Annotated in this window: 397 protein-coding genes and 6 pseudogenes (2 of these 403 cut by a window edge); 248 read left to right on the forward strand and 155 right to left on the reverse strand. The window is 64.7% G+C overall.

The window, feature by feature from the left end; genetic code table 11:
* The 11 genes and pseudogenes from ACOIX3_RS12710 to ACOIX3_RS12760 form a co-directional block, all read left to right on the forward strand.
* Positions 1-3,214, forward strand: the 3' portion of a protein-coding gene (locus ACOIX3_RS12710) for a bifunctional cytochrome P450/NADPH--P450 reductase (protein ID WP_420970162.1). The gene continues 20 nt to the left of window position 1, outside the view; the window shows 3,214 of its 3,234 coding nt (coding positions 21-3,234); the start codon falls outside the window, past its left edge; it ends in the stop codon at positions 3,212-3,214.
* A gap of 132 nt (positions 3,215-3,346) precedes the next feature.
* Complete coding sequence (locus ACOIX3_RS12715) at positions 3,347-4,021, forward strand: spermidine synthase (RefSeq protein WP_420970163.1); 675 nt, start codon at positions 3,347-3,349, stop codon at positions 4,019-4,021.
* 122 nt (positions 4,022-4,143) lie between these two features.
* On the forward strand, positions 4,144-5,031 hold the full coding sequence (locus ACOIX3_RS12720; RefSeq protein ID WP_420970164.1) for a helix-turn-helix domain-containing protein: 888 nt from the start codon (positions 4,144-4,146) through the stop codon (positions 5,029-5,031).
* 184 nt (positions 5,032-5,215) lie between these two features.
* Complete coding sequence (locus ACOIX3_RS12725) at positions 5,216-6,337, forward strand: maleylacetate reductase (protein ID WP_420971722.1); 1,122 nt, start codon at positions 5,216-5,218, stop codon at positions 6,335-6,337.
* Between the two features lie 25 nt (positions 6,338-6,362).
* Positions 6,363-7,265 (forward strand): intradiol ring-cleavage dioxygenase, encoded by a 903-nt coding sequence (locus tag ACOIX3_RS12730; RefSeq protein ID WP_420970165.1) that lies wholly within the window; start codon positions 6,363-6,365, stop codon positions 7,263-7,265.
* A 35-nt stretch (positions 7,266-7,300) separates the two neighbouring features.
* Complete coding sequence (locus ACOIX3_RS12735) at positions 7,301-9,091, forward strand: FAD-dependent oxidoreductase (protein ID WP_420970166.1); 1,791 nt, start codon at positions 7,301-7,303, stop codon at positions 9,089-9,091.
* A 79-nt stretch (positions 9,092-9,170) separates the two neighbouring features.
* Positions 9,171-10,496: an ABC transporter substrate-binding protein gene (locus ACOIX3_RS12740; protein WP_420970167.1), complete on the forward strand. Its 1,326-nt coding sequence runs from the start codon at positions 9,171-9,173 to the stop codon at positions 10,494-10,496.
* 84 nt (positions 10,497-10,580) lie between these two features.
* Positions 10,581-11,294 carry an ABC transporter ATP-binding protein gene (locus ACOIX3_RS12745; protein WP_420970168.1) on the forward strand — a complete coding sequence of 238 codons (714 nt, stop codon included), beginning with the start codon at positions 10,581-10,583 and terminating at the stop codon, positions 11,292-11,294.
* Positions 11,291-11,995, forward strand: a complete 705-nt coding sequence (locus ACOIX3_RS12750; RefSeq protein ID WP_420970169.1) for an ABC transporter ATP-binding protein — start codon at positions 11,291-11,293, stop codon at positions 11,993-11,995. The genes ACOIX3_RS12745 and ACOIX3_RS12750 overlap by 4 nt, the downstream gene beginning before the upstream one ends.
* 7 nt (positions 11,996-12,002) lie before the next feature.
* Positions 12,003-12,865: pseudogene (locus ACOIX3_RS12755) on the forward strand (branched-chain amino acid ABC transporter permease).
* A 44-nt stretch (positions 12,866-12,909) separates the two neighbouring features.
* Entirely contained in the window at positions 12,910-13,956 is a 1,047-nt protein-coding gene (locus tag ACOIX3_RS12760) for a branched-chain amino acid ABC transporter permease (RefSeq protein ID WP_420971723.1), read from the forward strand.
* A 243-nt stretch (positions 13,957-14,199) separates the two neighbouring features.
* On the opposite strand, the gene ACOIX3_RS12765 is transcribed toward ACOIX3_RS12760, so the two are convergent.
* Both ACOIX3_RS12765 and ACOIX3_RS12770 read right to left on the reverse strand, forming a co-directional pair.
* A complete protein-coding gene (locus ACOIX3_RS12765; RefSeq protein ID WP_420971724.1) occupies positions 14,200-14,595 on the reverse strand; it encodes a nuclear transport factor 2 family protein in 396 nt (131 codons plus the stop codon).
* A gap of 288 nt (positions 14,596-14,883) precedes the next feature.
* Positions 14,884-15,804 carry an alpha/beta fold hydrolase gene (locus tag ACOIX3_RS12770; protein WP_420970171.1) on the reverse strand — a complete coding sequence of 307 codons (921 nt, stop codon included), beginning with the start codon at positions 15,802-15,804 and terminating at the stop codon, positions 14,884-14,886.
* A 181-nt stretch (positions 15,805-15,985) separates the two neighbouring features.
* Here ACOIX3_RS12770 and ACOIX3_RS12775 point away from each other — a divergent pair, with 181 nt between their 5' ends.
* The 16 genes from ACOIX3_RS12775 (at position 15,986) to ACOIX3_RS12850 (ending at position 30,741) form a co-directional block, all read left to right on the forward strand.
* Complete coding sequence (locus tag ACOIX3_RS12775) at positions 15,986-16,369, forward strand: hypothetical protein (RefSeq protein ID WP_420970172.1); 384 nt, start codon at positions 15,986-15,988, stop codon at positions 16,367-16,369.
* Positions 16,366-17,454, forward strand: coding sequence for a PHA/PHB synthase family protein (locus tag ACOIX3_RS12780; RefSeq protein WP_420970173.1), 1,089 nt, complete (start codon positions 16,366-16,368; stop codon positions 17,452-17,454). The genes ACOIX3_RS12775 and ACOIX3_RS12780 overlap by 4 nt, the downstream gene beginning before the upstream one ends.
* The gene (locus tag ACOIX3_RS12785) at positions 17,451-18,047 is read left to right on the forward strand and encodes a GNAT family N-acetyltransferase (RefSeq protein ID WP_420970174.1); all 597 of its coding nucleotides are present in this window, start codon (positions 17,451-17,453) and stop codon (positions 18,045-18,047) included. The genes ACOIX3_RS12780 and ACOIX3_RS12785 overlap by 4 nt, the downstream gene beginning before the upstream one ends.
* Positions 18,048-18,228: 181 nt before the next feature.
* Positions 18,229-18,705 (forward strand): phasin family protein, encoded by a 477-nt coding sequence (locus ACOIX3_RS12790; protein WP_420970175.1) that lies wholly within the window; start codon positions 18,229-18,231, stop codon positions 18,703-18,705.
* Positions 18,706-18,921: 216 nt separating this feature from the next.
* On the forward strand, positions 18,922-20,205 hold the full coding sequence (locus ACOIX3_RS12795) for a DUF445 domain-containing protein (RefSeq protein WP_420970176.1): 1,284 nt from the start codon (positions 18,922-18,924) through the stop codon (positions 20,203-20,205).
* A 204-nt stretch (positions 20,206-20,409) separates the two neighbouring features.
* Positions 20,410-21,180: an esterase/lipase family protein gene (locus ACOIX3_RS12800; RefSeq protein WP_420970177.1), complete on the forward strand. Its 771-nt coding sequence runs from the start codon at positions 20,410-20,412 to the stop codon at positions 21,178-21,180.
* A gap of 237 nt (positions 21,181-21,417) precedes the next feature.
* A complete protein-coding gene (gene paaX / locus ACOIX3_RS12805) occupies positions 21,418-22,287 on the forward strand; it encodes a phenylacetic acid degradation operon negative regulatory protein PaaX (RefSeq protein ID WP_420970178.1) in 870 nt (289 codons plus the stop codon).
* 76 nt (positions 22,288-22,363) lie between these two features.
* Positions 22,364-23,356, forward strand: a complete 993-nt coding sequence (paaA, locus tag ACOIX3_RS12810) for a 1,2-phenylacetyl-CoA epoxidase subunit PaaA (protein WP_097670476.1) — start codon at positions 22,364-22,366, stop codon at positions 23,354-23,356.
* Positions 23,357-23,369: 13 nt separating this feature from the next.
* A complete protein-coding gene (paaB, locus tag ACOIX3_RS12815) occupies positions 23,370-23,657 on the forward strand; it encodes a 1,2-phenylacetyl-CoA epoxidase subunit PaaB (protein WP_342710425.1) in 288 nt (95 codons plus the stop codon).
* Positions 23,658-23,781: 124 nt separating this feature from the next.
* Entirely contained in the window at positions 23,782-24,558 is a 777-nt protein-coding gene (paaC, locus tag ACOIX3_RS12820; protein WP_420970179.1) for a 1,2-phenylacetyl-CoA epoxidase subunit PaaC, read from the forward strand.
* On the forward strand, positions 24,552-25,055 hold the full coding sequence (gene paaD / locus ACOIX3_RS12825; RefSeq protein WP_420970180.1) for a 1,2-phenylacetyl-CoA epoxidase subunit PaaD: 504 nt from the start codon (positions 24,552-24,554) through the stop codon (positions 25,053-25,055). Before paaC ends, paaD begins: the two co-directional genes overlap by 7 nt.
* Before the next feature lie 2 nt (positions 25,056-25,057).
* Entirely contained in the window at positions 25,058-26,134 is a 1,077-nt protein-coding gene (gene paaE, locus ACOIX3_RS12830) for a 1,2-phenylacetyl-CoA epoxidase subunit PaaE (RefSeq protein WP_420970181.1), read from the forward strand.
* A gap of 138 nt (positions 26,135-26,272) precedes the next feature.
* Positions 26,273-26,728 carry a hydroxyphenylacetyl-CoA thioesterase PaaI gene (gene paaI, locus ACOIX3_RS12835; protein ID WP_420970182.1) on the forward strand — a complete coding sequence of 152 codons (456 nt, stop codon included), beginning with the start codon at positions 26,273-26,275 and terminating at the stop codon, positions 26,726-26,728.
* A gap of 19 nt (positions 26,729-26,747) precedes the next feature.
* Positions 26,748-28,076, forward strand: coding sequence for a phenylacetate--CoA ligase PaaK (paaK, locus tag ACOIX3_RS12840; RefSeq protein ID WP_420970183.1), 1,329 nt, complete (start codon positions 26,748-26,750; stop codon positions 28,074-28,076).
* Between the two features lie 36 nt (positions 28,077-28,112).
* Complete coding sequence (iaaH, locus tag ACOIX3_RS12845; protein WP_420970184.1) at positions 28,113-29,543, forward strand: indoleacetamide hydrolase; 1,431 nt, start codon at positions 28,113-28,115, stop codon at positions 29,541-29,543.
* A gap of 142 nt (positions 29,544-29,685) precedes the next feature.
* Positions 29,686-30,741: a YeeE/YedE family protein gene (locus ACOIX3_RS12850; RefSeq protein WP_420970185.1), complete on the forward strand. Its 1,056-nt coding sequence runs from the start codon at positions 29,686-29,688 to the stop codon at positions 30,739-30,741.
* A gap of 176 nt (positions 30,742-30,917) precedes the next feature.
* Here ACOIX3_RS12850 and ACOIX3_RS12855 read toward each other — a convergent pair whose 3' ends face one another.
* Both ACOIX3_RS12855 and ACOIX3_RS12860 read right to left on the reverse strand, forming a co-directional pair.
* Positions 30,918-32,876 carry a serine hydrolase gene (locus ACOIX3_RS12855; protein ID WP_420970186.1) on the reverse strand — a complete coding sequence of 653 codons (1,959 nt, stop codon included), beginning with the start codon at positions 32,874-32,876 and terminating at the stop codon, positions 30,918-30,920.
* Positions 32,877-32,918: 42 nt separating this feature from the next.
* Positions 32,919-34,082: a helix-turn-helix domain-containing protein gene (locus ACOIX3_RS12860; RefSeq protein ID WP_420970187.1), complete on the reverse strand. Its 1,164-nt coding sequence runs from the start codon at positions 34,080-34,082 to the stop codon at positions 32,919-32,921.
* Positions 34,083-34,228: 146 nt separating this feature from the next.
* Between ACOIX3_RS12860 and ACOIX3_RS12865 the strand changes: the two are divergent.
* From ACOIX3_RS12865 to ACOIX3_RS12885, 5 genes and pseudogenes are all read left to right on the forward strand, one after another.
* Positions 34,229-34,501 (forward strand): annotated as a pseudogene (locus ACOIX3_RS12865) (YeeE/YedE thiosulfate transporter family protein); the annotation flags it as partial.
* Between the two features lie 151 nt (positions 34,502-34,652).
* Complete coding sequence (locus ACOIX3_RS12870; protein WP_420970188.1) at positions 34,653-35,624, forward strand: MBL fold metallo-hydrolase; 972 nt, start codon at positions 34,653-34,655, stop codon at positions 35,622-35,624.
* A gap of 208 nt (positions 35,625-35,832) precedes the next feature.
* A pseudogene (locus ACOIX3_RS12875) lies at positions 35,833-35,958 on the forward strand (YeeE/YedE family protein); the annotation flags it as partial.
* A 253-nt stretch (positions 35,959-36,211) separates the two neighbouring features.
* A complete protein-coding gene (locus ACOIX3_RS12880; RefSeq protein ID WP_420970189.1) occupies positions 36,212-37,198 on the forward strand; it encodes an adenylate/guanylate cyclase domain-containing protein in 987 nt (328 codons plus the stop codon).
* Positions 37,158-37,940 (forward strand): tetratricopeptide repeat protein, encoded by a 783-nt coding sequence (locus ACOIX3_RS12885; protein ID WP_420970190.1) that lies wholly within the window; start codon positions 37,158-37,160, stop codon positions 37,938-37,940. Before ACOIX3_RS12880 ends, ACOIX3_RS12885 begins: the two co-directional genes overlap by 41 nt.
* Positions 37,941-38,099: 159 nt before the next feature.
* Here ACOIX3_RS12885 and ACOIX3_RS12890 read toward each other — a convergent pair whose 3' ends face one another.
* Positions 38,100-39,008: a DMT family transporter gene (locus tag ACOIX3_RS12890; protein WP_420970191.1), complete on the reverse strand. Its 909-nt coding sequence runs from the start codon at positions 39,006-39,008 to the stop codon at positions 38,100-38,102.
* Between the two features lie 81 nt (positions 39,009-39,089).
* Between ACOIX3_RS12890 and ACOIX3_RS12895 the strand changes: the two genes are divergently transcribed.
* Positions 39,090-40,547, forward strand: a complete 1,458-nt coding sequence (locus ACOIX3_RS12895; RefSeq protein WP_420970192.1) for a PLP-dependent aminotransferase family protein — start codon at positions 39,090-39,092, stop codon at positions 40,545-40,547.
* A 156-nt stretch (positions 40,548-40,703) separates the two neighbouring features.
* On the opposite strand, the gene ACOIX3_RS12900 is transcribed toward ACOIX3_RS12895, so the two are convergent.
* From ACOIX3_RS12900 to ACOIX3_RS12920, 5 genes are all read right to left on the reverse strand, one after another.
* Positions 40,704-41,924: an alpha/beta fold hydrolase gene (locus ACOIX3_RS12900; RefSeq protein ID WP_420970193.1), complete on the reverse strand. Its 1,221-nt coding sequence runs from the start codon at positions 41,922-41,924 to the stop codon at positions 40,704-40,706.
* A gap of 28 nt (positions 41,925-41,952) precedes the next feature.
* Positions 41,953-42,615 (reverse strand): sulfite oxidase-like oxidoreductase, encoded by a 663-nt coding sequence (locus tag ACOIX3_RS12905; RefSeq protein WP_420970194.1) that lies wholly within the window; start codon positions 42,613-42,615, stop codon positions 41,953-41,955.
* Positions 42,616-42,628: 13 nt separating this feature from the next.
* On the reverse strand, positions 42,629-43,951 hold the full coding sequence (locus tag ACOIX3_RS12910) for an MFS transporter (protein WP_298369758.1): 1,323 nt from the start codon (positions 43,949-43,951) through the stop codon (positions 42,629-42,631).
* Positions 43,952-44,035: 84 nt separating this feature from the next.
* On the reverse strand, positions 44,036-45,262 hold the full coding sequence (locus tag ACOIX3_RS12915; protein ID WP_212311193.1) for a cytochrome P450: 1,227 nt from the start codon (positions 45,260-45,262) through the stop codon (positions 44,036-44,038).
* Positions 45,263-45,335: 73 nt separating this feature from the next.
* The gene (locus ACOIX3_RS12920) at positions 45,336-45,542 is read right to left on the reverse strand and encodes a ferredoxin (RefSeq protein ID WP_038387982.1); all 207 of its coding nucleotides are present in this window, start codon (positions 45,540-45,542) and stop codon (positions 45,336-45,338) included.
* 177 nt (positions 45,543-45,719) lie between these two features.
* On the opposite strand from ACOIX3_RS12920, the gene ACOIX3_RS12925 reads away from it, so the two are divergent.
* A complete protein-coding gene (locus ACOIX3_RS12925) occupies positions 45,720-46,352 on the forward strand; it encodes a TetR/AcrR family transcriptional regulator (protein ID WP_342723201.1) in 633 nt (210 codons plus the stop codon).
* Between the two features lie 6 nt (positions 46,353-46,358).
* Here the strand turns inward: ACOIX3_RS12925 and ACOIX3_RS12930 are convergent, their stop codons facing one another.
* Complete coding sequence (locus tag ACOIX3_RS12930; RefSeq protein ID WP_420970195.1) at positions 46,359-47,780, reverse strand: amidase; 1,422 nt, start codon at positions 47,778-47,780, stop codon at positions 46,359-46,361.
* A gap of 88 nt (positions 47,781-47,868) precedes the next feature.
* On the opposite strand from ACOIX3_RS12930, the gene ACOIX3_RS12935 reads away from it, so the two are divergent.
* Positions 47,869-48,720, forward strand: coding sequence for an alpha/beta hydrolase (locus ACOIX3_RS12935; RefSeq protein ID WP_420970196.1), 852 nt, complete (start codon positions 47,869-47,871; stop codon positions 48,718-48,720).
* Positions 48,721-48,822: 102 nt separating this feature from the next.
* Here ACOIX3_RS12935 and ACOIX3_RS12940 read toward each other — a convergent pair whose 3' ends face one another.
* A complete protein-coding gene (locus ACOIX3_RS12940; protein ID WP_420970197.1) occupies positions 48,823-49,599 on the reverse strand; it encodes an SDR family oxidoreductase in 777 nt (258 codons plus the stop codon).
* Positions 49,600-49,769: 170 nt separating this feature from the next.
* Here ACOIX3_RS12940 and ACOIX3_RS12945 point away from each other — a divergent pair, with 170 nt between their 5' ends.
* The gene (locus tag ACOIX3_RS12945) at positions 49,770-50,846 is read left to right on the forward strand and encodes a tartrate dehydrogenase (RefSeq protein WP_420970198.1); all 1,077 of its coding nucleotides are present in this window, start codon (positions 49,770-49,772) and stop codon (positions 50,844-50,846) included.
* 189 nt (positions 50,847-51,035) lie between these two features.
* Here ACOIX3_RS12945 and ACOIX3_RS12950 read toward each other — a convergent pair whose 3' ends face one another.
* The 3 genes from ACOIX3_RS12950 to ACOIX3_RS12960 all read right to left on the reverse strand — a co-directional run bounded on the left by ACOIX3_RS12950 (position 51,036) and on the right by ACOIX3_RS12960 (position 54,271).
* Positions 51,036-51,947, reverse strand: coding sequence for an NAD(P)-dependent oxidoreductase (locus ACOIX3_RS12950; RefSeq protein ID WP_420970199.1), 912 nt, complete (start codon positions 51,945-51,947; stop codon positions 51,036-51,038).
* A gap of 32 nt (positions 51,948-51,979) precedes the next feature.
* A complete protein-coding gene (locus ACOIX3_RS12955; RefSeq protein ID WP_420970200.1) occupies positions 51,980-53,230 on the reverse strand; it encodes a Zn-dependent hydrolase in 1,251 nt (416 codons plus the stop codon).
* Between the two features lie 123 nt (positions 53,231-53,353).
* Positions 53,354-54,271: a LysR family transcriptional regulator gene (locus ACOIX3_RS12960; RefSeq protein WP_176532654.1), complete on the reverse strand. Its 918-nt coding sequence runs from the start codon at positions 54,269-54,271 to the stop codon at positions 53,354-53,356.
* Between the two features lie 120 nt (positions 54,272-54,391).
* Between ACOIX3_RS12960 and ACOIX3_RS12965 the strand changes: the two genes are divergently transcribed.
* From ACOIX3_RS12965 to ACOIX3_RS12990, 6 genes are all read left to right on the forward strand, one after another.
* Positions 54,392-55,210 (forward strand): putative hydro-lyase, encoded by an 819-nt coding sequence (locus ACOIX3_RS12965; protein ID WP_420970201.1) that lies wholly within the window; start codon positions 54,392-54,394, stop codon positions 55,208-55,210.
* An 87-nt stretch (positions 55,211-55,297) separates the two neighbouring features.
* Positions 55,298-56,545, forward strand: coding sequence for an ABC transporter substrate-binding protein (locus ACOIX3_RS12970; protein WP_420970202.1), 1,248 nt, complete (start codon positions 55,298-55,300; stop codon positions 56,543-56,545).
* 265 nt (positions 56,546-56,810) lie between these two features.
* Complete coding sequence (locus tag ACOIX3_RS12975) at positions 56,811-57,644, forward strand: branched-chain amino acid ABC transporter permease (RefSeq protein WP_249788354.1); 834 nt, start codon at positions 56,811-56,813, stop codon at positions 57,642-57,644.
* A complete protein-coding gene (locus ACOIX3_RS12980) occupies positions 57,644-58,630 on the forward strand; it encodes a branched-chain amino acid ABC transporter permease (RefSeq protein ID WP_420970204.1) in 987 nt (328 codons plus the stop codon). The genes ACOIX3_RS12975 and ACOIX3_RS12980 overlap by 1 nt, the downstream gene beginning before the upstream one ends.
* A complete protein-coding gene (locus ACOIX3_RS12985) occupies positions 58,627-59,361 on the forward strand; it encodes an ABC transporter ATP-binding protein (RefSeq protein ID WP_092125048.1) in 735 nt (244 codons plus the stop codon). The genes ACOIX3_RS12980 and ACOIX3_RS12985 overlap by 4 nt, the downstream gene beginning before the upstream one ends.
* A complete protein-coding gene (locus ACOIX3_RS12990; RefSeq protein ID WP_092125049.1) occupies positions 59,345-60,049 on the forward strand; it encodes an ABC transporter ATP-binding protein in 705 nt (234 codons plus the stop codon). The genes ACOIX3_RS12985 and ACOIX3_RS12990 overlap by 17 nt, the downstream gene beginning before the upstream one ends.
* 101 nt (positions 60,050-60,150) lie before the next feature.
* On the opposite strand, the gene ACOIX3_RS12995 is transcribed toward ACOIX3_RS12990, so the two are convergent.
* Both ACOIX3_RS12995 and ACOIX3_RS13000 read right to left on the reverse strand, forming a co-directional pair.
* Positions 60,151-60,432 (reverse strand): hypothetical protein, encoded by a 282-nt coding sequence (locus tag ACOIX3_RS12995; protein WP_420970205.1) that lies wholly within the window; start codon positions 60,430-60,432, stop codon positions 60,151-60,153.
* A 33-nt stretch (positions 60,433-60,465) separates the two neighbouring features.
* Positions 60,466-61,122 carry an aldolase gene (locus ACOIX3_RS13000; protein ID WP_420970206.1) on the reverse strand — a complete coding sequence of 219 codons (657 nt, stop codon included), beginning with the start codon at positions 61,120-61,122 and terminating at the stop codon, positions 60,466-60,468.
* Positions 61,123-61,300: 178 nt separating this feature from the next.
* Between ACOIX3_RS13000 and ltnD the strand changes: the two genes are divergently transcribed.
* The 7 genes from ltnD to ACOIX3_RS13035 all read left to right on the forward strand — a co-directional run bounded on the left by ltnD (position 61,301) and on the right by ACOIX3_RS13035 (position 72,805).
* A complete protein-coding gene (ltnD, locus tag ACOIX3_RS13005; RefSeq protein ID WP_420970208.1) occupies positions 61,301-62,212 on the forward strand; it encodes an L-threonate dehydrogenase in 912 nt (303 codons plus the stop codon).
* 12 nt (positions 62,213-62,224) lie between these two features.
* Positions 62,225-63,007 carry a 2-oxo-tetronate isomerase gene (otnI, locus tag ACOIX3_RS13010; RefSeq protein ID WP_420970209.1) on the forward strand — a complete coding sequence of 261 codons (783 nt, stop codon included), beginning with the start codon at positions 62,225-62,227 and terminating at the stop codon, positions 63,005-63,007.
* Complete coding sequence (otnK, locus tag ACOIX3_RS13015; protein ID WP_420970210.1) at positions 63,004-64,281, forward strand: 3-oxo-tetronate kinase; 1,278 nt, start codon at positions 63,004-63,006, stop codon at positions 64,279-64,281. The genes otnI and otnK overlap by 4 nt, the downstream gene beginning before the upstream one ends.
* A 178-nt stretch (positions 64,282-64,459) precedes the next feature.
* Positions 64,460-66,151 (forward strand): methyl-accepting chemotaxis protein, encoded by a 1,692-nt coding sequence (locus ACOIX3_RS13020; RefSeq protein ID WP_420970211.1) that lies wholly within the window; start codon positions 64,460-64,462, stop codon positions 66,149-66,151.
* Between the two features lie 192 nt (positions 66,152-66,343).
* Positions 66,344-68,050, forward strand: a complete 1,707-nt coding sequence (locus tag ACOIX3_RS13025; RefSeq protein ID WP_420970212.1) for a methyl-accepting chemotaxis protein — start codon at positions 66,344-66,346, stop codon at positions 68,048-68,050.
* Positions 68,051-68,436: 386 nt separating this feature from the next.
* On the forward strand, positions 68,437-71,616 hold the full coding sequence (locus ACOIX3_RS13030) for an efflux RND transporter permease subunit (RefSeq protein WP_420970214.1): 3,180 nt from the start codon (positions 68,437-68,439) through the stop codon (positions 71,614-71,616).
* Positions 71,603-72,805: an efflux RND transporter periplasmic adaptor subunit gene (locus tag ACOIX3_RS13035; protein ID WP_420970215.1), complete on the forward strand. Its 1,203-nt coding sequence runs from the start codon at positions 71,603-71,605 to the stop codon at positions 72,803-72,805. The genes ACOIX3_RS13030 and ACOIX3_RS13035 overlap by 14 nt, the downstream gene beginning before the upstream one ends.
* A gap of 112 nt (positions 72,806-72,917) precedes the next feature.
* Here ACOIX3_RS13035 and ACOIX3_RS13040 read toward each other — a convergent pair whose 3' ends face one another.
* Entirely contained in the window at positions 72,918-74,429 is a 1,512-nt protein-coding gene (locus ACOIX3_RS13040; RefSeq protein WP_420970216.1) for an acetyl-CoA acetyltransferase, read from the reverse strand.
* A 144-nt stretch (positions 74,430-74,573) separates the two neighbouring features.
* The gene (locus ACOIX3_RS13045) at positions 74,574-75,707 is read right to left on the reverse strand and encodes a nitronate monooxygenase (RefSeq protein WP_420970217.1); all 1,134 of its coding nucleotides are present in this window, start codon (positions 75,705-75,707) and stop codon (positions 74,574-74,576) included.
* A gap of 281 nt (positions 75,708-75,988) precedes the next feature.
* Between ACOIX3_RS13045 and yghU the strand changes: the two genes are divergently transcribed.
* Positions 75,989-76,867, forward strand: coding sequence for a glutathione-dependent disulfide-bond oxidoreductase (gene yghU / locus ACOIX3_RS13050; RefSeq protein ID WP_420970218.1), 879 nt, complete (start codon positions 75,989-75,991; stop codon positions 76,865-76,867).
* A gap of 128 nt (positions 76,868-76,995) precedes the next feature.
* Here the strand turns inward: yghU and ACOIX3_RS13055 are convergent, their stop codons facing one another.
* From ACOIX3_RS13055 to ACOIX3_RS13075, 5 genes are all read right to left on the reverse strand, one after another.
* Positions 76,996-77,271: a GNAT family N-acetyltransferase gene (locus ACOIX3_RS13055; RefSeq protein ID WP_420970219.1), complete on the reverse strand. Its 276-nt coding sequence runs from the start codon at positions 77,269-77,271 to the stop codon at positions 76,996-76,998.
* A 9-nt stretch (positions 77,272-77,280) separates the two neighbouring features.
* The gene (locus ACOIX3_RS13060; RefSeq protein ID WP_420970220.1) at positions 77,281-77,898 is read right to left on the reverse strand and encodes a flavin reductase family protein; all 618 of its coding nucleotides are present in this window, start codon (positions 77,896-77,898) and stop codon (positions 77,281-77,283) included.
* A gap of 173 nt (positions 77,899-78,071) precedes the next feature.
* Positions 78,072-79,349: an acyl-CoA dehydrogenase family protein gene (locus ACOIX3_RS13065; RefSeq protein ID WP_420971725.1), complete on the reverse strand. Its 1,278-nt coding sequence runs from the start codon at positions 79,347-79,349 to the stop codon at positions 78,072-78,074.
* 171 nt (positions 79,350-79,520) lie between these two features.
* A complete protein-coding gene (locus ACOIX3_RS13070) occupies positions 79,521-79,898 on the reverse strand; it encodes a VOC family protein (protein ID WP_420970222.1) in 378 nt (125 codons plus the stop codon).
* Positions 79,899-80,189: 291 nt separating this feature from the next.
* Positions 80,190-80,972, reverse strand: a complete 783-nt coding sequence (locus tag ACOIX3_RS13075; protein ID WP_298369857.1) for an SDR family NAD(P)-dependent oxidoreductase — start codon at positions 80,970-80,972, stop codon at positions 80,190-80,192.
* Positions 80,973-81,123: 151 nt separating this feature from the next.
* On the opposite strand from ACOIX3_RS13075, the gene ACOIX3_RS13080 reads away from it, so the two are divergent.
* Genes ACOIX3_RS13080 through ACOIX3_RS13090 form a run of 3 tightly spaced genes read left to right on the forward strand, consistent with a single transcriptional unit; the run spans position 81,124 to position 83,333 of the window.
* Positions 81,124-81,918 carry an enoyl-CoA hydratase/isomerase gene (locus tag ACOIX3_RS13080; protein WP_212311161.1) on the forward strand — a complete coding sequence of 265 codons (795 nt, stop codon included), beginning with the start codon at positions 81,124-81,126 and terminating at the stop codon, positions 81,916-81,918.
* On the forward strand, positions 81,915-82,898 hold the full coding sequence (locus ACOIX3_RS13085; protein ID WP_420970223.1) for a phosphotransferase family protein: 984 nt from the start codon (positions 81,915-81,917) through the stop codon (positions 82,896-82,898). The genes ACOIX3_RS13080 and ACOIX3_RS13085 overlap by 4 nt, the downstream gene beginning before the upstream one ends.
* Positions 82,899-82,958: 60 nt before the next feature.
* Entirely contained in the window at positions 82,959-83,333 is a 375-nt protein-coding gene (locus tag ACOIX3_RS13090; protein ID WP_420970224.1) for a DUF6285 domain-containing protein, read from the forward strand.
* A gap of 223 nt (positions 83,334-83,556) precedes the next feature.
* Here ACOIX3_RS13090 and ACOIX3_RS13095 read toward each other — a convergent pair whose 3' ends face one another.
* A complete protein-coding gene (locus ACOIX3_RS13095; protein ID WP_420970225.1) occupies positions 83,557-84,336 on the reverse strand; it encodes an enoyl-CoA hydratase-related protein in 780 nt (259 codons plus the stop codon).
* Between the two features lie 220 nt (positions 84,337-84,556).
* Between ACOIX3_RS13095 and ACOIX3_RS13100 the strand changes: the two genes are divergently transcribed.
* Positions 84,557-85,831, forward strand: coding sequence for an acyl-CoA dehydrogenase family protein (locus ACOIX3_RS13100; RefSeq protein WP_420970226.1), 1,275 nt, complete (start codon positions 84,557-84,559; stop codon positions 85,829-85,831).
* Positions 85,832-85,913: 82 nt separating this feature from the next.
* Positions 85,914-86,387 carry a GFA family protein gene (locus ACOIX3_RS13105; protein ID WP_420970227.1) on the forward strand — a complete coding sequence of 158 codons (474 nt, stop codon included), beginning with the start codon at positions 85,914-85,916 and terminating at the stop codon, positions 86,385-86,387.
* A 192-nt stretch (positions 86,388-86,579) separates the two neighbouring features.
* Here ACOIX3_RS13105 and ACOIX3_RS13110 read toward each other — a convergent pair whose 3' ends face one another.
* Together ACOIX3_RS13110 and ACOIX3_RS13115 are read right to left on the reverse strand one after the other, a co-directional pair.
* Complete coding sequence (locus ACOIX3_RS13110; RefSeq protein ID WP_420970228.1) at positions 86,580-88,160, reverse strand: fatty acid--CoA ligase; 1,581 nt, start codon at positions 88,158-88,160, stop codon at positions 86,580-86,582.
* Positions 88,161-88,403: 243 nt separating this feature from the next.
* A complete protein-coding gene (locus ACOIX3_RS13115; protein ID WP_420970229.1) occupies positions 88,404-89,279 on the reverse strand; it encodes an SDR family oxidoreductase in 876 nt (291 codons plus the stop codon).
* 100 nt (positions 89,280-89,379) lie between these two features.
* Here ACOIX3_RS13115 and ACOIX3_RS13120 point away from each other — a divergent pair, with 100 nt between their 5' ends.
* From ACOIX3_RS13120 to ppc, 3 genes are all read left to right on the forward strand, one after another.
* Entirely contained in the window at positions 89,380-90,192 is an 813-nt protein-coding gene (locus ACOIX3_RS13120) for a crotonase/enoyl-CoA hydratase family protein (RefSeq protein WP_420970230.1), read from the forward strand.
* Positions 90,193-90,312: 120 nt separating this feature from the next.
* The gene (locus ACOIX3_RS13125; RefSeq protein ID WP_420970231.1) at positions 90,313-91,857 is read left to right on the forward strand and encodes an acyl-CoA synthetase; all 1,545 of its coding nucleotides are present in this window, start codon (positions 90,313-90,315) and stop codon (positions 91,855-91,857) included.
* Positions 91,858-92,103: 246 nt separating this feature from the next.
* A complete protein-coding gene (gene ppc / locus ACOIX3_RS13130; RefSeq protein ID WP_420970233.1) occupies positions 92,104-94,911 on the forward strand; it encodes a phosphoenolpyruvate carboxylase in 2,808 nt (935 codons plus the stop codon).
* Between the two features lie 136 nt (positions 94,912-95,047).
* Here ppc and ACOIX3_RS13135 read toward each other — a convergent pair whose 3' ends face one another.
* The 4 genes from ACOIX3_RS13135 to ACOIX3_RS13150 all read right to left on the reverse strand — a co-directional run bounded on the left by ACOIX3_RS13135 (position 95,048) and on the right by ACOIX3_RS13150 (position 98,945).
* A complete protein-coding gene (locus tag ACOIX3_RS13135; protein WP_420970234.1) occupies positions 95,048-96,160 on the reverse strand; it encodes an SMP-30/gluconolactonase/LRE family protein in 1,113 nt (370 codons plus the stop codon).
* Between the two features lie 154 nt (positions 96,161-96,314).
* Positions 96,315-97,229 (reverse strand): SDR family oxidoreductase, encoded by a 915-nt coding sequence (locus ACOIX3_RS13140; RefSeq protein ID WP_420970235.1) that lies wholly within the window; start codon positions 97,227-97,229, stop codon positions 96,315-96,317.
* Positions 97,230-97,387: 158 nt separating this feature from the next.
* Positions 97,388-98,527: a thiolase C-terminal domain-containing protein gene (locus ACOIX3_RS13145; protein ID WP_420970236.1), complete on the reverse strand. Its 1,140-nt coding sequence runs from the start codon at positions 98,525-98,527 to the stop codon at positions 97,388-97,390.
* 4 nt (positions 98,528-98,531) lie between these two features.
* Positions 98,532-98,945, reverse strand: a complete 414-nt coding sequence (locus ACOIX3_RS13150; RefSeq protein WP_024579400.1) for a Zn-ribbon domain-containing OB-fold protein — start codon at positions 98,943-98,945, stop codon at positions 98,532-98,534.
* A gap of 245 nt (positions 98,946-99,190) precedes the next feature.
* Here ACOIX3_RS13150 and ACOIX3_RS13155 point away from each other — a divergent pair, with 245 nt between their 5' ends.
* From ACOIX3_RS13155 to ACOIX3_RS13200, 10 genes are all read left to right on the forward strand, one after another.
* The gene (locus ACOIX3_RS13155) at positions 99,191-100,438 is read left to right on the forward strand and encodes an amino acid ABC transporter substrate-binding protein (protein ID WP_420970237.1); all 1,248 of its coding nucleotides are present in this window, start codon (positions 99,191-99,193) and stop codon (positions 100,436-100,438) included.
* Positions 100,439-100,483: 45 nt separating this feature from the next.
* Positions 100,484-101,407 carry a branched-chain amino acid ABC transporter permease gene (locus ACOIX3_RS13160; RefSeq protein WP_092125078.1) on the forward strand — a complete coding sequence of 308 codons (924 nt, stop codon included), beginning with the start codon at positions 100,484-100,486 and terminating at the stop codon, positions 101,405-101,407.
* Complete coding sequence (locus ACOIX3_RS13165; protein WP_212311150.1) at positions 101,400-102,320, forward strand: branched-chain amino acid ABC transporter permease; 921 nt, start codon at positions 101,400-101,402, stop codon at positions 102,318-102,320. The genes ACOIX3_RS13160 and ACOIX3_RS13165 overlap by 8 nt, the downstream gene beginning before the upstream one ends.
* Positions 102,310-103,041 carry an ABC transporter ATP-binding protein gene (locus ACOIX3_RS13170; RefSeq protein WP_420970239.1) on the forward strand — a complete coding sequence of 244 codons (732 nt, stop codon included), beginning with the start codon at positions 102,310-102,312 and terminating at the stop codon, positions 103,039-103,041. Before ACOIX3_RS13165 ends, ACOIX3_RS13170 begins: the two co-directional genes overlap by 11 nt.
* On the forward strand, positions 103,031-103,750 hold the full coding sequence (locus tag ACOIX3_RS13175) for an ABC transporter ATP-binding protein (RefSeq protein WP_420970240.1): 720 nt from the start codon (positions 103,031-103,033) through the stop codon (positions 103,748-103,750). The genes ACOIX3_RS13170 and ACOIX3_RS13175 overlap by 11 nt, the downstream gene beginning before the upstream one ends.
* 110 nt (positions 103,751-103,860) lie before the next feature.
* Complete coding sequence (locus tag ACOIX3_RS13180) at positions 103,861-105,210, forward strand: amidase (RefSeq protein ID WP_420970241.1); 1,350 nt, start codon at positions 103,861-103,863, stop codon at positions 105,208-105,210.
* Entirely contained in the window at positions 105,203-105,889 is a 687-nt protein-coding gene (locus ACOIX3_RS13185) for a DUF2848 domain-containing protein (protein ID WP_420970242.1), read from the forward strand. The genes ACOIX3_RS13180 and ACOIX3_RS13185 overlap by 8 nt, the downstream gene beginning before the upstream one ends.
* A gap of 251 nt (positions 105,890-106,140) precedes the next feature.
* Positions 106,141-106,887 carry a 2OG-Fe(II) oxygenase gene (locus ACOIX3_RS13190; RefSeq protein ID WP_420970243.1) on the forward strand — a complete coding sequence of 249 codons (747 nt, stop codon included), beginning with the start codon at positions 106,141-106,143 and terminating at the stop codon, positions 106,885-106,887.
* Between the two features lie 12 nt (positions 106,888-106,899).
* Positions 106,900-107,553, forward strand: coding sequence for a DNA oxidative demethylase AlkB (alkB, locus tag ACOIX3_RS13195; RefSeq protein WP_420970244.1), 654 nt, complete (start codon positions 106,900-106,902; stop codon positions 107,551-107,553).
* A 26-nt stretch (positions 107,554-107,579) separates the two neighbouring features.
* Complete coding sequence (locus ACOIX3_RS13200) at positions 107,580-108,794, forward strand: MFS transporter (RefSeq protein WP_420970245.1); 1,215 nt, start codon at positions 107,580-107,582, stop codon at positions 108,792-108,794.
* Here ACOIX3_RS13200 and ACOIX3_RS13205 read toward each other — a convergent pair.
* The 6 genes from ACOIX3_RS13205 to hpaH form a co-directional block, all read right to left on the reverse strand.
* Positions 108,791-110,419: a thiamine pyrophosphate-dependent enzyme gene (locus ACOIX3_RS13205; RefSeq protein WP_420970246.1), complete on the reverse strand. Its 1,629-nt coding sequence runs from the start codon at positions 110,417-110,419 to the stop codon at positions 108,791-108,793. The genes ACOIX3_RS13200 and ACOIX3_RS13205 overlap by 4 nt on opposite strands.
* A 23-nt stretch (positions 110,420-110,442) precedes the next feature.
* Positions 110,443-111,315 (reverse strand): fumarylacetoacetate hydrolase family protein, encoded by an 873-nt coding sequence (locus ACOIX3_RS13210; protein ID WP_420970247.1) that lies wholly within the window; start codon positions 111,313-111,315, stop codon positions 110,443-110,445.
* Between the two features lie 166 nt (positions 111,316-111,481).
* Positions 111,482-112,465: a 3,4-dihydroxyphenylacetate 2,3-dioxygenase gene (hpaD, locus tag ACOIX3_RS13215; RefSeq protein WP_420970248.1), complete on the reverse strand. Its 984-nt coding sequence runs from the start codon at positions 112,463-112,465 to the stop codon at positions 111,482-111,484.
* Between the two features lie 104 nt (positions 112,466-112,569).
* On the reverse strand, positions 112,570-114,114 hold the full coding sequence (gene hpaE, locus ACOIX3_RS13220; RefSeq protein WP_420970249.1) for a 5-carboxymethyl-2-hydroxymuconate semialdehyde dehydrogenase: 1,545 nt from the start codon (positions 114,112-114,114) through the stop codon (positions 112,570-112,572).
* Positions 114,107-114,505 (reverse strand): 5-carboxymethyl-2-hydroxymuconate Delta-isomerase, encoded by a 399-nt coding sequence (locus tag ACOIX3_RS13225; protein ID WP_420970250.1) that lies wholly within the window; start codon positions 114,503-114,505, stop codon positions 114,107-114,109. The genes hpaE and ACOIX3_RS13225 overlap by 8 nt, the downstream gene beginning before the upstream one ends.
* 21 nt (positions 114,506-114,526) lie before the next feature.
* Positions 114,527-115,333 carry a 2-oxo-hept-4-ene-1,7-dioate hydratase gene (hpaH, locus tag ACOIX3_RS13230; protein ID WP_420970251.1) on the reverse strand — a complete coding sequence of 269 codons (807 nt, stop codon included), beginning with the start codon at positions 115,331-115,333 and terminating at the stop codon, positions 114,527-114,529.
* A gap of 109 nt (positions 115,334-115,442) precedes the next feature.
* Here hpaH and hpaR point away from each other — a divergent pair, with 109 nt between their 5' ends.
* Complete coding sequence (gene hpaR / locus ACOIX3_RS13235; protein ID WP_420970252.1) at positions 115,443-115,979, forward strand: homoprotocatechuate degradation operon regulator HpaR; 537 nt, start codon at positions 115,443-115,445, stop codon at positions 115,977-115,979.
* A 25-nt stretch (positions 115,980-116,004) separates the two neighbouring features.
* Here hpaR and ACOIX3_RS13240 read toward each other — a convergent pair whose 3' ends face one another.
* Positions 116,005-117,000 carry a GntR family transcriptional regulator gene (locus ACOIX3_RS13240; RefSeq protein WP_420970254.1) on the reverse strand — a complete coding sequence of 332 codons (996 nt, stop codon included), beginning with the start codon at positions 116,998-117,000 and terminating at the stop codon, positions 116,005-116,007.
* Positions 117,001-117,289: 289 nt separating this feature from the next.
* On the opposite strand from ACOIX3_RS13240, the gene ACOIX3_RS13245 reads away from it, so the two are divergent.
* From ACOIX3_RS13245 to ACOIX3_RS13295, 11 genes are all read left to right on the forward strand, one after another.
* Positions 117,290-118,435, forward strand: coding sequence for an ABC transporter substrate-binding protein (locus ACOIX3_RS13245; RefSeq protein WP_420970255.1), 1,146 nt, complete (start codon positions 117,290-117,292; stop codon positions 118,433-118,435).
* A 240-nt stretch (positions 118,436-118,675) separates the two neighbouring features.
* Positions 118,676-119,551 (forward strand): branched-chain amino acid ABC transporter permease, encoded by an 876-nt coding sequence (locus ACOIX3_RS13250; RefSeq protein WP_029082157.1) that lies wholly within the window; start codon positions 118,676-118,678, stop codon positions 119,549-119,551.
* Positions 119,548-121,320, forward strand: coding sequence for an ABC transporter permease subunit (locus tag ACOIX3_RS13255; RefSeq protein WP_420970256.1), 1,773 nt, complete (start codon positions 119,548-119,550; stop codon positions 121,318-121,320). Before ACOIX3_RS13250 ends, ACOIX3_RS13255 begins: the two co-directional genes overlap by 4 nt.
* Positions 121,320-122,048, forward strand: a complete 729-nt coding sequence (locus ACOIX3_RS13260; protein WP_420970258.1) for an ABC transporter ATP-binding protein — start codon at positions 121,320-121,322, stop codon at positions 122,046-122,048. Before ACOIX3_RS13255 ends, ACOIX3_RS13260 begins: the two co-directional genes overlap by 1 nt.
* Positions 122,049-122,083: 35 nt before the next feature.
* A complete protein-coding gene (locus ACOIX3_RS13265) occupies positions 122,084-123,169 on the forward strand; it encodes a malate/lactate/ureidoglycolate dehydrogenase (protein WP_420970259.1) in 1,086 nt (361 codons plus the stop codon).
* A gap of 39 nt (positions 123,170-123,208) precedes the next feature.
* Entirely contained in the window at positions 123,209-123,985 is a 777-nt protein-coding gene (locus ACOIX3_RS13270; protein ID WP_092125098.1) for an HpcH/HpaI aldolase family protein, read from the forward strand.
* Positions 123,986-124,205: 220 nt separating this feature from the next.
* The gene (locus ACOIX3_RS13275) at positions 124,206-125,729 is read left to right on the forward strand and encodes a UxaA family hydrolase (RefSeq protein ID WP_420970261.1); all 1,524 of its coding nucleotides are present in this window, start codon (positions 124,206-124,208) and stop codon (positions 125,727-125,729) included.
* A gap of 219 nt (positions 125,730-125,948) precedes the next feature.
* Complete coding sequence (locus ACOIX3_RS13280; protein WP_420970262.1) at positions 125,949-126,446, forward strand: GDSL-type esterase/lipase family protein; 498 nt, start codon at positions 125,949-125,951, stop codon at positions 126,444-126,446.
* A 609-nt stretch (positions 126,447-127,055) separates the two neighbouring features.
* Complete coding sequence (locus tag ACOIX3_RS13285; protein WP_420970263.1) at positions 127,056-130,325, forward strand: DUF2126 domain-containing protein; 3,270 nt, start codon at positions 127,056-127,058, stop codon at positions 130,323-130,325.
* A 20-nt stretch (positions 130,326-130,345) separates the two neighbouring features.
* Entirely contained in the window at positions 130,346-132,877 is a 2,532-nt protein-coding gene (locus tag ACOIX3_RS13290; RefSeq protein WP_420970264.1) for a circularly permuted type 2 ATP-grasp protein, read from the forward strand.
* A complete protein-coding gene (locus ACOIX3_RS13295; RefSeq protein ID WP_420970266.1) occupies positions 132,874-133,752 on the forward strand; it encodes a transglutaminase family protein in 879 nt (292 codons plus the stop codon). Before ACOIX3_RS13290 ends, ACOIX3_RS13295 begins: the two co-directional genes overlap by 4 nt.
* A gap of 36 nt (positions 133,753-133,788) precedes the next feature.
* On the opposite strand, the gene ACOIX3_RS13300 is transcribed toward ACOIX3_RS13295, so the two are convergent.
* Together ACOIX3_RS13300 and ACOIX3_RS13305 are read right to left on the reverse strand one after the other, a co-directional pair.
* Positions 133,789-135,291: a sensor domain-containing diguanylate cyclase gene (locus ACOIX3_RS13300; RefSeq protein WP_420970267.1), complete on the reverse strand. Its 1,503-nt coding sequence runs from the start codon at positions 135,289-135,291 to the stop codon at positions 133,789-133,791.
* Positions 135,292-135,462: 171 nt separating this feature from the next.
* Complete coding sequence (locus tag ACOIX3_RS13305) at positions 135,463-137,169, reverse strand: methyl-accepting chemotaxis protein (protein WP_420970269.1); 1,707 nt, start codon at positions 137,167-137,169, stop codon at positions 135,463-135,465.
* A 347-nt stretch (positions 137,170-137,516) separates the two neighbouring features.
* On the opposite strand from ACOIX3_RS13305, the gene ACOIX3_RS13310 reads away from it, so the two are divergent.
* The 4 genes from ACOIX3_RS13310 to ACOIX3_RS13325 all read left to right on the forward strand — a co-directional run bounded on the left by ACOIX3_RS13310 (position 137,517) and on the right by ACOIX3_RS13325 (position 143,995).
* Entirely contained in the window at positions 137,517-138,899 is a 1,383-nt protein-coding gene (locus tag ACOIX3_RS13310; protein ID WP_420970270.1) for an ethanolamine ammonia-lyase subunit EutB, read from the forward strand.
* 128 nt (positions 138,900-139,027) lie between these two features.
* The gene (locus tag ACOIX3_RS13315; RefSeq protein WP_420970271.1) at positions 139,028-140,614 is read left to right on the forward strand and encodes a B12-binding domain-containing radical SAM protein; all 1,587 of its coding nucleotides are present in this window, start codon (positions 139,028-139,030) and stop codon (positions 140,612-140,614) included.
* Positions 140,615-140,618: 4 nt separating this feature from the next.
* Positions 140,619-141,413: an ethanolamine ammonia-lyase subunit EutC gene (gene eutC / locus ACOIX3_RS13320; protein ID WP_420970272.1), complete on the forward strand. Its 795-nt coding sequence runs from the start codon at positions 140,619-140,621 to the stop codon at positions 141,411-141,413.
* 197 nt (positions 141,414-141,610) lie between these two features.
* Positions 141,611-143,995: an efflux RND transporter permease subunit gene (locus ACOIX3_RS13325; protein ID WP_420970273.1), complete on the forward strand. Its 2,385-nt coding sequence runs from the start codon at positions 141,611-141,613 to the stop codon at positions 143,993-143,995.
* Positions 143,996-144,088: 93 nt separating this feature from the next.
* On the opposite strand, the gene ACOIX3_RS13330 is transcribed toward ACOIX3_RS13325, so the two are convergent.
* Positions 144,089-144,592, reverse strand: coding sequence for a hypothetical protein (locus tag ACOIX3_RS13330; protein WP_420970274.1), 504 nt, complete (start codon positions 144,590-144,592; stop codon positions 144,089-144,091).
* Between the two features lie 405 nt (positions 144,593-144,997).
* On the opposite strand from ACOIX3_RS13330, the gene ACOIX3_RS13335 reads away from it, so the two are divergent.
* From ACOIX3_RS13335 to ACOIX3_RS13380, 10 genes are all read left to right on the forward strand, one after another.
* Entirely contained in the window at positions 144,998-145,234 is a 237-nt protein-coding gene (locus tag ACOIX3_RS13335; RefSeq protein ID WP_420970275.1) for a hypothetical protein, read from the forward strand.
* Positions 145,235-145,430: 196 nt separating this feature from the next.
* Positions 145,431-146,309, forward strand: a complete 879-nt coding sequence (gene hpnC, locus ACOIX3_RS13340; protein ID WP_420970276.1) for a squalene synthase HpnC — start codon at positions 145,431-145,433, stop codon at positions 146,307-146,309.
* Positions 146,306-147,142 (forward strand): presqualene diphosphate synthase HpnD, encoded by an 837-nt coding sequence (hpnD, locus tag ACOIX3_RS13345; RefSeq protein WP_092125113.1) that lies wholly within the window; start codon positions 146,306-146,308, stop codon positions 147,140-147,142. Before hpnC ends, hpnD begins: the two co-directional genes overlap by 4 nt.
* Positions 147,142-148,392, forward strand: coding sequence for a hydroxysqualene dehydroxylase HpnE (gene hpnE / locus ACOIX3_RS13350; protein WP_420970277.1), 1,251 nt, complete (start codon positions 147,142-147,144; stop codon positions 148,390-148,392). Before hpnD ends, hpnE begins: the two co-directional genes overlap by 1 nt.
* 66 nt (positions 148,393-148,458) lie before the next feature.
* A complete protein-coding gene (shc, locus tag ACOIX3_RS13355) occupies positions 148,459-150,420 on the forward strand; it encodes a squalene--hopene cyclase (RefSeq protein WP_420970278.1) in 1,962 nt (653 codons plus the stop codon).
* Positions 150,417-151,172, forward strand: a complete 756-nt coding sequence (locus tag ACOIX3_RS13360; protein ID WP_376711585.1) for a phosphorylase — start codon at positions 150,417-150,419, stop codon at positions 151,170-151,172. The genes shc and ACOIX3_RS13360 overlap by 4 nt, the downstream gene beginning before the upstream one ends.
* A 387-nt stretch (positions 151,173-151,559) precedes the next feature.
* Positions 151,560-152,204, forward strand: coding sequence for a TetR/AcrR family transcriptional regulator (locus tag ACOIX3_RS13365; RefSeq protein WP_420970279.1), 645 nt, complete (start codon positions 151,560-151,562; stop codon positions 152,202-152,204).
* Complete coding sequence (locus ACOIX3_RS13370) at positions 152,201-153,889, forward strand: acyl-CoA dehydrogenase family protein (protein ID WP_420970280.1); 1,689 nt, start codon at positions 152,201-152,203, stop codon at positions 153,887-153,889. The genes ACOIX3_RS13365 and ACOIX3_RS13370 overlap by 4 nt, the downstream gene beginning before the upstream one ends.
* Positions 153,890-153,902: 13 nt before the next feature.
* Positions 153,903-154,745, forward strand: coding sequence for a class II aldolase/adducin family protein (locus ACOIX3_RS13375; protein WP_420970282.1), 843 nt, complete (start codon positions 153,903-153,905; stop codon positions 154,743-154,745).
* On the forward strand, positions 154,742-155,641 hold the full coding sequence (locus ACOIX3_RS13380; RefSeq protein ID WP_420970283.1) for a Rossmann-like and DUF2520 domain-containing protein: 900 nt from the start codon (positions 154,742-154,744) through the stop codon (positions 155,639-155,641). Before ACOIX3_RS13375 ends, ACOIX3_RS13380 begins: the two co-directional genes overlap by 4 nt.
* Positions 155,642-155,712: 71 nt before the next feature.
* Here the strand turns inward: ACOIX3_RS13380 and hpnH are convergent, their stop codons facing one another.
* Positions 155,713-156,873, reverse strand: coding sequence for an adenosyl-hopene transferase HpnH (hpnH, locus tag ACOIX3_RS13385; protein WP_097670574.1), 1,161 nt, complete (start codon positions 156,871-156,873; stop codon positions 155,713-155,715).
* 45 nt (positions 156,874-156,918) lie between these two features.
* Positions 156,919-157,845 (reverse strand): 4-hydroxy-3-methylbut-2-enyl diphosphate reductase, encoded by a 927-nt coding sequence (ispH, locus tag ACOIX3_RS13390; RefSeq protein ID WP_092125121.1) that lies wholly within the window; start codon positions 157,843-157,845, stop codon positions 156,919-156,921.
* A 453-nt stretch (positions 157,846-158,298) separates the two neighbouring features.
* Between ispH and ACOIX3_RS13395 the strand changes: the two genes are divergently transcribed.
* Positions 158,299-160,914: an MMPL family transporter gene (locus ACOIX3_RS13395; RefSeq protein ID WP_420970285.1), complete on the forward strand. Its 2,616-nt coding sequence runs from the start codon at positions 158,299-158,301 to the stop codon at positions 160,912-160,914.
* A gap of 123 nt (positions 160,915-161,037) precedes the next feature.
* On the opposite strand, the gene ACOIX3_RS13400 is transcribed toward ACOIX3_RS13395, so the two are convergent.
* Positions 161,038-161,694 (reverse strand): DUF2147 domain-containing protein, encoded by a 657-nt coding sequence (locus ACOIX3_RS13400; RefSeq protein WP_420970286.1) that lies wholly within the window; start codon positions 161,692-161,694, stop codon positions 161,038-161,040.
* A gap of 102 nt (positions 161,695-161,796) precedes the next feature.
* Here ACOIX3_RS13400 and hpnO point away from each other — a divergent pair, with 102 nt between their 5' ends.
* A complete protein-coding gene (hpnO, locus tag ACOIX3_RS13405) occupies positions 161,797-163,188 on the forward strand; it encodes an aspartate aminotransferase family protein (RefSeq protein WP_212311108.1) in 1,392 nt (463 codons plus the stop codon).
* A 102-nt stretch (positions 163,189-163,290) separates the two neighbouring features.
* On the opposite strand, the gene ACOIX3_RS13410 is transcribed toward hpnO, so the two are convergent.
* The 4 genes from ACOIX3_RS13410 to ACOIX3_RS13425 form a co-directional block, all read right to left on the reverse strand.
* A complete protein-coding gene (locus tag ACOIX3_RS13410; RefSeq protein WP_420970287.1) occupies positions 163,291-164,055 on the reverse strand; it encodes an anti-sigma factor family protein in 765 nt (254 codons plus the stop codon).
* Positions 164,052-164,609: a sigma-70 family RNA polymerase sigma factor gene (locus ACOIX3_RS13415; RefSeq protein ID WP_092125126.1), complete on the reverse strand. Its 558-nt coding sequence runs from the start codon at positions 164,607-164,609 to the stop codon at positions 164,052-164,054. The genes ACOIX3_RS13410 and ACOIX3_RS13415 overlap by 4 nt, the downstream gene beginning before the upstream one ends.
* Positions 164,610-164,703: 94 nt before the next feature.
* Positions 164,704-165,027 (reverse strand): cupredoxin domain-containing protein, encoded by a 324-nt coding sequence (locus ACOIX3_RS13420; protein WP_050626217.1) that lies wholly within the window; start codon positions 165,025-165,027, stop codon positions 164,704-164,706.
* A gap of 12 nt (positions 165,028-165,039) precedes the next feature.
* A complete protein-coding gene (locus ACOIX3_RS13425) occupies positions 165,040-165,993 on the reverse strand; it encodes a metallophosphoesterase family protein (RefSeq protein ID WP_420970288.1) in 954 nt (317 codons plus the stop codon).
* A gap of 253 nt (positions 165,994-166,246) precedes the next feature.
* Between ACOIX3_RS13425 and ACOIX3_RS13430 the strand changes: the two genes are divergently transcribed.
* Positions 166,247-166,654 carry a GFA family protein gene (locus tag ACOIX3_RS13430; RefSeq protein WP_420970289.1) on the forward strand — a complete coding sequence of 136 codons (408 nt, stop codon included), beginning with the start codon at positions 166,247-166,249 and terminating at the stop codon, positions 166,652-166,654.
* A 108-nt stretch (positions 166,655-166,762) separates the two neighbouring features.
* Here ACOIX3_RS13430 and ACOIX3_RS13435 read toward each other — a convergent pair whose 3' ends face one another.
* The 3 genes from ACOIX3_RS13435 to ACOIX3_RS13445 all read right to left on the reverse strand — a co-directional run bounded on the left by ACOIX3_RS13435 (position 166,763) and on the right by ACOIX3_RS13445 (position 168,133).
* Entirely contained in the window at positions 166,763-167,029 is a 267-nt protein-coding gene (locus tag ACOIX3_RS13435) for a hypothetical protein (RefSeq protein WP_420970290.1), read from the reverse strand.
* A gap of 115 nt (positions 167,030-167,144) precedes the next feature.
* On the reverse strand, positions 167,145-167,573 hold the full coding sequence (locus ACOIX3_RS13440; RefSeq protein WP_420970291.1) for a universal stress protein: 429 nt from the start codon (positions 167,571-167,573) through the stop codon (positions 167,145-167,147).
* Between the two features lie 185 nt (positions 167,574-167,758).
* Complete coding sequence (locus ACOIX3_RS13445) at positions 167,759-168,133, reverse strand: Spy/CpxP family protein refolding chaperone (RefSeq protein WP_420970292.1); 375 nt, start codon at positions 168,131-168,133, stop codon at positions 167,759-167,761.
* A 398-nt stretch (positions 168,134-168,531) separates the two neighbouring features.
* Between ACOIX3_RS13445 and cax the strand changes: the two genes are divergently transcribed.
* Positions 168,532-169,635 (forward strand): calcium/proton exchanger, encoded by a 1,104-nt coding sequence (gene cax / locus ACOIX3_RS13450; protein WP_420970293.1) that lies wholly within the window; start codon positions 168,532-168,534, stop codon positions 169,633-169,635.
* Positions 169,636-169,663: 28 nt separating this feature from the next.
* Here cax and ACOIX3_RS13455 read toward each other — a convergent pair whose 3' ends face one another.
* Positions 169,664-170,143 carry a hypothetical protein gene (locus ACOIX3_RS13455; protein ID WP_420970294.1) on the reverse strand — a complete coding sequence of 160 codons (480 nt, stop codon included), beginning with the start codon at positions 170,141-170,143 and terminating at the stop codon, positions 169,664-169,666.
* Positions 170,144-170,459: 316 nt separating this feature from the next.
* Between ACOIX3_RS13455 and ACOIX3_RS13460 the strand changes: the two genes are divergently transcribed.
* Positions 170,460-170,858: a hypothetical protein gene (locus ACOIX3_RS13460; protein WP_420970295.1), complete on the forward strand. Its 399-nt coding sequence runs from the start codon at positions 170,460-170,462 to the stop codon at positions 170,856-170,858.
* Positions 170,859-170,972: 114 nt separating this feature from the next.
* On the opposite strand, the gene ACOIX3_RS13465 is transcribed toward ACOIX3_RS13460, so the two are convergent.
* From ACOIX3_RS13465 to ACOIX3_RS13485, 5 genes are all read right to left on the reverse strand, one after another.
* On the reverse strand, positions 170,973-171,890 hold the full coding sequence (locus ACOIX3_RS13465; RefSeq protein WP_420970296.1) for an alpha/beta fold hydrolase: 918 nt from the start codon (positions 171,888-171,890) through the stop codon (positions 170,973-170,975).
* A 7-nt stretch (positions 171,891-171,897) separates the two neighbouring features.
* A complete protein-coding gene (locus ACOIX3_RS13470) occupies positions 171,898-173,517 on the reverse strand; it encodes a GMC family oxidoreductase (RefSeq protein ID WP_420970297.1) in 1,620 nt (539 codons plus the stop codon).
* Positions 173,518-173,616: 99 nt separating this feature from the next.
* Positions 173,617-174,924, reverse strand: a complete 1,308-nt coding sequence (locus ACOIX3_RS13475; RefSeq protein ID WP_420970298.1) for an MFS transporter — start codon at positions 174,922-174,924, stop codon at positions 173,617-173,619.
* Between the two features lie 237 nt (positions 174,925-175,161).
* A complete protein-coding gene (locus ACOIX3_RS13480; RefSeq protein WP_420970299.1) occupies positions 175,162-175,602 on the reverse strand; it encodes a MaoC family dehydratase in 441 nt (146 codons plus the stop codon).
* Between the two features lie 11 nt (positions 175,603-175,613).
* Entirely contained in the window at positions 175,614-176,105 is a 492-nt protein-coding gene (locus tag ACOIX3_RS13485; RefSeq protein ID WP_420970300.1) for a MaoC family dehydratase, read from the reverse strand.
* Positions 176,106-176,274: 169 nt separating this feature from the next.
* Between ACOIX3_RS13485 and ACOIX3_RS13490 the strand changes: the two genes are divergently transcribed.
* The 3 genes from ACOIX3_RS13490 to ACOIX3_RS13500 all read left to right on the forward strand — a co-directional run bounded on the left by ACOIX3_RS13490 (position 176,275) and on the right by ACOIX3_RS13500 (position 179,232).
* Complete coding sequence (locus ACOIX3_RS13490) at positions 176,275-177,045, forward strand: IclR family transcriptional regulator domain-containing protein (protein WP_420970301.1); 771 nt, start codon at positions 176,275-176,277, stop codon at positions 177,043-177,045.
* A 118-nt stretch (positions 177,046-177,163) separates the two neighbouring features.
* Positions 177,164-178,501, forward strand: a complete 1,338-nt coding sequence (locus ACOIX3_RS13495; RefSeq protein ID WP_420970302.1) for an amidohydrolase — start codon at positions 177,164-177,166, stop codon at positions 178,499-178,501.
* Between the two features lie 104 nt (positions 178,502-178,605).
* A complete protein-coding gene (locus ACOIX3_RS13500; protein WP_420970303.1) occupies positions 178,606-179,232 on the forward strand; it encodes a pyridoxamine 5'-phosphate oxidase family protein in 627 nt (208 codons plus the stop codon).
* A 120-nt stretch (positions 179,233-179,352) separates the two neighbouring features.
* Here the strand turns inward: ACOIX3_RS13500 and ACOIX3_RS13505 are convergent, their stop codons facing one another.
* On the reverse strand, positions 179,353-179,778 hold the full coding sequence (locus ACOIX3_RS13505) for a hypothetical protein (RefSeq protein ID WP_223970812.1): 426 nt from the start codon (positions 179,776-179,778) through the stop codon (positions 179,353-179,355).
* Positions 179,779-180,060: 282 nt separating this feature from the next.
* Here ACOIX3_RS13505 and ACOIX3_RS13510 point away from each other — a divergent pair, with 282 nt between their 5' ends.
* On the forward strand, positions 180,061-181,233 hold the full coding sequence (locus tag ACOIX3_RS13510) for a M20 aminoacylase family protein (RefSeq protein ID WP_092125137.1): 1,173 nt from the start codon (positions 180,061-180,063) through the stop codon (positions 181,231-181,233).
* A 232-nt stretch (positions 181,234-181,465) separates the two neighbouring features.
* Here ACOIX3_RS13510 and dapD read toward each other — a convergent pair whose 3' ends face one another.
* Complete coding sequence (gene dapD / locus ACOIX3_RS13515) at positions 181,466-182,437, reverse strand: 2,3,4,5-tetrahydropyridine-2,6-dicarboxylate N-succinyltransferase (RefSeq protein ID WP_420970304.1); 972 nt, start codon at positions 182,435-182,437, stop codon at positions 181,466-181,468.
* 214 nt (positions 182,438-182,651) lie between these two features.
* On the reverse strand, positions 182,652-183,833 hold the full coding sequence (locus tag ACOIX3_RS13520) for a cytochrome P450 (RefSeq protein ID WP_420970305.1): 1,182 nt from the start codon (positions 183,831-183,833) through the stop codon (positions 182,652-182,654).
* A 138-nt stretch (positions 183,834-183,971) separates the two neighbouring features.
* On the opposite strand from ACOIX3_RS13520, the gene ACOIX3_RS13525 reads away from it, so the two are divergent.
* Entirely contained in the window at positions 183,972-184,880 is a 909-nt protein-coding gene (locus ACOIX3_RS13525) for a LysR family transcriptional regulator (protein ID WP_420970307.1), read from the forward strand.
* Between the two features lie 88 nt (positions 184,881-184,968).
* Here ACOIX3_RS13525 and ACOIX3_RS13530 read toward each other — a convergent pair whose 3' ends face one another.
* Positions 184,969-186,591 carry an inorganic phosphate transporter gene (locus ACOIX3_RS13530; RefSeq protein WP_420970308.1) on the reverse strand — a complete coding sequence of 541 codons (1,623 nt, stop codon included), beginning with the start codon at positions 186,589-186,591 and terminating at the stop codon, positions 184,969-184,971.
* A 370-nt stretch (positions 186,592-186,961) separates the two neighbouring features.
* On the opposite strand from ACOIX3_RS13530, the gene ACOIX3_RS13535 reads away from it, so the two are divergent.
* From ACOIX3_RS13535 to ACOIX3_RS13560, 6 genes and pseudogenes are all read left to right on the forward strand, one after another.
* On the forward strand, positions 186,962-187,339 hold the full coding sequence (locus ACOIX3_RS13535) for a hypothetical protein (RefSeq protein ID WP_420970309.1): 378 nt from the start codon (positions 186,962-186,964) through the stop codon (positions 187,337-187,339).
* 56 nt (positions 187,340-187,395) lie between these two features.
* The gene (gene ihpA / locus ACOIX3_RS13540) at positions 187,396-188,667 is read left to right on the forward strand and encodes a divalent metal ion exporter subunit IhpA (RefSeq protein ID WP_420970311.1); all 1,272 of its coding nucleotides are present in this window, start codon (positions 187,396-187,398) and stop codon (positions 188,665-188,667) included.
* Entirely contained in the window at positions 188,667-189,611 is a 945-nt protein-coding gene (ihpB, locus tag ACOIX3_RS13545) for a divalent metal ion exporter adaptor subunit IhpB (RefSeq protein WP_420971726.1), read from the forward strand. Before ihpA ends, ihpB begins: the two co-directional genes overlap by 1 nt.
* The gene (locus ACOIX3_RS13550) at positions 189,604-192,813 is read left to right on the forward strand and encodes an efflux RND transporter permease subunit (RefSeq protein ID WP_420970312.1); all 3,210 of its coding nucleotides are present in this window, start codon (positions 189,604-189,606) and stop codon (positions 192,811-192,813) included. The genes ihpB and ACOIX3_RS13550 overlap by 8 nt, the downstream gene beginning before the upstream one ends.
* Positions 192,810-193,181 carry a hypothetical protein gene (locus ACOIX3_RS13555; protein WP_420970313.1) on the forward strand — a complete coding sequence of 124 codons (372 nt, stop codon included), beginning with the start codon at positions 192,810-192,812 and terminating at the stop codon, positions 193,179-193,181. Before ACOIX3_RS13550 ends, ACOIX3_RS13555 begins: the two co-directional genes overlap by 4 nt.
* Positions 193,182-193,198: 17 nt before the next feature.
* Positions 193,199-193,399 (forward strand): annotated as a pseudogene (locus ACOIX3_RS13560) (cation transporter); the annotation flags it as partial.
* Between the two features lie 300 nt (positions 193,400-193,699).
* Here the strand turns inward: ACOIX3_RS13560 and ACOIX3_RS13565 are convergent.
* Positions 193,700-195,133, reverse strand: a complete 1,434-nt coding sequence (locus tag ACOIX3_RS13565; protein WP_420970314.1) for a UdgX family uracil-DNA binding protein — start codon at positions 195,131-195,133, stop codon at positions 193,700-193,702.
* A gap of 256 nt (positions 195,134-195,389) precedes the next feature.
* Between ACOIX3_RS13565 and ACOIX3_RS13570 the strand changes: the two genes are divergently transcribed.
* From ACOIX3_RS13570 to ACOIX3_RS13580, 3 genes are read left to right on the forward strand one after another with little or no spacing between them, the layout of a single operon-like run.
* Positions 195,390-196,184: an ImuA family protein gene (locus tag ACOIX3_RS13570; RefSeq protein WP_420970315.1), complete on the forward strand. Its 795-nt coding sequence runs from the start codon at positions 195,390-195,392 to the stop codon at positions 196,182-196,184.
* On the forward strand, positions 196,075-197,862 hold the full coding sequence (locus tag ACOIX3_RS13575; RefSeq protein WP_420970316.1) for a Y-family DNA polymerase: 1,788 nt from the start codon (positions 196,075-196,077) through the stop codon (positions 197,860-197,862). The genes ACOIX3_RS13570 and ACOIX3_RS13575 overlap by 110 nt, the downstream gene beginning before the upstream one ends.
* The gene (locus ACOIX3_RS13580) at positions 197,859-201,446 is read left to right on the forward strand and encodes an error-prone DNA polymerase (RefSeq protein ID WP_420970317.1); all 3,588 of its coding nucleotides are present in this window, start codon (positions 197,859-197,861) and stop codon (positions 201,444-201,446) included. Before ACOIX3_RS13575 ends, ACOIX3_RS13580 begins: the two co-directional genes overlap by 4 nt.
* A gap of 182 nt (positions 201,447-201,628) precedes the next feature.
* Here the strand turns inward: ACOIX3_RS13580 and ACOIX3_RS13585 are convergent, their stop codons facing one another.
* The gene (locus tag ACOIX3_RS13585) at positions 201,629-202,399 is read right to left on the reverse strand and encodes an SDR family NAD(P)-dependent oxidoreductase (RefSeq protein ID WP_420970319.1); all 771 of its coding nucleotides are present in this window, start codon (positions 202,397-202,399) and stop codon (positions 201,629-201,631) included.
* A 215-nt stretch (positions 202,400-202,614) separates the two neighbouring features.
* On the opposite strand from ACOIX3_RS13585, the gene ACOIX3_RS13590 reads away from it, so the two are divergent.
* Positions 202,615-203,151, forward strand: coding sequence for a GlcG/HbpS family heme-binding protein (locus tag ACOIX3_RS13590; RefSeq protein WP_420970320.1), 537 nt, complete (start codon positions 202,615-202,617; stop codon positions 203,149-203,151).
* Between the two features lie 823 nt (positions 203,152-203,974).
* Here the strand turns inward: ACOIX3_RS13590 and ACOIX3_RS13595 are convergent.
* Positions 203,975-204,262 carry a hypothetical protein gene (locus ACOIX3_RS13595; protein ID WP_050626238.1) on the reverse strand — a complete coding sequence of 96 codons (288 nt, stop codon included), beginning with the start codon at positions 204,260-204,262 and terminating at the stop codon, positions 203,975-203,977.
* 153 nt (positions 204,263-204,415) lie between these two features.
* Between ACOIX3_RS13595 and ACOIX3_RS13600 the strand changes: the two genes are divergently transcribed.
* The 3 genes from ACOIX3_RS13600 (at position 204,416) to ACOIX3_RS13610 (ending at position 210,485) form a co-directional block, all read left to right on the forward strand.
* The gene (locus tag ACOIX3_RS13600) at positions 204,416-205,837 is read left to right on the forward strand and encodes a CoA transferase (protein ID WP_420970321.1); all 1,422 of its coding nucleotides are present in this window, start codon (positions 204,416-204,418) and stop codon (positions 205,835-205,837) included.
* A 151-nt stretch (positions 205,838-205,988) separates the two neighbouring features.
* On the forward strand, positions 205,989-207,236 hold the full coding sequence (locus ACOIX3_RS13605; RefSeq protein WP_420970322.1) for an efflux RND transporter periplasmic adaptor subunit: 1,248 nt from the start codon (positions 205,989-205,991) through the stop codon (positions 207,234-207,236).
* 114 nt (positions 207,237-207,350) lie between these two features.
* Positions 207,351-210,485, forward strand: a complete 3,135-nt coding sequence (locus ACOIX3_RS13610) for an efflux RND transporter permease subunit (RefSeq protein ID WP_420970323.1) — start codon at positions 207,351-207,353, stop codon at positions 210,483-210,485.
* Here ACOIX3_RS13610 and ACOIX3_RS13615 read toward each other — a convergent pair.
* Positions 210,478-211,446 carry an amidohydrolase family protein gene (locus tag ACOIX3_RS13615; RefSeq protein WP_420970324.1) on the reverse strand — a complete coding sequence of 323 codons (969 nt, stop codon included), beginning with the start codon at positions 211,444-211,446 and terminating at the stop codon, positions 210,478-210,480. The genes ACOIX3_RS13610 and ACOIX3_RS13615 overlap by 8 nt on opposite strands.
* A 138-nt stretch (positions 211,447-211,584) precedes the next feature.
* The gene (locus tag ACOIX3_RS13620) at positions 211,585-213,006 is read right to left on the reverse strand and encodes a TolC family outer membrane protein (RefSeq protein WP_420970325.1); all 1,422 of its coding nucleotides are present in this window, start codon (positions 213,004-213,006) and stop codon (positions 211,585-211,587) included.
* Positions 213,007-213,247: 241 nt separating this feature from the next.
* Here ACOIX3_RS13620 and ACOIX3_RS13625 point away from each other — a divergent pair, with 241 nt between their 5' ends.
* Positions 213,248-215,110 carry an acetyl-CoA hydrolase/transferase C-terminal domain-containing protein gene (locus tag ACOIX3_RS13625; protein WP_420970326.1) on the forward strand — a complete coding sequence of 621 codons (1,863 nt, stop codon included), beginning with the start codon at positions 213,248-213,250 and terminating at the stop codon, positions 215,108-215,110.
* On the opposite strand, the gene ACOIX3_RS13630 is transcribed toward ACOIX3_RS13625, so the two are convergent.
* Positions 215,107-215,886 carry an enoyl-CoA hydratase gene (locus tag ACOIX3_RS13630; RefSeq protein WP_420970327.1) on the reverse strand — a complete coding sequence of 260 codons (780 nt, stop codon included), beginning with the start codon at positions 215,884-215,886 and terminating at the stop codon, positions 215,107-215,109. The genes ACOIX3_RS13625 and ACOIX3_RS13630 overlap by 4 nt on opposite strands.
* A 124-nt stretch (positions 215,887-216,010) precedes the next feature.
* A complete protein-coding gene (locus tag ACOIX3_RS13635) occupies positions 216,011-216,694 on the reverse strand; it encodes a hypothetical protein (RefSeq protein WP_420970328.1) in 684 nt (227 codons plus the stop codon).
* A gap of 327 nt (positions 216,695-217,021) precedes the next feature.
* Here ACOIX3_RS13635 and ACOIX3_RS13640 point away from each other — a divergent pair, with 327 nt between their 5' ends.
* Together ACOIX3_RS13640 and ACOIX3_RS13645 are read left to right on the forward strand one after the other, a co-directional pair.
* Positions 217,022-217,567 (forward strand): sigma-70 family RNA polymerase sigma factor, encoded by a 546-nt coding sequence (locus ACOIX3_RS13640; protein ID WP_420970329.1) that lies wholly within the window; start codon positions 217,022-217,024, stop codon positions 217,565-217,567.
* A 2-nt stretch (positions 217,568-217,569) separates the two neighbouring features.
* The gene (locus tag ACOIX3_RS13645; protein ID WP_420970331.1) at positions 217,570-218,208 is read left to right on the forward strand and encodes an NrsF family protein; all 639 of its coding nucleotides are present in this window, start codon (positions 217,570-217,572) and stop codon (positions 218,206-218,208) included.
* Here ACOIX3_RS13645 and ACOIX3_RS13650 read toward each other — a convergent pair.
* Entirely contained in the window at positions 218,205-219,311 is a 1,107-nt protein-coding gene (locus ACOIX3_RS13650; protein ID WP_092125155.1) for a DUF2336 domain-containing protein, read from the reverse strand. The genes ACOIX3_RS13645 and ACOIX3_RS13650 overlap by 4 nt on opposite strands.
* Before the next feature lie 61 nt (positions 219,312-219,372).
* Complete coding sequence (locus ACOIX3_RS13655) at positions 219,373-220,521, reverse strand: GGDEF domain-containing protein (RefSeq protein WP_420970332.1); 1,149 nt, start codon at positions 220,519-220,521, stop codon at positions 219,373-219,375.
* A 418-nt stretch (positions 220,522-220,939) separates the two neighbouring features.
* Between ACOIX3_RS13655 and ACOIX3_RS13660 the strand changes: the two genes are divergently transcribed.
* The 4 genes from ACOIX3_RS13660 (at position 220,940) to ACOIX3_RS13675 (ending at position 225,002) form a co-directional block, all read left to right on the forward strand.
* Positions 220,940-221,509 (forward strand): sigma-70 family RNA polymerase sigma factor, encoded by a 570-nt coding sequence (locus tag ACOIX3_RS13660; protein ID WP_092125157.1) that lies wholly within the window; start codon positions 220,940-220,942, stop codon positions 221,507-221,509.
* Positions 221,509-222,255: a hypothetical protein gene (locus ACOIX3_RS13665; RefSeq protein WP_420971727.1), complete on the forward strand. Its 747-nt coding sequence runs from the start codon at positions 221,509-221,511 to the stop codon at positions 222,253-222,255. Before ACOIX3_RS13660 ends, ACOIX3_RS13665 begins: the two co-directional genes overlap by 1 nt.
* Positions 222,256-222,292: 37 nt before the next feature.
* A complete protein-coding gene (locus tag ACOIX3_RS13670) occupies positions 222,293-223,960 on the forward strand; it encodes a S8 family serine peptidase (protein WP_420970333.1) in 1,668 nt (555 codons plus the stop codon).
* Positions 223,961-224,507: 547 nt separating this feature from the next.
* Positions 224,508-225,002: a TIGR03809 family protein gene (locus ACOIX3_RS13675; protein ID WP_420970334.1), complete on the forward strand. Its 495-nt coding sequence runs from the start codon at positions 224,508-224,510 to the stop codon at positions 225,000-225,002.
* 95 nt (positions 225,003-225,097) lie between these two features.
* Here ACOIX3_RS13675 and ACOIX3_RS13680 read toward each other — a convergent pair whose 3' ends face one another.
* The 5 genes from ACOIX3_RS13680 to meaB form a co-directional block, all read right to left on the reverse strand.
* The gene (locus ACOIX3_RS13680; RefSeq protein ID WP_420971728.1) at positions 225,098-226,468 is read right to left on the reverse strand and encodes a TIGR03808 family TAT-translocated repetitive protein; all 1,371 of its coding nucleotides are present in this window, start codon (positions 226,466-226,468) and stop codon (positions 225,098-225,100) included.
* A gap of 362 nt (positions 226,469-226,830) precedes the next feature.
* A complete protein-coding gene (locus tag ACOIX3_RS13685; RefSeq protein ID WP_420970335.1) occupies positions 226,831-227,697 on the reverse strand; it encodes an aldo/keto reductase in 867 nt (288 codons plus the stop codon).
* 294 nt (positions 227,698-227,991) lie between these two features.
* Positions 227,992-228,471 (reverse strand): RidA family protein, encoded by a 480-nt coding sequence (locus ACOIX3_RS13690; RefSeq protein ID WP_420970337.1) that lies wholly within the window; start codon positions 228,469-228,471, stop codon positions 227,992-227,994.
* Positions 228,472-228,588: 117 nt separating this feature from the next.
* A complete protein-coding gene (locus ACOIX3_RS13695) occupies positions 228,589-229,236 on the reverse strand; it encodes a pyroglutamyl-peptidase I (protein WP_420970338.1) in 648 nt (215 codons plus the stop codon).
* Positions 229,233-230,225: a methylmalonyl Co-A mutase-associated GTPase MeaB gene (meaB, locus tag ACOIX3_RS13700; RefSeq protein ID WP_420970339.1), complete on the reverse strand. Its 993-nt coding sequence runs from the start codon at positions 230,223-230,225 to the stop codon at positions 229,233-229,235. Before meaB ends, ACOIX3_RS13695 begins: the two co-directional genes overlap by 4 nt.
* 158 nt (positions 230,226-230,383) lie before the next feature.
* Here meaB and ACOIX3_RS13705 point away from each other — a divergent pair, with 158 nt between their 5' ends.
* Positions 230,384-230,854, forward strand: a complete 471-nt coding sequence (locus ACOIX3_RS13705; protein ID WP_420970340.1) for an SRPBCC family protein — start codon at positions 230,384-230,386, stop codon at positions 230,852-230,854.
* A gap of 14 nt (positions 230,855-230,868) precedes the next feature.
* Here ACOIX3_RS13705 and ACOIX3_RS13710 read toward each other — a convergent pair whose 3' ends face one another.
* The 9 genes from ACOIX3_RS13710 to ACOIX3_RS13750 form a co-directional block, all read right to left on the reverse strand.
* Positions 230,869-231,672, reverse strand: coding sequence for a DUF3298 domain-containing protein (locus ACOIX3_RS13710; protein WP_420970341.1), 804 nt, complete (start codon positions 231,670-231,672; stop codon positions 230,869-230,871).
* A gap of 36 nt (positions 231,673-231,708) precedes the next feature.
* Entirely contained in the window at positions 231,709-233,865 is a 2,157-nt protein-coding gene (scpA, locus tag ACOIX3_RS13715) for a methylmalonyl-CoA mutase (protein ID WP_420970342.1), read from the reverse strand.
* Positions 233,866-233,876: 11 nt separating this feature from the next.
* The gene (locus ACOIX3_RS13720) at positions 233,877-234,347 is read right to left on the reverse strand and encodes a GFA family protein (RefSeq protein WP_212311068.1); all 471 of its coding nucleotides are present in this window, start codon (positions 234,345-234,347) and stop codon (positions 233,877-233,879) included.
* Complete coding sequence (locus ACOIX3_RS13725) at positions 234,344-236,218, reverse strand: methylmalonyl-CoA mutase family protein (RefSeq protein ID WP_420970343.1); 1,875 nt, start codon at positions 236,216-236,218, stop codon at positions 234,344-234,346. The genes ACOIX3_RS13720 and ACOIX3_RS13725 overlap by 4 nt, the downstream gene beginning before the upstream one ends.
* Positions 236,219-236,325: 107 nt before the next feature.
* Positions 236,326-236,817: a 2-amino-4-hydroxy-6-hydroxymethyldihydropteridine diphosphokinase gene (gene folK, locus ACOIX3_RS13730; protein ID WP_420970344.1), complete on the reverse strand. Its 492-nt coding sequence runs from the start codon at positions 236,815-236,817 to the stop codon at positions 236,326-236,328.
* Positions 236,818-236,837: 20 nt separating this feature from the next.
* Complete coding sequence (gene folB / locus ACOIX3_RS13735; protein WP_092125171.1) at positions 236,838-237,218, reverse strand: dihydroneopterin aldolase; 381 nt, start codon at positions 237,216-237,218, stop codon at positions 236,838-236,840.
* Positions 237,215-238,072: a dihydropteroate synthase gene (folP, locus tag ACOIX3_RS13740; RefSeq protein WP_420970345.1), complete on the reverse strand. Its 858-nt coding sequence runs from the start codon at positions 238,070-238,072 to the stop codon at positions 237,215-237,217. The genes folB and folP overlap by 4 nt, the downstream gene beginning before the upstream one ends.
* Positions 238,073-238,170: 98 nt before the next feature.
* Positions 238,171-238,578 (reverse strand): DUF4332 domain-containing protein, encoded by a 408-nt coding sequence (locus tag ACOIX3_RS13745; protein WP_092125172.1) that lies wholly within the window; start codon positions 238,576-238,578, stop codon positions 238,171-238,173.
* Positions 238,579-238,639: 61 nt separating this feature from the next.
* Positions 238,640-239,005 carry a DUF2267 domain-containing protein gene (locus ACOIX3_RS13750; RefSeq protein ID WP_420970346.1) on the reverse strand — a complete coding sequence of 122 codons (366 nt, stop codon included), beginning with the start codon at positions 239,003-239,005 and terminating at the stop codon, positions 238,640-238,642.
* Positions 239,006-239,398: 393 nt separating this feature from the next.
* Between ACOIX3_RS13750 and ACOIX3_RS13755 the strand changes: the two genes are divergently transcribed.
* From ACOIX3_RS13755 to ACOIX3_RS13765, 3 genes are read left to right on the forward strand one after another with little or no spacing between them, the layout of a single operon-like run.
* A complete protein-coding gene (locus ACOIX3_RS13755) occupies positions 239,399-241,021 on the forward strand; it encodes a helicase HerA-like domain-containing protein (RefSeq protein ID WP_420970347.1) in 1,623 nt (540 codons plus the stop codon).
* Positions 241,022-241,043: 22 nt separating this feature from the next.
* Positions 241,044-242,504, forward strand: coding sequence for a glycosyltransferase family 87 protein (locus ACOIX3_RS13760; protein WP_420971729.1), 1,461 nt, complete (start codon positions 241,044-241,046; stop codon positions 242,502-242,504).
* The gene (locus ACOIX3_RS13765) at positions 242,398-243,798 is read left to right on the forward strand and encodes a M20/M25/M40 family metallo-hydrolase (protein ID WP_420970348.1); all 1,401 of its coding nucleotides are present in this window, start codon (positions 242,398-242,400) and stop codon (positions 243,796-243,798) included. Before ACOIX3_RS13760 ends, ACOIX3_RS13765 begins: the two co-directional genes overlap by 107 nt.
* Before the next feature lie 221 nt (positions 243,799-244,019).
* Here ACOIX3_RS13765 and ACOIX3_RS13770 read toward each other — a convergent pair whose 3' ends face one another.
* The gene (locus ACOIX3_RS13770) at positions 244,020-244,799 is read right to left on the reverse strand and encodes a class II aldolase/adducin family protein (protein WP_223968282.1); all 780 of its coding nucleotides are present in this window, start codon (positions 244,797-244,799) and stop codon (positions 244,020-244,022) included.
* A 225-nt stretch (positions 244,800-245,024) separates the two neighbouring features.
* A complete protein-coding gene (locus ACOIX3_RS13775; protein ID WP_420970349.1) occupies positions 245,025-246,674 on the reverse strand; it encodes a glycosyltransferase family 39 protein in 1,650 nt (549 codons plus the stop codon).
* Positions 246,675-247,012: 338 nt separating this feature from the next.
* On the opposite strand from ACOIX3_RS13775, the gene ACOIX3_RS13780 reads away from it, so the two are divergent.
* Both ACOIX3_RS13780 and ACOIX3_RS13785 read left to right on the forward strand, forming a co-directional pair.
* Complete coding sequence (locus ACOIX3_RS13780; protein ID WP_420970350.1) at positions 247,013-247,897, forward strand: DUF308 domain-containing protein; 885 nt, start codon at positions 247,013-247,015, stop codon at positions 247,895-247,897.
* A 179-nt stretch (positions 247,898-248,076) separates the two neighbouring features.
* Positions 248,077-248,490 (forward strand): MucR family transcriptional regulator, encoded by a 414-nt coding sequence (locus ACOIX3_RS13785; RefSeq protein WP_092125178.1) that lies wholly within the window; start codon positions 248,077-248,079, stop codon positions 248,488-248,490.
* A 5-nt stretch (positions 248,491-248,495) separates the two neighbouring features.
* On the opposite strand, the gene ACOIX3_RS13790 is transcribed toward ACOIX3_RS13785, so the two are convergent.
* Together ACOIX3_RS13790 and ACOIX3_RS13795 are read right to left on the reverse strand one after the other, a co-directional pair.
* The gene (locus tag ACOIX3_RS13790) at positions 248,496-248,927 is read right to left on the reverse strand and encodes a SufE family protein (RefSeq protein WP_420970351.1); all 432 of its coding nucleotides are present in this window, start codon (positions 248,925-248,927) and stop codon (positions 248,496-248,498) included.
* A 143-nt stretch (positions 248,928-249,070) separates the two neighbouring features.
* Complete coding sequence (locus ACOIX3_RS13795; protein WP_420970352.1) at positions 249,071-249,448, reverse strand: DUF5330 domain-containing protein; 378 nt, start codon at positions 249,446-249,448, stop codon at positions 249,071-249,073.
* Between the two features lie 432 nt (positions 249,449-249,880).
* Here ACOIX3_RS13795 and ACOIX3_RS13800 point away from each other — a divergent pair, with 432 nt between their 5' ends.
* Positions 249,881-251,692, forward strand: a complete 1,812-nt coding sequence (locus ACOIX3_RS13800) for an ATP-binding protein (protein ID WP_420970353.1) — start codon at positions 249,881-249,883, stop codon at positions 251,690-251,692.
* Positions 251,685-252,449, forward strand: coding sequence for a peptidoglycan-binding domain-containing protein (locus tag ACOIX3_RS13805; protein ID WP_420970354.1), 765 nt, complete (start codon positions 251,685-251,687; stop codon positions 252,447-252,449). Before ACOIX3_RS13800 ends, ACOIX3_RS13805 begins: the two co-directional genes overlap by 8 nt.
* A 60-nt stretch (positions 252,450-252,509) precedes the next feature.
* Here ACOIX3_RS13805 and ACOIX3_RS13810 read toward each other — a convergent pair whose 3' ends face one another.
* Positions 252,510-254,153, reverse strand: a complete 1,644-nt coding sequence (locus ACOIX3_RS13810) for an ankyrin repeat domain-containing protein (protein WP_420970356.1) — start codon at positions 254,151-254,153, stop codon at positions 252,510-252,512.
* 226 nt (positions 254,154-254,379) lie between these two features.
* Between ACOIX3_RS13810 and ACOIX3_RS13815 the strand changes: the two genes are divergently transcribed.
* Positions 254,380-254,724, forward strand: coding sequence for a DUF1491 family protein (locus tag ACOIX3_RS13815; RefSeq protein WP_420970357.1), 345 nt, complete (start codon positions 254,380-254,382; stop codon positions 254,722-254,724).
* On the opposite strand, the gene ACOIX3_RS13820 is transcribed toward ACOIX3_RS13815, so the two are convergent.
* Positions 254,721-255,653 carry a DUF2336 domain-containing protein gene (locus tag ACOIX3_RS13820; RefSeq protein ID WP_420970358.1) on the reverse strand — a complete coding sequence of 311 codons (933 nt, stop codon included), beginning with the start codon at positions 255,651-255,653 and terminating at the stop codon, positions 254,721-254,723. The two genes, ACOIX3_RS13815 and ACOIX3_RS13820, sit on opposite strands and share 4 nt — an antisense overlap.
* 295 nt (positions 255,654-255,948) lie before the next feature.
* On the opposite strand from ACOIX3_RS13820, the gene ACOIX3_RS13825 reads away from it, so the two are divergent.
* Together ACOIX3_RS13825 and ACOIX3_RS13830 are read left to right on the forward strand one after the other, a co-directional pair.
* On the forward strand, positions 255,949-256,143 hold the full coding sequence (locus tag ACOIX3_RS13825; protein ID WP_097670912.1) for a hypothetical protein: 195 nt from the start codon (positions 255,949-255,951) through the stop codon (positions 256,141-256,143).
* Positions 256,144-256,147: 4 nt separating this feature from the next.
* Positions 256,148-256,915, forward strand: a complete 768-nt coding sequence (locus ACOIX3_RS13830; RefSeq protein WP_420970359.1) for a hypothetical protein — start codon at positions 256,148-256,150, stop codon at positions 256,913-256,915.
* Here the strand turns inward: ACOIX3_RS13830 and ACOIX3_RS13835 are convergent.
* Positions 256,912-257,772 carry a LysR family transcriptional regulator gene (locus ACOIX3_RS13835; protein WP_420970360.1) on the reverse strand — a complete coding sequence of 287 codons (861 nt, stop codon included), beginning with the start codon at positions 257,770-257,772 and terminating at the stop codon, positions 256,912-256,914. The genes ACOIX3_RS13830 and ACOIX3_RS13835 overlap by 4 nt on opposite strands.
* Positions 257,773-257,863: 91 nt before the next feature.
* Between ACOIX3_RS13835 and ACOIX3_RS13840 the strand changes: the two genes are divergently transcribed.
* Positions 257,864-258,706 (forward strand): MBL fold metallo-hydrolase, encoded by an 843-nt coding sequence (locus ACOIX3_RS13840; protein WP_420970361.1) that lies wholly within the window; start codon positions 257,864-257,866, stop codon positions 258,704-258,706.
* Here the strand turns inward: ACOIX3_RS13840 and ACOIX3_RS13845 are convergent.
* Genes ACOIX3_RS13845 through ACOIX3_RS13855 form a run of 3 tightly spaced genes read right to left on the reverse strand, consistent with a single transcriptional unit; the run spans position 258,703 to position 262,176 of the window.
* Positions 258,703-259,326, reverse strand: coding sequence for a DUF1254 domain-containing protein (locus ACOIX3_RS13845; protein WP_420970362.1), 624 nt, complete (start codon positions 259,324-259,326; stop codon positions 258,703-258,705). The genes ACOIX3_RS13840 and ACOIX3_RS13845 overlap by 4 nt on opposite strands.
* Positions 259,323-259,901, reverse strand: coding sequence for a DUF1214 domain-containing protein (locus ACOIX3_RS13850; protein ID WP_029082050.1), 579 nt, complete (start codon positions 259,899-259,901; stop codon positions 259,323-259,325). The genes ACOIX3_RS13845 and ACOIX3_RS13850 overlap by 4 nt, the downstream gene beginning before the upstream one ends.
* Position 259,902: 1 nt before the next feature.
* Positions 259,903-262,176: a PBP1A family penicillin-binding protein gene (locus tag ACOIX3_RS13855; RefSeq protein WP_342729263.1), complete on the reverse strand. Its 2,274-nt coding sequence runs from the start codon at positions 262,174-262,176 to the stop codon at positions 259,903-259,905.
* Positions 262,177-262,463: 287 nt separating this feature from the next.
* Here ACOIX3_RS13855 and ACOIX3_RS13860 point away from each other — a divergent pair, with 287 nt between their 5' ends.
* The 7 genes from ACOIX3_RS13860 (at position 262,464) to ACOIX3_RS13890 (ending at position 271,123) form a co-directional block, all read left to right on the forward strand.
* Complete coding sequence (locus ACOIX3_RS13860; protein WP_092125191.1) at positions 262,464-262,985, forward strand: YcgN family cysteine cluster protein; 522 nt, start codon at positions 262,464-262,466, stop codon at positions 262,983-262,985.
* A 192-nt stretch (positions 262,986-263,177) separates the two neighbouring features.
* On the forward strand, positions 263,178-264,770 hold the full coding sequence (locus ACOIX3_RS13865) for an MDR family MFS transporter (RefSeq protein WP_420970363.1): 1,593 nt from the start codon (positions 263,178-263,180) through the stop codon (positions 264,768-264,770).
* 462 nt (positions 264,771-265,232) lie between these two features.
* Positions 265,233-266,456 (forward strand): ABC transporter substrate-binding protein, encoded by a 1,224-nt coding sequence (locus ACOIX3_RS13870; protein ID WP_420971730.1) that lies wholly within the window; start codon positions 265,233-265,235, stop codon positions 266,454-266,456.
* A 94-nt stretch (positions 266,457-266,550) separates the two neighbouring features.
* Positions 266,551-267,426, forward strand: a complete 876-nt coding sequence (locus ACOIX3_RS13875; RefSeq protein WP_092125194.1) for a branched-chain amino acid ABC transporter permease — start codon at positions 266,551-266,553, stop codon at positions 267,424-267,426.
* A 1-nt stretch (position 267,427) separates the two neighbouring features.
* Positions 267,428-268,354, forward strand: a complete 927-nt coding sequence (locus ACOIX3_RS13880) for a branched-chain amino acid ABC transporter permease (protein WP_420970364.1) — start codon at positions 267,428-267,430, stop codon at positions 268,352-268,354.
* Positions 268,355-269,836 carry an ATP-binding cassette domain-containing protein gene (locus ACOIX3_RS13885; protein WP_420970366.1) on the forward strand — a complete coding sequence of 494 codons (1,482 nt, stop codon included), beginning with the start codon at positions 268,355-268,357 and terminating at the stop codon, positions 269,834-269,836.
* A gap of 45 nt (positions 269,837-269,881) precedes the next feature.
* Positions 269,882-271,123 (forward strand): ABC transporter substrate-binding protein, encoded by a 1,242-nt coding sequence (locus ACOIX3_RS13890; RefSeq protein ID WP_420970368.1) that lies wholly within the window; start codon positions 269,882-269,884, stop codon positions 271,121-271,123.
* A gap of 140 nt (positions 271,124-271,263) precedes the next feature.
* Here ACOIX3_RS13890 and ACOIX3_RS13895 read toward each other — a convergent pair whose 3' ends face one another.
* Together ACOIX3_RS13895 and ACOIX3_RS13900 are read right to left on the reverse strand one after the other, a co-directional pair.
* Positions 271,264-272,478: an NAD(P)/FAD-dependent oxidoreductase gene (locus tag ACOIX3_RS13895; protein ID WP_420970369.1), complete on the reverse strand. Its 1,215-nt coding sequence runs from the start codon at positions 272,476-272,478 to the stop codon at positions 271,264-271,266.
* A gap of 240 nt (positions 272,479-272,718) precedes the next feature.
* Positions 272,719-274,353, reverse strand: coding sequence for a thiamine pyrophosphate-requiring protein (locus ACOIX3_RS13900; protein WP_420970370.1), 1,635 nt, complete (start codon positions 274,351-274,353; stop codon positions 272,719-272,721).
* 323 nt (positions 274,354-274,676) lie between these two features.
* Here ACOIX3_RS13900 and ACOIX3_RS13905 point away from each other — a divergent pair, with 323 nt between their 5' ends.
* From ACOIX3_RS13905 to ACOIX3_RS13915, 3 genes are all read left to right on the forward strand, one after another.
* The gene (locus ACOIX3_RS13905) at positions 274,677-274,841 is read left to right on the forward strand and encodes a Flp family type IVb pilin (RefSeq protein WP_092127042.1); all 165 of its coding nucleotides are present in this window, start codon (positions 274,677-274,679) and stop codon (positions 274,839-274,841) included.
* A gap of 130 nt (positions 274,842-274,971) precedes the next feature.
* Complete coding sequence (locus ACOIX3_RS13910) at positions 274,972-275,418, forward strand: hypothetical protein (RefSeq protein WP_420970371.1); 447 nt, start codon at positions 274,972-274,974, stop codon at positions 275,416-275,418.
* 149 nt (positions 275,419-275,567) lie between these two features.
* Complete coding sequence (locus ACOIX3_RS13915; protein WP_420970372.1) at positions 275,568-275,699, forward strand: hypothetical protein; 132 nt, start codon at positions 275,568-275,570, stop codon at positions 275,697-275,699.
* Positions 275,700-275,796: 97 nt separating this feature from the next.
* Here the strand turns inward: ACOIX3_RS13915 and ACOIX3_RS13920 are convergent, their stop codons facing one another.
* Positions 275,797-276,774, reverse strand: a complete 978-nt coding sequence (locus tag ACOIX3_RS13920; protein ID WP_420970373.1) for a Ku protein — start codon at positions 276,772-276,774, stop codon at positions 275,797-275,799.
* 877 nt (positions 276,775-277,651) lie between these two features.
* Here ACOIX3_RS13920 and ACOIX3_RS13925 point away from each other — a divergent pair.
* From ACOIX3_RS13925 to ACOIX3_RS13955, 7 genes are all read left to right on the forward strand, one after another.
* Complete coding sequence (locus ACOIX3_RS13925; protein WP_171948113.1) at positions 277,652-277,810, forward strand: hypothetical protein; 159 nt, start codon at positions 277,652-277,654, stop codon at positions 277,808-277,810.
* A 163-nt stretch (positions 277,811-277,973) separates the two neighbouring features.
* The gene (locus ACOIX3_RS13930; RefSeq protein ID WP_420970374.1) at positions 277,974-278,174 is read left to right on the forward strand and encodes a hypothetical protein; all 201 of its coding nucleotides are present in this window, start codon (positions 277,974-277,976) and stop codon (positions 278,172-278,174) included.
* 154 nt (positions 278,175-278,328) lie between these two features.
* Positions 278,329-278,604: a hypothetical protein gene (locus ACOIX3_RS13935; protein ID WP_420970375.1), complete on the forward strand. Its 276-nt coding sequence runs from the start codon at positions 278,329-278,331 to the stop codon at positions 278,602-278,604.
* Between the two features lie 55 nt (positions 278,605-278,659).
* Complete coding sequence (locus ACOIX3_RS13940; protein ID WP_420970376.1) at positions 278,660-279,076, forward strand: hypothetical protein; 417 nt, start codon at positions 278,660-278,662, stop codon at positions 279,074-279,076.
* Between the two features lie 94 nt (positions 279,077-279,170).
* Positions 279,171-280,199, forward strand: a complete 1,029-nt coding sequence (locus ACOIX3_RS13945) for an NAD-dependent epimerase (RefSeq protein WP_420970377.1) — start codon at positions 279,171-279,173, stop codon at positions 280,197-280,199.
* Positions 280,200-280,261: 62 nt separating this feature from the next.
* Positions 280,262-280,519 carry a hypothetical protein gene (locus ACOIX3_RS13950; protein WP_420970378.1) on the forward strand — a complete coding sequence of 86 codons (258 nt, stop codon included), beginning with the start codon at positions 280,262-280,264 and terminating at the stop codon, positions 280,517-280,519.
* 836 nt (positions 280,520-281,355) lie between these two features.
* Complete coding sequence (locus tag ACOIX3_RS13955) at positions 281,356-281,568, forward strand: hypothetical protein (protein ID WP_342723033.1); 213 nt, start codon at positions 281,356-281,358, stop codon at positions 281,566-281,568.
* A 195-nt stretch (positions 281,569-281,763) separates the two neighbouring features.
* Here the strand turns inward: ACOIX3_RS13955 and ACOIX3_RS13960 are convergent, their stop codons facing one another.
* Positions 281,764-281,952 (reverse strand): hypothetical protein, encoded by a 189-nt coding sequence (locus ACOIX3_RS13960; RefSeq protein WP_223968308.1) that lies wholly within the window; start codon positions 281,950-281,952, stop codon positions 281,764-281,766.
* A 666-nt stretch (positions 281,953-282,618) separates the two neighbouring features.
* Between ACOIX3_RS13960 and ACOIX3_RS13965 the strand changes: the two genes are divergently transcribed.
* Positions 282,619-282,993, forward strand: coding sequence for a helix-turn-helix domain-containing protein (locus ACOIX3_RS13965; protein WP_092125207.1), 375 nt, complete (start codon positions 282,619-282,621; stop codon positions 282,991-282,993).
* Between the two features lie 14 nt (positions 282,994-283,007).
* Here the strand turns inward: ACOIX3_RS13965 and ACOIX3_RS13970 are convergent, their stop codons facing one another.
* Positions 283,008-283,313, reverse strand: coding sequence for a hypothetical protein (locus ACOIX3_RS13970; protein WP_420970379.1), 306 nt, complete (start codon positions 283,311-283,313; stop codon positions 283,008-283,010).
* A gap of 95 nt (positions 283,314-283,408) precedes the next feature.
* On the opposite strand from ACOIX3_RS13970, the gene ACOIX3_RS13975 reads away from it, so the two are divergent.
* On the forward strand, positions 283,409-284,851 hold the full coding sequence (locus ACOIX3_RS13975; RefSeq protein ID WP_420970380.1) for an undecaprenyl-phosphate glucose phosphotransferase: 1,443 nt from the start codon (positions 283,409-283,411) through the stop codon (positions 284,849-284,851).
* Between the two features lie 40 nt (positions 284,852-284,891).
* Here the strand turns inward: ACOIX3_RS13975 and ACOIX3_RS13980 are convergent, their stop codons facing one another.
* The 5 genes from ACOIX3_RS13980 to ACOIX3_RS14000 form a co-directional block, all read right to left on the reverse strand.
* Positions 284,892-285,488, reverse strand: coding sequence for a hypothetical protein (locus ACOIX3_RS13980; RefSeq protein WP_420970381.1), 597 nt, complete (start codon positions 285,486-285,488; stop codon positions 284,892-284,894).
* Entirely contained in the window at positions 285,481-286,260 is a 780-nt protein-coding gene (locus ACOIX3_RS13985) for a metallophosphoesterase family protein (RefSeq protein ID WP_420970382.1), read from the reverse strand. Before ACOIX3_RS13985 ends, ACOIX3_RS13980 begins: the two co-directional genes overlap by 8 nt.
* A gap of 7 nt (positions 286,261-286,267) precedes the next feature.
* Entirely contained in the window at positions 286,268-287,560 is a 1,293-nt protein-coding gene (locus ACOIX3_RS13990; protein WP_420970383.1) for a hypothetical protein, read from the reverse strand.
* Between the two features lie 125 nt (positions 287,561-287,685).
* Positions 287,686-287,949: a hypothetical protein gene (locus ACOIX3_RS13995; RefSeq protein ID WP_420970384.1), complete on the reverse strand. Its 264-nt coding sequence runs from the start codon at positions 287,947-287,949 to the stop codon at positions 287,686-287,688.
* A gap of 128 nt (positions 287,950-288,077) precedes the next feature.
* On the reverse strand, positions 288,078-288,365 hold the full coding sequence (locus ACOIX3_RS14000; protein WP_420970385.1) for a hypothetical protein: 288 nt from the start codon (positions 288,363-288,365) through the stop codon (positions 288,078-288,080).
* 235 nt (positions 288,366-288,600) lie between these two features.
* On the opposite strand from ACOIX3_RS14000, the gene ACOIX3_RS14005 reads away from it, so the two are divergent.
* The 11 genes from ACOIX3_RS14005 (at position 288,601) to ACOIX3_RS14055 (ending at position 301,128) form a co-directional block, all read left to right on the forward strand.
* Positions 288,601-289,785 (forward strand): polysaccharide biosynthesis/export family protein, encoded by a 1,185-nt coding sequence (locus ACOIX3_RS14005; protein ID WP_420970386.1) that lies wholly within the window; start codon positions 288,601-288,603, stop codon positions 289,783-289,785.
* Positions 289,786-289,861: 76 nt separating this feature from the next.
* On the forward strand, positions 289,862-291,274 hold the full coding sequence (locus ACOIX3_RS14010) for an O-antigen ligase family protein (protein WP_420970387.1): 1,413 nt from the start codon (positions 289,862-289,864) through the stop codon (positions 291,272-291,274).
* 106 nt (positions 291,275-291,380) lie between these two features.
* The gene (locus tag ACOIX3_RS14015; RefSeq protein WP_420970388.1) at positions 291,381-292,043 is read left to right on the forward strand and encodes a hypothetical protein; all 663 of its coding nucleotides are present in this window, start codon (positions 291,381-291,383) and stop codon (positions 292,041-292,043) included.
* Positions 292,044-292,172: 129 nt separating this feature from the next.
* Positions 292,173-294,446 (forward strand): polysaccharide biosynthesis tyrosine autokinase, encoded by a 2,274-nt coding sequence (locus tag ACOIX3_RS14020; RefSeq protein WP_420970390.1) that lies wholly within the window; start codon positions 292,173-292,175, stop codon positions 294,444-294,446.
* A gap of 13 nt (positions 294,447-294,459) precedes the next feature.
* A complete protein-coding gene (locus ACOIX3_RS14025; RefSeq protein WP_420970391.1) occupies positions 294,460-295,272 on the forward strand; it encodes a hypothetical protein in 813 nt (270 codons plus the stop codon).
* Positions 295,269-296,024, forward strand: coding sequence for a class I SAM-dependent methyltransferase (locus ACOIX3_RS14030; RefSeq protein WP_420970392.1), 756 nt, complete (start codon positions 295,269-295,271; stop codon positions 296,022-296,024). The genes ACOIX3_RS14025 and ACOIX3_RS14030 overlap by 4 nt, the downstream gene beginning before the upstream one ends.
* A 3-nt stretch (positions 296,025-296,027) precedes the next feature.
* Positions 296,028-297,143: a glycosyltransferase family 4 protein gene (locus ACOIX3_RS14035; RefSeq protein ID WP_420970393.1), complete on the forward strand. Its 1,116-nt coding sequence runs from the start codon at positions 296,028-296,030 to the stop codon at positions 297,141-297,143.
* Positions 297,140-298,432: an O-antigen ligase family protein gene (locus ACOIX3_RS14040; RefSeq protein ID WP_420970394.1), complete on the forward strand. Its 1,293-nt coding sequence runs from the start codon at positions 297,140-297,142 to the stop codon at positions 298,430-298,432. Before ACOIX3_RS14035 ends, ACOIX3_RS14040 begins: the two co-directional genes overlap by 4 nt.
* 26 nt (positions 298,433-298,458) lie before the next feature.
* The gene (locus ACOIX3_RS14045) at positions 298,459-299,748 is read left to right on the forward strand and encodes a polysaccharide transporter (protein ID WP_420970395.1); all 1,290 of its coding nucleotides are present in this window, start codon (positions 298,459-298,461) and stop codon (positions 299,746-299,748) included.
* The gene (locus ACOIX3_RS14050; protein ID WP_420970396.1) at positions 299,745-300,371 is read left to right on the forward strand and encodes a class I SAM-dependent methyltransferase; all 627 of its coding nucleotides are present in this window, start codon (positions 299,745-299,747) and stop codon (positions 300,369-300,371) included. Before ACOIX3_RS14045 ends, ACOIX3_RS14050 begins: the two co-directional genes overlap by 4 nt.
* 85 nt (positions 300,372-300,456) lie before the next feature.
* Entirely contained in the window at positions 300,457-301,128 is a 672-nt protein-coding gene (locus ACOIX3_RS14055) for a methyltransferase domain-containing protein (protein ID WP_420970397.1), read from the forward strand.
* 21 nt (positions 301,129-301,149) lie between these two features.
* Here ACOIX3_RS14055 and ACOIX3_RS14060 read toward each other — a convergent pair whose 3' ends face one another.
* The 3 genes from ACOIX3_RS14060 to ACOIX3_RS14070 form a co-directional block, all read right to left on the reverse strand.
* On the reverse strand, positions 301,150-301,869 hold the full coding sequence (locus ACOIX3_RS14060; protein WP_420970398.1) for a class I SAM-dependent methyltransferase: 720 nt from the start codon (positions 301,867-301,869) through the stop codon (positions 301,150-301,152).
* A gap of 8 nt (positions 301,870-301,877) precedes the next feature.
* Positions 301,878-303,188 carry a nucleotide sugar dehydrogenase gene (locus tag ACOIX3_RS14065; RefSeq protein WP_420970399.1) on the reverse strand — a complete coding sequence of 437 codons (1,311 nt, stop codon included), beginning with the start codon at positions 303,186-303,188 and terminating at the stop codon, positions 301,878-301,880.
* A 73-nt stretch (positions 303,189-303,261) separates the two neighbouring features.
* Positions 303,262-304,572: a glycosyltransferase family 4 protein gene (locus tag ACOIX3_RS14070; protein ID WP_420970400.1), complete on the reverse strand. Its 1,311-nt coding sequence runs from the start codon at positions 304,570-304,572 to the stop codon at positions 303,262-303,264.
* A gap of 117 nt (positions 304,573-304,689) precedes the next feature.
* Between ACOIX3_RS14070 and ACOIX3_RS14075 the strand changes: the two genes are divergently transcribed.
* The 13 genes from ACOIX3_RS14075 (at position 304,690) to ACOIX3_RS14135 (ending at position 327,580) form a co-directional block, all read left to right on the forward strand.
* A complete protein-coding gene (locus ACOIX3_RS14075; protein ID WP_420970402.1) occupies positions 304,690-305,928 on the forward strand; it encodes a glycosyl hydrolase in 1,239 nt (412 codons plus the stop codon).
* Between the two features lie 112 nt (positions 305,929-306,040).
* The gene (locus ACOIX3_RS14080) at positions 306,041-308,227 is read left to right on the forward strand and encodes a bi-domain-containing oxidoreductase (RefSeq protein ID WP_420970403.1); all 2,187 of its coding nucleotides are present in this window, start codon (positions 306,041-306,043) and stop codon (positions 308,225-308,227) included.
* Positions 308,224-310,218, forward strand: coding sequence for an alginate lyase family protein (locus ACOIX3_RS14085; RefSeq protein WP_420970404.1), 1,995 nt, complete (start codon positions 308,224-308,226; stop codon positions 310,216-310,218). Before ACOIX3_RS14080 ends, ACOIX3_RS14085 begins: the two co-directional genes overlap by 4 nt.
* Positions 310,188-311,369, forward strand: a complete 1,182-nt coding sequence (locus ACOIX3_RS14090; protein WP_420970405.1) for a glycosyltransferase family 4 protein — start codon at positions 310,188-310,190, stop codon at positions 311,367-311,369. The genes ACOIX3_RS14085 and ACOIX3_RS14090 overlap by 31 nt, the downstream gene beginning before the upstream one ends.
* Before the next feature lie 676 nt (positions 311,370-312,045).
* Entirely contained in the window at positions 312,046-313,317 is a 1,272-nt protein-coding gene (locus tag ACOIX3_RS14095; RefSeq protein ID WP_420970406.1) for a calcium-binding protein, read from the forward strand.
* Between the two features lie 211 nt (positions 313,318-313,528).
* The gene (locus ACOIX3_RS14100; RefSeq protein WP_420970407.1) at positions 313,529-315,406 is read left to right on the forward strand and encodes a calcium-binding protein; all 1,878 of its coding nucleotides are present in this window, start codon (positions 313,529-313,531) and stop codon (positions 315,404-315,406) included.
* Positions 315,407-315,456: 50 nt separating this feature from the next.
* Positions 315,457-317,343, forward strand: a complete 1,887-nt coding sequence (locus ACOIX3_RS14105) for a calcium-binding protein (RefSeq protein WP_420970408.1) — start codon at positions 315,457-315,459, stop codon at positions 317,341-317,343.
* A 345-nt stretch (positions 317,344-317,688) separates the two neighbouring features.
* On the forward strand, positions 317,689-318,303 hold the full coding sequence (locus tag ACOIX3_RS14110) for a class I SAM-dependent methyltransferase (RefSeq protein ID WP_420971731.1): 615 nt from the start codon (positions 317,689-317,691) through the stop codon (positions 318,301-318,303).
* A gap of 196 nt (positions 318,304-318,499) precedes the next feature.
* A complete protein-coding gene (locus ACOIX3_RS14115) occupies positions 318,500-320,734 on the forward strand; it encodes a peptidase domain-containing ABC transporter (protein ID WP_420970409.1) in 2,235 nt (744 codons plus the stop codon).
* Positions 320,724-322,070, forward strand: a complete 1,347-nt coding sequence (locus ACOIX3_RS14120; RefSeq protein ID WP_420970410.1) for an HlyD family type I secretion periplasmic adaptor subunit — start codon at positions 320,724-320,726, stop codon at positions 322,068-322,070. Before ACOIX3_RS14115 ends, ACOIX3_RS14120 begins: the two co-directional genes overlap by 11 nt.
* Positions 322,070-324,103, forward strand: coding sequence for a tetratricopeptide repeat protein (locus ACOIX3_RS14125; protein ID WP_420971732.1), 2,034 nt, complete (start codon positions 322,070-322,072; stop codon positions 324,101-324,103). Before ACOIX3_RS14120 ends, ACOIX3_RS14125 begins: the two co-directional genes overlap by 1 nt.
* A gap of 334 nt (positions 324,104-324,437) precedes the next feature.
* A complete protein-coding gene (locus ACOIX3_RS14130) occupies positions 324,438-326,645 on the forward strand; it encodes a glycoside hydrolase family 99-like domain-containing protein (protein WP_420970411.1) in 2,208 nt (735 codons plus the stop codon).
* A gap of 11 nt (positions 326,646-326,656) precedes the next feature.
* Entirely contained in the window at positions 326,657-327,580 is a 924-nt protein-coding gene (locus tag ACOIX3_RS14135; RefSeq protein ID WP_420970413.1) for a glycosyltransferase family 2 protein, read from the forward strand.
* Positions 327,581-327,685: 105 nt separating this feature from the next.
* On the opposite strand, the gene ACOIX3_RS14140 is transcribed toward ACOIX3_RS14135, so the two are convergent.
* Entirely contained in the window at positions 327,686-328,831 is a 1,146-nt protein-coding gene (locus ACOIX3_RS14140; RefSeq protein WP_420970414.1) for a hypothetical protein, read from the reverse strand.
* 292 nt (positions 328,832-329,123) lie between these two features.
* Between ACOIX3_RS14140 and ACOIX3_RS14145 the strand changes: the two genes are divergently transcribed.
* Complete coding sequence (locus tag ACOIX3_RS14145) at positions 329,124-330,353, forward strand: glycosyltransferase family 92 protein (protein WP_420970415.1); 1,230 nt, start codon at positions 329,124-329,126, stop codon at positions 330,351-330,353.
* A 103-nt stretch (positions 330,354-330,456) separates the two neighbouring features.
* Here ACOIX3_RS14145 and ACOIX3_RS14150 read toward each other — a convergent pair whose 3' ends face one another.
* Genes ACOIX3_RS14150 through rfbA form a run of 3 tightly spaced genes read right to left on the reverse strand, consistent with a single transcriptional unit; the run spans position 330,457 to position 333,158 of the window.
* Positions 330,457-331,164, reverse strand: coding sequence for a hypothetical protein (locus ACOIX3_RS14150; protein WP_420970416.1), 708 nt, complete (start codon positions 331,162-331,164; stop codon positions 330,457-330,459).
* A gap of 25 nt (positions 331,165-331,189) precedes the next feature.
* Positions 331,190-332,257: a dTDP-glucose 4,6-dehydratase gene (gene rfbB / locus ACOIX3_RS14155; protein ID WP_420970417.1), complete on the reverse strand. Its 1,068-nt coding sequence runs from the start codon at positions 332,255-332,257 to the stop codon at positions 331,190-331,192.
* Entirely contained in the window at positions 332,247-333,158 is a 912-nt protein-coding gene (rfbA, locus tag ACOIX3_RS14160) for a glucose-1-phosphate thymidylyltransferase RfbA (protein WP_420970418.1), read from the reverse strand. Before rfbA ends, rfbB begins: the two co-directional genes overlap by 11 nt.
* Before the next feature lie 109 nt (positions 333,159-333,267).
* On the opposite strand from rfbA, the gene rfbC reads away from it, so the two are divergent.
* Both rfbC and rfbD read left to right on the forward strand, forming a co-directional pair.
* The gene (rfbC, locus tag ACOIX3_RS14165; RefSeq protein ID WP_420970419.1) at positions 333,268-333,822 is read left to right on the forward strand and encodes a dTDP-4-dehydrorhamnose 3,5-epimerase; all 555 of its coding nucleotides are present in this window, start codon (positions 333,268-333,270) and stop codon (positions 333,820-333,822) included.
* Complete coding sequence (gene rfbD, locus ACOIX3_RS14170; protein WP_420970420.1) at positions 333,822-334,733, forward strand: dTDP-4-dehydrorhamnose reductase; 912 nt, start codon at positions 333,822-333,824, stop codon at positions 334,731-334,733. Before rfbC ends, rfbD begins: the two co-directional genes overlap by 1 nt.
* A 137-nt stretch (positions 334,734-334,870) precedes the next feature.
* Here rfbD and ACOIX3_RS14175 read toward each other — a convergent pair whose 3' ends face one another.
* Complete coding sequence (locus ACOIX3_RS14175; RefSeq protein WP_420970421.1) at positions 334,871-336,178, reverse strand: UDP-glucose dehydrogenase family protein; 1,308 nt, start codon at positions 336,176-336,178, stop codon at positions 334,871-334,873.
* Between the two features lie 229 nt (positions 336,179-336,407).
* Here ACOIX3_RS14175 and ACOIX3_RS14180 point away from each other — a divergent pair, with 229 nt between their 5' ends.
* Positions 336,408-338,747 (forward strand): glycosyltransferase family 2 protein, encoded by a 2,340-nt coding sequence (locus ACOIX3_RS14180; protein ID WP_420970422.1) that lies wholly within the window; start codon positions 336,408-336,410, stop codon positions 338,745-338,747.
* Here the strand turns inward: ACOIX3_RS14180 and ACOIX3_RS14185 are convergent.
* Together ACOIX3_RS14185 and ACOIX3_RS14190 are read right to left on the reverse strand one after the other, a co-directional pair.
* Positions 338,688-341,243, reverse strand: coding sequence for a glycosyltransferase (locus ACOIX3_RS14185; protein WP_420970423.1), 2,556 nt, complete (start codon positions 341,241-341,243; stop codon positions 338,688-338,690). The genes ACOIX3_RS14180 and ACOIX3_RS14185 overlap by 60 nt on opposite strands.
* A 26-nt stretch (positions 341,244-341,269) precedes the next feature.
* Positions 341,270-342,214 carry a hypothetical protein gene (locus tag ACOIX3_RS14190; RefSeq protein ID WP_420970424.1) on the reverse strand — a complete coding sequence of 315 codons (945 nt, stop codon included), beginning with the start codon at positions 342,212-342,214 and terminating at the stop codon, positions 341,270-341,272.
* Positions 342,215-342,409: 195 nt separating this feature from the next.
* Between ACOIX3_RS14190 and ACOIX3_RS14195 the strand changes: the two genes are divergently transcribed.
* From ACOIX3_RS14195 to galE, 5 genes are all read left to right on the forward strand, one after another.
* Positions 342,410-343,645, forward strand: coding sequence for a glycosyltransferase family 4 protein (locus tag ACOIX3_RS14195; RefSeq protein ID WP_420970425.1), 1,236 nt, complete (start codon positions 342,410-342,412; stop codon positions 343,643-343,645).
* A gap of 15 nt (positions 343,646-343,660) precedes the next feature.
* Positions 343,661-344,323: an AAA family ATPase gene (locus ACOIX3_RS14200; RefSeq protein WP_420970426.1), complete on the forward strand. Its 663-nt coding sequence runs from the start codon at positions 343,661-343,663 to the stop codon at positions 344,321-344,323.
* Between the two features lie 326 nt (positions 344,324-344,649).
* A complete protein-coding gene (locus tag ACOIX3_RS14205; protein ID WP_420970428.1) occupies positions 344,650-345,279 on the forward strand; it encodes a transglutaminase-like cysteine peptidase in 630 nt (209 codons plus the stop codon).
* A gap of 163 nt (positions 345,280-345,442) precedes the next feature.
* On the forward strand, positions 345,443-345,700 hold the full coding sequence (locus tag ACOIX3_RS14210; protein WP_420970430.1) for a hypothetical protein: 258 nt from the start codon (positions 345,443-345,445) through the stop codon (positions 345,698-345,700).
* Between the two features lie 139 nt (positions 345,701-345,839).
* Positions 345,840-346,835 (forward strand): UDP-glucose 4-epimerase GalE, encoded by a 996-nt coding sequence (gene galE / locus ACOIX3_RS14215; RefSeq protein WP_420970431.1) that lies wholly within the window; start codon positions 345,840-345,842, stop codon positions 346,833-346,835.
* 89 nt (positions 346,836-346,924) lie between these two features.
* Here the strand turns inward: galE and ACOIX3_RS14220 are convergent, their stop codons facing one another.
* Positions 346,925-347,278 (reverse strand): VanZ family protein, encoded by a 354-nt coding sequence (locus ACOIX3_RS14220; protein ID WP_420970432.1) that lies wholly within the window; start codon positions 347,276-347,278, stop codon positions 346,925-346,927.
* A gap of 377 nt (positions 347,279-347,655) precedes the next feature.
* Between ACOIX3_RS14220 and ACOIX3_RS14225 the strand changes: the two genes are divergently transcribed.
* The 3 genes from ACOIX3_RS14225 (at position 347,656) to ACOIX3_RS14235 (ending at position 351,755) form a co-directional block, all read left to right on the forward strand.
* Positions 347,656-348,318, forward strand: a complete 663-nt coding sequence (locus ACOIX3_RS14225) for a response regulator transcription factor (RefSeq protein WP_092125249.1) — start codon at positions 347,656-347,658, stop codon at positions 348,316-348,318.
* A 310-nt stretch (positions 348,319-348,628) separates the two neighbouring features.
* The gene (locus ACOIX3_RS14230; RefSeq protein WP_420970434.1) at positions 348,629-350,005 is read left to right on the forward strand and encodes an ATP-binding protein; all 1,377 of its coding nucleotides are present in this window, start codon (positions 348,629-348,631) and stop codon (positions 350,003-350,005) included.
* 355 nt (positions 350,006-350,360) lie between these two features.
* Positions 350,361-351,755 carry a hypothetical protein gene (locus ACOIX3_RS14235; protein ID WP_420970435.1) on the forward strand — a complete coding sequence of 465 codons (1,395 nt, stop codon included), beginning with the start codon at positions 350,361-350,363 and terminating at the stop codon, positions 351,753-351,755.
* 5 nt (positions 351,756-351,760) lie between these two features.
* Here ACOIX3_RS14235 and ACOIX3_RS14240 read toward each other — a convergent pair whose 3' ends face one another.
* Positions 351,761-352,276, reverse strand: a complete 516-nt coding sequence (locus ACOIX3_RS14240) for a hypothetical protein (RefSeq protein ID WP_420970436.1) — start codon at positions 352,274-352,276, stop codon at positions 351,761-351,763.
* Positions 352,277-352,610: 334 nt separating this feature from the next.
* Here ACOIX3_RS14240 and ccmI point away from each other — a divergent pair, with 334 nt between their 5' ends.
* From ccmI to ACOIX3_RS14280, 8 genes are all read left to right on the forward strand, one after another.
* Positions 352,611-353,717, forward strand: a complete 1,107-nt coding sequence (ccmI, locus tag ACOIX3_RS14245; protein ID WP_420970437.1) for a c-type cytochrome biogenesis protein CcmI — start codon at positions 352,611-352,613, stop codon at positions 353,715-353,717.
* A 59-nt stretch (positions 353,718-353,776) separates the two neighbouring features.
* Positions 353,777-354,274 carry a cytochrome c maturation protein CcmE gene (ccmE, locus tag ACOIX3_RS14250; protein WP_420970438.1) on the forward strand — a complete coding sequence of 166 codons (498 nt, stop codon included), beginning with the start codon at positions 353,777-353,779 and terminating at the stop codon, positions 354,272-354,274.
* Positions 354,271-356,256: a heme lyase CcmF/NrfE family subunit gene (locus tag ACOIX3_RS14255; protein ID WP_420970440.1), complete on the forward strand. Its 1,986-nt coding sequence runs from the start codon at positions 354,271-354,273 to the stop codon at positions 356,254-356,256. Before ccmE ends, ACOIX3_RS14255 begins: the two co-directional genes overlap by 4 nt.
* Positions 356,256-356,762, forward strand: coding sequence for a cytochrome c-type biogenesis protein (locus ACOIX3_RS14260; RefSeq protein WP_420970441.1), 507 nt, complete (start codon positions 356,256-356,258; stop codon positions 356,760-356,762). The genes ACOIX3_RS14255 and ACOIX3_RS14260 overlap by 1 nt, the downstream gene beginning before the upstream one ends.
* Before the next feature lie 171 nt (positions 356,763-356,933).
* On the forward strand, positions 356,934-358,523 hold the full coding sequence (locus ACOIX3_RS14265) for a Do family serine endopeptidase (protein WP_420970443.1): 1,590 nt from the start codon (positions 356,934-356,936) through the stop codon (positions 358,521-358,523).
* A gap of 265 nt (positions 358,524-358,788) precedes the next feature.
* A complete protein-coding gene (locus ACOIX3_RS14270; RefSeq protein WP_097670709.1) occupies positions 358,789-359,469 on the forward strand; it encodes a response regulator transcription factor in 681 nt (226 codons plus the stop codon).
* The gene (locus tag ACOIX3_RS14275) at positions 359,453-360,907 is read left to right on the forward strand and encodes a sensor histidine kinase (RefSeq protein ID WP_420970445.1); all 1,455 of its coding nucleotides are present in this window, start codon (positions 359,453-359,455) and stop codon (positions 360,905-360,907) included. The genes ACOIX3_RS14270 and ACOIX3_RS14275 overlap by 17 nt, the downstream gene beginning before the upstream one ends.
* The gene (locus ACOIX3_RS14280) at positions 360,904-363,867 is read left to right on the forward strand and encodes a bifunctional [glutamine synthetase] adenylyltransferase/[glutamine synthetase]-adenylyl-L-tyrosine phosphorylase (RefSeq protein WP_420970446.1); all 2,964 of its coding nucleotides are present in this window, start codon (positions 360,904-360,906) and stop codon (positions 363,865-363,867) included. Before ACOIX3_RS14275 ends, ACOIX3_RS14280 begins: the two co-directional genes overlap by 4 nt.
* A gap of 160 nt (positions 363,868-364,027) precedes the next feature.
* Here the strand turns inward: ACOIX3_RS14280 and ACOIX3_RS14285 are convergent, their stop codons facing one another.
* From ACOIX3_RS14285 to ACOIX3_RS14305, 5 genes are read right to left on the reverse strand one after another with little or no spacing between them, the layout of a single operon-like run.
* On the reverse strand, positions 364,028-364,249 hold the full coding sequence (locus tag ACOIX3_RS14285) for a formate dehydrogenase subunit delta (RefSeq protein ID WP_375783947.1): 222 nt from the start codon (positions 364,247-364,249) through the stop codon (positions 364,028-364,030).
* Positions 364,233-365,069 (reverse strand): formate dehydrogenase accessory sulfurtransferase FdhD, encoded by an 837-nt coding sequence (fdhD, locus tag ACOIX3_RS14290; RefSeq protein WP_420970447.1) that lies wholly within the window; start codon positions 365,067-365,069, stop codon positions 364,233-364,235. Before fdhD ends, ACOIX3_RS14285 begins: the two co-directional genes overlap by 17 nt.
* A 2-nt stretch (positions 365,070-365,071) precedes the next feature.
* Entirely contained in the window at positions 365,072-367,948 is a 2,877-nt protein-coding gene (fdhF, locus tag ACOIX3_RS14295; protein ID WP_420970448.1) for a formate dehydrogenase subunit alpha, read from the reverse strand.
* Between the two features lie 13 nt (positions 367,949-367,961).
* Complete coding sequence (locus ACOIX3_RS14300; RefSeq protein WP_420970449.1) at positions 367,962-369,530, reverse strand: NADH-ubiquinone oxidoreductase-F iron-sulfur binding region domain-containing protein; 1,569 nt, start codon at positions 369,528-369,530, stop codon at positions 367,962-367,964.
* Positions 369,527-370,003, reverse strand: coding sequence for a formate dehydrogenase subunit gamma (locus tag ACOIX3_RS14305; RefSeq protein ID WP_420970450.1), 477 nt, complete (start codon positions 370,001-370,003; stop codon positions 369,527-369,529). The genes ACOIX3_RS14300 and ACOIX3_RS14305 overlap by 4 nt, the downstream gene beginning before the upstream one ends.
* Before the next feature lie 255 nt (positions 370,004-370,258).
* Between ACOIX3_RS14305 and ACOIX3_RS14310 the strand changes: the two genes are divergently transcribed.
* The 3 genes from ACOIX3_RS14310 (at position 370,259) to mdoH (ending at position 374,937) form a co-directional block, all read left to right on the forward strand.
* Complete coding sequence (locus tag ACOIX3_RS14310; protein ID WP_420970451.1) at positions 370,259-371,155, forward strand: LysR family transcriptional regulator; 897 nt, start codon at positions 370,259-370,261, stop codon at positions 371,153-371,155.
* Positions 371,156-371,347: 192 nt separating this feature from the next.
* On the forward strand, positions 371,348-372,829 hold the full coding sequence (locus ACOIX3_RS14315; RefSeq protein ID WP_420970452.1) for a glucan biosynthesis protein G: 1,482 nt from the start codon (positions 371,348-371,350) through the stop codon (positions 372,827-372,829).
* The gene (gene mdoH / locus ACOIX3_RS14320) at positions 372,817-374,937 is read left to right on the forward strand and encodes a glucans biosynthesis glucosyltransferase MdoH (RefSeq protein WP_420970453.1); all 2,121 of its coding nucleotides are present in this window, start codon (positions 372,817-372,819) and stop codon (positions 374,935-374,937) included. The genes ACOIX3_RS14315 and mdoH overlap by 13 nt, the downstream gene beginning before the upstream one ends.
* A 7-nt stretch (positions 374,938-374,944) precedes the next feature.
* On the opposite strand, the gene ACOIX3_RS14325 is transcribed toward mdoH, so the two are convergent.
* From ACOIX3_RS14325 to ACOIX3_RS14335, 3 genes are all read right to left on the reverse strand, one after another.
* The gene (locus ACOIX3_RS14325) at positions 374,945-377,266 is read right to left on the reverse strand and encodes an ATP-binding protein (RefSeq protein WP_420970455.1); all 2,322 of its coding nucleotides are present in this window, start codon (positions 377,264-377,266) and stop codon (positions 374,945-374,947) included.
* 192 nt (positions 377,267-377,458) lie between these two features.
* Positions 377,459-378,847 (reverse strand): cation diffusion facilitator family transporter, encoded by a 1,389-nt coding sequence (locus tag ACOIX3_RS14330; protein ID WP_420970456.1) that lies wholly within the window; start codon positions 378,845-378,847, stop codon positions 377,459-377,461.
* A gap of 237 nt (positions 378,848-379,084) precedes the next feature.
* A complete protein-coding gene (locus tag ACOIX3_RS14335) occupies positions 379,085-379,771 on the reverse strand; it encodes a Crp/Fnr family transcriptional regulator (RefSeq protein WP_420970457.1) in 687 nt (228 codons plus the stop codon).
* A 648-nt stretch (positions 379,772-380,419) separates the two neighbouring features.
* Between ACOIX3_RS14335 and ACOIX3_RS14340 the strand changes: the two genes are divergently transcribed.
* The gene (locus tag ACOIX3_RS14340) at positions 380,420-380,623 is read left to right on the forward strand and encodes a hypothetical protein (protein WP_420970458.1); all 204 of its coding nucleotides are present in this window, start codon (positions 380,420-380,422) and stop codon (positions 380,621-380,623) included.
* Positions 380,624-380,895: 272 nt separating this feature from the next.
* Here ACOIX3_RS14340 and ACOIX3_RS14345 read toward each other — a convergent pair whose 3' ends face one another.
* On the reverse strand, positions 380,896-381,276 hold the full coding sequence (locus tag ACOIX3_RS14345; RefSeq protein ID WP_420970459.1) for a winged helix-turn-helix transcriptional regulator: 381 nt from the start codon (positions 381,274-381,276) through the stop codon (positions 380,896-380,898).
* 131 nt (positions 381,277-381,407) lie between these two features.
* Between ACOIX3_RS14345 and ACOIX3_RS14350 the strand changes: the two genes are divergently transcribed.
* The 5 genes from ACOIX3_RS14350 to ACOIX3_RS14370 all read left to right on the forward strand — a co-directional run bounded on the left by ACOIX3_RS14350 (position 381,408) and on the right by ACOIX3_RS14370 (position 384,681).
* On the forward strand, positions 381,408-381,857 hold the full coding sequence (locus ACOIX3_RS14350) for a DoxX family protein (RefSeq protein ID WP_420970460.1): 450 nt from the start codon (positions 381,408-381,410) through the stop codon (positions 381,855-381,857).
* A gap of 2 nt (positions 381,858-381,859) precedes the next feature.
* Positions 381,860-382,246, forward strand: coding sequence for an MAPEG family protein (locus tag ACOIX3_RS14355; protein ID WP_420970462.1), 387 nt, complete (start codon positions 381,860-381,862; stop codon positions 382,244-382,246).
* A 164-nt stretch (positions 382,247-382,410) separates the two neighbouring features.
* On the forward strand, positions 382,411-383,025 hold the full coding sequence (locus ACOIX3_RS14360) for a TetR/AcrR family transcriptional regulator (RefSeq protein WP_420970463.1): 615 nt from the start codon (positions 382,411-382,413) through the stop codon (positions 383,023-383,025).
* A gap of 73 nt (positions 383,026-383,098) precedes the next feature.
* Positions 383,099-383,956, forward strand: a complete 858-nt coding sequence (locus ACOIX3_RS14365; protein WP_420970464.1) for a DMT family transporter — start codon at positions 383,099-383,101, stop codon at positions 383,954-383,956.
* Positions 383,957-384,150: 194 nt separating this feature from the next.
* Positions 384,151-384,681, forward strand: coding sequence for a hypothetical protein (locus ACOIX3_RS14370; protein ID WP_420970466.1), 531 nt, complete (start codon positions 384,151-384,153; stop codon positions 384,679-384,681).
* Positions 384,682-384,809: 128 nt separating this feature from the next.
* Here the strand turns inward: ACOIX3_RS14370 and ACOIX3_RS14375 are convergent.
* Positions 384,810-385,023 (reverse strand): annotated as a pseudogene (locus ACOIX3_RS14375) (zinc-binding dehydrogenase); the annotation flags it as partial.
* Between the two features lie 232 nt (positions 385,024-385,255).
* Here ACOIX3_RS14375 and ACOIX3_RS14380 point away from each other — a divergent pair.
* Positions 385,256-385,747, forward strand: a complete 492-nt coding sequence (locus ACOIX3_RS14380) for an RlpA-like double-psi beta-barrel domain-containing protein (RefSeq protein WP_420970467.1) — start codon at positions 385,256-385,258, stop codon at positions 385,745-385,747.
* A 277-nt stretch (positions 385,748-386,024) separates the two neighbouring features.
* Here ACOIX3_RS14380 and ACOIX3_RS14385 read toward each other — a convergent pair whose 3' ends face one another.
* From ACOIX3_RS14385 to ACOIX3_RS14415, 7 genes are all read right to left on the reverse strand, one after another.
* Positions 386,025-386,993 (reverse strand): zinc-binding dehydrogenase, encoded by a 969-nt coding sequence (locus tag ACOIX3_RS14385; RefSeq protein ID WP_420970468.1) that lies wholly within the window; start codon positions 386,991-386,993, stop codon positions 386,025-386,027.
* A 193-nt stretch (positions 386,994-387,186) separates the two neighbouring features.
* On the reverse strand, positions 387,187-388,182 hold the full coding sequence (locus tag ACOIX3_RS14390) for an NAD(P)H-dependent flavin oxidoreductase (RefSeq protein WP_420970469.1): 996 nt from the start codon (positions 388,180-388,182) through the stop codon (positions 387,187-387,189).
* 240 nt (positions 388,183-388,422) lie between these two features.
* Positions 388,423-388,857: a CBS domain-containing protein gene (locus tag ACOIX3_RS14395; protein ID WP_212310984.1), complete on the reverse strand. Its 435-nt coding sequence runs from the start codon at positions 388,855-388,857 to the stop codon at positions 388,423-388,425.
* A 284-nt stretch (positions 388,858-389,141) separates the two neighbouring features.
* Positions 389,142-390,461, reverse strand: coding sequence for an oxalate/formate MFS antiporter (gene oxlT, locus ACOIX3_RS14400; protein WP_420970470.1), 1,320 nt, complete (start codon positions 390,459-390,461; stop codon positions 389,142-389,144).
* A 252-nt stretch (positions 390,462-390,713) separates the two neighbouring features.
* Complete coding sequence (oxlT, locus tag ACOIX3_RS14405) at positions 390,714-392,009, reverse strand: oxalate/formate MFS antiporter (RefSeq protein ID WP_097670726.1); 1,296 nt, start codon at positions 392,007-392,009, stop codon at positions 390,714-390,716.
* 257 nt (positions 392,010-392,266) lie between these two features.
* The gene (locus ACOIX3_RS14410; protein WP_173641877.1) at positions 392,267-392,404 is read right to left on the reverse strand and encodes a hypothetical protein; all 138 of its coding nucleotides are present in this window, start codon (positions 392,402-392,404) and stop codon (positions 392,267-392,269) included.
* Between the two features lie 362 nt (positions 392,405-392,766).
* Positions 392,767-393,273, reverse strand: a complete 507-nt coding sequence (locus ACOIX3_RS14415; RefSeq protein ID WP_420970471.1) for a DUF2147 domain-containing protein — start codon at positions 393,271-393,273, stop codon at positions 392,767-392,769.
* A gap of 135 nt (positions 393,274-393,408) precedes the next feature.
* Between ACOIX3_RS14415 and ACOIX3_RS14420 the strand changes: the two genes are divergently transcribed.
* From ACOIX3_RS14420 to ACOIX3_RS14430, 3 genes are all read left to right on the forward strand, one after another.
* Positions 393,409-393,966 (forward strand): DUF2975 domain-containing protein, encoded by a 558-nt coding sequence (locus ACOIX3_RS14420; protein WP_420970472.1) that lies wholly within the window; start codon positions 393,409-393,411, stop codon positions 393,964-393,966.
* Between the two features lie 5 nt (positions 393,967-393,971).
* Positions 393,972-394,211: a helix-turn-helix domain-containing protein gene (locus tag ACOIX3_RS14425; RefSeq protein ID WP_420970473.1), complete on the forward strand. Its 240-nt coding sequence runs from the start codon at positions 393,972-393,974 to the stop codon at positions 394,209-394,211.
* A 110-nt stretch (positions 394,212-394,321) separates the two neighbouring features.
* The gene (locus ACOIX3_RS14430) at positions 394,322-395,155 is read left to right on the forward strand and encodes a hypothetical protein (RefSeq protein WP_420970474.1); all 834 of its coding nucleotides are present in this window, start codon (positions 394,322-394,324) and stop codon (positions 395,153-395,155) included.
* A gap of 89 nt (positions 395,156-395,244) precedes the next feature.
* Here the strand turns inward: ACOIX3_RS14430 and ACOIX3_RS14435 are convergent, their stop codons facing one another.
* Positions 395,245-395,865, reverse strand: coding sequence for a TetR/AcrR family transcriptional regulator (locus tag ACOIX3_RS14435; protein WP_420970475.1), 621 nt, complete (start codon positions 395,863-395,865; stop codon positions 395,245-395,247).
* 126 nt (positions 395,866-395,991) lie between these two features.
* On the opposite strand from ACOIX3_RS14435, the pseudogene ACOIX3_RS14440 reads away from it, so the two are divergent.
* Positions 395,992-396,893: pseudogene (locus tag ACOIX3_RS14440) on the forward strand (oxidoreductase).
* Between the two features lie 354 nt (positions 396,894-397,247).
* Entirely contained in the window at positions 397,248-399,851 is a 2,604-nt protein-coding gene (locus tag ACOIX3_RS14445) for an MASE1 domain-containing protein (RefSeq protein ID WP_420970477.1), read from the forward strand.
* 105 nt (positions 399,852-399,956) lie between these two features.
* On the opposite strand, the gene frc is transcribed toward ACOIX3_RS14445, so the two are convergent.
* The 3 genes from frc to ACOIX3_RS14460 form a co-directional block, all read right to left on the reverse strand.
* On the reverse strand, positions 399,957-401,234 hold the full coding sequence (gene frc / locus ACOIX3_RS14450) for a formyl-CoA transferase (RefSeq protein ID WP_420970478.1): 1,278 nt from the start codon (positions 401,232-401,234) through the stop codon (positions 399,957-399,959).
* A 61-nt stretch (positions 401,235-401,295) separates the two neighbouring features.
* Positions 401,296-403,026, reverse strand: coding sequence for an oxalyl-CoA decarboxylase (gene oxc / locus ACOIX3_RS14455; RefSeq protein ID WP_420970479.1), 1,731 nt, complete (start codon positions 403,024-403,026; stop codon positions 401,296-401,298).
* 89 nt (positions 403,027-403,115) lie between these two features.
* Entirely contained in the window at positions 403,116-403,811 is a 696-nt protein-coding gene (locus ACOIX3_RS14460; protein WP_097670734.1) for a GntR family transcriptional regulator, read from the reverse strand.
* A gap of 217 nt (positions 403,812-404,028) precedes the next feature.
* Between ACOIX3_RS14460 and ACOIX3_RS14465 the strand changes: the two genes are divergently transcribed.
* The 6 genes from ACOIX3_RS14465 (at position 404,029) to ACOIX3_RS14490 (ending at position 409,269) form a co-directional block, all read left to right on the forward strand.
* Positions 404,029-406,158, forward strand: a complete 2,130-nt coding sequence (locus ACOIX3_RS14465) for an acetate--CoA ligase family protein (protein ID WP_420970480.1) — start codon at positions 404,029-404,031, stop codon at positions 406,156-406,158.
* 261 nt (positions 406,159-406,419) lie between these two features.
* Entirely contained in the window at positions 406,420-407,217 is a 798-nt protein-coding gene (locus ACOIX3_RS14470) for a sterol desaturase family protein (RefSeq protein ID WP_420970482.1), read from the forward strand.
* Positions 407,204-407,578: a hypothetical protein gene (locus ACOIX3_RS14475; protein ID WP_420970483.1), complete on the forward strand. Its 375-nt coding sequence runs from the start codon at positions 407,204-407,206 to the stop codon at positions 407,576-407,578. Before ACOIX3_RS14470 ends, ACOIX3_RS14475 begins: the two co-directional genes overlap by 14 nt.
* Before the next feature lie 12 nt (positions 407,579-407,590).
* On the forward strand, positions 407,591-407,788 hold the full coding sequence (locus ACOIX3_RS14480; RefSeq protein ID WP_244064327.1) for a hypothetical protein: 198 nt from the start codon (positions 407,591-407,593) through the stop codon (positions 407,786-407,788).
* Between the two features lie 28 nt (positions 407,789-407,816).
* The gene (locus ACOIX3_RS14485) at positions 407,817-408,125 is read left to right on the forward strand and encodes a DUF6166 domain-containing protein (protein WP_420970484.1); all 309 of its coding nucleotides are present in this window, start codon (positions 407,817-407,819) and stop codon (positions 408,123-408,125) included.
* A 34-nt stretch (positions 408,126-408,159) separates the two neighbouring features.
* A complete protein-coding gene (locus ACOIX3_RS14490; RefSeq protein ID WP_420970485.1) occupies positions 408,160-409,269 on the forward strand; it encodes a Zn-dependent alcohol dehydrogenase in 1,110 nt (369 codons plus the stop codon).
* Between the two features lie 4 nt (positions 409,270-409,273).
* Here ACOIX3_RS14490 and ACOIX3_RS14495 read toward each other — a convergent pair whose 3' ends face one another.
* Both ACOIX3_RS14495 and ACOIX3_RS14500 read right to left on the reverse strand, forming a co-directional pair.
* Positions 409,274-410,032, reverse strand: a complete 759-nt coding sequence (locus tag ACOIX3_RS14495; protein WP_420970486.1) for a GntR family transcriptional regulator — start codon at positions 410,030-410,032, stop codon at positions 409,274-409,276.
* Between the two features lie 116 nt (positions 410,033-410,148).
* Complete coding sequence (locus tag ACOIX3_RS14500) at positions 410,149-411,561, reverse strand: MFS transporter (RefSeq protein WP_420970487.1); 1,413 nt, start codon at positions 411,559-411,561, stop codon at positions 410,149-410,151.
* Between the two features lie 366 nt (positions 411,562-411,927).
* Between ACOIX3_RS14500 and ACOIX3_RS14505 the strand changes: the two genes are divergently transcribed.
* The 4 genes from ACOIX3_RS14505 to ACOIX3_RS14520 all read left to right on the forward strand — a co-directional run bounded on the left by ACOIX3_RS14505 (position 411,928) and on the right by ACOIX3_RS14520 (position 415,265).
* A complete protein-coding gene (locus ACOIX3_RS14505) occupies positions 411,928-412,335 on the forward strand; it encodes a hypothetical protein (protein ID WP_420970489.1) in 408 nt (135 codons plus the stop codon).
* Positions 412,336-412,483: 148 nt separating this feature from the next.
* A complete protein-coding gene (locus ACOIX3_RS14510) occupies positions 412,484-413,278 on the forward strand; it encodes an NYN domain-containing protein (protein WP_420970490.1) in 795 nt (264 codons plus the stop codon).
* 217 nt (positions 413,279-413,495) lie between these two features.
* The gene (locus tag ACOIX3_RS14515) at positions 413,496-413,885 is read left to right on the forward strand and encodes a DUF1236 domain-containing protein (RefSeq protein ID WP_212310961.1); all 390 of its coding nucleotides are present in this window, start codon (positions 413,496-413,498) and stop codon (positions 413,883-413,885) included.
* A gap of 318 nt (positions 413,886-414,203) precedes the next feature.
* Positions 414,204-415,265, forward strand: coding sequence for a ketopantoate reductase family protein (locus ACOIX3_RS14520; RefSeq protein WP_420970491.1), 1,062 nt, complete (start codon positions 414,204-414,206; stop codon positions 415,263-415,265).
* Positions 415,266-415,271: 6 nt separating this feature from the next.
* Here the strand turns inward: ACOIX3_RS14520 and ACOIX3_RS14525 are convergent, their stop codons facing one another.
* From ACOIX3_RS14525 to ACOIX3_RS14545, 5 genes are all read right to left on the reverse strand, one after another.
* Complete coding sequence (locus ACOIX3_RS14525; protein ID WP_420970492.1) at positions 415,272-415,922, reverse strand: glutathione S-transferase family protein; 651 nt, start codon at positions 415,920-415,922, stop codon at positions 415,272-415,274.
* A gap of 17 nt (positions 415,923-415,939) precedes the next feature.
* Positions 415,940-416,380 carry an SRPBCC family protein gene (locus ACOIX3_RS14530; protein WP_420970493.1) on the reverse strand — a complete coding sequence of 147 codons (441 nt, stop codon included), beginning with the start codon at positions 416,378-416,380 and terminating at the stop codon, positions 415,940-415,942.
* On the reverse strand, positions 416,377-416,724 hold the full coding sequence (locus tag ACOIX3_RS14535; RefSeq protein ID WP_420970495.1) for an ArsR/SmtB family transcription factor: 348 nt from the start codon (positions 416,722-416,724) through the stop codon (positions 416,377-416,379). The genes ACOIX3_RS14530 and ACOIX3_RS14535 overlap by 4 nt, the downstream gene beginning before the upstream one ends.
* Before the next feature lie 261 nt (positions 416,725-416,985).
* A complete protein-coding gene (locus ACOIX3_RS14540; protein WP_420970496.1) occupies positions 416,986-417,588 on the reverse strand; it encodes a thiamine pyrophosphate-dependent enzyme in 603 nt (200 codons plus the stop codon).
* A gap of 8 nt (positions 417,589-417,596) precedes the next feature.
* Complete coding sequence (locus tag ACOIX3_RS14545; RefSeq protein WP_026192548.1) at positions 417,597-418,172, reverse strand: thiamine pyrophosphate-binding protein; 576 nt, start codon at positions 418,170-418,172, stop codon at positions 417,597-417,599.
* A 186-nt stretch (positions 418,173-418,358) separates the two neighbouring features.
* On the opposite strand from ACOIX3_RS14545, the gene ACOIX3_RS14550 reads away from it, so the two are divergent.
* From ACOIX3_RS14550 to ACOIX3_RS14565, 4 genes are all read left to right on the forward strand, one after another.
* Entirely contained in the window at positions 418,359-419,324 is a 966-nt protein-coding gene (locus ACOIX3_RS14550) for a Bug family tripartite tricarboxylate transporter substrate binding protein (RefSeq protein ID WP_420970497.1), read from the forward strand.
* Between the two features lie 4 nt (positions 419,325-419,328).
* Positions 419,329-420,225, forward strand: coding sequence for an amidohydrolase family protein (locus ACOIX3_RS14555; RefSeq protein ID WP_420970498.1), 897 nt, complete (start codon positions 419,329-419,331; stop codon positions 420,223-420,225).
* 15 nt (positions 420,226-420,240) lie between these two features.
* Positions 420,241-421,290 (forward strand): hydroxyacid dehydrogenase, encoded by a 1,050-nt coding sequence (locus ACOIX3_RS14560; RefSeq protein WP_420970500.1) that lies wholly within the window; start codon positions 420,241-420,243, stop codon positions 421,288-421,290.
* Positions 421,291-421,955: 665 nt separating this feature from the next.
* Positions 421,956-422,171, forward strand: coding sequence for a hypothetical protein (locus tag ACOIX3_RS14565; protein WP_176532398.1), 216 nt, complete (start codon positions 421,956-421,958; stop codon positions 422,169-422,171).
* A 111-nt stretch (positions 422,172-422,282) separates the two neighbouring features.
* Here ACOIX3_RS14565 and ilvD read toward each other — a convergent pair whose 3' ends face one another.
* From ilvD to ACOIX3_RS14580, 3 genes are all read right to left on the reverse strand, one after another.
* A complete protein-coding gene (gene ilvD / locus ACOIX3_RS14570) occupies positions 422,283-424,127 on the reverse strand; it encodes a dihydroxy-acid dehydratase (protein WP_420970501.1) in 1,845 nt (614 codons plus the stop codon).
* 197 nt (positions 424,128-424,324) lie between these two features.
* Positions 424,325-425,218 carry an MBL fold metallo-hydrolase gene (locus tag ACOIX3_RS14575; RefSeq protein ID WP_420970502.1) on the reverse strand — a complete coding sequence of 298 codons (894 nt, stop codon included), beginning with the start codon at positions 425,216-425,218 and terminating at the stop codon, positions 424,325-424,327.
* A gap of 7 nt (positions 425,219-425,225) precedes the next feature.
* Positions 425,226-426,437, reverse strand: a complete 1,212-nt coding sequence (locus ACOIX3_RS14580; RefSeq protein ID WP_420970503.1) for an ABC transporter substrate-binding protein — start codon at positions 426,435-426,437, stop codon at positions 425,226-425,228.
* 151 nt (positions 426,438-426,588) lie between these two features.
* Between ACOIX3_RS14580 and ACOIX3_RS14585 the strand changes: the two genes are divergently transcribed.
* Genes ACOIX3_RS14585 through ACOIX3_RS14595 form a run of 3 tightly spaced genes read left to right on the forward strand, consistent with a single transcriptional unit; the run spans position 426,589 to position 428,705 of the window.
* Entirely contained in the window at positions 426,589-427,290 is a 702-nt protein-coding gene (locus tag ACOIX3_RS14585) for a TetR/AcrR family transcriptional regulator (RefSeq protein WP_420970504.1), read from the forward strand.
* Positions 427,268-427,825 carry a carboxymuconolactone decarboxylase family protein gene (locus tag ACOIX3_RS14590; RefSeq protein WP_420970505.1) on the forward strand — a complete coding sequence of 186 codons (558 nt, stop codon included), beginning with the start codon at positions 427,268-427,270 and terminating at the stop codon, positions 427,823-427,825. Before ACOIX3_RS14585 ends, ACOIX3_RS14590 begins: the two co-directional genes overlap by 23 nt.
* Before the next feature lie 4 nt (positions 427,826-427,829).
* Positions 427,830-428,705, forward strand: a complete 876-nt coding sequence (locus tag ACOIX3_RS14595; RefSeq protein ID WP_420970506.1) for an SDR family NAD(P)-dependent oxidoreductase — start codon at positions 427,830-427,832, stop codon at positions 428,703-428,705.
* Positions 428,706-428,772: 67 nt separating this feature from the next.
* Here ACOIX3_RS14595 and ACOIX3_RS14600 read toward each other — a convergent pair whose 3' ends face one another.
* Positions 428,773-429,456: a TetR/AcrR family transcriptional regulator gene (locus ACOIX3_RS14600; protein WP_420970507.1), complete on the reverse strand. Its 684-nt coding sequence runs from the start codon at positions 429,454-429,456 to the stop codon at positions 428,773-428,775.
* 63 nt (positions 429,457-429,519) lie between these two features.
* On the opposite strand from ACOIX3_RS14600, the gene ACOIX3_RS14605 reads away from it, so the two are divergent.
* Positions 429,520-431,676, forward strand: a complete 2,157-nt coding sequence (locus ACOIX3_RS14605; protein ID WP_420970508.1) for an alpha/beta hydrolase fold domain-containing protein — start codon at positions 429,520-429,522, stop codon at positions 431,674-431,676.
* Positions 431,677-431,700: 24 nt separating this feature from the next.
* Here ACOIX3_RS14605 and ACOIX3_RS14610 read toward each other — a convergent pair whose 3' ends face one another.
* Positions 431,701-432,708 carry a LysR family transcriptional regulator gene (locus ACOIX3_RS14610; protein ID WP_420970509.1) on the reverse strand — a complete coding sequence of 336 codons (1,008 nt, stop codon included), beginning with the start codon at positions 432,706-432,708 and terminating at the stop codon, positions 431,701-431,703.
* A gap of 79 nt (positions 432,709-432,787) precedes the next feature.
* Here ACOIX3_RS14610 and ACOIX3_RS14615 point away from each other — a divergent pair, with 79 nt between their 5' ends.
* The 10 genes from ACOIX3_RS14615 to ACOIX3_RS14660 all read left to right on the forward strand — a co-directional run bounded on the left by ACOIX3_RS14615 (position 432,788) and on the right by ACOIX3_RS14660 (position 446,227).
* Positions 432,788-433,813 (forward strand): ABC transporter permease, encoded by a 1,026-nt coding sequence (locus ACOIX3_RS14615; RefSeq protein ID WP_420970510.1) that lies wholly within the window; start codon positions 432,788-432,790, stop codon positions 433,811-433,813.
* Between the two features lie 77 nt (positions 433,814-433,890).
* Entirely contained in the window at positions 433,891-434,916 is a 1,026-nt protein-coding gene (locus ACOIX3_RS14620; protein ID WP_097670760.1) for a sugar ABC transporter substrate-binding protein, read from the forward strand.
* A 104-nt stretch (positions 434,917-435,020) separates the two neighbouring features.
* The gene (locus tag ACOIX3_RS14625) at positions 435,021-437,153 is read left to right on the forward strand and encodes an ABC transporter permease (RefSeq protein WP_420970512.1); all 2,133 of its coding nucleotides are present in this window, start codon (positions 435,021-435,023) and stop codon (positions 437,151-437,153) included.
* Positions 437,153-438,274, forward strand: coding sequence for an SMP-30/gluconolactonase/LRE family protein (locus ACOIX3_RS14630; RefSeq protein ID WP_420970513.1), 1,122 nt, complete (start codon positions 437,153-437,155; stop codon positions 438,272-438,274). Before ACOIX3_RS14625 ends, ACOIX3_RS14630 begins: the two co-directional genes overlap by 1 nt.
* On the forward strand, positions 438,271-439,809 hold the full coding sequence (locus ACOIX3_RS14635; protein WP_420970514.1) for a sugar ABC transporter ATP-binding protein: 1,539 nt from the start codon (positions 438,271-438,273) through the stop codon (positions 439,807-439,809). The genes ACOIX3_RS14630 and ACOIX3_RS14635 overlap by 4 nt, the downstream gene beginning before the upstream one ends.
* 556 nt (positions 439,810-440,365) lie before the next feature.
* A complete protein-coding gene (locus tag ACOIX3_RS14640; protein WP_420970515.1) occupies positions 440,366-442,681 on the forward strand; it encodes a bifunctional salicylyl-CoA 5-hydroxylase/oxidoreductase in 2,316 nt (771 codons plus the stop codon).
* Positions 442,678-443,457 (forward strand): SDR family NAD(P)-dependent oxidoreductase, encoded by a 780-nt coding sequence (locus ACOIX3_RS14645; protein ID WP_420970516.1) that lies wholly within the window; start codon positions 442,678-442,680, stop codon positions 443,455-443,457. Before ACOIX3_RS14640 ends, ACOIX3_RS14645 begins: the two co-directional genes overlap by 4 nt.
* Before the next feature lie 11 nt (positions 443,458-443,468).
* A complete protein-coding gene (locus tag ACOIX3_RS14650) occupies positions 443,469-444,308 on the forward strand; it encodes an enoyl-CoA hydratase family protein (protein WP_420970517.1) in 840 nt (279 codons plus the stop codon).
* 1 nt (position 444,309) lies between these two features.
* Positions 444,310-444,705 carry a RidA family protein gene (locus ACOIX3_RS14655; protein ID WP_097670766.1) on the forward strand — a complete coding sequence of 132 codons (396 nt, stop codon included), beginning with the start codon at positions 444,310-444,312 and terminating at the stop codon, positions 444,703-444,705.
* A 280-nt stretch (positions 444,706-444,985) separates the two neighbouring features.
* On the forward strand, positions 444,986-446,227 hold the full coding sequence (locus ACOIX3_RS14660; protein WP_420970519.1) for a flavin-dependent oxidoreductase: 1,242 nt from the start codon (positions 444,986-444,988) through the stop codon (positions 446,225-446,227).
* A gap of 136 nt (positions 446,228-446,363) precedes the next feature.
* Here ACOIX3_RS14660 and ACOIX3_RS14665 read toward each other — a convergent pair whose 3' ends face one another.
* Positions 446,364-446,816, reverse strand: coding sequence for a cupin domain-containing protein (locus ACOIX3_RS14665; protein ID WP_420971733.1), 453 nt, complete (start codon positions 446,814-446,816; stop codon positions 446,364-446,366).
* 21 nt (positions 446,817-446,837) lie between these two features.
* A complete protein-coding gene (locus tag ACOIX3_RS14670; RefSeq protein WP_420970520.1) occupies positions 446,838-448,004 on the reverse strand; it encodes an ABC transporter substrate-binding protein in 1,167 nt (388 codons plus the stop codon).
* Positions 448,005-448,296: 292 nt separating this feature from the next.
* On the opposite strand from ACOIX3_RS14670, the gene ACOIX3_RS14675 reads away from it, so the two are divergent.
* The 3 genes from ACOIX3_RS14675 (at position 448,297) to ACOIX3_RS14685 (ending at position 451,430) form a co-directional block, all read left to right on the forward strand.
* Entirely contained in the window at positions 448,297-448,791 is a 495-nt protein-coding gene (locus ACOIX3_RS14675) for a MarR family winged helix-turn-helix transcriptional regulator (protein ID WP_420970522.1), read from the forward strand.
* Positions 448,792-448,794: 3 nt separating this feature from the next.
* Entirely contained in the window at positions 448,795-449,610 is an 816-nt protein-coding gene (locus tag ACOIX3_RS14680; protein WP_420970523.1) for an alpha/beta hydrolase, read from the forward strand.
* Between the two features lie 176 nt (positions 449,611-449,786).
* On the forward strand, positions 449,787-451,430 hold the full coding sequence (locus tag ACOIX3_RS14685) for a benzoate-CoA ligase family protein (RefSeq protein ID WP_420970524.1): 1,644 nt from the start codon (positions 449,787-449,789) through the stop codon (positions 451,428-451,430).
* Positions 451,431-451,477: 47 nt separating this feature from the next.
* On the opposite strand, the gene ACOIX3_RS14690 is transcribed toward ACOIX3_RS14685, so the two are convergent.
* Complete coding sequence (locus ACOIX3_RS14690; protein ID WP_420970526.1) at positions 451,478-453,091, reverse strand: DHA2 family efflux MFS transporter permease subunit; 1,614 nt, start codon at positions 453,089-453,091, stop codon at positions 451,478-451,480.
* 8 nt (positions 453,092-453,099) lie between these two features.
* Positions 453,100-454,284, reverse strand: a complete 1,185-nt coding sequence (locus tag ACOIX3_RS14695; RefSeq protein ID WP_420970527.1) for an HlyD family secretion protein — start codon at positions 454,282-454,284, stop codon at positions 453,100-453,102.
* Between the two features lie 156 nt (positions 454,285-454,440).
* On the opposite strand from ACOIX3_RS14695, the gene ACOIX3_RS14700 reads away from it, so the two are divergent.
* Entirely contained in the window at positions 454,441-455,151 is a 711-nt protein-coding gene (locus tag ACOIX3_RS14700) for a TetR/AcrR family transcriptional regulator (protein ID WP_420970528.1), read from the forward strand.
* Positions 455,151-455,573 carry a hypothetical protein gene (locus tag ACOIX3_RS14705; protein ID WP_420970529.1) on the forward strand — a complete coding sequence of 141 codons (423 nt, stop codon included), beginning with the start codon at positions 455,151-455,153 and terminating at the stop codon, positions 455,571-455,573. The genes ACOIX3_RS14700 and ACOIX3_RS14705 overlap by 1 nt, the downstream gene beginning before the upstream one ends.
* A gap of 21 nt (positions 455,574-455,594) precedes the next feature.
* On the opposite strand, the gene ACOIX3_RS14710 is transcribed toward ACOIX3_RS14705, so the two are convergent.
* A complete protein-coding gene (locus tag ACOIX3_RS14710; protein WP_342722914.1) occupies positions 455,595-457,292 on the reverse strand; it encodes an ATP-binding protein in 1,698 nt (565 codons plus the stop codon).
* 157 nt (positions 457,293-457,449) lie between these two features.
* A complete protein-coding gene (locus ACOIX3_RS14715; RefSeq protein ID WP_207836700.1) occupies positions 457,450-458,376 on the reverse strand; it encodes a LysR family transcriptional regulator in 927 nt (308 codons plus the stop codon).
* A gap of 166 nt (positions 458,377-458,542) precedes the next feature.
* On the opposite strand from ACOIX3_RS14715, the gene ACOIX3_RS14720 reads away from it, so the two are divergent.
* Positions 458,543-458,808, forward strand: partial view of a class 1 fructose-bisphosphatase gene (locus ACOIX3_RS14720; protein ID WP_420971734.1) — the start only. It continues 754 nt past the right edge of the window; only the first 266 of its 1,020 coding nucleotides appear in the window; it begins with the start codon at positions 458,543-458,545; its stop codon lies off the right edge, out of view.

The following is a 458,808-nucleotide window of genomic DNA, read 5'->3' on the forward strand; positions in this document are numbered from 1 at the left end:
GAGTCCGATCCCGCATCCGCCGACGAAGCCGGTGGTCGGCAACATGCTGTCGCTGGATTCGGCCGCGCCGGTGCAGCATCTCGTCAAGCTCTCCAAGGAGCTCGGGCCGATCTTCTGGCTCGACATGATGGGTGCGCCGCTCGTGATCGTCTCCGGTCACGATCTGGTCGACGAGCTCTCCGACGAGAAGCGCTTCGACAAGGCGGTGCGCGGCTCGCTGCGCCGGGTGCGCGCGGTCGGCGGCGACGGGCTGTTCACCGCCGACACCAAGGAGCCGAACTGGAGCAAGGCGCACAACATCCTGATGCAGCCGTTCGGCAACCGCGCCATGCAGTCGTATCACCCGAGCATGGTCGATATCGCCGAGCAGCTGGTCAAGAAATGGGAGCGCCTCAACGCCGACGAGGAGATCGAGGTCGTCCACGACATGACGGCGCTGACCCTCGACACCATCGGACTGTGCGGCTTCGACTACCGCTTCAATTCGTTCTATCGCCGCGATTACCACCCTTTCGTGGAATCGCTGGTGCGCTCGCTCGAAACCATCATGATGACCCGCGGCCTGCCGCTCGAGGGTCTGTGGATGCAGAAGCGGCGCAAGACGCTGACCGACGACGTCGGCTTCATGAACAAGATGGTCGACGAGATCATCGCCGAGCGGCGCGGCAATACCGACGTGACCAGTGACAAGAAGGACATGCTGGCCGCGATGATGACCGGCGTCGACCGTGCCACCGGCGAGCAGCTCGACGACGTCAACATCCGCTACCAGATCAACACCTTCCTGATCGCCGGCCATGAGACCACCAGCGGCCTGTTGTCGTGCACGATCTATGCGCTGTTGAAGCATCCCGAGGTGCTGAAGAAGGCCTATGAGGAGGTCGATCGCGTCCTCGGTCCCGATGTCGATGCGAGGCCGACCTATCAGCAGGTGACGCAGCTCACCTACATCACCCAATGCCTGAAGGAAGCGCTGCGGCTGTGGCCGCCGGCGCCGGCTTACGGCATCGCTCCGCTCAACGATGAGACGATCGGCGGCAAGTACAAGCTGAAGAAGAACACCTTCATCACCATCCTGGTGATGGCGCTGCATCGCGATCCCTCGGTGTGGGGCCCGAACCCTGATGCGTTCGATCCCGAGAATTTCAGCCGCGAGGCGGAGGCCAAGCGGCCGATCAACGCCTGGAAGCCGTTCGGCAACGGCCAGCGCGCCTGTATCGGCCGCGGCTTTGCCATGCACGAGGCGGCGCTCGCGATCGGCATGATCCTGCAGCGCTTCAAGCTGCTCGACGTGCATCGCTACCAGATGCATCTGAAGGAGACGCTGACCGTCAAGCCGGACGGCTTCAGGATCAAGGTGCGGCCGCGCGACGACAGGGAGCGCGGCGCGTTCGCTGGCAGCACGGGCGCGGTTGCGGCAGCGCCGAAGGCACCGCGCGCGCCGACCACGCGTCCCGGCCACAACACCCCGATGCTGGTGCTCTACGGCTCCAACCTCGGCTCCGCCGAGGAGCTGGCGACCCGCATGGCCGATCTTTCGGAGATCAATGGCTTCTCGGTGCGGCTTGGCCCGCTGGACGACTATGTCGGCAAGCTGCCGGAGGAGGGCGGCGTCCTGATCATCTGCGCCTCCTACAATGGCGCGGCGCCCGACAATGCGACGCAATTCGTCAAATGGCTCGAAAGCGATCTGCCGAAGGACGCTTTCGCCAAGGTGCGCTACGCGGTGTTCGGCTGCGGCAACAGCGATTGGGCGGCGACCTACCAGTCGGTGCCGCGTTTCATCGACGAGCAATTGACCAAGCATGGCGCGCGCGCGGTCTATCCGCGCGGCGAGGGCGATGCGCGCAGCGATCTCGACGGCCAGTTCCAGAAATGGTTCCCGGAGGCCGCGAAGGTCGCGACCAAGGAGTTCGGCATCGACTGGAATTTCACCCGCACCGCCGAGGACGAGCCGCTCTATGCGATCGAGCCGGTAGCGCAGGGCGCGGTCAACACCATCGTGACGCAGGGCGGCGCGGTGCCGATGAAGGTGCTCGCCAACAACGAGCTGCAGAACAAGGAAGGCGCCCATCCGTCGGAACGCTCGACCCGGCATATCGAGGTCGAGCTGCCGGCCAATCTTAGATATCGCGTCGGCGATCATCTCAGCGTGGTCCCGCGCAACGATCCGACCCTGGTCGATTCCGTCGCGCGCCGGTTCGGCTTCCTGCCGGCCGACCAGATCCGCCTGCAAGTCTCGGAAGGCCGCCGCGCGCAACTGCCGGTCGGCAACGCCGTGTCGGTCGGGCGGCTGCTCACCGAGTTCGTCGAGCTGCAGCAGGTCGCGACCCGCAAGCAGATCCAGATCATGGCCGAGCACACCCGCTGCCCGGTGACCAAGCCGAAGCTGATGGCCTATGTCAGCGACGACGAGGCCTCCGCCGGACGTTATCGCGCCGAGGTGCTCGCCAGGCGCAAATCGGTGTTCGACCTGCTCGAGGAATATCCGGCCTGCGAGCTGCCGTTCCACCTCTACCTCGAAATGCTGTCGCTGCTGGCGCCGCGCTATTACTCGATCTCGTCGTCTCCGGCGGGCGAGGCGCAGCGCTGCAGCGTCACCGTGGGCGTCGTGGAAGCGCCGGCGAGCTCCGGCCGCGGCATCTACAGAGGGGTCTGCTCGAACTATCTGGCGCGCCGCCGCGCCAGCGACACCGTCCACGCCACCATCAAGGAGACCAAGGCCGGCTTCCGCCTGCCTGACGACAACGCCGTGCCGATCATCATGATCGGGCCGGGTACCGGGCTCGCACCGTTCCGCGGCTTCCTGCAGGAGCGCGCCGCGCGCAAGGCGCAGGGCGCGACGCTGGGCCCCGCGATGCTGTTCTTCGGCTGCCGCCATCCGGAGCAGGACTTCATCTATTCGGACGAGCTGAAGGCGTTCGCCGCCGATGGCGTCGCTGAACTCAACACCGCCTTCTCGCGCGCCGACGGGCCCAAGACCTATGTGCAGCACCTCGTCGCCGCACAGAAAGACAAGGTCTGGGAGCTGATCCAGAAGGGTGCAATCGTCTATGTCTGCGGCGATGGCGGCAAGATGGAGCCCGACGTCAAGGCGACCCTGATGTCGATCTATCGCGAGCGCACCGGAGCCGACACTGACGCTGCCGCGCGTTGGATCGAGGAGATGGGCACCAGGAACCGCTACGTGCTTGACGTCTGGGCTGGTGGGTAGCCTTACGCTTTCGTAGCCCGGATGGAGCGAAGCGAAATCCGGGGCCAGTCGGCCCGCACGAGAGGCCGTCCCGGATTGCGCTGCGCTCCATCCGGGCTACGCAAAGGCGTGGGCCATGCTACAAGCCGCCGCATGATTCCCTGGGAAAAGATCGATACCGCGCGGATTCCCGGCACCGAAGGTGAATTGCGCCTGATGCGGCGCGGCCGCGAGTTTTCGATCATGCTCGGCACCAACGAGCTGATGAACAGCCGCCTGTCGGGCTCGGAAGCCGCACTGGCGACGCTTGCCGCGAAGAAGATCGAGAAGGTCGCAAAGCCGCGTTTTCTGATCGGCGGCCTCGGCATGGGCTTTACGCTGCGGGCGGCGCTCACCGTGCTTGGACCCGAGGCGGAAATCGTGGTGGCCGAGCTGGTGCCGGCCGTGGTCGCCTGGGCGAGGGGCCCGATGGCCGAGATCTTCGGCGACAGCCTCACCGATCCGCGCGTCAGCATTCAGGAGGTGGATGTCGCCGATGTGATCGAGCGCAATCCACGCACCTACGATGCCATTCTCCTCGATGTCGATAACGGCCCCGAAGGCCTGACCCGCAAGGCCAATGACGCGCTGTATGATATCTCCGGACTGAAGATCGCCCACACGGCGCTGCGGCGCGGCGGCGTCCTCGCCGTCTGGTCGTCCGGTCCGAACGCCAAGTTCCCGAAATCGCTCTCGCGCGCCGGGTTCGCCGTCAACGAAGTCGCCGTCCGCGCCACCGGCCGAGGCCGCGGCGTGCGCCATGTGATCTGGATCGCGGTCAAGGAGTAGCAGGCGCCGCTATTGCGACGCAGCAAGACCTCCAGCAGCGCCGTTCGGTTCGATTGTGTTGAAAAACGAGGGCCGTTGGGTTTCACTCGCGGCACCGAAGCCTCGAGCCCTTGGTCTGTCTGATGCAGGCGACGTCGAATTTTGGGGTGCAGGAGACGCACGGGATCCTGGACCGCTTCCAGGCCGAATTCCGCGGCTCGAGCGAAGGGCTCGGCTGGTCGTCCGCATTTGCCTCGGTCCAGCGCGAGCGGCCGTTTGACGGGCACTTCCACGCGCTGTCGGACAATCTGATGGTGCTGCACCGGGGTGGCCCGGTCGAGATCACCTATGTGATGGACGGCAAGTCGGTTGCCCGCCAGATCCCGCGCGGCGGGGTGTTCTTCCTGCCGGCCGGGCACGCCTGCAACGTGGTGCTGCGCGAGGCGCTGGAATCCACCCACATCTATCTGCGCTCCGACCTGTTCGCGGGCCGGGACGGGGCGGCGAGCCTGATCGGCGGGCTCGCGCCGATGCTCGGCGATCAGGATGCCGTGCTGGAGCATCTTGCCGCGGCGATCGGCGACACCATCACCAGCGGCTTGCCGGCCTCGTCGCTGTTCATCGATCCGATCGCGCAGGCGATCGCCAACCGCTTCGTCGCGATCAATTTCCACAAGCCGAGTGTCGAGGCCGGCAAGCATCCGAACCTGCTGAGCGTCAGGCAGATGGCGCGGATCCGCGAATTCGTCGACACCAATCTCGATACCGATATCCGGCTCGACCAACTGGCAGAACTGTGCGGCCGCAGCACCGAATATTTCGTGCGCCTGTTCAAGGCGACCAGCGGCGTCTCGCCCTACCAATACGTGCTCAATCTGCGCATCGAGCGCGCCCGGGCGCTGCTTGCCGACGAGACGCAGAGCCTTGCCGACATCGCGCTGGCCTGCGGTTTCTCCCACCAGGAGCATTTTACGCGCATGTTCCGCCGCTTCACCGGCGTGACACCGGGACGCTACCGCCGCAGCCACTAGCTCCCGATTATCGGCGGCCGGGACAGGCATGGGCGCCAGCCCGAGCCCGCGGATGATTTTTCCGGTTTCGTGCAGATTTTCTCCGGTTTCGTGCAGGAGCGCCGTGGCCGCTCCCCGCTAGCTTTCTCCCAACAAGACGAAGATGCCGGTTCGCCGGCTTGGGAGAAATGCCATGAGTGTCGCGATGCCGGATGCCGGAGGCGGATCGGTTGCGCCTGCAGCGGCGGCCGGGAATGCCGGCCAGGGCACCTTTGCCTACTGCTCGCAGCAATATCGCGTGGTGTTCGGCGCCGGCACCTCGGCCCGGCTTGGCGAGGAGAGCGAGCGCCTTGGCATCAAGCGGGCGCTGGTGCTGACCACAAGCGAGCAGCAGGATCTCGGGCGCCGGCTCGGCGCAGGCCTCGGCGACCGGCTTGCCGGGCTGTTTGCTGGCGCACGCATGCATACGCCGGTCGAGGTCACCAACGAGGCGCTTCGCATCGTCGAGTCCCGTGACATCGATGGGTTGGTCGCGATCGGCGGTGGCTCGACGGTCGGGCTCGGCAAGGCGCTGTCGCTGCGCACCGGGCTGCCGCATATCGCGATGCCGACCACCTATGCCGGCTCCGAGATGACGCCGATCCTCGGCGAAACCACCAACGGCATCAAGACCACGCAGCATTCCCAGGATCTGGTGCCGGACACCGTCATCTACGATGTCGATCTCACCGTCAGCCTGCCGCCGCACATCTCCGCCGCCAGCGGCTTGAATGCGATCGCCCACGCCGTCGAGGCGCTTTATGCGCCTGATGCCAATCCGCTGACCTCGCTGATGGCGGAGGAGGGCATCGCCGCGCTCGCCCGCGCGCTGCCGCGCATCATGACGGTGCCGGACGATCCCGGCGCTCGCCGCGATGCGCTCTATGGCGCGTGGCTGTGCGGCGTCTGCCTCGGTGCCGTCGGGATGTCGCTGCATCACAAGCTCTGCCACGTGCTGGGCGGCATGTTCAACCTGCCGCATGCCGAAACCCATGCGATCGTGCTGCCCCACGCGGCCGCCTACAACGCCGCCGCGGCGCCGGAGGCGATGAACCGTGTCGCACTAGCGTTGCACAGCGCCAATGCACCGCAGGGCCTGTTTGACCTTGCCCGGCAGCTCGCGCTGCCGTGCGCGCTCTCCGGCATCGGCATGCCCGAGGACGGCATCGCGCGCGCTGCCGAGATGGCGGTGCGCAACTCCTATGCCAACCCCAGACCGATCGATCGCGCCCCGATCGAGCAGTTGATCGCGGCAGCCTGGCGCGGCGACGCGCCCATCCAGCACTGACATCCCAAGATCAAAGGACAACACGATGGCCAATTTCAACGAGCATGACCTTACCGACGAGGTGCTTCGCAGCTTTGCGAGCACGCCGAACGAGCGGCTCAAGTTCCTCATCGAGGAGACGGTCAAGTCGCTGCACGATCTGGTGCGCCGCACCGAGCTCACCTTCGAGGAATGGAATCAGGCGATCGAATTCCTGACTCGCACCGGACAGACCTGCACACCGCTGCGCCAGGAGTTCATCCTGCTCTCCGACGTGCTCGGCGTCTCGATGCTGGTCGATGCGGTCAATCACCGCGAGCGCGAGGGCGCGACCGAGACCACCGTGCTCGGCCCGTTCTATGTCGGCGAGCACCGCGTCACGCCGCACGGTGCCAACATCTCGGAGGGGATCGACGGTGAAGTGATGTTCGTGCAGAGCCGCGTCACTGATCTGGCCGGCAAGCCACTCGCCGGTGCCGAGATCGATGTCTGGCACGCCGACGACGACGGCTTCTACGATTCGCAGAAGGCGGACTATGCGGCGCACGGCCCATCGCTGCGCGCACGCTTCGTCACCGATGCCGACGGCCGCTTCTCGTTCCGCACCATCCTGCCGTGCAGCTATCCGATCCCGACCGACGGCCCGGTCGGCGATCTCATCACCGCCACGCAGCGCCATCCGATGCGGCCGGCGCATGTGCATTTCCTGGTCGAGGCCGAAGGCTATGAGCCGCTGATCACCCACGTCTTCCTCGATGGCGACGAATATCTGCGCAGCGACGTGGTGTTCGGCGTCAAGGACGAGCTCATTGCGCGGGTCGAGCCGAAGAGCGAGCCGGCGCTGCCGAACGGCGAGCGGGTCTCCGGCCCGTGGCACCTGATGACTTACGACTTCCAGATGAAGCCCGGCGCGGGCCTGGTGCCGAAGCCGATGATGGCCGCGGAATGACGATCGCAACCAACAAGACGACCAAGGAGAGGACCATGACCAGCAAACCGATTGAGACCGACGTCCTTGTCGTCGGCAGTGGCCCGGCCGGCGCGACGGCGGCGGCGCTGCTCGGCATGTACGGCGTCAAGCACATCCTGGTGACGAAGTATGGCTGGCTGGCCGACACGCCGCGCGCCCACATCACCAACCAGCGTGCGATGGAGGTGCTGCGCGATCTCGGCCTCGAGGACAAGGCGGTGGCGCAGGCGGTGCCGCAGCATCTGATGGCCAACAACGTGTTCTGCGAGAGCCTCGCCGGCGAAGAGTTCGGCCGGCTGTATTCCTGGGGCAACCATCCCTCGCGCAAGGCGGATTACGACCTCGCCAGTCCGGCGCGGATCTGCGACCTGCCGCAGAATTTCCTCGAGCCGATCCTGATCGAGGCCGCCGGCCAGCGCGGCACCTCGCTGTGCTTCAACACCGAGTTCGTCGACCTGGTGCAGGATGCCGACGGCGTCACCGCGACGGTGAAGGATCGCCTGTCCGGCGAGACGTACCAGATCCGCGCCAAATACCTGATCGGCGCCGACGGCGGCCGCAGCCGGGTCGCCGAAGTGATCGGGCTGCCGATGGAGGGCCAGATGGGCCGCGCCGGCAGCATGAACATCATCGTCCAGGCGGATTTGAGCAAGTACGTCGCGCACCGGCCGAGCGTGCTGTACTGGGTGCTGCAGCCCGGTGCTGAGATCGGCGGCATCGGTGCCGGCCTGATCCGGATGGTGCGGCCATGGAATGAGTGGCTGATCATCTGGGGCTACGACATCGAGCAGGGCGAGCGCAAGCTCACCAACGACGAGGCGATCTCGATCGTGCGCAATCTCGTCGGCGACGAAACGCTCGAGGTCAAGGTGCGCTCGACCTCGACCTGGACCGTGAACGAGATGTATGCCGGACACTATTCGTCCGGCCGCGTGTTCTGCGTCGGCGACGCCGTGCACCGCCATCCGCCGACCAACGGCCTCGGCTCCAACACCTCGATCCAGGATTCCTTCAATCTGTGCTGGAAGCTGAAGCTGGTGCTCGAAGGCCACGCGGCGCCGTCGCTGCTCGAAACCTATTCGGCCGAGCGCCAGCCGGTCGGCAAGCAGATCGTGACCCGCGCCAACAAGAGTATCGGCGACTTCCCGCCGATCTTCGAGGCGGTGGGCCTCGTCGCCTCCACTGATCCTGCCGAAGCGCGCAAGGCGATCGCCGCACGCAAGGCACCGACCGCCGAGGGCAAGGCGTGCCGCAAGAAGCTCTACGAGGCGATCGCCAACAAGAGCTACGAGTTCAACTGTCACGGCGTCGAGATGAATCAGCGCTACGGCTCGACCGCCGTGGTGTCCGATGGCACGCCGATGCCGGCGTTCACCAGGGATCACGAGCTCTATTATCAGGCCACCACCTGGCCCGGCGCGCATTTGCCGCATGTCTGGGTCGAGCATCAAGGCGAGCGGAAGTCGACGCTCGATCTCACCGGCAAGGGCCGCTTCACGTTGCTCACCGGGATCGGCGGCGACGGCTGGAAGGCGGCTGCCGCTGCGGTCGAGAAGGCCTACGGCCTGCCGGTCGACGTCGTCACCATCGGCCCGCAAGGCTGCGATGCGCTCGACATCTATGCGGACTGGTATCGCCAGAGCGAGGTCGACGAGGACGGCTGCGTGCTGGTGCGTCCCGACATGTACGTCGCCTGGCGCGCCAAGGAGGCGGCGGCTGACGCCACCGATGTGCTGCTCGACGTGTTCGGCCAGATCCTCGGCCGCGGCGCGAAGCCGCAGACGAAGTCCGTCGCCGCCGCGTGATGCGGCGCGACGCCGGCGATTTTTCAGAATGGATAAACGGCAGCCGGCTTGAAACCGGCTTGCCTCAAGGGAGGGGAAAATGACCAAGGACCATTTGAACGTGATGTCTTTCGATCGCCGTCGCGTGCTGCAAGGCATCGCCGGTGGGTTCGCCGCCGCAGGAACGACCACATTGTTCGCGCCGGCCGTGCGCGCCGCCAACAAGCCGATCAGGATCGGTTATGTTTCGCCCAAGAGTGGCCCGCTCGCAGCCTTCGCCGAAGCCGATGATTTCGTGCTCGGCGAATTCCGCAAATTCATCAAGGACGGCGTCAAGGTCGGATCGCAGACCTATCCGGTCGAAGTGGTGACCAAGGACAGCCAGTCGAACCCGAACCGCGCCGCGGAAGTCGCCAAGGAGCTGATCACCCGCGACAATGTCAGCCTGATCGTGGTCGGCGCCACGCCTGAGACCAACAACCCGGTGGCGACGCAGTGCGAGCTCGAGCAGGTGCCGTGCATCTCCACCGTCGCGCCGTGGCAGACCAATTTCATCGGCCGCCAGGCCAATCCGGCCGATCCGAAGAGCTGGAAGCCGTTCGACTACACCTTCCATTATTTCTGGGGCCTCGAGGACGTGATCGGCGTCTTCACCAGCATGTGGAGCCAGGTCACGACCAACAAGTCGGTCGGCGCGCTGTTTCCGAACGATGCCGATGGCAACGCCTGGGGCGACACCACGATCGGCTTCCCGCCTGTCATGGCCAAGCAGGGCTTCAAGCTCACCGATCCCGGCCGCTTCCAGAATCTCACCGACGATTTCAGCTCGCAGATCGCCGCATTTCGAGGGGCCGATGCCGAGATCATCACCGGCGTGATCATCCCGCCCGACTTCACCACGTTCTGGAATCAGGCGCGGCAGAAAGGGCTGAAGCCGAAAGTCGTGTCGGTCGCCAAGGCGCTATTGTTCCCCGCATCGGTGCAGGCGCTCGGCAAGGGCGGCAACAACATCTCGACCGAGGTGTGGTGGACCCCGACGCATCCCTACAAGTCGAGCCTCAGCGGCGTCAGCGCCGCCGATCTCGCCAAGGGATATGAGCAGGCCTCCGGCAAGCAATGGACCCAGCCGATCGGCTTCGTGCATTCGCTGTTCGAGGTCGCCATTGACGCCATCAAGCGCTCGGGTGACCCGGCGGATGGTGCGGCGCTCGCAAAAGCGATCGGCGCCACCAAGCTCGACACCATCGTGGGTCAGGTCGCATTCGGCTCCAGCGCGGTGCCGCCGTTCGCGGCGAAGAACATCGCCAAGACGCCGCTGGTCGGTGGCCAGTGGCGGCTCAACGGCGACAAGTACAACATGGTGATCACGGACAACAGACTGGCGCCGCAGATCCCGCTCGGCGGCGACATGCAGGCGCTGAGCTAGCAAGCCCGTTCCGGGCAGATTGTTCATCGGAGATGCGCGGACCCTCGCGCATCCCCTCGAAGCAAATGGATGCGGTGAGCGACCATGCTCGAACTCCATGCCGTCTCGAAGCGGTTCGGCGCCATCGTCGTCGCCGATGCGATCGACCTGACGCTTGTATCAGGCGAAGCGCTGGGCGTGATCGGGCCGAACGGCGCCGGCAAATCGACGCTGTTCAACCTGATCACCGGGCTGCTGCGGCCGGACGCCGGCCGCGTCGTCCTCGACGGCGTCGACATCACGAATCTCTCTCCCGAGGCGCGCTGCCGCGCCGGCATCGGGCGCTCGTTCCAGATCCCGCAGCCGTTCGACCACCTCTCGGTGTTCGAGAACCTTGCGGTCGCTGCCCAATTCGGCGGCGGCCTCTCGGAGGCCGATGCGGTCCAGCATTGCGGCCGGATGCTTGATCTGACCGGCCTCGAGGCCAAGGCCAACCGGCTCGCCGGCAGCCTGCCGCTGCTCGATCGCAAGCGGCTCGAGCTGGCGCGGGCACTCGCCACCAGGCCGCGCACGCTGCTGCTCGACGAGATCGCGGGCGGCCTCACCGATGCCGAATGTCATGAGCTGGTCGAGACCATCCGCACCATCCATGCCGAAGGTGTCGGCATCATCTGGATCGAGCATGTGGTGCATGCGCTGCTCGCGGTGGTGCAGCGGCTGGTGGTGCTGAACTTCGGCAAGATCGTCGCGCAAGGCCTGCCATCAGAGGTGATGCGCTCGCGCGAGGTCGAGACCATCTACATGGGAGTGCCGGCATGACCGCACTGCTCAATGTCACCGCGCTCGATGCGTTCTATGGCGACTTCCAGGCGCTGTTCGGCATCGATTTCGAACTGGCGGAGGGCGAGGCGGTCGCGGTGATCGGCGCCAATGGCGCCGGCAAGTCGACCATGCTGAAATCGCTGGCGGGTCTCGTGAAGAACCGTCCCGATGCCATCCGCCTCGGCGGACGTGCGATCGGCGATGCACCCGCCGCCAACATCGTGCGGCTCGGCCTTGCGCTGGTCCCCGAGGGCCGTCAGCTATTTCCCTCGCTCAGTGTCGAGGAGAACCTGTTGATCGGGGCCTACGGCGGCGAACGAACAACTCCGTGGGATCTCGCCGCCGTCTACCGGATGTTTCCGGTGCTGAAGGAGCGGCGGCGCGGCGCCGTCACGGCATTGTCCGGCGGTCAGCAGCAGATGGTCGCGATCGGCCGCGCGCTGATGTCCAACCCGCACGTCCTGCTGTGCGACGAGATCAGCCTCGGCCTCGCGCCAATCGTGGTGGAGGACATCTACCGCATGCTGCCGCAGATCCGCGCCGGCGGCACCGCGGTCGTGCTGGTCGAGCAGGACATCGCCCGCGCGCTGCGGGCCGCCGATCGGTTCTACTGCCTGCAAGAGGGTCGGGTGACGCTGAGCGGGCGGCCCAAGGATGTGGATCAGGACACGATCCGCGCGGCCTATTTCGGAGCATGAGGGCGCCATGAGCGGTTTCGATACCATCATCGAAGGTGTGCTGCTCGGCGGCGTCTACGCGCTGTTCGCGCTCGGCCTGTCGCTGATCTTCGGCATCATGCGCCTCGTCAATCTGGCGCATGGCGATCTGATCCTGCTGGCGGCCTATCTGGTGCTCAGCGCCACCACGGCGCTCGGCCTGCCGCTTGCAGCAGCAGCCTTGCTGGTGGTCGTGACGATGTTCGTGCTCGGCTTCGTGCTGCAGCGGCTGGTGCTGGAGCGCGTGCTCGGCGACGACATCCTGCCGCCGCTGCTCGTCACCTTCGGGCTGTCGATCGTGATCCAGAACGGACTGCTGCTCGGCTATGGCGCCGACAGCCGGCGGCTGCAGGCAGGCGCCTTCGAATCCTCGTCGGTGACGCTGGCGCCTGGCCTGAGCATCGGGCTGGCGCCGCTGACCGCGCTGGTGACGGCGATCGCCGCCGTCGCGCTGCTGCAGCTGATTTTCTATCGCACCTCGCTCGGCCGCGCCTTCCGCGCCACCGCCGACAATCCCGCGATCGCGCAATTGATGGGCGTCAACGAGCGCAATGTCTACGCGATCGCGGTCGGGCTCTCGCTCGCGGTGTCGGTGATCGCCGCTGTCGTGTTCGGCATCCGCGCCAGCTTCGATCCGTCGATCGGCCCGGCGCGGCTGCTCTATGCGTTCGAGGCCGTGATCATCGGCGGCCTCGGCAGCCTGTGGGGAACGTTGGCGGGCGGCATCGTGCTCGGGCTCGCGCAGGCGATCGGCGGGCCAATCCGGAGTGGCAGATCCTGGCCGGCCATCTCGCCTTCCTTGCCGTGCTCATGGTGCGGCCGCGCGGTCTTTTCCCGGCGAGGCGGACATGAGCGTCGAGAGCATCGATATCCCGACAAGCCGGGAGCAGCGCGCGATGGACGCGCCGGTGTGGCAAGTTCGGGTCGGCACGCGCTTGTCGCGCGGTGCGGCCGTCGCCGGCATCGCGCTGGTCGTGGTGCTCGCCGCGCTGCCGGCGATTGCTTCGCGCAATTTGATCCAGGACCTCATCTTCGTCTTCACCATGCTGACGCTGGCGCAGCTCTGGAACGTGCTGGCCGGGTGGGGCGGGCTGGTGTCGGTCGGGCAGCAGGCCTTTGTCGGGCTCGGCGCCTATGCGCTGTTTGCCGCCATCGTGATGGCCGGGCTCGATCCCGTTGCGGCGATCCCGCTGGCCGGGCTGTTCGCGGCGCTGGTCGCGGCGGTGCTCGGCCCGCTGCTGTTCCGGCTGGAGGGGCCGTACTTCGCGATCGGAAGCTGGGTTGCCGCCGAAGCGCTGCGGCTGATCTGCGCCCAGTTCAAGTCGCTCGGCGGCGGCACCGGGATGTCGATCTCGCCGAGCGAGCTGTCGCAGATGGTCGGGCTGAAGGCGGTGCAGGCGCTGCTCGGATTGCGTCCGGCGGCCGCACGCGACGTGCTGGTCTACTGGCTGGCGCTGCTGCTCGCCGTGCTGGTCACGCTCGGCATCTACGCCTTCATCCGCTCGCGCCATGGCCTCGCGCTGGCGGCCAGCCGCGACAACGCAGCGACGGCGCGCAGCGTCGGCGTCCGCACCGCGCGGATTCGCCATCTGCTGTGGATCGCGGTCGCCTTCGCCACCGGCATGGTCGGCGCAGTGGTCTATCTGCAGAAGGCGCGCATTTCGCCCGACGCAGCCTTTAGCGTCACCGACTGGACCGCCTATGTGATCTTCATCGTCGTGATCGGCGGCGTGCGCACCATCGAAGGCCCGATGGTCGGCGTGCTCCTGCTGTGGGGGCTCGTCACCTGGCTTGCCCAGTATGGCAGCCTGTATCTGGTCGTGCTCGGCACGCTCGCCATCCTGATCATGCTGTTCATGCCGAGGGGCGTGTGGGGCGCCGCGGCCCGCCGCTGGCAGGTGCAACTGTTTCCGACCCAGCGCTGGCTCGGCCGCAGCCAGTAGCTCCGACTGCACGATCCCACGCCCTCAACCGTCACCCTGAGAGTGTGTGGATGTATGGCTCGCAAGCGGCATCAATCAGCGTCGTCCCGGCGAAGGCCGGGACCCATAACCACCGATGATCATTGTTGCGCGCCGGTGGAACGACGAGTCCCGCCCGCCACATCTGCCGCGGAGTATGGGTCCCGGCCTTCGCCGGGACGACAGCGGAGAGTGTGGCTCGCTCTCGCCTGCGGTCGGCGCGCCTCAGAACATCGTGTTGTTGTTCGCCGGATTTTCCGGCACCGGCTGCGCCACGTCCCAATGCTCGACGATCTTGCCGTCCTCGAGCTTGAAGATGTCGACGATCGCGTTGCCGCGAGTGCCTGGCTCGCGCACCGCGTGGACGTGCAGGATCACGTAGTCGCCATCGACGAACGAACGCTTGATCTCGCTGTGCGAGTTCGGAAACTTCTCGCGCAGGAAGCCGATGAACTTGCGGAAGCCGTCGGGACCGTCGGCCGCGCCGGGATTGTGCTGCACATAGCGGTTGCCGACATAGGCGAGCGCCGCGTCGGCGTCCTTCTGGTTCAGCCCCTTCTCGTAGAAGGCCAGCACCGCCTTGCGGTTGGCTTCCTGCTGCGCGTCGCTGGTGGCCGCCATCGCGGTGGAAGATGCAAGCGCGAGGACGAGAGCGGCGACGGCTGTCCGTGGCCGGAGAAGGGTCTTCATTTGGTGACTCCCGGTGGCTGATGGCGCGCGACCCGCGCAGTGCATCGCGCTGTCTACAGCCTCCGCGCGCCAGCCGGAAGAACGCACCCCTGGCTCACATGGTCACCGGGAGATACCAGAGCCCCGTTCCGATTGAACCGGAACGGGGCTCTGGATTCTTGTTTTGACGCGTTTTCTTGACGCGAACCGGTATCCACTTCGCTCGAAAACGCTCTGGCCTCACGCCGCCTTCACCGCCGCCCCATGCGCGTGCTTGTCGATGGCGTCGATGATCTGCGGCCACATCGGGATCGGCAATGCATGGCCCATGCCCTCGACCATCAGGAGCTTTGCGCCGGGGATCGAGACTGCGGTGTCCTTGCCGCCTTCGGGATGCACCAGCGGATCGACGGTGCCGTGGATCACCAGCGTCGGCGCCTTGACGCTGCGCAGGCGCTCCTTGCGGCTGCCGGAGGCGAGGATGGCGCGCAGCTGGCGACCGACGCCCTCCGGATTGAGGCCGCGCTCAAAGGTGCGCCGCGCGCGCTCGGGATCGAGCGCCTCATCCTCGGGGAATGAGCCGTTGCGCAGCACTTTCCAGGTCTGGCCGAAGCGGACGAAATACTCCTCCTTGCTCTTCGGCGGCGGCGCCATCAGCACCGCGGTCGCCTCGCGGGTCGGACCCGGTATCTTCGGATTGCCGGTGGTCGACATGATCGAGGTCAGTGAGAGCACGCGCTCGGGAAAGGTGATGGCGACCTCCTGCGCGATCATGCCGCCCATCGAGGCGCCGACCAGATGCGCCTTGCGGATGCCGAGCGCATCCATCAATCCGATCGTGTCGCGCGCCATGTCGGCCAGCCGGTAGGGCGCAGCAACCGGAATCTTCAGGAAGCGCAGCTTGAGCAGCTCGAGCGCGGTCAGCCGCTTGCCGCCGCTCATGCGGGAAGACTTGCCGATATCCCTGTTGTCGAACCGGATCACGCGAAAACCGCGCGCGGCAAGCCGGCGACAAAATTCGTCGTCCCAATGGATCATCTGGGCGCCGAGGCCCATGATCAGAAGCAGCGGCTCCGCATTCGCATCGCCAAATATCTCGTAGCAGATGTCTATGCCGTTGGCGCGGGTGAGTTGCGGCAACTGATGGGCGAGCGTGGTCACAGGCGTCCTCTCCTGGGTTCGCGGTCAGGAAGCTGCATGCTGCCATGGATTGACGCAGCGCAGAAGAGCTTCGACGTCGCTGGGCGCGCCGCGCAGTTGACCGATCACCGGCAACAGTGTCGTATGGCACAAACAAGTGGAAGCGCGACAAGCGCTCGAGATTGGTATGGAGGAGGGCCGCATGGCCGACAAGGGCAACGACCCTGCCGTGATCTGGCAGACGATGATTGGCGAGATGGAGAAGGGGTTCAACTCCTTCGGCAACCAGTTGATGAGCTCGCCTGAATTCTCCAAGGTGATGAATCAGGCCGGCAGCGCCGCGGCGGGCGCGCAGAAGCAGCTCGGCGACATGATGGAGAAGTATCTGCTGGCGATGAACCTGCCGAGTCGCGCGCAGCTCGTCGGCATGGCCGAACGTCTGCAGTCGATGGAGACCCAGCTCAACGAGATCAAGACGCTGCTGCAGCAGGTGCATCACAATTCGCTGGCGCCGGACGACGGGCATGGCGCAACGCCGCGGCCGCCGCGCACCAAGCGCCCGCCATCGGAGGGAGACGGCAGATGAATGCTCCCACCCCCACCCCCTTTGATTTCGCCTCGATCTCCGAACGGGTGCAATCCGAGGTGCAGCGCGCGATCCAGCGCAGCATCAAGGGCGTCGAGTATTTCTCGAGCTCCGGCCCCGAGCTCGGCTCGACGCCGAAGGACGTGCTGTATTCGCGCGGCACCATGAACCTTTATCACTACCGGCCGCAGGCCGACGAAGTCTATCGCGTGCCGGTGCTGATCGTGATGGCGACCACCAACCGCGGCTACATCCTCGACCTGGTGCCGGGGCAGAGCTTCATCGAGTTCCTGCTCAAGCGCGGCTTCGACGTCTACATGCTGGACTGGACCGCGCCGAAGCCTGAGGAAAAATCGCTGCGGATGGAGGACTACGTCCTCGACTTCATTCCGGAATCGGTCCGCCGGGTGCAGCAGGATTCCGGCGAAAAGGACGTCTCCGTGATCGGCTATTGCTTCGGCGGCGTATTGTCGCTGCTCTATGGCTCGATCTTCAACGACGGGCCGATGAAGAATTTGATCTGCTTCACCACGCCGATCGATTTCCGCGAGATGAAGCTGTTCTCGAATTTCGCCGACCGCCGTTACTTCGACGTCGACCGCCTGATCGACAGCACCGGCAACATGCCGCCCGAACTGATCCTGCAATCGTTCGACATGTTGCGGCCGGCCGCGCGCGTGGTCGGCCAGATCCAGCTCTGGGACAACATCTGGAACGACGAGTTCGTCAAGTCGTACCGGATGTTCGACCGCTGGGCGACCGACACGCTGCCGCTGGCGGGCGAATATTTTCGCGCCATCACCAAGGACCTGATGTGGGACAACAAGCTCTACAACGACACCATGACGGTCGGCGGCCGCGCGGCGAAGCTTGCCGACATCAAGGTGCCGATCCTGCACGCGGTCGCCGAGCACGACCACATCGTGCCGTATGATGCGGCAAAGCACCTGATCCCCAAGATCGGCTCCGAGGACAAGGAGGAGGTGATGCTGAAAGGCGGTCACGTCTCGCTGGTCGCCGGCGCCAATGCAATCAAGCGGCTGTGGCCGAAACTGGACTCCTGGTTGGGCAAGAGATCGACATGACCGAACAACGTTCCTATCCGCGCCACGTCAAGACCGAGGCCGGCGACATCGAGTTCCGGCTGATGAAGCGGGCCGACGAGGCCGCGGTGCTGGCCTTCGCGCAAAAGCTGCCGACGCATGATTTGCTGTTCCTGCCGCGCAACATCAGCCAGCCGAAGGTGCTGTCGGCCTGGATCAACGAGATCGAGCGCGGCGACATCACGAGCCTGCTCGCGATCAAGGACGGCAAGGTGGTCGGCTGCGGCACCCTGGTGCGCGATCCGCACTCCTGGTCGCCGCATGTCGGCGAGATCCGGATGGTGGTGTCGCTCGACGTGCGCGGGCAGGGCGTCGGCCGGGCGCTGTCGCAGGAGACCTTCGCGATCGCGCTCGGCGCCGGGCTGGAGAAGTTCTCGGTGCAGATGACAGTCGACCAGCGGGCGGCGATCGCGCTGTTCGAAAGCCTCGGCTTCAAGGCGGAGGCCCTGCTGCGCGACCATGTCCGCGACGTCGAGGGCAAGACCCATGACATCGTCGTGCTTGGGCACAATGTGGCGCAGGTCCGGGCGCAGATGGAGGCATATGGGGTATCTGAAGCGGTGGCCGGTAATTAGAAACCGTCAATCGCCGGTTCCTTAGGCAATCTGCTCGATCTTCGTCCTGTTCACACGTTCGTGATATCGCGATGCAACATTGATGTTGCAGCGCACCATGGATTGTGACACAACAGCCTTGCCCCGGGCCAATCCGGACGGGGTGAGCCCATAGCTCAAACCTGAGGATGGAGAGACCCCAATGACCACCGAAACCAATTCCGTGCTGAACAGCGTCAAGGAAGCCTTCGCGCCCGTCACCGAGGCGTTCACCAAGCTCCAGAACATGGAAGTTCCGGAAGCCGCCCGTGAGTTCGTGAAGAAGCAGGCCGAGGCCGCCAAGACTCGCGCCGCCGATGCGTATGCCGGCTCCGAGAAGGTGACCAGCGTGATCGAGACCGCCGTTGCCGGTTCGGTGACCGAGGCCGCCAAGATCAGCCGCAACATCCAGCAGGCGCTCTACCAGGACGCCGAGGCGTTCTTCGCCGGCATCGACAAGCTCGCTTCCGCCAAGTCGCTGAGCGAAGCTGCCCAGATCCAGTCGGACATGGTCCGTGCGCGTGGCGAGCTGTTCGTCTCGCGGGCGAAGGCCACCACCGAGTATCTCGGCAAGCTCGTCGCCGACGGTGCGAAGACCGCGCAGGACAACTTCGCCAAGGTCTACAGCAAGACCGCCTGATCGCGCTTGCACTGACCAACTGCCCTTTTCGAAGGCCCGCCATTTTGCGGGCCTTCTTTTTTGCGGTGCTTCTCATACATCGTTGACGTCGCGCCTGACGTCATTGCGAGGAGCGAAACGAAGCAATCCACCTCTCGCGAGCGGCGAAATGGATTGCTTCGCTTCGCTCGCAATGACGGCTAGTGTGCGGCCAGTGCGAGAGCTTCCTCGATCCCCATGACCCTTCCCGCCGCCCTCATCGCAACGCCCGTCGATGCCGAACGCGCGGCCGAGCTGCGACGCGTGAAGTGGCTGGCGACCGGCGTGCTGGCGGCCACCCTCGTCATCTTCATCGCAGCGAAGGCGCTGCTGGGAGTGCATCCCGCGTTCGGCTTCATCGCGGCATTCGCCGAGGCCGCGACCATCGGCGGCCTCGCCGACTGGTATGCCGTCGTTGCCCTGTTCAAGCGGCCGCTGGGGCTGCCGATCCCGCACACCGCGATCATCCAGAGCAACCAGGAGCGCATAGCCGAGAAGCTCGGCGAATTCATCGAGAACAATTTTCTGGAATCCGGGCCCGTCGAGGCCAAGCTGCGCGAGATCGATTTCGGCAGCTTCATCGCCGACTGGCTGCGCGACCGCAAACGTTCGGAGGATCTTGCCCGCTTCGTGCTGCGGATGCTGCCCGAAGCGTTTGCGGCGACCGAGAGCTCGGGCCTGATGCAGTTCATCAGCCGCCGCGTCACGACGCAGGTGCTTTCGATCGACCTCGCGCCGCTTGCGGCCGGCGCGCTGCGCGGCTTCGTGCAGGAGGGCAAGCATGGCGGCCTGCTCGACGACATCCTGCGCGTGTTGCACCAGACGCTGACGCAGCAGGAGACCATGGCCGTGATCCGCGACAAGGTCCGCGCGGAGATGCCGACGCTGTTGAGGCTCTATCGCGCCGACAAGTTCGTGGTGAACCGGATCATCGCCTCGGCCACGAAATTCTTCGAGGAAGTGCGCAACGACCCGCAGCATCCGTTCCGCGGCGAGTTCGATCGCATGCTGCTGTCGTTCGTCGACCGGCTCGGCAGCGACAAGGCGTTTGCCGATCGCATCGACGGTCTCAAGCGCGATCTGATGGCGCGGCCGGAGCTCGCCAATCTCGGGCGGACGATCTGGGCCAACGTCAAGGATTTCATCGAGCGCAGCGCCTCGGGCGAGTCGCAGGTGCTACAGCATCAGCTGGCGCGAATGTTCGTCGAGGCCGGCGATGCGCTCGACGGCGACGCCGAGCTGCGCGCCGAAATCAACCAGGGCCTGGTCGCGATCCTGCGCTCGGTCGTTGCCGAGCAGAAGAGCGGCGTCTCGACGTTCATCGCCGACCAGATGAAGAGCTGGGACATGGAGCAATTGATCTCGCTGATCGAGGTCAATGTCGGCAAGGACCTGCAATACATCCGCTTCAACGGCTCACTGATTGGCGGGCTTGCCGGGCTCTCGCTTTACACGCTGGAATATGTGCTGCGGCTGCTGTGACCGATTGGGCACGGAGGTCACTTAAGTTGTGGCAAGTGTGACCTGGGCCGCTTGCACCAAAGTGATCGGTTCCCTAGCTTTTCAAGGTTGATTGTTGCGTTGCGGAACGATTCCGCCGGGTTTGCGCCAATCCTGTTGACCCATTTCCGTTGATTCCATTGCCGGCTGCCAAGACGTCAGGGGCCGTGCCGAAGAGGAGTTGAAATGTCCGTTGCTGCGCAGACGCTACGCCCGCCGTCCAGGACGCTGATGTTCCTGGAAGGCCGCGCCATTCACGAGCTCGGTGCCTTTCTTGGTGCATTGCCGTTGCTGAGCCTCGCGCCGCGCGGCGATGGGCATCCGGTGCTGGTGCTGCCCGGGCTGATCGCCTCCGACATGTCCACGCGCCCGCTGCGCGACTTCCTCAAGAGCAAGGGCTATGCCGTCAGCGGCTGGCGCCAGGGCCGCAACCTCGGGCTTCGCGCCGGCGTGCAGGACGGGATGGTCGATCTGCTGCAGGAGATGAATGAGACCAGCGGCCGCAAGGTCTCGGTGGTCGGCTGGAGCCTCGGCGGCCTCTATGCGCGCCAGCTCGCCAAGATGATGCCTGAGCGCGTGCGCCAGGTGATCACCCTCGGCAGCCCGTTTGCCGCGGGCCCGAAATCGACCAACGCCTGGCGCGTCTACGAGATGGCCAGCGGGCGCCGTGCCGACGAAGAGGATTCCCGTTTCGGCGGCTCGCTCGCCAGCGCGCCGCCGGTGCCGACCACCGCGATCTTCAGCCGCACGGACGGCGTCTGCGCCTGGCAGGGTTGCCGTGAGCAGGCCTCGTCGATGACCGACAGCATCGAGGTCGAGAGCAGCCATTGCGGCATGGGCCATCATCCGGCCGTGGTTTACGCGGTCGCCGATCGCCTCGCGCAGAAGGAAGGCGAGTGGGCGCCGTTCGATCGCAGCGGCTGGCGCAGCTTCGTCTATCCGGATCCGAACCGGTAACGCTTCTTTCTTGCCTCGCCCCGCTTGCGGGGAGAGGTCGGATCGCATCGCAGATGCGATCCGGGTGAGGGGGATTCTCCACGAGTCGTTTCTCACGGCATTCGCGTAGCCCGGATGGAGCGCAGCGCAATCCGGGACGGACCTCGCCACGAAACACCCCGGATTTCGCTGCGCTCCATCCGGGCTACGTTTGCGGTGTCATTGTCGTGAATCGACAAAACGCGCTATGCGTTGGGCATGCCACAGCCGCTTGCCCGCATCGTCGATCAGCTGAAGCGCGAGCCGTCACGCACCGGCTCGATCATCATCACCGTGTTCGGCGATTCCATCGTGCCGCGCGGCGGCTCGGTGTGGCTCGGCACGCTGCTGGAATTCTTCAAGGCGCTCGACATCGACGGCAATGTGGTGCGCACCGCGATGTCGCGGCTGGCCGCCGACGGCTGGCTCGAGCGCAGCAAGGTCGGCCGCAACAGTTTTTATCGCTTGAATGCCAAGGGCCGGCAGACCTTCGACACCGCAACGCGGCATATCTACGATCCGCCGCCGTCGGACTGGACCGGCCGCTTCGAGCTGCTGTTGATCGGCAATGCCGAGGATCGCGACGCCGCGCGCGAGGCGCTGAAGAATGCCGGCTTCGGCAGCCCGCTGCCGGGCGTGTGGGTTGCGCCATCGGGCGCGCCGATCCCCGATGAGGCGTCGCGCGCGATCCGTCTCGAAGTGTCGGCGGAAGACGATAGCGGGCGCCGGCTGCTCAGCGAGAGCTGGCCGCTCGATCGCACCGCGGACGCCTATCTGAAGTTCATGAAGACGTTCGAGCCGCTGCACGGCTGGATCGTCAGAGGCGAGGAGCTAAGCGACGCCGACGCCTTCACCGCGCGCATCCTGCTGATCCATCATTACCGCCGGGTCGTGCTGCGCGATCCGCTGCTGCCGGCGCCCTTGCTGCCGAAGGATTGGCCGGGCAGGGCAGCCCGCAAACTCTGCGGCGAGATCTATCGCGGGCTGCTTCCGCCGTCGGAACAATGGCTTGACGACCATGCAACCAATGAGGACGGGCCGCTGCCGAAGCCCAACGGGGCCGTGGCGCGCCGGTTTGAGGGCATCTGAACATATTACAAAAACTTCTTGTATTCTAAAATTTGTGTTATATATTCCTGCCTAACAACACACTGGGAGGTCGGCCATGTATACGCAGGCGCTCAATTCATCCGACGGCGACGATCGCGGCGTCGAGGACGTCGCCCGTGCCAGTCAGTTCCAGGCCCGCATCGATGCCGACGAGCGCATCGAGCCGAACGACTGGATGCCTGCCGCCTACCGCAAGACGCTGACCCGGCAGATTTCCCAGCACGCCCATTCAGAAATCGTCGGCATGCTGCCTGAGGGCAACTGGATCACCCGCGCACCGTCGCTGCGCCGCAAGGCCGCGCTGCTCGCCAAGGTGCAGGATGAATGCGGCCACGGGCTCTATCTCTACGCCGCCGCCGAGACGCTCGGCACCTCGCGCGAAGAGCTGGTCGACGGCATGCTCTCGGGCAAGGCGAAATATTCCTCGATCTTCAATTACCCGACCCTGACCTGGGCCGACATCGGCACCATCGGCTGGCTGGTCGATGGCGCCGCGATCATGAACCAGATCCCGCTGTGCCGCTGCTCCTACGGCCCCTATGCGCGCGCGATGATCCGCGTCTGCAAGGAAGAGTCGTTCCACCAGCGCCAGGGTTTCGAGATCATGGTGACGCTGTGCCGTGGCACCGCGGAGCAGAAGGCGATGGCGCAGAACGCGCTCGATCGCTGGTGGTGGCCGGTGCTGATGATGTTCGGCCCGCCGGACCAGGTCAGCCAGCACAGCGACACCTCGACCAAATGGAAGATCAAGCGCTTCTCCAACGACGAGCTGCGCCAGAAATTCATCGACGCCACCGTGCCGCAGGCCGAGTTCCTCGGGCTCACGATTCCCGATCCCGGCATGAAGCAGAACGAGAACGGCAATTGGGTGCACAGCCCGATCGACTGGGACGAGTTCAAGCAGGTGCTGGCCGGCAACGGCCCCTGCAACCGCGATCGCCTCGCCGCGCGCCGCAAGGCGCATGAGGAAGGCGCCTGGGTCCGCGAGGCCGCGATGGCCTATGCCGAGAAGCGCAAGAGCCGCCAGCTCGCGCAAGCCGCAGAATAAGGGAGCGCTCAAGATGGCCACGCCGAACGTACCGCTCTGGGAGGTCTTCATCCGCAGCCGCAACGGCCTTGCGCACAAGCATGTCGGCTCGCTGCACGCGGCGGACTCGACGCTCGCCCTGCAGGCCGCGCGCGACATCTACACCCGCCGCGGCGAGGGGCTGTCGATCTGGGTGGTGCCCTCGAATGCGATCACCGCGTCCGATCCGGCCGAGAAGGGCATGATGTTCGAGCCGGCGGAATCCAAGATCTACCGCCACCCGACCTTCTACGACGTCCCCGACGAAGTCGGGCATATGTGACTGCGCTTCCGCTCGTCATTGCGAGCGAAGCGAAGCAATCCATCGGACCGCAAAGCGAGAAGCATGCATGGATTGCTTCGTCGCTCCGCTCCTCGCAATGACGGCCCAACAGCGAGTTGAATAGATGGCAACCGCCAACATCGAAGTCTCCGAAACGCCGCTGGTGCTCTACGCACTGCGCCGCGCCGACGATGCGCTGATCCTTGGCCATCGGCTGTCTGAATGGTGCGGCCATGCGCCGGCGATGGAAGAGGACATGGCACTCGCCAATATGGGTCTCGACCTCCTCGGCCAGGCCCGTGAGCTCTACAGCTACGCGGCCAAGGTCGAGGGCAAGGGCAACGACGAAGACAAGTTTGCCTATCTGCGCGACGTCAGGCAGTACCGCAATCTGCTGCTGGTCGAGCAGCCGAACGGCGACTTTGCCCGCACCATGGTGCGGCAGTTCTTCTACGCCGCATTCGCCGATCTCTATTGGCGCGCGATGATGGCGTCTTCCGATCCGACATTCGCTGCGATCGCGGCGAAGTCGGAGAAGGAGAGCGCCTATCATGTCAGGCATTCGTCGGAATGGATCGTCCGTCTCGGCGACGGCACCGAGGAGAGCCACCGCCGCGCGCAGGATGCGACCGACGATCTCTGGGCCTATACCGGCGAGATGTTTTCGGTCGACGACAGCGAGCGCGGCCTGATCGATGCCGGCATCGCGATCGATCCGGCGGTGCTAAAGCCGCGCTGGCTGAAGACCGTCGCCGGCATCGTCAACGAGGCGACGCTGTCGCTGCCGAAGAGCGATTGGATGCAGGAGGGCGGTCGCATCGGCAGCCATAGCGAGCATCTCGGCCATCTTCTCAGCGAGCTGCAATCGATGCAGCGGACCTTTCCGGGGGCAACATGGTGATGGTCGCGCTCAGCGATGCCGATCTGCGCCGGCGCGCCTGGAGCGCGGCTGCGCAGGTGGTCGATCCCGAAATCCCGGTGCTGACGATCGCCGATCTCGGCGTGCTGCGCGATGTCGCGGTCCGCGACGGCCATGTCGAGGTCGCGATCACGCCGACTTATTCCGGCTGTCCAGCGATGAACATGATCGCGCTCGAGATCGAGCTTGCGCTGGAGCGCGAGGGCATTCACCGGCCGAAGGTCCGCACCGTGCTGTCGCCGGCCTGGACCACCGACTGGATGAGCGAGGACGGCCGCCGCAAGCTGAAGGAGTACGGCATCGCGCCGCCGCTGCCGGGCTCCTCGCGCCGCGCGCTGTTCGGCGAGCAACAGGTCGCGTGCCCGCAATGCGGATCGGGCGATACCGAACTGCTGTCCGAATTCGGCTCGACCTCCTGCAAGGCGCTGTGGCGTTGCAAGAGCTGCCGTGAACCCTTCGACTACTTCAAGTGTCATTGACCATGTCGACACCACGCTTTCACCGTCTGTCCGTCAGCGATCTGCGCCGCGAGGCGTCGGACGCCATCTCGATGACCTTTGCGATCCCTGACGATCTGCAAGGCGACTATCGCTTCACGCCGGGCCAGTATCTGACGCTGCGCACCACGATGGACGGCGAGGAAGTCCGCCGTTCCTACTCGATCTGCTCCGGCCCTGATGACGGCGAACTGCGCATCGCGGTGAAGAAGGTCGATGGCGGCGCCTTCTCGAACTGGGCCGCCGACGAGCTGAAGGCCGGCGACGAGCTCGACGTGATGACGCCGACCGGTCGCTTTGGCGTAGCGCATACGCCCGGCGAGGCGCGGACCTATGTCGGCTTCGCCGCCGGCAGCGGCATCACGCCGATCCTCTCGATCGTCAAGGGCGTGCTGGCGCGCGAGCCGGACAGCCGCTTCTTCCTGTTCTACGGCAACCGCTCGACCGAAGGCGTCATGTTCCGCGAGGCGCTGGAGGAGCTGAAGGACCGCTTCATGCAGCGGCTCTCGGTGTTCCACGTCATCTCGGGCGAGGAGCAGGACATCCCGATCCTGCACGGCCGGCTCGACGGCGAGAAGGTGCGGGTGTTGCTGCGCTCGCTGGTGCCGGCCTCAACTGTCGATCATGTCTTCGTCTGCGGCCCGGCCGCGATGAGCGAGACCATCGAGGCGACCTGCCGCGAGATCGGCATCGCCGACGAGCGCATCCATGTCGAACGCTTCGTGTCGGAATTCGGCGGCAAGCCGCGCCCGAAGGTCGTCGTTCCCTCCGGCGCGCCGCCGAAGGCGATCGCCGGACTGATCATCGACGGCAAGCGCCGCGAGGTCCCGGTGGCCGACGGCGAGTCGATCCTGGACGCCGCGCTGCGCGCCGGCATGGACCTGCCGTTCGCCTGCAAGGGCGGCATGTGCTCGACCTGCCGCGCCAAGCTGGTCGAAGGCGAGGCGCCGATGGATCTGAATTATTCGCTGGAGCCGTGGGAGCTGAAGGCGGGGTTCATCCTCACCTGCCAGGCCAAGCCGTGCTCCGAGAAGGTCGTGGTCGATTACGACCACGTCTAGGATTGTCGTCATTCCGGGTTCGATGCTGCGCATCGCCCCGGAATGACGGAAGTGGCGTTGACGCCTCGCGCGTCGCGCCCAACACTGACGAGACACCAAGAGGCCCGTCGCAACGGGTCCGCGCACAGGGAGTTCGATGTGAACGTGAAGGCTACGCTATCGCCCGAAGATGTCGCCCGCGCTTGCGCGGACGCGATGTGGAAGGAAGACGACGCCAGCAAGGGCCTCGGCATGGAGCTCGTCGAGATCAAGCCGGGGCAGGCGGTGATGGCGATGACGGTGCTGCCGCACATGGTCAACGGCCAGCGCATCTGCCATGGCGGTTACATCTTCACGCTGGCTGATTCAGCCTTCGCATTTGCCTGCAACAGCCGCAACGATCGCGCGGTGGCGGCGCAGGGCAACGTCACGTTCATCCGGCCCGGCAAGCTCGGCGACCGTCTGGTGGCGACCGCGCGCGAGATCTCGCGCAGCGGCCGCTCGGGAATCTACGACGTGCGCGTCACCGCCGGCGACGGCGTGATCGCTGAATTTCGCGGACATTCGCGCGTGATACCCGGCACATGGCTGCCGGACACGGACATCAAGGCATAAGGCTTCAGAGGAAACGTCGATGGCAACGGCAATGAAGGTCAAGGACGGCGGCTATCGCGCCGAGCTCGATGCGGCGGAACGCGCCTCGCGCGACGAGATCATGGCGCTGCAGACCAGGCGGCTGGCCTGGTCGCTCAAGCATGCCTATGACAATGTTGCGCACTACAAGAAGGCGTTCGACGCCGCGTGCGTGCACCCCACAGATTTCAAGCAGCTTGCAGATCTCGCAAAATTTCCCTTCACGGTGAAGACGGATCTGCGCGACAACTATCCCTTCAACATGTTCGCGGTGCCGCGCGAACAGCTGGTGCGCGTCCATGCTTCCTCCGGCACCACCGGCAAGCCGATCGTGGTCGGCTACACCAGGGCCGACATCGATACCTGGGCGGACGTGATGGCGCGCTCGATCCGCGCCGCCGGCGGCCGCACCGGCATGCTGATGCACAACGCCTATGGCTATGGCCTGTTCACCGGCGGTCTCGGCGCGCATTACGGCGCCGAGCGGCTTGGCTGCACCGTGATCCCGATCTCCGGCGGCATGACCGAGCGGCAGGTGCAGCTCATCAACGATTTCAGGCCCGACATCATCACGGTGACGCCGAGCTACATGCTGGCAATCCTCGATGAATTCAAGCGACAGGGGCTCGACCCGCGCAAATCGTCGCTGAAGTTCGGCATCTTCGGCGCCGAGCCGTGGACCAACGCGATGCGGGTCGAGATCGAGCAGGCCTTCGACATGGACGCCACCGATATCTACGGCCTCTCGGAGGTGATCGGCCCCGGCGTCGCGCAGGAATGCGTGGAGACCAAGGATGGCCTGCACATCTGGGAAGACCACTTCTATCCCGAGGTGATCGATCCCCTGACCGGCAAGGTGCTGCCCGATGGCGAGAAGGGCGAACTGGTGTTCACCTCGCTGACCAAGGAAGGCTTCCCGATCATCCGCTACCGCACCCGCGACCTGACGCGGCTGTTATCAGGCACGGCGCGGCCCGGCATGCGGCGGATGGAGAAGGTGACCGGCCGCTCCGACGACATGATCATTCTGCGCGGCGTCAACGTGTTCCCGACCCAGATCGAGGAAGCGCTGCTGGCGACCGACTGGTGCGGCGGTCACTTTGTTATAGAACTCACCCGCGAGGGCCGCATGGACGAGATGACGGTGCTCGCCGAAGCCCGGCCCGAGAGCTGGGACGGCGAGGGGCTGACCGCGCACGCCGAGAAGGTCGCGGGTTTCATCAAGAATACGATCGGCATCTCGACCCGCGTCCGCGTCGTCGCGCCCGAGACGCTCGAACGTTCGCTCGGCAAGGCGAAGCGGGTTTACGACAAGCGGCCGAAAGAATAGCCTCTCGCCCGCAATGCTGGAGGGCGCGGGGTTTCCATGGCCGATACCAATGAACCAACCGCTGCGGAGATTGTGGCTGACATCCGCGACCGGAAAGTAACGGCGGTCAGCGTCGTCGCGGCGGCGCTCGATCGTGCGGAGCGGCTCAAGCACCTCAACGCCTTCATCGTGCTGAACCGCGACGGCGCGCTGGCGGCGGCGCGCGAGGTCGATGCCGGGAAACGCACCGGCGTACTGGCCGGGCTTCCGATCGTGGTGAAGGACAACATCAACACATCGGACCTGCCGACATCCGGCGGCACGCCGGCGCTGCAACACGCGCGGCCTGCGCGCAATGCGCCGTCGCTGCAAAAGCTGCTCGACGCCGGGGCCCTGGTCATCGGCAAGACCAATCTGCACGAGCTCGCCTTCGGCATCACCAGCACTAATCTCGCGCCGTTCGCCGGACCGGTCAGAAATCCCTACGACACGACCCGGATCCCGGGCGGGTCGTCGGGCGGAACATCGGCGGCGATCGCCGCGCGGATCGCCACCTGCGGCCTCGGATCGGACACCGGCGGCTCGACCCGCGTACCCGCGGCGCTGACCGGGACCGTGGGCTTGCGGCCTTCGGTCGGCAATGGCGGCGCCGAGCGGCGCTACCACGACGACAACCAGGTGGTTCCGATCAGCCATACCCGCGACACCGTCGGCCCGATGGGACGCACCGTCGCCGACGTCGCGCTGCTCGATGCCGTCATCACCGGCACGCCGCCGGCCGCAGCCGTTCCGCTGGGCGGCGTGCGCCTCGGCATTCCCGCCTGTTTCTGGAGCGGCCTCGATCGCGATGTCGAGGCCGTCGCTCGGGCGGCTTGCGCCCGGCTCACGGCGGCCGGCGCGGTGCTGGTCGATGTCGATATGCCCGATCTGTTCGAGCAGAACGACAAGGTGTCGTTCGTGCTCGCGTTGCATGAACCGATCGCCGATATCCCGGCCTGGCTCGCCGCCTCCGGGATCGCTGGGATCACGCTGTCCGACATCGCGGCCGGCGTCGCCAGTCCCGACGTGGTCGGGGCGTTCGGTGCCATCACAGCGGACGCCTTCGGTGCCGCCTATGATGACGCGATCAAGGTGCAGCGGCCGGCGCTGCAGGCGATCTATGCCGCCTATCTCAGCGACAACAAACTGGATGCCATCCTGTTTCCGACCACGATCGCGCCTGCACCCGTCATCGACGAGAAGACCGGGTCCGGCGAGATGTCGGTCAATGGCGGTGAGCCGGTGCCGACCTTCGGCACCATGATCCGCAACACCGATCCCGGCAGCAATGCCGGCCTTCCCGGGCTGTCGCTTTACGCCGGCATGACGCCTGATGGCCTGCCGGTCGGGCTCGAGCTCGATGGTCCTGTCGGCAGCGATGCCAGATTGCTCGGACTGGGTCTGTCGATCGAAGCGATCCTGGGCACGGCCCCGCCACCAAACCTCTGAGTCCGCCGGCGGTAACAACCCCCTTGAATTGAACGGCCAGTCGATTAGTCATGGCCTGAGGCCACTTGGCCGCCACGATCCGCGCGCCTTGCGGTGCGCTTTTCGCTTCGCCCGCAGTGGCGAAGGCAATTGAAGGATTGTCATGGACCCCGCCACGATCGTCATCCTTGCCGCCCTGGTCATCGGCCTGATCTATGGCTCGGTCGGGCTCGTCAGCGGCTTCTGCATGATGAGCGGCCTGCGCGGCTGGTGGGCGGAGGGCGATGGCCGGCTGGTCCGCACCTACGCGCTGGCGATGGGGGTTGCGATTGCGGCCTCGCAACTGCTGGCGGCGGCGGGCCTCGTCGATCTCGGCAAGTCGATCTATCTGCAACCGTCGTTCTCGGCGCCGGTGATGTTCCTCGGCGGGCTCTTGTTCGGTTACGGCATGGTGCTGTCGAACGGCTGCGGCTCGCGGGCGCTGGTGCTGCTCGGGCGCGGCAATCTGCGCTCCTTCGTGGTCGTGATCGTGCTCGGCATCTTTGCCGAGATGACGCTGAAGGGCCTGATCGCGCCGCTGCGGATCGCAATGGTGCAGGCGTCGCAGGCCACGGTGTCGGCCAATTCGGTGCCGGCGCTACTGGCTAGCATCGGCGTCGGCGCGGTGCCGGCGCGAATGGTCGCCGCCTCGGTGCTCGCGGCGGTCCTGATCATCTTCGCCTTTGCCCATGCGCCGTTCCGCAAGTCGCCGGGCCAGATCGCGGCCGGCCTGATCGTCGGCCTGCTGGTGGCGGGCGGCTGGTACGCGACCGGTTATCTCGGCGCCGATGATTTCAATCCGGTGCCGGTGACCTCGCTCACCTTCATCGCGCCGATCGCCGACGCCCTGCAATATGTGATGCTGTCGACCGGCTCGACGCTCAATTTCGGCATCGTCACCGTGTTCGGCGTGTTTGCCGGCAGCCTGGTCACCGCTGTTACCACCGGGCGCTTCCAGCTCGAAGGTTACCGGTCGCCGCAGCATATGCTGCGCTCGGCAAGCGGCGCCGCACTGATGGGCGCGGGCGGCGTGATGGCGTTCGGCTGCTCGGTCGGGCAGGGGCTGACCGGACTGTCGACGCTGTCGCTGTCGTCCTTGATCGCAATCGCCGGCATCATGCTCGGCACCGCCGCCGGCCTGCGCGGCGCTTTGCGGGTCAGGCCGCTCGCGACGGCCTAGGGCGCTTACTCATAACCGGCGGCTTCCAGTCATGAAGCGGAAGTTGCCCGGTTCGGTAGTTATCGGCGGCTTATGACCCAAAGCGGAAGTCGAGACCGCCCCACATTGGACGATCGTCGGACACCTTAATGTTCGGGCCGCGCAAGCTTCCTCCATTTCATCAGCCTGTGTGTGCCCTATTGGGCGAGCGCGCCGCGTTGCTCCCATGGTCCCGGATTGAGAACCGCGCCGTTGACTTTGCCGGCTGCGTCTCTGACGAAAGCGATCCGCGTGTGATCGCCACTCTCGACCTGGAATTCATCCTTCGAACGAATCGCCACAGGCGTCGGCCGTCCCTTGTCGAAATCGAGGATTGACCATTGGCCTGTTGACTCGACGACGAGCTTGCCGTCTACGACACTGACTTGAAGCGCGACACTCTGCGCGGGAACCGCCTCCCGGGCAAAGGCAACAACGAGCGGACCGCTCTGCGTCGCGCGGATGATCCTGAACTTGATCGCGGCGTTGACCGGACCTGAAATCCGACGAAACGCCGCCTCCAAGGTCAGACCCTTGATCGACTTGTCGTCGATCGCTGTGATGAGATCTCCCGCCATGACGCCTGCTTTCGCGGCAGGGCCGGTATCGGCCAATTTGATCACCCTGAGGCCATCGGTGCCCGCGATAACGGACTCAAGACCGGTCCAGCCGTTGCCGTCGGCGATCGAGGTCTGTCTGTCCAGCGAACTTGCGGACCCGCCGAAAACGTAGCGTCCGACATATTCGGCGAGCGCGCCGGCATTTCCTTGCCCGGAGGCAACCGGCGCCGGCGCTTCAGGCACATTCAGCGCCGCATAGGGTAGGCGACGGATGGCGTCGAAATAGAAGCCGTTCTCACTGTGCTCGCTCCGCTGCATCATCATGATCAGGATCAGCTTCTGTGCCGGATCGATCGAGAAGAACGTGCCCCAGCTTCCCTGCCAGTTGAAGCTTCCGACTGCGCCCGGAATGTAGCTGAAATCGGGGCTGGTGCGGACTGCGAAACCGAGCCCCCAGCCCGTACCGAAGGCCGGACCGACTTCATGCCCCGCAATGTGCATTTTGGGCGGCAGCGAATTCGTCGTCATCAGCCTGACCGTTTCGGGCTTCAAGATACGCACGCCGTCAAGCTCGCCGCCGTTGAGCAGCATCTGGCAGAAGCGCAGAAAATCAGGAACCGTGGAGACGATGCCTCCGCCGCCCGAGAAGAACGTCTGCGGCTTGCCGACGTCGCTATTCGCGAAAGGGGGGTGGGGCTGCGGCCCCGGCACGGCGACGAGACGGGCAAGCTTGTCCTGCGGTACCGAGAAGCCGCTATCGACCATATGCAGCGGCGCGAAGAGGCGGCTTTGTAGAAACTGATCGAAGGGCTGTCCCGACACGACTTCAATGACGCGGCCGAGCACGTCGTAGCCGATGGCATATTCCCAGACTTCGCCCGGCTGGTGCAGAAGCGGCAGGGCGCCGAGGCTCGCGACGAAGTCCGCGATAGGCTTGTCGCGCCGGAACGGCGCCCTGGCGCCGTACAGTACGTGAATCGCGGCATTCTCAAATCCGGGATCGGCGTAGTCCGGCGAAGCATAAACGAGGCCGGACGTATTGCGCAGCAGGTCCCGGATCGTCATCGCACGCTTCGCCGGTTCAAAAATATTCCGCGCAACATCCGAGAGGATCGGATCCCCGGTGACCGGATCCTTTTTGACGACCTGCATATCCCTGAGCTCCGGCAGATACTGGGCCACGGGAGCATCAAGGTCGAGCTTGCCTTCATCGACCAGTATCATGGTGGCGACGCTGGTGATTTGCTTGGACATCGATCCGATGCGAAAGATCGAATCCGGCCGCATCGGCATTTTCTTGTCGTGCTCCTCGAAGCCGGTGGCTTGCAAATAGGCGAGCTTGCCGCCCCGAGCGATCCCCACGACAAAACCGGAAGGATCGCCTTTTTCGCTCTGCGCTTCGAACCAGGAGGTCATGCGCGCCAGCCGCCGCGCCGAAAAACCGAGACTGTCCGGGTCACCGACGGTCTGCAAATCGTCGGCAAGCGCCGCCCCTGCCGGACAGAGTGTAAGCGCCGCCAGCGCGGCCAATAGAACGACAAACCGCTGATTTCGCATGGGGATCCCCGTTGGCGCAGCTACTGCGAGGAAGGATCGCCATCAGTCTGTCGAATGTTTTCGATTGCTTCTCGCCGATTCCTGCAAACCGGCTGGCCGATTCCTCAACTCGACTGGCCGATCTTCAATCGATCGCTTTACCGGGGCTGCATTTCCCGCCATTGCGAGACGGCGGAATTCGGTTGGGGTCAAACTGGTCGCCGCCTTGAAGGCGCGGTTGAACGGCCCGATCGACTGGAAACCTGTGTCCATGGCAATTGTCAGCACCGGGACTTCTACTTGTTCAGGGTCGACCAGCGCTGCCTTGGCTTCCCCGATCCGGTAATGATTGAGGAACGCATTGAAATTGCGATAACCGAGGCCCTCGTTGATAAGTTGCCGCAGCCGGTACTCCGGCACGCCGAGCTCGACGGATAGCAATTTGATGGTCAACCCCTCACGCCGGTAGATGCGCTCGACGGTCATGAGCTGTTCCAACCGGCGCAGGAGAGCCGGTTCAATCGTTGCGTCAGACGCCTTGGTTGGCGCGCTGGAGGGGACGTTTGCGGCTTGCAGCAGGATCGAACCTTTCCGCGTCCCCGCCTCCAGCAGATTCCATGCGCTCAAACCAGCTAACGCGAACAGAACGAAGGCGTTGGCGACGCTGGTCATGGAAAAAGTGGGATGCGAGGGCTGCTCCAGGAAGCTCAAGTAAGAGTTGAGAACGGTTTGGGCCGACGCGCCGATCAGGACGACCAGCCGGAGCCCACGCCGGCCTTGCACAAGGTCCGCCGGCCAAGTGACGAGCGTCTGCGCCACCGCCAACAGGGCCAGGCCGAAAGAGGCAAATGACAGCGTGCGTTCGATCGCAACCTCGAGCGCCGCCGATCTTGTGACTCCGCTGGCGTCCAGCCACTGAGCGACGGCGACGGCCGCCCACAAGACCCCATGCCAAGGCCGTGGTACGAAATCGTCATCGAAGGCAGCACGCGCCCATAGCCAGAACACGACATTGTTCGCGCTGGACAACGCCAGTAGCAACAGGCCCCACCACGCAAATGGCCGCGGGAACGTGGGCGCCGTGCAGACCATCGAAGCCGCGGCGCCGATTGCGAGCGCGGCGCCCAGCAGTGCGGCCGTGCTATCGCGGCGATCGCGTAGCGCCATAGCTGCGATCAGCAGGCACAGTGCTATGACGGCGCCTCGTAACCCGAGGTCAATCGACATCAAACCGCTGGTGCCCACTCTCGGAAATACTCCCAAGTGCCATTGTTGAGCCGCGCAGGCTCGCTCATACGCCCTCGGCGCAACTGATGTCGAGTCGTCAGATAATCTCGAAGCGGCTACGAACTGAAAGAGCCCCGATCCGGCTCGGTGTGTTCGCCGGCAGCCTGGTGACGGCGCTTGCCACCGGGCGCTTCCAGCTCGAAGGCTATCGCTCGCCGCAGCACATGCTGCGCTCGGCAAGCGGCGCCGCACTGATGGGCGCGGGCGGCGTGATGGCGTTCGGCTGCTCGGTCGGGCAGGGGCTCACTGGCTTGTCGACGCTGTCGCTGTCGTCCTTCATCGCAATCGCCGGCATCATGCTCGGCACCGGCGCCGGCCTGCGCGGGAGCTTGCGGGTCAGGCCGCTCGCGACGGCCTAGCGCATTTACTCATGACCGTCGGCTTCCAGTCATAAAGCGGAAGTTGCCCGGTTCGGTCGTTATCGGCGGCTTATGACCCAAAGCCGACCTTGTGCAGTGCACATCTACATTGATATGCTCGATCCATTCAGTCAGCGGGGAGTTCCGAACGATGTCCGGTATCTCGCGTCGGGACGTGACACTTGGCGCAGCCGGTGCTTATGCCGCGTTTGGACTCGACAAGCCGATCACGTTTGTCGACGCGGCTCACGCTCAACAGCCCGTCACTCAACCTTTCCGCAAATACAACGTCGGCGACATTGAAATCTTCTCTCTGATCGATGGCATGCGTGACGTTCCGCTGCGGGAGGGCATGGTCAGGAATGTCAGCGTCGAACAGGTCAAGACCGTGTTGCGTGGTGTCGGTTTTCCCGACAATCAGGCGCCCCTGCGGTTTATCGTCATGGCGCTCAAGCTGCGCGATCAAGTGGTCCTGATCGACTCGGGTACGGGCGGTCACCCGATTTATGGTGAGGGGAACGGCCGGTTGTTCGAGAGCATGGCGGCGGCGGGCCTTGACCCCAAGGCAGTCAAGACGATCCTCATCTCCCATCTCCACGGCGACCACATTTATGGCCTCATGAACAATGAGAGCGATGCGCAGGTCTTCCCGGATGCCGACATCGTGGTGCCCGCGGCGGAATTGAAATGGTGGACGCGCCCGGGGGTCGAGTCGATCGATCTCGGACCGACGCGCAAAGGCCTTGCCCGGCGCATTCAAGCTACCGTGGCGACGTGGAAAAACGTCAGACCTTTTGAGGGAGAATCAGAGCTTCTGCCCGGCGTACACGCCGTAGAGGCGCCCGGCCACAGCCCGGGGATGGTGGCGCATCTGGTGTCATCCGGCAGCAAACAGTTCCTGATCAGCGCCGATGTGGTCAATCTTTCGCCCCATATTCAAACAAATCCGGAATGGCAGCTTGCCATCGACCAGGATCCGCAAATGGCCGTCGAAACGCGTAAGAAAATCTTCGATCGCGCGGTTGCCGACAAGCTCATGATATCGGGAACGCATTGGTTGATGCCGAACGTCGGCACGCTTTCAAAAGATGGCAACGGCTACGTATTCGCAGCCGAAGGGTAACATCTCCGCGACGCTACCCGTTGCTGGCCAGGTGTGCGACGACTCTTGACCATGGGCGACCCGGTCGGCCTCTGTGTCAGCTTCTGGCCCAAGGCCGACATGCAGCGACGTCGGTTTTGACGTCAGCTTCCGAGACCGAAGCGGACGTGACGAATCCATGAGTACAGGCCCTAACTAGGCGCGCGCCGGCGCATCCGCGAGCGAGCTCAGGCAGGGGCTGACCGGACTGTCGACGCTATCGCTGTCGTCCTTCATCGCGATCGCCGGCATCATGCTCGGCACCGGCGCCGGCCTGCGCGGGAGCTTGCGGGTCAGGCCGCTCGCGACGGCCTAGGGCGTGTACTCATAACCGGCGGCTTCCAGTCATAAAGCGGAAGTTGCGCGGTTCGGTAGTTATCGGCGGCTTATGACCCGATTCGGACATAGGCACCTAGATCACTGCCGTCACCCCGAGGGATTACTTTCTCGGCCCGTGTAGTGCGGATTGGCACGCCCGTGACCGCTTTCGACCCGAGAAAGCACCTAGCGGAACAACCCATTGGTGTGATCTGATGCCATCGAATTGATCTTGAACATGGGGAGCGGCCTTGCCCGAAGAGCGTGTTCAACGGCGGTTAGCGGCAATCTTGGCCGCCGATGTGGTCGGCTACTCTGCGATGATGCAACGCGCGGAGGAAGCCACCTACGCCGAATTCGAGCAGCTCAAGCGGGACTTGATCGCGCCGAGCCTCTCCCGACACGACGGCCGACTGATCAAGACAACGGGTGATGGCGCGCTCGCCGAATTCGCTAGTCCCTTGGCCGCCGTGAGATGCGCGACCGAAATGCAGGATCATCTCGCCGAGGGTAGCGGTCCATTCAAGCTACGCATCGGGCTCAACCTTGGCGACGTGATCGTTGGGCCGGACGGCGACCTCTACGGCGACGGGATCAACATTGCTGTCCGGCTGGAGGGGATCGCCGATCCGGGCGGCATCCTGATGTCCGAAAAGGTCTACAGCGAGGTCGAAGGCAAGTTGGATGTTGGTTTCGAGGATCGCGGCGAGCAGCAGCTCAAGAACATCACCAAGCCGGTCCGCGCCTACGCGGTGCGCGCGGGAGCGCATAGTGTGCTGGCCGAGCGGCTAAGTGCGGGGCCTCCGCTTCCCGACAAGCCCTCCATCGCCGTGCTGCCGTTAGAGAACATGAGCGGCGATCCCGAGCAGGCGTATTTCGCTGACGGCATGGTTGAGGAAATCATCACCGCGCTGTCGCGTTTCAAATGGCTGTTCGTGATCGCCAGAAATTCGAGTTTCACCTTCAAAGGCAAAACCGTCGATGTGAAGGAGGTCGGACGCAGGCTTGGCGTGCGCTATGTCCTTGAGGGGTCTGTGCGCAAGGCTTCAGGGAAGGTACGCATCACAGGGCAATTGATTGATGCGGTGACGGGCGCGCACATCTGGGCCGACAGGTTTGAGCGTGACCTGACAGACATTTTTGCTCTCCAGGACGAAGTCACGGTCGCCGTAGTCTCAGCCATCGAGCCAAAATGCAATGGCAGCGCGGCGGCGACCGGAGAACCTTACCGCCTATGATTTCTTTCTCCGCGCCTTGCAACAGTTCTACTTGACGACTCGCGAAGGTGTGGCCGAGACGACGAGGCTGGCGCATCGCGCGTTGGAACTGGACCCTCGGTTTGGCCTTGCCGCGGCTCTGGCCGGTGCTGGTCACATGCAAAATGTCACTTGGGGTTATGCGGTCGATCCTGAATTCGACCGCAAGGAAGCAATTCGGCTCTCTCGATTGGCATTGAGCATCGACGATGGTGATTCAGAAACATTAGCATGGGCTTGCATGATTTCGGCCATCATGGTCGACGATTGTGAAAGTGCGATCGAATTGGCTGACAGGGCGGTCGCGCTTAACCCGAATGCATTTAACGCATGGAGCGGCAGAGGCTGGGTCTATAGAACTGCGGGGCTTCCGGAGGAAGCGGTCCGGAGCTTTGAACGTGCCAATCGCATGAGCCCAGTAGACCCGAGGCTGCATATCACGTTTGCTGGGATGGGGTATGCCTTTATTGAGCTTTGTCGCTTTGACGAGGCCCTCATCGCAGGGAAGAAAGGTCAACGTCAGAACCCCTCCTATTCGGGAGCTTACCGCTGTCTCGCGTCCGCTTTCGCCCATCTCGGACGCGAGCCGGAGGCGCGTGAGGCGGCGGCGCATCTGCTTGAGGTCGATCCCGCCTTTACAATTTCGTCGTGGATCGCCCGGGGCGGGCAATCAAATGCGAAGCTGTTGATTGAGGGACTTCGCAAAGCGGGTCTGCCCGAATGACTCTGCGCTCGCCCACGCCGACGCGGTGATCAAATTGGACTCGATTTGCTGCACTGCATGTGTCGCCTTTTGGCCCAAGGCCGACATGCAGCGATGTCGGTTTGACGTCAGCTTCCGAGACCGAAGCGGACGTGGCGAATCCATGAGTACAGGCCCTAACTAGGCGCGCGCCGGCGCATCCGCGAGCGAGCTCAGCGCGATGCCGCCGACGATCAGCGCCGCGGCGATCGCCAGCGACAGATCGATCGGCTCACCGAGCAGTAATGCAGCAGTCACGATGCCGACGATCGGCGTCCCCGTCGTGCCGAGCGAGGTCGTGAGCGCCGGCAGGCTCTTGTTGACAACAGACATCGCCCAATAGGCCAGCGCGGTGCCGATGAAGCCGGAATAGAGGAACAGCAGCACGAGGTGCGGCGACCATGTCACCGTCGGCACGCCCTCGGTGATCAGCGCCGTCGTGGTCAGCACCAAGGTCGCGACCAGCACCTGCCACAGCAGGAGCTGCAGCGGCGTCGCGATCCAGCGGTGCGAGCGGATGTAGATGATGTTCGCGGCCCAGCAGATCGCGGCGAGGATGATCATGCCGGCGCCGGCGATGACATGCAGATTGCTCCAGTCCAGCGATGCCGGGTTGAGGATCACGCAGAGCCCGGCGAGTCCCAATGCGACCCCGACGAGCTTGAGCGCGCCGAGCCGTTCGGTGCGCGCCGCGCCCGCGGCCAGCGCGACCCACAGCGGCGTGGTGTAGCCGAGCACGACGCCCTTGCTGGCCGGCAGATAGCGCAGGCCGGCGGCGACCAGGGTTGAGAAGAACGTCATGTGCAAGAGCGCGACGCTGAGCACGACAGGGATATCGGCGATCCGCGGGATGATCAAATTGCCGCTGGCGCGCAGGATCACCAGCAAGGCGATCAGGGCGACCCAGCTGCGGATCGATGCGGTCCACAGCGGCGGCACCGCCTCGACCAGCGATTTCGTCACCGACCAGTTGGTGCCCCAGGCCAGCACCACGACGATGAACAAAACGACGGCTTTGGCAGGGGAGAGCGACGGGTTCACGGGCGGCATCCTTGCAGGCGATACCGCTTGTGAATAGGATCACGCTGGCTCTATCGAAAGAGCCAGATTTGACAGATAAAAGGAGCCAGATTGATCCTTGCCGAATTGCTCGCGCTGAAGCGTGCCGATGATGCCGGACTGACCGCGCAGCTGACGCAGCAGCTGCGCGGGCTGATGGCGAGCGGCCGGATCAGGAGCGGGGCCGTGCTGCCGTCGAGCCGCATGCTTGCGGCCGAGCTCGATGTTTCGCGCAATACCGTAACTCATGCCTATGAGCAGCTCGCGGCCGAGGGGTATCTGCGCGTCGCCGCGCGGCGGCGGCCGGTGGTGTCAGACGATATCGAGGCGCGCTTCGCCAGGGCGGTGCCGGCCCCGCGCCGCGACGCCGCCCGCAAACCGCTGCTGTCGCCCTGGGCCTTGCAGCTCTCGGACACGGATTGGCCGCTGTCCTACCAGGCCGACTTCCGGCCGCTGCGTCCGGGGCTTGCGGATGCGCGCGAATTTCCGCACGAGATATGGGCGCGCTGCCTGCGCCGCAGCGCATTGCGCCGCCGCTTCAACGACCAGACCGTGGTCAACCGGCCGAGCCTGCGCGAAGCCTTGCGCGATTATCTCGAGATCAGCCGCGGCGTGCGCGCCGAGGCCGATCAAATCCTGATCCTGCCGACGGCGCAGGCGGCGCTGACGCTGATCGCCGCCACTATCGTCGTTGCCGGTGATGCGGTGTGGACCGAGGATCCCGGCTACCCCGGCGCCGCGGCGGCGTTTCGCGCGGCCGGCGCCGACGTCGTCGGTGTCAGGCTCGATCAATGGGGCATGATGCGGACGCGCGAGACGCGCGCGCCGAAGCTCATCTTCACGACGCCCTCGCATCAGCATCCGACCGGGCGGGTGATGCCGGTTGCGCGCCGCACCGAGCTGCTGGCAGCCGCCGAGCCCGGCAAGACCTGGATCGTCGAGGACGATTACGACGGCGAGTTTCACTATGACAGCCGGCCGATGCCGGCGCTTCAAGGGCTCGATCGCGAGGGACGCGTGCTCTATCTCGGCACCTTCGCCAAGGCGATGACCGCCGATATCCGCATCGGCTATCTGGTGGTGCCGCCGCAACTGGCGCGGACGATGGAGATCGCGCAGCGCCATCTCGGGCTGATCGCCTCCGTGCACGTCCAGGAGGCGCTGGCCGGCTTCATGGCCGACGGGCATTTCCTGGCGCATATCCGGCGGATGCGGCGGATCTATCGCGCGCGCCGCGATCACCTCGCGGCGGCGTTGGCACGGCAGCTCGAGCCGGTGCTCACGGCCGAAGTCCCGCCGGGCGGCATGCAGTTGATCGCGCGTTTCAGGGATGGTGCCGCGGACCAGGGCGCCGTGACGCGGCTGGTCGCAGCCGGTGTCGAGGTGCGCGCGCTGTCGAGCCTTGCGCTGGAGCGGCCGCACGACCACGGCCTGTTGCTCGGCTTCGCCGCCTGGCGCGAAAACGAGATCGGCGCCGCGGTCCGGATCATGGCGAATTGTCTGACGGGGAAGCGCGCGGCGCGTGGGTAAGAGGGGCGCTCGCACGATTTCGGAATAATGGAAATATATCCCTGAGTTGCCCGACGTGTCAAGTTGCCGTATCGCAGGCCTGTGGCCGCCGGCTACTGTGCATGGGGTTGTTTTCGATATTTTCAGCGTGCCTCTGCGACGGCCCGCGTCGCAGGCTTACTCCGCCGCCCTGGTCACGATCCGCACCTCCGACGTCAGTGTCTTGTGCACCGGGCACTTGTCGGCGATCTCCATCAGCCGCTTGCGCTGGTCGGCGTCGAGGTCGCCCTCGATCCTGATGACGCGGTCGATCTGGTCGAGCATGCCCTCGTGCGTCTCGCACTCCTCGCAATCCTTCGCATAGATCTTGTTGTGCTGGAGCGTTACGGTGATGCGATCGACCGGCAGCGACTTGCGGTCGGCATACATCCGCATCGTCATCGAGGTGCAGGCGCCGAGACCCGTGAGCAGGAAATCGTACGGCCCGGGGCCGGTGTCATCACCGCCGACGGCGACCGGTTCGTCGGCGATCAACCGGTGCGGACCGGTGGTGACGATCTGCTGGAACTTGCTGGCGCGGGTTTCCTGCACCACCACGTTGCGCGGCGCGCTGCCGCTGTCGGCCACAGGCTGCGGTGCAAGATCGACGTAGCGTTCGGCCCAGGCGCCGATCACGTCGGCGACATAGGCGGCATCCTGCTTGCCGCTCAGAAGATGGTCCGCGCCGGCAAGCGAGACGAAGCTCTTCGGGTGCTTGGCCGCGATGAAGATATTGGTGGCGTTGTCGATGCCGACGGTGTCGTCGGTCGGCGAGTGCATGACCAGCAGCGCCTTGTGCAGCTTGGTCACCTGCGCCATCAGGTTCTGCTCGGCGACGTCGTCGAGGAATTCGCGCTTGATGCGGAAGGGGCGGCCGGCGAGCGACACTTCGCCTTCACCATGCGCGCGGATGTCCTCGATCCGGTCCTTGAAAAAATGCGTGACATGGACGGGATCGGACGGCGCGGCGATGGTCGCCACTGCCTTCGCTTCCGGTATCCGGCCTGCGGCCGCGAGGATCGCGGCGCCGCCGAGGCTGTGGCCGATCAGGATCGCGGGCGCCTTGCGCGTCTCGCGCAGATGGTCGGCGGCGCGGACCAGATCGGCGACGTTCGATGTGAATGTCGAGTTGGCGAAATCGCCCTCGCTGGAGCCGAGGCCGGTGAAGTCGAACCGCAGCGTGGCGATGCCCTTGGCGGCGAGGGCAACCGCGATGCGCTTGGCCGCCAGCACGTCCTTGCCGCAGGTGAAGCAGTGCGCGAACAGCGCATAGGCCTTGATCGGGCCATCAGGCGTATCAAGCGCGGCGGCAAGCTGATGGCCGCCCACACCGGTGAATTGAAAGCGTTCATGCGGCACGGGCAGGCTCCATCATTGTGTTGATCCGTCAGTCGCCAGAATAGCGCTGTTCGGCCCAGGGATCACCGCGATTGTGATAGCCGCGCACCTCCCAAAAGCCCGGCGCATCTTCTGTCAGGAATTCGATGCGCTGCAGCCACTTCGCGCTCTTCCAGAAATACAGATGCGGCACCACCAGCCGCACCGGGCCGCCATGCTCCTGCTCCAGCGGCTTGCCCGACCAGCTATGGGCGAGCAGCGCGTCCTCGGCGGCGAAATCCTCGAGCGACAGGTTCGTCGTATAACCGTCATACGAATGCAGCGCGACGAAGCGCGCGTCCTCGCGCGGCCGGCAGGAGGCGAGCAGGTCGCGGGTCGAAAGCCCCTCCCACTGATTGTCGTAGCGCGACCAGGTGGTGACGCAGTGGATGTCGGAGACGAACCGGGTCTGCGGCTGCGCCGCGAATTGCGGCCAGTTCCAGTAGATCGTCTGCTCGACCGCGCCGTAGACGTCGAGCCGCCAGCGCTCCCGCGTCACGTTCGGCATCAGCCCGAGATCGAGCACGGGCCAGTCCGCGGTCAGATGCTGTCCCGGCGGCAGGCGCTGCTCCTCCGGCCGGGTGATCTTGCCGGTGAGGAATTTGCCCTCGCGCGCCCAGCGCTGCTTGCTGCGCGTCAGCTTGCTCTCGGGTGGCTCGGTGTCGTCGGTCATCGGTGTTGCGCCATCATTCGTGGCGATGCATCGCGGAGTCGTGCTTGGTGTCGCGCATGGTCGAGTAGATCAAGAGCGACAGGAAGATCATGCCGCTGAGATAATAGTAGAACCAGTCCTCATGCCCGATGCTCTTGAAGTAGAGCGCGACCGCAGGCGCAGTGCCGCCGAAGATCGACACCGTGATGGCGTAGGGCAGGCCGACGCCGAGTGCACGGACATTGGTCGGGAACAGCTCGGCCTTCACGATCGCATTGATCGAGGTGTAGCCGGCGACGAAGATCCAGGCGCCGCAGATCAGGAGGAAGGCGATGAAGGGCGACTTGGTCTCCTTCAGCGCGGTCAGGATCGGGATCGTTGCCAGCGTGCCGACGACGCCGAAGAAGATCAGCAGCGGCTTGCGGCCGATCCGGTCCGACAGCGCGCCGTAGATCGGCTGTAGGAAGGTCGCGAAGATCAGCGAGCCGAAGATCACGAAGGTGGTCTGGTCCTCGGTGAGGCCGACCGACAGTTTCACGAAGGTCTGCATATAGGTGGTGAAGGTGTAGAACGCCGCTGTGCCGCCGGCGGTGAGGCCGACCACCAGCAGCAATTCGCGCGGATAGTTCAACAGGCCGACGATCGAGCCGGTCGGCTTGGAGACCTTCTTGGCCTCCTCGAACGCCTCGGTCTCGTGCAGGCCGCGCCGCATCACCGCCGCGAAGATCGCGAGCATGGCGCCGATCACGAACGGAATCCGCCAGCCCCAGGCCTTCAGCTCGTCCGGCGTCAGGAACACCTTTTGCAGCAACAGCAGCACGATGATCGCGGTGAGCTGGCCGCCGATCAGCGTGACGTACTGGAAGCTCGAATAGAAGCCGCGATGCTTGGCGTCGGCGACCTCGCTGAGATAGGTGGCGCTGGCGCCATACTCGCCGCCGAGGCTGAGGCCCTCGATGATGCGGGCGAGCGCCAGGATCGCCGGTGCGGCTATGCCGATCGTGGCATAGGTCGGCGTCACCGCGATGATCAGCGAGCCGAAGCACATGCAGACGACGGACAGTGTCAGCGACAGCCGCCGGCCATAGCGGTCGGCGATGTAGCCGAACAGCCAGCCGCCGAGCGGGCGCATCAGGAAGGTCGCGGCAAACAGCACGGCCGCATTGAGCTGCTGCACCACCGGATCGCTGTGCGGGAAGAACGCCGGCGCGAAATACAGTGCGAACGCAGTGTAGGCGTAGAAATCGTACCACTCGACGAGATTGCCGACCGAGCCGATGAAGATCGCCTTGACCCGCCGCTCGACGTCATGGATGTCGAGATGGTCGCTCGCGGATTGAGCGGTTTGTTCGGACATTGGCAGGCCTCCCCGGATTCTTTGGCGCGATTCCGGGGCAACCTATCTCATTTGCGTGGTGCGATGTAACTGCTGTCCTGTTCCTCAGGCGTTCTTGCCGAACAGAACGGGCAGTTGACGCGGGCCGCGCACCGTGCCTTCCGACCAGGTGACCTTGCCGGCCGGGTCGAGGCGGAAATCCGGAATCCGCTTCAGCCATTCCTCGATCGCCACCTGCATCTCCATCCGCGCCAGGTTGGAACCGACGCAGCGGTGGATGCCGAGGCCGAAGGCGGCGTGGCGGTTCTCCTTGCGGTCGATCACGACCTTGTCCGCGTCGGGGAACATGGCGGGGTCGCGGTTGGCCGCGGGGAACGACAGCAGCACCATGTTGCCGGCCTTGACCGGGCAGCCGGAGATGGTGGTTTCCTTCATCACCTCGCGCGCCATCGTCACCGGCGAATAGGCGCGCAGGAATTCCTCGATCGCGGTCGGGATCAGCGCCGGCTCCGCGACCAGGCGCTCGCGATCGGCGGGCGTCTTGGCGAGGTGCCAGAGCGAGGAGCCGAGCGCGCTCCAGGTGGTGTCGATGCCGGCGATCAGGAGCAGCCGCAGCGAGCCGAGCACGTGCTCGTCGGTCAGCGGCTGGCCGCCGGGGCCCTTGGCCCGCAGCAGTTGCGAGATCAGGTCGTCGCCCGGCTCAAGCTTGCGCTGCTCGAGATGGGCCATGAAGTAGCCGGTCATCTCGCGCACGCCGCTCATCATCTCGTTCTCGTCCTTGATGCCGAGCTCGAGGATCTGGTGGATCCACTTGATGAAGAGGTCGCCGTCCTTCTCGGGAATTCCCAGCATGTGCGCGATGGCGCGCACCGGGATGTGCTTGGTGTAGCGCGCCGCGGCGTCGCAATGGCCGTCGGCGATGAATTCGTCGATCAGCTCGTTGCAGATCGCGCGTACCCGCGGCTCCAGCCGCTTCATCGCGTCCGGCGTGAAGGGCGGCAGCAACACCTGCTTGGCGGGCTTGTGCTCCGGCGGATCGGAGGTGATCGGCGGCGCACGGGCCGTGATCTCGGGGCGGACGTCGCGCACGATGACGCGCCGCGAGGAGAAGTGCTCGGTGTCGTAGGCGATCTCCTTCACCGCCTGATAGGTGGTCGGCATGTAGCAGCCGAGGAAGCGCTCGGTATGCACGACCGGCGAGGCGGTGCGCAGCGTCTCCCAGATCGGGAACGGGTCGTCGGTCCAGACCGGATCGGTATGGTCGAAATCATGGACCCAGTCGGTGACCGGGGGATGTTCGGGCAGATAGGTTGCGGACGGGGAATCGGACATCAGCTCGTTTCCTTCTCGTTCGATCAAACGCTGGTCGGCTCAACGGGAGGCACGCGGCCATCCCCGCTGGCCGCTATTCCTCGGTGACTTCGATCGCGATTTCCGGGCAGTTGGTTTGCGCGAGCCAGGCCTTGTCCTCGAGCCCGGCCGGGACGGTCCCGTCGCCGACTTCATGGGCGTTGCCGTATTCGTCGAGCTCGAACAGTTCGGGGGCGAGCGATTTGCAGCGGGCGTGACCCTGGCACTTGTCCTGGTCGACGCGGATTTTGAGCTTGGACATGCAAGCACTCTCCCTCGGCTCTGGCGCACAGGTAGGGCGCGCCGGGTTCCTTATTTTAGTTTATGCAAGTTCCAGCTTGCTTGGGCGGCCGGCCTCTTAACCGGATCGCCAAGTTATAGCATATTACATTATCGTCGTGCTTGCGCGTCAAGCGAAAATTCAGCGATCATTGCCGCAATGGGACAAATCGTTCGTAAGCCGTTGAAAACCTACCACCATGGCGACCTCCGCGAAGCCCTGATTCAGGCGGCGTTACGCGAGGTCGAGCTCGGTGGCCCGGAAGCAATCAGCATCAAGGCGCTGGCCAGGCAGCTCGGCGTCTCCCAGCCGGCGCCGTACCGGCATTTCGCCGACCGCGAGGCGTTGCTGGAGGCGGTGACCGCGGAAGCATTCCGGCAGTTCAACGTGATCATGCGGGAGGCGATCGAGCAGCCCGGCAAGGGCTCGAAACTGTCGCGCTTTGCCCAAGCTGCGCTGGCCTTCGGGCTCGAGCGCCACGGCATCTACCGGCTGATGTTCGCGTCCAGAACCATGGCCTGCGCGCCTGTCGGCAGCGAGCTGCACGTCGCGGCGATGGAAACGCTGGCGCTGTTGATCGAGTCGTTCGAGGCGCCGGCCGTCGGGCTGTTGCGCGAACGTCAGGCACTGAAGATCTGGGCCGGGCTGCACGGCATCGTGATGCTTGCCGAGCAGGGCCTGCTCACCGGCGAGGTCGGCCAGATCAGCCGCGAGGAACTGATGGACGAGATCGTCGAGCAGACCAAGCTCGCACTCTCCGTCGCGCTGCATGCGACGGAGGAAAAGGCGTAGAACGCCTTACCTCGGAGGCCGCGGATCGATCGGGGTGGTGCCGCGCACGCCCAGAATATCCTCCAGCACTTTCGCGCCGGCCAGAAGCTGCGCCTCGGCGCGGGGCTTGGCCACCATCTGCAGGCCGACCGGCAGGCCCGATGCGGTGAAGCCGCAGGGCAGCGACAGCGCCGGGCAGCAGGCCAGCGTGATCGCATAGACGATGCCAAGCCATTCGACGTAGTTGTCGAACTTCTTGCCGTCGCATTCGGCGACATAGCGGTTCTCGACCGGGAACGGCGGCACGATGGTCGCGGGCGCCAGCAGCAAATCGTATCTCTCGAAGAATTCGAGCGCACGCGCGGTGATCGCGACACGCTGCGCCTCGGCGCGCTCGAGCTTTTCGACGGTGAGCTTCAGCCCTTCCTCGATGTTCCAGATCACCTCGGGCTTGAGCAGGTCGCGCTTGGTGCGCAGCAGTTCGGCCTTGCTGATCGCGAAATCGAATGCGCGCAGCACGTGGAAGCATTCATGGGCCTCGCGGAAGTCGGGATGCGCCTCCTCGACGATCGCGCCGGCTTCAGCGAACCGCTCCGCGGCCTTGCGGGTCACCGCCTTGACCTCGGGATCGACAGGCGTGATGCCGAGATCGGGCGAATAGGCGATGCGCTTCGGCTTGCTGCCGGAACGCGCCGCAGACAGGAACGAGGTCGGCAGCACCGGCAGCGATAGCGGATCGGCGGCATGCTCGCCGCTCATTGCGTCGAGCAGCAGCGCGAGGTCCTCGACATTGCGCGCCATCGGTCCCTGTTGGCCTAGCGTGCGGTCGACACCGAATTTCGGCGTCTGCGCGACGCGGCCGATCGACGGCCGGAGGCCTACGACGCCGCAGAAGCTCGCCGGGTTGCGCAAGCTACCGCCCATGTCGGAGCCGTGGGCGAGCCACGCGGTGCCGCTGGCGAGAGCCGCCGCGGCGCCGCCGGAGGAGCCGGCGGCTGAGCGCGATGTGTCCCAGGGATTGCGTGTCGGACCGAACACCTCGTTGAAGGTGTTGGCGCCGGCGCCGAATTCCGGCGTGTTCGACTTGGCGTAGATCACGCCGCCGTTCTGCTCGAGGCGCTCGACCAGGATGTCCGACTTCGCCGGGACATTGTCCTTGAAGATCGGCGAGCCCTGCGTGGTGAGCACGCCGGAGACGGCAGTGAGGTCCTTGATCGGGACGGGAAGGCCCGCGAGCAGGCCGCGCTCGCTGGCCGGCTTCTGCATCAGGGCCTTGGCATGGCTGCGGGCGCGGTCGAAGCAGAGCGTCGGCAGCGCGTTGACCTTGCCGTCGACCTCGGCGATGCGCTTTTCCAGCACATCGAGCAGGTCGAGCGGCGTGACGTCGCCGGCTTTCAGTTTCTCGACGACGGCACACGCCGTTTCCTTCACCAAGCCCTGATCAGCCATGCGCCGTTGCTCCTATGTCTTCTGTTTGCTTGTGCTGTAGAACATTTCCTGCCGTCGTGGCAATGCGACGAGAACCGAAGGGGCAGGGATGGCAGCGTTGTTTTCCGCGCTGGACTGGCGCGCGATAACCCAGCAGGAGCGGGACCTCGGCTTGAACAATGGCGTTGCCGTCAAGGGCAGCGCCGAGATCGCCGCCGGCTGGGAGCAGCGCTCCGCGGCGATGCGGCAGAAACATCCCCACCATCTCGACCTCCGGTACGGCCCGCGTGAGCGCAACCGGATCGATTTCCTCAAAGCCCGCGACGGCGCGCCGACCTTGCTGTTCATCCACGGCGGCTATTGGCAGACCCGCGCCAAGGAGGTGTTCACGCTCTTTGCCGAGGGGCCGATGGCGCACGGCATCAATGTGGCGCTGATCGGGTACACGCTGGCGCCGGATGCGACGCTCGACGACATCGTCGTTGAAATTCAAGCAGGCATCGATTTTCTTGCCGGGCAGTTGCCCGCGCTCGGCGCCGCCGCCGAAGGCATCGTCGTGTCGGGCTGGTCGGCCGGCGGCCATCTGACATCGATGGCGTTGTCGAACGCCCATGTCCGGGCCGGCATGGCGATCTCGGGGATCTATGACCTCGAGCCGATCAGGCATTCCTATCTCAACGAGAAGCTGAGGCTCGACGAAGCCGCCTCACGGCGCAATTCACCCATGATGCAGCAAGGCGGCACGGCAAAGCCGCTGTCGCTGGTGGTCGGCAGCGCCGAACTACCGCTGCTGCGCAAGCAGACCGCCGATTTCGCCGGCCATCGCGCCCGCTACGGCTTGCCGGTGACCTATGAGGAGATCGCGGGCGCCGATCATTTCTCGATCATGCACGAGATGCTTGCGCCGCAGGGCCGCATCACCACGCTGATCCGGCAGTTGTTCGAGCGGACGGCCGACTAGGCCGTCGTTGCGAGGAGCGAAGCGACGAAGCAATCCATCGCTCCGCCTATGCCGATACATGGATTGCTTCGCTTCGCTCGCAATGACGGGGAGAGAGCGTACCTAACCCCACCCCGACGTCAGTCCGCCATCCACCGTGTAGATCACGCCCGACGTATAGCCTGCGCGATCGGAGGCCAGGAACGCCATCAGGTCGCCGATCTCGCGCGCATGCGCGGGGCGGCCGAGCGGCAGGCCCTTCTGGAATTCCTTGTAGCGGCTCTCGTCGCCGAACTGGTTCTTGGCGCGGGTCTTGAGCAGCGTGACGTGGCGGTCGGTACCGACCGGGCCGGGGTTGATGCCGACGACGCGGATGTTGTCGGCGAGGCTCTTGCCGCCGAGCGCGCGGGTGAACGACATCAGCGCCGCATTGCCGGCGCTGCCGCAGATGTAATTGGCGTCGAACTTCTCGCCGGCCGCGCCGATGTCGTTGACGATCACACCGCCGCCGCGCGCCTTCATCTGGGCATAGATCGCGCGCGTCAAATTGACATAGCCGAACACCTTGAGCTCCCAGGCGTGCCGCCAGGTTGCCTCGTCGATCTTGTCGATCGAGCCGCCCGGGATGTCGCCGGCATTGTTGACGAGGATGTCGATGTCGGCAGCCTCTTTTGCCAGTCGCGCCAGATCTTCGGATTTGCGCAGGTCGACGACGCTGATCGCCGCATCGATCTGATGCGCCGAGCGGAGACGTTCGGCCAGCGCCTTCAATTGCTCGCCGTTGCGGGCGGCGAGCAGCAGATGGGCGCCTTCCTCGGCAAAGGCTTCGGCGGCGGCCGCGCCAATGCCCTTGGAGGCGCCGGTGATCAGGACACGCTTGCCGCGCAGATGCAGATCCATGGGATGTCTCGCTTTGGTATGAGGAGTGGGATGTCCGCGAAATTGGTGGGTCAGGGTCGCGCCGCGGTCAACACTGCACTGCAGCGTTGCGCTGGCGCGAAGTTTGGTCCATTGCAGGATCATCAGGATAGGCGGCATTGCCGGCCGGGCAAATCACAAGGGTGTTCTCGATGAGCAGCAAAAAGCAGTATCGGATTGCGGTCATTCCCGGTGACGGCATCGGCAAGGAAGTGATGCCGGAGGGCCTGCGCGTCATCGAGGCGGCGGCGAAGAAGCACGGCGTCGACGTGAAGTTCGACCATTTCGACTTCGCCTCCTACGACTATTACGAGAAGCACGGCGAGATGATGCCGGCCGACTGGAAGGCCCAGATCGGCAAGCACGACGCGATCTATTTCGGCGCGGTCGGCTGGCCGGCGAAAATACCTGACCACATCTCGTTGTGGGGTTCGCTGATCAAGTTCCGGCGCGAGTTCGACCAGTACGTCAATTTGCGTCCGGTGCGGCTGATGCCCGGCGTGCCGTCGCCGTTGGCGAACCGCAACCCCGGCGACATCGACTTCTGGGTGGTGCGCGAGAACACTGAGGGTGAATACTCCTCGGTCGGCGGCCGCATGTTCCCGGATACCGACCGCGAGTTCGTCACGCAGCAGACCGTGATGACCCGCATTGGCGTCGACCGCATCCTGAAGTTCGCGTTCGATCTCGCGCAGTCGCGGCCGAAGAAGCATCTGACCTCGGCAACCAAGTCGAACGGCATCTCCATCACCATGCCCTATTGGGACGAGCGCGTGGAGGCGATGGCCAAGAAGTATCCCGGCGTGAAGTGGGACAAGTACCACATCGACATCCTCACCGCGAACTTCGTGCTGCATCCGGACTGGTTCGACGTCGTCGTCGGCTCCAATCTGTTCGGGGATATTCTGTCCGACCTCGGCCCGGCCTGCACCGGCACGATCGGCATCGCGCCGTCGGGCAACATCAACCCGGAAGGCGATTTCCCCTCGGTGTTCGAGCCGGTGCATGGCTCGGCACCTGACATCGCGGGGCAGGGCATCGCCAACCCGATCGGCATGATCTGGTCGGGCGCGATGATGCTGGAGCACCTCGGCGAGAAGCAGGCGGCAGCCGCCATCGTCGGCGCGATCGAGCGCACGCTCGGCGAACGCACGCTGCGCACGCGCGACCTCGGCGGCAATGCCGACACCACGGCCTGTGGCAAGGCCGTGGCGGAGATGGTGGAGTAGTCGGCGCTCGCTGCTGTCGTCCCTGCGAAAGCAGGGACCCATAACCACAGGGAGTGGTTGCGGCGATGTGCTGTGGCCGCAGCCCTTGTGACTACCCTGATCGGTGGTTATGGGTCCCGGCTCGCGCGGAGCCTGTCATCGGGCGGCGCTTTGCGCCGACCCGTTGGCTTGGCCGGGACGACGGCGAAATTACCCCTTCACGATCCGTCGGCAATGCTCCCATGCCGCGTGGATCAGGTTCTCGCTCGCCTCGGGCGTGCGGAAGGCGGAGTGCGCCGACAGCGTCACATTCGGGATCCTGGTCAGCGGGTGATCCTTCGGCAGCGGCTCGATGTTGTAGACGTCGAGGCCGGCGTGGCGGATGTGGCCCGAGTTGAGCGCGTCGATCATCGCCTGCTCGTCGACGATGGCGCCGCGGGCGGTGTTGATCAGCACCACGCCCTTTTTCATCCTGGCGATCTTCTCGCGCGTGATCATCCCGCGGGTCTCGTCGTTCAGCAAGAGATGGAGCGAGACCACGTCGCTGTTCGCCAGCACCGTGTCGAGTTCGGTGAATTCGACGCCCGGATGGCTCTTCGGCGACCGGTTCCAGGCGATCACCTTCATGCCGCTGCCTAGCGCAATACGGGCGACCTCAGCGGCGATGCCGCCGAAGCCGACCAGGCCGAGCGTCTTGCCGGTGAGCTGCATGCCGTCCTCGCGCAGCCAGTTGCCGGCGCGCATCTCGCGGTCCATCTGTGCGATCACCCGCGCCGACGACCACATCAGCGCGATCGCGGATTCCGCGACCGCGGTGTCGCCATAGCCCTTGATCAGATGCACCGAGATGCCGAGCTCGGCGAGCTCTTCCGGGTTCATGTAGCTGCGCGCGCCGGTGCCGAGGAACACGACATGCTTCAGGCCGGCGCATGTCTTCGCAATGTCGGTCGGCAACGCGGTGTGATCGACCACCGCGATCTCGGCGCCGTCGAGCACCGTCGGATAATCCTCGGGCTTGATGTCCGGGTTGCGGTTGATCCGCATCTTGGGATCGCCGGACTTCTCCAATCGCTCCGTGATGACAGCGAGCGATTCATTGGCGTCGACAAACACTGCGCGCACGAAAGCCTCCATCCGATGAGAAGAAGTGATGATCAGGATGCGACGCCGGCGAGCGCCAGCACCGTATGCATCAGGACGTTGGCGCCGGCGGCGCAGTCGGTCTGCGTGGCGTCTTCCAGCTCGTTATGGCTGATGCCGTCCTTGCAGGGCACGAACACCATCGCTGCCGGCATTACCGTGTTGAGGTTGCAGGCGTCGTGGCCGGCGCCGGAGGTGATGCGGCGGTGCGAATAGCCGAGCTGCTGGGCCGCGTTCTCCACCGCGTCGACCAGCTTCGGGTCGAAATGCGTCGGCGCCTTGCGCCAGACGAGATCAAGCTGGACCTCGACCTTGCGCCGCGCGGCAATCTCGGCGACGGCAGCACGGAGATCGCGATCCAGCGCGTCCATGATCCCTGCGTCGGCGCTGCGGCAATCCACCGTGAAGGCGATCTCGCCGGGGATGACGTTGCGCGAGGGCGCTGCGATCACCGCCTCGCCGATGGTGCCGACCGCCTTCGGGCCATGCTTCCTGGCGATGCTTTCCATCGCCAGCACGATCTCCGACAGCGTCGCCAGCGCATCGCGGCGCAGCGGCATCGGGGTCGAGCCGGCGTGGCTCTCGAAGCCTGTGATCTTACCGTCGTACCACAACACGCCCTGGCCGGAATCGACCACGCCGATGGTCTTGCCTTCGGCTTCCAGGATCGGGCCCTGCTCGATATGCAGCTCGACGAAGCTGGTGAACTTCTGGCGGCCGACCGGGGCATCGCCGCGATAGCCGATCGAGTCCAGCGCTTGCGCCACCGTGACGCCCTCGGCGTCCTTGCGCGACAGAATGTCGTCGGTGGTGAAATCGCCGACATAGGCGGCCGAGGCCATCATCGCCGGCGCGAAGCGCGAGCCTTCCTCGTTGGTCCAGTTGCAGATGCAGATCGGCAGCTCGGTCTCGATCCCGGCATCGTTGAGCGTGCGTACCAGCTCCAGCCCGGCCAGCGTGCCGAGGATGCCGTCATATTTGCCGCCGGTCGGCTGGGTGTCGAGATGCGAACCGACGCCGATCGGTGGCTTCGACATGTCCCGTCCCTTCCGCAACCCGAACATCGAGCCGAGCGCGTCGACCTGCACCTCGAGGCCGGCGTTCTCGCAGGCCTTGCGGAACCAGTCGCGCACCTGCTTGTCCTCGGCGCCGAGGGTCAGCCGCCGCACGCCGCCCTTTGGCGTTGCACCGAACTGCGCGGTTTCGTGGATGGTGCCCCAGAGGCGGGCGGAATCGATCTGCAGGTTGGTGGCGGCTCGGCTCATGTCGTCAGTCCATTTCAGCTGTCATTCCGGGATGGTCCGAAGGACCAGACCCGGAAATCTCGAGATTCCGGGTTCGATGCTGACGCATCGCCCCGGAATGACGTTTGATTATCCGGCACTCGTTCAATGGCGCGCCGCTTCCATCGCGTCAACCGCCACGCTCGCCTGCGCGATCTGCCTGGCGAGATGGGCGACGCGCTCGATGGCGACCGCATCGGGGGAGGCGAGCCAGCTCGCGGTGAAGGTGAGGGGCGGCAGCTTGAGGTCGGTATCGAGCAGTTGCAAGCGGCCGTCGGCAAGCTCGTTCTCGACGATCGCCGAGGGAATCACCGCAATGCCAAGGCCTTCATTGGCCATGTGGATCACGGTCGCGAGCGACGTCGAGGCGTGCAGCCGGATCGGCGGCAGGTCGGGGGCGTTGAACAGCGCGCGCACGGTCTCATAGGGCTGGGTCTTGCGCGGAAATGTGATGATCGGAAACCGCGCCAGATCCCGCCGCGCCACCGGGCCGGAGCCGAGGCCGAGCGAAGGGCTCGCCAGGAAGCCGATCGGGTAATCGCACAGCACATGATTGTGCGCGCCGGATGCCGAGACCGGTCCGAGCACGAAGGCGAGCTCGATCTCCTGCGCCAGCAGCCGCGGGGTCAGGTTCGGCGTGATGTCGACCTCGATCTCCAGCGACAGGTTCGGGTAGATCTCGTTGACGCTCTTGACCAGCCGCGGCAGCCAGGTGTGCACGATGGTCTCCGCGACACCGAGCCGCAGCGCGCCGCGCATCGCCGAACGGTCGCCGACCTCCGCCATCATCTCCGAGCGCAGACCGATCAGCTTCTCGGCGTAGGTCATCATCAGCCGTCCGCTCGGCGTCGGCGAGGCCACCCGGTGATCCCGGTTCAACAGCTTGACGCCCATCTCGCGTTCCAACTGGGCGATGCGCTGCGAGATCGCCGGCTGGGTGGTGTTGAGCCGCTGGGCGGCGCCACGGAAGCTGCCGAGCTTGACGACCCAGAGGAACGTTTCGATCGAGCGGAAGTCCGTCATTGGAAGCATATCCCCGATCGATAAATTCTATTTATCGATTTTGATTAGAAAGGACGATTAGACATTATATCATGCTTGGTGTTGGTTTGTCCTTGTCGAGATTATGGGCAGGAGAATCCCATGACTGTTTTTGCGGCAGTGCAGCGATCTCAGGGGGAGCCGGTGCTGGCGAGCGTCGAAGCGCGGCGCGCCAGCCGCAACGGCATGGCCTCGGCCACCACGGCCGGGCTCGCCAACGGTTTCGTCCAGGGCAACCTCGCGATCCTGCCGGAGAAACTCGCCGGCGCCTTCCATCGCTTCTGCCAACTCAATCCAAAACCGTGCCCGATCATCGGCATGTCCGACGTTGGCGACCCCAGAATCCCCGCGCTCGGCCTCGACCTCGACATCCGCACCGACGTGCCGCGCTACCGGGTCTGGCGCGACGGCGAGGTGGCGGACGAGCCGACCGACATCACCAAATACTGGCGCGACGATCTCGTCACCTTCGTGCTCGGCTGCTCCTATTCGTTCGAGGAGGCGCTGCTGGAGGACGGGCTGCCGATCCGTCACATCGAACGCAACCTGCGTGTGCCAATGTACCGGACCAATATCGCCTGCCAGCCGTCGGGGCCGTTCGCGGGACCGATGGTGGTGTCGATGCGCCCGTTCAAGCCGGCGGATGCGATCCGCGCGGTGCAGATCACCTCGCGCTTCCCGTCGGTGCACGGCGCGCCGGTCCATCTCGGCCACCCGCATGTGATCGGCATCAAGGACATCGCCAAGCCCGACTATGGCGACGCGGTGCCGGTGGCCGATGACGAGATCCCGGTGTTCTGGGCCTGTGGCGTGACGCCGCAATCGGTGATCGCAAGTGCGAAGCTGCCGTTCGCGATCACGCATTCGCCGGGCCTGATGCTGGTGACCGATCTCAGGAACAAGCAACTGGCTGTGCTCTGAATAGGCAATTCGTGCAATTCATTGAGGCTTTACTGCGCGCTACAAGCGTCACATCGATAATAACAAGCTGACCTAAGGGGAATTTCGATGACGATCTCTCGCCGTAACGTGTTGCTGGGTGCCACTGCCGCCGCTGCGCTCGGTCCGATGGCCGCGCGCGCGCAGACAAGCGAAGTTGCAATCGGCGTGATCTATCCGCTGTCCGGCTCCAGCGCCGCGATCGGCGTCGACGCGCAGCATGCCTTCAATACCGCGGCCGAGATCATCAACAAGAACTATGAATTCGCGCTGCCGCTCGCCAAGGGCGAGGGCCTGTCCGGCCTCGGCGGCGCCAAGGTTCGCCTCGTATTCGCCGACCACCAGGCCGATCCGCAGAAGGGCCGCGCCGAAACCGAGCGCCTGATCACCCAGGAGAAGGTCTGTGCCGTCGTCGGCACGTATCAGAGCGCGGTTGCCGTCACCGTCAGCCAGACCTGCGAGCGCTACGGCGTTCCGTTCATCTCGGCCGACAACTCATCGCCGAGCCTGCATCGCCGCGGCCTGAAGTATTATTTCCGCGCCTCGCCGCATGACGAGATGTTCTCGGCCGCGATGTTCGACTTCTTCGATGCGATGAAGAAGAAGGGCCAAAAGATCGAGACGCTGGCGCTGTTCCACGAGGACACCATCTTCGGCACCGACTCGGCGAACGCGCAGACCAAGCTCGCCGGCGAGCGCGGCTACAAGATCGTGGCCGACATCAAGTACCGCGCCAACTCGCCGTCGCTGACCGCCGAGGTGCAGCAGCTCAAGGCCGCGAATGCCGACGTCCTGATGCCGTCGAGCTACACCACCGACTCGATCCTGCTGGTCAAGACCATGGCCGAGCTCGGCTACAAGCCGAAGAACATCATGGCGCAGGACGCCGGCTTCTCGGAGAAGGCGACCTATGACGCGGTCGGCGACAAGCTCGAGGGCGTGATCTCGCGCGGCAGCTTCTCGCTCGACCTGGCGCAGAAGCGGCCGATGGTCGGTCTCATCAACGAGATGTACCGCGCCAAGTCCGGCAAGGACTTCAACGACTACACCTCGCGCCAGTTCATGGGCCTGATCGTGATGGCCGACGCCGTCAACCGTGCCAAGTCGACCGACGGCGAGAAGATCCGCGAGGCCCTGGTCGCCACCGACATGCCGGGCGACGTCACCATCATGCCGTGGCGGCGCGTCAAGTTCGACGAGATGGGGCAGAACAATTTCGCCGATCCGGTGCTGCTGCAATATACCGCGAAGAACTTCGTGACGATCTTCCCGGAACAGGCCGCCGTCTCCGAGGCGATCTGGCCGATGAACAGCTGATCGGTCGGGCGCCAGAGGGGGGACAGACGGCGGTGATTATTCCGGGACTGAAGACGTTCGTCATTGCGAGGAGCCAACGGGTCTTGCCTTTGGCGAGCCCGATGACAGGCTCCGCGACGAAGCAATCCATTCTATCTGCTTGCGGCACGGTGGATTGCTTCGCTTCGCTCGCAATGACGCGCGGCATGCGCCGTCACCCTTGGAGCACGGAGGGTCGACTGTGACAGCCGAGACCATTATCCAGAGTTTGGCGAGCGGCCTCCTGATGGGGCTGCTCTACGGACTGATCGCCGCCGGCCTCGCATTGATCTTCGGATTGATGGACGTCGTGAATTTCGCGCACGGCGAATTCCTGATGATCGCGATGTACGTGACCTTCTTCCTGTTCGCGTTCTTCGCGATCGATCCCTTGCTCGCGGCGCCGCTGGTCGCCGCGGCATTGTTCGTGTTCGGCGCGGTAGTCTACCTCTTGGTGGTCCGCTTCGCGATGCGCGCCAAGGCCAATGCCGGCATGGTGCAGATCTTCTCCACCTTCGGCCTTGCGATCGTGATGCGGGGCCTCGCCCAGTTCTTCTTCACGCCCGACTATCGCAGCGTCACCAACTCCTGGGTCGGCGGCAAGACGATCTCGATCGGCGGCATCTATTTGCCGGAGCCGCAGCTGATCGGCGCGATGCTGTCGATTGCGGCCTTCGTCGCGCTCTACTTCTTCATCAATCGCACCGATTTCGGCCGTGCGCTCGAGGCGACGCGTGAGGACGCCGGCGCGGTGGCACTGGTCGGCATCGACAAGAACCGGGTGTTCGCGCTCGGCTGGGGCCTTGGCGCGGCGCTGGTCGGACTTGCCGGCGCCATCATGGCGATCTTCTTCTACATCTATCCCGACGTCGGCGCGTCGTTTGCGCTGATCGCCTACGTCACCGTGGCGCTCGGCGGCTTCGGCAGCGTATTCGGCGCCTTTGCCGGCGGCATCATCGTCGGCTTGGTCGAGGCGACCACCGCGCTGATCCTGCCGCCGTCGCTGAAATCGGTCGGCATCTACGCCGTCTATCTCCTGGTCGTCTTCATCCGCCCGCGTGGCCTGTTCGGATCGATGTGATGGACACCCACTTCGCCCAACGCCGCAGGCGTGACCTGATCGTGGCGGCCTGCCTTGCGGTGATCGCAGCGCTGGTGCCGCTGTTCGTCAAGGACGTCTACGTCCAGAACATCATGGTCCTGACCCTGATGTATGCGGCGCTGTCGCAGAGCTGGAACATCCTGTCCGGCTATTGCGGACAGATCTCGCTCGGCCATGCACTGTATTTCGGGCTCGGCGCCTACACCACCGCACTCTTGTTCACCAAGTTCGGCGTGCTGCCGTGGTTCGGCATGCTGGCGGGCGGGGCGATCTCCGCCGTGATCGCGATGGCGCTCGGCTATCCCTGCTTCCGCCTGCGCGGGCATTATTTCGTGATCGCGACTATCGTGATCGCCGAGATCGCGCTGCTCCTGATCCAGAACTGGGATTGGGCGGGCGCAGCCCTCGGCATCGATATCCCGGTGCGCGGCGACAGCTGGCTGAAATTCCAGTTCACCCGCTCGAAGCTGCCGTACTTCTATTTCGCGCTGGCGCTGGCCTGCATCGCCTGGCTCGTCACCTGGTGGCTGGAAGATTCCAAATGGGGCTATTGGTGGCGCGCGGTGAAGGATAATCCCGATGCGGCCGAGAGCCTCGGCGTCGTCGTCTTCCATTCCAAGATGGGCGCGGCGGCCGTCTCGGCGTTCCTTGTTGCGGTCGGCGGCAGCTTCTATGCCCAGTTCGTCTCCTATATCGACCCCGAAAGCGTGATGGGCTTCCAGTTCTCGCTGCTGATGGCGCTGCCCGCGGTGCTCGGGGGCATCGGCACGCTGTGGGGGCCGGTGCTCGGCGCCGTGATCCTGATCCCGCTCACCGAATTGACCCGGTCCTTCGTCGGTGGCTCCGGCCGCGGCGTCGACCTCATCGTCTATGGCGCGCTGATCGTCGCGATCTCGCTGGCACTGCCGAAGGGGCTCGTCAGCGTGTTCGGCATGCTCTCCGGGCGCAAGGAGGCCGCGCGATGACGGCCCCACTCTTGGAAACCCGCGGAGTCTGGCAGCGCTTCGGTGGCCTCGTTGCCAACAGCGACGTCTCGATCTCGGTCGGCCGCGGCGAGATCGTCGGCCTGATCGGGCCGAACGGGGCCGGCAAATCGACGCTGTTCAATTTGATCGCGGGCGTGCTGCCGCCGACCCAAGGCTCGATCATGTTCGACGGCGAGGACGTGACAAAGCTGCCGGCGGCGGAACGCTGCCAGCGCGGCGTCGGGCGCACCTTCCAGGTGGTCAAGAGCTTCGAGACTATGACGGTGATCGACAACGTCATCGTCGGCGCGCTGATCCGCAACACCAAGATGCGTATCGCCCGGCAGAAGGCCTATGAGGTGCTGGAGTTCTGCGGACTTGCGGCGCGCGCCGACAAGCTTGCCGCCGATCTCGTCCCGTCGGAGAAGCGCCGGCTCGAAGTCGCCCGTGCGCTCGCCACCGAACCGAAGCTGCTGCTGCTCGACGAGGTGCTGACCGGGCTGACCCCGGTCGAGGCGCAGACCGGCGTCGAGCTGGTGCGCAAGGTGCGTGCTACCGGCGTCACCGTGCTGATGGTCGAGCATGTGATGGAAATCGTGATGCCGCTGGTCGACCGCGCCATCGTGCTCAATCTCGGCAAGGTGCTGGTCGAGGGCAAGCCCACGGAAGTCGTCCGCAATCCGGAAGTCATTTCTGCTTATCTCGGGGATCGTCATGCTGTCGGTGCGTGAAGTCACCACCGCCTATCAGGGCCTGGTTGCGATCTCCTCGGTGTCGATCGACGTCACCAAGGGCGAGATCGTCTGCGTCGCCGGCGCCAACGGCGCGGGCAAGTCGACGCTGCTGAAATCGATCGCCGGCGCCGAGCGGCCGCGCGCAGGCACCGTCACCTTCGACGGCAAGCGGATCGATGGCCAGCCGCAGCACGTCATCACCGCCGGCGGCATCGCCTTCGTGCCGGAGAACCGCCGGCTGTTTCCGCGGCTCTCGGTGCGCGACAATCTGCGGCTCGGCAGCTACCTCTATCGCAGTCAATCCGACCGCGATGCGCCGCTCGATCTGGTGTTCAATCTGTTCCCGCGGCTCGGCGAGCGGCTGGAGCAGCGCGCGGAGACCTTGTCCGGCGGCGAGCAGCAGATGCTCGCGATCGGCCGCGCGCTGATGACGCGGCCGCGGCTCCTGATGCTCGACGAGCCGTCGCAGGGCATCATGCCGAAGCTGGTCGACGAGATCTTCCAGGCCGTGAAACGCATCCGCGACGCCGGCATGACGGTCCTGATCGTCGAGCAGCGCATGGCCGAGTGCCTGGAGATCGCCGACCGTGCCTACATCCTGCAGACCGGCCGCGTGCTGATGCAGGGCACCGCCGCCGAGATCACCGGCAATCCCGATGTCCGCAAGGCGTATCTCGGGCTGTAGCCGCTGCGATACCGCCGTAGCCCGGATGAGCGAAGCGACATCCGGGATCGACATGTCCCGCATATCGCTGCGCTCATGCGGGCTACGATCAAGCCGTTCTGCTACTTGTCCTTGCCCTCTTCGACCTTCTCGACCTTCGCGGCAAGATCCGGCACGCGGCTGACGCGATAGGTCGCGTTGCTGCAGGTCAAGGTCCAGGCCTCGTTATCGGGCTTCGAGAGCTTGTCGTCCCGTTCGGCCTTGAGCGGCTTGTCGCAGGCATAGCCTTGCGCGCGCAGCTGCACCGCCAGCAGGTCGGGCAAGGTCTGCTCGGCCTGTGCCGTCGATCCCACCATGCCGCCGACCAGCAGCGCAGTGAATGCCAATCCCGTGAACCTCATCATGACCGTTCTCCGCATATCTCACCTTTGCTTGATCTAGTGAGGGTGATCCGGCAGCACGAGCCCGAACGTCTTGGTCAAATCCGCCACCTGTTCGGGCGAGAGATAGCGCGGGTTCAGCCCGCGCAGCAGCAGATAGAGTTTTGCGGTTTCTTCCAGTTCCTCGGTCGCGAACACCGCCGCTTCCAGCGTGTCGCCCGACACGACCGGTCCGTGATTGGCCAGCAGCACCGATGAATATTTCCCGGCCAGCCCCCTGATCGCATCGGCAACGGCGGGGTCGCCAGGGCGATAATAGGGCACCAGCGCGGTCTGGCCGCACTTCATGACGTAATAGGCCGTCATCGCCGGCAGCGCGGCGCGCGGGTCGATCTCGGGCAGCATCGAAAGCGCGACCGAATGGGTCGAGTGCAGATGCACCACGGCGCCGGCGCTCGCGCGGGTCTGGTAGAGCGCGGTGTGCAGCGGCACTTCCTTGGTCGGAGCATCGCCAGAGATAAGGCGGCCGTCGGCGTCGAGCCGCGACATTTTCGCCGGATCGAGGAAACCGAGCGAGGCGTTGGTCGGCGTCACCAGCCAGCCGCCGTCGTCGAGCCGGACGCTGATATTGCCCGAGGAGCCTGGCGTCAGCCCGCGCTCGAACAGCGAGCGGCCGAAGCGGCAGATGTCCTCACGAAGCCTGGTTTCGCTCATCCGCTTTCGCCCGCCTGATTTCGCCCGCCTGATTTTGCCTTGGCGCCATCCGTTTTCCGCTTTGTCTCATGCTTTGGCAGCGCGGCCAAGCCGTGATAGGCAAGCAGCAAACGCGCATGATCCGGAAGGATGGGAAACCGTTCCATGCGCAATCAAGTAAAAATTTGAGGATCGCCGCATGTCCAGTTCCGCAACACCGCACGTCGCCGTCATCGGGCTGGGTTCGATGGGATACGGCATGGCGACCTCGCTCAGGCGCGCCGGTCTTGTCGTGACCGGCTGCGACGTCTCGGCCGATGCCGTCGCGCGCTTTGTGGCCGATGGCGGCAAGGGTGCGAAAACGCCGGCCGAAGCGGCCAGGGATGCCGACATCGTCGTCAGCGTCGTCGTCAATGCGGCGCAGACCGAGGCCATCCTGTTCGGCAAGGACGGCGCCGCCGAGACGCTGGCGAGGGACGCGGTTTTCATTTCCTCGGCGACTATGGATCCCGATATCGCGCGGCGGCTGGCCAAGCAGCTGGAGGCGACCGGCCGGCATTATCTCGACGCGCCAATCTCCGGCGGCGCGCAGCGCGCGGCGCAGGGTGAACTGACGATCCTCGCCTCCGGTAGCGCGGCGGCGTTCGCAAAGGCGCGACCGGCGCTGGATGCGATGGCGGCAAAACTCTACGAGCTTGGCGACGCCGCAGGGCAGGGCGCCGCGTTCAAGATGATCAACCAGTTGCTGGCCGGCGTGCATATCGCGGCCGCCTCGGAAGCGATCGCCTTTGCCGCCAAGCAAGGCCTCGATATCCGCAAGGTCTATGAGGTGATCACGGCCTCCGCGGGCAATTCCTGGATGTTCGAGAACCGCATCCCGCATGTGCTCGACGGCGACTACGCGCCGCGCAGCGCGGTGGAGATTTTCGTCAAGGACCTCGGCATCATCCAGGATATGGCGCGCAATGCGCGCTTCCCGGTGCCGGTCTCGGCCGCGGCGTTGCAGATGTTCCTGATGACATCGGCCGCCGGGATGGGCCGCGACGACGATGCGTCGGTGGCGCGGATGTATGCGCAGGTCACCGGCACCAAGCTTCCCGGCGCGAAATAAGAGGATATTGCCATGCCCCGCTTTGCCGCCAACCTCACCATGATGTTCAACGAGGTCCCGTTCCTCGACCGCTTCGAGGCGGCGGCGAAAGCGGGCTTCACCGCGGTCGAGTTCCTGTTTCCGTACGACCATCCGGCGGAGGAGGTCGGCAAGCGGCTGAAGGCCGCCGGGCTGACGCAGGCGCTGTTCAACCTGCCGCCGGGCGACTGGAACGCCGGCGAGAAGGGGTTTGCCGCGCTGCCCGATCGTTTCGCCGATTTGCAAGCGAGCCTGAAGACCGCGCTGCCTTATGCGCAGGCGACCGGCGTCAAGCGCGTGCATCTGATGGCCGGGATCGCCGACCGCAGCGATGCCAGGGCGGTTGCTGCGTTTCGCAAATCGGTCGCATATGCGGCCGAGTTCTTCGCGCCGCACGGCCTCGACGTCGTGATCGAGCCGATCAATCCGCGTAACGTGCCCGGCTATTTCCTCAACGACTTCATCTTCGCGCGCGACCTGATCAACGAGCTGAAGATAGCGAACCTGAAGCTGCAGTTCGACATCTATCACTGCCAGATCATCCATGGCGACGTCACGATGCGGCTGCGCGAGATGATGCCGATCATTGGCCACGTCCAGATCGCCTCGATCCCCTCGCGCAACGAGCCCGACGGCGAGGAGCTGAACTATCCGTTCCTGTTCGGTGAACTTGACCGGCTCGGTTACGCCGGCTTCGTCGGCTGCGAATATAATCCGCGCGGCAAGACCACTGACGGTCTCGCCTGGTTCAAGCCCTATGCCGGAGTGAAGCCGTGACACTCGCACTCGGTTGCATCGCCGACGACTATACCGGCGCCTCCGACCTCGCCAACACGCTGACCCGCGCCGGCCTGCGCACGGTGCAGACCATCGGCGTGCCCGCCGACGATCTCGCGCTGCCGGAGGTCGACGCCGTCGTGGTGTCGCTGAAGAGCCGTTCGATCGAGGCCGGCCTCGCCGTGACGCGTTCGCGCGCCGCGGAGAGCTGGCTGCGCGGCCGCGGCGCCGGGCACGTCCTGTTCAAGATATGCTCGACCTTCGATTCGACCGATGCCGGCAATATCGGTCCGGTGATGGACGCGCTGCGCGCCGACTCCAAAGACAATATCGTGCTGGTGACGCCGGCTTTCCCGGAAACCGGCCGCACCGTCTACCAGGGCAATCTGTTCGTCGGCTCGGTGCCGCTGAACGAGAGCCCGCTGAAGGACCATCCGCTCAACCCGATGCATGATTCCAATCTGGTCCGCGTGCTGGCGCGCCAGAGCACGACCAGGATCGGCCTGGTCGATCTGGCGACGCTGAGCCGCGGCACCGAGGCCGTTCGGGCGAAGCTCGCCGAGCTTGCACGCAGCGGCATCGGCGCTGCGATTGTCGACGCGGTGTTCGACCGCGACCTCGAAACCATCGGGCAGGTGGCGCTGGATCACGGTCTTTCGGTCGGCGCCTCCGGCATCGGGCTTGGATTGGCGCGGGCGCTGGTCGCCGCAGGCAAGGCCAAATCGGCTGAAGTGAATGCCGTGACCAGCGCTGCGATCGGCGGGCCCGCCGCATGCCTCGCCGGCAGTTGCTCGCAGGCGACCCTGCGCCAGATCGCCAGCGCCGAGAAAGTGATGCCGGTCCTGCACCTCGACCCCGAGCGGGTGATCGCCGGCAAGGACGAGGCGCAGCGCGCGCTCGCCTGGGCCAAGGAGCGGCTCGGCACGGGGCCGATCCTGATCGCCAGCAGTTCGACCCCGGAGGAGGTGGCTGCTCTGCAATCCCGTCATGGCCGTGATGCAGCCGGACATGCGATCGAGCAGGCGATGGCCGACCTCGCGGAAGGACTGGTGCGGTCCGGCGTGCACAGGTTGGTGGTCGCCGGTGGTGAAACTTCAGGCGCCGTGGTCGATCGCCTTTGTATCCCGGGATTCCTGGTCGGGGCGGAAATCGCTGCGGGCGTGCCGGTTCTGCGCGCGGTCGGTGCTGGAAAAAGCGAGATGGTGCTTGCCCTGAAATCAGGCAATTTCGGCGGGCCGGAGTTCTTCTCGGACGCGCTGGCATTGATGCCTTGATGCGCCTGTCGCGCATCATGTCGGGCTGATGACGGATATCTCCGTAGTTCAACGGTGAACCAAATTAACCCTACTTAAGGAGGGGGGCTGGCTTTGATATCTGCGGCGCACCGCCGCGCCATCAGTCTTCTTTCCGCACGAACGGGCCTCGCGAGCCCGGCACCCAAGAGACCCCACGATGTTCGCCAAATTCTCGATCCGCGCCAAGATCATTACCGCGGTTGCGTTCCTGCTCGTCGCGCTGACGGGCATGGGCCTGCTTGCAGTCTGGAATATGCGGGCGATCAACACCAGCACGGTCGACATCACGACCAACTGGCTGCCGAGCGTGCGCGTGCTTGGTGAGCTGCGGGCCGGAGTCATCACCTATCGCAACGTGATCCGCGAGCACATGCTCTCGGAAACGCTCGAGGAGAAACTGGCGGCCGAAAAGACACTCGCCAGCGTCGTCGAGACGACCGCCAAGACGCGGGTCAAGTACGAGCCGATGATCACTTCACCCGAAGAGCGGGCGCTCTACCGGCAGTGGTCCGACACCTGGGACAAGTACCGCAAGGGCACCGAGGAGGTGATGAGCCTGTCGCGCAAGGAAGCCGGCAAGCTTCCGCATGAGGCGCACGAGCTCAACACCAAGGTCGTGAACAAGATCGGTCTCGAGGCGGACGAGATCCTGAACAAGGACATCGATTTCAACAACACCGGTGCCGACAAGGCCGCGCAGGACGCTGCGAACAATTACAGCTCGGCCCTGATCATGGTGGCGGCGATCCTCGGCTTTGCCATCCTGATCGCGGTCGGCGTCAGCCTCTACACTGTCCGCGACATCTCGTCGGGCATTGCCTCGATCGTGAGCCCGATGCAGGCGCTCGGCCGCGGCGACCTGACCGCGGAAGTGCCGCATCGGGGCGAGAAGACCGAGATCGGTGCCATGGCCGACACATTGCAGGTGTTCAAGGAGGCCCTGGTCGCGAAACAGGCTGCCGATGAGGCCGCCGCCGCCGACGCCGAGGCCAAGATCGAGCGTGGCCGCCGGGTCGATACCATCACCCGCAATTTCGAGCAGATGATCGGTGAGATCGTGCAGACCGTGTCGTCGGCCTCGACCCAGCTCGAAGCCTCGGCCAGCACGCTGTCGTCGACCGCAAGGCGTTCGCAGGAGCTGACCACCTCGGTTGCCGCTGCGTCCGAGGAAGCCTCGACCAACGTGCAATCGGTGGCGTCGGCGACCGAAGAGCTGTCGTCGTCGGTGACCGAGATCAGCCGCCAGGTCCAGGAGTCGGCGCGGATGGCGGGCGATGCCGTCGGCCAGGCGCGCACCACCAACGATCGCGTCAGCGAGCTGTCGAAGGCCGCCGCGCGCATCGGCGACGTCGTCGAACTGATCAACACGATTGCCGGCCAGACCAATCTGCTGGCGCTGAACGCCACCATCGAGGCGGCGCGCGCCGGCGAGGCCGGCCGCGGCTTCGCGGTCGTGGCGTCCGAGGTGAAGGCTCTGGCGGAGCAGACCGCGAAGGCGACCGGCGAGATCGGCCAGCAGATCGCCGGCATCCAGACCGCGACCCAGGAGTCGGTCGGCGCCATCAAGGAGATCTCGTCGACCATCGAGCGGCTGTCGGAGATCTCGTCCACCATCGCCGCCGCGGTCGAAGAGCAGGGCGCGGCAACGCAGGAGATTTCCCGCAACGTGCAGCAGGCGGCACAGGGCACCCAGCAGGTTTCGGCCAACATCACCGACGTGCAGCATGGCGCTAACGAAACCGGCTCGGCTTCGAGCCAGGTGCTGTCGGCGGCGCAGTCGCTCTCTGGTGACAGCAACCGCCTCAAGCTCGAGGTCGGCAAATTCCTCGACGCCGTCCGCGCCGCCTGACGCCGGCCAAATCTCTGACCATCGAACAATGCCCGGTCGAAAGGCCGGGCATTTTTCTTTGCCTGGATGCGGTGCTCAGTAGTTCCACTGAATGTGTGATTAACGAACCGTAGTTCTGCGCGCGGTAACCTGCTGTGGCGCGACGCGACCACCCGCACAGAATCGCGAAATCCATTCAAAACGAGGCACCGGATGATGTTCCTGGCGAGATTCCGCATTCTCACGAAGATACTGGCGATTGTGGGCGGTCTCTCGATCATCGCCGGGATGCTCGCCTATCTCGGGATCTCCTCGTTGAAATCGCTCAGCGAACGCGGCGTCGTCACCGCGCGCGCTGCGGAACGCGCGTTGCTGTCGGCCGAGGCCAACCAGAATGTGCTCGCGATCAATCGCGCCGAATTCCGCAGCGCGCTCGATCCGCGCGACGAGAACCGGCTTGCGGCGCGATCTCTGATCGAAGAGCAGTTCAAGTCGCTCGAGGAGCGCCTCGCCACGATCAGCAAGACGCAGGACCCGCAAACCATCGCGCTGCTGCCCGGCGTGCGATCGGCGCTGTCGGCCTATCGGGCCCAGCTGAAGCAGACGCTTGACACGGTCGAGAGCGCGAAGGCGGTCGACCTGACCCAGTCCGCCGAGAAACTGCGCGATGTCGCGATGAAGAGCCGCGCGGCCGCGGAAGAGCTTCAGGCCAGGGTTCGGGCCGTCGCCGACCGCCAGGACGAGCGGGTCAGGGACAACGTCAAGGCCAGCGAGCAGGAATACGTGTCGACCTCGGAACTGTTGATCCTGCTTGCCGCTTCAGGGGTCCTGCTCGGGTTGCTGTTCGGCTTCGTCGTCGGGCAATACGGCGTCGCGAAGCCGATCCGTGTCGTCGTCGCGATGCTGCAGCAGCTGGCCGATGGCCATCATGACATAGCGGTGCACGGCACCGATCGCCGCGACGAGGTCGGCGACGTCGCCAAGACGGCGCTCGTGTTCAAGGACAACGGCCTTGCCAAGGTCCGGATGGAGCGCGAGCAGAAGGAAATCGAGGCGCGCGCCGCCGCACAGCGCCGCACCGACATGCTGCAGCTGGCCGATGGCTTTGAGCGCGCGGTCGGTGAGATCGTAGAGACCGTCGCATCCGCCTCGACCGAGCTCGAAGCGTCGGCGACCACGCTGACCTCGACCGCCGAGCGTTCGCAAAACCTTGCGACCACCGTCGCCGCTGCCTCGGAGGAAGCCACCACCAACGTCCAGTCGGTGGCGTCCGCCACCGAGGAACTGTCATCCTCGGTCAACGAGATCAGCCGGCAGGTGCAGGAATCGGCCCGGATGGCGGGCGATGCCGTCAACCAGGCCCGTGCGACCAATGACCGGGTCGGGGAGCTGTCGAAGGCTGCCGCCCGGATCGGCGACGTGGTCGAGCTGATCAACACCATCGCCGGCCAGACCAATCTGCTGGCGCTGAACGCCACCATCGAGGCGGCGCGCGCCGGCGAGGCCGGACGTGGCTTCGCGGTGGTGGCATCGGAGGTGAAGGCACTCGCGGAGCAGACCGCAAAGGCGACCGGAGAGATCGGCCAGCAGGTTTCCGGCATCCAGGCTGCGACCGAGGACTCCGTGACCGCGATCCGCGCCATCGGTTCGACCATCGAGCGGCTGTCGGAGATCTCGTCCGCCATTGCCGCCGCGATCGAGGAGCAGGGCGCGGCGACGCAAGAAATATCCCGAAACGTGCAGCAGGCGGCGCAGGGCACCCAGCAGGTCTCGGCCAACATTACCGACGTGCAGCACGGCGCCAATGAGACCGGCTCGGCGTCGACCCAGGTGCTGTCGGCGGCGCAGTCGCTCTCGGGCGACAGCAGCCGCCTCAAGCTCGAAGTCGGCAAGTTCCTCAACGCCGTCCGCGCCGCCTGACGGGCGCCGCCGGTTCGGCCATACAGACATCGTTGTCGGGGCAACCGATCCCGGCGTGGTGAGCCGGCCGGCTCACCACGCTCTACATTTTCGCAGAGCAGCGATGCGTTAGCCTCGTGACGGCCGAAACGGCGTACGCGGCCGGCGCATATTCGCAGCAGAGCCGTCTCTTTTTTGATGATGATACGGGCGCGATCGGCGGCGCCGCGTCCGGCGTACCCGATCGGAGCGCACGGCTTCACGTACTATGCCAAGGAAGTGAAGGCCGCCGCGGCTCCGCCGGTTGGCGTTTTGCCCGTCATCGGGTAAATCGGCCGCTGCGGAACGGCTTTTGCAACGTCGATTCCTGTGCCCGGGGCGGGCTTCATTTCGGGAATGCTGCTTTTATGATCGCACTGGTCCGTATCGCGCTGAGCCGGCCATATACTTTCGTCGTGCTCGCGATCCTGCTCTTGATCATCGGACCGCTGGCGGCGCTGCGCACGCCGACCGACATCTTTCCCGACATTCGTATCCCCGTGATCGGCGTGGTCTGGCAGTACACCGGTCTGCCGCCCGACCAGATGGCCGGCCGCATTACTTCGCCGTTCCAGCGCGCGCTGACCACGACAGTCAACGACATCGAGCACATCACCGCCAACTCGTATAACGGGTTCGGCATCATCAAGATCTTCTTCCAGCCCAATGTCGACATCCGCACCGCCAACGCGCAGGTCACCGCGATTTCGCAGACTCTGCTCAAGCAGATGCCGCCGGGCGCGACGCCGCCGCTGATCCTGAACTACAGCGCCTCGACGGTTCCGATCATCCAGGTCGCATTGTCAGGCGAAGGCCTGACCGAGCAGAACCTCGCCGACATCGGCATCAACCAGTTGCGCACGCCGCTGGTCACGGTGCCCGGCGCCGCGATCCCGTATCCGTTCGGCGGCAAGCAGCGCCAGGTCCAGATCGATCTCAATTCGACCGCGCTGCAGGCGCGCGGCCTGTCCGGCCAGGACGTCGCCAACACGCTCGCGGCACAAAACCTGATCACGCCGGTCGGCACGCAGAAGATCGGCAATTTCGAATACACCGTAAATTTGAACAACTCGCCGCTCCGGATGGAGGAGCTCGGCGACCTGCCGATCAAGCAGGTCAACGGCGCAATGGTCTATGTGCGTGACGTCGCCACCGTCCGCGACGGCAACCCGCCGCAGACCAACATCGTCCATGTCGACGGCAACCGTTCGGTGCTGATGATGGTGCTGAAGGCCGGCGCCACCTCGACGCTCGATATCATCTCCGGCATCAAGCAGAAGGTGATCGACGTCAAGGACCAGATGCCGGACGCGCTCAAGATCGGCTTCATCGGCGACCAGTCGGTGTTCGTCCGCGGCGCGATCACCGGCGTTGCCTTCGAGGGCGTGATCGCCGCGCTGCTCACCAGTGTGATGATCCTGTTGTTCCTCGGCAGCTGGCGCTCGACCGTCATCATCGCGGTGTCGATCCCGCTGTCGGTGCTCGGGGCCATCATCATGCTGTCCCTGATCGGCGAGACGCTGAACATCATGACGCTCGGCGGCCTTGCGCTCGCGGTCGGCATCCTGGTCGACGACGCCACGGTGACGATCGAGAACATCAACTACCATCTCGAGCAGGGCAAGCCGGTTGAGCAGTCGATCCTCGACGGCGCCAACCAGATCGTGACGCCGGCCTTCGTCTCGCTGCTCTGTATCTGCATCGTGTTCGTGCCGATGTTCTTTCTGACCGGCGTGGCGCGCTTCCTGTTCGTGCCGATGGCCGAAGCGGTCATGTTCGCGATGATCTGGTCGTTCATCCTGTCGCGCACCTTGGTGCCGACCATGGCGAACTATTTGCTGCAGGCGCATGTCCATCACGAGGGCGCGCCGCCAAAGTCGCGCAATCCCCTGGTCTGGTTCCAGCGCGGCTTCGAGGCGCGGTTCGAGCGCATCCGCGGCGGCTATCGCGACCTGCTCGCGATGGCGCTCGGCCACCGCAAGGTGTTCGTCGGCGGCTTCCTCGCGGTGGTTGCTGCATCGTTCGTGCTGGTGCCGTTCCTGGGGCGCAACTTCTTCCCGTCGGTCGATGCCGGCAACATCCTGATGCATGTCCGCACCCAGGTCGGCACCCGTGTCGAGGAGACCGCCAATCAACTCGCCGACATCCAGAAGGCGATCCGCAAGCTGGTCCCCGGCGAGATCGAGACCATGACCGACAACATCGGCATGCCGATCTCCGGCATCAACATGACCTACAACAACACCGGTGTGATCGGTCCGCAGGACGGCGACATCCAGATCCGCCTGAAGGAAGGCCACAAGCCGACCGAGCAGCATGTCCGCGCGCTGCGTGAGCAATTGCCGCGGCTGTTCCCGGGCACCAGCTTCGCGTTCCTGCCGGCCGACATCGTCAGCCAGATACTGAACTTCGGCGCGCCGGCACCGATCGATTTGCAGATCCGCGGCGCCAATCTCGACGCCAACTTCGCCTACGCCAACAAGCTGCTGGCCAGGATCAAGCGCATCCCCGGCATCGCGGACGCGCGGATCCAGCAGTCGCCGAACAATCCGACCTTCAACATCGATGTCGACCGCACCCGCGCGCAATATGTCGGCCTGACCGAACGCGACGTCACCAACTCGCTGGTCGTCAACCTCGCCGGCTCCTCGCAGGTCGCGCCGACCTACTATCTCAATCCCGATAACGGCGTGTCGTATTCGATCGTGATGCAGACGCCGCAATATCAGATCGACTCGCTGAGCGCGCTGCAGACGCTGCCGATCACCGCGACCGGCAACACCCAGGCGCCGATCCTCGGCGGCATCGCCGACATCAAGCGCGCGACCTCGAGCGCGGTGGTGTCGCAATACGACATCCAGTCGCTGGTGCAGATCTACGCCACGACGCAAGGCCGCGATCTCGGCGGCGTCGCAACCGACGTGCGCCAGCTCATCGCCGACACCGCAAAGGAAGTGCCGAAGGGCTCTTCGGTCGTGCTGCTCGGCCAGGTGCAGACCATGAACTCGGCCTTCACCGGCCTGCTGTTCGGCCTGCTCGGCGCGGTCGTCTTGATCTACTTCCTGATCGTGGTGAACTTCCAGTCCTGGTCGGATCCGTTCGTGATCATCACGGCGCTGCCCGCCGCGCTTGCCGGCATCGTCTGGATGCTGTTCACGACCCAGACCACGCTGTCGGTTCCGGCGCTCACCGGCGCCATCATGTGTATGGGCGTTGCGACCGCCAACAGCGTGCTCGTGATCAGCTTCGCCCGCGAGCGCTATGAGGAACTCGGCGATCCCGTCGCGGCGGCGCTGGAGGCCGGATTTGTCCGCTTCCGCCCGGTGCTGATGACCGCGCTCGCCATGATCATCGGCATGGCGCCAATGGCGCTGGGGCTCGGCGAGGGCGGCGAGCAGAATGCGCCGCTCGGCCGCGCCGTGATCGGCGGCCTGATCTTTGCAACCTTCGCGACGCTGATGTTTGTTCCCGTGGTATTCAGTATGGTACACAAGAAGCAAGGCGCCAAAGCCGCCGCCTCATCGGAGATTCCGCATGCAGCCCACTGAACAGCGCCCACCGGTGTCTCGCCGGAAATTGGGCATATTCGGCGTGGTTGCACTGGTCGGCGCCGGGCTGATCGTCGGCACCGGCATCCGCGCCCGCGAGGAGCAGGACACAAGGCTGAAGGAATGGACCGACGACCAGGCCATTCCGACCGTCGCCGTGGCGCTGCCGAACGCCAAGGCGCTGAGCCCCACGATCGACCTGCCGGGCCGGCTCGAGGCCTATTCCCGCGCGCCGATCTTCGCCCGGGTGTCCGGCTATCTCAAGAACTGGGACGCCGACATCGGCGCCCGCGTCAAGGCTGGCCAGGTGATCGCCGAGATCGAGGCGCCCGACCTCGACCAGCAATTGCTGCAGGCGCGCGCCGATCTCGCCAGCGCCCAGGCCTCAGCCAAGCTCTCCGAGGCGACGCTGACCCGGCGCAAGACGCTGGTGGCCTCAAACTTCGTCTCCGCCCAGGAGATCGACGAGCGCACCGCCGACCTCTCCAACAAGAACGGCGCGGTCAGGTCCGGCCAGGCCAATGTCGAGCGGCTGGAAGCGCTGGCCGGTTACAAGAAGATCACGGCGCCGTTCGACGGCGTGGTGACCTCGCGCGACACTGACGTCGGCGCGCTGATCAACGCCGGCGGCAACTCGGGTCCCGCGATGTTCACGATCTCGGACATCACCAAGCTGCGCGTCTACGTCAACGTGCCGCAGAACTATGTTCCGGCGATCAAGATCGGCGCCAAGGCCTCCTTGGTGATGCCGGATTACCCGAACCGCACGTTCCAGGCGACGGTGGAGGCCTCCTCGCAGGCGGTCGATGTCGCCTCCGGCACCACGCGGATGCAACTCGGGCTCGACAACTCCTCCGGCGAACTGATGCCGGGCAGCTATGCCAGCGTGAAGCTCAATTTGCAGCGCGAGGCCGCGCCGCTCAGCATTCCGGCCAGCGCGCTGATCTTCAACAGCAACGGCCTGCGGGTCGCAACCGTCAGCCCTGATGACAAGGTGCTGTTCAAGACCGTGAAGATCGGCCGCGACCTCGGCAAGGAAATCGAGATCGCCTCGGGCCTCGCCCCCGACGACCGCATCATCACCGCGCCGCCTGATGGACTCGCCGACGGCGATCATGTGCGCGTCACCGGTGCCGGCGCCAAAGGCAAGCCGACGACGGCGTCCGAAAAGCAGGATGCGAAGGGGTAGCTTCCCCTTCGTCATGCCCGTGCTTGTCCCGGGCATCCACGACTTCCTTTCTTTCGAGAGACAAAGACGTGGATGGCCGGGACGAGCCCTGCCATGACATGCGAAAAGAGCCTCAGCCCACCCGCCATTCCCTCACGCCGTCACTTGCCGTGACGATGTCACCCGTGCTGCCGACCGGCGTGCGGTCGAGGTTCTGCAGATAGGTCAATGTCGCCGTGTCGCTCGCCGGGATGCGGCCGAGGGTGCGGCGGCCGTCTTCGGTGCGTAGCATGGTGACACCGTGCTCGACCTCGCCATTGGCGCGATAGATCACGGTGAAGGCCTCGACCTTGCCCTTTCCCGTTGCCTCGGCGGTGAAGTCGGGCACGTTGCGACGGTTGCGATCGGCTTCCGCCTGCACACTGGTCTCCTGCTTGAGTGCCGCCGTCGGCGCCGCGCGCGACAGCACGAGGCCATGGTGCTTGGTGACGAAGCCGCCCTGGCCGTAGAGCAGGCCGAGCGTGCCGCCGCTGCGCAGCTTGCGCACCATCGCGCAGGCCGAATGCGTCATGTAGGTGTTGAGCGGCGCGCCGAAGAACGTCAGACCACCGGTCACGGTCGGCTGCACGTCGCTGCCCAAGCCGAGCGTCCGGCGCGCCATCTTCGGCACGCAGGGGAAGCAGCTATAGAGCTCGATCGCGTCGAATTTTTTGCCGTCGCCGCCGACGAGGTCCATCACCGCCTTGAGCACCGCATTCTGCGCGTGGCTCTCGACGAACTGGTCGCGGATCAGATAGTCGCGCGGCTCTTCCGCCGAGGCGCCCCCGAGCGGATAGATCAGTTTGTCCTCAGGCACGCCGGCGGCGCGCGCTTTGGCGAGGCTGGTCAGGATCAGCGCGCCGCCCATGTTCACCGTCGGGTTCGCCACCATCAGTTTGGTGTAGGGCCAGGCGATCATCCGGTTGTCCGGTGTCGCCGTGGTGATCTCGTCGCCGGTGAAGCGCTTCTTCAGCCACGAGTTCGGATTGTCGGCGGCAACCCGCGCGTAGGTCGACCACAGGTCGCCGGACTCCTTGAGCGCCTCGCGTGGCGTCTGGCCCCAATGCGCCGAGGTCGCGGACTCATAGAGTGGGTAGACCGTGATCGGCCGGAACACGCCGAGCGCAACGGCAAGCGGCTTCTGGAACGCGGCGCCGCGCTTCGGCTCCTCCACGTCGTGGGCGAACGGCGTCCACGGCAGTTCGACGCCGGCGCGCTGCGCCTTGGTCGCGGTCGACTGTGCCTCCGCGCCGCAAACCGCGGCAACGCTGCATTCGCCGCGCGCGATGCGCTGTGCCGCCTCGTGCAGATAGCGGATCGGGCTCTCGCCGCCGACCGGGCCGTAATAGAGATGCGCGGGCGCAATGCCGAGCCGCTGCGCGAGCTGCTTCTCGGGATCGCGGTAGCGCCAGCTCAGGAAGTTGACGACGTCGAGCGACTGCACATCGGCGAGCAGCTTTGCGCCGCTGTCGGCCTCGGCGCGTTTCAGCGCCTCTTCGAGCAAAGTGAGCGGCTCGAGGCCGGCGGCGATGTCCTTGGGACGATCGACGACCTCGCCGACGCCGACGATGACGGGAATGCGGTCTTCGGGGATGCTGTTCGACATTCTTGTTGCTTCACTCTGCGGTATTGGGCTCGATGGTTGTTCTGGGCGTCATTGCGAGCGAAGCGAAGCAATCCATATCTCGACCCGGGGAGAGGTGGATTGCTTCGTCGCTTCGCTCCTCGCAATGACGGTTATGCTGTTGTGTTACTCCGCCACCAGCGCGTTCATGTGCTCGACGGCCTCGACGAAATCTTCCTTGAATTCCTGCACCACGGCGCCGGCGGACTTGACGCTGTCGACCAGGCCGACACCCTGGCCGACGAAGTAGCTGACGAGATCGCGGGCCTTCTCGTTGCCGGCTGCGGCTGCGCGGTCGATCGCGTTGAAGGCGTCGCGGCTGATGATGCTTTGCAGCGGCATCGGCAGCGCGCCGGGGCTGTCCGGCGAGCGGTCCCAGGCGTCGGTCCAGACCGAGCGGAGCTGCCGCGCCGGCTTGCCGGTGCGGCCCTTGGAGCGGATGGCGTCGCGGGAGGAGGCCGCGATCATCTTCTCGCGGAAGATCTCCGAGGTCTCCGACTCCACAGTGGCAAGCCACACCGAGCCGGTCCAGGCGCCGGCCGCGCCCATCGCCATGCAGGCCGCCATCTGGCTGCCGGTCATGATGCCGCCGGCGGCGAGCACCGGCACGTCGCGAATCTTCCTGACCGCCTTGATCACCTCGGGCACCAGCACCATGGTCGAGACTTCGCCGCAATGGCCGCCGGCCTCGGTGCCCTGCGCGACCAGGATGTCGACGCCGGCCGCGACCTGGCGCAACGCATGCTCCTTGGAGCCGACCAGCGCCGCCACCGGCACGCCGTGCTTGCGGCCCATCTCGATCATCGCCTTCGGCGGCACGCCGAGCGCGTTGGCGATCAGCCGGATCGGATGGCGGAACGAGACCTCGAGCAGTTGCAGCGCGGTCTCGGCATCGAACGGCTGCGGCTGGTTGTCGGCAACGCTCTGCGCCGTGAGCTCGATGTTGTATTTCTTCAGCAGATTGCGGGTGAAATCGCGATGCTCCTGCGAGACGCGTTTCTCGAGGCTCTTCCAGGTGACGTTCTTCTCACCTGCGGTCGAGATGTTCTCCGGGATCAGCACGTCGATGCCGTAGGGCTTGCCGTCGACGTGATCGTCGATCCATTTCAATTCCTGCTCCAGCGTCTCCGGCAGATACCGGGTCGCGCCGAACACGCCGAAGCCGCCGGCGCGGCTGACCGCCGCCACCACGTCGCGGCAGTGGCTGAAAGCGAGCAGGGGGAATTCAATTCCCAGCATGTCGCAGATCGGTGATTTCATGGACTGGTTTTCTCCCGGCAGCCGTTTTTTGTGCTTGTTGGCATCAGGCTTCCGCGACGCTAGCGCATCATGGATGGTCAAGCCAAGCTGGTTTCCACTACGGCGATCTTGCGTGCAGGCGCTGCTCTGGCTGCATCGCTCGCGACGCATTCCGCAAGGTAGAAAATGCGAGAGCCCGGGCTGGGCAAAGCCGAGCGTGCCCACCATCTAGTGCGAGCATGCGGATGGGCACGACGGTCGCCGCCCAACCTTTGGAAAAACATAAACCGGGAGCCAACAACGTGTCTGACACCTCTGCCTACGAGCCGCCGAAAGTCTGGACCTGGAACAAGGAGAGCGGCGGGCGCTTCGCCAGCATTAACCGGCCGGTCGCCGGTCCCACCCATGACAAGGAACTGCCGGTCGGTCGTCATCCGCTGCAGCTCTACTCGCTGGCGACGCCGAACGGCGTCAAGGTCACCGTGATGCTGGAAGAGCTGCTCGCGGCCGGTCACAAGGGCGCGGAATACGACGCCTGGCTGATCAAGATCGACGGCAACCAGTTCGGCAGTGGCTTTGTGGCGGTCAATCCGAACTCGAAGATCCCGGCCCTGATGGACCGCAGCGGGAAGGACGCCATCAGGGTGTTCGAGTCGGGCTCGATCCTGGTCTATCTCGCGGAAAAGTTCGGCGCGTTCCTGCCGACTGATGTGAAGACCCGCGCGGAAACCTTCTCCTGGCTGTTCTGGCAGATGGGCTCCGCGCCCTATCTCGGCGGCGGCTTCGGGCATTTTTATGCTTATGCGCCGACCAAGATCGAATACGCCATCGATCGCTTTGCGATGGAGGTGAAGCGCCAGCTCGACGTGCTCGACCGCAGGCTCGCCGACAACGAATATCTCGCGGGTGATGTCTACACCATCGCCGACATGGCGGTGTGGCCCTGGTACGGCAGCCTCGCCAAGGGCCTGCTCTACGGCGGCGGCGAATTCCTCTCGGTGCAGGACTACAAGAACGTGCAGCGCTGGACCGACACGATCGCGGCGCGGCCCGCGGTGAAGCGCGGCCGCATGGTCAACCGCACCTGGGGCGAGCCGTCGAGCCAGCTCCACGAGCGCCATGACGCCAGCGATTTCGAGACCAGGACGCAGGACAAGATCGGCGAGCAGGCGGCGTCGTGACAAAACTGGTCATGGCCGGGCTTGTCCCGGCCATCCACGTCTTTCATTCCACGTGATGCAAAGACGTGGATGCCCGGCACAAGGCCGGGCATGACGAAATGAGACGCTGCGCTAACCCGCCCTACGCATCACCCCAACAAATCGTCATACTCCGGATGCTTCTTCATGAAGCCCTGGATGAACTCGCATTTCACGACGAGCTTGATCTTCTGCGCGCGCACCGCATCCAGCGTCGCGCGAGCGAGCTTGGAGCCGATGCCGCGGCCGCCGAGCTCCGGCGGCACCTCGGTATGCACCAGCGTGATCGTATCCGGCGTCTTGCGGTAGACCACGAAGGCGGTGGCGCCATCGACGGCGAGTTCGAACCGGCTCTGCGCGGGGTTGTCGCGGAATGCTTCGCTCATTGTCTTGTCCTATTTCTTCTTTGCGCCCTCGGCTGCGGGAAACACCACGCGGTCGTCGGTGCGGCAGTAGCGGTCGGCGAACATGCGGCCGATCGGGTGGTAACGCTCCATGTGGACGCGCATCGCATCACGATCCCACAATTCGTCGCGGATGTGGAAGTGGATGCCTTCGCCCATGATCAGCTGGCGGTCGCCATTGACGTCGATCAGCTTCCAGGTCTTGCACTCCATCGCGAACGGCGCATCGGCAAGCCGGGGCACCGCAATCTTGCTGGAGGGCGCGAGCTTCAAACCGAGATAGTCGGGCTCGCCGATTTCAGGCGGGAAATCGCCCGAGGTTTCGTGCATCGCGCGCGCCAGTGGTTCGACGGTGAGATTGACTACGAACTCGCCCAGGCGCTGGATATTGACCAGCGTGTCCTTCTCGCGGCCGTCGGGCCTGCGGTTGACCGCGAACATGCAGAGCGGCGGGTCCTCGCAGAACACGTTGAAGAACGAGAACGGCGCCGCGTTGACGACGCCGTCGGCGCCGAGGCTCGTCACCCAGGCGATCGGCCGCGGCAGCACGAAGGAGGTCAGCACCTTGTAGCGTTCACGCTGGCTGAGGTCGCTCGGGGAATATTCCATGGGGAGACTCTCTTGCTTGTCTCGCCCCGCTTGCGGGGAGAGGCCGGAGTTCAAGCGTAGCTTGAAATCCGGGTGAGGGGGACTCTCCGCGAGTCCCATCTCTCACCGACTTTGCGGAGGCTCCCCCTCATCCCGACCTTCTCCCCGCACGCGGGGAGAAGGGGAAGAGAGGACTATGTCATGCTCAGTTCGTGGCGGCCGACCACCATCCAGTGCACCTCGTCCGGACCGTCGGCGAAGCGCAGATGGCGGACGTCCTGATACATCTCGCCGAGCGGGGACCACTGCGAGATGCCGGTGGCGCCGTGCATCTGGATCGCCTGGTCGATCACCTTGCAGGCGCGTTCGGGCACCATGGCCTTGACCATCGAGACCCAGACGCGGGCTTCCTTGTTGCCGAGCACGTCCATCGCCTTGGCCGCCTTCAACACCATCAGCCGCATCGCCTCGATCTCGCAGCGCGCCTGGGCGATGATCTGCATGTTGCCGCCGAGATGGGCGATCTTCTTGCCGAACGCCTCGCGGGTGAGGCCGCGCTGCACCATCATGTCGAGCGCCTTCTCGGCCTTGCCGATGGTGCGCATGCAATGATGGATGCGGCCGGGGCCGAGGCGGACCTGCGAGATCTCGAAGCCGCGGCCTTCGCCGAGCAGCATGTTCTCCTTCGGCACTTTCACATTGTTGAAGCGCAGATGCATGTGGCCGCGCGGCGCGTGGTCATGGCCGAACACGTGCATCGGGCCGAGGATCTCGACGCCGGGGGTGTCGATCGGGACCAGGATCTGCGACTGCTGCTTGCTCGGCGCCGCGTCGGGATTGGTCTTCACCATCACGATCATGATCTTGCAGCGCGGATCGCCGGCGCCGGAGATGTAGTACTTCTCGCCGTTGATCACCCACTCGTCGCCGACCAGCTTTGCGGTGGTCGAGATGTTCTTGGCGTCGGAGGAGGCGACGTTCGGCTCGGTCATCGCATAGGCCGAGCGGATCTCGCCGTTGAGCAGCGGCTTCAGCCACTTCTCCTTCTGCGCCTTGGTGCCGACGCGCTCCAGCACCTCCATGTTGCCGGTGTCGGGCGCCGAGCAGTTCATGGTCTCGGAGGCCAGCGGGCTCTTGCCGAGCTCGGCGGCGATATAGGCGTAGTCGAGGTTGTTGAGGCCGTCGCCGGTTTCGGCGTCGGGCAGGAAGAAGTTCCAGAGGCCGACTTCCTTCGCCTTGTCCTTGGCCTTCTGCAGGATCGCGAGCTGTTGGTCCGTGAAGCTCCAGCGGTCGGTCTTCTTCTCGCCGGCGCGATAGAACTCCACCGACATCGGGTCGACGGTGTCGCGGATGAACTGCTTCACATGGTCGTAGAGCGGGCGGACCTTGTCCGACATGCGGAGGTCGTTGAGCTCGTCGCCCGGATTGAGCGTGTAGTTCGTGGTGCGCGGCACATAGGCATGCTTCATTATCGTTTCTCCCGTCGCGAAGGCGCGTTCGCGGCGGACAATAAACACGTGCGACGCGAAGCGCGAGTACCGATTTTCCTGATGTCTCTACCGCATCGCGGAATTTCGCGACGGCGTTTCAAACGTTGTTTGAACGCCGTCGCGGACAGCGTGAAAACGTCCAGCGGACGCCGGTTAGGTCATCCGATGCATCGCGCAGATCTTGTTGCCGTCGAGGTCACGAAGATAGGCGAGGTAGAGCTTGATGCCGCTGCCCTCGCGCACGCCCGGCGGATCTTCGCAGGGCTTGCCGCCATTGGCGACGCCGGCCGCGTGCCAGGCATGGACCTGCTCCGGCGAAGAGCAGGCAAAGCCGATCGTGCCGCCATTGGCGTGCGTGGCCGGTTCGCCGTTGATCGGCTTGGAAACCATGAAAATGCCGGCCTTGGTGAGGTACATAATGCGGTGACCGTCAACCCGGGCCGGCCGGACATCGAGCGTGCCGAGCAGCGCATCATAAAACGCCTTGGCCTTGTCCAGATCGTTGGTGCCAACCATCACGTGTGAAAACATCTGAAATATCCTCCCTGTTGTTGACGAAAGCCGCTTTGTCGCGTGCCTGCCGCTCGAACGCTTAGCAGCAGTTTCGCCGCGACGGAAGCGACGCTGCGTCGCGCGTGGCGTGGTGTGGCAACTTGAATCGAGGACCATCCCCATCGTCGTCCCGGCGCAGGCCGGGACCCATAACCACAAATGCCAACTGTTGTGTATCGCTGGAACGACGAGTCCCGTTCACTACGCCTGCCGCGGCGTATGGGTCCCTGCTTTCGCAGGGACGACACCGGTGTTGCGGCAAGAGGCAACTCAGAACGCCGTGTACCCGCCGTCGATCACGAAGCAATCCGCCGTATGGTAGGACGACGCCTTGCTCATGAGATAGACGGCGATGCCGCCGAAGTCGCTCGGCTCGCCGAAGCGGCGTACCGGGATGCGCGGCATCACATTGGCGACGAACTTGTCGTTGGCCATAATACCCGCGGTCATGTCGCTCTTGATCCAGCCGGGCAGGATCGCATTCGCGGTGACGCCGTGGCGGGCAAGTTCGACGCCAAGCGCGCGGCACAGCGCGTTCAGCGCGGCCTTGGTGCCGGCATAGTGCTCGTTGCGCGCGGTGCCGAACAGCGAGGCGAGGCTCGAGGTCGCGACCAGCCGGCCGAACTTGTCGCCGGCCTCGGAGCGCTCGGTCATGTGGCGTGCCGCAGCCTGGAATACGTGAAACACGCCGTCGAGATTGGTCGCGAACATCTTGCGCCATTCCTCCTCGGTGCGGTCGATGAAGGAGCGGCGTCCGCCGCCGCCGATGCCGGCATTGGCGAAGCAGCCGTCGACGCGGCCGAAGGTGTCGAGCGTCGCCTTCATCGCGGTCTTGACCGATCCGGGATCGGTGACGTCGCAGAATTGGGTCGCGACCTTGCCGGGCCCGGCCTTCATCGAGGCCGCGGCGTTGGCGTTTTTTTCCGCGTTGCGGCCCCAGATCGCGACGTTGCAGCCGGCGGCGTTCAACGCCTGCGCGATGCCGAGGCCGATGCCGCCATTGCCGCCGGTGATGACAGCAACGCGGCCGGTGAGATCGAAGATGCCACTCATTGGGGTTTCCATTTGGTTTGGTGCGCGCTAATCACGCGTTCACCGATGGGCTTGCTGCCGACCATGGACAAGCCCGGCACAAAAATCAAATATAGGTCGAAGCATCGACCTACTGCGGTACCAACCGCCGCAGCAACGTAAAGAGGAAACCATGCAGTTCAAGCACGTCACGCTCGACTTTGACGGATCGGTCGCGATCCTCAAGCTCGACCATCAAGAAGTCATGAACGCGGTCTCGATCGACATGCTGGGCGGCCTTGCCGAGGCGCTCGATGCGATCGACGACAAGCGCGACGAGGTGCGCTGCCTGGTGATCACGGGCGCGGGCCGCGCCTTCTGCACTGGTGCCAATCTGCAGGGCCGCAACCAGCAGCAGAAGCCCGGCAAGAGCAACGCCGGCGCGGCGCTGGAGACCGCGTTCCATCCGTTCCTGCGCCGATTGCGTAAGCTGCACTGTCCGATCGTGACGGCGGTGAACGGTCCGGCCGCCGGCGCCGGCATGAGCTTCGCCTTGATGGGCGACCTCATCCTGTGCGCGCGCTCGTCCTACTTCCTGCAAGCGTTCCGCCGCATCGGCCTGGTGCCGGATTGCGGCTCGACCTGGCTGCTGCCGCGGCTGATCGGCAAGGCGCGTTCGGTCGAGCTGTCGCTGCTCGGCGAGCGGCTGCCGGCCGAGAAGGCGCTGGAGTGGGGCCTCGTCAACCGCGTCTATGACGACGGCGCGCTGATGGAGGAGACCATGAAGCTCGCGCATGATCTGGCCAACGGCCCGACGGTTGCGCTGTCGCTGATCCGAAAGCTCTATTGGGACAGCCCGGAAAACACCCTTGAGGATCAGCTCAATCTGGAATTCGAGTCGCAGCGGATCGCGGGCCGCGCCGAGGATTTCAAGGAAGGCGTCACCGCGTTCCTCGAGAAGCGGCCGGCGAAGTTCACGGGCAAATGATCGAGACCGAACTCACCCGCTGCGTCGCCTCGTTTCATCCTGGCGCGACCGGCGTCACCGGCGCGGCAAAACTATCCGGCGGCGCCAGCCAGGAGACCTGGACGTTCGACATCGTGCACCCGAACGGCAATGTCGGCGCGATCCTGCGCCGCGCACCGCCGGGTTACGGTGCGGCGCCCGGCCGCGCCGCCGGCCTCGATGCCGAGGCGACGCTGATGCAGCTCGCGCATGACGCGGGCCTGCCGTCGCCGAAGGTGATGCATGTCTTGACGCCGGACGACGGCCTTGGCCGCGGCTTCATCATGGCGAGGGTCGAAGGCGAGACCATCGCGCGAAAAATTTTGCGCGACGAGGAATTTGCCAAGGCGCGGCCGATGCTGGCGCGCCAGCTCGGCCGTGTCATCGCCGGCATTCATGGCCTGCCGCGAGCAAAATTGCCGCAGCTGCGCGGCCTGACGGCAACCAAGGAAATCGAGGATCTCGCCCGCGAGTATCACAGCTTCAACTGGCCGCGGCCGGTGTTCGAATTGGCGCTGCGCTGGCTGCGCGATCACGATCCCGGTCCGTCGTCCGAGGTGACGCTGGTGCACGGCGATTTCCGCCACGGCAATCTGATCATCGGCCCCGACGGGGTGCGCGCGGTGCTCGACTGGGAGCTCGCGCACACCGGCGATCCCATGGAGGATCTCGGCTGGATCTGCGTCAATTCGTGGCGCTTCGGCGAGATCGACAAGCCGGTCGGCGGTTTTGGCACACGCGAAGATTTGTTCGCAGGCTATGAGGAAGCCGGCCGCAAGGCTGACCCTGACCGGGTGATGTTCTGGGAAGTGATGGGGACGCTGCGCTGGGGCGTGATGTGCTGCGGCATGATGCAGCGCTTCCGCCTGGGCCCCGATCACTCGATGGAGCGCGCGATGATCGGGCGCCGCGCGTCGGAGACCGAGATCGATCTGCTTAGGTTACTCGTACCGCGCGCATGATCCCGAAAAGTGGCATCCGGTTTTCGGAATCGATCATGCGCAAAAGAAAGAGCAAATGAGATGCAGGACGAACCGACACCCACCGAACTGATCAAGGCCGTCGCCGATTTCCTGCGCAACGAGATCGCGCCTGTCATCAAGGGGCACAACAGCTTCAAGCTGCGCGTCGGCATCAACGCCCTCGATCTGGTGACGCGGCAGCTCGCGCTCGCCGAGGCGGGCGACGCCACCGAGGCCGCGCGGCTGAAGGCGCTGCTCGGCGCGGACGGTTCGCTGATGGAGCTGAACCGCGCGCTGTCGGAGAAGATCGCAAGCGGCGAGGTTGATCTGAAGACACCCGGGCTATCCGAGCATCTCTGGCAGACCACGATGGACAAGCTCGCCGTCGATCAGCCGAACTACGCGTCCTACAAGAGGGAGTTGGGAAACAAGTAGGATGGGTAGAGCGAAGCGAAACCCATTGCGACACATGGATGGCGCTGATGGGTATCGCTGCGTTCAACAGGCCGCAATACATCCGACGTCGTCCCGGCGAAGGCCGGGACCCATTACCACGAATATCGATTGTTGCGCACTGCCGGAACGACGGTCCCGTTCACAACACTGGCCGCGGAGTATGGGTCCCGGCCTGCGCCGGGACGACGAGTGGAGAGAGCGATTACCGCCCCAGCCACTTCGGCGGGCGCTTCTCCGAAAACGCCTTCGGGCCCTCGATATAATCCTGCGAGGCGGCCATCGCCTTCACCGCAGGATAGTCGCGCTGCTCGGCCAGCGCCTGCTCGAGCGAGACTTCGAGGCCCCTCTGGATCGCTTGCTTGGAGGCACGGATCGACATCGGCGAGTTCTTGGCGATGGTCTCGGCCCAGCGCTCGGCGGCGGCCAGCGCCTCGCCCTGCGGCACCACCTCATTGACGAAGCCGAGTTCGAGGCCTTCCTTGGCGCTGACATGGCGCGCGGTCAGGATCATGCCCATGGCGCGCTTCAGACCGATCTGGCGCGGCAAGCGGTGGACTCCGCCAGCGAGCGCGGCGAGGCCGACGCGCGGCTCGGGCAAAGCGAAGGTCGCATTCTCGGAGGCGATGATCAGGTCGCAGGCCAGCGCGATCTCGAAGCCGCCGCCCATCGCGACGCCATTGACGGCGGCGATGATCGGCTTGTCGCAGTCGAAGCGGCTGGTCAGCCCGGCGAAACCGCCCTTGTCCCAGCCGCGCTTGCCGCCGGCGGCCTGCCATTTCAGGTCGTTGCCGGCGCAGAACGCCTTGTCGCCGGCGCCGGTGACGATCGCGACCCACTGCTCGGGATCGGCGGAGAAGTCGTCGAACACCTTGTTGAGCTCGAAATGCGCGTCGATATGCAGCGCGTTGTAAACCTCGGGCCGCGACAGCGTCACGATGGTGATGGGACCCTTGCGCGTCACCTTGGAGAATTTCAGATCCATGTTTGCTCCCGTCGATTTTCTGCGGCGAAGAATATGGCCACTATCCTAGCGCCTGCGCCTCGTTCCGCGCCATCCAATTACGCAACGCCACCGCGCGCGCAAGCCTCATCGGCCTGCTTGACTTGGCGGCGTGCTTCTCACCTTAATCGATCCGAACGCGGCTGCGCGATAGCGTCTAAACGCAAAACCAGAATCAACAATATCTTCGGGAGTGACCGCCTTGGATTTCAACCTGCCGGCTGACCTGACAGCCTATCTCGCCGAGCTCGATCGCTTCATCGAACGCGAGGTCAAGCCGCTGGAAGCGGCTGACGACAACATCCGTTTCTTCGATCATCGCCGCGAATGGGCACGCACCGATTTCGACAAAGGCGGCCTGCCGCGCCGTGAATGGGAGCTCTTGCTGCGCAAGGTCAAGAACCTCGCCGATGCCGCCGGTCATCTGCGCTTTGCGATCCCGAAACGTTACGGCGGCAAGGACGGCTCCAATCTCTGGATGGCCGTGATCCGCGAGCATTTTGCCTCGAAGGGTCTCGGCCTGCACAACGATCTGCAGAACGAGCACTCGATCGTCGGCAACCTGCCGATCGTCACCATGCTCGACCGCTATGGCACCGACGAGCAGAAGGCGATGATCGACGGCTCGATCATCGGCAAGTACCGGATCACGTTCGGCCTCACGGAGCCCGAGCACGGTTCCGACGCCACGCATATGGAGACCAGGGCGGTGCCGGCGACGCGCGACAACGTCAAGGGCTGGATCATCAACGGCGAGAAGATGTGGACCACCGGCATGCATGTCGCGACCCACTGTGCGCTGTTTGCCCGCACCTCCGGCGACGATGGCGACGCGCGCGGCATCAGCTGCTTCCTGGTGCCGGCGAATTCGGCGGGAGTGAAGGTCGAGGAGTATATGTGGACCTTCAACATGCCGACCGATCATCCGCGCGTCAGCTTCACCGACGTGTTCGTGCCTGAGGATGCGCAGTTCGGCGAGGTCGGCCGCGGCCTGTCGCTGGCGCAATGTTTTGTCCATGAGAACCGCATCCGCCAGGCCGCGAGCTCGCTTGGCGCCGCCGTGTATTGCATCAACGAAAGCGTGAAATACGCGCGTGAGCGAAAACCGTTCGGCAAGGCGCTGGCCGAGAACCAGGCGATCCAGTGGCCGCTGGTCGAACTCGCGACCCAGGCCGAGATGCTGCGGCTGTTGATCCGCAAGACCGCCTGGGAGATGGATCAACTCACCCAGGCCCAGGTCGAGCACACGCTGTCCGACCGGGTCTCGATGTGCAACTTCTGGGCAAATCGTCTGTGCTGCGAGGCCGCCGACCGCGCGATGCAGGTGCATGGCGGCATGGGCTATTCGCGCCACAAGCCGTTCGAGCACATCTACCGCCATCATCGCCGCTATCGCATCACCGAAGGCAGCGAGGAGATCCAGAAGCGCAAGGTGGCGGGCTTCCTGTTCGGCTACATGGGAGCCGGCAAGCACTGAGGCACCAGAGCGTTTTCGAGCGAAGTGGATACCGGTTCGCGTCAAGAAAACGCGTCAAACAAGGATCTAGAGGCGGTACGACATGGAAGGTGGATGCACTTGCAGAAGCGTCCGCTACCGCCTGACCGGCAGGCCGCTGATCGTGCATGCCTGCCATTGCACCTGGTGCCAGCGCGAGACCGGCACCGTGCACGCGCTGAACGCGATGTACGAGGCCGAGCGGGTCGAGCACATCGCGGCCGAGCCCGAGATCGTGGACACGCCGTCGGCGAGCGGCAAGGGCCAGAAGATCGCCCGCTGCCCGCGCTGCAAGGTCGCGGTGTGGAGTAATTATCCGGGCTCGGGACCGGCGGTGCGCTTCGTCCGCGTCGGCACGCTGGATGATCCGAGCCAGTGCCCGCCTGATGTCCACATCTTCACGTCGTCGAAGCAGCCCTGGGTGACGTTCCCGCCGGGCGCCAAGGTGTTCGCCGAATATTACGATCGGAGGGAGGTCTGGCCGAAAGAGGCGCAGGAGCGCTGGCGCGTCTTACGGGAGAGGATGAAGAAGGGGTGATGCGCGACTCTCCTCCCGCGTCGTCCCTGCGAAAGCAGGGACCCATAACCACAGTCGGCCATTGGTTGAGCGGGCTGTGGCCCGGCATCGTTGTAACGAACAACGGTGGTTATGGGTCCCGGCTCGCGCGGAGCCTGTCATCGGGCGGCGCTTCGCGCCGACCCGTTGGCTTGGCCGGGACGACAGGGGAGGCTAATTCACCTGCCGGTCCTTCCCCACCCAGTACGGATCGCGCAAATTCCGCCGCAAAATCTTGCCCGACGGGTTGCGCGGCAGCGCCGGGATGAAGTCGACCGATTTCGGCGTCTTATAGCCCGCGATCCGCTCGCGGGTGAAGTTGATGATGTCGGTCGCGGTCGCGCTCTTGCCCGGCTTCATCACCACCACCGCCTTCACCGCCTCGCCCCATTTGTCGTCGGGGATGCCGATCACGGCGGCTTCCGCCACATCCGGGTGGTCGCACAGCGCGCTCTCGACTTCGGCCGGATAGATGTTCTCGCCGCCGGAGATGATCATGTCTTTGATGCGGTCGTGGATGTAGAGATAGCCGTCACTGTCCATATAGCCGGCATCGCCGGTGCGCAGCCAGCCGTCGCTATCGATGGTGCGCGCGGTGGCCTCGGGCAAATTCCAGTAGCCGGCCATGTTGGAGCCGGAGCGGGTGGCGATCTCGCCGACTTCGCCCGGCGGCAGCGGCTTGCCGTCCGGATCGAGGATCGCAAGCTCGATGCCGGGCAGCGCCTTGCCGGCGGAACGCATGCGGTCGAGCCCCTCGATGTGATCCTCCGGCGGCAGCGCGACGATGGTGCCGGTGGTCTCGGTCATGCCGTACATCTGCACGAAGCCGCATTTGAAGACCTCGATGCACTCCTTCAGCAGCGCCGCCGGGATCGGCGAAGCGCCGTAGAGCATGTATTTCAGGCGCGAGAAATCGACCTGCCGCGCGCGCGGCTGCCGCACCACGAATTGCATCGCGGCCGGCACCATGAACAGCTTGGTGATGCCGGACTGCTCGAAGAAATCGAGCACCTTGGTCGGGTCGAACTCGCGGGCGATGACGCCGCGGGCGCCGTGATAGAGCCCCATCACGCCCCAGCCGGAGCCGCCGATGTGGAAGATCGGCATCGCGACCAGCGAGACGTCGTCGGTGGTCCACCGGTTCCATTCCGGCTTCTCGGCCTCGTTGCCGCTCTGCACCAGATTGAGGAAATTGGCGTGCGACAGCATCGCGCCCTTCGGCTTGCCCGTGGTGCCCGAGGTGTAGAGCTGGATCGCGATGTCCTTGGGCTCGATCGCAACGCGCGGATCGTCGCCGCTCTGGGCGTCGCGCCAGGCGAGATAGTCGGGCCATTCCGGCGCGCCGCCCTCGGTGGTGATGACGGTGCGGACGCTGGGGAGCTTGTCCCTGATGTTGCGCGCCTGCGTGATGAATTCGGGCCCGACGAACAGCACCGGCGCCTTGCAGTCGTCGACGATGAAGGCGACCTCGGGGCCTGCGAGGCGCCAATTCACCGGCGCCATCACCACGCCGGCTTTCATCGCACCCATTAGCAATTCGAAATAGAAGTCGCTGTTCTTGCCGAGATAGGCGATGCGCTCGCCTTTCTTGATGCCCATCGCGATCAGCGCGCTGGCGACCCGGTTGGTCTTGACGTCGAACTCGGCGAAGGAGGTTTGCCGTCCCTCGAACTCATAGGCCAGCGCATCGCCGCGGCTCCTGGCGCGGTTGCGCACCATGTCGGCAAGATTGCTCAGTTTCGGCGCGTCGGACATGTTTCCCCCGTGACGTCTTGTTTTGGTTGCGCGGAGTGTGGCGGCATCGCGCGGGAAAAACAATACGGGGAGGTGGCCGCGACGTTTCAACATCGTCGTCCCGGGCAAGCGAAGCGCGACCCGGGACCCATAACCACAGGATCAAGTTCTCGAGCGCGCTGTGGCCCCAGCGTGCTCGGTGGTTTTGAGCGGTGGTTATGGGTCCCTGCTTTCGCAGGGACGACAGTGGCGCAAGCGCGGGCTTCAACCCCGCGCCGCGCGATCCTTCTCGTTCTGGGCCTTGATCGAGTCGCGCGCCTTGGTCCAGTCGTCGTCGCTCCAGTCGCGCAGCTGATAGAAATTGCCGCCCATCGCGAGCGCTTGCGCGCCGTCCATGGCGATGGTCTCGCCGTTGATCCAGTCGCAGCCGCCGGAGATCAGGAACACCGCGAGGTTCTGCAGCTCCTCCATGGTGCCGACGCGGCCCATCGGGTTCATCGCCTTGGTGCGCGCGCCGGCCTCGTCGCCGGGCTTGATGCGCTTGCTCATGCCCTCGGTCGGGATCTCGCCGGGTGCGATGGTGTTGAGGCGGATGCCGTGGCGGCCCCATTCGATCGCAAGCGACATCGTCATGGCATGGATCGCCGACTTGCTCATCGCCGACGGCACCACAAAGGGCGAGCCGTTGCGCACCCAGGTCACGGTGATCGACACCACGTTGCCGCGATGCCCGCCGGCGATCCAGCGCCGGCCCACCGCGTGCGTCACATAGAAGGTGCCGTGCATCACGATGTTGGCCACCGCATCGAACCCTCGCGCGGAGAGTTCTTCCGAGCGCGAGATGAAATTGCCGGCGGCGTTGTTGATGAGATCGGTGAGGGGACCGCTGGTGGTCCAGATCGCCTCGATCATCTCGTCGACGGCCATCGCGTTGCGGATATCGACGCCGTGGCTGACCACGCGTCCGCCGTGCTCGGCCATCAGCTCGGTGGCGGTTTCGTCGCAAACGCTCTTGCGGCGGCCACAGATATGCACCTCGGCCCCGAGCTGCAGGAACCGCGAGGCCATGGCCTTGCCAAGGCCGGTGCCACCACCGGTTACCAGTATGCGCCGCCCGGCAAGAAGCTGATCAGAGAACATCGTTTCCTCCACGGGGGTTGTCAGTTAATTGGTCGATTGACTAAAAGCGGACAACGGCCTTTGTGTAAAGCGCCAACTCAAGGACAAAGCGGAGGGAATGATGGAAGATCGCGTTTCGATATCGATTTCAGACGGTATCGCCGATGTCCGCCTGGTGCGGGCGGACAAGATGAACGCGCTCGATGCCGCGATGTTCGAGGCATTGGTCGCCGCAACCGACCGGCTTTCCAAGGAAAAAGGCGTCCGGGTCGTCGTGCTGTCCGGCGAGGGCCGGGCCTTCTGCGCCGGCCTCGACATGGGCCGGTTCGCGGCCATGAAGGACGGCGGTAACGGAGTGCCGGGCGGCGAGAACCGGGATCTCACCATGCGCACCCATGGCAAGGCCAATTTCGCGCAGCAGGCGGTCTGGGGCTGGCGCCAGCTTCCGGTGCCGGTGATCGCCGCGGTCCATGGCGTCGCGTTCGGCGGCGGCTTCCAGCTCGCCCTCGGCGCCGACATGCGCTTCCTGTCGCCGGACGCGCGGATGTCGATCATGGAGATCAAATGGGGCCTCGTCCCCGACATGGCCGGCACGCCGATCCTCGCGAGCCTGGTGCGCGACGATATCCTGCGCGAGCTCACCTACACCGGCCGCATCTTCTCGGCGCAGGAAGCACAGGCTTACGGCCTCGCCACCCGCGTCTGCGACGATCCGCGCGCCGCCGCGCTCGAAGTCGCGCGCGAGATCGCCGGCAAGAGCCCGGATGCGATCCGCGCCGCGAAGCGGATGCTGAACAATCTGTCGGTCGATCCGGCCGCCGCGCTGCTTGCGGAATCGGTCGAGCAGCAGAAGCTGCTCGGCAGCCCGAACCAGACCGAATCCGTGCGCGCCAATCTGGAGAAGCGCGCACCAAGGTTTGCGGATGTGGGGTAGCGACCGCCGCGTCATTCTGGGATGGTCCGAAGGACCAGTCCCAGAATCTCGAGATTCCGGGTTCGCGCTTCGCGCGCCCCGGAATGACAGCTAAACCCGACGAAAGATCGGACCACGACAATGGAAACGTCAAAGCCCTTCCTCGGCATCGTCAGCGGCGGTCGCCGGCGCGATCACGCTGCGGTCGCCGAGCGCACTGAGCGCATTGCCAGCGGCCTGAACAAGCTCGGCGTCAAGCCGGGCGACAGCGTCTGCATGCTGATGCGCAACGACATTGCCTTCATCGAGGCGGCCTACGCCGCGATGCGGCTCGGCGCCTACGGCGTGCCGATCAACTGGCACTTCAAGCCGGAGGAGATCAACTACGTCCTGACGGATTCCGGCACGCGCGTCCTGATCGGTCATGCCGACATGCTGCACCCGCTGCGCGGCGCGATCCCGCCCGATGTCACCGTGCTCAGCGTGCCGACGCCGCCGGAAATCCTCGCCAACTACAAGATCAATCCCGATCATCTCCCGACACCGGATTTCGCGATCGATTTCGAACCCTGGCTGGCGCAGTTCCCGCGCTATGACGGCCCTGTGGTGCCGCAGCCGCAGAACATGATCTACACCTCGGGCACGACAGGCCATCCGAAGGGCGTGCGCCGCTTCGCGCCGACGCCGGAACAGACCGCCAATGCGGAGGCGATGCGCGGGATGATCTACGGCCTGAAGCCGGGAGCACGCGCGATCCTGCCGGGACCGCTCTACCATTCGGCGCCGAATTCCTTCGGCCTGCGTTCGGGCAAGCTCGGCGGCGCGCTGGTGCTGATGCCGCGCTTCGACGCGGAGGAATTTCTGCAGCTGATCGAGCGCGAGAAGATCGACACCATCTTCATGGTGCCGACCATGTTCATCCGCCTGATGAAGCTGCCCGAGGAGGTGCGCCGGAAGTACGACATGTCGTCGCTGCGCCACATCATCCATGCTGCTGCGCCGTGCCCTGCCGACGTCAAGCATGCCATGATCGAATGGTGGGGGCCGGTGATCTATGAATTCTACGGCTCGACCGAGTCAGGCGCAGTCACCTTCGCCACCTCCGAGGACGCGCTGAAGAAGCCCGGCACGGTCGGAAAGATCTCGCCCGGCGCCGAACTGCGCTTCGTCGGCGACGACGGCAAGGAGGTGCCGCAGGGGCAGATCGGCGAGATCTACTCGCGGATCGCGGGAAATCCCGATTTCACCTATCACAACAAGTCGGAGAAGCGCGCCGAGATCGACCGGCAGGGATTCATCACCTCGGGCGATGTCGGCTATATCGACGCGGACGGCTACGTCTTCATCTGCGACCGCAAGCGCGACATGGTGATCTCAGGCGGCGTCAACATCTACCCGGCCGAGATCGAGTCCGTGCTGCATGCGGTGCCCGGCGTGCACGACTGTGCGGTGTTCGGCATTCCCGACGCCGAGTTCGGCGAGGCGCTGATGGCGGTGATCGAGCCGCAGCCCGGCGTGACGCTCGACATCGCCTCGGTCCGCGCCCAGCTCAAGACCGCGCTCGCCGACTACAAGGTGCCCAAGCACATCGAGATCCAGACCAATTTGCCGCGGGAGGATTCCGGGAAAATTTTCAAGCGCCGGTTGCGCGATCCGTATTGGGAGCGGGCCGGGCGGAGGATCTAGGATTTAGGGCCGCAAAGGAGCCTGTCGTCCCGGGCAAGCGAAGCGCGACCCGGGACCCATAACCACAGATGTCTCCGTTGCGCGAGCTGCGGCCCCATCCGATGCCAACCTCGGATATCGGTGGTTATGGGTCCCTGCTTTCGCAGGGACGACGGCCGTGTGTGCAGCGCTTCCAAGTTCATCTTGCGCTGCGGCAAAAAAAGCGCACACTCCGGAGGAACCCGGCAGCCTCTGGAGTAGCCCGCCATGTCACCCCAGACCATGCCTTCCGAGACCGACCTCGGTGCCAGGAGTGCCGCAGAAGCCAGTTTCCTTGAGAAGGCGGCACAAGAGGAGGATGCACGGCTCCGGAACGACATCCGTCTGCTGGGGCGCGTGCTGGGCGATACCGTGCGCGACCAGGAAGGGGCCGACGTGTTCGACCTGGTCGAGCGCATCCGCCAGACCTCGGTCCGGTTCCATCGCGACGAGGACAAGCTGGCGCGGCGGGAGCTGGAAGGCATCCTCGACGGCATGTCGATCGCCGAGACGCTGCAGATCGTCCGCGCCTTCAGCTATTTCTCCCACCTCGCCAACATCGCCGAGGACCAGAACAACATCCGCCAGATGCGCAGCCGCGGCCCCAGCGGGGCGCCGCGGCCGAGCACGCTGGAGCAAACGCTGGTCCATGCCCGCGAGGCCGGCATCAGCCCGGCCGACCTGCGCAGCTTCTTCAAGAGCGCGCTGGTCAGCCCGGTCTTGACCGCGCATCCGACCGAGGTCCGCCGCAAGAGCACGATGGACCGCGAGATGGAGATCGCGGACCTGCTCGACCGCCGCGAGCGGCTAGAGATGACGCCGGAGGAGAGCGAGGCCAGCGACGAGCAGCTGCGCCGCGCGGTCGTGACGCTGTGGCAGACCAACCTGCTGCGCCGGACCAAGCTCACCGTGCTCGACGAGGTCGCCAACGGCCTGTCGTTCTACGATTACACCTTCCTGCAGGAAGTCCCGCGCGTGCACTGCGCGCTGGAGGACCGCCTGAACCACGAGGGCGGCGAGGCGGGCGAACTCGCCTCGTTCCTCCGGATGGGAAGCTGGATCGGCGGCGACCGCGACGGCAATCCGTTCGTCACCGCGGAGGTGATGCGCGGCACGCTGCGGCTGCAGTCGAGCCGGGTACTCAGCTTCTATCTCGAACAGCTGCATACGCTCGGCGCCGAGCTGTCGCTCGCGGCGCACCTCGCCGACGTCTCGGACGAATTGCGCATCCTCGCCGAGCGCTCGCCGGACACCTCGCCGCATCGGAGCGGCGAGCCGTATCGTCTGGCGGTATCGGGCATCTATGCGCGGCTCGCGGCCACCGCCATGCGGCTCGAAGTCGAGACCATGCGGCCGCCGGTCGGCAAGGCCGAACCCTATGCGAGCGTCATGGAATTCCAGGCCGATCTCGACGTGCTCAATCGCTCGCTGATCGCCAACAATTCCGGGGTGATCGCGCGCGGCCGGCTGCGACAGCTGCGGCGGGCGGTCGATTGCTTCGGCTTCCATCTGGCGCGGCTCGACATCCGCCAGAACTCGGCGGTGCACGAGCGCACCATCGCGGAGCTGCTCGACACCGCAAATCCCGGCATGTCCTATCTGGCGCTCGGCGAGGATGCGCGCGTCAGCCTGCTGCTCGGCGAATTGCGCAACGCGCGGCCGCTGGCCTCGCCCTTCGTCAAATATTCCGAGGAGACCCAAAGCGAGCTCGCCGTGTTCCGTGCCGCGGCCGAGGCCCACGCCAGGTTCGGTCCCGAGGTGATCCCCCAGTGCATCATCTCGATGTGCAAGGGCATGTCCGACATGCTTGAGGTCGCGGTGCTGCTGAAGGAGGTCGGGCTGGTCAATCCGTCCGGCCGCAGCGCCATCAACATCGTGCCGCTGTTCGAGACCATCGAGGACCTGCAGGCTTCCAGCGGCATCATGGACCGCATGCTGGTGCTGCACGACTATCGCAAGCTGGTCGACAGTCTCGGTAGCGTGCAGGAGGTAATGCTCGGCTATTCCGACAGCAACAAGGATGGCGGTTTCGTCACCTCGGGCTGGGAGCTCTACAAGGCCGAGATCGGCCTCGTCGAGGTGTTCGAGCGCCACGGCGTGCGGTTGCGCCTGTTCCATGGCCGCGGCGGCTCGGTTGGCCGCGGCGGCGGCCCGAGCTACGATGCGATCATCGCGCAGCCCGGCGGCGCGGTGAATGGTCAGATCCGTATCACCGAGCAGGGCGAGATCATCTCGTCAAAATATTCCAATGCCGAGGTCGGCCGTAGCAATCTGGAGATCCTCGCCGCCGCGACGCTGGAAACCAGCCTGCTGCAGCCGCGGCAGAGCGCGCCGCGCCCCGAATATCTCAAGGCGATGGAGGAGATCTCCGCGCTCGCGTTCAAGGCCTATCGCGGCCTCGTCTATGAAACCGAAGGCTTCGCCGATTATTTCTGGGGTTCGACCGTCATCAACGAGATCGCGACGTTGAACATCGGCAGCCGTCCGGCTTCGCGCAAGAAGACCCGCGAGATCGAAGACCTGCGCGCGATCCCGTGGGTGTTCTCTTGGGCGCAATGCCGGCTGATGCTGCCGGGCTGGTACGGCTTCGGCAGCGCGGTCGAGACCTGGATCGCCGAGCATCCCGAGCAGGGCATGCCGTTCCTGCAGGAGCTTTACAAGGAATGGCCGTTCTTCCGCACGCTGCTCTCCAACATGGACATGGTGCTGGCGAAGAGCTCGATCGCGATCGCCTCGCGCTATGCGGAGCTGGTGCCCGACGTCGCGCTGCGCGAGAAGATCTTCGGCCAGATTCGCCGTGAGTGGCATCTTGCGATCGAGACGCTGCTCGACATCATGGGCCACGACCGGCTGCTGCAGGGCAACCCGCTGCTGGAGCGCGGCATCCGCAACCGCTTCCCTTATCTCGATCCGCTCAACCACGTGCAGGTTGAACTGCTCAAGGAGCATCGCGCGAAGGACCCGGACGAGCAGGTGCTGCGCGGGATTCAGATCACGATCAACGGGATCTCGGCTGGCTTGCGGAACAGCGGCTAGCCCGTCGTCCCGGCGAAAGCAGGGACCCATAACCACGACCGGGAGTGTCGTGAACGATGTGGGCCCCAGCTTTCTTCAACAATCAACACTGGTGGTTATGGGTCCCTGCTTTCGCAGGGACGACGGCGCATTCACGTCAGCAGTTATGCGCGCCTCTGGTCTCGACGTAGACCGCGTAGAGCGACTGGCTTGCGGTCATGAACAGGCGGTTGCGCTTCTTGCCGCCGAAGGTGAGGTTGGCGCAGGTCTCCGGCAGCAGGATCTGGCCGATGCGCGCACCGTCCGGCGCGAACACCTGCACGCCGTCATAGCCCGGGCCGACCCAGCCGGCGCCGACCCAGATGTTGCCGTCGATATCGACACGCATGCCGTCCGGGAAGCCTGACTTGCCGTCCAGCGTCATGTCGATCAGCGTGCGCGGGTTGGAGAGCTTGTCGCCGTTGAGGTCGTACTGCCAGACGATGTTCTTCGCGTTCGGGTAGTGCGTGATGCCGGTGTCGCAGACATAGACCTTCTTGTAATCGTGGCTGAAGGCGATGCCGTTCGGCTTGAACGGTTCGTCGGCAACCTTGGTGATTTGTCCGGTCGCCGCGTCGATGCGGTAGACGGCCTCCTTCTGGTAGGGCTGGTTCGAGCCTGTGTTGGCGCGCTGGCCCTCGTAGATCGAGATCGCGCCGTAGCCGGGATCGGTGAACCAGATCGACTTGTCGGTGGGATGCACGACCATGTCGTTCGGCCCGTTGAGCTGCTTGCCATTGGCCTGCTCGGCCAACGACGTGACGGTTCCATCGTGCTCGTAACGCGCCAGCCGCGTGCGCTCGGCCGTGATCTGGCGGCCCTCGAAATCGAAGGTCGAGCCGTTGGCCTCGTTCGACGGCTTGTGGAACTGCTCGGAGATGTGGCCGTCATCGTCGAGATAGCGCAACTGCCGGTTGGCCGGGATATCGCTCCACACCAGATACTGGCCCTGCGCGTTCCAGGCCGGGCCTTCCGCCCAGAGGCAGCCGGTGTAGAGCCGCTTGATCGCGGTGTTGCCGACCTTGGCTTTGAAGCGCTTGTCGTCGATCACGACGATGTCCGGATCGGGATAACGCTGCGGCTCCGCATTGCGGCCGAAGTCGCGCGCTGCAGCATCGGATGCAGCCATCGCAGTTGCAGCAAGCGCGGTTGCGCCGCGCAAGATGGTTCGACGGTCGAACGCCTTCGTGCCGTCGCTCTCGTGTTGCTCAGTGTTGTTAGGATTTGTCACGAAAGTCCTCCCAGGTTTTTTGTTATCGGGAGGACGATCATGCGCCGGCAATTCGGGCACAATGCGGGCGCGCTATGAAAAAACAACCAAAGAGTGTGTCGCCCCCGCTGCTTCGCGGAGGCGACGTTTCATAAAACTGTCAGATCGGATCAGCTCAGATCGGATCCCAGGTGAAGACGTCGGCCGAGCGGTCGAGCTTGGCGAACGATCCCTTCAGCGCCGGCATGCCGTGTTCGGCAATGGTCTCGGGCGTCCAGCCTTCGCCGCGATGAACCGAGCGCACCGGGCGATGCTGGCCGAACAGGAAGATCTCGTTCATGCGCACGCCGAAGATCTGCCCGGTGACGTCCTTGGCGGCGTCCGAGAGCAGGTAAGCGCAGACCGGTGCGATCTTCTCCGGGCCCATCTGCTTGATTTTCTCGACGCGCGCCTTCTCGGCATCGGTCTCGGTCGGGATGGTGCCGATCATGCGGGTCCAGGCGAACGGCGACACGCAATTCGAGCGCACGTTGAAGCGGCCCATGTCGAGCGCGATCGACTTCGAGAGGCCGACGATGCCGAGCTTGGCGGCGGCGTAATTGGCCTGGCCGTAATTGCCGATCAGGCCGGAGGTCGAGGTGAAGTGCACGAACGAGCCTGATTCCTGCTCGCGGTAGATGCGCGCCGCGGCGTGGCTGACATAGAACGAGCCCATCAGATGCACCTTGATGACGGCCTCGAAGGCTTCCACGCTCATCTTGTGGAAGATCATGTCGCGCAGGATGCCGGCATTGTTGACGACGCCGTCGAGCCGGCCGAAGTGATCGGTCGCGGTCTTCACGATCTTGCTGGCGGGAATGGCTTCGGCCACCGACTCGAAATTGGCGACGGCCGTGCCGCCGCGCTTCTTGATCTCCTCGACCACTTCCTCGGCGGGCGCGGCGCTCGAGCCGCCGCCGTCGGCCGCGCCGCCGGGATCGTTGACCACGACCTTGGCGCCTTCCGCCGCGCAGAGCAGCGCAATCTCGCGGCCGATGCCGCGGCCCGCGCCGGTGACGATGACGACTTTATCCTGCAGTGATTTTGCCATGTGGGTTCTCCTTGTTGCTGTGTGTCCGCAGGCCGATGCAGAGCCCCACTCGTCATGCGCGGGCTTGACCCGCGCATCCATCCTTCGTCAGAAGGGGATGGATTGCCGGGTCAAGCCCGCCAATGACAGATCGGTCGCTGCGCTCGCGCCGGCCATTGCTATCGTTCGTTCGTAAAGATGATCGTGCCACTTGCGGCGAACATGCCGCCGACGCCGTGGCAGACCGAGATCTTCGCATTCGGCACCTGCGCCGGCGCGATGCCGCGCATCTGCCGCACGCTCTCCTGCAGCGCGTACATGCCGTACATGCCGGAGTGCATGTAGCTCAGCCCGCCGCCATTGGTGTTGAGCGGCAGCTTGCCGCCGGGGCGGGTGTTGCCGTCGGCGATGAACTTGCCGGTTTCCTCATGCGGCATGAAGCCGAGATCGCCGAGGCCATAGAGCGGCAAATGCGCGAAGGCGTCGTAGATCATCAGATGATCGACGTCCTTGTGGGCGATGCCGGCCTCCTTGAACGCCATGGGGCCCGCCACCTTGAAGGCACGCGACGAGTCAAACGTCTTCATCTGGCTGACCATCGGCGTCTCCACGCTCTCGCCGGTGCCGAGGATGTAGACCGGCTTCTGCGGGAAATCCCTGGCGCGGTCGGCGGAGGTCAGGATCAGCGCGCCGCCGCCGTCGGTGACGAGGCAGCATTGCAAGAGCCGGAACGGGTAGGCGATCATCCGCGAGTTCAAGACGTCGGCGACCGTGATCGGATCCTTCATGGTCGCACGCGGGTTCTTCGCCGCCCATTCGCGCTGCACGACCGCGACCATCGCGAGCTGCTCATGCGTGATGCCGTGCGTCTTCATGAAGCGCAGCACCGGAATCGGGAACATGCTCGGTGGCCCGTAGACGCCGAACGGCGATTCGAACTGACCGTTGAGGCTGTCGGGTGCGGTGAAGCGCGGCTGCTTGCCGATCATCGACTTGCCGCTCTCGGCATGCGTGATCAGCACGGTCTTGCAGAGGCCGGCCTCGATCGCGGCGGCGGCGTGGCGGACATGCAGCATGAAGGAGCAGCCGCCGACCGAGGTGCCGTCGACCCAGGTCGGCGTGATGCCGAGATAATGCGCCATCTGCTGCGGGGTCTCGACCGCGGTGGCGAAGCCGTCGATATCGGACAGCTTCAGGCCGGCGTCCGCGATCGCGTTCAGCGCCGCGTCTGCGTGCAGCTGGATCTGCGACATGTTCGGGATGACCCCGAGTTCGGTGGTTTCGGCCGCGCCGACGACGGCAACCTGGTTCCTGCGCATCACATTACCCCTTTGCCGGGCGGAACAGGGGAAGGGTGATCTTGTCGTCGAGCGCCTCGAAGGCGACCTCGAGCGGCATGTCGAGCTCGAGCGCTTCCGGCGTCTGCGGACAATCGATGATGTTGCTCATCATGCGCGGACCTTCGTCGAGCTCGACGATCGCGATCGCATAGGGCGGCGTGAAGCCGGGGGCGGCGGGACGATGGTTGATGACGTAGCTGTACAGCTTGCCCTTGCCGGTGGCCTTGAAGACCGAGACCTTGCGCGAGGCGCAGGAGGGGCAGAACGGGCGCGGCGGAAAGTAGACATTGGCGCAGGCGTCACAGCGCTGCAGGCGCAGCTCGCCGGCCTTGGTGCCGTCCCAGAAATGCTGGGTCTCAGGTGTCGGTTTTGGTTTCGCGCGCGCGGGCTCGGCCATGTCTGATGTCTCCTCCCGAAATCGTTACGGTCTTGATGCGCCATCGAACCAAGGCCCGTCAACGGTCCATCCATGCCCCGCGCAGCGGCCTGTGTCCTGCGCATGCCGCATATTCCGCCCCTCGCACAATTGCTAAGGCCGCGATGCTTGTGTCGCTCCGGTCCGGCGCGTAGAAGGGCCGCGGTCCAAGATACGTCGAAAGACCGGTCCACGAGACGTCCAAGATACCCGGGAGGAATAACATCATGCTGAGGATCATCGGCGCGGCACTCGCTGCCAGCCTCGCATTTGCCACGCAGGCAATCGCCGCCGACGCACCGTCGGAGATCAAGATCGGCACGCTCTACGCGTCCTCGGGGCGCTACGCCTCGATCTCGATGCCGGTCTACAGCTCGCTCAAATTGTGGGTCGAGCAGAAGAACGCCGAGGGTGGCGTGTTCGTGAAGGCGTTCGACAAGAAGATCCCGATCAAGCTCGTGTCCTATGACGACCAGAGCAACACCGCGACCGCCTCGACGCTTTATAATCAGCTCGTCACCCAGGATAAGGTCGACCTGCTGGTTGCCGATTCCGGATCGGTGCTGACGGCGCCCGCGGTTGCGATCGCGCGCGACCACAAGATGTTTCTGTTCGACCAGACAGGCACCGGCGCGAGCTTCTTCTCCAAGGACAATCCCTACATCGCGCTGATGGCCGACCCGGTGTCGACGATCTGGCCGAAGCCGGTCGCTGACTTCATCAGCCATGACGGCCCGGGCCTCGGCATCAAGAAGATCGCCATCCTCTACGCGACCAACGAGTTCACGGGCACCCAGGCCAACGCGTTCCGCAAGTTCGTCAAGGAGTCCGGTGCGCCGATCGAGATCGTCTACGACCAGGGCGTCCCGACCGAGACCACCAACTACAACGTCATCATCAACAACATCAGCAACACCAATCCCGACGCGGTGATCCATTTCGGCTACGCGCCGAACGACATCGCCTTCCTGCGCAACGTCCAGGACGTCGGCACCAAGTTCAAGATGCTGTTCGCGATCTATGCCGGCCTCGAGACCGAGCTGCTCGAGAAGAACGTCGGCGCCAAGGGCCTCGAGCATGTCTGGACGTACGTGCCGCCGTCCGAGCTGGATTATCCCGTCAATTTCGGGATGACCATGAAGGATTTCCGCGCTGCCTGGACCAAGAAGTACAACGACGGCAAGATGGAGTTCGGCTTCAACGCGGTGGCGGGCTACACCACCGCGCTGGTGATCGAGAAGACGTTGTCGGTTGCGACCAGCCTCGACCAGATGGAGCTGCGCCGCGCGGTGTTCTCGCTCAGCGGCCAGCTCAAGACGCTGGACGGCACCTTCGCGCTGGATGAGACCGGCGGCCAGATCGGCGAGTTGACGCCGCTCGGCCAGCTCACGGTCGACGAGCACGATCACATCAAGTTCGTCTCGATCTATCCGCACGAGACCGCCACCGGCAAGCCGATCTATCCGGCGCCGTGATGCAGGTGAGTGCACTAGACGTAGTCTTCGGCGGCGAGCGGTAGCATGACCTATGCGCTCGTTGCCGGCGTGCTGTTCGGGCTGTATTTCAGCCTGGTCGGCATCGGCCTCAACCTCGTGTTCGGCGTCATGCGCATCGTCAACCTTGCGCATGGCGACATCCTGATGCTGGGCGCCTTCATCGCGCTCGGCGTGGTCGGCATTGCCGGCATCGACCCGCTGTTCGCGGTGCCGTTGGCCTTCATGGTCTTCGTGCTGGCGGGCGTGCTGTTGTACTGGGTGCTGGTGCCGCGGTTGCAGGGGTCGGCCAACCCGGAAATGCTGTCGATCATCCTGTTCTTCGGCCTGTCGCAGGTGATCGAAGCCGTCACCACCATCTTCGCCGGTACCAGCGAGCGGTCGATCCAGAGCCGGCTGCTCGGCACCGTGTTCACGACCATCAAGGTCAAGTGGTTCGGCGGCAAGGCGGGCGGGGCAGGGCCGATCCAGATCTTCGGTCAGGGATTTCCCGCGCCGTGGGTGATCGCGGCCTGCACCAGCCTCGTCGCGATCGCGCTGGTGTACCTCTATCTCTACCACACGCGGCTCGGCACCCTGACCCGCGCGGTGATGTCACGCCGCGACGAGGCCTTGGCGACCGGCATCGATGTCGATCGCGTCTCGGCGGCGGCGTTCGGCATCGGGCTCGGGATCGCGGCGGTCGCCGGCGTGTTCGCGCCCTTCATGTTCGGCTCGGTGACGCCGGCGTTCGGCGCCGATGCGACGGTGACCTCGTTTGCGATCGTGGTGCTCGGCTCGCTCGGCAACCCGCTGGGCACCGCGCTCGGCGGCGTCGTCTACGGCCTCTGCTACATGCTGGTGCAGACCTATCTCAGTTCCTGGGCCGACCTCTTGCCCTATGTGTTGTTGATCGTGATCCTGTTGTTGCGCCCGAGCGGTCTGCTCGGAAGGCGGGTGCGCGTTGCATAACGCCTCGAAACACCTGCTGTTCATCCTGGCGCCGCTGGTTGTGGTGTTCGCACTGCTGCCCGGCGTCTATCAAAACCATCTGCTGCTGTTCAACTTCGTGATCTTCCTGATCCTCGCGCAAGGCGTGAACATCATCTATGGCTTCACCGGCTATCTGCCGTTCGGCTATGTCGGCTTCTTCGGCGCCGGCGCCTACGGCTTTGCCATCATGGTGATGCATCTGCAGACACCAGCCCCCTTGGCCGTGCTGGTCGGCGGCGTCGTCGCGGTCGCGCTCGGCCTGTTGCTGACGCCGCTGTTGCGGCTGTCGGGCGCGTATTTTGCGATCGCCAATCTCGCGGCCTCGCTCGCGGTGCTGCACTTCGTCGCCAACCCGGCGCTCGAGGGGATCACCAAGGGCCCGTATGGCGTGTCGCTGACCGGCACGTTCAACCCGACCCATGCCTATTATGCGGCCGTCGTCGTCATGGCGCTGACGGTCGGCGCGGTGATCTATCTCAAGAACTCACCGTTCGGCCTGGCGCTGCAGGCCGTGCGCGAGGATGCGGTGTCGGCCTCGATGGCCGGCGTCAACATCATCAAGATGCGGGTGATCGCCTGGCTCGCCTCGGCGCTGGTCGCCGGCCTCGCCGGCGGCATCTACGCCTGGTACGTCTCGGTGTTCTATCCGGACAACGTGTTCTCCGGCGAGTTCAGCATCTTCGCGATCGTGTTCGCGTTGTTCGGCGGGGTTGCCACCATCACCGGACCGATCGTCGGCGTGCTGATCCTGTACGGCATCTACAATCTGATCGGCTTCACGACGCCGCAATATTTCCAGCTGATCTATGGCCTGCTGATCATGGGACTGGTCCTGTTCCTGCCCGCCGGGCTGGTGTCGCTGGCAACGCGCAGGGGGTGGCATGTCCCCTGAACAAAGCTCCATCCTCAAGGTCTCGAAGCTGGTCAAACGGTTCGGCGGCTTCCACGCGCTCGACGGCCTGAGCTTTCACGTCGTACCGGGCGAGATCCTCGGTCTGGTCGGTCCGAACGGCTCCGGCAAGACCACGGCGATCAATGTGATCTCGGGTCTCTATGCGCCCGATGGCGGCGAGGTCGTGTTCGACGGCGCGTCCTCGGGCGGCGTCGCCTCGCACAAGCTCGTTCACCGCGGCATCAATCGCACCTTCCAGGTGCCGAAGCCGTTCCTCTCGCTCACGGTGCGTGAGAACATCCAGGTGGCGCTGGCCTATGGTGGCGCGACCGGCACGCCGCCGTCGATCGCCGAGCTGCTCGAGGATTTCAGGCTGAAGGAGGTCGCGGACCGTCCCGCGGCCGATCTCAACAGTGCGCAGCAGAAGATGCTCGATCTGACCCGCGCGCTCGCGACGCGCCCGCGGCTGTTGCTGCTCGACGAGCTCGCCGCCGGCCTCAATCCGGCGGAGCTCGACTGGATCGCCGGCCGCATCAAGGCCTTGGCCGCGACCGGCATGGCGATCATCGTGGTCGAGCATCTGATGGGCTTCATCGAGCAGATCACCGACCGCGTCATCGTGCTCAATGCGGGCAAGGAGATTTTCGAAGGCACGCTCGCGACCGCAGTGCGCGAGCCGCAGGTGATCGAAGTGTTTTTGGGAGGCGAGCATGCCCACTGATGCAGCATCGCTCCTGGACGCCAAGGGCGTCGATGCCGGCTACGGCACCATGCAGGTGTTGTGGGGCGTCGATCTCGACGTCCGCCCCGGCGAGACAGTGTTGTTGCTCGGCGCCAATGGCGCGGGCAAGACCACGTTCCTGAAATCGCTGGTCGGGCTGATCGAAGCCCGCAGCGGCCACATCAAGCTCGGCGGCGAGGACATCACCAGGATGCGATCGTCCGACCGCATGAAGCGCGGCATGACCTATATGTCGGAGCTTGCGGTATTCCCCGATCTGTCGATCGAGGAGAACATCCGCGTCGGGGCGCAGGCGCTCGGCCATGCCAATCCGGGCGCGCGAGTCGACGAACTGTACGGCCTGTTTCCGGTGCTGCGCGACAAGCGCCGCGATCCGGCCTCCAGCCTGTCCGGTGGCCAGCGCAAGATGCTCGGCATCGCCAAGGCGCTGTCGGCCGAGCCGAAGCTGCTGGTCATGGACGAGCCGTCGGCCGGGCTGTCGCCGCTGTTCGTCAAGGAGGTGCTTCGCGCCTTGTCGAGCCTGCAAGGCCGTGGATTGGCGCTCTTGATCGCTGAGCAAAATATCGGTTTTCTTGAGATTGCCACCCGCGTATTCGTGCTGGAGGGCGGGCGGATCCGGTTTTCCGGCACGGTTGCCGAGATGAGCGGCAATGAAGAGCTGCACCGGGCCTATTTCGGGCTGAAGTGATGCCGGCGCACCGGTCTGGAAATCGGCGCCGGTTCGCGCGACAATCAGCTGCAAGACTTTTTGAATTGCAAGCCAGCAAGCCGTGAAGTGCAAGCCGTAAAGTGAAAGCCATGCCGAAAAATCCGACACTCGCCTCCCTTGCCGCCGATCTCGCCAGCGGCGCAACCACCGCCCGCAAGCTCGTCGAGCAATGCATCGCCAGGATCGCCGATCCGTCAGGCGAGGGCCAGCGCACCTTCATCCATGTCGACCGCGAGGCGGCGCTGGAAGCCGCCGACGCCATGGACCGGCTGCGCAAGGCCAATGCGGCGCCGTCGCCGTTTGCCGGTGTTCCGGTCTCCATCAAGGACCTGTTCGACATCAAGGGGCAGGTGACCCGCGCCGGCTCCCGCGCGCTGGATGATTCCGCGCCGGCGGATGCCGATGCGCCTGCCGTGGCACGGCTCAAGCGCGCCGGCTTCATCGTGATCGGCCGCACCAACATGACTGAGTTCGCCTATTCCGGCATCGGCATCAATCCGCATTACGGCACCCCGAAGAGCGCCTGGAACCGGAGCGTCGGCCATGTGCCCGGCGGCTCGTCCTCGGGCGCGGCGGTCTCGATCGCCGACGGCATGGCGTTCGGCGCGCTCGGCACCGACACCGGCGGCTCCTGCCGGATTCCGGCCGCCTTCAACGGCATCGTCGGCTACAAGCCGACGCAGCGCCGGATTCCGCTCGATGGCGGCGTGCCGCTGTCGTTCACGCTCGACAGCTACGGCCCGCTGGCCAATTCAGTCGCCTGCTGCGCCGCGCTCGATGCCGTGCTGGCCGACGAGCCGGTGACGCCGATCGCCCCGCGCCCGGTGAAGGGCATGCGGCTCGCGGTGCCAACCACAGTCGTGCTCGACGACCTCGACGATGCGGTCGCAAAGACCTTCGAGCGCGCGCTGGCTGCGCTGTCGCGCGCCGGCGCGTTGATCGAGCGGATCGAGGTGCCGGAGCTGCTCGATGTCGGCGTGATGAACACCAAGGGCGGGTTTTCAGCGGCCGAGAGCTATGCCTGGCACCGCTTCCTGCTGGCCAGCAAGGGCGACATCTACGATCCCCGCGTCGCGGTGCGGATCCAGCGCGGCGAGGGCTTCCTGGCGGCCGACTATGTCGACCTCATCAACGCGCGCCGCTCCTTCATCGCCCGGACCGAGGCGCGCATCGCGCCGCATGACGCGATGGTGCTGCCGACCACGGCGAACCTGCCGCCGACCATTGCGAGCCTCGCCGATGACAAGGCATTCGCCACGGAGAATTTGCGCGCGCTGCGCAATCCCTCGCTGATCAACGTGCTCGACGGCTGCGCCATCTCGCTGCCCGCGCATCGCGAGGGCGAGGCGCCGGTCGGCCTGATGCTGGCCGCCGCGGGTGGTTCGGATCGCCGCATCTTCGAGCTTGCGGCCGGAATGGAGACCGTCATCCGTGTTTGATCTCACCTTCAATGTCGACGACAAGGGCGTCGCGACGCCGCTCACGCTCGAAATCAAGCAGGCCGTGATTGCCGGCTGGACCGGCCGCGATCCGGTGGCGCGCGACAAGCACATCGCCGAGCTCGAAGCGCTCGGCATTGCACGGCCCGCGACGACGCCGATCTATTACCGCTGCTCGGCGCGCCGGCTCACCTTCGCCGACACCATCGAGGTCTGCGGCGAGGACTCCAGCGGCGAGGTCGAGTTCGTGCTGATCGGCTGGCAGGGGCGCATCTTCGTCGGCTGCGGCTCGGACCACACCGACCGCAAGGTCGAGAGCTACAGCGTCACGGTGTCGAAGCAGATGTGCGACAAGCCGATGGCATCTGAGCTGTGGGAGCTCGAGGACGTCATCGATCATTGGGACCAGCTGATCCTGCGGTCCTGGGCCACAATCGGCGGCCAACGCGTGCTCTACCAGGAAGGCACGCTCGATCACATGCTGCCGGTGAAGGACCTGATCGCGCGCGGCTTCGACAAAGGCGCGTTGCCCGACGGCTGCGCCATGTTCGGCGGCACCTTCGCGGCCAAGGGCGGTATCCGCCCGGCCAGCCGGTTCGAGTTCGAGCTGGAAGACCCGGTGCTGAAGCGGAAGATCAGCCACGGATATGACGTGGTCACGCTGCCGGTCAGGGGCTGATTTCCTTCCGCGCGTGATCCTGTCGAGATCTGGGTGGTACTTCCTCCACGCGTCGTCCCTGCGAAAGCAGGGACCCATACGCCGCGGCTTTCGCAAAGGGCACGCGGCCAGACGGCTTTCTCGCAACCGGCACCTGTGGTTATGGGTCCCTGCTTTCGCAGGGACGACACCGTGATTGTGGCACCGTTCTCGGCATATTTGGATCGGAAATCGGGTGGCGCCAGCTGCGCTCATGGGCCAGATTCCACCCCATGACGACAGCAACAGCCAAAACCATCACTCGCCCCGCCACCGGCATCCCGGCCCGCGTTGACGCGCTCGACTGGGACCGGATCACGGCCGACCTCGACGGGCAGGGATGCGCCGTTCTGGGCGGCCTGCTAACGCCAGAGGAATGCGATGCCATCGCCGCGCTCTATCCCGACGACGGCCACTTCCGCAGCCGGGTCGTAATGGGTCGCCACGGATTTGGCCGCGGCGAGTACAAGTATTTCTCCTATCCGCTGCCGGACCTGATCGCGGAGCTGCGGCCGGCGCTCTATGCGCAGCTGACTGCGACAGCCAATCGCTGGAACCAGACGATGGGGATCGAGATCAGCTATCCGCCGTCGCATGCAGCGTTCCTGAAGCGCTGCCATGACGCCGGGCAGACGCGGCCGACGCCGCTGCTGCTGCAATATGGCGAGGGCGACTACAATTGTCTGCACCAGGATCTCTATGGCGAGCACGTGTTCCCGATCCAGGTCGCGATTCTGCTGTCGCAGCCGGGGTGCGATTTCACCGGCGGCGAATTCGTGCTGACCGAGCAGCGGCCGCGGATGCAGTCGCGGCCCGAGGTGGTGCCGTTGACCAAGGGCGATGCGGTGGCGTTTGCCGTACATCATCGTCCGGTGCAGGGGACGCGCGGGCCGTATCGTGTCAATCTGCGCCACGGCGTCAGCCGGCTCAGGTCCGGCCATCGCCATACCGTTGGTGTGATCTTCCACGACGCAAAGTGAGTGTGCACAGGCGTGGCTGCTGATCTGTTCGAGATGGTTGGTGATGTCCGGCCGCCGCGCGAGACGATCGCCGACGGCGCGATGCTGCTGCGCGGCTTCGTCCGGCCGTTCGAGGCCGAACTGATCCCGGCCTTGCGTCTCATCGTCAAACAGGCGCCGTTTCGGCACCTGATCACGCCGGGCGGCCACCGCATGTCGGTCGCGATGACGAATTGCGGCAGCGTCGGCTGGGTCTCCGATCCCAGCGGCTATCGCTATGATCCGATCGATCCTGACTCGGGACAGCCATGGCCTGAAATGCCGGAGGTGCTGCGCGGGCTCGCCGCCGAGGCTGCGGCTGCGGCCGGCTTCAACGGCTTCGCGCCACAGGCTTGCCTGATCAACCGCTACGTCCCCGGTGCAAAACTGTCGCTGCATCAGGACAAGGACGAGCTCGATTACGGCGCGCCGATCGTCTCGATCTCGCTCGGGTTGCCTGCGATCTTCCTGTTCGGCGGGCTGAAGCGCAGCGACACGCCGCGCCGCTATCGGCTCGAACATGGCGATGTTGCGGTGTGGGGCGGGCCGTCACGGCTATTTTATCACGGCGTCGCGGCGCTCGCTGATGGCGAGCACAGCGTACTCGGCCGCCAGCGCATCAATTTGACCTTCCGCAAGGTGCGCTAAAGCGCGGGGTGGTCTAGACTTGGCGGATGACCACCAAGGCCGACCGCGCCGTCAACCGCACCGGCGTCTATCTCGCCGTGCTGCAGCTCGTGTTCACGCTGGGCTGGACCACCTACCTGATCTATCTGCCGAAGCTGTGCGCCGATGTCGGCATCGCGCCGTCGACCGTCATCCTGATCCTGATGATGGACCAGGGCATCTTCACGGTCACCGACACCGCGATGGGCATGGCCGCCGACAGGATTGCAAGCCTGGTCGGTCGGCTCGGCGTGTTCGTCGGCGTTCTCGCCGCGATCTCCTGCGCCGCCTTCGTCGCGCTGCCCTATGTGGCTGGGACCGGGCCGGGCGCGAAATTCTGGCTCATCGTGCTGATCGTGATCTGGTCGGTCACATCGTCGGCCTTGCGCGCGCCGCCACTCACGCTGCTCGGCAAGTATCGCGCGCAACCCTCCGTCCCGTTCCTCGCCGCGCTGGCGATGCTGGGCTACGGCGTCGCGGGTGCGGTCTCGCCCTATCTCGGCGTCGTGCTGCGCGATCACGATGCGCGGTTGCCGTTCGTGCTGTCCGGCGCCGTGCTGCTGCTGACCGCGCTCGCGTTTTCAGGCATCGAGCGCCGCGCCGCGGCCGAGACGCAGCCCGCACGGCCCGCCACGCCGGCAAGGCGGCTCGGGGCGGTGCCGATGTTTCTGATCGGATCGATGGTGCTGCTGTCGCTCGGCTATCAGCTGCACTTCAACATCAACAGCGCACCATTCTATTTGCGCTTTGCCAAATCAGATGAATTGCAATGGCTGATGCCGGTGTTCTGGATCGGCTTCAACATCGCGATGTTTCCGGCGAGCATTGTCGTCAAGCATCGCGGCGGCCTGATCGTGATGGGCGCGGCGGGATTGCTCGGCGCATTCGCCATCGTCGCCGCGGAGATTGCCGGAAGCCTCAACGTCCTGATCGTGGCGCAGTTCATGGCGGGAGCGGCCTGGGGCTGCATGCTGATGAGCGCGGTGTCCGCGGCGCTTGCGATCGGGGAGACCGGCGCCGAAGGCAAGGTCACCGGCCTCGTGTTCTCGGCGCTGGCGCTCGCGACCTTTGCGCGGATGGCGGCGGTCGCGGGCGGGCTGCAGAAGATACCGGACTATGCGCCGCTGGTGCACTGGGCGCCGGTCGCCTGCTGGTCGGTCGCCGGCGCCGGCCTGCTCGTGATCGCCGCGTCGCGGCTGCAACGCGGCTTGAAAAACGCCTAATTGTTCCTCGCCGGATGGATGAACGCCCAGGGCGAGACTTCCGAATCCGTCGGCACTTCCACCGAGATCACGTAGGGCCCGCCATCGGCGAGCGCCTTCTCCAGCACGGCACGGAAGTGATCGGGCGAGGTGACGCGCGCGGCGCCGACGCCGAAGGATTCCGCGAGCTTGACGAAATCGGGATTGACGAGGTCCGAGGCGACGACGCGGCCGTCGAAGCGCTCGCGCTGGTCGCGGCGGACATTGCCATAGGCATTGTTGTTGAACACCAAGGTCACCACGCCGATCTTGAACTGCACGGCGGTGGCGAGCTCCTGCACGCCGAACATGAAACCGCCGTCGCCGGTGATCGCGACCACCGGCTTGTTCGGATTGGCGACCTTGGCGCCGAGCGCGGTCGGGAAGCCCGAGCCGAGCGTGCCCTGATAGCCCGAGGTGATGAAGGTGCGCGGTTCGTAGATCGGAAAGCCGTACCAGGAGGCGAAGCCGACCTGCGACAGCTCATCGGTGACGATGGCGTTCGCCGGCAGGACCTCGCGCAGGATCTTCAGGTAGGCCATCTGCGGCTGGATGCGCTGGATCTCCAGCTCGGCGGCCGCGGTCGCCTCGCGGATCGCGGCGCGTCGGCCGGAGGTCTTGCTGTAGCCGGCCTTGCGCACGGCTGCGATGAGGTCGGCGGTGCCGGCCTTGGCGTCCGCGATCACGCTGGCATCGGCCGGCCAGCGGCGCAGCTCGACCGGATCGATGTCGATGCGCACGCATTTCAGGCCGGCCGGCTGATACGGCCAGCGCGACATCGTCGGCAGCTCCATGCGGGTGCCAACGCCGATCATCAGGTCGGTCTTCGGCCACAGCTTGTAGGCCGCGGCCATGGTGAGCCCGAGCTCGTGCGCGTTGGAGACGATGCCGCGGCCGCTGCGGAAAGCGACCACCGGCGCGTCGATCATCTCGGCCAGCTCCAGGATCTCCTCGCGAGCCTCGATGGCGCCGCTGCCGACGAAAATCATCGGCGCCTTGCTGCCGGCGATCAGGTCGGCGGCGGCCTTGATGTGGTCCGGATCGGGCTGCGGCGCCGGCAACGGATCGAACGGCTTGACGGGGGCAACCCGGGTGCGCTGGGTGAACACATCCCAGGGCATCTCCAGCGACGCGGGACCGCGCCGGCCCGACAGCATCTCCTGGAATGCGCGCGACACCAGCGCGGGCGCGTTGTCGGGATATTCGATCCGGTCGGCCCATTTCACGAAGGTGCGCAGCGTCGCAAGCTGGTCTGGCATCTCGTGCAGATGGCCGCGGCCCTTGCCGAGAAATTGCGTCGGCACCTGGCCGGTCAGGCACAGCACTGGCTCGTTGCAGCCGAATGCGGTCAGCAGCGCCGCCGAGGCGTTGAGCACGCCGGGACCGGGCACGACACTGAATACGCCGGGCTTGCCGGAGGAGCGGGCGTAGCCGAACGCCATGTAGCCGCAGGCCTGCTCATGCCGGGCGCCGATCACCTTGAGCTGCGCCTGGTGGAAGGCATCGAACAGGCCGTAGATCTGCGCGCCGGGCAGGCCGAACACGGTGTCGACGCCGTGGGCGACGAGGCCGCTGACGATCGCTTCGCCGCCGGATGTTGAGGTCATGGCACTGTCCATTTGCTCTGAGGTTAGGTGGCTTCGTCGACGACGCCGTTGCGCAGGATGCCGACGCCTTCGGCCTCGACCTCGACGACATCGCCGGGCTTCAGATAGCGCGGCGGATCGAACCGCGCACCTGCGCCGGTCGGGGTGCCCGTGACGATGATGTCGCCGGGAACCAGCGTCGTGAAGGTCGAGATGTAGTTGATGAGGTAGCGGAAGCCGAAGATCAAGCGCGAGGTGCGGTCGTCCTGCCTGACTTCGCCGTTGACCCGCGTGGTCAGCCGGATATCGGCGATCTGCGCCTCGCCGGTGTAAGGCACGATCCAAGGGCCGAGACTGCCGGTGGAATCGAAGTTCTTGCCCTGGGTGACGTTGAACTTGGCGTGGCGCACCCAGTCGCGGATGGTGCCTTCATTGCAGAGCGTGATCGCGGCGATGTGATCGAGCGCGGCGCTCTCGGCAATGTGCCGGCCGGCCTTGCCGATCACGAGCACCAGCTCGCCCTCATAGTCGAGTTGCGGCGAGATGCGCGGCCGCACCACCGGCGTGTTGTGACCGACGAAGGAGCGCGGCACCCGCAGGAACATGCTTGGGTACTTCGGTGCATCCGAGCCGTCCTTGTACTCGGCATTGCGGTCCGGATAGTTGACGCCGATGCAGATGATCTTGTCCGGCGCCGGGATCGGCGGCTGCCAGGTGACTGTGTCCATTGCGTGGTCGGGCGCGCGCTTGGCGGCGTCCTCCACGAGTCTTGCGAGCGCACCGGCGGCAATCGCCTCACGCAGGGTCGGATAGTCCTTGGCGAAACGCGACGAGAGGTCGACGATACCAGTGTCAGTGACGGCGCCATACAGCGTGGCGCCATTGATGGAATAGGTGGCGAGGCGAGGGGCTGACATTAGCAATCCATTTCTTGATGTCGTCCCGGCCAAGCGAAGCGCGAGCCGGGACCCATAACCACAGGCCTCACATTATGGCACGCGGGGTGTCGATCTTGGCAGCAACGCGGTCCTGTGGTTATGGGTCCCTGCGTTCGCAGGGACGACGTGTTGAGGGAGGCGGGCACTAATCGGCAACCAGCACGTCGGCGACGAAGCGCGGCTCGCGCACCGCCTGGCCGGCGAAGGTCGAGCCTTCCTCGAACCAGGAGCGCGGCGCCGGTGCGCCCCACAGAGTCTGGCGGCGCGGATCGCGCAGCGACCAGCGCAGCGGCTCGTGGTCGTGATCGCCGGTGAAGTAGTCGCTGGTGTAGAGTTCGATGCGGTGGCCGTCGGGATCGCGGATGTAGAGGAAGAAGGCATTGGAGATGCCGTGCCGGCCCGGGCCGCGCTCGATGTTGGCGAGGAAGCCCGAGGAGGCCATCACGTCGCAGAGATGCACGATGTTCATCGCGGTCGGCACCCAATAGGCGATGTGGTGCAGGCGCGGGCCACGGCCGTTGGTGATGGCGAAGTCGTGGACATTGCCCTTGCGATGCATCCAGGCGGCGGCGATGCGGCCCTGGTCGCCGTCCTCCTCGGCATATTCGGTGAGGCGGAAGCCGAGCCGGGCGTAGAAGTCGACGGTGTCCTGCACCTCGGCGGCGAACACGTTGAAATGGTCGAGCCGCTGCGGATGGCAGCCCTTGTAGAGATCGTAGCGCCGCAAGAGATGCGGGCGCTTCTCCATCGTGGCGTAGAGCTCGATCTGAAAGCCGAACGGATCGGTGAATTGCAGCGTGCGGCCCTGGAACGGCTGGTCGACGAAGGCGTAGCTAATGCCGTTCTCGGAGCAGAACGCCGCCGCCTTGTCGAGGTCGCCGTCATTGCCGACCTTGAAGCCGAGGCGGTTGCAGGCGGCCTTCGCCGCCTTGCGCAACACCACCGAGTGATGCTGGTGCTCTTCGCTGGCGCGCAGATACACCGACTTGTCGTCGCGGTCCTCGATGTGGAGGCCGACGGTCTTCTCGTAGAAGGTGGCGCTCTTCTCCAGATCCGTGACGTCGAGCACGGCATGGCTGCAGCGGATGATGTTGAACGGCGGATCGAAGACGTGTGTCGGCACTGGCATGGCGGTTTCCTCAATTTTTATCCGTCATTCCGGGGCGATGCGCAGCATCGAACCCCGGAATCTCGAGGTTCCGGGTTCGCTTCGCGCCCCGGAACGACGTGCAATCACATTCCCAGTTTCTGAATCTTGTGCGTCCCGCGCGCGAGCGAGACGTGCTTGGTTTCCATGTAGAAGTCGAACGAGTAGTCGCCGCCGTCGCGGCCGATGCCGGAGGCTTTCATGCCGCCGAACGGGGTCGGCAGATGGCGGACGTTTTCCGAGTTGAGCCAGATCATGCCGGCTTCGAGCGCATCCGCGACGCGCAGCGCGCGGCCCACGTCGCCGGTCCAGACATAGCCGGCGAGGCCGTATTGCACGCCGTTGGCGATCTCGATGGCGTCAGCCTCGTCGCGGAACGGGATCACGGTCAGGAATGGACCGAACACCTCCTGCTGGGCGACGCGCATTGTCGCGTTGGCGCCGGTGACGAGGGTCGGCTGCACATAGTGCCCACCACCCGGACCGTCATGCGGCTTGCCGCCGACCGCAATCGTCGCGCCGTCCTGCCTGGCGACGTCGAAATAGCTGCAGACCTTGGCGAAGTGCCGTTCGTGGATCAGCGGCCCGATCTCGGTCGTCGGATCGAGGGGATGACCAACCTTGAGTGCCTTCACGCGCGCGGTCAGCTTCTCGATGAATTTTTCGGCGATGCTCTCCTGGACCAGGAGGCGGCTCGACGAGGTGCAGCGCTCGCCGTTGAGCGAGTAGATCATGAACACGACGGCATCGAGCGCGCGGTCGAGATCGGCATCGTCGAACACGATCACCGGATTCTTGCCGCCGAGCTCGAAATGCACCCGCTTCAGCGTCGGCGCACCCTGTGCCATGATCGCCGAGCCCGTCGTGCTCTCGCCGACGAAGCCGATCGCCTTGATCGCGGAGTGCTCGGTCAGCGCCTTGCCGGCGTCCTCGCCGAAGCCGTGCACGGTGTTGAAGACGCCGTCGGGCAAACCGGCCTGTTTTGCGAGTTTGACCAGCAGATCGGCGGTCACTGGCGACCATTCCGCCGGCTTGTGCACGACCGTGCAGCCCGCGGCCAGCGCCGGCGCGATCTTCCAGGTCGAGAGCATGAACGGCGTGTTCCACGGCGTGATCACGCCAACCGGGCCGATCGGCACGCGGGTCGAGATATTCCAATGCTCGTCCGAGGGCGTGTTGAGGCCGTCGCGGGCTTCGGCGCATTTGTCGGCGAAGAAGCGGAAATTCTCGGCGGCGCGGATCGCGGCCTTAGCCATGAAGCGGTGCGCCTGGCCGGTGTCGATGCATTCGAGCACGGCGATGTCGTCGGCGCGCGCCTCGATCGCGTCAGCCACGCGATGCAGCAGCTTGCGCCGCTGCGTGGCCGGCATGTCGCGCCATGCCTTGAAGGCCTTGGACGCGGCGGTTGCGGCACGGTCGATGTCCTCGGCGTTGCCGCGCGCGACGGTCGCCAGCACCGTGCCGTCGATCGGCGATTTCGTCTCGAAGGTCTGGCCCGAAGCCGCCGGCACGACCTTGCCGTCGATTACATGGCCGATGCCTTCGGCTTTCAACTTCGCGAGAAGAGGACCGGCGCGATCGCGGTTGGCGTGGAACACGTCGGCTGACGATTTCGGGGTGGCTTTATCCATTGACCGTCTCCACCTTCAGTGCGTCGTGGATGTTGTTGCGTTTCCAGCTCGTTTCCTTGTCGTTGATCTGCATGTCGAACGACAGAGCGAACTTGCTGTTGGCGAATACCGGATCGAGATGGGCCGACAGCGCCTTGAAGATGTGCTCGCCGGCCTTCTTGCGCGCGGCGAGGTCGCGGCCTTCGCCGAGCCGCAGCACCATGTCGAGGAAGCCGTAAGTCTTGCGGCCGTCGGCGATCGCGTAGTGCTCGCATCTGACGGCGCGCACGCGGATGCCGCCGAGCGGGAAGATGCCGGTCTCGACCGCGGCCTTGCGGACCAGTTCGACGGTCGCGCCCATGTCGACGAGCCCGTCGAGATTGGCGGAGTATTCAATCGTGAAATGCGGCATGCAGCTCTCCTGCTGAGTGCGTCAGGCGAAGTAGCAGCTCACGGAACCGTAAGGTCCGTAGTCGGCCTGGATGGTGTCGCCCTTGCGGGTCTCGATCGGGCGGATGAAGGAGCCCGCCAGCACGATTTGCCCGGCCTCCAGCGCCAGCCCGTTCGGCGCGATCTTGTTGGCGAGCCACGCCACCGCGGTCGCCGGATGATTCAACACGCCGGCGGCGAGACCGGTTTCCTCGAGCTGGCCGTTTCGGAAGCAGAGCGCGCCGATCCAGCGCAGATCGGCTTCGAGCGGACGGATCGGCCGGCCGCCAAGCACGATGCCGGCATTGGCGGCGTTGTCGGCGATGGTGTCGAAGATCTTGCGCGTCGCCTTGGTCTCAGGGTCGACGCGCTCGACCCTGGTATCCAGGATCTCCAGCGCCGGCACCACGAAGTCGGTGGCGTTGAGCACGTCGAACAGCGTGCAGTTCGGTCCCGCCAGGCGATGCTTCATCACGAAGGCGAGTTCTGCCTCGACGCGGGTCGCGATGAAGCGGTCGGTCGGCACGAGGCCGCCATCGGCAAAGAACATGCCGTCGAGCAGGATTCCGGAATCCGGCTCGTCGATATTGAGCGCGCTCTGCATCGCCTTCGAGGTCAGGCCGATCTTGTGGCCCTTGACGACGCGGCCCTGCGCCACCTTCATCTCGACCCAGGCCTTCTGAATCGCGTAGGCGTCTTCGAGGGTAATGCGGGGGTATTCCAGCGAGAGCTGGCGGATTTGCTTGCGGGTCTTTTCCGCGCTGTCGAGCCGTTCGGCTGCAGCGCGGATATCGTCCTTGGAGAGGGCCATGCGTGCTACACAAAAGTGGATGTCGGGAGATGATTAACATGTTAAGTGAATTCCCGCAAACTGAATCAGGGCATGTTGCGATGCAAAATTTCGTTGCTGTGGATTGAGCATGGCACGCAAGAAATCATTGGATGAGGTCAGGCCGGGGCAGGGCGACGACGCATCGTCGCGACGGACCCCGATGCGCGAGTTCTCCCGCTCGCTGCCGATGTCGCTGCTCCGCGCGCGCGAGGCGGTGATGCGGCAGTTCCGTCCGTCGCTGCGCAATCACGGGCTGACCGAGCAGCAGTGGCGGATCCTGCGTGCGCTCACCGCGGTCGACGAGATCGAGGTCACCGAGCTCGCCCGCGTCGCGTTTCTGCTCGGCCCGAGCCTGTCGCGTATCCTGCGTGATCTCGAGGCCCGCGCGTTGATCGAGCGCAAGGCGGCAGAGAACGACGGGCGGCGCGCGGTGGTCTCGATCTCCGCCAAGGGGTTGAAGCTGATCGAGGCGGTGGCGCCGACGTCGGAGGCGATCTACGCCGAGATCACACGGCGATATGGCGCGCGCAGGCTTGCCGAGTTGCACGACATGCTCGGCGCGCTGGAGGCAAGCCTCGCTGGAATGGGCTCGGCCGATGACGCCGAAGTCGAGGCTGGCGAGTAGCCGGGAATTTGCGCGACGCAGCCGCTCACGCCATGTAGGGCACGCGCGAGATCACGTTGATGGCGCGGAATTCGGCGATCCAGCCGGCGACCTTGGAGTGCGACCACTCGATATGGCGGCGCAAGGTCGCGGCCGCCGCATCGCCGTCGCGGGCGCGCAAGGCTTCGATGATCACCAGATGCTCGTCCATGAAGGAATCGATCTGCGGTGCGGTCAGCGCGACCTGGATGTGCTTGCCGATCACGAAGGCGCAGTGAGTGCGCTTGAGCGCTTCGATCATCTCGCGATTGACGCCGTAACCCAGGCAACGGATATGGAGGTCGCCCTCGATCTCATCGAGCTCGCCGACGCCGACGCGGCTGCGGAATTGGATGCCCTCGCGCAGCCGCTCCGCCATCCGGTCAAGTAGTACGGTCGGAATCCTCGCCGCAGCGGATTTGAGCAGCAGCGGCTCGAGGGTTGCGCGCACCTCGAAGATGTCGCGGAGGCGATCCTCATCCAGCGGCACGACATACCAATGCGCCTTCGCGCCTTTCTCCAGGATTCCGATCGCCTGCGCACGTAGCAGCAAATTGCGCGCAACCGTGCGCCCGACCCGGAAGTGCCGCGCCAATGCGAGCTCGCTGACGCGGAAGCGTCCGAACAGCGACCGGTAGATGATCTCGCGTTCGAGCTTGTAGTAGAGCGCATCCCAGGCGTCGCTGCGCACCGCCTCGACGGGGCCGTCGGTCAGCCCGAACATCTCCGGCGTGATCGGAACGCGCCGCGGGTCGACCTTGCGCTTGCCGGCGATCACGCCGCGGCCGTCGAAGCGGCGCACCAAGCCGATGTGCTCGAGCTGTTCGAAGGCCTGCCGCACCGGCGAGCGGCTGGAGCCGAACAAGGTCGCGATCGCCGATTCGGAGAGAACCGTGCCGGCTGGCACGTCGCCGGCCCGGATGTGCTTCGCCAATGCGCTCTTGATCAGCGCGTAGGCCGGCTGTTTTCGTCTGGTCTGCGATTTCGCTCTTGGAATCGACATCGATGACTGCCCGCCGGTCACACTATCATGTGATCCCGTCATGGTCGCTGGTAGCAGGCATTTACACACCGTTGCCAGCGAACTTCTGACTATTGCGTGCAATGTGCAATCATGTTTAGCTACCTCAAACGCCAGATTGAGGGCCGCCGTTGCGCGTCATGTGCGCTGCAGCGGCGCTCAGGTTTGTTCGTCGCGCCGATTGATGGCTGCGGATAGGGCAGCAGATCGACGCGTCAGCTCGTTTCAACGCAGCCGACATGCAAGTTCGGCGCACCAAAGGGAGGATTGAATGAAACTGACGAGGCGTGAGTTTTCCGCCGGCTTGGCGGCAGGTCTCGCTGCTCCCGCGCTAATGCGCAGCGCTTGGGCGCAGGGGGCGACCATCAAGATCGGCATGTGCGTGCCGGTGACCGGACCGGCAGCGGAGCAGGGCCTGTGGGCCCAGAATGGCGCCAAGCTGGCGCTGGCCGCGGTCAACAAGGCCGGCGGCGTGCTCGGCAAGCAGGTCGAGCTCGTCATCGAGGACGACCAGACCACCAATCCGGGCATCGTGCTGGCGTTCTCCAAGCTTGCCGCGCAATCCGACATCGTTGCTTTCCTCGGCTCGATCCGCTCGACCCAGGTGCAGGCGATGGCGCCCGACGTGATCAAGGTCGGCAAGCCGGTGATGATCGGCGGCACCAATCCCGATCTCACCCATTCCGGCAATCCCTGGCTGTTCCGCTTCCGCCCGAACGACAATTATTCCGGCCGCGTGATCGCCGATTTCGGCGTCACCACGCTCGGCAAGAAGAAATGGGCGATCGTCCATTCTACCGACGCCTTCGGCACCGCTGGCGGCAAGGCGCTGTCAGAGGCGCTGACCAAGCTCGGCGCGCCGCCGGTGCTTGACCAGGGCTACGCCAACCAGAGCCAGGACTTCACCCCGGTCGTACTGGCCGTGAAGCAGTCCGGCGCCGACGTGCTCGGCACCTACTTCACCTTCGAGAACGACCTCGGCATCTTTGCCCGGCAGTTGCGGCAGCTCGGCGTCAACATCCCCTGGGTCGGCTCGCCCTCGGTGGTGGCGGTCTCCTCGACCAAGCTCGCCGGTCCCGCGCTGTTCGGCACCTACGGCGTCGCCGACTTCGCCGAAGACTCGAGCGATACCGCGAAGGCGTTCGGCAAGGCCTATCGCGATGCCTACAAGACCGCGCCCGACAACCAGAGCGCCTGGCCTTACGACGCGATCACCATCCTGTCGGCGGCGATCAACAAGGCCGGCTCGACCGATCCGAACAAGATCCGCGACGCCATCCTGGCGACCCAGAAATTCGCCGGCGCCGAAGGCGAGTATAATTTCGACAAGAACGGCGACGGCCTGCACGGCTACAATGTCGTGAAGAACGACAAGGGCAAGATCGTCTACGACAAGCACATCGACTTCAACGATTGATCTGACAGTCGGGGAGGCACGAATGGATGGGTTCCCTCCCCCCTTGCGGGGGAGGGTTAGGGAGAGGGGTAGGCCGCACGGGCGGAATTCGTGGCTTACCCCTCTCTCCAACTCTCCCCCGCAAGGGGGGAGAGAGCCCTACCACCTCCCGCGTGGTCCTAAACGAGAGGCTGTGTACGACAAGCACACCGATCCGGCCGGTGCCGGGATATTCGCTTCCCCTCTAACCGAACGTTTGTCATGGATCTGGTTCTACAACTGCTGTTCACAGGAATCGGCATCGGCGCGGTCTACGCGTTGGTGGCGCTCGGTTTCGTGTTGATCTTCCGCGCCACCAACGTGGTGAACTTCGCGCAAGGCGAATTCTCGATGGTCGCCGCCTATCTGATGGTGGTGTTCTCGGTCGATCTCGGCTGGCCTTACTGGCTGTCGTTCCTGATCGCACTCGCTGGCATGGCGCTGTTCGGCGTCATCTTCAATCTCGGCGTCTACTATCCGCTGCGCCACCGCACCTATCTGCCGGTCATCATCGCCACCATCGGCGCCTCGATCCTGCTGTCGAACTCGGTGCTGGCGATCTACGGCCCGCAGCCGCAGGTGCTGCAGGGCTGGTTCGATACGCCCGGCATCCAGCTCGGCCCGGTCTATCTCGACAGCCAGTATCTCCTGATCATCGGCGTCACGATCCTCCTGGTGCTGTTCAATTTCTGGTTCTTCGAGAAGACGCTGCTCGGCAAGAAGCTGCAGGCGACCTCGCAGGACAAGGAGATGGCCTCGCTGCTCGGCATTTCCGTCTCCACCATGATCATGATCACCTTCATCTATTCGGCCGTGCTCGGCGGTCTCGCCGGCATCCTGGTGGCGCCCGTGCTGTTCGTCTCGATCCAGATGGGCTCGACCATCGCGCTGAAGGCGTTTGCCGCAACCATCATCGGCGGCTTCGGCGATGTCGCCGGCGCCATCGTCGGCGGCCTGGCGCTCGGCGTGATCGAAACGTTCGGCGCCGCCTACATTTCGGTGCCGTACAAGGACGGCTTTGCATTCCTGGTGCTGATCGCCTTCCTGGTGTTCCGGCCGCAAGGCATCTTCGGCGAACGTGTCGCGGAGAAAGCATGAGTGCCAGCGACAACATGATTCCGGTGCCGGCCGTGCGCTCGAAGCCGTTGATCATCCGCCATTTGCCGTATTTCATCGGTGCAGCCGCGCTGGTGGCGCTCGCCGCCGGCATGCAGTTCGACGGCTACATCCTCAACATCCTGCTGCAGGCGACGACCTTCTCGATCGCGGTGTTCGGGCTTTCGGTCGTGCTTGGCCTGTGCGGCCAGATCAACCTGGCGCAGGCCGCGTTCTTCGGGTTCGGCGCTTATGCCGTCGGCCTCGGCACCGCCGACCTGCATCTGAACTTCTGGCTTTGCCTAGTCGGCGCCTGTGCGATCACGCTGGTCGCCGGCGCGTTTTTGGGCATGTCGACCCTGCGGCTCGGCGGGCATTACCTCGCGATGGTGACGATCTCGTTCCAGCAGATCGTGACGCTGGTGATGATCAACGCCATCGGCGTGACCCACGGGCCGGACGGCGTCGCCAACATTCGCCGGCCCGAGCTGTTCCAGTCCTCGCAAAGCTATCTGGCCTTCTGCGTCGCGATGCTTGCGATCGTCGGCTATCTGGTCTGGCATTTGCCTGACACCAAGCTCGGCCGCGCCATGCGCGCGGTGCGCGACAATGAGCTCGCGGCCGGCGTCAACGGCATCGACGTGTTCCGCACCAAGGTCTACGCCTTCGCGGTGTGCGCGGTGCTCGGCGGCCTCGCGGGCGGCTTGTTCGCCGGCGGCTTTGCCTATGTCAGTCCGGACCAGTTCTCGTTTGCGGAATCCATTCAGTTCCTGACCATGTCGCTGCTCGGCGGCGTGGCCTCGCCGATCGGCTCGGCGATCGGCACCGGGCTGTTGATCCTGATCCCGGAATGGCTGCGCTTCCTGAAGAGCGTGCCGGGCCTCTATCTCGCGATCTACGGACTGTCGGTGATCCTGATTATCCGCTTCATGCCGGACGGCATCTGGGGTTTCGTGTCCGACGCGTTCACACGCTGGCGCGCGCACACCAAGGCGCCGCCGGTCGCGGGAGCGCTCCTGCTCAAGCCCGCGACGACCGGCGGCGACATCGTGCTCGAAGTCACCGGGCTCTCGAAGCATTTCGGTGGCCTCAAGGCGGTCGACGGCGTCGACATCGCGGTGAAGCGCGGCAGCGTGCACGCGCTGATCGGACCCAACGGTTCCGGCAAGACCACCACGCTGAACGTGCTGTCCGGTCTCTACAAGGCGACCGCGGGCAAGATCGTGCTCGACGGCACCGACATCACCAGCATGGCGCCGCATCAGCGCACCGCGGCGGGGCTCGGCCGCACCTTCCAGAACATCCGCCTGTTCCGCTCGATGACGGCGCTGGAGAACGTCGAGATCGGCGCCGAGCGTCCCGGCAATACCATGATCGGGAAGGGCGACGATGCGCTGACCGAGCGCGCGATGGAGGCGTTGACCTTCGTCGGCCTCGGCAGTCGCGCCAACGAGCTGATCTCGAGCTTCTCCTATGGCCACCAGCGCCTGATCGAGATCGCGCGGGCGCTGGCCTCGAACCCGACCTTGCTGCTGCTTGACGAGCCGGCCGCCGGCCTCAACTCGACCGAGAAGCTCGAGCTGCATGAGCTGCTCAAGCGCATCGCAGCGCAAGGCCTCACCATCCTGATCATCGATCACGACATGACGCTGGTCTCGGAAGCGGCCCAGCACATCACCGTGCTGAACTTCGGACGCCGCATCGCCGACGGCGAGTCCATGGCGGTGCTGCGTCATCCCGACGTCGTCTCCGCCTATCTCGGGAGCGAATGATGCCGCTGCTCGAAATCCGCAATCTCGTGGTCCGCTACGGCGAGATCGAGGCGCTGCGCGGCGTCACCATCGCCGTGGAGCAGGGGCAGGTGGTTACGCTGCTCGGCGCCAACGGCGCCGGCAAGTCGACCACGCTGCGCGCGATCTCTGGCCTCGCCAAGCCCGCCTCCGGCGACATCCTGTTCGACGGTCATTCGATCGCCGGCCTCGGGCCGGAAGCGATCGTGCGGCTCGGTATCTCGCACGTGCCGGAAGGCCGTCGCGTGTTTCCGGGCCTCACCGTGAAAGAGAACATCATGCTCGGCGCGTCGAACCGGAAGGTGTCGGCGTCGCAGATCTCGCGTGAGGCCGACGCGATGTTCGACCTGTTCCCGGACATCCGCGCCTTCTCGAACGCACTCGGCTGGACGCTGTCCGGCGGCCAACTGCAGATGGTCGCGGTCGCGCGCGGCCTGATGGCCAAGCCGCGGCTGTTGCTGCTCGACGAGCCCTCGCTTGGGCTCGCGCCTGTGATCGTGCAGGCGGTGTTCCGCATCATTTCGCAGATCAGGAAGGACACCACGGTCTTGCTCGTCGAGCAAAATGCGCGCATGGGACTTTCGGTCGCCGATCACGGCTTCGTCCTGGAAACCGGGCGGATCGTGCTGGGCGGCAAGCCCGACGAATTGTGGGGCAATGAAGCCATTGCCGCGGCCTATCTCGGCGGTCACGCCAAATCCCACGCCTAGAATTCACCGTGCTTCATCGAGCGAGCTAGTTTTTCATGGTCACCATCAAGGTCGATAACCTCATCAACTTCGTGTCCGAGGTGTTTTCCCATTCGGAGTCCTCTCCGGACGAGGCGAAGCGCATCGCGACCTACCTGACCACCGCGAACCTCACCGGGCATGACAGCCACGGCGTGATCCGCGTGCCGGTCTATATCAGGTGGAAGAAGATGGGCTCGATCGTGCCGAACCAGACCCCCGAGGTCGTGGTCGACACGGCCTCGCTCGCGGTGGTCGACGGCAAGTTCGGCTATGGCCAGACCGTCACGCCTGTCGCAGTGAGGCTCGGCATCGAGAAGTGCAAGAAGGCGGGGCTTGCCGCCGTCGCGCTGCGCAACTCCGGCCATCTCGGTCGCGTCGGCGACTGGGCCGAAATGGCTGCCGCCGAAGGCCTCGTCTCGGTTCATTTCGTGACCGCGGCGGGCTCGCTGCTGGTCGCGCCCTATGGCGGCGTCGAGAAGCGGCTGTCGACGGCGCCATATTGCGTCGGCATTCCGCGCCAGGGGCAGGACCCGATCGTGCTCGATTTCGCGACCTCCGTCGTCGCCGAGGGCAAGTGCCTGGTCGCAAGCCGCGGCGGCAAGAAGCTGCCGATCGGCGCGCTGGTCGATGCCGACGGCACGCTGAGCGAGGATCCGCAGGTGCTGTATGGCCCTTACACGCCCGATGGGCCGCGCGACCACACCAAGGGAACCGGCGCGATCCGCGCCTTCGGCGATCACAAGGGCTCGGGTCTTGCCTTCATTTGCGAACTGCTCGGTGGCGCGCTGACCGGCACCGGCGCGACGTCGTCGGACCGGCGTTTCGCCAACGGCATGATGGCGTTCTACATCGATCCCAAGGTGATCGACACCAGCAACTTCTTCGACGGCGAGATCACCCGCTACACCGATTTCATCCGCGCCACCAAGCCGATCGCGGGCACGGAGTCCGTGCTGGTTCCGGGCGATCCCGAGCGGAAAACCCGTGCCGATCGCACCAGGAATGGCATCCCCTTGCCTGACGACACCTGGGCGGCGATAGTGAATACCGCGCGCGAAGTCGGCGTCAGCGAAGTTTCGATCCAGCGGGCGACCAGCTGAGGCTCGTCCCCCAATAAACCGCAAAGGGAAACGCGATCAATGGCAAACAAGGTCAAGCAAGTCTGGGCATCGGGCAAGGCGGTGGTGAACGCGTGGCTCGCGATCCCCTCCGGGTTCTCGGCCGAAGTGATCGCGCAATGCGGCTTCGACAGCGTCACCGTCGACATGCAGCATGGCGTGCAGGATTATCAGTCGATGGTGCAATGCTTCCAGTCGATGCATGCCCATCCGGTCACGCCGATGGTCCGCGTGCCGTGGAATGAGCCGGGCATCATCGGCAAGGTGCTGGACGGCGGCGCCTATGGCGTGATCTGCCCGATGGTCAACACGCCGCAGGAAGCCAAGAACTTGGTTTCCTATGCCAAGTACCCGCCGAAGGGCGTGCGCTCCAACGGCCCGATCCGCGCCGGCATGTACGGTTCGGCCGGCACCTATCAGCAGACCGCCAACGACGAGATCGTGCTGCTGCCGATGATGGAGACCAAGACCGCGGTCGAGAACATGGAAGCGATCCTCGATGTCGAGGGCATCGACGGCGTCTATATCGGTCCGTCCGATCTCGGCTTCTCCTACGGCCTGGTGCCGAAGCTCGATCGCGATGAGCCCGAGATCCTCAAGATCTACGAGAAGATCATCAAGGAGTGCGGCAAGCGCGGCCTCAATCCAGGCATCCACTGCTCCGGCGCCGAGGGCGCGGTGCGCGCGATCAACATGGGCTTCAAGCTCGTGACGCTGTCGAACGAAGTCGGCTTGATGCAGGTCTACGCCAGGATGCAGGTCAACCAGACTCGCGAGAAGTCCGGCGGCAAGGCGTAACTTGATCCTCTCCCTCGCTCCGCTCTCTTGTCCGCCGAAGCCCGTCTTCGGGCGAAGGCGGATGCGGGGAGAGGGTTGGGGTGAGGGGCTTCTATCCGGCGAGCACTTTGTTCGCGATTGCGCTTGTGCCTCGCCCCTCACCCGAATTCTCGCTGGGCGAGAATTCGACCTCTCCCCGTAAAGGACGGGGAGAGGTGAAGAAGAACCAAGGAGAACTCCCATGGCCTCGGCACAAGTGATCCGTCTGCATGCCGACGACAGCGTCCTGATCGCGCGCGCGAGTTTGCCGCCGGGGCTGGAGGTGACCGACGGCGTCACCACCGTCGATCGCATTCCGGCCGGCCACAAGGTTGCGATCAAGCCGATCGCGCAAGGCGAGCCGATCCGGCGCTACGGCCAGATCATCGGCTTTGCGACCCAGCCGATTGCGCCCGGCCAGCACGTGCATACGCAAAACTGCGGCATGGGCGATTTCGCCAAGGACTATGCCTATGGCGTCGACGTCAAGCCGGTGCCGAACTTCGATCTGCCGGCGACGTTCGAGGGCATCCGCCGCGCCGACGGCCGCGTCGCGACGCGCAACTATATCGGCATCCTAACCTCGGTGAATTGCAGCGCGCATGTCGCCGGCATCGTCGCCGACATGTTCAAGAAGAATCCGTTCACCGGCGACAATCCGCTGGCCGATTTCCCGAATGTCGATGGCGTCGTCGCGCTGACCCACAAGACCGGCTGCGGCATGACCCAGGACGAGCCGTTGGCGCTGCTTCGCCGTACGCTCGGCGGCTATGCGCGCCACGTCAATTTCTCCAACGTCATCGTGCTCGGTCTCGGCTGCGAGGTGAACCAGATCGGCGGCCTGATGCAGGAACAGAAGCTCGCCGGCCGCCTGCGCGCGATGGACATCCAGGAGGTCGGCGGCACGCGCAAGACCGTTGAAGCCGGTGTGGCCTTCGTGAAGGAAGCGCTCACGGATGCCAACAAGGTCAAGCGCGAGGCAGTGCCGGCGAGCGAATTGACGGTAGCGCTGCAATGCGGCGGCTCGGATGGCTATTCCGGCGTGTCGGCCAATCCGGCGCTCGGCGCGGCGAGCGATCTGCTGGTCCGTCACGGCGGCACTGTGATCCTCTCGGAGACGCCGGAGACCTACGGCGCCGAGCATCTGTTGACCCGTCGCGCCGTCAGCCGCGAGGTCGGCGAGAAGCTGGTCGGCCTGATGCGCTGGTGGGAGGAGTACACCCAGCGCGAAGGCGCCGAGATGAACGCCAATCCGAGCCCCGGCAACAAGGCCGGCGGTCTCACCACGATCCTGGAGAAGTCGCTTGGCGCGATGGCCAAGGCCGGCAGCACCAATCTCGTCGACGTCCTGCATTACGCCGAGCCTGTCACCAAGAAGGGTTTTGTGTTCATGGACACGCCCGGCTACGATCCTGTCGCCGCGACCGGGCAGGTCGCCGGCGGCGCCAATCTCGTCTGCTTCACCACCGGCCGCGGCAGTGTGTTCGGCTGCAAGCCCGCGCCGTCGATCAAGCTCGCCACCAACACGCCGATGTACAAGCGGATGGAAGACGACATGGACGTCAATTGCGGCACCATCCTCGACGGCGAGGAGAGCGTGCAGGAATGCGGCCAGCGCATCTTCGACCTGATCCTCAAGACCGCCTCGGGCCAGCCGACCAAGAGCGAGAGCTTCGATTTCGGCGGCGCCGAGTTCGCGCCGTGGGTGCTCGGCGCGACGATGTAGTTTAGGACTACGATTTAGCCTTACACTCCGCTGTCGTCCCTGCGAAAGCAGGGACCCATACCGCGTGATTCATCGATCAAAAGATGGTGGCAGACGTGTTGCACGTCACTACGGCCGGTGGCTATGGGTCCCTGCTTTCGCAGGGACGACGAGTTCTATTGACGCAACCTCCCAGATTGCGCTTCGCTCCATCCCGGCTACGGACTGGATGGGAGAAACATGCGCGTGCGCCGGTTGATTGGATGCCTCGCTTTTGTCGCGGCCTTGAGCCTCGGCATCGCCTCAGCTGACGCCGCGACCATCGTGGCGCTTGGCGCGAGCAACACCTACGGCAAGGGCGTGGCGCGCAACCAGGCCTATCCCGCGCAGCTCGAAGCGATCTTGCGGGCGAAGGGTTTGAGCGTCCGTGTCGTGAACGCCGGCATCAATGGCGACACCACGGAAGGAATGCTGCAGCGCCTCGACCGTGCCGTCCCGAACGGGACCCGCGCGGTGATCCTGCAGCCGGGCGGCAATGACCGGCGCAAGGGCAGCCCTGACCGGACCTCGGATATTCAAAGTCGACTGAGCGCCCGTGGCATCGCGGTGATCATGCTTCCTAACGGGATGCTGGGCGGGCTCCCGCATCAGCCCGACGGTGTGCATTTGACCCCAGAGGGCTACCACATGCTCGCCGAGCAGCTTGCCTCGCAGGTATCCAGCGCGGTCGGCCGCTAGCTGTCGCGTAGCCCGGATGAAGCGCAGCGCAATCCGGGACTCTTACTGCGGATGAAGACCCCGGATTTCGCTACGCTCCATCCGGGCTACGGATCTCTAGGAGGGCGGCATCTATGGTGAAAACGACCTATTGTTGGCGCTGCAAAATCGACATGCCCATGCTCGACGAATCAGAATGGGAGCAGGTTTGGCCTCATCTCCAGGCTGGCATCGAGGAAATACAGAACATCCGCCAGACTGACGGAATTGGCCTCTATGAGGCGAAGAAGCGGGTCTATGGTGAGGGTGCCTTACGACGGTATTTCGAAATTACTGGATTCCGGGAAACGAACGTTAATGCGATCTGGCACCACCGGCTGAGCTTGTTCGGGCCACCGTGCTCCTCGTGCGGCAAGCTATTGCGAACCCCACGAGCGAAATTCTGCGCGGCGTGCGGGACTCAAGTTGAGGAACGACGAGCCTAGACGGCGGCGGTTCGATCGGAGCCGCCGTTCTTGGCGAGAAAGGCTCCAAGCCGCTCCTCTCGTAGGCACCCCGTGCCCGTTGTTAGTGCTTGATGTCGACCGGAACCAGTGTTCTGCTCAAAAAAGCTGCTGGAGTCCTCGGTCCGTGTCGATCTTCGTCGCACTGCATCACGTCACGCACTACAAATACGACCGGCCGATCGATCTCGGGCCCCAGACCATTCGGCTCCGGCCCGCGCCGCATACCCGCACGCCGATCCTGAGCTACTCGCTCAAGGTCACGCCATCAAACCACTTCGTGAACTGGCAGCAGGACCCGCAGGGCAACTGGCTGGCGCGCTACGTGTTTCCGGAGAAGGCGACCGAGCTCAAGGTCGAGGTCGACTTCACCGCGCAGATGACGGTGGTCAATCCGTTCGACTTCTTCGTCGAGCCCTATGCCGGCAGCTTTCCATTCGAATATCCCGGCGATCTCAAGACCGAGCTCGCGCCCTATCTTGAGACCGACGAGCCCGGGCCATTGCTCGCGGCCTATCTGAAGGACATTCCGCGCAAGGCCGACTCGACCGTCAATTTCCTGGTCGAGCTGAACGCGCAGCTGCAGAAGAAGATCGGCTACGTGATCCGCATGGAGGCCGGCATCCAGACGCCGGAGGAGACGCTGGCCGCGGGCTCCGGCTCCTGCCGCGACTCGGCGTGGCTCTTGATCCAGGCGCTGCGCCATCTCGGGCTCGCCGCGCGCTTCGTCTCCGGATATCTCATCCAGCTGCGGCCCGACATCGATCCGCTCGAAGGGCCGCGCGAGGTCGAGAGCGATTTCACCGACCTGCACGCCTGGGCCGAGGTCTATCTGCCGGGTGCGGGCTGGATCGGTTTCGACGTCACCTCCGGCATGCTGACGGGCGAGGGACATATCCCGGTCTGCGCCACGCCGCACTACCGCTCGGCTGCCCCGGTGACCGGCACTGCGGGCTTCGCCAATGTCGAGTTCGGCTTCGAGATGAGCGTCAAACGGATCCGCGAGGCGCCGCGGATCACCAAGCCGTTTTCGGATGAGTCCTGGGCGCGGCTCGACCGGCTCGGCGAGCAGGTCGATGCCGATCTGCAGAAAGACGATGTGCGGCTGACCATGGGCGGCGAGCCGACCTTCGTCTCGGTCGACGATCTGGAATCGCCGGAGTGGAACGTCGCCGCGGTCGGTCCGACCAAGCGCGCGCTGGCCGACGAGTTGATCCGCAAGCTGCGCACGCGGTTCGCGCCCGGCGGCCTGCTGCATTACGGCCAGGGCAAATGGTATCCCGGCGAGAGCCTGCCGCGCTGGGCGTTCGGCCTCTATTGGCGCAAGGACGGCAAGCCGATCTGGAACAATGCCGGCCTGATCGCTTCAGTCGAAAATCCGGGCAAGGCTGAGATCGCCGATGCGGAACGCCTCGCGATCGGCATCGCCGCGCGGCTCGGCCTGAAGGCTGACCACGTCATGCCGGCCTTTGAGGACACTGCGTTCTGGCTCGAGCGCGAGGCCGGCTTGCCGGCCAATGTCAGCCCTGCGAATTCCAAACTGACCGATCCGGAAGAGCGCGCGCGGATGGCGCGGGTGTTCGACGAGGGGCTGACCACGCCGAAAGGTTATGTGCTGCCGATCCAGCGCTGGAGCCCGCTCGGCGATCGCGTGCCGGCGCGCTGGCGCAGCGAGCGCTGGAAGATCCGGCGCAGCCATCTGTTCCTCTTTCCGGGCGATTCCCCGCTGGGCTTGCGGCTTCCGATCTCTTCGCTTGAACACGTCGCGCCCGAGGATTTTCCCTACGTCATCGAGCAGGATCCGATGGCGCCGCGCGACGCGCTGGGGGAGATCGATCCGGAGCTGACGCTGGCGCTCAAGGACATTGAAGAGCCGCTGCCGGTGCGTACCGCGATGTCGATCGAGGTGCGCGACGGCGTGCTGTGCGCCTTCATGCCGCCGGTCGAGAAGGTCGAGGATTATCTCGAGCTGATCGCCGCGATCGAGGCTGCCGCTGCCGACGAGCCGCAACTGCAAGTCCATGTCGAAGGCTACGCGCCGCCGTTCGATCCGCGGATCGAGGTGATCAAGGTGACGCCGGATCCCGGCGTGATCGAGATCAACGTGCAGCCGGCACAAAGCTGGCGCGAAGCCGTCGACATCACCCTCGGCCTCTATGAGGACTCCGCGAAGACGCGGCTCGGCGCCAACCGTTTCCTGATCGACGGACGCCACACCGGCACCGGCGGCGGCAACCACATCGTGGTCGGCGGCAGCAAGCCGGAGGATTCACCGTTCCTGCGCCGGCCCGATCTGCTGAAGAGCCTCGTGCTATATTGGCAGCGGCATCCGTCGCTGTCCTATCTATTCTCCGGCATGTTCATCGGCCCGACCAGCCAGGCGCCGCGCATCGACGAGGCGCGGCATGACGGGCTCTATGAGCTGGAGATCGCGCTGTCGCACGTTCCGCCGCCGGGCATGGATGCGCCGCTGTGGCTGGTCGATCGGCTGTTCCGGCACATCCTGGTCGACATCACCGGCAACACCCATCGCGCCGAGATCTGCATCGACAAGCTCTATTCGCCTGATAGCCCGACCGGCCGGCTCGGTCTGGTCGAATTCCGCGCGCTCGAAATGCCACCTGACCCGCGGATGTCGCTGGCGCAGCAGCTCTTGATCCGGGCGCTGATCGCAAAGCTGTGGCGCGAGCCGCAGCAGGGCAAGTTCGTGCGCTGGGGCACCGCGCTGCATGACCGTTTCATGCTACCGCATTTCCTCTGGGAGGACTTTGTGGGCGTGCTCGCCGAGCTCAAGCAATCCGGCTACGACGTCGAGCCGGAATGGTATCAGGCCCAGCTCGAATTCCGCTTCCCCGCGTTCGGCCGCATCCACCACGGCGGCGTCGGCCTCGAGCTGCGGCAGGCGCTCGAGCCGTGGCATGTGCTGGGCGAGGAGGGCACCGCCGGCGGCACCGTGCGCTACGTCGATTCCTCGGTCGAGCGGTTGCAGGTGAAGGCGACCGGTTTCGTCGAGGGCCGCCACGTCATCACCTGCAACGGCAGGCGGATGCCGATGACCGAGACCGGCCGCGCCGGCGAGGCGGTCGCCGGCGTGCGCTTCAAGGCCTGGCAGCCGGCCTCCGGTCTGCATCCGACCATCCCCGTGCATGCGCCGCTGACGTTTGACCTGATCGATACCTGGAACGGCCGCTCGCTCGGCGGCTGCGTCTATCATGTCGCCCATCCCGGCGGCCGCAACTACGAGACCAAGCCGGTCAATTCCTACGAGGCCGAGGCGCGGCGGCTGGCGCGCTTCCAGGAGCACGGTCATACCCCCGGCAGGATCGAACCACCGCCGGAGGAACGCACAATTGAGTTTCCCTTGACCCTCGACTTGCGGACGCCGCTCCTGCAGTAATTGGGTGCAGGGGAAGTGAAATGTCAGTGTCGGGTGGTCAAGGCAGCAGTCAGGAGAGCAGGGCCCGTCCCGGTCAGCGCCGGATGGCGCAGTGGACCCGCGACTATGTCCGGCTGCCCGGCATTCCCGATGAATATATTGCCGAGAACGGCGCGCCGCGGCCGGTCTGGGCGCGCTTCTTCGACGCCTTTGCCGGGCTGTCGCCGGCCGACATCGAGCGCCGCTTCGCCTCCGCCGATCGCCATCTGCGCGAGGCCGGCGTCACCTATCGCGCGCCCGGCGACACGTCCGACCGGATTTGGCCGCTCAGCCATCTGCCGCTGATCATCGATGCGGCCGATTGGCGGCAGCTCGCCGCCGGTGTCGCGCAGCGCGCGCAGCTTTTGGAAATGGTGCTTGCCGATCTCTACGGCGACGGCCGTCTCGTCGCAGAGGGGGCGATTCCCGCCGCAGCGATCGCCGGCAGCAGTGAGTATCTGCGCGCGGTCAGCGGCATCAAGCCGCCCGGCGGCCGCTATCTGCATCTCTATGCCGCAGACATCGGCCGTGGGCCCGACGGCCGCTGGTGGGTGCTCGGCGATCGCACCCAGGCGCCGTCGGGCGCGGGTTATGCGCTGGAGAACCGCCTGGTGCTGTCACGCGCCTTCTCCAACCTCTACAAGTCGATGAATGTCGAGCGTGTCGCGCCGTTCTTCGAAGCGTTCCGCGATTCGCTCCGCGCCAGCGCCGATCGCGACGAGCCCCGGATCGGCCTGCTGACGCCAGGGGCATTCAGCGAGACCTATTTCGAGCACGCCACGCTCGCGCGCTATCTCGGCTTCCTGCTGGTCGAGGGCGACGACCTCGCGGTCTCCGGCGACCGCATCCATATCCGCACCGTCGCCGGATTGAAGCGGCTCGACGTGCTGCTGCGCCGGGTCGATTCCAACATGCTCGATCCGCTCGAGCTCGACGCCTCCTCCTATCTCGGCGTACCCGGGCTCGTCGAGGTGCTGCGCAAGAGCGGCGTCGTGGTCGCCAACATGCCGGGCTCGGGCGTGATGGAGGCGAGGGCGCTGCTCGGCTTCCTACCCAGCCTGTGCCGGCGTCTGCTCTCTGAAGACCTGATGATGCCGCACATCGCGACCTGGTGGTGCGGCCAGAGGTCCGCCCGCGAGCAAGTGCTCTCGCGGCTCGACGAATTCGCGATCGAAGGCGCCTATGGCCGCGGCGTTGCGGATTTTCCAGGCCACGGGCCGGTGCTCCCGGGCGAACTGTCGGCCGCGGACCGCGACCGCCTGAAGGATGCGATCAGCCATCGCGGCATCGACTATGTCGGCCAGGAACTGGTGCGGCTGTCGACCACGCCGGTGTGGGAGAACGGCCGCATCGCGCCGCGTCCGTTCGTGCTGCGGGTGTTCGCGGCGGCGACGCCGAACGGCTGGACCGTGTTGCCCGGCGGCTTCTGCCGGATTGCCGATCGCGCGGATGCGCGCGCGGTGTCGATGGGCGATGGCGCGGTGTCCGCCGACGTCTGGGTGGTCTCCGACAAGGCGGTTGCGACCTCGACATTGCTGCCGGCGGTCGACACCGTCCGCATCCGCCGCATCGCCGGTGTGCTGCCGAGCCGCGCCGCCGACAATCTGTTCTGGCTCGGCCGCTATCTCGAGCGCGCCGAAGCCACCATTCGCTTGATCCGCGCGCTGTGCACGCCGCTGCGCGATCCTGCGCGGGCGAATTCGACCGGCTCGACGCCGGCGATGCATTCGGCCGAGCGCATCCAGCGCATGCTGGTTACCTGGGGCGCGGCCTCGCAGACCGCGCGCGCCAATCCCGCCAAGGTCGCGCTCGAAGCGTTGCAGAACGAGGAGAAATTCGGCTCGGCGCTGTCGCTGGTGCGATCGGCGCAGCGCACGGCCACCTCGCTGCGCGAGCGGCTGTCGCCGGACGCCTGGCAGGTCATCACCGAGATGGCGGACCGGCTTGCGATCGAGGTTCACGACGATGACGGCGTCGTCAGCGCCGCAGAGCTGACCTTGCAGGAGCTCGCGAGCTTCGCCGGTCTCGCGCAGGAGAACATGAACCGCGCCGCCGGCTGGCGCTTCCTCGAGATGGGCCGTCGCGCCGAACGCGCCATCAACACCACGCGCTTTGCCCGTCAGTTCGCCTATGACGAAGCCGGCGACGAGGATCTCGACGTCCTGCTGACGCTGGTCGATTGCCAGATCACCTATCGCTCGCGCTATCTGGTGCAGCCGCTGCTGACACCGGTGCGCGATCTCGCCGTGCTCGATCCCTATAATCCGCGCTCGGTCGCATTCCAGGTCGCGGCGCTGAACGGGCATATCGCCGCGCTGCCGAGCTTGAAGGAGCACGGCCTGATCGAGCGGCCGCAGCGGCTTGCGGTCGCGGTCGAGGCGATGTTGACGACGGCCGAAGCCGGCAGCCTCGACGTCAAGACGCTGTTCGCGCTGGAGCAGGACCTGCTCAACCTCGCCGACTCGGTCGGACTGCATTATTTCCCGCACGGACCGAACGCCAGCCGGCCGGAGAAGCTCACGGGGCTGGCGTGATCTACGACATCCGTCACGTCACGACCTACAGCTACGAGACCCAGGTCAGCTTCGCGCGCTGCTCGCTGCGGCTCGAGCCGATCACCGGCGACGGGCAGGAGCTGGTTTCCCATTCGGTCGAGATTCGCCCGAAGCCCGCGGAGCGCACCGCACGGCGCGACTTTTTCGGCACGCTGACCGAAAGCGTCCTGATCGAGACCGCGCATCGCAGCCTTCGCATCGATTCCCGCTCGCGGGTCTCCGTGGCGCGGCAGCCGCCGGCGCGTGACGCGGCGAGCCCGTCGTGGGAGTGCGTGCGCGACAACGCGTTCGAGGCATTGAGCCTCGATGCCGGCTCGCCGGTCGGCTATGTCTTCGCCAGCGCGCTGGTGCCGGTGCTGCGGCCCGTGACGGCCTACGCCTCGGCGAGTTTTTCACCTGGCGGCGGCATCCTTGCCGGTGCGGCCGACCTGATGCGCCGCATCCGCGGCGACTTCAAATACGATCCGAAGGCGACCGTGATCTCGACGCCGCTTCGCGACGTGTTCGAGAAGCGCCACGGCGTCTGCCAGGATTTTGCCCATGTGATGATCGCGGGGCTTCGCGGCCTCGGTCTGCCGGCGGCCTATGTCAGCGGTTATCTGCGCACTATTCCGCCGCCGGGCCAGCCGCGGCTGCAGGGCGCGGACGCAACCCACGCCTGGGTGTCGGTCTGGTGCGGCAGCGAGCTCGGCTGGGTCGGGTTCGATCCGACCAACGATCTCATGGTCGCCAACGACCACATCATTCTCGCCATCGGCCGCGACTTCGCCGACGTCTCGCCGGTCGACGGCGTCATCGTCGGCGCGCGCAAGCAGAAGCTCAGCGTCGCCGTCGACGTGTTGCCGGTGGAGTGAGCCGAGGCGGGCAGGCGCGTGCCGCCGCGATCTCGATCAGGCGACCTGCCGCTTGCCCGATTTGTCCCACCCGATCGGGCTGATGATGACCCGGTCGCGGCCTTCATGCTTGGCTTGATAGAGCGCGAGGTCCGCGGCCTTGAGCAGATCGCGCGATGTGCGTTCGTGATCCGGGACGAGGCAAGACAGTCCGATGCTGACAGTCGGCAACTCATGCTCGGATTCGCGCGCAGCGGTCAGCTTCGCGCGGATCTGCTCGGCAACCTCCAATGCACCCGCTTTGCCGATGCCGGGCAGCAACACCGAAAACTCCTCACCTCCGTAGCGCGCGCCGAGATCGGTCGCGCGCTTGGTGCTGGTTGCGATGCACCGTCCCACAGTGGCGAGCACGGCGTCGCCGGCCTGATGGCCATACGTGTCGTTGAAGGTCTTGAAATGATCGACGTCGATCATCAGAAGCGATACCGGCGACTTTGCGCGCATGCCACGACGCCATTCGACGTCAAGCGTATCGTCGAGGCGGCGGCGGTTGGCGAGGCCCGTCAGCGCATCGGTGTTCGCGAGGTGCGCGAGCCGGCCTTCAGCGGCGGCCCGCCGTTTGAGAGCGGCCAGCAGGTAGAACATCAGGACGATCGAGAAGCCGCAGAGCGCCGCCACCACGCTTCCGATCAGCCAGAGCTGCTGCCACCAGTCGGCATAGATGCCGTCGAGCGCGAGGCCCTCGGCGATCAGCAGGGGATGGTGTCCGACCGCCTGAAAGACATAGAGCCGGTTGACATGATCGACGAGCGATTTCGTCATGTAGGAGCCGGATTGCCGTGCCGGGAACTGCTTGAAGACCTGTGAGTCCCTGATGCTTTGCCCGATCTTGGCGATGTCGAACGGTGCTCGCATCAGCATGACGCCATCGGTGTTGAACAGCGCCATGCTATCGCCGAGGCCGAAGCTCAGCTTGCGAAACAGATTGTGGAAATAGCTGAGCCGCATGCTGCCCGCGACCACGCCGGCAAAGGACCCGTCGTCATTGCTGATGCGGCGGCTCAGGCTGATCAGATATTCGCCGTCTGGAGTCACCCAGGGAGCGCTGATGAACAGTCCGCTGTCGGCTCGCGCCTGATGCACCCGGAAGAAGTCCCGATCGGCGAAACTTGCAGTCCGCGGCGTCAATGTCCGGGAATCGAGCGTGACGTCTCCCGCCGTATTCAGCACGAGGATCGAGCCGAGATCCTTGGCGGTGGCGGCGCGGTCGAACAGCACGACCTGGCGAAGCTCCGGGCTGATCTTGCCGAGTTCCGGCAGCTTGACGCCGTCGGCGACGGCCTGAAGCGACAGGTCATAGAGCTCGATGTTGCGATCGATCTCGCTGGCGATGGAGGCGACGAGGTTGGTCGCGCCCTCCTTCGCATGCTGATAGTCCTTGCCGGCCATCTCCCAGAGAATGGACGCGCTGATCGCCGAAAAGCACAAGACGAGACCGATACCGAGCGCGAGGAGCCGTTTGGTCGGCACCGCCTTCGGCTTTGGCAACAGTCCGTTCATTGCTCGCTTCCACTTCCCCGCGCCCCCGCGCACTTTGTGTTTCTATAGGGGCATCAAATTGAGAAAGGCGAGCGCAAGCACAGGCAATTTGCGCCCGCGCGTTGCGATAGTCTTAACCATTCCAGGTTGGTCCGAACCCGTCGCGGGGCCCGGACGGATCGGCTGATCCGTTCAGGTTCCGGTCCGTCGCAGATCCTCGGCGGCGTCGCTGCGCAGGTTGCGGAAGAACTGCTCGACCTCGCGCGACAGCGTCTCGGCGGTTGCGGTCAGATCGTTCGATGCCGCGAGCACCGATTCCGCCGCCTTGCTGGTCTGGTCCATGTCGTCGCGGAGCGAGCCGACATTCGTCACCAGGGTTTCGTTGCCCTGGGCGGCCATCTGCGCGTTGGCGGAGATTTCGCGCGTGGCTGCATCCTGCTGGCCGATCGCGCTTGCGATGTTGGCGGTAACGTTGCTGATCTCGCGCACCGCCTGGCCGATCTCGCGCACGGCGGCCACCGAGTTGCGGGTCGAGGCCTGGATCAGGCCGACATTTTCGCTGATCTCGGCGGTTGCCTTGGCGGTCTGCCCAGCCAGCGCCTTGACCTCGTGCGCGACGACCGCGAAGCCGCGGCCGGCATCGCCGGCGCGGGCGGCTTCGATGGTGGCGTTAAGCGCGAGCAGGTTGGTCTGCTCGGCGATCGCCTGGATCAGGTTCAGCACGCCGTCGATGCGCTGCGTGGTGGCGGCAAGGCTCTCGATCTCGGTGATCGACCGGTCGGTGCGCGCACCTGCCTGATCGACCGCGCCGGAGGACTGCTTGACCTGGCGGCCGATCTCCTCGACCGAGGCGGAGAGCTCTTCGGCGGCGCTTGCCACCGCAGACACGTTGCTCGAGGCCTGTTCGGTCGCGCCTGCCGCCGCAACGGTCCGGCCGCTGGCGTCCGCCGCGACGGTTGCGATGGTCTGCGCAGTTTGCCGCATCGTGGCAGCGTTGTCGTGCACCGCGCGGAGCACTTCACCGATCGTGCCGCGGAACGTCTCGACGAAGCTCTCGACATGCCGGCCGCGGGCGTCGCGGGCCTCCGAGTCCTGCACGACTTGCGCGTTCAGGCTGCGATTGCGGTCCATCGCCTCCTGGAAGACCTTGATGGCGCGTGCCAGTGCGCCGATTTCATCGCTGCGCCCGACGTGCGGCACGTCGACATGGTCGGCGCCCTCGGCGACGTGCTTGATGGTCGTTGTGATCTGCGACAGTGGCCGCGCCACCGAGCGGGCGATGATCAGCACGCCGAGCACCACCACGATCAGGGCCGCCGCGCCGAGCCCGGTCAGCAGCAGCGCCAGCTCGCGGTTGGTGTCGGTCTGCTGCGCCAGCTTCTTGCTGCGCTCTGCATAGACCTTGGACAGCGCCTCGAGGTCCTTGTTCAGTGCGGTGCGCACGTCGCGGTTGGCATCGTTGTCGCCCCACTCGCGCCCGGCGGCGGCGCCGATTTCGATGCCGCGGCGGACCAGCTCTTTCCGGAATTCGATGAATTGCTCGATGCGTTTCTTGAACACCGCGAACTGCGCGGCGTCGTCGGCCTGCACCAAGGTCTCCCAGTTCCTCACCACGCCGAGGATGCGGTCGTTGAACGCCAGCAGCCCGTCGCCGTATTTCTTCACCGCCGGAGGTTCGGTCGACATGTAGATGCCGCGGGATTCCATCACCACCGCGTAAACCAGCGAGTTGACCCGCTCGACATTGAGCGCGGCGCGGCTTGCAAGGTCGACGGCCGCGGTCAGCTCGGCATTGCGCCGCGCGTTGTAGTCGGACAGGACGGTGATGGCCGCGGTCAGCGCCGCAATCAGCGCAAACGTCGAGTACAGCCTGGCAGCAAGCGAGAATCGGGATGCCATTGGAGGCCGGGATGTGGAGATGGGGGATGTGACGGGGGACGGCATTGAGGGCACTCCAAGAGGCCGGGGAGTACCTTCGGCCAATTAAAGCTTATGCAAAATCTTCATGGACAATTTCTTAACGCGTGCGTTCTATGTCGCCGCAACCGTTAAAATCTCTAAATAATACCAATGTCTTATGAGGTGCTGCGAGGCGACCTGGTGCCGGCGGCTTGCCGCCGTGTTGAATGACGGACCGCCATCATCATCATTCATCAACATTCCCCGGCGCACCAGGCGAAGCTGATGGCACGACTTTCGCAAAGAGGTGCTAGGTTACGCCGTCCCCAGCCTCGACGCGAATCCCCATGCTCTATCGTCACACCATCGACGCCACCAGCTATGCATTCGACGATCTGCGCATCCTGCTTGCCAAGGCCTCGCCGCCGCGGTCCGGCGACCGCCTGGCCGGCATCGCGGCCGACAGCGCTGCGGAGATGATCGCCGCGCGGCTCGCGCTTGCCAACGTTCCGCTCAAGCAATTCCTCGATGAGCCGGTCATCCCCTATGAGGACGACGAAGTCACCCGCCTGATCCTCGACAGCCACGACGTTGCCGGCTTCCTGCCGGTGTCGTCGCTCACCGTCGGCGGCTTCCGCGACTGGCTGCTGTCGGATGCCGCCACTGGAGACGCGATCAACCGGATCTCGCGCGGCATCACGCCGGAGATGGTGGCGGCGGTGTCGAAGCTGATGCGCAACCAGGATCTGATCCTGGTCGCGAAGAAATGCGAGGTGACGACCCGCTTCCGCAACACCATCGGCTTGCGCGGGCGAATGAGCACGCGGCTGCAGCCGAACCATCCGTTCGACGATGCCGGGGGCATCACCGCCTCGATCCTCGACGGGCTGCTGCTCGGATCGGGCGATGCCTGCATCGGCATCAATCCGGCGAGCGACGATCCGAACGTCATCGGCACCCTGCTGCGGCTGCTGGACGACGTCATCACGCGGCTCGGGATTCCGACGCAGGGCTGCGTGCTGACCCATGTCACGACCACGCTCGGCCTGATCGGGCAGGGGCTGCCGGTCGATCTCGTGTTCCAGTCGATCGCCGGCACCGAGGCGGCCAACCGCAGTTTCGGCGTCGACCTCTCGTTGCTCCGGGAGGCACGGGAAGCCGGGCTGTCGCTCCGCCGCGGCACGGTCGGCGACAATGTCATGTATTTCGAGACCGGGCAGGGCTCGGCACTGTCGGCCAACGCCCATCACCAGGTCGACCAGCAGACCTGCGAGGCGCGGGCCTATGCGGTGGCGCGGGCGTTCGATCCGCTGCTCGTCAACAGCGTGGTCGGCTTCATCGGTCCGGAATACCTCTATGACGGCAAGGAAATCATCCGCGCCGGGCTCGAGGATCATTTCTGCGGCAAGCTGCTCGGCCTGCCGCTCGGGATCGACGTCTGCTACACCAACCACGCCGAGGCCGATCAGGACGACATGGACAATCTCCTGACGCTGCTTGCGGCCGCCGGCGTGAACTTCATCATGGGCGTGCCGGGCGCCGATGACGTGATGCTGAACTATCAGTCGACATCGTTTCACGATGCGCTGTACATCCGCGACCTGTTCGGTGTGAGGCGGGCGCCCGAATTCGACGACTGGCTGGCGCGCGTCGGCCTTGCCGGGCAGGATTTCCGCCTCGTTGCCGATGCGGGGCAGCTGCCCGACCTCGCCGCCAGGCTGTTGACCTGACGGGATAGCGAAATTCTGCAGAGCAACTATCTCACCGTTGTGACGTTGGTAAGCGCCACAATGTTGAAGAATTTCTGGCCCAGCGTTCCACGCTATGGTTAGATTTGCGGGTGCTTCGGGGTCGTTTGATGAGAGCTGAGGGCATAAAGACAGCACGGCGTATCCTCTGCGTCTTTCCGCGCTATACGTCGTCCTTTGGGACCTTCGAGCACTCCTATCCCCTGACCGACGGCGTCAAGGCGTTCATGCCGCCGCAGGGCCTGCTGCTGATCGCCGCATACCTCCCCGAGAACTGGCCGGTCCGCTTCGTCGACGAGAATCTGCGTCCGGCCACAGCGGAGGATTTCGAGTGGGCGGAAGCCGTGTTCGTCAGCGGTATGCACATCCAGCGCCAGCAGATGAACGATATCTGCCACCGTGCGCATGACCACAACCTGGTGGTCGCGATCGGCGGCCCATCGGTCAGCGCCTGTCCGGACTACTATCCCTCATTCGACTACCTTCATGTCGGCGAGCTCGGCGATGCGACCAATGAGCTGATCAAGCGTCTGGAGCAGGACACCGGTCGCCCCGACGAGCAGGTGGTGCTGAAGACCACCGACCGCCTGCCGATGACGGAATTCCCGCTGCCGGCCTATGAGCTCGCCGAAACCAAGAAGTACTTCCTCGGCAGCATCCAGTTCTCCTCGGGCTGCCCCTATCAGTGCGAGTTCTGCGACATCCCCGGGCTCTATGGCCGCAATCCGCGGCTCAAGTCGCCGCAGCAGATCATCGCCGAGCTCGACAAGCTGCGCGCCTGCGGCGCGACCGACACCGTCTATTTCGTCGACGACAACTTCATCGGCAACCGCAAGGCGGCGAGCGATCTGCTGCCGCATTTGATCGAGTGGCAGAAGCGGACCGGGTATGTCACGCGGCTCGCCTGCGAGGCCACGCTCAACATCGCCAAGCGCCCCGAGATCCTGGAGAAGATGCGCGAGGCCTTCTTCGTGACGATCTTCGTCGGCATCGAGACGCCCGATCCCGACGCGCTGAAGGCCATGCACAAGGATCAGAACATGATGGTTCCGATCCTGGAGGGCGTGCGCACCATCAACTCCTTCGGCATGGAGGTCGTCTCCGGCATCATCATGGGGCTCGATACCGACAAGCCCCAGACCGCTGACGCCTTGCTCTCCTTTGTCGAGGAGTCCCGGATTCCGCTGCTGACCATCAACCTGCTGCAGGCGCTGCCGAAGACGCCGCTGTGGGATCGGCTCGAAAAGGCAGGACGGCTGATCCATGACGAGGGACGCGACTCCAATGTCGAGTTCCTGCTGCCCTACGAGGACGTGGTCAGTTCCTGGCGCAAATGCATGGAGATCGCCTACCAGCCCGAGAAGCTGTTCGAGCGCTATTTGCATCAATGCAACTACACCTATGCCAACCGCATCAAGGTGCCGGTCAGCCCGGAGATGAAGAGCTGGGCCAACATCCGGCGCGGCTTGATCATGCTGCGCAACATCTTCTGGAAGGTCGGCGTGCTCGGCGACTACAAGCGCGTGTTCTGGAAGTTTGCGCTTGGCCGGCTCAAGCGCGGCGACATCGAGGGGCTGATCTCGGCGACGCTGGTTGCGCATCATCTGATCACGTTTGCGCGCGCAGCCTCCAGCGGCCGGCAGAACGCCTCGAACTACTCGATCCGGCTGCGCGAGGCTTCCGTGCCCGCCGAATGACAGCATGACGACACCGCCGGCGCCATCGCCCCCGTCGCTTTCCGATCTGCGCGACCTCACGCCGGCGCGCGTCGGTCTCGGCCGGTTCGGGGCCAGCCTGCCGACCGATGCGCTGCTCTCGTTCACGCTCGACCACGCCCGCGCCCGCGACGCCGTTCACGCGGCCTTCGATGTCAGCGGCATTACGGCCGGCCTTGCCAGCCTTGGCATCACGCCGCACCAGGTGTCGAGCCAGGCGCCCGGCCGGCGCGACTATCTGCGCCGGCCCGATCTCGGACGCATGCTGGATTCCGCATCGCGACGGTCGCTGGAAGGGTACGGCATCACCGCATGCTCCTGCGCGATTGTGATCGGCGACGGCCTGTCGCCGACCGCGGTCAATGTGCACGCCGTCGAATTGATCCGGCATCTCGTGCCGCGGCTTGCCGCCGACAAGATCGACGCTGGTGCGGTGATCGTCGCGTCAGGCGCGCGCGTCGCGCTCGGTGACGAGATCGGCGCCATCGTCGGCGCGCGCATGCTGGTGATGCTGATCGGCGAACGGCCCGGCCTGTCCGCGCCCGACAGCCTCGGCGCCTATCTCACCTTCGCGCCGCGGATCGGCCTCACCGATGCCGACCGCAACTGCGTCTCCAACATCCACCGTGCCGGCCTGAGCTATCCGGAAGCCGCATTCAGGATCGCGTGGCTTGTGCGTGAGGGGCTGGCACGCCAGATCACCGGGGTCGCGTTGAAAGATGAAAGCGGCGGTGGATCGTCACAGAATGCGCTTCCAGGGTGTGACAAATCAGATACTTAATAGTGGGGATCAGCGGTTCCCCGCCGATTTGGTTCTACCCTCGCGCTTGCGAGCAAAGGTGCAGACAGGTAAAACACGCGCCGGTCAATATTCGCGTGTTTTCAAGGACTAGCGCCGATAAGCCGCGCTCACCCGCCTCATTCGCGCCCCTCGACCCAAGCTAGACAGATTGAGCCGTTTTCAGAACTGGACAGGGCATGCTCGAAAAGAACTCCGAAAGTCAGGTCCACGTCGAGAAGGTCGAAGAGCCGCGGTCGGGCCCCAGCATCGCGTTCGGGATCGAGCGTCTCGGCCTGATCCCGATGCGGGCGCCGATCCTGTCCTGCATCGTCCTCGTCCTGTTGTTGATCGGCGCGGTGTTCGGCGTCCACCGGATCAAGATCGACGACTCGCTGTCGCAGCTGTTCCGTTCCGAATCCAAGGACTACAAGCAATATGAGGCGGTGACCAAGCGCTTCCCGGCGACCGAGTTCGACGTCCTCGTCGTGGTCGAAGGCAAGACGCTGCTCGAACGCGACAATCTCGGCAAGCTCCGTGACATGGTCACAGACCTGCAACTCGTCGAGGGCGTGCGCGGCCTGGTGTCGCTGTTCTCGGCGCGCCAGGCGCCGGAGGCCGGCAAGCTGCCGGCGGCGCTGTTCCCGAATGAACTCCCCGAGGGCGCGGCCTACGACAAGTTCGTTGAGACCGTCAAAAGCAACGAGATCATCCGCGGCAAGCTGCTGTCGGAGGACGGCACGCTTGCGCTGGTCGTGCTGTCGCTCGAGCCGGAGGTGGTCGGCAGCAACAAGCTCAGCAAGGTGGTCGGCGACATCCGGAAGATCATGGCCGACGATCTCGGCGGCAGCGGGCTCAACGCCCAGCTGTCCGGCGTGCCGGTCATGCAGCTCGAGATCCGCAATGCGGTCGAGCGCGACGGCCTGACCTACAACATCCTCGGCATCCTCGCCGGCTGCGTCATCGCCATCATCTTCTTCCGCAAGATATCCTTCATGGTGGCGGCGGCGTTCCCGCCGATGATCGCGATCCTGCTCGCGCTCGGCGGCCTCGGCTGGGCCAATTTCAATCTCAACATGTTCCTCAACGTGATGACGCCGCTCATCATGGTGATCAGCTTCTCCGACTCGATGCAGCTGACATTCGCGGCGCGCGACCGGCTGATCGCGGGCCAGGACAAGTACACCGCGTTCAAGAACGCGGTGCTGGTGGTCGGCCCGGCCTGCGTGCTGACGCACGGCACGGCGGGGATTTCCTTCATCGCGCTGCAGTTCTCGGATTCCGACCTGATCCGCAAGTTCGGCGAGGCCGGGCTTGCGGCGACCATCATCGCGCTGGTCGCGGTGCTGTCGCTGGTGCCGGTGTTCGGCATCCTGCTGGTACGCAACGAGAAGGTCTTCGCGGTCAAGTTCCAGAGCGCCGATGCCGGCGTGCAGGCGCTGCGCAATTTCTGCTACTGGATCGCGGTGCGCATGGTCGGCCGTCCGGGGCTGTTCAGCCTGCTCGCGCTGATCGTCGTGGGCGGCCTCGGCGTCATCTACGCCAATCTCGAGCCGCGCTACCGGCTCGCCGACCAGGTGCCGGACAAGCGGCAGGCGGTGGAGGCGTCGAGCCGGCTCGACGCCAAGCTGACCGGCGCCAATCCGGTCGATGTGCTGATCGAATTTCCCAAGGGCCAATCGCTCTACTCGCCGGAGACGCTGAAGACGATCGCCGACGTTCATGCGATGGTCGAGGACAGCGCCGGTGTCGGCAACGTCTGGTCGCTGGAAACCCTGCGGCGTTGGCTCGCCGAGAAGGCCGGCAGCAACGATGTCGCGACGCTGAAGGAATATGTCAGCGTGATTCCCGAGCATCTCGTGCGCCGCTTCATCTCGAAGGATCAGGATGCGGTCGTGGTGTCGGGCCGCGTCCCGGATCTCGATTCGAGCCAGCTGCTTCCGGTGGTCAACAAGCTCGATCATTCGCTGGACAAGGTGCGCGCCGAGCATCCCGGCTATGAGATCGCCGTCACCGGCCTGTCGGTGATTGCCGCGCGCAACAGCGCCAACATGATCGAGAAGCTCAACCGCGGCCTCACCGTGGAGTTCGCGCTGGTCGCGATCTTCATCGGGCTCGCGTTCCGCTCGGTCGTGGTGATGTTCTCCTGCATCCTGCCCGGCATCTTCCCGGTGGTGCTGTCAGGCACGGTGCTATGGCTGCTCGGGGAGGGGCTGCAATTCGCCAGCGTGGTGGCGTTGACCGTGTCGTTCGGCCTCGGCCTCAGCGCCACCATCCACTTCCTCAATCGCCTGCGACTGGAGACCAAGCCCGGTGTCACGCCGGAGCTTGCGGTGGAGCGGGCCACGGTGCTGGTCGGCCCCGCGCTGATCCTGACCACGGTGGTGCTGGCCTGCGGCCTCGTCGTCACCGTGTTCTCCGACCTGCCGTCGCTGCGGCTGTTCGGCTGGCTCAGCGCGTTCTCGATGGTCGCGGCCCTGGTCGCGGACCTCTTCATCCTGCGGCCGACCTCGATGTTCCTGATCAACCTGTCGCAAAAACTCCGCGGCAAGGGCGGGCAACCGGCGCCGATCGAAAAGGCCTGATCGACGGGCAACAAAGACCTGCAACAAAAAGCCCGGTTCCGAAGCATTCGGAACCGGGCTTTTTTTGCTTGCCTGCCAAATCGGCCGGAGGCGTCAGGTCTTCGTCATCGTGATCGTGACGCCGCGGATCTCGCCCTTGGAGTCGATCTGCACCACCTGCTTGGAGCCGTTGGTCTGCAGGTTCAGGTTGGCGGCAAAGCCGGAGGCCTCGACGAACACGTCGATCCGCCCGCCGCTCGCCGTGCCCTGTAAATTGCCGAAGATATTGCGGCTGGCCTCGCTCCAGTTCCCGGAGATCCGGTCGCCCTGGCTGGTGACGTCGCTGGAGAGGTCGAACTTATAGCTGTCGCTGGCGCAATGCAGCGACTGCTTCAGGTTCATGCCCGATGGCGCGACCTTGTAATCCGCCTTGCAACGAATCCGTTCGGTCGTGCCGTTGGACAACGCCACCGTGCCCGTTCCGGTCCACGAGCCGGCAAAACCGGCAAACGGACCGCCGGCCTGGGCGTGGACTGCGGAGGCAGACAGCATCAGCGCGGCGCCGACGCCCACGGCTCTGAGGGCCTGACCATAAAGGCTGGAACCAAACAGTTTCATTGTGAATTTTCCCATCAAAATCAACGCCTCTTTCGCAAGAAAGCGTCTCGCCGCATCGAAGGTTTAGTGTCACCCAAGAATGTTAGGTTCAAACGACAGAAAGCGGCGTGCGCGAGCCTGTTGTCATCGAACAGAATCAGAAACCATTGGCCTCATGATGGCATCTAGCTTTGCGTGAGTGTGATCCGCAATACCCAAACGCGATAAAGTGATGGCATGAATCGTTATGTTAAATCAATGGCTTAAGCAGGGGTTTACAGCGCCGCAAATTTAGCCGCATTTAGCAGTGCTTGTCGTCAATCCGTTGCCGCGTTACGTGGCGTCTGCAATCCCCAAAATCCGTCCCGGCCATGCCGAAACGCGTTTCTGGAACAGATTTTCTGCTGTCGGAAATGAAGGAATACGATGCGTAAATTTCTCCTGGCTGTTGCCCTGTTGTCGATCCCGCTCTCGTCCAGCGCCTTCGCCCAGCAGCAAGGGCGCGGTACGCCCGATGAGCAGAAGGCCTGCACGCGCGACGTGCAGCGTCACTGCCGTTCCGTGATCGATCAGGGCGATTTCACCATTCTCGCCTGCCTGCAGCAGAACCGCAGCAAGATCAGCGCCGCCTGCGACCAGGTGCTGAAGACCCACGGCCAATAAGACCGAATTCAGGTCTCAAGGGACCGCTATCAATGCCGCGGCTGGCAGCCACGCCGGCCGCGGTCACATATGCTGGCGGTCACAGATAGCATTGGTTTTGGTGGCGTATTCCCCTATATGGGGCTCGCAAATCCCCCGCATGCGCCTGACCGTCCGCGCCTGCGTCGTGCCATGACCAGTGTAGCCCAAATTTCCCATGACCACCGCGAGCGACCTGCGATCCGGAAAGACCCACCGCGACGAGAATTTTCCGGTCGCGTCGTGGATCATTCATCCGCGGCATCGTGCCCTGATCCTGGCCTTCTATAATTTCGTCCGCACCGCCGACGATATCGCCGATCACGCCACGCTGCCGGCCGAGGAGAAGCTGCGCTATCTCGACCTCATGGAGGCCGAGCTGCTCGGCAATGGCGATAGCCAGAAGGAAGCGGTCAGCCTGCGCCGCGCCTTTGCCGAGCGCGGCATGCCGCCGCGCCACGCGCTCGACGTGCTGGTGGCGTTCCGCCTCGACGTCACCAAGCTGCGCTACGAAAACTGGGACGACGTGATCGACTATTGCCGTTACTCGGCGATGCCGGTCGGACGCTTCATGCTCGACGTGCATGGCGAGGATATTTCGACCTGGGCGGCGTCGGATGCGCTCTGTGCCGGCTTGCAGATCAACAACCATCTTCAGGACTGCGGCAAGGACTACCGGAACCTGAACCGCGTCTATCTGCCGCGCGATGCGCTGGCCGCTACGGGTGCGACCGTCGAGATGCTCGGCGAGGCGAAGTCGCAGCCGGCCCTGCTCAAATGCCTGCAGGCGCTGGCGTTGCGCACCGCGGCGCTGCTCGACCAGAGCAAGTCGCTCGCCGCCGAAGTGAAGGATTTCCGGCTCGGGCTCGAGATCTCGGTGATCCAGGCGTTCGCCGACAAGATCGTCAACATGCTGAAGGTGCGCGACCCGCTCAGCGAGCGCGTGCATCTGGGCCCGGTCGAATTGCTGCTGCAGAGCCTTGGCGGTGTCGCCGGCGAGACTGCGCGGCGCACGATCGGACGGCGTGCGGTCTCCAAGACGGCGGCAGGGGCATGAGTGCTGAGGCGGCGGCCAACGCAAATTACGGAAGCACCGCGTCGGGCAGCTCGTTCTATGCCGCGATGCGCATCCTGCCGCACGCGCAGCGCGAGGCGATGTTCCAGATCTACAGCTTCTGCCGGCAGGTCGACGACATCGCCGATTCCGACGGTCCGCGGCCCGAGCGCCTGGCCGCCTTGCAGCAGTGGCGCGAAGATATCGATGCGCTCTATGCGGGGCATCCGCCGGAGCGGCTGAGGGACTATGTCGCGTCGGTGAAGGCTTTCGGCCTGAAGCGCGAGGATTTCGTCGCGATCGTCGACGGCATGGAGATGGACGTGCCGCAGGACATCCGCGCGCCCGATCTTGCGACGCTCGACCTGTATTGCGATCGCGTCGCGAGCGCGGTCGGCCGGCTGTCGGTGCGCGTGTTCGGCCTGCCCGAGGAGGACGGCATCCAGCTCGCCTACCATCTCGGCCGCGCGCTCCAGCTCACCAACATCCTGCGCGACATCGACGAGGATGCCGGTCTCGGCCGGCTCTATCTGCCGCGCGAATGGCTCTGGCACGCCGGCATCACCAACAACGACCCGGCCCGCGTCACCGCCGACCGCGCGCTGCCGAAAGTCTGCGCGCCGCTTGCCGAGCGCGCCAAGATGCACTTCCAGAAGTCCGACGAGATCATGAAGCGCAATTCGCGCCGCGCCGTGCGCGCGCCGCGGATCATGTCGAAATACTACCGCGCGATCCTCGATCTCCTGATCGCGCGCGGCTTCGCCGCTCCGCGTGAGCCGGTGCGTGTGTCCAAGGCAGCCAAGATCGGCATTCTTCTTCGTTACGCGATCATCTGATGCAAAAGACCGTTCATATCATCGGTGCCGGTATTTCCGGCCTCTCCGCGGCCGTGCGGCTCGCCAATGGCGGCTACAAGGTTGCCGTCCACGAGGCGACGCAGCAGGCCGGCGGCCGCTGCCGCTCTTATTTCGACGCCGCCACCAATCTCACCATCGACAACGGCAACCATCTGCTGCTGTCGGGCAACCGCCACGCGCTGAGCTACGCACGTTCGATCGGCACCGAGGCCGGCCTCGTGGGACCTGCGCGCGCGCAGTTTCCGTTCGTCGATCTGGCCACCGGCCAGCGCTGGCAGCTCGATCTCGGCGATTCCCGTCTGCCGCTGTGGGTGTTCGACGAGGCGCGCCGCGTCCCGGACACCGGCCTGCGCGATTATCTCGCATTGGCGCCGCTGGCCTGGGCCAGCACCGAGGCGCTGGTCGGCAACACCATTCCCTGCAAGGGCACGCTGTATGACCGCCTGGTGCAGCCGCTGCTGCTCGCGGCATTGAACGTCGATCCGCCGGAGGGCTCGGCCGGGCTTGCCGGGGCCATCGTGCGCGAGACGCTGCTCGCCGGCGGGCAGGCCTGCCGTCCGCTGATCGCGCGGGACGGCCTGAGCTCGGTGCTGATCGAGCCGGCCGTGAAGCTGCTGCAGGAGCGGGGCCACAGCGTCCAGTTCAGTCACGAATTGCGTACGCTTGGCATGTCAGGTGATCGCATCGGTGAGCTCGACTTCGGCGGTGGCGACACGATCACGCTGGCGGCCGACGATGCCGTCGTGCTCGCGGTCCCGCCGCGCGCCGCCGCAACCCTGCTGCCCGGCCTGAAAACTCCAACCAAATTCCGCGCCATCGTGAACGCGCATTTCCGCGTCGATCCGCCGCGCGACGCTGCGCCCATTCTCGGCGTGGTCGGCGGCCTCGTGGAGTGGCTGTTCGCGTTCCCGCAGCGGCTGTCGGTGACGATCAGCAACGGCGACCGCCTGGTCGACATGCCGCGCGAGGAGCTCGCGCAGGCGATCTGGCGCGACATCTGCAAGGCATCCGGCGTTTCCGGCGACCTGCCGCCGTGGCAGATCGTGCGCGAGCGCCGCGCCACATTTGAGGCGACGCCGGAGCAGAACGCCCTGCGTCCGGGGCCCACGACAGCGCAAAAAAACCTGTTCCTTGCCGGCGACTGGACTGCTACCGGGTTGCCGGCAACCATCGAGGGGTCGGTGCGGTCGGGTGATCGCGCCGCAGATCTGGTTCTGGCCAGGCGTTAATTCGACCTGTTAAGCGGGCTGCGGCTTTCGATCAGCCGGTCCGCAATGAAGAGGATATCGAGCGAAATGCTTTCGAGAGATCACAGCGTCGCAGTCGATCCGGTCGCGCTGGAGAAGAGCATCTCCAAGGCAACCGAAGCGCTGCTCGGCTATCGCCAGTCCGACGGGCACTGGATATTCGAGCTCGAGGCCGACAGCACCATTCCGGCCGAGTATATCCTGCTGCGTCACTACCTGGCCGAGCCCGTCGACGCCGCGCTCGAGGCCAAGCTCGGCAACTATCTGCGCCGCGTCCAGGGCGCGCATGGCGGCTGGCCGCTGGTGCATGACGGCCCGTTCGACATGAGCGCCAGCGTGAAGTCGTACTTCGCGCTGAAGATGATCGGCGATTCCGTCGACGCGCCGCACATGGTGCGGGCGCGCGAGGCGATCCGTTCGCGCGGCGGAGCCTCGGGCAGCAACGTGTTCACGCGCTTCCTGCTCGCGCTCTATGGCGTCGTGACCTGGCGCGCGACGCCGGTGCTGCCGATCGAGATCATGCTGCTGCCGATGTGGTCGCCGTTCCACATCAACAAGATCTCCTACTGGGCGCGCACCACCATGGTGCCGCTGATGGTGCTCGCCGCGCTGAAGCCGCGCGCCAAGAATCCGAAGGGCGTCGGCATCGACGAACTGTTCCTGGAGGATCCGAAATCGGTCCGCATGGCGCCGAAGGCGCCGCATCAGAGCGCGAGCTGGTTCTATCTGTTCCGCTCGCTCGACGCCGTGCTGCGCGTGATCGAGCCGATGTTTCCGAAGCGCCTGCGCCAGCGCGCGATCGACGCCGCGCTCGCCTTCACCGAAGAGCGGTTGAACGGCGAAGACGGCATGGGCGCGATCTATCCGCCGATGGCCAACATCGTCATGATGTATGAGGCGCTCGGCAAGGACGAGAATTTCCCGCCGCGCGCCGTCACCCGCCGCGGCATCGACAAGCTGCTGGTGGTCGGCGAGCACGAGGCCTATTGCCAGCCCTGCGTCTCGCCGGTGTGGGACACCGCGCTGACCTGTCATGCGCTGCAGGAAGCGGGCGGCGACGATACGCTCGCCAAGGCCAAGCAGGGGCTCGATTGGCTGAAGCCGCGCCAGGTGCTGGAGCTGAAGGGCGACTGGGCGGTCAAGGCGCCGGATGTCCGTCCCGGCGGCTGGGCGTTCCAGTACAACAACGACCACTATCCCGATCTCGACGACACTGCTGTGGTCGTGATGGCGATGGATCGCGTGCGGCGCCACAGCGGAACCAGGGAATATGACGAGGCGATCGCGCGCGGCCGCGAGTGGATCGAGGGGCTGCAGAGCCGCGACGGCGGCTGGGCGGCGTTCGACGCCAACAATCTCGAATATTACCTCAACAACATCCCGTTCTCCGATCACGGCGCCTTGCTCGATCCGCCGACCGAGGATGTCACGGCGCGCTGCATCTCGATGTTGGGCCAGCTCGGCGAGACCGCCGAGAGCAGCAAGGCGATGGCCGACGGTATCGCCTATCTGCGCCGCACCCAGCTCGCCGAGGGCTCCTGGTACGGCCGCTGGGGCCTGAATTACGTCTACGGCACCTGGTCGGTGCTCTCCGCGCTAAATGTCGCAGGGATCGATCGCAGCGACCCGATGGTTCGGAAGGCGGTCGATTGGCTGGCGTCAGTCCAGAATCAGGACGGCGGCTGGGGCGAGGACGCCGTCAGTTACCGGCTGGATTACAAGGGTTATGAAGTTGCGCCGTCGACCTCCTCGCAAACGGCATGGGCCTTGCTTGGATTGATGGCGGCCGGAGAGGTCGAAAATCCCGCCGTTGCGCGGGGGGTGGAGTACCTAAAGGCAACACAGACGGAAAAAGGGCTGTGGGACGAGCAGCGATACACAGCTACGGGGTTTCCGCGGGTATTTTACTTGCGATATCATGGCTACTCGAAGTTCTTTCCGCTCTGGGCGCTGGCGCGGTATCGGAATTTGAGAAGCACCAATAGCAGGGTGGTAGGGGTCGGGATGTGATTGTTGAGGCGGGGGCCGCCGAGACCGTGGGCAGTAGAATTGATCCTCGGCCGGTATTGATTGTGACTGGATTGGTGCAGGAGGCCCGTATCGCAGCGGGTCCCGGCATGATCGTGATCTGCAGCTCGAGCGATCCGCAGCAGCTGCGTGAATTGCTGGCGACGCTGGATCCGACGAGCTTCCGTGGCGTGATTTCGTTCGGCGTGGCCGGCGGGCTCGATCCGTCGCTGAAGTCGGGCGACGTCGTGGTCGCGACCGAAGTGATGTCCGGCGATACCCGTTTCCTGGCCGCATCTGCCCTGAACGAAGAGATGATCGCGAGCGCCGCGCTGAAGCGCCGCCGGATCGTCCGCGGCGGGCTTGCCGGCGTCGAACAGGTGATCGCGGCGAAGGCCTGCAAGGCCGCGCTGCGCTCGATGACGGGCGCAGCCGCAGTCGACATGGAAAGCCATATCGCGGCGGCCTATGCCGCCAAGGCGGGCGTTCCGTTCGCCGCGCTGCGCGTGATCAGCGATCCCGCGCACCGGGCGCTGCCCGAGCTTGCGAAATCCGCGGTGAAGCCGAACGGCGACATCGACCTGCGCAAGGTGCTGCGCGGCATCGTGCGTAATCCGCGGACGCTGCGGGCGCTGGTGTCGACCGGAATCGATTTCAATCGCGCGCTGCGCTCGCTGCGCAGCTGCCGCGGCTTCCTGCTCGGCAGCGACGTGCTGATGCCGGTGGAAGACGTTCTGGTGGCGAAGGCGGCCTGATCCAGCTGTCCCGGTCAGGAACGGCGTTGCTCGCCGCACCAAGCTCAAAACAATCAATCTCAAAAATAAAGGCCTGATCGCATCGCGATCGGGCCTTTTGCTTTGGTGCCTGGTGGCTTGGCTCGATGCCGCGCCGGTCCGGGTTCCGAGCATTCGGTGGGCGATTTGTCGGGCGTGCATTTGCCGGCTTGCGGGCGGGTGACCCCTCGAGGCCTGTTCCTGCGCGGAGCACGGCAAGTCTCCGACGATCATTGGTCCTGCAAGCTGCAGCGTCCGCGGGCGGTGTGCGCCGTCCTGCGACCTCGGACCGCCCCGTGCATGCTTGACAGATACCGCCATTCGACCGATCATGAATTATGATCCTGTATTCATGAATTAAGGTTCACGATGGCAATCGCGGCGGTTCGCCTCAACCAACTTGTCGAGACCAAGGCCCGCATTCTGGATGCCGCAAGGGACGCCGTGGCGCTGAGTGGGTGGAAGGACGCCCAGATCGCCCTGATCGCCTCACGGGCCGGCGTGGCCACGGGCAGCGTGTATCGCTACTTCGACTCGAAGGCGGACCTGTACGCGCAGGTGCTGGCCCTGGTTTCCGAGCGCGAGGTGGCCATCGTCGCCGCGATCGTCGAGGCGGAGGGATCTGCGTCCCAGTGTCTGGTGGACGCGATCTACACCTTCTCGGTCCGGGCGATGCGCGGCCGCCGTCTGGCCTATGCGTTGATCGCCGAGCCCTGTGAGCCCGAGATCGATGCCGCGCGCCTGAAATACCGGGCGGCCCTGGCCGACCAGATCGCAAGGCTGGTCCGGCGCGGCATCGCCAACGGCGAGTTCGTCGATATCGATGCGAACGTGGCGGCATCCTGCGTGGCCGGCGCCTTCATGGAGGCGCTGGTTGGTCCGCTGGCGCCCGAAGCAGCCCCGGACTCCGACGCGGCAAAGGCGATCGCTCAGACGATCGCCGGGCTTTCCGCGCGCATGCTGTTTCGCCATCCCGCGCCTGAATTGACCCCTGTATCGAGAGTTTCCGCATGAATGCGCGTGTCCAGCCGGTTGCCGTCGCGGAAGCGAATTCCAGTGTGTTCGCGACCCATGAAGTCCGCAATCAGGCGCGGCCAGCCACAGGCTTCAACGCGTTCGATGACGACCGCGCGTTGAGCGATCTGATCGCAAGGATGGTGCCATGGGCGAAGGACAGGCTTTCCGCGCTCGGCGCGCACGCCGGCAGCGAAGCCGTGCAGGAGGCCGCGCGGCTCGCCAACGAGCACGAGCCGAAGCTCCTGACCCACGACCGGTATGGCAACCGCAATGATTGGGTCGAGTTTCATCCGGCATGGCATCAATTGATGGCGCTGGCGTTCCAGAGCGAGGTCCATAGCCTGGCCTGGTCGACGCGCGAGCCGCATGGCCATCTGGCGCGCGCGGCGCTGAGCTATCTCTGGAATCAGATCGAGAACGGTGTCGGTTGTCCGACCGGGATGGCGTACGCCGCGATCGCCGGGTTTTCCGGCAAGCCGCAGTTCAATCTGTGGCGGGAACGAACGCTGGCGGCGGACTACGATCCGCGCCGGCTTCCAATCGAGACCAAGCGTGCGGCGGTGATCGGCTACGCGATGACCGAGAAGCAGGGTGGCTCCGATCTGCGTGAGACCCAGACCACCGCGCGCTTCGTCGAGCGCGGCGCGCACGGCGAGATCTATGCGATCACCGGCCACAAATGGTTTTTCTCGGTGCCGGTCGCCGATGGATTCTACACGTTGGCGCGGACCCAATCCGGCATCAGTTGCCTGTTCGTGCCGCGCCTGTTGCCGGACGGCAGCGCCAACCGCATCCACATCCAGCGCCTGAAGGACAAGTGCGGCAACCGTTCCAACGCGTCGAGCGAGATCGAGTACCACGATACGTGGTCGATCCTGGTCGGTGAGGAAGGCCGCGGCATCGCGGAGATCCTTTCGCATGCTCATTTGACCCGGCTGGATTTCGCGGTCGGCTCCGCCGGACTGATGCGGCAGGCGTTGAGCCTGGCACTGAACCACGCGCAAACGCGAACCGCATTTGGCAAGCCGATGGCCGAGCTCCCGATGCAGCGCAACGTGCTTGCCGATCTCGCACTCGAGAGCGAGGCGGCGATGCTTGGCGCATTTCGCGTCGCGCGTGCGACCGACGGCCTGCAGACGAGCGAGCACGAGCGGCTGCTGGCGCGGGTCGCCACTCCCGTGGTGAAGTTCTGGAATTGCCAGCGTGCGCCGGCTTTCACCTATGAGTGCCTGCAGGTGCATGGCGGCAACGGCTTCATCATGGAGAATGCGATGGCGCGGCTCTATCGCGAGGCGCCGCTGAATTCGATCTGGGAAGGCACCTCCAACATGATGTGCATGGACGTGCTGCGGGCCATGCAACGGGATGCGGCCTGCCGTGATGCGTTCGTCGACGAACTGCGTGCGAGCAGGGGCCTCAACCCGGTCTATGACAGGAGCACGGACGATCTCGCCGATCGATTGTGCGCGCGATATCCGGACGACGGACATGCGCGGGCGCTGGTCACCCGCATGGCGCACGCATTGCAGGCCGCCGAGATGTTGCGGCACGGCGATGCCACCGCGGCAGATTTCTTCGTGCAATCCAGGCTCGGCGCGGACGGGATGCATGTGTTCGGTGCGCTTCCGTCGTCGGAAGGCCTCGGCAAGGTCGTCGAACGCGCCTCCGTCATCCGTCACTAAGGGTTCCAGTCATATGCGTCAGAGCGAAGTTTGTGCCGTCAGCGACGTCAGGGCGATCGTCGGAGACGAGGAGTGGGCGATGCGGGTCGATCTCGCGGCGTGCTACCGCCTGGTCGCGCTCTATGGAATGACCGACCTGATCTACAACCACATCAGCGCGCAGGTCCCGGGGCATGACGATCGGTATCTGATCAATCCGTACGGCATGCTCTACGAGGAGATCACGGCGTCGAGCCTCGTCAAGATCGACATCGAAGGCCGGACCTTGCTGCAGCCCGACCACGGCTACAACGTTAACGTGGCCGGCTTCTATCTGCATGCCCCGATCCATCGCGCACGGCCTGACGTGAAGTGCGTTCTGCACACCCACACAAGGGCAGGGACTGCGGTCAGCACGCTTGCCGAAGGGCTGCTTCCGCTGTCGCAGACGGCAATGCGGTTTCACGGGCGGATCGGCTATCACGACTTCGAGGGGCCGGCGATCGACCGCGACGAATGCGACCGCGTCGTCGCCGATCTCGGCCGCAACAACGTGCTGGTGTTGCGCAATCATGGCCTGCTGGTCTGCGGCAACACGATTCCGCAGGCGTTCAATGCGATCTACTGGCTGGAGCAGGCCTGCCGGATCCAGGTCGATGCACTCGGCTGCGGCCGGCCGCTGCATGCGCCGAGCGAGCTGGCGATCGGCAACACGGTGACCTGCTTTGCCGGCACCGAGATCACGCTGGACAATGAGCGCGACACCAATCCGGTGCTCAATGAAGCGGCGCAAAATCTGCAAGCCGGCTACGGGCTGCTGGAATGGCCGGCGCTGCGGCGCAGGCTCGACCGCATCGACGGGAGCTACGCGCAATGAGCACGTCGCAGGCCTCGTTGCGGATCGGTTTTGTCGGTGCCGGCCGCGTGGCCCAGACGCTCGCGCCGGCGTTCGCCCGCGCGGATTTGAACGTCGCAGCCTTTCACGACCGTGGTCTCGATGCCGCGCAGCGTCTCGGATCCCGCATCCCGTCGGCACGGCCGATGGCCGACGCGCAGGAGGTCGTGGACAGCTGCGACATGGTTTTCCTCACCGTGAGCGACGACGCGATCCTGCCGGTCTGCCGCGCTCTGCGCTGGGAGCCGCGTCACCGCGTGGTCCATTGCAGCGGCGCGACCGAACTGGCGGCGCTCGATCATGCGCGCTCCGCAGGCGCCGTGACCGGCGGATTTCATCCAATGCAGATGTTCGCCAATCCCGACGTCGCGCTCGAGGGGCTGCGCGGATGCACCGTCGGCATCGAGGCAGAAGGCGACTTCCGGCACGACCTTGAACGGCTCGCCACCAGCATCGGCTGCGAGCCGTTGGCGCTGCCGGCCGGCGTGCGGGCGCTCTATCATGCCTCGGCCTACTATGTCGGTCCGTTCCTGATCTCGCTGCTCAGGGAAGGCGTCGAGCTCTGGAAGAGCTTTGGCGCCAGCGAGGCCGACGCGCTGCGCGCCATGATGCCGCTGCTGCGGGGCACCGTCGCGGCCGTTCTCGACGGCGGCCTCGCCAACGGCATGGGTGGCTGCGTGGCGCGCGGCGACGTTGGAACGATCGTCAAGCACCTGCGGGCCCTGGACGAGCGCTTTCCCGCCTCGGGCGCGTTGTATCGCGAACTGGCCCTGCGCAACGTCCCGCTCGGGATCGAGCGTGGCACACTCAGCGCTCCGCGCGCCGCCGAGATCGAGCAGCTGCTACTCCGAACCCGGCCAGAGCAGGCGGCATCCTGATCCAAGAAAAAAGGGCCCCGGTTCGCTGCACCGAGGCCCTTCAATCTTTTGCTCTCCGCTCACGTGGAGCATCAGGCGGCGGTGGAAGCCTTCGCTTGCTGCTTGGCAGCGGCGGCGGTTGCCTCGTCGCGGCGAATCTCCGAGAGCTTCTTCTGGACCTGCTCGGCGAAGATGTACTGCGCCGGACGCTGCTTCGACATGTCGATCTCCGGCGCCATCGGGCCAGTGGTCTTGATGCCGCGCAGCGCGACCCACATCGCCTTCAGCGGGTTGTTGATCGCAGCGGTCGCCGCGGTCGGCTCGTAACCGCAATGGGCCATACAGTCGGCGCACTTCTCGTACTTGCCGGTGCCGTAGGTCTCCCAATCGGTGGTGTCCATCAGCTCCTTGAAGGTCTTGGCGTAGCCTTCACCGAGCAGATAGCAGGGCTTCTGCCAGCCGAAGATGTTGCGCGCCGGCATGCCCCAGGGCGTGCACTCGTATTCCTGATTGCCGGCGAGGAAGTCGAGGAACAGGCCGGAATGCATGAAATTCCACTTCTTGCCCTTGCCGAGCGCAAAGACGTCGCGGAACAGCTTCTTGGTCTTGGTGCGGTTGAGGAAGTGCTCCTGGTCGGGCGCACGCTCATAGGCGTAACCCGGCGACATCGAGACGCCGACGCCGAGCTCGGTGGTGAAGTCGAGGAATTTTGCGATCTCCTCGGCCGGATGGCCGTCGAAGATCGTGGCGTTGACGTTGACCGTGAAGCCGCGCGCCTTCGCCGCCTTGATCGCGGAGACGGCGCGATCGAACACGCCCTTCTGCGACACCGCCTTGTCGTGATGGTCCTTCAGGCCGTCGAGATGCACCGAGAAGAACAGATAGGGCGACGGCTCGAACAGATCGAGCTTCTTCTCGAGCAGCAGCGCATTGGTGCACAGCGAGACGAACTTCTTGCGCGCCACGAGGCCGCGCACGATCTCGCCGATCTCCTTGTGGATCAGCGGCTCGCCGCCCGGGATCGCCACCATCGGCGCGCCGCATTCATCGGCCGCGTCCCAGCATTCCTGCGCGGTCATGCGGCGATTGAGGATCGCATCGGGATAATCGATCTTGCCGCAGCCAACGCAGGCAAGGTTGCAACGGAACAGCGGTTCCAGCATCAGCACGAGCGGATAGCGTTTGCGGCCAAGCAGCTTCTGCTTGATCAGATAACCGCCGATACGCATTTCCTTGAAGAACGGTATAGCCATTAGAGGATTTTCTTTCTGCACTTATCAAAGGGAAGTGGGTTCAGATCAGCCCGCAGTCAGTTCGGCCGGCAGCCGGAATTCGATATTCTCTTCTCGGCCCGGAACGACCGAGACCGACACCGGTCCGATGCGCCGCAGGGCCTCGATGACATCGTCGACCAAAACTTCAGGTGCCGATGCACCCGCCGTAATGCCGACGGCCTTCGCATCCTTCAGCCAATCCGGGTTGAGCTCGCTCCCATCGGCAATGAGATAACTCGCGACACCAACCTCGGTGCCGATCTCACGAAGCCTGTTCGAGTTGGAACTATTGGCGGCCCCCACCACCAAAATGACGTCCACCAGCTTACTCAGGTCCCTTACCGCAGATTGGCGGTTCTGTGTCGCATAGCAGATATCCCTGATGTCCGGGCCTTGAATATCTGTAAATTTTGCCTGAAGGGCCGCGATGATGTCCCTGGTGTCGTCCACGGACAGGGTGGTCTGGGTGATGTAGGCGACCGGGGCATCGGTCGGCAGCCGCAATTCCGCCACATCCTGAACGCTCTGGACCAGCAGGACCGGCCCCGGAACCTGCCCCATGGTTCCCTCGACCTCGGGATGGCCGGCATGCCCGATCAGGATCAGGGCGCGGCCCCTCGAGATATAGCGCTTGCCCTGGTTGTGGACCTTGGTGACGAGCGGGCAGGTGGCATTGAGCACGGGCAGGTCGCGGGCCTCCGCCTCCTCCTCGACGCTCCTGGCGACGCCATGGGCGCTGAAGACGGTCACCGCCTTGGCCGGCACTTCCGACAGGTCCTCGACGAAGATCGCGCCCTTCTTCTTCAGGCTTTCGACCACGTATTTGTTGTGAACGATCTCGTGGCGGACATAGACCGGCGGGCCATACTTCTGCAGCGCGCGTTCGACGATTTCGATCGCGCGCACAACGCCCGCGCAAAAGCCGCGCGGCTGAGCAAGAAACACTTCCATAGGTCGTCCATTACGCAAATTGCACCAATGTCATTCCATGCCCTGCGGCCTTTTCGGCAACGCACTCCACGCGGTCGGACGCCGCAACTTCCGTTGCAATGTCCGCACCATCTCAGGTCCTGCACGTGATCCGCGCCCTCAAGGGCATGGAAATACAGGGATTTGTGGCAAAAAGGTAGCGCTTCGAGCAGATGAGTAGCCAGTCAGGTGAGGGAATTGAGGTAATATGGTATGGATTTCGGGTCCTGCGACGGTCCGTCTCCCTCACTTGTTCGTCACTTTATCGCCCACTCCTGCGGTCTATACCGGCGACTCGTGGCCGTTCCTGTGGTTTGGAACCTCCTCGCCATCTCGTCGAGGAAGATAACCAAAACAACATTAGATCGGTCCCGGGAACTCCGCTACAGAGCGGGCGTTTTCGGCCATGCTTCCCCGAGCTTAGAAAGAAACGAAGTGCTGACAAATATTGTCGTCTCCGTTGTTAGGACCTGTACGCGTTTTGCCCTTCCGGTTGTCATTCTCTCGGTGCTGCTGTCGATCGGCGCCGGCTTCTATACGGCCCGCAACTTCTCGATCAACACCGACATCAACAAGCTGATCTCGCCGGATCTGGATTGGCGCAAGCGCGACAATCAGTTCGAGGAAGCCTTTGACCGCGAGCGGCTGATCTTGGCTGTCGTCGAGGCCGCGACGCCCGAGCTGACCAGCTCGGCCGCGAAGGCGCTCACCGCGAAGCTGCAAGCCGACAAGAAGAATTTCGAGGCGATCACCGCGCTCGGCTCCGGCGAATTCTTCGAGAAGAACGGCTTGCTGTTCCTGCCGACCGAAGAGGTCGGCAAGGTCACGGGCCAGCTCGAATCGGCGGCGCCGCTGATCGAGATCATGGCCGGCGACCCTTCAATTCGCGGGCTGACCGGTGCGCTCGAGACCGGCCTTGCCGGCGTCAAGCGCGGACAGGTCAAGCTCGACAACGCCGCTCCGCCCTTCAACCTGATCTCCGAGACCGTCGAGACCGTCCTCGCCAAGGGCAATGCGACCTTCTCCTGGCGCGAGCTCACCAGCGACAAGCCGCTGACCGATTCGGACAAGCGCGCCTTCATCGAGATCAAGCCGATCATCGACTATTCGGCGCTGGAGCCGGGCAAGGACGCAACCGACGCGATCCGGCAGGCGGCGGCCGACCTGAAATTCCCGACCGAGTATCACGCGCGCGTCCGCCTGACCGGACCCGTGCCGATCGCCAACGAGGAATACGCCACCGTGCAGGACGGCGCGATCCGCAACGGCATCGGCACCGTGGTGATCGTGCTGATCATCCTCTGGCTGGCGCTGCATTCCGGCAAGATCATCTTCGCGGTGTTCGTGAACCTGTTCATCGGTCTTGCCCTCACCACGGCGGTCGGCCTGATGATGGTCGGATCGCTGAACCTGCTTTCGATCGCCTTCGCGGTGCTGTTCGTTGGTCTCGGCGTCGACTTCGGCATCCAGTTCAGCGTCCGCTACCGCTCCGAGCGTTACAAGAACGACAATCTGACGCTGGCGCTGGAAAACGCCGCGCGCCGCTCGGCGGTGCCGCTGTCGCTCGCGGCGATGGCGACCGCCGCCGGCTTCCTGTGCTTCCTGCCGACCGACTACAAGGGCATCTCCGAACTCGGCAAGATCGCCGGCGCCGGCATGCTGGTGGCCTTCATCACCAGCATCACGGTGCTGCCGGCGCTGCTCGACCTGCTCAATCCGCCCGGCGAGAAGGAGCCGGTCGGCTACGCCTTCCTGGCGCCGCTCGATCACTTCCTCGAAAAGCATCGCGTCCCGATCATCGTCGGCACGATCCTGGTCACGGTCGCGGGCCTGCCGCTGCTGCACTACATGAAGTTCGACTTCAACCCGATCAATCTGCGCAACAAGCACGCGGAATCGATCGCGACCTTCCTTGATTTGAGAAACGATCCGAACACCGGCGCCAACGCTATCAACGTGATGACGCGCTCGGAGGCCGACGCCAAGAAGATCGAGGCCAAGCTCGAGAAGCTGCCGGAAGTGTCGCGCGTGATGTCGCTCGACAGCTTCGTGCCTGACGATCAGCCGGCCAAGCTGAAGCTGATCGCGCAGGCTGCCAAGACGCTCGGCCCCGCGCTCAACCCCGACTCGGTCGATCCGGCGCCGTCGGATCAGGAGAATGTCGAGTCGCTGAAGAGCTCGGTCGACAACCTGCGCAGGACCGCGGGCGACGGCAAGGGGGCGGGCGCGGTTGCCGCGCGCCGGCTCGCCGACGCCCTGCAGAAGCTGGCCGATTCGAACCAGTCCATCCGTGACAAGGCACAGGACGTCTTCGTCGCGCCGATGAAGATCGTGTTCGATCAGCTCCGCAACACGCTGCAGGCCCAGACCGTCACGCTGCAGAACCTGCCGCCGGAACTGGTCGAGAGCTGGAGGACCAAGGACGGCCTGATGCGTGTCGAGGTCGAGCCGAAGGGCGATCCCAACGACAACGACAATCTGCGCCGCTTTGCCGACGCCGTGCTCGCCGCCGAGCCGACCGCCATCGGCGGGCCGGTCTCGATCCTGAAGTCGGGCGATGTCATCGTGAATGCGTTCATCCACGCCGGCATCCTGGCGCTGGTCACGATCGGCCTGTTGCTGTGGCTGACGCTGCGCCGCGTCGTCGACGTGCTGATGACGCTGGTGCCGCTCCTGGTCGCCGGCATCGTCACGCTGGAGATCTGCGTGCTGATCGGACTGCCGCTCAACTTCGCTAACATCGTCGCGCTGCCGCTGCTGCTCGGCGTCGGCGTCGCGTTCAAGATCTACTATGTTACGGCATGGCGGCAAGGCAGGACGAACCTGCTGCAGTCGAGCCTGACGCGTGCGATCTTTTTCAGCGCGCTGACCACGGCGACCGCGTTCGGCAGCCTGTGGCTGTCCAGCCATCCCGGCACCGCGAGCATGGGCAAGCTGCTTGCGCTCTCGCTCGTCACCACGCTCGCGGCAGTGTTGCTGTTCCAGCCGGCGCTGATGGGCAAACCGCGCGAGGCCCTCAAGGAAGAGGATATCGCCAACGACGTCACCTGACGCGCAGGCGATCGGGCTTGGCGGCAAGGTGCCGCCGAGCCCTAAATTCAGGCATGCGTCGACGTCCCGAAACAGCCAGCGTGCTCGCGCGCGACCGCGTGCGGCGCCGCAAGCTGGCCTCTGTCAATGCGTCGGTCGCGCGATGTCCGGCAGCAGGCAGATATCGCCCACGACGTCAGCAGACGCATTGGCGCTGGCTGGGGCGGTGGCTGCCTGCTTTTGCCCCGGCTTGGTGGCAGGCGCCACGACGCCGGTGGTCTTCTGCGGCGCTGCCGATTTGGGCAGGGCACCCTTCGCTGCCGGGCTGCCCGCGGCGGGCGGGTTGCCGGCGACGCTTAGCGGGATCGGCGGACCGACGCGGGTCCAGGTCTCGCCGCCACACAGGAAGCCGAGCACGCAGCCCTGGATCTCGAGCTGATCGGTGCCGACGGGCTTGATGGTCGAGCTGTAGAGCTGGCCGTCCTTCGCGTTGTAGACTTGGCCTTCCCACGCATCGGCGCCGGCCTTCTTCTTCATGTCGATCAGGATCGGCATGCCGAGCGTCGGCCTGCTTTGCTTCGCCGGATCAGGATTGTTCTTATCCTTGCCGCCGGGGGTTTTTTCCCATGACACCGCACCCCACATGTTGCCATTACACTGGGCGACGCGGATGGTGGCGACACCGTCGGCGACCTTCCAGTCGCCGGTCGGGTCCGCTGCAAGTGCCGGTGATAATACGGTGGCCAAAAATAAACCTGAAAAGGCTATTGTACGCGCGAAAGTTCTTGGGCAGTGCAACATGGTCCAAACCTGTGCTTAACTAGACGATCCGAGCGGGGGTCAAAACGCCGCTAGCGAGCGTTTTAAGTTGACGAGATGGCCATCAACCGACGTATGTAACGAATGGTAAGTTCCAATTTAGACGTTTCCGAGATTTTTGTGGAGCGCGAGGGGCAGCGCGGTGCCATGCACACGCGTCACCTCAACGAGCAGCTCGTTCGCGTCCTCAAGACCATCGGCTATGACGTCGGCTTCCAGAAGGGGCAAGGCCAATACCTCTTCGATCGGCAGGGGGCTCGTTACCTCGATCTATTGAGCGGATTTGGCGTTTTTGCGATTGGTCGCAATCATCCGGACCTGCGCAAGGCGCTGAAGAGCGTGCTCGACGCCGATTTGCCGAATCTGGTGCAGCTCGACGTTTCGACGCTCGCCGGCGTGCTCGCGGAACGGCTTTTGGAATATGTCCCATATCTGGACAAGGTGTTTTTCGCCAATTCCGGTGCCGAAACCGTCGAAGCGGCGATCAAGTTCGCGCGTGGCGCCACCGGCCGCCCCGGCATCGTCTATTGTGGGCATTCGTTCCACGGCCTGTCCTACGGCGCGCTGTCGCTGACCGATGATACGAATTTCCGCAGCGGCTTTGAGCCGCTGCTGCCGGGCTGCACCGCGATCCCCTTCAACGATCTCGAAGCACTCGAAAAGGCGCTGTCGTCGCGCCAGGTCGGCGCATTCATCGTCGAGCCGATCCAGGGCAAGGGCGTCAACATGCCCACCGACGAGTTCCTGCCCGGCGCGCTGGCGCTGTGCCGCAAATACGGCACGCTGTTCATCGCCGACGAGATCCAGACCGGCATCGGCCGCACCGGCAAGTTCCTCGCGATCGAGCACTGGGGCATCGAGCCCGACATGGTACTGCTGGCGAAGGCGCTGTCCGGCGGCCACGTGCCGATCGGCGCGCTGCTGACGCGCAAGAGCATCTTCGACAAGATCTTCAACCAGATGGATCGCGCCGTCGTGCACGGTTCGACCTTCGCCAAGAACGATCTGGCGATGGCTGCCGGCATCGCGACGCTCGATGTCATCAAGGCCGAGAAGCTCGTCGAGAATGCCGCCAAGCGCGGCGCCGAGCTCCGCCTCGCGCTGACGCGCATGGTGCCGGGCTATGAACTGATGAAGGAAGTCCGCGGCAAGGGCCTGATGATCGGGGTCGAGTTCGGTCCGCCGAAATCGCTGCGGCTCAAGGCGTCGTGGAATCTGCTGGAGACCGCCAACAAGGGCCTGTTCTGCCAGCTGATCACGGTGCCGCTGTTCAAGGATCACAAGATCCTGACCCAGGTCGCCGGCCACGGCCTTCATACCATCAAGCTGCTGCCGCCGCTCGTGATCACCGAGGAGGATTGCAGCTGGATCGAGAAGTCGTTCGACGAGGTGATCGCCGGCAGCCACAAGGTGCCCGGCGCGATCTGGTCGCTCGGCAAGACGCTGGTCGACAACGCGGTGCGCAAGTCGGCGTAGTCTCGAACCCGTAGCCCGGATGCAGCGAAGCGAAATCCGGGGTTCTCGATCCCTGCGAGACTGTTCCCGGATTTCGCTTCGCTGCATCCGGGCTACAAGTCCTCACCCTTCCTTGTTCGCACGCATCGCGCCCTCGAACTTGTCGCCGAACTCCGTCAGCTCATCGGCGCCAAGATCGCTGACCGCCCAGTAATTCAGGCCGCGGTCGCTCCAGTGCCGGATGTTGAAGCCCTGCAGCGTCGAGATATTCGCGGACTTCCGATCGGTGCTCGCGGTCTGCGCCACGAACAGGTTGATGACGTGCTGGCGCCGCTTGTAGACCACCGCGCCGATCTCGCGAGCGTTGACGTAGTCGAGCCGGCCGCCGATCAGGGTAAAGCCCTGCGCGGTGAGATCGATCACCGGCGGCGAGACGTCGAGCTTGCCGTTGAACCAGGGCTTGACCGTATGCTGATCGGTCGAGACCACGTCGATCAGGTGGCCGGCCTGCAGCGAGCGCAGATGCGCCGACACCACCTCGTTCTCGACGCGCTGCTCGTCGTCATTGCGCAGCACGATCGCGACGAGGCCGGTCGCGGCCATCGCCGACACGGCGGAGCCCATCGCGAAACCGCGCAGCACCGAGCGCCGGGTCGGCGCCGCCTGCGGCTGCGGCAACGCCTTCTCGATCTTGCGGCGCAGCTCGAGCGGTGCCTTGTAGTGCACGTCGCTCTCGGCGATCGCCTGGCGGATCTCCTGATATTCCTTCATCAGGGCTGCGCAATGCGCGCAACCCTCGATATGGGCTTCCACTTCGCGCGCATGGCCGGCATCGAGTTCGCCGTCGATCAGCGCGTGGACCAGCACTTCGGCTTCCTCGCAGTTCATTTCACTTGCTCCTGTTCCGCAAGCCAGGCCGATCGCAGCATGGCGCGGGCGCGTGCGAGGCGGGACATCACGGTGCCGACAGGCACGGCGGCGACATCGGCGATCTCGCGGTAAGAAAGATTCTGGATTTCCCTGAGCACAAAGGTCTCGCGGAACGGCTCGGCGAGCGCCGCGACCAGCTTGCGCACGGTGTCGCCGTCGAAACGGCGCAGCAGCTGCTTTTCCGGGGTCTCCGGGGCTTCGTTCCACAGCGGGGCCTGATCGCCGCCCTCGGGCAGCTCTTCGACCGCGGTGGGGGCGGTCTTGCGGCGGGCATATTCGGCGCGGCAGACATTGCGCAGGATCGCAAACAGCCACGGCTTCATCGCAGGTCCACGGTAGCTGTCGAAATGCTTGTAGGCGCGCAGATAGCATTCCTGCACCGCATCCTCGGCGTCGGCGGCATCGCGCAGCAGGTAGCGTGCCAGGGTATAGGCGTCGTCAAGGTACGGCAGCGCGGCTTCGCGGAAACGCCGCGCCTTTTCGGGATCGTCTTGCGACGCTTTGACAACCATCGTGTCCTGCCCGGCATGTCGAGAGACGGCTTGTGCCCGGCCGGGGGCGGAGGGCCACCGGCCGGGCATCGCTGTGATTGTATGGGTGGTCACGTTACCCAACCTTGATACTGCCTGTCATGTGCGGATGCAGCGAGCAGAAATACTTGTACTCGCCGGGCTCCGTGAAGGTGAACGAGAAGGTGCCGTCGGTATCCATGGTCTTGGAGCGGAATTTTCCCGCACACACCACGGTGTGCGGGATGTCGTCACGGTTGGTCCAGGTCACGGTGGTGCCGACCTTCACGTCGAGCGGGTTCGGCGCGAATGAGAAGTTGTCGATGTGGACCGCGACGTCTTCGGCGCGGGCCGCTGTGACAGGCAGCAGCATGGCGGCGACCACGGCTATACCGAAGTCGCGTCGATTGATCGAACTCATCGGTCTCGTCCCTTAGCCCTGCAACGGCGTGTCGATGATCGCCAGCGGCTGGCTGTTCTGCTTGAAGTTGATGCTGGCGACGCCGAGCATGCTGCGCAGCTTGGCATCCTCGACCTTCATCGGGCCGGGCGAGGGGGCGGCACCCGGCGCCGGCTGCGGGAAGGCCGTCGAACGCGCGGTGTGGAAGGTGACGTTGCCCTCGACCTTCTGCATCACCTGGTGGATGTGGCCGTTGAGCACGGTGACCGAGCCGAAGCCCTTGACGTATTCCAGCGCGCGGGCGCCGTCCTCGGTACCCCAGCCCCATTGCGGATAGACCGTCCACAGCGGGATGTGGGCGAACAGCACGATCGGCGTCGACTTCGAGCGGCCCTTGAGGTCGTTCTCGAGCCATTCCAGCTGCTCGTTGCCGAGATTGCCGAGGCCGCCGCCCTTGAGGTCGACGACGTTGACGAGGCCGACGAAGTGCACGCCGCCGGCGTCGAAGGAGTAGTAGCCCGGACCCTTGGTGCCCTTGCCGTAACGCTCCTTGTAGAGCTTGACCTCCTCGTCGATGAAGTCGTGCTCGCCCGGCACGTAATGCACGTCGAGCTTGGCCTGCGAGATGATGCGATCGGCGTCGTCGAATTCGGATGCCTTCGACAGATGCGTGATGTCGCCGGTGTGGATCATGAACGACGGCTTGACCTGCATCGCCCGGACCTTGTTGATGGCCTCCTCAAGCGTGCCGATGGCGTTCGGGTTGGCCGGCTTGTCGAAGCCGACATGGCTGTCGCTGATCTGCATGAAGGTCATGCCGGTGGTGGCTTCGGCTGCGGCCGCCGAGCCGACGATGCCGAGCGAATGCGGCACCCCGCCGGTAACCGTCCAGAGGACGCCGGTGCCGGCCCAGGTCATGCATTCCAGCACCTTGCGTCGGCTGAGGCCTTTCTCTTCATCGTGGTGATCGTGATCGTGTCCGCTCATGACAAGTCTCCCATGGGCCCAGGGATTGGGTTTCCGGGGAGGTGATCGGCGGGCCCAGGGGTTTATTCCCGCGGCTTTGGAGGGGGTTGAGGGCCGGGATGACGATTTCGTGAGAGCCGGAAAGCCGGCCGCGCTATGGGCAGCCATGCGGCCGGCGCGACAGGTGGACGCAAGGGCAAGATGCGCCATTGAAGGCTTGGGGCCTGCAACGCTATCGACCCCGGCAAACCACTGATCGGTCGGAGGAAAATATATGTCTGAGGTCACCGGCGGCTGCCACTGCGGCGAGGTTCGTTACGAGGTGACCGGGGAACCGGTCGTCCATGCGCTGTGTCACTGCACCGATTGCCGGCGCCATGCCGGCGCGCCGATGGTCGGTTGGGTGATGGTCGCTGAAGGCATGGTCAAGGTGACCAGGGGGCAGCCCAGCATCTACCGGTCCTCCGAGCATGGCCGACGACATTTCTGCGCGAACTGCGGGACCGGGCTTTTCTACACCAACGGCGACATGTTGCCCGGCTTGATCGACATTCGAAGCGGCACCTATGACGATCCCGAAGCGGTGCCGGCCACCATGCATATCCAGGTCGCGGAGCGGCTGCGCTGGATGGAAGCGGTACATGAGCTGCCGACCGTCGAGCGCTTTCCGCCGCAGGAATGACCGGCCGCCAACGGGCGCAGCGGCGTTGATGCGCGCCGCAACATCGCCATGCGCTGCAACGTAGATGAACGGCCGCAACAAAGCTGTCTTGCAGCCGTCAGCGTAATGTCAGCGCTCCTGCATAAGAATGGCAGACTTCATTCGCCACACCGGGAGATCTTCATGAGCGACCACGCAGGCGTTGAGCATCACCACAAGGCAGCTGAGCACCACGAGCACGCGGCGCGTCATCACCGCGAAGCCGCCAAGCACCACGAAGCCGGCGACCACCACAAGGCGGCGCATCACGCGCACAGCGCCCACGGTCACGCCAGCCATGCCCAGCATCACCACACCGAGGCCAGCCGGCATCACGCCGAGCACCACGGCGAACACTAAAATAAACGTTCCAGTACTGCGTGAGTGGCTTCCGCCGTCCCCGCAAGGGGACGGCGTTTTCTTTTGGCGGGCGCTGCGCACTGACGCTCTCGTTCGTCGAGCGCCCGATCATTCACGGACAAACCAGCACGGGGGTTTTTGCCTGCGCCAGCACCTTGTTTGTCACACTGCCGATCAGAAGCACGGAGAGTCCGCTGCGTCCGTGCGACGACATGACGATGAGATCGCACCCCCTGTCCGCGGCCGCCGCGATAATCGCTTGATGGGGTTGCCCGTTCTCCGCCAGCACCGTCCCGCAGGGAATGCCGGCCTCCCTGGCCGCATTCGCTGCGTCGTTCAGCGCTTTCGTGGCCTGCTCCTTGCGCATCTCGGCATAGTTGGCGATCGTGTCACGGAAATGCCCCGTCAGTTCCGAAAACGGCTCCACGGCGAAAATCACGGAGACCTTGGCTCCAATGGATTTTGCGAGCGCCATCCCTTGGGCGATGCCGTGCTTCGCTAGTTCCGATCCATCCGTCGGAATGAGAATATGCCGGTACATGCTTCAACTCCCGTGGTGCTTAAGGAATTCGCAAGCGAAGAGCGACACAGGACGGAAGGCGAGACTCGAAGGTCGTCTCAATGAGGCAGCAAGACGTCACGTCGTGGCCCGAACGCTCGAGAAGCCTCGGTAAAGCAGGACCGGGGCTGCGGAATGTCGGCCGAATGGCGCGGCGCCATCCAGCCCTATTCGTCCTCGTCTTCCGGACCGCCGTGCTGCTCGATTGCATTTCGCATGCCGCGCATGACGGCGAACGACACGAAGGCCATCCTTCGCTTCTGGTCATCGCTCAATGTCTTGTACAGCGGCTCCCAGGCATCGGAGAGCTTCTTGAGGTCGGTCCCGCGCTGAATCAGCCGGTCCGCCCTGCGTTGCATCATCTCGACCGGATTGCCGTCGTGAAGGCCGTCCATCGCGCTGTTCTCGTGCAATTCGGCAATCCGCTCCAGCCGGGCCTGCCGATTTTTCGCTCGCGAACGGATCGCATCCTCGATGGCCGGCCAGTATTTCTCCTGATCGGGCGTGAGTTGCAGGGCGGCTTTGACGATGCCGACGCGCATGTCGGTCAGGCTCTTCAGGTCGGCGGCGGTGGGTGACGCGACGCCGACGGTCGGGGATGTCTCTGCTGCGAAGGCAAGAGACGAGGTTGTCATCAAGAGTGCGATCGCTGCGGCGGCTGCGTTCCTCGTCATTGCGAGCTCCTGGGCTGCTATCGTGGATCTCCCAGAGAAGACACGCACAGGCTGATCCGGCGCGAGTTGATCTAGGTCAAAGCCGCGAGGAGCCGGAGATAGGGACGCGTTTCTGACCGTTCGGAAAATGGCCCGGGACTTCGGACATGTCGCCATGGCCCAAGCCGTGGCCGGCGAGACGGTGGAGAGGGATTGAGCTAGATCAAGATCGAGCGGCCCGTAGTGATCAGAAATTGCTGCCCAACTCGTTTCGACCGGGCGGTACCATGCACCTTCTGCTCAAGGAAATTCGGCATAATCCGCTGCTTTGGATGCTGATCTTCGTGCCAATCGTGCTCGTGGTCGAGACGGCAGCTCCGTCCGCCCATACGGCGCTGTTTGTGCTCGCTGTCCTGGCCATCGTGCCATTGGCTGCCCTTCTCAGCCACGCGACGGAGAGCGTCGCGGAGAAAACGGGCGATGCGATCGGAGGCTTGCTCAACGCAACCTTGGGAAATCTGACCGAGCTGATCATCGCGATCGCAGCGTTACACGCCGGAGAATACATGCTGGTCAAGGCATCGATCGCCGGTGCCATCGTCACCAACTCGCTCTTCATGCTTGGAGCATCGTTCCTGCTCGGTGGGCTCCGTCATCACGTTCAGGAGTATAATCGAGCCGGCGGGAGGATGTACGCGGCGTTGCTGCTGATGGCCACGATTGCGCTGCTCGCCCCCTCAGCCGTCGCCGACCTTGATCCGGCACGCGGCCAAGCCATGGCGCTCGCTCTCAGCACAGGCCTCGCTGTGCTGCTGATCTTCGCCTACGGGCTGGGCCTGCTGTTCTCGCTCAAGACCCACAAGGAGCTGTTCGCTAGCGAGGAGCATGGCGAGACCGGCGGCGCCGGCTGGCCGATCGGACTTGCGTTGGGTACGCTTCTCGGGGTCACGGTGCTGGTTGCCCTGGTCAGCGAGATATTCGTGAGTTCGGTGCAGAAAGCAGGCGAGACGCTGGGATTGAGCCCGGCGTTCGTCGGTTTCATCATCGTTGCGCTGGTCGGCGCCGCAGCGGAAATGGCGGTGGCATTCTCGGCGGCGCGCAAGAACCGGCTCGACATGAGCGTCAGCATCGCGCTCGGAAGCGCTTCGCAGATCGCCCTGTTCGTCGCGCCGGCGCTGGTTCTTCTCAGCTATGTCATCGGTCCGAAGCCGATGGACTTGCAGTTCTGGCCGGGCGCCGTGACGATGGTCATGATCGCTTCCGTGACGTCCTGCTTCATCACCAACAGTGGACGGTCGGCATGGTTCATTGGCGCCTTGCTCGTGCTGATCTATGCGATCTTTGCCATGACGCTGTACATGGTGCCGCCGGGATCGCACGCTCCGGTTTGACCATCCGTCCAACGACTGCCGAGCCGGATCAGTATTGATACTGCTGTTGCGGGCAGATCATCTGGCCGTATTGATTGTAATAGCAGCCCTGGTTGCCGTAGTAGCCATAGCTGCCATAGTACGCGCCAGCCGCGGCCGCGGCGCCGGCCGCCGCAGCACCGTAGCCCCAACCGGGTCGATAATAGCCGCCGCCATAACCGGGATAGCCGGCGACCGGGCGACCGGGGCGTCCTGCAATCGGTCGGCCAGGATAACCCGGACGTCCGGCAATCGGGTGTGAGGGGCGCGGGCGGCCGGCAGCGCGATATCCGCCGCCATGAATCCTTCCGGCATGCATCCTTCCGCCGCCGGCATGCATGCCGCCGCCACGCATCCCGCCGCCGTGAAAGCCGCCTCCGCCGCCACGGAAGCCGCCGCCTCCTCCGCGGCGGGCATAGGCGTCATCAGGAACCAGGCAGACAGCAGCGAGAAGCAGAGCTGCCAGAGCGGCGAGGATACAACGAAGCATGGCGTGTCCTCCCTAACGGACGAGGTTGCGAACCGTGAAACTGCATCACACCAAAGGCGCCGGGTTGATGTAGATCAACGGAACGCAATCGCGTTCAAGATGCCGGGTTCCGCGGGCGCTTTCGCGCAACCGCGACAGGCGCCTGCTTTCAAATCTCCTCCGGCACAAACTGCACTTTGCTGTCGAAGCGGCCCTGCTTAGAATGCTGGACTTCGGAGGTTACGTGACTTGTCGTGTCACCTCTCAGTCAGGCGACAGCCCCATCCATTGCCGAGTTCACCAACGTTTTTTCGCTTGCGGCCGTGCGCAGTCGGAATTGTTGAACCAACCTCGATCCGAGGTGTTCTGTAGCCAGAACCCCGCGATTTGCAGCGGCGATGATGAGGACGGGTTCGGAGACATCAGCCTCGCAGGCAACATTCTGCGGGGCTTCTCTCCAATCTCGATCGCTTTGGCCGTGTTCTTGCACAGTTGGCATCGCCTCGGGGAGAGAACGAACGTGCGGAAAGCGGATGTAACGTGCGCGTGCTGTGGCGCAGGTTTCCGGCGGTTGGAGCTATGGTCCGAACCCGGCGCCAAGGGTGAGTATCACTGTCCCGTTTGCGACTATTTGCTTGAAGCATTTGATGGCACCAACCTGATCGCCTATCGGCTGACGATCCAGCCGGTGCGCGCACCGGTCTATTCGGTGAAGCAACTCGACGATCGACGATGACGTGACGTTCGGCTGCCATCGGCGGGCAACTGGTCAGTATCGCCCAGGTCCAGCCCAAACCTGGCCTGGACCCATCTCGCTTCGGCTTTCGAGGCCGATGCGGACGTCGCGCGCCTATGAGAAGGCGTCGCGGCCCGCGCGCCCGTCAAATGTCCTGAGCGCCGCGACCATCAGCTCCGGCGCTTCCTGCGCCACGCAATGGCCGACGCCGTCGAACCTCCAGCGGCTGGCGTGCGGGATCAGGGACGCGGCGCGGTCGGCCATCTCCTTGTAGACCGGCCATGACTGTTCGGCCGTGGCGATGCAGACCGGGCAGGCGATCTCGGAGAACCACGGGAACGGATTGCCGCGGGCATCGCCGGTGTAGATCTGATCCATGGCCTGGAAGATCGGCCCAAGCAACGCCGACTCGATTTCCGGCGTGCAGCGCAGCTGCATGCGGCCGTCGTCGAGCCGCGCAAAGCCGTGATGGACATAGGCCCACAGCGACGGCTCGGTCCACGGCGCGAACGCCGGCGCGGCGCGCAATCGCCGGAACAGATCGTCGGCATTGTCGAATTCGGCGCGGCGGCGCAGCACGCCCTGCACCGATGCGTTCGCGATCTCGCTCAAGCCGCCGGTCCGCGGCGTGCGCGGATCCATCGCGGTCGGCTCCGTCACGAACAGCCGCGCGAAGCGGTCCGGCATCAACTTCGTTGCGAGCATCAGGTCGGTCGCGCCGGCGCTGTGACCGATGCCGTAAATGTTCTGAAGGTCGAGGCGTTCGACCACCATGCAGAGATCGTCGGCGAAATCCTGGAACTGGTAGCGGTCGGCCGCCGGCTTGTGGCTCAGGCCATGGCCGCGGCGGTCGAGTGCATAGACGGTGTAGTCGGCGGCCAGCGCTTCGGCGACCTCGGTCCACACCTCGGCGACAAAGCCGGTGCCGTGCAGCAGCAGCGCCGGCGGCTTGCCGGAGGCCGGCTCGCCCCATCGCGCCAGCGCGATCTGCGCGCCGGCATCGCCAACGAGGATGCGATTTCGGGAGTTCATCGTCGCTCTATCGCGCATCCTGCAGGATCATCGCCGCGGCCTTCTCGGCGATCATCGCGGTCGGCGTGTTGGTGTTGCCGGAGGTGATGGTCGGCATCACGGAGGCATCCGCGATGCGCAGGCCGTTGAGGCCGTAGAAGCGCAGGCGTTCGTCGACCACGGCCATCGGATCGTTGGCCGTTCCCATCTTCGCGGTGCCGACGGGGTGGAAGATCGTGGTGCCGATATCGCCGGCGGCCTTGGCGAGCGAGGTGTCGTCATCGCCGACGGAAGGACCGGGCAGGAATTCCTCGGGATGATATTTTTCCAGCGCCTTCTGCTTCATCAATCTGCGCGTGGTGCGGATCGCGTCGGCCGCGACCTGGCGGTCGTCCTCGGTCGACAGGTAATTCGGCGCGATCGACGGGTTGTCGTCGGGCGCGGTCGAGCGGATCCGCACCGTGCCGCGCGAGGTCGGCTGCAGATTGCAGGCGCTCACCGTGATCGCGGGGAAGCGATGCAGAGGGTCGCCGAACTTGTCGAGCGATAGCGGCTGCACATGGAACTGGATGTTGGCGCGCGCGCGCGTCGCATCCGAGCGCGTGAAGATGCCGAGCTGCGACGGCGCCATGGTCAGTGGCCCGCGGCGGCGGAACGCGTAGTCGAGGCCCATCAGGCCGCGGCGCACGAGGTTGTAGTAGGTCTCGTTCAGTGTGCGCACGCCCGATACCTTGTAGATCGCGCGCTGCTGCAGATGGTCCTGCAGATTGTGGCCGATGCCCTGCACGTCAGCCACGATGTCGATGCCGAGCGGTGACAGCCATTCGGACGGGCCGATGCCGGAACGATGCAGCACCTGCGTGGTGCCGATCGAGCCGGCGCAGAGGATCACCTCGCCCTTGGCGCGCGCCTCCACCGTCTCGTTGCCCTGGCGGAACTCGACGCCGGCGGCGCGGCCGCTCTCGATGATCAGGCGGTCGACCAGCACGTCGGTCTCGAGCCTGAGATTGCTGCGGTTCAGCACCGGCTTGAGGAAACCGCGCGCCGCCGACCAGCGCCGTCCGCGCTTCTGGTTGACGTGGAAGTAGCTGGTGCCCTCATTGTCGCCGGTGTTGAAGTCGCCGATGCGCTTGATGCCCATCTCCTCGGCGGCATCGCCGACTGCATCGAGGACCTGCCACGACAACCGCGGCGCCTCGATGCGCCAGCCGCCGCCGACGCCGTGATGCTCGCTTTCGCCGAGAAAGTGATCCTCCAGCCGCTTGAATGCCGGCAGCACGTCGCTGTAGCTCCACCCGGTGAGGCCGAGCTGGCGCCAGTGATCGTAATCCGCGGCCTGGCCGCGCATCGAGATCATGGCGTTGATCGCCGACGAGCCGCCGATCACCTTGCCGCGCGGATAGGCGAGCGCGCGGCCGTTGAGGCCGGGCTCGGCTTCGGTCTTGAACATCCAGTCCGAGCGCGGATTGCCGATCGCGAAGAGATAGCCGACCGGGATGTGAAACCAGATCCAGTTGTCCTTGCCGCCGGCTTCCAGCAGCAGCACGCGCTTCTTCGGATCGGCCGACAGGCGGTTGGCCATGATACAGCCCGCAGTGCCTGCGCCGACGATAATGTAGTCGAAATCACCTTCGAGCCTTCGCGGCATGTCCTCGTTCCCGGCAAGTGTCTTTTGTTACGCGTCTATTAGTCAGACGCAGCCGGTCCAGACAAGCCCGGCGGTGGATACCGGGCGTGCGCTGGATGATCAGGGACGGCTCGGTTCGGCGAGTGTGACCTCGGGTCCAGGCCGTGGCACACACAGGATCAGCGTCAGCATGCCGATCGCGAGCAGCGCGCCGACGAGGGCGAGCGGTGCGTAGATGCTCCCGGTCGCAACATTCATCCAGCCGATCAGGGCAGGGCACACCGCGCCGCCGAACGAGCCGATCGCGCTGATCAGCGCGATACCGCCGGCCGCGGCGCTGCCTTCCAGCATCGCGTTGGGAATGGTCCAGAACAGGGAGAGAATCGCGAAGATGCCGATCGAGGCGATGGCGAGCAGGGTCACGGTCAAGAGGATGCTGCCCTGCGCGGCCTGCAGGGCGATGAAGCATGCCGCCGCGACGAGGCCGCACGCGACCACGTGCCAGCCCCGTTCCCGCGTGCGATCGGAACTGTAGCCGATCGCGACCATGCCGATGGCCGACGCGACCGAGATTGCGCCGCTCAGCCAGCCGATCTCGGTGGTGGTCGCGACGCCGACGCGCTTCAGCAGCGTCGGCGTCCACAGCAGGATGGTGTTGAGCGAACAGAAGAACGCGAAATAGATGAAGGACAGGAGATAGACGCGCGGCTCGCGCAGCGCTGCCGCGAAACTGCTTGTCGTGTTAGGGGCGGCGGCGCGATCGCGGGCGAGATCGCTTGCGACCTGCCGTCGCTCGTCGGCGCTGAGCCAGTTCGCGACCTGTGGCCCGTCGGCGAGAGTAAGATACGCGGCGACGCCGAGCAGCACCGCTGGAACGCCTTCGAGGATGAACAGCCACTGCCAGCCATGCAGGCCATGGACGCCCTGCATGTGATCCATGATCAGGCCCGATAACGGCCCCGCGATGACGCCGCCGAGCGGCACCGCCATCACGAACAGGCTGGTCATGCGGCCGCGCACGCGATCCGGAAACCACAGCGTCAGGTAATACAGGATGCCGGGGAAGAAGCCGCCCTCGGCGGCGCCGAGCAGGAAGCGCAGCAGATAGAGGTGATACTGGTTCTGCACCAGCGCGAGCAGCACGGTCACAGCGCCCCACAGCACCATGATCCGCAGCAGCGTCTTGCGGACGCCGATCCTGACCAGCAGCAGATTGCTCGGCACTTCGAGCGCGACATAGCCGACCGAGAAGATGCCGGCGGCAAGCCCGAACACCGCGTCATCGATCTTGAGGTCGTGCAGGAATTGCAGCTTGGCAAAGCCGATGTTGAAACGATCGATGATCGCCACCGTGTAGCACGCCAGTAGGAACGGGATCAGGCGCCGGGCGATCCGTCCATAGAGCCGCGATTGGGCCGCATCCTGCATGAAGGTCTCCTCTGTGATTATTTTGATTGTTCGTTAGTGCGGCGACGGCAGTGCGCTCCCTCGCCCCGTTCTTACGGGGAGAGGGTTGGGGTGAGGGGCTGTCTCCGCATCGACGGTGATAGCTGAGCCCGCGGAGACTCCCCCTCACCCGGGATGCATCTGGCGATGCGTTCCGGCCTCACCCCGCAAGCGGGGCGAGGCGAGGTTGAGTTCGCCGCTCGACTTGGGTGTCTTTCGCTATTTCGCCGGAAACTCCAGCATCGCCTCGCCGGCGGCGACCGTCTCGCCGCGCTGGTTCTGCACGGCGACGTCGACCAGCACCCAGCGCGATTTCGCGGTGGTCTGCTTGGCCTTGATGGTGCCGGCGGGGCGGATCGTGTCGCCGGGCTTCACCGGCTTCAGCCAGCGCGTCTCGAGCCTGCGATGGATCGCTCCGGCAGGCGTCGCCCAGTCGGTCAGCATGCGCGAGATCAGGCCGAAATTGTTCATGCCATGCATGATGATGCCGCCGAAATTGGTCTTGCCGAAATCGCCCTTCATGTAGTTGTCGTCGAGATGCAGCGGGTTGTAATCGAGCGATGCATCGCAGAACAGCCGGATCGATTCGCGCGAGACCGCGAAGGCGGGTCCGTCGATGGTGTCGCCGGCCTTGAGAGCATCGAAATTCGCTGGGGTCATCGTGATCCTCCTTAGATCGGACGGATGGTCTGGCCGCGACCCGAGCAGATCACGTCGCCATGCTGGTTGAAGAAGACGTTGTCGTGCACCACGAACAGCCGCTCGCGCTTGATGAACTTGTCGAGCGCGCGGGCCTGCAGGGTGATGGTGTCGCCGGGACGGGCTGGGATGTTGTAGCTCCAGGACTGTCCGGCATTGACGGTGCCCGGCGAGCGCATCCAGTCGTCCGCCGGCGTGCAGGCGAACATCAGCAGAATATGGATCGCGGGCGGCGCGATCAGTCCGCCATAGGGCCCGGCCTTCGCGGCCGCCTCATCGAGATAGAGCGGATTGGTCTCGCCGACCGCGCGGCAGTACAGCGCGATCGCGTCCTGGGTGAGCAGGTAGGGCAGCGTCTTGCGCGGCTCGCCGGGGACGATGTCGTCCCACACCTTGCGCAGCTTCGCGTCCTTCCAGAAATCGGTTTCGAACGGGGTGGCTGCAGAACTTTCTGCTTGCGCCATCGAGGATCCTCCTGCTAGTCAGTTCGCCAGGCGAACAGTTCATTCGCTGTGTGAATTGACGCTAGCGCGGTCGGGAGCCCCTGACAAGCGGGTAGCGCCGCGTCATGTGCAGGCAGCCATGCCGGCTGCGATGTGATGAGCAGAACGACAGCCCGAACCAGATGACGCCATGAGCAAAGAGAGCGACGGCTTTGTGCGCGCGATCGCGCGCGGTTTCTCGATCATCGAGGCGCTCGGCAAGCCGCCGGGGCGGCATACGCTGGCGGAGGCCGCCGACACCGCCGGCCTCAACCGCGCCACCGCACGCCGCATCCTCGCGACGCTGGTGGCCCTGAAATATTGCGCCTCGGATGGCCGCTATTTCAGCTTGCGGCCGCGCGCGCTCGGGCTCGGCCTGTCCTATCTCAATGCGTTGCCCTATTGGGCGCATGCGCAGCGCGCGCTGGAGAATTTGCGCAACGAGATCGGCGAGTCCTGCGCGATGGCGGTGCTCGATGAGGATGAGATCGTCTATGCGCTGCGTCTGCCGGCGCGGCGGATACTGTCGGCCAATCTCGGCGTCGGCAGCCGGCTGCCCGCGCATCTGGTGTCGCTCGGCCGCGTCATGCTCGCGGCGCTCCCACCTGGCATCCGCGAGGCTTATCTTGCGACCGGCGGCTTCAAGCAGGTCACGCCGCGCACGGTGACCGATCCGGAGCGACTGGGCGAACTGCTCGCGCGGGTCGAGAGCGACGGCTATGCCTGGGTCGATGGCGAACTTGATCCGGCGATCTGCGGCATCGCCGTGCCGCTGCGCGACCCCGCCGGTGCGGTGGTCGCGGCGCTTAGCGTCAACACGATCTCCGGCACGGTCAGCGAGGCCGGCGCGCGCAAGAAATTCCTGCTGCCGCTGCGCCGCACCGCACAGGAGATCCGCAGCCAGATGCTCACGTCGGGGTAGGTGCGCACACGCTCTGGATCAGTCATTGTTTCCGATCACCTTGCCTGCTTAGATCGCGGAGCCGAGCCCGACCTAGCGCTCGGGGTGCAGTATCCGGATTTCGGTTGGAGCGATTGCCATGAACAAGGTTGTTCTCACGCTGCTTGCGTCCGCCGCGCTCTGCGCTTCATTGCCGCTGCGAGCCCATGCTGAACTGGATGTTGCCGCGCTGAAGGGCGCCATCGAGAAATCGGTCGAGGCCGACTATCCGAAACTCGACGCGCTCTACAAGGACCTTCACGCCCATCCCGAGATCGCGTTTCAGGAGGAGAAGACCGCGGCCAAACTGGCTGCCGAGATGCGGGCGCTGGGCTTCGAGGTGACGGAGCACGTCGGCAAGACCGGGCTGGTCGCGATCTACAGGAACGGCGACGGCCCCACCATCATGGTGCGCACCGAGCTCGATGCGCTGCCGATGGAAGAGAAGACCGGCCTTCCCTATGCCAGCCACGACAAGACCACATGGCAGGGACGGGAAACCTTCGTGGCCCACAGCTGCGGCCACGACATCCACATGGCGAGCTGGGTGGGCGCGGCCAAGACGCTGGTCGGCCTGAAAGACCAATGGCACGGCACGCTGATGTTCATCGCCCAGCCGGCTGAAGAGATCGTGGCGGGCGCCAAGGCCATGCTGGCGGATGGTCTGTTCACGAAATTTCCAAAGCCGAATTTCGGCTTCGCCTTGCACGATGGCCCGTTCGCCTATGGAACGGTGCGCTATCGCGTCGGGATCGGCTCATCCGCCGCCGATGGCCTCTACATCAAATTCCGCGGCCGCGGTGGGCACGGAGCAGTACCGCAGGCGACGATCGATCCCGTGATGATGGCCGCGCGCTTTGTCGTCGACGTTCAGAGCGTGATCAGCCGCGAAAAGGACCCGACCGAATTCGGCGTGGTCAGCATCGGCGCAATTCACGGCGGCACCGCGTCAAACATCATTCCTGACGATGTGGTGCTGCTCGGCACTATTCGCACCTTCAAGCCCGAGGTTCGCGCGAAAATGCTTGCAGGCATCGAGCGGACGGCAAAGGCGGTCGCCGCCATGTCGAATGCGCCTGAGCCTGAGATCAATCTCGCCGAAGGGACCAAGGCCGTGATCAACGATCCCGACGTGGTCGGCACGGCGGAAAAGGTGCTGAAGGCGGCGTTTGGCGACAAGTTCGCAACCTCGCCGCCCGGCACGCCCAGCGAGGATTATTCGGAATTCGTCAGCGCCGGGGTGCCGTCGATGTTCTTCAACATCGGTGTCTACGAGCCGGAGCGCGTCGCCGCGGCCCGGGCGGGCAACGGCGCGCCACTGCCGACCAACCACTCGCCGCTGTTCGCGCCGGTGCCGGAGCCGACCATCAAGACCGGTGTCGAGGCCATGACGCTTGCCGTGCTGAGCGCGTTCGACCGGCAGGCGCGGGGAAACTAGCCGTCTGCGGCGGGCGTGCGCAGGAGATTCTGCTGCCGTTGCGCCGGATAGTCTCGCCGTGCCAAAACTTGCAGACCGGTTGCTCAACCTGCTGGAGGAGTCCTGTGGCAGATCCCGTTCGCGCCCCTTTCTACCACGACGGAATGCGTGAGTTGCAGGACCGCTTCGACGGCCGTCGCGTCGCCGACGGTCTCGAGAAGCATCGCCTGCACTTCGAATTCTGGGAGCAGGAGCGCAAGCTCATCGAGGAGACGCGATTCTTTTTCATTGCGACGAGCTATCAGGACAATGTCGATTGTTCGATGCGTTGTGGCGATCCTGGCTTCGTGAAGATCATCGGGACCGACACGCTTGAATACCCTGAGTATGACGGCAACAACATGTACCGCACACTCGGCAATATTCACCGCAACCCGAACGTCGGGTTGCTGTTTGTGCGCCTCGACGGCAAGACGTTTCGCGCGCGCATCCGGGGCAAGGCAACGATCCACGACAGCGCGGAAACGCTTGCCCGGCACCATGGTGCGAAGCTTGTCGTCAGCGTCAAATGCGAAATCTTCCCAAATTGCCCGCGCTACATTCCGGACATGATGCGTGCGTCAGCGGATGTGGCGGCGAATCCGTTCGTTCCTCGGCCCGGCTACGAGCCGCCCGCACCGGAATGGAAGAGCCGGGATTACCTCAAGGACGTACTTTCGAAATACGATCCGCATCGGAAACGCGACGCGTAGCGAGCAGGCTCCCCGTGACGCGAACGGATCTTGCTCTGCGCCGCGCTTCGAGGGCAACGCGTCGCGGCTTCCAATCTTACGCACCTCAAGCGGATATGGGATCGGCGGAGCAAGACCCGATCAAGGCAGCGGCGCCATATAGGGAATGCTGCCGACCAATACGAACACCTGAACCGCATTGCACAGCATGCCGCCCCAATGCAGCCGGCGCAGCCGCCGCACCGCGGTCGGATCACCCGAGTCTCGCGCGTCCGCCTCGGCGTCGAGCCGCCGCAGGAACCATCGGCGCGCCAGCACCGCGAAGGCCGCAATCAAGGCGATGCCAAGCGCGACAGCCGGCCGGCCCGCCGCGGCAAAGGCGAGCGTCCCGATCACACCCGAGACGGTCAGCACCAGGAAGTAGGCATTGAACATGCCGCGCAGCAGGCGGGTGACGGGCGGGACGTCGAGCTTCACGAGCAGGAACGCGGGAGCCGCGAGCAGGAAGTAGCCCATCGGCACTAGCAGGATGATGGTGGAGAACAAGACCGCTTGATCCGGGGTCATGCAGCCGCGCCCTTCTTTGAAGACTGGAGGATTTCGGTCCGGAAACCTGAAGTAGTATCCGCATGAGATATCCCCGGCACTATTAGGCTTTGGTCGGATGTGATCCTGTCAGGCCAGAGATGGGCGAACGGACGCAAGGCCACTCGGCCCTACGTCCTTGGAACATTCGGCATCCCATTTGCGAATGCAGGTCCCAGGCCGGAGGCATGCCACATCTGTTGGGTGGACCGGCTCTTGCATGCTAGACAGGACTTACGTCCAACCTCCGAGGCCAGAATTCTCATGCCCATCGTCAACCGCGTCGCCGATCTGCAACCCGATATCCAGGCCTGGCGCCGCAACATCCATGAAAACCCTGAACTGCTGTATGACGTGCACCGCACTGCATCATTCGTGGCCGACCGTCTCAGGGAATTCGGCTGCGACGAGGTCGTGACCGGGCTCGGCAAGACCGGCGTGGTCGGGGTCATCAAGGGCAAGAAGGGCGCGGCCAAGGGCGACGTCAAGGTGATCGGTCTGCGCGCCGACATGGACGCGCTGCCGATCCACGAGGAAACCAACCTGCCTTACGCCTCGAAGACGCCGGGCAAGATGCACGCCTGCGGCCATGACGGCCACACCGCGATGCTGCTCGGTGCGGCGCGCTATCTCGCCGAGACGCGCAATTTCGCCGGCGATGCGGTCGTGATCTTCCAGCCGGCCGAAGAGGGTGGGGCCGGCGCGGCCGCCATGATCAAGGACGGCCTGATGGACCGCTTCGGCGTCCAGCAGGTTTACGGCATGCACAACGGTCCGGGGATTCCGATCGGCTCGTTCGCGATCCGCTCCGGCCCGATCATGGCGTCCACCGACGAGGTCAATATCAACATCGAAGGGCTCGGCGGCCACGCCGCGCGGCCGCACAAATGCATCGATTCGGTGATGGTCGGCGCGCAACTGATCACCGCGCTGCAGTCGATCGTGTCGCGCAGCGTCGATCCGCTCGATTCCGCTGTGATCTCGATCTGCGAATTCCACGCCGGCAATGCCCGCAACGTGATTCCGCAGACCGCAGTCTTGCGCGGCACCGTCCGCACCCTGACTCCGGAGGTCCGGCAATTGATCGAGAAGCGCATCGGTGAAGTGGTCAAGGGCGTGGCGCAACTGACCGGCGCGCGGATCGATCTCGACTACAAGCGCGGCTATCCCGTCACCGTCAACCACGCATCGCAGACCGAATTCGCGACCCGCATCGCCAAGGAGGTGGCCGGCGACGGCAACGTACATCCGATGCCGCCGCTGATGGGGGGCGAGGATTTTTCGTACATGCTGGAAGCGCGGCCCGGCGCCTTCATCTTCTGCGGCAACGGCGACAGCGCCGGCCTGCATCACCCCGCCTATAATTTCAACGACGAGGCGATCGTCTACGGCACCTCGTATTTCGTGAAGATCGTGGAGGACGCGCTGGCGGCGTGATCCTTGCTGTTGGTCGCTGCGCTGCCTCTCAATCGTCATTGCCTGCGACAAACGCGAAGCGTTTGCGCAAGGGAGCGCAGCGACGAAGCAATCCATGCTTCAGCGAGCGAAGAGATGGATTGCTTCGCGGAGCCTGTCATCGGGCGCGCGTTCGCGCGATCCGACGCGAGCCGTCAGAAGGCGACGTCGCTGACGCACCACATGTCGCCGGCGACGTCTTCGAGTGAGCTGCCTAGCCGTGAAGTTGCGAGTTGAGGCCGTCCCAATTTGCTGTGCGTCTGGTTGCCTCGAGAGCGCCGCTCTGGGAATTGCGACGAAACAGAAGGCCCTTCTGGCCTGAGAGTTCCTTGGCTTTCAGCACGCGGCCATCTTCCAAAAGGATCCGCGCGCCTGCCGTGACATAACAGCCCGCCTCGACGATACAATCGTCACCCAATGAAATGCCGATACCGGCGTTGGCGCCGATCAGGCAGCGCTCACCGACCGTAATCCGCTCTTTGCCGCCTCCGGACAGAGTGCCCATGATCGACGCTCCGCCACCAACGTCGCTGCCGCTTCCCACAACCACACCGGCGCTGATCCGGCCTTCGACCATGCAGGCACCGAGCGTACCTGCATTAAAATTGCAGAAGCCTTCATGCATGACGGTCGTGCCCGGCGCCAGGTAGGCTCCGAGCCTTACGCGATCCGCATCTGCAATTCTCACGTCCGCAGGCGTCACATAGTCAGTCATGCGCGGAAATTTATCCACGCCTGTCACCTCAAACGCGAGAGCACGCTTTCGTGCTGTCAGTCGTGCGTCCGGTACACGAGAGGATTCACAGGGACCGAGGGTCGTCCAGGCAACGTTAGGTAACAGACTGAAAATTCCATCAAGGTTCAGGCAATTCGGCTGAACGAGCCGGTGGCTCAGGAGATGGAGTCGGAGATATGCGTCGTGCACATCAGTCGGCGCGGATGCAAGGGAGCCAATTTCCGTACGGATTGGAACGATGTCGACATTGCGGACGTCGTCGTGTCGCGCATATCCGTCTGCCGACTCACCCAACGATCTGTTGATCTCGTCCTTCGTCAGCCGTACCGTTGCCGCCTTGTCGGTCTCCGCGACCAGGCGCAGCTGAAGAAACCAGGAATCCAACACGCGACCGTCAGCGGCAATCGTCGCAAATCCCTCGCCGCTCGCGCCCTTCAGCTCTATCGCCATTTGAATTGCTCACACTACGACCCTACACATAGTGCATACGCGAGTTCTCCTGGAATTGGCAACTTCTGCACGCTCAAACGCGTCCGCTTTGGGCCATTTTGGGCGGATTGAGCGGGGGAGCCGACGGGTGATGTCCGCTTCTGCCCGTAGGCCGGGGCCGGGCCGAGCGCGTTGCGTCCGGCTGCGGCCTAATGAGCCCGCGTCCTGGACGACCTCACGAATCCCATCGCACCGGCAGCGTCACCGGTCCGCGGAACACCCAGCCGCGGACGACAGGCGGCGCCTCCGCGCGGAGGCGCAGATTGCGCAAGCGCGCGAACAGCATCGGCACCACGATCTTGCCGACCGTGAGCCGTGACACCCAGGTGCCGGCGCAGAAATGCGGTCCGGCGCCGAACGCCAGATGCGATTGCTTCGGTCGCGTCACGTCAAATCGATCGGGCTCGGCGAAGCGATTGCCGTCGCGGTTCGCCGCGCCGACGCAGAGCCCGATCTGAAGGCCCTCGGGCAGCGTGGTGCCGGAAAGATCGACATCGCGCGTGACGCGGCGCGGATACATGCCGATCGGCGAGATCCAGCGCACCGCTTCCTCGAGCGCGGAGGGCCATAGTTCCGGCTTCGCCAGCACGCAGTCCTTCTGCGCCGGGTTTTGCAGCAGACCGAGCACGAGGGTCAGGATCGCATCGCGCGGCTCGTTCAGCCCGCCGCCGATGATCACCTTGATGTTGGCGCGGATGCCCTCGATCGGCATCGGCGGATCGGCGTTGACCATCGAGGACAGGATCGAGGGGTTGGGGTGGCTGCGGTGATCGTCGAGCACCGCGTCGATCGCGGCGTCGACATCGGCGCTCGCCTGCATCGCCTTGCGCTCGATTTCGGCATCGGCAGCGTAGTTGCCCGCGCCGTCGATCAGCGCCTGCGACCAGTCGGCCAGGGTCTGCCACGGCATCGCGCGAAAGCCGATCATCGCCATCAGGCTGCGCGAGGCCATCGGCGCGGCGAGCGCTGAGAACAGATCGGCCTGATCGGCCGCGGACAGGTCATCGATCAGCTCTTGCGCGATCGCGGTGAACTTCGGCGCCCAATACTCCTTGATCGTGGCCGGGCGGAACGAGGGCTCGATCGCCTTGCGGCCGATCGCGTGCTCGGCGCCGTCCTTGCGCATGAAGGTCGGCCCCATCACTTTGTTGACCAGCGAGGTCGGATTGTCGGCCGAGTAGGTCGCCGGGTCGCGCTCGATCCGCACGATGTCGTCGAAGCGCGTCACCAGCGTCAGCTTCGCGGGCTCGACGAAGACCGCCGGCGCCAGCTCGCGCAGGCGGCGGAAGATCGGATAGGGGTCGTCGAGCAGATCCTGATACGCGATGTCGGTGACGACGGGCACGGTGCTGGTCATTGGTCCTCCCGGAGCGCTTTTTTGCGAAGGCTAGCGCCTCGGGCCGCAATCGTTCAATTCAATGGGATCGATATCAGACATCGAAATATTCCATGACCTCATGCTAGGCTGGGCCGCCGGCAAGGCGGGAGGTGCAGCGTGGCGGCCAATTCCTCGATCGATCCGATCGACATCGGGACCTTGCGGACGCTTGTGCTGGTCTACGACCTGCAGTCGTTCTCGGCGGCGGCCAAGCGGCTCGACGTCAACCAGTCTACCATCAGCTACGCGGTCGAGCGGCTGCGCGGCGCGCTCGGTGATCCCTTGTTCGCCCGCAGCGGCAATGGCGTGACCGCCACCGAACGCTGCGCGGCGTTGGTCAGCTGGGCGCGGGACATGATCGGCGAGATCGACGGGCTTGCCTCACCGGTTGAATTCGATCCGGCGACGGTGCAGGGCAGCGTGACGATCTCGTGCAATTATCACGAACGGCAGACCCTGATGCCGCAGTTCAGTGCACGGCTGCGTGCCGGCGCACCAAAAGTCCGTCTCGTCCTGCTCGATGCTGCGGGCCATGGCGACATCCATCTCAAGCAGAACCAGTGCGACATCGTGCTCGGTCCGGTCGGGGTCGTCGGCGAAAGCTTCTTTCGGCGCCATATCCTCACCGATCACTATGTCTGCGTGATGGATCCGGCCAATCCGCTGGCGCGCGGCCGGATCGCGCTGTCGGCCTACGCCAAGGCCGAACACGTCTTCATCACCCATAGCGGCGAGTGGCTGCCGCTCTATCTCGAGGCGCTCAAGGCGAGGGAGATCGAGATCGAGCCCGCGGTCAGCCTTCCGAACCACGACAGCCTGGAGCGCATCGTCGCCGGCACAAGGCTGGTTGCGACCATCCCGCATCATCTGGCGCGGGCGATGCGCGGCGGCCTGCACGTCGCGTCGCTGCCGTTCCGCGTGCCGATCTCGATCGACATGTACTGGAGCGCCCGGACGGCCAAATCCGGCCTGCACAAATGGGCGCGCGGCCTGCTGGCGGAGGTCGCGAAAGTGTACGCCGCCTGAGCGCGCCGCGACCGTCAAAAAGCAAAAGGCCCGCACCGACGGTGCGGGCCTTCGTCCGGCGCGTTGCCGCGCCGAAAGCGTGTCGGCATCAGAACACGTGGTAGAACACGTAGTACAGACAGCCCGAGAGGATCATCGCGGCCGGCAGGGTCAGCACCCAGGCCATCGCGATGTTGCGGATCGTCGCCCATTGCAGGCCGGAGCCGTTGGCGGCCATGGTACCCGCGATGCCTGACGACAGCACGTGGGTGGTCGAGACCGGCAGGCCGTAGCCATCGGCCGCCGCGATCGTCGCGGCCGCCGTGATCTCGGCGCAGGCGCCCTGCGCGTAGGTCAGGTGGGTCTTGCCGATCTTCTCGCCGACGGTGACGACGATGCGCTTCCAGCCGACCATGGTGCCGAGGCCGAGCGCGATGGCGACGGCGAACTTCACCCAGCTCGGGATGAACTTGGTCGCGGCATCGAGCGAGCCCTTGTACTCGTTCAGCGTGGCGACGTCGGCGGCGGTCAGCTCGGCTTCCTTGTCCTTCATCAGGAAGCGGATCGCCTCGGACGCCAGGTACATGTCGTTACGGGTGTTGCCGACCGCATCGGCCGGGAACTTGGCCAGCGAGCCATACTGAGCGACCTGCTGTCCGATGTCGCGCACCAGCACCGCCAGCGACGGATAGGTGCCTTCGTTGATCTGGTGCTGCGCGACATAGTTGGTCACCGCCGGGCGCGGATTGCCGATCACATTGTAACCGGCGGCCTTGCCTTCGATGACCTTGCTGGCCGAGGTGGAATGCGCGGCGAACTGCTCGATCTGGCTCGCGGGCAGCGCGCGGTTCAGCGCATAGGCGGTCGGCACGGTGCCGATCAGGATCAGCATGATCAGGCCCATGCCCTTCTGGCCGTCGTTCGAGCCATGGAAGAAGCTGACCAGCGTGCAGGTCAGGATCAGGATGCCGCGGATCCACCACGGCGGCGGCTGGTTGCCGACCGGCTCGCCGAACAGCGCCGGCGTCGCACGCGCCAGCACGATCTTGAGGATGTAGAGCAGGCCGGCAGCGAGCGCGAAGCCGAACAGCGGCGAGAGCAGCAGCGCCTTGGCGATGTTGCCCGCCTGCGACCAGTCCACGCCGGAGGTGCCGTCGCGGCCGCGCAGCAGTGCGTTGGTGATGCCGACGCCCATGATCGAACCGATCAGGGTGTGCGAGCTCGAGGCCGGCAGGCCGAGCCACCAGGTGCCGAGATTCCAGATGATGGCGGCGATCAGCAGCGCGAACACCATTGCGAAGCCGGCGCTGGAGCCGACCTGCAGGATCAGTTCGACCGGAAGCAGCGACACGATGCCGAACGCGACGGCGCCGCTCGAGAGCAGCACGCCGAACAGGTTGAACATGCCCGACCAGACCACGGCGATATGCGCCGGCAGCGAGCGGGTGTAGATCACGGTGGCGACCGCGTTGGCGGTGTCGTGGAAGCCGTTGACGAATTCGAAGCCGAGCGCGATCAGCAGCGCGACGAACAGCATGATGTAGGGCAGGAACGACGTGACGCGCGTGCCGGTGGCGTCGACGTCGGCATAGATGCTGTAGGCAACGAACAGCAGCGCGGCTGCGACCACGCCCAAATAAATGATCCCCGTCATAGGGTGGAAGCCCTTGTCGAGGTCCGGACCCTTTTTCAGGGCGGGCTCGATCGAGCCGGGTAACGCCATATCGCTCATGGTAAACTCCTGTCCCAATGCCTCTGATTTTGATCGATGCATATGACAGGCAATTGAAATCCGCCCCGTGAAATGAACCGGCCGCCCATAACGGTGGACATCCCGCCGAATTGTTGTGCAACGCATTGAAGGTCCACGGGCCTTCGCGGCCTCGTGGCAATCTTCAGCAACAGACGATCACCGATCGCGGGTGTGTCTGTCGTCTGGATCTTGCACCGCGAAACAATGAGGAGATGGCGACATCGGAAGCGGGACCGGGTCCGCCCATGGCGGACGCCTCGTCATTCGGTGCTCATTCGTGTGAACCGCGTCCTGGAGGGCCGAATTTGTGATAGTGTTCGACGCCTGTCCTTGCTATCCCGTGCCCTCGATGAAACCGCAAATCGGCCAAAAGAGGCGTCCTTTTGCACCTGCGCTGCGTGGGCTGCTGACCGTTTGCCTGACATTTGCGTATGTCATCGTTGGTGTTGCTGGAGAAATTGCCTGCGCGGGGGAGACGCTTGCGTCAGTTGAGCAGGCCGAACAAGTCGAACTTGCTGCCATGGCCGGTCAATCCGACCAGGATTCGAAGAAGCCACCCGTCACGGTCGTAGATCATTGCTACACGTGTGTTCCCTTGCTCCTTCCGCCGCCTGTCCTGGTCGCGGAGCGGGCGGCAAAGTCGATCCCACCGACATACGTCACGCCGAACTTCCTTCTTGAAGATCATCCGGGGCTCGATACGCCGCCGCCCAAATACCTTGCCTGAGCGCCTTTCCGGAGCGCGCGAGCGCTCGATTGTTCTGCTTGGTCAGGTAACTGCTCATGTTTCGGAAGAAGGCCGCGCGTCTTGCGTGGGCGTTGATATTTCTGTTCAGCCCGTGGCTGGCGGGCGCTTCACATTCGCAAACCCTGACGATGAGGGACGCGCTCGCGCGTGCACTCGCGGCTAGCCCCCGTCTCACCGCGGCCGAGCGGGACGTGGGGATTGCCGCAGGTCAACGCATCCAGGCAGGTGCGCTGCTCAATCCGGAGGTGTCCTACGAGCAGGACAATTCCTTCGGCACGGGCAAATTTCGGGGGACCAAATCCGCCGAAACCACCTTGCAGATCAGCCAAGCATTCGAATTGTTCGGGAAGCGAGAGGCTCGCGTTGCAGCCGGCGCGGCTGGTGTCGAGACGGCGGCCATCCAGCGTCAGGCGGTCCGGCTGGAAGTTCTCTCCGAGACTGCCATCGCATTCCTGAACGTGCTGGGCGGACAGCGCCGAATTCAGATTCTGGATGAACAGGTCGCAGCCATCGACAAGTTGACCCCGCTGCTGCAGCGGCGCGTCGAGGCAGGCGCATCCTCGCCGGCGGAGACCGGCCGGGCCGAGGTGGCTTCCGCCCTGGTCAAGGCGGATCGCGAACGGCTCCGATCGACCCTCGCCAGTGCGCGGCGCGAGCTGGCAGTCCTCATGGGCGATACGGCGCCGAAATTCGCCGCCGTCTCCGGGCGGCTCGACGCCACCGGACAGCCGCCGGCCTTCAAGGCGATCGTGGCGGCGATCGACGCGAATCCACAGCTGGTTCGGTGGACGGCGGTCTATGCGCAGCGGAACGCGCAACTTCTGCTGGCACGGCTGAAGCCCTATCCGGACGTCACGATTGCTGCCGGGTGGCGGCATTTCAACGAGACCAACGACGATGCCGTCCGATTGACGTTCTCGGTGCCGATCCCAGTGTTCGACCAGAACCAAGGCAATGTCCTGTCCGCCCAGGAGAGCCTGGCGAAGACCAAGGCAGAGCGGGAAGCAACCCGGAACACGCTGATCGTGATTGCAGGCCGGGCCTACGATTCGGTGCAGGGCTCACTGAGGGAGCTTACTGTCCTTCGCGAAGTCGCGATCCCGAAAGCGGAGCAAGCGAGCCAAGCCATTTCTGACGGTTATAGCCAAGGCCGCTTCTCGCTCCTCGAAGTGCTGGACGCTCAGGCAAGCCTCGCTCAGGCGCGGCTGCGCGAGCAGGAGGCCTTGCAGAACTTCCACATTGCCGTCGCGACCATTGAAGGGCTCGTCGGCAATCCATTTTCGCTCGCGCGTGAGAGCTCAAGATGATGCGGCGTCTGATCCGATATTTGGTGTTCGTTCTGGTTGCCGCATCGCTGGTTTATGCCGGCTATCGGATGCTGACACCGGCGACGACCAAGACGGTTTCAACCGAGAAGGTTGAAGAGGAAGAACATTCGAACAGCGTCGAGATGGCTGACGCGAAGATCGCCGCGGCGGGGATAGAGCTCGCAAAGGCATCGCCAGTCGTGTTGCACGATAGTCTGCTGCTGAACGGGATGGTCCAGCCGAACCAGGAATCCCTGGTTCAAGTCACCCCTCGCTTCCCGGGAATTGTGCGGGACGTGCGCAAGCGGATCGGCGACCATGTCGAGAAGGGCGACGTCCTTGCTATCGTCGAGAGCAACCAGAGCCTTACTCCCTATGAATTGAAGGCCGCTCTTGGCGGGACAGTGATCGACCGTCAGACGACTCTGGGCGAATACGTCTCCGAACAGAAGCCAGCGTTCGTCATCGCGGATCTGTCGACCGTTTGGGTGGATTTCTCCGTCTATCGCCGTGACCTCGGCCGAGTCCACGTCGGCGACCGGATCCTCATCGATCCGGCGGACGGCAAGCCGCCGATCGAGGCGAGGATTTCCTACCTTTCGCCCGTCGGAAGCAGCGATACCCAGAGCGCGGCAGCAAGAGCGGTCGTGCCGAACACCGAACAACGGCTGCGCCCGGGGCTCTTCATCACCGGGCGGCTTACGCTTTCGGCAAGGCAGGTGCCGGTCGCGGTTAAATCTTCGGCGCTGCAGACCGTCGAAAACCGCACTGTCGTATTCGTCCGGGACGGCAAGAAATTCGAGGCCCGCGACGTCGAAATCGGCGATCGCGATCCGGAGTTCGTCGAGATTACGTTCGGTGTTCTCGAAGGCGACGTGTACGCGGCAAAGAACAGCTTCATCGTGAAGGCCGAAATGGCGAAGGGAGGAGCGGACAATGATTGACGGCATTCTCTCCTTCGCCATCCGTCAGCGGTGGCTGGTGATGATCGGCGTACTTGCGATGGCCGGCTTCGGCGTCTGGAATTTCACGCGCCTACCGATCGATGCCGTCCCCGATATCACGAACGTGCAGGTCCAGATCAACAGCCGCGCGCCCGGCTACTCGCCCCTCGAAGTTGAGCAGCGCATCACATTCCCGGTCGAGACCGCGATGGGCGGCTTGCCGCGCCTTGAAAGCACGCGGTCACAATCCCGCTACGGGCTCAGCCAGATCACGGTCATCTTCAAGGACGGCACCGACATCTATTTCGCCAGGCAGTTGGTCAACGAGCGAATCCAACAGGTCAGGGATCAATTGCCCTCCGGCATCGATACCGCGATGGGGCCGGTGTCCACCGGTCTGGGTGAGATTTACATGTTCACGGTCGAAGCCAGGCCCGAGGCCCGCAAGGCGAACGGCGAGCCCTACACGGCCACCGACCTGCGAACCATCCAAGACTGGATCGTCAGGCCGCAATTGCGGACGGTGGCCGGCGTCAACGAGGTCAACACGGTCGGCGGATTCGAGAGGCAGTTCCACGTGCTGCCCGATCCGGCGCAACTGATGGCTTACAAGATCAGCTTCCGCGACGTGATGGCGGCCCTGGCCACGAACAACGCAAACGTCGGGGCCGGCTACATCGAGCGCAACGGCGAACAGTATCTCGTCCGGACCCCCGGCCAGGTCGGAACCAGCGACGAACTCAAGGAGATTGTGATCGGCTCGCGGAACGGCGTTCCGGTCCGGATATCCGACGTCGCCGACGTCAGGGAAGGCAAGGACCTGCGCACGGGCGCGGCGACGTTGAATGGGAAGGAAGTCGTGTTGGGCACCGCGATGCTCCTGATCGGCGAGAACAGCCGTACCGTGGCGCAGCGGGTCGCGGCCAAGATCAAGGAGATCGGGAGGACGCTGCCGGAGGGTGTGATCGCCCACGCCGTCTATGACCGGGCCCGCCTGGTCGAGGCGACAATCGAGACCGTTCAGGGCAATCTGGCCGAAGGCGCTCTGCTGGTCGTCGTTGTGTTGTTCCTGACGCTTGGAAACTTCCGGGCAGCCATCGCGACCGCGTGCGTCATCCCGCTGTCCATGCTGTTCGCCATCACCGGGATGGTGGAGAACCGCGTCAGCGCCAACCTGATGAGTCTGGGCGCGATCGATTTCGGCATCATCATCGACGGCGCGGTCATTATCGTCGAGAATTGCTTGCGGTTGCTGGCGGCGGAGCAACACCGGCTCGGTCGCCCGCTCGATCGTCGCGAGCGTTTCGAAACCATCCTCGCCGGATCGCGAGAGGTGGTCCGCCCCAGCCTGTTCGGAACGTTCATTATCGCCATCGTCTATCTGCCGATCCTGACGCTCACCGGCGTCGAGGGAAAAATGTTTACGCCGATGGCGCTGACCGTGCTGATGGCGCTCGCGGGCGCCAGCATCCTGTCAGTCACCTTCGTACCTGCCGCGGTCGCCCTGCTCGTCAGCGGCAAGATGTCCGAACATGAGAATCTCCTGATGAGGGGCGCGCGGCGCGTTTACGCGCCGCTGCTCGCGGCCTCGATCCGGAACAGATCCGGCGTCGCCGTCATCGCCGCGCTCCTGGCCGTGGTCTGCGGGATAGCCGCATCGCGCATGGGCACCGAGTTCATCCCCAGTCTCGACGAAGGCGACGTTTCCTTCGAGGCGATCCGCATCCCGGGAACCAGCCTGACGCAATCGGTGGAGATGCAGGCCATGGTCGAGCGGAGGCTCGCGACCCTTCCGGAAGTGAAAGAGGTCTTCGCGCGCACGGGGACGGCGGAGGTCGCAACGGACCCGATGCCACCGTCCGGCTCCGACGGCTACGTGATGCTGAAGCCCCGGAAGGAGTGGCCCGATCCCGGCAAGCCGAAGGCCGCAGTCGTATCCGACATCCAGGCGGCGGCCGAAGACGTCCCCGGAAACGCTTATGGATTCTCGCAGCCGATCCAGCAGCGCATGAACGAGACGGTGTCCGGGATCCGGAGCGATGTGGGAGTCAAGATCTTCGGCGACGATCTGAGCGAACTCGTCCAGGCCGCCGCGAAGGTCCAGGCCATCATGCAGAAGGTCCGGGGCGCCGAGGACGTCAAGACGGAGCAGGCTACGGGGCTGCCGGTGCTTACCGTCAAGCTGAATCGTCAGGCGCTGTCGCGTTACGGGATCAACGTCAGCGACGTCCAAAATCTGGTGGAGATCGCTGTCGGCGGCAAGAGCGCCGGTCGCGTGTTTGAGGGGGACCGGCGCTTCGACATCGTCGTACGGCTACCGGAAGAGCTTCGCTCCGACATCGAGGCGATCAAGTCGCTGCCCGTTCCGTTGCCGCCGACCGACGGCCAGACCAAGGCGACGCCGGCCCTGTGGGGCAACTCGCCGCTCGCTCAGATGCGCTACGTGCCACTTTCGGAAGTTGCCCAGATCGATCTGGCGCCGGGGCCAAATCTGATCAGCCGCGAGGACGGCAAACGGCGGATCGTCGTCACCGCGAACGTGCGGGGTCGCGACCTCGGCTCATTCATCGCCGATGCCCAAAACCAGATCGTGACAAAGGTTAAACTCCCGCCCGGTTACTGGATCGGGTGGGGCGGCCAGTTCGAGCAGCTCGTCTCGGCGACGCAGCGCCTGACGGTGGTCGTGCCGTTCGCGCTGCTTCTGATCTTCCTCCTGCTCTTCATGAGCCTGGGATCGGTTCCCGACGCGTTGCTTGTGTTCAGCGGGGTCCCGCTCGCCCTGACCGGCGGCGTCGCGGCGCTGCTGTTGCGCGGGATTCCGCTTTCGATCAGTGCCGGCATCGGCTTCATCGCGTTGTCCGGCGTCGCGGTGCTCAACGGTCTGGTCATCATCACCTTCATCGAACGGCTGCGCAGCGAAGGCAGGCCCCTGGTCGAGGCGGTCAGTGAAGGTGCGTTGACCAGGCTGCGGCCGGTCCTGATGACCGCGCTCGTCGCCTCGCTCGGTTTCGTTCCGATGGCAATCGCGACCGGCGCCGGCGCGGAGGTCCAGCGACCGCTGGCGACCGTCGTCATCGGCGGGATCATCTCGTCGACCATCCTCACCCTGCTAGTGCTGCCGGCGCTCTACGTCCTCTTCCGGCGGGAAGAGCCGTCCAGCGCGCAATCGAACCCATCCGCCCGGGAAGGAGCCATGTCATGAAATACGTGCTGTTGGTGATCGCATCGATCTTGTTTGCGACGCCGGTTTCCGCCGAGGACTACGAAAAGGGGCCGAACGGCGGCCTGATGCTCGACGTGGCCGGCATTGATGCCGAACTTCTGACGTCGGGCAACACGGTCACCATCAACGTCTTCGAGGCTTTCAAGGCCAAGCCGGTGTCGACCAAGGGGTATGTCGGCGCCGTCCTGATAGCCGGCGGACAGACCCGTGAAACAGTCACCCTTGCACCCCAAGGCGAGAACTCTCTCAAGGGGGACGCGAAGAATCCGATCCCAACCGGTGCGACGATTACCCTCACGATCAAGACCGCCGAAGGGAGGTCGGGCCAGGCTAAGTTCAAGAAGTAGGCGCGGCACGGGCCGGCAGCCGCAACGATGCCATCGGTAACGTCGCGGTCGTGATCGCCGCACTGCTGGTTGCCTGGACGCAAACGCCGTGGCCCGACTTGGTCGTGGCGGTCGTCATTGCCGCTCTGTTTCTGCAGTCGTCCTTCGCCATCATACGGGACGCACGAAACGACCTGAGCAACGCCCCGTCGGCCAATCCTCAACGATCAAAAGCTTAGAGATATTTTACAAGTCTCTACCCGGACGCCCACGACGCTCGTCACCAGCCATCCGGCGCGTGCTGCGAGCAGGTGAGTGAGGAGGGGAGGATTGCGAGATGAGGTGGCGCGCCGCACGATTGGGGCTAGCAAACCGCGCAGCGCGCCCGCCTCAGGTACGTCATGGCGTGAACATGACGCCCGATACCTATGGAACACGTCACAGTACCACGGATCAATTAAAGGTTGTAGGTATTTGTCAGCGTCCAGAAGCAATTTCACGTTGAAGTGTGGTCCCTGGTTCCGCCGGTTTGGCGCAACTCAGGCCGCGCGGGCTGGATTGCGCAACTGATCTGCGGCAATTTTCAGGTCGTCAATAAAGCGCTGATATTCCAGCGCTTTGGCTTTCTCGTCGGGCAGCCGCAACAGGTAGGACGGATGTACGGTGACGAGCACCTTGGTTCCGTCGTGATCGATCAGGCGGCCGCGGTTTTTGTTGATCGGGGTGATCTTGCCGAGCACGCTCTGCGCTGCGGTGGCGCCGAGCGCCACCACGAGTTCCGGCCTGATCGCGTCAAGCTCGCGCGCGTACCACTGACGGCAGGCGCGGATCTCCGGCGTGCCCGGCTTCTGGTGCAGCCGGATCTTGCCGCGCGGCACGAATTTGAAGTGCTTCACCGCGTTGGTGATGTAGACCTTGGCGCGCGCGATGCCGGCGTCCTCAAGCGCGCGATCGAGCATCTGCCCGGCCGGTCCGACAAAGGGATGGCCTGCGAGATCTTCCTTGTCGCCGGGCTGCTCGCCGACCAGCATCAGCGTCGCGCTTTGCGGCCCTTCGCCGAACACGGTCTGGGTTGCGTCCTTCCATAGCGGGCAAGCGCGGCAATCGGCGGCCTCTTCGCGCAAGGCAGCAATCGCATCGTGAACTTGCGTGTCGTGAGTTTGCTTACGGGCCATCGGCTCATCCTGCGGCTTCCGCGGCTCGGCTGTCTTGCGTGCGATAAAGGGGCCACTGGTCATGCGCATGGCGTCTTCGATCAGCGGCTTAATGATCGAGTCCTCGGGCAGGTTCCTCCAATAGGCCTGCGGCATCTCCATCACTTTCAGCCGCGCGGGATTGAAGAGGCCGTTGTCATGACGCCGCCAGGCCTCCTCGAGCCGATCCTCGCTCGGCACCTCGGATTTGGCGACGCCCGGCGAGATCGAGATCGCGTGCCCGTCCCAATGCGCGCAAACGTCGGGGGTCAGGATCGACCACGGCATGTCGGCGAAGCGGCCGGCGAAGAAAGGCGCGGCGAACTCGACGATGCGATGCTCCGGCTCGAACCAGGCGACGTAATGCGCCGTCCGCTCGCGGCCGATCTCGCGGAAGCGGAGCTGGGCGTGCATCCTGTCGATGTCGCGATAGACCGCGCGCGCCATCGCGTGGATCTCGGCGACGTCGGGGTCATCAGTCGCGCTGAGCAGATCGTGACGGCTGCGCAGCCGCCACAGCAGGCGATAGAGCAGGGCGAAGCGCGCGTCATTGCGATGCAGGATCGCGGTCTTTGCGAGCTCGACGAATATGGCTGTCACGTTGAACCGCGCCTGCGGCATGTCAGGCAAGTCATTCACGCAGGATGCTGACGGCAGTTCGTCGTCTTTGCGTACGGTCCATGTGACCTCCGCAGGCTTCACGTCATTCAACGCCAATCGTCGCGCGGCCTTGCGCCAGCCCTCGAAATCGGTGTCGTTGTCGAGCACGATGATACGCATACGATTGCTCCGTTTCCGTCACGTCGCCATTTTCGGGGCCAGTGCACCTGGCGTGCGGGAGATCAGGTTGCGTCCGGTTTTGGCGGCTGCTGAATCCCATTGATTCCACTCATGAATCGATGAACTCACCAATCCGATTGACTCCGCGGGCCCTGTTAGCTTTATATTAGAACATATCATGAACAAATGAGCCAGTCCCTGGTTCTCTGTTCTGGTCAGTGACGACCTCAAATTTTGGTTGGGAAGGAGCGGCGCAATGAACGGCGCACGCACGGGTACGCTTGCGTCTCTGCGCGGAAGCATCGCGCGCATCGAGGCGCCATCGGAGGCGGCGATGCCGAACCGCATCGCGCTCGGCCACACGAGCGCAGACGCGATGCTGCGCGGCGGGCTTGCGCCGGCCGCGCTGCACGAGGTGTTCGCGGCCGGCCATCAAGGCGGCGCGGCGACCGGCTTCATCGCGGGGCTCGCCGGGCGGATATCAGCGCGCAAGCCGCTGGTCTGGGTGCGGCAGGATTTTTCCGACCGCGAAAACGGTGCGCTGTCGATGCGCGGGCTCGCCGAGATCGGCCTCGATCCGCGCCTCTTGGTCACCGTGCGTGCCGCCGATGTCGACAGCGGGCTGCGCACCGCGGCCGACGCGCTCGCCTGCGATGCGCTCGGCGCTGTCGTGCTCGAGATCTGGGGCCATGCGCGCCAGCTCGATCTCGTCGCCAGCCGCAAATTGACCCTGGCCGCGCAAGCCTCCGGCGTCACCGCGCTGCTGCTGCGGATCGCGGCGACGCCGATCCCCTCGACCGCGGAGACGCGCTGGATCGTGCGCGCGGCGCATTCGCCGCCGGGTAATGCCGCAAGCGCCTGGGGCGCGTCGCGCTTCGAGGCCGAGCTCGTGCGCAATCGTCATGGCCCGGTCGGGCGATGGATCATGGAATGGAAGTGTGATGAGTGCCAATTCAGTGAACCGTCGGCGTATCCTCAGCCTGTGGCTGCCACGCCTGCCCATCGACCGCATCAAGCGCAAGCTCGCGCAGGACATCGCCTCGCAAGCTGATGGGCATGAGGTGGATGAACCTTCAAGTGAGGCGAGCACATTGGCAGGGCTCTCTCCCCCCTTGCGGGGGAGAGTTGGAGAGAGGGGTACCACGGACACCGGCGTATGCGGCTTACCCCTCTCCCTAGCCCTCCCCCGCAAGGGGGGAGGGAACCCGTCCGCTGATGCGTCCCTCACGAATGGATTGAGCAACCTTCTCCCCAGCGTCGTCGTCGCAAAGGACCACAACGCGATCCTGCTGCACGCGATCGACGAGGCGGCGGTGCGGGCCGGGCTGTCGATCGGGCTGCCGCTCGCCAATGCGCGGGCGATCTGCCCGGAGCTTACGGTCTACGACGCCGACCCCGCTGCCGATCTGAAGACGCTGAACGACATCGCCGACTGGTGCGACCGCTTCACGCCACTGGTCGCGCTCGATCCGCCTTACGGGCTGTTCCTCGACATCACCGGCTGCGCGCATCTGTTCGGTGGCGAGCGCGCGCTGCTGCAGATCGCGACCGGCGCGCTGAGCCGGCGCGGCTTTGCCGTCAGTGCCGCGATTGCCGGCACCTCGATCGCGGCGCGCACGCTGACGCGTTATACCTCGGGGCAGATCATCGCGGACGGCGCGGAGGCGGAGGCGGTCGGCCCGTTGCCGGTGTCGGCGCTCGGCGCCGATCCTGCCGTCACCACCGGCCTGCGCCGCGCCGGCCTGAAGACCATCGGCGATGTCGCCTCGCGCGCGCCGCATGAGATCTCGGCGCGGTTCGGCTCGGCCTTCACCACCTTGCTCGGCCACGCGCTCGGGCAGGGCGATGCCCCGATCAGCCCGCGCAAGCCGCTGCCCGATTACATCGTCGAGAAACGTTTCCCCGAACCCATCGCGACCGATACCGTGATCGCGCTGACGCTCTCGAGCCTTGCCAAGACGCTGGTTGCGGCGATGGACAAGCAGGGCAAGGGCGCGCGGCAGCTGGAAGCGAGCTTCTTCCGCACCGACGGCGCGGTGCGCGCGATCATGGTCGAGACCGGGCGTCCGGTGACGCGGCCGGAGATGATCGACCGCCTGTTCCGCGAGCGGCTCGATGCGCTCAACGATCCCCTTGATCCCGGCTTCGGCTTCGATCTCATTCGCCTCGCCGCAGGGCGTACCGAGATCGTGGTGCAGCAGCAGCGCGACCTCGACACCACAGTGCACGACAATGACGAGATCTCGGCGCTGATCGACCGCATCGCCGCTCGCATCGGGGGCAAGCGCGTTGTCGTGCATCTGCCGCTCGAGAGCCATATCCCCGAACGATCAGCGCTCGCGCTGCCGGCGCAGCATCATCTGGCCGCGGCGAGCGCGGCCGCCTGGCCGGAGCGCGTCGCCGGCGAGCCGCCGCTGCGACCGCTCAGGCTGTTCGAACGGCCCGAGCCGATAAAGGTGCCGTTCGCAAGTGTGCCGGATGGTCCGCCGCACCAGTTCACCTGGCGGCGCGCCTTGCATGCGGTGGTGCGGGTCGAGGGCCCCGAGCGCATCGCGATGGAATGGTGGAAGCAGGACGGCGCGGCGCTGACGCGCGATTACTTCCGCGTCGAGGACGCCGAAGGCCAGCGCTTCTGGATCTTTCGCGACGGCCTCTACGAGAGCGAGCTGCGCGACGAGGAAGGCAAGCCGGTACCCGCCAACTGGTATGTGCACGGGCTGTTCGCATGAGCGCGCCTCTACCCGACTATGCCGAGATCGGCATCACTAGCAATTTCTCCTTCCTGCGCGGCGGCTCCGATCCGCGCGCCTATGTGCATCAGGCGAGCGAACTGAAGATCCCCGTGATCGGGCTTGCCGATCACAACACGCTGGCCGGCGTGGTGCGCGCCTGGAAGGAGCTCGACAGCGACAAGGTCGCCCATCCGCCAAAACTTCTGATCGGCGCCCGCATCGTCTTCATCGACGGCACGCCCGACATCCTGGTCTATCCGCGCGACCGCGCCGCCTATGGCCGGCTGTGCCAATTGCTCACCCGCGGCAAGCGCGGCGGCGGCGTCGAGCGGATCGAGAAGGGCGACTGCCGGCTCACTCTGTCCGACCTCGTCGACTTCGCCGAAGGCCAGCTCTTGGTGCTGGCGTTGCCGCACCGGTTCGAGGCGGAGAAAGCGCTTGATCTGCTCGCGCAGCTCAAGGCCAGTGCCGCCGATGGCGTCTGGCTCGCCGCAAGCCTGCTCTATCGCGGCGACGACAGGCGCCGCCTCGCGCGGCTGCATGGTCTCGCCGCTGATGCTGGTGTGCCGCTGCTCGCCACCAACGAGGTGCTCTATCACCATCCCGCGCGCCGTCCGTTGCAGGACGTGCTGACCTGCATCCGCGAAAAGACCACGATCGAGGCTGTCGGCCGCAGGCTCGAGGCCAATGCCGAGCGGCATCTCAAGCCGGCGCATGAAATGATCAGGCTGTTTCGCGATCTGCCGGACGCGATCGCGGAGACCATGCGCTTCGCAAAACGCATCTCGTTCTCGCTCGACCAGCTCAAATACCAGTATCCCGACGAGCCGGTGCCGCCGGGCAAGACCGCGCAGCAGCATCTGGAGGACCTGACCTGGGCCGGCGTCGACAAATATTTCGGCGGCGAGATCGACGAAAAACTTCGCGCCACCCTGAACAAGGAGCTCGCGCTGATTGCCGAGCTGAAATACGCGCATTACTTCCTCACCGTGCACGACATCGTGCACTATGCGCGCAGCCAGAACATCCTGTGCCAGGGCCGGGGCTCGGCGGCCAATTCGGCGGTGTGCTACGTGCTCGGCGTCACCTCGGTCGATCCGACCAAGGTCGATCTGTTGTTCGAGCGCTTCATCTCCAAGGAGCGGCTGGAGCCGCCCGACATCGACGTCGATTTCGAGCATTCGCGGCGCGAGGAGGTGATGCAGTATGTCTATCGTCGCTACGGCCGGCACCGCGCCGCGATCATCGCCACCATCATCCATTATCGCCCGCGCAGCGCGATCCGCGACGTCGGCAAGGCGCTCGGGTTGACCGAGGACGTCACCGCGGCGCTCGCCGACACCGTGTGGGGCAGCTGGGGCAAGGGCCTCAACGACATGCAGGTGCGGCAGGCCGGGCTCGACCCGAAGAACGCGATGATCAACCTCGCGGTCGAGCTTGCCACCGAGCTGATCGAGTTTCCGCGCCATCTCTCGCAGCATGTCGGCGGCTATGTGCTGACCCAGGATCGGCTCGACACCTATGTGCCGATCGGCAACGCCGCGATGGACGACCGCACCTTCATCGAATGGGACAAGGACGATGTCGACGCGCTTCATATGATGAAGGTCGACGTGCTGGCGCTGGGCATGCTGACCTGCATCCGCAAATGTTTTGACCTGATCGATGATCACAAGGGCAAGCGCTGGGAGCTCGCCTCGGTCCCGCAGGACGAAAAGGAAGTCTACGACATGCTGTGCCGCGGCGAGTCGCTCGGCGTGTTCCAGGTCGAGAGCCGCGCCCAGATGAACATGCTGCCGCGGCTGAAGCCGCGTACCTTCTACGATCTCGTCATCGAGGTCGCGATCGTGCGCCCCGGGCCGATCCAGGGCGACATGGTGCATCCCTATCTCAGGCGGCGGAATGGCCAGGAAAAGGTCAGCTATCCATCGCCGGCGCCAGACCAGGGCAACAAGGACGAGCTCTACAACGTGCTGCACAAGACGCTCGGCGTGCCGCTGTTCCAGGAGCAAGCGATGCGGATCGCGATCGAGGCGGCAAAGTTCACCTCGGAGGAGGCCAACGGTCTGCGCCGTTCGATGGCGACCTTCCGCAACGTCGGCACCATCGGCAGCTATGAAGAGAAGCTGGTCGGCAACATGGTGGCGCGCGGCTACGATCCGGACTTCGCCCGCAGCTGTTTCGACCAGATCAAGGGTTTTGGCTCCTACGGCTTCCCGGAAAGCCATGCCGCGAGCTTCGCGCAGCTCGTCTACATCTCCTCATGGCTGAAGCACCATCATCCCGATGCGTTCTGTTGCGGCCTGCTCAACTCGCAGCCGATGGGCTTCTATGCCCCGGCGCAGATCGTCGGCGACGCCCGCAACAACGGCGTCACGGTGCGCGAGGTCGATGTCTCCTTCAGCTTTGCGCAGAACACGCTGGAGGAGAAGGTCGGCGATCATTGCGCGGTGCGGCTCGGCTTCCGCCAGATCGACGGGTTTCATTGGCTGGATGAGGACGAGGAGCGGCTGAAAGCTCTCCAATCGTCATTCTCCGATGCGCAATTGCGCATCGTGGGCGCGCGAAGCGCAGATGTGCATGAGTCAGGGAGGCACGAACAGATGGGCTCTCTCCCCCCTTGCGGGGGAGAGTTGGAGAGAGGGGTAAGCCACGACCACCGCCCGTGCGGCTTACCCCTCTCCCTAACCCTCCCCCGCAAGGGGGGAGGGAACCCACCCACCTCCCGCGCGGCCTTGGACGGCGGGGAGAAAGACTGGGCCGACCGCATCGTTGCCGCGCGCAACCGCCGGCCTTTCACCTCGCTGGAAGACTTCGCCCGCGACACTGCTCTCCCCAAGCGCGCGCTGATCCTGCTTGCCGACGCCGATGCGTTCCGCTCGCTCGGGCTCGACCGCCGCGAAGCGCTATGGGCGGTGCGGCGGCTGCCTGACGACGTGCCGCTGCCGCTGTTCGAGGCCGCCACCGCGCGCGAGCAGCCGGATGAGGGTGCAAAACCGCTGCCGGAAATGCCGCGTCCCGAACAGGTGGTCGCCGACTATCAGACCATCCGCCTGTCGCTGAAGGGCCATCCGATGGAATTCTTGCGCGAGATGTTCACCAGAGAGCGCGTCGTCGCCTGCCACTCCATCAACCGCAGCAACGACCGCCGCCGCGTCAGTTGCGCCGGCGTTGTGCTGGTGCGGCAGCGGCCGGGCAGCGCCAAAGGCGTCGTGTTCATGACGCTGGAGGACGAGACCGGCATCGCCAACATCGTGGTGTGGCCGAAGGTGATGGAGCAGTATCGCAAAGAGGTGATGGGCGCGCGCCTGATCCTGGTCGAGGGCTATATCCAGAGCAGCCCCGAGGGCGTGACGCATCTGGTGGCGCAGCGCATGACCGACCGCTCCCACGATCTGATCGGCCTCGCCAACGAATCCCTCAGCCCCAAGCATCCGGTGCCGACGGGCCCGGCGCTGATCGAACCGCTCAACGACGAGCCGCTTAACGACATCAGCCGCGATCACGGCGACAACCCGCCGCAAAGGATCCGCCACCCCCGCAACGTCCGCATCCTGCCGCCGTCACGGGATTTTCATTGATCATCGCGCGATGACGGTAGCTGTAAGCCAGCTATCTCCCCAACGTCGTCCTGGCGAAAGCCAGGACCCATAACCACCGAGTTTTGTTATTGCAGGGATCGTGGCCCCAGCGTCGTGCAGCACTTGGCAGTTGGGGTAATGGGTCCTGGCTTTCGCCAGGACGACGGTGAAGTTGTTCCCCCCTAAAAATTCACCCGGTTCGAGATCGCGCCGTCGACGACGAGGTTCGAGCCGGTCGTGAACGAGGAGGCCGGGCTCGCCAGAAACACCGCGGCGTTGGCGATCTCCTGCGGCGTCGCCATGCGGCCGGTCGGGTTGCGGGCCAGCGCGTCCTGATAAATCTTCGGCGTGTTCCGCTCGACCATGTTCCAGACGCCGCCCTTGAAATACACGGTGCCCGGCGACACCACGTTGACGCGGATTTTCTTTGCCGCGTATTGCCGCGCCAGTCCCTTCGCCATGTGCACCAGCGCCGCCTTGATCGGGCCGTAGGAGCCGGCGCGATCCGCCTGCGCTGCCGAGATCGACGAGATGATGATGAAGGCCGCATCGCCGGTTGTCTCGCCGCTCGCCTCCAGGAACGGGCGCGCTGCCTCGAACGCGTTCACCGCGCCGAGCACGTCGAGCCGGAAGTTCTGCTCCCACGATGCCGGATCGCCGCCTTGCGCCATCGCGCCTGCATTGGAGAACATCATGTCGATGCTGCCCAATTCGGTTGCGACACCGGCAATCCACGATGTCAGCGCCGCGGCGTCGGTGATATCGACGGCCGCGCCGGTGACGCGCACGCCGGCAGCCTTCAGCTCGGCAATGCTGGACGCAACCTGCTCGGCATTGCGCGCACAGACCGCGACGCCGACGCCTTCACCCGCCAGCGTCGCCGCAATGGCCCGCCCGATGCCGCGCGTGCCGCCGAGCACGATGGCGTTTCGTCCCTTCAAACCCAGATCCATCCGGATGTCCTTTCTGATGCGCGCGGACTGTAGCGTCCATCACGGCATCGCGCGACCTCGATATTCCCTCGCGTCACGCGATTTTCATTGTAGCCAAGCGAATATCGCGGTGCACCCAATCCGATCTCGCCTTGTGCGCCGCGGATCAATTGCTATCGTCCCGCCGCCCGGTAATGGGGCGTCTGAAAACAACAATCAAACGGGGAGACAATGACATGCGTTATTTCACTGCGCTCATCGGCGCGGCATGGATCGTGCTCGCTACCGCCACCGGCGCGTTGGCCCAGGTGCCGCCCAATCCCGACAATCCGAATGACGTCGTCGCCGATGCCCTGACACCGCCGCCCTATGGCGAACCGATCAATCTGGAGACCGCCAAGAAGGTCGCCGCCGCAGCCGTTGCCGAGACGCAAAAGCGAAACTGGAACGCGTTCTGCATCGCGATCGTCAATCCGAGCGGCGATCTCGTCTATTTCGAGAGGCAGGACAATTGCCAGTATGCCTCGGTCGGGGTCTCCCAGCACAAGGCGCGCACCGCAACCCGCTATCGTCGCCCCACGCTGGTGTTCGAAACGCTGATCGGCAAGGGGCCGTATTTCGCCTATCTCACCACGCTCGATGACGTCGTCGCCTCGCGCGGCGGCAATCTGCTGATGGTCGATGGCAAGATCGTCGGCGCCATCGGTGTCAGCGGCGGCTCCGGCGCGCAGGACAACGTGATCTCGCTCGCCGGCCAGGCCGCGTTGAAGTAGGAGGCCAATGATGCGAGCTTCTGCCGGGCTTCGGTTCGGCGGAAGCCCATCCTACAACCGCCAACAATTTGTTCGGCTTTTCAGAATTTAACTTGACGCCGCACCCAACTCAGATGTTCAATGCGCCCGTCTCGCCCGACACGAGGGGCGCTTCGCGGTCGTCACGAACGTGGGTCGAGATGCGGTGGACGCCGAGCGCGCGACTGACGAGTGCGCATGAGGCGGACGGTGAAGTCGTGTGGTCCTGACGCCCTAGTGGTAGGTGTCTTTTTGCATTGCGCGATGCGCGTTGTGAAGACGGTGACAACCAAGCCCAGTCTCGCCGGGGAGAGCACGAAGTAAGCCGTAACCCATCGCGCAGGGAAAGCCGGATTGCTCCGGTTACACCTGTGGTCCTACCCCCGAGCTTTCCACCTTTTGCTCGGGGCCCATGGGTGCGATCGGCACCCGGCTTTCCCTGCGCCCTCCGTTCGAGAGAGGGCGACACACGAAGCAAACCTCGGGCGGATCACGCCGCGAGAGTGCTGAACCGCGACTTGCGGGCGAATGCTTACACCAAGCTTACAGCTCGCTCAAATTTGGTGTCGTCCCGGGCAAGCCAACGGGTCGGCGCGAAGCGCCGCCCGATGACAGGCTCCGCGCGACCCGGGACCCATAACCACAAATGTTGATTGTCTCGAGACGCTGGGGCCACAGCGTCGTGTAACGATGATCACCTGTGGTTATGGGTCCCTGCTCCCGTGCGCAATTGCGCACTAGGCAGGGACGACGGTCGAACGTGGTCTTGCGTTTGCAAGCGGATGAATTCTTCGGCAGCTGCACACTATTCCACCGCGGCCCCGACCGGCGGTCCGCCCGGCGGGCGGTGCAGGAAGGTGATCGACGCATAGGCGCCGACCCAGGAGCCGGCCGCCGCGAAGGCGACGTAGAGCCAGTTCTCGGTGTAGCTGATCACCGCATAGGAGGAGAGCACGTACCAGACGCTGCTCCAGGTCGCAGCCGGCACGCGCTTGCGCGCGACGACTGCCGAGGTGAACATGACGTAGACCGCGTCGGTCGCCGCGGTCGCGAGGAAGACGCCGCCGGCGGTGAGGGGATCGATGGCAGCCATTGCAACTCCTGTTCGGGTCGGGCAGAGCTAAGGCATCGTCTGGAAAAGTGTGAAGCCGCTTTCCGGGAAGATGATGCCAAATACGGGGTGAGATCGGGCATTGCCATTTTGTCATCATGCTCGGGCATAGAATAATCGCAAACAGGAAAGCGCATGCAGGACATCCGTGAAATCCTTTCCGATGTCTGGACCGGCACCGGTGGCGCGCCGTCCGCGCTCGATGCGGTCGCCCTGACCGGCAGCGAGCCGCAATTGCCGTCGTCGTTTCGGGTCGCAGCGGCGGCGCAGGTACCGATTGCCGCGGCGGGCCTTGCGGCGGCCGAGATCTGGAAAGCCCGCAGCGGCGAGCCGCAGGATGTCGCGGTCGACATGCGCCATGCCGTCGTCGAATGCCGCAGCGAGCGATATCTGCGGGTCGACGACAAGCCGCCGCCGCCGGCCTGGGACAAGATCGCCGGCGTCTACCGTGTCCGCGACAACCGCTTCGTCCGCCTGCACACCAATTTCCCGCATCACCGCGACGCCGTCTGCAAGGTGCTCGACTGCAACGCAGAGCGTGACGAGGTGCAGGCCGCGCTGCTGCAATGGGACGGCGAGGCGTTCGAGACCGCGGCCTATGCCGCCGGTGGCGTCGTCGCCTTGATGCGCTCATATGACGAGTGGTCAGCGACACCGCATGCAGGAGAACTTGCAAGACTGCCGCTGATCTCGATCGAGAAGATCGGCGAAGCCGCGCCAAAGCCGTGGCCCGCGGGGAAGCGGCCGCTGGACGGCATCCGGGTGCTCGATCTGTCGCGCGTGATCGCCGGTCCCGTCGCCGGCCGCACGCTCGCCGCGCACGGCGCCGACGTGCTGTTGATCTCCGGTCCCGATCTGCCCGCGATTCCCTGGCTCACCATCGACACCGGCCGCGGCAAGCTGACGAGCTTTCTCGAGCTGCGCAGCGAGGAGGGGCGGGCCGTGATGCGCGGTCTCGTCGCGCAGGCCGATATTTTCTCGCAGGGCTATCGCCCGCAGGCGATTGCGCGGCTCGGCTTCTCGCCGGAGGAAGCGGCCCGCATCAATCCCGGGATCGTCTATGTGACACTCTCGGCCTATGGCCATGCCGGTCCATGGGCGGAGCGCCGCGGCTTCGACTCGCTGGTGCAGACCACGACCGGCTTCAATCATGCCGAGGGGCAGGCCGCCGGCGTCGACGGACCGAAGGAATTGCCGGCCCAGATGCTCGACCACGCCACCGGATACTTCATGGCGTTCGGCGCCATGATGGCCAGGGCACGCCAGGCGCGCGAGGGCGGCAGCTGGCACGTCCGCCTGTCGCTGGCGCAAACCGGGCGCTGGCTGTGGAATCTCGGCCGCCTCGAAGGGGGTCTTGCCACCGAGGACCTGAAGGCGGATGCGGTGCAGTCCTTCATCGAGCGGCTTCCGTCCGGCTTTGGCACGCTGAGTTCGGTCCGGCACGCCGCTATCCTGTCGCGGACCCCGGCCCACTGGTCCCGTCCGGCGATGCCGCTCGGCAGCCATCCTGCTGAGTTTCCCGCCCCAGGGTTTGCTGCCCCGGAGTTTCCCGGATGAGACATTCAGTCGTCATTCAGGCAATCCGAACTTTAACCACGCGCACCGCCGAAGTGCGTTTTTTAGGTTGTTTGAAACGCCAATTCGGCACTATTAGCGCACCGCTGGGGTTGTCCCGCCGGAAGCTGCAACGATCGACCCCGCGGACCGCATGCTGAAAGAGTTTATCAAGCGAATGCAGAGCTTTAGCCGCCCGCGCCTGCTCGTGGCCACGGCGGTGCTGGTGGTCGCCTGCGCGGGCGCCTATGGCTACACGCGGTTCGGCTCGGACAAGCAGGCACCGTCGGAAGTCTCCAGCCAGTCCCGCAAGGGCGGCACGCGCTATGCACCGTCGCCGGCCGAGTGGGCCAGCCTGACCTTCCAGACCGTGGCCGAGCACACCTTCCGCTCCGAACTGGTGACCGAGGGCAAGATCGGGATCGACGAGGACCGCTCCACCCCGGTCTACTCGCCCTATACCGGGCGGGTGACCCGCCTCCTGGTGCGGCCGGGCGATACCGTGGTGAAAGGGCAGCCGCTGTTCGTGATCGAAGCGGCCGACACCGTGCAGGCGCAGAACGACTACGTCGCCGCGACGAGCGGCCTCAACAAGGCGCAGTCGGCGCTCGACCTGGCCCAGATCCAGGAGAAGCGCGCCAAGGACCTGTCCGAGGGCAAGGCGATCCCGCTGAAGGATTATCAGACTGCGCAGGCGGCGCTGGTGCAGGCGCAGAACGATGCGCGCTCGGCGCAGACGCTGCTGGAGGCCGCGCAGAACAAGTTGCACATCCTCGGCTTCGGCGACGAAGCCATCACGACCTTGCAGCAGAAGGGCCGCCTCAATCCGGAGACGACGGTGTTCGCGCCGATCGGCGGCACCGTGGTCCAGCGCAAGGCCGGCCCCGGCCAGTATGTCTCGACCGGCGCCAGCGACCCGGTCTATGTGATCGGCGATCTCTCGACGGTCTGGCTGATCGCCTTCGTCCGTGAATCCGACGCCGACAATGTCGCGGTCGGGCAGGACCTCAGCTTCAGCGTGATGGCGCTGCCGGGCAAGGTGCTGAACGCCCGGGTCAACTATGTCGCCGCCGCGATCGACGCGACCTCGCGCCGGCTCCTGGTCCGCGCCACCATCGACAATGCCGACAATCGGCTGAAGCCCGAGATGTTCGCCAATGTGACGCTGTATTCGAAGGGCGACCACCCGGCGGTCGGCGTGCCGAAACAGGCGCTGATCTACGAGGGCGATCAGGTTCGCGTCTGGATCGCGAAGACTGACGACAAGACCATCGAGCTGCGCCAGATCAAGCCCGGCCTCATCAATGGCGATCTCGTCGAGGTCGCCGGCAATCTCAAGCCGGGCGAGCAGATCGTGACGAAGGGAAGCCTCTTCATCGACCGCGCCGCATCAGGTACCTAGCAGCATGATCCGGAAAAGTGGGAACCGGCTTTCCCTCGCGACAAACGCGGAACGCGTTTGCGCAGAGACCATGCTCATCAAGAAAAATCCTCTCCGTTGAAAGTGCCGATCTGAATGGATCGCCTCGTCGCCCTTGCCGTCAATCGCCGCTACTTGATGGTGGCCATGTTCGTGGTCGTCTTCATCGGCGGCCTGCTTGCGTTCAAGCAGCTCAACATCGAGGCCTATCCCGATCCGACCCCGCCGATGGTCGACATCGTGACGCAGAGCCCAGGCCTCTCGGCCGAGGAGATCGAGCGCTACATCACGATCCCGATCGAGACCCAGGTCGCCGGCATCAAGAACCTCAAGACCATCCGCACCATCTCGCTGTACGGCCTCTCCGACGTCAAGCTGCAGTTCTCCTTCGACTACACCTATGACGAGGCGTTGCAGCAGGTGCTGAACCGGCTGTCGCAGCTCGCGCCGCTGCCCGGCAATGTGCAGCCCGGCATCTCCCCGACAAGCCCGATCGGCGAGATCTTCCGCTACCGACTGAAGGGACCGCCGAACTACAGCGTGCTCGACCTCAAGACCTTGCAGGACTGGGTGCTGCAACGCCGCTTCCGCGCGGTGCCCGGCGTGATCGACGTCACCGGCTGGGGCGGCAAGACCAAGACCTACGAGATCCAGGTCGACTTCAACAAGCTGGTCGCCAACGGCCTGACGTTGCCGCAGGTGCTGCAGGCGGTTTCCAACGCCAACATCAATGTCGGCGGCAACACCGTGAACATAGGCTCGCAATCGGCCGTGGTGCGCGGCGTCGGCCTGATCCGCTCGATCGACGATCTCGCCAACACCATGATCTCGCAATCAGGCGGCAATCCGGTGCTGGTCAGGGACGTCGGCGCCGTCACGATCGGCGAGAAGCCGCGGCTCGGCATCGCCGGCATCGACAATGACGACGACATCGTGCAGGGCATCGTGCTGATGCGCCGCGGCGAGCAGAGCTCGCCGACCATTGCCCGCGTCGAGCAACTGGTCAACCAGATCAACAGTTCCTCGATCCTGCCGCCGGGCGTCAAGATCGAGCGCATCTACGACCGCAAGGATCTGATCGAGCTCACCACTCACACCGTGCTGCACAACATGGTGGTCGGCATCCTGCTGATCGTGCTGTTGCAGTGGATCTTCCTCGGCGATCTCCGCAGCGCGCTGATCGTCGGCGCCACGATCCCGTTCGCGTTGTTCTTCGCCGTGATCATCCTGGTGCTGCGCGGCGAATCCGCCAATTTGCTTTCGGTCGGCGCGATCGATTTCGGCCTGATCGTCGACGCCACCGTGATCATGGTGGAGGCGATCTTCCGCCGGCTGTCGCAGACTACGGCGCTGTCGGAAGCCGAGCGCGCGCACATCTCCGACGACACCGTGATGGGAATGAAGAGCCATGCGATCCTGTCGGCGGCGGCCGACGTCTCGCGCTCGATCTTCTTCGCCGCGACCATCATCGTTGCCGCGTTCCTGCCGCTGTTTACGCTTGGGGGCGTCGAGGGCAACATCTTCGGGCCGATGGCGCGAACTTATGCCTATGCGTTGGCGGGTGGATTGCTGGCGACGTTCACGATCACGCCGGCGCTGAGCGCGCTCATCCTGCCGGCGCATATTCACGAAACCGAAACCTGGATCGTCAAGAAGCTCGATGCGATCTACCTGCCGGCGCTGAACTGGGCGATCGCCAACCGCAAGATCGTGATGGCCGGTGCGGCCGGCCTCGTGGTCACGACGATCATTTGCGTGCGGTTTCTCGGGCTCGAATTCCTGCCCAAGCTTGAAGAGGGCAATCTGTGGATCCGCGCCACGCTGCCGCCGACGATCTCGCTGCAGGAGGGCAACGCCTATGTCAACGAGATGCGGAAGCTGATCAGCGCCCGTCCCGAGGTGGTGTCGGTGGTGTCGCAGCACGGCCGTCCCGACGACGGCACCGACGCCGCCGGATTCTTCAATGCCGAATTCTTCGCGCCGCTGAAGCCTGCCGGCGAATGGCCGGGCACGCATGACAAGGACGTCCTCACCGCGCAATTGCTCGCGCAGCTGCAGGACAAGTTCCCCGGCGTCGAGTTCAACTTCTCGCAATACCTGCAGGACAACGTGTCGGAGGCGGTGTCCGGCGTGAAGGGCGAGAACTCGATCAAGCTCTATGGCAACGATTTGCAGGCGCTGACCGACACCGCCAACAAGATCAAATCCGTGCTGTCGACCGTGCAAGGCGTCACCGACCTCGCAGTGTTCACCTCGCTCGGCCAGCCGACCGTCCAGATCGACGTCGACCGGGTGCGGGCGGCGCGCTACGGCCTGTCGCCGGGCGACATCAACGCCACGATCAAGGTCGCCGTCGGCGGCGACACCGCGGGCGATCTCTATGAACCCGGCAGCGACCGGCACTTTCCGATCATCGTCCGCCTTGCGCCGGAATATCGCAAGAGCGCGGAGGCGATCCAGAACCTGCGGATCGGTGCAACGAATCCGAATGGCGGGGTCACGCAGATCCCCCTGAGCGAGGTCGCCTCGATCAAGCTGATCTCGGGCGCGGCCTATATCTATCGCGAGCAGCAGGAGCGCTATCTGCCGATCAAGTTCTCGGTGCGTGACCGCGACCTCGGCAGCGCGATCCTGGAGGCGCAGCAGAAGGTCAACGAGCAGGTCCAGTTGCCACCCGGCTCGCGTATCGAATGGGTGGGCGAGTTCGGCAATTTGCAGGACGCGATCAAGCGGCTGTCGATCGTGGTGCCGATCAGCCTCGTGCTGATCGCGGTGCTGCTGTTCCTCAATTTCGGCTCGATGGTCGACACCATGCTCGCGATGAGCGTGATCCCGATGGCGATCTTCGGCGGTGTGCTCGGGCTCTTGATCTCGGGCATTCCGTTCAGCGTGTCGGCGGCGATCGGCTTCATCGCGCTGTTCGGCATCGCCGTGATGGACGGCATCATCATCCTGTCGCAGTTCAACCAGCTGATCGACGAGGGCTACGACCGGATGCGCGCTGTGATCCGCACCGGCGAGCTGCAGCTTCGTCCGGTGCTGATGACCTGCGTCGTCGCCGGCATTGGCCTGTTGCCGGCGGCGGTGTCGGAGGGCATCGGCTCGCAGGTGCAGAAGCCGCTCGCCATCGTCGTCGTCACCGGCATGATGCTGGCGCCGCTGGTGATCCTGATCACGCTGCCGGTCCTGATCTCCTACTTCTCGCGCCGGCCGAAGGACAACGTCAGGTAAAGCCGTAGAGCCGTGCCGGATTGTCGACCAGGATGGTCTTGCGCACCGCGGCATCCGGCGCCCAGACCGGAAGCTGGTTGAGGAGGCGGCCGTCGTCGATCTGGTACAGCGGCGTCACGTCGGTGACCTTCTTGCCTTGCGGTGTCACCGAATCCGGGTGCGGCCAGTCGGTGCCCCAGACGATGCGCTCGGCGTTGGCCGCGATCAGCGCCTTCGCCAACGGCGCGGCGTCGGCATAGTCGGGCGCGAGCCTGGAGGCGCGGTAGGCGCCGGAAATCTTGACATACGCCTTGCCGGATTTAACCAGTGCGAGCAGGTCGTCAAACCCCGGCTGGCCCGTGCCGAGCGCGGCCTCGGCGCCGCCGAAATGGTCGAACACCACGGGGACCGGCGCTGTCGCGACCAGGTCCTTGATCGCCGAGATCATGGCGAGGCTGGTGAACAGCTGGACGTGCCAGCCGCGCGCCTTCATCCGCTCGATCGCGGCCGAGAAGCGCTGCCGGCCGACATTGGGATCGTTGACGCCGCCGGTCGCAAGATTGAGGCGGATGCCGCGGAAGCCGGCCTTCTGCATGGTGTCGAGATCGCTCTCGCTGGTCTTGTCGTCGATCACGGCGACGCCGCGCGCCGTGGGGCCGCGCGCCGTCATGCCGAACAGCGTTGACGAATTGTCGGGGCCGTAGACGCTCGGCGTCACGATCACCACGCGCTCGACATGCAGCGCCTTGTGCAGCGCGCTCATCTCCTCCGGCGAGGCCGGTTCCGGCGTGTAGACGCGGCCGGCGAAGAACGGGAATTTCGCAGGATCGCCGTGAATGTGGGTGTGACAGTCGCAGGCACCGGCAGGTACGTCGAAGCTCACCGGGGTCGATGGTTGCGATGCCTTGGAAAATGCGTTGCTGCTGGTCATGGTCACTCCCGCTGCGATGGAAGCCAGCATCATACTGCGTCGCGTCAGCATTGGACGTCTCCCTGCATGCTCGGCTGTTATGCGCGCACTCCGCGCACCGGCGTTGTTGATGGCCGGCGGGGGCGGAGGTTATCGGCGGAGAGAGCGGGCGGAAAGGGCCGGTTCGCTGTGCGAACGGTTCCACACGGCCTATTGTCCCGACGGCGTACGCAGGCCGTGCCAGGCGTCGCGCACCTGATGGTAGTGCACCTCGGGCAGATAGTCGGGCGTCTTGAGATTGAGCGTCTTGACGTCGAGGCGTCCGGTCGCGCTGAGCAGCGTGTAGGAGGCGATCACGCGGTCGCGCTGCGCGCCGATCAGCCGGGCGCGCGCCGTGATCAGATCCTGCTGGGCGTTGAGCACGTCGACCGTGGTGCGCTGGCCGCCGGCGGCTTCCTTCTGCACGCCGGCGAGCGCAACCTCCGCGGCCTTGACCTCGGACTCGGAGGCGGAGACAGCGATCTTGGCGCCCTCATTGGCGACCCAGGCGCTGACCACGGCGGTCTTGGCCTGGTTGCGGACCTGGTCCAGCACGAGGCGGCTCTGCGCCGCGACTTCCTTGGCCTGCCGGGTCTGCGAGGCCGCGGTGCCGCCGTCATAGATCGGCTGCGTGACCTGGCCGATCACCGAGGCCTGGTCGGTCCCGAAAGTGCCGAGCGTGGAGTCGCTGTCGCGGCTGCGGCTGACACTGCCTTGCACGGTGACGTTCGGCATCAGGCTGCTCTCGGCGACGCGGATCGAGGTCGAGGCTACGTCGACGTCGAAGCCTGCGGCCATCACGGCCGGATGCTCACGCACCGCAAGCGCGATCGAATCCTCGCGGCTGCGCGGCAGCAGCCGGTCGATGGTCTCGGCCGGACGCAATTGCGACGGCGCGCTGCCGACCACCTGCGCATAGGTCGCCTGGCTGATCGCGAAGTTGACCTCGGCGGCGTTGAGATCGGACAGGCCGCGGTTGAGCCGGGCCTCAGCCTGCGCGGTATCAGTCGGCGTGACGTCGCCGGCATTGAGGCGGCGCTGGGTGATCGCCTGGGTCTCCTTCAGGAAGGCGACGTTGGCGCGCTGCGCCTCGACCAGGGTCTGGTTGGCCAGCACGTTGGTATAGGCGGTGACGGCGTCGAGCAGCACGCCCTGGCCGACATTGCGCAGGGCCTCGCGGCCGGACTGCACCTGCAATTCGGCGACGCGGACGCTGTTGGCGGTCTTGAAGCCGTTGAACAGGGTCTGGGTCACGGTGACCCCGATCTGCCAGGGCTTCAGCGTCGCGCCCTGGATCACGTTGCCGGGCAACTGGTCGCGCACCGCCTGGAGGCCGAGCGAGAGGCCGGCGCTGATCTGGGGGCGGTAACCGGCCAGCGCCTGCGGCACGTTCTCGTCGGTGGCGCGCTGGCGTGCCCGCTCGGCATTGAGCTGCGGATTGGTCTGATACGCCTTGGCCATGGCTTCGGGCAGGCTCTCGGCGGCGCGGGCCGCGGTGTCCGTCAGCAGCGCGCAGGCCAGCGCGCCAAGGCCGATGCCCGACAAAAGCACGCGCCTCGCTACGTCGCCAATATCAGCGGCACGCCCAACCATGTGATCCCGCAAACCAAAACCCCGGCAGTCCGCTTTCGCCGATGCCGTCGACACATCTACCTGTTTACGGGGCGGCGCCGCCACAGGCAAACCGCCACGCGACATCTGCACATCATTTCGGTTGTTGTCTGTTGCCGGTTCGTCACAGGCGAACGCAGCTGTCATATGAAGTATAAGTTCGAACCACCGGCTGCCGATTCAGCGATGCCGGTCATCCCCTGCCTGCCCGGGTTCATCGCAGATGCCGAAATTCTTCTCTGATCCCGAGGCGATCGCGGAGCACATTATTCGTGACGTCGGAACCGAACTTGTGGTGGGGCTGCCGCTCGGCCTCGGCAAGGCCAACCATATCGTCAACGCGCTGTACGCGCGGGCGGCCGCCGACCGCTCGATCAATCTGACGCTGTTCTCGGCGCTGACGTTGGAAAAGCCGAAGCCGAAAAGCTTGCTCGAACAGCGCTTCATCGGTCCCGTGATCGATCGCCTGTTCGGGGGTTATCCGGATCTCGCCTATGCGGAGGCGCTGCATCGCGGCGCGCTTCCGCCCAACATCAAGGTGATCGAGTTCTTCTTCCTCGCCGGGCAATGGTTGCATCAGCCGTTCGCCCAGCAGCACTACATTTCCGCCAATTACACGCACGCGGCGTCGTACCTGCTGTCGCGCGGACTGAATGTCGTTCCCCAGCTCGTCGCCAAGCGCATGGTCGACGGCGTGCCGCGCTACAGCTTGAGCTGCAACACCGACACGACGCTCGACGTGCTGCGCGCCCGCGCACAGGGGCGGGCGTCATTCAAGTTGATCGGCCAGGTCAATTCCGAACTGCCGTTCATGCCCGGGCCCGGTGATCTGCCGGCGGATGAATTCGATGTGGTGCTCGACAGTCCCGACACCGATTTCCCGCTGTTCGCGCCGCCGTCGGAGCCGATCAGCGACACCAAATATGCGATCGGATTGCATGCCGCCGGTCTGGTCCGCGACGGCGGCACGCTGCAGATCGGGATCGGGCAGGTCGGCGATGCGCTGGCGCAGGGGCTCGTGGTGCGTCACCGCGACAACGCCCAATTCCACGGCATCATGCAGCGCCTTGCACCCGATAGCGCACAGCTCGCAGCGGCCGAGACCGGGCCGTTCGAGAAGGGCCTCTATGGCGTCAGCGAGATGCTGTTCGAGGCGTTTCTCGGGCTGATCGACGCCGGCATTCTCAAGCGCGACATTGGCGGCGTGATCCTGCACGGCGCATTCTTTCTGGGGCCACAATCGTTCTATCGGGCGCTGCGCGAGATGACGCCCGAGCAGCTGGCGCGAATCCAGATGATGCCGGTGTCCTTCACCAACGAGATCTTCGGCGACGAGGACGGCAAGCGCCGCGCCCGCGTCGATGCGCGCTTCGTCAACAACGCGATGATGGCGACGCTGCTGGGCGCTGCGATCTCCGACGGGCTCGAGAACGGCCAGGTCGTGAGCGGCGTCGGCGGCCAGTACAATTTCGTGGCGCAGGCATTCGCGCTCGAGGGCGCGCGCTCGGTGCTGGCGCTGGAGGCGACCCATCCGTCCGGCAAGCAGACGCAGTCGAACATCCGCTGGTCCTACGGTCACGAGACCATTCCACGGCACCTGCGCGATGTCTTCGTCACCGAATACGGCGTCGCCGATGTGAGGGGGAAGTCCGATGCCGACGTGATCGCCGCGATGTTGCAGGTGTCGGACTCGCGCTTCCAGGGCGAGTTGATGCGGCAGGCCAAGGATGCCGGCAAGCTGCCCCGTGATCACGAAATCCCGGCGGCTCACCGCGAGAATTATCCCGAGCGCATCAGCACTGCACTGAGGCCCGCACGTGACGCAGGTCTGCTGCCGTCATTCCCGTTCGGCAGTGACTTCACCGACGTCGAGCAACGGCTGATTCCTGCCCTGCAGATTTTGCAGCAGGCGCAGCAGACCCCGCTGCAACTCGCCGGCCTGCTGTGGCAGGGGATGCGGCATCCACCTGACGCCGCCGACCGCGAATGCCTGGCGCGGCTCGGTCTCGACAAGCCGACGCATTTCGCCGAGCGCGCCTATCGCGCGCTCGTCACCGCGGCGTTGCAACGAAGCCGCGTGAACTAGCGGTTCTTGTTGACCGGCTTGCGCTTCTCGATGAAGGCCGCCATGCCCTCGGAGCGATCCTCGAGCGCGAAGGTCGAGTGGAACAGGTTGCGCTCGACATTCATGCCTTCCGAGAGCGGCGTCTCGAATGCGCGATTGATGGCTTCCTTGGCCATCGCTGCGGTCGGACGCGACATCGAGGCGATCTTCTCGGCTGCGGCAAGCGCCTCTTCCAGCAGCTTGTCGGCCGGAATGATCCGCGACACGAGGCCCGAGCGCTCGGCTTCCGCGGCATCCATCATGCGTCCGGTGAGGCAGAGGTCCATCGCCTTCGATTTGCCGATCGCGCGGGTCAGGCGCTGCGTACCGCCGATGCCCGGGATGGTGCCGAGGGTGATTTCCGGCTGGCCGAACTTGGCGGTGTCGGCGGCGATGATGATGTCGCACATCATCGCGAGCTCGCAGCCGCCACCGAGCGCATAGCCCGCGACCGCGGCAATGGTCGGCTTGCGGCAACGGGCAACGCGGTCGCCGCCGATCGCGGTGAAGTCGCTGTTGAACATGTCGATGAAGCCCTTCGGCTGCATCTCCTTGATGTCGGCGCCGGCCGCGAACGCCTTCTCGCTGCCGGTGATCAGGATGCAGCCGATCTTGTCGTCGGCCTCGAGATCGTCGACCGCCGCGGCGATCTCGCGGAACACGCCGAACGACAGCGCATTCAGCATTTTGGGCCGGTTTAGCGTGATGACGCCGACCGGTCCCTTGCTTTCGACGATGATGAATTCGAACGTAGCCATGACGCAAACCCCGTGCCTGATTTGCCGGGCAATGTGCCCGCTGGCGGGATGCGCTTCAAGTGGCTGAAGCGGCTTTGGGCCGCGGTGCGGCGCTACTCCGCGCCGCAAGCCGCGAGGACCTCGGCTAGGCCATGAACATGCGCGCCGCGGAGGCCACCGTGAGCAGGGCGCCGAAGCCGATGAAGATCTTCCCGATCAGCGAGGTCTGGTCCAAGCTCGCGCTGTCGCTGCTCGCCAGAACCGGGGCCGGCTTGGGTGCCGCTACGGCGACAGGCGGCGGCTGCGCCACGGGCGCCTCCTGCTGGGCGGTCTGCGGTTGAACCGGTTGCGGTTGTTCCGCCGGCTGCTCCTGCTGCAGGGCCCGGTCGAGGTCGTTGAGCTGGTCGGACGCGACCACGCTACCGTCGGGTTGCGCGTCGCCGGGCTTGTCGGAGGCGGCCATCACCGGATTGACGCTGGCCGGCGCGGTGCTCGCATTGCCGTCGCCGGACGTCAGCTCCGCATTGGCATTGGCGACCGTGGCGGGCATGCCCGCCGATGTCACGCTGCCGGCATCGCTCGCGGCCTTCTTGCTCTCGGATTTGTCGGCCGTCTTGTCAGCCGCCTTGGAAGACTGGTGGCGCGCATGGCGCCGGCCCTGCCGCGAACTCTGCTGCGCGGACTTGTCGGTCGAAGCATTGTCGGATTTCGCCGCGGCGGGATCCGAACCGGCCGCATGCGCCGGCAACGGTCCGGCGAGATACACACAAAACCCTGTCAGCCCTGTCGCAACCATCAAGGCCAAGCGCCCGCTGGCTTTGATCTTCATTCTGATGATCTCCCCATTTCGCCGGTCCCGAACGCGAAATGAGACCCCGCTGCGTGTCTACACCGGGGCAAAAAAAGGGAATCTTCGGGCCTCAGAGGGCAAAAGCTGGGCAATTTCGTTCCGGTGGATCGTCGGCAGCAGCTGCACCGATGCGTGTCGGACCGATCGGTGTTATGAGCCCTTCCGTCTGCAAACCCGCCGGAGCGATTCTTTGAGGCTGATGCTCGGCGCGGCCTTGCCTGAGGATGATTATCACGAATTCGTGATGTCCTTGGCGTGCCGCGTAACAAACTGAAAGATCGGCCGAATTGCAATTCAGGAGCCTGCGTGCGCGAACGTGAGGATGAATGGACCGACCTGATGCGGTTGGCCATTTCAGGCGATGACGCGGCGTATCATCGCCTGCTCAAGGCCATCACGCCGGTACTCCGTGCCGCGGCGCGACGTGGCTTGGCGCGCGCGGGACAACCGGTCGATCAGTCCGAGGACATCGTGCAGGACATCTTGTTGGCGGTGCATTTGAAGCGACAGACCTGGGACACCAGCGCGCCGTTCGCGCCGTGGCTGTTCGCGATCGCGCGCAACAAGCTGATCGACGCGCTGCGCCGCCGCGGCAGGCGTATCTTCGTCAATATCGATGACTTCGTCGAGACGCTGCCGGGGGAAACACCGGAGCCGACGGCCTCGCCCGGCGAGGTGACCGCCCAGTTGCAGGCGTTGCCGGCGCGGCAGCGCGACGTGCTGCAATCGATCGCGGTCGACAGCACCTCGATCAAGGACACCGCCGCGAAATTCGCGATGACCGAGGGCGCGGTGCGGGTTGCGCTGCATCGCGGGCTTGCGAGCCTGACCGCGAAATTACGGGACCGATGAGCATGGACACCGATCAACTCATTCGCACCCTGACCGCCGACAATGCCTATCGGCCTCGTCCGATCGGTCTTGCGCTGATGATGGCGCTGCTGGCGGCGGCGCCGGTCTCGCTGCTGATCTTCTTCGCCGAGCTCGGCGTGCGGCCCGACGTGATGACGGCGATGCATAATCCGTTCTTCGACCTGAAGTTCGCGGTGACGCTGGCGCTGGCCGCCTCGGCGATCGCGGTCAGCCTGCATCTGACGCGGCCGGAAGCCTCGCTGCGCAGCTTCGGCTGGTGGCTGCTGATTCCCGCCGGCATCCTCGTTGCCGCGATCAGCGGCGAGATGATGATGCCGCAGCGCACGCCGATGATGACGCGGCTGATCGGCAAGAACTCGGTGGCGTGCATGACCGCGATCCCCGCGATGTCGCTGCCGCTACTGGTCGGCGCGCTGTACGGGCTGCGGCAGGGCGCACCGGCGCGGCCGGCGGTCGCGGGCGCGGTGGCAGGCCTGCTCTCGGCCGGCCTCGCGGCCACCGTCTATGCGTCGCACTGCACCGATGACTCGCCGCTGTTCGTTGCCACCTGGTACACGCTGGCGACCGCGATCGTCGCAAGCGTCGGCGCGCTGATGGGGACGCGGGCGTTACGATATTAGGCCGCGGGCGCGGACTGCTGCATGCGATGGAAGCGCAGCACCTGCTGCGCGGTCGACGGCCGCAGCCGCTCATAGGTGTCCTTGCAGGCCTGCAAATCGGTCGGCTCACCACCCGAGATGTCGTCGCGCAGATTGATGATCGACCGCACCGTCGACCATGACAGGCCCGAGACCTTGGCCAGGATCATCACGCCCTCGGCACGGGTTTCGATCATCATGTTCTCGGCGATGCTGACCGAGACATTGGCGAGCGCGGCAAGCGAGGCATTGGTCTCGTCGAACTTGCCGGCCTCGGCGAAGGCTGCGAGCTGGAATTCGTCGAGCCGGCCGTCCTGGTAGAGCGACTTGACCAGCGCATGCGCGATCGTGGTGTCCGGCGTCACGGCGGCAGGCGCCGAGCGGGCGCGTCGCGTCGCCTCCTTGACCGCGATCGGAATTTCCTTGGCCTGCTGCGGATTGGCAGCCTCGAGCCGCTGCCTGACCGTGTCCGAGGCCTTGGCGACCAGCTTGAGATAGAGATGCCGCGGGATGCTTGGGCGGAGCCCGACGCAGGTCGACAGATTGTCGTCGCCCTCGGCGCGGCTGACCAGCCGGGTGAAGCCGCGCTCGGTGAATTCCGCGCCGGGATTGTTGACCGCGCTCTGGATCACCTCGTCGTTGCCGCGCAGCACGAGCACGTCGGTGACGGCGCCGCTCAGCGTCTTCCGGTTGGAGATCGCGAGCAGATGCGCCTGGCTCTTGCTGCGCGCCGTTTCGATCAGGGTGTCGTCGTCGAGCCGCGGTGACAGTGTCAGCACGGGGCCTGCGACCTCGATCAGGTCGTCGAATGCAAGGGTACGGATGGTCTGCGGCGGTGCGGTCTCGATCGGGGCGAGGCGGTTGGCGAGCAGCGCCTTGGCCGAGTTTTCGATGTGCTCAAGCAGGCATTGGAAAACGTCGTCGAACAGCACGATCTGCTGGTCCGAATAGTTGACCGAGCCGTTGATGAAGAGGTCGGTCACGCGGCGCAACGTCTCGACACGGCGTGCAACGGTGCCGTGCGCGAGCGTCGTCTGCAGCTCGTCGAGCAGACTTTCGGGGGCGGTCTCGGGCTTCGAACTCATGACTCTGTCCTGGAGCGGTGGCGACGGATTCTCCGGCGCCGAATAGGGAAATGAAAGGATGTTAGGCACTGGCGATGCGGTTGCGTCCTCTCGCCTTGGCTGCGTAAAGCGCGCCATCGGCGCGGGCGAGTAATGTGTCGGAGTTTTCGTGCGGCTTGAGCGTCGTGACGCCTGCGGAGATCGTCACCTGCATGCCGGGCGAGAATGCGCTCCAGTCGAGACCGGCGATGATCGCACGCAGCCGCTCGAGCGCGCGCATCGCCTGATCCTGCGACAGGTCGGGCAGCACCAGCAGGAATTCCTCGCCGCCGTAACGGCCGAAGCGATCGATGCTGCGGAGATTGGCGAACATGCCGATGGCGAAGGTGCGCAGTGCCTCATCGCCGATCGGATGGCCGTAGACGTCGTTGATGCGCTTGAAATGGTCGAGGTCGATCAGCGCCACCGCGCAGGAGCTGCCGTTGCGCGCGCAGCGCGCGATCTCTTCCTCGAGGGTGCGCATGATGCTTCGGCGATTGGAGGTGCCGGTCAGCTCGTCGAGCTCGGCGAGCTCCTCGATGCGCCGGTAGGCCTCCTTCAGCTTGACGCCGCTCTGATACAGCGATTGCTGCATCGAGCTGGAGAAGATGCCGAGATACATGCAGCGCCCGATCGTCAGCGCGAACACCAGCATGGTGGCGAGGCGGTCGATCCTGGTGCCGGTCGGCATCCCGATCGCCTTGTCGGTTCCGAGGAACAGCGCGGCGAGGCCCAGCACCATGATGGTCCAGACTACAGCGGTCTGGCGCGCCGAGGTACGTAGCGCACCGAAGCCGAACACCACGAACAGATTGCAGAGGAAAAGCACGCCGACTTCGGGCGCGATGTAGGTGAACACCAGCAGGTTCACCATGTTGACGGCCGATTGCGGTGCGACCAAATAGTGGTCGCGGAAGCGCTCGTGAAAGCCGCGCTCCGAAAGCAGCACATAGACGGCGACGAGGGAGAGGCCGGTCAGGGCATAGCCCGCCGCAACCAGGACCGACGTGGTGCCGGCATGCGCGTAGATCAGCAGCACGACGGCATCGAGCACGAAGCAGGCGGCGATCATCGATTGGATCTGGCGGCGCTGCCTGGCCCGACGCGCCAGGCGCTCGCGCGTCAGCCTTGGACGGCCGCTTTCCGATACACCCGCGATCGGGCTGGGAAGTGACGACGCAGCGCTGCCCATGGTCTCGCCATTGCTGAAATCCGGCGAAAATCTAAGTGGGAAAGCCTTTAGGTTTGGTATCTTTTGGAACCGAATCTGCTCCGGAGAAACCCGGTCATCACCCTTGTTTCGTAAGGGGAATCCGTTCACGGAGGCGGGTCGGAAGCGATCGGGGCGGGGGCTTGCGGCGGCGCCCGCCTCGCGACAGCGCTGGCTTGCCGGCAAAGCCTTGGTATGGTCGCGCCGGATGGTGCGAGTCCGCGAGAGTTTTCACTATTATGATACCGCCTACCGAGTCCCCGGCGATTTTTCCTGATTGGGATCGTCGACTGTGTCATAGATCACACATGCGGTGCGCACATTGCCGTATTGTGAAGAATCTTGCCTCTCGCGTCGAACCACGCACCACCCCCCTCAGACCAACTTTGCGAGACGGCCATTGAGCGCGACACAGGCGGCTTCAGATGAAGTTCTGATCGCTCGGATCGCTCAAGGCGACCGGCTCGCCATGCAGGTGCTGTACGGACGGCATCATGTCAGGGTGTACCGCTTCGGGCTTCGGCTCGTGCGGGACGAACAGGTGGCGGAGGACCTCATTAGCGAGGTCTTCCTGGACGTGTGGCGTCAGGCGGGCAAATTCGAGGGACGATCCGCCGTTTCAACCTGGCTTCTGGCGATTACCCGGTTCAAGGCGTTGTCTTCGCTGCGGCGAAGGAAAGACGCCGAACTGGACGATGAGGCCGCGAACGCGATCGAGGACACGTCCGACGATCCGGAAACGGTGGTGCAGAAGAAGGACACGGGTGACACGCTGCGTAAGTGCCTGACGGGACTATCGGCGGAACACCGGGAAATTGTCGATCTTGTCTACTATCACGAGAAATCCGTGGAAGACGTCGCAGAGATCGTCGGGATTCCGGAGAACACCGTGAAGACGCGCCTATTCTATGCGCGCAAGAAACTTGCCGAGTTGCTGAAGGCAGCCGGTGTCGAGCGAGGTTGGCCATGATGGCTGCGAGCAACAAGAAAGTGCAGGGTCAAGATCCTGACGATGTCGAGATGCTGCTGCCCTGGCATGCGGCCGGCACGCTGAACGCGCGTGACGCGCGCCGCGTCGAGGACGCACTCGCTTCCGATCCGGAGCTGGCCAGGCAGTATGCCGTCATCCGCGAGGAATATGCCGAGACCATCGGCCTCAACGAGAGCCTCGGTGCGCCGTCTGCGCGTGCCATGCAGAAGCTGTTTGCCGCGATCGATGCCGAGCCGGAGCGCAAGCCGTCGGCGGGCGCGCGCATGTCGGCCTCCGTCTCGGAGTTCTTTTCGAAATTGTCGCCGCGGACGCTGGCCTGGTCGTCCAGCCTCGGTGCGCTCGTGGTGTTGCTGCAGGCCGGCGTGATCGGTGCGGTGCTGATGCGCAGCGAGCCGGCCGCGTTCCAGACCGCCTCGCTTGATGCTGCCGAACAACGCAGTGCCCCCAGCGCACCGAGCGCGGCCGTCGCACCCAGTGCGCCGATCACCCGCGACCTCGGCGCCAGCGTGGCGGCGGCGCCGACGCGGCTGTTGGTGCGCTTCACGCCGGACGCCAGGATCGCCGACATCACGTCGCTGCTCGACAATTACCAGGGCGCGATCGTCGACGGGAAGGGCGGAATGTTCCGATTGCAGTTCCGCGCGATGGACAAGGATGGCGTCGCATCGCTGATTGCCCGTTTGCAGAAAGAGAAGATCGTCAGCCTCGCGGTCGAGACCCCGTAAACGGCAGCTGACGGTCCTGCGCCGAGTTGAGGTCACCATGACCGCCAACAGCCGGACCAGATCGACGAACCGAGCGGCCATTGCGGCCGCCGTGTTGTTACTGGTGTCTGTTGCCGGCTCGGCCTACGCCCAGAATTTCATGCGATCACCGATCGGCGGCGGGCCGCAGCTCTCCATCGGGCCGCGGGTCAATCCCGGCATCGGCGGGACCGGTGGCAACGCCGGTGGCGGGCTGGCTGACCGCGCGCCGCTGCACGGCCCGGCGACGTCGTGGACCGGCGATGGGCCGCGATCGAGCATGCCGCCGCCCCGAGCGCGTGACGCCCCTCGTTTCTCTGCCGATTGCGATGACGGCACGCGCCAATGCTCCAGCCGGCCGGTCGCCGTGAACGGTGGCGGCAAGGGCGCTGCGAGGAAGGGCAGGGCCGGCGGTGGCGGCAGCAGCCGCGCGCAGGACGTGGCGGGCGCGCGAACCGTACCGAACGAGCTCGTGGCGGAGATCGACGGCGCATTGACCGAGACCCAGACCGACGCGCTGGCGCGTCGCCATGGCCTGAGGCGGATCGCCGCGCAGAATGTCCCGCTGCTGGGTGCGACGATCGGCCTGTTCCGCACGGCCGGCAATCGTGCCGCCGACCTGGTGGCCCGCGACCTCGCCAGCGACAGCAGCGTCCGCTCCGTGCAGCCGAACTACCGTTACGCGCTGCAGGACCAGAAGCCGGCAGCGGGCGGCAGTGATCCGGCGCAATACGCCCAGACGCAGCTGCATCTGCCCGAGGCGCACAGGCTGGCGCGCGGGATGAACGTCACCATCGCCGTCATCGACTCCGGCATTGATGCCGCGCATCCGGAACTGGCCAACACGGTCGCGGATACCTTCGATGCGCTCGGCAGCAAGGATGGCCCGCATGCCCACGGTACCGCCGTCGCCGGCGTGATCGCGGCGCGCGTCCGGCTGACGGGGAGTGCGCCGGAAGTGCGGATCCTTGCCATCCGCGCCTTCGGTGCGGCCGCCGGCGGCGCCGAGAGCACGTCCTATGTGATCCTCAGGAGCCTCGATTACGCGGTGGCGCATGGCGCGCAGATCGTGAACATGAGCTTTGCCGGACCGCAGGACGCTCTTGTCGCGCGCGCCATGGCCGCCACCGCGGCGAGGGACGTCGTGCTGGTTGCCGCGGCCGGCAATGCCGGCCCGAAATCGCCGCCGCTGTATCCGGCCGCCAATCCGGATGTGATCGCGGTCGGCGGCATCGATGCCGGCGAGCGGCTGATGGCGGCCTCGAACCGCGGCAGCTACATCGCGTTGGCGGCGCCGGGCGCCGATCTCCTGGTGCCGGTGCCGGACGGCAAATATCAGCTGATGTCGGGGACCTCCTTCTCGGCCGCGTTCGTCAGCGGCATCGCGGCGCTGGTGCTGGAGCGCAGTCCGGCATTGAAGCCCGCTGAGGTGCGCAAGGTCCTGACCGGCACGGCCCGCGATCTCGGGACACCCGGACGTGACGATCTGTTCGGGGCCGGCGAGGCGGACGCGCTTGCTGCGGTGATGGCGGCGACCAATGCTCCCGCCGCGGCTGCCGTGGACAAACCGTCGCAGCCTGCGCCGGCAGCGGACGGCAATAACACTTCCGTGAGCCGCGCGTTGAATGAACCCGCGCCGTCGATCGCATCGGACGATTCCGCGGCAAATCACCGTGCTGCGCAGTGATTTCCGGTGCCGATCGCTTGCAACGGTGCGATGGAACCGGGCGGCGAAAAGGTTAAAAAAATCGCCGGCGATTTGAACGTCCGCCGCCCTCTCACGACTTATGTGTGTGGGAGCGGTTTATCCCTCCCCGGCTGTATCAGGCGCGAGCGCCCATCCACCCCAAGCGCCCATATGGCTTTGACCCGTCCGGTTGTCCCCCCGGACGGGTCTTTCATTTTGGGGGCACCCTTGCATGACGCTCTGGCCGGACGCGGTCGCGCTGCGTGATCGCGGCGGGATGCGCGCTGCAGCCGCGGCTGTTTGCTGTGGATCGTTCGGCTGCGCAGCGTTTGGAGGCGACGCACATCGCCACCACGCAAGTCGATGACGTGACGATGGTTCGGGCAAGCAACTCCGTAGTCGAGCGGACTTCCTTCATCGCCCGGCTGCGATTAAGAATTTAGTTAGACTTTATTTACCTTTTCCACAGAATATCAGTCTCACGTCCAGTTGATTCGGTTCGGTTCGGTTGCGTCTGCGTCCGTTTCTTTCCCTGCGGGCAAGTTGAATGACACATCGGACCGACGTGGCCAGAGGCCAGGAGATTGTTGCACGCTGGTGCAACCTTGCCGAGCAAAGGCTGGAACACCTCAACGAGCTGTTCGAAACCGGACGCTGGCGCCGCTATCACAGCGAGCAAGCCTTTCTCGAGAATGTCAGGGAAGCCCGGGCCGCTGTCGACATCTGGCGCGAATTGCTGACCCGCGAAGCTTCCCTCGACAATTCGCCGGTCGATCTGTCCTGGCTCGGCCGGGGCAAGTCGAAACTGCCGCCGCCCGATCTTTCGCCGGCGTCGCAGCGCCGCTCGGAGACGGCGACATTGGCCGAGGCCGCAATGACCGCGGTCGCGGCCGCGATGGAAACGGCGGCCGAGGTCCTGGAGCAGCCGCCCGTTGTGGCCGACGCCCCGCCGCTGGAGATGCCCCCTCCGGTCATGCCGCCGCCGGTGCTCGATCTCGACACCATCCAGCGGCGCTATCCGCTGCTGCGCAACGCGCTGTAGGCCGCTCTAGCTTATCTTTTGAGCATAATCTCCGCGCAAACGCGTTTCGCGTTTGTCGCGAGGGAAAACCGCTTCGCACTTTTCCGGATCATGCTCTAGCGCCGCACCGCGTTGGCGCCGACCACCAGCTGCGCATATTGCTGGGCGCCGCCCAATGACAGGTCGGTCGTGATCGGGCGAGCGTGGTCGAGCCCGACCACCGCGCCGCCCGGGGTTTCCGAGATCATGTTGTTGTTGATCAGCGCCGAGCCGGCGCCCGGCACCACCGAGACGCCGATGCCGACGAGCGCCTTGCGCACGACATTGCCTGAGATCGCGACGTCGCGCAGATACTTGCCCCAGCCGGCGACGATGCCGAAGGTCGGCGCATTCTCGATCACATTGCCGGTGACGGCGCTGTCGGCCTCGACATAGATGCCGATGCCGGCCCCGTCGTTCGGGTCGGTGCCAACAGGGCGCTTCGGCAGCAGGTTGCGGATGATGTTGCCCTGGACCACCGCGATGCGACCGCCCTCGTTGAAATTGCACACGGAGACCCCGATCGCGGCGCCGTCGACCGTGTTGTTGGCGATGACCGCGGCCTCGAACGCGAACTCCGAATAGAGCGCGACCTCGCGGACATTGCTGACGCTGTTGTCCGTGATGTGGATGTTGGAGGCCGAATTGCCGCGCACCGCCGAGAAATCGCAGTTGCTGATGCGGTTGCCGCGCACGATCACATTGCCGGCGCGGAAGGCGTTGATGGCGTTGCCGTACTGCCCGGAGCCGCCGGGACCGGCCTTGATGTCCTCGATGCGGTTGTCGGCGACGATCGAGCCGTCGTCGCCGATCGCGGTGCGCAGGATCTCGATGCCGTTGTCGTTGGTGCCCTTGATGGTGTTGCGCGAGACCATCAGGCCGAGCGCGTCGAACGACACCAGCGCCGTCGACGCGATGCCGGTGAAGATGTTGTTGCTGACGTCGCCCGACATCTGCTCGAACCAGATGCCGCTGCCGCCGCTGCCGGTGAACTGGCAATCGGTGATGCGGATGTCGCGGCCGGACAGGCAATGCACGAGGCCGCGGCGCGCAGGCAGCGGAACGTTGCCGCCGTCGAAGCTAAGGCCCATCAGCACGATGCCGCCGGCGCCTTCGCTCTCCAGCAGCGAGGCGCCGCCGTTGAACGCGAGCCGGCTGGCGCCGCGGACGCCGATCAGCTGGCTGCCGGGCGCAAGCCGCAACAGGCCGGTGCGATAGATCCCGGGCGGGAACGCCAGCGGCACTTGCGCGCGCGCAGCATCATCGATCGCGCGCTGCAGATTGCGGGTCTGGTCGTCCGGGCTGCCGGGACGGACGCCATATTGCGTGACGTCACGGCCGAGCGAGCCGGCCGATTGCGCGGCGCGCGCCGCATCCGGCGACATCGCAAGCGCGCCAGCTGCGCCGGCGACGGTTGCTCCGATCAGATGGCGGCGGTTGACGTCCATGGGCATGGCCCTCGCAAACATTCGCGAGCGGTGACGTTCGCGCCCGAGTGGTAGCGCGAAATGCGGCGCGGCATGGTGAACACGCCGACGCAGCCGGGCGATTGTTGGCGGTAGGGTTAACCTCCGGTGCAGCAGGAGAATAAGGGCCCATGGCTCATTCCCAAGCGTCGTCCCGGCGAAGGCCGGGACCCATACGCTGCGGCGGATGTTGTAGGTGGGACTCGGCGTACCAGCGTTGCGCAATAAGCAGCATCGGTGGTTATGGGTCCCGGCCTTCGCCGGGACGACACTGAATTTGTTGCGTCAATTGTGAGTCGCACATCCGCATTCTTGCGACATGCGCCGGATCTGACCCGAAGCGTTCATCCCAAATCGGCGAAGTCTTCCGGCGCAAGCTTGAGGGAGGCCGCACGCACATTGTCCTCCAAGTGATCGATGGATCGCGTGCCGGGGATTGGCAGCATAACCGGTGATCTTGCGAGCAGCCACGCGAGGGACAAGGCGGCATGCGTGAGACCGCGGCGCGAAGCAACTTGCTTGACCTTGAGTGCCTTCAGACCGCGTTTGCCGCCCAGCGGATACCAGGGCAGAAACGCAATTCCAAGACGCTCGCACGCGGCGAGGACGTCTTCGCTGGTCCGGTTTCGCAGATTATACGGGTTCTGAACCGACACGATTGGTGTGATCGAACGCGCCGCTTCGAGCTGGGCAACCGTCACGTTCGAAATGCCGATATGGCGAATTTTGCCCGCGCGTTTCAAATCGGCCAGTGCGCCCATCGACTCGGCAAATGGCACGTTGGGGTCAGGCGCATGGAGTTGATACAAATCGATGCGCTCGAGCCGTAACCGCTGCAAGCTGCCTTCAACCGCGCGCCGCAAATGGTCGGGGCGACCGTCTTCGACCCAAGATCGGCGGTTCGGTCGCACCAGGCCGCCCTTGGTGGCAATGACCAAACCCGGCGGGTATGGATACAGCGCCTCCGAGATCTGTGACTCATTCGCCTCGGGGCCGTAGCTATCCGCCGTGTCGATCAGATTCACGCCAAGCTCGATTGCGCGATGCAGAACCCGATTGGCGTGGCCTCGATCCCTTGGTCTTCCCCAGGCTGAATCTCCGCAGAGGCGCATTGCGCCGAAGCCCAGCCGATGAACCGGCAAGTCGCCGAGGCAAACTATTCCGGCAAGCGCCGCCCCTTTGTATGGAGACTGGTTCACCCGCAACTCCATCTGTCGAAAACCGCAATGCTGCAGTCTCGGAAGAGATCCGCTTCACCCTGCGGACGCGTCGGTTTCGGTGGATAAGCTCTTGCGAGCGACCTTGATCGTCAACCGAAGGACAAGCATGACCGGTGAGCTTTGGACGGCCTTTACGACCGCAAGAGGTCCATTTACACTCTCCGAAATTGCAAATTTCTCGCGTGCGCGGCCCCAGGCTTGCCGGGGACAGCGGACTTATGCACGTGATTGGGGTCGCGTCAGCCAGTGACGTTGACCGATCAGCTCATGTCGCATCCGAGGGCGTCAGCGAACGGCTAGTTCTGCCGCGATGACGACGGGGAGATTGAGCGGAAGGTGGGTGACGCCGATCGCGGTCCGCGCATGTGCACCGACATCCGGGCCAAATGCCTGCAGCAAGACGTCCGAGCAACCATTGATGACGTTGGTCGTGGCAAAAAAGCCGGACGCGACGCTCACCATGCCTGAAACCGTCAGCCACGCCGAGATTCTGTCCAGGTCGCCGAGCGCTTGGCGAAGGCTGCTCAGCATAGCCAAGGCCGCGAGGCGCGCGGCGATGTGGGCTTGCTCGGCAGATACCTCGGCACCGACCTGCCCAAATGGCCCGGCTGGAGTGCCATCAGGATTGAGGGGCCCATGACCGGATACGTAGGCCCGGTCGCCGTGCACGCGAACCCACGCGAACGGAACGTTTACGCCGGGAGGCACCCTGGCGGGTTGAGGAAGCACAAGGCCAAGTTGCTCCAGTCTCTTCTCGACGCGCATCGCTCACGCCTCTCAATCCTGTCGTTCGGCCGAGAACGTCACTGCCAGTACTCTACCATCGTCGCCGGATTGGGAGAACCGGCACTCTCCATATTGGACACCGTTCGTCCGCGTCGCTCATGCGCGCGCAGCCTGCCGCGTCAGCTTCACCAGCTCCAGCAGCATGGCTTCGCCGGCATCGACCAGCGCTTCCAGCGTGATGGATGATTTGCCCGATGCGGCCGTGCCGTCATGGGCGAGCGGCGGAACATGGACGAATTGTGCGAGGTGCAGGCCGTTATCGCCGTTGACCGCCTCGATCCCGCGCCAGCTCAGATAGTTGCAGAGATAGCTGCCGGCATCGCGCGACATCCGTGCATCGATGCCGGTGGCCAGCGCGGCACGCTGCAGCTTTTCGCTGTGCGGCCCGAACAGCTGCGCATCGGCGCCGCTCTCGATCGATCCCTTGCGCGCATGCTGGCGGCCGGCATCGGGAAAGCGCGTCGTCACCGCATTGCGCGCGCGGCTTTCGATCCGCAGATGCGAGGTGCGGCCGGCGAGGCCGAACATCAAGAGCGCCTGCGGGCGATGTTGTGCGATCAGCTCGGGCAATTCGCGATCGACGGCAGCATAAGTAACGTCGAAGATGTAGCCCGTCAGCGCGACGTCGTCGAAAGCCGGGCGGCGCAGGGCGATCAGCCGCTTCACCAGCGGCATGGTCGGGTTGAACGGCGCACCCGGGAACGGCCCGAAGCCGGTGAGAAGGATGCGCAGCTTGCCGCTCAATGCAGCATCTCCGCGATCTGCTCGGCGGCGACCGCGGGCGAGATGCGGCCGCCGGCGACCTCGCCCTCCATCTTCTTCACCCTGGCGCGGATCGCAGCGTCCGAGCGCAGCCGCGCCATCATCCGGCCTTCCAGCATCGACCACATCCACTTCACCTGCTGCTCGCGGCGGCGGGCCTCGAATTCGCCCGAGGCGTTCATCGCGGTGCGGTGATCGAGGATCTTCTGCCAGAGCCGGTCGAGCCCGGTGCCGGTCAGCGCGGAATAGGTCTCGACCGGCGGATGCCAGTGCTCGGAGCGCGGCGCCAGGATGTGCAGCGCGCTGCGATAGTCGGCGGCGGCGAGGTTGGCGCGCTTGAGGTTATCGCCATCGGCCTTGTTGATCGCGATCATGTCGGCGAGCTCGACGAGGCCCTTCTTGATGCCTTGCAGCTCGTCGCCGGCGCCCGGCAGCATCAGCGCCAGGAAGAAGTCGGTCATGTCGCAGACCGCGGTCTCGGACTGTCCGATGCCGACGGTCTCGACCAGCACGACGTCGAAGCCGGCGGCCTCGCACAACAGCATCGCCTCGCGGGTCTTCGCCGCGACGCCGCCGAGCGTGCCGGAGGACGGCGAGGGGCGGATGAAGGCCTGGTCGGAGACGGCGAGCCGCGCCATCCGGGTCTTGTCGCCGAGGATCGAGCCGCCGGTGCGCGCCGAGGAGGGATCGACCGCGAGCACCGCGACCTTGTGACCGCGCTCGATCAGGAACATGCCGAGCGCATCGATGGTGGTCGACTTGCCGACGCCGGGCGATCCGGTGATGCCGACCCGCACCGCCTTGCCGGTGTCGGGCAGCAGCGCCTGCACCAGCTCGCGCGCCGCCGCCTGGTGATCGCCGCGCCGGCTCTCGACCAGCGTGATCGCCCGCGCCAGCGCGGCGCGGTGGCCGGCACGGAGCTGCTTGGCGAGGGCGTGGATGTCGGGAGAGGCGGGCTTCGGCGAGGTCATGGGCCTTGGTTTACAACGGCTGCCGGTTGCAGGCGAGGGCGGAGTCCGCGCTCGTCCCCGATCAATCGCGAGATCGGAAATCGGGTGGGCGCGGCCGCTGGCATGCGGTTGATCAGGGCCCGTTTCGCATCACTGCGGACCAACATCCGGAGCCTGGCATGACCCGAGCCTATTACAGCACCGTCCTCGACCATCCGCTCGATACCGTGTGGTCGCTGATCCGCGACTTCAACAATTACCCCGCCTATATCGAGGGCGTCAGCGAAAGCGTGATCGAGGACGACAAGCGCGGCGACCAGATCGGTGCTGTCAGGCGCTTCTGCTATCTCGGGCTCTGGGTCAGGCAACGCCTTGCCGGCCACTCGGACACGCAGCATTCGCTGACCTATGCCAGCATCGAGCCATTGCCGTTTCTTTCGGATGCCGGTTCGGACGCGCCGCAGCCGACTCATTACGAGGGCACGATCAATTTGCTGCCGGTCGTCGAGGGCAACCGCACCTTCATCGAATGGTCGGTCAAGCTCGACACCGCGCCTGCTGACGCCGATCGCTGGCACAGCCAGTTCCAGGCCTGGATTCCGGACTGGACCGGCTCCCTGGTCAGAGCGCTGGCGCGTCAGCCAGGCTGAGCCTGCTGAAGCAGCTATTGCGGCTGATTGTCCGCGTCGCTCATCGGCCGCGTGCCGCCGAAGATCTTCGCGCCTTCCGCCGTCAGAGACGGCTTCAGCGTCTCCCACGGCACGAAGACGACATACTGGCCTTCGGCGTAGGGGCCGACGGCATAGGGCGGGTAGTGGAAGGTGAGGCCGGAGCTCTTGCCGGCTTCGGTCGACGGCGCCAGCGTCACGGCGCCGATCTTGAGCAGGGTCGGCTTCAGTTCCTTGTACCACTCGGCGGTGGCGGTCTCGCCGGCACCGCGCCGCTTCTTCTCGGCATTCAGTGCCGAGACGATCGCCTTGCGCATCGCCGTCAGGGTCGGGCCGTTGTCGGCTGTCTCGGTGAAGAAGGGACGGATGCTGATGCGCTTGTTCGCCGTCGTATCCCACAGGATGGTGTTGACGTCGGTGTTCGGATGCGCGCCGAGCGTGTCCATGTAATCGTCGCGCAGCACGCTGACATAGCGGCCGTCGACGATCGAGCGCACCGAATATTTGCGCTCGAATGAATAGCCGCCGCGGTCCTTGAAGAGCTCAGGCTCGTCCTTGCGCGCGGAGGCCGCCTCGGCGGCGTTCTTGTCGATCCACTTCCGGCCTTCGGCGAGGCAATCGGCCGCCAGCGCCGGGTCAGCCTTGATCTTGTCGTCGAGATAGGCGTTGGCCTCGATGCTCGCATTCTTGATCGTGGCGTCGGGCTTCGGATGGGCGGCGCGCGCTGGAAGGCAGAGGCACGCCAGCAGGCCGGCAAGGCCCAAGATGCGGGCAGGCGTCATCGAGCGAGCGGCGCGCATGGAAAACTCCGAGCAAGGGAGGCGAAGGCGGCAGCGTTACTCCGCCGCCGCGCTATGGCCGAGCCGGGCGTTGAGCTTGTGGATCAGCTCCTCGGCGGCATCAGAGATCACGGTGCCGGGTGGGAAGATCGCCTCGGCGCCGGCCGCATACAGCGCGTCGTAATCCTGCGGCGGCACCACGCCGCCGATGATGATCATGATGTCCTCGCGGCCGTGCTTCTTCAGCGCCGCCTTCAATTCCGGTACCGCGGTGAGATGGGCTGCGGCGAGCGAGGAGACGCCGAGAATGTGAACGTCGTTCTCGACCGCCTGCCGCGCGGCTTCGTCGGCGGTTGCGAACAGCGGCCCGATATCGACGTCGAAGCCGACATCGGCGAAAGCGGATGCGATCACCTTCTGGCCGCGGTCGTGGCCATCCTGGCCGATCTTGGCGACGAGAATGCGCGGGCGGCGGCCTTCGGCTTCCTCGAAGGCGTCGATCAGCGCCTGCACCTTTTCGACCTTGTTGGACATGGCCGCTGCCTCTCGCTTGTAGACGCCGGTGATGGACTTGATCTCGGCGCGGTGGCGGCCGAACACCTTTTCCATCGCGTCCGAAATCTCGCCGACGGTGGCTTTGGCGCGTGCGGCGTCGATCGCCAGCGCCAGCAGATTGCCGTTGCCTTCGCCGGCCGAGCGGGTCAGCGCGGCCAGCGCCGCGTCGACGTCCTTCTGGTTGCGCTCCTTCTTGAGCCGCGCCAGCTTGTCGATCTGCAGCCGCCGCACGGTGGAGTTCTCCACCTTCAGCACGTCGATCGGCCGCTCGTTCTCCGGCTTGAACTTGTTGACGCCGATCACCGCCTGGCGCCCGGCATCGATCCGCGCCTGGGTTTTCGCGGAGGCTTCCTCGATCCGCAGCTTCGGCACGCCGGCCTCGATCGCCTTGGCCATGCCGCCGAGTTCCTCGACCTCCTGGATGTGACCCCAGGCCTTGGCGGCGAGATCGCGGGTCAGCCGCTCGACATAGTACGAGCCGCCCCAGGGATCGATGATGCGGTTGGTGCCGCTCTCCTGCTGCAGGAACAGCTGGGTGTTGCGGGCGATGCGCGCCGAGAAGTCGGTCGGCAGCGCCAGCGCCTCGTCGAGCGCGTTGGTGTGCAGCGACTGGGTGTGGCCTTGCGTTGCCGCCATCGCCTCGATGGTGGTGCGCATCACATTGTTGAACACGTCCTGCGCGGTCAGCGACCAGCCCGAGGTCTGGCAGTGCGTGCGCAGGCTGAGCGAGCGCGGATCCTTCGGGTTGAACTGCTTGAGCAGCTTGGCCCATAGCAGCCGCGCGGCGCGCATCTTGGCGACTTCCATGAAGAAGTTCATGCCGATCGCCCAGAAGAACGACAGCCGCGGCGCAAAGCGGTCGACGTCGAGGCCTGCGGCAAGCCCGGCGCGCAGATATTCGACGCCGTCGGCCAGAGTATAGGCGAGCTCGAGGTCCTGCGTCGCGCCGGCTTCCTGCATGTGATAGCCGGAGATCGAGATCGAATTGTATTTCGGCATCCGCTGCGAGGTGTAGGCGAAGATGTCCGAGATGATCCGCATCGAGGGCGTCGGCGGATAGATATAGGTGTTGCGCACCATGAACTCTTTCAGAATGTCGTTCTGAATGGTGCCCGACAGCTTCTCCGGCGGCACGCCCTGTTCCTCGGCGGCGGCGACGAACAGCGCGAGGATCGGCAGCACGGCGCCGTTCATGGTCATCGACACGCTCATCTGGTCGAGCGGGATGCCGGCGAACAGCGTGCGCATGTCGTAGATGGAATCGATCGCGACACCGGCCATGCCGACGTCGCCGGAGACGCGCGGGTGATCCGAGTCATAGCCGCGGTGGGTGGCGAGGTCGAACGCGACCGACAGGCCCTTCTGTCCGGCCGCGAGGTTGCGGCGATAGAAGGCGTTGGAGTCCTCCGCCGTGGAGAAGCCGGCGTATTGCCGGATGGTCCAGGGCTGGTTGACATACATCGTCGGGTAGGGGCCGCGCAGATAGGGCGCGATCCCGGGCCAGGTTTCGAGGAAGTCGATGCCTTCGAGATCGGTCTCGCTGTAGACGGACTTCACCGGGATGCCTTCCGGCGTCAGCCAGGGTTCAGCGCTCGCGGCCGGCATCGCCGTGGCAACGGGCTGGAAAGCGACATCGGCGAAATTGGGAATGCGGGTCATTCCTGGCTTCCTTAGTCATGGTCCGGGTGCTGATGGCTGACGATGGTCGCCATCTTCTCCGGTCCGTAATTCTGCATCGTGGTCTGGCTCGGCAGATTGGCGATGCCGACCACCCAGCCGTGGCGGGACTCGGTTCCGAATTGCTGCGTCGGGATCACCCGGTCGGGCCGGTCGAAGGCGCCGGTCATGATCTCGATGCGGGGACCGTCGATCCGGCGGAAGCTGAGCGGCGTGCCGCAAGCTGCACAGAAGTCGCGCTCGGCGATCGAGGAGGACTTGAACGCCGCCGGCTTGCCCCGGGTCCAGGCGAAATCCTCTTTGTTGATGTCGGCGAAAGAGGCGAACGGCGCACCGGAGGCCTTTTGGCACATCCGGCAGTGACAGATGCTGACGCGGTTCGGTGCCGCCGACACCGCAAATCGCACGGCGCCGCACTGGCAACCGCCGGTCAGAACGGGTTTCGCTGGTGTCTCTGCCGTCATGCCTGCTCCATCCGCCGATAGGCGTCGCGCAATGTCGCCAGCGCATCACCGCCGGCGAAGACGAACTCACCGATGCCGGCCGCCCGCAGCGCCGCTTCCTGGTCGCCGGGCCGCCCTGCCAGATAGATATGTCTTGCGCCGGCGCCGTGAAGGGCCTCGGCGGCCTCAATGGCGCTGACGGCATAGACGTTGTCAGAGGAACAAAGGCACGCCATCGCGGCGCCCGAGGCCTTGAAGGCGGCGGCAAGCGCCGCCGTGTCGGCAAAGCCCTCGCTGTCGATGGCCTCGATCCCGCCGGTCTCGAAGAAACTCTTGGCGAAGGTCGCGCGGGCCGTGAAATCGGCCGGCGTCCCGAGATTGGCGAGGAAGATCCTGGGCCGTGCGCCGCGCGCCTTCAGCGCAATGTCCGACTTGTCGCGCAGCGCCTCGAACGGTTCGGCGAGCCGCATCGGCGCGAGGGCGTCGAAGCTGACCTTGGCACCGGCGGTGGACACCGGCGCTGATGGTTTCACATCCAGCACCGCGAGGTTGGCCTCGTGCAGGTTCGGAAATTCGCTGGCGCCGGTCAGCACGTCGCGGCGCTTCGCCACATTGGCTTCGCGCTGCGCCCGCGTCGCGGCGACTTTGTTTTGCAGCAGTCCCTGCTCGAGCGCAGTGAAGATGCCGCCGGCCATCTCGATCTCCTGGAACAGCGTCCACGCCGCCTCGCAAAGCTGCGAGGTCAGCGTCTCGATGCCGCCGGCGCCTGCCGCGGGATCGGAGACCTTGGCAAGGTTGGACTCATCGAGCAGCACGAGCTGCGTGTTGCGTGCCACGCGCCGGGCGAAATCGTCAGGCAGCCCGAGCGCCAGCGTATGCGGCAGCACGGTGATCGCATTCGCGCCGCCGAGCCCGGCCGCAAAGGTCGCGATCGTCGCGCGCAGCATGTTCACGTTGGGGTCGCGCTGGGTCAGCATCCGCCAGGCGGTCTGCGCGTTGACGAAGATCGGCTTGGGCGCAAGGCCGCAGGCCTCTTCGATCCTTGCCCAAAGGCGACGCAACGCGCGGAATTTCGCCATGGTCAGGAACTGGTCGGCATCGGCGCTGAGCCGGAACGACACGGCTGCGCGCGCCGCATCGAGATCGAGCCCTGCGGCCTCCAGCATGCGCAGATAGGCGAGCCCGGTCGCGAGCGTGAAAGCGAGTTCCTGTACCTCGGAGCCGCCGGCATCATGCACCGGCCGGCCGTCGGCCAGCACGAACGGCCCCTTGAAGCCGCGCCTGATCAGGCCGTTGACCACTTGGCCGAACGACTTTTCGTAATTGGGCCAAGCGATGGCCGCGGCACCGCGCACGGCCATCGTGCTGAGCGCCTGGTAATTGAAATGCAGGTCGAGCTTGGCCGGATCGAGCTTGCGGGCCTCGACCATGTCGGCAAACGTCTCGCCGGCGTTCTCGCGTCCGAGCACCGGGTTGAGCGCAATCATGATGCCGGCATCGAGATGGACGCCGCCGCAGGCCCGCGCCAGTGTCTTCTTGCTGGCATCGGAAAGACCGAAGCCGCGCGCGCCGGGACCGCCGGCGAACTCGAATTCGAGGCCGGTCGCTCCGTTCTCGAGATCCTGCAAGGCCTGGGCATTGGCCGCTGCGGCGTCGGGATGGTCGACCCGCTGCAGGATCTGCCAGGAAGTGGCGGCGGCGCGGCCGGGAAGCGGGCTCAGATTGGTCGCGCGGCGATAGATCGGATCGATCCTCAGGCCATCATAGGTCTTGCCGACCAGCTTCTCGAACGGCGCGCCCTTCAGCACGCCGTCGACCAGCTTGCGCCAGTCGTCATAGGTCGCAGGTGCGAAATCCGAAGCCAGAGCCAAATCGTCAGTCGAGGTCGTCATCCGCCCAAATCGTCCTTCATCGGCCCCGCGACGGGGTCCCTTGATTTGGCCGGAAATTGCCACGGGCGGGCGGCCAAGCCAAACGGTTGTTTGCGCTCGTGCGGTTTTTAATCGAGGTCCGCTAGACGGAAAATACCGTCCGTCGAGACCCCAGCCAGCGCATCCGCGACGCGGCGCCCGGCGATGACGCGGTCGGGAACGATCTCGGCCAGCGGCACCAGCACGAAGGCGCGCTCGAACAAACGCGGGTGCGGCAGCGTCAGTTCCGGCTTGTCGAGTGTGACGTCGTCATAGGCGATCAGGTCGAGGTCGAGGGTGCGCGGGCCCCAGCGCTGTTCGTTCTTGCGGTCGCGGCCGAATTTGGTTTCGATCTTGTGCAGCGTGAACAGCAGCGCGTGCGGATCGAGGCTGGTGTCGATCTCGATGCAGGCATTGATGAAGCTGTCCTGCTGCTGCTCGCCCCAGGGCGGCGTCGAATAGTCCGACGAGCGCGCCACGAGCGCGGCCTGCGTCATGCCGCAGATATTGGCGATCGCCTTGCGAAACGTCGTGCGGACGTCGCCGACATTGCCGCCGAGTGCGATCAGGACGTCAGCCATCAGCGTTCAACCTTGGGCGCTCAACTCTGGGACGGCGGATGCCGCGAGCGGGTCAGCACAACGCCGACATCGTCGAAGATCGCGGCGATCGGCGCATGCGGCTTGTGCACGGTGACCTTGACCGCCCTGACGCGCGGGAAGGTGGTCAGGATGTCATCGGCCACCGCGCCGGCGGCGCGCTCCAGCAGCTTGTAGTTGGTGTTCTTGAATGCCGACGTCGCGGTCGCCACCACGTTGGAATAGGACACCGTGTCGGAGAGGCGGTCGGTGCGCGAGGATTCCGAGAGGTCGGTATAGAGTTCGAGGTCGATGACGAAGCGCTGCCCGACTTCGGTCTCATGTTCCATCACGCCATGACGGGCATGGATGACGATCCCGGTGATGAAGATCGTGTCGGTCATTGCTGTCCCTCGATTGCCGCGGCCACCCGCAGCGCCTGAACGGTTTCCGCGACGTCGTGCGCACGGATGATGCGGGCGCCATTCTGTGCGGCGATCAGATGCGCCGCGATCGAGCCGCCGATCCGCTGTTGCGGCTCCGAGGCCACGACCGTGCTGATGAAACGCTTGCGCGAGGCGCCGACCAGCACTGGCAGGCGGAACGCGTTGAGCTCCGAAAGCCGCGCCAGTGCGATCATGCTCTGCTCCGGCGTCTTGCCGAAGCCGATGCCGGGATCGAGCACGATCCGGTCGGGTGCAATGCCGGCGCGCGTCGCGATCTCGAGCGAGCGTTCAAAGAACGCGGCGATGTCCTGCATGATGTCGATCGCCGGATCGGCCTGCTCGCGATTATGCATGATGATCACGGGCACGCCGCGTGCGGCGATAAGCGGCGCCATGCCGGGGTCGCGCTGCAGGCCCCAGACGTCATTGGCGATCGCAGCGCCCTGGTCGAGCGCCCAAGCCACGACCTCCGACTTCATGCTGTCGATCGAGACCGGCACGCCGAGCGCGACGACCTCGGCCAGCACCGGCCTCAGCCGCGCCATCTCGGCCTCGGCGGTGACCGGCTGCGAGCCGTAGGGGCGGGTGGATTCCGCGCCGATGTCGATGATGTCGGCGCCCTCGGCGATCAGCCTGCGGGCCTGTGCCAGCGCCTGTTCGGGCGCGATGAACTGGCCGCCGTCGGAGAACGAGTCCGGCGTCACGTTCAGGATACCCATCACCGCCGGATAGGGCCTCGACAGCAGCGCCGGCAGCACCGCTGATGCGGCCGGGCCGGTCACCGCCGATGCTATGGGCCTGGTTGCCATCATGCGCAGGCTTTGCGCTGACCGCAGCGGCAAGTCAAGGTGTCGCGGCGATGCGTGGCGCTGGCGGCCGCGGGTGCGGTTAGGGCAGCCTAATAGTGAGGCTAATAGGTGATTTTGAGCGGCAGCTTGCGTGCCTGTTCGATCAGCAACTCGACCGATTTCTCTGACGGCATCACGCGGACGAGCTTACGCCGCACATTGGCGTCCTTCATGCTCTGCGCCAGCCGCGACGGGTTGCGCTGCGCGAGCTCGCGCACGGTGGTGACGCCGGCGGCGCGCACCAGTCCGACCTTCGCCTTGCCCATGCCGGGAATCCGCATGTAGTCGGAGATGTTGGCCCATTCGAGCAGTTGTTGTTCGCTGATCCCGGTCTTGGCGGCGAGCGCCTTGCGTCCCTTGACGGTGCGGGCGGCTTCAAGCAGCGCGTCGGTCGTGCGGATACCCTGCGATTTCAGTTTGGTGGCGCAATAGGCGGACAGGCCTTCGATCTCGGAGAGGGGGTATGTCATGATACTCGTATGCAGGTAACAGGTAGAAGGGAGCGCGCGTGCAGGGGCGTTGGGAAGTGCTTCAGGCAAACTGGCTGAGGCCCGGCGTCCCCGAGATGATCTCGCCCATTTGATCCGCTCCGATTTTGTCGCGGCCGAACCTGAAAAGTTCACGCGCGACGTTCTGAATTTCACCCATGCTCAGGCCAAGCGCCGTCAGCCGGGTGCCGACAGCCATCAGGCCGCCGCCCATCAACCGCGATAGGCCACCGCTGTTGTTGGAGGCGGCGATTGCCGCTTCGGCGCCGGGGATTTGGTCGATCAGAGCCTGGACTTTGTCGGAAGGTCCCTCGTTACGGAGGAAACCCAGAACGATGCCGATGGTTTTTTCAGCGACAGCGCCGTCGATGCCGGCCTTCGCGGCCAGCTGTCCAACCAATTCATCCATCTTGCCCCGCCTCAACCGGACTTTTGCCGGGTCGTTCTTCGGAATTTATCTTGAGCGCCTGTGTCACGAAATACAAGCGATCCGCGCATTTCAGTTGGTTTTCTTTTTCGATCGCGTCGTGACTGTGGCCTCGCTGCAAGAGTGAGCGGCGGATTCACACCATCTTGTCGCAATGCGCAATGCCTTTCGTCACTTCGCCGGGAATAAAATATGAGGAACTACAGGCGCGACAAAATACGTCAGCTTGCGCTGACGGTTTCAATCGACCGGCAAGATGCAATATGATGGCACTGCTTCGGTATCGAACCGGGTTCGAGGTTTCGAACCGGGTTCGACGTATCGAACCGGGTGTGATGTTCGAAACGATCTAAATCTGCGCGAAGAGGCGAAGCGATGGCGACCTCCGACAACAAGTTGGCCGATACCGACGAGAAGATTTTTATCGGCAAGGGTGAGGAGACAGCCTGGCTGACGCTGGCGCTGGCTAACCGGCATGGCCTCGTCACCGGTGCAACCGGAACCGGCAAGACCGTCTCGCTTCAAGTCATGGCTGAAGGATTTGCGCGCGCCGGCGTCCCGGTTTTCGCCGCCGACATCAAGGGCGATCTCTCCGGTATCTCCGAGGTCGGCGAGGCCAAGGACTTCATCGTGAAGCGCGCCCAGCAGATGGGCTTGACCTTCCAGCCCGATCAATTCTCGACCGTGTTCTGGGACGTGTTCGGCGAGCAGGGCCATCCGGTGCGCGCCACCATCACCGAGATGGGACCGCTGTTGCTGTCGCGGATGCTCGATCTGAACGACGTGCAGGAGGGCGTGCTCAACGTTGCCTTCCGCGTCGCCGACGAGAACGGCCTCGCGCTGATCGACATGAAGGATTTGCGCGCCCTGCTGGATGCGATCGCGCCCGACAGCAGCAAGAAGGGCGCCGACGACGGCGAAGATCCGCTGGCGTCGATCCGCAAGGCCGCCCAGAGCTACGGCAACGTGTCCAAGGCGACGGTCGGAACGATCCAGCGCCAGCTGCTGGTGCTCGAGAACCAGGGCGGCGCGAAGTTCTTCGGCGAGCCCGCGTTGACGCTGAAGGATTTCATGCGGACCGACCGCGACGGCCGCGGCATGGTTAATATCCTCGTCGCCGACAAGCTGATGCAGAGCCCGCGGCTTTACGCCACGTTCCTGCTCTGGATGCTCTCGGAATTGTTCGAGGAATTGCCGGAGGCCGGCGACCTGCCGAAGCCGAAGCTGGTGTTCTTCTTCGACGAGGCCCATCTGCTGTTCACCGATGCGCCGAAGGCGCTGATGGACAAGATCGAGCAGGTGGTGCGGCTGATCCGCTCCAAGGGCGTCGGTGTCTATTTCGTCACGCAGAATCCGATCGACGTGCCGGACAAGGTGCTGGCGCAGCTCGGCAACCGCGTGCAGCACGCGCTGCGCGCCTTCACCCCGCGCGACCAGAAGGCGGTCGCGGCGGCCGCGCAGACTTTCCGGCCCAATCCGAAGCTCGACACCGCGCGGGTGATCATGGAGCTCGCCAAGGGCGAGGCGCTGGTCTCGTTCCTCGAGGGCGGCGGCACGCCGTCGATGGTCGAGCGCGTCATGGTGCGCCCGCCGTCGGCGCGGATCGGGCCGATCACGCCCGAGGAGCGCAAGGCGATCATGGATGCGAGCCCGGTGAAGGGCAAATACGATACCGCGATCGACGCCGAATCCGCCTACGAGATCATCCAGAAGCGCCTGTCAGGGGCGGCGGCTCCGGCGGAGGGCGCGGGTGGCGGCGAAGGCGGCGGCATCCTCGGCCAGATCGGCTCGATCGCCGCCACGATCTTCGGCACCAACGTCAAGCGCGGCCGCATGTCGACCGGGCAGGTGATCGCGCGCAACGTCACGCGCTCCGTGACCGACAAGGTGATCGGCGGGGTAGCGGCCGATCTCGGCAAGTCGGTCGGTGGTTCGGTCGGGGGCTCGATTGGCCGCGCATTGGTGCGCGGCGCGCTCGGAGGATTGCTGCGCAGATAATATTAGGGCTATCATCCCAGCATTGTCGCCAACTGCTTGGAACGAACATTTGCTGAGATATCCCTCGCTGAAGGCGCCTTTTCACCTGTTGTTCTTGGTGTGCTGCGTCGGGCTGATCGCTGATGTTCTGGTCCCTGAGATTTGGGGACACGGCAAGACGAAGGATTATCCATTGTGGTTCTGGGCCGGACAGCAGGTGCTGCACGGTCACGGCCTCTATCCCGCCGATGCCTCCGGCTATTTCGAGTTCATCTACCCGCCGTTACCGGCGGTGCTTCTCGCGATTCCGGCATTCTTCGGCAAGATCCCGCTTTACTTGTGTCTTTCCCTGCTCAACGCCGCCGCGTGGTGGATGGTTGGGCAGTTCTCGCACGCGATGGCCGGATCGGGCCGCGAGCCGGGACCATGGCTTGAGGCGCTGCCGGGCTGCGTTACGGTGACCTTCGTCCTCGATATTTTCGACCTTGGGCAGCCAAACCTGATCCTGCTCGCCATGATGCTCTATGGCTTCTGGCTGTTGCGGAGCGGACGGTCGTGGCTTGCGGGCGGCATGTTTGCCCTGGCGGCCGCAATCAAGGTGTTCCCGATTGCGGTGTTGCCCTATCTCGCCTGGCGCAGGCGCTGGGGCGCGGTCGCCGGCATGACTGCATTTCTGGTATTCTTCCTGTTCGTCCTGCCGGCGCCATTCCGTGGCTTTCAGCACAACGCTGCCGAATTGAAGACCTGGTACCACGGCATGGTTGGGACGAGTTCGGCCGAGGGGTTTGGCCAGCGGGCCGAGCAGAACTGGTCGTCAGTAAACCAATCGATCATCGCAGTATCGCATCGGCTGCTGCGGCCGCTGAACTACAATCAGGACGATCCGAGCAAGCCGCCGCGCTACATGAACCTCCTCGATCTCGACTTCGCGACGGCGAACTGGGTCATCGTCGCGGTGAGCATCCTGATCGGGCTTGGCTACATCTGGGTGATGCCGCCGGCCTGGTTGCGGACCGAAAAGTCGGACGCGGAGGAGATCGGCATCCTGTTCTGCCTGATGACGGTGGCTTCGCCATTGGCACGCGAATACTACTTCATGTGGTTGTTTTTCCCGATCACGGTCTTGATGCATCGTGCCGTCTATCATCCGCGGCCAAAGGTTCGGACCGGAACCTGGGTCGTGCTGGCGGTCGCTTGTGTGCTGCTCGGGCTCTCGTTGCCGTGGTATCCGATCGCGCTGCAGGCTTATGGCAACAATCTTGCTGCGACCTTTGTGCTGATCGCCGGCCTGGTCTGGCACATCCGCAAGTCCTCGGCCAAGGAAAGTGGAGAAGCTTTGCCTCCGGCGGCCGGCGCGCTACAACTTGGCGCAATGTCCAACCAATGGGATATAAGCGATGTCCAACGCCAAGCTGCAGCCCGTCCTCGACCGCATCGACGCCGATTTCGACAACAGTCTCGAGCGGCTGTTCACGCTGCTGCGGATCAAATCGATCTCGGCTGACCCGGCCTTTGCCAATGACTGCAAGGCGGCTGCCGATCACCTCGCCAAGGACATCGCAACCCTCGGCTTCAAGACCGAGGTGCGGCCGACCGCCGGCCATCCGGCCGTCGTCGGCAAGCTGAACGGCGCGACCGACGGGCGCCCGCATGTGCTGTTCTACGGCCACTATGACGTGCAGCCGGTCGATCCCTTGAATCTCTGGCACCGTCCGCCGTTCGAGCCCGCGGTGACCGACCATGCCGACGGGCGCAAGATCATCGTCGCGCGCGGGGCCGAGGACGACAAGGGACAGCTGATGACCTTCGTCGAGGCGTGCCGGGCCTGGAAGAATGTGACGGGATCGCTGCCGATCGACATCACCATCGTCATCGAGGGTGAGGAGGAGATCGGCTCGAAGAATTTCGTGCCATTCCTGGAAGCGAACAAGGCCGAGCTCAAGGCCGACTTTGCGCTGGTCTGCGATACCGGCATGTGGGATCCGAATACGCCCGCGATCACGACCTCGCTGCGCGGCCTGGTCTATGACGAGGTCAAGATCAAGGCCGCCAATCGCGACCTGCATTCCGGCGTGTTCGGCGGCGGCGCGCAGAATCCGATCCGCGTGCTGACACGGATCCTCGGCGGCCTGCATGACGAGAACGGCCACATCACCATCCCCGGTTTCTACGATGGCGTGAAGGATTTGCCGCCGGACATCCTGGCGCAGTGGAAGCAGCTCAATCTGACGCCGGACCGCTTCCTCAAGCCGATCGGCCTGTCGGTGCCGGCCGGCGAGAAGGATCGGCTTCTGATCGAGCAGGTCTCCTCGCGGCCGACCTGCGACATCAACGGCATCGTCGGCGGCTATACCGGCGAGGGCTCCAAGACGGTGATCCCGGCGGAGGCATCGGCCAAGGTCTCGTTCCGGCTGGTCGAGGGGCAGGACCCCGAGAAGATCCGCAAGGCGTTCCGGGATTACGTGACGGCGCGTGTGCCGGCGGATTGCAAGGCCGAGTTCATCGATCATTCGTCCGCGCCGGCGATCGCGCTCGACTGGAACATGAAGCCGCTGGCGGCCGCCCGCCGCGCGCTGACCGACGAATGGGGCAAGGAGGCGCTGCTGGTTGGGTCCGGCGCCTCGATCCCGATCGTCGCCGACTTCAAGCGCACGCTCGGCCTCGACAGCGTGCTGGTCGGCTTCGGGCTCGACGACGACAACATCCATTCGCCGAACGAGAAGTACGACCTCAAGAGCTACCACAAGGGCATCCGCTCCTGGGCGCGGATCCTGGCGGCGTTCGCCGACGCCAAGTAGCGCGAGGCGAGCACGGTCGAAAGCGGCCGAGTAGCCCGGATGCAGCGAAGCGAAATCCGGGACGGTCGATCCGCGGATACATTGCCCCGGATTACGCTGCGCTCCATCCGGGCTACGGAAGAGAAAACTACACGCGAAAACGCCGCCCGGAATTGGGCGGCGTTTTGATTCAGGTCGTGTAGAGGGTGTTGGCGGCCAGCTTACCCGAAGATTGTGAAATTTCAATCGCGGTAGCCGGGATTGACGCGATCGAGCTTGCGCAGCAGCGGCGGCCAGACCAGCTGGGTCGAGCGCAACTCGGCGCGATCCGGGTTGGAGAGCAGCTCGGTGTTCTTGTCGATCGCGTGCTGGTCGACGGGATAGACGCTTCCGCCGAGCGCGCGGGTCGCCACCTGCATCGAGCAGGCGCGCTCCAGATGGTACATCCGCTCGAAGGCGGACGCGACCGAGCGGCCGACCGTCAGCGTGCCGTGATTGCGCAGAAGCATGTGGTTCTTGGTGCCGAGATCGCGCTGCAGGCGCGGGCGCTCGTCGTGATCGAGCGCGATGCCTTCATAGTCGTGATAGGCGAGGTCGTGGGTGACGAGCTGCGCGGTCTGGTTCAGCGGCAGCAACCCGTCGGGGCCGCTCGACACCGCAGTGCCGTCGACCGTGTGCAGATGGAGCACGCAGCCGGCGTCCTCGCGCACCTCGTGGATCGCCGAGTGGATGGTGAAGCCGGCTGGGTTGATGCTGTAGTCGCTCTTCGAGAGCTGGTTGCCGTCGAGGTCGACCTTGACCAGGCTCGAGGCGGTGATCTCGTCGAACATCAGCCCGTAGGGGTTGATCAGGAAGTGGTGCTCAGGCCCCGGCACCCGGGCGGAAATGTGGGTATCGACCAGATCATCCCAGCCATAGAGCGCCACCAGCCGATAGCAGGCGGCGAGATTGATCCGCTGCTCCCATTCCGCCGCGCTGATATCCGACGGCACTTCCTTCAGGCGCGCTTCCGCTGGCGACATGGCCGATTGCTCCGTTGATGGCTGTTGCTTGGCTTGAGCCTAGCGCCGCCGCCGGATCGCAGCAAGGCAGCAGACCGGCGTGACAGTCATGCCGGCATGCGGCCCACGATCCGAACGGCAACGGTCGGTGGGCAGCCGCAGGATCGATCTTCCAAGTCCGCGATGGACGAGAGCATTTTCGGCTCTGATTGACGCGAACCGGCGTCTGCTTCGTTCGAAAACGCTTTACGGCGCCGGGATCGCCAGCAGGCTTGAGATGCTGCGGCCGCGGATATCGTAGACGCGGGCGAACACGACGTCGTCACGCTTGATCTCGACCATCACGGGTGCGGCCAGGCCCTTGCAGTAGAACTCGCCGAGCGTCATCGCGAAGTCGGCAGCATGGCTGTCCCAGCCGATCGTGAAGTCCGGCCCGAGCGCGACCTGCGCGGGGCGCTGCGGTCCGCACACTGCGACCTTCCATTTGCGGTGCTGCGGCGGCACTTCCTGCCGCTCCGCCAGCTGCTCGCGCAGCCCGTCGGATGCCTGCTTCAGTGCCAGGCCCCAATAGTCCAGCATGAAGAAATTGTCGGCGGTCCGCACCGTGCCGGCGATGTGGTTGAAGTGCGTGTACTGATACGGATGCAGGCGGATCATTTCGCTGAGCGGCAGCAGCAGGCCGAACGCGAACACGGCGAGCGCCGCAGGCTGCCAGGCGCGGCGGTACTCGCCGAGCCAGTCCATGCCGCGGGCGAAGGCGACGGCGCCAAGTACGGCCATCGGCGGGATCACGAAGATGAAGTGACGGATGCCGTTGTAGAGCGCCGGCCGCTTCACCATTGCGATCACCAGCGGCAGCGTTGCCGCCAGCGTCAGCATCAGCATGACCGATTTGCGCTTCGCCGCCACATCGGTGCGCGACAGCGACATGAAGGTGGTGATGACGGCCGCGCTCAGCAGCACCAGCAGCACCTCGGGAAGCTGCAGCGCGAACAGCGTCGGCAGATAGGACCACGGCATGTCCGGCACCGACACCAGCGCGCCGTCGAACATCTCCTTCCAGGGCTTCTCGAAGAAGTGCGAGAAGTAGGTCACCGCTTCCAGCGGATGGCCGGGCTCCATGATCGACCACGGCCAGATCAGGCCCATCACGAGATAGCCCAGCACGAGCCCCGGTAGCAGCACATAGATGGCATGGGCAAAGCGATGGGTCGCCTCGCGCGGGCCCTGCTTGCGGAATTCCTCGATCCATAGCGGGATGAAGCCGACCACGGCGTAGATCAGGGCGAGGCCGCCAAGGACGCGGCAGCCGATCGACAGGCCTGCTCCGAGGCCGACGATCAGGATCGTGCGCGGCGAGGGCGCCGGATATTCCTCGATCAGGCGGACGAGACCCATGATCAGGACGATCATCGCCACGGCGAACGGCGCATCCTTCGGATTCATGAACATGTGGCCGTAGAAGGTCGGACACAGCGCGAGCAGTAGCAGGGCTGCCAGTCCCGCCAGCGGGCCACCGACGCGGCGCGCCAGGCGCCAGCTTACGGCAAGCCCGATCACGCCGACGATCGCGCCGAGCAGGCGGCGCGTCTCGAACAATTCGAGCGGAATGACCTTGTGCAGCAGCGCCGCGGCCATGTCGAAGCCGCCGCCGTACATATAGAGGTTTGCGAATGACAGCGCGCCGGTGTCCTTGAACCCGGACCCGTACATCCGCAGCAGGAGATCGGCGTATTCAGCGTGGGTGTAGTCGTCCCAGCCCAGACCGTAATCGCGGAATGTGAGGCCGGCGACCACGGCGACCACGCCGAGGACGAGGAATGCGAGATCGTCGCAGGTCTTCTCCACCGAGCGCCGTGCAGGCGCCTCGAGGGCAGACGTCGTAATCGATGACATAGCTAGTGATACCGGCGTGCCTGTGGCCCAGTTTGGCGCTTTAGGGCCTCATTCCCCGGCATCCATAGCGCAGTTCCGTTTCCGAGTAATTGGTAATTGTGGCGTAATTTCCCAGATGCATTGCAATATATTGGCAGCAATTCGTAGCCAGTAGATCTACGGGAGACTGGGTCCTGCGCGTGGCTGCAGCCGCGATCAGGAAGCGCATCAGGCCCGGTTAAGCGGGATTTTAGGGAACTCCGTCTACAATTGGCGGTTGGCGGTGTGGGCAATATGACGGTATCGTGGCGTTGGTGGCCTGCGCCGATTTTCGGTCGGATCTCCCGGGGGTTAGTTCGATGATGGTTGGTCTGTTGGTCGTCGGCGTGGGCCTGGTTGTGGCGGGCTTGGCGGCGATCGGCTTGGGAATCCCCTACAAGGAATTCAGCGTCGGCGGCGCGTTGATCACGACCGGCGTGACCGGCGTATGCACCGGCGCGATCGTGCTGGCGCTCGCCGCCATCCTCCGGGAACTCCAGGTCATCGCCAGGAGGCTCGATCCCGTTGCCGCAGGCGCCCGGGCCGAGGTTCCGCTAGCGTCTGCAACTTCCCCGCGCAATGCCCCCGAGGATCCTGTTTTCCCGCCGCCGCGTGAGCCCAAGGTCGCCGCGCCTCCGCCGCTGGCCTCGCCATCCGCGTCCGCGGCGCCGCCGCCCTGGCACGACGAAATCGGCCAGCGTGGCGCGCCGGGCGAGGCGCCGCCGCCGGTGCCGGGTGGCGCATCCCCGGAGGGCGAAGCCAAGCCCAAGCGGCGCAACCTGTTGTTTTCGTCCTCGCGGAAGGAACGCGAGCGGGCTCAGAGCCGCACGGCCGAGCCGCTGACGCCGGATATGCTGTCGCCGGAGCTGCGTCCTGGTCCGGCCGCGGCGGACGAGCCCGCGCCGGCAACGTTCGACGATGCCTGGCCGAAGGCCGAGCGGCCGAGGTCGGTCGATGTCGCCCCACGGCGCACGCCCCGGCCGTCGACCTTCGGCGAGACTCAGTCAGCCGGCACGGCGCCGTCATCAGGCCACCCACCGCCGCCCCAGGAGCAGCCGCCTGTGACCGTGCTCAAATCGGGCGTCGTGGATGGGATGGCCTATTCGCTCTATTCGGACGGATCGATCGAGGCGCAGATGCCGGAGGGCATGATGCGATTTGCCTCGATCGACGAGCTCAGGTCGCATCTGGAGCAGCGGCCTTAAGGTCCGCATCAATACTTGCGAGCGGCTGGTTCGAGGCCGGAAAAATACGGCCGTTCTTGTCAGATTTGCTGTAATCCGCTCATATTCGCAAAGTAGTACGCGATTCCATTGATGTATTGCTGCACGTGGATACTGTCCGGTGGGCGCCGGGCCGTCGAGAGCACGGGGAAGATTGAGTCATGTCCGATACGTCAGGCAAAACGCCGGTCGAACTGACCGCAAATATCGTTTCGGCCTATCTCAGCAACAATCCGACGCCGGCCTCGGACATTCCGAGCCTGATCAGCCAGGTCCACGCGGCGCTGCTGCGGGTGTCGAGCGGGCGCGCCGACACGCCGAGTGAGCCGGCCAAGCCGGCGGTGTCGATGAAGAAGTCGATCACGCCGGAATATCTGGTGTGTCTCGAAGACGGCAAGCGCTTCAAGTCGCTGAAGCGCCATCTGCGCACGCAGTACAACATGACGCCGGAGCAATATCGCGACAAATGGGGCTTGCCGGCCGACTATCCGATGGTGGCGCCGAACTATGCGGTGGCCCGATCGCAGCTCGCCAAGAAGATGGGACTTGGCCAGCAGGCGCGGAAGCGGAAGTAGGGGTTCTACGCGGCGGACGCCAGCGCCTCGCGCGCGTCGTTGCGGATGCGATCGACCATCGAGCGGAGGCCGTTGGAGCGCTGCGGCGTCAGATGGTCGCGGAAGCCGAACTCGTCGAACAGCGCGAGCGCGTCGGTGGCGAGAATTTCCTTCGGCGTGTGCCCGGAAAACAGCGTCAGCACGATCGCGACCAGGCCGCGCACGATGTGGGCGTCGCTATCGCCGATATAGTTCAAGCGCGGTTCGCCGCTGGCATCGCGATCGATTCGCTTCGACAGCCAGACCTGGCTGACGCAACCCTGCACCTTGTTCTCGGCCGAGTGCTCCGCCTCCGACAGCGGCTTCAGCGTGCGGCCGAGCTCGATGACATAGCGGTAACGGTCGTCCCACTCGTCCAGCAGCGCAAAATTGTCCCTGATTTCGTCGATCGTCGTCATCGTGGCCCGCGTCCTATTCTCAACGGCTTATATAGGAAGGCTGGCCGCGAAAGCGACGAAAATGGAACCGGTTCCCGGTTGTTTTGACGTGTTTTCTTCACGCGAACCGGCATCCGCCTCACGCGAAAGCGCTCGATTGGCGCCTACGGCATCGGCGGCAGGCGGAATTCAATCATCTGATCGTCCGCCGTCAGCGTGTCGCGGGACGCGCCCGGGTCGGTATCGTCCTTGCCGATCGAGCCGGTGTGGTCGGGCGGCTTCTTGTCGGTGATGATCTGGTAGAGCTTGCGCGCACCCTCGGTCGCGCGCTGGCCGATCGCGGTCGCGGCCTGACCGCCGACTTCGCAGGCGGAAGGCTGGCGCTTGCAGAACTGGCCCATGTCGTTGATCGTTGCCGTCGCGGCCGACACCGCGTCCGATGCGCTGATCTGCGGCGCCTTGTCCGCTTCAGGGGTTTTGTCTCTCGGCAGCAGCACGAGCACAAGCCCGAGCCAGAATGCCAAACGCAGCAGGAAGAACATGGCGCGATCCCGGTCGTCTATCTTGTCTTGCTTCTTGCGCGGTCGATGCCGCTATTGCCCTCACGGTTAGCATCGGTCGATAAATCGGAAGTATCTGCATTGAAGTAAATCCGCCGAAAAATCGCGGAAAATTCGCCTGAGTTGATTCGCCGTAAATTTTCGATTGATGGCGGCTGACGGGTGCCAAATCGGCGTACTGCGTCGCGTCCACCATTTCGAAACCATAGTTAGTCGCACCCGGAAACCAGCCGTTCACCATCCCCGACAAATGACCGGTGAATGACAGCGACGAAGCCTCGCCAATGCACGGTGTTTGGCAGCAGGCCGCCCCGCCTTAGCGTTCGCTTAAGTTCGCTCTGACACGTTGGCCTGCAATCACAAAGGAGGCGTTCCGGCGCGTCTGTCTGACGATTAAGCCGAAGCGCGAGTGCTGTGAGTAGTTTGAGTCTGATCCGCGATTGTCTGGATGCGCTGCTGCATCCGTCGGCGCAATATGATGCGCTGACGCGTGCGCGCCACCGTGCCTTCATGGCGCCGCGGCTGCTCGGCAGTCTGGCGGCGCTGGCCTCGTTCCCTGCCTTTCTGGCGATGCGCGGGGCGCCGACGGCGATCGAGGTCGCGGCCTTCGCCTGGCTGATCGCGCCGATCCTGCTGTCCTGGTTCCTGTCGCGCACCGGCCGCTATGAAGGCGCGCATGTGCTGTCGTCGCTGGCGCTCGCCGGTCTCGTGATGATGATCGCGGCGTCCACCGGCGGCATCGCATCGTTCGCGGCGGTGTGGCTCGTCGTGATTCCGATCGAGGCGGCGCTGTCGGCGTCGCGGCGCGTGGTGGCGTTTGCGTTCGCGCTGGCGATGATCTGCGCCGCGCTGCTCAGCGTGCTCGGCCATTACCACGTTCTGCCGGTGGTCGATCCCGCGGTTGCGTCGAACAGCACGCTGGTGGGCTTCGGCGTCGTGTCGGCGATCTTCTATGCGGCCGGGCTTGCCTTCGGCGCGGAGTCGCTGGCGCGCACCAGCGTGGCGCTGCTTTATGTCGAGGAAGAGCGCTACCGCCTCCTCGCGCATAACATGAGCGACGTGCTGTCGCGGCACAGCCGCAACGGCGCGGTGCGCTTCATTTCGCCCGCGGTCGAGATCATGCTCGGCGTGCCGGCATCGCGGCTGTCCGGCCATGGCCTGTTCGACCGCGTTCATGTCGCCGATCGTCCGGCCTATCTCACCGCGCTGTCGGACGCCGCGCGCGGCGAGTCCCGCAGCGTCGAGTTCCGCGTGCGCCGCGACGGTGCGCGGGGCGAGACGGCCGCCGAATTCATCTGGGTCGAGATGCGCTGCCGCGCGCTCGAGCAGGCCGCCGCCGATGCCGAGGTGGTCGCCGTGATCCGCGAGGTGACCGATCGCAAGGTACAGGAGCAGGCGCTCGAACAGGCGCGCCATGCGGCCGAACAGGCCGATGCATCGAAGACGCGCTTCCTGGCCACCATGAGCCACGAGCTGCGCACTCCGCTCAACGCCATCATCGGCTTCTCCGAGATGATCGCGCAGGAAGATGTGCTCGGCCTCGACGCGGCCCGCCGCAAGGAATACGCGCAGCTTATCAACGACTCCGGCCAGCATCTGCTGTCCGTCGTCAACGGCATCCTCGACATGTCGAAGATGGAGTCCGGCAATTTCGAGATTTCGCCGGAGCCGTTTGCGCCGCGGCCGGCGCTGCTCAACTGCTGCAATCTGGTGGCGTTGAAGGCGCGCGAGAGCGGTGTCGACCTCGTCACCCGCGTGCCCGACGACCTGCCGATCGTGAACGGCGATTCGCGCGCGTTCAAGCAGATCGTCCTCAATCTGGTTTCCAACGCCATCAAGTTCACCGAGCGCGGCGGCAAGGTCACCGTATCGGCCGGCGTCGAGGGATCGCGGCTGTTGCTGCGGGTCTCCGACACCGGCGTCGGCATCGCCGCTGACGACCTTAAGCGGATCGGCGATCCGTTCTTCCAGGCCGGCAAGACCTATCAGCGCCGTCACGAAGGCACCGGCCTCGGCCTTTCCATCGTGAAGGGACTGGTCGGCTTGCACAACGGCGAAATGAATGTGGAGAGCAAGGTCGGCGAGGGCACCATCGTGTCGGTCGCGCTGCCGCTGTCGTTCACTCCGCCGGCCGCGGTCGAGCCGTCCAGCAATGTCTCGACGCTGAAGCCCGCGTTGCGGTCCGGACTGCAAGAACAAACCCAACAGGTGAAGAAGAGTGCCTAGACAGACTTTGGATGACGAGGAAACGCCGCGCCGTCGCCGCGGCGCCAAGGCGGTGGCCATCGCGGCCGAGGAGGAACGTGGCCTCGTGCTGCGCCTGCTGCTGCACAGTCCGAAGGATCTCGTCGCGGGCGTGCTGGCCCTGTCTGCCATCGTTGCGATCCTGATCAACGCACTGTTCCTGCAGGCCGGCCGTCATCCGTCGCCGATGTTCGGCAGCTCGGTGGTGACGCTGCCGCCGCCGGCCCCGGCTGCCGCCGCCGCCAGTCCGATTCCGCGCCCGCGTCCGGCCGAGGCCGCCGCCCGATCGGTCGAGCCCGCTGCCGTGGAACCAACGAGGCCGGTCGACGTGAAGCCGGTGGAGACCAAGCCCGTCGAGACCAGGCCCGTTGAAGCCAGGCCGGCCGAACCTAAGGTCGAGTCCAAGCCGGTCGATCCGATGGCCAACCTGGTGCTGAAGTCGACCGTCGCGCCGCCGGCGGCCGCGCCGTCCCCGGCCGCCGTGCCGTCCGGCGTCATTCGTCCGCCGGCGCCGATCCCGACACAACATCTGAGCCCGGCCGGCAAGCGTATCGCAGCGGTCCAGCGGACGCTGACCGAATATGGCTACGGTCAGCTCAAGCCGACCGGCACGATCGGTGCCGATACCCAGCACGCGATCGCGAAGTTCGAGCGCGCGCGCAAGCTGCCCGTGACGGGGCAGATGTCCGATCGCCTGGTGCGCGAGCTCAGCACGATGATCGGGCATTCGATCGACTAGGTTCGGTCCTCTCATCATGGCCGAGTGTTACCCGGCCATGACGTCTCTCCTCGACTGTCATCAGACAGCTTCGCCCAGCAGAACGTCCCTGACCTCGTCGGAGAATGGCTTTTCGCGGCCGGCCACCAGCACCGATTCCGGATCGTCGCGATCCGGAATGCCGCGCGGCATGCCGTGATCGAGCAGGGCTTGCGCGCAGCCGGCCCAATCGCCGCGACTGACCGGTTCATTACAGGACGCCCACGACAGGGTTCCGGACGCGTTGTCGCCAAAGCCGTGCTGCTCGGTCCATTCCGCGCCGTGCTCGAGCAGGAAGCGTGTCAGCCCGGCATTGCCGCGGAACACCGCATGATTGAGCGCTGACGCATCCCAATCGCCGCCACGCACCGTGATGGGCCAGCCGAGCTCGACCATCAGCCGCACCGCATCGTCGCCGCCCGCCGCGGCGAGCTCGGGAAGCAGCCGCAGTTGCTGTGGTGAAAGCGATCCCGGAAGGTCTGGCCGGGCGGCCTGGATCCGCCGCGCTTCGCTTTCGTTGCCACCGCTGCACGCCGCGACGAACCGCTCCTCATCGGCGAGCGTCTCGTCGCCGGTACGCTTCCGCAGCAGCTCGGCGACCTCGGTCAGTCCAAACTGCAAGGCGTAGCGGTAGGCGCTGAGACCGTCCGGTGTCGTGATGCGTGGATCCGCGCCGGCGTCGAGCAAGGCCGCGATGCAGGTCCGCGATCGCCGCCGCCGGATCGCCCACATCAGCGGCGATCCGCAATCCGTCAACGGCGCGTTGCAGGCCGGCTCGTTCGGATCGCCGCCATGCCGCAGCAGCAATTCGAGCGCCGTTACGTTCTCGTCGTCGAGCACCTTGTACATCGCGTTGGTGCCGGCGATGCGCGCGCCGTGCTCGAGCAGCAGGCCAGTCGTCACGGAGCCTTCGAGCGAGTGATACAGCGATTCATTGTCGTTCGGATTGGCTCCCGCTTCGAGCAGCAGCCTGGTCAGCGCGAGATCGTGATTGCGCCCGGCCGCGCCATACAGCGCCGACAGCGGATTGCTGTCATCGGGCACGTCAAGCGATCCCGGCGGCCAGCGGCTGCTGATGTGCTGGTCGGGATCGGCGCCGGCCTCAAGCAGCAGGCGCGCACAGCGATGCAGCCGTGCCTGAAATTCCGGAATCTGCAGCAGGCTGGAATGCGTCACCGCGACCAGCGGCGGCAGTTTTAGGGGACCACCGGGACGGTTGACCCATGTAGGATCACTCGCTGCGGTGCGCCGTATCGTCTCTTCATCGCCGATCGCGCAGGCCAGATAGGGATCGCCGGCCACAAGATCGGGATCCTCGGTGAGCATCCGCACCGCGACGCGCGGATGGGCGCGATCGGTGGTGCCGTCGACATCAGCGGCATAGACCAGCTGCAGCCATCGCCGCACCCGGTCGGTTTTGCTTTTGCCAGGCGGCAATTGGGCTTCGACATAGCGCCGCAGGTCCGGCCACGAGGCAAAGCCGAGATCGCGCGCCACGCAGGACTGCGCGTCGTGGAGCCGCAGATCGAGTGCGGCGATTTGCGCGTCGCTGCGCCCGACCGCAGCCGGAAGCGCCTGCCGGAAACGGGCGTAAGCCTCCGGCACCTGTCGCCGGTAAAGGCGAATGAGCTCCTTGGCCTGCTTCTTCAGATGTTCGAGATTCAATCGCGCGGGCGATCGGTCCATGGAAACCTCCGTGCATCAATCGCCGATGGTCCACAAAACCGGCTGCACAAAGGCTTGGTTGGCCGCATATCAGGTGCAAGTGGGTTCAACCCTTCCCGTGGACCCGGGCGCGGCTTGCACCGCAGATGCAAGGATATGAGCGACGCTTGTGTCGGTCAACCCGCCGGTGCGTGATGTCATCTGTGACAATTGGACGTGGCCGCGGCGCTGGCCTATAGGTCGGCGCATGCGATTGAAAACCAGCATATGGGTCGCGGCGTATCTGCGCCGCTGCCAGACCGAGGGCGTGTTCGGCGCGATCCGCAAGAAGGGCGCCGAGGAAGCTGGCGCCGTGTTCGTCAAGGTGGCGCTGATGGACGGCAACGCGATGCTGTATGCACCGGCGCCGCAGACGGTCTATGACGACAGCCGTCCGGCCGAGCGGCTGTTCGTGCCGACGGCGCTGCAGCCGGTGTCCGAGCCTTCGATCGAGGAGCGATTGACCAAGGAGCTCCGCTTCGATCCCGATGCCTGGATCGTCGAGACCGAAGATCGCGCCGGGCGGCACTTTCTCGATTTGGCGAAGGCCTAACTTCCAGACTTCTTGTTGCGAATGCCAGGCGCGGTGCCCGGTTGAATCGCCTGTCGCGTCGGCGAAGATGCCGCGCGCACGCGATGGCGCTCGTCGTCATACAGCGACGAGCGATACTTGGCGCGCGCCACCGCCATGGTCGAGCCGCGCCATGCCGCCAGCATCACCAGCGCGGAGCGCTCGCTCAGGCGATCGTAGAGCCGCGACAACCGATAGACGTAGTTGACCGACGAGCCGGCTTCCGGATTGAGAAACATCAGGATCCGCTGGAACGCGGCGCTCGAGACGTCAAGCGCCCGCATCGCGCAGGCGAGCGGCTCGCCGCCGGGATCGTTGACGACGTCGGCGGCGATCCGCGACGGCAGGATCAGCGCCTCGCCGAGTTCGAGTGTGAAGTTGTCGAGGTCCTCGGCAAACGCCGCCATCTCCAGGATATGGATCGCGCGCGCGGCGCGCGCCGCCGGAATCCGCGCCGCGGCCTTCAGCGGCGTCTCCTGCAGATTGTGCAGGATCTGCGCGCGTTCCTTCGCGCTGGCGGCAAAGAACATGTCGGAGACTTCGGCGGCATCGTTCGGCCGCATAGCAAGGCTCGCGGCCATCCGCAGCTCTGCCTCGGTCGGGATCTTGGCGGGCAGCGCGGACGGTACGGGCGCGGGAATTGGCGCGGCAGCCGCAATCGGCTGGTCAGGACCGGCGCGGCGCAGCCCGAGCTTGTCCACGATCATCGCGGGCGTTGCCGGATAGATCGCAAGCCGCGCACGGACGGCGGCGCGGGTTGCGTCGTCGACCTCGTCGATCAGGCGCGACGTCAGCTCCACGAACTGGCGCTCTTCGTCGGCGGAGTGCGCGCTCGCCTGCACGTACAGGTCGGTCAGGACGCGCAGCAAAGTGGGGCGGATGTCGACTCCCTCGCGGCGGGAGAGCGTCATCAGCCCATCGAAACCAGGAAATAGCGGAGCTGCGCTCATCTCGGGCGTACGCGACTTGCCAATAAGACTCGGTTTGAAAACCTTGTGACAGCGAGCCTACGCAGGCTGTTTTAAGACGCAGTTAAGGAAAACAAGCCGTGAAGGCGAACGCTCGAATTTGCGCGTGTCTATTAAGGCACAACGCCATATCCGTAACCGTCCGTATCGGCAGCTTAAGATGTCGTTAACCATGCGCGTTCTTAACTCGGCGAGCGCGGGGCAAATCATGTCCGTGCGGGGCCAGAGAGAACGGAACATGGGCACCATCGTTGAGTTTCCGGCGGATGCGGCTGCACGGCGGCCGAGCGCTGTCGGTGCTGCCGGCGAAGGCATGGGGACCGTGCTGATCCTTCCCGTCGTGCGGATCGAGCGAACGACGGAGGAGACCGGCGGAGGTCGCGGACCGGAGCAGGGCACTGCGCAGGGCCGTCGTCGCCGACGCCGCTCCTGATCCAATGCCGGAACTTGCGCAGCGGACCGCCGCCCGGCGGCCACTCCCGGCGCTGATCCTGCTGTTGGCGGGCTCGGCGCTCGCGGGCTGCAGCGGCGGCGATTTCGGCCGCACCCGCGCCGACTTCCGCAACGACGACATGCATCGCTGGATCGGTGCCGAGGCGACCGGCAGCATCGGCAAGAACGCCTCGCAATTCCAGCTCACCGAACACGAACGTCAGCTGCGCGATCTCGCTTATCAGTTCATCGAGCCGCCGCTGTCGCGACCGGCATGGAAGAGCGTGTACGGCGACTACCAGCCGCTGCCTTCGCCGTGGCGGCAGAAGGTCGTGTTCGATCGCACGGCGTACGGCCGCAATTTGATCGACGAGCCACATCGCTCGTTCGCCTCGCGCTATTCGCTGCTGATCGACCAGGTCCGCGACGACATCACGCGCTTCGAGCCGTTCTTCGCCACCGCGATCCAGGTGATCGAGCTCGATCGCAAGCGCAGTGCCAGCCTCAAGATGATCGCCGATCTGTCGCCGCGCGAGAAGGCGGACGCGGTGGCGCGGATGGAAGAGAACACGCTGATCGTGCAATGGGTCCAGCAGAGCCTGGAGCGGCGGATCTCGTCCTATCGCTGGGCGCTGGAGCGGCTGGTGATCCAGGCGCCCGACGGCATGGCCGCCGACGCCGAACGCCAGATCAACGAGCTCGCCCGGCTCACCGCTAACGCGCCGTTCGTCTCTGGACCGGTCACGGGCCAGGCCGTGGTGTCGAAGGGCTAGGCCCGCTTCATCTTCCTTGTTGTGGATCTGACGCGGCGGCTGTTCGCCTGCCGTGGCAGGCTCGCAATGAACTCCTTCAGCGCATCGGAGGGCGGGTGGGCCGAGGGGTAGGCGAGGCCGACCTGGCGCGTCACGTCGACATCGATCGGGCGCACCGCGACATCCGGATTGCCGCGCGCCACGCCTTCGGGAACGATCGCAACGCCAACCCCGGCCGCGACCAGCGCCATCGCCCATTCCTCGGATTCCGCGATCGCCACCGGCTTGCGCGGCGGCGACGTGCGCTTGAAGAATTCCTGCTGCTCGCAATGGCAACGATCGATCATCGGAACGCCCGCGAAGTCAGTGGTCCGCAGCGTCTCTTTGAGGGTGAGCGGATGCGACGGCGGTAGTGCTGCGACGTAGCGTTCGCTCCAAAGCGGGATGAAGCGCTCGCCGGCGTTGATCATCGACTTGGCGACGATCCGTGCATCGGCCTTCTCATTGGCGCCGACCAGCCGAAGCGCGAGATCGGCATTGGCCGTCAGCGGCTTGAGCAGCGCGATCGTCCGCGCCTGATCGAGCGTGCGCAACAGGCCGAGCGTCAGCGCCTGTCTTGTCGCGGGTTTGCGAAACAGGTTTCGCGCCGCGTCCGCCTCGTCGATGATCCTGCGGGCGACGCCGTGAAACTGCGCCGCGGACTCCGTCGGCGCCATGCCCTTCTTGTGCCGGATGAACAGCGTGGTGCCGAGCTCGGCCTCGAGATTTGTGATCGCCGCCGAGATCGACGGCTGCGAGATGAAGCAGCGCTTCGCCGCAGCGGTCAGGTTGCGCTCGCGGTAGACCGCGGCGAAATAGCGGAGTTCGCGGATATCCATAGGCCTGTCCTATCGTACCGATAGATAGACAATATTTTACCTATGGAAGGGCCGATGGCAAGCCTGTGCTGAATTCAGCGGAGGACTGGCCATGCGCATCCACCATCTCAACACCGGCACCATGTGCCCGATCGGCAAGCGGCTCGTGAACGGCAGCGGCAGCATCTTCCAGCGCGCGCGGATGGTCTGTCATTGCCTGCTCGTCGAGAGCAGTGACGGCCTCGTGCTGGTCGATACCGGCATCGGCTTAGATGACATCGGCGACCCGCCGCGGCTGGGGCGGAAATGGGTGCGGCAGACGACGCCGCGGCTCGATCCGGCCGAAACGGCCGTGCGTCAGGTCAAGTCGCTCGGCTTCTCGCCCGATGATGTGCGGCATCTGCTGCTGACGCATCTCGACCGCGACCATGCCGGCGGCGTGCCGGACTTTCCGAAGGCCAGGGTGCATGTCGATCGCAAAGAGTACGACATGGCGGTGACGCATCAGGTCGCGCCGCCGGAAGGCCGCTACATCACGGCGCAGTGGAAGCACGGGCCGGACTGGGCGTTCTACGGCGCCGGCGGCGAGGACTGGTTCGGCTTCAAGGGGGTGCGGGCGCTCGGCGATCGCGAGCCTGATATCCTGATGATCCCGCTGCCGGGCCACACGCTCGGGCATTGCGGGATCGCGGTGCGCGACAAGGAAAGATGGCTGCTGCACGCCGGCGATGCGTATTTCCATCACGCGCAGCTCGATGCCCGGCCGCGGATCCCGCTGGTGCTCGGCATGTTCCAGCGCCGGGCCGACATGGATCGCGCGACGCGCATCCAGAACCAGGAGCGGCTGCGCCAGTTGAAGGCGGCGCATAGCGGCAGTGTCACGATCGTCAACAGCCACGATCCCGTCGATTACGAGACCTGCCGTTGCGGCCGCCACACGCTGGCTGCGAGCTAGCGCTTGTTGCGCGCCGCGGGCGGCGGCGCGGGAGCGGGGAGCGGTGGCGGCGCTTCCTGCTTGGCTGCGGCCGGCTCGGTCTGCAGCTTGCAGGACGAGGCCGCGAGCGAGGCCTGTGCCTGCGGCATCAGGCCGGGCTCCGGCGCCAGCGCTTTCAGCAGGATCAGGCCGGTCGAGGTCGGCGAGTCGATGATCAGCCGGTCGGCGGCGGTGACTTCCTCGTCCTCCGGCAGCTCGTTGTGCTGCGCTTCCGTCATCAGATCGAGCTCGATCACCTTCTTGCCGGCGGAGCGGTCGTTGATCGCGTAATAGGCGACCTCGTTGCGGGTGTAGAACGACACCGACGTATAGGCCTGGCTGACCGGCACGGTGAGCTTGAGCGGCCCGGTGGAGAGATCGTAGCGGCAGATCGCCACCGCGAAGGCCGGATCCATCAGCGGCATCGGCGAGTTGCTCGGGTCGGCCAGCGGCAGCGGCGTCACCTCGTTGAGCTTGGTCATCGGCGTCAGCCGCGAATAGGCGTCCTGCGAGGCGATCCGCGGCAGCGCCAGCACGCTGACGAGATGGACCACGCCGCCGAGCAGCACGCCTGCGAGGATGGTGAACAGCACGCGGATCATGGGCAGCCCGTCGTTGCGATCGAGGGCATCGGCGCGTCGCGCTGGGTGCGGGTCGCGACCCCGACCGGCGTGTCGTAGAGGCGCAGCATCAGCGCGTAGCGTTCGATGCCGCCGGTCGGCAGCCAGTTGCCGGCGCGCGAGCGCGAGGCGATGTGGATCTCGAACGTGCCGTCGGAGGCGCGCATGATCTCCTGGCTGGTGAAGCCGTAGCGCTGCAGCGAATTGGCGACGAGGTGGCCCTTGCGGTCGAACAGCGTCAGCGTCCAGAACCGCGCCGCCGGCGTCACGCCGCTGACCACGATGTCGCAGCGGCCGTCGAGCGGCTTGTTCTTGTCGTCTGACGTCGCCGAGAACGCGATGCCGTCGCCGGTGCCGATCGGCAGCTCGCCGCTGCGCGCGATCGTGGCGCGCGAATAGGGGTCGACGTCGGAGGTGCCGTTCTTCGGCCGCGCCGTCCAGGCGCCGATCTTCAGCGTGCCGAGATCGGTGCCGCGCGTCGCCGTCGCGTAGGTCAGGCCGAGGCCGACGGCCGTGGCGATGACGAGTGCCAGCAAGGTGGTGAGGAGGAGCCGCACGTCAGTTCTTGCGTGGCGCAGGTGCTGTCGTGCCGTCCGGTCCGGCCGCGGCAACGTAGTTTTCGGGGAACGCCAGCGCGCTCGAGGACTCCGCCTTGCCGGTCTTCGAGGGCTCGTTCAGCGTGGTCTTGTTGGCGGTCTTGGCGGCGTCGTCGAGCAGCTTCTCGACCCGCACCAGGATATCGGCACCGCGCTTGGTCAGCACCGGCGGCGGACCCGGCTTGGTCTCCAGGATACGCGGCGCTGCGTTGGCCTGGGCATTGGCCTGCGCCGGCTGCGGCGGCAGCTTCTGGCCCATGCCGACGCCGTTGAGTTCTTTCACCTCAACACCCTGATGCGCGGCGACCATGATGTCGTGCCAGGTCTGCGCCGGCAGCGAGCCGCCGGTCATGCGGTTGGTCGGCGAATAATCGTCATTGCCGTACCAGACCGCGCAGGTGAAGTTGCCGGTGTAGCCGACGAACCAGGCGTCGCGATAGGCATTGGTGGTGCCGGTCTTGCCCGCGGTCGGAATGCCGTCGAGCGCGGCGCGGCGCGCGGTGCCTTCGCTGACCACGTGGCTCATCATGCCGGCCATGTCGGCGGCGATGTTCGGCGGAATCGCTTGCCGCGGCTTCGGGCCGTCGCGGTCCCAGCGCCACACCAGGTCGCCGGCGCCGGTGCGCACCTCGAGCACCGAATGCGGCGTCACCGCCTTGCCGCGGTTCGGGAAGGTCGCATACGCCACCGCGTGCTCGATCACCGTGACTTCGTCGGAGCCGATCGGCAGCGACGGCGTATCGGGCAGCGGTGCCTTGAGGCCGAAGCGGCGCGCGACCTCGACGATCTTGGCGCGGCCGGCCTTCGGGCCTTCCTTGCCGCCCAGCGCGATGGAAAGCTTGACCGGCACCACGTTGATCGAACGGGTGATCGCCTGCGTCAGCGTCACCTGACCCGAATAGGAATGGCCATAGTTCTGCGGGCACCAGTTGCCGATGCAGACCGGGCCGTCAACGATCTTCGAGTTCGGCGTGAAGCCGTTCAGCAGCGCCGTGGTGTAGACGTACGGCTTGAACGACGAGCCCGGCTGCCGGTAGGCGTCGGTGGCGCGGTTGAACTGGCTCGCACCGTAGTCGCGGCCGCCGACCATGGCGCGGATGCCGCCGTCGAGATCGGACACCACGGTCGCGGCCTGCGTCGCGTGATAATCCCGCCCGAACTGGCGGAGTTGGTTCTCGATCGCTTCCTCTGCCGCCTTCTGCACGTTCATGTCGATCGCGGTGCGGACCACGAAGACGCGCTCGGTGTAGGATTTCGGGAAGGTGTCGACCAGCTTGCGCATCTCGTCGAAGGCGTAGTCGAGATAATAGTTCGGCGAGTTCTCGTCGCGCCGGTCGACCGCGACCGCCGGATTGCGGCGGGCGCCGAACACCTGGCCCTCGGTCATGAAGCCGGCATCGACGAGGTTGTCGAGCACGACGTTGGCGCGGGCGCGTGCCGCGGGCAGGTTGATGTGCGGGGCGTATTTGGTCGGCGCCTTGAACAGGCCGGCGAGCATTGCGGCTTCCGCGAGGTTCACGTCGCGCACCGACTTGTTGAAATAGAAATGCGCCGCGCCGTCGACGCCGAAGGTGCCGCCGCCCATATAGGCGCGGTCGAGATAGAGCTTCAGGATCTCGTTCTTGGTGAGCCGCGTCTCCAGCCAGATCGCAAGGAAGGCTTCCTTCACCTTGCGCTCGATGGTGCGCTCATTGTTCAGGAACAGGTTCTTGGCGAGCTGCTGGGTGATCGACGAACCGCCCTGCCGGACGCCGCCGGCCTGCGCGTTGGTGACGAGCGCGCGGGCGAGGCCCGGAACGTCGATGCCGAAATGGTCATAGAAGCGACGGTCTTCGGTCGCGAGCGTCGCCTTGATCAGATTATCCGGAAAGTCTTCCAGCGGGATCGAGTCATTATGCTTGATGCCGCGGCTGCCGATCGGGTTGCCGTAACGGTCGAGGAAGGTCACCGCGAGGTCGGACTTCTTCAGCCAGTCCTCGTCGGCGGTCTCGCGGAAGGCGGGGATCGCGAGCGTCAGCATCAGGATCATGCCGCCGAGCCCGATGGTCGCGGCCTCCGACAGCGGCTCGATGAACACCCAGCGCTTCCAGCGGCCGACATAGAAGCGGTCCATGAAGGTGGAATAGCGCTCGTAGAGTTCGCGCAGGCCTTTGCCCGACGAGAACAGCGTCGAGTCGATACGCGCATCGAGGTCCAGGAAGAAATTCCGGACCTTCTGTTTCCAATGCGACGGCATGATCTGAAGGACCGGACCCTTGATCAGTTCGACAGCGCTGCGGGCGCCCGAAATGGGCACAGGCCAGCGTCTTGCTTCGATGTTGCGGCAATCCCAAGGCGCTTTTGCGTCGTTGGGGACTCGTTCGTTGTTCTATCCGAGCGGCTGCCATAAACCAATGGCGCGGCTGGTGAATTTAATGAAACCCCTAACGCTGCCCACCGGCTTTTTCGACCCCGCAATATCACCCCCTTGCGGAGGGAGCGCCGGCGTCCCAAGAAGGGCTTTACCGCCATGTCAGGGATATCATGACCGCACCGCCCAAGCGCCCGTCGGGCCAGGAGGGATTCTTCTGGAAAACCAAGACGTTGGAAGAGATGTCCAACGCCGAATGGGAAAGCCTGTGTGACGGCTGCGCACGTTGCTGCCTGGAGAAGCTCGAGGACGAGGACACCGGCAAAATCTATTTCACCCATATCTCCTGCAAGCTGCTCGATTCCGGCCTGTGCACCTGCAAGGACTATCCGAACCGCTCCGACCAGGTTCCGGATTGCGTCCGGCTGACGCCCGAGAACGTCCGGACCTTGAACTGGCTGCCGCCGAGCTGCGGCTACCGGCTCGTGGCCGAGGGGCGGGACCTTTACTGGTGGCATCCCCTGATCTCCGGCGATCCCAACACCGTGCATGAAGCCGGGGTCTCGGTACGCGGGCGGGTGGAAGGCACCGAACTCGACGTCAACGACGCCGATCTCGAGGATCACATCGTGCGCTGGCCGGCCCTTCTGCCGAAACGGGCACAATTGAAGAAGCGGCCCAAGGTCTCCAAGTAGGTCTTCAAGACGTAACGTTGACGGCGCGCGAGCCGGCGCCGGCTGTTCTGCAATCACGTCATCGCGAGAACACTGCCGTGGGATGCACCCATGCGCTGAGGTGCCTGCCTCAGCAGCGAATTGCTGCATAAATTGCGGATCAGAGAACGATTCCATCGCGGCACGCGCCCGCGCAGCAGCATTACGCCCCAAATGAACAAGTATGAACGGCAGAGCCGGATTCCTGCCGACCAAGAGACATTGCCTGACGACATTGCCGCAGAGCTGTCTCACCTCCCGAGCGAGGTGATCGAACTCAGCGACGCGCCGCCGCTGGCGCCGCCGGCCCCGCTCAATCCGGACGAAGTCCGCACCATCGTGATCAGCCTCATGCTGACGATGTTCCTGGCTGCGCTTGACCAGACCATCGTCGCGACGGCGCTGCCGACGATCGGGCGCCAGTTTCACGACGTCACCAACCTGTCCTGGGTGATCACGGCCTATCTACTCGCCTCCACCGCGGTGGCGCCGGTGTTCGGAACGCTGAGCGACATCTATGGCCGCCGCGTCATGATCATCACCTCGCTCAGCCTGTTCGTGGTCGGCTCGGTGCTGTGCGCGATCGCGCCCAGCATGACCATGCTGATCATTGCCCGCGGCCTGCAAGGGCTCGGCGGCGGCGGCATCATGCCGGTGGTGCAGACCGTGATCTCCGACGTAGTGACCCCGCGCGAGCGCGGCCGTTATCAGGCCTATTTCTCCAGCGTCTGGATGGCCGGCGGCATTCTCGGCCCGGTGGTCGGCGGCGTGTTTGCCGAACATCTGCACTGGTCGATGATCTTCTGGATCAACCTGCCGCTCTCGGCGGCGGCGCTGGCGCTGCTGCTGCCGAAGATGAGCAAGATCCCGGTGTTCCACCGCAAGCGCAAGGTCGACTGGCTCGGCGGCGTGCTGCTGATGGCCTCGGCCGTCGTGCTGATGCTGGTGCTGACCTGGGGCGGCACGCGTCTCTCCTGGCTGTCGCCGACCATTACCGCGATGATCGGCGCCTCGATCGCGCTCGCCGGTGCCTTCGTCTGGCACGCGCGCCGCGCCGACGAGCCGTTTCTGCCATTGTCTCTGCTCGGCGGCTCGGTGGTGCCGTTCGCAATGGGCGCCGGCGGCTGCGCGCTCGGCGCCATGGTCGGGCTCACCGTGCACCTGCCGCTCTATTACGAGGTGGTCTATCACCTCACCGCCAGCGAGGCCGGCCTTGCGCTGATCCCGCTCGCGGCGATCTCGACCTTTGGCGCTGCGATCGCCGGGCGGACCATGGCGAAGGCCAAGCACTACAAGCGCGTCGCGATCGTCGGCACCTCGGTGGCCGCGATCTGTGCCGTCGGCATGGCCGTGACGACGCTGCCGCTGTGGGGATTGCTGCTGTTGATGAGCGTGTTCGCGCTCGGGCTCGGCACCACATTCCCGATCAGCGTGGTGTCGCTGCAGAACGCGGTGGCGCGCCCGCAGGTCGGCACCGTGACCGGCGCGATGAACTTCTTCCGCGCGATGATGGCCTCGTTCACGGTTGCCGCCTTCACCACCATCCTGCTGATGACGCTCGGGACCGACATCTCGCTCGCCGGCGAACATCATGCCGCGTCCGCCGGCACCGTCGGCGCGATCCCGATGGCCGACATGATCACCGCGTTCCGCTACGTGTTCGGTGCCGCCGCCGTGCTGCTGACCACGGCTTCCATCTGCATGATCACGATGGAAGAACGCCCGCTCGCCGGTCCGGCCGCGCAGCCAGTCGAGATGGCGGAGTAGGGGCGGTAGCCGATCTCACCGCTGTCGTCCCGGCGAAGGCCGGGACCCATACGCCGCGGCGGATGTTGTCGGTGGCACTCGTCGTTGCAATAGCGCTTAACAATTCGCATCGGTGGTTATGGGTCCCGGCCTTCGCCGGGACGACGTTGAGTTTGTGGCGCGGCCTGTGAGTCATACAACCGCGTTCTCGCGACATGATTTGTCCGAGTCTTGCATCTCGTTCGCCCTCCCACTTGGGAGGGGCGCAGGCCCACGCTTTTATTCCCGCGCTGCCTCAAATTTATTCAGCCTGTCAGCGCCCACCCACTACTTTAGTTGTCGTCCACGCATGGCGATCTGCGCGCAGTTTCACTTGCTGCGCGTTTTGTCGCAGCTATAGTCCGGCCCCAAGAGCTCGAAGCAGCCGAACAAAAAGAGGAGAGAAACAGGGTGAAAAGAACACCGCGACTGCCTGTTCATGCGATGCAGCAACTTGCCGGAGCGGCCGTGTTGGGCCTTTTGGCAGCCAGCCCCAGCGGCGCGCTGGCGGCTGACACCCTCAAGATCGGTGTGATCGCCGAAGCGCAGGCGATCGCCGGGGCGTCGATCCCGCAGGCGGCGCAGCTCGCCGCCGACGAGATCAACGCCAGGGGCGGCATCGACGGCCGCAAGATCGAAATCGTCTCTTACGACAATCACTCGTCCTCGGCAGACTCGGTGCGCGCATTCCAGCGCGCGGTCAACGAAGACAAGGTCAATGTCGTCATCTCGAGCTACATCAGCGAAGTGGTGCTGGCGCTCGAGCCCTGGGCTTCGCGCCTGAAGACCCCGTTCGTCACGCCTGGCGCCGCCTCCAACGAGATCAGCAAGAGCGTCCACGCCGATTACGAGAAGAACAAGTACACCTTCCACGGCTATCTGACCTCGGCGGCGCTGGCGCTGTCGGTCTGCGATGCCGCCAAGGAGCTGCTGGTCGATCAGAAGCACATGAAGACCGCGGTCATCATGAGCGAGGACGCCGCGTGGACCAAGCCGCTCGACGTCGGCTACGAGGAGTGCCTGCCCAAGATCGGGCTCAAGGTCGTCGACCATATCCGCTTCTCGCCCGACACCACCGACTTCACGCCGATCTTCAACAAGGTCGAAGCCGCCAAGCCCGACGTGATCATCACCGGTATCTCGCATGTCGGCGTGCAGCCGACGGTGCAGTGGAAGAACCAGCAGGTGCCGATCCCGATGTTCGGCATTTCGTCGCAGGCGACCAACGAAACCTTCGGCAAGGACACTAATGATGCGGCCGAAGGCGTGCTGTATCAGGGCGTGTCGGGCCCGAACGTCGCGGTGACGCCGAAGTCGGTGCCGTTCGCGGAGGACTTCAGGAAGCGCTACGGCAACTATCCGTCCTATGCGGGCTACACCGCCTATGACGAGGTCTACTACATCGCGGATGCGGTGAAGCGCGCCGGCTCGGTCGAGGCCGACAAGATGGTCGATGCGCTGGAGAAGACCGATTGGGAAGGCACCATCGGGCGCGTCCAGTTCTACGGCAAGGACGATCCGTTCACCCATTCGATCAAGTACGGCAAGGGCCTGATCACCGGACTGATGCTGCAGTGGCAGGGCGGCAAGCAGGTGGCGGTGTGGCCGAAGGAGGTCGCCAAGAGCGATCTCAAGTTCCCGAGCTTCATCAAGCTCACCACCAACTGACCGATGACAATGCTCCCGGGCCGGTCCCGGGAGCATCCGCATTCAGTTCCGCGTCCTCCACAACAGGCAGCTTTGCTGCCGCGGCCGATTTGAGATGCTTGCCCTACAAATCCTGATCGATGGCTTTGCCATCAGTGCGCTCTATGCGCTCGGCGCCACCGGCTTCACCCTGATCTTCGGTGTCTCCGGCGTTCTCAACCTCTCCCACGGTGCCATCATGGTGGCCGCAGCGGTCGCGGCCTGGGCCGCGGCCAGCGTCCTGCATCTCGACATCTACTCCGGCGCGCTGTTCGGTGTCGGCGTGGCGCTGATCATGGCGTTCGCGACCTATTTCGCGGTCGTGAAGCCGATCCAGAATTCGAGGCGGATCCCCAACGAGGAGAAGGAAATCTTCGTCCTCACCGGCACTTTGCTGTGGGGCATCATGATCCAGGAGCTGATCGCCTATTTCTTCACCAACAATGCCAAGACGGTGCTGCCGATCGTCGAGGGTGTCGTCGATATCTTCGGCAACCGCACGCCGCGCAACAATATCTTCACCGCGCTGGTGTGCTGCCTCGTGATCGGCCTGCTCTGGCTCTTGGTGAACCGCACCCGCACCGGCAAGGCGGTGCTGGCGGCCTCGATGAACCCGCGCGGCGTCACGCTGCTCGGACTCGAACTCACCCAGATCTACATCGTGGTGTGGGGCATCTACGGCATCCTGGCCGGCATCGCCGGCGTGCTGCTCGGCATGTTCCTCGGCGTCAGCTCCTACAGCGTCGGGCCGCTGACCGCGAGCGCGTTCTCGATTGTGGTGCTCGGCGGCCTCGGCAGCGTCTCCGGCTCGCTGATCGCGGCCTTCGTCGTCGGCTATCTCGAGACCATCACCGCCTACATGATCTCGCCGGCCTACCGCACCATTCCGGCGCTGCTGCTTTTGGTGTTCGTGATGTATATCCGGCCTCAAGGCCTGCTCGGGAGGCGCTGAGATGGCCAACTTCTTCACCTCGCGCCTGTTCTTCATTTCGCTGGTCTGCGTGGTGGTTGCCGCGACGCTGCCGCTCTACGTCTCCGGCTACATCCTCGGCCTGCTCACCGTCGCGTTCTATTTCGGCGTGTTCGCGATGGCCTGGGACCTCTTGTTCGGCTTCGCCGGTGAGGTCAATTTCGGGCCGACCTTCCTGATCGGCACCGGCGCCTACACCGCAGGGATTCTCAACAACCAGTACGGCTGGTCGGTCTATGTCTGCATCCTGCTCGGCGCGCTGGCCTCGGTGGTTGCAGGCTTCGTGCTGGCGCTGCCGGCGCTGCGGGTGAGGGGACCATATTTCGGCCTCACCACGCTGGTCGCGGTCTTGATGCTGCAGAATTTCATCGTGGTGTTCGCTGACCTGACCGGCGGCGAGATCGGGCTCACTATTCCCGATGTCATCACCATCAATGCCGGCGCCAATTACTGGATCGCGCTCGGCTTCATGACCGTGAGCGCCGCGATCCTGTACGGACTGTCGCAATCGCCGGTTGGACTCGTGCTGCAGGCAAGCGGGCAGGACCCGGTGCAGGCCGGCGCGCTCGGCTTCAACATCGTCAAGCACAAGCTTGCGGCCTTCATCGTCAGCGCCTTCTTCTCGGGATTGTCGGGCGCACTCCTGGTGTTCTACTTCGGCACCGCCTCGGTCGGCACCGTGGTCGACGTCGCGGTCGGCGTGAACGTCATCGTGTCCGCCGTGCTCGGCGGCCGGCGCACCGTGCTGGGCGCAGCGCTCGGTGCAATCTTCCTGATCGTGGCCGGCGAATTCCTGCGTCCGACCGGCGAACTCGCAACCTTCATCGTCTCGGCGGTGGCGCTGCTCGTCGTGCTGTTCTTCCCCGGCGGTTTCCTCGGAGCGGCCCTGTCACGCGAGGCGCGCTCCTAAATGGATCAGACTGTGACCACTATTCCGACACTTGCAGTTCGCGGCCTGACCAAGCGGTTCGGCGGCCTGACCGCGGTGAAGAATCTGAGCTTCGAGCTGCGCCCCGGCGAGATCCTCGGCCTGATCGGGCCGAACGGCTCGGGCAAGTCGACCGCGATGAAGAGCGTGATGGGCATCGAGCGCCCGACCGCAGGTGAGGTGCTGTTCGACGGCGAGAACGTCGCCGGGCTGCCGGCGCACAAGATCGCGCGCAAGGGCTTTGGCATGGTGTTCCAGCACTCGCGGCCGCTGAACCGGCAGACCGTGCTCGAGAACATCATGGTCGCGCTGTTGCCCGACAGCCTGTTCATGCTGTTTCCCGACAAGGCGCTGACCGAGCGCGCCAAGTGGATCGCGGACCGCGTCGGCCTGGGGGCGGTGATGGACCGCCGCCCGCCGACATTGCCATTCGCCGACCTGCGGCGGCTGGAGCTGGCGAAGGCGATCGCGCGCGACCCGAAGGTGGTGCTGGTCGATGAGCCCTTTGCCGGGCTGACCAGCACCGAGGTCGGTGTGTTCTCGCAATTGATCCGCAGCTTCCGCGACGAGGGACGCGCGGTGATGCTGGTCGACCACAACGTCAAGAGCGTCGCCGCGCTGGTCGACCGCGTGCTTGCGATGTATCTCGGCGAGGAGATCACGACCGGCCGCGCCGAGGATGTGATGAAGAACGAGACCGTGCGGCGGGTCTATCTCGGCGGCGCGATCGAGACCCATGCGCGGCCCGAGACCTCGTTCAAGGACAAGGTGCCGCTGCTGCAGGTCGAGAATGTCAGCGTGCATTACGGCAAGGCTCAGGCGCTGGAGAACGTCTCGATCCACGTCCACGAGGGCGAGTTCGTCTCGATCGTCGGCCTCAACGGCGCCGGCAAGACCACGCTGTTCAACACCATCTCGGGCTTCCTGCCCTATACCGGCGAGATCCTGCGCGGCGGAGAGAAGCTGCGTGGCACCGGGCCGGCCAAGATCGCCCGCTCGGGCCTGGTGCAGTGCCCGGAATCGCGCGAATTGTTCGGCGAGATGACGGTGCGGGAAAACCTCGATCTCGGTGGCCAGCATCTCGACGACGCAGCGCGGGCGAAACAACTCGCCTGGCTGTTCGAGCTGTTCCCGATCCTGAAGGAGCGTCAGGGCCAGATGGCGCAGACGCTGTCCGGTGGCGAGCAGCAGATGCTGGCGATCGGCCGTGCGCTGATGATGCAGCCGCAGATCCTGATCCTCGACGAGCCGACGCTGGGGCTTGCGCCCGTCATCCTCGAATTGCTGTCGAAGGCGCTGGAGAAGCTGCGCCAGACCACCAAGATCACGGTGCTGCTCGGCGAGCAGAACGTGACCTTCGCGCTTCCGCATGCCGACCGCGTCTATGTGCTGGAGCACGCGCGAATCGTCTGGGAAGGCGACCCCGGCCGGTTCGCCGCGGAGGCCGGCAAGGACTTTCTCTGACGCTCGAAGTTTGAAGAATAACAAAACAAAGCAAGGGAGATCACGATGCCAGCATATTCAACCGCCACCCGCGTCAGCCTGTTGGCCTCGGCGCTGGCGCTGTGCCTCGCGGCGCCGGCCTATGCGCAATCCAACGACCCGATCAAGATCGGCGTCATCGCCGAGGTGCAGTCGATCGCGGGTGCGGCAACCCCGGGCGGCGCGCAGATCGCGGCCGACGAGATCAACGCCAAGGGCGGCGTGATGGGCCGCAAGATCGAGATCGTCACCTACGACAACAAGAGTTCGTCGGCGGATTCGGTGCGCGCGTTCCAGCGCGCGGTGAGCGAGGACAAGGTTTCGGCCGTGATCGCGAGCTACATCAGCGAGGTCGTGCTGGCGCTGGAGCCGTGGGCCTCGCGGCTGAAGATGCCGCTGATCACGCCCGGCGCCGCCTCGAACGAGATCACCAAGGCGGTTCACAACGACTATGAGAAGAACAAGTACACCTTCCACGGTTACCTGACCTCGGCCGCGCAGGCGCAGCTGGTCTGCGACGCGGCCAAGGAGCTCCTGGTCGACCAGCTCAAGTTCAAGTCGGTGGCGATCATGAGCGAGGACGCGGCCTGGACCAAGCCGCTCGACATCGGCTACGAGGCCTGTCTGCCGAAGGCCGGCCTGAAGGTCGTCGAGCACATCCGCTTCTCACCCGACACCACCGACTTCACGCCGATCTTCAACAAGATGGAGGCCGCCAAGCCCGACGTGATCGTCACCGGCATCTCCCATGTCGGCGTGCAGCCGACGGTGCAGTGGAAGAACCAGCAGGTGCCGATCCCGATGTTCGGCATCAGCGCGCAGGCGCTGAGCCCGACGTTCTGGGGCGATACCAACGGCGCGGCCGAAGGCGTGCCGTCGCTCGCGGTGGCCACGCCCGACGTCGCGGTGACGCCGAAGACAAAACCGTTCGCGGCCGCGTTCAAGGCCAAGTTCGGCACGCCGCCGGCCTATACCGGCTACACCGCCTATGACGAGGTCTACATCATTGCGGAAGCGATCCAGCGCGCCGGTTCGACCGATCCGGACAAGATGGTCACCGAGCTCGAGAAGACCGACTTCGACGGCACGATCGGCAAGATCCAGTTCTACGGCAAGAACGACGAGTTCACCCACGGCATCAAGTCCGGCCCGGGTGCCGTCACCGGCCTCGTGTTCCAGTGGCAGGGCGGCAAGCAGATCACGGTCTGGCCGAAGGCGATCGCGGAAGGGAAGCTGAAGTTTCCGGATTTTGTGAAGCTTTCGCAGTAATTGCCGAGCGCAAAGCCTCGTCATTGCGAGGAGCAAAGCGACGAAGCAATCCATCTATCCCCGAGTGGAGCGATGGATTGCTTCGCTTCGCTCGCAATGACGTCGGAGACGCTGTCACTCCCGAGGAAGCCATCCCATCGCTATGACCGCGTCGGCGGTGCCGTCTGGATCGTCGGCGCGGCGGCTGCAAGCAGTTCGGCGCGGTCGCCGCTCTGCGGCGGATAGATGCGCTGCTGGTTGATGGTCTGCTTGGTCAGCTTGGCGGCGGCGCCCGTGGTGTGCACCTCGCGGTCCCAGCCGGTGGTGTAGAGCGCGCCCCAGGTGCCGAGATCGAGCACCGTCACGTACCAGTCGATATTGAGCGGCAGCAGCTTTTCGCCGAACAGATCCGCGACCACATTGTGCCCGGCAAAGCGGCCCATCGGCCGCGCGAACTGGCACGACATCACGGTCGCATGCTCGCCATCGATCAGGCAGGCGGCGATGTCGCCGGCGGCGAATACGCCATTGAGGCCATCGGCGCGCATGCAATGATCCACCGGGATGCGGCCAAGCCTGTCGCGCTTCACCGCCAGCATCGCGGCGAGCGGGCTCGCGCGCATGCCACCGCACCACACCACGGTTTCCGTCGGAATGATCTCGCCGCTATCAAGCGTGATGCTGTCAGCGCCGACGGCGCTGACCCTGACGTTCAGCCGCGTCTCGACGCCGAGCGCGGTCAGCGCCTCGTTGATGACAGGACGGCCATGTGCGCCGAACGTCGCGCCGACCACCGGATTGGGATCGATCAGGATGATGCGGTGATCGCCGGTGATGCCGGCCTGCGCGAGCTTGGCCGGCATCTCGGCCGCGACCTCGATCCCGGTGAACCCGGCGCCGACCACCGCCACCGTCGCGCGGGCCCGCGACGGCGGCTGCTTGCCGAGCGCCGCCAAATGCGTGTTGAGGCGCGTGGCTGCTTCGAAGGTGTCGACGTCGAAGCCATGTACGGCAAGGCCTGGTATCGCGGGGCGGACCAGCTCGCTGCCGGTCGTCAGCACCAGCCGGTCATAGCTCAGCGTCTCCGCGCCGGAGCCTGTCTTGACCGTGACTTCGCGCTTCGCCGGATCGATTGCCGTGACGTCAGCCACTATGTGGCTGACGCCGACCGGATCGAGCAGGTCTTGCAGCGGCAGCGCGACATCGCCGAGATCGACCTCGTAATTGCGCACCCGGATGTTGTGATAGGCGTTGCGATCGACGACGACAATCTCGGTGTCCTCAGCCCGCGCGCCGATCTCGTCGCGCTTGCGGGCCGCACCGAGCGCCGCCCACAGACCGGCAAAGCCGGCACCCAGCACCAGGATGCGCGCCATCTCTCCCTCCGATCCTCTCGCGGAGAGAGCTTGCCTGCGCAAGCAGGGTCAAATCAAGCGGGCTGAATCGGGCCGAGGCTGATCACCGCACAGCGAGCCAGCGGCAATGAGCTGGCATTCCCGCGAAACTCGTCATGCCCGGCCTTGTGCCGGGCATCCACGTCTTTCACTCAGGCAGCAAAAGACGTGGATGGCCGGGACAAGCCCGGCCATGACGGAAGACGGGTCACATCGCGCTGCTCACGTCCCCGGCCGCGACACCTCGGTCTCCTTGCTGGTGATGAATTCCAGCAGCACCGGCACGCCTTCCTTGGTCTTCTGGATGCCGCGCTTGATCGCGGGGATGATGTCTTCGGGCCTGGTCACCCGCTCGCCATAGCCACCGAAGGCCCGCGCCATCGCGGCGTAGTCGCCGGAGATATCGGTCGAGCGGTATTTCTCGGTCGAGATCGGCATCACCTTCAATTCGATCGCCATCGAGAAATTGTTGAGCAGGATCGACATGATCGGAATCCGCTCGCGCACCGCGGTCTCGAAATCCATGCCCGTGAAGCCGATCGCGGCGTCGCCCCAGACATTGATGCAGAGCTTGTCCGGTTTTGCCAGCTTGGCGCCCATCGCGAGACCCAGCCCGTAGCCGAGCTGCGTGGTCTTGCCCCAGCCGATATAGGACAGCGGCTCGACCGATTTCCAGAACGGCGAGAGCTGGTCGCGCGGGCTGCCGGCGTCGTGGGTGATGATGGTGTTGTGGATGTCGACGGTGTGCTGCAGATCCCACAGCACGCGGTAGGGATTGAGCGGCGCGTCGTTATGCGTGAGCTTCGGCATCCATTTGGCAAGCCATTCCTTGTGGGAGGCCGCGATCTCCTCCGCGACCGCGCTGGCGTCACGGTCCGAGGTCACGCTCTTGCCGATCTCCTCCAGCAGCGCGTCGAGCACGAGGCCGGCGTCGCCGACGAGCCCGATTTTGGCCTCGACATCCTTGTTGATGTGGTTCGGATCGAGCGTCGAATGGATGATGGTCTTGCCCTTCGGCATCGCGATGCCGAACGACGTTTCGGTGAAGGAGCAGCCGATGCCGAAGATCACGTCGGCCTCAGTGAGGAATTTCGGCACCGCGCGCGGCACGGCAAGGCCGCCGGAGCCGAGCGACAGCGGATGCGTCTCCGGGAATGACGACTTGCCGCCGAGGCTCGTGGTGACGGGGATCGCGAGCCGCTCGGCGAGGCGCTTCAGCTGCGGCCAGGCCTTTGCGTAGTGCACGCCCTGGCCGGCATAGATCACCGGGCGCTTGGCGCCAACGAGCAGAGCTGCCGCTTCCTTCACATGAACGGGATCGGCGCCGTAGCGGGTGCGCAGCACCGGCGTGTAGTTCAGGGGCTCCGGCACCTCCTCGTTCCACATGTCGGCGGGGATCTCGACGATCACAGGCCCGCCGCGGCCGTTCTTCAATTTGGTGAAGGCACGGCGGAAGATGTTGCAGACTTCCGCGGCGATGTTGATCGGCTCCGAGGATTTCGAGAACGCCTTCATCGCCTGGCTGGAATTGAAGTTGGGATCGATGTTGGCGAGCCGGCGCGCATAACCCATCGGCAGCACCAGGACGGGTACGGATTCGCCGTAGCACTGCGCGACACCGCCCATCGCATTCTCGGCGCCCGGTCCGTGCTGCATGCAGAACGCGCCGATCTTCTCGCCTGATGTGACGCGGGAGATCGCGTCCGCCATGTGCACGCCGATGCGCTCCTGGCGCACCATCACGGGGCGGATGTCGGCACTGGCGGCGTATTCGATCAAATGGTTGACCGGGTAGCCCGTGAGGATCTCGATCCCCTCGCGCTTCATGATTTCCGCGATCGCGGTGCCGAGCTTCATGACGGTCACTCCCTTTGGATGCGGCCGGTTCGCTCCGGCCTCGTTGTCGTCCTGTCCGATAAAGGAACAGGATTCCGCCGCGAGGGTAAAGCGCCGCCGGGGCCGGATCAGGTAGTCCTGATATGCGTTTACGCCCAATCGCGGCTTGCCGCCTCGCGGGGCGAGGTCAGGGTGCAGGCAGAACTAGCAGCTAGTTTCTCTGCAACCTTTAAGCGATCGTTCATTGTGTCCATCAATGGGCCGTCAACCAATGTGGCCTAGTTTTGCTGGAATATTACTACGGCGCGGGAGAAAAAGCCGCGGGCGTCGGACAGGAGCTTTTCATGCGCGCGTTGCTTGCAAGATTTCTGCGCGATGACGTCGGGGCTACGGCGATCGAATACGCCATCATTGCCGGCGGCATCAGCATCGTGATCGTCGCCGGCGTCAGAGGCATCGGCACCACCGTGAGCGGCCAATTCACCGCCGTCAGTTCGGCCTTCAAGTAAGCGCCGCCGGACACGCTTCACACTTTCTGATTCAGTCGCCTCCGCCGTCTCCAATCAGCGTGCGCAGCATCGCGATGCGCGCGAACATCAGCCAGCCGTCGCTGGTTTCTGCCGCGTTGAAGGTGCGTTGATGAGAGTTCGTCTGCGTCTTGATTCGATATCACCAAGTTTGGCGGATTCTTTCCGAAAGGCTGACGATGAGCAACGGCGACATGCGACCTTGACAGCATGTCTCGTTGCTGTCGCGGGCACTGGCTTGCAGGGAAATGAAATAGACGCCGCCGTTGACCTTCTTCGCCACGGACGAGGAGATCAACTCGCCGTGCGGCGCAAGCTCGACTCTCTAACTGAGAAGTTCGACGAGCGATACCTTAAGCTTAGCGAAGATGCCGACGGGACAACACCAGAGGCTTTGCTCGTGTTTCGGAAAGCGAGGGCGGCAGCAGCATTGGCATTCGCGCTATCTCCTGATCCTGGACAGCTTCACGAGGCTATGTACGAAGCGATTGTTGCATCGGACGATCAAGTGGAAGCAGTGCGAGCGGCGGATGTGACGCTGAGGAGACGAAGGCATTGACCTTCTGCAGCTCAAATCGACCCGCAATAAACTGCAACAGCTGAATTACAGTGGCAGTGCATTCAATTTACTCCCGTATAGGAACTACGGTGAAAGTGCACTCAATTTACTCCCGTCCAGCGAACGTGCACCTCCTCTGGTGCTCTCAGATGCGACGCTGGCGTCGGTGCGCCGACTACATCATGAAGCTATCGGAAGGCACCCAGCAGGAGCCGCGCTGGCAGATCGCGGTCGAGCATCTGATCAACGCGGCCGAACGCGGCGCAGGCACTGCAACGTGACAAGCGTGTCGCCGCGATGCAGTACGATCCGTTCGTCGAACGGCGTCGACCAGGGCATTTCGGCTCGGGATCAATCGACAATCGCTGCGCCGCGACCTCAGCCCGCCTTCTTCCGCGCCGCGGTGCCTTGCGCACGCGCGGGCTTCTCGGCCTTCTTCGGCTCGGGCTTGACGGCCTCCTTGGGCTCGCGCTTGCCGCTGCCCGAGATCGGCAGCAGCATCTCGCGCTGGCCCTCGATGCGCTTCTTCGGCTTCTTGCCTTTCGCCGCCTTTGCTTCCGCCTTGGCGGGAGCGGCCTGCTTCTCGTTGGCAAGGCTCTTCTTCAGCGCGTCCATCAGGTTGATGACGTTGCCGCTGGCCTTCGCCGCGGGCTTGGCGATCTTGATGCCGTTGCGCTTCTGGTTGATCAGGTCGATCAGCGCCTGCTCGTAGCGATCCTCGAAATCCTCCGGATCGAACTCGCCGGACTTCTGCTCGACGATGTGCTTGGCGAGATCGAGCATATCCTTGGTGATCTTCACATCCTGGATGTCGTCGAAATATTCCTTCTCGCTGCGCACCTCATAGGGGTAGCGCAACAGCGTGCCCATCAGCCCGTTGTCGAGCGGCTCGAGCGCGATGATGTGCTCGCGGTTGGTCAGCACGACGCGGCCGATCGCGACCTTGTCCATGCTGCGGATGGTCTCGCGGATCACCGCGAAGGCATCGTGGCCGACCTTGCCGTCGGGAACGAGATAATAGGGGCGGATCAGATAGCGGCTGTCGATCTCGCTGCGCGGCACGAATTCGTCGATCTCGATGGTGCGGGTCGAATCCAGCGCGATGTCGTCGAGCTCGTCCTTGGTGACCTCGATATAGGTGTCGGTGTCGACCTTGTAGCCCTTCATGATGTCGTCGGTGGAGACTTCCTCGCCGGTCTCCGCATCGACCTTGGCGTATTTGATCCGGTGGCCGGTCTTGCGGTTGATCTGGTTGAAGGAGACCTTCTCGGTATCCGACGTCGCCGGATACAGGGCAACCGGGCAAGTCACGAGCGAAAGGCGCAAAAAGCCCTTCCAGTTGGCGCGAGGGGCCATAGGGAAAACTCCGATTACGCAACCGACGGAACGGTCAAGGATAACACCGGGAACCCCGGTTTGAAACAACGCGGCCCGGTGAATCTCGTAACGGCGTTAACCGTGACCTCGAGCCTGCGCCCGTTTGACGCGGCGGCGGCGACCGCCGTTGGACAGCCGTCCAGCGGCCCGGAACATCACGCGTTGGCCTTCAGAAGGGGGCGGCAATCGCCGGAATTTCAGGTACTTAACCAAAGAGGTCGCCATGGCAGAGGTACGACACGGTCGGATCATTGAAACCCCGACCGAGGCGCGCCAGGCCGAGCCCGGACCATCGGTTCTCGCGCTGCTCACGGCCTCAACCGGGCTCGCAGTCTTGATCCCCGGAATTGTCTGGTTCGCCTCTTTCCGGGTGTGACGCTGCGATCGCGGTCTCCCGCATGCGAGGTCTTGATTGTCAAACTGAGATGCAGGCGGAGCGGCCACCATGCGCTTGCGGGGGGGCGGTCGATCACGCCTGCATCTCGCCAAGGCCGGCGCGCGTTGCGGTCGCACGGCATTCGCCGCATCGCATGCTCGACGGTCGGTCTGACGCGCGACGCGCATCCGCGGCGCAGAACGCAATATCACGCAACTGAAATTTCCGGCGCGCGGACAGCTGAGGTCGCGGGAGCCGATCGCTGACCATGTCACGCGGAATTTTCTTGAGCCAAGACTTTGTCGGCCACGACTTTGTCAGCCAGCACGTGAGCCGGGAATCGTCTTCGACGGCCCGCGCCTTCACGATATTTTGCAGCTGAGATCTGTGACGAGCGAAGCTAATCGCTGCCGGGACGCGTCATGAGATCATCGAAATTGGCTGCTAGCTGATTTGAATCAGATGCGTCTTGAGCTTGAGATGTTCTATCCGCAAGAAGAGAAAAACTCGCTGTTGGCGCGCCTCAAGGAGAAAAGCGTTTCAGGTGCCTTCGTCGGACTGACGTTGCTGGCGATGGCGGGGTGGATTTATCTGCTCAGCTCGATGTTCCTGAAATTCATGCTGTGGTGGTTCTCCTGAGGCGCCTCGCGCGCGAGAACAACCGATCTGGGCGCCGGGTCATTGTTGCGCCGTTCGATTGCACAAAAAATTCCAGCGGCTGAACATTCTTTCGGCGCGCGCAATCATGATGTCGTCACAACTCCGAATGTTAATAACATCTGGTCTAACATGGACGACTGTGATGCTTTCTCCCGTTCTCAGCCTTGCGGCGGCGTTCGTCGCCGGCTTCTTCTCCGGTTTCGCCGCGCGCTCGTGGCGATCGCGCAAGCGCCGCGCGCAATATCGGATCTATGCGCCGTACGTGGCGCCGCCCACCGCCACCAAATCGGCGAGGCGGGAACCGCCGCTCACCGCTTTCGGCCACATGCGCCGCGCGTTCTAGCGGGCTAGCTCGGCAGAGGTAGCGCGACAGTGGCGTGAGTTGGGGTTGGCGGGCGACATGCAATCGGTCATCTTGTCTTCGTTGCGGCAGCCGGGCTGGGTTCGCGTGCCGGCGGGTTGCCGTTGGCCCGCGCATCGTGAGGGAACTTGCACGCATGAGTGATCTCAGGGGGCATTCGCCAAGGCGGTATGTCGTCGATGTCGGTGGACGGCGCGTGCTGGTCGGCCTCACGCTTGAAGAGACGTCGGAATTCGAAGGACTGGACGCCTCCCTGCCGGTGCTGGGCGGGGAAGCCCACGGCGCGGAGCTGATGCCGTCAGCCGTCGAGGGACGGTGGGTCGAGCTCTATGACAAGCACGACAAGGCCTGGATCAAGTGGAAGGCCGACCTGAGGGCCGGGCAACAGGATAATTCACTCTTTTTTAACTAAGACCGGGCGACTTTGAGCGATACTGCCTCAGTGGGCCCGAACCGGATACTGACAGATGTTTCAGTTGTTTTTGCGGGCTCGCGCGCATGACCTGATCAGGTCGCGGCGGAGCGAGGAAGGTTTCAAGGCACGTTCGGCCGAGCGCGATGCCGAGACCGATCGCGCCCGGATCGGATCGATCATGGCCGCGATCGAGGCCGCGTTGCACGCCGCCGAAAGCGAGCAATCCGGCCTTGGCCGCCGCGTCGACGATGTTCTGGCCCGCGCGGCGGTGACGCTGGGCAACGGCACCGACGAGTATCTGGAACGCGAGGCGCTTGACAACTATCATCAAGACCTGTTTGACGCCGAGATCTCCAACGGCCAGCGTCGGCTGAAGGAACTGGCGACCGAGATCGCGCACTTCAAGTTCATGAAGGCCGCGGTCCTGAGCCGCTTTCCGGACTACAAACCTCCGGCCGCCAGCAACTGACGCGCCGCGGCCGCAACGCCAAGCCGAAGCTGCGGCCCGCGCCTGACGGCGTGTGCGGCCTGGTCCGGCGCAAGGCGAAAGGCACAGGCGAAACGTGGTGATCGCAGGCAATCTACTCGTCACGGGCTGCGCCGGCTTTATCGGCTTCCATCTGGCGGAGCATTTGCTGCGGGCAGGGCAGCCGGTCATCGGCATCGACAATCTGAACCAGTATTATGATCCGGCGCTCAAGCAGGCGCGGCTCGATCTGCTCAAGCAGCACCGTGGCTTCACCTTCCTGGAGCTCGACCTCGCCGACCGCGCCGGGATGAAGGCGCTGTTCGAGCGCTATCGCTTCGAAGTCGTGGTGCATCTCGCTGCCCAGGCCGGCGTGCGCTACTCCCTGCAGAACCCGCAGGCCTACGTGGATTCCAACCTGGAGGGCTTCGTCAACGTCCTCGAGGGCTGCCGACATACTGCGTGCCGCCATCTGCTGTTTGCGTCGTCATCGTCGGTCTACGGCGCCAACACCAAGCTGCCGTTCTCGGTCCACGACAATGTCGATCATCCGGTCAGCCTGTACGCGGCTACCAAGAAGGCCAACGAGCTGCTCGCCCATTCCTACAGCCACCTCTATCGCATCCCGACGACGGGGCTGCGGTTCTTCACCGTCTATGGGGCGTGGTATCGGCCGGACATGGCGCTCTACGCCTTCGCGGACGCGATCACCAAGGGGAAGCCGATCCAGTTGTTCAACAACGGCAACATGCGGCGCGACTTCACCTATGTCGATGACGTGGTCGAGGCGATGGTGCGGCTGATCGGCCGCGCGCCAGCGGGCGACGTCAACTGGTCGGGCGCGCATCCCGATCCGGGTTCGAGCAAGGCGCCGTGGCGCGTCTACAACATCGGCAACTCCAGGCCGGAAGAACTGATGCATGTGGTGGCGCTGCTCGAGCAGGGCTTCGGCCGGCAGGCCGAAAAGCAGTTGTTGCCAATGCAACCTGGGGATGTCCTGGAGACGGCAGCCGATGTTTCCGATCTGGAGCGTGAAATCGGCTTTCGGCCGCAGACGCGGATCGAGGACGGCATTGCCAAATTCGTCGCCTGGTATCGGGCTTATCACAACATCGATCGGACGTAGTGCGCTCGTTAGCGAATTCCGGCTCGAGAAAAACCTGGTTCGGCGTGGAACGGAGTGTGGCAATGAGAGTTGTCAATGGTTTTGCGTTCGCTTCAGCCATGATCATCATGTCCTGTGCAATCGTTCCGGCGCACGCGATCGACGCCAAGGTCGCGCGCGCCTGCGATGCCTTGGTCGCGCGGGCGTTTCCACCGCGGCAGCCCGGCAATCCCGCTTCCGGCAGCGCGAGAGGCGGTGGGAAGGACCAGCGCGACTATTTCAACAAATGCGTCGCCAATGGCGGCAAGATGGACGACGACACGCCTCCGAAATCGAAATAGCGCGCGATCGCGACGCGCGTTCCGAATTAGCGATGCTTATGGCTGCTGGTCGAATCCGCTGCTGTCTGCCGTGGCAATCGTGCAAGCGCATGTAGAACGCGAAGGCGCTTCGCTGCCTCTGATGAAGCCGAAATGCCTCATTACCGCTCATTTCGAATTAGAATAGCATTGTCGCATTCGGCGAGATCGAGGTGAATATCCTGCATGATCGAATGTGTGGCGTTGATTCCTTCCGCCGCATCGTCAGGCGGATCAGAATGCTCAGATCCGCGGCCTCGATATCTGAAACGGATCGAAATATTCTGCGATCAATGCAGATGACGCGGTGTCGGTTCGCTGCATCCATGCTGCTCGCTTCAACCTGTTATGCGCGGCGAAAAAACCGATTGATCGAAAGCAGCAGATTTAGTGTGTGCACGCCGTGTGTGGTGGAATATCTGGTTCGAGGCTGGAACACCTCATCACGTCCCGGGCCATTGACGCGGCGACATTGTGATGGCCCGCCGACGTGTCGCCGGTTTCGACGGCGATCGCTGCGATCAACGATCGTCAAATGATTTCATGCTCTTGCTCGCGCCTCACGGTCAGTGCCGGTTGCGCTGTTTGGCCGCGTGCCGCGTCGCTGCCGCTGACATCCCATCGCGACGACACATATAAGGCCATCGATCGAACGTTTCGCGATCAGGTTGTGGAACCTGGTTGAGAAAATTTAACGCGGAGCCACGTTCGTCGCAAACCTGCCCCATTAACCGCATTCCATGTGCGTGAGCTAAAACTCTGTCATTGAAACTTCAATCACATCGCTCATACCCTTAACCGCAGAGCGAGGGCGCGCCATGAAGCAGCATAAAGTACAACATTCGCATCAGCCAATCGAAGAGGCGTTGCTCGCGACCAATCAATCGCTGCGCAACGAGGTCGTTGCGCTGATGCTTGATATCGCCGCGTTGCGTGAAATCCACGAGCGCCCAGCCGCGTCTCGTTCGTTCGGCATGTCGCGTGAGCAGAACGCCCCGCGTGCCGCATTGCGCCGGGTTCACCACAGCTGAAGTCCGTCAGCCCATTTCTCACTGAGCAGAATTTGCGGCCACATCCAAGCCAGTCCGGCGAGGATGTCGGAGCTTGCTGGTATGGACAATTCAATTTTAAATTGAATGTTGTCCCGCCCGATCCTCGTTTTGAGCGAGCTGGATCGATCTAGCTGACGTTTGCCGTGGACAATTTGTGGTCGTGAGAGCAGGCGGTCAGTGCTCTTGCCGCACCGGCTTGTGCGCCACGATGTAGGACAGGCGCTCGCGCAGGATCCACGTCTGCAGCACCAGTTCGACGGCGGTGTGCCGGAGCTCGGAATTCTCCGCGACGAGGCGTTCCAGGGCGTCGGTCGCCTCGCTGGACGCGGATTGCTTCCCCTCGAAGACCTTGAGACGCGCCATAGTGTCGATCCTCGTAAAATGTGTTGGTCAGAGGCTGGCTCTGACAAGCGTCAGCACAGAATAGTTCGCGGATTGTCGGGCGGTCGTGGTTCCGCCTGATGGCCTCGGGTGGGAAAGCGCCTAATTGATAATTCGCGGATCGAGCTATGAGTGTTAGGTTTCCTGAAAATGATCCTCAAACATGTTGAAACTCTCATGACACCTAACGTCTTAGTAACTACCGCTGCGCGAGCGTGCCCGCAAGCTGCCGGCCGCGAAGGTCGCGGGATTAATTTGTTAGAATGTTGTGAAACTCTCGCTTGACCGGCGGCGTAGATATCGCGGAGAGGCATGGTGCACTCACAATCTGTCGCAGGACCGATTGGATGTTCTCATTTGCTTCTCATTCTGGAATGCAAACGGTGCGCCAGTTATCCAGATCAAATTGTCATGCGCAGAAAGTCTATAACTTTTTCTGTGAGGTCGTCTTCCGGCAGGAATATTGCTCATATATTCCGGTAAGCACCTTGCAGCTTCGGTGTTTCTTCGCACAATGCGGCGCTGCCGACGGCAAGTTCGAGGCTCCCGAAGGCCCCCCGGGAAATCCTCAATTTGAATTTCCTGTTGCATTTACATAGCTTATAGGCCATGCGATGATTGCTAATCTAGGGGGCAATGAGATGACCAATGAGGCGTCATTCAACTGACGAGATCAGTTCCAAGGTCAAACAAGCCGAGGAACTCATGGCGCGGGGGCAGTCACAAGCCCAAGCGTGCAAGGTGCTGGGCGTTAGCGTGATGACATTTCACCGCTGGCGCAAGCAGGAGGCTGCACGCGGCCATCACCCGAATGGTACTGTGACCGAGCTTGCCGCTCGTTCCGATGATCGAGATGGTATTCCCCACGTCCACAACCGTATTGACGAATTGCGGCTGGAAAATGAACGGCTGCGCCGGATTGTGACCGACCTGCTGCTCGAGAAAATGAAGATCGAAGAGAAGCTTGCGCTCAGATCCAGCGGCGGGAACGGTTTGCCCCGCCGGGGTGAAGTCCAGAGCTGACGTAAGCTGATCCGCTAGTGGATACGCGAGGGCCTGGGAGCCAGCAGCAGCTGGTCGCTCAGATGCGCTTTCTCGGATCTTGCGCGCAGCTCCTCGAGGATCGGACGCAGCCTCGCCTGTGCAAGGTCCAGGCCTCTGACAATGTCCTGATTCGGCATTTCGGCCGGAAAACGGGCCGAACGCAGCTTTGTTTCGACCGCCTTGACCAGCAACTCGACGTCGTCGCGGTGCTGGCCGGCGACGAGTTCGGCGCCCATCAGGCGGATGAGATGGAGGAGGGCCAACAGCGCGGCCTCGGTTTCGCCAGCCGATGAACTCATGGACGCTCTCTGCCTGATATTGCCGGCAGGTCTTGCGAGCTCACGGCCTGCCTGATATTAAACATGTGAATTGTTAACACGAATGTTAATTCCCGATGACGGACCTTTCGGACGCTCGAATAGCGAAGGTACCGGTTAGCTTCGGCGCCTTCTCGTTCGCTTTTGCCTCGCTCGAAGCGTTTGCTGTCGTCTTCGAGATGATCATCGTCGTGCTGTCCAGCATCATTGGCGGCGCGGCCTATCACCTGTTTTACTACCACACGGTTTATAGCAACAGCTTCGAGGGTTTTCTAGGGATCGGGGTCCTCGCCGCCATCCTTCACATGTTCGTGGCGAAGTCGCAGGGCCTCTACAATGCGCAGGTGCTGGCCGGTCTCGACCGGCGCTGGAGCAGCCTGCTCGGCGGCTGGCTGCTGGTGGTCCTGCTGATGACCCTGATCATCTTCCTTCTGAAGGTTGGCTCCGGCGTCTCGCGCGGGTCGGTGATGTCGTTTGGCCTGATCGGCGGCCTTGGGCTGGTGACCGGACGGATGCTGCTGCAGGCGCCGCTGCAACGTGCGATCGACCGCGGCATGCTGGCGACGCGCCGTGCGGTCGTGGTCGGGATGGCGGACGAATTGTCCCGGGTGCGGCAATCGAGCTTGCTGCGCGATTTCGGCCTCAGCGAGGTGCGACGGATCCAGTTGTCCGGCCTGTCCGACGACGCGGGCGATCGCGCCGCCGTCGCGTCAGCCATTCGCGCGGCACGGGAGTGCGGCGCCGACGAGATCGTCCTGGCGATGCCCTGGCAGCAGGAGCCGCGCATCCAGTTCGTGTGCGATCAGCTGCGGGCGTCACCGCTGCCGGTGCGGCTGCTGCCGGATCGGACGGCGGAGCGATTCCTGGCGCTGCGGATGGTGGCGTCCGGCCCGATACCGACGCTGGAAATGCAGCGCTCGCCGCTGACCTCGGTCGAGCGTGCCGGCAAGCGGCTGTTCGACATCGTGGCATCGAGCGGCCTTCTGGTGCTGTTCGCGCCGCTTTTGATCGGGACCGCGATTGCGATCAAGCTCGACTCCAGGGGGCCGGTCCTGTTCCGGCAGCGCCGCAACGGATTCGACGGCAAGCAATTCACCATCCTCAAATTCCGTTCCATGCATGTGCTCGAGGACGGCGATGTCATCACGCAGGCTCGCGCGAACGATCCGCGGCTGACCGGGATCGGCGCCACGCTGCGCCGCCGCAGCATCGACGAGCTGCCGCAGCTGGTGAACGTGCTGCGCGGCGACATGTCGCTGGTCGGGCCGCGGCCGCATGCGTTGGCGCATGACGACAAATATTCGAAGCTGATCGCAAGCTACGCGCAGCGCCAGCACGTCAAGCCGGGCATCACCGGTCTCGCGCAAGTGCAGGGACTGCGCGGCGCGACGCCCGCGATCGAGGACATGCAGCTGCGCGTCGCGCACGACCTCATCTACATCAAGAGCTGGAGCTTCGTGCTCGACCTGCGCATCCTGTTGCGCACCGTCGGCGCGGTGCTGCGGCACAAGGGAATCTAGCGGGCCGGGCATCCGACGGCTGCCCGCGTGGCGGCGCGCGCTACTCCGGAACGCTCTGGCCGGCGTCCTTGAATTCCGCCTCGATGATGCGCCGGTTGGCGTCGGTCGCCACGCGATAGGCCTGGCCGAGCGCGCCCTTTAGCTCCGGCGCACGGGTGAGGATCAGGCGGACCTGCCGCTGCAACAGATCGACCAGTTCCACATCGCGCGTGGTATCGACCTGCGCCAGCAGGATCAGCCGCGGCGCGATCAGTTCGCTGCGGTTGAAGCCGGTGTAATAGGACATCTTCAGCGCCTTCGACGCGGTCGGGTTCAGCCAGTCGAACCGCCCGGTCGCCGAGGCGAGGCCGAACCAGCCGCCGGCGTCCATCGGCGAGAGCCGCAGCGCGCGCGTGAAGGCGGCTTCGGCCGCCTCGGGCGAGGTCTGCAACTCGCTCCAGCCGTCGGCGAGCCACAGCTCGCTCCTGACCACGCCGACATCGGCGGCGAGCCAGGGTTTGCCGCGCAAGGCATCGGCGGCGAGCCACCACGTCGACAACGCCAGCGTCGCGGCGCCGATCAGGATTGCGGCCGGCACGAAGGCCGGCGAAAGCTGCCGCGCGTGCCGTCGGATCGCGTCAGCCCTGGCGCTAGCCATGGCGCGCTGCCCGGTTGCCGGTCATCAGCAGGGTTCGCCGCCCGCCCTCCAGCTTGACGCAGGTCAGGCGGCCCGTCGCATAGGCGCCGGTGTCGACATTGATGCGGTTGCGCAGCAGCTCGGCCTCGTGCACCGGCGTATGGCCGTGGACCACGACCTTGCCGAAATCATCTTCCGACACCAGGAAATCGTCGCGGATCCAGAGCAGGTCCTCCTTGCGCTGTTGCTTCAGCGCGAGCCCCGGCCTGACGCCGGCATGCACGAAGAAATAGCGGCCGCAGGAAAAGGTGATCGGCAGCGAGCGCAGGAAGGCGAGATGGGCCGGCGGCATCTGGCGGACCAACGCCTGCGCGAGCGCCCTGCGCTCCGCTGCATCGGGATTGGGCGAGGGCGTCAGTCCATAGGACATCAGCGTCTGCAGGCCGCCGAACTGCCGCCATTGCGCGAGCATGTCGGGATTGACGAGAAACTCCAGCAGGCAGGCCTCGTGATTGCCGAGCAGGCAGACCATGCTGCGGGTCCGGCGGCGCTGATCGAGCATCGCGATCACATCGCGCGAATCCGGTCCGCGATCGATGTAGTCGCCGAGGAACACCTGGATCGGCCGCGCCGGACGCGACTTGCGGATATCGGCATCGATGCGGGCGCAGATCTCGTGCAGCAGGTCGGCGTGTCCGTGGATATCGCCGACGGCATAGATGCAGGTCTCGTCGCCCTCGTCATGTTCGAGGTCGCCGGGCTGGCCGACCATACGCCGGAGGAGCTTGCGCATCTGGCGACTAGCCCGCCCGCAACCGTGAACGGCTGATCCGCTGCGCCAGTCCTGTTCCGATCACGGCTCCCAACACGATCACTCCGGGCAGCGCCGGCAATTCCGGCAAGGTGAAGGCGGCAAGCACCAGTGTCAGCAACACGGCTGCCGCCGCCGCGGAGTAGGACCAGTCACGGCCGCGATTGCGCGCGCCGGCCGTGAACGCGGCGATGCCCACGATCGTAACCGCCACTAGAGTCCAGAACATGGCGGAACCGAACTGCGCGATCAAGGCGGCGGCACTGGTTGCCACCACCGGCCGCGCGGTTGCGCCTTGCCAGTCCATGTAGGTCGATGCCAGCTTTGCGGTGGCGCCGGCGCCGCCGCCGAGCGCGGGCAGGTCGGCGAGCAGATTGTGGGTCGACTGCACGAGCTCGGCCGGCGCGTGGACGAAGGCTATGGCAAGCGCGACATCGGGGTGACGGTTGGCGATCGCCGTTACCAGCGCGATCAGCGCGATTGCCACCGCAGCAGCGGCGCTGCTCCAGCGATGCAGATGAAGTTTTCGAGCGGCGAAGGTCATCAGGACGAGCGCGATTCCGGCGGCGATTGCGATCGCGGCGCCGCGCCGTCCGTACCAGCAGGCGCTGGCAGCGCAGAACAGTGCGCTTGCGGCGAGCAGCCGGCGCAATCGCACCAACTGCGCCGCCGTGCGGCCGTCAGCATGTCCGCCCACGTCGAGCGCGCGCACAAGGCTGAGCGGAACGCCAATCAGAGTGACGACGAGGAATCCGTTTGCTGTCTCGTCGCGCGCAACGTCGGCAGCGCCAAGCCAGGCTTTGATCGGATCGCTGTACAACAGCAGGATCAGGGCCGCGGCGACGGCCGTCGCTGCGATGCTGCGGGTCACCACGTCGGCCCGGCGGGCATCGATCGCGATCGCCGCAGCAGTGATCATGACCGAGAGCAGCGACAGCCAAAGCAGCAGCGCGCCAAGGCTCGCGCCGGTGTCGATCGTGATGCTGCCACTGAGCGACGCATCCAGTGTTTCGCCGGCGAACTTCCACACCGGATGCGCCCAGAACGGCAGCGGAAGCATCTGGACGATGATCCAGAGCATCGGCGCCAGGGCCACCGCAACGGCGGACCCGGCAACCGACTTCAGGAAAGACAGTTCACCTGGACGGATCGCCATCAGGCTTGCCAGCAGCCCGAGCGACGTTGGGGCGCCGACCAGGCCAATGGCGGGCGACGCGTCGATGAAGCCCACCGGAATCGATGCCCCGATCAGGATGCAGATGAAAGCCGTGACGTTCCACACGGGAGGGGCAAATCCTTGGGAAACAGGTCCTGCGGAAGATGAGAACGCAAGGCAGCGGGATGCCCCGGGCTCGCTGCGAGGTCAATCGAAATCGGATACGCAAGGTGAGGCAGCGTTATGCCGCGTCAATGCGGGCGGCGCAGGGCGACGAGCGGCGTCGAGGTGCGGGTCCGGAGCCGCGGCGCGAAGGTGCTCGCGAGATATCCGCCCTGCAGCGATACCATGGCGGTGATCATGAGCAGCGCGGTCTCGGACCACGAGAGGCGCGCTACGCCGACGGCGGCCAGCAGCATGAGTTCCGCAAGCGCGACCGGCACCAGCACCAGACAGTGCTGGCGCAGCCCGAGCACGGCGCCGCCGATCAAATTGCCAAGCAAAACAAATAACATAACCAAACCCTGCGCCCGCATATTATCGGGCAGGGTCCTAAGCCGGGGTTAAGCCGGTCGTCGCAAATTCCACGGCCCAGTGCCGGCCGGCGTCGGAACGGCACACGGTTATGTTATTCGATTAACATTCAGAACGGGCGCAGGTCGCCGTAACTGTAGGCGGCCCAGTAGTCGCGGCCGCCATATGGCCCATAGGCGCCATAGAGCGGCGCACAGGAATAGCGATCCGGGCAACCGTGCCAGCAGACCCGTTTCCACTGGCAGACATCGCCATGACAATATTGCAGCCGCTGGCAGTTGGCGCTGACACGCTCGACGGCGCGCGGGGCTTTGTAAATGCCCAATTCCGCAGCAAATGCGCCCGATCCGCCAAGCAGGACCATAACGGTTCCCAATGCGATCGCCAGCGGCTTCATGCGAGCCATCGAACCCTCAATCGGTTAACTCAAACCATCTCGTTCACAGATAATCGGAACATCACACGAAATCAAAGCCGGAGTGACGTTGCGCGGGCCGCTTGTTCACGGCGACGCGCCGGTGTCGCTGAATTGCCTCACCTTGCTAACATTCTTTATCAATTGCGGTGCATCATATCACGGAACCTTGTGATTATGATAGTCGGCGTGTTACGGCACGGCCGGAGTATTTTAAATGTCGCGTGCGAATTTCATTCGGGCAATGTTATTGCTTGCGGCCGCCTGCTGGGTCGGCGGTTGCCATTACATGCCGACCAACGGTCCGACGAGTTCTGACGTCGTCGCCGGGCAGAAGGATCCGGAAAGCCTGCCCTATGCGATGGTCAAGATCACGCCGCAGGTCGAGAACGTGCTGGCGTCGTTCGCGCCGCAACTCGCCGGAGGCATTCAGGGCTCGCCGCCCAAGGACATCCACTTCGGCATCGGCGACGTCGTTAGCGTCACGATCTTCGAGGCCGCCGCCGGCGGTCTGTTCATTCCGGTCGAGGCCGGTGTGCGCCCCGGCAATTACATCACGCTGCCGAACCAGAACGTCGATACCGACGGCAACATCTCGGTGCCCTATGCCGGCGCGATCCGCGCCAAGAACCGCACGCCGACCGAGGTGCAGCGCTCGATCGTCGATGCGCTGAAGAACCGCGCGATCGAGCCGCAGGCGGTGGTCGCCCTGATCGAGCAGCGCACCTCGCTGATCTCTGTGCTCGGCGAGGTCAATACGCCGAACCGCTTCCCCGCCAACGCCGCGGGCGAGCGTGTGCTCGACTCGATCACGCGCGCCGGCGGCCCGAAAGGGCAGGGTTTTGACACATGGGTGATGCTCGAGCGTGATGGCAAGCGGACGACGGTGCCGTTCGGCCAACTGGTCTACGAGCCCAAGACCAACATTTATGCGCATCCGGGCGACACTATTTATGTCTACCGCGAGCCGCAGACCTTCGTCGCTTTCGGCGCGTCGGGTGCGCAGGGCCAGTTCAATTTCGAGGCCTGGCGCATCTCGCTGGCCGAAGCGGTCGCCAAGGCGGGCGGCCTGAACGATTCCTCGGCCGATCCGGCCTCGGTGTTCGTTTATCGCGGCGAGCTGCCGGAAGTGGCGGCCAAGCTTGGCGTCGACGTCAGCAAATATTCAGGGCCGATCATCCCGGTCGTCTACAACATCAATTTCCGCGATCCGGCCGGCTATTTCCTGGCCACGCGTTTCCAGTTGCGCAACAAGGACGTGCTTTATGCATCGAACGCGGCATCCGTCGAGGACGCCAAGCTCATGCAGCAAATCCGCCTCGTCACCGCAACGGTGAACGATCCGATCGTGGCCGCCTACAACGCAACGTTACTTCGTAATTCGATCAAGCTTGCGCCCTGATATTCGGGCGTGAGCCGGCCCGGCCGGCTTCATGGAACGCTTACGATCACCTTCCAGCTCAAGTGGGGCGACGGCGTTGCCGTGGCCGGTACGATGGTCGTCGTGGCTATTCTGCGCCGTCGTCGCGTTGGCGCCACTGCCGCTCGGCTCGGTCGGCGGCGTCGCGTCCACGATCTGGTCGATCCTGCTCGGGATCGTCTTGCTCGGGATGTTGCCGATGCGCTTGCGCGGCAGCCAGCTCGCAATCCTCGCGATAACGGCGCTGCTGACTGCGCTCGCCATGCTGGTGCTGCACGAGCAGTCGGCGGCGCGGCCCTGGTCGGGCGTGGCGCCGAACGCGCTGTGGGCAGAGGCCGGCAAATTGCTGCCGGCCGAGCTTCCGCCCGCCGTGACGATCGCGCGCAACCAGCCATTTTATTCCGCGGGCGTCGGGATCGTCTGCCTGCTCAGCTTTACGATCGGGGTCGTGCTCGGTGCGAACCGCGTATTGGCGCGCGGATTGCTGCGGGCGGTGGCCATTGCCGGCTTGGTCTATGCGATCCTCGGCATCATCACCTTCGCGATCGATCCCACCCGGATCTTCCTGCTTCACGACAAGCAGGCCCATCTGGAATGGCTGACGTCTCCCTTCGTCAACCGCAACACGGCGGCTATCTATTATGGCTGCTGTGCGCTGATCTGGCTGTTGTTCGGCTGCGAATTGATCGAGCGGCACTGGCCGTCGCACCGGGCCAGCCTGCCACGCCTGTTGGCGCGCCTCGATATGCCGGCACGGCGCCGGCTCGCCGGCCATGCGTTCGGCTGGCTCACTTGCCTGCTGGCGATGTTTCTGACCGGATCGCGCGGCGGCGTCGGGATCTCGTTGCTCGCTGCGGTCGCAGCTGCCGCGATCTTCTTTCGTAACCGGATGCCGCGCCGTTACGGCCTGATCATGGCGCTTTGCGTCGGCAGCCTGGTTGCGCTGGCGCTGCTTCAACTTCTCGGCGGCGGCGTCGGCGCGCGCTTCAGCACGATCGGCCTGTCGGATGAGGGACGGTTCTCGACCTATCGCGCGACGTTGCGGATGATCTGGGATCATCCCTGGCTCGGCAATGGTTTCGGGTCCTTCGAATGGGTCTATCCGGCCTATCGCACCGACGACATCTCGTTGCGCGGGACCTGGAACCGGGCCCACAACAGCTGGCTCGAGCTGGCGTCCGACGGCGGAATGTTCATGGCCGGCGCGGTCATGATCGCGCTGCTCGCAGCCTTCGGGGTGCTCGCGCATGGCGTGCGGACCCGTCGCCGCGACGTGATCGTGCCGCTCGCAGCGCTCTGCGCATCGGCTGCCGGCGCACTCCATTCGATGATCGATTTCTCGCTCCAGATCACCGGCTACGCCGTTGTTATCGCGGCCTTGCTCGGGGCAGGTCTGTCACAATCCTTCCGCTCCGGCAGGGGCGCCGGCACCGGGCGTGACGCCAGTGTTACGATCGGGACGGCGGGTTAACGTTGATTTCGCGTCGGGCCCGGGCCATGCCCGGTCGAGGGTATTTAATTGGCGCGATAACTCTGACTATGCTAACGAACTGTTAGTATTCGTTAGGGAGATAGCAGTGTTCACATTTGAGCGATCCGGCGGTTTTTCCGCCTTGCGCCTGGCGGTATTGGCGATGTTGGCGCTGGCGGCGCCCGGCGGCGCCGCGATGGCGGAAACGCCCGGCGGGCTGATCCAGCTCTCGCAGGCGGTCACGAATTTCAAGGCCAATCCGGAACAGTTACTGACCCAATATCCGAACGCCGGCGTGGAATTGACCTCGCGGGCGCGCGACTTCGCCGTCAACGATCCGACGTCGCTCGATCCGCTCATCGCGCTGCTCGCCAAGGCAAGCAAGGACCAGAAGACGGCGATCGCAGCCGGCCTCGCCCAGGCCGCGCGCATCGTGGTACGCAGCAATCAGCCCTATGCGACGCGCATCCAGCAGGCGATTGCCGACACCAAGGACCTCGACACCGTGACGGCGTTTGCCGCGGCGTCGGGTGATAGCGGCACCGCTGCGACCGGCGCCGGCGGCGCGGGCAGCGCCGGTGCATCCGGCGGCCAGACCAGCGCGCTTGGTGCCGGCGGCGCAGGCGGCGGCACGCTCGAGGCCATCAACGGCAACAGCGTCAACACCGGGATCTTCAGCTTCACCTCGTCGGTGAGCAGCTCGGGCAACAATACGACCGGGACGACCACGGGCACCGGCACCACGCTGCTTTCAACAGTTACTCCCTGAGCGGGCGTTCGATCGCCAATGGAGAACTCTCTGCAGCAACGCGCTTTGGTGTCGGCGGCGGGACGCTTCCCGGGATCATTGGAGGGCGCGAGGGCAGGATGTATCCTGCCGCCGCGGCGATAGGACGAGATGCTTCAGCGCAACCAGATTTCGCCGTCTGTCGATCTGAGAAATCGTCCGGCCGAACTGCCGTCGCTGGCGGAAACCTTCGACGCCTTCGTCACCTATCTGCTCCGGCAGTACTGGGTGATCCTCGGGACGGCGGGCCTCTGCCTGTTCGGCGGCATCTGCTACCTGATGACGGCGGCGCCGAGCTATACCGCGCTCGCTACGATGATCATCGACACGCGCAAATTCCAGGCCTTCCAGCAGCAATCGCCGGTGAGCGAGCTCCCGGTCGATTCCTCCGCGGTCGAGAGCCAGGTCGAAATCCTGAAGTCCGAGAACGTGGCGCTCGCGGTGATCCGCGATCTCAAGCTCAACGAGGATCCGGAATTCATCGGCTCCAGGGCCGGCGCGGCGGGAGCCGTGCTCGATTTCGTGTCCGGCCTGTTCGCAGGCAGCGCGCCGCCCAACGAGTTCGACCGGACCCGGCGCGCGGTCCGCACCTTCCAGAAGCAGCTCGACGTCCGCCGCCGCGGCATGACCTATGTCATCGAGGTCTCTTTCCGCTCGCTCGATCCGGAACGCGCGGCGCAGATCGCCAACGGTGTCGCCGACGCCTACATCGTCGACCAGCTCGATTCCAAGTATCAGGCGACGCGCCGCGCCAGCGTCTGGCTGCAGGACCGCATCCAGGAGCTGCGCACGCAGGCATCCAATGCCGAGCGCGCGGTGCTCGACTACAAGAAGACCAACAACATCGTCACCTCCAGCGGCAAGCTGCTCAACGAGCAGCAGCTCGGCGAGCTCAACACCCAGCTGGTCCATGTGAAGTCGCAGGTCACCGACGCCAAGGCCAAGCTCGACCGCATCGAGGCGGTGGTGAAGGGCGGCGTCGCCGACGCGACGGTTGCCGATACCCTGAACAACCAGGTCATCACCAAGCTCCGCTCGCAATATCTTGAGCTTGCCAACCGCGAGGCCGACTGGTCGTCGCGCTATGGCTACAATCACCTGGCCGCCGTCAATTTGCGCAACCAGATGCGCGAGATCCAGTCGTCGATCATCGACGAGCTGAAGCGGCTCGCCGAAAGCTACAAGAGCGACTATGCGATCGCCCTGCAGCGTCAGACCGAGATCGAGCGCGCCGTGAACGAGTCCGTCTCGCAGTCGCAGTCCACCAACCAGGCGCAGGTCACGCTGCGCGAGCTCGAGAGCTCGGCCCAGACCTATCGCTCGCTCTATGACAATTTCCTGCAGCGCTACATGGAAAATGTGCAGCAGCAGTCGTTTCCGGTCAGCGAGGCGCGGGTGATCACCCGTGCCTCGCGTCCGCTCAGCAAGAGTCACCCGCAGACCTTGGTCGTGCTCGCGCTCTCGGCGCTCGGCGGCCTGATCGCCGGACTCGGGCTCGGCGTGTTGCGCGATCTCTATGACCGGGTGTTCCGCACCGCTGAAATGGTCGAGACCATCCTCGACGCCGATTGCGTTGCGATCGTTCCGCGCCTCTCGCCAAGCCAGCTCAAGGCGCCGGTGGTCGCTCGTCCTCACCTGCCGGCCGGCGCGCGCATGATCCAGCGCGGCGATGAACCGGTGCTGTGGGCCGCGATCGATTCGCCATTCTCACGGTTCTCTGAAGCGATCCGCTCGATCAAGGTCAATGCGGACCTCAACGTCACCAAGCCGTCGAAGATCCTCGGCCTGACCTCGGCGCTGCCCAACGAGGGCAAGTCGACGCTGGCCTTTGTGTTCGCGCAGCTGGTCGCGCAGAGCGGGGCGCGCGTGCTCCTGGTCGATTGCGACCTGCGCAATCCCTCGCTCAGCCGCAAGGTCGCCGCGAGCGCCGAGCGCGGCATTCTCGACGTCCTGTCGAACAATGCGACATTGCAGGACACGCTGTGGCGCGATCCGGAGACCGGCCTTGCCTTCCTGCCCGGCGCCACACGGTCGCGCATCGCGCATTCGCACGAGGTGCTGGCCTCCGACCAGATGAAGGATTTCATCGACGGGGTCCGCAGCCATTATGACTACGTGATCGTCGACTTCCCGCCGCTGACGCCGGTGGTCGATGTCCGCATCACCGCGCACTTCGTCGATTCCTTCGTCTTCATCGTGGAGTGGGGCAAGACCCAGGTGCAGGTGGTCGAGCGGGCGCTGCGCAGCGCGCGCGCGGTCAACGAGAACCTGCTCGGCGTCGTGCTCAACAAGGCCGATATCGCCGCGATGAGCCGCTATAGCGGCTATGGCGGCAAGAACTACTATTACAACTCGCATTATGGGCGATATGGCTACACCGAGTGAGACGCGAGACGGGATGCCCCGGCGTGCCGCCATCTGGCTTGCGCGCGGCTTCCTGGCCGCGGTCGCGTGCTCGTCGGTCGCCTGGGGCGCGACCACTCTGCCGGTATTCGTCGAGCAGAGCCGGTTGGACGGCGCCAGGGACCTGATCCTGCGCATCGTGCCGGTCAGCGACGCCGAGCTCGGCGACCTCGGTCCGCTGCTGTCGCGCGCCGCGGCGCGATCGGACTGCATGCCGACGATCGATCGCAGCGCGGCGGTGATCCGGCTGCGGCTCGCCGAGAACGCACTCGCATCCGGCAACCTCGTGGACAGCCGGATGGGCGAGCTCGACGCGGCCCTCCGCAGATCGCTCGGTTGCGCGCCGGCCGATCCTTATCTCTGGGTCGTACTGTTCTGGCTTCGCAACATCAGGCAAGGTTTGAGCGACGCAAATTTCGACCTGCTGCGGATGTCATACCGGCTCGGACCCAATGAGGGCTGGATCGTGGTCAAGCGCAGCGCCATGGCGCTCGCGATGCTCGATGCGTTGCCGCCCGACCTGTCGGACGCGGTCGTTGCCGAGTTCGCACGGCTCGTGAAGACCGAATTGTACACCGAGGCGATCGATCTCCTGAAGGGCCCCGGCTGGGTGCACCGGGACGGGCTGATGGCCGGCCTGGCAGCTGTCCCGCAACGGAACGTCGACATCCTGACCCGTAGCATGGCCGACATTGGATACGATCTCGACCGCCTCTCGCCGGCGGAGCGACGCAATCTGGAGCGCAAACCGAACGACCGCCCCGGCGAGCTTGCCCGAATGCCGCCCGCAGCAATGGCTAGACCATGACGATGGAATTCAGCATCGGACAGCACAACGCGCATTATGAGGGCGTCTATTCGGCGCAGGAGCGCGACTGGCGCCGCATCTGCGCGGTCGACAAGGCCGATCATATCGCCGGCTTGCTCGGTGCTTCCGCCGCCGGTGTCGGCAATGTGCTCGAGGTCGGCTGCGGCACCGGCGCCGTGCTGGCGCGGCTGTCCGCGATCGGCATCGGCCGCGACTTCACCGGCATCGACGTCATCGATCCCGCAACCAACCTGGAGACCGACGGCGCCGCTTCAGCGCCGTTCCGCTGGTCGAGCTATGACGGTGTGACGATCCCGTTCGCCGACGGATCGTTCGACCTCGTCTATGCCAGCCACGTACTCGAACACGTGCCCGAGCCGCGCGCGTTCCTGCACGAGCTTACCCGGGTGGCGCGGAATTTCATCTATCTCGAAGTGCCGTGCGAGCTGCATGCGCGGACCAATCGGCGGGCGCTGCAATCCACGCTCGATATCGGCCACATCAATTTCTACACACCGGACACATTCCGCCTGGTGCTGGAGACCGCGGGGCTGCACGTCGCCGGCTTCGGTACCTATGATCACAGCCTGCCGGTGCACGCCTTTCATTCCTCGCGGGTCAAGGGGCTTGCCAAGAGCCTGGTGCGGAAGTCGCTGTTGTCGGTCAGCCCCGAGCTTGCGACCCGGCTTGCCACCTATCATTGCGGGGCGCTCTGCCGGCGCGTCGAGCCGCCGCCGCCGCGGGACCGATAAGCCATGGCGCCGCGCGTGGTCGTCTTCAACAACATGATCACACCCTACACCAACCGGCTCTACAACGAGCTGGTTGACCGCGGGCTCAATCTCGCGGTGCTGTCCTGTACCGCGCAGGAGGCCGATCGCGCCTGGGCGGGATCGTTCACGCCGCGCTACGCGACGCGCACGGTGCCCGGTGTCTCGATCCCATTGTCGCGCTCGCGTCACACCCATCTCAATATCGGGATCGGGCGCGCCCTGAACGCGCTGGCACCCGACCTGCTATTCGTCAACGGCCTCTATCCCTCGATGCTGGCGGGCGTGGCATGGGCGCGCGCCAACGGCAGGGCGCTTGCGCTGACGATCGACGGCTGGCGCGAAACGATGCCCAACACGGCCTATCATCGCCTGGCGCGGCCATGGCTGCTGCGCCAGTGCGACGCCGTCGTGTGCTGCAGCGACAAGGGCAGGGCGTATTTCCGTGGCGAAGGTGTTGGCGACGACGATCTGTTCGTGGTGCCGCTGGTGCCGGCATGGGATCCGCCGGACACCGTCCCGGGTTTCCACGATCGTCGATTTCACCTGCTTTGGTGCGCCCGCATCAACGACGACGCCAAGAACGCGATCTTCTTCGAGAACGTCGCCATCGCGCTCAGTCGGATCTTGCCTGGCTTAAGGGTTCGCGTGGTCGGGTCCGGCGCTGCCGAGCAGCGCATGCTGGCGCGGCTCGGCAGCGCCGGCATCGATGTCCGCCACGACAGCTATGTGCCGTGGCAGGCGATATCGGAGGTCTATCTGCAATCGCGCCTGCTCCTGCTGCCCTCGTTGCTGGAACCGTGGGGTCTGGTGTGCAACGAGGCTCTGCAGTGCGGGGTTCCCTGCCTGGTGTCGCCCCATGTCGGGGCGGGCGGCGAGTTGGTGCGCGACCACGACAATGGTCATGTTTGCGCGCTCGATGAGCAGGCTTGGGTCGACGCAGCGCGCGGCCTGCTCGAACATCCCGCGCGCTGGGAGGTGATGTCGCAGCAGGCCAGGCAGAGCGTGCGACGGGATGCACTTGCCGATTCCGCGGCGCGCTTTGCGGCCGCGGTCGATCATCTCTTGAGGGCGCCGGCCCGGCGGGAAGCCGTTCAATGATCGGCAGATGGTGGTTTCGAACCGAGGTCTTTCTGCACGCCTATCTGGTGATGGTGCTCGGCTGCATCTATTTCCTGTTCAATTTCATCGAGGGCATCTCGTTCGCGGAACGGGCCGGGGAGTCCGCGCTGTTCCGCGGCGCGTGGCTGCTGCTTTACATCCTGCTGATGCTGCACATTGCGGTCGATCGGAAACGCTTCGGCCTGCTGATGCTGCAATCGCATCTCTATCTGACGTTCATTGCCTTCGCGCTGCTGTCGCTGGCGCTGAGCGCCGAGCCCGCGGGCGCGTCGATCAAGTTCGCGATGTATCTCCTGACTACGCTGTTCTCGGCCTGGGTCGTGATCAGCTGCCCGGTCGATCGGCTCGTCGACACCCTGTTCCGGATTGGGATCGTGGTGCTGATCGTTCACGTCCTGCTGTTTCCGGTGATCGGCTCGCAATGGGACTACGATCCGCTGCATCGGCCGACCGTGCTCGGGACGCAGGCCTATGCCGGCGTGTTCGGTCACAAGAATCTCGCGGGCGCCTTCTTCGGTCTCATGGTGCTGATCTGCTTCGTCCGCATGCTGGCGGGGCCGCGGCGGCAGTTCGGCTGGTCGCTGTTGTTGATGGGGTGTCATCTTTTTGCGCTCGCCGCGGCCGGCGCCGCGGGACCGCTGATCAGCATGTTGACGGCGCTCGCCGTGACCTTCGGGCTGCTGCTGGTGGTGCTTGGGCACAGGGGAGCCGCCTCGATCTACTGGCTCGGCCTCGCCTTTGTCGCGGTTGTCATGTTCGCGGTGCCGAGCGACGAGTTGTACGGGCTGGTCGGCCGCAGCGGAAACCTGACCGGCCGCTCGTTCCTCTGGGCGGTCTGGCCGCACTTCTTTTGGCAACACCCCTGGCTGGGCTACGGCTTCTCCGGGTTCTTCAACGAGCTGCCGAACTCGCCCGTGAACGAGCTGACGAGCATGGCGCCATGGAACACCGAGTTCGGCTCATTCGAGAATTCCTATCTCGATGCCTTCCTTCAATTCGGTCTGCTCGGCGGCACGTTCTATATGCTGCTGCTGGCGCGGGCGTTGTGGAACACCATCGTCTTCACGTTCGAGCGGCGCGGGATGTACTGGCTGGCGCCGTTCGCGATGCTGCTGTTCGTCGTAATCGCGTCAGCCAACGATTCCAGTCAGCTGCTGCATAATTATTTCGGCTGCGTGCTGGTGTTCTGGTGCTATTTCGGCCCCGAAGCCAGGCTGCAGATGGCGCCGCGGCGGGCGTTTGCCAGACTGCGTGTGAGTGAGGCGTGAGTGCGTTGACCGAAAGGCTGGATCGAATGGCGGCCCAGACCCGGGTCGCCGGTGCTGCGCGCGGCGCGCTCGGCCGGCTGCGGCGCGCCGGGGGCAATGTCGCGCTCGGCCTGATCGATCAGGCGCTGCTCAGCGGCTCGGCATTCGTGCTGACGATCGTGCTGGCCAATGTGCTCGATATCAATTCATTCGGCCAATTCAGTATCGCCTGGTCGTTCTCGATCCTGATCGAGGCGGTGTTTCTGCGCGGGTTGTTCGACGACGGGCTGCCGGCGACCGCACATCGCATCCCGAAATCGCTGTGGCCGCAACTGCGGCTCGGCCTCTATCTGTCGTCGCTGCTGGTCTCGGCAGTGCTTGGCCTGCTGCTGGTGGTTGCTGGCCTCGTGATCGCAGCTGTCGGCGGTGTCGCGGGCGGGCTCGTGATCGCAACCGGGCTCGCTATCCCTGCGGTTCGGCTGCAAAGCATGTTCCGCCGCATCTGCTATCTCGATGGGCGGCTGCCGCGCGCGGTGGCGTCGTCGTTGACCTATTGCGCGGCGCTTGTCGTCTCGGCCGGGCTGATGATCGCGCTTAAACTGACCGGCGCCGCCGCGGCAATGGCCTGCATCGCGATCTCGGCGGCGCTGGCCGGCAGCCTGCTGCTCGTTCACACCAGCGAGCTAGCCCGGCCGCAGACCAGGATCTTCCGCGGCTCGCTGCGGCGGCTGTTTCGGAACGGCCGCTGGTTCGTCGCGACCTCGCTTACCTACTGGATCGGCAGCATCGGGCTGATCCCGGTTTGCGGCTTCCTGATCGGGCTGGACGCGAGCGCGTCGCTGCGGATCTTGCTCCTGGTGTTCGCACCGCTCAGCCAGTTCTGCGCGACGATGTTCTCGGTCCGCCTGCCGGAGATCGCAGCCGAGCTGCGCGCCGGCCGGCGCAGCGCGGTCGCCGCTGCCGCGCGCGAAAATGCCGTGCTGCTCGGCTCGATCGCGCTCGCCTATGGCGCGATGGTCGTGCTGTTCAGCCAGCGCATCCTCGCCCTCGTCATCCACGGCCAGAGTTACGAGATCGGCACCGGCAGCATCGCCTTGATGGGGGCTGCGATGGCGCTCGACGCGGTGTGGCTCGGCCTCGCGCTGCCGCTGTTTGCGACCGGCAGGCCGCAGCGGTTCATGCTGAGCCGGATTGCCGGCCTGGTCGCGCTGTGCTGCGTTCTGCCGCTTGCGGCGGAGGCCCGGCAAATGATGGGCGCGGTTGCGGCGATGGTGGCCTCCAGCGCGGCGTCGGTGATCGTGGTCGTGCTGACCAATTCGGTGCGGGAGCAGACATGACCGACGACGCATCCGGCCGCTCGCTCTCGAAGCTGCATATCGGCGCCTTCAATTGCGGTATCGCGGGCTGGATCAACACCGACATCACGATGCATCTGTGGATCGCGCGCCTGCCGCTCGCGGCGAAAGCGTTGCATCTCGCCGGCCTGCTGAGCGACGCCCGCTATGCCGAGCATCGCCAGGGCAAGTTTGCCGGGCTGCGCTACATGGACCTGACCAAGCCGTTGCCGTTCGCGGATGGCAGCCTCGCGGCGGTGTTCAGCGCGCATGTCTTCGAGCATTTGTTTCCCGACGAGGTCGAGCGGCTGGCGCGTGAGATTGCGCGGGTGCTGGCGCCGGGCGGGGTATGCCGCATCGTTGTCCCCGACATGGAAAGGATCGTCGCCCTCTACGATCCGGCCGCGCCGCAGGCCTTCCTCAAGGGCGTGTTCGAAATCGAGCGCCGCAAGGAGGCCGCCTTTGCGCATCACTGGGGCTTTACGCGCGCCTCCCTCGCGGCGCTGTTCCGAGCTGCGGGCTGTTCCGAGACCCACACCCGGGCCTATCGTGAGGGGATCTGCCCCGACATCGACCGGCTCGACAACCGGCCGGACGAGTCGATCTTTTTCGAGGCGATCAAGTGAGCGGAAGCGGAGAGCCAATATGCCGTTGCGCGAAGGATTGCACGTGCCGTGCTAGACCGACGCGACCGGTAACAGGAGACTGACATTGCTGGGCGCAATTCAAGCCCGATTTTCCGGTGCAGCACGCAAGCGGCGCGGCGAGTTCCTCGTCCGCACCGTGAACCTGCCGCTCGACGCCAAGATCCTCGATCTCGGCGGCGGCACCGGCCGGCACATTCGCGCGATCCTGCCGCGCCATACCGACATCACGGTCTGCGACATTTCGGCCGACGATTTGCAGGCCGCGCGCGAACGCTTCGGGTTCAAGACCGTTCTGCTGCAGGAGACCGAGCGGCTGCCGTTCAAGGATCAGGCGTTTGACTTCTGCTTCTGCTCGTCGGTGATTGAGCACGTCACCGGGCCGAAACAGGACGTCGTGACGATCGACAACGACACGGCATTCAGGAACATCGCGCGCGAGCACCAGAACCGCTTCGCCGGCGAGATCTCGCGGGTGGCGAAGTCGTTCTACGTGCAGACGCCGTACCGGTACTTTCCGATCGAGAGCCATACCTGGCTGCCCGGAATCATCGTCCTGTTGCCGAGGCGACGGCAAATCGCATTGATCGAAAGGTTCAACCGCTTCTGGTTCAAGCGCACCGCGCCCGATTGGCACCTGTTCGACTGGCGCGAGATGACCGAAACGTTTCCGGACGCGAAAATCTATCGCGAGCGATATCTCGGCATGACCAAGTCGCTGATGGCGATCAAGGCGTGAAGCAGGCATCTGCCCGCCGCATCAATTGTCGCGGCGGGCGAGAATATTGATCAGCGTGCCGACCGCGGGGCGGCGATCGAGCGCCGGCGGCAACGGCGAGCCGGCAAAGCTGGCGCCGAGCATGGTGAGGCCATGTTGCCGCAGCAGGCCCTGCATGACGTCCGGCGTGGTGTCGAACTTGGAAAAGGCGAGGTAGCGGAACAGCGGCCGCGCCGACACGCGCGACGAAGCCGCATGCGCGAGCTTGTAGCCCTGGCGCAGCAGTGATCCGCGATTGGGGATCGAGAGCAGCAGCAGTCCGCCGGGCCTGAGCACGCGATGGATCTGCGCGAGGCACTGCGCCACGTCGGGGACATATTCCAGCACGCTCGCGCAGAGCACGCCGTCAAAGGATCGATCCGCAAACGGCAGGTTTGCGATGGTCGGAATCTGCCGAAATGTAAGCCGTTCGGCCGACGGACCGTCGGCGGAGCGGCCGCGTGCAGCCGCAATCATCTCCGACGAGGCATCGACGCCGGTGACGTCGCAGCCGCGCGCGGCGAGCAGGCGGGAGAGCGTTCCGGTGCCGCAACCTGCATCCAGCCAGCGCTGGCCATGGAGGTCAGCATTCCCGAGCAGATCGAACATCGCGGCGGTGCGCGCCTTGAAGGTGCGGCTCTGATGCAGCCTCTCCCACGCCGACGAGATCTCGTCGTGAAAGCGGATTTCGGGTCGGTCGCGGGTCTGGGCCATGGTAGCCATGGTGTTCCCTACCAGTGGAAGCCGCTCACTTTGGCGCGCACCTCTCGGGGCAGACCGATGTCCGACAGTTCGAGCACGACCTGGTCGGGGCGGGTCGCCTTCAGCGCGGCGACGAAGCGCGGATCGGCGGTCGTCAGCACGATGATGTCGGCCCATTCGACCGTCGCCGTCACATCGTCATGCAGCAAACCGACCAGTTCCGGATTGCGCATCATGAAGTCCCGGTTGGCGCCGATCAGTTGCGATAGCTGCACGTTGGGGTCGTAGATCCGGATGTCGCGCTGCTCACTGCGCAAGCTTTTGACCAGCTCGACGAAGGGGCTGTCGCGGACATCGTCGGTGCCGGCCTTGAAGCTGATGCCGAGGAACGCGATGCGGCGGCCGTCGTGCGACAGGATCCAGTCGGCGCCGCGCGACATGATCATGTCGTTGCTTGGCAGGATGCTTTCGAGCACCGGCGTCGACAGTCCACGGCTGTGCGCGAGATGCTTCAGCGCCTTGACGTCCTTCGGCAGGCAGGAGCCGCCGAAGGCAAAGCCGGGCCGCAGATAGGCCGGCGAGATGTTGAGCCTGGTGTCCTGCAGGAAGATGTTCATGACGTCGCGGCCGTCGATGCCGAGCGTCTTTGCGATGGTGCCGATCTCATTGGCAAAGCTGACCTTCAACGCGTGCCAGCTGTTGTCGACATATTTGACCAGCTCGGCGGTCTCGACCGGCGGCGTGATCTTGGCGCCCGGCAGATCCTTGTAGAGCGCCATGACGCGGTCGGCGGTTTCCTGGTTGAAGGCGCCGACCACGGTCTTGGACGGTGCGTTGAAGTCGGCAATCGCGCTGCCTTCGCGCAGGAACTCCGGATTGAAGGCGAGGTCGAAATCGCGTCCGATCTTGTTGCCGGAGGCTTCCTCGATCAGCGGTCCGACGGTACAGCGGGTGGTGCCGGGCAGCACGGTGGAGCGGATCGTCACGGTATGCGGCGCGTTCTTCGCCCGCAGCCCGCGGCCGATCTCGATCGCGACCTGCCGGATCGCGGTCAGGTCGAGATTGCCGTTGCCGGACGACGGCGTGCCGACGCAGACCATCGAGATGTCGCTGTTGACGATCGCCTCGGTGGCGTCGGTGGTTGCGGTCAACTGACCCCTTGCAACCGCGTGCGCCACCTTGTCCGAGATGCCCGGCTCGATGACCGGCGATCGGCCCTTGCGGATCAGGTCGACCTTGTCGACGCTCTTGTCGACGCCGATGATCTGGTGGCCGAGCTCGGTGAAACAGGCCGCGCAGACCGTTCCGACATAGCCGAGGCCGAAAATGCTGACGTTCATGCTTCGACCTTCGACCATCCGGCGACCCGCGCGTGGCCGCGTCGCGTTTTGCGTGAGTGAGGCGGCAGGGCGTTCAACGCGATGCCCGCCCGGCGGCTGCATTGGCGTTGACACCAGACGCCTGCGAGGTCGACTGCTCCGCGGGGACGTTCGCGCGCGGCGCGCGGCTCTGCCAGGGGAGCTTCCTGGCGAACAACGCCTCATAGGCGGCGAGCAGCTTCGGCTCCTCGTGCGTCCAGGACAATTCGCGCTCGACGCGGCTGCGGCCAAAGGCCCCCATCGCCTGCCGCAGCGCCGGATCATCGATCAGCGTGACGATCTTGCCGGCGAAATCCCGCGGGTCGTTCTTCGCCGCATAGAGCGAGGCGTCGAGCGCGGAGCGCCGGCCTTCGCGAACCTCGAACTGAACGATCGGCCGTCCGAGCGCCATGTATTCCATGATCTTGTTCATGGTGGAGATGTCGTTCATCGGCGTGACGCGATCCGGATTGACGCAGACGTCTGCGGTCGAGAGCATCGTGAACAGCGCCTCGTCGGCGATAGCGCCCGTGAAATTCACGTAGTCGGAGAGCTGCATCTCTTCGCAGAGCTTGACCACCGCATTCCACTCCGGCCCGGTGCCGGCGATGTTGAACTGGATGTCGGTGCGGCCGAGATCGTGCACGATGTGGCCGATCGACTGCAGCAGGAGATCGATGCCTTCTGACTGGCCGATCACGCCGACGTAGCCGACACTGTAGCGCCGGCCGCGGCGCCAGGCCGGATCGGCGGGGCGGGAGCGCACCCGGCCGAGATTGGGGCCGGAGCGCACCACGAAGACCCGGTTGGCCGGCATGCGGCCACGGGTGATCGCGATCTCGCGATAGGATTCGTTGGTCGCGATCGAGATGCTTGCGGTCTTGAAGGTGAGATATTCGACCAGCCGCAGCAGATGCCAGAAAAAATCCCTGCGGCCGAATTTTGCTTCGTAGAGCTCGGGATTGACGTCGTGATGATCGAACACGAAGCGCTTGCCGCCGAGATTGAACAGCAGGCCGATCAGAAAGATCAGGTCGGGCGGATTGCAGCCATGGATCACGTCGAGGCCGTGCTTCCACGCCACCTTGATCGCAAGCCACGTCTCCCAGAACAGCGCGACCGGATATTCAATGAGATAGGCGGCGATCCCGCGCGCTTCCACCGGCATCGGATGACGGTAGATGTGAATGCCGTCGAGGCACTCGTAGGATTCGTCATGGCCGCGGCCCTTCGGGCAGATCACCGAAACTTCATAGCCCGCCTTGCGCAGCGACGTTGCCTCGCACCACACCCTGCGATCGAAAGGAACCGGAAGGTTCTCGACGATGATCAGGATCCGCCGCGGTGATGGTTCAGCTCTCGACATCTGCGATGATCTATACCATTGACCTAACAACATCACAATCCGACTAACATCGGCATTAACATGCGCAGCTTGCATTTTGCAATCCCGCCGCGGATGTGACGGCGACGAGACACGGACATGGCAGGTAGAGTGAGGGATTGGGCACAAAGGGCGGTGATCGCGCTGGTTTTGATTGCGCAGGCGCCGCTGGCTCACAAATGGCCGCTGCAGTGGGCCGGTGCGGCGGCAAACGATGTGCTCAATGTGAGCCATGTGAATGTGGTGATCCCGCCGACGTTTTTCGGCATGACGATCAATGCGATCGGGCAGTCGCAGCCGTGGCCGGCGCTCAAATTTGACGGAGTCCGCCTGTGGGGCGCGATCTACTGGGCGCAGATCAACCCGGCGCCCGGCATCTACAATTGGGCGCGCTTCGACGCGATCCTTGCGGCGGCGGAGCGCGAGCACGTCGATATCGTCCTCAATCTTGCCTTCACGCCGCGCTGGGCCGCGTCGGTGAAGGATGCGCCGCCGGCATTCACGCCCGGTGCAAGCTCGCCGCCGGCCGATCTCACATCATGGGATGAATGGGTGCGCGCGGCCGTGACGCGCGCCGCCGGCCGCGTCAAATACTGGGAAATCTGGAACGAGCCCGAGGATCCCAAATATTACTCGGGCGATATCGCGACCATGGTCGAGATGCAAAAACGGGCCTACGAGATCATCAAGGCCAGCGATCCCGCTCTGACCGTGCTGACGCCGTCGTCCAACGGCACGCCCGAAGGCTATCGCTGGCAACAGGCCTTCATGGCGCAAGGCGGCGGACAATATGCCGACGTCTTCGCCTTCCACGGCTATACGAGCGAACCCGAAGCGGTGATCGGGGTCATCGCCCGCTTCAAGCAGATCCTCGCCGCGCACGATCTTTCCACAAGGCCGATCTGGGACACCGAGGCCGGCTGGGCGTCTCACGATGACAACCAGGATGGCTTTCTGGCGCGCGCCTATATCCTGAAATGGATCAGCGGTGTCGACCGGTTCTACTGGTACGAGTTCGCCGGCGGGGGCGGCGATTTCGGCAAATTGTGGGACCGGGCGCGCGGGCTGCTTCCGAGCGGCATTGCCTATCGCACTGTCCAGTCGTGGCTGGTCGGCGCCAGCGTCGTGGCGGCAGGGAGGACGTCGCCGTCGACCTGGCGCGTCGAACTCCGCATGCCGGATGGCCGCAATGGCTTGATCCTCTGGACCACCAAGGGGCGGTCAGCACAGCGCGTCGACCCGCGTTTTGGCCGTTACCAGGGCCTGGACGGCGGCGAAGGAGCCGTCGCCAACGGTGAGGTCGAGATCTCGCCCAAACCGGTCCTGTTGCTGGAATGATAACGATGTTAAACGCTCGGCGATGAGATAATTATGACGATGTTCCCGGCTTCGTTGCGGGCGGCGGGCGCGATACAACGGGCACTGTTAACTTGAGGCGATTGAACCGACCGTGAAGCAGATCGCGCAGAACTATAAGAGCGGCGAACTCAAGCTGATCGACGTGCCGGCGCCGCGCTGTCGCCCCGGCGGGGTTTTGGTGCGCACGGCGTTCTCGGCGGTGTCGACCGGCACCGAGATGATGAAATTCACCGAAGGCCGCCTGTCGCTGCTCGGCAAGGCGCGTGCGCGCCCCGACCAGGTTGCCAAAGTGGCGCGCTCGGTCCGCCAGCAGGGATTGCTTGCGACCTATCAGAAGGTGATGAACCGCCTCGATTCCTACACGCCGCTTGGTTACTCGCTGTCGGGCACCGTCGTGGAGGTGGGTGAGGGCGTCGGCGGCTTCTCGCTCGGACAGCGGGTCTGCTGCGGCGGCAATCAATATGCAACCCATGCTGAATATAATTGGGTGCCGGTGAACCTCTGCGTGCCGCTGCCGGATGGTGCTGCGCTCGACCAGGCCGCGTTCACGACGATCGCCTCGATCGCGCTGCAGGCGATGCGCCAGTCGGAAATCGGTTTCGGTGAGACCGCCTGCGTGATCGGCCTCGGCCTGATCGGGCAGATCATGGTGCGCCTGTTGCGCAGCGCCGGTGTCGTGGTCGTCGGGCTCGACAGGCTGGAGCCGCGCTGCCGTCAGGCGGAGGCTGCGGGCGCTGCGGTCTGCGCGGTCGCATCTGATGATGCTGCGGCCGGGTTTCGCGCCCGGATCGATCAGCTGACCGCAGGCAACGGTGTCGATTGCGTGTTCATCACGGCGGGCAGCGACGATCCTGATCTCGCGTCGCGTGCGGCCGCCTTGCTGCGCGACCGCGGCCGCATCGTCGACATCGGCAAATGCACGCTGAACCTGCCGTGGAACGAATTCTACGACAAGGAGCTCGACGTTCGATTCTCGCGCTCCTACGGCCCCGGCCGCTACGATCCGCTCTACGAGGAGGGCGGCATCGACTATCCGATCGGCCATGTGCGCTGGACCGAGAAGCGCAACATGGAGGCGATCGTCGCGCTGCTCGCCGACGGACGGCTCGATTTTTCGTCGCTGATTTCCGAAATGGTGCCGCTGGAGCAGGCAACGACCGCGTTCGAGCGCATGAGCCGGGGCGAGGTCGGCCTCGGCATGGTGTTCGCCTATCCGGACGCCGCTTCCCGGGCGATGCAAATGGTCTATCGCCCGGCCGTTGCCCTGCGCAGCGGCCGGGTCCGGCTCGGCGTCATCGGTGCGGGCAATTATGCCTCCAGCATGTTGTTGCCGCAGCTTGCAAATCACGCGCGCGTGGATCTCGTCGAGGTCGCCACCAACACTGGCCTGAGCGGCGCCACCGCGGTGCGCAAGTTCGGCTTCGCGCGTGCCTCGACGGATGCCGCCTCGGTGCTCGAGGCCGTCGACATCGATGCCGTGCTGATCGCGACGCGCCATGCCTCCCACGCCGACCTCGCGGCGCAAGCGCTGCGCGCCGGCAAGGCGGTGTTTGTCGAGAAGCCGCTGGCGATCGATCCAGACGCGCTCGACCAATTGGAGCAGGTGATCCGCGAGACCGGCAACAACCGGCTGATGGTCGGTTTCAACCGCCGCTTCTCGCCGCTGCTGCAGGGCATGCGTGCGGCGTTCGCACCGGCAGGACCGCAGATGCTGCAATATCGCGTCATCGCCGGCCCGCTTGAGAAATCATCCTGGTATCTGCAGGCCGAGAGCGAGGGCAGCCGGTTCGTCGGCGAGGGCGGGCATTTCATCGACGTATTGTCCTGGTGGCTCGGCGCCGAGCCGGTGCGCGTCTCCGCCAGCGCCGCGGGCAAGGATGTCGACAATCTCGTCGCCACGCTCGATTTTGCCGACGGTTCGGTTGCGAGCCTCAGCTATCTCACCGGCGGCGATCCGCGTGTGCCGAAGGAGGCGCTCGAAATATCGGCAAGCACCGGCTTTGCCGCCTTCGACAATTTCTCGGGCTTCGAGGTCTGGCACGCCGGACAGCACACGGCCAAGAAAGCGCGGCTCGACAAGGGGCAGCGGCCGATGCTGGATGCCTTCATCGCCGCGGTCGCATCGGGGGCCGCGATGCCGATCGAACTCGAATCGCTGCTTGCGACCACCCGCGCAACCCTCGCGGTGCAGGAGAGCGCAGCCGCCGGAATGGCGGTCGATCTGACGATCGGCGCAGCAGAGCAGGGCGTCGCACGCGCCGCGACTGCGTTGAGATGAATCCGGCCTGGTATCTGCGCAGGCTGCAGCGCATGGAGCCGTCCGAGCTTGCGGGACGGGTGAACGATCAGCTGTTGCGCCTGCTCTGGCGCATCACGCCGCCCGATATCGCACGACACGCCAGCGCCCGGCTCGCCCCGGGCCCGCGGCAGCCGCGGCTGAAGCCGCTGCCATTGCCGGCGCACGCTCCGCAGCAGGCCTCGGAGCGACTCATCCAGAGCGCCGACCGGATTCTGGCCGGACATTGGCGGGTTTTCGCCGGAGATCATGATGCTTTGGGCGAAAGGCCGGATTGGTTCGTCGATATCAGAAGCGGCAAGCGGGCGCCCGCCGACGTCTACGCGTTCGCGGTTCCCTATCGCGACGAAGCCGCGGTCGGGAACATCAAATACATCTGGGAGCCGTCGCGTCACCACCATCTCACGGTGCTCGCGGCCGCGTATTACCTGACCTCGGACGAATGCTACGCCAGGCGCGTGGCCACGCATCTCACGAACTGGTGGCGCGAAAATCCATTCCCGCGCGGCCCGCACTGGATCAGCGGCATCGAGCTTGGCGTGCGGTTGATCTCGTGGGCCTGGGTGCGCCAGCTGCTGCAGAACTGGCCTGGCGCGCCAGCATTGTTCGAGGACAATGACCTGTTCCTGACGCAGCTCTATGCGCACCAATACTGGCTGTCGCAGTTTCCGAGCCGTGGCTCCTCCGCCAACAATCACATCATCGCGGAGGCCGCCGGGCAGTTCGTGGCGGCCTGCGTGTTTCCGTTCTTCCGCGACAGCGCGCTGTGGCGCCAGAATGCCGCCAGGACGCTGGCAGACGAGGCTGTCGCGCAAACCTTCGCCTGCGGCAGCAATCGCGAGCTCGCGACCGATTATCACGGCTTTGTCCTCGAACTGCTGCTGGCCGCGGCAGTGCAGGGCGAAGCGTCCGGGCACCAGCTGGGCGAAATGGTCTGGACCACGATGTGCCGCATGTGCGACGTCATTGCCGCGATGCTGGACGACCGCGCCCATCCTCCCCGTCAAGGTGATGGCGATGATGGCATTGGCCTGTTGCTCGACGATCCCGCCGGCAATCGCTGGCTCGGTCTGCTCGCCACCGGGGCGCGTCTGTTCGGCGATCTGGAGTGGTGGCCCAGGCTGCCGGAGCCCGATCTGCGCACGTTTGTTCTGACCGACGGCATCGGAGCGCGCGCGATCGCCGCGCGGCCCGCGCGCCGTCCGTATTCGCTTGATGAGGCGGGACAGACCTTTCTCGTCGATGCCGACCGAGCAGTGTGGTGCCGCTGCGATCACGGCCCGCATGGCTTCGGCCGCATTGCGGCCCATGCCCATGCGGATGCGCTGTCGCTCGAATGCCGGATCGGCGGCGTCGATATCCTCGCCGACCCCGGCACCTATTGCTATCACGGCGATCCGCGATGGCGTGCCTATTTCCGTTCCACGCTGGCGCACAATACGCTCTGCCTGTTCGGGCGCGACCAGTCGGTGTCGGGCGGGCCGTTTCTCTGGACGCGGCATGCGCAGAGCCGGCTGATCGCATCGAGCGGCCTGGACGATCGTGATGCGGACGCGAGCTGGGTCGCGGAGCATTCGGGATATCAGGACGCAGCAGATCGTCTCGTGCATCGTCGTTCGGTGCAATTGCAGCGTCAGGCGGCGCGGCTCGTCGTCACCGATATTGTGCTTGCCGATGAGGGGCTTGCGGTGCCGGCGAGCCTCAGCTGGCATCTCGGTCCCGACGTCGAATGCAAGCTCGAAGGGGGGACGGCGCAGCTCGCATGGCCGGGCGGACACGGCGAGCTCGATCTGCCGGCGGCGCTCGACTGGACAGCGTATCGCGGTGACGAGACCGTGCCGGCCGGCTGGTATTCGCCGTCGTTCGATCTCAAAGTGCCGGCGACGACGCTGATCGGCTCCGGAACGCTCGCCGCCGGCCAAAGCCTGGTGACGGAGCTGCGTTGGTTTCCCGAGCCGGCACGCCGGTCATGAAGATCCTGGTCGCGCACAACAGGTATCAGGGACGCGGCGGCGAAGACGTCGTGTTCGAAGCGGAAGTCGACCTGCTCCGCGACGCTGGACACAGTGTTGAGACGCTCACGGTCAGCAACGAAGCGATCAATTCGCTTGCCGCGCGGATCGCGACGACGCTGTCGATCGCGAACAATGCGGAGGGAAAACGGGCCATGGCGGAGGCGATCGACCGCTTTCGCCCCGACATCGTCCACGTCCATAATTTTTTTCCGCTGCTCTCGCCCGCCGTGTTCGATGTCTGCCGGCAGAAGCGCGTGCCTGCGGTGGTGACGCTGCACAATTATCGCACCATCTGCACCGGCGGCATGCTGCTGCGCGACGGCCGCATCTGCCACAAATGCCTGGACCGCGGTCATCTCTGGGGCGCCGTTCACCGCTGCTACCGCGGATCGCTGCCGGGCTCGCTGGCCTCGGCCTACATGATCGCGCGGCACCAGCGCCGTGGCACCTGGACGCGTCCCGGTCTGCGCCTGATCGCGCTGACGCAGTTTGCCCGAACGTTGTTCACGCAGGCCGGCTTCGACGCCGGCCGGATCGACGTGAAGCCGAACTTCATGGCCGATCCCGGTGCACCCGATCCGGCGATACCGCGCACCGGGCTGCTCTATGTCGGACGGCTGAGCCGCGAGAAGGGCGTCGCCGTGTTGCTCGACGCGCTTGCGGGGACCGACGTGCTCTTGCGGATCGTCGGTGAGGGACCGGAGCGCGCTGCGTTAGAGGCTCGGGCGCCCGCCAATGTCAGGTTCCTCGGCGCGCTCGCGCGTGCAGACGTGCTTCGGGAGATGGCGAGTGCCCGGGCGCTGGTCGTGCCGTCGCTATGGTACGAGGGATTTCCGATGGTCGTGGTCGAAGCCTTCGCACAGGGGACGCCGGTGATCGCATCCGAGATCGGCGGACTTGCCGAGGTGGTGAGCGCCGGCAAGACCGGCGCATTGGTGCCGCCGGGCGATACGGCCCGGCTCAGACAGCGGATTGTTGAGCTTCTGGGCGCCCCTGATCGGGCAACGGCATGGGGGCAGGCTGCGCGGACCGCCTATCTCGAGCGTTACGCGCCGGATGAGAATCTGCGGCTGCTCGAGGCCATCTACGCGCGCGCCGCCGCTGGATGATCGCCGCAGACGGTTGCTCCGCGCGTGATCATCGGGCGCCGCCTTGCCCGTTGCCGCGCTCTTGTCCCTAACAGATCGCGGCGAATCTAATGTTAATTCGTTATATCGGGCGTTTGATCGGGCTCCCCTCCGGCTTTGTCCGAGCGGCCGAATTACCCCGATTCTACGATCGATTCCCCGGTTTTTGCCCGCTTGACGCTCGCAGCCTGCAACCGGAGCCCGGCATAACGCCGCTCCGCTTGCCCGCCGGTTGTGACGTTTGACGCTTTTCTGAAAAAGCTCTCACGCGGCGCAGAAATATTTTTTCAGATCAGAAAATCGCGTCGAAGCGCGCGCAAAGGCTGCGAAATTCTGCGCCCTGGCGCCATCTTGGGACCGGATGAAACCCCGTATAATCGCTACCCTTTTTTGCATCGCGGCTAACATTTGTGAGCTGCCTGCGCTGAATGTTAGTCCGCGACCGAGGCGGCGCTAAGTCTCACATAAGTCTCAGGGAACCAGACGTTAATAGCGCATTGCTGATTGACACTCCGGTATTGCGGACTTAACAATGGACTTAACAAGTTCGTAACGTGTGTCCACATTTGAGCTGCGTCGCAACAAACTGGTTGTGATTCAACAGCTTACGTGCGGGCGAGCGGCTTGAATCCTCGTATCCCAAGCAGGGGCTACATCGATGGCGACTTACAATCTCGACCAGACTGACCTCAAACATGCGATCCACTCCACGATCGATCACGCGACCCAGCAACAGATTCTTGACTATCTGATCAACGCAGGGGTCGGATACACCAGCCCGGATGACGGAACGGAGATTCCGGTGCAGGTGGGTGCCGGCATCTCGAACCCGGATCCGTCTGCCAATGTTCTCATCGAAACCAACGCCAATAACACTGTTAACACTGACGCCAACCTGAAGGCGATCATCGAAGCCACCAACAGCGACGTGACGCTGTCGGTCAACGGCAGCACCCCGGTGCTGGTCGCGACCGGCTCCGGCAACGATCAGATCTTCATCAACAACACCGGTGATACGACGGTTCTCGCCGGCGCCGGCAATGACACGATCTTCGGTGGCGCGGGTCACGACTCGCTCAGCGGTGGTGCCGGCAACGACGTGCTGATCGACAACGCTTCCGGTCACAGCACGCTGGACGGCGGCTCCGGCAACGATCTGCTGGTCGGCACTGGCGCCGATACACTGCTCGGTGGCTCCGGCGACGACACGCTCTACGGCGGTACCTCGTCCGACCTGGTCGGCGGTCGCGGCAACGACGTGCTGGTTGGCGGTACGGGCAACAATCTGCTCAGCGGCGGCACCGGCAACGACGCGCTCTACTCGAACTCGGATGCGTCGCACGGCTCGGTCCTGAACGGTGGTGCCGGCAACGACTCGCTGTATGGTGGGGCGGGCGCCGATACGCTGAATGGCGGCGCCGGCAACGACCTGCTGGTTGGTGGCACCGGCACTGTTGCCGAGTACGGCGGCGCAGGCAAGGACGTGCTCTATTCGGGCAGCGATGCGTCGCACGCGACCTCGCTCTACGGCGGTGACGGCAACGACTCGCTCTACGGCGGTGCCGGCAACGACACGCTGTATGGCGGCTCCGGTAGCGACACGCTGGTCGCCGGCTCCGGCACGCAGTCACTGATCGGCGGCAACGGCAACGACTCGTTCGTTGGCTCCGCCACCGGTACGGCCTCGATGGTTGGCGGCAATGGTCAGGATTACTTCTACCTGTCCAACCTCCACAGCAGCGACACCATCGACGGTGGCGCGGGCAACAAGGACTCGCTGACCTTCCTCGATCACGCCTCGACCGATGTGACCGGTATCAGCGCGGGCAAGGATGGTTCTCTGGACGTCAACTTCAGCAATGGCCAGGTGACGCAGATCAGCAACATCGAATACCTGATCTTCAACGATGGTCACTCGACCAAGCTGTAAGATCTGAGGTCTGCACTAGACCATGTCTGCACTAAGCAAAAGGCGCCGCCTCAACCATGGTTGAGGCGGCGTTTTTTTGCGATTACAGGTAGTGTTATGAAACGCTGTCTGATAATGTCGCAGCGTTGCAGCCTGCACCAATTGTGAATCATCGAGATCATTTGAGTATTTGCTTGGCGATGATGTAGCGCATCGAAGCGGGGCTCGATCGATGGTGACGCAAAACCTGAACCAGACGCAGCTCAAGGCAGCGCTCAGCTCGACGTTCGATCACGCAACCCGGCAACAGATTCTCGACTATCTGATCAGCGCGGGGATCGGCTACAGCAGCCCGGACGACGGCGCGACAATCCCGGTCGCGGTCGGCGCCGCGATCAGCAGCCCGGATCCGAACGCCAATGTTCTGATCGAAATCAACGCCAATAATTCCGTTCACATCGGCGCCAACCTGAAGGCGATCATCGAAGCCACCAACAGCGACGTGACGCTGAGCGTGATCGGCAGCGGCCCGGTGCTGGTCGCGACCGGCGCCGGAAACGACTATGTCTCGTTCGTCAGCAGCAGGGGTACGGATTTCATCGGCGATACGACGGTTTTTGCCGGCGCCGGCAACGACACGGTGTTCGGTGGTGGCCCGTCGGAACTATATGGCGGTAGCGGCGACGACGTGCTGGTGTCGGGCAGCGTGGGGGGAGGCAAACCCAGCACGCTTGACGGCGGTACCGGAAACGACACGCTGATTGCTGGTTGGGGCGACGATAGCCTGTATGGCGGCGCCGGTGACGACTGGTTGAGCGCAGGTCCGGGTTATGGCCACGAGGTTCTCGACGGCGGCCCGGGGAATGACACCCTCATCGGAGGCCAATACTTCCTCGGCGTCGGCGGCTTCGGCGAAGAGCTCTACGGCGGCGCCGGCAATGACGTGCTCTACGCGGGTGTGGAACTGCGTCCAGGCTTGATGATGCTGCTGTCGGGCGGCGACGGCAACGACACGCTGTATGGCGCTGCGAGTGCCGCTGCCAACACAATGGATGGCGGCGACGGCAACGACCTGCTGGTTGGCAGCGCCGGCACTGTTGCGGAGTATGGTGGCAGCGGGAACGACATTCTCTATTCAAACGCGCGTGACTTGTTGGGGGTCGTGCTCGAAGGCGGTGCGGGCGACGACACGCTGGTTGGTGGTGTCTTTGCTGGTAGCGAAACGCTGCATGGCGACGCCGGCAACGACGTGCTGGTTGGCGCCGCCGAGACCGGTTCCGAATACGGCGGCAGCGACAACGACATGCTCTACTCGGGCAGCACTGCGGGGGGCGGCTCGTACCTCTCTGGCGATGACGGCAACGACTCGCTCTACGGCGGAGCGGGTACCGACATTCTGGATGGCGGCACCGGCAACGACATGCTGGTTGGCGGCGCTGGCAGCGAGACGCTGTACGGCCGCGCCGGCGACGATGTGCTCTACTCGGGCAGCGATGCGTTCCACGCGAGCTTGCTTTTCGGCGGTGACGGCAATGACGTGCTCTATGGCTCGCTCGATAGCGGCGCCCGCAACGACACGCTGCAAGGTGGCGCTGGCAACGACACGCTGATCGGCGGCAAGGGGGCCGGTGACGAGTACGGCGGCGCCGGCAACGACGTGCTCTACTCGAACAGCGAGGCGTCGCGCGCGAGCTGGCTTGTTGGCGGTGACGGCAACGACGTGCTCTATGGCGGCGCCGGCAACGACTCGCTGTATGGCGGCGCCGGCAATGATACGCTGGTCGCCGGTTCGGGCCACCAGTGGCTGGTCGCCGACGGCAATGACGGGACGACGTTCGTCGGCTCTGCCACGGGTACGGCCACGATGGTTGGCGGCTCCGGTCAGGACTATTTCTACCTGTCCGATGCCATCAGCCGTGACAAGATCGACGGCCGTGGCGGCGACAGGGACTCGCTGACCTTCCTGGATCACGCCTTGGCCGACCTGACCGGCATCACCGCGGGCAAGGACAACAGCTCTCTGGACATCAACTTCAGCAATGGCCAGGTGACCCAGATCAGCAACATCGAATACCTGATCTTCAACGATGGTCAGTCGATCAGGCTGTAAGATCCCAAACCCGAACCAAGATCTCAGGTCTGCACTCAGAGGCGACATCGATGGTGACGCAAAACCTGAACCAGACGCAGCTCAAGGCAGCGCTCAGCTCCACGATCGATCACGCAACCCGGCAACAGATTCTCGACTACCTGATCAGCGCGGGGATCGGTTACACCAGCCCGGATGACGGCGCGACGATCCCGGTCGAGGTGGGCGCCGGGATCAGCAACCCGGATCCGAACGCCAATGTTCTGATCGAAACCAACGCCAATAATACGATCAAGCTTGACCCCAAGCTGAAGGCGATCATCGAAGCCATCAAGAGCGACGTGACGCTGACCGTGAACGGCGCCGCCCCGGTAGTGGTCGCGACCAGCGACGGCAACGACGATATCACCATCAACAACAACCGCGGTACGACGGTTCTTGCCGGGGCCGGCAACGACACGGTCTACGGTGGCGGCGTGGGCCACACCCAGATTTACGGCGACGCCGGCAACGACTGGCTTTATGGCAGTGACTGGTCGGACCTGCATGGCGGTAGCGGCAACGATACCCTGCTGTCCGGCAGCTCGCTGGACTCACTGGACCGGATCAACACGCTGGACGGCGGTAGCGGCAACGACGTGCTGTTCGGTGGCTGGGGCAATGATCGCCTGTATGGTGGCGCTGGTGACGACTGGTTGAGCGGGGGTTTCTACAACGAGACTCTCGACGGCGGCGCGGGCAATGACACGCTGGTCGCCGGCGTATACAGCGATCAGCTCTACGGCGGCGCCGGCGACGACCTGCTCTACGCGAACTTGTTTGCGTGGTACGGCTCGTTCCTGTCGGGCGGTGACGGCAACGACACGCTGGAAGGTGGTGCCAGTGGCGTTGCCGACACGCTGGATGGCGGCGCCGGTGACGACCTGCTGAAGGGCGGCATCAGGACTGCTGCGGAGTACGGCGGCAGCGGCAACGACCTTCTCTATTCAGGCTCCGGTGCGACGTTCGGGACGCTGCTCGACGGCGGTGCAGGCGACGACATGCTGGTTGCCGGTGCGGGGTATAACCCTAAAGATATCGGTTCCGACACGCTGGACGGCGGTGCCGGCAACGACCTGCTGATCGGTGCTGCCGGGACTGTTGCGGAGTATGGTGGCAGCGGCAACGACGCGATCTACTCGCACTCCGATCCGGCGCACGGCACGATCCTCGACGGCGGCTCCGGCAACGACTCGGTGTATGGCGGTGCGGGTGTCGATACGCTGTACGGCGGCGCCGGCAACGACCTCCTGGTCGGCGGTATCCGCACTGTTGCCGAATACGGCGGCAGCGGCAACGACGTGCTCTACTCGGGCAGCGATGCGTCGCACGCGACCTCGCTTGATGGCGGAGATGGCAACGATTCGCTCTATGGCGGTGGGGGGGCCGACTCGCTGGATGGGAGCGCGGGCAACGACCTGCTGGTGGGCGGCACCGGCACGGTTGCGGAGTACGGCGGCGCCGGCAACGATGTGCTTTATTCGGGCAGCGATGCCTCGCATGCGACCTCGCTCTACGGCGGTGACGGCAACGACTCGCTCTATGGCGGTGCCGGCAACGACACGCTGCATGGCGGCTCCGGCCACGATACGATGGTTGCCGGCTCGGGCACACAGACGCTGATCGGCGGCAATGGCGGTTCGTCGTTCGTCGGCTCCGCCACCGGCACGGCCTCGATGGTCGGTGGCTCGGGCCAGGACTACTTCTATTTGTCCAACCTCCACAGCAAGGACACCATCGACGGCGGCGGCGGCAGCAAGGACTCGCTGACCTTCCTGGATCACGCTTCAACCGATGTGACCGACATCAGTGCGGGCAAGGACGGTTCTCTGAACATCAACTTCAGCAATGGCCAGGTGACCCAGATCAGCAACATCGAATACCTGATCTTCAACGATGGTCACTCGACCAGGTTGTAACATCCCAGTTCTTCACGAAGTGAGGGTGCCGCCTCGACCTCGGTCGGGCGGCGCTTTCTTTGGTGTGCGAACGCGGAGATCGGAACTTGTCGATCATTCGGCGTCGGATCGGGCCAGTTCCGTCTCAAGTTCCGCTCCAGGCATTTCGTTAACGGACGTTAGAACGTTAGTTCGTCACATTCGGACCACGTAGCTTTTGTAAAGGCGTGTGGCTCGCTCGATTGAGTGGTGCCGTGGCCGATGGTTTCCCGCGGCGCCGGCAGCTTTGGTCGAGACGAGCGATCGCTGCAGAAATCAGCCGCTTAATGCGCGAACCGCGGAGCTCTCGAATTGGCCAAGAAGAAAATGCTGAACGCCGGTGCTGGATCGACGGTTGCCAAGCGGATCCAGCCGCTCCTGACGTCGCATGAATGGGAGGAGGTTCGCCTCGATGTCGACGGCAGCGTCAGTCCGGATATCGTCGGCTCGATTACCGATCTCGCCAAACTGTGCCGGCCGGCCTCGTTCGACGCGATCTGGTGCTCCCATCTGATGGAGCATCTCTATGCCCATGAGATACATCCCACATTCGTCCAGTTCCGCGAGGTTCTCAAGCCGGACGGATTCGCGCTGATCATGTCGCCCGACCTGGAGGCGGTGGCTCAGCACATGCTGACCCAGGGCCTCGGTGCGGTCGCCTATGTCTCGCCGGCCGGTCCGATCCGGCCGCTTGATATGATCTACGGGCACTCCGGCGCGATCGAGCAGGGACGCCACCACATGGCGCACAAGACCGGGTTTTCGTGCGATCGCATGGGAAACCTGCTGCTGAGCGCCGGGTTTCCGACGGTGTCCGTTCGCAGCGGGAACTTCGAAGTCTGCGCCCTGGCGCTCATGCCGGGGGCCGAGGAGAGGCGTATCCGGCCGCAGCTCGAGGCCTGCGGCTTCGACTTCCGGGAGACGGAGGCCGCCGCCCCGTGATTGTAGATGTTAAATAATGTTATAATGATTCCGTGGTTAAACCACCGGTGGCAATGGCCGGAACTGGCTTCTGTGCTTGTTGCGACACATATCTTTTCGGAACCATGCGCTGAAAATGCTGCGTTAGCGAACTAACAGTGATAAGTTATATCTCGCTAGGGACCGGATCTTGCGCAGTCGAAACCTCGAGGCTTCCATGACCAAACACCTCTCGCTCGTCGGCGCACCCTCGGTGGAGGCGCTGCCGCCCTCGGGTCTCGCCTGTCTCGTCATCGTGGCAAGACAACATGGTTTGCACCTGACCCCGTCCCAGCTCATCCATGACAATCTGCTGGGTGACCAGGAAGTCACGCTTGCCGAGCTTTTGAAGTGCGCGAATTCCTCGGGCATGACGGCAAAGGCCGTCTCGCTGGACTGGAAGGGGCTGAGCCAGCTCAAGCGGGCGCTGCCGGTAATCGTTCGCCTGCGCGATGGCAGCCATATGGTCTTGCTGCGCCTCGAAGGCGATGAAAACAGCACCCGGGTCGTCTTGCAGGATCCGAACGCGAGCGAGGATGCGCTGCTCGTCATCGATCAACCGCGCTTCGAGGACATCTGGTCGGGCGACGTCGTCATGGCCAAGCGCGATTACGAGATCTCCGACGAGACCCAGCCGTTCAGCTTCGGCTTCGTCACCGCATTGCTGTTCCGCGAACGGCGGATCCTGCGCGACGTCGCGATCGCGGCGCTGATCCTGGGCTTCATGGGCCTGGCACCGATCATGTTCTGGCGGCTGCTCTCCGACAAGGTCATTTTCTACAAGGCCTACAACACGTTCTACGTGCTGTGTATCGCCATGTTCGTGGTCATCATGTTCGAGGCGGCGTTCACGTTCCTGCGGCAGTATCTGGTGCAGCGTTTGACGGCCCGCCTCGACGTCAAGCTGTCGACCTACGTGTTCGAGAAAGTGCTCAATCTGCCGATCGACTACTTCGAGCAGAACGCCGTCGGCCTGATTTCGCGGGACATCCGCGAGGTGTTTCGAATTCGCGGCTTTCTGACCGGGCAGTTGTTCGGGACCGTTCTCGATTCGACGACGCTGTTCTTCTTCCTACCGGTCATGTTCTTCTTCAGTCCCATCATGACGCTGATGGTTCTTGCCTTTGCCGGGGTGATCGTAACCTGGCTCATCCTGATGCTGCCGACCTACCGGAAGAAGTCCTCGGCAACCTTGGCGGCTGAAGGCGCGCAGGGCGCGTTCCTGATCCAGAGCCTGAACGGCATGCGGACCATCAAATCGCTGGCGCTCGACACGCGGCAGCGCCACATGTGGGATGTGCTTGTGGCGCGCGTCGCCAAGGCGCGTTTGGCCGAAGGCCTGACCGGAACCGCGATCCAGACGGTGGTGCGTCCGTTGGAACGGTTGGCGGTGAGTGCGCCCTATGCGTTCGGTGTCTACCTGGCCGTGTCGAGCGGCGATCCGGTCTATGTCGGCGCGCTGTTCGCCTTTCTGATGCTGTCGCAACGCGTTGCCGGCCCGCTGATGCAGATGGCCCAGCTCATCAACCAATATGACGAGGCGCGCACGGCAGTCTCGATCGTCGGCCGGCTGGTGAATCAGCCGCCTGAGGAGGGACGTTCCGGCCATGGCGTGCGGGTCCCGCTCAAGGGACTGGTCGAATTCTCCGGCGTCACGTTCAAATACAAGGGAGCGGTGTCGCCGGCGCTGAACAACGTCTCGTTCGAGATTCCGCTCGGTACGACGCTGGGCGTGATGGGCAAGAGCGGCTCGGGCAAGACCACGATCACGCGGCTGTTGCAGCGTCTGCACTCCGATTACGGCGGTCTGATCAAGGTCGACGGTATCGATGTCCGCGAATACGATGTCGACCATCTCCGGCGCAACGTCGGCGTCGTGCTGCAGGAGAACTTCCTGTTCAGCGGCACGATCCGCGAGAACATTTCAGCCGCAAAGCCCGATGCGACCTTCGACGATATTGTCAGGGCGGCGCGTTTGGCCGGCGCCGAGGAGTTCATCGACAAGCTGCCGCGCGGCTATGAGACCTATATCTACGAGGGATCCACCAATCTCTCCGGCGGGCAGCGTCAGCGCCTCGCGATCGCACGAGCGCTGATCGTCAATCCGCCGATCCTGATCCTGGACGAAGCCACCAGCGCGCTCGATGCCGAGAGCGAGACGATCGTGAACGCGAATATTTCGCGGATTGCCCAGGGACGCACGCTGATCATCATCTCGCACCGGCTGTCGTCGCTGACGAAGGCCGATGCGATCCTCGTGCTCAATCGCGGCGTGGTCAACGATATCGGCCGCCACGACGAGCTTCTGGAACGAAACGACATCTACAGCTCGCTCTGGTACCAGCAGAATACGCATCTGGTGCCGGCGGGCCGCAACGAGAAGAACTTCAGGAGTCCGACCCTTGTCTCCTAATCAGGCTTCGCTCGCCACCGTTCGCCAGTTCCAGTCCGAAACCGACGCCATCCGCGAGGCGGCCGAGCCGTTGCTGGCCCGTGCGACGCTGTTCGTGCTGTCGGCGTTCATGGTCTCCATCGTGGCGATCATGTGCTTCACGCGCGTCGATCGGGTCATCACGAGCGTCGGCGGCAGGATCGTTCCCGTCGATCAGATCAACGTGCTGCAGGCGCTGGACGCGTCGATCATCAAGACGATCGATGTTCGGGAAGGTGAGCAGGTCGAGACCGGTCAGCTGCTCGCGACCCTCGACTCGACCTTCACCGTGGCCGATGTGACGCAGTACAAGGCGCAGATTGCCAGCCTTGACGCACAGGTTGCCCGAGACGAGGCCGAATTGTCCGGCAAGCCGCTGACATTCGGTCAGTCCAACGATCCGGAAGCCACCCGGTACAACGCCTTGCAGAAGGCGCTCTACGACCAGCGCGTCGCCCAGTACAATGCGCAGGTGAACAGCTACGACTCCAAGATCAGCCAGACCGAAGCGACGATCCAGAAGTCGAAGAAGGACGACGAGCGCTACAGCCAACGTGCCGAAATCGCCGGCAAGATCGAGGACATGCGCTCGACGCTTGCCGAAAGCGGCAGCGGGTCCAAGCTGAACCTGTATCTGTCTCAGGATAATCGCCTGGAGCTGTTGCGCCAGATCGACAACACGCACAACACCCTGCTGGAGGCGCAACACCAGCTGGAATCGTTGAAGGCCGATCGCAAGGCCTTCGCCGAGCAATGGAATGCGCAGCTGAGCCAGGATCTGGTCACGACGCGCAACAGCCTGGACGCGGCCCGCTCCAACTATGACAAGGCCATCAAGCATCAGGACCTGGTGCGGTGGACGGCTGCCGAGCCGTCGGTCGTCCTGACCCTTGCCAAGCTCTCGGTCGGATCGGTGCTGAAGCCGGGCGATCCGTTCATTACGCTGATGCCGCTCAAGACCCGGCTCGAGGCCGAGATTCAGATCCTGTCGCGCGATGTCGGCTTCGTCCGGCCGAACGACCCCTGCACGATGAAGGTCGAAGCCTTCAACGCGGCGGAGCACGGGACGGCGCAGGGCAAGATTCGCTGGATCAGCGAAGGCGCCTTCACCACCGATGAAGACGGAAAGCCGGTCGATGCCTACTACAAGGCGCGATGCTCGGTCGACGAGACCAACTTCAAGGATGTTCCGAAGAATTTCCGCCTCATCCCCGGCATGACGCTGCAGGGCGATGTCAATGTCGGCACCCGATCGGTTGCGATGTATTTGCTCGGCGGCATGCTGCGCAATGCAAAAGAAGCAATGCGCGAGCCATGATGGTATCGACGCGATCCCTTCTCGATCTGCTCCGACCCGGTTCGTCCCGTTCAGACTCATCGCAGTTTGAACGGGGGCTGGAGGCTTACGAGAACCGGCAATATCTGGAGGCGCTGCGCTTGTGGCGGCTTGCCTCGCGGGCGGGCAACCCGGAGGCGGATTACCGGATCGGGCTGCTCTACGCGCGGAACGAAGGCGTCATCGGCAACCTTCCGGACGCGGTCGCGTGGTATGAACGCGCCGCCCTGAACGGACATGTCGATGCGCAATTCCAGCTTGGCTTGATCTACTTCCACGGGTTTCAGGCCGCGCTCGGACCGAACAGGCCTGAGATGTGGCGGCAATCCACGGCGGCGCGGCTGGGTGACAAGGCGACCAACCTGCACGATCTCGTGTTCCCGAACGGGATCGGCGTGCCGAGGGATCTCGACGCCGCCTTCCTCTGGATGTCGGTGGCGGCGGAGGCCGGTAAGGCGGACGCTCAGGCGCTCCTGGGCGACATGTACGCCAACGGGCAAGGCTGCACCAAGGATCACGCTGTTGCCCTGCGCTGGTACGAGGCCGCGGCCGAGCAGAAGGCGGCGGCCGGCGAATTCGCGCTCGGTGACGTGCATTATCAGGGACGCGGCGTGCCCGTCGATTTTGCGCAGGCCGCGATCTGGTATCACAAGGCCGCGGAGCAGGGGCATGTCCGCGCGCAGGTGGCGCTCGCTTTCATGTGTCTCAAGGGCACCGGGCTTCCCGAAAATGTCGAAGAGGCCGCGCGGCTGTTTCAGAGTGCCGCTGCTCATGACGATACCATCGCGCTCTACAACATCGCGCTGTTGCGGCTGAGCGGCAGAGGGGCGGCCAAGGACCTCGACAAGGCCGAGACCGCGCTGCGCAAGGCGGCACGGAAGGATTACCTGCCGGCGATCCAGGCGCTGGCCGAGTTCTATGCGCTCGGCACCGCCGCCGAGCCGGATCTGCGCGAGGCGGCGTACTGGTATGAGAAGGCGGCCGAGCGCGGCGACGTGCAGGCGCAGTTCTTTACCGGGCGCTTCTACGCCACCGGCACCGGCGTTCCGCCCAGCATCCGCCAGGCTGCGAAATGGTTCGAACGCGCCGCCGAGAGCGGCCATGCCACAGCGGCCCACAACATCGCGGTGTTCTATCTCAACGGCAACGGCGTGACGCGCGATGTCGCGGCCGCGATCAAGTGGTTCGAGCGCGCGTGCGAGGGAGGCATCAGCGCCGCTGGCGTGCAACTCGGCCGGCTCTACTCGGCGGGCAACGGTGTGCCGCGCGACCAGGTGCGCGCTGCCGAATGGCTCAGCAAGGCGGCCAAGGGTGGCGACGCTGATGCAAAGACGGCCTATGCCCTGTTTCTGATCCAGCAAGAGCCATCCGAAACGGGTCTTGCGCAAGCACGCACGCTGCTCACCGATGCCGCCGAGGTCGGTCATTCCGCAGCGGCATTCCAGTTGGGCGGGCTTCACATGGGAAGGTCCGGTGGCGCCGTCGATCTACCGGCCGCAGCGCAATGGTTCAAGCGCGCGGCAAGTGCCGGCCATGTCGAGGCCCAGCACACATTGGCGTTGCTGTATTCCGATCCCAAGAGCGCCCTCAAGGATCCGCAGGCCGCCGCCGGCTGGATCGTCAAGGCTGCCGATGGCGGCAGCGCCGCAGCGCAGTTCAAGCTGGCGGTGATGTATTGCACCGGGCAGGGCATCGAGCAGGATCTTGCCCAGGGCGTGAAATGGTACGAAGCCGCGGCGCGCCAGGGCCACACGACAGCGCAATACAACCTTGCCGTGATGCTCGGGCGAGGTCAGGGCCGCGACGCCGATCCGGCCAAGGCGGCCGAATGGTTCGCGGCGGCTGCGGAGCAGGGCATGGCCGAAGCCCAAGTCGCCATCGGCGATGCACTGCGTGCCGGCAATGGCGTCGCGCAGGACCACGATCAGGCGCTGCGCTGGTATCGACAGGCGGCGCAGCAGAACAACGAAGGTGCGCTGCGTCGTCTGCAGGCGATGGGCGAGAGCGTCGGCTGAGATTGTTGGAGGCGGACATCACGTCGCGCGCAAGCAATGACAGAGACGGTGACACGGCTTTGTTTTTGGGCGCGAAGGCACGGAAGCGTGCATGTCCGCGTGACAATCTAGGCAGAACTAACAATGGCTTTCATATCGACGATAGAGAGATTGCGTTAATGTGGGTTCGCGGAATAAATGCTCATTGCACCTCTGGTTGTGTGAAGATGATCGATAAGAACCGAGAGGTCACGATCTGGAGCGTGTCAGGCAATGTGATCCCGGGATCGAACGTCCGCGTGACCGGGAAAGAAACTGGAGCCGGCGTTAAACGTTGGCAGGAGATTGAGTGGCAATGAACAAGATGGTCGAACGGAGCGTCAGGGATACGAAGGATATGTTGCCCGTTGCCAGCCCGGTTCAGCAGGAAGACCATCCGCAGAGCCTGTTCCTGGATCCCGATATCAGCGATCTCCAGTCGGGATCGCGGTTGCGTGGCGCGATCCTCGAATATTCGGGGCGGGGAATCTCGGGCTGGATCGTCGATGCCCAGTCGCCTGCTTCAACGGTCTCGATAGCGCTCTTTGTCGCTTCCCACTGTGTCGAAGAGGGACGCACCGGCCGCTCCATGCCGGCCCGCATCGGTCCGCGGAGCGTGATCGGACGTCCCGGATTCCGGATCGATCTATCCACGCCGGGTGTGCGCCGTCGGCTGGCGCGCGCCCTGCGAAACACGCTCGTGGAGCCCAAGCACGCGCAGATCTATCTGCGCATCAGCCTGAACGATGGCGAATACTACGAGATACCGCTGTTCGAGAATTTTACCGCGAGCGAAGTGGTCGTCGCGCTGGGCTTCTCGATCGAGGACTACGACGATCTGCTGTTTCCGAACACCGACAACAGGACAATCGCCGGACCCGCGGCTGCCGCGACCAAAGAGGTGCGCTACATTTGCTTCTACCTGCCGCAGTTCCATTCATTTGAAGAAAATGATAGGTGGTGGGGACCGGGGTTCACCGAGTGGACCAACGTCGCGCGCATGCGTGCCCAGTTTCCGGCTCACGAGTCGCCATGGTTGCCGGCCGATCTCGGATTCTATGACGTCCGGCTGCCGGAGACGCGCCGTCAGCAGGGCGACCTCGCGCGCAAATACGGCATCGATGGATTTTGCTACTACGTCTACTGGTTTCAGGGACGACGGCTGCTGGAGAAGCCGCTTCAGCTCCTGCTCGAGGACGGCGAGCCGAACCTGCCCTTCTGCATCTGCTGGGCCAACGAGAACTGGTCCCGCCGCTGGGACGGCTCGGATGCCGAGCTCCTGTTGGGACAAAATCATTCGCTCGACGACGATGTCCGCTTCATCGATGACATGGCCGACCTGCTGCTCGATGAGCGCTACATCACGGTCGACGGTCGAAAGATCATCGTCGTCTACAGACCGTCATTGTTGCCGGACAAGCAGCGTCTGTTCGAGATTTGGCGCGAGAGGGCCCGAGAACTTGGAATCGGCGAACTGCTGATTTGCAATGCGATGACCTTCGGAGAGTTCGATCCGCGCGACGTCAATTGTGATGCTGCGATCGAATTTCCGCCGCACACGGTCTCGACGCGGGAGGTGCCGCCGGCCGAAGTCGATGCTCCGCCGACCTTCGCCGGTAAGGTGTACGACTATGTCGATGCGATGCGATCGTCGATCGGCAAGACCTACGATTTCCCGTTCTTTCCTGCCGTGATGCCGCGCTGGGACAATACGCCTCGCAAGGGCGCGCGCGGTCACGTCTTCACCAGGTCGAGCCCGGAGGCGTTCGAGGTCTGGCTTCGCGACGCGACGTTGCGGGCCAAGGGGAACAGCTTCTCCGAGTCGCTGGTGTTCATCAATTCCTGGAACGAGTGGGCGGAGGGTGCTCATCTCGAGCCGGATTCGCGTCACGGACGGGCATTTTTGGACGTCGTGCGAAGGGTGGCTTCGGCTGAGCCGATTTCGGCGCAGATCCGGAATAGCCCGGATCTGCTCGATTGCCTGAGCCGGCAGGAGTTGGAGTGGGCGGTGAAGGAGGCCTCGACCCATGTCGAAGTGCTCGCAAATCTGCACCGCTCAGGTCTCACTCATTCGGGCGTACAGCGCGTCAGGAACGGCACGCCGGTCGAGGCAGAAGGCGCGTCCGATAATCCGGCAGGTTCGTTGCTGGTCATCGAGAACATCAATTCTCAGACCGGTGAGCGGGTGATCGTCGATCCGCGCTTCGAGATATTGGTGCGGGGATGGATCTGCGCGGGCAATACGTTCGAGGCAAGCCGGCAACGAACAGGATTCCTGGTGCTGTCGGCGTTTGCGCCGGATGGCGCGGTCAACAGCCGGTACTGCCTGATCGTCGATTGGCACGAACGCGTGGACGTGAAGGAATACATGAAGGCTGAAAGCAAGGACTGCTATTTCGGCTTCCAGCTGTCCTTCTCGATTCGGGATTTGCCGGATGGTGAATATCAGCTCGCGGTGCTGGAGGTCGGCGACGGCGCCAGCGCGCTGGTCAGGTCCCGCCATTCGATCATCGTGAGACGTTGAGGTCGCCGCCGATGCTCGCAAGTGTCGTCATCGCGTGCTACAAGCACGAGCAGTATCTCGAGGAATGCCTCGAGACTGTCTATCAGCAGACTTTCGCCGACATTGAGCTCGTCATCGTCGACGACCACTCGCCGGACAAGAGTTTTGAAGTCGCGCAGAAGGTGATCAAGAAGCGGTCGTTCGGAAAGCGCTTTGTCTCCTGCAAGCTGCTCAAGAATCCGCAAAACCTCGGCGCCCACTACACCTGGAACAGGGCATTGTCGCTGACGAGCGGCGACATGATCTTCCTTTTGAACTCGGACGATGCCTTTGCGAAGGAGCGGGTGCGGCTGTTCGCGGATCAATATGCCAATGAGCGGCTGTTCTTCGGCTTCTCGGCCGTCGAGCCGATCGACGAGCACGGCAGGTCGATCAGCAACTACCAGTTTCCGACACGCCTGCGCTATGCGATCGATCGGGCCCAGATTGCGGGTGCGCCGTTGTCATGGACATTCCTGGATTCCCAGATTGCCGCGTCGACCGGAAACTTCGTCTTCAGCCGTGAACTGCTGCGGCAGGTGGGCTGGCTCGCCGACCTCAAATACTGTCACGACTGGGACTTCGCCCTGCGCGCCGTCACCAAGGTCGAGCCGACCTATCTCGAGACCGACCGCTATCTGTATCGACTTCACTCAACCAACAGCTTCCGAAGCCTGAGCAAGGTGGCGGAGAGCGAGACCAAGGCTTGCATGGAGTCGTATTGCCTGAATGCGATCTCCTCGCGGCCGCAGAACAAGACCTGCCTCAGCCCGTCCAATTTCGGCGATTCATTCTATGACTTCGTGAAGCTGCACCCGAACTTCAATTATTGGGTCAAGCAGATCTACGCGCCCTATCATCCTGAACATCGGACGGTGGAGTCGAACGATCGGACCAGGCCGCTGCGCTGGCGCTGATCGGGAGGGAGCCGCCTTGCCCGTTCCGATGCAATCGGAACGGAGCCTTGGTTGAGAGTGCGGCGCGGCTTCACGCAAGCCGCGACACACGTCTGTAAAGCCGACCTAGCAGAGGTTCTTCGACGCCGTCTTTGCCGTCGCCTTGAGAACTTCGCGCAGCGCTTCCAGGCGATCGGTTTGGCAGGGCACGGTCGGGACCAGCCAGCCACCTTCGTCATTTTCGTTCCAGGCATAGATCAGCACCGCGGGGGCCCGGCGATCGGGCGCTCGGCTGTTCACCCAGCTGATCGATTGCGCCAGATGGCTCGCCAATTCCTTCTTCGTCGGCGCGGTGTAGAAATTGGTGACGCCATCGCCGGGACGCTGCGATTTTTCCCAGGGCACCGGACGTTCGATGCGCGGGCGCCTGTCCCATCCGGTCATCACCGTGGGCACGACCGGGACCTGGCTCGCGGAAAGATCGTTCCAGCCCTTTTCGGCATACTTCGCGAGATCGGCAAAGCTTCCGCGGCCGTTGCCGGTCGTGATCGCATATGACCCGACCGCGTCGGCGCCGAGATTGGCGGCCTCCTGGCCCAGGAATTTCGCGTCTCCCGCCAGCACGATGTAGGGATCAGCGAGCCCGGCGCCGTTGGCGTCGGATTTGAACTTGCTGAGCTGGGTGCGCAGACCTTGCACGCCTCCCCAGCTTCGCTGCACGTCCGCTCCCTTGATGAAGCCCAGGAAGTACAGCGGCCGATCGTTCTCCACCCTCAGATAGTTCTTGTCGGCCATCAGGCCGATGTGCTCCTGGGGCAGTGAGGACAGCTTGGCTGCCGATCCCCATCGCCCGAGTTCGGTGAACATGCAGTATCTCAGTCCGGCCGCCTTTGGCCGGGCCCTGAACGCATACAGGGCCTTCGACATCGGGTGGTTTGCGCCGTAGGCGGCAAACGCCCAATAGTCCAGTCCTGCAAAGATGGCCTGGTCGATCTCCTTGTCCATCTCGGCCTCGATCGAAGCCGAAAAATCGAGCGCGTTGGGATCGCGGTTCATTTGCGTTCCGAAGAAGGGCGTTCGCCAACGATATTTTTCCGGACCGAGCGATTGCTTCATGGCTTCGGTCGGCTGCGAGCCCGGCGCATACCAGGCGTCCCATCGGATCGCTCCGACCAGCGGACGGGAAGATGCTGCGGCCGCAGCCGGATGGCCGGAACCCAGCACGCTGAGCGAGCCGGGCAGGAGACTTGCGGATAACGATGTCAAAAACATCCGTCTTGTAAGCGCGAACGGCTTACGGACTGCTGCATTCCCATTGTCCATTGGCGACCTCCGATCGTTCCCGTCCGGTGCGACGGTTTCGTGCAAATGACAGCGAGCCCTCTGCTTCTATTGTATTGATTTTCCTCGAAATAACCTTACAACAGTTAAATGTGAGCGCTACGTGTTATAGCCTTATTCTTGTAGGATAAGTGCGCTAATAGGGAATTCGTGGTGCGAACCAATGGTAATTGCTTGTTGATCTCGTGGGGAGCGGCTCAGGTTGGACATGGAAATTCCTGCATTGTCTAGTTTCAGCTCAGGCGTGAATCTCGATACGCTTCCAGCAAGTGAGATCGAGACACGGCTTCGAGATTTCTTTTCCGGGCGGATCGCAAATCCGAAGCCCGACGACCTCATCCAATCGGTCGAGCAGTTGGAGCAGCAATACGGCCACTACAAGGAATTCCAGTTTGCAAAGGCGGCAGCGCTTGTGCAGGCATGTGATTTCGCCGGAGCGCGCGCAATCCTTCTCGACCTCGTCAAGCAGCTGCCGTCCGACTCGCGGATATTGCATCGCCTTGCGATCGCGGATCTCAACATGGGATCAGCCCACGAAGCGCAGGACGTTTATCTTTCCGCGCTCGCTGCGGCTCCGAAAAGCGAAAACCTGCGGCGAGAGTTTGCCGGCCTGCTGCGCGTGATGGAGGCGAAGAAGCTCTATGTCGGGGTCGATCGGAAGAAGCACGGCCTGGCCGCCGTGTGCGCCATCAAGAACGAGGGCGACGACCTCCTGGAATGGCTGCACTTTCACAAACTGGTCGGAGTCGATCACTTCTATCTCTACGACAACGGCAGCACCGACAACACGCGCGCCGTGATCGAAGCCTTCCCGTGGCCCGAAATGATCACCTACCATTTCGTGGAGGGGGAATTCGGCCAGATGCGCGCATTCTCTCATGCGATCGACAGCTATCGCAATTGCTCGGAATGGTGCGCCTTCATCGATGCCGATGAGTACCTGTTTCCGACGAAGGCCGGCAACATCAAGGACGTGCTGGCGGAGGTTGGATCAGCGCCGGCGGTGGCGGTGCATTGGCTGAACTTCGGATCGAACGGTCACGACGCGAAGCCGGCCGGCCTGTGCATCGAGTCCTTCACGCGTCGCGCTCCGGACGATTTCCCGGATCATTTCATCATGAAGTCGATCATTCGGCCGGACACCATCGTGTCCTACCTGCATCCCCATCAATCGCTCGTCCTGGGCTGCTACGTCCAGGAAGACGGCACGCCCGTCTTCCCGATCGGCGGCCGCTGCACGGCTCCCAAGCGCGACAAGCTCGTCATCAACCACTATTACACGAAGTCGCGGCAACAATTGCTGAAGAAGCGTGAGCGCGGCAGGCCGCTCGCCGATGGCGATCCCGAGAAGATCCGCGCGATGGAGTTCTTCACGTTGCGGGATCGCAACGATATCGAAGACGCGACGATCCAGCGGTTTCTTCCGGAGCTGAAGAAGCTGGTTCAGGTCTAAAATCCGGGAAAAGCAAAAAGAGCGCGCCAATCGGCGCGCCCTTTTTGTTTCGTGCGTTGAAGTGATCGTCGACCGTAGCGGCCGGCTACAGAGGCTCTGGTCGCTATAGCGGCTCCAGGCGGTATTTCGCGAGCAGGGCTTGTGCGGCATCGACGTCGATCCTTGCCGGCCTCTGGAAGACGGACATGTTGTTGGCCCGCGCGATTTCGCGCGCGACCGTCCGCACGGAATGGTAGTGGGGGCGGTTCTCGAAGTCGTGAATTGCGATGAAAGCTCCCGGCGCGGCGTGCAGCACGCACTGCACGAAGCAAGCCACGCGAAACCGGCCGTCGACGAAATACAAGTCCGCCGTCTTGCTTTCCGGACGCTCCCAGATGCGTTCGTGATAATCGGGCCAGGAGCTCTCCTTCTCCTTCTCCACCGGGTAACCCCACTCGCGCAGCTTGCCGATGTCGACGTGCAGCAGCTGTGGCTGGGTGCTCGCACCGCGCGTGGCGTCGGCGACCTTGGAGAGCCATTCCGACGAGGAATCGATGGAGATGACCCAGTCCTTCTTGGTCTGGCAGGCGAGCCAGGTGCTGCCTCCCGACCCGAATTCCAGAAAGCGCGTCGAGATATCCACGAAGCTTTTGAACAATGTCTGTTCCTGACCGTCCATTGCGATGTTCATGGCGGAATCCCTTGGTTTCTCGATTTGTTGTGTGGCGGGTGGTTGCCAATCCACCGTCGGAAGGCGGTCGCGGCTCGTCAAGCCGCGATGAGATCCGGTTGAATCTTCATCGCGCTTGCCGGCTTCCGGTTCGCTGTCCACGCCGATGGCTTGGAGAGAGCGGCTGCTACTGGTTCAGCCCGACGCGCTCCACCTTGTAGCCGCGCTCCAGGATCGCGCGCCACCAGGGTTGCTCGTCGACATACCAGCGCACTGTCTTGGCGATGCCGGTCTCGAAATTCTCCTCGGCGCGCCAGCCGAGCTCGGTCTCGAGCTTGGTGGCGTCGATGGCGTAGCGGCGGTCGTGGCCCGGCCGGTCGGCGACGAAGTTGATCAGCTGGCGCCGCGGGCCCGCCGCAGCCGGCATGACCTCGTCGAGCAGGTCGCAGATGCTTTCCACGACGTGCAAATTGGTGCGTTCGTTGCGGCCGCCGACATTGTAGGTCTCGCCGACCTCGCCGCGCTCTAGCACCAAGGTCAGTGCCTTGGCGTGGTCCTCGACGAACAGCCAGTCGCGGACGTTCTGGCCGTCGCCATAGACCGGCAGCGGCTCGCCGGCGAGCCCCTTGATGATCATGTGCGGGATCAGCTTTTCCGGGAAGTGATAGGGGCCGTAATTGTTGGAGCAGTTGGTCACCAGGGTCGGCAGCTCGTAGGTCTCGCGCCAGGCGCGCACCAGATGATCGGACGACGCCTTGCTGGCCGAATAGGGCGAGTTCGGCGCATAGGCCGTGGTTTCGGTGAACAGGCCTTCGTCGCCGAGCGAACCGAACACCTCGTCGGTCGAGATGTGCAGGAAGCGGAACTGGTCGCGCTTCTCGTGCGACAGCGTACGCCAGTGGCGCAGCGTCTCCTGCAGGATCGTGAAGGTGCCGACGATGTTGGTCTGGATGAATTCGCCGGGGCCGTCGATCGAGCGGTCGACATGGCTTTCCGCCGCAAGATTCATCACCGCATCGGGCTGATATTTCTCGAACAGCCGGCGCAGCACCTGCGCCTCGCAGATGCAGGCCTTTTCGAAGGTGTAGTTCAGGCTCTCGGTCGAGCCGGGCAGGGAGGCCAGGTTTGCCGCATAGGTCAGCTTGTCGATGTTGACGACGCGGGCGTGGGTGTCTCGCAGCAGGTGCCGGACCACGGCGGAGCCGATGAAGCCGGCGCCGCCGGTGACGAAGATCGTCGATCCCTTAAACCGCATGTTTGAATACCTCGGCTGGACGGGGCTGCCCCTGGAACGAGCGATAGACCGACAGCAGATACTCGCCGTAGCTGCTCTTGGCGGTCTTCTGTGCCACCCTCGCGAAGGCTTCCAGCGAGATGTAACCCTGGCGCAGCGCGATCTCCTCGGGGCAGGCGATGCGCAGGCCCTGGCGCTGCTCCAGGATCTGGACGAAATGGCTGGCCTCGACCAGCGAGGAATGGGTGCCGGTGTCGAGCCAGGCAAAGCCCCGGCCGAGCACCTCGACATAGAGATCGCCGCGCTCGAGATAGGCCTTGTTGACGTCGGTGATCTCGATCTCGCCGCGCGGCGACGGCTTGATGCCGGCGGCGATATCGACCACGTCATTGTCGTAGAAGTAGAGACCGGTGACCGCGACGTTGGATTTCGGCCGCTTCGGCTTCTCCTCGATCGACAGCGCCCGTCCGGTGCCGTCCAGCTCGATCACGCCGTACTGTTCGGGCGCGTTGACGACGTAGCCGAACACGGTGGCGCCCTTCTTGCGGACCGAGGCGGCCGACAGCATGCTCGGCAGGCCGTGGCCGTAGAAAATGTTATCCCCTAACACAAGGGCCACCGAGTCATCACCGATGAACTCGCGTCCGACGATGAAGGCGTCGGCGAGACCGCGCGGGGTCTCCTGCGTGGCATAGGCGAACCGGACGCCCATCTCGCTGCCGTCGCCGAGCAGACGCTGGAACAGCGGCTTGTCCTGCGGCGTGGAGATGATCAGGATATCGCGGATTCCGCCGAGCATCAGCGTCGACAGCGGATAGTAGATCATCGGCTTGTCGAAGACGGGCAGCAGCTGCTTGGAGACGACGGTGGTCACGGGGTAGAGGCGCGAGCCGGTGCCACCGGCAAGGATAATGCCTTTCATGGTCCCTCACAATTTGATTATCAGAACATAACATATAGCGTGCGCTGCACAAGTTTGTTATGAGGGGGAAATTAACATTTTGGGCGCGTCAAACTGGAACAAATGTTAAATGAACGTCATCAAGACCGAGCTTCCTGAAGTTCTGATCGTCGAGCCGAAGCTGTTCGGCGACCAGCGCGGCTTCTTCCTCGAGACCTACCAGTCGCCCCGTTATGTCGAGCACGGCATCACGCGCCCCTTCGTGCAGGACAACATGTCCCGCTCGGCCTACGGCGTGCTGCGCGGGCTGCATCTGCAAAATCCGCTCACCCAGGGCAAGCTCGTGACCGTGCTGCGCGGCAAAGTGCTGGACGTAGCCGTCGACGTGCGTGTCGGCAGCCCGAACTTCGGCAAGCACGTCGCGGTCGAATTGAGCGAGGACAACCGTCGGCAGCTATGGGTGCCACGCGGCTTTGCCCACGGCTTCGTGGTGCTCTCGGAAACCGCCGACTTTTTTTACAAGTGCGATGACTTCTACAGCCCCAAGGACGAGCTCTCGATCCGCTGGAACGATCCGGCGATCGGGATCAAATGGGGCGTCGATAAGCCACAGCTGTCGGCCAAGGATGTGGATGCGCCGCTGCTCGCCGACGCCAGCAATCTCCCGACCTATGGACAAATCTGATGCGGATTCTTTTGACCGGAACGCGCGGCCAGGTCGGCAGTGCGCTCAAGCCTCTGCTGGAAAGCCACGGCACCCTCATCGCGCCGCCGACCGCGGAGTTCGATCTGTCGAAGCCGGAGATGTTGACGGGCGAGCTCGAGAGGCTGAAGCCCGATCTCATCATCAATCCGGCCGCCTATACGGCCGTCGATCGCGCCGAGGACGAGCGCGAGCTGGCGTTCCTGGTCAACGCCAGGGGACCCGAAGCGCTGGCGAAATGGGCGGCGGCGAACCGCGTGCCGCTGGTGCATTTCTCCACGGACTACGTTTTCAACGGTTCGGGCGACCGGTCGTGGCGCGAGGACAGCCCGACCGAACCGTTGTCGGCGTACGGCGCAAGCAAGCTTGCCGGCGATGTCGCGATCCAGGCGGCGGGCGGGGCGCATCTGATCGCGCGCACCTCCTGGGTCTATGCCGCAAAAGGCACGAATTTCCTGCGCACCATCGCGCGGCTCGCCGGCGAGCGCAAGGAGCTGCGGATCGTGGCCGATCAAATCGGCGCGCCGACGACGGCACAGGCGATTGCGGGCGCGGTCGCCGGCATCGTCCTGCCGAACCTCACCACGCTGCACGATCAGCTCGCGCGCAGGGGCGGTGTGGTCAATCTGGTTTGCGCCGGCGAAACCAGCTGGCACGGCTTTGCAACCGCCATTGTCGGCGGGCTGAGGTCTCGTGGCGTCACGCTCGCCGTCGACGACATCGTTCCGATTGCGACGGCCGATTTCCCGACCAAAGCGGTGCGTCCGGGCAATTCACGGTTGGATCTGACGCGGCTGAAGGCGCAGTTCGGCGTGACGATGCCGACGTGGCAGGAAGCGCTCGCACGCGAGCTGGACTCGTATGTCCAGCTCGGCGCGCCCGCCCACGCCTAGAGCCCAAAGTGCGGAGCGGGTTTCCTGCGGCAAGTGCCAGGCGTTTGCGCTGAGTTGATCGTGAGACAACACGCAAAAAGCGCGATGAGGATTCAACCTCATCGCGCTTTGGGATTAGGCGGCGCCGGCGCGGCCGCTTAGCGCGGCCGGCCGATGCTGTCGTAGGTGAAGCCGTGCGCGGCCATCTCGTCCGGCCGGTAGATGTTGCGCAGGTCGACGACGACCGGATGCTTCATTTCCTGCTTGATGCGCTTCAGATCGAGCGCTCGGAACTGGCGCCACTCGGTCACGATGACAAGCGCGTCCGCCTGACGGGCGCATTCATAGGCGTCCTTGCAGTACGCGATCTCGGGCAATTCCTTGCGGGCCTGCTCCATGCCGACCGGATCGTAGGCGCGAACGCTCGCGCCGAAGTCGATCAGGCCGTTGATCAGCGGGATCGACGGTGCCTCGCGCATATCGTCGGTATCGGGCTTGAAGGTCAGGCCGAGCACGCCGATCGTCTTGCCGCGCAACTCGCCGCCGAGCACGTTGGCGACCTTGCGCGCCATCGCGCGCTTGCGGTTGTCGTTCGCGGTCAGCGTGGCTTCGACGATCTTCAGCTGGACGTCGTGATCGAGCGCCGTTTTGAACAAGGCGCGGGTATCCTTCGGGAAGCACGAGCCGCCATAGCCTGCGCCGGCATGCAGGAACTTGGTTCCGATCCGGTTGTCGAGCCCGATGCCGCGCGCGACTTCCTGTACATTCGCCCCGACCTTTTCAGAGAGATCGGCGATCTCGTTGATGAAGGTGATCTTGGTGGCGAGGAAGGCATTTGCGGCGTATTTGATCAATTCCGCCGTACGTCGTGCGGTATAGAGGATCGGCGCCTGGTTCAAATAGAGCGGGCGATAGACTTCGCCCATCACCCTCTTGGCCCGATCGTCCTCGGTGCCGACGACGATCCGGTCGGGATGGCGAAAATCCTGGATCGCCGCGCCTTCGCGCAGGAATTCGGGGTTCGAAGCAACCGCGAAATCCGCGTCGGGACGGGTCTCGCGGATCAGGCGTTCCACCTCGTCGCCAGTGCCGACGGGCACGGTCGACTTCGTCACCACCACGGTGAACTTCTTCAGTGCTGCGCCGATCTCCTTGGCGGCAGCATAGACGTAGCTCAGGTCCGCATGGCCATCGCCGCGGCGCGACGGTGTTCCCACCGCGATGAAGACGGCATCGGCGTCGCCGACGGCGCCGGCGAGCTCCGTCGTGAAGGTCAGCCGTCCGGCGGCGGTATTGGTCTCAACGAGCTTATCGAGGTCGGTTTCGTAGATCGGGATATTGCCGCGCTTCAGGGCTTCGATCTTGCCGGCGTCCTTGTCGATACATACGACCTGATGGCCGAAATCGGCAAAACACGCTCCGGATACGAGACCTACATATCCCGTTCCAACCATTGCAATCTTCATGAATCCGCTCGTCGATCAGTGTGTGGAGAGGAGGAGTTAGCACTAGCACAATTGGCGCCGATAACGCCAAGTTTTATAACGTATCGTTTGTGTTGGAGCTCGGCGGCTTTTTGTGCAAACGGTGATCGCATCAGTGCAGGTGAGTGCTCGCTAGTCAGCTTGGGCGCGCCATGGACACATTCTCAACTTGAAATCGACCGACAATCGAGCCGCCGTTTGAGGGGTGGACATGAGCACGAAGACGATAGGCAAGCAGAGGCCCTCAGGAGCTGAATACGCGTCGTTGCAAACGCAATTCTCCAGATACGATCGCACCACGTTTTCTGGATTTGTTTATGACCGCGCCGATCCGAGCCGACGCTACGCCGTCGAGCTGCTGGTCGACGGCGAGCCATACATGTCATCATTGTGTGACGAGTTTGTAACAGAGCTTGCCGATGCCGGGATCGGCGACGGTCGATTTGGCTTTACGTTCAACGTGCAGGACGAGGTCAGCTCGAGCGCTGCGATCATCGAGGCAAGACTGGCGAATATCGGAAGTCCCGTCGGTGCTCCGATTCGCTGCGATGTCGCTGCACCGGAAGCGCAGTGGCATCGAATCGGCGAAATCAAATGGGCCGGAGGCTTGCGTTTCGAGGGCTGGCTCTCGCAGGACGTCGATGAAGACATCGAGATCCTGATCGCGCAACGGCCGGTGATGACCGTGAAGCCGACAGGGTGGACCAACGTTGCGCGGGGCAGCGAGTTCGGCGTCGGCCGCCGGATCGATTTTCATCTGCCCGAGCATTTTGCCGACGGTCGCGTGCGCGGGCTGTCCGCGCGGACAGTTTCAGGACGGAGCCTGATCTCGGAGCCGGTTGCCTTCGTCGCTTTCGAGCGCGGCCTGGAGCAGACCATCGCCGAGCTCGGACGCTGGGAGAGCGAGCGGCTGCGCGGACAATTGTTCGATCAGCTCTTGCCTGCCTCGGTGCCGTTTCACACCTATCGCAACTGGAAAGAGCGCTTCTCGCCGACACCACCGCCTGACGTTCCATCCGAGGCCGCGGTCGTCCTGATCGGGGATGCCAGGGTGGACGAAAGCATCGAGAGCCTGGAGGCCCAGCGGCACGCGGCCTGGTCGGCGGTGTCTCTGCCGGCGCGGGGCTTCAGTCAATTCGATTCCAGCGCTGCGCGCGAGTTCGTCGACGGCGATGCCGCCAATAGCGCGTTCTTCGTCTTCTGCCTGAGCGGGACGATCCTGGCGGAAGATGCCTTGCAGCGCTTCGCCGATGTGTTCGCGGCCGAGCCCGGCTGCGAGCTCGTCTATGGCGACGTCGAGGTCGCGGCCGGCGCCGGCGCGGTCTGGCCGCTGGCGTTCTCGGCGTTCGACCTCGAACGTGCACTCGAGCAGGGCTATGGCGCGTATTGCTTTGCGGTGCGCCGGGAACGTGCCGTGGAAGCGCTGCGATCGGCGACGTCGCTCTACGACATCTTCATTGGCTGCGTGGATGCTGAGCGAATCTATCATCTGCCGGGATCTGTCGCGGCGTTGCCGCGAATTGATGCGTCCGCCGCAACCGCCGAACTGGTCGCTGCAAGCCAGGCGTATTTTGCCAGGACTGGCGTCGAGGCGAATGTCGAGCCGCGGAAAGCGGGGCTTCTTCCAGCTGTGCGGATCAAGCGCGCGGTCGATTGGAACGAGCGCACCACCATCATCATCCCGACCAGAAACCGCGCCGAACTGCTCAAGCGCTGCATCGAGACGGTCCTGCCGGCCGCACATGAGACCAACGCACGGATTCTCGTCGTCGACAACAGCTCGAGCGAGCCGGAAGCGCTGGACTATCTCGAGGGTCTTTCGGCGGACGACATCGACGTCATTTCGGTCGAGGGGCCCTTCAACTTCGCAGCCATCAACAACGCCGCCGTCGATTGCGTCGACACGGAGAACATCTGCTTCCTCAACAACGACGTCCAGGCGCTCGACGACGGCTGGCTGGCGGAGATGCTGTGGCCGCTGTCCGCTCCCGATGTGGGAGCCGTCGGCGCAAAGCTGCTCTGGCCGAGCAGCGTCGTGCAGCATGGCGGGGTGGTGCTGGGCGCCAATTTCTCGGCTGCGCATGCCTTCAACGATCGGATGGATGGTGATCCCGGCTACGGCGATCTGCTCCAGGTGGCGCACGAATGTTCGGCGGTGACGGCCGCGTGCCTCTTGATGCGCAAGCGCGATTTCGTGGCCGTCGGCGGCATGGACGAGGTCCGCTTTCCGATCAGTTTCAACGATATCGATCTGTGCCTGAAGCTGCGTCAGCTCGGACGTCGGATCGTATTCACGCCGGACGCGAAACTCGTTCACCTGGAGTCGGCAAGCCGGGGCCGCGATTCCGCGCCGGACCGCAAGGCCCGCTTCGGGCGCGAGCTGGCGATGCTGCGCGCGAAGTGGGGCGAGGTGCTGCTCGACGATCCCTATTACAGCCCGCTGCTCGGGCTGGATTCGACGCCGTTCTCCTCGCTCGCATGGCCGCCGCGGTCATGGAAGCCGCGCGCCAACCTCCCGCCTGTGCCGACTGCTCCTCCGATCGGGATGTAACTGCACATCTTCGACCACCCAGTCGAGGACGGCGGCAACCGTTTCATCGGCGTCAAAGCCGGGCTGCAGCTTCAGGTCGGTCTTTCGGCCGCGTCCCGGCGGTGTCGGAAGCCACTCCGTCGCGGCGGCCGGCAATCCGGTCGCCAGCAGCGCGTCGACCAGCGGGTGCCCGAATGCCGGTTCACCGATGTCGAGCACCAGTTTCGTGATGCCGTGACCTTCGATGAGTGTGGCAACGTCGTCGACGGCGATTTCGCCGGCGACCATGACATTCGTCCGCTGCATCAGCTTGAGGTCGTCGAGGGTGATGCCGAGCACGATGATCTCGGTGTCTGCATGGGCATTGGCGATTTGATCGCTGAGCGCTCGGACGAAGCGAAATTCCGCCGCGCTGCCGCGCAGTGCAAGCAGGCCGAGACGCGCCGGGCCGCTCGCCGCAGGATGCCGCGCCGGCCGCGCCAGTGGGTCGCTCGGCCTGACCACTTGCAGGCCGAGAACCGACACCGAAAAGGCTGCCCCGTCTTCGCCGATCGCGATCACGCCTCGGGCCCGTTCGACGAGACCGGTCCAGTCCGGATGGAGGCCGGATCCAATCGCGGCGCGCTCGGCAAGTCTGGTATCAGTGATCAGGAGCTCGTAGGCGAAATGTTGCGTGAGCTGCGCGAGACATGCGCCGGGGATGCGGTTCGGTTCCGAAATCTCGAGCGAGCGGACCTGGAGATCGGCGAGAAGCTGCAGAAGGGCCTCGCGGCCCTCAGCTGTCGCAACGTCGAGTGCGATCGACTGCGGGGCTCCGCCATCCGGCGCGAAGATCGCAGCCAGCTGGCGTCGTCCCTCGGCGCGGAAGTGAACGATCAGACCGCGCTTGTTGTCCGCCGCGAGTTGCCGGCACCGCCTGATGGCAATCTCGCGGCCAACGGCGGAGCCGCAGAGGATGACGTGCAGGCCGGCGGCGCGCTGTTCATTCGCAAGCAGCTTGAGCTCAAGCGCCGCGCGGCAGTCGCGCAGCGGATCGGCAAGCAGGAACGCCGCGCATTCCGTCGCATAGCGCCGGTAACGGTGCTCGAGCACGCGAAGATTGCGCAGCACCAGCGAACGCTTCTCGCCGAGGAACGAGCGCGAGCCCTCGTGTCCGACAAAGACCGACGGGATGCAGACATTGCGGAAGCCGGCCTCGGCGGCGCGGAGGCAGAAGTCGACGTCTTCAAGATAGCCGCGATAGAAATCGTCGGAGAGGTCATGCACGGCGTCGAGGCATTCGCGGGTGATGTAGAGGCAGAATCCGATGCCGTTGGGAATGTCGATGGCGATCCCGGAATTTGCCGTGCCGGCAAGCTCGTCCAGCAATTCCAGTTCGTCGGGCGAGGGCAGGGGGTTCGACCGGTTCGGAATTGGAAAGCTGGTATATTCGCCGTTGTTCGAGAGCGGGGTCGCCGTGCCCACGCCGGACGTCGATTGCACGGCGCTTCGCAAGCGTTGCAGCGCGTATTTCGGCACCGTCGTATCCGAGTTCAGCAGCACGACGTCGCCGGTATCAGTCTCGGCAAGCGCCCGGTTGACCGCGCCGACAAAGCCGAGATTGTGCGCGTTGGTCAGGAGCCGGATGCGCTGCGCCGAAGCCAGCTCGCCGAGCAGGCGCTTGATGTCAGGCTCGGGCGACGCGTCATCGACGGCGACGATGGTCGCGCCCGGCGTGCAGGCCACGGCCGTCAACGCGCTCTCGATGCAGGCGCGCGTCGCGGCCAGATCCCGGTAGACCGGGATGATGATGGTGAGTGGCGGAGTTTCGGCGCTCCCGGCGCGAGGCAGTCGCTGTGGCGCGTTGCGGCGATCCGGCGCGCGGTTGGCCGGGAGTTGGATGCTCGCGATGACGCGGCCCGCCTGCGCGATCTCGAGGCGTTGCGAGGTCGCGGACGCCGGCCGCATCAGACGGAAGCTCGCAGCACGTCGCCCATTGAGCGCAAACCGGTGACGGGGATCGGCGGGAAGCTGGACGGTGCTGGATTGATCCGCCTGCGCCAGTGAAAGGTGTGGATCATCAGCGCCTCGCCACGTCACCCATCCCTTCACCTCCTCATCGAGGAAGTCGATACGGGCGCAACTGTCCTGACCGTTCTGCTCGAGCAGCAGGAGCGCGCTCCTGACTGAATCCGGATCGTCATCGCGCCGCGCGACGCTTCGTGCGGCTTCGATCTGCGCAAGGCCGTCGCCCCAGACCATCATTCGCCGCGCGGCGGCAAGGTCGTCCGGTTCGAGCTCGAGCGCCTTGGCGACGCTGGCGACGGCCGCTTCCTTGAGATCGAGGCGAAACAGCGCTTCTGCGCGCAGCAAATGGGCGCGGGCGCCCGGATGCGGCAGGATCCGGCAACGGCGGTCGGCGAGCGCGAATGCGCGACGGAAATCACGTGCCTCGAGCGCCGCGACGGCGGCCCGCTCGAGATCGACGTGGTGGAGCGTTCTGGACGTAAAGGCGATCCTGCGCGCGTCGGCGGTCAAGTGTCGCCCTTGTCTGCCCACATGGATCAGCCCGCCGTCTTGACGGCGTTCTGCCGGCTCCGGAATACGCGTACCCGTCCCTCGAGGCGCGGTGCCTCCTGGCGCGGCATCAGGGGAGCCGGCGGAGCGGGTTCAGCGTGCCGTGGCTGCCGGGGCGCGAGCGGCGCCGCCTGCGCCCGGTGCTCTTCGAGACTGAGCTTGAGGCCAACCAGAGGTTCCCGGCCCGAAGGGCCCGACACCACGATCCGGTTCCCGGTCACCCGCAAGGCGGGAGCCCCGAGGAAGATGGTCTCGGCGGCAATGGCGTAGCGATCCGCGCCGGGGCCCGTGGCCTCCAGCGAGAACCCCGTGATGGCCAGCGCGCGTCCCCGGGTTCCGGCAAAGGTTCCGAGCGGAACGAACTGGTTGTCGCCGCGCTGCGGCCGGGCGAACTTGACCGCATATTGCAGGTTGAGATCGTACGGCTTGTTCGGCCATTCGAGGGAAATACCCTCGATTCGGGCCGGCGCGGCCGGTCCGGCAATCCACGTATTCGGGCCAACCGTCACGTCACCCAAACCCGCGACATGCGCGAGCAGCTTGAGGGCGCTCAGCTCCTCAGGGCCGGCCTCGGGCTCGTCGGTGTCGAATGGCTCGCTGGCGGGCTGACCGATCGGCTGCACGGCGGGTTGTCCCTGGCTCAGCGGTTCGATCTTGATATTGGCGGCGGTCGAGGCGCCGGCGCGCCCGGCCGTGACCTCGACGATCAGGCGGCTTGGCCGGGCCACCGACACGACCAGCGCGGTCTCGGGCGCAAACAGGGTTCCATTGGCCGCATCGGGCCCGGTAATAATGTTACAATTGTTAAGGCTGGCGCGATCGGGATAGACGCGCACCACCGGAGGTGATGTCTTGTCTTCCGCGCCATTGTAGCGAACCAGGAAAAGACCCCGTGCCAGGTCAATGGTTTTCTGCTGAATCTGTTCGTTCATGGTCGCCTGCGAGCTTAACGGAATGGGTTGATATGTTTCCCACAGTGTGCCCCAAAAATTGGTGTGATAGAAGGGGGCTTAATGTTAATCCGGTGAGATAGTTCGCACGTGCATATCGAAGACACCCTGCCGGTCATGATCTCGGATCTGACCCCAATCGAAGACCGCGCGGCCGGGGGGCGCGCCCGCCCGCCAATGAACGTCCTCTTCGTCCACAACAACTTTCCAGCCCAGTATCGCCACATTGCGCGTGCGCTCGCCGAGCAGCCCGGAAACAAGGTCGTTGCGGTCGGTTCATCGACCGCGAGCACGACGCGGGATATCCGGCTGCTGAAATATTCGACGACCAAGTCGGACTCCGCGATGGTCCACCCCTTTGCCCGCCGCTTCGATGTCGAAGCGCGGCGTGCCGAAGAGGTCCTGTATGCGCTGTCGTCGCTGTCGGGGCAGGGCTTCGTGCCGGACCTGATCTTCGCGCATCCCGGTTGGGGTGAGACGTTGCCGTTGCGCACGATGTTTCCGAAAGCGCGGATCATCCTCTATTGCGAATTCTACTACGGTGCCGAGGGCAGGGACGTCGGCTTCGATCCCGAGTTTCCGATGACGGGCCTCGACGGCAATGTCGCGCTTCATCTGAAGAACGCGACGACGCTGCTGGCGCTCACGGAATGCGATTCCGGCGTTTCGCCGACGCCATGGCAGAGGTCGACCTTTCCGCGCGAGTTTCAGAGCAAGATCGATGTCATCCACGAGGGCGTCGACACCGACGAGGTGAAACCCAATCCCGTCGCCAGGTTCCAGCTTCCGAACGGCGCGACACTGTCGGCGGACGACGAGGTGATCACCTACGTCTCGCGCAATCTCGAGCCGGTGCGCGGATTCCACGTCTTCATGCGATCGCTGCCGAGGATATTGGCTGCGCGGCCGAATGCGCAGGTGGTGATCGTCGGCGGCAGCGGGACATCCTATGGCGCGAATCCGCCGAAGGGCTCGAGCTGGAAGTCGATGTTCCTCGACGAGATCAGGTCGGAGATCGACCTGCGCCGCGTGCATTTCCTCGGCCGGATTCCTCGGGAACAGTATCTCGCGCTGCTGCAGATCTCCTCGGTGCACGTCTATCTGACCTATCCCTTCGTGCTGTCATGGTCGCTGCTGGAGGCGATGAGTGCGGGATGTGCGGTGGTGGCATCCGACACGGCTCCGCTTCGCGATATCATCTCGGACGGCAACGGCCTGCTGGCGCCGTTTTTTGATATTGATGCGTTGTCGGATCAGGTAGTCTCGGTGCTGTCGCGGCCGAAAGCCTTCAAGAAGATGCGGATGAAGGCGAGGAGCTTTGTGCGAGACAATTACGACGCAAAGCGGGTCTGTCTGCCCCGGATGCTGACGCTCGTCGATGAAGGTGTCCTCCCGCGCACGCACGGGGGATAACGCCAGGAGCTAGCAATGCCGCTTGTCATCTCGGTTGCCCAGCGCAAGGGCGGGGTCGGAAAAACGACTCTTGCAGTTTTGCTGGCCGCAGAACTGGATCGCCGTACGGGCTTGGTCGGACTGGTCGACGCCGACTCCCAGGCGTCCGCCTGCCACTGGGCCGAGCCCGGCAATTTGTCGTTTCCCGTCTACCAGCTTGATCCGGAAACCCGGCCAGTTGCCGAATGGGCCAAGCTGATGCGCCAGATTCCGCATCAGATCATCGTCGTCGATTCCGCGCCCAACGACCGGGTGCTGGGCGCCGTGCTCGCGGTCGCCAATATCGTGCTGATGCCGTGTACGCCGTCGGGCCTCGACATCGAGGCCACCGCGCGGACGATCGACATCGTGCGGGAGGTCCGAGCCGCGCGGCGAACCGCGCTCCGTGCCATGATCGTGCCGAACCGCGTCGACCAGCGCACGCTCGAAGGCCAGCAGCTGATCGAGGAGCTCGATATGCTCGACGAGGAGATCGGGCCGATGATCGGAAGCCGCTCGGCCTATGTTCGCGCCGTCGCGCTGGGACAATCGGTTGCCGATTTCGCTAGCGGCACGCCGGCGGATATCGAGATCAAGACGCTCGCCGATCTCGTCATGAGCTGGTGCGGGATCGCGCCCCGGCAGCGCATGACGGTCTAGATTAACAGAGCGCTCCAGCTGCTTCACATCGGGTAACCATGTCCGCATGGGACCAAGCGATCCCGCGCCGCAACTGCCCCTTGATCTGACGGCGGCGTCCACAGAAACCACAGGAAAAAAGCACTGCAAGCGCGATGAAGCCGCGATCCGTTGACCTTCACGCGCGTTATCATTCGGCAGCCGAACGGCTTGCCGGCGCGGGAACCCGGCTTGGTTAACAAACCGCTCGCGCGCATCGGAGCATTTGAAGCAAATGCCGCCGCGCGCTTGAGCCTAAGCTCAAGACATTTCCCGTACATGCTTCCCGTCACTGTGGGGAGTGAAGAATGTACAACGTCAAGAGAGTGATGGCCTTGCTTCTGGCCATCGTGGCGCTCGGGACAAGCGCGCAGCACACGCAAGCTGGAATGATCGGCTTCCCGCTGCCGCTGCGCGGCGTGGTCGAGAAGATCCGCTTCAGCGAGCCGACGCTGGCGCCGATGGCCTACACCATGTTCTGCATGCGCTATGCCGACGAGTGCAAGCAGAAGCCCCGCGCCCGCATGACATTCCGCGGCGGCGCCACACGTCTGACGAAGCAGCGCATCGCCGACCTGATCGAGGTCAATGCCTCGGTTAATCGCAGCATCGCGCCACAGCGCAACGAGCGCGGCCTCGCCGGCGAGGAATGGCTGATCAATCCGGCACGCGGTGACTGCAACGACTACGCCGTCAGCAAGCGCCACGAGCTGCTGGCGCGCGGCTGGCCGATGCGCAACCTGCTGCTGAGCGAGGTGGTGACCTCCTGGGGCGAGCATCATCTCGTGCTGGTGGTCCGCGCCGATGGCGGCGACGTCGTGCTCGACAATCTGAACGCGCAGATCCGCAACTGGTCGCAGGCGCGCTATCGCTGGGTCAGGATGCAGACCCCGGCGAACCCCGATCATTGGGCCGCCGTCGCGCAGGCCGGCGCCTGAACTTCTGAGTCAGCCCCATCGATTGAACGTGGCGCGGCGAGACCTTTCGCCGCGCCACTTTTCGTATGAGGGATGATGAAGATTGCGAGGCCGCTGCGACAACATTCCGGAACGATTGGCGGCCGGACCGGTTGATCCCGGTCCAACCTATCGAGGCATCGACATGAAGCCGGCCGGCCTTGTCACGATTGCGACGCTGGTCGTCGCCACAGCCGGTCCCGTGCTCGCACAGGGCACCGGGCAGACCACGCAGGGCGCAACGCGCTACTCGATCGACGGCCCGGGCGGCGGTGTCCCGACGTCGCGGCCGCAGGCGACCCAGCCGGTCCCGCCGGCAACACCGGTTTACCCCTATGGAAGGCCACCACGACACGCCCCGCCGGTTGGGCAGCAGACCAACGTCCCGCTGCGGTCGCGTTAACCGTCACTGCGGCAGCAAATCCGTTCGCTCTTAACGCTATTCGCATCGGCATTTTGCTGCGCCAGACGGAATGTCGTACCCATGCGATCATTGCGTTGGTTGAGGCGCAGGATTGGTCCGCGCAGGGACGGCATTTTCAATGGCGAGCAGGGGTTCGATCCTCATCACGGGCGGCGCGGGATACATCGGATCCCATTGCGCCAAGGCGGTCGCCGAGGCCGGGTTTCTCCCGGTCGTCTATGACAACCTCTCCACCGGCCACCGCAATTTCGTGCAATGGGGACCGCTCGTGATCGGCGACGTCGCCGATCACGACAGGATCGCCGCCACCATCCGCGAGCACAATGCGCTGGCCGTGATGCACTTCGCCGCGTTCAGCGCGGTCGGCGAGTCCGTCGCGGATCCGCAGAAATACTTTGGCAATAACGTTGCCGGCACGCTCGGCCTGCTGCGCGGCATGCGTGAGGCAGGCTGCGACCGCCTGGTGTTTTCCTCTACCGGCGCCGTCTACGGCAATGCCGGGCGCGATCCCATTCCCGAGAGCGCCGCGGGGCCGACCGTCAATCCCTACGGCCGCTCCAAATTCATGATCGAGCAGATGCTCGATGATTATCGCGCCGCCTATCAGTTCAAATCGGTCTGCCTGCGTTACTTCAACGCCTGTGGCGCCGATGCCGGTGGCACCATCGGCGAGCTCCGCGATCCCGAGACGCATTTGATTCCGCGCGCGCTGATGGCGCTGCTCGGGCACGTGCCGGACTTCGCGATCTTCGGCGAAGATTATGAGACGCCTGACGGCACCGCGGTGCGCGACTACATCCATGTCGACGATCTCGCCGCCGCCCATATCGCGGCGCTCGAGCTGCTGTTGAAGGGGAGCACCGGCGGTGTGTTCAACCTCGGCACCGGCACCGGCTACTCGGTGCGCGAGGTGCTCGACGCGATCCGCGCCGAGACCGGCGAAGCGGTGCCGAGCGTGGTGCGCGAACGCAGGGCCGGCGATCCGCCGATCCTGGTTGCCGATCCCTCCAGGTCGGAGAGCGGCCTCGGTTTCAAGGCGAGCCGGTCGGATCTTGGCTACATCATTCGCTCGGCCTGGGCGTGGCACCAGAAGGCGCATCCGCGCCGGCGATAGGGCATGATCCGGAACAGCGCGAAGCGGCCTTCCGTCGCGGCAAACGCGGAACGCGTTTGCGCGGAGATCATGCTCAAAATGGCGGAAGACTAGGCTGCGTCCGCGCGCGACCTCAGCCGGCCGAACTGGCTGCGCAGCACCAGCAGTATGAGGTGACCTGCGCCGATGCCGGCAAGACCTCCCGCCACCTTGACGATCGCGTCGAGCAGGCGGCCGTGACGGTCCGGTGTCAGCAATTGCATCGCTTCGAGTGTGAACGAGCTGAGGACGACAAAGAGCAAGATCAGCGCGGTACGCCGCGGGTAACCCAACACAAAGGCCATTGCCATCACTGCAAACGCGGCGAAGCGTTCGGTCTGAGGATGGAAAAACGACGGACGGTCCTGGATCGGCGACAGCGTCACGAAGGCGATGAAGGCAAGCGCAAGCCAGCCCGCAATCACGCCGAACTTCCGTATCTTCGAAATATCCAACAAAGTATTCCCGGTCCTGTACCGCAGACGACCCCGGGCTGGATTAGCGCATCACCTCTGTCAGCGACATGGAAATGGTCGCCGAAGGTTAACTTGCCCGCCGATTGTGACAGACACGACGGGTCGTCCTGTTGTTAAATGATAAGGTATTAAAATACCATGTGCTGAAACTCAATTCCACCTGGTGCGCATCTCTCAGCGGGAGCCCGTCGCGCTTGCGCGGGTTCCCGGGATGGTGCACCTGACGAAAAAATAAGGTTTGCCCTGCGGCTCCATTCATAAGCCGTTCACGGCCGGGAGCCTCATTTGATGCCGGAATATCGCAATGCTCACTCTCGGAGGCCAAAGTGCGTCTGCTCGTCGTTGAGGATGACCCGGATCTGAACCGCCAGCTCACCACCGCCTTGACGGACGCCGGCTATGTGGTCGATCGCGCGTTCGACGGCGAGGAGGGGCATTTCCTTGGCGACAGCGAGCCCTACGACGCGGTCGTGCTGGATATCGGGTTGCCGAAGATGGACGGTATCTCGGTGCTCGAAGCCTGGCGGCGGAACAAGCGGGTGATGCCGGTGCTGATTCTCACCGCGCGCGACCGCTGGAGCGACAAGGTTCAGGGGTTCGATGCCGGCGCCGACGACTATGTCGCCAAACCCTTCCATCTGGAGGAGGTGCTGGCGCGGATCCGCGCGCTGCTGCGCCGCGCGACCGGGCATGCCCAGGTCGAGCTGACCTGCGGGCCGGTGGCGCTCAATACCCGGACCAAGCGGGTCACCGTCAACGGCAACCCGATCAAGCTGACCTCGCACGAGTACAATCTGCTCGACTATCTGATGCACCACACCGGGCGGGTGGTCTCGCGCACCGAACTGGTCGAGCACCTCTACGACCAGGACTTCGACCGCGACTCCAACACCATCGAGGTGTTCGTCGGCCGCATCCGCAAGAAGCTGGAAGTCGATATTATCCAGACTGTTCGGGGCCTCGGCTACATGCTGTCGCCGCCGACCTAAAGCGCTTTCTCAAACAAGCCGGTTCGCGCGAAGAAAGCGCGACCAAACAAAAGGATGAGGGCATATCCTGTTCAATCGGATCATGCTCTTAGAGTGCTTGATCGGCGTACACGGGCATTGGCATGATCCGCGCCGGGAGAACTGGATTCGCCAATGTTTGAATCCCTGATGTCTGTTGCCGCTGACACGCCGTTCGAGCCCGTGCCCTAAAGCATGATCCGGAAAAGTGCGAAGCGGCTTTCCGAAAAGATCATGCTCAAACAAGGAGATAAAGCGCGATGACGATTCAACCTAATCTCATCGCGCTTTAATGGGCGGCAGCTCACTTGCGACCCGCCTGTTCGTCTCGGCGACCGCCTGGGTGGTGGTGATCCTGGCGATCACGGGCGTCATCCTGTCGTCGGTCTATCGCGACGCGACCGAGCGCGCCTTCGACCGGCGGCTCAATCTCTATTTGCGCACCCTGATCGCCGAGGTGGCGACGCCGGACGAGCCGGCGGACCGTCAGTTCCAGTCGCTCGGCGAGCCGCTGTTCGACCTGCCGTTGTCGGGCTGGTACTGGCAGATCACCCGCACCGATACCGAAAAGGGCGAGACCCGCGCCTCGCGCTCGCTGTGGGACAAGAAGCTGCCGAAGCTCGAGGAGCACGGCGCTGAACTGACCGCCGCCGGCGTCCGCCTCGGCTATGTCGATGGACCCGAAGGCCAGAGCCTGCGCGTGGTCGAGCGCCCGGTCGACCTCGGCGCCGACGGCAAGTTCCTGGTCAGCGTCGCCGGCGACGCCACCGAGATCTTCGATGAGACGCGCAGCTTCGACTATTATCTCGGCGGCACCTTCGCAGCCCTCGGCATCGTGCTGCTGCTGACCACGATCTTCCAGGTGCGCTATGGCCTTGCGCCGCTGAAGCGGATTTCGGATTCGATCGCCGACATCCGCTCCGGCCGCGCCGAGCGGCTGGAGGGCCGGTTTCCGGTCGAGATCGCGCCGCTGGCGCGTGAGACCAACGCGCTGATCGATGCCAACCGGGAGATCGTCGAGCGCTCGCGGACCCATGTCGGCAATCTCGCCCATGCGATCAAGACGCCGCTGTCGGTGATCGTGAACGAAGCGGGCACGCATGCCGGCGATCCCTTCGCCAGCAAGGTGCTGGAGCAGGCCGACCTGATGCGTGACCAGGTCGCGCATCACCTCGAGCGCGCGCGGATCGCCGCCCGGGCCACCATCGTCAGCACCATCACCGACGTCGCACCTGTGATCGAGGCGCTGCGCCGGACCATGGAGAAGATCCATCGCGATCGCGACCTCGCGATCGAGGCGAAGGCCGACCCGGCGGCGCGGTTTCGCGGCGAGCGACAGGACCTCGAGGAGATGGTCGGCAATCTCGTCGACAACGCCTGCAAATGGGCGGCTTCTCAGGTGTTCATCGAGGTCAGCGTAGACCCGCCGGAAGCGTCGGGCGCGGGACCCAGGCTGCGCATTGTGGTCGACGACGACGGGCGCGGCCTGTCAGAGGCCGAGCGCGCCCAGGTGTCGCGGCGCGGCCAGCGGCTCGACGAATCGAAGCCCGGCTCGGGGCTCGGCCTGTCGATCGTGACCGATCTCGCCGGCCTCTATGGCGGCAAGCTCGCCCTGAATGACGCGCCGATCGGCGGTTTGCGGGCCGAGCTCATGCTGCCCGCGGTGTAGGGAATGATGACTTTACTCTGAATCGAGCGGCGGATTCCGTTTCACCTCGCCCCGCGTGCGGGGAGAGGTCGGAACGCATCGTCAGATGCGTTCCGGGTGAGGGGGAGTCTCCACAAACACAGCTGTCACCGAATACGCGGAAGCGGCCCCTCACCCCAACCCTCTCCCCGTAAGAACGGGGCGAGGGAGCGCAGCGCCGTCGCGGTCGCCATCTGACCTAAGCCCATCTCGCTCTAGTCTGCCTTGGGCGGCGCGGCCGTCATTATTCCTAAACGGCTTCTTAACGCGCCAACCTCTATCATTGCGGGCGGACGGGCTGCGGCGTTTGCCGGGCACCTAGCTTTCACGACCGGGCATGAGCCAGAAATCGACCGAGCGGCTGAGGGATTATCTCGCGCAGCTTCCGCCGCAATCGCAGGCGCTGCTGATGCGGGAGCTGGAGCGCGCCGTCGAACGCGGCGATGATGTCGCGATCGCCAATCTGGTCCTGGAGCAGCTGCGCAAGATCGTGCGCGGGGTCGAGCAGGACGAGCAGATCCAGCCGCGCAGCGACGATCCGGCGCGGCTGCTGTTCCGGCCGCTCGAGCCGTTCCTTGCCGAGACCAATTTCCCGACCCGGGCCGGCCAGCTCCGGCGTGCCTCGCTGCTGCCGATCTGGCAGTGGCTCGCCCGCGAGGGCGCGCCCGAGGCCGCCCGCGAATTCGAGAAGGCCCTGGCGGCTGCCTCGGAGAGCGGCCCGATGGAGATCGCCGCGCGCAAGTTCCAGCTTGCGGCGGCGGAAGCCATCCTCAAGATCGCGGGGCCGACCCAGGACGACCGTCAGCGCGCGCTGGCACGCGTGGGCCCGCCGAACGTTGTCGAGGACCTGCTGCCGATCGGCCTCGTGTTGCAGGCCCGCGAAGCGCTGGAAACCCTGGGCAGCCGGCTGCCGAGCCAGATCCGGGTGTTTTCCGATTCCCAGATCGCCTCGGCGATGGAGGCGCTCAAGCTGCCGTCGCTGCAGACGCCGCAACTGCTGCCGTTCGCCCTGTCATTGATCGCGCAGCGGCTCGCCGCGCCATGGCAGATCATCCGCCTTGCCATCAAGATGGCGGCCTCCGACGACGAGCTGCGGGTCGCGGCGACGCCGTACGGCATCGCCGTCACCATCGCGCTGCATGACCTGTCATTCGTCGCGGCCTGTCTGCGCACCGACATCAAGCGCGGACATTTCGATTATGTCAGCGAGCAGCTCAAGACCCTGCATGACGGGGTCCGCGGCCTGCGCACCGAGCTCGATCTGCGCAACGACTCGACCTGGGGCCGCCAGCTCACGTCGGTGCGCGCCGATACCTCCAACGCGCTGCAATCGGAGATCGACAGCGTGCCGGGTCGGGTCCGCCGTATCCTGCGCCAGCGCGCCGACAAGGACATCACGGCCGGCGCCAAGATCGATGCGTCCGAGGTCGAGGATGCCGCCGCCCTGATCGATTTCGTCGCGGTGTGCCGCACCTATGCCAGCGAGCTCGCCATCAACGAGGTGACGCTGCGGACCTTCTCGGACCTGCAACATTATGTCGAGCAGTCGACCGAGGGGCTGGTGCAATCACTGCGCGGCGGCGACGCCCGGGTCCGCGCCTTCCGCCAGCAGCAGGTCAAGGCCGCGATCCGCTTCTGCGAGGTGCTGTTCGGCCACGACTACGCCTCGCTGATGAACCGGGCGGCAGAGAACGCCGTGACCGGCGAGCGGAAATCGTCGCGCGCGGGGTAGCGCTCTCAATGTCCTTTGAGCTTTCTATACAACGGTTCGTATCCCTGAAGTGTTAGGGAGACGGCTCCTTTCAGGCAGTACAGGATTGCTGGCATCCCACCCAATCCGATCCAATTTACATTCTGGGCCGCTCTCAACGTGTCGCTATCTGGTTCGTTTTTGTGTTCGAGCCCTGCATAGTCTCGGACATAATTTATTGCGGTTTTGACAGTGATGTCCGTGCCACTGAACTGCATAAGTGGATGTCGCAGAAACTCAGCCAGAGTCATCGTTTTGATAATTTCTGGAATTGAGGGGTGTATCTTCGGATCGTAATTGATCCTCATTGTAGGGTCGGAATAGATAGTAAAGCGGAATTTCAGTTGCGCCCTGCGGTTCGCAAGGCTCGTGATCGACGGATGATCCAGCAAAAGTCTACGTAGAGGTCCGACCGCCTCGAAGAGGTTTTCTAGGGTCGGATTGTCGTGACACCGAATAAGCTTCTCAAAATTATAAATGAATAATTGCTCAGGGGTGAACATGCGCGCATCCCTCACTTTGTTCGCCGCCTGGGCGGGGCGAGAAGCGCTTGCGCAATTTCGGAATAATGGAAGTGTGCAGCTGATTTGCCCGACATGTCAAGTCGTCGGGTGATGGCGGCCCCTGCTACTTTGCATGGGGTTGTTTTCGATATTTTGGTCGCGCGCGCCTTCGCCAGGTAACGCCATTGCAATACCGTCGGAACAGCACCGGAAACCGCCTTATTTGGACCTTCGGTCGATCCAGCAATTGTCAATTGCCGGGCTCGCCGCCGGTAGTGTAAAGCGATTCTAAGGCGGCTTGCCGGAAGCCGCCGTTCCATCCGGGAACCGTTTGATGACGCTGTGGTTTGTGTTCGCGCTGATGACGGTCGCGGCGATCTTTGCCGTGCTGTGGCCGCTCAGCCGCCGCGGACGGGCGGATACCGGCGGCAGCGAGGTCGTGGTCTACCGCGACCAGCTCGCCGAAATCGACCGCGACATGGCCTCAGGCATCATCGGCGCCGCCGAGGCCGATGCCGCGCGGATCGAGATCAGCCGCCGGCTGCTGGCCGCCGCCGACCAGAGCGAGCGCGAAGCGCCGGTGCCAGGCAGTCTCAGTCTGCGGCGTGCTGCTGCGGTCGTGGCTTTGGTCGGGTTGCCGGTGATTGCTTCCAGCTTCTATCTCGCGCTCGGCTCTCCGCGGCTTGGCGACTTTCCGCTCGCCGAGCGCAGCCAGGTGGCCGATGCCAACCAGCCGCTCACCAATCTGGTCGCACAGGTCGAGGCCCATCTGGAAAAGAACCCGACCGACGGCCGCGGCTGGACCGTGTTGGCGCCGGTGCTGTCGCGCCTCGGCCGCTACGATGATGCGGTCCGTGCTTATCGCAATGCCATCACCTATGCCGGCGACAGCGCCGATCGCCGCGCCGATCTCGGCGAGGCGTTGATGGGGAGCGCCGGCGGCGTCGTCACGGCCGATGCCAAGGCGGAGTTCGAGCGCTCGGTCGCGCTGAATGGCGACGACGCCAAGGCGAACTATTTCCTCGGCCTCGCCGCCGAGCAGGACGGCCGCAAGGCCGACGCCGCCGCGATCTGGCAGAAGATGATGGCGAAGGCGCCGTCGGATGCGCCGTGGCGGCCGCTGGTGCAGGCCGCGCTGGTACGGGTCGGCGGCGTGAGCGCACCCGCGCTGCCTGACGGCGCTGTGGCGGCGGCCAAGGACATGAGCGAGGCCGATCGCGGCACCATGATCAAGGGTATGGTCGATCGGCTGGCGACGCGGCTGAAGACCAACGGTGACGACGTCGAGGGCTGGCTGCGGCTGGTCCGCGCCTATCTCGTGATGGGCGAGCGCGACAAGGCGATGAGCGCACTTGCGGATGCCCGTCAGGCGGTGGGCAATGATGCGGATCGGTTGCGTCAGCTCAATGAGGGGCTGAAGAGTCTCGGATTGGATGGATAACGCATGATGCCGAAACATGTGCAGCGGTTTTCGGCGGATGTCATGCGCAAGGAAGCACCATGACCAGGAAGCAACGGCGTTTGACTCTGATCGGCTGCGCGCTCGTCGTGCTCGCGATCGCCGCGGGCCTGGTGCTGAATGCGCTGCGCGATTCCATCGTGTTCTTCTCGACGCCGTCGATGGTCGCCGAGAAGCATCTCGGTCCGGGCAAGCGGTTTCGCCTCGGTGGGCTGGTTGAGCAAGGCTCGCTCAAGCGCGGCGACAATCTCGCGGTGAGCTTCACCGTCGGCGACGGCGGCGCGACGCTGCCGGTCGCCTACAAGGGCATCCTGCCGGATCTGTTCCGCGAGGGGCAGGGCGTGGTGGCCGAAGGCGCGCTCGATGCCGACGGCGTGTTTCGCGCCGACACCGTGCTCGCCAAGCATGACGAGACCTACATGCCGAAGGACGTCGCCGACGCCTTGAAGAAGCAGGGCCACTGGAAGGACGACTACGGCGCCAAACCGAACAGCATGCCGAGCGCCTCCGCGGCGCCGAGCCAGGGAGCCATGCGGTGATCGCCGAAAGCGGACATTATGCCTTGGTGCTGGCGCTCGCCCTGGCGCTGATCCAGTCGATCGTGCCGATCGTCGGCGCGCGCTGGCGCGATGCGGCGCTGATGAACGTCGCGCGCTCGACTGCGCTCGCCCAATTGCTGTTCGTCGCGGCCTCGTTCGCGGCGCTGGTGACCTTGCACGTCACTTCGGATTTCTCGGTCGCCAATGTCTTCGAGAATTCGCATTCGCTGAAGCCGCTGCTCTACAAGATCACCGGCGTGTGGGGAAACCATGAAGGCTCGATGCTGCTGTGGGTGTCGATCCTGGCGCTGTTCGGCGGCCTCGTCGCGGCCTTCGGCAACAATCTGCCGCTGTCGCTGCGCGCGCATGTGCTGGCGGTGCAGGCCTGGGTCGCCAGCGCCTTCTACCTGTTCATCCTGATCACCTCGAACCCGTTCCTGCGCATCGCCAACCCGCCGATCGAGGGACGCGACCTCAATCCGGTGCTGCAGGACATCGGCCTCGCGGTGCATCCGCCGATGCTCTATCTCGGCTATGTCGGCTTCTCGATCTCGTTCTCGTTCGCGGTGGCGGCGCTGCTGGAGGGCCGGATCGACGCCGCCTGGGCGCGCTGGGTGCGGCCGTGGACGCTGATGGCGTGGATCTTCCTGACGCTCGGCATCGCGATGGGCTCCTACTGGGCCTATTACGAGCTCGGCTGGGGCGGCTGGTGGTTCTGGGATCCGGTCGAGAACGCCTCGCTGATGCCCTGGCTTGCCGGCACCGCGCTGTTGCATTCGGCGCTGGTGATGGAGAAGCGCAACGCGCTGAAGGTCTGGACCGTCCTGCTGTCGATCCTGACCTTCTCGCTGTCGCTGCTCGGTACCTTCCTGGTGCGCTCCGGCGTGCTCACATCGGTCCACGCCTTCGCGACCGATCCGACGCGCGGCGTCTTCATCCTGCTGATCCTGTTCGTCTTCATCGGCGGCAGCCTGTCGCTTTATGCCTGGCGCGCGCCGGCGCTGAAGCAGGGCGGATTGTTCGCGCCGATCTCGCGTGAAGGCGCGCTGGTGCTCAACAATTTGCTGCTCACCACCGCCTGCGCGACGGTGTTCATCGGCACGCTGTATCCGCTGGCGCTCGAGGTCTTGACCGGCGAGAAGATCTCGGTCGGCGCGCCGTTCTTCAATTTCACCTTCGCGCCGCTGTTCGTGCCGCTGCTGCTCGCGGTGCCGTTCGGGCCGCTGCTGGCCTGGAAGCGCGGCGACCTGCTCGGTGCGGCGCAGCGGCTGATGGTCGCCGGCATCGTCGCGCTGGTTGCGATCGCGGTGGTGTTGGCGTGGACCTATGGCGGCGCGACCTTGGCGCCGCTCGCGATCGGGCTTGCCGCCTTCGTGATCATGGGCGCGCTGTGCGATCTCGCCGAACGGATCGCGCTGTTCCGGATTCCGCTGTCGCTCTCGCTGCGCCGCGCACGCGGCCTGCCGCGCGCGACCTGGGGCACCGTCTTCGCGCACGCCGGCCTCGGCATAGCCCTGATCGGGATCGTCTGCGAGACCACCTGGAACAGCGAATATATCGGCTCCATGAAGCCGGACGACGTCGCCAAGGTCGCCGGCTACGAGCTGCGGCTCGACGGCCTGAACCCGCGGCAGGGCCCGAACTTCCGCGAGATGGTCGCGCAATTCACCGTGACCCGTGACGGCGAGAAAATCAGCGTGATGACCCCGTCGAAGCGCAACTTCACCACCCGCGGGGCCTCGACGACCGAGGCCGCGCTGCTGACCCGCGGCGCCAGCCAGCTTTATATCTCGCTCGGCGATACCTCGGCCGACGGCGCGATCGCGGTGCGCATCTATCACAAGCCGCTGGTGCTGATGATCTGGTGGGGACCGGTGCTGATGGCCTTCGGCGGGCTGCTGTCGCTGTCCGACCGCCGCTTGCGGGTCGGCGCGCCGAAACCGGCGGCGAAAGCGGCGCGCGCCTTGCAGGCGGCCGAATGATGCGGTCGCGCGCCCTTGCAGCCGCCGTGCTTGCCGCGACCCTGATGCTCGGCGCGATGCCCGCCCGGGCCGTGCTGCCCGACGAGATCATGGCGGACCCGGCGAAGGAGGCGAGGGCGCGCGAGCTCTCCAGGGAACTGCGCTGCATGGTCTGCCAGAACCAGTCGATCGACGATTCGGAGGCGCCGCTGGCGCGCGATCTCCGTTTGCTGGTCCGTGAACGCATCTCGGCCGGCGACAGCGACCGCCAGGTGATCGATTTCCTGGTGGCCCGCTATGGCGAATTCGTGCTGCTGAAGCCGCGGCTCAACGAGCATACGCTGGTGCTGTGGCTGACCCCGCCGCTGGCGCTCTTGCTGGGCGGTTTTGCGCTCTGGCGGCTCGGCCGGCGCAAGGCAAATCCGGCTGCCGGCGGGGGCGATTCCGCCCCAGGGCTGACGTCCGATGAGCAGGCGCGGCTGGAACGGCTGCTGGCGGCCGAATCCGCGCCGGACAAGCCGCTTTAGTTCCCTTCCAAGCCCTTAATTTGCCCGCGCTATTCTGCCGCAGTGCCGGATTGCTCAATTACCAAAGTTTAATTCCGCAGCCAGCGCGCTGTAAGGCTGATGACCCCATGTTCAGGCGCATCAGGTGCTCGCCCCCGCACCGAATGATTCTGGCCCTGGAGATCTCAAGACATGACCGAACGTCCCGACCTCTCGACCCTTCCGTCCTACAAGGCGCCGAAGCGCTCGTTGTTCTCTGCCCGCAAACTCGCGCTGATGGCGTCGGTCGTGGCCGGCCTCGGTGCCGCCACCTACGGCTTCAGCCCCACCCACAACCCGGCGGACCTGTTCACGACGCCCGCGCACGCGCAGGTCAATAACGAGGTCAAGAAGGTTCAGCAGCCGGTCGGGTTTGCCGACATCGTCGAGCGGGTGAAGCCGTCGGTGATCTCGGTCAAGGTCAACATTCGCGAGAAGGTCGCGAAGGACGACAGCAACAATAATGACGATTCGCCGTTCCAGCCGGGTTCGCCGATGGAGCGTTTCTTCCGCCGCTTCGGCGGTCCGGATGGCTTGCCCCCGGGTCTGCGCGGTGGACCGCGTGGCGGTGGCGTGGTGACGGGCCAGGGCTCCGGCTTCTTCATCTCGGCTGACGGCTTTGCCGTGACCAACAATCATGTCGTCGACGGCGCCGACAAGGTCGAGGTCACGACCGACGACGGCAAGACCTACTCCGCCAAAGTGATCGGCACCGACCCGCGCACCGATCTCGCGCTGATCAAGGTCGACGGCGGCTCCAACTTCCAGTTTGCCAAGCTCTCCGACACCAAGCCGCGTATCGGCGACTGGGTGCTGGCGGTCGGCAATCCCTTCGGCCTCGGCGGCACCGTGACCGCGGGCATCGTCTCCGCCTCCGGCCGCGACATCGGCAACGGCCCGTATGACGATTTCATCCAGATCGATGCGCCCGTGAACAAGGGCAATTCGGGCGGCCCGGCGTTCGACGTGTCCGGTGAGGTGATGGGCGTCAACACTGCGATCTATTCGCCGTCCGGCGGCAGCGTCGGCATCGCGTTCTCGATCCCGGCCCAGACCGTCAAGAGCGTCGTTGCCCAGCTGAAGGACAAGGGCTCGGTCAGCCGCGGCTGGATCGGCGTCCAGATCCAGCCGGTGACCTCCGACATCGCCGACAGCCTCGGCATGAAGAAGGCCGAAGGCGCGCTGGTTGCCGAACCGCAGGCCAACGGCCCCGCGGCCAAGGCCGGCATCGAGTCCGGTGACGTCATCACCGCCGTCAATGGCGAGCCGGTGAAGGATGCGCGCGAACTCGCCCGTACCATCGGCGGCCTCGCGCCCGGCAATGCCGTGAAGCTGAACGTGCTGCACAAGGGTCAGGACAAGACCGTCAACATCACGCTCGGCCAGTTGCCGAACAGCCTGGAAGCCAAGGCTGACACCGACAACAACGGTGACAAGGGCAACTCGTCCCGCGGCACCGACGTGCCGAAACTTGGCCTTACTGTGGCACCCGCCAACAGCGTGGCCGGCGCCGGCAAGGAAGGCGTGGTCGTGACCGAAGTCGATCCCAAGAGTGCTGCCGCTGAGCGGGGCTTCAAGGAAGGCGACGTGATCCTCGAGGTCGCCGGCAAGACCGTCGGCACCGCCGGTGAGGTGCGTGATGCGATCACCGCGGCGCGCAATGACAACAAGAACAGCGTTCTCATGCGCGTGAAGAGCGGCGGTTCGTCGCGCTTTGTGGCAGTGCCGCTGGCCAAGGGATAACTATCTATGAGTTGGAACGCGTCGCCGGCATTCGTCGCCCCCGCCGACGGCGCGTTCCGGGGGACGGGCGCCTTGCCCGCTCCCTATGTTGCCTTTCGATGGAATATGCCCCCCTCTGTCGGAAGGTCTCAGGGCGGTGAGGTCCCCCAGCTTCACCGCCCACTTTTTTCAAACAATCTGGAATATTCGCGGTCGTCTTGCATGTGCAGGCCGGCCGCGTCATGCTGACAGAGGGCCCATTCCCGTGACCGCAACCGCTCCGCAAATGCGCATCCTGATCATCGAAGACGACCGCGAGTCAGCCGACTATCTGGTCAAGGCATTCCGTGAAGTCGGCTATATCGCCGATCTCGCCTCCGACGGCGAGGAAGGCCTGTCGATGGCGGAGACCGGCGATTACGACGTGATGGTTGTGGATCGCATGCTGCCGAAGCGGGACGGCCTGTCGCTGATCGGCATTCTGCGCGACAAGGGCAACCGGACCCCGGTGCTGATCCTTTCGGCGCTCGGCCAGGTCGATGATCGCATCAAGGGCCTGCGCGCCGGCGGCGACGACTATCTGCCAAAGCCCTATTCCTTCGCCGAGTTGCTCGCGCGCGTCGAAGTGCTGTCGCGGCGCAATGTCGGGCCGGCCGAGGAGACGACTTATCGGGTCGGCGATCTCGAGCTCGATCGGCTGTCGCATCGCGTCGCCCGCGGCAAGGATGAGCTGACCTTGCAGCCGCGCGAATTCCGCCTGCTCGAATATCTGATGAAGCATGCAGGCCAGGTGGTGACGCGCACCATGCTGCTCGAGAACGTCTGGGATTATCATTTCGATCCGCAGACCAACGTCATCGACGTCCACATCTCGCGGCTGCGCTCCAAGATCGACAAGGGTTTTGAGCGGCCGCTGCTGCATACCATCCGCGGCGCGGGGTATATGATCCGTGACGGCATTCGGTAAACTGATCCGGACCACGGCGTTTCGGCTGACGCTGGTCTATCTGTTCCTGTTCGCGCTGTTTGCCGCCTCGCTGCTGGCTTACTTCGCCTGGAACACGCGGCGGCTGATCACCGAGCAGATCACGACGACCGTCAACGTCGAGATCAGCGAGATCACCTCCATCTATAACCGCCGCGGCCTGCACGGCCTGCTGACCACGATGGGCAATCGTGCGCTGCGGCCGGGCGCCAACCTCTATCTCCTGACCGCGCCGAACGGGCAGGCGCTGGCCGGCAATGTCGGCTCGCTGGCGCCCGGCGTGATGAGCGTCCAGGGCTGGAGCGAGACCGCCTATCGCCGGTTCGACGACCTGGACAAGACCGATCACCGTGCGCTGGTGCGGGTCACCGAGATGGACAACGGTTTCCGCCTCCTGGTCGGGCGCGACCTCGAGGAGCGGCGGCGGCTGTTCGGCATCGTCGCCAAGGCCGCGCAATGGTCGATTCTCGTCGTCGTCGTGCTCGGCATCGGTGGCGGCATCTTCGTCGCGCGCCGCGTGCTGCGCCGGATCGACGCCATGACCGGCACCACCAAGCGCATCATGGCGGGCGATCTGTCCGGCCGGCTGCCGGTCGGCCGCAGCGGCGACGAGCTCGACCGTCTCGCGGAAAATCTCAATGTCATGCTGGAGCGCATCGAGGCGCTGATGACGGGGCTGAAGGAGGTCTCCGACAACATCGCCCATGACCTCAAGACCCCGCTGACGCGGCTGCGCAACCGCGCCGAGGAGGCGCTGGCGCGCTCTAGCAGCGAGGCCGATTATCGCGCGGCGCTGGAGCGGACGATCGAGGAGTCTGACGGGTTGATCCGCACCTTCAACGCGCTGCTGATGATCGCGCGCGCCGAGTCCGGCCAGGCGCGCGGCAACATGGACGATTTCGACGGCGCCGACGTCGCCAACGGCATCCACGAACTGTACGAGCCGCTGGCCGAGGACGACGGCATGACGCTGCAGGTGAAGACCGCGCCGGCGCCGATTCACGGCAACCGCGAATTGATCAGCCAGGCGGTCGCCAACCTGGTCGAGAACGCCATCAAATATGGTAAGCCCGAACCGGGCGTGGAGCCGATGAAGGCCGATGCGCGGGAGATCCTGATCGAGGCCCGCCGTGAGGGCGATCAGGTCCTGCTCAGCGTCACCGACCATGGTCCGGGCATCCCCGAGGGCGACCGCAAGCACGCGGTCGAGCGCTTCGTCCGGCTCGAGGCGAGCCGCACCTTACCCGGTTCCGGTCTCGGCCTCAGCCTGGCCTCGGCGGTTGCCACGCTCCACGGCGGCGAGCTGCGGCTCGGCGATGCCCATCCGGGGCTGGTGGCCACCCTGGTGCTGCCGGCGCGGGCGGGCGGCAGTGACAGGCTTGCGGCTCAAACGCAGGATGTGCCACAGAAGGCGGCATGAATGCCGCCGCGCCGGGAAACGCGGATCGTCACCATCTGGCCGCGCGGTTCGCGGACGGACCGCGTGTCGCCGTTTCCGTATCCGCCGATCAGCGCCTGACCGACTGGTTCGCCGAGCTCGAGCCGGCGCAATCGGCTGCGCTCGCGGCGCTGCTGGAGCACCCGTTCGCACGGGACATCCTGCGCGGCATTGCCGAATTCTCGCCCTATCTGTTCGAGCTGGCGCGGGCTGATGCCGCGCGGCTAATCCGGATCCTGTCATGCGACCCGGAGTCGCATCTTGCGAACCTGATCGAGAGCACCTCGCGCGACGTGCTCGCCGCGGGCAGCGAGGCCGACGTGATGGTTCTGCTTCGCCGCATGAAGGCGGAGGCTGCGCTGATGATCGCGTTGTGCGACATCGGCGGCGTCTGGCCGGTGATGCGGGTGACGGCGGCGCTGACCGACATCGCGGTGAATTCGGTGCAGTCGGCGCTACGATTTCTGTTCCTGCAGGAGGTCGCCCGCGGCCGCATGACTGCCGTCGATCCCGAGCATCCGGAAGCCGGTTCGGGCCTGATCGTGCTTGCGATGGGCAAGATGGGCGCGGGCGAGCTGAACTATTCCAGCGACATCGACCTGATCGTGTTCTTCGATCGCGCGGCCACCTCGCTCGCCGAGGATATCGAGCCGCAGCCGTTCTTCGTCCGCGTCACCCAGGCGATGGCGCGGATGCTGCAGCAGCGCTCGGGCGAGGGCTATGTGTTTCGGGTCGATCTCAGGCTGCGTCCGGACCCGGCCTCGACCCAGGTCGCGATCTCGACCGACGCGGCCTTGCATTATTACGAGCGCGAGGGACGTACCTGGGAACGCGCCGCGATGATCAAGGCGCGGCCCTGCGCCGGCGATCCCAAGGCCGGCGAGGCGCTGATCGCCGAGCTCGCGCCGTTCGTCTGGCGCAAGCATCTGGACTTTGCGGCGCTGGCCGACGTCCACGACATGAAGCGGCAGATGCAGACCTATCGCGGCCAGAGCGAGATCTCGGTCGAGGGCCACAACGTCAAGGTCGGCCGCGGCGGCATCCGTGAGATCGAGTTCTTCGCCCAGACCCAGCAGCTGATCGCCGGCGGGCGCCATCCGGAGTTGCGGGTGCGGCCGACGCTGGAGGCGCTCAATGTCCTCGCCGAGAGCAACTGGATCACCTTCGAGGCGCGCGACGAATTGACGACGGCCTACGAATTCCTGCGCCGCGTCGAGCATCGGCTGCAGATGATCGCCGACGAGCAGACCCACTCGCTGCCCGAGGAGCCGGAAGCGGTCGAGCGCTTCGCGCATTTCTTCGGCTACGAGAATCGCGAGGCCTTCGCCAGGGATCTGCTCGGCCAGCTCAAGATCGTGCAGAACCATTACGGCAAGCTGTTCGAGGGCGACGATCCGACCGGGAGCGCGAAGCTGCCGGATGTCGACTACGGGGCCGGCCCCGAAGACGGTCGCCTGATCGAGCATCTCGCCAGTCTCGGCTTCAAGAAGCCGGTCATGGTCGCCGGCACCGTGCAGCAGTGGATCAAGGGCGATTATCGCGCGCTGCGCGTGGAGGCGACGCGGGCGGCGTTCCTCGAATTCATTCCCGGCCTGATCGATGGCCTCGCGGATGCCGAGGAGCCGGACGATGCGGTCGCGGCATTCGACCGTTTCCTGGCCGCGTTGCAGCGGGGCGGGCGGCTGATCTCGCTGCTCAGCCAGAACCGCGATTTCGTCGCGCTGGTGGCGCTGATCCTTGGTGCTGCGCCGCGGCTCGGCGACATGCTGGCGCGGCAGCCGCAGATCATGGACGGCTTGGTCGATCCGCGCTTCTTCGGCGCGATGCCGGACAAGAAGGAATTGTCGCAGCGGCTCGCCGCCACGCTGCAGGATGCGTCGTCCTATGAGGACTTCCTCGATCGTCTGAGATTGTTCGGGCAGGAGAGCCTGTTCCTGATCGGCACGCGGATCTTGTCCGGCACGGTGTCGGCGCAGCACGCCAGCACGGCGTTTGCCGATGTCGCCGAAGGCATCGTGCACACCGTGCACGGCCTCGTCACCGATCAGTTCGCCGCGCAATATGGCCGGATCAAGGGGCAGGAGACCGCGATCGTCGCGATGGGCCGGCTCGGCAGCCGCGAGATGACGGCGTCCTCCGACCTCGATCTGATCCTGCTCTACGATTTCGACAGCGAGGCGCCGGATTCCGACGGCGAGCGCTCGCTGCACGGCGCGCAGTACTTTGCCCGCTTCACCCAGCGCCTGATCAGCGCCTTCACGACCCGGACCAATTACGGCGTGCTCTATGAGGTTGACATGCGGTTGCGGCCGTCGGGGCGGGCCGGCCCGGTCGCCTCGCGGATCGATTCGTTTTCCGACTACCAGGAGCGCGAGGCGTGGACCTGGGAGCACATGGCGCTGACGCGTGCGCGCGTGATCTCGTCGTCACCGGAATTCCGCGACAAGATCGAGGCGATCATCCGCAGCGTCCTGACCCGGCCGCGCGATGCGGCGTCGACCGCGGCCGACGTTGCCGACATGCGGCGCGCGATCGCGCTGGAGAAGGGCGAGGACGACGTCTGGGACCTCAAGCTTGCCGCCGGCGGGCTCGTCGACATCGATTTCATCGCGCAATATCTGCAGCTCGCGCACGCCTCAGCGAAGCCGGAGATCCTCAGCGTCTCGACGCTGCAGGTGCTGGAGCATGCCGCCAAGCTCGGCCTGCTCGGCCAGTCCGAGGCCGAGATCCTGCGCTCGGCGGCGCGGCTCTATCATGATTTGACGCAGATCCTGCGGCTGTGCGTCACCGGCAAGTTCAATCCGGAGACCGCCGGCGAAGACCTGCGGCGCGTGATGGCGCGGGCCGGCGACGCGCCGGATTTCTCCGCGCTGGAAGCCCGCCTGCGCGAGACGCAAAGCGAGGTACGCCGCGTCTTCAACGCGATCGTCGATGGGGGGTAGCGCCCACCTACTATTCTTGGCCCCGTCATCCTGAGGTGCGAGCCCTTGCGAGCCTCGAAGGATGCACGGCCACCTGCCGGGCCGTCGACCCTTCGAGACGCGCGCAAGAGCGCGCTCCTCAGGGTGACGGTGAGGGAAGGTCGCGCGCCTTACCTTGTCGCTACGCCTGCTGCTGCAGCTTCTGCAGGGCATCGCGGACGTCGGGGTCGAGGCCGGCGCCGCCGGTGTCGAGATGGGCGAAGATCTGCTTGCGCATCCGCGGATCCCAGAACTTCCAGATGTGCTCGGAAATGCCCTGCACGGCACGGTCGTGCCCCTGGCTGTGGAAGAATTTCCCGATCTGGTTCGCCATATAGACCAGTTTGTCAGGCGACGACGACATAAGTGGACTCCTTGCCGGGCACCGCGCCTGTGACGCGTTCCGGATGCGTAAAGATTTCAAATCCATCGGCGCGGGCGATCGCGGCAAGCGTGATGCCGGCGGCGTCCGCCATCCGTACCGCAAGCGCGGTCGGGGCCGACACGGCAGCAATCAGCGGCGCGCCGATCGCGGCGGTCTTCTGCACCATTTCGACCGAGACGCGGCTGGTCACCAGCACGATGCCGTCGCTTGCGACCACCTTGTCGCGGGCCAGCGCGCCGGCGAGCTTGTCGAGCGCATTATGGCGGCCGACATCCTCGCGCAGCGCGACGATGCCGCGCGTCGCCGTCCAGAACGCGGCGGCGTGCACCGCGCGGGTCTGGTGGTTGATCTCCTGCAGCGGTGCGACCGCCGCCACCGCGGTCATGATCTCGCGCGGCGCGAAGACGCGGCCCGCGGGCACCACCGCGGCCGGTCGGACCGCCTCGCCGATGGAATCAAGACCGCACAGGCCGCAGCCGGTCGGGCCGGCGATGTTGCGCCGCCGCTCGGCGATCCGCTCGGCCTTCTCAGGCTTGAGCCACATCCGAAGCTCGATGCCGTCATCGAGCTCGACGATGTCGAGGGTCTCCATCTCGTCGGCCGATTGCACGATGCCTTCGCTCAGGCTGAAGCCAACCGCGAAGTCGCCGAGGTCCTCGGGCGAGCCCATCATCACGGCGTAGGTGCCGCCATTGTAGGTGAGCGCCAGCGGCGTCTCTTCCGGGATCAGGCGCGCGCCCTCGCTGAAGACGCCGTCGCGCCAGACCTTCCGTATCGCCTTATGGACCGGTTCGCGCATCGCTACTCCGCAGCTTCCACCACCGGCGCGATGCGCCGGGAGTTGCGCGCCTGCTCGTCATAGGCCTTCTGCCAGTCGGACGGACCGTTCGACGGCGAAATCTGCACGGCGGTGACCTTGTACTCCGGGCAGTTGGTCGCCCAGTCCGAGAAGTCGGTCGTGATGACGTTGGCCTGGGTGTCCGGGTGGTGGAACGTGGTGTAGACCACGCCCGGTGCCACGCGGTCGGTGATCAGCGCGCGCAGCGTGGTCTCGCCGGCACGGCTCGCCAGCCGTACCCAGTCGCCGTCGCGCACGCCGCGCTGCTCGGCGTCGTGCGGATGGATCTCGAGCCGGTCCTCGGCGTGCCACACCACGTTCTCGGTGCGGCGGGTCTGCGCGCCGACATTGTACTGGCTGAGGATGCGCCCCGTCGTGAGCAGCAGCGGGTAGCGCGGGCCGGTGCGCTCGTCGGTCGCGATATATTCGGTGATGATGAACTTGCCCTTGCCGCGCACGAAGCCGCCGATATGCATCACCGGCGTGCCTTCCGGCGCCTTCTCGTTGCAAGGCCACTGCACCGAGCCGAGTTCATCGAGCCTGGCATAGGAGACGCCGGTGAAGGTCGGCGTCAGCGCGGCGATCTCGTCCATGATCTCGGACGGATGGCTGTAGTTCATCTCGTAGCCCATCGCCTTGGCGAGCATGATCGTCACTTCCCAGTCGGCATAGCCGTTGAGCGGCGTCATCACCTTGCGGACGCGCTGGATGCGGCGTTCGGCATTGGTGAAGGTACCGTCTTTCTCGAGGAAGGTCGAGCCGGGCAGGAAGACGTGGGCGTAGTTCGCGGTCTCGTTCAGGAAGAGATCGTGAACGATGACGCATTCCATCGCCGACAGTGCCGCCACCACATGCTTGGTGTTCGGGTCGGACTGCAGGATATCCTCGCCCTGCACGTAGAGCCCCATGAAGGTGCCCTCGATTGCGGCATCGAACATGTTGGGGATGCGGAGGCCCGGCTCGTTGTTGAGCTTGACGTTCCACATCGCCTCGAACTGCTCGCGCACCGCGTCGCCGGAAATATGGCGGTAGCCCGGCAGCTCGTGCGGGAACGAGCCCATGTCGCAGGAGCCCTGCACGTTGTTCTGGCCGCGCAGCGGGTTCACGCCGACGCCAGGCCGGCCGATGTTGCCGGTCACCATCGCGAGGTTGGCGATCGCGATCACCGTGGTCGAGCCCTGGCTGTGCTCGGTGACGCCGAGCCCGTAATAGATCGCGCCGTTGCCGCCGGTGGCATAGATCCGCGCCGCCTCGCGCAGATCCTTCGGATCGACGCCGGTCATGATCGCGGTCGCTTCAGGGCTGTGCTTCGGGTCTGCCACGAAGGCGGCCCAATCCTCGAACTCGCTCCAGTCGCAACGCTCGCGCACGAAGGCTTCGTCGACCAGTCCTTCGGTCACGATGACATGGGCGAGCGCGGTGAGCACGGCGACGTTGGTGCCGGGCAGCAGGGGCAGATGCAGCGCCTTCACATGCGGCGATTCGACCATCTCGGTGCGGCGCGGATCGAGCACGATCAGCCTGGCGCCCTGGCGCAGCCGCTTCTTCAGCCGCGAGGCGAACACCGGGTGAGCCGAAGCCGGACTGGCGCCGATGATCAGCACGACGTCGGTGTCCTCAACCGAATCGAAATCCTGCGTGCCGGCCGAGGTGCCGAAGGTCTGCGACAGGCCGTAGCCGGTCGGCGAATGACAGACGCGGGCGCAGGTGTCGACATTGTTGTTGCCGAAGCCGGCGCGGATCAGCTTCTGCACCAGGTAGGTCTCTTCATTGGTGCAGCGCGACGAGGTGATGCCGCCGACCGCGTCGCGGCCGTATTTCTGCTGGATGCCCTTGAACTTCGCGGCGGCGAAATTCAGCGCCTCGTCCCACGATACTTCCTGCCAGGGATCCTCGATCCGCTCGCGGATCATCGGCTTCAGGATACGCTCCTTGTGGGTGGTGTAGCCCCAGGCGAAGCGGCCCTTGACGCAGGAGTGGCCGCGATTGGCCTTGCCGTCCTTCCACGGCACCATGCGCACGACTTCCTCGCCGCGCATCTCGGCCTTGAACGCGCAGCCGACGCCGCAATAGGCGCAGGTGGTGACGACCGAATGTTCGGGCTGGCCGATCTCGATCACGGATTTTTCGGTCAGCGTCGCGGTCGGGCAGGCCTGTACGCAGGCGCCGCAGGACACGCATTCGGAGCCGAGGAAGCTCTCGCTCATGCCGGGCGAGACGCGGCTGTCGAAGCCGCGGCCGGAGATCGTCAGCGCGAAGGTGCCTTGCACTTCCTCGCAGGCGCGAACGCAGCGCGAGCAGACGATGCACTTCGAGGGATCGTAGGTGAAATAGGGATTGGATTCGTCCTTCGGCATCCAGTTGTCGTTTTCGCAGCCGTGCGATTTTGCGAAGACGTGGTTCTCGCCTTCATAGCCGTAGCGCACGTCGCGCAGTCCGACCGCGCCTGCCATATCCTGCAATTCGCAGTCGCCGTTCGCGGCGCAGGTCAGGCAGTCCAGCGGATGGTCGGAGATGTAGAGCTCCATCACGCCCTTGCGCAGCTTCTTCAGCCGCTCGCTCTGGGTGTGCACGACGAGGCCGGGCATGACAGGCGTGGTGCACGAGGCCGGCGTGCCGGCGCGGCCCTCGATCTCGACCAGGCAGAGCCGGCAGGAGCCGAAGGCGTCGACCATGTCGGTCGCGCAGAGCTTTGGAATCTGGGTGCCGGCCTCCATCGCCGCGCGCATGATCGAGGTGCCCTCGGGCACGGTGATCTGATTGCCGTCGATGGTCAGCGTGACCATCGCCTCGGATTTGGATTTTGGCGTGCCGAAATCGATTTCCTGGATCAGCGACATCGTGATCTCCTTGCTATTCCGCGGCCTGCAGGCGAGCCGGTGCGGGACCTAAATCTCCGCCAAAATCTTCCCGGAAGTGCTTCAGTGCGCTCATCACCGGGTAGGGCGTGAAGCCGCCGAGTGCGCACAGCGATCCGAATTTCATGGTGTTGCAGAGGTCTTCGATCACGGCGAGGTTTTCCGCCACGCGCTCGCCGTTGATGACCTTGTTCATGGTCTCGACGCCGCGGGTCGAGCCGATCCGGCACGGCGTGCACTTGCCGCAGGATTCGACCGCGCAGAACTCCATCGCGAAGCGCGCCTGCTTGACCATGTCGACGGTGTCGTCGAACACCACGATGCCGCCATGGCCGATCAGGCCGTCGCGGGCGGCGAAGGCTTCGTAGTCGAACGGCGTGTCGAACAGCGCGCGCGGGAAGTAGGCCCCGAGCGGACCGCCGACCTGCACCGCGCGAACCTCGCGCCCGGTGAAGGTGCCGCCGCCGATCTCGTCGACGAGCTCGCCGAGCGTGACGCCGAACGCGGTCTCGAACAGCCCACCATATCTGATGTTGCCTGCGAGCTGGATCGGCATCGTGCCGCGCGAGCGGCCCATGCCGAAATCGGCGTAAGCCTTGGCGCCGTTGTCGAGGATGAAGGGGATCGCCGCGAACGACAGCACGTTGTTGATCACGCTCGGGCGGCCGAACAGGCCCTTGTGCGCGGGCAGCGGCGGCTTGGCCCGCACGATGCCGCGGCGGCCCTCGAGGCTCTCCAGCAGCGAGGTCTCTTCGCCGCAGACATAGGCGCCGGCGCCGACCCGCACTTCGAGATCGAACTCATGCGCCGAGCCGCCGATGCGCTTGCCGAGGAATCCGGCGCGGCGGGCGGCCACGATCGCCGCGTTCATCGCCTCGACCGCGTGTGGATATTCCGAGCGGATGTAGATGTAGCCCTTGGTGGCGCCGACCGCGATACCTGCGATCGTCATGCCTTCGATCACGACGAAGGGGTCGCCTTCCATGATCATGCGGTCGGCGAAGGTGCCGCTGTCGCCCTCGTCGGCGTTGCAGACGATGTATTTGCGGTCGGCGCTGGCCTGCGCCACCGTCTTCCACTTGATGCCGGTCGGGAAGCCGGCGCCGCCGCGGCCGCGCAGGCCCGAGGTCGTGACATCGGCGAGGATCTGGTCGGAGCTCAGCGTCAGCGCGCGCTCCAGGCCCCTGTAGCCGCCATGGGCGCGATAGTCGTCGACCGAGCGCGGATCGACCACGCCGCAGCGGACGAAGGTCAGTCTCGTCTGGCGCTTCAGCCAGGGGATCTCATCCGTGACACCAAGCCGCAGCGCATGCTGGCCGTTGCCGGCCATCGCGTCGAGCAGCGACGGCACGTCGGCCGGGGTCACCGGGCCGAACGCGATGCGGCCTTCGGGGGTCGAAAGCTCGACCATCGGCTCCAGCCAGCACAGCCCGTGCGAGCCGTTCCTGACGATCTCGATTGCCGCGCCACGCGCTGCTGCGGCCTGCGCGAAGGCGAGGGCGACCTCGTCGGCGCCGACCGCGACCGCGGCGGCATCGCGGGGGACGTAAATTCGCATCGTCATCGCTGTGCCTCCGCCACCAGCGCGTCGATGCGCGCTTCATCGAGCCGGCCAATCAGCCGGCCGTCCAGCATCGCCGAGGGTGCGGTGGCGCAGAGCCCGAGGCAGTAGATCGGCTCCAGCGTCACGCGCTCGTCCGCCGTGGTATTGCCCAAGGCTACGCCGAGCCTGGCCTCCGCCCGCGCGGCCAGCGCATCGCCGCCCGCGGCCTGGCAGGCCTCGGCGCGGCAGAGCTTGAGGACGTGGCGGCCGGCCGGTTGCTTGCGGAAGTCGTGGTAGAAGGTGAACACGCCGTGCACCTCGGCGCGGGACAGATTGAGCGCCTCCGCCACCATCGGGATCGCCGGCTCCGGCACATAGCCGAAGGCCTCCTGCAGCGCGTGCAGGATCACCAGCGTGGCGCCTTCAAGCCCGGCATGCTCGGCGATGATCTCAACGCCGCGCGCCCTGTCCCAAGGTTCGTATCCCACCGTCATCAGCGCTTCTCACGATCCGATTTTTGCTTTGCACATGAGAATTGGAATCCTTCGAAACATCAATAAAGCTGTCTCATGCGGCGATTGCGAAACGCGATTAATAGCGTTGCCGAATGGGCCGATCCGGGATCGCAATAATGTTCTGGAATCACGCACTTCCGGGGCGCTTTGGATTTCGGGATCGCACCCCGATCGTGCTACCTATGGACACGACGGGCCGCCGTTGGGGCGCCGTTTTCCGAAGGGGTTTGAACCTTGATCGACAAGCTGGAACTTCTGCTGGCGCTGGCCAAGGAACGGCATTTCGGCCGCGCTGCGGAGGCCTGCGGGGTCACCCAGCCGACGATGTCGACCAGTCTCAAGCAGCTCGAGGAAATCCTCGGTGTCATGCTGGTGCAGCGCGGATCCCGCTTCCAGGGTTTCACGCCGGAGGGCGAACGGACGCTGGACTGGGCGCGGCGCATCGTCGGCGATGCGCGGGCGATGAAGCAGGAGATCAACAGCCTCAAGGACAAGCTGTCGGGCGAGATCCGGATCGCCGCGATCCCGACCGCGCTCGGCATGGTGGCCTCGCTCACCACGCCGTACCGGGCGCGGCATCCCGATGTGCGGTTTCGCATCCAGTCGTGCACGTCCGCCGATGTGCTCGGCCTGCTCGAAAATCTCGAGGTCGATGCCGGGCTGACCTACATCGAGAACGAGCCGATCGGTAAGGTCCGCACCATCCCGCTCTACAACGAGAGCTATCGTCTGCTGACCGCGCCGGATGCGATGTTCGGCGACCGCAAGCAGGTGACGTGGAAGGAAGTCGGCACCGTGCCGCTGTGCCTGCTCACGCCCGACATGCAGAACCGCCGTATCATCGATCGCGCGCTGACCTCGGTCGGCGCTGAGGCGACGCCGTCGCTGACGTCGAATTCCCTGCTCGTGCTCTACACCCATGTGAAGACCGGACGCTGGGCCAGCGTGATGCCGGCCAAGCTCGCCGAGACGCTTGGCCTTGCCGACGCCGTGCGCAGCATTCCGATCGTCGATCCGGTGGTGGACTACAGTGTCGGCCTGGTGATCCCGCAGCGGGATCCGATGACGCCGTTGATCGCAGCCCTGGTGCAGGTCGCGCGCGAGGTCGCGCCGAAGCTGGAGAGCGCGTAGCGCCGGGCAATCGAGGCGCTTCCAAGCCGGTTCCCATTCCGACGACCGCCGGGTCTAGCCCCGCGGCGAAGCAATTGTCCTGCGCGCATGGCAGCCGTGGAACTCAGCGGCGGCTGAGCGGTTTCATTGCGGCGTCCCGGTCAGCAAGCAGGAGCCGCTTTGAATCGTCGCCAGTTACTCCACGGATCGGCCATGTTGCCGGCACTGATGCTCTTGCCGCAGGGGGAGGCCGCCGCGGCGGAAAACACGGCTGATGCACCCTTCAACCCGTCGATGGTGAGGGAGCTCGCCCGCAATCTCGCCGGCAAGTCGTTCGAGGCGCCGGACGAGAAGTTGCCCAATGGCCTGACGGACCTGAATTACGATCAGTACCGCTCGATCCGCTTCGTGCCCGAGCGCGCGCTGTGGCGCGGCCAGAAGCTGCCGTTCGAAGCGCAGTTCTTCCACCGCGGATTCTTCTACAAGAACAAGGTCAAGATCTTCGAGGTCGCGGACGGCAAGGTCAGCGAAGTCAGCTACAGCAAGGACATGTTCTCGTTCGGTGAGACCGTGCCTGCGTTCACCGAGACCGATCTCGGATTCGCCGGATTTCGGATCCACGCGCCGATCAACAAGCCGGACTATTACGACGAGGTCTGCGTCTTCCTCGGAGCGAGCTATTTCCGCGCCGTCGCCAAGGATGAGACCTATGGCCTTTCGGCGCGTGGCCTGTCGATCGATACCGGCGAGGCGAAGGGCGAGGAGTTTCCGTTCTTCAAGGCGTTCTGGCTCGAGCGCCCGGTGCCCAACGCGACATCCCTCGTCATTCACGCGTTGCTCGACAGCAAGAGCTGCGCGGCGAGCTATCGCTTCACGATCAGGCCGGGGAAGACCACGGTGTTCGATGTCGAGGCATCGCTCTATCCGCGCGCCGATCTCGAGCACGCCGGCGTTGCGCCGATGACCAGCATGTTCTTCTTCGGGCCGAACGATCGCAACGAGGTCGATGACTTCAGACCGTCGGTGCACGATTCCGACGGGCTCGCGATCTACAACGGCAGGGGCGAGAGCCTGTGGCGTCCCCTGAGCAATCCGCGCGATCTCCAGATCAGCACGTTCCAGGACATCAATCCGCACGGCTTCGGGTTGATGCAGCGGGAGAAGAATTTCTTCGCCTATCAGGACATCGAGTCGAGCTTCGAGAAGCGCCCGAGCCTGTGGGTCGAGCCGATCGGCGATTGGGGCGAGGGCGCGGTCATCCTGTTCGAGATTCCGACCAAGGAGGAGATCCACGACAACATTGCCGCGTTCTGGCGGCCGAAGGCGCCGCTCAAGGCCAAGAGCGAGACCAATCTCACCTATCGCCTGCATTGGGGATCCGACGCGCCGAAGCCGCATTCGCTGGCGCGCTTCACGCGCACTGGCATCGGCGCGCATGGTGAGAACAGCAAGCTGTTCGTGCTCGATCTGTTCGGCGACAATCTGAAGGGTGTCGATCCCAAGAGCATCAAGGGCGTCGTGTCGGCCGAGAAGGCCGAGATCACGAACATCGTCACGCAGCCGAATCCGAATACGGGCGGATGGCGGCTCAGCTTCCAGTGCGCCGTCAAGAAGGATCCGATCGAGTTGCGCGCCCATCTGGCGCAGGATGACAAGCCGCTTTCGGAGATCTGGGTCTATCGATGGGCGCCATAGTCACGTCGCCTCGTCCCGACGTCGCGGCAGCGGCCGAAGGCTTCCTGCCACGAGAGAGCCCGCTTGCGATGGCGGCGGCCGACCTCGGCCGGCCGCCGCGCGCGGTGAGCAAGCCGGTGTCGGTCGGCGCGGGCATGTTCACGCGCCGCGCTTTCGTCCTGATGCTGACCGTCGCACTGACCGGCGCTGGCGCCTACGAGATGTACATGGTGGTCCAGGTCGGCGGCGTGACGATCATGGAGGGCATGGTGCTGGCGCTGTTCGTCGCGCTGCTCGCCTGGATCGCGTTCTCGTTCGCTTCGGCGCTCGCCGGCTTCTTCGTGCTGCTTCGGCGCAACGGGAGTTCCCTGCCGATCCGCGACGATGGTCCGTTGCCACAGCTTGCGAACCGGACCGCAGTGCTGCTCCCGACCTATAACGAGGATCCGCATCAGTTGATGGCACGCCTGCGCGCCATTCACGAGTCCGTCGCGGCGACCGGACAGGACGACAGCTTCGACTGGTTCGTGCTGAGCGACACCCGCGATCCCGACATCTGGATCGCGGAGGAACAGGCGTTCCTCGCGCTCAGCGATGCCTGCGGCGGGGGACGGCTCTACTACCGGCATCGCGCCGACAACACCGCGCGGAAGTCCGGCAACGTCGGCGAGTGGATCACGCGATTTGGCGGCGCCTACCAGTTCATGATCGTGCTCGACGCCGACAGCCTGATGTCGGGCGACACCATGGTGCGGATGGTTCACGCCATGGAGACCAATCCGCAGGCGGCGCTGCTGCAGACGCTGCCCATCATCGTCAATGCGCGCAGCCTGTTCAGCCGCCTGCAGCAATTTGCCGGCCGGCTGTACGGGCCGATGGTCGCCGCCGGCGTCGCATGGTGGCACGGCTCCGAGGGCAATTACTGGGGGCACAACGCCATCATCAGGATCCAGGCCTTTGCGGAGCAGGCGGGACTGCCCGAACTCTCGGGCCGTAAGCCGTTCGGCGGGCATATTCTGAGCCACGATTTCGTCGAGGCGGCGCTGATGCGGCGCGCCGGCTGGGGCATCTACATGGCGCCGATGCTCGGCGGCAGCTTCGAGGAGGTGCCGCCGTCGCTGCTGGATTTTGCCGCGCGCGACCGGCGCTGGTGCCAGGGCAATCTGCAGCATCTTGCGGTGCTGACCACGCGCCGCCTGCACTGGATCTCACGGCTGCATTTCATGACCGGGATCGGCTCTTACGTCACCGCGCCGCTTTGGCTTGCGTTCCTGCTGCTCGGCATTCTGATCTCGTTGCAGGCGCGCTTCATTCGCCCCGAATATTTCCCAAAGGGCTTCTCGCTGTTCCCGAACTGGCCGGCGCAGGATCCCGTGCTTGCTGCGTGGGTGTTCGGCCTCACGATGGCGCTCCTGATCGTGCCGAAGCTGCTCGGCTTCATCCTGCTGCTGACGCGGCGGGACGTACGCCGGCAATTCGGCGGCGGCTTCCGGGCGCTGGCAGGTGTGATCGCCGAGGTGCTGATCTCGGCGATGGTCGCACCCGTCATGATGGTGTTCCAGTCGATCGCCGTGGTCGAGATCCTGCTCGGCCGCGATGCCGGCTGGCAGACGCAGCGGCGCGACGATGGCGAGGTCGAGCGGCGGGAACTCTATCGGAAGTACGGCGTCCCGACAGCTTGCGGTGTCGCGATGGCGATCAGCGCCTGGGCGGTGTCGTTGCCGCTGCTGCTATGGATGTCGCCGGTGATCGTAGGCCTTCTGTTCGCGATTCCGATCGGCGCGTGGACCGCCAAGCCCGCGCTGCGGGCACTGTTCATGACGCCGGAGGAGGTGAGGCCGCCGAGCGTGTTGGTCCGCGCCAACGAACTGGCGGCGTCACCTGCTCGCGCATCAGTGCCTGCGCTGGCTGCGCTGCGGCAGGATTCCGGCTTGCTGCACCGCCATCTGTCATCGCTTCCGCCGACCAAGCGTGGCGGTCCGGGCGAGATCGACCTTCACCTCGTGGTGGCCCGCGCGCGGATCGACGCAAGCGACAGCTTCGACGAGGCCGTCGACCACCTTACGCCGCGCGAGACGCTGGCCGTTCTCGGCGATCCGGCGTCGCTGGAGGGCCTGCTCGCCAAGTAGGCGTGGTTCAGGCCGCCTCGCGCAGCCTGCTCTGCACGGAGCGCGGATCGCGCGGCAGGGTGATGCGGACGACGGTGCCGACGCCGAGCCTGGAGCGCAGCTTCATCGAGCCGCCGTGCAGGTTGGTGAGCGAGCGCGCGATCGCCAGTCCCAGGCCCGAGCCCTGGTAGCTCTTGGTGAGCTGGCTTTCGACCTGCTCGAACGGCTTGCCGAGCCGGCGCAGCGATTCCGGCGCGATGCCGATGCCGCTGTCGGCGATCAGCAGCACGATCGAGTCATCGAGCATCTGGCCGCGCACCAGTACGCGGCCGTGGTCGGGCGTGAACTTCACGGCGTTGGAGAGCAGGTTGACGATGATCTGCTTGACCGCGCGGCGGTCGGCGACCACCGAGATCGTGCTTTCGATATCCGATTCGAGCGACAGGCCCTTGTGCTCGGCGCGGCCGGAGACCACCCGCAGCGACTCGGCGAGGATGCCGGAGAGGTCGAGCGGCTCCATGTCGAACTTCATGCGGCCGGCTTCGATCTTCGACATGTCCAGGATGTCGTTGATGACCTCGAGCAGGTATTTCCCCGAGGTCAGGATGTCGTGGCAATATTCCGCGTATTTGTCCGAGCCGAGCGTCCCGAACAGGCCAGAGCCCATGATCTCGGAGAAGCCGATGATGGCGTTGAGCGGCGTGCGCAGCTCGTGGCTCATATTGGCGAGGAATTTCGACTTCGCGGCGTTGGCGTCCTCGGCGCGGGTCTTTTCCTGCGAGTACTTCTCGGCGAGGTCGGCGAGCTCGACGGCCTGCCGCTCCAGCTCGGATTGCGAGCGCTGCAGGTCGATCACGGTGGCGCGCAGGCGGAGATCGTTGTCGACCAGCTTCTGCTCGTGCGCCTTGATGCGGGTGATGTCGGTGCCGACCGAGACGTAGCCGCCGTCCTTGGTGCGGCGTTCGCTGATATGCAGCCAGCTGCCGTCGTCGAGCTGCGCCTCGAAGGTGCGGGCGCCGGGCGCCGGCACGCCGCTCTCGTGCAGGCGGGTGCGCACTTCGGGCATGCTGCCGACCTCGATCACGGTCTCATAGGACGTGCCGGGGCTGACGGCGCTATCCGGCAGCTTGTGCAGCCGCTGGAAGTGCGAGTTGCAGAGCACGAGGCGGTCCTCGGCGTCCCAGAGCACGAACGCTTCCGGGATGGTCTCGATGGCGTCGCGCAGCCGGAGGTCGGCTTCCACCGACTTCTCGGCGAGGCTCTTCTGTTCGGTGATGTCGACCGCGATGCCGATCAGATGCAAGCCGCTGTCGGCCGCGGCGTGGCTGAGCTCGCAGCGGACGCGCAGCCAGATCCAGTGGCCGCCGACATGGCGCATGCGGAAGCTCTGGTCGATGTGATCGATCTTGCCCGAGATCAGCTGCTCGGCGATGTCGAACAGGTTGATGTCGTCGGAGTTCACCAGCGCGTTGACCTCGCCAAAGGTGAGGAGGTCGTTACGGGTATCGAGGCCGAGCAGGGTGAACATCGATTGCGACCAGAAGATGCGACCGCGCGACAGGTCCCAGTCCCACAATCCGCAGCGGCCGCGATTGAGCGCGGTGTCGATCCGGCCGCGCACGGCGTCGTTGATCAGGTCGCCCTCGCGGGCGCGGGTCGATTGCCAGTGGAAGGCGAAGCCGAGGATCAGCACCACGAAGCTCGTGGTCGCCGACAGCGTCACCGAGAGCGCCGCGTCCGATCCCCAGATCGGCTCGTTCATCTCCTGGATGACGACGACCTGGCCGGGCAGCGACTTGACGAGCTGCGAGATCGCCAGCGCGCCGGTGCCGCCCGGCAACGTCATGTCGCTGACCGCACCCTGCTGGCCCGGTGCGACCAGGAGCTGCGCGGTGGAGACGATGTCGAGGACGCGGTCGTTCTCGCCGGCGCCATCGATCGGCACGCGCGCCAGCACGCGGTGATCGGCGCTGGTGATGATCACATGGCGGCCGTTGGCGATGCCCCAGGATGGAATGAGATCCGGCAGCAGCTCTTGCATCCGCTCGATATTGGCGAGCCGGTCGCGCCGCACCGAGGTCAGGCGGTCGAGACGCTCGGCGAGGATGTCGGAGAGCGCGGCCAGGTCCCGCTTCATCGCGCCGCGCTTCTGCCGGTTCTGGTCGATCACCTGGACGAAGGCGCCGAGGCAGATCGTGATGAGGAAGGCGATGATCAGCGTAGGGACAGCGCGGCGCAGTGCAGGCTCGGCCGTCAGGAGCCTGTGATAGGCCGGTTTCGCGATCGACTGTGCCAATCCCTTGATCGAATCGGATTGGACACAAGCGTTCGCTGCATGCGCGCGCGCCATGCCTTAGACCCCCATCTAAGCTGATTTTTTACCCGGATCGGATGCTCCCCACGTCGCATCCGAATCATGATGATTTGAATCCAGATTTCCCGGGCTGTCGAGAGTCAACGATTCGTTAATGCGAAAAAATTCTTGTCCAAGAGAGAATCATCAGGCGCAAAGTGAGTCCGAAACAGGAACGGCTCCGTAGAATTACGCGCGCGTCGGTTCTGCGTGACTGATCACACGCTTCACGGTGGGGAACGCGCGGCGCAGCTTGCGTTCGATCCCGTCGACGCTTTCGTGCACCTTGATCACACTCATCGAGGGCTCAGCGCGGCAATGGAAGTTGATGACCTCGCCGGCGTCGGTGTTGCGGACCCGCACATTATGGATGTCATGGATCGCGCCGCCATCGGCAAATCCGGTCAGCGCGGTCTTGATGGCTTCGACGCGGTCGGGCGCGGCGTCGGTTCCCCACGGCAGTTCCGGCTCGAGCGGCTCGATATGGGTGTCGACCTCGACGTCCTCGCCAAAATCCTCGCGGATCGCGCGCTCGAGCTCGTGGGCGATGTCGTGCGCGGCGTCCAGCGCCATGTTGCTGTCGACCTCGAGGTCGATGCCGACGATCAGCTTGCCGCCGATGTCGTGCACGGTGACGTGGTGGATGGCGAGGCCGGAGTTGCGCGCGATCACCATGATGCGCTCGCGGACGCTCTCATTGTCGCGCGCCACCGGCACCGCGGTGAAGGTGAGGTCGGCGTCGCCGAACGCCTTGGTCATCGCCTGCTGCGCCCTGCGCTTGATGTCCTCGACCCGGTCGATCGGGTAGGTGCGCGGTACGGCGGCAATGGCGTCGATGAAATGCGTGGCGCCGACCATGCGGACCCTTAAGCGCTCGACGTCGACCACCCCCGGCACGGCCTTGATGGCCGCGGTGGCCTTTTCCAGCGCGCCTTCGGGCGCGCGGTCGAGCAGGGTCTCGACCGTCTCGCGCGCCATGCGCAGGCCGAGCAGGGCGATCATCACGGCGACCGCGATGGCGGCCGCGGCATCGCCCCACCAGAAGCCGAAGCCCGCCAGCACCAGGCCGACGATGACGGCCGCGGATCCCATCACGTCGGAGGCGAAATGCAGCGCGTCGGCGGCCAGCGCCTGGCTCTTGGTGTCGCGCGCGGCGCGGTGCAGCGCGCGGGCCCGCCACAGATTGACGCCGATATCGAGGACGAGGACGATGAAGGGAATGGCTGAGATCGACGGCGGCGGCGCGCCTTCGCGCAGATGGCTGTAGGCCTGCACCAGGATGCCGCCGGCCAGCACATAGAGCAGGGCGATGATGAAGAGCGCCGAGACGCTCTCGAACTTGCCGTGGCCGTAATGATGCTCGGCGTCGGCCGGCTGGTCCGATACCCGCACCACCGCCCAGGTGATGATGGTGGCGACCAGGTCGATCGAAGAGTGCAGCGCCTCTGATATCAGCGCCAGCGATCCGATCGCGATGCCGACGACGAACTTCGCCACGGCCATGCTGCCGCTGGCGAGGATCGAGATCGCGGCGACGGATGTCTTGGTGTTGGGTGCGCTGGTGCTGGAAGAGCTCATGGGCGGGGTTTAGCAGGGAGTCCGTGAACATCAAGTGTCAGTCGTCACGCGCAATCGCCACTCACTTGCAATTGCATCTTTGCGCCAAAATCACGCTGTCGTCCTGGCCTAGTGCGCCAATTGCGCACAAGGTCAGGACGAGGATGGTTCTCGCGAGATACGACGCACCGTCATTACATACTTCATCTCGGCGCAGGGAATGCCGGGTGCGGGGTAGCGATCGTGCAACCGTCCGATCTATTCGGCGGGTTCTTCGTCTCTTTCCAGCTGCGGCTTTTCATACAGGACCGCGTTCAACAGGGAACGATGCACTTCGATCTTGCCGTTGTAGCTGATCAATCCGAGCTTGCGAAATTTGTTCAGGAAGAAGCTCACCCGGGATCGGGTTGTTCCGATCATCTCGGCCAGGGTTGCCTGATTGATCGAGGCGTCGATTGGCGTTGGCTTTCCATCTTTTCCAAAATTGGCTAGCAGAAGCAGCAGGCGTGCGAGCCGCTTCTCGCTCGAATTGAATAGCTGGTCGATCAAATCTTCTTCAATGCGATTGCTCCTGGTGACCAGGTAAGTCACGAAAAGTTCTGAAAATCGCGGCTCCTTGCGGAGCGCCGCCATCATCGCCTTTTGCGTGATTGAGGTGATAAGGCTCTCCTCCATCGCCCTTGCGGTTCCAACGCGGACCGCCTGACCATTCAGGCAACCCTCGCCAAAAAACTGCGCAGCATCCAATATGCCGACGACGGCTTCCTTGCCTTGCTCGGAAACAACGGTCACCTTGACCTTGCCCGATTGGATGTAAAAGACCTTATCGGCTTCTTCGCCCTGGGCGTAGATGATCCGGCCTTTACGGTACTTCACTATCGTCTTGCCGGTCCCGACTTTGGCAAGAAAGGCCTGGGGATCGAACTGTCGCTTGGCAGACTTCACAAGCCCCTCCTTCGGACCAGCGATGTCTAAATATTAAAACTGGTGGGTTGTGGTCAATATTGACCAGCGGACCAGTTTCCAAGGGGAGAAAATCACCCGGTCGGTGGCCGGTGTCCGGCAATGTGGCGGGCGCCCGCCCGATCCAGGAAGGGTGCCCGCATGCTCGGCTTTGGCACATATCCAACCGGTCCGCCGCTGAGCGTCATAGAGCGCCCGCACTGTCCGCACTGCCAGACCCGCACGCGGCTGGCCTGCGTTGCGCCAGGCCCAGGGGGCTACCAACTCCGCACGTTCGAATGCCCCAAGTGTGATCGTGCCCAGCAAACCTTGGTCGGTGACCCCTTGAGCGGCGACGCCCGCGGGTGGCTTTGCGGCCAGCTTAAATCCCCCGACTAGATCTTGGCAATCTCATGGGAGATTGAAAATGGCCGATCAAATAGCTCCCTCACCCCGGGTCCAGTCGAGCCCACGATGCGAGCGATGTGCGGGCGCCACCGTGGTCCAGCGGATCACGCCTTCACGAGCTGGCCATGAGCATTGGACGCTGCGCTGCAAAAGCTGCGGCCACGTTCATCAGATGCAAGTCGTATCGGGCCCGTCGCAATCCGGACCACTCGACTGGTTTGAGCGAAATTTGGGATTGCCGACATGAACCTCAGAAAGCGTAACAGGACCAAGGTTACATTTTTGACCGCTGACCATCTGGATGAGCAGGCAGAGGCGCGCTCCGGTGAGGCGAAGCAATTGCCTGAAGGCGAGGCGAGACAGAATGCGCTTCGCAACGCCGCACAGTTGAGGGTGTATGCTTCGATGAAGCGCGCACTTGCACCACAAGCCGTCAAGTCGAAGTAACGATGCGGATCGGGACAGTTGCCATGGCGGATCCCGACTCCGAGAGAATCAAGTGAGGTGCGTTTTGACTGGCGCGCCAACGGGCTCAGCTGCGAAATCACCTTGCCGCTTGCATAGGCCGGCCCGCGACGTGCCGCCGGGTACCGTAGGATGGGTCGTGCGCAGCGACCCATCAATCAAATGCCCGCGGCTGGAAGAATGGGTTTCGCTTTGCTCTACCCATCCTACGCGGCGCTGAGGATTGCAGCACCGCGCTGACAGTGTCGTTGGACTCAGGTGCCCTTCGCCTTGCGGCCGCGCGCACTCGGTCTTGCCGGTACGGTCTTTCCATACTTGTTCCACCAGGCCGTCAGCGCTTCCATCGTGGGGCCGAGTCCGCGTGCCTTCTCCGTGATCCCATATTCGACCCGGAGCGGCACTTCTGCGAACACCGTGCGCGACACCAGACCGTCGGCTTCGAGCTCGCGGAGTTGTGCGGTGAGCATGTGCTGGGTGATGCCGGGGATTGCCTTTCGCAGCTCGCCGAAGCGGTAGACCCGTTGATTGAGCAGCCACATGATCTCCAGCTTCCACTTTCCCGAGAGCAGCGCAAACGCGCGCCGCATCTCTTCGTGCATGTTGATCTCTTTGTTCGCCATGGTCTGCTTTTCCATACTTGCAGCAAGTAATTCATCCTACTTGTCGAAATCAATCTTGTTCTACATTTTCGATGTGCGCTGCAAGGCGCAGTGGAATGGACACGAACAAAGGATGTTGCTGTCCCACCAGCAATCATGACGACCACATGGCACCGATCTACATCTACTGGATCAGCACGGCGCTGTTGTCGCTGCTGTATCTGACCTCCGCCTTTATGTACCTCACGAAAGGGAATTGGGTCCGGCAGGCTCTGGCCGACCTCGGATACCCGGCTTACCTCGTGCCGTTCATGATCGTCGTGAAGGTCTTGGGCCCGGCTGCCATCCTGCTGCACACCAACGTGGCGCTCAGCGATCTCGCTTACGCTGGCATGTTCTATCACCTGCTGCTGTCGGGCCTGGCGTATCTCGGTGTCCGCAAGCCGAGCGGGGCCTTGCCCGCCGTAGCCGGCCTCGCATTGCTCATCGCCTCGTTCGCTACGCAGAACGCGGCTCGCGAAATGCCGTCGCCCTATGCGTTGGTGGCGGATGCGCGGCTCATGACGGGGGCCAGCCTCACCGCCGATGGTGGCGCAAGCATCGACGGCGCGGGCTAGCCATGACGACGCTTCCCATCACCTCCATCTTTGCGGCGGTCTTCGCGGTCAGCCTTGTCGCCCTGTCATTGCCGGTTTCCCTTCGCCGCGCAAAGGTCGGGGAGATGGTCGGCGACGGCGCCGATGAGGCGCTACGCCGACGCATCCGCGCCCAAGGCAATTTTGTCGAGTACGTGCCTCTCGGGATTGTCTCGCTGGGACTGGTCGAGGCGCATGCCGTTCCGGTCTGGATCGTCGTCGCCATCGGAGCAACGCTCGCATCCGGGCGGCTGCTGCATGCGATCGGCATGCTCCGCGGATCGGCGCCTATACGCGGCTTCGGAATGCTCTTGACTTACGCGGCGTTGCTTGTCGCGGCTGGACGCCTTGTCATGGACGCTGCCCTTTGAGGCGGCGCAGCGCCGTAGGATGGGTAGAGCGCAGCGAAACCCATCAATTGTATCCGCATGGTGAGATTATGGGTTTCGCTGCGCTCTACCCATCTGCACTTCAGTCGAAGATCACTCAATGCGGCCCCTTGCAATTTAAAGACCGATCGGTCTATATATAGGCAATGAGCCGCCAAACCGCAGTGCAATCGCTCCGTGGCCGCCCGCGAAGTTTCGACGTCGAAGCCGCCGTCGAACGCGCGATGGATGTGTTCTGGTCGCGCGGCTATCATGCCACGGCGCTTCCGGACCTGCTGCGTGCGACGAAGCTCTCGCGTGGTAGCCTTTACGCCGCGTTCGGCGACAAGCACTCGCTGTTCCTGCGCGCGCTCGATCGCTACATTGCCGATGCGCTGACGCGGATGGATGTCGAGCTCGACCCCCGCAAGGAACCGGTCGCCGGCCTGCGGACCTACCTTGCCGGCTACGTCGAGCGTGCCAGCGGCGCCGATGGTCGGCGCGGATGCCTGCTGGTGGCGACGGCCATGGAACTGGCCGGCCAGGATGCCGAGGCTGGTCGTCGCGTCGCAGGCTTTTTCAAAACCATGGAAGGCAGGTTGGCGGACGCGCTGTCCCGCGCGGAGGCGGCGGGCAGATTGGCCGATGGCGTCGAGCCTGCAAGTGCCGCCCGAATTCTCGTCTGTTTCGTTTGGGGGTTACGAGTGGTCGCCAAAACCGCACAGACACGGATCACGTGGCAAGCCACCGCTGACGCGCTTCTCGATCGCTTCATCAGATAAGCAATAACCCACGGACGCCTTCGCTATTGGTGCGCCCATATTTGGACTGATCGGTCGTGAAAGGAATGATGCCATGTCTGCCATCCAGATCGTCTGCGCAGTGGCCGTTCCCTTGCTCTGGGGTCTTCAGTTCGTGGCCATCAAGGTGGGCGTCGCGGAGTTTCCGCCGCTGTTCTTCCTCGCGCTGCGCTTCCTGGCGATCGCGCTGCTGCTTGTTCCGTTCGTCAAGAAGCCCACGCGTCAACAGTTCGGCCCTATCGCAGCTATTTCGCTTTTCCTTGGTGGACTGAACTTCGGGCTGTTCTATGTTGGTCTTGGGCTCGGCTCGGGAAGCATATCGGCCGTCGCATATCAACTCGCGCCGCCTTTCACCGTCCTGCTGGCCTGGCCGCTGCTCGCGGAGAGGCCGTCTCTCGTCACGTCAGCCGGCGTGGTGCTTGCATTCGCCGGCGTGGTGGTGTTGGCGGCGGGGCCGGGGCTGTCGACCAACGCGCTTCCGCTGCTGCTTGTGGTCGGGGCGGCGTTCGCGTTCGCGGTGTCCAACGTTCTGACGAAGCGCTACGGCCCGTTTGATCCGCTGATGTTGATGGGGTGGTCGTCGCTGCTCACCGTGCCGCAGGTGATGTTGATGTCGTTGCTGCTCGAATATGGACAGCTGGCGAGCCTTGGCACGGCGGATCAACGTGGCTGGCTGGCGCTCGCCTACACCATCTTCATCGGAGGCATTGTCGGGTTCGGCCTCTGGTTTTGGCTGATCGCGCGCTGCTCAATGAGCCGTGTCGCCCCGTTCGGGTTGCTGCTTCCGGTGTTCGCCTTGATTTCGAGCGTAATGTTTCTTGGCGACAGTGTGACGCCCAAGCTGGTTGTCGGCGGGCTGCTCGCGATCTCCGGCGTCGCCATCACACAGGTACGACCGAGATTAGGGTCGTAGGATGGGTAGAGCGCAGCGAAACCCATCATCTCACCCCGCGTACCCTTGATGGGTTTCGCTGCCGCTCTACCCGACCTACGCACCGTCAGCCGTGAGCTCAGAAAAGCACATCCCCGCGCTTTCAAACGGGATGTGATAGTCTGCGGTACAAGAAAGGGCGAAGCCGTTGGTTGCTCGCTTGGGAGTAGCAAGCAATGAAGTGGGGCGAGTGGAGCAAGGGATACACACAAGCGGAGCTTGATGACGCACAGGAGAAGTTCGATCTGATTTTCCCGCCAGATTTGATAGCGCTCCTGAGAGAGAAACGACCGGTTGCGGGGCACGTTTGGACCGATGAAATCGCGATCAGGAAGGCGCTGGAATGGCCAATCGAAGGCCTGCTGGCGTCTGTTGAAAGAGGTTTCGCCTGGCGAGCGGAGTGGGGAGAAAGGCCGGACAACGCGGACGCTCGAAGAGAGGTAGCGCGTCCGTTCGTTGCGCGCGCGCCGAAGTTGATCCCGCTGTTAAGTCATCGGTATTTGCCGGAGCAGCCGCATGAGGCAGGCAACCCCGTGCTGTCCGCTATGTACTCCGACGTAATCTTTTACGCGACCAACCTCACAGAGTATTTTGAAATAGAATTTAGCGGAGACCACAGTCGTCCAATGCCACCGCCGCAGCAGATCAAGCGCATCGCATTTTGGTCCGACCTCGTAAGGCGCGACGGTTGGGTTATGTTTCCTTGAAAATCGAGTCACGGACAGTACAACCGTAGGATGGGCAAAACCGCTGCGATGTCGACCAATTGTATCCTCGCTGCGAGGTGATGGGTTTCGCTTCGCTCTACCCATCCTACGGCGCGGCGTGCACGGCGCTACAGCATCACCACGATCTTGCCGAGGTGCGTGTTGGCTTCCATGCGTTCGAACGCCTTGCCGATGTCAGTGAATTTGGAGACCTGGTCGATCGGCAGCTGCAGCTTGCGCGCCTCGACCGCGGCCCAGATGTCCTTGCGCACCTCGTCAAAAGATCTCGTGGATATTCTCGATCGAGCGGGTGCGGAAGGTGACGCCGAGATGCTCTTCACGCGTTGTCGAAGACCGCTCCATTCAGTCATTTTGCTGACGCATTCTCTGTCTTAGTCGGGCGCGAAACTGAAGACACGGTGTGAGGACCGCCCCGGTTCTCATCATGGTTCCGTCGCCGGAACTGGCGCGAATCCGCAAAGAATTGGCACGCGCTAACGCCTCCGCGTTCGTTCGACCATGTTTTGCGGAATCGGGAACCGAACGATCGAGAAAAATCAGTCAAGGAGTTCTGATGCTGTTCGGCTCGAGCGCCGCAATTTGCGGCGCCCTGGTTGCGCTCGCCATGTCTGGCACCGCTGCTCGAAGTGAAATCAATTCGGTTCATTCAAGTGCCGTCGTCAATGCCGCTTGTGGGGATGCGATCGTAGGGGCAGCGTCCATGTACGATCCGTTCAAGCCCGGCAAGGAGGAGGGCGGCCCGAGCACAGCTTCCGGTGAGCGCTATGATCGCTCGGTCTGGGCGGCTGCCATCAAGACTAGTTTGCGTCGGAAGTTTGGTGGGGTCCAATTTGGCGCGAGGCCGAAATATGCCCTCGTCGAGGCTGTAGGCAAGAAGGTCATCGTGAAGATAAATGACGTGGGGCCGCTGCGGCCTGGCCGCATCATTGACCTCAATGAGCGGACGATGCGCTATTTCGATCCAAGCCTGGAGCTCGGAGTCATTGGTGACGTAAAGGTCAGCCCGCTTGCGGGGGATTATTGGATTCCCGGACCGGTCGGCTGAACATCATCGATGGGTCTCGTTTTCCGTCTTCGCTCTTCGAGCTACGGCGGACGAGTCGCTCCACGCATCCTACGCACCATCCATCGTCATTCCCCCGTGCGCAATTGCGCACCTGAGGGCAGCCCGAAAGGGCTGAGCCCGGAATCCATTGAGCCGCGAAACAAGTGGTGGAATGGATTCCGGGCTCTCGCTTCGCGAGCCCCGGAATGACGGGGAAGGAGTGCTCCGCCCAACGCACGCGCTTCGCCCTACCCATCCTACGGAGCAGTGTGCGTCGCTACAGCGTCACCACGATCTTGCCGAGGTGCTTGTTGGCTTCCATGTGTTCGAACGCCTTGCCGATGTCGGCGAATTTGTAGACCTGGTCGATCGGCAGCTGCAGCTTGCGCGCCTCGACCGCGGGCCAGATGTCCTTGCGCACCTCGTCGAAGATCTCGCGGATCTCGTCGATCGAGCGGGTGCGGAAGGTGACGCCGATATACTGGATGCGCCGCGCCGCATGCAGGTCGAAATTGAAATCGGCGTGGGTGCCGCCGAGCCGGCCGACATTGACGATGCGGCCCTTGACCTTGGTCGCCTTGAGGTTCTGGTTCGCGACCGGTCCCGAGATCTGATCGACGATCAGATCGACGCCTTCGCCACCCGTGGCCTGCAACACCTGATCGACCCAGCCGGGATCCCTGGAATCGACAGCGAGATCGGCGCCGAATTCCTTCAAGCGGCCGCGGCGCATCGCATCGGTCGAGGACCCGACCACGAGCTTCGCGCCCTTCAGCTTGGCGATCTGCATCGCCATCAGGCCGACGCCGGAGCTCGCGCCCTGGATCAGCACGGTCTGGCCTGCCTGCAGCGCGCCATTGGTGACGACGGCATTGTGCATGGTGGCGAGCGCGACGGGCAGGGTGGCGGCCTCGTCGAAGTTCATGTTCGAGGGGCTGCGGAACAGCCTGCCGTGATCGGCCAGCGTGTACTCGGCGAATGCCGCGCCGCCCGAGCCCATGATCTTGTCGCCGACCTTGACGCCTTTGGCATCGGGACCGAGCTCGGCGACCTCGCCGGCCCATTCCATGCCGAGCACGGTGCCGACGCCGCCGGCCGCGCCGTGGGCGTGGCCCTTGGTCATGCCGAGATCCGCGCGGTTCAACCCGCAGGCGTGAACCTTGACCAGCACCTGCGTGCCCTTCGGCACGGGCTTCGCAACGTCGGTGATTTCAGGGCCGTTGGCTCCGTACACATAGGCTTTCATGGGCTTCTTCTCGTTGTGTCGTCGAATTCGAGATGACTCTGAGTTCCGTCATCCCCGCGCAAAGGCTACGCCTTTGTCGCTGGAGGAGCGCGCGGCGCGTCTCGAAGGATGAACGGCCTGGCCGGTGGCCGTCGACCCTTCGAGGGCCGCTGAAGAAGCGGCCACCTCAGGGTGACGGATCACTACTCGATGCTTACTCCGCGGCCTGGCGCTTGGCCACCGACGTCATGCGGTCCAGACGCTCGCGGATGATCGCTTCCGCCTCGCTCACGATGCGCGAGATCAGCTCGGCGCAGGACGGAATGTCGTGGATCAGGCCCTGCACCTGGCCGGCCGACCAGATGCCTTCGTCGGCATCGCCGGTGGCGTAAACCATCTTGCCGCGAGCGCCGGCGACGAGTTCGCGGACGTCCTCGAACTTGGCACCTTCCTTCTCCATCTGCACGACCTTGGTCGAGATCGCATTCTTGGCGACGCGCGAGGTGTTGCGCATGGTGCGGAAGATCAGCTCGGTCTCGCGCTCGTCATTGGCGACGATGCGTTCCTTCACGAGCTGATGGATCGGGCTCTCCTTGGTGCACATGAAGCGCGTGCCCATGTTGATGCCTTCGGCGCCGAGCGCCAGCGCTGCGACGAGGCCGCGGGCATCGCCGAAGCCGCCCGAGGCGATCATCGGGATCTTCACCTTGTCGGCGGCGGCCGGAATCAGGATCAGGCCGGGGGTGTCATCCTCGCCGGGGTGGCCGGCGCATTCAAAGCCGTCGATCGAGATCGCGTCGGCGCCCATCCGCTCGGCGGACAGCGCGTGGCGCACGCTGGTGCACTTGTGCAGCACCTTGATGCCGTGCCTCTTGAACTCGTCGACATGTTCCTGCGGCTTGTTGCCGGCGGTCTCGACGATCTTGATGCCGCTCTCGATGATGACCTGGCGGTATTCGGCGTAAGGCGGCGGCTTGATCGCGGGCAGGATGGTCAGGTTCACGCCGAACGGCTTGTCGGTCAGTTCGCGGCAGCGCGCGATTTCCTTGCGCAGATCGTCCGGCGTCGGCTGCGTCAGCGCGGTGATCATGCCGAGCGCGCCGGCATTGGCGACGGCGGCAACCAGCTCCGCGCGCCCGACCCATTGCATGCCGCCCTGCACGATCGGGTGGTCGACGCCGAACATTTCGGTGAAGCGTGTCTTGATCATTCTGCCCTCGTTTCCATCAGAATTTTCCGCGACGCGGACGGCCGCGCACGGTGTTGTTTTTGGATGTCGAGGGAAGGATGCAGTCCTGTCCGGCAAATGTCTACCGGCGACCTGCGGCGCGCCCATGCGGAAATGACGGGGCGCGGCGGTCCGGCGAGGGCGGAGTTTTAGGTTATTGCGGCCGGCGCTGGTGATCGGCACGCAGCGCCTGGCCGAGAGCAATGATAGCGGAGATGCTTGTTACGCCGGCACCGCGTCCTTCTTTGACGCGGAGGTTTCCTCGTCGAACGCGGCCGCGATGTCGCGCATGCTGACGACGCCGATCAGGCTGTAATCGTCGATCACGGGCACGTGGCGAATGTGGTGCTTGGTCATGAGATGACGGATGTGCTCGAGCGTGTCGCTCGAGGTGCACGACACCAGCTGCTGCACCGAGACCAATTGCGAGACCTTCATGCTGGCGCCGGCCGCGCCGTGCTCGGCAATCGCGCGCACCACGTCGCGCTCGGTAAACATGCCGACGGCGGTGTTGCCCTCGGTGCGAACGACATCCTTGACCACGAGCGCGCTGATATTGCTGGCGCGCATCAATTGCGCGGCGATCGCCACCGTCTCGTTCATGCGAACCGTGGCAACGCGAGGGGTCTTCTTGCGCAGGATATCTCCGACTTGCATGGCAACCTCCTTGGTTATCGTTGACAGGATTCTGGTATACAAAATGCCAATTGTCAACGCGGCCGTTGTGGAAATCTATCACCAGGAAAGCGCCGAAATAGGCAGAGTTGCTGACGTTTCAGACGATTGTGACCTGGTGTCGAGCGGGCGGGCTCTCGGCCGCCCAAGGTGCCTCTGGCATCTGGCATCCCTGTGCTCGCCAAACGAAAGAGGCGCACCGAAGTGCGCCTCCATCAGCTCCGCGGGGGAGTCCCGAACTTGGGCCGTCAAATCAGGCCGACGTTTCAGGCCGTCTTGGCATTCGTCGTGGTCTCGGCAGCGGCCGCGGCAGCCTCGTTGCCGTTGATGAAGGCGCGGCGCATCGGCTTGATCACGAACAGCGCCATCAGCGCCGCAGTGGCATTGAGCGCGACCGCAATCACGAACACCGCCTGCCAGCCATAGCTGGCGGCAACGATGCTGGCGGCCGGCACCAGCAGCGCAGCGGTGCCCTTCGCGGTGTACAGCATGCCGTTGTTGGTGGTCGCGAACTTCGAGCCGAAGGTGTCGCCGCAGGTTGCCGGGAACAGCGAGTAGATCTCGCCGAACACGCCGAAATAGACCGCGGTCGCCAGCACGAACACCAGCGGGTTGTGGCCCCAGGTCGACAACGTCAGCAGCATCAGCGCACCGGTACCGAACGCGATGAACATGGTGTGTTCGCGGCCGATATTGTCGGAGACCCAGCCGAAGAACGGCCGTCCGAACCCGTCGAAAATGCGGTCGAGCGAGATCGCGAAGGTCAGCGCGGCCATCTGGAAGCCGGCGAGCGAGACCGGCGTATTGGCGATCTTGTAGTCGTGCGCGATCGGCGCGATCTGCGCCGCCGCCATCAGGCCGCCGGAGGCGACCATCACGAACACCAGATACATCACCCAGAAGATCGGGCTGCGCAGCACCTGCGGCGGCGTGAAGTCGATCTTGGTCTGCGGCAGATTGAGCTGCTTCTTCTTCGGCGGCATCGTCACCGCAGGCTTCTGGATGAAGAAGGCGAGCAGGAACACGATCAGGCCTTGCCCGATGCCGAAATCGAAGAACGCGGTCTGATAGCCGCTCGAGGCGATCATGTTGGCGATCGGCACCACGGTCAGCGCCGCGCCGGCGCCGAAGCCCGCGGCAGTTGCGCCGGCGGCGAGGCCGCGGCGATCGGGAAACCATTTCAGCGCATTGCCGACGCAGGTGCCGTAGACCGAGCCGGCGCCGATGCCGCCGATCACAGCGGCGGCGTAGAGCAAAGTGAGTGAGTCCGCGTAGGAGTTCAGCACCCAGGACAGCGTGATCATGACGCCGCCGAACATGATGACGATCCGCGGGCCGTATTTGTCGACGAACCAGGCCTCCACCGGCACCAGCCAGGTCTCCGTCACCACGAAGATCGTGAAGGCGAACTGGATCGCCGCGCGGCCCCAGTGATGCGCGCCGTCGATCGGATCGACGAACAGCGTCCAGCCATATTGCAGGTTCGCGATCATCGCCATGCAGACGATGCCCATGACGAGCTGCAGCCAGCGGAAGCCACTGGACGAGGGTTGTGCTTGTGTTGCGGCAGCATTGCTGGAAACCATCAAATCCTCCCGAGCGCGCCTGGTCTTGTTGTGACCCAGTGTCGCAATTCTTGTGGCGTATCGTCGCAAGCGCTTAGCCGGAGGTTGGTATACTATATTCCAGAAAGCAAGCCCATCTTTCTGCTGCGCCGCAGCAAAACTGGCATACGACGCGCCGGTTCAGCCTCGGATTCGAGCCCATAGCGGCCGCCGAAAAATGAAAACGCCCGGCGTTGGCCGGGCGCTTTCGACAGCAGAAGCGTAGCGCGTTGCTTAAGCCATCGCCGCCGATTTCTCGACCACGATTTTCCGCCACGGCTTGAGCACGGCGATCGCGAGCAGCGAGGCAAGGATGTTGGCGCCGGCTGCGATGATGAACACGTTGTCCCAATGGCCCGACGACTGCTGCATGTAGTTGGCGATCGGCACCAGCAGCGCGGCGGTGCCTTTCGCGGTGTAGAGTAGACCGGCATTGGTCGTCGCGAACTTGGCGCCGAACGTGTCGGTGCAGGTCGAGGGGAACAGCGAATAGATCTCGCCCCAGGCAAAGAACACGAAGCCCGAGAGCAGCACGAACCAGACCGGATCGTGGCCCCACAGATAGAGCATCCAGATGCCGAAGCCTTCCATGCCGAAGGCGATGAACATCGTGTTCTCGCGGCCGATCATGTCGGAGATCCAGCCGAAGAACGGACGCGTCAGACCGTTGAGGACGCGGTCGATGGTGGCCGCGAAAGTCACCGCCGTCATCGTCACCGCCATCAGCGTGACCGGCACGCTGTCGACCTTCCAGTCGACCGCGATCGGCTTCAGGTTCGCCGTCACCATCAGGCCGCCGGCGCCGACGATCACGAACATGAAGTACATCAGCCAGAAGATCGGCTGCCGCAGCACTTCGGTCGGCTGATAGTTGCGCCGGGTCTGGATGATGTTGGCATTCGCCACGACAGCCGGCACCTGTCCGGCCTTCGGCGCGAGCAGGAAGAAGGCGAGCAGCACGATGATGATGCCCTGGCCGAGACCGAAATACAGGAAGGTGGTCTGGAAGCCGGAGTCCTTGATCATCGCCTGGATCGGCGCGACCGTCAGTGCGGAGCCCGCGCCGAAGCCGGCTGCGGTGATGCCAGCCGCAAGTCCGCGCTTGTCGGGAAACCATTTCAGCGCGTTGCCGACGCAGGTGCCGTAGACGCCGCCGGCGCCGATGCCGGCGATGATCATGCCGAGATAGTAGCCGTTCAGCGAGGTCGCCTGCGCATTGATCGCCCACCCGATCGCGCAGAGGATGCCGCCGATCAGCACGACGAGGCGCGGGCCGTATTTATCGACGAACCAGCCCTCGACCGGCACCAGCCAGGTCTCGAACAGCACAAAGAGCGTGAAGGCCCACTGGATCGATGCACGATCCCATCCAAACTTCTTCTGGATGTCGGGGACGAAGAACGTCCACCCGTATTGATAGTTTGCGATCATCACCATCGCGGCGACGCCGATCGCAAGTTGCGTCCAGCGATAGGTATCGCTGACCCGCGCGGCCGCCGGGGCCGCAGTTGCCTGAACCATGTCCGACATTGATCCTCCCAGTGCGCGCTTTGTCATTCTGCTTGTGGCGCGGCTCGGTCATCTTGGTATTTGATATGCCAAGGTTCAAGCTGTCGCAGAGGTTGCGTGCGCATATACCGCAGAGGACTCAGCGGTCACCGCAATGAGAGTAATTCAGCACGCAAAAAAATGGCCCCGAAAATCGGGGCCATTGGTCGAAGGTTCAATGTCAGCTCGCATCTTGCGACGAAACGGTCTCGGTGCCGCGCGCGCGGAATCATCTAGCCTCAGAGGCCGAAGTGCGGCAGGTCGCCATTGCGGTTGGAGATCTCCGCGCTCTTCATCAGCAGGCGGTCGATCGAGGCCATCAGGCGGCCGAACAGGGTGGAGGAGGGCGCGAGCGTGAGGGCAGTGGTCTTGGACATTGGTGTCCCCTTTGGCTGGAGGGCCAGCAACGGGCCGGCTCATCATCTGCAGCCAAATTATGTATACCAGATGCCAGAAACAACGGGCTTGTTTGCATGGCAGCATGGCAGATTGTGCAACGCAACAAGACGGGGTGGCTTGGCATCCCAGATTGAAGGGGAACGCATTGAAGCCACGGCCAAGTCCAGGCAAGCGCGGGGCTTCACCAAGCCCGGGAATCGTGCCGCTCCTGCGCGGCGCATTTCAACGTCGCCGACCGGCGCCCTCGCTGCCGTCACAAAGAAGGCCGCCTGACGGGGCGGCCTTGAGTGACTGGGTTTGCTTTTCTTCTTGGCCGATGAAGGGTCGGGGCCAGATCCCTTCACCGCGTCCAGTCTTCGCCCGCGCACAGCGTTCCCATGCAGCCGCGAACGTTCAGCGTGCCCGACGACACCAGCGTCACCGAGCTCTCATAGGTCTTGCCGTCATCGGCGTTGTAGATCCTGCCGGCCCATTTGTTCGGGCCTGCGGGCTGCATGTTGATGAAGAGCGAGATGCCTATCACCGGCCGGGTCCGCTGCGCGGGATCGGCATTCTTGTCGTCGCGCTGCGGCTTGCCGGTGGCCTTGTCGGTCGGCTCCTTCAGCCAGACGACGCGGCCGCACAGCGCGCTGCCGCAGCGCTGGACCTTGATCCTGGCGTCGCCGGACTGGGTCAGCCAGACGCCGGCCGGATCGTTGGCCTTGTCATTGGCTTTGGCGGCATCGGCGGCGCTGCCGAGCAGCGGAATGTGGAACGCTGCCACGATCAGGCGGCGCGTGAGGTGAGCGCGGATCAGCTGTTTCAGGGCGCTGCGGAGGCCGGCAATATCTGGGGGTAACGTCATCATCCACCTTCTTCATGAAAAATTTCATGATAAACATGAAATAAATCACGTTTAAGGTTGAGTCAACAACATTACCGCAGCATGATGCGGTCCGGCCGTAACGGCCTGTATGGGCAAAAAAATTATCGGATGGATGTGATGAGGAAATCGGTTCGCGAGCAACGCCAGCTCTGGTTTCGCCGGCTCGATCGGGCGTTCTGGGTGATCTGGGCCGCGCTGCCGGTCGTGCTGTGGCTGGCCTATTACCGCACCACGACGGCCGCGGGCGCGATCGCCGAAAGCCTCACCGGCGAGCAGGCGAAATGCGCGGCCATCGTCGCCGACCCGCTCGCCATGTCGGCCAAGGGGCAGATGCTGTTCTGGGCGCTGTTCGCGCTTGGGGTATCGTTTTATGCCGTGCTGATCGGCATCCTTCATCGCATGGTGAATCGATTCGCCAACGGGCGAATCTTCGTGTCGGAAACCTTGCAGGGTGTGTGGTGGATGGGGATCTTCCTGGTGGTCTGGCCGTTTGTCGATACGAGCACCACCAACGCGGTCGCCTATGCCTTGTACAAGCTCGGTGACATCAAGTTCTTCCTGCCGAGCTACGGCGTCGACGTCGGCACCATCGCAGGCGGTGTGTTCCTGATGGCGCTGAAATTCGTGCTCGAGCACGCCATCCTGCTGCAGTCCGAAAACGATCTGACGATCTGAGGGTGATGCTTGTGCCCATCGTCGTGAACCTCGATGTCATGCTCGCAAAGCGAAAGCGCCGCCTCGGAGACCTCGCGGACGCGATCGGCATCTCGATCCAGAACCTGTCGATCCTGAAAACCGGCAAGGCCAAGGCGATGCGCTTCTCGACGCTGTCGGCGATCTGCCGCGAACTCGACTGCCGGCCCGGGGACATTCTGGAATATGTGCCGGGCGATGAGGCCGAAGGCGGCGAGGGCGGCTGATCCGGCGCGTGCCCGATCGCCGAGCTCGTCGAGACGCTGGCCGAGCAAAGCTCGCGGCGCTAAGATTGCGGGCGACTAACTTACAATTACCGGCTGTATTGTGAAAGATGATGAGAGTTCTTCGGAGCTGGGCCAAGTCGTTCGTTGCCACCGGCTGGATTGTCTTTGTGCTGTCGATTCCTATTTGCGTTGCTATCGGCGCGAGTGCCGGCTTCAGCTTCTTTTATTTTCCTACGCGTCAAACGGCGCCGTTAGATGCGTTTGATGTCACGGCTTCCCAACTTGTTCTTGCCTCGGCTGCTTTCGCCGCAGTGGCCTCTTCTATTGCGTTCGCATTGAAGCTCCGCGCTACCGCGTCGGTGCTCGTTGTCGTGATCTGGAGCACGACTGTAGTCGGGACCCTCGTGGCTCGCTCCTTCGTCAAACCAGGACCCGAGTACTTTGAGAGACATCTCGGCCAGCAGGTTTTTCTAGTGCCTTGGCAATATGTGTCTGCTGGGCATGGGCAATTTACCGCTCAAAGCCCCCACGAAATTGGCTTCTCCGCAAATCTCTGCTTATCCAATCTCAAAGGTCGGCAGGACCAAGATTGCCGTTCGGCACAGCAGATTTATATTTTACCAAAGGAGAGGGACTTCGTTGACCCGGAGTTCTGGCGCATGCACCGCTCAGAAATGAACCCCGAGCCAGAGCGTAGCGGTTATCAATCGTTTGCGTACGGCTCCTCGCTTTCGGGCGGCGGACCAACGCACATCGACCATTATTTCGCACGTCAAGATTCCAGCGGACAGCTCACACGTCTTGTCGTCTGTCGGCTTGAAGTGTTCTGTACTCACCACGCGCTGGTAGGGGCTTATTGGCTCAAGTACAACGCGCCACTGGAAGAAGGTGATGCTCTGGACGATGAGCTCGCGGCCCTGATCGAATCGTGGCGGCGCAAGTAGTGTCAGGCCGTGGTCCTGTGCGACGGCAGCCGTTGGCTCTCAAACGCCAGGCTTCCGCGGCCCATCAGGATCTCGTCGGCCGTATCCGCTCAGCTTGCAGCCGCGCCTGGCCGGATCAGGGCGCGCATCAACTCCTCGACGAGAGCCGTTGCCTTGGGCCAGCGCAAGGTGGGCTTGTTGATCTGGAGTGAGATCACGCCGTGAGTGGCTGCCCACAGCAGCAGTGACAGTCGTTCTGCATCTTCTCCCTCGCGGCCCGGCGTTGCTGCGAGGATTTCCTTGATCAGCGCCACCACGCGGATCTGAATCGCTCGCCCGAACGTTGCGACCTTCGGATCGCTCAGGCCCGATATCACGCGGCCTTCGTAGAGCATCTTGTAATGGCCCGGCCGTTCCAGCCCGAAACGGACCGTGGCGAAGACGCCGGCACGCAGGCGCTCCCATGCGCCGCCACTGCTTGCGTCTTCCGCCGTGGTGCGCAGCTCGACGAGCTCATCGAACAGCTTTTGCAGGGCCGCGAGCAGCAGCGCGTCGCGATCGGCAAAGTGCGGATAGACGGATGGTGCGGCGATGCCTGCCTGCTTGGCGACAGCGCGCAGCGAAACGCCTTCGCAGGAGCCGGCTTTCTCGATCAGGGCAATGGCGGCCTTGAGGATGTCCTCGCGCAATTGCCCGCCTTCACCCCGCGCATTCCGTTGGCGCGCCTTCATGCCGTCCTCTTGCCGTCCTCTTGCCGTCCCCTCGGCTGATGCCCGTAACCTTACACTTGTTCGGCTTGACCCGTAAACTTAACGGATGTAAGCTAACATATGTAAGTTCAAAAGATCGGAGCTTCGATGACGACCAGCGCATCCTCGGGCGGCGCGTTCACGCCGGCCGGCACCAGCCTGAAGCTCAATCGCATGGGCTATGGCGCAATCCAGTTGACCGGGCCGATGGTGTGGGGGCCGCCCAAGGACCATGCAGCCGCGCTTGCCGTTCTGCGGGAGGCTGTCAGCTGTGGCGTCAATCACATCGACACAAGCGACTATTACGGCCCGCACATCGCCAATCAGATCATCAAGGAAGCTCTGCACCCTTACCCCGCCGGGCTTACGATCGCGACCAAGGTCGGCGCGCGCCGCGGACCGGACAAGTCCTGGCCCAGGGCAATATCCCGGCAGGAATTGATCGACGCCGTGCACGACAATCTGCGCAATCTCGGCCTTGACGTGCTCGATGTCGTCAACCTGCGCCTCGGTGGCCAGTTCGGCCCGGACGACAGTTCGGTGGAGGCGCCGCTCTCCGTGCTGGCCGAATTGCAGCAGCAGGGCCTGATCCGCCATATCGGCCTCAGCAACGTCTCCCGCGCGCAGTTCGATGAAGGCAGCAGGATCGCCACCATCGTCTGCGTGCAGAACCACTACAATCTGGCGCATCGCGTCGACGACGCCTTGATCGACGACCTCGCGGCCAGGCAGGTTGCCTATGTGCCGTTTTTCCCCTGGGCGGATTCCGTCCGCTCAGCTCGCCCATTCTGGACAGCGTCGCGCAAAGCCTCGGGGCGACGACCCGTCAGGTGGCGCTCGCATGGCTGCTGCAACGCGTGCCGAACCTGCTGTTGATTGCCGGCACGTCATCGGTCGCGCATCTCCATCAGAATTTTGCAGCCTGCACCCTGCATCTGCCGCCCGAGGCCATCGCGCAGCTCGACGGCATCGCTGCGGCCGGCCAGGCGCCCCGCGCTGCTGGCCAGTAGGAACTGAGCTGACAATGAGCGACGAGGGCTGTGGTTTGCCTCTTTTGCCTAGATAGGATGCATATGGGCGCTAAGGTTCGCTTCTGACGCGAAGCGATCATCAGAGCGACAGCGAGAGTTCTTGCGCCAACAAGGAAAATGATTGCTGATGATCTCACCGAAACGCGGCGGGATCGGACCGATTCGTATTCCGGATGCTGCCGCGCGTGGTGTACCATCGCTGCTAGGTCAATGGTGCTGCCCGATGGCCCCTGATTCCGAAATTGGCCAGCGCCACTCTACTCATGATCGTGCGGCCATGTTTTGGTCAAAACTGCGTCCGCATTGTTGAGATGCCCACTGCAAAGGCTCGCGATGGAAAGGGCAACGTTCGCCAAGGCCAAGATTTTCGCTGTTGGCGACGCACGGAGCGTTGCGACCTACGCGGTCGAAATCCTGGTAGTTGCCGCGATTTATGCTGGTCTTGCCGAATCCGCGCGATTGCTTCCCGCAATAAATCCAGCCGCGGCACCGCTATGGCCACCAACCGGGCTTGCGCTTGCGCTCCTCCTGTTGCGCGGCTACCGGATCTGGCCCGCGATCCTGGTGGGGGCTCTCTCACCTTACCTCATGGCCGACCGATCGCTCCTGGAGATCGGCGTCGCCGGGATCGGCAGCCTCCTTGCCGCATGTGCCGGGACATGGCTGATCGGCCGCTGGTCGAACGGTCGCCAGACGTTTGCCACACCATCCGGTGTCGCAAAGTTTGCAATGATTTGCTTTGCGCCGACCACGATGATCAGTTCAGCCATCGCCTTGGCCGGCTTCACGCTCATCAACGAGTCAAGCTTTTCCGATTCCATCGTCGCCGGGTTGACCTGGTGGCTTGCGGACGCTGCTGCGGCGCTGGTGATTGCTCCGGTCATCGTGCTCTGGGCGGCGATGCCCTTACGCATTGCTTTCAAATGGGCCCTGTTGGAATCGATCGCGGTCGCTGCTCTCGCTGGTATCATCGGGCTCGCTGCTTACAGCCCGCTGATCGGTAGCGATCTCGTCAGCACCGGCCTCGACGTGTTGCTGCCGCATCGGAGCCTTCTCGGCTTTCTGGTTCTGCTGCCCTTGATCTGGGCCGGTCTGCGCGGCGATCGATGCACCGTGGCGACGGCCGCGTTCATTTTCATCGGAACTGCCGTGTGGGGGTTCTCGGTGGGGAATGCCCCATTTCCGAAAATCGATCCGAACGGGGCGCTGTTATCCTTGTTCGTGCTTTCGATCATCGTGTCGGCGCCTCCGCTTGCCCTGGCCGCGGCAAGCGCGACGCGTCAGGCCAGGGAAGCCCATTTGCTTTCTGTCCAGGACCAGCTGAACGGTCAACTTGAACGGAAAGCTTTGGCGCTCGACAACATTCGACGGCACTTCCAGACCCTTATCGAAGGCGTTGTCGACTATGCAATTTTTGCGCTTGATCGAGAAGGACACGTGACGAGCTGGAATAGCACCGCTCAAAAGATCATCGGCTACAGCTCGGAAGAAATCATAGGCAAGCACTTCGGGATATTCTATCGGCCGGATGAACGCCGCGCGGGTTCACCGACACACGCGCTGGAGTCGGCAATCGAAAGCGGCAAGTACGACGTAGAGGGTTGGCGTATCAGAAAGAATGGTACGCCGTTTTTCATCACGGGCTCAGTCTCTTCGAGCCGTGATGACGCAGGAAATCTGATCGGTTTTATCAGTATCCTGCGCGACGCGACGGAGCGGCGCGACGCGGAGGAGAAGCTGGTCCAGGCGCGCGAACAGCTCGCGATGTCTCAGAAGATGGAGGCAATCGGCAAGCTGACCGGCGGGATCGCACACGACTTCAACAATCTATTGATGATCATCGGAGGCAGTGCCCAGATATTTCAACGCCTGCTTGATCCAAAACTGCCAAAGGCCATCGAAGCCATACAAACCGCGGCCAAGCGCGGCGAAAGTCTCACGCGCCAATTGTTGACATTCTCTCGTCACCAGCATCTCAGCCCGACGGTCGTTGATCTGAATGCGTCCATCAAGAACATGCGGACCATGATTGAGAGCTCGCTGCGCGGGAACATAGTGTACAACGAGAACGTTGGCGACGGCGTTTCACCGGTCAAGGTTGACCTCGCCGAGCTGGAACTCGCGATCGTCAACATCGCCGTCAATGCGCGCGATGCAATGACAAGCGGCGGCACATTCACGTTGTCCGTCCACGCGGTCACCGCAAATCAGGAAACCGGCGGCGATCGCCGTGGCAAGGCCTTCTTTGCGATCACACTTGGCGATACCGGCACCGGCATTCCGCCAAATCTTCTGTCCAAGATGTTCGATCCGTTTTTCACGACCAAGGAGGTCGGTAAAGGGACCGGGCTCGGTTTGTCCCAGGTTTATGGTTTTGCGCATCAGGCGGGCGGAACCGTGACGGCAGACAGCAAGGTCGGACAAGGAACAACGATTACAATCTATCTGCCGTCCTGTGTGGACGAGCAGATTACCAGCAAAGAGCTCGCCGCTGCCCGGGCAAGGCCAAGGCAGCCGCCGCGGCAGACGGTTCTCGTTGTCGACGACAGCCCCGAAGTGGCGGATGTGACATCATCGCTGTTCGAGCATCTGGGTTATGAAACCATCTACCGGGACTCGGCCGAAGCGGCATTGAAACTGCTCGATACCGGTACGAAGATCGATCTCGTCTTCAGCGATATCGTCATGCCAGGGACCATCGATGGCGTCGGGCTCGCGAGAGAGGTTCGGTCGCGGTACCCCGGTTTGCCCATAGCCCTCACAACCGGTTACAGCGATGCCGCAAAAGCAGCTCCGCCAAGCCTGAAAATACTTCGCAAGCCGTTCGATACCGAGGCGCTGAGAGATTTTATCCAGGATCTTGCGCCGCCGAGGTCAGCGCGATCATCCGGCGTATCCTTGGCGTCAAGCACGACCGACGCTGTGCGCAGAAATTGACCGGTCGCACCATCAATATCGGCCATTGATGCGGAGAGCGGCAGCCGGAACAAAAATGGCCGCGGTCGCCCGCGGCCATTTGTCGGTACTTATCGAGCGCAGCCGTTATTCGGCCGCCTGCTTGCGCGGCGGATCGAGGGCGCCGGAGTCGTGGATCTCGGCGACCTGGTGATCGCTGAAGCCGAGCACCTCGCGCAGGATCTCGTCGGTGTGCTCGCCGAGCAGCGGCGAGCGGGCGACGTCGCTCGGCGAATCCGACAGCTTGATCGGGTTGCCGACCGAGATGTACTTGCCGCGGGTCGGATGATCGACCTCGACCACGGTGCCGGTCGCGCGCAGCGACTGGTCCTCGATGATCTCCTTCATCGAAAGGATCGGGCCGCAGGGGATGTCGTCCTTGTTGAGGATCTCCATCGCCTCGAACTTGGTCTTGGTCATCGTCCACTGCTCGATGCGGGCGAAGATTTCGTTCAGCCGCGACAGCCGGGCCGGCGGCTTGGCGTAGTCGGGATGGGTCTTCCAGCCGGGTTCGCCGATCACGTCGCAGATCTTCTCCCAGACCGGCGCCTGGGTGATGAAGTAGAGGTAAGCGTTGGGATCGGTCTCCCAGCCCTTGCACTTGACGATGCGGCCGGGCTGGCCGCCGCCGGAATCGTTGCCGGCGCGCGGCACGGCATCGCCGAACGGGATGCCTTCGCCGAACTGGCTGTATTCCTTCAGCGGACCGTGGGCGAGGCGCTGCTGGTCGCGCAGCTTGACGCGGGCGAGGTTGAGCACGCCGTCCTGCATCGCCGCGGTGACGCGCTGGCCCTGGCCGGAATGGGTGCGCTGGTAGAGCGCGGTGACGATGCCGAGCGCGAGGTGCAAGCCGGTGCCGCTGTCGCCGATCTGGGCGCCCGTGACCAGCGGCAGACCGTCGCGGAAGCCGGTGGTCGAGGCGGCGCCGCCGGTGCACTGCGCGACGTTCTCGTAGACCTTGCAATCCTCATACGGGCCGGGACCGAAACCCTTGATCGAGGCGACGATCATCTTCGGGTTGATGCTGTGGATCTTCTCCCAGGGGAAGCCCATGCGATCGAGCACGCCGGGACCGAAATTCTCGACCAGCACGTCGCACTGCTTGATCAGCGCGGTCAGCACTTCCTTGCCCTTCGGGTTCTTGGTGTCGAGCGTGATCGAGCGCTTGTTGTGGTTCAGCATGGTGAAGTACAGGCTGTCCACGTTCGGGATGTCCTGCAGCTGGCCGCGCGTAATGTCGCCGACGCCGGGACGCTCGACCTTGATCACGTCGGCGCCGAACCAGGCCAGCAATTGCGTGCAGGTCGGACCCGACTGGACGTGGGTGAAATCGAGAATGCGAACGCCCTTGAGCGCCTTGGTCATAATGTCTGCTCCGTATACTCTATCTGCCCCTGCACCCGCAGGGAGTGATTGGGGTTAGGGGTTACTTCTTCTTCAGCACGCTTTGCGGATTGAGGTTGCCGATGCGGCCGCTCTCCGAGCCAGCCGCCGGGTCGATCACCGCGTTGATCAAGGTCGGCTTGCCGGAATCCAGCGCCGCATTGACCGCGCGCTTCAGCTCGTCGGGCGAGGTGGCGTTGACGCCGACGCCGCCGAAGGCTTCCATCATCTTGTCGTAGCGCGAGCCCTTGACGAACACGGTGGTGGCCGGATCCTCGCCCGCGCTGTTGACGTCGGTGCCGCGATAGATGCCGTCATTGTTGAAGATCACGACGCAGATCGGCAGCTTGTAACGGCAGATGGTCTCGACCTCCATGCCGGAGAAGCCGAACGCGCTGTCGCCTTCGACGGCGAGCACGGGCAGTCCGGTCTCGACCGCGGCCGCGATCGAATAGCCCATGCCGATGCCCATCACGCCCCAGGTGCCGACGTCGAGCCGCTTGCGCGGCTTGTGCATGTCGACGACGCCGCGGGCGAGGTCGAGCGTGTTGGCGCCTTCGTTGACGAAGATGGTATCCGGACGTTCCGCGATGATCGTGCGCAGCGCGCCGAGCGCACCATGATAATCCATCGGCGAGGCGTTGCTCATCAGCTTCGGCGCCATTTTGGCGACGTTGTCGTCGCGCTTCTTCGCCACGGTGGCGAGCCAGTCGCTCGGCGCGGCCGACCAGTTGGCGCCCATGGCGTCGAGGAACGCGGACACGCAGGAGCCGATGTCGCCGACCACGGGGGCGACGATCTCGACGTTGGAATCCATCTCCTTCGGCTCGATGTCGACCTGGATGAACTTCTTCGGAGCCTCACCCCAGGTCTTGCCCTTGCCGTGCGACAGCAGCCAGTTGAGGCGGGCGCCGATCAGCATCACGACGTCGGCATCTTTCAGCACGGTGGAGCGCGCCGCACCCGCGCATTGCGGATGCAGATCGGGCAAGAGGCCCTTGGCCATGCTCATCGGCAGGAACGGCACGCCGCTCTTCTCGACGAAATTCTTGATCGCCTCGTCGACCTGCGCATAGGCGGCGCCCTTGCCAAGGATGATCAGCGGACGTTTCGCGCTCTTCAGCACGTCGAGCGCGCGCTTGACCGCCGACGGGGCAGGGAGCTGCGCCGGCGCCGCATCGATCACCTTGACCAGCGACTTCTCGCCGGCCGCCGCGTCCATGACCTGGCCGAACAGCTTTGCCGGCAAATCGAGATAGACGCCGCCCGGACGGCCCGACACCGCGGCGCGGATCGCGCGCGCCAGGCCGATGCCGATGTCCTGGGCGTGCAGCACGCGGAACGCCGCCTTGCACAGCGGTTTTGCGATCGCGAGCTGATCCATTTCTTCATAGTCGCCCTGCTGCAGGTCGACGATCTCGCGCTCGGACGAGCCTGAGATCAGGATCATCGGGAAGCAGTTGGTGGTGGCGTGGGCAAGGGCGGTGAGGCCGTTGAGGAAGCCGGGCGCCGACACCGTGAGGCAGACGCCGGGACGCTTGGTCAGGAAGCCGGCGATCGAGGCCGCGTAGCCGGCATTCTGCTCGTGGCGGAACGAGAGCACGCGAATGCCCGCCGCCTGGGCCATGCGGCCCAGGTCCGTGATCGGGATACCCGGCACACCATAGACGGTGTCGATGCCGTTGAGCTTGAGCGCATCGATGACGAGGTGGAAGCCATCGGTCAATTCTTGCTCGGTGCCCGGTGCCTCGGACTTCGTAGCGGTATTCAGCATCGGCATCGTCTCCCTGATCGTTCTTTGTTCGGACGATCTGATCGTCGTCTGAAGCGGGTGTGGACTCTCAAACTTACGTGAACGGTTCTCTACGTGAATAATTCTTGGCCATGCGCCTCGACATAGGCGGCAAGGCCGAGCGTGTGATCGCGGGCGCGCTTTTCGGCGAGCTCGGTGTCGCGTGCCTCCAGCGCCTCGATGATCCCGAGATGCTCGGGCAGCGAGGTCGCGGTGCGGTCCTTGCGGCCGATCGTGAGCTGGCGATAGCCGCGCACGTGCAGCAGCAGGTCATTGGTGAGGTCGACCAGCACAGGCGATTCCGACAGCGAGATCAGCGCCTGGTGGAAGGCGATGTTGGCCTTGGAATATTCCTCGACGTGATCCTGCGGCAGGCGGTCGTCGCTGAAGTCCTTGAAGAAGTCGCGCAGCGCCGTGATGTCCTTCTTGCGCGCTGTGGTCGTGATCAGGCGCGCCGCCATGCTTTCCAGCGCCGCCCAGGCACGGATCATGTCGACGATCTCCGCCTTGGTGCGGCGGACCACGACGATGCCGCGGCGCGGCACGGTCTTCACGAATCCGTCCTGCTCGAGCATCGCGATCGCTTCGCGAATCGGCGTGCGGCTGACGCCGAGACGCTCGGACAATGCGCGCTCGTCGAGCATCACCGGCTCCGGCGTCGCGTAGATGTCCATCTTCAGGATCGCTTCTTTCAAGGCCTCATAGGCCTTGTTCTTGAAGCTCGTCTCCGGGGCGATCCGGACGATGGCGATATCTGTGTCAGCCATAGTGGGCGACGCCTTGGTCTGTTTCGGTTCTGGCACGACTCGTCTCCTCCTCTTGGAGACGTCTTCTTAGCAGAAGAAAGTACCTTAGATTTTTGGCATGCCAAATACCAGAATGTCAAGCTACCCATATTTTTCGGTATTTTTGGGCATCGACCGATCTTGACAATTACGTTTTTGGCATACCAAATGCCACGAAATCTGTCCCAGGAGGAAGCCAATGTCAAATTCGAAGGATGCGGTCCGCAAAATTCTCGATGCGGTCAGGGCCGACAAGCGTACGAGCCTCACCGCGCCCGAAGGCAAGGTGGTTTGCGACGCCTACGGCATTCCGGTGCCGAAAGAGGGCGTCGCCAAGTCGGCTGCCGAGGCTGCCCGGATCGCCTCCGACATGGGCTTCCCGGTCGTGATGAAGATCGTCTCGCCCGACATCCTGCACAAGACCGAGGCGGGCGGCGTGGTGGTCGGCGTCAAGAGCGCCGCGGACGCCGAGAAGAGCTACGAGACGATTCTGGCCAACGCCAAGAAATACAAGGCCGATGCCAAGATCGAGGGCATCCAGGTCCAGCAGATGCTGGGCGGCGGCACCGAGGTGATCGTCGGCTCGATCACCGACGGTTCGTTCGGCAAGCTGGTCGCCTTCGGCCTCGGCGGCGTGCTGGTCGAAATCCTCAAGGACATCACCTTCCGCCTCGCGCCCGCGACCAAGGACGACGCGCTGTCGATGCTCGACGGCATCCAGGCCCATGAAATGCTGAAGGGCGTGCGCGGCGGCGAGCCGGTCAACCGCGAGGCGCTCGCCGACGTCATCGTCAAGGTGTCGCAGCTGGTCAGCGATTTCCCCGAGATCGTCGAGCTCGACCTCAATCCGGTGTTCGCCACCAGCAAGAACGCGATCGCCGCCGACGTCCGCATCGTCGTCGACTTCGACTACAAGCCGCGTCCGGCGCCGCGTCCGACCGAAGAGATCGTCGCGGCGATGAGCCGCATCATGCAGCCGAAGGGCGTAGCCGTGATCGGCGCCTCCGCCGAGGACGGCAAGATCGGCAACTCCGTGATGAAGAACCTCATCAACGGCGGCTACAAGGGCGAGATCTATCCGATCCACCCGAAGGCCGCGGAGATCCTCGGCTACAAGGCCTACAAGAGCGTCAAGGACGTGCCCGGCGTGATCGACACCGCGGTGTTCGCGATCCCTGCGAAATTCGTCGCCGGCGCGCTCGTCGAGTGCGGCGAGAAGAAAATCCCCGGCGCGGTGCTGATTCCCTCGGGCTTCGCCGAAGCCGGCGCGCCCGAATTGCAGGCCGAGATCGTCGAGGTCGGCAAGAAGTACAACATCCGCCTGATGGGGCCGAACATCTACGGCTTCTACTATACCCCGGCCAACCTCTGCGCCACGTTCTGCACCGCCTATGACGTCAAGGGCCACGCCGCGCTGTCGTCGCAGTCGGGCGGCATCGGCATGGCGATCATCGGCTTCTCGCGCTCGGCCAAGATGGGCGTGTCGGCGATCGTCGGCCTCGGCAACAAGTCCGACATCGACGAGGACGATCTGCTCGCCTTCTTCGAGCAGGATCCGAACACCAATTTGATCGCGCAGCACTGCGAGGACCTGAAGGACGGCCGTGCCTTCGCGGAGGCGGCCAAGCGCGTCTCCAAGAAGAAGCCGGTGGTCGTGCTGAAGGCCGGCCGCACGTCTGCGGGGGCGAAGGCGGCGTCGTCGCATACCGGCGCGCTCGCCGGCAACGACAAGATCTACGAGGACGTGTTCAAGCAGTCCGGCGTGATCCGCGCGCGCTCGCTCCGGCAGCTGCTCGAGTTCGCCCGTGGCGTGCCGGTGCTGCCGACGCCGAAGGGCGAGAACGTCCTGATCATCACCGGCGCCGGCGGCTCCGGCGTGCTGCTCTCGGACTCCGTGATCGACAACGGCCTGTCGCTGATGCAGATGCCGCCGGATCTTGATGCGGCGTTCCGCAAGTTCATCCCGCCGTTCGGCGCGGCCGGAAATCCTGTGGATATCACCGGCGGCGAGCCGCCGATCACCTATGTCAACACCGTGAAGCTCGGTCTCTCTGATGAGCGCATCCACGCGCTGATCCTCGGCTACTGGCACACCATCGTGACGCCGCCGATGGTGTTCGCGCGCAACATGGTCGAGGTGAAGAAGGAGATGGAGGCCAAGGGCTTCGTGAAGCCGATCGTCGCCTCGCTCGCCGGCGACGTCGAGGTCGAGGAGGCCGCCGAATATCTCTACCAGAACGGCATTCCGGCCTACGCCTATTCGACCGAACTGCCGGTCGAGGTGCTGGGCGCCAAGTACAAGTGGGCCCGCGGCGCGGGACTGCTCTGATCGTCTGATCCGCCGAAGACCAAAGCCGCCTCGGACATCGTCCGGGGCGGCTTTTTCATGAGTCGCCTCGTTGTCGAGGTGAACGAGAAGGGGCGGCATCGGCCCAAGCATTCGAAACCAGCCCAGGCTTTCCTGCTCCGTCTTGCGTCGGTTCCGTGCGCTATCCCTTTTTCACGACCGCGTCCTGCCCGCCAAGGCAGCTTGCCTTTCGCATCTGATGTGCTACTGATATGTCAGATAAGAACGATGGAGGACGCCGCGATGGAGTTGGCTGCAACAGGGATGACCGACCGCCAGCGCAAATATCGCGCGACCTACCGCGAGCGGGTGGTGGGCTGGTACAATGGCTGGCTGCACGTCGTGCTGATCTACACGATCGGTTTCACGGCGCTGTACGTCTATTTGGCCAATGTGCGCGATTTGAAATGGTGGGAATACCTCACCATCCCGGCGGTCTTCCTGATTGCGAACTTCTTCGAATGGGCGGTGCATCGCTTCGTCATGCACCGGCCCTCGAACGTGCCCTTGCTGCGCGCGATCTACAGCCGCCACACCCTGATGCACCATCAGTTCTTCACCGAGGAGGAGATGCGCTTTGCCGATCATCACGACTGGCGCGTCACCTTCTTTCCGCCCTATGCGCTCGTGGTGTTCACCCTGATGTCGATCCCGCCGGCGATCGTCGCCGGTCTCGTGATCTCGGCCAATACCGGCTGGCTGCTGATCACCACGACCACGTCGATGTACCTGATCTACGAATTCATGCACTTCTGCTGCCACGTCGAGGAAAATGCCTTCGTGCGCAACATGCCGTTCGTCAACACCATCCGCCGGCATCATACCGCCCATCACAACCAGTCGATCATGATGGAGCGGAACATGAACCTGACCTTCCCGGTAATGGACTATGTGTTCGGCACCTCCGATCTCAATCGCGGCCTGCTGGGCCACGTCTTCAACGGCTACAGCACGCGCTACGTGAAGACTGACATGCGACGGACGGCGCGGACGCCGCGGGTCGTGGTGAAGGAGCAATCGGTGCCGCATGCCGCAGCTTGAACCCAATCTCGCGGGCCTCGCCTGGTTCGGCCTGCTGTGGAGCGTGTGCTGCATCGGCTTCCTGCAGCTGGCCGGGATGTATCCGCTGCGCGGCCGCGCCGTCCTGCCGGTGACGATGACGACCGCATTGTGGGCGATGTTGCTCGCCGGCACGCTGGCATTCGCCCTGGTCGAACTACGCTGGACCACGGTCGTTGTGGTGGGCGGTGTGCTGTTCCTGTTCCTGCCCGGACTGTTTCAGGCGCTGCCTGACTGGTGGCGCGACGGACGCGCGGGATTGCGGCTGTCCTGTTGCGCCATGATTGCGGCGCTGGCGTTGCTGGTCGGCGTGGCCGCACCATCGTTCCACATGTGGACCTAGAGGGAGGTCTCGATGCCGAGCCACATCAAGCTCATGCTGTCGCTGGCGTGCCTCGCCACGGCGGCCTGCGGATATGTCTTCATGGTCTATCTGGGACAGCAGGGACCGAGCTACGCGGTCGCCTTCCTCGGCGTCTTCGCCACGGTCGCGATGTGGATCTTCCCCGAGGTCGTCAAGAAGGACCTCAAGATGCGTCCGCCGGGATCCTGATATGATGCTGCAGCACAGGGAGACTCCGATGGCGAGCTATGCCGGGGACCGCACAATCGACGGCATTTCCGTGCTGGTCGACGGCGAGCCGCTCTCACCGCATTACGACCAGCTTCGGCTCACCGAACACGGATTTGAATGGAGCTACGAGGGGCCCGAGCCGGCCCAGCTGGCCTTCGCGCTGCTCTATGATCATCTGCACGACGCCACCGCGGCGAAGGCGCTGCACGAGAGCTTCATGCGGCGCATCGTCGCCAATTTCGGCAATGAGTGGGAGCTCTCCTCGGCCGATCTCGATGAGGCGGTCGCGGCGCTGCGGTCCGGACGCACGGTGTAACCCCACGCTGATTTCCGGGCGAGAGAAATATGAGATGACCCTGACCTGTCGCGCGGCGGTGCTGCATCAAAGCGGAACGCCGCTCTCCATCGAGCGCGTTTCGCTTGCACCGCCGATGCCGACCGACGTCGTGGTGAAGGTGCGCGCCGCCGGGCTCTGCCACACCGATCTGGAGGTGATCGACGGATCGCTGCGCTATCCCTTGCCGATGATCCTCGGGCACGAGGCGGCCGGCGTGGTCGAGCAGGTCGGCAGCGCGGTGCATGACGTGCACGTCGGCGATCACGTCATCCTGTCCTGGAATCCGCATTGCGGGCACTGCTTTCACTGCGATCGCGCGCAGCCGATCCTGTGCGAGACCTATCTCGCCAGGGGCGCGGAAGGCGTGCATTTCGACGGCGCGTCGAAGGCGCAGCTCGCGGGCGGCAGCAGCCTGTCGCACCTGATGTTCCTCGGCGCGTTCTCGGAATATGTCGTGCTGCCGGCGCAGCAGGCGATCATCGTGCCCAAGGACATCCCGTTCGACCGTGCGTGCCTGATCGGCTGCGGCGTCATGACGGGCGTTGGCGCTGCGCTCAACGTCGCCGCCATCGGCCATGGCGATACCGTGATGGTCACCGGCTGCGGCGCGGTCGGGCTGGCAGCGGTGCAGGGCGCTCGGCTCGCCGGCGCCGGTGCTGTTATCGCGGTCGACCTCGACGATGCAAAGCTTGCGCTGGCGCGGCAACTCGGCGCCACGCACACCGTCAACGCGGCGCGCGAGGACCCGGTCCGGTTCGCCAAGGAGGCGACGCACGGGCGCGGCGCCGACGTCATCCTCGAGGCCGCGGGCCATCCCATGGCGTTTCGGCAGACCGCGGAGGCGGTGCGGCCGGGCGGTGAGGTGATCTGGCTCGGCAAGATCGACGTCACGCAAGACGTGAGTTTCCGCTGGGGCGCGTTGATGGGCGAGAAGCGGTTTCGCCGCTCGAGCTACGGCGGCGCGCGGCCGCGGCGCGACTTCCCCTTGCTGGCGCAAGCCTATCTCGACGGCCGGCTCAAGCTCGACGAACTGATTACCGGCCGCTGCAGCCTCGAAGGCATCAACGACGGGTTCGAGGCATTGCGGCGTGGACGGTCGATCCGGACGGTCGTCGAGCTCTGAACGCTCACAACGTCGAACGTGCAAAGCTCTCGATGTAGTCGATCAGGCTGTCGGAGGCTGCTCCCGCGGCGTCCACGCGGCGCTCGGCGACGGCTTCGGCGACGTCGGCGTGCAGCCGCGCCGCGAGCGGCAGATCGGCCGCTTCCTTGTAGTGCTGGTACCAGAAGCGGCGCGACAGGCCGTGCATCAGGCCCATGGCGCGGGAGGCGAACTCGTTGCGCGACGCCGCCGAGATCAGGGTGTTGAACTGGTGATCCAGCCGCATGAACAGCAGATCGTCGGATTTTTCCGACGCGCGGCGCATGCCTGCGGCGATCTCGGAGAATTGCTTGCGTTGCTCGGTGGTGGCGCGCTCGGCGGCGCCGCGCGCCATCAGCCGTTCCAGCTCGCGCCGCACCTCGAGCAGGCGGAGCTGGGCGCGCAGGTCGATCTCGGACACCAGCACGCCGCGACGGGCCAGGATGTTGACGAGGCCGTCGCGTGACAGCCGCTGCAACGCCTCGCGGATCGGGGTGCGGCCGATGTCGAGCCGCTTGGCGAGCGCGAGTTCGGACAGCGCGGTGCCGGGCGGCAGTTGCAGCGTCACGATCAGCTCTTCCAGCTCGGCATAGGCGCGATCGGTGAGGGTGACATCGCCTTGCGGGAGACGAGCCGGCGCGGCAGCGCGCGGCTTGCCGGCGGCGGCGGACGATGGCCGCGCCGGCCGGCGGTTTGCTGCTGCGCGGGCGCGCGCCGTGCTGGATCGTTTGCTCGAATCGGCCATCAGGGTCTTGCGTGCTGCTGTACAGCAGATATCTCACACGCCCCGATGGCACTGACAAGGCCGCTCGATCGGCGCTACACCGAATCCGGCCGCATGCAGCAAACAGCGGCGCATCATCAGTGCGAAATGCTCTCCAGCGTGCGGCCGCGGGTTTCCTCGCCGAGCACCAGCACCGCCAGCGCCGCTACCACGAATGCGCCGGCGCCCAATGCGAACACGCCGCTCTGTCCCGCCGCAGGCAGGATCACGCCGATCACATAGGGGCCGATCAGCGAACCGATTCGGCCGACCGCGGAGGCAAAGCCGGTTCCGGTGGCGCGGACATGGGTCGGGTACAGTTCAGGCGTATAGGCGTAGAGCGCCGACCACATACCGAACAGGAAGAACTGCATGCACAGGCCGGCAATGATGAGCTGGGTCTGGTCCGCCGCCGAGCCATAGAAGTGGCAGGCGATCGCGCCGCAGAGCAGGTTCATCACCAGCGTCGCCTTGCGACCCCAGGATTCGACGAGCCAGGCCGAGACCAGGAAGCCGGGGATGCCCGCGAGCGAGATCAGGATGGTGTAGAATACCGACTTGGTGATCGGGAATCCCTTGGCCTGCAGCAGCGCGCCGAGCCATGTGGTCAGACCATAGAAGCCGAGCAGGGCGAAGAACCACAAGGTCCACAACATCGTGGTCCGCTTGGCGTAGATGCCCGAAAACAGCGTCCTCAGGCCGGTCACTTCGGACGCGGGCGCGGCCGCCTGGCGCACCACCGGCGGGAGCTCCTTGCTGCCGAGGCGATCGCGGACCCTGCTCTCGATGTCGCGCACGGTCGCTTCGGCGCGCTCGGAATAGCCGTGGGACGCGAGCCAGCGCGGCGATTCCGGAACGTAGCGCCGCACCACGAGCACGAAGACGGCCGGGATCGCCTGCAGGATGAAGACCCAGCGCCAGTCCGCGACCTGCAGCACGAAGTAGGTCAGCAGGCCCGACGCGATGAAGCCGAGCGGCCAAAACCCTTCGAGGAACGCGATGTAGCGGCCGCGGTTGCGGGCCGGCATGATCTCCGAGACCATCGACTGCGCGACCGGAAATTCCATGCCCATGCCGAAGCCGAGCAGCAGGCGGGATGCGCCGAGTGCGGTCGCCGTCGTCGAGAGACCGCAGCACAGGCTGCCCAAGCCCCAGAAGATCATGCTGACCTGGAAAACGCGGGCGCGGCCGAAACGGTCGGCCAGCAGGCCGGCGGACGCGGCGCCTATGAACATGCCGAGGAAGCTCATGCTGGACAGCAGCCCGGTTTCCGCCGTCGACAGGCCGAAGGTCTGGCGGATCGAGCCGAGCACGAAGGTCAGTGCGGCCAGGTCCATGCTGTCGAAGAACCATGCGGTTGCGATGATGCCGAAGATCCATCGCTGATAGGAGGTCAGCGGCAGGCGCTCGAGCCGCGCCGCGATGTCGGCGACCTGCTGCGCCTGCGCGGTACGCGCGACGGCGGCCGGAGCCCGGCTTGCGGCCGATGCGCTGACGTCGGAAATGGTCATTGCTGTCCTCCCCAGATGGACGTTGCCGGGCTCTTGTTGGCCCGTTCCATAAAATGTCACACGGATAGCAGTGATATGTCAATTGGTGATCACGTGCGAATTGGTGGGAGCGAGCCGGCCTCCGCGCCGGACAGGGCCGGGGACAAATCGGCGTGCGGCGCCGGCCTGCTGTGATCCGATCGACGTTCGATGGCGCTTCGGACATCTTCCGAAGCGGCATCAAAGCCCGGTTAACGGCATCCGAGAAATCGGGGCCTGTCCGATAATCCGGCTTTAATGGAGGGCCGACTAAAACTCTCGTGATTGCTATGTGCCGGATGCCTGGAGGTATCCGATATTGGGTCCGGAGGAGGCGTCTTTCCCATCATGTCAGTTCAGGCCGATTTGGATTTTGCGAGCGACGATCGCGCACGGGCGCAGATCGGCGCGGCGGTGAGCTATCTGCTCAGGGACGCGACCGGCGCCGCGCGTGAGCATGCCGTCGAGATGATTGTCGAGATGGTGCGCGATGTCGCAAGCCGGCCGGCCGGTTTTGAGGCGGCGTCCCTGCAGCCGCTCATGAGCGGCGTCACCTACCGGGATTTTGTCATCGATGCCTATCGGCGCGATGTCGATCGCTGGCGCGCGACCATCCGCCGGTCGAACGGCAAGAAGATCCGGATCGCGTCTCCGCCGTCGGTGCGCGACGAGGCGACGACGACGGCGGATGCGATCACCGCCGAGAAGGCCATCGAGTTCGCCAGGCGGGCGATCGATATGGGCGAGGTGCTCTGACCACACCCAAGGGTGCATTCGCCGCGAAAATCCCGGCGATGCCACCGACCCTATGCTTGGGACGCACGATGTGCTCCGATGCGGCGGCTGCGCCGGTTCCGGAACTGTCCGCGCATCTTGATCCATCGTATCCCAGCAGAGAGAAGCCATGCCTTCCGAACTCCGTTCGCCCCGTCTGGCGGTCCTGATCGACGCCGACAATGCATCTGCCAGGATCGCCGACGGGCTGTTCGAGGAGATCGCCAAGATCGGCGAGGCCAGCGTGCGCCGCATCTATGGCGACTTCTCCAATCCAAGGTCCAAGGGCTGGGCCGACATTTTGTCCAAGCACGCCATCATCCCGCAGCAGCAATTCGCCTATACGACGGGCAAGAATGCATCCGACATCACCCTGGTGATCGACGCGATGGATCTGCTGCACAGCGGCCGGTTCGATGGCTTCTGCCTGGTGTCGTCGGACAGCGATTTCACCCGGCTTGCCGCCCGCATCCGCGAGCACGGCATCGACGTGTTCGGGTTCGGCGAGCAGAAGACGCCGGAGAGTTTTCGGCAGGCCTGCCGCAGGTTCGTCTACACCGAGAATTTGCGCGGCGGCGTGACGAGCAATCAGGACGCCGCGGTGCGTGCGCAGCCGTTGCAGCCGCCGGACGCCGCCACGCCCATCCTCAAGAAGGTGATCGGCCAGATGGCCAGCGAGGACGGCTGGGTGACGCTTGGCGAGGTCGGACGGCAGCTGGCCAATCTGGCATCGGATTTCGATCAAAGGACGTACGGCTTCCGCACCCTGAGCGAGTTGGTGCGCAGGACCAACGCGTTCGAGATTGAACAGCCCAAGGGCGGGACGACGCGAATCCGCATCAAGCCTTCAACTGACGCCCCTGCGAAAGCGCCTCCAAGACGGCGAACGCCAAGACGACGAGCCGATCAAAAACCGCCGGAATGAACGGCGCGCAGCGCGCTCCTGCTCTAAACCATCTCTGAATCTGAACCCACGATGAATGCTGCTTTGGACATGATCCGGAGCAGCATTTTCATTTGTGCTGGAACTAAGGCGAGTTGCTGCGGAACTGGAGTTTGCGCACGAGTTGCGGCGTTGGAACTGGAACGTCTCGGTCCCAGCGATGTTGAAGGGGCGTCTCATAACTTGGAGGAGGAGAATCATGAACAAGCGTTTTGCCGTTTCCCTTGTTGCCGCCGCGTCGCTGCTCGCGTCCGGTTCGGCGTTCGCACAGTCGACGACTGCGGCGGGCGCCGCGAACGGTGCGCGGACCGGTGGCGAGATCGCCGGCCCGGTTGGCGAGATCGTCGGCGGCACGGTTGGTGCCGCGGTCGGCGCCGGCCTCGAAATTCCGAATGCGGTGATCACGTCGATCCCGCGCGACGAACCGTCGGTCGTGGTGCGCGAACGCGTCGTGGTCGGCGAGCCGCTGCCCGACACCGTCGTGCTGCGTCCGGTGCCGCGCTACACCGAATACCGCTACGCTGTTGTCAATGATCGCCGCGTGATCGTCGAGCCGCGCACGCGCCGGATCGTCAAGATCATCGACTGATCGCGTCTATTTCCCGTCATTGCGAGGAGCTCGCGACAAAATTGCAAAGCAATTTTGCGCTGAAGCGACGAAGCAATCCATCGCGCCGCATATGCTGAAGCGTGGATTGCTTTGCTTCGCTCGCAATGACGGAAGTGGGAACATGTCATCCTCGCGGGCTTGTCGCCCGCGGGGATTTTCTTGGTCCCATGAATACCGGCATGGCACCGGGCCGCTTTTTTCATGAGGCGCCTGGTTGGCCTGACGGCGCGATCGCCTAGACTGGTCCGCAATCGGCGGACGCAGCCAGCGTCCGCTTTAAGTGCAGGGGATGGAAACATGGGTCGGAAGATCGCGATCGTCGGCGCGGGTGCGGTCGGCGGCTATGCCGGTGCGCATATGGTGCAGGCGGGGGAGGACGTCACCTTCATCGATCCCTGGCCCGAGCATGTTGCGCACATGCGCAAGCACGGATTGCGCGTCACGCACGCGACGGATGTCGCCGAGTTCTCGGTGCCGGTGCGTGCGCTTGATGTCACCGACGCGCAGCAGCTGGCGAAAGAGAAGCCGGTCGACATCGCCTTCGTCTGCATGAAGTCCTACGACACCGCTTGGGCGACCATGCTGATCAGGCAATATCTGGCGGCCGACGGCTACGTCGTGTCGCTGCAGAACTGCATGAACGAGGAAACCATCGCCGGCATCGTCGGCTGGAGCAAGACGCTCGGCTGCATCGCGAGCAGCATCACCGTCAATCTGCCTGAGCCCGGCCATATCCATCGCGGCGCCGGCAAGGGTGGCGCGGATCATACCGTGTTCCGCGCCGGCGAGGTGCATGGCCGCATCACCGCGCGGGCGGAGGAAGTTTGCCGCCTGGTCGGCTTCTCCGATAGCGCCAAGGTGACCTCCAATCTCTGGGGCGAACGCTGGTCCAAGCTCGTCGCCAACGCGATGGGCAACGGGCTCTCGGCCTGCACGGGTCTCCCAGGCGGCGAGGTGCTGCAAAGCGAACCGCTGCGCCGCTTCTCGACGCGGCTCGGCAGCGAGGCGATCCGCGTCGGCCAGGCGCACGGCTATCAGCTGGAAGAGATCCTGCATCTGCCGCCGGAGACCATCGCGCGGGCGGGCGAGGGCGACGAGGCCGCGACCCGCGCCTGCGACGAGCAGCGCTTCAAGGATAGTAAGCGCACTTCGTCGGCGCAGCGCCCCTCGATGGGCCAGGACATGCAAAAGGGCCGCCGCACCGAGATCGAATTCCTCAACGGCTTTGTGGTGCGCGAGGGCGAGAAGCTCGGCCTCGCCTGCAATGCCAACGCCGCGCTGACCGACATCGTCAAGCGCGTCGAGCGCGGCGAACTCGCGCCGGATCCGCGGCACATCACCGAGTTGCGGATGAATTGAGCGGCGCTACGATGTCGAGCTCCGCCGTGGCGGGCCGGCGGGCGGCATCGTGCGTCGGAAGCTCGGCCGCGCGGCGTGTTGCGCGTAATAGCGCGCGAGATGCGGTGCATCCGCAAGTGCGCTGGCGCCTTCGGGCGCCAGCTGTACCCGGTGCAGGATCGGTAGCAGGTTGAGGTCGGCGAAGGTGAGATGATCGCCGACAAGGTAGCCCGTCGGCGCGACCGCTCGGTCGAGAACGTCGATCTGCGCGCGCAGCGCCGGCATGACGGCATCGATGGCCGCGCGGTCGGGGGCGCCGTCGGCGGTCTTCGGCGCGATATAGGCGAACAGGTAGGTCCGGATCAGCGTGTGGTCGATCAGCGTGTTGACGACCGAAATCCATTGTTCGGTGAGCGCGGCGAGCCGAAGACCGGCCGGAAACAAATAAGGCGCAGGGAAGCTGCGGTCGAGATAGGTGGCGATCGCCTTGGATTCGAACAGCTCGAAATCGCCGTGGCGCATCACCGGCATTTTCCCGAACGGATGGATCGCGTAGATTTCAGGCGCACGCAGCGGCCGTTCGGTGAGCGTGTAGTCGATGCCCTTTTCCTCACACACCAGGCGGATCGCGTGGGTGTAGGTCGAGCGGGTCGAGCCGATGATTTCCGGAGCGGTCATGGATATCTCCCGTGTCGTCAGCGCGCGATCCACGCCATGCGGTCGAGCGCGGCCGACCAGCCGATCACGTGGCGGTCGCAGGTTTCCTTGTTCTCGAAGCGCTGCTGCAGCAGCACGAGCCGCGTGCCGCCCGCCGCGGCCTCGAAGGTCACCGCGACCTCGCTTTCGTGGCCGCGCGCGCCGTGCTCGCTTTCCCAGGCCCAGGTGAACGAGAGCCGGTACGGCGGCTCGACAACGCGATAGACCCCGCTGGTCGCGACCACGCCGCCATCGGGCCGGCGCATCATGGTGCGCCAGCGGCCGCCGGGCCTTGCGTCGAGAATGTCGACCGAAGGCTCGTAGCCGTCCGGTGCCCACCATTTCAGCAATTGCGCCGGCTCGATCCAGAGCGCGAACAGCACCTCGGGCGGCGCGGCGATCAAGCGTTCGATGCGCAGCGTGGTGTCGGCATCGCTCATGATTTTCTCCGCTTCGGCATTTGCGCGGCAGCCACTGCTTCCAGGCGATCCAGCGCCGCCGACCAGTGCCGCCGATGCCGCTCCAGCCAGCTCTCCATCGGTGCCAGCGCATCGGCGCGCACGCGCACGAAGCGCCATTGTCGCTCGATCCGGCGTTCGATCAGTCCGGCCGCCTCCAGCACCTGCAGATGCCGTGTGATCGCCGGCGTGCTGATGGAAAAGGGAGCGGCGACCTCGCCGACGCTGAGCTCGCCGCGGGCGAGCAGTCGGTCGATGATCGCGCGCCGGGTCGGATCGGCGAGCGCCGCGAATAGATTGTCGAGTTGAGGCGCCGCGGCCGACATGGCAGGAGAGCCTTATGGTGATTAATGAAAGTGTTAAATAACACAGTTGTTAAATAAGGCAATCGTTAAATAGCAAGACCCCACCTCCCGGCACAGCCTGCCTGTCGTCGCGCGGAGCGACGCGACGAAGCGATCCATCCACCGGACATGCAGGTGGATGGATTGCTTCGCGGAGCCTGTCATCCGGCGGCGCTACGCGCCGACCAGGTGGCCCGTAATGACGGATACTAGGTTGCAACAGGGCCTTGCGGCCGGGCGGCCCTAGAGCAATTGCCTTACCCCCATCCCGTGCATGAACCGCTCGCGGATCTGCACGGGGTCGCGGCGGGTGGTGCCGGTGCCGGGCTTGTCGTCGATGCGGACGCCGATCAGGGTCGGGCTGGCTGCCGATTTGGATTGCTCGATCAGCCGCTCGAAATCGTCCTCGTCGGCGGCCCAGGAGCTGTTCGCGATGCCGCTGGCGATTGCGATCGCGACGATGTCGGTATGGCCTGCCGCCGGCGTCGGCTGGCTGCCCGTGATCTGGTAGATGCCGTTGTCCATCACCACCATGGTCAGGTTGCCAGGCGCCAGTGTCGCGATGGTCGAGAGGCAGCCGAGCTGCATCAAGAGCGAGCCGTCGCCTTCGAGCGCAAACACGCGGCGCTTCGGCTGCGCCAGCGCGACGCCGAGCGCGATCGGGAACGCCAGCCCCATGCTGCCCAGCATGTAGAAATTTTGCGGGCGATGGCCGGCGGCCCAGAGATCGAAGTTGGTGTTGCCGATGCCGCCGATCACGGCCTCGTCTTTCAGCCCGGCGACGAGGCGCTGGGTGAGGTCGAAGCGGTTCAACACCTTGGTGTTGCGCGCGTGTGTGCTGGTCATGGCTGATCTCACTTGTCGAAGGTCTTGCCGCCGGTGAGCAGCGGCGAGAGGATCAGCGCCACCGGCGCCTGGGTGGTGACGGCCTGCTTGATCGAGCGGTCGGCGATGAATTCGAGCTCGTCGAGCCGGGTGATGGTGTGATGTTCCATCGCCAGCGAATCCAGCACCGGGCGCATGGTGCGGCAGACCAGTGCCTGGCCGTAATTGAACTCGCCGAGCGTGCCGCGCTCGGAGACGAACATGATCAGCGGGATCTGGTAGGGCACCGCGAGCGAGGCCAGCACATTGGCAAGCGTGGCAAAGCCCGAGGTCTGCATCAGCACCGCGCCGCGCGTGCCCGCCATCCAGGCGCCGGAGACGATGCCGACGGCCTCTTCCTCGCGCGCGGTCGGAAACGTCGTGAAATACGGATCGGCGTGTAGGTCCTTGATCAGCGTGGTCAGCACCCGGTCGGGCACATAGGGCACCAGCTTGATCTCGTTCCGCTTCAGCGTCTGCAGCACGATGCCGTGCCACGTGGTCGCCGCATCCTGGGACTTATCCTTGGCTTTATCCTTGGACGAGGCTTGTTCCGCGGCCGCCATCCTGTTCTCCCTCTCGCGCGACGCTGATGATCGCTTGCGCCATGAAACTTGACGCTGACCATGCGATTGTCAACATGTCGCGGCCGCAACGCGATCTGCGGAATTGGGCCATCGCAGCGCCGAACCGGCGTGCGATACAGGCCGTAACGATCACGGGACGGAACGATCACGGGACGGGAGGCGTCGATGACCGGATGGGTCTGGCGGACCGCCATTGTGGCAGCGGCCATGGCTGCGGCCGGCCTTGCGCTCGCGCAGCCATACCCGGCCAAGGCCGTTCATATTCTCGTCCCATATCCGCCCGGCGGCGGCGTTGACGTGCTGACGCGGACGCTCGCCGAAGCCGTGTCAAAAACCTGGACGCAGTCGATCGTGGTCGAGAACCGGCCGGGCGCCGGCGGGGTGATCGCCTCGCAGGCGATCGCGAGCTCCGCGCCGGATGGCTACAATCTGATCATGGTGGCGAGCGGCCACGCCACCAATCCGTTCCTCTATCCAAAACTGCCCTACGACACGTTCAAGGATTTTTCGCCGATCTCGCTCTTGGCATCGTCGCCGAATGTGCTGCTGGTGCGCGCGGACTCGCCATTCAAGTCGGTCGGTGACGTCATCGCCGCGGCGAAAGCGAAGCCGGGCAGCCTGTCCTTTGCCCATGCCGGCAACGGCACCTCGACCCATCTGGCCGGCGAGCTGCTCAACAGCCTTGCCAAGATCGATCTCAACGCGATCCCCTACAAGGGCGGCGCACCCGCGATCAACGATCTGCTCGGCGGACAGATTCCGATGTCGTTCAACAACGGCCCGGAGTCGGTCGGGCAGCTGCAGGCCGGCACGGTGCGCGCGCTGGCGGTGACGACGGGCTCGCGCGCGCCGTTCCTGCCAGACGTGCCCAGCATGTCGGAGGCCGTGCCGGGCTACGACACCGAGGTGTGGTGGGGGCTGCTCGGACCCGGCAACATGCCCGCCGATCTCGTTGCGAAAATCTCGCATGATTTCGTCGCGGCGGTGAACACCGATGCCGTGAAGGAGCGTCTCGGCAAGCTCGGCGCGATTCCGATCGGCTCGACGCCTGACAAGTTCGCCGCCAAGATCAAGGCCGACTACGACCAATGGGGGCCGATCATCAAGGCCGCCGGCATGAAGGCGGAGTAGGAAGATGGCTGTATCAGAGATTCCCGCCTGCCTGCCGCCGCGTCCGGTGACGCCGCCGAGAGAGAAGCTGCCGCGAAAGGCCTGCGATACGCATGCGCATGTGTTCGGCCCGGCGGACCGCTTCCCCTATGCCGCCGATCGCAGCTACACGCCGCCGGACGCGCCGCTCGCGACCTATCTCGGCATGCTCGATGCGCTGGGTTTCAGCCGCGGCGTGCTGGTGCAGGGCAGCGCGCATGGCCACGACAATTCGGCGATGCTGGATGCGCTGCAGCGCGAGCCGGCGCGGCTGCGCGGCGTCGCGGTGGCCGATGCCGATGTGGCGGCGGGCACGCTGCGGCAATGGCATGTGCTCGGCGTGCGCGGCCTGCGCTTCAACCATTTCTTCCGCGGCGGGCAGTTGCACTATCGCGGCGGCATCCCCTTGAGCGTCGCCGAGACGCATGCGTCTGTCATGGCCGAACTCGGCTGGCATCTGCAGCTCTGGATCGACGTCAAGGATCTGCCTGACACGGTCCCGACGCTGAAGGCACTGGGCCTGCCGGTCGTGGTCGACCACATGGGCCGCACCGATGCCGCCGCCGGCATCAACACGGCGGGCTTTCAGAGCCTGCTGCGCGCGCTCGGCGAGGGTTGGTGCTGGGCCAAGCTGTCCGGTGCGCATCGCCTGAGCCGGCAAGCGCCGGATTATCCGGATGCGCGGCCGTTCCACGAGGCGCTGGTCTCAGCCAACTCCGAACAGCTGGTGTGGGGCGGCGACTGGCCGCATCCGCGCGTCGAGGGCGAGATGCCCGACGCTGGCCATCTGCTGACGCTGTTCCAGGAATGGACGCCGGACGCCGCGACCCGCCACCGCATCCTCGTCGACAATCCCGCACGACTCTATGGCTTCCCTAACTGAAAGCTGCCCGAAGACATGACCGTCAACAACAAGCGCGTGTTCTACGTCAAATACCTCGCCCACGAGATCTACGTCGACATCTTGAAGAAGCGGCCGGATGTCCGGCTCGACCGTCTCGAGAACGAGACGCCGGAGGCGCAGTTCGCGCCTGTCCTCGCCGACGCGCATGCCTACCAGATCGGCGCGGCGCGCGACGAGCTGGCGCCGCATTTCCATGCCCATGCGGAGCTGTTGAAGCGGGCGCCGAACCTTTTGATCGTGTCCTCGAACGGCGCCGGCTTCGATCCCGTCGACGTCGATGCCTGCACGAAGGCCGGCGTGCTGGTGGTCAACCAATCCGGCGGCAACGCCAATTCGGTCGCCGAGCACGCGCTCGGCATGATGCTGACGCTGTCGAAGCGGATCATCCAGTCCGACCGCAGGCTGCGGCGCGAGGCCAACGTCAACCGTAACGACCTGATCGGCAACGAGCTGAACGAGAAGACCGTCGGCATCGTCGGGCTCGGCAATGTCGGCCGCCGCATCGCCGAGCTGTGTAAGGGCCTCTTGCACATGAAGGTGATCGCCTACGATCCCTATCTCACCGCCGAGGAGATGGCGAAGCGGAGCGGGGAGAAGGTCGAGCTCGACGATCTCCTGCGCCGCGCGGATTTCGTCTCGATCTCCTGTCCGCTGGACAGCAAGAGCCGAGGCATGATCGGCGCGCGCGAATTCGCGCTGATGCAGCCGCACGCCTATTTCGTCACCACCGCGCGCGGTTTCATCCACGACGAAAAGGCATTGGAAGAGGCATTGCGAGAGGAGCGCATCGCCGGTGCCGGCCTCGACGTCTGGTCCAAGGAACCGCCGCCGCCGGATCATCCGCTGCTGCAGTTCGACAATGTGCTGGCGAGCCCGCACACCGCCGGCGTCACCCGCGAAGCGCGCATCAACATGGGCCGGATCGCCGCCGAGCAGATACTCGACGCGCTGGACGGCAAGCGTCCGCCGCGCATTATCAATCCCGAGGTCTGGCCGGTGTACGCCAGAAGGTTCGAGAAGGCGTTCGGGTTTGTGCCGGGGTAGGTCGTGCGGCGATGCCTCATCTCGTTAGGTGAGCAAACTGGACAGGCTCCCTCTCCCCTTGCGGGAGAGGGTGGGGAGAGGGGTGGCCCCGGGCGAGACAATCGACGACGGCGCCGCTATCGAAATTCTGATCCCGTGCCGTTCAAGCGCAAAGTGAGAGAGTGTGCCGTGTGGTACCCCTCTCCCTAACCCTCCCCCGCAAGGGGGGAGGGAACCTTCCCATCGGTGCGTCCCTCACTTGGAAGCGGCCAGGGGACGGAAAAATCGCGCCGCTGCCGCGGAGAAGATCTGCTTCGTCATCAACGCAAACAAACAACGAATCCACTGCCAAACCACCGTTCGGCAATGCGTCCGTTGTTATTTTCCCTGAGATATCGACGGCTTAGCCCGAAATCGCCATTTTCCCTTTGTGCCCGCCCGTTCCGGGCACGGAAGGAAGAAGTTCATGCGACAAGTCCAGTCATTGCTCCGCAACGCGCCCGCCAGGATCGGCCGCCGTCTTGCGCAGATCGTCGCGATTGCTGCCGCCAGCCTGCCGCAGGCCGGCGCGTAGTTTTCCACCGCTGCGCAGCGCTCAGCCGCGCGCGTCGAATTAACTCACGCCCATTTCGCGTTAGTGCTAACGTGGTACTCCCAGGCTCTGCCGGCGCAGCAGGGAGGGTTCCATGTCACGCTTCGTCGTTCAGTTCATGAAGGACGTGCTCGGCGGCAACGGCCGCCAGCGCGAGGTTTGCCAGGGCGAACTCGAGGTCGACGCCTCGAGCGAAGGCCAGGCCACCGAGATGGCCAAGCTTAAATTCTGTCAGGAACAGGCGCTCTGCGACTGGTCACTGCACGCCGACCGCATTCGGATCGAAGCGGCCGACTTGCAAGTGACCTGACGCGTCCAGAGCCACATTCCGATTGAATCGGAACGGGGCTCTGGATTTTTGTTTTGAGGCGCTTTGTTTACGCGAACCGGTATCCGCTTCGCTCGAATACCCTTGGGCCGATTACTCCGGCAGGATGCGCACGGCACCCTTTGCCGCGCTGCTCGCGAACGCCGCGTAGGCCTTCAGCGCGGTCGAGACGGCGCGCTTGCGCGGCGCGGCCGGCTTCCACGCCGCATTGCCCTTGGCCTCCATCGCCGCGCGGCGGCGCTTGAGCTCGGCATCGTCGACCCTAAGGTTGACCTTGCGGTTCGGGATGTCGAACTCGATGATGTCGCCTTCTTCGACGAGGCCGATCAGGCCGCCTTCGGCGGCTTCCGGCGAGACGTGGCCGATCGACAGGCCGGACGATCCGCCGGAGAAGCGGCCGTCGGTGATCAGCGCGCACGCCTTTCCGAGCCCCTTCGACTTCAGATAGCTGGTCGGATAGAGCATCTCCTGCATGCCCGGGCCGCCGCGCGGGCCTTCATAGCGGATCAGCACGACATCGCCGGCCTTCACCTTGTTGGTGAGGATGGCGTCGACCGAGGCGTCCTGGCTCTCGAAGATGCGGGCCGGGCCGGAGAACTTCAAAATGCTCTGATCGACGCCGGCGGTCTTCACGATGCAGCCGTCCTCGGCGAGGTTGCCGAACAGCACGGCGAGGCCGCCGTCCCTGGAATAGGCGTGCTCGGCGTTGCGGATGACGCCCTCGGCGCGATCGACATCGACGTCGTCGAAGCGGCGGTCCTGGCTGAAGGCTTCCTGGGTCGGCACGCCGCCCGGCGCGGCGCGGTAGAAGTTGCGCACCTTGTCGCTCGTAGTCCGCACCACGTCCCAGCGGTTCAGCGCGTCGTCCAGCGTCGCGGCGTGCACGGTCGGTCCGTCGGTCGTGAGCAGCCTGGCGCGGTCGAGCTCGCCGAGGATCGCCATGATGCCGCCGGCGTGATGCACGTCCTCCATGTGGACGTCCTGCACCGACGGGGCGACCTTGCACAGCACCGGCACCTTGCGCGACAGACGGTCGATGTCGGCCATCGTGAACGGCACTTCGCCCTCGCGCGCGGCGGCGAGCAGATGCAGCACGGTGTTGGTGGAGCCACCCATCGCGATGTCGAGCGTCATCGCATTCTCGAACGACTTGAAGTTCGCGATGTTGCGCGGCAGCACCTTGGCGTCGTCCTGCTCGTAATAGCGGCGGGCGAGATCGACGATCAGATGGCCGGCCTCGACGAACAGGCTCTTGCGGTCGGCATGGGTCGCCAGCACCGAGCCGTTGCCGGGCAGCGCGAGGCCGAGCGCCTCGGTCAGGCAGTTCATCGAATTCGCGGTGAACATGCCCGAGCAGGAGCCGCAGGTCGGGCAGGCCGAGCGCTCGATCACCTCGACCTCTTCGTCCGACACGTTGGAGTCGGCGGCGGCGACCATCGCATCGATCAGGTCGACCGCGCGCTTCTTGCCCTTGAGCAGGATCTTGCCGGATTCCATCGGGCCGCCCGAGACGAACACCGTCGGGATGTTGAGGCGCAGCGTCGCCATCAGCATGCCGGGGGTGATCTTGTCGCAGTTGGAGATGCAGACCATCGCGTCGGCGCAATGCGCGTTGACCATGTATTCGACGCTGTCGGCGATCAGCTCGCGCGAGGGCAGGCTGTAGAGCATGCCGTCATGGCCCATCGCGATGCCGTCATCGACCGCGATGGTGTTGAACTCTTTTGCCACTCCGCCGGCCTTCTCGATCTCGCGTGCGACGAGCTGGCCGAGGTTCTGCAGATGGACGTGGCCGGGCACGAACTGGGTGAAGGAGTTGACCACCGCGATGATCGGCTTGCCGAAATCCTCGTTCTTCATGCCGGTGGCGCGCCACAGGCCGCGTGCACCCGCCATGTTGCGGCCGTGGGTGGTTGTGCGGGAGCGATAGGCGGGCATCGTAAATCCTTGGGCTAAGGTCATTTTTTAGGGGAGATGGCAGTCCTTATGCCCGCCCGTAGCAGCCGATTCAAGCGCGGAACCGCATGGCAGAACCCCGCTATCCGACTTCGATCCCGGCGTCTGTGGCGACGGCACGCAGGAGACGGGCCGCGGCTCGTTTCGCGGCGCCCTCCCGGTCCGATTATCTCAGACGCTCAATCCTCGAACCTGAACCTGAAGGCCTCGCCATGCCTGACCACGCGGCCTGCGGTCGGGGCGGGGAAGTGCCCGGTCAGCAGATAGCTCGGCGTATCCGCCAATTGCTCCAGCAGCGTCACGCGGGTGGCGAGCGCCGCTGCGGGATCGACATCGGCGGCATTCGACAGCCACGGCTCCGCGCACTGGATCGGATGATGGATCACGTCGCCTGACATCACGGCATGGTCGCCACGGCCGTTGAGGTGGATCTGCATGTTGCCGGCGGTGTGGCCCGGTGCCGGCGCAAAGCGCAGGCCCGCGTCGCGGTCGTCGAACAGCAGGTGATCGGTCTCGACGAATTCGGCCTGGCCGGCCGCAACGACCGGCAGCACCGAATCCTCGAACGAGCCGTGATTGACCGGCGTTGGCGGGTTCGCTCGGTGCGCGGCCTCCCAGTGCCGGAACTCGGCGCGGCCCATGAGATAGCGCGCCTTCGGAAAGGTCGGCACCCAGCGCCCGTCGATCAGCCGCGTGTTCCAGCCGACATGGTCGACATGCAGATGCGTGCACATCACGAAGTCGACCTGCTCGGGCCGCACACCGAGCGCGGCCATGTTTTCCAGATAGGGCTGGTTGAGATTGTTCCAGGCCGGCACGCGCGGGCGCGGCTTGTGATTGCCGCAGCAGGTGTCGACGACAGCCGTCCAGCGCGGCGTGCGCACCAGATAGGAGTGATGGCTCAGGATAAAGCGGCCGGTCTCCGGCTCGATATAGCGGTGATCGAGCCAGCTTCGGTTCGCGGCGATCACCTCGTCCGTGACATTGGCGAACAGCCATCTATTGTCGAAGGCGAGCGAGGGGATCTCGACCAGCCGGTCGATCCGCATGCTGCCGATCGCAATCTGGCGCATGCGGTGCTCAGTTCTTGATGAGGCCGCCGAACGGCACCCAGCGCGTGCCGTCGTAGCGGATCAGTTGCAGGCTGGTCATCGGCGTATACCGCTCCGGCGAATTGCTGACCGCCGTGCCGTTGATCAGCATCGGCAGATGCAGATCCCTGATGCCTGTCGCCTGCTTCATCACATTGGCGCGGGTAAGGTCGTTGCCGGCGGCCTTCAGCACCGCGGCCAACGTCTGCGCGATGGTGTAGCCGTAGACATTGAGCCAGTCGCTCTTGTTGGCGTCGGGCAGATACTTGTCCATGAAGGCGACCCATTCCTTATAGCCGGCGTCGTCCCTCAGCGCCGGGTCGGTCGAGTCCTTCAGGTACTGGCTCGAGATCACACCGGTGGAATTGTCCTTTCCGGCGGGTTCGAGTACGCCGCTGATCGAGGCCGAGACATTGGAGATGATGGTGGTGGGCTTCCACCCGATCTCGCCGATCTTGCGGATCGCCTGCGCCGCGAATTTCGGCGTCGCCGCGACCAGCACGACGTCGGCGCCGCTGCTCTTGAGCAGCAGGATCTGCGTATCGACGGTGGGGGCGGTGGTCTCGTAGGGTGCGCGCGCCACGATGGCTTCGGTGCTGCCGAGGCCTTCCTCCAGCGCTCTTAGATAGTCCTTGCCGAGGTCATCGTTCTGATAGAGCACACCGACCTTGGCGTTCGGGCGGCTCGCCTTGATGTATTTAGCGTAGGCGATCGCCTCGTCGCGATAGGTCGGCTGCCAGCCGACGGTCCACGGAAAATTCTTCGGGTCGTCCCACTTCGCCGCGCCCGAGCCGAGGAAGAGCTGCGGCACCTTCCTGTCGTTGAGATATTTGTGCACGGCGCTGTTGGTCGGCGTGCCGACGCCGCCGAAGATCAACAGCACCTCGTCGCTCTCGACCAGCCGGCGCGTCTGCTCCACCGTCTTGGGCGGGCTGTAGGCGTCGTCGGCGATCATCATCTGGATACGCCGGCCGTTGATGCCACCCTCGTCATTCACCTTGCGGAAATAGGCCTCCGCCGATTTCGCGATTTGCGCGAACGCCGAGACGGGGCCGGACAGCGGCGCGGTCGTTCCGATCCTGATCGTCTTGTCGTCGGCGCCTGAGTCATATTTCGCGCTCTCGGCATGTACGGTGCCGGCGGCGATCAGCGGCAGCAGCAAAAGGGCCGCGCGCAAATGAGTGCGGACGAGGCGCGCCATGACGGTATCTCCCCAGATTGCTCTCCGCCTCTTCGGGCGGAGTTGAAACGCGAATACTTTGCCCGCCGCTTGCCGGCCGTGACCGCCGCCGTGCAGACGAACGATCGTTCGTACGGTTGACTAGCGAACGATCGTTCGTTAGTCAAGACGCATGACGGCTTCCACATCCAGCGCGGCCGAGGCGGTCGTGACCTCCACCCGCGAGCGCATCCTCAGCGAGGCGCTCAGCCTGTTCGCGCAAAGCGGCTATGGCGGCGCGTCGATGCGCGAGCTTGCGCGGCGCGTCGGCATCCGCGAGAGCAGCCTCTACAATCATTTTCCGGGCAAGGCCGCGATCCTCGAAGCGATCGTCAGCGAGCACGGTCCGGCAAGCTCGGCCGACCGGCTCGAGGCGCCGCGCTACCGGCAGCTCGCGCGGCAGCCGGCGGCGTTCTGCCGCCAGTTCGCGCTCGACCTCGTCGAACAATGGTCGGATCCGCGCGAGCATCAGTTCCAGAAGGTCATCACCGCCGAACGCAACCGTGTGCCCGGCATCCGCGCCAAGTTCGCCGACCACTTCTATGCGCGCGAGCAAAGCCTGATGACGGACTACTTCCGCGGCTTCGCGCTCGCCGGACTGATCTCGACCACAGACCCGCGCGAGGCGGCGCGGCTGTTCGCGGCCGGCCTGATCTATCTCAGGCTCGAACATTATGTGATGGGCGCGCAGGCCTCGCCGCGACCGAAGGTGATCGAGGCGATCGACCGCTATCTCGCGTTCTTCCTGTCGCTGATTGCGGCAAAGGACGCAGACACATCGGACAAGAAGCAACGAAAAAAGGGAGAGACGCGTGGCAAGGCTGCCTCTGATTGATCCGGACACCACGAGCGGCGACATCCGCGCCGCGTTCGACCGCATGCCGGTCAAGCTCAACATCTTCCGCATGATGGCCCATGCCGAGGCCAACATGATCCCGGCGATGCGGCTCGCCAATTCGATCCTGCATAAGCAGAAGCTCTCCGCGGTCAACCGCGAGTTGCTGATCCTGCAGGCGGCGCAGCTCGAGGGCGGTGCCTATGAATGGCGGCAGCATGTGCCGATCGCGCTCGGCGTCGGCGTTACGCAAGCGCAAATCGATGCCGTCGAGCGCGGCGATTACGACGATGGCGCGCTCAACGCCGCCGAGCGCGCGCTGCTTCGCTTCGGCCGCGAGGTGGTCGAGAAGGTCCGCGTCGGCGAGGCGGCTTTCGCCGGCATGCGCACGCATTTCAGCGATCAGGAGATCGTCGAGGCGATCGTCACGCTCGGCTTCTACATGATGATGGCGCGGCTGACGGAGGCGACCGAGACCGATCTCGATCCGGCCGCCGGCATGGCCGTGTTCGAGGGCGGCAAGAAGCGGGGCTGATGGGATGTCGGAGACTTCGCAAGAGGGCAAGCAAGGGACCTCGCAAGACTCCAAGCCGGAGCGCTATGTCCGCCCGCTGAGTGCGGAATCGTCGGGCATGGCGCCGGGCAGGGGACGGCTCAACGGCCGCCGCATCCTGGTGGTCGGCGGCGGCCAGCGCGTGTTCGATGCCGCAACCGATCCGATCGGCAACGGCCGCGCCATGAGCCTATTGTTCGCGCGGGAGGGCGCGCATGTCGCGGTCGCCGACCTCAACCGCGCCTCTGCGGAGGACACGGTCGCGCGCATCGCCGAAGACGGCGGCCGCGGTTTCGCGTTCGCTGCCGACGTCACCAGGGAGGCCGATGTCATCAGGATGATCGACGAGGCGCACCACGCGATGGGCGGGCTCGACGGCATGGTGCTGAACATCGGCACCTTTGGCAAGACCGGCCTCGACAATGTCAGCGCCGAGGAATGGAACAGGATCTACGACGTCAATGTCCGCGGCCCGATGCTGTGCTGCCGCTCGGCTCTGCCCAAATTCGCCGATGGCGGCTCGATCGTCTTCATCTCGTCGATCGCGGCGCTAAAGGCGGGATCGCAGATGGCGGTCTATGATTCTTCCAAGGCGGCGCTCGGCGGCCTGATGCGCAACATCGCGCACACCGGCGCCCGGCGCGGCATCCGCGCCAATCTGGTCTATCCCGGGCTGGTCGACACCCCGAACGGCCGCGAGGCCGGTGCAGGACGACCGTCGCGCGGCAAGAGCCAGGTTCCGTTCGGCCGCCAGGCGACGGCGTGGGAGATCGCTTACGCGGTGCTGTTCTTCATGTCGGATGAAAGCGTCTACGTCACCGCGCAGACGCTCGCGGTCGACAGCGGCCTGAGCGGAATGTGAGCGAAGCGCTGTTCAGGCGACTGTCGCAAACCAGACTGTGGCCCTCGGCGTGGCCCGAATGATCCGGTCAGCTCTCCGGCAGCTTGGACAAGACGCTCTTTGAAGCCGGGCACGTCAGCGTGGCTTCAAGCGTGTCGAGGATGTTCTCGATCGTGAAGGGTTGGCCCCAAAGCCGGCTGCTTTTGGTGTTGCGCAACTCGAGCGCCGCCTCGTGGGCGGACAGGATCGCGTTGGCGTAGATGGCGAGGATCGACAGCCGCTGTTCGACGATCGGCGCCGGAAGCCGCAGCATCTGCTTCAGCTGATCGAAGCATTCGATATAGCTGGCGTTCCAGCGGCCGTTGAGCGCCGCACGCAATGCCTTGGGATCCGAGGCCTGCAGGTTCGAGGTGAAGCGGATATATCCGCGCCATCGCACGTCGTCGCCGAGCTCGATGACAGGCATGACCAGCACCACGATCAACTCGCGAATGGTCTTCGGTCCGCCCCGCGCCTCAATGTCGCCGAGCATGTCACGCCGTCGTTCCTCGAGCACCGTGGCGCCGTCGACGACCATCTGCCGGATCAGCTCTTCCTTGGAGCCGAAATGATAGTGCAGGGCGGCGTTGTTGCGCTGTCCGGCGGCGTCGACGATCTGCTGCACGGTCACGGCGTCGACGCCATGGCGGGCAAACAGCATTTGCGCGGCCGCCTTGATCTGGTTCCGCGTCTCTTCCGAGGTCGCGCGCGTGCCCTTCCGACTGCTTGACATGCGAACTGATCCCGGATTAATTAAGTGAAATCGCTTAACTTGGACTCGGAGAGGAAGCAGGTCATGCGTGTACTCATCGTGGGCGGCGGCATCGGTGGACTGACTACAGCGATTGCGCTGCGTCATCAAGGCATTGACGTTCTCGTGCTCGAGCAGGCCAGGGCATTGAGCGAAATCGGCGCCGGCATCCAGATTGCCGCGAACGCGGCGATTGTGCTGCGCGAGCTTGGATTGGAGGCCGCCATTCGCAGCGTTGGCGTCAAGCCGCAATCCTATGACTACCGCGACCTGCGCACCGGCAAGATGCTGTACCAGGCTCCGCTGGGCGATGAGGCCGCCAAGCGCTACGGCGCACCGATGTACAACATCCATCGCGCCGATCTGGTTCAGATCCTGTCCGACGCGGTGCCGCCGGAAGCCAGACGGCTTGATGCCCGCTGCGTGGCAGTCTCGCAGGACGCCGACGGCGTCGCAGTGAAGCTCGCGAATGGCGAAACCGTGCGCGGTGACGTGCTGATCGGATGCGACGGCATCCATTCGGTAGTGCGCGAGCATCTGCGCGGCCAGGAGGAGAAGCACTTCGCCAACATCCTGATGTGGCGCTCGCTGATTCCGGCCGAGCGGGTCGAGGGCCTCGATCTGGAGGAGCGGGGCAATTACTGGTTCGGCCCCGGCCGGACGCTGATCACTTATTGGGTGCGGCCGAAAAATCTCTACAGCATCCTTGCTTCGGTGCCTGCGCACGAGGTGACGCGGGAATCCTGGGATGAGACCGGCGACATTTCCGAACTGCTGGGCTCCTTCAATGACGCCGAGCCGCGCGCGCGAAAAATGCTCGAGCAATGCCAAAGCGCATTCATCACCGGCATGTATTATCGCGATCCGATCGATTGCTGGAGTTCCGGCCGCATCACGCTGCTCGGCGATGCGGCTCACCCGATGGTGCCGTTTCTTGCGGCCGGCGCCGGCCAGAGCATCGAGGATGGCTGGACACTTGCGCGCGTGCTGTCGCGACGGCAGAACGATGTGCCGGGCGCGCTGAAGGAGTATGAGCAGCGGCGGCTGCCGCGCACGACGCGGATCCAGGCCGGTGCGCGTGCGGTGGTGAAGCTGATGCACGAGACCGATGCGGACCGACTGCGCCACCGCAACCACCGCTGGAAGGGCATGGCGCGGATCGACCCGCTGGCGGAGACCAGTTGGGGCCTCGCCTGGGACTATGATGTGGTCAAGGCCACCGAAGGGCCGCCCGGCGAAGTGCTCAATGTCACCGGCCTGCGCGAAGGCAAGCGGTTGCAGCGACCCGAGGCGCAGCGCGCGTTCGATCTCTGGAAGTATGCGTTCCGGCCTGAAGATGTCGCACGTGGTCATGACGGGTTGCGTGAGGCCTATGACCGCTTCCTCCTGAGCAACTTTCCGCTTCCCGAAGGCATCGCCGCGGTGGAGGACGAGCTTGGCGACGTCAAGGCCTGGCGCGTCGCGGCCGCGGATGCGCAAGGTGGCAACGTCGTGCTGCACTTCCACGGCGGCGGCTATCTGATCGGGGCCGCCAAGGGCTCGTTGGAATATGCAAGCCGGCTGGCGGCTGCGGTGGCGGGAACCTGCTACACCGTCGACTACCGGCTCGCACCGGAGCATCCCTATCCGGCCGCGCTCGATGACGCAGTGGCCGCCTATCGCGCATTGCTGGCGCGCGGCATTCCCGCAAGCTCGATCATGGTCTCCGGCGAATCCGCGGGCGGCGGCCTCGCCGTTGCAATGGTGCTGGCGCTCCGCAATGCCGGCGATCCGTTGCCGTCGGCGATCCTTGCCGCGGCGCCTTTCGTCGATTTGACATTGTCGGGTCCGACGATCCGGCAGTTCAATGGCGACGATCCTGCGGCCAACCGCGACCTGCTCACGTTCATGGGGGCGTCCTACTTCCAGGGGCATGAGCCGACCGATCCGCTGGTGTCGCCGCTGTTCGGCGATCTCACCGGCCTGCCGCCGCTGTTCCTCACCGCGAGCCGGGGCGAGGTGTTGCTCAGCGATACCACGCGGCTGGCCGAGCGCGCGGAGCAGGCCGGGGTCGACGTGACGCTGCGGCTGGTCGAGGACTCAGTCCATGTCTATCCGATCTTTCCGTTCCTGCCCGAGACGCGGGCGACAATGCAGGAGGTGGCCGCCTGGGCGCAGCGCCATCTGCGTCGCGAGGATGCGCGGTCGCAGGCTGCCGAATGATCTATTGCGGCGTGTGATACGCTGTCATTCCGCGGCGAGGCTGGCCGGAACCGGGATGCCCACCTTGGGGCGCGCTTTGGCCGCGCGGCGGTTGTTCTTGCTGAAACGGCTGCCGGCCAGCAGCGCCGCGGCGGCGCGCAACTGCTCGCGCAGCCATTGATTGGTGGTGTCGCCCTCGGCGGTGGCGTGCCAATAGAGATAATTGACGTGCGGACTGATCGGGAACGGGCAGGGGAAGCACTGCAACAGCCCGGGATCTTCCAGCACGGAGGCGGCGCTCTCCGACGCCGTCAGCAGCATGTTGCTGCGGCTCACGACATGGCAGGCGGTCGCAAAGTTCTGGCAGGTCAGGCGAACGGTGCGCGTCAGGCCGAGCCGCTGGAACTGGAAGTCCTCGAACGACAGGCCGCTGCGCCGCGACGTCACGCAGACGTGTTCCAGGCGCAGGTACGCCTTCTTGTCGAGCCGCTTGCCGAGCTCGGGATGGCCGCGCCGGGCGAATACCGCGATATGCTCGGTCAGGATCTGCTCGCGCCGCACCTCGGTGGAGAGCGGCAGCAGCGTATCGATCGCGACGTCCAGCGTGCCGGCGGCAAGCTCCCGCTCCAGATTGTTGCGCTCGCTGCGCACAGTCGCGATCTCGACCAGCGGCGCAACCGTGCTGATCCGGTTGATCAGCGCACTCAGCATCGGCGCCTCCAGATTATTGCGCAGGCCGATCACGAACCGCTTCGGTGTCCTGGCCGGATCGAAGCGGTTGGTGTGGGTCAGCGTCGTCTCCAGGCCGTTGAGTGCCTGGCGCACGGTCGTGATGATCTGGCGCGCCAGCGGGGTCGGCGTCATCACGTGATGGCGGCGCACGAACAGCGGATCGTTGAACATCGCGCGCAGCCGGCTCAGCGCATGGCTGACCGCGGGCTGGGTCAGATTGAGGCGGAAGCAGGCGCGGCTGACGCCGCCCTCGGTGTAAATCGCGTCGAACACGACGAACAGGTTCAGATCGATATCGCGCACATGCATGGAAATAATCAATCCGTATCCGCCGAATGCATTTGACGAATATGAGTTGGCGCTCTTAAAGTCTCAAGCAAAATAATACCTGGAGGAAACGATGAGCGTGCAATCGCCATCGCGCGGCGTTGCTGTCCCTGCGGCATCATCTCGCTCGGGCTCAATGTTCGCAAAACCGAGCCAGGAGCAGATCGTGCTCCTGATCACGATCGCGCTTCTTGTCGTGTTCGGCCTGACCCTGAACGGTTTTGCCAGCGTTTCCAATCTCCTGAATCTGTTGCGCAGCATTTCCATCCTCGGCGTGCTCGGCCTCGGCATGGGGCTGATCGTGATCAGCCGCGGCATCGACCTCTCCGAGGTCGCCATCATGGCGGGTTCCTGGGCGATCGCGCTGATCTACATGCAGAACGGCATGCCCGTTTTCACGGCAGTGCTGCTGGCGCTGGCCGTTGCGGTGCTGATCGGCCTCGTCAACGGCGTCATGGTCGCCTTTGTCGAGGCGCCGGCGCTGTTCGTGACGCTGGCTGCCGGCTTCGTGATCTATGGCCTTGCGTTCTGGATCGCGCCGGCCTGGGTGGTCTACGCGCCGAAGGACCTGCCGGGCCTGATGTATCTCGGCGCCGGACGGCTGTTCGGCATCCCGGTTCCGATCCTGGTGTTCGCGGTCTGCGCGATCGCGATGCACCTGTTCCTGTCGCGGACCTCGATCGGCCGCTTCATCTATGCGCAGGGCGACAATCCGGAGGCTGCGCGGCTGACCGGCATTCCGCTGCGTCCGCTGATTGTGCTGGAGCACGTCTTGGTTGCGTTGCTCGCCTGGATTGCAGGCCTGGTCTGGGTCGGCACCACGGGCAGCATGCAGATGGCGATCACGCAAGGCACCATGATCTTCGACGTCGTGCTGGTCGTCGTGATCGGCGGCATCAGCCTGATCGGCGGCCGCGGCAGCGTGTTCAGCGTCGTGGTCGGCTGCGTCCTGATCGGCACGCTGCTCAACGCCTTCACCATCATGGACGTCAACAGCGAGGTGCAGAACATCATCAAGGGCGTGGTGCTGCTGGCCGCGATCGTGCTCGACAACTGGCTGCATCCCCGCGACGAGGAGACCGCGCGGCAAGGAGACTGACACGAGGCGACTGAGCGCGCCCGCGCCAATCAAAAAAGAAATCCAATCAATCAAAAGAATTTTGTGTGGAGGACACGATGAAGACGACCAAGTTCTGGACGATCCTGCTCGCCGGGGTGACGCTCGCCGCGATGCCGTTCGCGGCATCGGCGCAGGAGGAAGGTACCAAGGCAGGGCGCGAGCTGCGCGCCGCCTACGACAAGTCGCTGCAGGGCAAGACCGTCGCCTATCTGCCGATCGCGCTCGGCGTGCCGCTGTCGGACGAATGGGGCCGCGTGGTGCAGGAAGAGGCCGAGTGGCGCGGCATGAAATACATCGTGCGCGACCCCAACAACAATCCATCCGCCATGCAGCAGGCGCTGACCGCGCTGGTCGACCAGAAGCCCGACGTCCTGATCGTGCAGAATCCGAGCGTGACGCTCTTGATGAAGGACCTGAAGCGCGCCGAGGCCCAGGGCACCCATGTGATCCAGGTCAACATGGCCTCGAACTACAAGTCCGGCGCCTTTGTCGGCGTCGACTGGCGCGAGATCGGCAGGATGCTGGCGAACGAAGCCGTCAAGGCCTGCGGCACCGGCTCCGGCAAATCGGGCAAGGTACAGATCGTGCAGGGCGAACTGACCGCGGCCGCCAGCGTCGATCAGGTCGGCGCCATCATGGACGTCCTGAACAAGGATCCCAACATCAAGGTGGTGTCGAACCAGGCCGCGAACTGGGACGCCAACACCGCGCTCAACATCACCGCCACCGTGATCCAGCAGCATCCCGATCTCTGCGCCTCGATCGGCTTCTGGGGCATCATGGAATCGGGCGCCGCGCAGGCGATCCGCAATGCCGGCAAGATCGACGATGTGAAGGTGTTCGCCTCGGGCGAGGGCTCGCAGCTCGATTGCGACCAGGTCACGTCGGGCAATTTCAGCAAGTTTCTCAGCTACAAGGCGACCGAGCAGGGCCACGACCTGATGTTCGCAGCCGAGACGTTGCTGATGTCCGGCGACAAGCCCGGCACGAAAAACCTGTCCTATTACACGCGGCCGATCTGGATCGATAAGTCGAATGCCTCGCTCGGCGGCACCTGCTTCGCGCTACCCAAGAAAAACTAACAAGGCGCGAGACAGCCGGCGCGGGGGGCATTCCCGCGCCGGCTGTATCACGGGTCAGAATCCGGAGACGTTGAAACCGGATCAGGAGTGCTTTGGCGATGTCGATGGCAGTTGATTCCTTTTCCGCGTCGGTGCGGCGGTTCTCACCCCGGCTCCTGCTGTCGGAGCTGTTGCTCAAGCAGTGGTTCGAGCCGGTCGTTCCCTTCACCGTGATGATCGGGCTGTGGGCCTATTTCGCGCTCACCATTCCCGACTACGCCTCGGTGCAGAACTCGGTGTCGCTGCTGCGGCTGTTCGCCGAATTCGGCTTCGTCGCGCTCGCGATGGGCTTCTGCCTCGTCACCGGCGGCATCGACCTGTCGGTCGGCGCGATCTTCGCGCTGTGCAATTTCGCGGCGCTCTATTTCCTGCTGGTGCGCGAATGGCCGGTCGGCCTCGCGGTGCCGGCGACGCTTCTGGTCGGCGCGCTGCTCGGCAGCATCAACGGCTTCCTGATCGGCTTCCTGAAGACGCGGCCGTTCCTGACCACGCTGGTGACGCTGATCATCCTGCGCGCCTCGGTCAATCTGCTCAACACCAGCTATGCCCAGGTGTTCGCGACCAACTCGGTCGAGAGCGACGCCTGGGATTTCATCGGCGGCGGCAGCGTGCTCGGCATTCCCGTCAATGCGGCGACGCTGTTCGTGGTGCTGCTGGTCTGCCACATCTTCCTGTCGCGCTCGCGCTATGGCTGGCATCTCACCGCGATCGGCGCCAGCCGCAAGGCGGCGCGCCATGCCGGCATCCGCGTCCGGTTGATGCTGTTCATGACCTATGTGCTGTCGGGCACGCTGTGCGCGGCGAGCGGTATCTTCTATGCAGCACGTCAGGCCTCGACGGATTCCACCACCGGCGTCGGCTGGGAGTTCCAGGCGCTGACCGCCGTGGTGCTCGGCGGCGTGTCGCTGGCCGGCGGCAAGGGCACGGTGTGGCGGGCGATGATCGGCGCGCTGATCATCTTCCTGTTGATCAACGGCCTCGTGCGCATGGGGATTCCGGGCTACGTCACCTCGGCGGTGACCGGCATGATCCTGCTCGCCGCGGTCGGCATCGACGTCAAATGGTCGAAGAACCGCGGCAAGGCGATCCAGAAGATCTATGTCAATCCGGCCTTCGTGCCGCTCGCCTCGGCGCCCGCGGTGCAGCCCGGTGCGGCCTCGCCCTACGCGCAGAACGACCGGCTGATCAATGCGCAGGCGATCGGCGTCGACCAGGTCGAGGGTCCCGAGGACGTCATCCTCGACCGGCAGGGCCGGCTCTACGGCTCGACCCGCGACGGCAATGTGATCCGCTTCTCCGGGCCTGACTTCAAGACCCGCGAGGTGTTCGCCCATATCGGCGGCCGGCCGCTCGGCATGCAGTTCGATCGCGACGAGAATCTGATCGTCGCGGTCGCCGGCATGGGCGTCTACGGCATTGCGCCCGACGGCCGCATCTTCAAGGTCACCGACGAGACCAACCGCACCTGGTACAAGCTGAACGACGACAGCCGCCTGCGCATGGCCGACGATCTCGACATCGCGCCCGACGGCAAGATCTATTTCAGCGACTGCACCACGCGCTACGAGATGACCACCAACACCCTCGACATCCTCGAGGGCCGGCCGAACGGCCGCGTGGTCTGCTACGACCCGGCGACCAAGACCACGCGCACGGTGATCAACCACTTCTATTTCCCGAACGGGATCTGCGTCTCCCACGACGGCAAGTCGATCCTGATCGCGTCGACCTCACTGTGCAAGGTGTTCCGCCACTGGATCGAGGGGCCGAACAAAGGCAAGACCGAAGTGCTGATGGACGAGCTGCCGGGCAACCCCGACAACATCAACCGCGCCTCCGACGGCACCTATTGGCTGGCGCTGGTCGGCATCCGCACGCCGACCTTCGACCTTGCCGCGCGCAAGCCCGGCTTCCGCCTGCGTATGGTCAAGGAGGTGCCGACCGACGAGTGGCTGGCGCCCGCGCTCAACCACGGCTGCGTGCTGAAGTTCAACGAGCAAGGCGAGGCGCTGGAGTCGTGGTGGGATCCGACCGGCATCTCACATTCGACGCTGACCTCGATGCGCGAGCATCAGGGCTATCTCTATCTCGGCGGGCTCGAGAACAACCGGATCGGCCGCATCAAGCTCGACGGCGTCGACGACAGCTGGACCGGCTACGATGCCTATTGGGGCGCCAAAAGCAGGGTGACGACGTAATGGGATTCTTCGATCATCTGCTGCGCGACATCCGCAGCGTCATCGACCGCGACGGCGGCCAGACCGCGATCCCGCCGCTCGACGGCGCGATGAGCCCGAACGACCGGCTCGACACTGCCGTGCCGATCGGTGAGCCGCTGCCGGGCGTTGACGATGTGATCGCCGCCGGCGACGGTGCGATCTATGTCTCCGCCGGCCGGCAAGTGCTGAAGCTCAGCGGCGGTGATTTCGCGACCCGCACGGTTGTCGCCGAATTCGAGGATGATGCCGGCGGGCTCGCGCTGCATCCCGACGGCCGCCTTTTGGTCTGCGTCGCGGGCAGGGGGCTTGCCGCGATCGATCCTGCAAAACCCGCGCCGCGCTGGCTGGAGGCTGCCGGCGGCAGCGCGCTCGCCGGGCTATTGTCGGTGACGGCGGCGCCCGATGGTCGCATCTATGCGGTCGAAGGCAGCGCCGGCCGCCGCCCAAGCGAGTGGCGGCACGATCTGATGGAGAAGCGCGCCGGCGGCCGCCTCATCGGCTGCGGCGCCGGCCTCGACGATCCGCAGGTACTGCTGCGCGATCTGCCATATCCCTACGGCGTAATGGTCTCCGCCGACGGCAAGAGCCTGTGGCTCACCGAGAGCTGGGCGCATCGCCTCAGCCGGTTCGCGCTAGCCGGCACGGGCCTCGGTCCGCGCGAGACCGTCGCCGCCAACATGGCGGGCTATCCGGCACGGCTGCATCCGGACGGCCATGGCGGGGCGCTGCTCGGCGTGTTCGCGCGCCGCACCCATCTGATCGAATTCGTGCTCAAGGAAGACGATTTCCGCGAGGAGATGATGGCGACGATGCCGCCCGATTACTGGGTGGCGCCGGCGCTGGTCGGCGGCAGCGATTGCCTGGAACCGATGCAGATCGGCAGCGTCAAGGCGCTCGGCATCCAGAAGCCATGGGCGCCGCCGCGCTCCTATGGCCTGCTCGTGCATCTCGATGCCGAAGGCGAGGCCAGCGACAGCCTGCACAGCCGCGCCGGCGGCCGCTTCCACGGCATCACAGCGGCCTGCGCGACGCCATCGGGCATCGTGATCGCCGCGCGGGGCGCCGGGCGGTTGCTGCGCTACACGGGAGAGCTGCGATGAATGACGGTGTGACGCAGGCGGCGACCCCGACCCAGTCCACAACCCGCGAGCCGGTGCTGCAGATCAGCAACGGCTCCAAGATCTATGGCGGCGTCCACGCCATCGAGGGTGTCAATTTTGATCTCTATCCCGGCGAGGTGCACGCTCTGGTCGGCGAGAACGGCGCCGGCAAATCGACGCTGTGCAAGGCGATCGCGGGTGCGATCAATCTCACCTCCGGCGACTACCTGCTGGACGGCAAGCCTGCCAATTTCGAGCAGCCGCGCGACGCGCTCGATGCCGGCATCTGCATGGTCTATCAGGAGACCAGCCTGGTGCCGACCATGACTGCGGCGCAAAACATCGAGCTCGGCAATGAAAAGCTGCTGACGCGCTTCCGCACGCTGAACATCCAGGCCCAGCAGCTGTTGCAGTCGCTCAATTTCCACGTCGATCCGGCGACGCCGGTGGCGCTGCTCGGCACCGCCAAGAAGCAGATGGTGGAGATCGCGCGCGCGATCTACAACAAGGCGCGCATCATCATCTTCGACGAGCCGACCGCATCGCTGACGCCGGAGGAGATCGTCCACTTCTTCCATTTGGTGCGCGACCTGCGCGCCCGCGGCGTCTCGATCATCTACATCTCCCATGCGCTGGAGGAATCGCTGCAGATCGCCGATCGCATCACGGTGCTGCGCGACGGCAAGCTGGTGATCACGGCGCCCGCCAAGCAGCTCACCCGCGATGCGCTGGTGCAGCACATGGTCGGGCGCGAGGTGGCGCAGGCGGTCTATGGCGGCAGAGAGAAGACCCATCAGCGCCGCGAAAAGGTGCTGACGGTCGAGAACGTCACCATGGGCATGGCGGTCAAGAACATGTCGTTCTCGGTCTATGCCGGCGAGGTGGTCGGCATCGCCGGCCTGATCGGCTCCGGCCGCACCGAGATTGCCAAGATCGTCTACGGCGCGCTGAAGCGCAATCTGGTCAATGGCGGCACCATCCGGCTGCGGGGAAAACCGATCCGCTACCGCGTGCCGCGGCAGGCGATCAATGACGGCATCGCCTACATCACCGAGGACCGCAAGGCCAACGGCTTCTTCGAGACCATGGTGGTCGACGACAACGTCTATATCGGCAGCCTCGCGACGCGGAAGGGCTGGAGCTTCCTGCTGTCGCGCGCAAGGCGCAGCAAGCTCGCCAATTACTGGGTCGAGCGGCTCAAGATCAGCGCGCTGCAGCGAAAGGCCAGGATCGTCGAGCTGTCCGGCGGCAACCAGCAGAAGGTGGTGCTGGCCAAGACCCTGGTGCAGGAGCCGTCGATCATCTTCTTCGACGAACCGACGCGCGGCGTCGACGTCGGCACCATCCCGCACATCCACGGCGAAATCCGCCGCCTCGCCGACGAGGGCAAGGCGGTGGTGGTGATCTCGTCCTATCTGCCGGAGATCCTCGCCGTCTCCGACCGCATCCTGGTCGCCCGCACCGGCCGCATCGTCGCCGAGTTCGACGCGGCGGACGCGACGCAGGACAAGATCCTGTACGCCGCGGTGCATTGAGGGCGCGCGACTTCCTTCCCTCGTCATTCCGGGGCTCGCGAAGCGAGAGCCCGGAATCCATTTCGCCGCACATGCTGCGGCCTGATGGATTCCGGGCTCAGCCCTTCGGGCTGCCCCGGAATGACGATAGATGGGCGCGTCCCGGCGCCGAATTGCCCGACGGCCTCGGCGCCCTGTCACGAAGAGACGAGAAGTGAAGCGCGCAGGCGCCATCGCGTCGCGCGTATGCAGACGCGTCGGCCACCGGTCGAGCAACAGACTCGGTGTCGTCCCTGCGAAAGCAGGGACCCATAGCCACCGATTGCTGTTGGTTTGCAGCGCTGAGGCCACAGTTCATTTCAACAACCAAGGCCTGGGGTTATGGGTCCCTGCGTTCGCAGGGACGACGATTGTGGGTGGGGCGCCAACCACCCTTGACAATTATTTTAAGTATAAAATAATATGCCGTATCGGCTGGCGGGGAAACCGACCCCTGGGCCGAAGCCAGAGCATGATCCGGAAAAGTGGCACCCGGTTTTCCGACGCGATCATGCTCAAACGGAAAGGCGAGAACGCCATGCGCATCGTTTGCATTGGAGGCGGGCCGGCCGGGCTCTACTTCGGCATCCTGATGAAGATGCTGGATCCCGCGCACCAGATCTCCGTGGTTGAGCGCAACCGCCCCTACGACACGTTCGGCTTCGGCGTTGTGTTCTCCGATGCGACCATGGACAACATGCGCAAATGGGACCCGGTCACCGCCGATACGATCGAGCAGGCCTTCAATCACTGGGACGACATCGAGGTCCTGATCAAGGGCCGGCGGATGCGCACCACCGGGCACGGCTTCGTCGGCATCGGCCGCAAGCGGTTGCTCAACATCCTGCAGGCCCGCGCCGAGGAGCTCGGTGTCGAATTGATCTTCGAGCGCGAGGTCAATTCCGATCTCGAATTCCCCGACGCCGATCTGATCGTGGCGTGCGACGGCGTCAACTCGAAGGTTCGCGCCAAGTATGCCGAGACCTTCCAGCCCGACATGCTGATGCGGCCGAACCGCTATATCTGGCTCGGCACGAACCGGCCGTTCGATGCCTTCACCTTCGACTTCCGCAAGACCGAGCATGGCTGGTTCCAGTCGCACATCTACAAGTTCGAGGAGGGCGCGGCGACCTTCATCGTCGAGACCACCGAGGAGGCGTATCTTGCCCACGGCCTCGACAAGATGGATCAGGCCGAATCCATCGCGTTCTGCGAGAAGGTGTTCGCGGAAATCCTGGAGGGGCATCATCTGGTCTCCAACGCGCGGCATCTGCGCGGCTCGGCCTGGCTGTCGTTTCCGCGGCTGATCTGCGGCAAGTGGACCGCGTTCAACGGCAACAGCCATGTCGTGCTGATGGGCGATGCCGCCCACACCGCGCATTTCGCGATCGGCTCGGGCACCAAGCTCGCGCTGGAAGATGCGATCGAGCTCACCAACCAGTTCAAGATCCACGGCGCGACCAAGGACAGCATCGCCGGCGTGCTGAAGGCTTACGAGGAGCTGCGCCGGGTCGACGTGGCGCGGATCCAGAATGCCGCGCGCAACGCGATGGAATGGTTCGAGGTGGTCGGCTCGCGCTATGCCGACACGCTGGAGCCGGAACAGTTCATGTATTCGCTGCTGACCCGCTCGCAGCGCATCAGCCACGAGAATCTTCGGCTGCGCGACAAGACTTGGCTCGAAGGCTATGAACGCTGGTTCGCCGAGCGCAGCGGCGTGCCCGCGACCAACGAGCGCGTCACGCCGCCGATGCTGACGCCGTTCCAGATCCGCGGTCTGTCGCTGCATAACCGGATCATCGTCTCGCCGATGGCGATGTACTCGGCGGAGGAGGGCGTGCCCAACGACTTCCATCTGGTACATTTTGGCTCCCGCGCGCTCGGCGGCGCCGGCCTGCTGTTCACCGAGATGACCTGCGTCTCGCCGGAAGCGCGGATCACCCCCGGCTGCTGCGGTCTGTGGAACGACGCGCAGGCGGTGGCCTACAAGCGGATCGTCGAGTTCGTGCATCGCAATTCGCAAGCCCGGATCGGCATCCAGCTCGGCCATGCCGGCCGCAAGGGCTCGACGCGGGTCGCGTGGGAAGGCATGGACGAACCGCTGCCGGACCACAACTGGCCGCTGGTGTCGGCCTCGCCGGTGGCTTATCTGCCCGACGGCCAGGTTCCGGAGCCGATGAGCCGCGCCGAGATGGACGAAGTGCGCGACCAGTTCGTTGCTGCCGCCAGGCGTGGTGCCGCCGCGGGCTTCGATATTCTGGAGCTGCATTGCGCCCACGGCTATCTGCTGTCGAGCTTCCTGTCGCCGCTGACCAACCGCCGCACCGACGACTATGGCGGATCGATCGAGAACCGCGCGCGTTATCCGCTGGAAGTGTTTCGCGCCATCCGCGCGGTGTGGCCGGAGGACAAGCCGATGTCGGTCCGCCTGTCCTGTCACGACTGGGCCGAGGGTGGCAACACGCCCGAGGAGGCGCTGGCCTTCGCAAAGCTGTTCAAGGCGGCGGGAGCCGACCTGATCGATTGCTCCTCGGGCCAGGTCTGGGCCGACGATCATCCGATCTATGGCCGGCTCTACCAGACCCCGTTCGCCGACAAGATCCGCAACGAGGTCGGTATCGCCACCATCGCGGTCGGCGCGATCTCGGAGGCCGATCACGCCAATTCGATCATCGCCGCCGGCCGCGCCGATCTTTGTGCCATCGCGCGGCCGCATCTCGCCGACCCGGCCTGGACGCTGCATGAGGCCGCGAAGATCGGCATCAAGCAGGTCGCCTGGCCGAAGCAATATCTGTCGGGCAAGTCGCAATACGAGGCCAATCTCGAACGCACAGCCGCGGGAGTGAAGGCATGACACGCTTCTGGCCCAACGCCCATGCGCTCGTCACCGGTGCCGGTTCCGGCATCGGCGCCGCGACAGCGATCGCACTGGCGCAAGCCGGCGTGCGCGTCAGCATCGCCGGACGCCGGATCGATGCGCTGAAGGCGACGGCTTCGTTGCTCGGTGACCGCGCCGGCATTGCTGTTTCGATCGACGCGACCGACGAAGCGGCCGTGAACAGGGGCGTCGCGCAAATCGAGGCCGAGGCCGGCCCGATCGATATTCTCGTCAACAATGCCGGGAAGGCTGCGAGCGCCCCGTTCGACAAGACGAGCGTGGCGCTGTGGGCGGACATGTTGGCAAGCAATCTCTCCAGCGTGTTCCTGGTGACGCATGCGGTGCTGCCTGCCATGGCGCAGCGCGGCCGCGGGCGCGTGATCAACGTGGCCTCGACCGCGGGCCTCACCGGCTACGCCTATGTGTCGGCCTATGTCGCCGCCAAGCACGGCGTCGTCGGCCTGACGCGTTCGCTGGCGCTGGAGTACGCGCGGCGCGGCGTCACCGTGAATGCGGTCTGCCCCGGCTACACCGATACGCCGCTGGTGGCGGATGCGGCCGCCAACATCGTCGCCAAGACCGGGCGCAGCGAGCAGGAGGCGCGGGCTTCGCTCGCCAAGGTCAATCCGATGCAGCGGCTGGTCACGCCGGAGGAGGTCGCCGACACCATCCTCTGGCTTGCCTCCGAGGGCGCATCGTCAATCAACGGACAAGCCGTCGCGGTCGCCGGCGGCGAAGTCTTTACCGGGTGAAGGAACACATCATGTCCGAGATGAAAGCAAAGCTCCGTCCGTTCAAGGATTATCCCGCAAAGCATTTCCGCTGGCAGGTCGATGCGAGCGGCCGTGTCGCAACGATCACGCTGAACCGGCCGGACAAGAAGAACCCGCTGACCTTCGAGTCCTACGAGGAGCTGCGCGATCTCTTCACCAATCTCAAATACTCATCCGATGTTCGCACCATCGTGCTGACCGGCGCCGAGGGCAATTTCTGCTCCGGCGGCGACGTGTTCGAGATCATCGAGCCGCTGACGCGGATGGCGATGCCCGACTTGCTCGCCTTCACCCGGATGACCGGTGAGGTGGTGCGGGCGATGCGCAAATGCCCGCAGATCATCGTCGCCGCGATCGACGGCATCTGCGCCGGGGCCGGTGCGATGCTGGCGCTGGCGTCCGACCTGCGGCTGGCGACGCCGCAGGCCAAGACCGCATTCCTGTTCACCCGCGTCGGCCTTGCCGGCGCCGACATGGGGGCGTGCGGATTGTTGCCGCGCGTGATCGGGCAGGGCCGTGCCGCCGATCTGCTCTACACCGGCCGCGCGATGAGTGCCGACGAAGGCTTTGCGTGGGGCTTTCACAACCGCCTGGTGCCGCCGGCCGAGCTCGCGGCCGCCGCGCAGGACCTGGCGCGCTCGCTTGCGGATGGACCGTGGTTCGCGCATGGCGTGACCAAGACGATGTTCAATCAGGAATGGGCGATGGGCGTCGACGAGATGATCGAGTCCGAAGCGCAGGCGCAGGCGATCTGCATGGTGACGGGCGATTTCCGCCGCGCCTTCGAGGCCTTCGTCGCCAAGCAGAAACCCGCCTTCGAGGGCAATTGAGATGATCGAGATCCTGCAACCGGACGGATGGGCGAAGCCGATCGGCTACGCCAACGGCATGGCCGCGCGCGGCAAACAAATCTTCATCGCGGGCCAGATCGGCTGGAACGGGCAATGCGTATTCGAGAGCGATGACCTCGTGGCGCAGATCGGCCAGACCCTGCGCAACATCGTCGCGGTGGCGGCGGCCGGCGGGGCCGGGCCCGAGCACATCGTGTCGATGACCTGGTTCCTGCTCGACCGCAAGGAATATTCCGCGCGGCTGAAGGAGATCGGTGGGGTCTATCGCGACGTAATCGGCCGGCGGTTTCCGGCGATGACCGCGATCCAGGTTGCGGGCCTGATCGAGGACCGCGCCAAGGTGGAGATTCAGGCCATCGCGGTGGTGCCGGATTGATCGGAAATGCACTACCAGATCCGTCATCCTGAGGAGCCGCGAAGCGGCGTCTCGAAGGATGCACGGCCCCGCTGGTGGCCGTCGACCCTTCGAGACGCGCGTTCCGCGCTCCTCAAGGTGACGGAATAGGTGGGAGCGCGCTGAGCCGATGTTAATCCTAAGGCGAAACAGCGCGGATTGGACAAGACCGGAGGCGACAAACCCGCTTGCGGCCGGACAAAGGGCCGTGCGACCTTAGGCGAAAGCGTAAAACGTCCTGTTGTGAGTGGAGTGAGGGACGATGAAGGCGATTATCGTCGGAGGCGGAATCGGAGGCCTCACCACTGCGCTGATGTTGCGCTCGCGCGGCATCAGTTGCGAGCTGTACGAGCAGTCCGAGACGATCCGCGAGCTCGGCGTCGGCATCAACACGTTGCCGCATGCGATCCGCGAGCTGGCGGGGCTTGGTCTGCTCGACAAGCTCGACGAGGTCGCGATCCGCACCTCAGAGCTGTTCTATCTGACGCGGCACGGCCAGCAGGTCTGGCATGAGAAGCGCGGGCTCGATGCGGGCCACGACGTGCCGCAATTCTCTGTTCATCGCGGCCGCCTGCAAAGCGTGATCCATCAGGCCGTGATCGACCGGCTTGGCGCCGATGCGATCCGCACCGGCTGCCGGCTCGGCTCGTTCACGCAGGACGAGGGCGGTGTGTCCGCCTACTTCTTCGATCGCAGCGGTAGCCATGTGCATACCGCGCGCGGCGACATCCTGATCGGCGCCGACGGCATCCACTCCAAGGTGCGGCAGACGCTGTTTCCTGACGAGGGCGGGCCGTGCTGGAACGGGCTGATGCTGTGGCGCGGCGCCACCGACTGGCCGGCCTTCCTGACCGGACGTTCGATGATCATCGCCGGCGGGCTGAACGCCAAGGCCGTGATCTATCCGATCGCGCCGGGCTCGAGCCCGGCAAGCCGCCTCACCAATTGGGCGGTGCTGGTGCGGATCGGCGACGGCTCCTCGCCGCCGCCGCGCCGCGAGGGCTGGTCCAATCTCGGCCGGCGCGACGAGATGATGCCCTATGTCACCGGTTTCACGATCCCGCAGGTCGACTTCGCCGGGCTGATCAACGCGACGCCGGAGTTCTGGGAGTACCCATGCTGCGACCGCGATCCGCTGCCCTATTGGTCGAGCGGCCGCGTCACGCTGCTCGGCGACGCCGCGCATCCAATGTACCCCGTCGGCTCGAACGGCGCGTCGCAGGCCATTCTCGATGCGCGGTGCCTCGCCGACATGCTGGCGCGGGCCGAGCATCCGCGCCAGGCGCTGGCGGCTTATGAGCGGCAGCGGCTGCCGATGACCGCCGACATCGTCGCCTCCAACCGCCGCGGTGGGCCGGAGGGCGTGATCGACGCCGTCGAGCAGCTCGCGCCGCAGGGTTTTACCGACGTCGACACCATTCTCAACTACGAGGCGCGCGAAGCGATCGTGCGTGGTTATGCGGCGAAGGCCGGCTTCGCCGCGCGGGTGGTGGCGCGGCAGTAGGTCTTTCAAGGAAGAGAAGCCCGGTCGGCGATCTCTACATCGTCATTGCGAGGAGCGAAGCGACGAAGCAATCCATCGTTCCGCGATCGCCGAACGACGGATTGCTTCGCTTCGCTCGCAATGACGGAGGAGCGTCCTACGCCGGAGGCGGCGGGAGGAAGTGGATGTTGTGCTCGGCGGCGAGCCGCACCACGTCGTCCGGGTTCTGCTCCTTCATGTTGTGGATCGCCCAGAACAGGTCGTAAAGCCTGCGGGTCGGCGACACCCAGAACAGCGTCTTGGCCGACTGCTGCGACTTGTTGAAGATGCCGTGCGGCTTGCCCGCCGGCAGGCGCACCAGATCGCCGGGCGTGGCTGATTCATCGGCGCCGTCGAGCATGAAGTCGAGCTTGCCCTCGAGGATGTAGAGATACTCGTCCTGGTCGGGATGGATGTGCGGCGGAACGAAGGTGCCCGGCGGGAAGGTGGCGTGCCAGGAGAACGAATGCTCGGAGCGGCTCTTCGGCACGTAGGTCTGGCCGAGGATGCTCCAGGAAATGCCCTGGATGCCCTCATTGGCGCGGGTGATGCCGGCGATCTCGTCTTTCATCGTCATGTTTCCTCCTGATCTTTACTTCGACGTGCAGTCCTTGGCGTAGCGGTCGCCATAATTCGAAAACACCTTTTCGACGATCTCGGTCTGGAATTTGCCGTCCGGCCGCTTCGCGACCTTGGTGAGGTAGAAATCCTGGATCGGATAGCCGTTGTTGTTGAACTTGAAGTTACCTCGCAGCGAGGTGAAGTCGGCCTTCCTCAGCGCTGCCGCGACCGCGTCCTTGTTGGAGAGGTCGCCCTTCACGGCCTTGACCGCGCTGTCGATCAGTAGTGCTGCGTCATAGGCCTGCATGGCGTAGGTGCCGGGCACGCCCTTGTAGGCCGCCTCATAGGCCGCGACGAACTTCTTGCTTTGGGGATTGTCCAGATCAGGTGCCCAGTTCGCGCCGCCGAACATGCCGACCGCGGCATCCTGCTGCGCGGGCAAAGTGGATTCGTCGACGGTGAAGGCGGAGAGCACCGGCACGGTGGCGCCGGCCTGCTTGTACTGCTTCACGAGGTTGACGCCCATGCCGCCCGGCATGAAGGTGAACAACGCGTCCGGCTTCAGGGAGGCGATCTTGGAGAGCTCGGGCTGGAAATCCAGCGTGTTCATCGGCGTGTAGGATTCCTCGACGATCTCGCCTTTGTAGTCGAGCTTGAAGCCGGCGACGGAATCGCGGCCGGCCTGATAGTTCGGCACCAGCAGATAGACGCGCTTGTAGCCGCGGTCCTGCGCGACCTTGCCGAGGACCTCGTGCACCTGATCGTTCTGGTACGACGTCACGTAGAAGAACGGGTTGCACTCCTTGCCGGCGTAGCTGGAGGGGCCGGCATTCGGGCTGATCAGGAAGGTCTTGCTCTCGGTGACCGGGCGGTGGATCGCCTGCAGGATGTTGGAGAAGATCGGACCGACCACGAAATCGACCTTGTCGCGCTCGAGCAGGCCGCGCACCTTGACCACCGCACCGTCGGGCTTGAGCTCATCGTCGGCGTTGACGATTTCGACGTCGCGGCCGGCCATCTTGCCGCCGAGGTCCTTGACCGCGAGCGCAAAGCCGTCGCGAACCTGCTGGCCAAGCGCCGCGGCTGGTCCCGAGGTCGTCACCAGCACGCCGATCTTGATCTTCTCCTGGCCAGCCGCCGGATTCACCGCGATACCCAGCAGCGCCGCCAGTCCCACGAGCTTCGTCAAATGTTTCATGTCTCTCCCCCAACCACCGGCTTGCTGCCCTTGTCTCAGCCTCATTGGTCTCAGCTTAGTCCGTCGCGCGCGACCGCTGCAAGCGATGTGGCATCGCGTCAGGGCGACCGTCGCGCAGCATGCAGGTGTTGCACATGCAAGCGCCGCGCCAATTGCTTGAAGTTTAAAGAAATTGCAGGATCGGCCGGCGTACGGGGCAGGATTCGCAATTGTCCTTGCGGGACGCCGCGAATTGCTTGAAGCTCAAAGCAATCGGTCCGACCGAAACCCGCCGCGGAGGCACGATCGCCGCATGAACCTCGATTCCGAAACCAAAGCCGTCGAACTGCCCGACGATCACGGCACCGAGCTCAGGCTGTGGCTGCGGCTCTTGACCTGCACCACGCTGATCGAAGGCGAGGTACGGAGCCAATTGCGCGAGAAGTTCGATGTCACGCTGCCGCGCTTCGACCTGATGGCCCAGCTCGACAAGGTGTCTGACGGCATGACGCTGTCGGACCTGTCGAAGCGGATGATGGTGTCGAACGGCAATGTCACCGGGCTGGTCGAGCGGCTGGTCGAGTCCGGTCATCTCGATCGCCGCACCTCGGAGACCGACCGCCGCGTGCAGTTCATCCGGCTGACCAAGCTCGGCCGCGCCGAGTTCCGCAAGATGGCGGCAGACCACGAGAAATGGATCGCCGATATCTTCGGCGACCTGTCGCCGAAGGACATCCGCGAACTGATGCGGCTGCTCGCCAAGGCCAAGGGGTCGGCGCAGCGCTCCGCCAAGGCGAGGTCAGCTTGAGCCGTGGCCGAGATCGATTACGAGGTCGAATACAACAACCGGGCCCGGGTGCCGGAAAATCCGGCGCTGATGGTCGGCTGGGCGCGGGACTCGGCGGCCTATCGCGAGCAGCACCCGCCGCGACGGCTTACCTATGGACCGGGCAGCCGCAACGTCATCGATCTGTTTGAGGGCGATCGCGACGGGCCGCTGGTGGTCTTCATCCACGGTGGCTATTGGCAGGCGCTCGACGGCTCGTCGTCGAGCCACTGCGCGCGGGGCCTCAATGGTCACGGCATCAGCGTCGCGGTGCCGAGTTACGACCTCTGCCCTAACGTCACCGTCGCCGACATCATCGGCGAGATGCGCGCGGCAACACTCGAGCTGGCCAAGCTCGGCCGGCCGCTGGTCATGTCGGGACACTCCGCAGGCGGACACCTCGCCGCCTGCATGCTTGCGACCGATTGGCAGGCCTACGATGCGTCGCTGCCGGCGAATCCGGTCAGGGCTGCTTACGCGATCTCCGGCCTGTTCGAGCTCGAGCCGCTGGTCGGTACCTCCATCAACAAGGCGCTTGGCCTTGACCGCGACACAGCACGGGCGGTGAGCCCGCTGTTCTGGAAAGCGCCCGCAGGCGCGACGCTCGATGCGGTGGTTGGCGGCGATGAGAGCGCCGAATATCACCGGCAGAGCCGGACCATCGCCGATGTCTGGGGCAAAGCGGGCGTAGCAACGCGGTTCGGCACCGTGCCCAATGCCAATCATTTCACCGCGATCGCACCGCTCGCCGACCCGGACTCGGCGATGGTCGCGCGGCTGAAGCAGCTCACACAGATCTGAGGTTTGCAGCACCGCGCCGTCGCCACGCGATTTCCACCCTTGCGCCAAATTATTTTAAGTATAAAATGATTGGCGATTGGAACGCTGCCGGGCGTCCTCGATACTGGTCTTCTCGATGTTGATCTTGATCTTGATGTTGGTCTTGGCCTTTCTGGACGGAAAGCGAGGGCAATCGAATGTCAGGTGAATTTCCCGGGCTCGGCCCATCCGGGCATGTCGACGATTTCGCACGGCGCAACCTGCCGCCATCAGCGCAATGGCCGCAGCTGCTGCTCGATCGGCCCGAATTCAGCTATCCCGATTATCTCAACGCTGCGGTCGAACTGACCGACCGCATCGTCGAGCAGGGCATGGGCGATCGCATCGCGCTGATCGGCAACGGACGCCAGCGAACCTACAAGGAGTTGACCGATTGGTCGAACCGCCTGGCGCATGCGCTGGTGGAGAATTACGGCGTCAAGCCCGGCAATCGCGTCCTGATCCGCTCGGGCAACAACCCGGCGCTGGTCGCAGCCTGGCTCGCGGCGACCAGGGCCGGTGCCGTCGTCGTCAACACCATGCCGATGCTGCGCGCCGGCGAACTGGCCAAGATCGTCGACAAGGCCGAGATTGCGCTGGCGCTGACCGACAGCCGCATCGCGGATGAGCTGGTGGCATGCGCCAAGACCAGCAAATTCCTCAAGCAGGTCGTCAATTTCGACGGCACGCAAAACCACGACGCCGAGCTCGACCGGATCGCGCTGAACAAGCCGGTCAAGTTCGATGCGGTGAAGACCGGCCGCGACGACGTCGCGCTGCTCGGCTTCACCTCGGGCACCACGGGTGAACCGAAGGCGACGATGCACTTCCACCGCGATCTCCTGATCGTCGCGGACGGATATGCCAAAGAAGTGCTCAAGGTGACGCCGGACGATGTGTTCGTCGGCTCGCCGCCGCTCGCATTTACATTTGGCCTCGGCGGGCTCGCGATCTTCCCGCTGCGCTATGGCGCCACCGCGACGCTGCTGGAGAACGCGGCGCCGAGCGAGATGATCCGGATCATCGAGACCTACAAGGCGACGATCTGCTTCACGGCGCCGACCGCCTATCGGGCGATGATGGCGGCGATGGACAAGGGCGCCGATCTGTCGTCGCTGCGGCTCGCGGTCTCGGCCGGCGAGACGCTGCCGGCGCCGGTGTTCGAGAGCTGGACCAGGAAAACCGGCAAGCCGATCCTCGACGGCATCGGCAGCACCGAGCTGCTGCACATCTTCATCACCAACCGCGCCGGCAGCGCCGTCGCCGGCACCACGGGCACGCCTGTGACCGGCTACCAGGCCAGGATCGTCGACGAGGACATGAACGAGTTACCGCCGGGGCAGGTCGGCAAGCTGGCGGTTCGCGGCCCGACCGGCTGCCGTTACCTCGCCGACTCCAGGCAGACCAAATATGTCCGCGACGGCTGGAACATCACCGGCGATGCCTTCGTCAGCGACGAAAACGGCCGGCTGTCATTCGTGGCGCGCGCCGACGACATGATCATCTCGGCGGGCTACAACATCGCCGGTCCCGAGGTCGAGGCCGCACTGCTCGGACATCCCGATGTCGCGGAATGCGCTGTCATCGGCGCGCCTGACGAGGAGCGCGGACAGATCGTATCGGCCTTCATCGTGCTGAAGCAGGGCGCGCGCAGCGACGATGCCGAGGTCAAGCTGTTGCAGGATCATGTCAAGGCGACGATCGCGCCGTACAAATATCCCCGCGCGATCGCTTTTGTCGAAGCGCTGCCGAAGACCCAGACCGGGAAGATTCAGCGCTTCAAGCTGCGCGAGGCGAGCTGAGAGGGGACGACGGCCGCCGGCCGTCGCCCCCGGGGATCAACCAGGGATCAATGCGCCGCGCCGCCGCCGGCGACATTCTTCGGCTTGCCGGTCAGCACGATCGCGATCGCGGCAAGCACCAGCACCACGCCGATCACCGCGAAAGCGTCGCTGAAGCCGAGCACCAGCGCCTGACGTTTCACGATATTGCCGATCGCCACGATCGCCTGGCTGTGTGCGGTTGCGGGGTCCGAGATGCCGTGGCTGAGGAAGTAGTTGGTGACCTCGGCGATTCGGGTCCGCACCTCCTCGCGGCCCAGATGCACGGACTGGCCGATGATGTTGGAGTGGAACTGCTCGCGCTTGGTGACGATGGTGCTGAGCAATGCGGTGCCGATCGCGCCGCCGAGGTTGCGCATCATGTTGGAAATCCCGGAGGCCGCCGGCGCATCCTGCGGTGCGACGCTGCCGAGGCTGATGGCGGACAGCGGCGCCAGCGTGATTGCCTGGCCGATCGCGCGGACGATGTTCGGATAGAAGAACTGGTCGCCGGAATAGTCGAGCGACATCTGGATGTTCATGAAGGATGAGACCGCAAACAGGATCATGCCGGTGAAGGCGATGAAGCGCGGGTCGAAGCGCTGCATCAGCTTCGGCACCAGCGGGATCAGGATCAGCTGCGGCAGGCCGGTCCAGGCCAGCACCTGGCCGATCTGCTCGGCATTGTAGCGCTGCACCTGGCCGAGATAGGCCGGCAGCAGATAGACCGAGCCGAACAGCGCGAAGCCGACGAACACCGCCGAGATGGTGCCGAAGCCGAAGCTGCGCTGAGTCAAGAGCCGCAGCCGGAGCAGCGGCTTCTCGACCACGAGCTCGATCCAGACGAACAAAGTGAGGCTGACGGCGGCGATCACCGCGAGCTTGACGATGAAGGGCGAGCCGAACCAGTCGTCCTTGTTGCCTTCCTCGAGCACGGCCTGCAGCGACGCGAGGCCTATCGCCATCGTGATGATGCCGAGCCAGTCGCCCTCGCGCAGCAGATTGAGCTGCATCGGCTGGCGTTCCAGGGTGAGAGAAAGGGTGATGACCATTACCGCGGTCGGAATCACGTTGACGAAGAAGATGGTCTGCCAGCCGTAGTTCTCAGTCAGGTATCCGCCGATGGTCGGGCCGATCGCCGGCGCAAACGTCACGGCGAGCGCGAACATCGCAAGGCCGATCGGCTGTTGCACCTTCGGCAGCTTGGTGAAGACAAGCGTGAAGGCCATCGGGATCAGCACGCCGCCGAAGAAGCCCTGCAGGCCGCGCATCGCGATCATCGAGGGCAGGTCGTGGGTGAAGGCACAGGCGACCGAGAAGATCGCAAACAGCGTGGCGAAGCCAATGATGATCTTGCGGAACGAGAACACCCGGCTGAGAAAGTCGGTCAGCGGAATGACCACGATCTCGCCGATCAGGTAGGACGTCGAGATCCAGGAGCCGTTGTCGACCCCGGTTCCGATGCCGCCCTCGATGTTGAGCAGCGAGGCGTTGGTGATCTGGATGTTGAGGATCGCCATGAAGGCGCCGATCATCGCGGCGACGATGGAAATCCAGACGGCCATACTGGCGCGGTTGGGGTCGACTGCTGCGGCTACTGGGCGGGGCGCAGCAGCCGGGGAGGAGAGTGCGAGGTCGGACATGACATCACCTATTTGAAAGAGGCGACAGCGAGCTTGGGCGAGGTGCTGGAGCGCGGAGTTTCCCCGGCGGGATGCGACAGCGTCGCGATGGAAGGGATCACCGACATGCCCGGCCGCAGGTCGACATTGGTTGCGTCGAGCACGATCTTGACGGGGATGCGCTGCACCACCTTGGTGAAGTTGCCGGTGGCGTTGTCAGGCGGCAGCAGCGCGAACTCCTGGCCGCTGGCGGGCGCGAGGCTGTCGACATGACCGCGTACGACCTGACCGGGGAACATGTCGACCTCGATCTCGACCGGCTGGCCCTTGCGGACATTGGTGAGCTGCGTCTCCTTGTAGTTCGCGATCACATAGGCGCCGGTGGCCGGCACCAGCGACATCAGTTGCGTGCCGGCCTGGACGAACTGGCCGGTGCGCAGCGTGCGGTTGCCGACGACGCCGTCGATCGGCGCGGTGATGGTGGTGTAGCCGAGATTGAGCTCGGCCTGTTGTTGCAGGGCAGTGGCCCGTGCCTGCGCCGCGACGGCCTGGGCGATGTCAGCCTTCAGCAGTTCCACCTGGCGCTCTGCGGAGGCGAGGTTTGCGGTGTCGCGGGCGATGGCGGCCTGCGCGCCGGCGTAGCGCGACTGCGCCTGCTGCGCGTTCTGCACACTGCCGTAGCCGGTGCCCGCGAGGTCGGTGTAGCGCTTGTTCTCCTGCTCGGCGAAGGTCTGGTTCGCGGTATCCACGGCGAGCGTTGCGCGCGCCGCCTCGATTACCGAGTGCTGCACGTCGAGCTGGGCGCGTTTGCTGGTGATCGCAGCTTCGGCGGCAGCGACGTCAGCTTTCGATTGATCAAGCGCGACCTTGAAATCGCGCTCGTCGATCCGCGCCAGGATCTGCCCGGCGCGCACATGTTCATTGTCGCCCACCAGCACCGCGCTGAGATAGCCTGAGACTTTCGGTGCGATCGTGGTGTTGTCGGCCTTCACATAGGCGTCGTCGGTCGAGACCTGAAAGCGGCCGACCGTCCAGTAATCCCAGCCGTACCAGCCGCCGCCCGCGAGCAGGGCGAGGGCTGCGCCGGTCATGAGCAGGCGGCGAAGCTTGCCCTTGGCGGCGGGCTTGGCCGCCTCCGGATTTGCGATCAACTGCTTGGCGGTCTCGGCCGGAACCTGGCTCTCGGCCTTGAAGGACGTTTCATGCTGGCTCATGGCAGGCGCTCCTGATTGCTCTATCCCTCTGGGGAACCGTAGGAATTTGGATTTCGGCGGTCCGGGATAATTAGGAAACTTGATGTTTTCCAAAATAGAGCCCATATTGGGACTGTCAATAGAATGACAGTCATCATCTAAAAGCATGGCTCGCGGATGAACCGGAACGACAAAGACCAGACAGGGCAGACCGCGCAGGCGCCGGAACGGCGCGGCCGCGGGCGGCCGCAGCTTCGTTCCGACGACGAAACACGCGGACTGATCTATGAGGCGGCGCGGCGTGAATTCTCGGAGCGCGGCTTCGCCGCGGCCAGCATCGCCGACGTGGCCTGCCGCGCCGGCGTTTCCACCAAGACGCTCTACCGTTTGATCCCGACCAAGCTCGCGCTGTTCGAGGGCATGGTGACCGACCGGGTGGAGCGGTTCGTGTCTATCGTGAATCTCGGCGCCTGCGATGGCCGCAATGTTGCGGCGGCCCTGGAGGCCGCTCTGCTGGTCTGCGCCGAGCTCATTCTCGATGCCGAGGTCATCGCGCTGCAGCGGATCATCCTGGCCGAGAGCGACAAATTCCCTGACATCGCCGAGACGTTTTACGAAAAGGCCATGCAGCGCTCGATCGCCGCGCTGGCGAATTGGCTGGGCGTCCAGCAGCGGCGAGGGCGGATCGTGCTCGACGACACCGAAGCCGCAGCGGGCATGCTGCTCGGTATGCTGGTGTTCAAGCCGCAGCGCGACGTCATGTTCGGGCACAAGCCCGCGCCACTGCACAGCGAGATGGCAGCGCGCGCCAGGGCCTGTGCTGCGCTGTTCCTGTCCGGATGCGCCGTGCCGGCCGACCGGGCCAACAAGCAGATAGGAGGCGCGTGATGCCGGAGCCGGCCGCAACCTATACTGTTGAGGCGCAGATCGCGCGTGACGACCAGGCCAAATGCGAGGATGTGCTGACGCGCTGGATGGCGGCGCTCAACCGCTATGACGCGTCCGCCATGGACGCACTGATGCACTTCCCGCATGTGCGGATCGCCGGCGGCGTGGTTACCGTCTATCAGCAGCCCGGCAACAATCCGATGGACCTGTTCGAGCGGTTGCGCAAACAGGACGGCTGGCATCACAGCGCCTGGAACGAGACCAAGCTCGTGCAGTCCTCGCCGGCCAAGGCGCATTACGCCGTCAGCTATACGCGCTACCGCGAGGACGGATCGGTCATCGGGATCTACGATTCCCTCTATGTGCTGAGCCTGCTCGGCGGCGCCTGGAAGATCCAGAGCCGCTCGAGCTTTGGTCCCTGAGCGAGCGCGTTACAAGCCGCGCTACTTGGCCGCCACCACCGATGCGGGAGGCTGCGTCAGCACCTGCCGGATCATCCGGGCGAGATCGGCCTTGCGATAGGGTTTTGGCAATAGCGTGACGTCCGGGTCGAGACGGCCGTGATGGATGATGGCGTCTTCGGTATAGCCCGACGTGAACAGCACGCGCACCGAGGGCAGCTTGGCGATCACGGCATCGGCCACCTGCCGGCCGTTCATGCCGCCGGACATGATGACGTCGGTGAACAGCACGTCGCAGACGAAGCCCTTCTCGACCGCGGCCAATGCTTCCGGGCCGTTGGCGGTGACCATGGTGCGGTAGCCAAGCTGCTCGAGCTGGGCGCTGACGTAATTGCGGACCAGCGGATCGTCCTCGACGACCAGGATGGATTCGTGGCCGCCACGCATGTCGACCGGAGGAGGCGGCTCGACGTCGACCATGTCGCCCATGCTGCGCGGCAGATAGAGCTTGATCGATGTGCCGTGGCCCTCTTCGGAATAGATCTTGAGATGCCCGTCGGACTGCTTGATGAAGCCGTAAACCATGCTCAGCCCGAGGCCGGTGCCCTTGCCGGTATCCTTGGTGGTGAAGAACGGCTCGAACACCTTTTCGCGGATCCCCTCCGGGATTCCGCCGCCGGTGTCGCTGACCGCGACCATCACATATTCACCCGCCCGCACGTCGAGATTGGCGGCGGCATAAACCTCGTCGAGGATGACGTTGCTGGTTTCCAGCATCAGCTTGCCGCCGTCGGGCATCGCATCGCGGGCATTGACGGCGAGATTGAGCAGCGCGGTCGCCATGTGGTTGGGGTCGATGAAGGCCGGCCAGGCGTCGGGCTCGAGCGCGGTATCGATCTCGATCTGCTCGCCGAGCGACGGGCGCAGCAGCCGCGCGGTGTCCTGCACCAGCGTGTTGAGGTTGGCTTCACGCGGTTGCAGCGGCTGCTGCCGCGAGAAGGCCAGCAGATGCTTGGTCACCTCGGCGCCGCGAAAGGCGGCATCGCTGATCATTTTTGTCACCGACGACAGCGCGGCGTCATGTTCCACGGCCTCGGCGAGGATGTCGATCAGGCCGGTGATGACGGTCAGAATGTTGTTGAAGTCGTGGGCGATGCCGCCGGTAAGGTGCCCGACGGCCTCCATCTTCTGCACCTGACGCAGCTTCTGCTCGGCCTCGAGCTGCTCCCGCGCGGCCTCGACCTCGCGGGCGCGCATGAAGATTTCAGCTTCCATCTGCTCGGTGCGCTCGCGCAGGCGGTCGGTCAGCTTGTCCTGCTCGGCGCCGCGCTGCTTCAGTTGAATGAAGCCGGTGACGTCTTCCACCCGATGGATGATGTAGCTGAACTGTCCGCTCGGCCCGAACACCGGCGTATTGCGCGGGCTCCAGTAGCGCTCCTCGAATCCGCCGCCCTCCGACTCGGGCTTGCGGATATCGTATTTCTGCACCGACATGGTGTCGGGGCGGCGGAACTGGACCACGCGTTCCAGCGAAGCGCGGAGGTTGCGCACGCCGTCGGCGGCCGGATCGTCCGGATTATCGGGAAATACGTCGAACAGCCCGCGCCCAAGGATCGCGGCGCGCTCGGTCTTGGTGGCGCGCAGATAGGCGTCGCTTACTGCCACGATGCTGAAGTCAGGCTGCGTCAGCACCAGATAAAGGCCGGGCGCCGCCTCGAATAACGCCTTGAAGTCAGGCATCGGCGGGGACTGGTTTTGCAGTTCATCCTCCCTCGCAGGGATACGGTCCGCGCGTGACCGCAATTAAGATGTGGCACGCGTTCGCGGGAACTTCAATGCTTAACATACGGCGTTAACTCGATTTTTTCGATCGAACGGGTGTCGTGGCAGCGCGCGGCTAGCGCGAATTGGGCAGATAGCGCCAGCCCTCCTTGCCCAGGAAGTCCAGCATCGCCTGCGCGGGCGGCAGCAGGATCTTGTCGGTGCGCCTGATTGCGTGCCACTGCCGGACGATCGGCAGGCCCTTCACCTTGAGCACCACCAGCCGGCCATCCTCCAGTTCATGGAACACGGTGTGCTGGGAAATGAAGGCGATGCCGAGCCCGGCCATCACCGCCTGCTTGATGGTCTCGTTGCTGTCCATCGCCATGCCGAGCTTCGGCTCCAGTCCGACCCGCTCGAAATATTGCTGCATCAGCATCCGCGTGCCCGATCCCTGCTCGCGGGTGATGAAGGTTTCATTGGCGAGCTCCGATGTCGCGACGTGCCGCCGCCGCGCCAGCCGGTGATCGGGTGCGGCGATGATGAAGTGCGGATGCCGGCCGAGCGGCTTCATCTCGACTTCGACATCGGCCGGCGGCCGGCCCATCACCGCGATGTCGAGATCGTAGCCGCGCAGCGCGTCGCGGATCTCCTCGCGGTTGCCGATCCTGAGCGTGACCTCGATCTTGGGAAAGCGGCGCGAGAACGCCGCGATCGCGAACGGCACGAAGTATTTCGCGGTCGAGACCGCGCCCATCGCGACGCGGCCGCCGCTGCGGCCGGCGATCATGTCGAGCGACTGCTCGCAGTCCTTGAGCGCCGCCTCGATCCGCTCGATGAGCGCCAGCACATGCGCGCCGGCATCGGTCAGCGCCATGCCGTCGCCGGTGCGCTGGATCAGCGGCAATCCCGCGAGCGCCTGCAGGTTACGGAGCTGCAGCGTCACCGCGGGCTGCGTCAGGTTCAGCTGGTTGGCCGCCGACGTGATCGAGCGGGCCGCGTGCACGGCCGACAGCGCGCGCAGCTGGCGGATGGTGAGGTCGCGCGAGAAGTTGCCGGCCATCACAAGCTCCATAAGAAATACTTTGCCCAGACCCAAGATAATGAAATTTCCCTAATTGGGCAATTCGCGCGTTGATAGGGCGAAGGCGACTCCCTGCGGTCGCCTCTCGACACCTCGGGACAGAGGGCGCGATCAAAGGGAGAGGCCGGTGGAGATTCGTCCTGCATTGCATGCCCATCTGGAGTGGCCGACGCAGCACAACCCGCTGCGCGCCGCGACCGTTGCGGTGATCGAAGCCCTCGCAGGTGCCGCGATCGAGCTCTCGCGCATCATCGCCGCCGGGCCGCTCGCCGGGATCGGCGGTGAGAGCGGCGGGGTCAATCCCGACGGCGATCGCCAGAAAACCATCGACATCGTCGCCGACAACCTGATGCGCGACGCGCTGCGTGCGGCGCCCGTCGCTGCGGTGTTGTCGGAAGAGGTCGAACTGCC

Origin of the sequence: Bradyrhizobium sp. B120, assembly GCF_049075665.1 — a bacterium.
Lineage (GTDB): Bacteria > Pseudomonadota > Alphaproteobacteria > Rhizobiales > Xanthobacteraceae > Bradyrhizobium.

Excerpts from the sequence above, each read along its gene's own strand:
- hpaR (WP_420970252.1), top strand. The coding sequence starts at position 115,443 with ATGGCACGCAAGAAATCATTGGATGAGGTCAGGCCGGGGCAGGGCGAC.
- ACOIX3_RS14325 (WP_420970455.1), bottom strand. The coding sequence starts at position 377,266 with ATGGCGCGCGCGCATGCAGCGAACGCTTGTGTCCAATCCGATTCGATC.
- ACOIX3_RS13305 (WP_420970269.1), bottom strand. The coding sequence starts at position 137,169 with ATGGCATCCCGATTCTCGCTTGCTGCCAGGCTGTACTCGACGTTTGCG.
- ACOIX3_RS13210 (WP_420970247.1), bottom strand. The coding sequence starts at position 111,315 with ATGTCAGCCCCTCGCCTCGCCACCTATTCCATCAATGGCGCCACGCTG.
- ACOIX3_RS13585 (WP_420970319.1), bottom strand. The coding sequence starts at position 202,399 with ATGGATCTGGGTTTGAAGGGACGAAACGCCATCGTGCTCGGCGGCACG.
- ACOIX3_RS13900 (WP_420970370.1), bottom strand. The coding sequence starts at position 274,353 with ATGAAGCTCGGCACCGCGATCGCGGAAATCATGAAGCGCGAGGGGATC.
- ACOIX3_RS13255 (WP_420970256.1), top strand. The coding sequence starts at position 119,548 with ATGAGTGCCAGCGACAACATGATTCCGGTGCCGGCCGTGCGCTCGAAG.
- ACOIX3_RS13645 (WP_420970331.1), top strand. The coding sequence starts at position 217,570 with ATGGACACCGATCAACTCATTCGCACCCTGACCGCCGACAATGCCTAT.
- ACOIX3_RS13440 (WP_420970291.1), bottom strand. The coding sequence starts at position 167,573 with ATGTACCGGCATATTCTCATTCCGACGGATGGATCGGAACTAGCGAAG.
- ACOIX3_RS12910 (WP_298369758.1), bottom strand. The coding sequence starts at position 43,951 with ATGTCCGAACAAACCGCTCAATCCGCGAGCGACCATCTCGACATCCAT.
- ACOIX3_RS13415 (WP_092125126.1), bottom strand. The coding sequence starts at position 164,609 with ATGGTTGTCAAAGCGTCGCAAGACGATCCCGAAAAGGCGCGGCGTTTC.
- hpaH (WP_420970251.1), bottom strand. The coding sequence starts at position 115,333 with ATGGCCCTCTCCAAGGACGATATCCGCGCTGCAGCCGAACGGCTCGAC.
- ACOIX3_RS14585 (WP_420970504.1), top strand. The coding sequence starts at position 426,589 with ATGACGGCTTCCACATCCAGCGCGGCCGAGGCGGTCGTGACCTCCACC.
- ACOIX3_RS13770 (WP_223968282.1), bottom strand. The coding sequence starts at position 244,799 with ATGTCGCCAGCGGAAGCGCGCCTGAAGGAAGTGCCGTCGGATATCAGC.
- ACOIX3_RS14005 (WP_420970386.1), top strand. The coding sequence starts at position 288,601 with ATGTCGCGTGCGAATTTCATTCGGGCAATGTTATTGCTTGCGGCCGCC.
- ACOIX3_RS13030 (WP_420970214.1), top strand. The coding sequence starts at position 68,437 with ATGATCGCACTGGTCCGTATCGCGCTGAGCCGGCCATATACTTTCGTC.
- ACOIX3_RS13095 (WP_420970225.1), bottom strand. The coding sequence starts at position 84,336 with ATGGATCTGAAATTCTCCAAGGTGACGCGCAAGGGTCCCATCACCATC.
- ACOIX3_RS13610 (WP_420970323.1), top strand. The coding sequence starts at position 207,351 with ATGGATCGCCTCGTCGCCCTTGCCGTCAATCGCCGCTACTTGATGGTG.
- ACOIX3_RS14715 (WP_207836700.1), bottom strand. The coding sequence starts at position 458,376 with ATGGCCGGCAACTTCTCGCGCGACCTCACCATCCGCCAGCTGCGCGCG.
- ACOIX3_RS13780 (WP_420970350.1), top strand. The coding sequence starts at position 247,013 with ATGATGGTTGGTCTGTTGGTCGTCGGCGTGGGCCTGGTTGTGGCGGGC.
- ACOIX3_RS13105 (WP_420970227.1), top strand. The coding sequence starts at position 85,914 with ATGGAAGGTGGATGCACTTGCAGAAGCGTCCGCTACCGCCTGACCGGC.
- shc (WP_420970278.1), top strand. The coding sequence starts at position 148,459 with ATGCTTTCGAGAGATCACAGCGTCGCAGTCGATCCGGTCGCGCTGGAG.
- ihpB (WP_420971726.1), top strand. The coding sequence starts at position 188,667 with ATGCGGCGTCTGATCCGATATTTGGTGTTCGTTCTGGTTGCCGCATCG.
- ACOIX3_RS13280 (WP_420970262.1), top strand. The coding sequence starts at position 125,949 with ATGCGCGTGCGCCGGTTGATTGGATGCCTCGCTTTTGTCGCGGCCTTG.
- ACOIX3_RS13070 (WP_420970222.1), bottom strand. The coding sequence starts at position 79,898 with ATGTTTTCACACGTGATGGTTGGCACCAACGATCTGGACAAGGCCAAG.
- ACOIX3_RS13425 (WP_420970288.1), bottom strand. The coding sequence starts at position 165,993 with ATGAGCGGACACGATCACGATCACCACGATGAAGAGAAAGGCCTCAGC.
- ACOIX3_RS13580 (WP_420970317.1), top strand. The coding sequence starts at position 197,859 with ATGAGCGCGCCTCTACCCGACTATGCCGAGATCGGCATCACTAGCAAT.
- ACOIX3_RS14685 (WP_420970524.1), top strand. The coding sequence starts at position 449,787 with ATGTCAGGTGAATTTCCCGGGCTCGGCCCATCCGGGCATGTCGACGAT.
- ilvD (WP_420970501.1), bottom strand. The coding sequence starts at position 424,127 with ATGCCCGCCTATCGCTCCCGCACAACCACCCACGGCCGCAACATGGCG.
- ACOIX3_RS13655 (WP_420970332.1), bottom strand. The coding sequence starts at position 220,521 with ATGGGCAGCGCTGCGTCGTCACTTCCCAGCCCGATCGCGGGTGTATCG.
- ACOIX3_RS13915 (WP_420970372.1), top strand. The coding sequence starts at position 275,568 with ATGCGACGCTGGCGTCGGTGCGCCGACTACATCATGAAGCTATCGGAA.
- ACOIX3_RS13910 (WP_420970371.1), top strand. The coding sequence starts at position 274,972 with ATGAGAGTTCGTCTGCGTCTTGATTCGATATCACCAAGTTTGGCGGAT.
- ACOIX3_RS12780 (WP_420970173.1), top strand. The coding sequence starts at position 16,366 with ATGAATGCTCCCACCCCCACCCCCTTTGATTTCGCCTCGATCTCCGAA.
- hpnO (WP_212311108.1), top strand. The coding sequence starts at position 161,797 with ATGGTAAGTTCCAATTTAGACGTTTCCGAGATTTTTGTGGAGCGCGAG.
- ACOIX3_RS12855 (WP_420970186.1), bottom strand. The coding sequence starts at position 32,876 with ATGCGAAATCAGCGGTTTGTCGTTCTATTGGCCGCGCTGGCGGCGCTT.
- ACOIX3_RS14645 (WP_420970516.1), top strand. The coding sequence starts at position 442,678 with ATGACACGCTTCTGGCCCAACGCCCATGCGCTCGTCACCGGTGCCGGT.
- ACOIX3_RS13590 (WP_420970320.1), top strand. The coding sequence starts at position 202,615 with ATGCGTTATTTCACTGCGCTCATCGGCGCGGCATGGATCGTGCTCGCT.
- ACOIX3_RS13905 (WP_092127042.1), top strand. The coding sequence starts at position 274,677 with ATGCGCGCGTTGCTTGCAAGATTTCTGCGCGATGACGTCGGGGCTACG.
- ACOIX3_RS13145 (WP_420970236.1), bottom strand. The coding sequence starts at position 98,527 with ATGCGCAGGAACCAGGTTGCCGTCGTCGGCGCGGCCGAAACCACCGAA.
- ACOIX3_RS14270 (WP_097670709.1), top strand. The coding sequence starts at position 358,789 with ATGCGCATCCTGATCATCGAAGACGACCGCGAGTCAGCCGACTATCTG.
- ACOIX3_RS12890 (WP_420970191.1), bottom strand. The coding sequence starts at position 39,008 with ATGCCGCCCGTGAACCCGTCGCTCTCCCCTGCCAAAGCCGTCGTTTTG.
- mdoH (WP_420970453.1), top strand. The coding sequence starts at position 372,817 with ATGGGCGCCATAGTCACGTCGCCTCGTCCCGACGTCGCGGCAGCGGCC.
- ACOIX3_RS14125 (WP_420971732.1), top strand. The coding sequence starts at position 322,070 with ATGGTATCGACGCGATCCCTTCTCGATCTGCTCCGACCCGGTTCGTCC.
- ACOIX3_RS13190 (WP_420970243.1), top strand. The coding sequence starts at position 106,141 with ATGACGACAGCAACAGCCAAAACCATCACTCGCCCCGCCACCGGCATC.
- ltnD (WP_420970208.1), top strand. The coding sequence starts at position 61,301 with ATGTCCAGTTCCGCAACACCGCACGTCGCCGTCATCGGGCTGGGTTCG.
- ACOIX3_RS14240 (WP_420970436.1), bottom strand. The coding sequence starts at position 352,276 with ATGTTCACCCCTGAGCAATTATTCATTTATAATTTTGAGAAGCTTATT.
- folK (WP_420970344.1), bottom strand. The coding sequence starts at position 236,817 with ATGGCTGACGTCCTGATCGCACTCGGCGGCAATGTCGGCGACGTCCGC.
- ACOIX3_RS12715 (WP_420970163.1), top strand. The coding sequence starts at position 3,347 with ATGATTCCCTGGGAAAAGATCGATACCGCGCGGATTCCCGGCACCGAA.
- ACOIX3_RS14360 (WP_420970463.1), top strand. The coding sequence starts at position 382,411 with ATGAGCCGCCAAACCGCAGTGCAATCGCTCCGTGGCCGCCCGCGAAGT.
- ACOIX3_RS14675 (WP_420970522.1), top strand. The coding sequence starts at position 448,297 with ATGAACCTCGATTCCGAAACCAAAGCCGTCGAACTGCCCGACGATCAC.
- ACOIX3_RS14470 (WP_420970482.1), top strand. The coding sequence starts at position 406,420 with ATGGAGTTGGCTGCAACAGGGATGACCGACCGCCAGCGCAAATATCGC.
- ACOIX3_RS14460 (WP_097670734.1), bottom strand. The coding sequence starts at position 403,811 with ATGGCTGACACAGATATCGCCATCGTCCGGATCGCCCCGGAGACGAGC.
- ACOIX3_RS13575 (WP_420970316.1), top strand. The coding sequence starts at position 196,075 with ATGAGTGCCAATTCAGTGAACCGTCGGCGTATCCTCAGCCTGTGGCTG.
- ACOIX3_RS14490 (WP_420970485.1), top strand. The coding sequence starts at position 408,160 with ATGACCCTGACCTGTCGCGCGGCGGTGCTGCATCAAAGCGGAACGCCG.
- ACOIX3_RS13040 (WP_420970216.1), bottom strand. The coding sequence starts at position 74,429 with ATGTCGAACAGCATCCCCGAAGACCGCATTCCCGTCATCGTCGGCGTC.
- ACOIX3_RS13810 (WP_420970356.1), bottom strand. The coding sequence starts at position 254,153 with ATGGACCGATCGCCCGCGCGATTGAATCTCGAACATCTGAAGAAGCAG.
- ACOIX3_RS13110 (WP_420970228.1), bottom strand. The coding sequence starts at position 88,160 with ATGTCCGACGCGCCGAAACTGAGCAATCTTGCCGACATGGTGCGCAAC.
- ACOIX3_RS12870 (WP_420970188.1), top strand. The coding sequence starts at position 34,653 with ATGTCCGGTATCTCGCGTCGGGACGTGACACTTGGCGCAGCCGGTGCT.
- ACOIX3_RS13720 (WP_212311068.1), bottom strand. The coding sequence starts at position 234,347 with ATGACGGCAGAGACACCAGCGAAACCCGTTCTGACCGGCGGTTGCCAG.
- ACOIX3_RS13865 (WP_420970363.1), top strand. The coding sequence starts at position 263,178 with ATGAACAAGTATGAACGGCAGAGCCGGATTCCTGCCGACCAAGAGACA.
- ACOIX3_RS14020 (WP_420970390.1), top strand. The coding sequence starts at position 292,173 with ATGCTTCAGCGCAACCAGATTTCGCCGTCTGTCGATCTGAGAAATCGT.
- ACOIX3_RS13605 (WP_420970322.1), top strand. The coding sequence starts at position 205,989 with ATGCTGAAAGAGTTTATCAAGCGAATGCAGAGCTTTAGCCGCCCGCGC.
- ACOIX3_RS14510 (WP_420970490.1), top strand. The coding sequence starts at position 412,484 with ATGCCTTCCGAACTCCGTTCGCCCCGTCTGGCGGTCCTGATCGACGCC.
- ACOIX3_RS12915 (WP_212311193.1), bottom strand. The coding sequence starts at position 45,262 with ATGTCCGATTCCCCGTCCGCAACCTATCTGCCCGAACATCCCCCGGTC.
- rfbD (WP_420970420.1), top strand. The coding sequence starts at position 333,822 with ATGCGGATTCTTTTGACCGGAACGCGCGGCCAGGTCGGCAGTGCGCTC.
- dapD (WP_420970304.1), bottom strand. The coding sequence starts at position 182,437 with ATGGCGATAGAGCTGAAGGGCGCGAGCGGCGAGGGATTTGCGACGATT.
- ACOIX3_RS13250 (WP_029082157.1), top strand. The coding sequence starts at position 118,676 with ATGGATCTGGTTCTACAACTGCTGTTCACAGGAATCGGCATCGGCGCG.
- ACOIX3_RS13935 (WP_420970375.1), top strand. The coding sequence starts at position 278,329 with ATGAGTGATCTCAGGGGGCATTCGCCAAGGCGGTATGTCGTCGATGTC.
- ACOIX3_RS12860 (WP_420970187.1), bottom strand. The coding sequence starts at position 34,082 with ATGTCGATTGACCTCGGGTTACGAGGCGCCGTCATAGCACTGTGCCTG.
- ACOIX3_RS14235 (WP_420970435.1), top strand. The coding sequence starts at position 350,361 with ATGAGCCAGAAATCGACCGAGCGGCTGAGGGATTATCTCGCGCAGCTT.
- ACOIX3_RS14430 (WP_420970474.1), top strand. The coding sequence starts at position 394,322 with ATGAGAGTTCTTCGGAGCTGGGCCAAGTCGTTCGTTGCCACCGGCTGG.
- ACOIX3_RS13565 (WP_420970314.1), bottom strand. The coding sequence starts at position 195,133 with ATGCGTATCATCGTGCTCGACAACGACACCGATTTCGAGGGCTGGCGC.
- ACOIX3_RS12720 (WP_420970164.1), top strand. The coding sequence starts at position 4,144 with ATGCAGGCGACGTCGAATTTTGGGGTGCAGGAGACGCACGGGATCCTG.
- ACOIX3_RS13080 (WP_212311161.1), top strand. The coding sequence starts at position 81,124 with ATGCAGTTCAAGCACGTCACGCTCGACTTTGACGGATCGGTCGCGATC.
- ACOIX3_RS14205 (WP_420970428.1), top strand. The coding sequence starts at position 344,650 with ATGTACAACGTCAAGAGAGTGATGGCCTTGCTTCTGGCCATCGTGGCG.
- ACOIX3_RS12965 (WP_420970201.1), top strand. The coding sequence starts at position 54,392 with ATGACTGTTTTTGCGGCAGTGCAGCGATCTCAGGGGGAGCCGGTGCTG.
- ACOIX3_RS12850 (WP_420970185.1), top strand. The coding sequence starts at position 29,686 with ATGGACCCCGCCACGATCGTCATCCTTGCCGCCCTGGTCATCGGCCTG.
- ACOIX3_RS14100 (WP_420970407.1), top strand. The coding sequence starts at position 313,529 with ATGGTGACGCAAAACCTGAACCAGACGCAGCTCAAGGCAGCGCTCAGC.
- ACOIX3_RS13245 (WP_420970255.1), top strand. The coding sequence starts at position 117,290 with ATGAAACTGACGAGGCGTGAGTTTTCCGCCGGCTTGGCGGCAGGTCTC.
- ACOIX3_RS14520 (WP_420970491.1), top strand. The coding sequence starts at position 414,204 with ATGGGTCGGAAGATCGCGATCGTCGGCGCGGGTGCGGTCGGCGGCTAT.
- ACOIX3_RS12945 (WP_420970198.1), top strand. The coding sequence starts at position 49,770 with ATGAGCAGCAAAAAGCAGTATCGGATTGCGGTCATTCCCGGTGACGGC.
- ACOIX3_RS13265 (WP_420970259.1), top strand. The coding sequence starts at position 122,084 with ATGGTCACCATCAAGGTCGATAACCTCATCAACTTCGTGTCCGAGGTG.
- ACOIX3_RS13885 (WP_420970366.1), top strand. The coding sequence starts at position 268,355 with ATGGATCAGACTGTGACCACTATTCCGACACTTGCAGTTCGCGGCCTG.
- ACOIX3_RS12975 (WP_249788354.1), top strand. The coding sequence starts at position 56,811 with ATGGGGCTGCTCTACGGACTGATCGCCGCCGGCCTCGCATTGATCTTC.
- ACOIX3_RS13025 (WP_420970212.1), top strand. The coding sequence starts at position 66,344 with ATGATGTTCCTGGCGAGATTCCGCATTCTCACGAAGATACTGGCGATT.
- ACOIX3_RS13075 (WP_298369857.1), bottom strand. The coding sequence starts at position 80,972 with ATGAGTGGCATCTTCGATCTCACCGGCCGCGTTGCTGTCATCACCGGC.
- ACOIX3_RS14085 (WP_420970404.1), top strand. The coding sequence starts at position 308,224 with ATGAATCCGGCCTGGTATCTGCGCAGGCTGCAGCGCATGGAGCCGTCC.
- ACOIX3_RS14115 (WP_420970409.1), top strand. The coding sequence starts at position 318,500 with ATGACCAAACACCTCTCGCTCGTCGGCGCACCCTCGGTGGAGGCGCTG.
- ACOIX3_RS14350 (WP_420970460.1), top strand. The coding sequence starts at position 381,408 with ATGGCACCGATCTACATCTACTGGATCAGCACGGCGCTGTTGTCGCTG.
- ACOIX3_RS14040 (WP_420970394.1), top strand. The coding sequence starts at position 297,140 with ATGATCGGCAGATGGTGGTTTCGAACCGAGGTCTTTCTGCACGCCTAT.
- ACOIX3_RS14515 (WP_212310961.1), top strand. The coding sequence starts at position 413,496 with ATGAACAAGCGTTTTGCCGTTTCCCTTGTTGCCGCCGCGTCGCTGCTC.
- ACOIX3_RS13930 (WP_420970374.1), top strand. The coding sequence starts at position 277,974 with ATGCTTTCTCCCGTTCTCAGCCTTGCGGCGGCGTTCGTCGCCGGCTTC.
- hpnD (WP_092125113.1), top strand. The coding sequence starts at position 146,306 with ATGAGTGCTGAGGCGGCGGCCAACGCAAATTACGGAAGCACCGCGTCG.
- paaK (WP_420970183.1), top strand. The coding sequence starts at position 26,748 with ATGGCAACGGCAATGAAGGTCAAGGACGGCGGCTATCGCGCCGAGCTC.
- ACOIX3_RS14595 (WP_420970506.1), top strand. The coding sequence starts at position 427,830 with ATGTCGGAGACTTCGCAAGAGGGCAAGCAAGGGACCTCGCAAGACTCC.
- ACOIX3_RS13970 (WP_420970379.1), bottom strand. The coding sequence starts at position 283,313 with ATGAGTTCATCGGCTGGCGAAACCGAGGCCGCGCTGTTGGCCCTCCTC.
- ACOIX3_RS14045 (WP_420970395.1), top strand. The coding sequence starts at position 298,459 with ATGGCGGCCCAGACCCGGGTCGCCGGTGCTGCGCGCGGCGCGCTCGGC.
- ACOIX3_RS12990 (WP_092125049.1), top strand. The coding sequence starts at position 59,345 with ATGCTGTCGGTGCGTGAAGTCACCACCGCCTATCAGGGCCTGGTTGCG.
- ihpA (WP_420970311.1), top strand. The coding sequence starts at position 187,396 with ATGTTTCGGAAGAAGGCCGCGCGTCTTGCGTGGGCGTTGATATTTCTG.
- ACOIX3_RS14345 (WP_420970459.1), bottom strand. The coding sequence starts at position 381,276 with ATGGAAAAGCAGACCATGGCGAACAAAGAGATCAACATGCACGAAGAG.
- ACOIX3_RS14300 (WP_420970449.1), bottom strand. The coding sequence starts at position 369,530 with ATGACGATGCGAATTTACGTCCCCCGCGATGCCGCCGCGGTCGCGGTC.
- ACOIX3_RS12970 (WP_420970202.1), top strand. The coding sequence starts at position 55,298 with ATGACGATCTCTCGCCGTAACGTGTTGCTGGGTGCCACTGCCGCCGCT.
- rfbC (WP_420970419.1), top strand. The coding sequence starts at position 333,268 with ATGAACGTCATCAAGACCGAGCTTCCTGAAGTTCTGATCGTCGAGCCG.
- ACOIX3_RS13270 (WP_092125098.1), top strand. The coding sequence starts at position 123,209 with ATGGCAAACAAGGTCAAGCAAGTCTGGGCATCGGGCAAGGCGGTGGTG.
- ACOIX3_RS13125 (WP_420970231.1), top strand. The coding sequence starts at position 90,313 with ATGGAAACGTCAAAGCCCTTCCTCGGCATCGTCAGCGGCGGTCGCCGG.
- ACOIX3_RS12925 (WP_342723201.1), top strand. The coding sequence starts at position 45,720 with ATGGGACAAATCGTTCGTAAGCCGTTGAAAACCTACCACCATGGCGAC.
- fdhD (WP_420970447.1), bottom strand. The coding sequence starts at position 365,069 with ATGCGCGAACCGGTCCATAAGGCGATACGGAAGGTCTGGCGCGACGGC.
- scpA (WP_420970342.1), bottom strand. The coding sequence starts at position 233,865 with ATGACCCGCATTCCCAATTTCGCCGATGTCGCTTTCCAGCCCGTTGCC.
- ppc (WP_420970233.1), top strand. The coding sequence starts at position 92,104 with ATGTCACCCCAGACCATGCCTTCCGAGACCGACCTCGGTGCCAGGAGT.
- ACOIX3_RS13570 (WP_420970315.1), top strand. The coding sequence starts at position 195,390 with ATGAACGGCGCACGCACGGGTACGCTTGCGTCTCTGCGCGGAAGCATC.
- ACOIX3_RS14700 (WP_420970528.1), top strand. The coding sequence starts at position 454,441 with ATGAACCGGAACGACAAAGACCAGACAGGGCAGACCGCGCAGGCGCCG.
- ACOIX3_RS13480 (WP_420970299.1), bottom strand. The coding sequence starts at position 175,602 with ATGACCCCAGCGAATTTCGATGCTCTCAAGGCCGGCGACACCATCGAC.
- ACOIX3_RS14655 (WP_097670766.1), top strand. The coding sequence starts at position 444,310 with ATGATCGAGATCCTGCAACCGGACGGATGGGCGAAGCCGATCGGCTAC.
- ACOIX3_RS14635 (WP_420970514.1), top strand. The coding sequence starts at position 438,271 with ATGAATGACGGTGTGACGCAGGCGGCGACCCCGACCCAGTCCACAACC.
- ACOIX3_RS13260 (WP_420970258.1), top strand. The coding sequence starts at position 121,320 with ATGCCGCTGCTCGAAATCCGCAATCTCGTGGTCCGCTACGGCGAGATC.
- ACOIX3_RS14140 (WP_420970414.1), bottom strand. The coding sequence starts at position 328,831 with ATGTTTTTGACATCGTTATCCGCAAGTCTCCTGCCCGGCTCGCTCAGC.
- ispH (WP_092125121.1), bottom strand. The coding sequence starts at position 157,845 with ATGGAAGTGTTTCTTGCTCAGCCGCGCGGCTTTTGCGCGGGCGTTGTG.
- ACOIX3_RS13375 (WP_420970282.1), top strand. The coding sequence starts at position 153,903 with ATGCGTCAGAGCGAAGTTTGTGCCGTCAGCGACGTCAGGGCGATCGTC.
- ACOIX3_RS13955 (WP_342723033.1), top strand. The coding sequence starts at position 281,356 with ATGAAGCAGCATAAAGTACAACATTCGCATCAGCCAATCGAAGAGGCG.
- ACOIX3_RS14705 (WP_420970529.1), top strand. The coding sequence starts at position 455,151 with ATGCCGGAGCCGGCCGCAACCTATACTGTTGAGGCGCAGATCGCGCGT.
- ACOIX3_RS12985 (WP_092125048.1), top strand. The coding sequence starts at position 58,627 with ATGACGGCCCCACTCTTGGAAACCCGCGGAGTCTGGCAGCGCTTCGGT.
- ACOIX3_RS13870 (WP_420971730.1), top strand. The coding sequence starts at position 265,233 with ATGCAGCAACTTGCCGGAGCGGCCGTGTTGGGCCTTTTGGCAGCCAGC.
- ACOIX3_RS14210 (WP_420970430.1), top strand. The coding sequence starts at position 345,443 with ATGAAGCCGGCCGGCCTTGTCACGATTGCGACGCTGGTCGTCGCCACA.
- ACOIX3_RS14390 (WP_420970469.1), bottom strand. The coding sequence starts at position 388,182 with ATGATCAAGACACGCTTCACCGAAATGTTCGGCGTCGACCACCCGATC.
- ACOIX3_RS14620 (WP_097670760.1), top strand. The coding sequence starts at position 433,891 with ATGAAGACGACCAAGTTCTGGACGATCCTGCTCGCCGGGGTGACGCTC.
- oxlT (WP_097670726.1), bottom strand. The coding sequence starts at position 392,009 with ATGTCGGACATGGTTCAGGCAACTGCGGCCCCGGCGGCCGCGCGGGTC.
- ACOIX3_RS14505 (WP_420970489.1), top strand. The coding sequence starts at position 411,928 with ATGTCAGTTCAGGCCGATTTGGATTTTGCGAGCGACGATCGCGCACGG.
- ACOIX3_RS13940 (WP_420970376.1), top strand. The coding sequence starts at position 278,660 with ATGTTTCAGTTGTTTTTGCGGGCTCGCGCGCATGACCTGATCAGGTCG.
- ACOIX3_RS13685 (WP_420970335.1), bottom strand. The coding sequence starts at position 227,697 with ATGGAGTTGCGGGTGAACCAGTCTCCATACAAAGGGGCGGCGCTTGCC.
- oxlT (WP_420970470.1), bottom strand. The coding sequence starts at position 390,461 with ATGGTTTCCAGCAATGCTGCCGCAACACAAGCACAACCCTCGTCCAGT.
- meaB (WP_420970339.1), bottom strand. The coding sequence starts at position 230,225 with ATGACCTCGCCGAAGCCCGCCTCTCCCGACATCCACGCCCTCGCCAAG.
- hpnE (WP_420970277.1), top strand. The coding sequence starts at position 147,142 with ATGCAAAAGACCGTTCATATCATCGGTGCCGGTATTTCCGGCCTCTCC.
- ACOIX3_RS14560 (WP_420970500.1), top strand. The coding sequence starts at position 420,241 with ATGACCGTCAACAACAAGCGCGTGTTCTACGTCAAATACCTCGCCCAC.
- ACOIX3_RS12800 (WP_420970177.1), top strand. The coding sequence starts at position 20,410 with ATGTCCGTTGCTGCGCAGACGCTACGCCCGCCGTCCAGGACGCTGATG.
- ACOIX3_RS14695 (WP_420970527.1), bottom strand. The coding sequence starts at position 454,284 with ATGAGCCAGCATGAAACGTCCTTCAAGGCCGAGAGCCAGGTTCCGGCC.
- ACOIX3_RS14435 (WP_420970475.1), bottom strand. The coding sequence starts at position 395,865 with ATGAAGGCGCGCCAACGGAATGCGCGGGGTGAAGGCGGGCAATTGCGC.
- ACOIX3_RS14395 (WP_212310984.1), bottom strand. The coding sequence starts at position 388,857 with ATGCAAGTCGGAGATATCCTGCGCAAGAAGACCCCTCGCGTTGCCACG.
- paaE (WP_420970181.1), top strand. The coding sequence starts at position 25,058 with ATGTCGACACCACGCTTTCACCGTCTGTCCGTCAGCGATCTGCGCCGC.
- ACOIX3_RS13625 (WP_420970326.1), top strand. The coding sequence starts at position 213,248 with ATGCCGAAATTCTTCTCTGATCCCGAGGCGATCGCGGAGCACATTATT.
- ACOIX3_RS13055 (WP_420970219.1), bottom strand. The coding sequence starts at position 77,271 with ATGAGCGAAGCATTCCGCGACAACCCCGCGCAGAGCCGGTTCGAACTC.
- ACOIX3_RS12905 (WP_420970194.1), bottom strand. The coding sequence starts at position 42,615 with ATGACCGACGACACCGAGCCACCCGAGAGCAAGCTGACGCGCAGCAAG.
- ACOIX3_RS13510 (WP_092125137.1), top strand. The coding sequence starts at position 180,061 with ATGCCCATCGTCAACCGCGTCGCCGATCTGCAACCCGATATCCAGGCC.
- ACOIX3_RS13795 (WP_420970352.1), bottom strand. The coding sequence starts at position 249,448 with ATGTTCTTCCTGCTGCGTTTGGCATTCTGGCTCGGGCTTGTGCTCGTG.
- ACOIX3_RS14180 (WP_420970422.1), top strand. The coding sequence starts at position 336,408 with ATGAGCACGAAGACGATAGGCAAGCAGAGGCCCTCAGGAGCTGAATAC.
- ACOIX3_RS13825 (WP_097670912.1), top strand. The coding sequence starts at position 255,949 with ATGGGCACCATCGTTGAGTTTCCGGCGGATGCGGCTGCACGGCGGCCG.
- ACOIX3_RS14650 (WP_420970517.1), top strand. The coding sequence starts at position 443,469 with ATGTCCGAGATGAAAGCAAAGCTCCGTCCGTTCAAGGATTATCCCGCA.
- ACOIX3_RS12745 (WP_420970168.1), top strand. The coding sequence starts at position 10,581 with ATGCTCGAACTCCATGCCGTCTCGAAGCGGTTCGGCGCCATCGTCGTC.
- ACOIX3_RS14130 (WP_420970411.1), top strand. The coding sequence starts at position 324,438 with ATGAACAAGATGGTCGAACGGAGCGTCAGGGATACGAAGGATATGTTG.
- ACOIX3_RS14615 (WP_420970510.1), top strand. The coding sequence starts at position 432,788 with ATGAGCGTGCAATCGCCATCGCGCGGCGTTGCTGTCCCTGCGGCATCA.
- ACOIX3_RS13765 (WP_420970348.1), top strand. The coding sequence starts at position 242,398 with ATGTCCAACGCCAAGCTGCAGCCCGTCCTCGACCGCATCGACGCCGAT.
- ACOIX3_RS14000 (WP_420970385.1), bottom strand. The coding sequence starts at position 288,365 with ATGAAGCCGCTGGCGATCGCATTGGGAACCGTTATGGTCCTGCTTGGC.
- ACOIX3_RS13505 (WP_223970812.1), bottom strand. The coding sequence starts at position 179,778 with ATGACCCCGGATCAAGCGGTCTTGTTCTCCACCATCATCCTGCTAGTG.
- ACOIX3_RS14625 (WP_420970512.1), top strand. The coding sequence starts at position 435,021 with ATGGCAGTTGATTCCTTTTCCGCGTCGGTGCGGCGGTTCTCACCCCGG.
- ACOIX3_RS14630 (WP_420970513.1), top strand. The coding sequence starts at position 437,153 with ATGGGATTCTTCGATCATCTGCTGCGCGACATCCGCAGCGTCATCGAC.
- ACOIX3_RS13690 (WP_420970337.1), bottom strand. The coding sequence starts at position 228,471 with ATGCGCGTCGAGAAGAGACTGGAGCAACTTGGCCTTGTGCTTCCTCAA.
- ACOIX3_RS13155 (WP_420970237.1), top strand. The coding sequence starts at position 99,191 with ATGCTGAGGATCATCGGCGCGGCACTCGCTGCCAGCCTCGCATTTGCC.
- ACOIX3_RS13370 (WP_420970280.1), top strand. The coding sequence starts at position 152,201 with ATGAATGCGCGTGTCCAGCCGGTTGCCGTCGCGGAAGCGAATTCCAGT.
- ACOIX3_RS14050 (WP_420970396.1), top strand. The coding sequence starts at position 299,745 with ATGACCGACGACGCATCCGGCCGCTCGCTCTCGAAGCTGCATATCGGC.
- ACOIX3_RS13445 (WP_420970292.1), bottom strand. The coding sequence starts at position 168,133 with ATGCGCGTCGGCATCGTCAAAGCCGCCCTGCAACTCACGCCCGATCAG.
- ACOIX3_RS13170 (WP_420970239.1), top strand. The coding sequence starts at position 102,310 with ATGTCCCCTGAACAAAGCTCCATCCTCAAGGTCTCGAAGCTGGTCAAA.
- ACOIX3_RS13600 (WP_420970321.1), top strand. The coding sequence starts at position 204,416 with ATGCAGGACATCCGTGAAATCCTTTCCGATGTCTGGACCGGCACCGGT.
- ACOIX3_RS13835 (WP_420970360.1), bottom strand. The coding sequence starts at position 257,772 with ATGGATATCCGCGAACTCCGCTATTTCGCCGCGGTCTACCGCGAGCGC.
- ACOIX3_RS13365 (WP_420970279.1), top strand. The coding sequence starts at position 151,560 with ATGGCAATCGCGGCGGTTCGCCTCAACCAACTTGTCGAGACCAAGGCC.
- ACOIX3_RS13485 (WP_420970300.1), bottom strand. The coding sequence starts at position 176,105 with ATGGCGCAAGCAGAAAGTTCTGCAGCCACCCCGTTCGAAACCGATTTC.
- ACOIX3_RS14105 (WP_420970408.1), top strand. The coding sequence starts at position 315,457 with ATGGTGACGCAAAACCTGAACCAGACGCAGCTCAAGGCAGCGCTCAGC.
- ACOIX3_RS13925 (WP_171948113.1), top strand. The coding sequence starts at position 277,652 with ATGTTCTATCCGCAAGAAGAGAAAAACTCGCTGTTGGCGCGCCTCAAG.
- ACOIX3_RS13615 (WP_420970324.1), bottom strand. The coding sequence starts at position 211,446 with ATGCTGACGCGACGCAGTATGATGCTGGCTTCCATCGCAGCGGGAGTG.
- ACOIX3_RS13705 (WP_420970340.1), top strand. The coding sequence starts at position 230,384 with ATGACCCGAGCCTATTACAGCACCGTCCTCGACCATCCGCTCGATACC.
- ACOIX3_RS13180 (WP_420970241.1), top strand. The coding sequence starts at position 103,861 with ATGCCGAAAAATCCGACACTCGCCTCCCTTGCCGCCGATCTCGCCAGC.
- ACOIX3_RS13045 (WP_420970217.1), bottom strand. The coding sequence starts at position 75,707 with ATGAAATCACCGATCTGCGACATGCTGGGAATTGAATTCCCCCTGCTC.
- ACOIX3_RS14565 (WP_176532398.1), top strand. The coding sequence starts at position 421,956 with ATGTCACGCTTCGTCGTTCAGTTCATGAAGGACGTGCTCGGCGGCAAC.
- ACOIX3_RS13535 (WP_420970309.1), top strand. The coding sequence starts at position 186,962 with ATGAAACCGCAAATCGGCCAAAAGAGGCGTCCTTTTGCACCTGCGCTG.
- hpaD (WP_420970248.1), bottom strand. The coding sequence starts at position 112,465 with ATGCCAGTGCCGACACACGTCTTCGATCCGCCGTTCAACATCATCCGC.
- eutC (WP_420970272.1), top strand. The coding sequence starts at position 140,619 with ATGACGACACCGCCGGCGCCATCGCCCCCGTCGCTTTCCGATCTGCGC.
- ACOIX3_RS13890 (WP_420970368.1), top strand. The coding sequence starts at position 269,882 with ATGCCAGCATATTCAACCGCCACCCGCGTCAGCCTGTTGGCCTCGGCG.
- ACOIX3_RS13335 (WP_420970275.1), top strand. The coding sequence starts at position 144,998 with ATGCGTAAATTTCTCCTGGCTGTTGCCCTGTTGTCGATCCCGCTCTCG.
- ACOIX3_RS13430 (WP_420970289.1), top strand. The coding sequence starts at position 166,247 with ATGTCTGAGGTCACCGGCGGCTGCCACTGCGGCGAGGTTCGTTACGAG.
- ACOIX3_RS14370 (WP_420970466.1), top strand. The coding sequence starts at position 384,151 with ATGAAGTGGGGCGAGTGGAGCAAGGGATACACACAAGCGGAGCTTGAT.
- ACOIX3_RS13650 (WP_092125155.1), bottom strand. The coding sequence starts at position 219,311 with ATGAGTTCGAAGCCCGAGACCGCCCCCGAAAGTCTGCTCGACGAGCTG.
- ACOIX3_RS13965 (WP_092125207.1), top strand. The coding sequence starts at position 282,619 with ATGAGGCGTCATTCAACTGACGAGATCAGTTCCAAGGTCAAACAAGCC.
- ACOIX3_RS13635 (WP_420970328.1), bottom strand. The coding sequence starts at position 216,694 with ATGAAGATCAAAGCCAGCGGGCGCTTGGCCTTGATGGTTGCGACAGGG.
- ACOIX3_RS13020 (WP_420970211.1), top strand. The coding sequence starts at position 64,460 with ATGTTCGCCAAATTCTCGATCCGCGCCAAGATCATTACCGCGGTTGCG.
- ACOIX3_RS13995 (WP_420970384.1), bottom strand. The coding sequence starts at position 287,949 with ATGTTATTTGTTTTGCTTGGCAATTTGATCGGCGGCGCCGTGCTCGGG.
- ACOIX3_RS14670 (WP_420970520.1), bottom strand. The coding sequence starts at position 448,004 with ATGAAACATTTGACGAAGCTCGTGGGACTGGCGGCGCTGCTGGGTATC.
- ACOIX3_RS12960 (WP_176532654.1), bottom strand. The coding sequence starts at position 54,271 with ATGACGGACTTCCGCTCGATCGAAACGTTCCTCTGGGTCGTCAAGCTC.
- ACOIX3_RS14260 (WP_420970441.1), top strand. The coding sequence starts at position 356,256 with ATGCGGTCGCGCGCCCTTGCAGCCGCCGTGCTTGCCGCGACCCTGATG.
- ACOIX3_RS13310 (WP_420970270.1), top strand. The coding sequence starts at position 137,517 with ATGCTCTATCGTCACACCATCGACGCCACCAGCTATGCATTCGACGAT.
- ACOIX3_RS13520 (WP_420970305.1), bottom strand. The coding sequence starts at position 183,833 with ATGACCAGCACCGTGCCCGTCGTCACCGACATCGCGTATCAGGATCTG.
- ACOIX3_RS14660 (WP_420970519.1), top strand. The coding sequence starts at position 444,986 with ATGAAGGCGATTATCGTCGGAGGCGGAATCGGAGGCCTCACCACTGCG.
- ACOIX3_RS12790 (WP_420970175.1), top strand. The coding sequence starts at position 18,229 with ATGACCACCGAAACCAATTCCGTGCTGAACAGCGTCAAGGAAGCCTTC.
- ACOIX3_RS14690 (WP_420970526.1), bottom strand. The coding sequence starts at position 453,091 with ATGTCCGACCTCGCACTCTCCTCCCCGGCTGCTGCGCCCCGCCCAGTA.
- ACOIX3_RS14540 (WP_420970496.1), bottom strand. The coding sequence starts at position 417,588 with ATGACCAGCACACACGCGCGCAACACCAAGGTGTTGAACCGCTTCGAC.
- ACOIX3_RS13455 (WP_420970294.1), bottom strand. The coding sequence starts at position 170,143 with ATGCTTCGTTGTATCCTCGCCGCTCTGGCAGCTCTGCTTCTCGCTGCT.
- ACOIX3_RS12885 (WP_420970190.1), top strand. The coding sequence starts at position 37,158 with ATGGCAGCGCGGCGGCGACCGGAGAACCTTACCGCCTATGATTTCTTT.
- ACOIX3_RS12750 (WP_420970169.1), top strand. The coding sequence starts at position 11,291 with ATGACCGCACTGCTCAATGTCACCGCGCTCGATGCGTTCTATGGCGAC.
- ACOIX3_RS13860 (WP_092125191.1), top strand. The coding sequence starts at position 262,464 with ATGACCGCACCGCCCAAGCGCCCGTCGGGCCAGGAGGGATTCTTCTGG.
- ACOIX3_RS12730 (WP_420970165.1), top strand. The coding sequence starts at position 6,363 with ATGGCCAATTTCAACGAGCATGACCTTACCGACGAGGTGCTTCGCAGC.
- ACOIX3_RS13495 (WP_420970302.1), top strand. The coding sequence starts at position 177,164 with ATGAACAAGGTTGTTCTCACGCTGCTTGCGTCCGCCGCGCTCTGCGCT.
- ACOIX3_RS13160 (WP_092125078.1), top strand. The coding sequence starts at position 100,484 with ATGACCTATGCGCTCGTTGCCGGCGTGCTGTTCGGGCTGTATTTCAGC.
- ACOIX3_RS12955 (WP_420970200.1), bottom strand. The coding sequence starts at position 53,230 with ATGAGCCGAGCCGCCACCAACCTGCAGATCGATTCCGCCCGCCTCTGG.
- ACOIX3_RS13410 (WP_420970287.1), bottom strand. The coding sequence starts at position 164,055 with ATGAACTGCGAGGAAGCCGAAGTGCTGGTCCACGCGCTGATCGACGGC.
- ACOIX3_RS14035 (WP_420970393.1), top strand. The coding sequence starts at position 296,028 with ATGGCGCCGCGCGTGGTCGTCTTCAACAACATGATCACACCCTACACC.
- ACOIX3_RS14265 (WP_420970443.1), top strand. The coding sequence starts at position 356,934 with ATGACCGAACGTCCCGACCTCTCGACCCTTCCGTCCTACAAGGCGCCG.
- paaB (WP_342710425.1), top strand. The coding sequence starts at position 23,370 with ATGGCCACGCCGAACGTACCGCTCTGGGAGGTCTTCATCCGCAGCCGC.
- ACOIX3_RS13115 (WP_420970229.1), bottom strand. The coding sequence starts at position 89,279 with ATGTTCTCTGATCAGCTTCTTGCCGGGCGGCGCATACTGGTAACCGGT.
- ACOIX3_RS13400 (WP_420970286.1), bottom strand. The coding sequence starts at position 161,694 with ATGTTGCACTGCCCAAGAACTTTCGCGCGTACAATAGCCTTTTCAGGT.
- ACOIX3_RS13950 (WP_420970378.1), top strand. The coding sequence starts at position 280,262 with ATGAGAGTTGTCAATGGTTTTGCGTTCGCTTCAGCCATGATCATCATG.
- ACOIX3_RS12785 (WP_420970174.1), top strand. The coding sequence starts at position 17,451 with ATGACCGAACAACGTTCCTATCCGCGCCACGTCAAGACCGAGGCCGGC.
- ACOIX3_RS14525 (WP_420970492.1), bottom strand. The coding sequence starts at position 415,922 with ATGACCGCTCCGGAAATCATCGGCTCGACCCGCTCGACCTACACCCAC.
- ACOIX3_RS14555 (WP_420970498.1), top strand. The coding sequence starts at position 419,329 with ATGGCTGTATCAGAGATTCCCGCCTGCCTGCCGCCGCGTCCGGTGACG.
- ACOIX3_RS13855 (WP_342729263.1), bottom strand. The coding sequence starts at position 262,176 with ATGCCGTCGCATTGGAAACAGAAGGTCCGGAATTTCTTCCTGGACCTC.
- ACOIX3_RS13675 (WP_420970334.1), top strand. The coding sequence starts at position 224,508 with ATGACACATCGGACCGACGTGGCCAGAGGCCAGGAGATTGTTGCACGC.
- ACOIX3_RS14385 (WP_420970468.1), bottom strand. The coding sequence starts at position 386,993 with ATGAAAGCCTATGTGTACGGAGCCAACGGCCCTGAAATCACCGACGTT.
- ACOIX3_RS13200 (WP_420970245.1), top strand. The coding sequence starts at position 107,580 with ATGACCACCAAGGCCGACCGCGCCGTCAACCGCACCGGCGTCTATCTC.
- ACOIX3_RS13475 (WP_420970298.1), bottom strand. The coding sequence starts at position 174,924 with ATGCAGGATGCGGCCCAATCGCGGCTCTATGGACGGATCGCCCGGCGC.
- paaD (WP_420970180.1), top strand. The coding sequence starts at position 24,552 with ATGGTGATGGTCGCGCTCAGCGATGCCGATCTGCGCCGGCGCGCCTGG.
- ACOIX3_RS14495 (WP_420970486.1), bottom strand. The coding sequence starts at position 410,032 with ATGGCCGATTCGAGCAAACGATCCAGCACGGCGCGCGCCCGCGCAGCA.
- hpaE (WP_420970249.1), bottom strand. The coding sequence starts at position 114,114 with ATGGATAAAGCCACCCCGAAATCGTCAGCCGACGTGTTCCACGCCAAC.
- ACOIX3_RS13465 (WP_420970296.1), bottom strand. The coding sequence starts at position 171,890 with ATGAACTCCCGAAATCGCATCCTCGTTGGCGATGCCGGCGCGCAGATC.
- ACOIX3_RS14710 (WP_342722914.1), bottom strand. The coding sequence starts at position 457,292 with ATGCCTGACTTCAAGGCGTTATTCGAGGCGGCGCCCGGCCTTTATCTG.
- ACOIX3_RS14330 (WP_420970456.1), bottom strand. The coding sequence starts at position 378,847 with ATGAGCTCTTCCAGCACCAGCGCACCCAACACCAAGACATCCGTCGCC.
- ACOIX3_RS13980 (WP_420970381.1), bottom strand. The coding sequence starts at position 285,488 with ATGGCTAGCGCCAGGGCTGACGCGATCCGACGGCACGCGCGGCAGCTT.
- ACOIX3_RS13920 (WP_420970373.1), bottom strand. The coding sequence starts at position 276,774 with ATGGCCCCTCGCGCCAACTGGAAGGGCTTTTTGCGCCTTTCGCTCGTG.
- ACOIX3_RS13555 (WP_420970313.1), top strand. The coding sequence starts at position 192,810 with ATGAAATACGTGCTGTTGGTGATCGCATCGATCTTGTTTGCGACGCCG.
- paaA (WP_097670476.1), top strand. The coding sequence starts at position 22,364 with ATGTATACGCAGGCGCTCAATTCATCCGACGGCGACGATCGCGGCGTC.
- ACOIX3_RS13725 (WP_420970343.1), bottom strand. The coding sequence starts at position 236,218 with ATGACGACCTCGACTGACGATTTGGCTCTGGCTTCGGATTTCGCACCT.
- ACOIX3_RS14095 (WP_420970406.1), top strand. The coding sequence starts at position 312,046 with ATGGCGACTTACAATCTCGACCAGACTGACCTCAAACATGCGATCCAC.
- ACOIX3_RS14075 (WP_420970402.1), top strand. The coding sequence starts at position 304,690 with ATGGCAGGTAGAGTGAGGGATTGGGCACAAAGGGCGGTGATCGCGCTG.
- ACOIX3_RS13380 (WP_420970283.1), top strand. The coding sequence starts at position 154,742 with ATGAGCACGTCGCAGGCCTCGTTGCGGATCGGTTTTGTCGGTGCCGGC.
- ccmE (WP_420970438.1), top strand. The coding sequence starts at position 353,777 with ATGACCAGGAAGCAACGGCGTTTGACTCTGATCGGCTGCGCGCTCGTC.
- ACOIX3_RS14355 (WP_420970462.1), top strand. The coding sequence starts at position 381,860 with ATGACGACGCTTCCCATCACCTCCATCTTTGCGGCGGTCTTCGCGGTC.
- folP (WP_420970345.1), bottom strand. The coding sequence starts at position 238,072 with ATGATGGCAACCAGGCCCATAGCATCGGCGGTGACCGGCCCGGCCGCA.
- ACOIX3_RS13490 (WP_420970301.1), top strand. The coding sequence starts at position 176,275 with ATGAGCAAAGAGAGCGACGGCTTTGTGCGCGCGATCGCGCGCGGTTTC.
- ACOIX3_RS14665 (WP_420971733.1), bottom strand. The coding sequence starts at position 446,816 with ATGAAAGACGAGATCGCCGGCATCACCCGCGCCAATGAGGGCATCCAG.
- frc (WP_420970478.1), bottom strand. The coding sequence starts at position 401,234 with ATGACCAAGGCGCTCAAGGGCGTTCGCATTCTCGATTTCACCCACGTC.
- ACOIX3_RS12920 (WP_038387982.1), bottom strand. The coding sequence starts at position 45,542 with ATGTCCAAGCTCAAAATCCGCGTCGACCAGGACAAGTGCCAGGGTCAC.
- ACOIX3_RS13790 (WP_420970351.1), bottom strand. The coding sequence starts at position 248,927 with ATGACGACGATCGACGAAATCAGGGACAATTTTGCGCTGCTGGACGAG.
- ACOIX3_RS13815 (WP_420970357.1), top strand. The coding sequence starts at position 254,380 with ATGCGATTGAAAACCAGCATATGGGTCGCGGCGTATCTGCGCCGCTGC.
- ACOIX3_RS13330 (WP_420970274.1), bottom strand. The coding sequence starts at position 144,592 with ATGAAACTGTTTGGTTCCAGCCTTTATGGTCAGGCCCTCAGAGCCGTG.
- ACOIX3_RS14025 (WP_420970391.1), top strand. The coding sequence starts at position 294,460 with ATGCCCCGGCGTGCCGCCATCTGGCTTGCGCGCGGCTTCCTGGCCGCG.
- ACOIX3_RS14070 (WP_420970400.1), bottom strand. The coding sequence starts at position 304,572 with ATGTCGAGAGCTGAACCATCACCGCGGCGGATCCTGATCATCGTCGAG.
- ACOIX3_RS14410 (WP_173641877.1), bottom strand. The coding sequence starts at position 392,404 with ATGTCCAAGACCACTGCCCTCACGCTCGCGCCCTCCTCCACCCTGTTC.
- ACOIX3_RS14420 (WP_420970472.1), top strand. The coding sequence starts at position 393,409 with ATGAGGAAATCGGTTCGCGAGCAACGCCAGCTCTGGTTTCGCCGGCTC.
- ACOIX3_RS12935 (WP_420970196.1), top strand. The coding sequence starts at position 47,869 with ATGGCAGCGTTGTTTTCCGCGCTGGACTGGCGCGCGATAACCCAGCAG.
- ACOIX3_RS14550 (WP_420970497.1), top strand. The coding sequence starts at position 418,359 with ATGACCGGATGGGTCTGGCGGACCGCCATTGTGGCAGCGGCCATGGCT.
- ACOIX3_RS14200 (WP_420970426.1), top strand. The coding sequence starts at position 343,661 with ATGCCGCTTGTCATCTCGGTTGCCCAGCGCAAGGGCGGGGTCGGAAAA.
- ACOIX3_RS13785 (WP_092125178.1), top strand. The coding sequence starts at position 248,077 with ATGTCCGATACGTCAGGCAAAACGCCGGTCGAACTGACCGCAAATATC.
- ACOIX3_RS14060 (WP_420970398.1), bottom strand. The coding sequence starts at position 301,869 with ATGGCTACCATGGCCCAGACCCGCGACCGACCCGAAATCCGCTTTCAC.
- ACOIX3_RS14195 (WP_420970425.1), top strand. The coding sequence starts at position 342,410 with ATGAACGTCCTCTTCGTCCACAACAACTTTCCAGCCCAGTATCGCCAC.
- oxc (WP_420970479.1), bottom strand. The coding sequence starts at position 403,026 with ATGCTGAATACCGCTACGAAGTCCGAGGCACCGGGCACCGAGCAAGAA.
- ACOIX3_RS14030 (WP_420970392.1), top strand. The coding sequence starts at position 295,269 with ATGACGATGGAATTCAGCATCGGACAGCACAACGCGCATTATGAGGGC.
- ACOIX3_RS12735 (WP_420970166.1), top strand. The coding sequence starts at position 7,301 with ATGACCAGCAAACCGATTGAGACCGACGTCCTTGTCGTCGGCAGTGGC.
- ACOIX3_RS12725 (WP_420971722.1), top strand. The coding sequence starts at position 5,216 with ATGCCGGATGCCGGAGGCGGATCGGTTGCGCCTGCAGCGGCGGCCGGG.
- ACOIX3_RS14190 (WP_420970424.1), bottom strand. The coding sequence starts at position 342,214 with ATGAACGAACAGATTCAGCAGAAAACCATTGACCTGGCACGGGGTCTT.
- galE (WP_420970431.1), top strand. The coding sequence starts at position 345,840 with ATGGCGAGCAGGGGTTCGATCCTCATCACGGGCGGCGCGGGATACATC.
- folB (WP_092125171.1), bottom strand. The coding sequence starts at position 237,218 with ATGACCGACACGATCTTCATCACCGGGATCGTCATCCATGCCCGTCAT.
- ccmI (WP_420970437.1), top strand. The coding sequence starts at position 352,611 with ATGACGCTGTGGTTTGTGTTCGCGCTGATGACGGTCGCGGCGATCTTT.
- ACOIX3_RS12995 (WP_420970205.1), bottom strand. The coding sequence starts at position 60,432 with ATGATGAGGTTCACGGGATTGGCATTCACTGCGCTGCTGGTCGGCGGC.
- ACOIX3_RS14425 (WP_420970473.1), top strand. The coding sequence starts at position 393,972 with ATGCTTGTGCCCATCGTCGTGAACCTCGATGTCATGCTCGCAAAGCGA.
- ACOIX3_RS12740 (WP_420970167.1), top strand. The coding sequence starts at position 9,171 with ATGACCAAGGACCATTTGAACGTGATGTCTTTCGATCGCCGTCGCGTG.
- fdhF (WP_420970448.1), bottom strand. The coding sequence starts at position 367,948 with ATGTCGCTGATCCAGGAAATCGATTTCGGCACGCCAAAATCCAAATCC.
- ACOIX3_RS13630 (WP_420970327.1), bottom strand. The coding sequence starts at position 215,886 with ATGGCTACGTTCGAATTCATCATCGTCGAAAGCAAGGGACCGGTCGGC.
- ACOIX3_RS14280 (WP_420970446.1), top strand. The coding sequence starts at position 360,904 with ATGAATGCCGCCGCGCCGGGAAACGCGGATCGTCACCATCTGGCCGCG.
- ACOIX3_RS13090 (WP_420970224.1), top strand. The coding sequence starts at position 82,959 with ATGCAGGACGAACCGACACCCACCGAACTGATCAAGGCCGTCGCCGAT.
- ACOIX3_RS13755 (WP_420970347.1), top strand. The coding sequence starts at position 239,399 with ATGGCGACCTCCGACAACAAGTTGGCCGATACCGACGAGAAGATTTTT.
- ACOIX3_RS13745 (WP_092125172.1), bottom strand. The coding sequence starts at position 238,578 with ATGACATACCCCCTCTCCGAGATCGAAGGCCTGTCCGCCTATTGCGCC.
- ACOIX3_RS13530 (WP_420970308.1), bottom strand. The coding sequence starts at position 186,591 with ATGAGCGATATGGCGTTACCCGGCTCGATCGAGCCCGCCCTGAAAAAG.
- ACOIX3_RS14135 (WP_420970413.1), top strand. The coding sequence starts at position 326,657 with ATGCTCGCAAGTGTCGTCATCGCGTGCTACAAGCACGAGCAGTATCTC.
- ACOIX3_RS14285 (WP_375783947.1), bottom strand. The coding sequence starts at position 364,249 with ATGTCGTCGTCGCCTGACAAACTGGTCTATATGGCGAACCAGATCGGG.
- ACOIX3_RS14475 (WP_420970483.1), top strand. The coding sequence starts at position 407,204 with ATGCCGCAGCTTGAACCCAATCTCGCGGGCCTCGCCTGGTTCGGCCTG.
- ACOIX3_RS13225 (WP_420970250.1), bottom strand. The coding sequence starts at position 114,505 with ATGCCGCATTTCACGATTGAATACTCCGCCAATCTCGACGGGCTCGTC.
- ACOIX3_RS13750 (WP_420970346.1), bottom strand. The coding sequence starts at position 239,005 with ATGGATGAATTGGTTGGACAGCTGGCCGCGAAGGCCGGCATCGACGGC.
- ACOIX3_RS12940 (WP_420970197.1), bottom strand. The coding sequence starts at position 49,599 with ATGGATCTGCATCTGCGCGGCAAGCGTGTCCTGATCACCGGCGCCTCC.
- ACOIX3_RS13840 (WP_420970361.1), top strand. The coding sequence starts at position 257,864 with ATGCGCATCCACCATCTCAACACCGGCACCATGTGCCCGATCGGCAAG.
- ACOIX3_RS13680 (WP_420971728.1), bottom strand. The coding sequence starts at position 226,468 with ATGGACGTCAACCGCCGCCATCTGATCGGAGCAACCGTCGCCGGCGCA.
- ACOIX3_RS13665 (WP_420971727.1), top strand. The coding sequence starts at position 221,509 with ATGGCTGCGAGCAACAAGAAAGTGCAGGGTCAAGATCCTGACGATGTC.
- ACOIX3_RS13470 (WP_420970297.1), bottom strand. The coding sequence starts at position 173,517 with ATGCCGCGAAGGCTCGAAGGTGATTTCGACTACATTATCGTCGGCGCA.
- ACOIX3_RS13845 (WP_420970362.1), bottom strand. The coding sequence starts at position 259,326 with ATGATCCGCGTGCTGTTCACCATCCTCGCAGGCGTGCTGCTCGGCGGC.
- ACOIX3_RS14465 (WP_420970480.1), top strand. The coding sequence starts at position 404,029 with ATGTCAAATTCGAAGGATGCGGTCCGCAAAATTCTCGATGCGGTCAGG.
- ACOIX3_RS14230 (WP_420970434.1), top strand. The coding sequence starts at position 348,629 with ATGGGCGGCAGCTCACTTGCGACCCGCCTGTTCGTCTCGGCGACCGCC.
- ACOIX3_RS13775 (WP_420970349.1), bottom strand. The coding sequence starts at position 246,674 with ATGTCATCGATTACGACGTCTGCCCTCGAGGCGCCTGCACGGCGCTCG.
- ACOIX3_RS14500 (WP_420970487.1), bottom strand. The coding sequence starts at position 411,561 with ATGACCATTTCCGACGTCAGCGCATCGGCCGCAAGCCGGGCTCCGGCC.
- ACOIX3_RS13975 (WP_420970380.1), top strand. The coding sequence starts at position 283,409 with ATGACGGACCTTTCGGACGCTCGAATAGCGAAGGTACCGGTTAGCTTC.
- rfbA (WP_420970418.1), bottom strand. The coding sequence starts at position 333,158 with ATGAAAGGCATTATCCTTGCCGGTGGCACCGGCTCGCGCCTCTACCCC.
- hpnC (WP_420970276.1), top strand. The coding sequence starts at position 145,431 with ATGACCACCGCGAGCGACCTGCGATCCGGAAAGACCCACCGCGACGAG.
- ACOIX3_RS14575 (WP_420970502.1), bottom strand. The coding sequence starts at position 425,218 with ATGCGCCAGATTGCGATCGGCAGCATGCGGATCGACCGGCTGGTCGAG.
- ACOIX3_RS12775 (WP_420970172.1), top strand. The coding sequence starts at position 15,986 with ATGGCCGACAAGGGCAACGACCCTGCCGTGATCTGGCAGACGATGATT.
- ACOIX3_RS14545 (WP_026192548.1), bottom strand. The coding sequence starts at position 418,172 with ATGGCGGCCGCGGAACAAGCCTCGTCCAAGGATAAAGCCAAGGATAAG.
- ACOIX3_RS13830 (WP_420970359.1), top strand. The coding sequence starts at position 256,148 with ATGCCGGAACTTGCGCAGCGGACCGCCGCCCGGCGGCCACTCCCGGCG.
- ACOIX3_RS14305 (WP_420970450.1), bottom strand. The coding sequence starts at position 370,003 with ATGACGGTGGGATACGAACCTTGGGACAGGGCGCGCGGCGTTGAGATC.
- ACOIX3_RS13550 (WP_420970312.1), top strand. The coding sequence starts at position 189,604 with ATGATTGACGGCATTCTCTCCTTCGCCATCCGTCAGCGGTGGCTGGTG.
- ACOIX3_RS14380 (WP_420970467.1), top strand. The coding sequence starts at position 385,256 with ATGCTGTTCGGCTCGAGCGCCGCAATTTGCGGCGCCCTGGTTGCGCTC.
- hpnH (WP_097670574.1), bottom strand. The coding sequence starts at position 156,873 with ATGGCTATACCGTTCTTCAAGGAAATGCGTATCGGCGGTTATCTGATC.
- ACOIX3_RS14340 (WP_420970458.1), top strand. The coding sequence starts at position 380,420 with ATGAACCTCAGAAAGCGTAACAGGACCAAGGTTACATTTTTGACCGCT.
- ACOIX3_RS13275 (WP_420970261.1), top strand. The coding sequence starts at position 124,206 with ATGGCCTCGGCACAAGTGATCCGTCTGCATGCCGACGACAGCGTCCTG.
- ACOIX3_RS13035 (WP_420970215.1), top strand. The coding sequence starts at position 71,603 with ATGCAGCCCACTGAACAGCGCCCACCGGTGTCTCGCCGGAAATTGGGC.
- ACOIX3_RS14065 (WP_420970399.1), bottom strand. The coding sequence starts at position 303,188 with ATGAACGTCAGCATTTTCGGCCTCGGCTATGTCGGAACGGTCTGCGCG.
- ACOIX3_RS13150 (WP_024579400.1), bottom strand. The coding sequence starts at position 98,945 with ATGGCCGAGCCCGCGCGCGCGAAACCAAAACCGACACCTGAGACCCAG.
- rfbB (WP_420970417.1), bottom strand. The coding sequence starts at position 332,257 with ATGCGGTTTAAGGGATCGACGATCTTCGTCACCGGCGGCGCCGGCTTC.
- ACOIX3_RS14640 (WP_420970515.1), top strand. The coding sequence starts at position 440,366 with ATGCGCATCGTTTGCATTGGAGGCGGGCCGGCCGGGCTCTACTTCGGC.
- ACOIX3_RS12795 (WP_420970176.1), top strand. The coding sequence starts at position 18,922 with ATGACCCTTCCCGCCGCCCTCATCGCAACGCCCGTCGATGCCGAACGC.
- paaX (WP_420970178.1), top strand. The coding sequence starts at position 21,418 with ATGCCACAGCCGCTTGCCCGCATCGTCGATCAGCTGAAGCGCGAGCCG.
- ACOIX3_RS13060 (WP_420970220.1), bottom strand. The coding sequence starts at position 77,898 with ATGGAATATTCCCCGAGCGACCTCAGCCAGCGTGAACGCTACAAGGTG.
- ACOIX3_RS13960 (WP_223968308.1), bottom strand. The coding sequence starts at position 281,952 with ATGGCGCGTCTCAAGGTCTTCGAGGGGAAGCAATCCGCGTCCAGCGAG.
- ACOIX3_RS13420 (WP_050626217.1), bottom strand. The coding sequence starts at position 165,027 with ATGAGTTCGATCAATCGACGCGACTTCGGTATAGCCGTGGTCGCCGCC.
- ACOIX3_RS14110 (WP_420971731.1), top strand. The coding sequence starts at position 317,689 with ATGCTGAACGCCGGTGCTGGATCGACGGTTGCCAAGCGGATCCAGCCG.
- ACOIX3_RS14535 (WP_420970495.1), bottom strand. The coding sequence starts at position 416,724 with ATGTCGGCCGCGGCGCCTCAACTCGACAATCTATTCGCGGCGCTCGCC.
- ACOIX3_RS14315 (WP_420970452.1), top strand. The coding sequence starts at position 371,348 with ATGTTGCCGGCACTGATGCTCTTGCCGCAGGGGGAGGCCGCCGCGGCG.
- ACOIX3_RS14580 (WP_420970503.1), bottom strand. The coding sequence starts at position 426,437 with ATGGCGCGCCTCGTCCGCACTCATTTGCGCGCGGCCCTTTTGCTGCTG.
- ACOIX3_RS14175 (WP_420970421.1), bottom strand. The coding sequence starts at position 336,178 with ATGAAGATTGCAATGGTTGGAACGGGATATGTAGGTCTCGTATCCGGA.
- ACOIX3_RS12980 (WP_420970204.1), top strand. The coding sequence starts at position 57,644 with ATGGACACCCACTTCGCCCAACGCCGCAGGCGTGACCTGATCGTGGCG.
- cax (WP_420970293.1), top strand. The coding sequence starts at position 168,532 with ATGCACCTTCTGCTCAAGGAAATTCGGCATAATCCGCTGCTTTGGATG.
- ACOIX3_RS13670 (WP_420970333.1), top strand. The coding sequence starts at position 222,293 with ATGACCGCCAACAGCCGGACCAGATCGACGAACCGAGCGGCCATTGCG.
- ACOIX3_RS13315 (WP_420970271.1), top strand. The coding sequence starts at position 139,028 with ATGAGAGCTGAGGGCATAAAGACAGCACGGCGTATCCTCTGCGTCTTT.
- otnI (WP_420970209.1), top strand. The coding sequence starts at position 62,225 with ATGCCCCGCTTTGCCGCCAACCTCACCATGATGTTCAACGAGGTCCCG.
- ACOIX3_RS13120 (WP_420970230.1), top strand. The coding sequence starts at position 89,380 with ATGGAAGATCGCGTTTCGATATCGATTTCAGACGGTATCGCCGATGTC.
- ACOIX3_RS13300 (WP_420970267.1), bottom strand. The coding sequence starts at position 135,291 with ATGAACGGACTGTTGCCAAAGCCGAAGGCGGTGCCGACCAAACGGCTC.
- ACOIX3_RS13290 (WP_420970264.1), top strand. The coding sequence starts at position 130,346 with ATGTCAGTGTCGGGTGGTCAAGGCAGCAGTCAGGAGAGCAGGGCCCGT.
- ACOIX3_RS13880 (WP_420970364.1), top strand. The coding sequence starts at position 267,428 with ATGGCCAACTTCTTCACCTCGCGCCTGTTCTTCATTTCGCTGGTCTGC.
- ACOIX3_RS14530 (WP_420970493.1), bottom strand. The coding sequence starts at position 416,380 with ATGAGCGATGCCGACACCACGCTGCGCATCGAACGCTTGATCGCCGCG.
- ACOIX3_RS13895 (WP_420970369.1), bottom strand. The coding sequence starts at position 272,478 with ATGGCGCGCATCCTGGTGCTGGGTGCCGGCTTTGCCGGTCTGTGGGCG.
- ACOIX3_RS14485 (WP_420970484.1), top strand. The coding sequence starts at position 407,817 with ATGGCGAGCTATGCCGGGGACCGCACAATCGACGGCATTTCCGTGCTG.
- ACOIX3_RS13240 (WP_420970254.1), bottom strand. The coding sequence starts at position 117,000 with ATGTCGATTCCAAGAGCGAAATCGCAGACCAGACGAAAACAGCCGGCC.
- ACOIX3_RS13985 (WP_420970382.1), bottom strand. The coding sequence starts at position 286,260 with ATGCGCAAGCTCCTCCGGCGTATGGTCGGCCAGCCCGGCGACCTCGAA.
- ACOIX3_RS12930 (WP_420970195.1), bottom strand. The coding sequence starts at position 47,780 with ATGGCTGATCAGGGCTTGGTGAAGGAAACGGCGTGTGCCGTCGTCGAG.
- ACOIX3_RS14605 (WP_420970508.1), top strand. The coding sequence starts at position 429,520 with ATGCGTGTACTCATCGTGGGCGGCGGCATCGGTGGACTGACTACAGCG.
- ACOIX3_RS14480 (WP_244064327.1), top strand. The coding sequence starts at position 407,591 with ATGCCGAGCCACATCAAGCTCATGCTGTCGCTGGCGTGCCTCGCCACG.
- ACOIX3_RS13085 (WP_420970223.1), top strand. The coding sequence starts at position 81,915 with ATGATCGAGACCGAACTCACCCGCTGCGTCGCCTCGTTTCATCCTGGC.
- ACOIX3_RS13620 (WP_420970325.1), bottom strand. The coding sequence starts at position 213,006 with ATGGTTGGGCGTGCCGCTGATATTGGCGACGTAGCGAGGCGCGTGCTT.
- paaC (WP_420970179.1), top strand. The coding sequence starts at position 23,782 with ATGGCAACCGCCAACATCGAAGTCTCCGAAACGCCGCTGGTGCTCTAC.
- ACOIX3_RS13820 (WP_420970358.1), bottom strand. The coding sequence starts at position 255,653 with ATGACGCTCTCCCGCCGCGAGGGAGTCGACATCCGCCCCACTTTGCTG.
- ACOIX3_RS13205 (WP_420970246.1), bottom strand. The coding sequence starts at position 110,419 with ATGACCTCAACATCCGGCGGCGAAGCGATCGTCAGCGGCCTCGTCGCC.
- ACOIX3_RS14600 (WP_420970507.1), bottom strand. The coding sequence starts at position 429,456 with ATGTCAAGCAGTCGGAAGGGCACGCGCGCGACCTCGGAAGAGACGCGG.
- ACOIX3_RS14415 (WP_420970471.1), bottom strand. The coding sequence starts at position 393,273 with ATGATGACGTTACCCCCAGATATTGCCGGCCTCCGCAGCGCCCTGAAA.
- ACOIX3_RS13000 (WP_420970206.1), bottom strand. The coding sequence starts at position 61,122 with ATGAGCGAAACCAGGCTTCGTGAGGACATCTGCCGCTTCGGCCGCTCG.
- ACOIX3_RS13175 (WP_420970240.1), top strand. The coding sequence starts at position 103,031 with ATGCCCACTGATGCAGCATCGCTCCTGGACGCCAAGGGCGTCGATGCC.
- ACOIX3_RS13875 (WP_092125194.1), top strand. The coding sequence starts at position 266,551 with ATGCTTGCCCTACAAATCCTGATCGATGGCTTTGCCATCAGTGCGCTC.
- ACOIX3_RS12760 (WP_420971723.1), top strand. The coding sequence starts at position 12,910 with ATGGACGCGCCGGTGTGGCAAGTTCGGGTCGGCACGCGCTTGTCGCGC.
- ACOIX3_RS14365 (WP_420970464.1), top strand. The coding sequence starts at position 383,099 with ATGTCTGCCATCCAGATCGTCTGCGCAGTGGCCGTTCCCTTGCTCTGG.
- ACOIX3_RS13325 (WP_420970273.1), top strand. The coding sequence starts at position 141,611 with ATGCTCGAAAAGAACTCCGAAAGTCAGGTCCACGTCGAGAAGGTCGAA.
- ACOIX3_RS14445 (WP_420970477.1), top strand. The coding sequence starts at position 397,248 with ATGGAAAGGGCAACGTTCGCCAAGGCCAAGATTTTCGCTGTTGGCGAC.
- iaaH (WP_420970184.1), top strand. The coding sequence starts at position 28,113 with ATGGCCGATACCAATGAACCAACCGCTGCGGAGATTGTGGCTGACATC.
- ACOIX3_RS13140 (WP_420970235.1), bottom strand. The coding sequence starts at position 97,229 with ATGGCAAAATCACTGCAGGATAAAGTCGTCATCGTCACCGGCGCGGGC.
- ACOIX3_RS12765 (WP_420971724.1), bottom strand. The coding sequence starts at position 14,595 with ATGGCGGCCACCAGCGACGCGCAGCAGGAAGCCAACCGCAAGGCGGTG.
- ACOIX3_RS13710 (WP_420970341.1), bottom strand. The coding sequence starts at position 231,672 with ATGCGCGCCGCTCGCTCGATGACGCCTGCCCGCATCTTGGGCCTTGCC.
- ACOIX3_RS13595 (WP_050626238.1), bottom strand. The coding sequence starts at position 204,262 with ATGGCTGCCATCGATCCCCTCACCGCCGGCGGCGTCTTCCTCGCGACC.